At 42.2% G+C, this 351,758-nt stretch carries 252 protein-coding genes and 1 tRNA gene; 132 read left to right on the top strand and 121 right to left on the bottom strand.

Going from position 1 to position 351,758, the window contains the following annotated elements; all coding sequences use genetic code 11:
* Together B5Y40_RS08570 and B5Y40_RS08565 are read left to right on the top strand one after the other, a co-directional pair.
* Positions 1-4,503 (top strand): HAMP domain-containing protein (locus B5Y40_RS08570; RefSeq protein WP_079686266.1); only part of this gene is annotated, 4,503 nt, incomplete at its 5' end.
* 29 nt (positions 4,504-4,532) lie between these two features.
* Positions 4,533-5,813 (top strand): response regulator, encoded by a 1,281-nt coding sequence (locus B5Y40_RS08565; RefSeq protein ID WP_079686265.1) that lies wholly within the window; start codon positions 4,533-4,535, stop codon positions 5,811-5,813.
* A 1-nt stretch (position 5,814) separates the two neighbouring features.
* Here the strand turns inward: B5Y40_RS08565 and B5Y40_RS08560 are convergent, their stop codons facing one another.
* Positions 5,815-6,669: a mechanosensitive ion channel family protein gene (locus B5Y40_RS08560; RefSeq protein ID WP_079686264.1), complete on the bottom strand. Its 855-nt coding sequence runs from the start codon at positions 6,667-6,669 to the stop codon at positions 5,815-5,817.
* A gap of 197 nt (positions 6,670-6,866) precedes the next feature.
* On the opposite strand from B5Y40_RS08560, the gene B5Y40_RS08555 reads away from it, so the two are divergent.
* The gene (locus B5Y40_RS08555; RefSeq protein WP_079686263.1) at positions 6,867-7,133 is read left to right on the top strand and encodes a hypothetical protein; all 267 of its coding nucleotides are present in this window, start codon (positions 6,867-6,869) and stop codon (positions 7,131-7,133) included.
* 94 nt (positions 7,134-7,227) lie between these two features.
* Here B5Y40_RS08555 and B5Y40_RS08550 read toward each other — a convergent pair whose 3' ends face one another.
* Together B5Y40_RS08550 and B5Y40_RS08545 are read right to left on the bottom strand one after the other, a co-directional pair.
* Positions 7,228-8,097 carry an SMP-30/gluconolactonase/LRE family protein gene (locus tag B5Y40_RS08550; protein WP_079686262.1) on the bottom strand — a complete coding sequence of 290 codons (870 nt, stop codon included), beginning with the start codon at positions 8,095-8,097 and terminating at the stop codon, positions 7,228-7,230.
* A gap of 63 nt (positions 8,098-8,160) precedes the next feature.
* The gene (locus B5Y40_RS08545) at positions 8,161-9,024 is read right to left on the bottom strand and encodes a helix-turn-helix transcriptional regulator (protein WP_079686261.1); all 864 of its coding nucleotides are present in this window, start codon (positions 9,022-9,024) and stop codon (positions 8,161-8,163) included.
* A 97-nt stretch (positions 9,025-9,121) separates the two neighbouring features.
* On the opposite strand from B5Y40_RS08545, the gene B5Y40_RS08540 reads away from it, so the two are divergent.
* Positions 9,122-10,858 carry an ABC transporter ATP-binding protein gene (locus tag B5Y40_RS08540; protein ID WP_079686260.1) on the top strand — a complete coding sequence of 579 codons (1,737 nt, stop codon included), beginning with the start codon at positions 9,122-9,124 and terminating at the stop codon, positions 10,856-10,858.
* Between the two features lie 120 nt (positions 10,859-10,978).
* Here B5Y40_RS08540 and B5Y40_RS08535 read toward each other — a convergent pair whose 3' ends face one another.
* Entirely contained in the window at positions 10,979-11,989 is a 1,011-nt protein-coding gene (locus tag B5Y40_RS08535) for a zinc-dependent alcohol dehydrogenase family protein (protein ID WP_079686259.1), read from the bottom strand.
* Between the two features lie 130 nt (positions 11,990-12,119).
* Between B5Y40_RS08535 and B5Y40_RS08530 the strand changes: the two genes are divergently transcribed.
* The 8 genes from B5Y40_RS08530 (at position 12,120) to B5Y40_RS08495 (ending at position 19,443) form a co-directional block, all read left to right on the top strand.
* The gene (locus B5Y40_RS08530) at positions 12,120-12,551 is read left to right on the top strand and encodes a winged helix-turn-helix transcriptional regulator (RefSeq protein ID WP_079686258.1); all 432 of its coding nucleotides are present in this window, start codon (positions 12,120-12,122) and stop codon (positions 12,549-12,551) included.
* Positions 12,552-12,877: 326 nt separating this feature from the next.
* Complete coding sequence (locus B5Y40_RS29580) at positions 12,878-13,336, top strand: hypothetical protein (protein ID WP_079686257.1); 459 nt, start codon at positions 12,878-12,880, stop codon at positions 13,334-13,336.
* Between the two features lie 141 nt (positions 13,337-13,477).
* On the top strand, positions 13,478-14,722 hold the full coding sequence (locus tag B5Y40_RS08520) for a sterol desaturase family protein (protein ID WP_079686256.1): 1,245 nt from the start codon (positions 13,478-13,480) through the stop codon (positions 14,720-14,722).
* Positions 14,700-15,071 (top strand): hypothetical protein, encoded by a 372-nt coding sequence (locus B5Y40_RS08515; protein ID WP_079686255.1) that lies wholly within the window; start codon positions 14,700-14,702, stop codon positions 15,069-15,071. Before B5Y40_RS08520 ends, B5Y40_RS08515 begins: the two co-directional genes overlap by 23 nt.
* A 182-nt stretch (positions 15,072-15,253) precedes the next feature.
* The gene (locus B5Y40_RS08510) at positions 15,254-16,072 is read left to right on the top strand and encodes a PorV/PorQ family protein (RefSeq protein WP_143785659.1); all 819 of its coding nucleotides are present in this window, start codon (positions 15,254-15,256) and stop codon (positions 16,070-16,072) included.
* On the top strand, positions 16,069-18,123 hold the full coding sequence (locus B5Y40_RS08505) for a ComEA family DNA-binding protein (RefSeq protein ID WP_079686253.1): 2,055 nt from the start codon (positions 16,069-16,071) through the stop codon (positions 18,121-18,123). Before B5Y40_RS08510 ends, B5Y40_RS08505 begins: the two co-directional genes overlap by 4 nt.
* 36 nt (positions 18,124-18,159) lie before the next feature.
* The gene (locus tag B5Y40_RS08500) at positions 18,160-18,411 is read left to right on the top strand and encodes a CBU_0592 family membrane protein (protein ID WP_079686252.1); all 252 of its coding nucleotides are present in this window, start codon (positions 18,160-18,162) and stop codon (positions 18,409-18,411) included.
* Between the two features lie 33 nt (positions 18,412-18,444).
* Entirely contained in the window at positions 18,445-19,443 is a 999-nt protein-coding gene (locus B5Y40_RS08495; protein ID WP_079687129.1) for a cation diffusion facilitator family transporter, read from the top strand.
* Between the two features lie 99 nt (positions 19,444-19,542).
* Here the strand turns inward: B5Y40_RS08495 and B5Y40_RS08490 are convergent, their stop codons facing one another.
* Positions 19,543-20,649, bottom strand: coding sequence for a ferredoxin--NADP reductase (locus B5Y40_RS08490; protein WP_079686251.1), 1,107 nt, complete (start codon positions 20,647-20,649; stop codon positions 19,543-19,545).
* Between the two features lie 367 nt (positions 20,650-21,016).
* On the opposite strand from B5Y40_RS08490, the gene purB reads away from it, so the two are divergent.
* Complete coding sequence (purB, locus tag B5Y40_RS08485; RefSeq protein WP_079686250.1) at positions 21,017-22,354, top strand: adenylosuccinate lyase; 1,338 nt, start codon at positions 21,017-21,019, stop codon at positions 22,352-22,354.
* 54 nt (positions 22,355-22,408) lie between these two features.
* Here the strand turns inward: purB and B5Y40_RS08480 are convergent, their stop codons facing one another.
* The 6 genes from B5Y40_RS08480 to B5Y40_RS08455 all read right to left on the bottom strand — a co-directional run bounded on the left by B5Y40_RS08480 (position 22,409) and on the right by B5Y40_RS08455 (position 29,591).
* Positions 22,409-23,875 (bottom strand): TolC family protein, encoded by a 1,467-nt coding sequence (locus B5Y40_RS08480; RefSeq protein WP_079686249.1) that lies wholly within the window; start codon positions 23,873-23,875, stop codon positions 22,409-22,411.
* Entirely contained in the window at positions 23,868-25,235 is a 1,368-nt protein-coding gene (locus tag B5Y40_RS08475; protein WP_079686248.1) for an ABC transporter permease, read from the bottom strand. The genes B5Y40_RS08480 and B5Y40_RS08475 overlap by 8 nt, the downstream gene beginning before the upstream one ends.
* A 6-nt stretch (positions 25,236-25,241) precedes the next feature.
* On the bottom strand, positions 25,242-26,573 hold the full coding sequence (locus B5Y40_RS08470; protein ID WP_079686247.1) for an efflux RND transporter periplasmic adaptor subunit: 1,332 nt from the start codon (positions 26,571-26,573) through the stop codon (positions 25,242-25,244).
* A 262-nt stretch (positions 26,574-26,835) separates the two neighbouring features.
* Positions 26,836-28,029 (bottom strand): hypothetical protein, encoded by a 1,194-nt coding sequence (locus B5Y40_RS08465; protein ID WP_143785658.1) that lies wholly within the window; start codon positions 28,027-28,029, stop codon positions 26,836-26,838.
* Between the two features lie 88 nt (positions 28,030-28,117).
* On the bottom strand, positions 28,118-28,972 hold the full coding sequence (locus tag B5Y40_RS08460) for an anti-sigma factor family protein (protein ID WP_079686245.1): 855 nt from the start codon (positions 28,970-28,972) through the stop codon (positions 28,118-28,120).
* Positions 28,962-29,591 (bottom strand): RNA polymerase sigma factor, encoded by a 630-nt coding sequence (locus B5Y40_RS08455; RefSeq protein ID WP_245840498.1) that lies wholly within the window; start codon positions 29,589-29,591, stop codon positions 28,962-28,964. Before B5Y40_RS08455 ends, B5Y40_RS08460 begins: the two co-directional genes overlap by 11 nt.
* A gap of 208 nt (positions 29,592-29,799) precedes the next feature.
* On the opposite strand from B5Y40_RS08455, the gene B5Y40_RS08450 reads away from it, so the two are divergent.
* Positions 29,800-30,573 carry a class I SAM-dependent methyltransferase gene (locus tag B5Y40_RS08450; protein ID WP_079686244.1) on the top strand — a complete coding sequence of 258 codons (774 nt, stop codon included), beginning with the start codon at positions 29,800-29,802 and terminating at the stop codon, positions 30,571-30,573.
* A 60-nt stretch (positions 30,574-30,633) separates the two neighbouring features.
* On the opposite strand, the gene B5Y40_RS08445 is transcribed toward B5Y40_RS08450, so the two are convergent.
* A complete protein-coding gene (locus B5Y40_RS08445; protein ID WP_079686243.1) occupies positions 30,634-31,044 on the bottom strand; it encodes a DoxX family protein in 411 nt (136 codons plus the stop codon).
* Between the two features lie 385 nt (positions 31,045-31,429).
* Positions 31,430-32,422 (bottom strand): acyl transferase, encoded by a 993-nt coding sequence (locus tag B5Y40_RS08440; RefSeq protein ID WP_079687127.1) that lies wholly within the window; start codon positions 32,420-32,422, stop codon positions 31,430-31,432.
* Positions 32,423-32,458: 36 nt separating this feature from the next.
* Here B5Y40_RS08440 and B5Y40_RS08435 point away from each other — a divergent pair, with 36 nt between their 5' ends.
* Positions 32,459-33,310: a hypothetical protein gene (locus B5Y40_RS08435; protein WP_079686242.1), complete on the top strand. Its 852-nt coding sequence runs from the start codon at positions 32,459-32,461 to the stop codon at positions 33,308-33,310.
* A gap of 25 nt (positions 33,311-33,335) precedes the next feature.
* Here B5Y40_RS08435 and B5Y40_RS08430 read toward each other — a convergent pair whose 3' ends face one another.
* On the bottom strand, positions 33,336-35,738 hold the full coding sequence (locus tag B5Y40_RS08430; RefSeq protein ID WP_079687126.1) for an alpha-ketoacid dehydrogenase subunit alpha/beta: 2,403 nt from the start codon (positions 35,736-35,738) through the stop codon (positions 33,336-33,338).
* A gap of 269 nt (positions 35,739-36,007) precedes the next feature.
* Between B5Y40_RS08430 and ald the strand changes: the two genes are divergently transcribed.
* From ald to B5Y40_RS08405, 5 genes are all read left to right on the top strand, one after another.
* On the top strand, positions 36,008-37,120 hold the full coding sequence (gene ald, locus B5Y40_RS08425) for an alanine dehydrogenase (RefSeq protein ID WP_079686241.1): 1,113 nt from the start codon (positions 36,008-36,010) through the stop codon (positions 37,118-37,120).
* A gap of 167 nt (positions 37,121-37,287) precedes the next feature.
* On the top strand, positions 37,288-38,040 hold the full coding sequence (locus B5Y40_RS08420) for a TerC family protein (protein ID WP_079686240.1): 753 nt from the start codon (positions 37,288-37,290) through the stop codon (positions 38,038-38,040).
* Positions 38,033-38,560, top strand: coding sequence for a YfiT family bacillithiol transferase (locus B5Y40_RS08415; RefSeq protein WP_079686239.1), 528 nt, complete (start codon positions 38,033-38,035; stop codon positions 38,558-38,560). The genes B5Y40_RS08420 and B5Y40_RS08415 overlap by 8 nt, the downstream gene beginning before the upstream one ends.
* Before the next feature lie 5 nt (positions 38,561-38,565).
* Positions 38,566-39,501, top strand: a complete 936-nt coding sequence (locus B5Y40_RS08410) for a YheT family hydrolase (RefSeq protein ID WP_079686238.1) — start codon at positions 38,566-38,568, stop codon at positions 39,499-39,501.
* 65 nt (positions 39,502-39,566) lie between these two features.
* The gene (locus B5Y40_RS08405; RefSeq protein WP_079686237.1) at positions 39,567-40,265 is read left to right on the top strand and encodes an SOS response-associated peptidase; all 699 of its coding nucleotides are present in this window, start codon (positions 39,567-39,569) and stop codon (positions 40,263-40,265) included.
* Positions 40,266-40,268: 3 nt separating this feature from the next.
* On the opposite strand, the gene B5Y40_RS08400 is transcribed toward B5Y40_RS08405, so the two are convergent.
* From B5Y40_RS08400 to B5Y40_RS08380, 5 genes are all read right to left on the bottom strand, one after another.
* A complete protein-coding gene (locus tag B5Y40_RS08400) occupies positions 40,269-41,276 on the bottom strand; it encodes a hypothetical protein (RefSeq protein WP_079686236.1) in 1,008 nt (335 codons plus the stop codon).
* 140 nt (positions 41,277-41,416) lie between these two features.
* On the bottom strand, positions 41,417-42,523 hold the full coding sequence (dinB, locus tag B5Y40_RS08395) for a DNA polymerase IV (protein ID WP_079687125.1): 1,107 nt from the start codon (positions 42,521-42,523) through the stop codon (positions 41,417-41,419).
* Positions 42,524-42,600: 77 nt separating this feature from the next.
* A complete protein-coding gene (locus B5Y40_RS08390) occupies positions 42,601-42,960 on the bottom strand; it encodes a hypothetical protein (RefSeq protein WP_079686235.1) in 360 nt (119 codons plus the stop codon).
* A 16-nt stretch (positions 42,961-42,976) separates the two neighbouring features.
* A complete protein-coding gene (locus B5Y40_RS08385) occupies positions 42,977-43,741 on the bottom strand; it encodes an SDR family NAD(P)-dependent oxidoreductase (protein ID WP_079686234.1) in 765 nt (254 codons plus the stop codon).
* A 92-nt stretch (positions 43,742-43,833) separates the two neighbouring features.
* Complete coding sequence (locus B5Y40_RS08380) at positions 43,834-44,502, bottom strand: alpha/beta hydrolase (protein ID WP_079686233.1); 669 nt, start codon at positions 44,500-44,502, stop codon at positions 43,834-43,836.
* A gap of 216 nt (positions 44,503-44,718) precedes the next feature.
* On the opposite strand from B5Y40_RS08380, the gene B5Y40_RS08375 reads away from it, so the two are divergent.
* From B5Y40_RS08375 to B5Y40_RS08365, 3 genes are all read left to right on the top strand, one after another.
* Complete coding sequence (locus tag B5Y40_RS08375; protein ID WP_143785657.1) at positions 44,719-46,428, top strand: ATP-binding protein; 1,710 nt, start codon at positions 44,719-44,721, stop codon at positions 46,426-46,428.
* A 322-nt stretch (positions 46,429-46,750) separates the two neighbouring features.
* Entirely contained in the window at positions 46,751-47,527 is a 777-nt protein-coding gene (locus B5Y40_RS08370) for a response regulator (protein WP_079686231.1), read from the top strand.
* Between the two features lie 31 nt (positions 47,528-47,558).
* Complete coding sequence (locus B5Y40_RS08365; protein ID WP_079686230.1) at positions 47,559-50,666, top strand: sensor histidine kinase; 3,108 nt, start codon at positions 47,559-47,561, stop codon at positions 50,664-50,666.
* Positions 50,667-50,994: 328 nt separating this feature from the next.
* On the opposite strand, the gene B5Y40_RS08360 is transcribed toward B5Y40_RS08365, so the two are convergent.
* Positions 50,995-51,384, bottom strand: coding sequence for an OB-fold protein (locus B5Y40_RS08360; protein WP_079686229.1), 390 nt, complete (start codon positions 51,382-51,384; stop codon positions 50,995-50,997).
* Positions 51,385-51,620: 236 nt separating this feature from the next.
* On the opposite strand from B5Y40_RS08360, the gene B5Y40_RS29335 reads away from it, so the two are divergent.
* Complete coding sequence (locus tag B5Y40_RS29335; protein ID WP_143785656.1) at positions 51,621-52,454, top strand: hypothetical protein; 834 nt, start codon at positions 51,621-51,623, stop codon at positions 52,452-52,454.
* A 358-nt stretch (positions 52,455-52,812) separates the two neighbouring features.
* Here B5Y40_RS29335 and B5Y40_RS08355 read toward each other — a convergent pair whose 3' ends face one another.
* From B5Y40_RS08355 to B5Y40_RS29575, 3 genes are all read right to left on the bottom strand, one after another.
* Positions 52,813-54,066 (bottom strand): peroxiredoxin family protein, encoded by a 1,254-nt coding sequence (locus B5Y40_RS08355; RefSeq protein ID WP_079686228.1) that lies wholly within the window; start codon positions 54,064-54,066, stop codon positions 52,813-52,815.
* A gap of 169 nt (positions 54,067-54,235) precedes the next feature.
* Positions 54,236-55,459 (bottom strand): OmpA family protein, encoded by a 1,224-nt coding sequence (locus tag B5Y40_RS08350; protein ID WP_079686227.1) that lies wholly within the window; start codon positions 55,457-55,459, stop codon positions 54,236-54,238.
* A 79-nt stretch (positions 55,460-55,538) separates the two neighbouring features.
* Positions 55,539-55,709, bottom strand: a complete 171-nt coding sequence (locus tag B5Y40_RS29575; protein WP_159453632.1) for a hypothetical protein — start codon at positions 55,707-55,709, stop codon at positions 55,539-55,541.
* Between the two features lie 762 nt (positions 55,710-56,471).
* Between B5Y40_RS29575 and B5Y40_RS08345 the strand changes: the two genes are divergently transcribed.
* From B5Y40_RS08345 to B5Y40_RS08335, 3 genes are read left to right on the top strand one after another with little or no spacing between them, the layout of a single operon-like run.
* The gene (locus tag B5Y40_RS08345; protein ID WP_079686226.1) at positions 56,472-64,943 is read left to right on the top strand and encodes a PKD domain-containing protein; all 8,472 of its coding nucleotides are present in this window, start codon (positions 56,472-56,474) and stop codon (positions 64,941-64,943) included.
* 35 nt (positions 64,944-64,978) lie between these two features.
* Entirely contained in the window at positions 64,979-65,998 is a 1,020-nt protein-coding gene (locus B5Y40_RS08340; protein WP_079686225.1) for a PorP/SprF family type IX secretion system membrane protein, read from the top strand.
* Positions 65,999-66,029: 31 nt separating this feature from the next.
* Positions 66,030-69,305: an FG-GAP-like repeat-containing protein gene (locus tag B5Y40_RS08335; protein ID WP_079686224.1), complete on the top strand. Its 3,276-nt coding sequence runs from the start codon at positions 66,030-66,032 to the stop codon at positions 69,303-69,305.
* Positions 69,306-69,333: 28 nt separating this feature from the next.
* Here B5Y40_RS08335 and B5Y40_RS08330 read toward each other — a convergent pair whose 3' ends face one another.
* From B5Y40_RS08330 to ispG, 15 genes are all read right to left on the bottom strand, one after another.
* Complete coding sequence (locus tag B5Y40_RS08330) at positions 69,334-71,589, bottom strand: alpha-N-acetylglucosaminidase (protein WP_079686223.1); 2,256 nt, start codon at positions 71,587-71,589, stop codon at positions 69,334-69,336.
* Positions 71,590-71,652: 63 nt separating this feature from the next.
* Positions 71,653-72,042, bottom strand: a complete 390-nt coding sequence (locus B5Y40_RS08325; protein WP_079686222.1) for a hypothetical protein — start codon at positions 72,040-72,042, stop codon at positions 71,653-71,655.
* A gap of 91 nt (positions 72,043-72,133) precedes the next feature.
* On the bottom strand, positions 72,134-76,537 hold the full coding sequence (locus tag B5Y40_RS08320) for a PAS domain S-box protein (RefSeq protein ID WP_079686221.1): 4,404 nt from the start codon (positions 76,535-76,537) through the stop codon (positions 72,134-72,136).
* A 100-nt stretch (positions 76,538-76,637) separates the two neighbouring features.
* Positions 76,638-77,267 carry a response regulator transcription factor gene (locus B5Y40_RS08315; RefSeq protein WP_079686220.1) on the bottom strand — a complete coding sequence of 210 codons (630 nt, stop codon included), beginning with the start codon at positions 77,265-77,267 and terminating at the stop codon, positions 76,638-76,640.
* A 471-nt stretch (positions 77,268-77,738) separates the two neighbouring features.
* On the bottom strand, positions 77,739-78,638 hold the full coding sequence (locus B5Y40_RS08305; RefSeq protein ID WP_079686218.1) for a DUF5777 family beta-barrel protein: 900 nt from the start codon (positions 78,636-78,638) through the stop codon (positions 77,739-77,741).
* Positions 78,639-78,648: 10 nt separating this feature from the next.
* Positions 78,649-79,176, bottom strand: coding sequence for a YceI family protein (locus B5Y40_RS08300; RefSeq protein ID WP_079686217.1), 528 nt, complete (start codon positions 79,174-79,176; stop codon positions 78,649-78,651).
* Positions 79,177-79,205: 29 nt separating this feature from the next.
* Positions 79,206-80,021 carry a SprB repeat-containing protein gene (locus tag B5Y40_RS08295; protein WP_079686216.1) on the bottom strand — a complete coding sequence of 272 codons (816 nt, stop codon included), beginning with the start codon at positions 80,019-80,021 and terminating at the stop codon, positions 79,206-79,208.
* Positions 80,022-80,025: 4 nt separating this feature from the next.
* Entirely contained in the window at positions 80,026-82,728 is a 2,703-nt protein-coding gene (locus B5Y40_RS08290; RefSeq protein WP_079686215.1) for an outer membrane beta-barrel protein, read from the bottom strand.
* Positions 82,712-83,299 carry an RNA polymerase sigma factor gene (locus B5Y40_RS08285; protein WP_245840496.1) on the bottom strand — a complete coding sequence of 196 codons (588 nt, stop codon included), beginning with the start codon at positions 83,297-83,299 and terminating at the stop codon, positions 82,712-82,714. Before B5Y40_RS08285 ends, B5Y40_RS08290 begins: the two co-directional genes overlap by 17 nt.
* A gap of 244 nt (positions 83,300-83,543) precedes the next feature.
* A complete protein-coding gene (locus tag B5Y40_RS08280; RefSeq protein WP_143785655.1) occupies positions 83,544-86,612 on the bottom strand; it encodes a T9SS type A sorting domain-containing protein in 3,069 nt (1,022 codons plus the stop codon).
* 288 nt (positions 86,613-86,900) lie between these two features.
* The gene (locus B5Y40_RS08275) at positions 86,901-87,497 is read right to left on the bottom strand and encodes a hypothetical protein (RefSeq protein ID WP_079686214.1); all 597 of its coding nucleotides are present in this window, start codon (positions 87,495-87,497) and stop codon (positions 86,901-86,903) included.
* A gap of 33 nt (positions 87,498-87,530) precedes the next feature.
* Positions 87,531-89,630 carry an OmpA family protein gene (locus B5Y40_RS08270; protein WP_079686213.1) on the bottom strand — a complete coding sequence of 700 codons (2,100 nt, stop codon included), beginning with the start codon at positions 89,628-89,630 and terminating at the stop codon, positions 87,531-87,533.
* 88 nt (positions 89,631-89,718) lie between these two features.
* The gene (locus tag B5Y40_RS08265; RefSeq protein WP_079686212.1) at positions 89,719-90,072 is read right to left on the bottom strand and encodes an MmcQ/YjbR family DNA-binding protein; all 354 of its coding nucleotides are present in this window, start codon (positions 90,070-90,072) and stop codon (positions 89,719-89,721) included.
* Positions 90,073-90,312 carry a DUF6728 family protein gene (locus tag B5Y40_RS08260; RefSeq protein WP_245840495.1) on the bottom strand — a complete coding sequence of 80 codons (240 nt, stop codon included), beginning with the start codon at positions 90,310-90,312 and terminating at the stop codon, positions 90,073-90,075.
* A gap of 25 nt (positions 90,313-90,337) precedes the next feature.
* Positions 90,338-92,302: a (E)-4-hydroxy-3-methylbut-2-enyl-diphosphate synthase gene (ispG, locus tag B5Y40_RS08255; RefSeq protein WP_079686211.1), complete on the bottom strand. Its 1,965-nt coding sequence runs from the start codon at positions 92,300-92,302 to the stop codon at positions 90,338-90,340.
* Positions 92,303-92,467: 165 nt separating this feature from the next.
* Here ispG and B5Y40_RS30005 point away from each other — a divergent pair, with 165 nt between their 5' ends.
* From B5Y40_RS30005 to B5Y40_RS08245, 3 genes are all read left to right on the top strand, one after another.
* On the top strand, positions 92,468-92,593 hold the full coding sequence (locus B5Y40_RS30005) for a hypothetical protein (protein ID WP_262497171.1): 126 nt from the start codon (positions 92,468-92,470) through the stop codon (positions 92,591-92,593).
* A gap of 269 nt (positions 92,594-92,862) precedes the next feature.
* Positions 92,863-94,944 (top strand): putative Ig domain-containing protein, encoded by a 2,082-nt coding sequence (locus B5Y40_RS08250; protein ID WP_079686210.1) that lies wholly within the window; start codon positions 92,863-92,865, stop codon positions 94,942-94,944.
* A 158-nt stretch (positions 94,945-95,102) separates the two neighbouring features.
* Positions 95,103-97,778, top strand: coding sequence for a T9SS type A sorting domain-containing protein (locus tag B5Y40_RS08245; protein ID WP_079686209.1), 2,676 nt, complete (start codon positions 95,103-95,105; stop codon positions 97,776-97,778).
* Positions 97,779-97,832: 54 nt separating this feature from the next.
* Here B5Y40_RS08245 and B5Y40_RS08240 read toward each other — a convergent pair whose 3' ends face one another.
* Complete coding sequence (locus B5Y40_RS08240; RefSeq protein ID WP_079686208.1) at positions 97,833-98,537, bottom strand: SDR family oxidoreductase; 705 nt, start codon at positions 98,535-98,537, stop codon at positions 97,833-97,835.
* Positions 98,538-98,731: 194 nt separating this feature from the next.
* On the opposite strand from B5Y40_RS08240, the gene B5Y40_RS08235 reads away from it, so the two are divergent.
* Both B5Y40_RS08235 and B5Y40_RS08230 read left to right on the top strand, forming a co-directional pair.
* Entirely contained in the window at positions 98,732-99,466 is a 735-nt protein-coding gene (locus tag B5Y40_RS08235) for an MlaE family ABC transporter permease (RefSeq protein ID WP_079687122.1), read from the top strand.
* Positions 99,463-100,212, top strand: a complete 750-nt coding sequence (locus B5Y40_RS08230; RefSeq protein ID WP_079686207.1) for an ABC transporter ATP-binding protein — start codon at positions 99,463-99,465, stop codon at positions 100,210-100,212. Before B5Y40_RS08235 ends, B5Y40_RS08230 begins: the two co-directional genes overlap by 4 nt.
* A gap of 52 nt (positions 100,213-100,264) precedes the next feature.
* Here B5Y40_RS08230 and B5Y40_RS08225 read toward each other — a convergent pair whose 3' ends face one another.
* The 4 genes from B5Y40_RS08225 to B5Y40_RS08210 all read right to left on the bottom strand — a co-directional run bounded on the left by B5Y40_RS08225 (position 100,265) and on the right by B5Y40_RS08210 (position 105,282).
* Positions 100,265-101,287, bottom strand: a complete 1,023-nt coding sequence (locus B5Y40_RS08225) for a family 43 glycosylhydrolase (RefSeq protein ID WP_079686206.1) — start codon at positions 101,285-101,287, stop codon at positions 100,265-100,267.
* A 143-nt stretch (positions 101,288-101,430) separates the two neighbouring features.
* Complete coding sequence (locus tag B5Y40_RS08220; protein ID WP_079686205.1) at positions 101,431-102,795, bottom strand: glycoside hydrolase family 88/105 protein; 1,365 nt, start codon at positions 102,793-102,795, stop codon at positions 101,431-101,433.
* 12 nt (positions 102,796-102,807) lie between these two features.
* Entirely contained in the window at positions 102,808-104,175 is a 1,368-nt protein-coding gene (locus B5Y40_RS08215; RefSeq protein ID WP_079686204.1) for a Gfo/Idh/MocA family protein, read from the bottom strand.
* Positions 104,176-104,205: 30 nt separating this feature from the next.
* Positions 104,206-105,282 (bottom strand): glycoside hydrolase family protein, encoded by a 1,077-nt coding sequence (locus B5Y40_RS08210; protein ID WP_079686203.1) that lies wholly within the window; start codon positions 105,280-105,282, stop codon positions 104,206-104,208.
* Between the two features lie 155 nt (positions 105,283-105,437).
* On the opposite strand from B5Y40_RS08210, the gene B5Y40_RS08205 reads away from it, so the two are divergent.
* From B5Y40_RS08205 to B5Y40_RS08190, 4 genes are all read left to right on the top strand, one after another.
* Positions 105,438-106,499: a GntR family transcriptional regulator gene (locus tag B5Y40_RS08205; protein ID WP_079686202.1), complete on the top strand. Its 1,062-nt coding sequence runs from the start codon at positions 105,438-105,440 to the stop codon at positions 106,497-106,499.
* Between the two features lie 221 nt (positions 106,500-106,720).
* Positions 106,721-108,829, top strand: coding sequence for a bifunctional aldolase/short-chain dehydrogenase (locus B5Y40_RS08200; protein WP_079686201.1), 2,109 nt, complete (start codon positions 106,721-106,723; stop codon positions 108,827-108,829).
* An 83-nt stretch (positions 108,830-108,912) separates the two neighbouring features.
* Complete coding sequence (locus B5Y40_RS08195; protein WP_079687121.1) at positions 108,913-110,196, top strand: sugar isomerase; 1,284 nt, start codon at positions 108,913-108,915, stop codon at positions 110,194-110,196.
* A complete protein-coding gene (locus B5Y40_RS08190; protein WP_079686200.1) occupies positions 110,196-111,578 on the top strand; it encodes an FGGY-family carbohydrate kinase in 1,383 nt (460 codons plus the stop codon). Before B5Y40_RS08195 ends, B5Y40_RS08190 begins: the two co-directional genes overlap by 1 nt.
* Positions 111,579-111,607: 29 nt before the next feature.
* Here the strand turns inward: B5Y40_RS08190 and B5Y40_RS08185 are convergent, their stop codons facing one another.
* Positions 111,608-113,740 (bottom strand): hypothetical protein, encoded by a 2,133-nt coding sequence (locus B5Y40_RS08185; protein ID WP_079686199.1) that lies wholly within the window; start codon positions 113,738-113,740, stop codon positions 111,608-111,610.
* Between the two features lie 152 nt (positions 113,741-113,892).
* Between B5Y40_RS08185 and B5Y40_RS08180 the strand changes: the two genes are divergently transcribed.
* Entirely contained in the window at positions 113,893-115,050 is a 1,158-nt protein-coding gene (locus B5Y40_RS08180) for a glycoside hydrolase family 88/105 protein (protein ID WP_079686198.1), read from the top strand.
* Positions 115,051-115,058: 8 nt separating this feature from the next.
* Here the strand turns inward: B5Y40_RS08180 and B5Y40_RS08175 are convergent, their stop codons facing one another.
* Genes B5Y40_RS08175 through B5Y40_RS08165 form a run of 3 tightly spaced genes read right to left on the bottom strand, consistent with a single transcriptional unit; the run spans position 115,059 to position 118,545 of the window.
* Positions 115,059-116,171, bottom strand: a complete 1,113-nt coding sequence (locus B5Y40_RS08175; RefSeq protein WP_079686197.1) for a glycosyltransferase — start codon at positions 116,169-116,171, stop codon at positions 115,059-115,061.
* Between the two features lie 11 nt (positions 116,172-116,182).
* A complete protein-coding gene (locus B5Y40_RS08170; protein WP_079686196.1) occupies positions 116,183-117,076 on the bottom strand; it encodes an FkbM family methyltransferase in 894 nt (297 codons plus the stop codon).
* A 20-nt stretch (positions 117,077-117,096) separates the two neighbouring features.
* A complete protein-coding gene (locus B5Y40_RS08165) occupies positions 117,097-118,545 on the bottom strand; it encodes a lipopolysaccharide biosynthesis protein (RefSeq protein ID WP_079686195.1) in 1,449 nt (482 codons plus the stop codon).
* Positions 118,546-118,946: 401 nt separating this feature from the next.
* On the opposite strand from B5Y40_RS08165, the gene B5Y40_RS08160 reads away from it, so the two are divergent.
* Entirely contained in the window at positions 118,947-120,095 is a 1,149-nt protein-coding gene (locus B5Y40_RS08160) for a glycosyltransferase (RefSeq protein WP_079686194.1), read from the top strand.
* A 53-nt stretch (positions 120,096-120,148) separates the two neighbouring features.
* Positions 120,149-121,144 (top strand): SMP-30/gluconolactonase/LRE family protein, encoded by a 996-nt coding sequence (locus B5Y40_RS08155; RefSeq protein WP_079686193.1) that lies wholly within the window; start codon positions 120,149-120,151, stop codon positions 121,142-121,144.
* 55 nt (positions 121,145-121,199) lie between these two features.
* On the opposite strand, the gene B5Y40_RS08150 is transcribed toward B5Y40_RS08155, so the two are convergent.
* Complete coding sequence (locus tag B5Y40_RS08150; protein ID WP_079686192.1) at positions 121,200-122,105, bottom strand: SAM hydrolase/SAM-dependent halogenase family protein; 906 nt, start codon at positions 122,103-122,105, stop codon at positions 121,200-121,202.
* A 424-nt stretch (positions 122,106-122,529) separates the two neighbouring features.
* On the opposite strand from B5Y40_RS08150, the gene B5Y40_RS08140 reads away from it, so the two are divergent.
* From B5Y40_RS08140 to B5Y40_RS08130, 3 genes are all read left to right on the top strand, one after another.
* Positions 122,530-123,255, top strand: coding sequence for a head GIN domain-containing protein (locus tag B5Y40_RS08140; RefSeq protein ID WP_079686190.1), 726 nt, complete (start codon positions 122,530-122,532; stop codon positions 123,253-123,255).
* Positions 123,256-123,325: 70 nt separating this feature from the next.
* Positions 123,326-123,550 (top strand): DUF6576 domain-containing protein, encoded by a 225-nt coding sequence (locus B5Y40_RS08135; RefSeq protein WP_079686189.1) that lies wholly within the window; start codon positions 123,326-123,328, stop codon positions 123,548-123,550.
* Positions 123,550-124,377 carry a maleylpyruvate isomerase N-terminal domain-containing protein gene (locus B5Y40_RS08130; protein WP_079686188.1) on the top strand — a complete coding sequence of 276 codons (828 nt, stop codon included), beginning with the start codon at positions 123,550-123,552 and terminating at the stop codon, positions 124,375-124,377. The genes B5Y40_RS08135 and B5Y40_RS08130 overlap by 1 nt, the downstream gene beginning before the upstream one ends.
* 8 nt (positions 124,378-124,385) lie before the next feature.
* Here the strand turns inward: B5Y40_RS08130 and B5Y40_RS08125 are convergent, their stop codons facing one another.
* Complete coding sequence (locus B5Y40_RS08125; RefSeq protein WP_079686187.1) at positions 124,386-125,579, bottom strand: DUF5009 domain-containing protein; 1,194 nt, start codon at positions 125,577-125,579, stop codon at positions 124,386-124,388.
* A 7-nt stretch (positions 125,580-125,586) separates the two neighbouring features.
* The gene (locus B5Y40_RS08120; RefSeq protein WP_079686186.1) at positions 125,587-128,151 is read right to left on the bottom strand and encodes a family 20 glycosylhydrolase; all 2,565 of its coding nucleotides are present in this window, start codon (positions 128,149-128,151) and stop codon (positions 125,587-125,589) included.
* Positions 128,152-128,697: 546 nt separating this feature from the next.
* Between B5Y40_RS08120 and B5Y40_RS08115 the strand changes: the two genes are divergently transcribed.
* The 5 genes from B5Y40_RS08115 (at position 128,698) to B5Y40_RS08095 (ending at position 132,370) form a co-directional block, all read left to right on the top strand.
* Positions 128,698-129,024: an RNA recognition motif domain-containing protein gene (locus B5Y40_RS08115; RefSeq protein ID WP_079686185.1), complete on the top strand. Its 327-nt coding sequence runs from the start codon at positions 128,698-128,700 to the stop codon at positions 129,022-129,024.
* 91 nt (positions 129,025-129,115) lie between these two features.
* Positions 129,116-129,499 carry a hypothetical protein gene (locus tag B5Y40_RS08110; protein ID WP_079686184.1) on the top strand — a complete coding sequence of 128 codons (384 nt, stop codon included), beginning with the start codon at positions 129,116-129,118 and terminating at the stop codon, positions 129,497-129,499.
* Between the two features lie 68 nt (positions 129,500-129,567).
* The gene (locus tag B5Y40_RS08105) at positions 129,568-130,023 is read left to right on the top strand and encodes a DoxX family protein (RefSeq protein WP_079686183.1); all 456 of its coding nucleotides are present in this window, start codon (positions 129,568-129,570) and stop codon (positions 130,021-130,023) included.
* Positions 130,024-130,157: 134 nt separating this feature from the next.
* A complete protein-coding gene (locus B5Y40_RS08100; protein ID WP_079687120.1) occupies positions 130,158-131,666 on the top strand; it encodes a gluconokinase in 1,509 nt (502 codons plus the stop codon).
* Positions 131,667-131,719: 53 nt separating this feature from the next.
* Positions 131,720-132,370: an NAD(P)-binding domain-containing protein gene (locus tag B5Y40_RS08095; protein ID WP_079686182.1), complete on the top strand. Its 651-nt coding sequence runs from the start codon at positions 131,720-131,722 to the stop codon at positions 132,368-132,370.
* Between the two features lie 27 nt (positions 132,371-132,397).
* Here B5Y40_RS08095 and B5Y40_RS08090 read toward each other — a convergent pair whose 3' ends face one another.
* The 7 genes from B5Y40_RS08090 to B5Y40_RS08060 all read right to left on the bottom strand — a co-directional run bounded on the left by B5Y40_RS08090 (position 132,398) and on the right by B5Y40_RS08060 (position 141,606).
* Positions 132,398-133,636 (bottom strand): metallophosphoesterase, encoded by a 1,239-nt coding sequence (locus tag B5Y40_RS08090; protein WP_079686181.1) that lies wholly within the window; start codon positions 133,634-133,636, stop codon positions 132,398-132,400.
* 156 nt (positions 133,637-133,792) lie between these two features.
* The gene (locus tag B5Y40_RS08085) at positions 133,793-137,200 is read right to left on the bottom strand and encodes an efflux RND transporter permease subunit (protein WP_079686180.1); all 3,408 of its coding nucleotides are present in this window, start codon (positions 137,198-137,200) and stop codon (positions 133,793-133,795) included.
* Between the two features lie 84 nt (positions 137,201-137,284).
* Positions 137,285-138,415: an efflux RND transporter periplasmic adaptor subunit gene (locus tag B5Y40_RS08080; protein WP_079687119.1), complete on the bottom strand. Its 1,131-nt coding sequence runs from the start codon at positions 138,413-138,415 to the stop codon at positions 137,285-137,287.
* A gap of 30 nt (positions 138,416-138,445) precedes the next feature.
* On the bottom strand, positions 138,446-139,918 hold the full coding sequence (locus tag B5Y40_RS08075; RefSeq protein WP_079686179.1) for a TolC family protein: 1,473 nt from the start codon (positions 139,916-139,918) through the stop codon (positions 138,446-138,448).
* A gap of 11 nt (positions 139,919-139,929) precedes the next feature.
* Complete coding sequence (locus B5Y40_RS08070; protein WP_079686178.1) at positions 139,930-140,565, bottom strand: TetR/AcrR family transcriptional regulator; 636 nt, start codon at positions 140,563-140,565, stop codon at positions 139,930-139,932.
* 126 nt (positions 140,566-140,691) lie between these two features.
* Complete coding sequence (locus B5Y40_RS08065) at positions 140,692-141,051, bottom strand: hypothetical protein (RefSeq protein ID WP_079686177.1); 360 nt, start codon at positions 141,049-141,051, stop codon at positions 140,692-140,694.
* Between the two features lie 12 nt (positions 141,052-141,063).
* On the bottom strand, positions 141,064-141,606 hold the full coding sequence (locus B5Y40_RS08060; RefSeq protein WP_245840494.1) for an RNA polymerase sigma factor: 543 nt from the start codon (positions 141,604-141,606) through the stop codon (positions 141,064-141,066).
* Positions 141,607-141,748: 142 nt separating this feature from the next.
* Between B5Y40_RS08060 and B5Y40_RS08055 the strand changes: the two genes are divergently transcribed.
* From B5Y40_RS08055 to B5Y40_RS08020, 8 genes are all read left to right on the top strand, one after another.
* Positions 141,749-142,528, top strand: a complete 780-nt coding sequence (locus tag B5Y40_RS08055) for an alpha/beta fold hydrolase (protein ID WP_079686175.1) — start codon at positions 141,749-141,751, stop codon at positions 142,526-142,528.
* 93 nt (positions 142,529-142,621) lie between these two features.
* On the top strand, positions 142,622-146,314 hold the full coding sequence (gene purL / locus B5Y40_RS08050; protein WP_079686174.1) for a phosphoribosylformylglycinamidine synthase: 3,693 nt from the start codon (positions 142,622-142,624) through the stop codon (positions 146,312-146,314).
* Between the two features lie 72 nt (positions 146,315-146,386).
* Positions 146,387-146,962 carry a DUF4136 domain-containing protein gene (locus B5Y40_RS08045; protein WP_079686173.1) on the top strand — a complete coding sequence of 192 codons (576 nt, stop codon included), beginning with the start codon at positions 146,387-146,389 and terminating at the stop codon, positions 146,960-146,962.
* Between the two features lie 98 nt (positions 146,963-147,060).
* A tRNA-Gln gene (locus B5Y40_RS08040) sits at positions 147,061-147,133 on the top strand.
* Between the two features lie 121 nt (positions 147,134-147,254).
* Positions 147,255-148,184 carry a ribose-phosphate pyrophosphokinase gene (locus B5Y40_RS08035; RefSeq protein WP_079686172.1) on the top strand — a complete coding sequence of 310 codons (930 nt, stop codon included), beginning with the start codon at positions 147,255-147,257 and terminating at the stop codon, positions 148,182-148,184.
* 36 nt (positions 148,185-148,220) lie between these two features.
* Positions 148,221-148,871: a 50S ribosomal protein L25/general stress protein Ctc gene (locus tag B5Y40_RS08030; RefSeq protein ID WP_079686171.1), complete on the top strand. Its 651-nt coding sequence runs from the start codon at positions 148,221-148,223 to the stop codon at positions 148,869-148,871.
* Positions 148,872-149,008: 137 nt separating this feature from the next.
* Complete coding sequence (gene pth / locus B5Y40_RS08025; RefSeq protein ID WP_079686170.1) at positions 149,009-149,569, top strand: aminoacyl-tRNA hydrolase; 561 nt, start codon at positions 149,009-149,011, stop codon at positions 149,567-149,569.
* Positions 149,570-149,584: 15 nt separating this feature from the next.
* Positions 149,585-149,869 (top strand): thiamine-binding protein, encoded by a 285-nt coding sequence (locus B5Y40_RS08020; protein ID WP_079686169.1) that lies wholly within the window; start codon positions 149,585-149,587, stop codon positions 149,867-149,869.
* An 83-nt stretch (positions 149,870-149,952) separates the two neighbouring features.
* Here B5Y40_RS08020 and metG read toward each other — a convergent pair whose 3' ends face one another.
* Positions 149,953-152,040: a methionine--tRNA ligase gene (metG, locus tag B5Y40_RS08015; protein WP_079686168.1), complete on the bottom strand. Its 2,088-nt coding sequence runs from the start codon at positions 152,038-152,040 to the stop codon at positions 149,953-149,955.
* 64 nt (positions 152,041-152,104) lie between these two features.
* Positions 152,105-154,258, bottom strand: coding sequence for a tetratricopeptide repeat-containing sensor histidine kinase (locus tag B5Y40_RS08010; protein ID WP_221408877.1), 2,154 nt, complete (start codon positions 154,256-154,258; stop codon positions 152,105-152,107).
* Positions 154,259-154,364: 106 nt separating this feature from the next.
* Here B5Y40_RS08010 and B5Y40_RS29570 point away from each other — a divergent pair, with 106 nt between their 5' ends.
* Entirely contained in the window at positions 154,365-154,505 is a 141-nt protein-coding gene (locus B5Y40_RS29570) for a hypothetical protein (protein WP_159453631.1), read from the top strand.
* 37 nt (positions 154,506-154,542) lie between these two features.
* On the top strand, positions 154,543-154,713 hold the full coding sequence (locus B5Y40_RS29565) for a hypothetical protein (protein WP_159453630.1): 171 nt from the start codon (positions 154,543-154,545) through the stop codon (positions 154,711-154,713).
* Positions 154,714-156,072: 1,359 nt separating this feature from the next.
* Here B5Y40_RS29565 and bioB read toward each other — a convergent pair.
* Both bioB and sppA read right to left on the bottom strand, forming a co-directional pair.
* Positions 156,073-157,044 (bottom strand): biotin synthase BioB, encoded by a 972-nt coding sequence (bioB, locus tag B5Y40_RS08005; RefSeq protein WP_079686166.1) that lies wholly within the window; start codon positions 157,042-157,044, stop codon positions 156,073-156,075.
* A gap of 24 nt (positions 157,045-157,068) precedes the next feature.
* Entirely contained in the window at positions 157,069-158,823 is a 1,755-nt protein-coding gene (gene sppA / locus B5Y40_RS08000) for a signal peptide peptidase SppA (protein ID WP_079686165.1), read from the bottom strand.
* A 76-nt stretch (positions 158,824-158,899) separates the two neighbouring features.
* Here sppA and folK point away from each other — a divergent pair, with 76 nt between their 5' ends.
* On the top strand, positions 158,900-159,382 hold the full coding sequence (gene folK / locus B5Y40_RS07995; protein ID WP_079686164.1) for a 2-amino-4-hydroxy-6-hydroxymethyldihydropteridine diphosphokinase: 483 nt from the start codon (positions 158,900-158,902) through the stop codon (positions 159,380-159,382).
* A gap of 39 nt (positions 159,383-159,421) precedes the next feature.
* Here the strand turns inward: folK and fabD are convergent, their stop codons facing one another.
* Positions 159,422-160,294, bottom strand: a complete 873-nt coding sequence (fabD, locus tag B5Y40_RS07990) for an ACP S-malonyltransferase (protein ID WP_079686163.1) — start codon at positions 160,292-160,294, stop codon at positions 159,422-159,424.
* Positions 160,295-160,483: 189 nt separating this feature from the next.
* Positions 160,484-163,432 (bottom strand): T9SS type B sorting domain-containing protein, encoded by a 2,949-nt coding sequence (locus tag B5Y40_RS07985; protein ID WP_079686162.1) that lies wholly within the window; start codon positions 163,430-163,432, stop codon positions 160,484-160,486.
* Positions 163,433-163,957: 525 nt separating this feature from the next.
* Here B5Y40_RS07985 and B5Y40_RS29560 point away from each other — a divergent pair.
* The 4 genes from B5Y40_RS29560 (at position 163,958) to B5Y40_RS07970 (ending at position 167,315) form a co-directional block, all read left to right on the top strand.
* Positions 163,958-164,128: a hypothetical protein gene (locus tag B5Y40_RS29560; RefSeq protein ID WP_159453629.1), complete on the top strand. Its 171-nt coding sequence runs from the start codon at positions 163,958-163,960 to the stop codon at positions 164,126-164,128.
* 142 nt (positions 164,129-164,270) lie between these two features.
* Entirely contained in the window at positions 164,271-164,513 is a 243-nt protein-coding gene (locus B5Y40_RS07980) for a hypothetical protein (protein ID WP_079686161.1), read from the top strand.
* Between the two features lie 68 nt (positions 164,514-164,581).
* Positions 164,582-166,279, top strand: a complete 1,698-nt coding sequence (locus tag B5Y40_RS07975) for a 1-acyl-sn-glycerol-3-phosphate acyltransferase (RefSeq protein ID WP_079686160.1) — start codon at positions 164,582-164,584, stop codon at positions 166,277-166,279.
* Positions 166,257-167,315, top strand: a complete 1,059-nt coding sequence (locus tag B5Y40_RS07970) for an NAD(P)H-dependent glycerol-3-phosphate dehydrogenase (RefSeq protein WP_079686159.1) — start codon at positions 166,257-166,259, stop codon at positions 167,313-167,315. The genes B5Y40_RS07975 and B5Y40_RS07970 overlap by 23 nt, the downstream gene beginning before the upstream one ends.
* A gap of 117 nt (positions 167,316-167,432) precedes the next feature.
* Here the strand turns inward: B5Y40_RS07970 and pyk are convergent, their stop codons facing one another.
* Entirely contained in the window at positions 167,433-168,863 is a 1,431-nt protein-coding gene (gene pyk / locus B5Y40_RS07965) for a pyruvate kinase (protein WP_079686158.1), read from the bottom strand.
* A gap of 62 nt (positions 168,864-168,925) precedes the next feature.
* Positions 168,926-169,348: an IPExxxVDY family protein gene (locus B5Y40_RS07960; RefSeq protein WP_079686157.1), complete on the bottom strand. Its 423-nt coding sequence runs from the start codon at positions 169,346-169,348 to the stop codon at positions 168,926-168,928.
* Between the two features lie 113 nt (positions 169,349-169,461).
* Between B5Y40_RS07960 and B5Y40_RS07955 the strand changes: the two genes are divergently transcribed.
* From B5Y40_RS07955 to B5Y40_RS07915, 9 genes are all read left to right on the top strand, one after another.
* The gene (locus tag B5Y40_RS07955; RefSeq protein ID WP_025537672.1) at positions 169,462-169,701 is read left to right on the top strand and encodes an acyl carrier protein; all 240 of its coding nucleotides are present in this window, start codon (positions 169,462-169,464) and stop codon (positions 169,699-169,701) included.
* A 37-nt stretch (positions 169,702-169,738) separates the two neighbouring features.
* Positions 169,739-170,986 carry a beta-ketoacyl-ACP synthase II gene (gene fabF, locus B5Y40_RS07950; RefSeq protein WP_079686156.1) on the top strand — a complete coding sequence of 416 codons (1,248 nt, stop codon included), beginning with the start codon at positions 169,739-169,741 and terminating at the stop codon, positions 170,984-170,986.
* Between the two features lie 225 nt (positions 170,987-171,211).
* Positions 171,212-171,943: a ribonuclease III gene (gene rnc / locus B5Y40_RS07945; RefSeq protein ID WP_245840493.1), complete on the top strand. Its 732-nt coding sequence runs from the start codon at positions 171,212-171,214 to the stop codon at positions 171,941-171,943.
* A 216-nt stretch (positions 171,944-172,159) separates the two neighbouring features.
* Positions 172,160-173,992 carry an NAD(+) synthase gene (gene nadE, locus B5Y40_RS07940; RefSeq protein WP_079686154.1) on the top strand — a complete coding sequence of 611 codons (1,833 nt, stop codon included), beginning with the start codon at positions 172,160-172,162 and terminating at the stop codon, positions 173,990-173,992.
* A 113-nt stretch (positions 173,993-174,105) separates the two neighbouring features.
* Positions 174,106-175,224, top strand: a complete 1,119-nt coding sequence (locus tag B5Y40_RS07935; RefSeq protein ID WP_079686153.1) for a prolipoprotein diacylglyceryl transferase — start codon at positions 174,106-174,108, stop codon at positions 175,222-175,224.
* 65 nt (positions 175,225-175,289) lie between these two features.
* Positions 175,290-176,744 carry a BamA/TamA family outer membrane protein gene (locus B5Y40_RS07930; RefSeq protein ID WP_079686152.1) on the top strand — a complete coding sequence of 485 codons (1,455 nt, stop codon included), beginning with the start codon at positions 175,290-175,292 and terminating at the stop codon, positions 176,742-176,744.
* 66 nt (positions 176,745-176,810) lie between these two features.
* The gene (locus tag B5Y40_RS07925; protein ID WP_079686151.1) at positions 176,811-177,704 is read left to right on the top strand and encodes a 3-hydroxyacyl-CoA dehydrogenase family protein; all 894 of its coding nucleotides are present in this window, start codon (positions 176,811-176,813) and stop codon (positions 177,702-177,704) included.
* A gap of 369 nt (positions 177,705-178,073) precedes the next feature.
* Entirely contained in the window at positions 178,074-178,724 is a 651-nt protein-coding gene (locus B5Y40_RS07920; protein WP_079686150.1) for a protein-L-isoaspartate(D-aspartate) O-methyltransferase, read from the top strand.
* Between the two features lie 77 nt (positions 178,725-178,801).
* The gene (locus B5Y40_RS07915) at positions 178,802-179,266 is read left to right on the top strand and encodes a GtrA family protein (protein ID WP_079686149.1); all 465 of its coding nucleotides are present in this window, start codon (positions 178,802-178,804) and stop codon (positions 179,264-179,266) included.
* Here the strand turns inward: B5Y40_RS07915 and thrC are convergent.
* The 3 genes from thrC to thrA all read right to left on the bottom strand — a co-directional run bounded on the left by thrC (position 179,238) and on the right by thrA (position 184,079).
* Positions 179,238-180,542 (bottom strand): threonine synthase, encoded by a 1,305-nt coding sequence (gene thrC, locus B5Y40_RS07910; RefSeq protein ID WP_079686148.1) that lies wholly within the window; start codon positions 180,540-180,542, stop codon positions 179,238-179,240. The two genes, B5Y40_RS07915 and thrC, sit on opposite strands and share 29 nt — an antisense overlap.
* A 71-nt stretch (positions 180,543-180,613) precedes the next feature.
* Positions 180,614-181,546 carry a homoserine kinase gene (locus tag B5Y40_RS07905; protein ID WP_079686147.1) on the bottom strand — a complete coding sequence of 311 codons (933 nt, stop codon included), beginning with the start codon at positions 181,544-181,546 and terminating at the stop codon, positions 180,614-180,616.
* Between the two features lie 88 nt (positions 181,547-181,634).
* The gene (gene thrA, locus B5Y40_RS07900) at positions 181,635-184,079 is read right to left on the bottom strand and encodes a bifunctional aspartate kinase/homoserine dehydrogenase I (protein ID WP_079686146.1); all 2,445 of its coding nucleotides are present in this window, start codon (positions 184,077-184,079) and stop codon (positions 181,635-181,637) included.
* A 411-nt stretch (positions 184,080-184,490) separates the two neighbouring features.
* Here thrA and B5Y40_RS07895 point away from each other — a divergent pair, with 411 nt between their 5' ends.
* The 17 genes from B5Y40_RS07895 to B5Y40_RS07815 all read left to right on the top strand — a co-directional run bounded on the left by B5Y40_RS07895 (position 184,491) and on the right by B5Y40_RS07815 (position 203,650).
* Positions 184,491-185,015, top strand: a complete 525-nt coding sequence (locus B5Y40_RS07895) for an acyl-CoA thioesterase (protein ID WP_079686145.1) — start codon at positions 184,491-184,493, stop codon at positions 185,013-185,015.
* Entirely contained in the window at positions 185,012-185,395 is a 384-nt protein-coding gene (locus tag B5Y40_RS07890; protein ID WP_143785652.1) for a hypothetical protein, read from the top strand. The genes B5Y40_RS07895 and B5Y40_RS07890 overlap by 4 nt, the downstream gene beginning before the upstream one ends.
* A gap of 278 nt (positions 185,396-185,673) precedes the next feature.
* A complete protein-coding gene (locus B5Y40_RS07885; protein ID WP_079687118.1) occupies positions 185,674-187,851 on the top strand; it encodes a sodium-translocating pyrophosphatase in 2,178 nt (725 codons plus the stop codon).
* A gap of 223 nt (positions 187,852-188,074) precedes the next feature.
* Entirely contained in the window at positions 188,075-188,500 is a 426-nt protein-coding gene (locus B5Y40_RS07880; RefSeq protein WP_079686143.1) for a DUF2147 domain-containing protein, read from the top strand.
* Between the two features lie 71 nt (positions 188,501-188,571).
* On the top strand, positions 188,572-189,135 hold the full coding sequence (locus B5Y40_RS07875; protein ID WP_317043547.1) for an RNA polymerase sigma factor: 564 nt from the start codon (positions 188,572-188,574) through the stop codon (positions 189,133-189,135).
* Positions 189,136-189,139: 4 nt separating this feature from the next.
* Positions 189,140-190,060, top strand: coding sequence for a hypothetical protein (locus B5Y40_RS07870; protein WP_079686142.1), 921 nt, complete (start codon positions 189,140-189,142; stop codon positions 190,058-190,060).
* Between the two features lie 130 nt (positions 190,061-190,190).
* Complete coding sequence (locus B5Y40_RS07865; RefSeq protein ID WP_079686141.1) at positions 190,191-191,075, top strand: cell division protein FtsX; 885 nt, start codon at positions 190,191-190,193, stop codon at positions 191,073-191,075.
* Between the two features lie 15 nt (positions 191,076-191,090).
* Positions 191,091-191,294, top strand: a complete 204-nt coding sequence (locus B5Y40_RS07860) for a DUF3098 domain-containing protein (RefSeq protein WP_079686140.1) — start codon at positions 191,091-191,093, stop codon at positions 191,292-191,294.
* Between the two features lie 80 nt (positions 191,295-191,374).
* The gene (locus B5Y40_RS07855) at positions 191,375-192,166 is read left to right on the top strand and encodes an undecaprenyl-diphosphate phosphatase (RefSeq protein ID WP_079686139.1); all 792 of its coding nucleotides are present in this window, start codon (positions 191,375-191,377) and stop codon (positions 192,164-192,166) included.
* Positions 192,166-192,825 (top strand): tRNA pseudouridine(55) synthase TruB, encoded by a 660-nt coding sequence (gene truB / locus B5Y40_RS07850; protein WP_079686138.1) that lies wholly within the window; start codon positions 192,166-192,168, stop codon positions 192,823-192,825. The genes B5Y40_RS07855 and truB overlap by 1 nt, the downstream gene beginning before the upstream one ends.
* Entirely contained in the window at positions 192,822-193,754 is a 933-nt protein-coding gene (locus B5Y40_RS07845; RefSeq protein WP_079686137.1) for a bifunctional riboflavin kinase/FAD synthetase, read from the top strand. The genes truB and B5Y40_RS07845 overlap by 4 nt, the downstream gene beginning before the upstream one ends.
* Positions 193,755-193,882: 128 nt before the next feature.
* On the top strand, positions 193,883-195,826 hold the full coding sequence (locus tag B5Y40_RS07840) for an acetoacetate--CoA ligase (protein ID WP_079686136.1): 1,944 nt from the start codon (positions 193,883-193,885) through the stop codon (positions 195,824-195,826).
* Between the two features lie 189 nt (positions 195,827-196,015).
* Positions 196,016-197,434, top strand: a complete 1,419-nt coding sequence (locus tag B5Y40_RS07835) for a cytochrome ubiquinol oxidase subunit I (RefSeq protein ID WP_079686135.1) — start codon at positions 196,016-196,018, stop codon at positions 197,432-197,434.
* A gap of 21 nt (positions 197,435-197,455) precedes the next feature.
* A complete protein-coding gene (gene cydB, locus B5Y40_RS07830) occupies positions 197,456-198,490 on the top strand; it encodes a cytochrome d ubiquinol oxidase subunit II (RefSeq protein ID WP_079686134.1) in 1,035 nt (344 codons plus the stop codon).
* Positions 198,491-198,563: 73 nt separating this feature from the next.
* Positions 198,564-198,896: a gliding motility protein GldC gene (gldC, locus tag B5Y40_RS07825; RefSeq protein WP_079686132.1), complete on the top strand. Its 333-nt coding sequence runs from the start codon at positions 198,564-198,566 to the stop codon at positions 198,894-198,896.
* A 285-nt stretch (positions 198,897-199,181) separates the two neighbouring features.
* Positions 199,182-202,037, top strand: a complete 2,856-nt coding sequence (locus tag B5Y40_RS07820) for a TonB-dependent receptor (protein ID WP_079686130.1) — start codon at positions 199,182-199,184, stop codon at positions 202,035-202,037.
* 71 nt (positions 202,038-202,108) lie between these two features.
* Positions 202,109-203,650, top strand: a complete 1,542-nt coding sequence (locus tag B5Y40_RS07815; RefSeq protein WP_079686129.1) for a hypothetical protein — start codon at positions 202,109-202,111, stop codon at positions 203,648-203,650.
* Positions 203,651-203,745: 95 nt separating this feature from the next.
* Here the strand turns inward: B5Y40_RS07815 and B5Y40_RS07810 are convergent, their stop codons facing one another.
* From B5Y40_RS07810 to B5Y40_RS07800, 3 genes are all read right to left on the bottom strand, one after another.
* Entirely contained in the window at positions 203,746-204,513 is a 768-nt protein-coding gene (locus B5Y40_RS07810) for a YdcF family protein (RefSeq protein WP_079686128.1), read from the bottom strand.
* A gap of 408 nt (positions 204,514-204,921) precedes the next feature.
* Complete coding sequence (locus B5Y40_RS07805; RefSeq protein ID WP_079686126.1) at positions 204,922-207,981, bottom strand: ATP-binding cassette domain-containing protein; 3,060 nt, start codon at positions 207,979-207,981, stop codon at positions 204,922-204,924.
* A 108-nt stretch (positions 207,982-208,089) separates the two neighbouring features.
* On the bottom strand, positions 208,090-208,980 hold the full coding sequence (locus B5Y40_RS07800) for a hypothetical protein (RefSeq protein ID WP_143785651.1): 891 nt from the start codon (positions 208,978-208,980) through the stop codon (positions 208,090-208,092).
* A gap of 138 nt (positions 208,981-209,118) precedes the next feature.
* On the opposite strand from B5Y40_RS07800, the gene B5Y40_RS07795 reads away from it, so the two are divergent.
* Positions 209,119-209,523 (top strand): response regulator, encoded by a 405-nt coding sequence (locus B5Y40_RS07795; protein WP_159453628.1) that lies wholly within the window; start codon positions 209,119-209,121, stop codon positions 209,521-209,523.
* A gap of 10 nt (positions 209,524-209,533) precedes the next feature.
* Here B5Y40_RS07795 and B5Y40_RS07790 read toward each other — a convergent pair whose 3' ends face one another.
* From B5Y40_RS07790 to B5Y40_RS07755, 8 genes are all read right to left on the bottom strand, one after another.
* A complete protein-coding gene (locus tag B5Y40_RS07790) occupies positions 209,534-210,295 on the bottom strand; it encodes a LytR/AlgR family response regulator transcription factor (RefSeq protein ID WP_079686120.1) in 762 nt (253 codons plus the stop codon).
* A complete protein-coding gene (locus B5Y40_RS07785) occupies positions 210,292-211,305 on the bottom strand; it encodes a sensor histidine kinase (protein WP_079686118.1) in 1,014 nt (337 codons plus the stop codon). The genes B5Y40_RS07790 and B5Y40_RS07785 overlap by 4 nt, the downstream gene beginning before the upstream one ends.
* An 18-nt stretch (positions 211,306-211,323) precedes the next feature.
* On the bottom strand, positions 211,324-211,731 hold the full coding sequence (locus B5Y40_RS07780) for a hypothetical protein (RefSeq protein ID WP_079686117.1): 408 nt from the start codon (positions 211,729-211,731) through the stop codon (positions 211,324-211,326).
* 18 nt (positions 211,732-211,749) lie between these two features.
* Entirely contained in the window at positions 211,750-212,223 is a 474-nt protein-coding gene (locus B5Y40_RS07775; RefSeq protein ID WP_079686115.1) for a DoxX family protein, read from the bottom strand.
* Between the two features lie 69 nt (positions 212,224-212,292).
* Positions 212,293-212,946, bottom strand: coding sequence for a tetratricopeptide repeat protein (locus B5Y40_RS07770; RefSeq protein ID WP_079686114.1), 654 nt, complete (start codon positions 212,944-212,946; stop codon positions 212,293-212,295).
* Between the two features lie 66 nt (positions 212,947-213,012).
* Positions 213,013-215,166: a TonB-dependent receptor gene (locus tag B5Y40_RS07765; RefSeq protein ID WP_079686112.1), complete on the bottom strand. Its 2,154-nt coding sequence runs from the start codon at positions 215,164-215,166 to the stop codon at positions 213,013-213,015.
* Positions 215,167-215,287: 121 nt separating this feature from the next.
* On the bottom strand, positions 215,288-216,085 hold the full coding sequence (locus B5Y40_RS07760; RefSeq protein WP_079687116.1) for an alpha/beta hydrolase: 798 nt from the start codon (positions 216,083-216,085) through the stop codon (positions 215,288-215,290).
* Between the two features lie 136 nt (positions 216,086-216,221).
* Positions 216,222-217,226 carry a zinc-dependent alcohol dehydrogenase family protein gene (locus B5Y40_RS07755; RefSeq protein WP_079686111.1) on the bottom strand — a complete coding sequence of 335 codons (1,005 nt, stop codon included), beginning with the start codon at positions 217,224-217,226 and terminating at the stop codon, positions 216,222-216,224.
* Positions 217,227-217,367: 141 nt separating this feature from the next.
* Here B5Y40_RS07755 and B5Y40_RS07750 point away from each other — a divergent pair, with 141 nt between their 5' ends.
* The 8 genes from B5Y40_RS07750 (at position 217,368) to B5Y40_RS07715 (ending at position 229,355) form a co-directional block, all read left to right on the top strand.
* Complete coding sequence (locus B5Y40_RS07750) at positions 217,368-218,243, top strand: LysR family transcriptional regulator (protein WP_079686110.1); 876 nt, start codon at positions 217,368-217,370, stop codon at positions 218,241-218,243.
* 71 nt (positions 218,244-218,314) lie between these two features.
* Positions 218,315-221,119 carry a leucine--tRNA ligase gene (gene leuS / locus B5Y40_RS07745; protein ID WP_079686108.1) on the top strand — a complete coding sequence of 935 codons (2,805 nt, stop codon included), beginning with the start codon at positions 218,315-218,317 and terminating at the stop codon, positions 221,117-221,119.
* Positions 221,120-221,346: 227 nt separating this feature from the next.
* Positions 221,347-222,234, top strand: coding sequence for an ABC transporter ATP-binding protein (locus B5Y40_RS07740; RefSeq protein ID WP_079686106.1), 888 nt, complete (start codon positions 221,347-221,349; stop codon positions 222,232-222,234).
* Positions 222,235-222,256: 22 nt separating this feature from the next.
* Positions 222,257-225,883 (top strand): M1 family aminopeptidase, encoded by a 3,627-nt coding sequence (locus B5Y40_RS07735; RefSeq protein WP_079686105.1) that lies wholly within the window; start codon positions 222,257-222,259, stop codon positions 225,881-225,883.
* A gap of 209 nt (positions 225,884-226,092) precedes the next feature.
* The gene (locus B5Y40_RS07730) at positions 226,093-227,055 is read left to right on the top strand and encodes a phosphoribosylaminoimidazolesuccinocarboxamide synthase (protein ID WP_079686104.1); all 963 of its coding nucleotides are present in this window, start codon (positions 226,093-226,095) and stop codon (positions 227,053-227,055) included.
* An 88-nt stretch (positions 227,056-227,143) separates the two neighbouring features.
* A complete protein-coding gene (locus B5Y40_RS07725) occupies positions 227,144-227,521 on the top strand; it encodes an STAS domain-containing protein (RefSeq protein WP_079686103.1) in 378 nt (125 codons plus the stop codon).
* A gap of 68 nt (positions 227,522-227,589) precedes the next feature.
* Complete coding sequence (locus B5Y40_RS07720) at positions 227,590-228,507, top strand: ribonuclease Z (protein ID WP_079686101.1); 918 nt, start codon at positions 227,590-227,592, stop codon at positions 228,505-228,507.
* A 62-nt stretch (positions 228,508-228,569) separates the two neighbouring features.
* Positions 228,570-229,355, top strand: coding sequence for a queuosine precursor transporter (locus B5Y40_RS07715; protein WP_079686100.1), 786 nt, complete (start codon positions 228,570-228,572; stop codon positions 229,353-229,355).
* Between the two features lie 41 nt (positions 229,356-229,396).
* Here B5Y40_RS07715 and B5Y40_RS07710 read toward each other — a convergent pair whose 3' ends face one another.
* The 3 genes from B5Y40_RS07710 to B5Y40_RS07700 form a co-directional block, all read right to left on the bottom strand.
* Complete coding sequence (locus B5Y40_RS07710; RefSeq protein WP_079686098.1) at positions 229,397-230,455, bottom strand: PorP/SprF family type IX secretion system membrane protein; 1,059 nt, start codon at positions 230,453-230,455, stop codon at positions 229,397-229,399.
* Positions 230,456-230,461: 6 nt separating this feature from the next.
* Entirely contained in the window at positions 230,462-238,870 is an 8,409-nt protein-coding gene (locus B5Y40_RS07705) for a T9SS type B sorting domain-containing protein (protein ID WP_079686097.1), read from the bottom strand.
* Positions 238,871-239,142: 272 nt separating this feature from the next.
* Positions 239,143-239,505, bottom strand: coding sequence for a DUF3276 family protein (locus tag B5Y40_RS07700; protein WP_079686096.1), 363 nt, complete (start codon positions 239,503-239,505; stop codon positions 239,143-239,145).
* Positions 239,506-239,673: 168 nt separating this feature from the next.
* Here B5Y40_RS07700 and B5Y40_RS07695 point away from each other — a divergent pair, with 168 nt between their 5' ends.
* On the top strand, positions 239,674-240,579 hold the full coding sequence (locus tag B5Y40_RS07695; RefSeq protein WP_079686095.1) for a DUF58 domain-containing protein: 906 nt from the start codon (positions 239,674-239,676) through the stop codon (positions 240,577-240,579).
* A gap of 67 nt (positions 240,580-240,646) precedes the next feature.
* Here the strand turns inward: B5Y40_RS07695 and B5Y40_RS07690 are convergent, their stop codons facing one another.
* Positions 240,647-241,003: a 4Fe-4S binding protein gene (locus B5Y40_RS07690; RefSeq protein ID WP_079686094.1), complete on the bottom strand. Its 357-nt coding sequence runs from the start codon at positions 241,001-241,003 to the stop codon at positions 240,647-240,649.
* A gap of 89 nt (positions 241,004-241,092) precedes the next feature.
* Between B5Y40_RS07690 and B5Y40_RS07685 the strand changes: the two genes are divergently transcribed.
* Entirely contained in the window at positions 241,093-242,094 is a 1,002-nt protein-coding gene (locus tag B5Y40_RS07685; protein WP_079686093.1) for an acyl-CoA reductase, read from the top strand.
* An 85-nt stretch (positions 242,095-242,179) separates the two neighbouring features.
* On the opposite strand, the gene B5Y40_RS07680 is transcribed toward B5Y40_RS07685, so the two are convergent.
* From B5Y40_RS07680 to B5Y40_RS07670, 3 genes are all read right to left on the bottom strand, one after another.
* Complete coding sequence (locus B5Y40_RS07680) at positions 242,180-253,339, bottom strand: T9SS type B sorting domain-containing protein (protein ID WP_079686092.1); 11,160 nt, start codon at positions 253,337-253,339, stop codon at positions 242,180-242,182.
* A gap of 1 nt (position 253,340) precedes the next feature.
* Positions 253,341-253,679, bottom strand: coding sequence for a hypothetical protein (locus B5Y40_RS07675; RefSeq protein ID WP_079686091.1), 339 nt, complete (start codon positions 253,677-253,679; stop codon positions 253,341-253,343).
* Between the two features lie 168 nt (positions 253,680-253,847).
* On the bottom strand, positions 253,848-254,396 hold the full coding sequence (locus B5Y40_RS07670; RefSeq protein ID WP_143785649.1) for a hypothetical protein: 549 nt from the start codon (positions 254,394-254,396) through the stop codon (positions 253,848-253,850).
* 394 nt (positions 254,397-254,790) lie between these two features.
* Here B5Y40_RS07670 and B5Y40_RS07665 point away from each other — a divergent pair, with 394 nt between their 5' ends.
* From B5Y40_RS07665 to lepB, 7 genes are all read left to right on the top strand, one after another.
* Entirely contained in the window at positions 254,791-256,413 is a 1,623-nt protein-coding gene (locus B5Y40_RS07665; RefSeq protein ID WP_079686089.1) for a CTP synthase, read from the top strand.
* Between the two features lie 21 nt (positions 256,414-256,434).
* Positions 256,435-258,276, top strand: a complete 1,842-nt coding sequence (gene yidC, locus B5Y40_RS07660; RefSeq protein ID WP_079686088.1) for a membrane protein insertase YidC — start codon at positions 256,435-256,437, stop codon at positions 258,274-258,276.
* Between the two features lie 217 nt (positions 258,277-258,493).
* Positions 258,494-259,267, top strand: a complete 774-nt coding sequence (locus tag B5Y40_RS07655; protein WP_079686087.1) for a ParA family protein — start codon at positions 258,494-258,496, stop codon at positions 259,265-259,267.
* Entirely contained in the window at positions 259,264-260,211 is a 948-nt protein-coding gene (locus B5Y40_RS07650) for a ParB/RepB/Spo0J family partition protein (protein ID WP_079686086.1), read from the top strand. The genes B5Y40_RS07655 and B5Y40_RS07650 overlap by 4 nt, the downstream gene beginning before the upstream one ends.
* 124 nt (positions 260,212-260,335) lie before the next feature.
* Positions 260,336-260,932, top strand: a complete 597-nt coding sequence (locus B5Y40_RS07645; RefSeq protein ID WP_079686085.1) for a DUF5683 domain-containing protein — start codon at positions 260,336-260,338, stop codon at positions 260,930-260,932.
* A 104-nt stretch (positions 260,933-261,036) separates the two neighbouring features.
* Positions 261,037-261,744, top strand: a complete 708-nt coding sequence (gene dapB, locus B5Y40_RS07640; RefSeq protein WP_079686084.1) for a 4-hydroxy-tetrahydrodipicolinate reductase — start codon at positions 261,037-261,039, stop codon at positions 261,742-261,744.
* A 75-nt stretch (positions 261,745-261,819) separates the two neighbouring features.
* On the top strand, positions 261,820-262,980 hold the full coding sequence (gene lepB, locus B5Y40_RS07635) for a signal peptidase I (protein ID WP_079686083.1): 1,161 nt from the start codon (positions 261,820-261,822) through the stop codon (positions 262,978-262,980).
* Positions 262,981-263,109: 129 nt separating this feature from the next.
* On the opposite strand, the gene ung is transcribed toward lepB, so the two are convergent.
* Positions 263,110-263,772, bottom strand: a complete 663-nt coding sequence (ung, locus tag B5Y40_RS07630; RefSeq protein ID WP_079686082.1) for a uracil-DNA glycosylase — start codon at positions 263,770-263,772, stop codon at positions 263,110-263,112.
* A gap of 137 nt (positions 263,773-263,909) precedes the next feature.
* Between ung and apaG the strand changes: the two genes are divergently transcribed.
* The 9 genes from apaG (at position 263,910) to B5Y40_RS07585 (ending at position 271,136) form a co-directional block, all read left to right on the top strand.
* Positions 263,910-264,296, top strand: coding sequence for a Co2+/Mg2+ efflux protein ApaG (gene apaG, locus B5Y40_RS07625; RefSeq protein WP_079686081.1), 387 nt, complete (start codon positions 263,910-263,912; stop codon positions 264,294-264,296).
* A gap of 83 nt (positions 264,297-264,379) precedes the next feature.
* Entirely contained in the window at positions 264,380-265,162 is a 783-nt protein-coding gene (locus B5Y40_RS07620; protein ID WP_079686080.1) for an O-methyltransferase, read from the top strand.
* Positions 265,163-265,217: 55 nt separating this feature from the next.
* The gene (locus B5Y40_RS07615) at positions 265,218-266,150 is read left to right on the top strand and encodes a coiled-coil domain-containing protein (protein ID WP_079686079.1); all 933 of its coding nucleotides are present in this window, start codon (positions 265,218-265,220) and stop codon (positions 266,148-266,150) included.
* Between the two features lie 239 nt (positions 266,151-266,389).
* Positions 266,390-266,776: a 30S ribosomal protein S6 gene (rpsF, locus tag B5Y40_RS07610; RefSeq protein ID WP_079686078.1), complete on the top strand. Its 387-nt coding sequence runs from the start codon at positions 266,390-266,392 to the stop codon at positions 266,774-266,776.
* Complete coding sequence (rpsR, locus tag B5Y40_RS07605) at positions 266,773-267,024, top strand: 30S ribosomal protein S18 (protein WP_079686077.1); 252 nt, start codon at positions 266,773-266,775, stop codon at positions 267,022-267,024. Before rpsF ends, rpsR begins: the two co-directional genes overlap by 4 nt.
* A 27-nt stretch (positions 267,025-267,051) precedes the next feature.
* Complete coding sequence (gene rplI / locus B5Y40_RS07600) at positions 267,052-267,495, top strand: 50S ribosomal protein L9 (protein ID WP_079686076.1); 444 nt, start codon at positions 267,052-267,054, stop codon at positions 267,493-267,495.
* 208 nt (positions 267,496-267,703) lie between these two features.
* Positions 267,704-269,155, top strand: coding sequence for a circularly permuted type 2 ATP-grasp protein (locus B5Y40_RS07595; RefSeq protein WP_079686075.1), 1,452 nt, complete (start codon positions 267,704-267,706; stop codon positions 269,153-269,155).
* 80 nt (positions 269,156-269,235) lie between these two features.
* Complete coding sequence (locus B5Y40_RS07590; RefSeq protein ID WP_079686074.1) at positions 269,236-270,171, top strand: alpha-E domain-containing protein; 936 nt, start codon at positions 269,236-269,238, stop codon at positions 270,169-270,171.
* 11 nt (positions 270,172-270,182) lie between these two features.
* Positions 270,183-271,136 (top strand): transglutaminase family protein, encoded by a 954-nt coding sequence (locus tag B5Y40_RS07585; protein WP_079686073.1) that lies wholly within the window; start codon positions 270,183-270,185, stop codon positions 271,134-271,136.
* A gap of 81 nt (positions 271,137-271,217) precedes the next feature.
* Here the strand turns inward: B5Y40_RS07585 and nagB are convergent, their stop codons facing one another.
* Complete coding sequence (nagB, locus tag B5Y40_RS07580; protein WP_079686072.1) at positions 271,218-273,122, bottom strand: glucosamine-6-phosphate deaminase; 1,905 nt, start codon at positions 273,120-273,122, stop codon at positions 271,218-271,220.
* A gap of 85 nt (positions 273,123-273,207) precedes the next feature.
* Between nagB and B5Y40_RS07575 the strand changes: the two genes are divergently transcribed.
* From B5Y40_RS07575 to priA, 4 genes are all read left to right on the top strand, one after another.
* A complete protein-coding gene (locus B5Y40_RS07575) occupies positions 273,208-274,191 on the top strand; it encodes a GSCFA domain-containing protein (protein ID WP_079686071.1) in 984 nt (327 codons plus the stop codon).
* A 93-nt stretch (positions 274,192-274,284) separates the two neighbouring features.
* Entirely contained in the window at positions 274,285-276,297 is a 2,013-nt protein-coding gene (locus B5Y40_RS07570) for a thioredoxin domain-containing protein (RefSeq protein WP_079686070.1), read from the top strand.
* 109 nt (positions 276,298-276,406) lie between these two features.
* Entirely contained in the window at positions 276,407-276,856 is a 450-nt protein-coding gene (locus B5Y40_RS07565) for a hypothetical protein (protein WP_079686069.1), read from the top strand.
* A gap of 56 nt (positions 276,857-276,912) precedes the next feature.
* A complete protein-coding gene (priA, locus tag B5Y40_RS07560; protein WP_079686068.1) occupies positions 276,913-279,414 on the top strand; it encodes a replication restart helicase PriA in 2,502 nt (833 codons plus the stop codon).
* A 127-nt stretch (positions 279,415-279,541) separates the two neighbouring features.
* Here priA and B5Y40_RS07555 read toward each other — a convergent pair whose 3' ends face one another.
* Positions 279,542-280,225 (bottom strand): head GIN domain-containing protein, encoded by a 684-nt coding sequence (locus tag B5Y40_RS07555; RefSeq protein ID WP_079686067.1) that lies wholly within the window; start codon positions 280,223-280,225, stop codon positions 279,542-279,544.
* A gap of 156 nt (positions 280,226-280,381) precedes the next feature.
* Here B5Y40_RS07555 and B5Y40_RS07550 point away from each other — a divergent pair, with 156 nt between their 5' ends.
* Positions 280,382-280,786, top strand: coding sequence for a hypothetical protein (locus tag B5Y40_RS07550; protein WP_079686066.1), 405 nt, complete (start codon positions 280,382-280,384; stop codon positions 280,784-280,786).
* A gap of 89 nt (positions 280,787-280,875) precedes the next feature.
* On the opposite strand, the gene B5Y40_RS07545 is transcribed toward B5Y40_RS07550, so the two are convergent.
* Both B5Y40_RS07545 and B5Y40_RS07540 read right to left on the bottom strand, forming a co-directional pair.
* The gene (locus B5Y40_RS07545; RefSeq protein ID WP_079686065.1) at positions 280,876-283,449 is read right to left on the bottom strand and encodes an ABC transporter permease; all 2,574 of its coding nucleotides are present in this window, start codon (positions 283,447-283,449) and stop codon (positions 280,876-280,878) included.
* 38 nt (positions 283,450-283,487) lie between these two features.
* Entirely contained in the window at positions 283,488-284,192 is a 705-nt protein-coding gene (locus B5Y40_RS07540; RefSeq protein WP_079686064.1) for an ABC transporter ATP-binding protein, read from the bottom strand.
* Between the two features lie 88 nt (positions 284,193-284,280).
* Between B5Y40_RS07540 and B5Y40_RS07535 the strand changes: the two genes are divergently transcribed.
* A complete protein-coding gene (locus B5Y40_RS07535; RefSeq protein ID WP_079686063.1) occupies positions 284,281-284,892 on the top strand; it encodes an arylesterase in 612 nt (203 codons plus the stop codon).
* A 144-nt stretch (positions 284,893-285,036) separates the two neighbouring features.
* Here B5Y40_RS07535 and B5Y40_RS07530 read toward each other — a convergent pair whose 3' ends face one another.
* The gene (locus B5Y40_RS07530; protein WP_079686062.1) at positions 285,037-286,272 is read right to left on the bottom strand and encodes an ABC transporter permease; all 1,236 of its coding nucleotides are present in this window, start codon (positions 286,270-286,272) and stop codon (positions 285,037-285,039) included.
* Between the two features lie 168 nt (positions 286,273-286,440).
* Here B5Y40_RS07530 and B5Y40_RS07525 point away from each other — a divergent pair, with 168 nt between their 5' ends.
* Complete coding sequence (locus B5Y40_RS07525; protein WP_079686061.1) at positions 286,441-287,700, top strand: asparagine synthetase B; 1,260 nt, start codon at positions 286,441-286,443, stop codon at positions 287,698-287,700.
* Positions 287,701-287,804: 104 nt separating this feature from the next.
* Here the strand turns inward: B5Y40_RS07525 and B5Y40_RS07520 are convergent, their stop codons facing one another.
* Both B5Y40_RS07520 and B5Y40_RS07515 read right to left on the bottom strand, forming a co-directional pair.
* Entirely contained in the window at positions 287,805-288,296 is a 492-nt protein-coding gene (locus tag B5Y40_RS07520; RefSeq protein WP_079686060.1) for a hypothetical protein, read from the bottom strand.
* Between the two features lie 158 nt (positions 288,297-288,454).
* Positions 288,455-289,165 (bottom strand): hypothetical protein, encoded by a 711-nt coding sequence (locus B5Y40_RS07515; RefSeq protein WP_079687115.1) that lies wholly within the window; start codon positions 289,163-289,165, stop codon positions 288,455-288,457.
* 523 nt (positions 289,166-289,688) lie between these two features.
* Here B5Y40_RS07515 and B5Y40_RS07510 point away from each other — a divergent pair.
* Complete coding sequence (locus tag B5Y40_RS07510) at positions 289,689-289,967, top strand: co-chaperone GroES (RefSeq protein WP_079686059.1); 279 nt, start codon at positions 289,689-289,691, stop codon at positions 289,965-289,967.
* 24 nt (positions 289,968-289,991) lie between these two features.
* On the top strand, positions 289,992-291,629 hold the full coding sequence (groL, locus tag B5Y40_RS07505) for a chaperonin GroEL (protein WP_079686058.1): 1,638 nt from the start codon (positions 289,992-289,994) through the stop codon (positions 291,627-291,629).
* 119 nt (positions 291,630-291,748) lie between these two features.
* Here the strand turns inward: groL and B5Y40_RS07500 are convergent, their stop codons facing one another.
* Positions 291,749-292,117 carry a hypothetical protein gene (locus tag B5Y40_RS07500; protein ID WP_143785648.1) on the bottom strand — a complete coding sequence of 123 codons (369 nt, stop codon included), beginning with the start codon at positions 292,115-292,117 and terminating at the stop codon, positions 291,749-291,751.
* A gap of 478 nt (positions 292,118-292,595) precedes the next feature.
* Between B5Y40_RS07500 and B5Y40_RS07495 the strand changes: the two genes are divergently transcribed.
* Positions 292,596-292,997 (top strand): response regulator, encoded by a 402-nt coding sequence (locus B5Y40_RS07495; protein ID WP_079686056.1) that lies wholly within the window; start codon positions 292,596-292,598, stop codon positions 292,995-292,997.
* On the opposite strand, the gene B5Y40_RS07490 is transcribed toward B5Y40_RS07495, so the two are convergent.
* Complete coding sequence (locus tag B5Y40_RS07490; protein WP_079686055.1) at positions 292,994-296,737, bottom strand: chemotaxis protein CheB; 3,744 nt, start codon at positions 296,735-296,737, stop codon at positions 292,994-292,996. The genes B5Y40_RS07495 and B5Y40_RS07490 overlap by 4 nt on opposite strands.
* A gap of 67 nt (positions 296,738-296,804) precedes the next feature.
* Here B5Y40_RS07490 and B5Y40_RS07485 point away from each other — a divergent pair, with 67 nt between their 5' ends.
* The gene (locus tag B5Y40_RS07485) at positions 296,805-297,212 is read left to right on the top strand and encodes a response regulator (protein ID WP_159453627.1); all 408 of its coding nucleotides are present in this window, start codon (positions 296,805-296,807) and stop codon (positions 297,210-297,212) included.
* Positions 297,213-297,224: 12 nt separating this feature from the next.
* On the opposite strand, the gene B5Y40_RS07480 is transcribed toward B5Y40_RS07485, so the two are convergent.
* The 6 genes from B5Y40_RS07480 to B5Y40_RS07455 all read right to left on the bottom strand — a co-directional run bounded on the left by B5Y40_RS07480 (position 297,225) and on the right by B5Y40_RS07455 (position 302,511).
* Positions 297,225-297,866 carry a DUF1349 domain-containing protein gene (locus B5Y40_RS07480; RefSeq protein WP_079686053.1) on the bottom strand — a complete coding sequence of 214 codons (642 nt, stop codon included), beginning with the start codon at positions 297,864-297,866 and terminating at the stop codon, positions 297,225-297,227.
* Between the two features lie 53 nt (positions 297,867-297,919).
* Positions 297,920-298,435 carry a DUF6691 family protein gene (locus B5Y40_RS07475; RefSeq protein ID WP_079686052.1) on the bottom strand — a complete coding sequence of 172 codons (516 nt, stop codon included), beginning with the start codon at positions 298,433-298,435 and terminating at the stop codon, positions 297,920-297,922.
* Complete coding sequence (locus tag B5Y40_RS07470) at positions 298,432-298,995, bottom strand: YeeE/YedE family protein (RefSeq protein ID WP_079687114.1); 564 nt, start codon at positions 298,993-298,995, stop codon at positions 298,432-298,434. The genes B5Y40_RS07475 and B5Y40_RS07470 overlap by 4 nt, the downstream gene beginning before the upstream one ends.
* Before the next feature lie 15 nt (positions 298,996-299,010).
* On the bottom strand, positions 299,011-300,420 hold the full coding sequence (locus B5Y40_RS07465; RefSeq protein ID WP_079686051.1) for an MBL fold metallo-hydrolase: 1,410 nt from the start codon (positions 300,418-300,420) through the stop codon (positions 299,011-299,013).
* A gap of 105 nt (positions 300,421-300,525) precedes the next feature.
* A complete protein-coding gene (locus B5Y40_RS07460) occupies positions 300,526-301,104 on the bottom strand; it encodes a helix-turn-helix domain-containing protein (protein WP_079686050.1) in 579 nt (192 codons plus the stop codon).
* A 60-nt stretch (positions 301,105-301,164) separates the two neighbouring features.
* A complete protein-coding gene (locus B5Y40_RS07455) occupies positions 301,165-302,511 on the bottom strand; it encodes an alpha-L-fucosidase (RefSeq protein ID WP_079686049.1) in 1,347 nt (448 codons plus the stop codon).
* Between the two features lie 234 nt (positions 302,512-302,745).
* Here B5Y40_RS07455 and B5Y40_RS07450 point away from each other — a divergent pair, with 234 nt between their 5' ends.
* Together B5Y40_RS07450 and B5Y40_RS07445 are read left to right on the top strand one after the other, a co-directional pair.
* Positions 302,746-306,114, top strand: a complete 3,369-nt coding sequence (locus B5Y40_RS07450) for a VCBS repeat-containing protein (RefSeq protein ID WP_079686048.1) — start codon at positions 302,746-302,748, stop codon at positions 306,112-306,114.
* A gap of 31 nt (positions 306,115-306,145) precedes the next feature.
* Entirely contained in the window at positions 306,146-307,429 is a 1,284-nt protein-coding gene (locus tag B5Y40_RS07445; protein ID WP_245840492.1) for a vanadium-dependent haloperoxidase, read from the top strand.
* Here the strand turns inward: B5Y40_RS07445 and B5Y40_RS07440 are convergent, their stop codons facing one another.
* From B5Y40_RS07440 to B5Y40_RS07430, 3 genes are all read right to left on the bottom strand, one after another.
* The gene (locus B5Y40_RS07440; protein WP_079686046.1) at positions 307,430-308,746 is read right to left on the bottom strand and encodes a monooxygenase; all 1,317 of its coding nucleotides are present in this window, start codon (positions 308,744-308,746) and stop codon (positions 307,430-307,432) included.
* Between the two features lie 93 nt (positions 308,747-308,839).
* Positions 308,840-310,537 (bottom strand): SusD/RagB family nutrient-binding outer membrane lipoprotein, encoded by a 1,698-nt coding sequence (locus B5Y40_RS07435; RefSeq protein WP_079686045.1) that lies wholly within the window; start codon positions 310,535-310,537, stop codon positions 308,840-308,842.
* A gap of 22 nt (positions 310,538-310,559) precedes the next feature.
* Positions 310,560-313,913 carry a SusC/RagA family TonB-linked outer membrane protein gene (locus B5Y40_RS07430; protein WP_079686044.1) on the bottom strand — a complete coding sequence of 1,118 codons (3,354 nt, stop codon included), beginning with the start codon at positions 313,911-313,913 and terminating at the stop codon, positions 310,560-310,562.
* 268 nt (positions 313,914-314,181) lie between these two features.
* On the opposite strand from B5Y40_RS07430, the gene B5Y40_RS07425 reads away from it, so the two are divergent.
* The gene (locus B5Y40_RS07425; RefSeq protein ID WP_079686043.1) at positions 314,182-315,249 is read left to right on the top strand and encodes a substrate-binding domain-containing protein; all 1,068 of its coding nucleotides are present in this window, start codon (positions 314,182-314,184) and stop codon (positions 315,247-315,249) included.
* Positions 315,250-315,609: 360 nt separating this feature from the next.
* Here B5Y40_RS07425 and B5Y40_RS07420 read toward each other — a convergent pair whose 3' ends face one another.
* The 4 genes from B5Y40_RS07420 to B5Y40_RS07400 form a co-directional block, all read right to left on the bottom strand.
* Positions 315,610-315,999: a glycosyl hydrolase gene (locus tag B5Y40_RS07420; RefSeq protein WP_079686042.1), complete on the bottom strand. Its 390-nt coding sequence runs from the start codon at positions 315,997-315,999 to the stop codon at positions 315,610-315,612.
* A 578-nt stretch (positions 316,000-316,577) separates the two neighbouring features.
* A complete protein-coding gene (locus B5Y40_RS29815) occupies positions 316,578-323,783 on the bottom strand; it encodes a DUF6443 domain-containing protein (protein ID WP_079686040.1) in 7,206 nt (2,401 codons plus the stop codon).
* Between the two features lie 39 nt (positions 323,784-323,822).
* Entirely contained in the window at positions 323,823-327,377 is a 3,555-nt protein-coding gene (locus B5Y40_RS07405) for a hypothetical protein (RefSeq protein WP_079686039.1), read from the bottom strand.
* Between the two features lie 235 nt (positions 327,378-327,612).
* Positions 327,613-329,580, bottom strand: coding sequence for a tetratricopeptide repeat-containing sensor histidine kinase (locus B5Y40_RS07400; protein ID WP_159453626.1), 1,968 nt, complete (start codon positions 329,578-329,580; stop codon positions 327,613-327,615).
* A gap of 285 nt (positions 329,581-329,865) precedes the next feature.
* Here B5Y40_RS07400 and treS point away from each other — a divergent pair, with 285 nt between their 5' ends.
* The gene (gene treS / locus B5Y40_RS07395; RefSeq protein WP_079686037.1) at positions 329,866-333,213 is read left to right on the top strand and encodes a maltose alpha-D-glucosyltransferase; all 3,348 of its coding nucleotides are present in this window, start codon (positions 329,866-329,868) and stop codon (positions 333,211-333,213) included.
* A 69-nt stretch (positions 333,214-333,282) separates the two neighbouring features.
* Here the strand turns inward: treS and budA are convergent, their stop codons facing one another.
* Complete coding sequence (gene budA / locus B5Y40_RS07390; protein WP_159453625.1) at positions 333,283-334,014, bottom strand: acetolactate decarboxylase; 732 nt, start codon at positions 334,012-334,014, stop codon at positions 333,283-333,285.
* Between the two features lie 117 nt (positions 334,015-334,131).
* Between budA and B5Y40_RS07385 the strand changes: the two genes are divergently transcribed.
* On the top strand, positions 334,132-334,722 hold the full coding sequence (locus B5Y40_RS07385; RefSeq protein ID WP_079686035.1) for a DUF4142 domain-containing protein: 591 nt from the start codon (positions 334,132-334,134) through the stop codon (positions 334,720-334,722).
* Between the two features lie 111 nt (positions 334,723-334,833).
* On the opposite strand, the gene treY is transcribed toward B5Y40_RS07385, so the two are convergent.
* The 6 genes from treY to surE form a co-directional block, all read right to left on the bottom strand.
* A complete protein-coding gene (gene treY, locus B5Y40_RS07380) occupies positions 334,834-339,048 on the bottom strand; it encodes a malto-oligosyltrehalose synthase (RefSeq protein ID WP_079686034.1) in 4,215 nt (1,404 codons plus the stop codon).
* Positions 339,041-340,888: a malto-oligosyltrehalose trehalohydrolase gene (gene treZ / locus B5Y40_RS07375; RefSeq protein ID WP_079686033.1), complete on the bottom strand. Its 1,848-nt coding sequence runs from the start codon at positions 340,886-340,888 to the stop codon at positions 339,041-339,043. Before treZ ends, treY begins: the two co-directional genes overlap by 8 nt.
* Positions 340,866-343,055, bottom strand: coding sequence for a glycogen debranching protein GlgX (gene glgX / locus B5Y40_RS07370; protein WP_245840490.1), 2,190 nt, complete (start codon positions 343,053-343,055; stop codon positions 340,866-340,868). Before glgX ends, treZ begins: the two co-directional genes overlap by 23 nt.
* On the bottom strand, positions 343,045-344,349 hold the full coding sequence (locus tag B5Y40_RS07365; protein WP_079686032.1) for a glycoside hydrolase family 57 protein: 1,305 nt from the start codon (positions 344,347-344,349) through the stop codon (positions 343,045-343,047). The genes glgX and B5Y40_RS07365 overlap by 11 nt, the downstream gene beginning before the upstream one ends.
* Positions 344,336-345,679, bottom strand: coding sequence for a glycosyltransferase (locus B5Y40_RS07360; RefSeq protein WP_079686031.1), 1,344 nt, complete (start codon positions 345,677-345,679; stop codon positions 344,336-344,338). The genes B5Y40_RS07365 and B5Y40_RS07360 overlap by 14 nt, the downstream gene beginning before the upstream one ends.
* Before the next feature lie 272 nt (positions 345,680-345,951).
* On the bottom strand, positions 345,952-346,695 hold the full coding sequence (surE, locus tag B5Y40_RS07355) for a 5'/3'-nucleotidase SurE (protein WP_079686030.1): 744 nt from the start codon (positions 346,693-346,695) through the stop codon (positions 345,952-345,954).
* A gap of 86 nt (positions 346,696-346,781) precedes the next feature.
* Here surE and B5Y40_RS07350 point away from each other — a divergent pair, with 86 nt between their 5' ends.
* Positions 346,782-347,672, top strand: coding sequence for a diacylglycerol/lipid kinase family protein (locus B5Y40_RS07350; RefSeq protein ID WP_079686029.1), 891 nt, complete (start codon positions 346,782-346,784; stop codon positions 347,670-347,672).
* Between the two features lie 51 nt (positions 347,673-347,723).
* On the opposite strand, the gene B5Y40_RS07345 is transcribed toward B5Y40_RS07350, so the two are convergent.
* The 5 genes from B5Y40_RS07345 to B5Y40_RS07325 all read right to left on the bottom strand — a co-directional run bounded on the left by B5Y40_RS07345 (position 347,724) and on the right by B5Y40_RS07325 (position 351,653).
* A complete protein-coding gene (locus tag B5Y40_RS07345; protein ID WP_079686028.1) occupies positions 347,724-348,137 on the bottom strand; it encodes a SpoIIAA family protein in 414 nt (137 codons plus the stop codon).
* Between the two features lie 69 nt (positions 348,138-348,206).
* Positions 348,207-349,199, bottom strand: a complete 993-nt coding sequence (locus B5Y40_RS07340; RefSeq protein ID WP_079686027.1) for an NAD(P)H-quinone oxidoreductase — start codon at positions 349,197-349,199, stop codon at positions 348,207-348,209.
* 145 nt (positions 349,200-349,344) lie between these two features.
* On the bottom strand, positions 349,345-349,755 hold the full coding sequence (locus B5Y40_RS07335) for an OsmC family protein (RefSeq protein ID WP_079686026.1): 411 nt from the start codon (positions 349,753-349,755) through the stop codon (positions 349,345-349,347).
* 42 nt (positions 349,756-349,797) lie between these two features.
* Positions 349,798-350,718 carry an alpha/beta fold hydrolase gene (locus B5Y40_RS07330; RefSeq protein ID WP_079686025.1) on the bottom strand — a complete coding sequence of 307 codons (921 nt, stop codon included), beginning with the start codon at positions 350,716-350,718 and terminating at the stop codon, positions 349,798-349,800.
* 71 nt (positions 350,719-350,789) lie between these two features.
* Positions 350,790-351,653, bottom strand: coding sequence for a helix-turn-helix domain-containing protein (locus B5Y40_RS07325; protein WP_079686024.1), 864 nt, complete (start codon positions 351,651-351,653; stop codon positions 350,790-350,792).
* Positions 351,654-351,758: the final 105 nt, after the last annotated feature.

The raw sequence follows: 351,758 nt of genomic DNA, 5'->3' as shown, positions 1-351,758 counted from the left end.
ATGGTGGATCAGCTCAACTCATTCTCTTCGGAAGTAACGCGTGTGGCACGTGAAGTGGGATCAGAAGGTCAGCTCGGTGGACAGGCAAACGTGCCGGGTGTTGGTGGTACATGGAAAGATTTGACGGACTCTGTAAACCAGATGGCGTCTAACCTTACCAACCAGGTTCGAAATATAGCAGACGTAACAACCGCGGTGGCGAAAGGAGACTTGTCGAAAAAAATCGCAGTGGATGTACGAGGAGAAATGCTCGAGTTGAAGAACACGATCAACACGATGGTGGATCAGCTCAACTCCTTTGGTTCGGAAGTAACGCGTGTGGCGCGTGAAGTAGGTTCTGAAGGTCAGCTCGGTGGGCAGGCAGATGTACCGGGTGTTGGTGGTACATGGAAAGATTTAACGGACTCTGTAAACAAGATGGCCGATAACCTGACGAACCAGGTACGAAATATAGCAGAGGTAACAACGGCTGTGGCGAAAGGAGACTTGTCCAAGAAAATTACCGTGGATGTGAAGGGTGAAATGTTGGAGTTGAAGAACACTATAAATACCATGGTGGATCAGCTCAACTCGTTTGCATCAGAGGTAACGCGTGTGGCAAGTGAAGTGGGTTCCGAAGGTAAACTTGGCGGACAGGCAACGGTGAAAGGTGTTGGTGGTGTATGGAAAGGATTGACGGATTCTGTAAACCAGATGGCGGGTAACTTAACAGCGCAGATCCGAAATATAGCGAACGTTGCTGTGGCCGTGGCGAACGGAGACTTGTCCAAGAAAATTACCGTGGACGTACGCGGAGAAATTTTGCAGCTGAAAGAAACGCTGAACACCATGGTGGATCAGCTTCGCGGTTTTGCATCGGAAGTAACGCGTGTAGCCCGGGAGGTAGGTACAGAAGGTAAACTTGGTGGACAGGCATTCGTGCCCGGTGTTGCTGGTACATGGAAAGATTTGACCGACTCTGTAAACCAGATGGCGGGTAACCTTACTGACCAGGTTCGAAATATAGCAGGTGTAACCACTGCGGTGGCGAACGGAGACTTGTCCAAGAAAATTACGGTGGACGTGCGCGGAGAAATGCTCGAGTTGAAAAATACGGTTAACACGATGGTGGAGCAGCTTAACTCATTCGCATTTGAAGTAACGCGTGTGGCGCGTGAAGTGGGTACAGAAGGTAAACTTGGAGGACAAGCCGAAGTACGAGGTGTAGCGGGTACATGGAAAGATTTGACTGACTCGGTAAACCAGATGGCATCGAACTTAACCGGTCAGGTACGTGGTATAGCAAAAGTTGTAACGTCCGTAGCGAAAGGTAATTTGAAGCAGAAACTTTCCATCAACGCGTTGGGAGAGTTAGCGCAGTTAACGGATACAATCAACGAGATGATTGATACGCTCGCGGTGTTTGCAGACCAGGTAACAACGGTGGCACGTGAAGTGGGTGTTGAAGGACGACTCGGTGGTCAGGCCAGTGTACCAGGTGCATCGGGTACATGGAAAGATTTAACGGAGAACGTGAACCAGCTTGCCGCGAATCTTACCACGCAGGTGCGATCTATATCGGAGGTGGCATCCGCGGTAACGAAGGGTGACTTGACGCGAACAATTCGTGTGGATGCGAAAGGTGAACTTGAAGCCTTGAAGGATACGATCAACCAGATGATCTCTAACTTGCGCGAAACAACATTGCGTAACCAGGATCAGGACTGGTTGAAATCCAACCTTGCTAAATTTACCCAGATGTTGCAAGGGCAACGTGATCTCGATACGGTATCAAAACGTATTCTTTCTGAATTAGCACAAGTGGTAAATGCACACTTCGGTGCATTCTATATATTAAAGCAAGACGAAGAAACATCCAATGTAAAACTCCAGCTCTTTGCTTCGTACGCCTATAAAGACGAGAAGTCTATTCCAAAAGAATTTGCTATAGGGGAAGGACTTGTAGGACAGTGTGCTTTTGAGAAAGAGAAAATCTTGCTTACGAATGTACCACAAGGGTATATCAAGATAAACTCAGGATTAGGGAAAGCGAAGCCTTCCAACCTGATCATCTTGCCGGTGTTGTTCGAGAACGATGTGAAAGCTGTAATTGAATTGGCATCACTCGAAGTATTCAACGAAACTCACCTTGACTTCCTCGATCAGGTAACAGAAAGTATAGGTATAGTATTGAATACCATTGAAGCGAATACACGTACGGAAGAACTTCTTACGCAGTCACAATCACTGGCGAGTGAGTTGAAAGTACAGCAAGGTGAATTGCGCAGAACAAACGATGAGCTTCAGGATAAGGCATTGCTGCTGGTAAAACAAAAAGAAGAAGTAGAAGCGAAGAACAAAGAAGTAGAAGAAGCGCGGAGATCCCTGGAAGAAAAAGCAGAACAGCTCACGCTTACATCCAAGTATAAATCGGAGTTCCTTGCAAACATGTCGCACGAGTTGCGTACACCACTTAACAGCTTGCTCATTCTCGCACAACAACTCTATGAAAACGCAGAAGGTAACCTGAACGAGAAACAGATCCGCTATGCGAAAACCATTCACTCGTGTGGTGACGACTTGATTCAGTTGATCAATGATATCCTCGATCTTTCCAAAATCGAATCCGGGTTTATCTCTACGAACATCTCCCCTGTTCCATTGGGTGAAATCGCTTCGTTTGTGGAAACCACCTTCAAGCCGATTTCGGAAGCACGCAATCTTAAATTCAGAATCGACATGGATGCAACGCTGCCTCATTCTATGGAAACCGATTTGCAGCGACTGAATCAGATCCTCAAAAACTTACTCTCGAATGCATTCAAGTTCACAGAGAAAGGTGAAGTAAGTCTGAAGATATATGATGCTCCGCGAAACTGGAAACCGGGCAACCAGAACCTCGACCAGGCGAAGAAAGTTATAGCCTTCTCGATCAGCGATACGGGCATAGGTATACCACAGGAGAAACAGATGATCATCTTCGAAGCCTTCCAGCAGGCAGAAGGTTCTACCAGTCGTAAATATGGAGGAACAGGCTTAGGATTATCGATCAGTCGTGGTCTCGCAGAATTGTTAGGCGGTACGATAGAACTTGAAAGTACATTGGGAAGAGGAAGTACATTTACATTATTCCTGCCGGTAGACAGTGTACCAAATATAGCGACACGCGAAACTTCGAAGAATATAAAAGCCATTGAGCAATTGCAGTTGAGTGATAATGATGGCAACATCGATTCACTGCTCAGTACATTGCGTGTCACCAAAGATGGTGTTGAGAATCGCAGCGGTAACATGGAGATCGTAAGTGAGATGATCAATGAAACCGGTGATGATCGCACACATATACAGCCCAATGATAAAGTTGTACTGGTAGTAGAAGATGACTATCGCTTCGGAAAAATAATTATTGACAAAGCGCACGAGTTCGGATTAAAGGGTATAATTGCAACCAATTACCTGGAAGTGTTTGATTTCATTAACCGTTTCTCCCCTGTCGCCTTGACGCTTGATGTCAAACTCCCTGCTACCAGCGGATGGAAAGTACTTGATCTCTTGCGCAATGATTTGAACTATCGTCACATTCCTATACATGTGATCTCCGGAGAAGAGAACAAAGCGTTGGCATTGAAACGTGGTGCTCGTAGTTTCTTGCTGAAGCCTTTGGATAACACGATGCTGGACGATCTGTTTAAAGATATAGCATCCTATAATCAACGCGAAACAAAACGCATTCTGGTGATTGAGGACAATGAGATTGACTCTTCTCAGATCGCTAAGATCATCCAGGACAATACGCTCCAGGTATCGATAGCACCTACTGGTGCTGCAGCGCTTGAGTTGATCAAGAGTGAAGATCCGGATTGCATCATACTGGATTATACTTTGCCTGATATTTCCGGGGCTGACCTTGTGAGTAAAATCACACACGCGAAAAGGAAGCTCACGCCTGTGATTGTTTACTCTGCCAAGGACTTCACTAAAATCGAGTTGAATCAAATCAACCAGAATTCTAACGCATTGATTTTAAAAAGTGCAACTTCCATCGAGCAACTTCTCGAGGAAACTATTTCGCATCTGCACATCAACCACAAAGATCTGTCGCGCGAAAAGAGACGCATCATTGAAAACATCCGGAACAAGGAAGATATACTCAGCGGAAGAAATATTCTGGTTGTAGATGATGACGTACGAAACCTGTTTGCACTGACCACGGTATTCGAGCGCTATAACATTAATGTAGTGACTGCTGAAAGTGGAAAAGACGCTATACAAATATTAAATGACGACCCTAAAATTGAAATGGTTCTGATGGATATCATGATGCCTGAAATGGACGGTTATGAGACAACGCAGAAGATCAGGCGTGAACACAAAAACAGTTCACTCCCCATCATTGCCGTAACTGCAAAAGCGATGAAAGGCGACCGACAAAAATGTATTGAAGCCGGAGCTTCAGACTATATTACCAAACCTGTCAAGGTCGATCAGTTACTTTCGCTGATGCGCTTATGGTTCTGTAAATGATTTTGTATAAGTTGGAAAATATTTGCTAGATGCAACCAAAGATTTTACTCGTTGATGACCGTGAGGACAATTTGCTTTCGATAGAAAGTATACTTGAACCAAACGGTTATCATTTCGTCAAGGCCCGGTCAGGAAGAGAAGCGCTTAAAATACTTCTCACCGAGTTCGATTTCGCCATGATTCTGATGGATGTTAAAATGCCAAACCTCAACGGGTTTGAAACAGCCTCATTGATCTATGAGCGCGACAAGCTCAAACATATACCTACTATTTTTATCACCGCCAATAATTTTGGGGATGAAAATATGTATAAGGGATACCAGGCAGGTGCTGTTGACTATATATTCAAGCCTATAAATCCGGATGTGCTCCGTGCCAAGGTTACTGTATTGGTAGATCTATACCAAAAGACACACAAGCTGAAGGTACAGGAGCAAAAATTGATCGCGATCAACCGAAGTCTGGAAAATGAAGTAAAGGAACGCATTGCATCCGAAGAGAAAGTGAAGCAACTGAACCAGGAACTGCTGGTAAATATAGAGCGGCTGCAATCGGTTAATAAAGAACTTGACCGCTTTGCATTCATGGCCTCACACGATCTGCAGGAGCCGCTTCGTAAGATCAGGCTCTTTGCAAACAAACTCTTCGTGAAGTATAAAGATGTAGTGGATGATGGAGGCAAAGCCGATTTTGAGCGCATTCAAAAATCAGCTGAGCACATGCAGTCTCTGATCCGTGATATACTGACCTTCTCGAAGATTTCGGAAGATATGCAGGAGTTTACTTCAACGGATATTACCAGTACTATAAAAGATATACTGACGGAGTTGGATGATGAGATTAAAACGAAGCAAGCGCAGATTACGCTGGATAAACTTCCAATGCTGCACGGCAACCCGGGACTGATCCGGTTGCTGTTTCACAACCTCATTAACAATGCGCTAAAGTATAGCAAGACAAATGTCCCTCCCGAAATTTCGATCCGCGTTGATAACCAGACCAACGGACAGCATGCCGGTGACATTCCTCAAAAATACTGTCGCATTCTTGTACAAGACAACGGCATGGGCTTCGATCAGAAATATGCAGAAGAAGTATTCGGCATGTTCAAGCGCCTGCACACCGAAGTGAAACTGGAAGGTACTGGGATTGGATTGGCACTCTGCAAAAAAATCGCAGAGCACCATAAAGGTCATATATCCGCGCTCAGCAAAACCGGAGAAGGCTCTACATTCATCGTGTCCTTGCCGATTGAAAGCAAAGAAGAATTTCAACGGGAACGATCTCCTGTGGTTACAGCATCACTATAGATTATTGGGCAGGTTGTTTAACCTGCCCATTTTCTTTATTGGAGAACTGAATGGTATAGATCTTATTATCAGCGAAAACTTTATAGATCGCCAGAATCGCCTGGTGACGCGCTTTCCTGAATTCATTCGGTTCGTTATTACTTGTCCAGAATGATATGTATACCTGTATCTTCGGATCAGCAATAGCAGAATATACCACCTCCACATTACGAACTGTTTCATTGGAGCCTGCGTCTTTCAAAGCAGCTTTGAGTTGCTCCTCCATAAAATTCAAGTCAATTGTATTCGGGATCTGGAACTCAAGCTCTACCCTCCTCTCTTTGCTAAGCGAGTAATTAATGATTGGCTTCTGAAAGATCTCCTTGTTGGGAATAATGACGTGTAGCCCCGCCGATGTGCGAAGTGTTGTAGATCGTAACCGGATCTCTTCAATGGTGCCTATAAATCCATTGGTCTCTACCGTATGTCCTATATCAAAAGGTTGTTTAAAGGCAATGAAGGCACCGGATATAAAATTGGCGGTAAGATCCTGGAAAGCAAAACCCAACGCGAGGCCTATAATACCAACGCCCGCCAACAAAGAGGATACTGCTTTATCAAGCTGCATGATCTGCAGGGAGATCATGATACCAAAGATAACTACAAGAGTATATAATACACCCGAGATTAATCCGCTGATGGATTCGCTTTTAGCAACGCGCAAAAAAAACTTATGCGATAGTCGCTGAATCAATCGCGCTGCAAAAATAAAAGCGATTAACACAATAACGGCCAATGCGAAATTGGGTAACATCTTAATCAAGTATACCCACCAGCGCATCAGCTTTTCTTCAATTATATTGAACCAATTGCTCATAAGTGCTTAAAGTTATTATAGTATATGTCTGCAATTTAAATCAATCAGTTTTCATAATGTTATTTCCATGAACCATCTTTTCTGTGAAGTTTGCTCTTATCAAAAAAGAGACCAAAACATGTGGATAAATTTAATGCCATCGCATGAAAAAAGGCATAGTTTTTTCGACATAGCCTGTGAACAAAACATTTAAAGCCATGAGAACTACAAGAAGAAACGCAACACGGCAATTTAGCCCAGATAATACACTCAACACTTCTCCTGTAATTGAAGAACAAGTTGCAAGAAGTGAGGAAAATCTTGCAGAGGAAACCCCAGTCGAGGACATTTATACACCTGGAAGTTTATCCAAAAATAAAAGAAGCAAGAAACCATCCACTGAGATTGAATCCACTACAGATGAATTTGAAGATGAATCAATCGATAACAACAATGCACCCGGTCATATTGATGAACGGATTTAGTTGTATTCATCTGAAGCACATTTCTGAATAACTCAACAATACAGTAAAAGCAGCCGCAATGGCTGCTTTTACTTTTCATAGAAATGATAGTTGATTATTTAAATTTATACTCCACAATATTACCATCACGAAGAGCGGGCAAAAGAAAGCGCTTCTGTTTCTTGTCATACAATATATCTGCAGCATCTATATTTTTTTCTATCTCTACATATGTCTTTTCTTTGATATTGATTTTAAGAAGTCGTGTTTTTCTTTCTTTCAATGTAACCCAATCAGAAACAATCAGCGTATTGGCATCGAGCATTTGAATACCATCAAACATACCGCGCGCATCAGTTAAAGTAGTGTAGGTGTAGTATCCACTCTTGCCTGTGATCATCCCCAACTCCCCCATCGGGTTATCGCTCCGATCTAAACCCGCCACATATAGTATATCTGTCTTTGCATCGTACAACAATCCGTTTGGACCGATCAGCTTGGGTATATTGAGCGCTTCGATGCGGTGTGTAGATATAGTGACCTTAAAGATCTTGCCGATATCAGTGGCGCTTACAAAAAATACGGAATCTCCTTTTAGCGTCAGGTCGTTTAGAAACTGCGTGCCTTGTGCAGAAAGATCTACCTCATCCACTTTCTCCCCCGACTGAAGATCGAATCCAACAACTCTGTCAACATCGGCAACATAAAGTATATTTCCAACAATAGTCGTTCCTTTAGGCGCGTTCAACACGGCTTTGTTAAAATTAAGATCAATAGGTTTACCCGCAAGATCAAGTTTGCTGATGGCTCCGTCACCATCTTTTGCAGTGGGAGCCAGTGCTTTTCCGATCAAGGTTGTGTACAAAAATTTTCCATCGGTGATGATGCTTTCCGGATGCAGAAGTCCGGAGGTTATAACATCGCTCTGTGCGTGTGCGGCTATACTGAACAACAGTACAGCGATGATTGCAAAATAGTTTTTCATATGTGCTGTAGATTATAACACAAATGTATAGTGGTAGAAAAGTTTGAGTATACTACATAAAGCTCAAACTATTGCACTTTTAGCGCGCCAGCTACTGGGGGTTGTACCAAACTCACTTTTAAAAATCCGTATAAAGTAGGGTACATTATCAAAGCCACAGGCAGCCGCTACTTCCGATACATTATCAGAAGTATTTTGCAACAATATTTTTGCATGCGCAAGTCGTTGACTGTTGATCCACTTTTTAGGAGACGTATGATATAGCTCCTGAAAATCGCGCTTGAAAGACGCCAGACTTCTGCCGGAGAGTTCAGCAAGCTCTGCTAATGTTAAGGGTTGAAACAAATGTTGTTTTACAGTATATTCTATACCTATAGATTGGCTGTTCGTGATACCCTGAATCCAGCGTGTTACCTGCTGCCCATGGTTGCCCGATATCAGCAAGAGAAACAATTCTTTCAGTTTAAGTTCGAGAATTTCTCGAAGGTGATGCAGAGGCTGATCGAAGTAACGCAGGTATTGATCCCGGAAGCTCTCCAACAATTTATCTGTCGGTATAGTAAGGTGCATGAGAGGCGGATGATGCACGAATCCTTGTGACGAAGAAAGATGATGAAGTGAAAACTCTTTCAGAAAAGCATCACTGCAAAAAATGATTAACGAATCATAGTCCAATCCTTCTTGTGTGAACTCACTCATCACGTGCAAGCCACGCTTCATAAAGAATAAATTACCAGGCTCTATCAACGCTGTGTGATCATTGAAATGCAATTTCTTATAACCTCCCAACGGAAAGGCCAACATGTTCTCCTGGAGCAAGACAGTTTTAGTATGCGGCTTCGTTTCATGCTTGTGGCGGGCAAACGAAACCTCGCCAGCTTTTAACAAACCTTGAGATATACTATCCGATGGAAAACGTACCAGCATAAAGAGATCGAAAGTTACAGTTATTTTTATTTCGCAAAGAATAAACTGTTCCTCGATTCGTCTTGTTGTTTACGCGCTAATTTAATCAAGCATCTCCATGTCGAAGTCCAAAGTCACCATTGGTCACGTTTTCAAAACAATAGTCTGGCCTCGCAGAAATCTTTTATTCCTCGGGCTTATCCTCATCGTTATCAGTCGAATATCAGGACTAACACTCCCTTGGGCCAGCAAATATCTGGTCGATGAAGTGATTGCCAACAAGAATATAACGATGCTTTATTATTTATTGGGAGGTGTGGTTGCAGCCATCATTGTACAAGCAGTAACATCGTTTCTGCTTACAAAATTATTAAGTGTCGAAGCACAGCACCTCATCTCCGTACTCCGCGTGAGGGTTCAAAAGCAGATCTTACAACTACCTATACGATTCTTCGACAATAGTAAGTCAGGAGCACTCGTATCACGCATCATGACGGATGTTGAAGGTGTACGCAACCTGGTGGGTACTGGTCTTGTGCAACTGGTGGGAGGCTTGCTCAGTGCCGTGATATGCCTTGTGCTGTTGATCCGCATTAGTCCATTGATGACTCTATATGTATTGGTACCGGTGTTGGTCTTTGGATTTATATCGCTGAAAGCTTTTAACAAGATCCGTCCTATATTCCGCGAACGCGGCAAACTCAACGCAGAGGTTACGGGCCGCTTAACGGAAACGTTAAATGGTGTTCGCGTGATTAAAGGCTTTAATGCTGAAGCGCAGGAAATAAAAAGCTTCGAAGCTGGTGTTGAAAAACTTTTCCTGAATGTAAAGCAAAGTCTTACATCAACCAGTCTGGTCACCAGTGCAGCAACTTTCTTACTTGGTCTCGCTAGTGCCGGCATCATGGGCATTGGTGGCTATATGATCATTGATGGAGCGATGACGTTTGGAGATTTTCTTTCCTTCACGCTATACCTTGGTTTCATGATCGCTCCGATCGTACAGATGAGTAATATAGGGAGCCAGTTAACAGAAGCGTTTGCCGGACTTGATCGTACCGAAGAGATTATGAATATGACTCCGGAAGATGACGGCACCGTGCGCACCACCAAGATCGATACTATAAAAGGCGATATAGTTTTCAACAACGTTTCCTTCTCGTACGAGGAAGGTAAACCCGTTTTACAAGACATCAATTTCACAGCTCCCAACGGTAGCGTTACTGCTTTGGTGGGTACATCCGGCTCTGGTAAAACTACAATAGCAGGACTAGCAGCAACTTTTCTCAATCCTGAAAGCGGAATCATCACGGTAGATGGTGTTGATCTTTCCAAAGTTTCATTGAGTAGCTTTAGGAGTCAGTTGGGTGTGGTTTTACAAGACGACTTTCTTTTCGAAGGAACGATTCGTGAAAATATACTCTTCCCAAGGCCAAACGCTTCTGCTGAAGAACTCGATCGGGCGGTGCATGCTGCACACGTGCATGAATTTACAGATCGCTTTGAAAAAGGATTGGACACGGTGATCGGTGAGCGTGGTGTAAAACTCTCGGGTGGACAACGTCAGCGTATCGCTATAGCACGCGCGATTCTTGCAAATCCCCGTATTTTGATTCTGGATGAAGCGACTTCGAATCTCGATACCGAATCGGAATCATTTATACAGGACAGTCTCCGAAGCCTTATGAAGGGCCGAACCACTTTCGTGATTGCACACAGGCTAAGTACAATTCGTCAGGCAGATCAAATCCTGGTTATTGAGGGAGGCCATATTAAAGAGCGTGGCAAACACGAAGAACTGATCGCCCAAAAGGGAAGATACTTTGATCTATATACTTACCAGGCGAGAATTTAACAGAAGCATTATTTCTGTTTCTCTTAACGGATACAGCATATCAAATACAATGAAGTTGTTGCACTATATATAATGCAACAACTTCATTGTCGTTTACAGTCACTGCCTAACGTGTATGGCTTAATCTATACTGATAACGATCTTTCCTATAAAAGCATTGCTCTGCATATAGCGATATGCCTCTGCAATCTTATCGATTGAAAATATACTATCGATTACAGGTTTCAGTTTTACCACGTCAATGGCGCGTACGAAATTTTTAAAGTATTCAAGACTCCCTACTGATACACCGCGGATGTTTGCGTTGTTTGGAATGGTGTCGTATATATTAAACGGCACTACGGCACCGGAAAGATTTCCCACCAGCCCTATAAATCCATCGTGGCGTACAGCATAAATTGATTTTGTAAGCGTCTCTGTTCCGGCAACATCAAGAATGGCATCTACACCGGTTCCGTTGGTCAATCGCTTCGCTTCCAAATGCCAGTCTGGAGTTTTTATATAGTTGATAACCTCATCGGCTCCAAAGGCACGAAGCTTCTCAAGTTTAGCATCCGAACTTGAGGTAGCAATCACACGTACTCCGGCAGCTTTAGCCAGTTGAAGCGCGAAGATTGATACACCACCCGTGCCTTGCGTCAATACGGTTTGTCCTGGTTTGATACCTGCATATTCAATCAATCCCGACCAAGCCGTAAGGCCAGCGATAGGAAGTGTCGATGCTTCTTGAGAAGAAAGCGCAGCGGGTGTCTGAATCAGAGCCGCCTCATGGACACAGATATACTCGCTGAGCACACCCGGATATTCGAGGCCCGTGCGACTGGAAAGCATTTCAATCGTCTTGGTTCCGGAGATCCATTTCTGAATGAACTGTGTCGTTACGCGATCTCCGCTTTTCCAGAGACTAACTTTGTCTCCTATACTTTCAACTACACCCGCTCCATCCGAGCATGGAATATGTGGCAATGGTAACTTCGGATTATAGTCTCCGTTAATCACCATAAGATCAAGGAAGTTAAGGGAAGCAGCTTCTACTTTTATCAATACCTCATGCGGCCCTGGCATTGGTTTTTGTGCTTCAGTGATCTTTAAATTCTCAATACCAAATTTGCTGATTTGAATGGTCTTCATAAAAATTGTGTTATTGTATGAAGGCAAACTAACAGGGCAGAAATGCTCGTATCAAGTATGTACTTTTTAGTATCCTGCATACCAAAAGGGTACTAATGGTGAAAATCAGGAGAAAAGAAATTTCAGTTTTATGAGTAAAAAAAAAGACCTCGCACCTCAATGTTCAATCGACTATGGCTTTCAGCGTATAGGGGGCAAACATAAAGGAAGAATCATCTGGCACCTTAGCCATGGTTTACTTCGGTATGGACAACTGCGCAAAGCGGTAACAGGTATAGCGCCCAAGATGCTGACGCAGGCCTTACGGGAATTAGAAGATGATGGCTTGATTAAACGATACGAGTATATCGAACTGCCTCCTCGTGTAGAATATGAGTTGACAGACAGCGGCCGCGAGCTTCTTCCATTCATTAAGTTGCTGGGTGACTGGGCAACCAAAGAGATGGCCCGGCTGAACATACCGTCCATGCATGTACCGAGATATAAACCGGGTATACTTAACGAATCTGCAACGAGCCATACCAATACTTCAAGCCCCGTAGCAGCCGCTGTAGAGGTGTAGTGCTTGGTTGTATTAATCCCTAGCGATTGCATTAAAAAGCGCGCAGCATGCTTTCAAACGTTGATTTAAGAGTTTCTTTACATCGCCAGGCAATGAATATGAAATCATTCAGAGTGGTATAAATGCAGTATAACCGGAAGTCTATAGCATGGGGATAATGATGTTGTTTACGGTGCAGATTTATCGACAACATGTATAATTACCTTTCATTTCACTGCTTGCTACATGAGGTTGAAAGATATATTTGAATAAAATCTATATATTCACTCACAAGTAAAAAGATTATTAATTAACTTTTCGGTACCTAATACATAACATTCAACGCTATGGCAAAAAAAGCAAAGAAAACATCTAAGAAAGCAGCGAAGAAAACGGCCAAGAAGGGCGCCAAAAAAGTTGCCAAGAAGGCAGCAAAGGCTCCTAAAAAGGCTGCGAAGAAAGCCGCGAAAGCAGGAAAAAAATCAGCTAAGAAGGCAGCAAAAAAAGCTGTGAAGGCAGCAAAAAAAGCAGTTAAAAAAGTTGCTAAAAAATCTCCAAAGAAAGCAGCCAAGAAATCTTTTACAGCCAAGGTCGTTACCAAAGCAAAAGCGATTCGTAAATCAGTAGCGAAGAAAGCATCTGATCTATCGCAGACTGCAGTTGAGAAGGCCACTGAATTTAAAGATGCTGTAGTAGAGAAAGCAACTTCTGTTGCCAACGCTATTGAAGAGAAAGCAGCTGAAGTAAAAGAGGCTGTCGAAAACAAAATTGACGACACGCAGAAAAATCTTTTCAGCGGCAACTGATTTCTTCCTTTAAAAAATCAGAAGAGCGATGGTACAGGATACTGTCGCTTTTTCTTTTTACAGAATATAGCAACCATACGTACACTCAAATATTCCAATGCGTTCCATGATCCGGTAGTTATCACTATAAAAGCGCCTCTCATGAATCTTAACCCGATCGTTCTCTCTATTCCAATCTTCTTTACTCTGATCGGTATAGAACTGCTGATCGAGCGCTTTACACATCGAAAGCTTTATAGTTTACCGGATACCATTGCCAACCTGAGCTGCGGCATCACGCAGCAACTATCAGGATTATTCCTAAAGATCTTTGCTATCGGAGCATACCAGTTTTTATTTGAGCACTTTGCCTTGCTAACCTTGGAGCGAAACTGGCTTTATTGGCTGGTTCTTTTTCTGCTCGTTGACTTTTGCTATTACTGGGCACATCGTATGAGTCATGAGATCAATCTTTTCTGGGGAGGCCATGTGGTGCATCATCAAAGTGAAGAGTATAATTTATCGGTTGCCTTACGACAAAGTTCACTTCAAGTAGTATGGACATTTGCTTTCAGTTTACCGATCGCATTCCTGGGGTTTGAAACGCTTGACTTTGTACTCATCTCTTCTCTCAATACACTCTATCAATTCTGGATTCATACCGAGACGATCCGAAAAATGGGATGGCTTGAGTATATCTTCAATACTCCCTCTCATCATCGTGTTCACCATGGAAGAAATCCCAAGTATATTGATAAGAATCACGCAGGGTCGCTTATCATCTGGGACAAGATGTTTGGTACGTTCCAGGCCGAAGAAGAAAAACCCACCTATGGAATTACCAAGCCCATCAATAGCTGGAATGCAGTGTTCGCCAACGTGAGTCATTATGTTGAGATGGGCAACGACCTGAAGCGCATTCCGCGATGGAGTGACAAAGTCCGGTACCTCTTTAAAAAACCAGGATGGCTCCCCGATTACCTGGGTGGATATAGAGCAGCACAGGAGGTTGACAAGACCACTTATCGCAAATACGATACGCCTTCTGTTATAGCATTGACGCGCTATGTGTTGTTTCAATATGTACTTTGTCTGGGAGGCACCGCGCTGTTCCTCTTCCGGCAGAAAAACGCAGACGGCAGTGATCGCTTTACTACACTAGAAAATCTATTTATTACTATACTCATCTCGCTTGTGGTTGTAAATTGCGGGGTGTTATTTGAAGGAAAGGTCTGGGTGAAATGGTCTGAATGGCTCCGCATCATTTTATATCCGATAATTCTTTCGGTGGCAACCTATTTCAACGCCTGGCCTATGGGGCTTTATGGTGTAGCAGTGGTGTATTGTATTATTTCAGCAAGCTGGTTTTATTTCCTTCACAAGCATGAGAAGTTTCAATTGGTATAGTGTTCTGATCATCCTTTTAATTTTCACATCCTGCCGTAAGTCTGTACCCGAACTCAAAGACATTGAAGTTCAAAGCTGGATGAACGACCGGAACGGGTGCTCGGGTACGCGTACCGCCACAATTGATGCACTGAAAGAGCAGAAAAGAAATTTCCTCGGCTTAAGTGAAATGGAGATTGTTCAGGTATTTGGTAAGCCCGATCGGAACGAACTCTATAAGCGCAATCAGAAATTCTTTTACTACTATCTTCAACCAGCTCCGGAATGTCCGACTCACACCGACAATGCACTCCGACTTGCTATACGCTTCAATGCAGTGGGACTGGCCAAGGAGATCAGTATTGAATGAGTTTAAACATATATCCTCAAAAAACAATCATTCATCCGATGTATAGTATAACTGCAAGCAACGCGTATATCTATATACGTTAAACTATATCGTGTGATGATACCGCGTTAATATCTTCGGCAATTCACTTGTAGCGATCGTTATTTATACTCTACTTTTAATCGCAATAAACAAAAACCGTTGTGATTAAAATGTTAGTAGCAGCATGCCTGGCATGTATAAGCTATACTATATCCGCGCAAAGCGCATCAACTTTCATGGGCGCACGCACACAGGGACTAGCGTATGCCTCCGCTTGCTTATCCGATGAATGGTCGATCTTTAACAATATTGGCGGTCTTGCTAAAATCAACCAGGCAACAACAGCATTTACGTACAATGCTCGTCCCGGTATAGCAGCTTTCAACACTATGGCTGCTGTGGTCGCTATACCAGCAGCAACAGGCGTTGCTGGCATGGGTATATTTCGCTTCGGTGACGATCTCTATAATGAACAAGTGATCACTGCCGGATTCAGCAACGCTTTCGGATTGGCATCTCTTGGAGCCAGCATAAAATATATACAGTATAGCACAGAAGGCTTCGGCTCCAAAGGAGTACTAGGCTTCGACTTTGGTGGCATCGCCAGCTTAACACCGAAGGTCTCCATTGGAGCGCACATCGTTAACATCACACAGCCTTCCATTACTGAAGATGATGAACGACTCCCGACCATCCTGGCGGTGGGTATAGCCTTCACTCCTTCCGATAAATTACTGGTAACAACAGAGATTGAAAAGGATCTTGACTATAGCCCTACCTGGAAGGCAGGACTGGAGTATAAATTCTATAAAAAATTCTGGTTCCGTACGGGTTTTAATTTGCAACCCAACGCTGGGTTTATAGGGTTTGGTTTCAAGCCACAGAAGTTCGTACTCGATTATTCGTTCATGCAGTCGTTCGATCAGGGATCACGTCATCAGGCTACCGTGGCATACCGTCTGAAAGCAAAGCGTTCATGAAGTATATCATTGCATGTATATTTGCTATAGGAGGATTGCGTTTGCTCGCACAAGATTATCCACGCGAAGAAATCAATTTGCAGAAAATCACGGATGACCTTTATAGCATTCAAGACCTTGATCTGAATTATGAAGACCTGTATGAAAACCTCGCGCAGCTTCTCTCCCATCCGCTTGACTTGAATACGGCTTCGGATGAAGAACTTCGCTTTATTAAAATTCTTTCGGAGGAACAGATCAAAAGCTTAACAGCACATCGATCTGCTTACGGGAATTTTTTATCGGTATATGAATTACAAGCTGTTCCTTTGTTTGACCTGCAGACTATTCAGACATTGATGCCGTTTGTAAAAGTGAACGACCCTTCAGCTTCTATCAATGCTTCATTATGGCAGCGCATGAAAGATGAATCCGATAATTACTTCATCATGCGTTATGAACGTGTACTGGAGACAAAACAAGGATATCGATCTGAAACAAAAACGGCCGATCGTTTCAAGGGTTCACCGGATAAAATATCGACACGTTTCCGATCGAGCAGACCTGGCGATTTCAGCATTGGCTTCAGCGCAGAAAAAGATGCAGGCGAACAAATCACCTGGAACACTTCGAACCAGCAATATGGATTTGACTATATCTCTTTTCATGCACAGCTACAAAACAAAGGAAGATTAAAGAATCTGATAGTTGGTGATTTTCAAAGTCAGTTTGGACAAGGCTTAATGATCGGTGGTGTTTTTGGAATGGGCAAAGGCGGTGAAACGATTACGACTACACGAAGAAGTAACATTGGGCATTTACCCTATACATCATTTTCCGAAGCGGGCAATCTACGTGGTGCCGCAGCTACACTTGAAGTAGCTAAGAATCTATACTGGTCTGGATTTTACTCTGCAGCCAAGCGCGATGCGCAGGTTAATGACGGATTTGAAGATGTTTCCAGCATTACATCGCTCCCTACAACAGGACTGCATCGAAGTGAAACCGAATTGGCCAGACGAAAGAAAACAGGTGAACGCAATTTTGGTGGTGTACTGCACTATAAGAAGAACGGAATGGATGCCGGTGTGATGTATAACCAGATCCACTACGATCATCGCGTTGAGAAAACACCTGCGCTATATAATCAGTTTGCATTTCGTGGCGATGTTAATCAAAATATAGGGGGATACTTTAATTACTCGATCCAGAATATATCTTTCTTTAGTGAGGCAGCACATTCTGTTCGCAACGGTAATGCCTATGTGGCGGGAGCTTTGTGGAGCCTATCGAGTCATCTCGATCTTTCTTTACTCTATCGAAAGTACGATCGGTCGTATCATGCTTTTTATTCAAACGCGTTCGCGGAAGGAAGTACAACACAAAATGAACGCGGCACGTACTGGGGATGGAAGTATACTTTTAACAGAAGGTTTAACATTACCGGGTATATGGACTTGTTTCAGTTCGCATGGCTTCGCTATCGGATCTATGCGCCTTCCACCGGGCACGAATGGCTGGTTCGTATAAATTATCAACCTTCGAAAAAAATAATTCTCTTTGCACAAATCCGCGAGGAAGCAAAAGCAAGAAACACTGCCGTTGATAATGCAACGCTATATACGATCAGCAATGGAAAGAAATACAATTACTGGCTGCACAGTGATGTAAGTGTATCTCCAAACTTACGACTCAAAACGCGATTGCAGTTTAGCTCTTATTCAATCGATCATCACACCACACAAGGCATGGCGCTCATGCAGGATATTAATTTCAGCATCCGAAAATTTGAAGTCACGGGCCGATATGCTTTGTTCGATACCGATGATTACGACAACCGCCAATATGTTTATGAAAATGATGTATGGCTCGCGTTTTCACTCCCTGCATATTATGGCGCTGGTATTCGAAGATATGTGCTCGTCGAGTATAAGTTGAACCGGTATATAAGCTTCTGGTTTCGGTATGCACATACGCGTTACACCGATCGTGAATCCATCGGTTCTGGTGTTGACGCGACTGCAGGAAATGTAAGAAGCGATTTAAAAATACAGACGCGTGTAAAATTCTGAAATCGCTTCACAAAACATTCTTTGTATTTTGGGGTCATGATGGAAACGCTAATCGAAATTCTTGGCTGGATCGGCTCTGTAGAAGTGGTGATTGCCTATGGATTAAACAGTTATCAAAAAATAAAATCCGACTCTCCGTTGTTTTATGCATTAAACATCACCGGAGGTCTTTTGCTGATCGTGTACTCCATTTTCAAAGGTGCTTACGCGAATACATTCATCAATGTTGTATGGGTTTTTATTGCTGTTCCTGCTGTTATAAAAACGCTTCGTAAATCAAAAAGATAATCGTTATTTGCACCGATCAAGGAGGTAGTGCAAGTGGAGGCATCCAAAAAAAATATTCAGATTCAGAAATGGGTAGCAATACTCTCGGTTGGATTGCTGGTTATCAAAATCGTTGCCTATTACCTCACGCACTCGGTCGCTATTCTTACCGATGCGCTGGAAGGTATCGTGAACATCGTTGCCGGGTTTGTTGGATTATATAGCCTATATATAGCCGCTAAACCTCAGGATGAAGATCATCCCTACGGTCATGGTAAAGTTGAATTCGTTTCAGCAGCGCTCGAGGGAAGCCTCATTTTAGTAGCCGGACTTTTCATCATCTACAACGCAGTCAACAACCTTATCTATCCGGAACAACTCCACCAACTGGATATTGGTATGGGGCTGATCTGCATAACAGCCGTGCTCAATTTTTTGATGGGTATACTCTGCATTCGTGTGGGCAGGCAAAATAATTCTATAGCCTTGAAAGCCAGTGGCAAACACTTGCAGTCGGATACCTATACCACGCTCGGTATCACGGGCGGATTGATCGTGGTCTATTTCACCAAAATACTCTGGATTGATAGTGTTGTGGCAATCGTGTTCGCATTGCTGATCATGCGCACAGGCTATAAAATTTTACGCAGTTCACTTGCAGGCATCATGGATGAAACAGATCGTGATCTGCTTGTAAAGCTGGTCGGCTTACTCAACAGCAATCGTAACTGGAACTGGATTGATCTGCACAACCTGCGCATTATAAAATATGGCAATCAATTACACATGGATTGTCACCTTACGGTGCCGTGGTATCTCAACGTAAATGAAGCACACCTGGAGATAGATAAATTAACCGGATTAGTGCGCAATCGCTTTGGAAGCTCCGTTGAATTCTTTATTCATACCGATGGCTGCCTGGAGGCATCCTGCCCTATATGTGATAAAAGTGATTGCCCCGTGCGTCAACACGCCCTTGTAAGAAAAATCGAATGGACGGTAGAGAATATATCCGAAAATAAGAAGCATTCGCTGAACAATCCAGCGCATTAGTCTTCTCTTGAAGAGTATAAGAGATATAGGGTTATAGTATAGATGTTTTTGGTTGATTGTTTACAGTATAGATACCACAAACAATCAACCTGAAAATGTTTAACCAATTTCGATTACTACATCATCCGTAAGCGGATGGCCTACGCAGGTGAGTACATATCCTTCGGCACGCTCTGATTGAGAGAGTCCTTCCTCTTCATCAAGCTTCACCTGTCCACTCAACGCTTTACCACGACAAGCAGTACACAATCCGCTCTGACATGAGTATGGCAGATCTATACCTTGATCAAGTGCACTCTGCAGAATAGTAGCAGTCGGCTCTACCGATACTTTATATTCCTGTCCATCATAACGAATGGTTACCTCGCGGGATTTCGCATCGCCTGTTGGCTTCTCTTCTTTCTTGTCAAGAATTCCCTGAACAAAACTTTCCTTGAAGACTTTTTCTTTTGGAATTTTATGAGCGTCAAGCAACGTCTCTACATTCTTCATCATTCCCTCCGGACCACACATCAGGTACGTTGTCTTTTCAATGCCCCAATCCGGAATACGCTCAAATAATTTCTGAAGCATTTCATGATTCAATAACCCGGAGTATCCTTGCCAGTTCATCGGTGCATTGTCGAGTACATGAATAACATGGAAGCGACCTTCATATTTCGTTTGCCATTTATCAAGTTCATCGCGGAAGATAATGCTGTCAATGTCGCGGTTGCAATAAATCAACGACACCATGCTGTCAGGTTCCTGTGAGAGCATACTTTTAATGATTGAGCTCATCGGTGTAATGCCCGAACCACCAGCAAACATAACGATGTGACGTTTCCGCTTTGCATCGAATTCGGTAGTAAACTGCCCCATGGGCTCCATCACTTTTATAGTCTGCCCTTCTTTTATATTATCGGGAAGCCAATTCGACATGAGTCCTTGCTCAACACGCTTCACGGTTACAGCCAGGTCATTATCAATAAACGGAGAGCTGCACAACGAGTATGCCCGGCGCACTTCCTTCCCCTGCACATTTACAATCAAGGTTAAGAACTGACCTGATTTATAGTTTATCTTTTTTCCGGCAGGCTGATCGAACACAATGGTGATGGCATCCTTTGTTTCGTTGATGATCGTCTTAACTTTCAGATCATAGTAATGCGGACCACTGTGAGTCTCTTCTTTCTTCTCCGATTTTTTAAAAAAACTAAATGCCATTCTTGTTTCGATTATCAATTAACAATTATCCGTTTTCAATCCCTATAAACCAAACGCTTCAGCCGCTACTTTCTGAGCTTCCACGTGTACCATCTTAAAAGTAATGCCGATGTGCATCCTTTTAATTGCCGGTATAGCACAATGTATAGTACTACAAAAGTAATGAGGAATATTTTATCCATAAAAAGTTAATCGTCTCAACACATTAGATTACAGAATTGTTTGACCAAATACCGTGCTGATCGCCTGCAAATGCATTTTACTTGCTGTAAAGAGTCGCTATCAAGTTTTATTGAAGCTGCCGCGATTATAAGATTTTGGTGTATTGACCGAAGCGATTAATTTTGAACTTTAACAACCAGACATCGTGCAATTAAATCCACTCACTGCCATCTCGCCCGTTGACGGCCGGTATTTTGAAACTGTTAAACCCTTAGCGCCTTATTTCTCTGAATTCGGATTGATGCGCTATCGCGTGCAGGTAGAGATCGAATACTTCATTGCCATGTCTGCTACCGTACCTGAATTGGAAGATTTTCCGGTGCATACGCTGCAGGAACTACGCAGGCTCTATAAGAATTTCAATGAAGCCCATGCCGCTGAAATCAAACTCATCGAGAAGACTACGAATCACGATGTGAAGGCTGTGGAATACTATATCAAGAAGGAGTTTGAAAGATTAAGACTTGAACCTTTCAGAGAGTTCATTCACTTTGGATTGACGTCTCAGGATATCAACAACACCGCTATACCGCTCTTGCTGAAAGAGTTTATAGAGCGGGAATATTTGGTTACCATTGAGATGTTGTTAAGCAAGCTGAATGTACTGGCCATTGAATGGAAAGATATACCGATGCTTGCCTTTACACACGGACAACCTGCATCTCCTACCCGACTTGGCAAAGAGATCATGGTGTTTGCAGCACGTCTTGAAAAGCAATTAAATCAATTGAAGTCGGTGCCGCACTCCGGAAAATTTGGTGGTGCTACCGGTAACTTCAATGCACACGCAGTGGCATACCCTACGATTGACTGGAACAAATTCGGAGATGAATTCTGTCATCACCTTGGGTTAGTAAGGAGCTATCCAACTACGCAGATTGAGCACTACGATAACCTTGCAGCTTTATTCGATAACCTGAAACGGATTAACACCATCATGATTGACTTCAGTCGTGACTTGTGGCAGTATATATCGATGGAGTATTTCAAACAGAAGATCAAGGAGGGTGAAGTAGGGTCATCGGCCATGCCGCATAAAGTAAATCCGATTGACTTTGAAAATGCCGAAGGCAACCTGGGTTTCGCCAATGCGATCTTCGAACATTTATCGAGCAAGCTTCCGATCTCGCGACTTCAGCGTGATCTTACCGATTCAACGGTACTGCGAAATATAGGTGTACCACTTGCACACACGTATATAGCGATGCAATCTCTATCGAAAGGCATCAACAAACTTGAGCTTAACAAGGCGGCTATTGACCGCGACCTGAATGATAACTGGGCTGTTGTAGCCGAAGCCATACAAACCATTCTTCGTAAAGAAGGATATCCGAATCCATATGAAGCGTTGAAAGCGCTCACCAGAAAGAATGAGAAGATTACAGCGGAAAGTATAGCTGAATTTATAGAAGGTCTCAATGTAAAACCGGACGTAAAAAAACGCTTAAAGGAAATTACGCCGTTCACTTACATCGGCATATAATCTATATACTCAATATGAAGAGGTTATCATTCTGCTTGAATGATAACCTCTTTTTTATTCAGGTGTATACAGAAGTTGTTTTGTTGAAAAGTCATACAGCGTAAGTCTTCTCAAATCATAATAAGCCGTCCAGAAAGATTTCAGTGCCTGGATATAGCTTCGTTTCGCATCGTCCTTTTCAGTTAATGCTATATTTAAATTTGTGATATCAATCTTACCAATCAGATAACGATTCTGTGCTACATTATAGCGCTCGGTAGCTACTTCATCAGCTTTTTTAGTGATCTCGATCTGCAACCTCAACATCTCAAACTGCCGCACCTGCGTCATGATCTCCTGTTCGAAATTTACTTCGTCCTGGGCAATGACGTAATCGTTCAATTTCTTATTGGCCATCGCCGTGCGCATACGCGACTTGTTCCGGCCCCAATCTAGTACTGGCACATTAAGCGTAAGGTTGAACTGTTGTAGTTCCGAAGGATCAGTATATACATCATCCAACATCAACCCATTGTTGTTTAACCCGAAGGCAGCTGTCAGCTCGGTTTGAAACCGCTGGCCTCTTGCCTGCGCAATTTCCCGATCGGCTTCAATTCGCCTTCGCTCAAAGGCAATGTATGCAGCACGATTCTTTTGTGCGTATTGCAACGCTTCATCTACGGTAACATCAAAAGCCGGAATATACTCGGGCAGACTCAGCGCAAAGTTTTCATCCTTTGATAATCCTATATATGTACGCAGCTGAAGTCGCGCGGTCTCCTGATCCAGTGTAGCCTGTGCAACGCCCTGTCTCGAACGAAGCAATTGCAATTCTACCTGTAGCAATTTATCCTGAGAGGTGGTCCCGATGTTATAGCGACCTCTTTCAATTTTATATATAGTATCATTGTTTGCCAGGTTAAAAGTTGCGATCTGGAGATTGATCTGCGCTTGCAAAACATCGAAGAAGCGACTAACGGCTTCGCGGGATATAAATTCCATCTGCTCTATATATTCGCGCTTGGACTCTTCGTACCGAAGCGGTTCTGTTTTACGATCCCAACGCAATTGATTAAAAGCAAAGAGTGGCTGATTAAGCTGAACGTTCATCACGGTACCGCTCCATTGTTCCGACAAACTTGTGTTGTCATTGAAGTCTTTAAAATACCCGAGTCCAGTGTTTGCAGAGATCGTACCACCGGTCCATTGAATGGGCTGTTCCAATCCCAGGGTTACATTGTTATTAGTCTGCTCAACGGGTATATATCGAAATGTACCATCTTGCTGCGGTATCTGGTTAACACGTTTATAGTAGCTCGGCAAGCTTCCCTCGAGACGAAGCTGTGGATTATAGTTGGTTTTATAGTACCGGTATTGCCAGTAGCGATTTTCTTTTCTCGTCTCTGCCTGTTTCGAAGCCGGTGATTGTCCTTTCGATCGCGCAATAATGTCTTCCAGCGCAAGCACAGTTTGTCCATAAGCAAAAGAAGAGATCGCGAAAAGAAGAAAAAAAATAGAGAGGGAGGAATATAGTTTATTCATATCGTAGAGATGTGATAGGGTCTTGACTGGCTGCTCTGCGCGCAGGTGCTATACCGAAAATTAAACCTACGGTTGCAGCAACACCAAAGGATAAAATGATAGAGGTAAACGTGATGATCGTAGGTATACCGGCAAATTTTGAAACGAGGTAAGCCAGCGTCACACCTAGAGCAACACCAATGATACCACCAGACACACTGATCATAATCGCTTCAAATAAAAATTGCTGCACCACATCGCTCTTCTTGGCACCGATGGACAATCGTAACCCGATTTCTTTGATACGTTCCAATACGGAGGCAAGCATGATATTCATTATTCCTATACCTCCTACCAGCAATGAAATACCTGCTATAGCACCGAGTACATAATTAAAAATATCATTGGTGCGCTGCTGTTGCTTGAGTAGCATCTCAGGTATTTCAATTTCATAATCCACCACATCATAATGTCTGCGCTGCAAAAGTCTGGAGAGGATTTCGGCGGTCGGTGCAAGCTGGCTCGTTTCATTTACCTGCACTACGAGTCTGTCGAGCTGGTGATAGTTTTTCTTTTCCTGCTCGCTTTGATCACTGGCATTTTGTGTACTTGAAAATACCATCCCGCGGCTTCGCATAGACTCGAGACGCAGTTGTTCGGAAGTAATCTTGTCTCTGTTTTTATAGCGGATCAACACCGATTGAATGGGAGTATATATATCCATATTAAAGTCACGAATACCAAGTTTACTGATGCTTGACTCCGATACCAAACGCTCTTTTAAAATACCGATAATCGTTAACCAATGCTGTCCTACTTTAATAGTTTTACCAATTGGATTTTCAGTGGGGAAAAATTTAGCTTTAATAGAACTTCCGATCACACAGACCGGGGAACCGAGTCGTTCCTGTTCACCGGAAAAAGATTTACCATCCAGCAAATCAAAGTTATAGATCTTGAAATATACCGGCTCGACACCAACCAGTTTAGCAGAACGCCTCAGCCCATTACGAATCACATAGGTATCCAGTATAATCTCAGGGCTGATACTCGCTATACCCGGTATAGTACTTTTGATATTACTTACATCGCGTATCGTAAGGCCGGGAGAGAATTTCTTTTTGTCCTTTTGCCCAACCTGTTCTTCGATCTTTTCTTCTTTCTGTTCCGTAATCGGTTTGATCACAATATTATTTACGCCAACCAGTTTTATCTGGTCGAGGATCTCACGTTGTGCGCCATTGCCTATAGCAAGCATCGCGATAACCGCTGCCACGCCAAAGATGATTCCCAGGGCTGTGAGCAACGAACGCACCTTGTTAGAAATAACCGCTCCAATAGCAATGGAAAGGTTTGCTAATACTCGGGGTGAAAATATCATGCTATATTAATTACTGGAAGCTGTCGGTAATTTCTTTGCGGGCTCTGCAGGCTTCTCTTCCTCTTCCTTCTTCTTACGCTTGCCATTCATTTCTTTCAGAAGGGAGATCTCATCATTTTCAGAGCCGGCAGGAATTGAAAGATATACTCTGTCATCCTCCACAAGGCCTTTCAGAATAACTACATCATTGGAATTTGTTTGTCCGACAACCACCTCTTGTTTCACTGTATTTATACCTTCCTTCTTAAATACATAGGTGATGGTATCGGCCTGGCTATGCAGACACTCGAGTGGAACAAACATGGCGCTATCAATAACGCTGGCAATGATGCGATTGCTTGTGGTCATAGAAGGACGAAGCGTTGGATCAGTGCCGTTTATTTCAACTGCCACTTCAAATACCTTTGCATCGGAGTTAGGACGTTGCTCTCCTACATTTGCTACGCGAATTACTTTGCCTGTTAACTTCTTATCAGGATATGCATCGAGCCCTATACTTACATCTTGCCCGGCTTTTACTTTGCGCACATCCACTTCGTTCACATACGTTTTGGACATCATCTTGGTGAGATCCGGCAATGTGGCAACGGTTGGCTCCCACATGTTTATCTGGGATCCACCTTTGATAGGTTTTCCATCCCAACCTTTTTCATAGATCACCATGCCATCTTCAGGGGCAATCACATTAAAGGATTCCATTACTTTTGTCATGGAAGTAAATTCATTTTGCACTTTCCGAAGTTCAGCAGATACTTCACGCATCTTTTCTATATTCTGCTTCTTCTTGATCTTGTTATTCTCTGTTGCCTGGTCGTAGGCACGAATCGCTTTTTCAAGATCTATCTGGTTTTGCTTGATGGTTGCCGGTGGTTCAAATTTAGATTGATCGAGAACGATCTGCTTTTCATCTTTACCGTAGCGCAGATTGATCAGTTCATCACGCGACTGGCGCATCTGAAGTGTAGTATCAAGCTGTGTCTGCACAAACTTGGAATTTGCTTTTTCAAGCTCGATCTGCTTTTCATTAAAACGATTCTGGAATTCTGAACGATCGAGGGTGGCAACCCAGTCGCCTTTCTTAACTACAGTACCTTCATCAATTATGCTTTGGATGGTTACGTTCCAGATTCGAAAATCACGAAGCTGAGAAGGACCGAGAATTTTTACAGAGTTTTTGGCTTCGAGTTCGCCAGTGGTTTCAATTTCTATTTTGAACGGGCCGCGCTTTACGGAGGTCATTACATCTGCAGTTTCGCTTGCCTTGTTACCACGCACAATAAAAAAGACAACAAGAAGCACTGCTAATGCTCCGCCACCGATGAGAAGTTTTTTCTTCATTTCAGAAGGAGTTAGAGGTTGGATTGATATAGGTTAATGCTGTTCTTTGCTAAAGCTGCGGAAGCTCCTGCCCTCTTTCTTCACAATCAAATTACACCCAACAACACAATCCGCTCTTATACTTGTTACTCCACTTCAGCCAGATGGTTACATATATTAGGCCATCGGCTAAAAAATCTACACAAACGGTATATAACAAACGTGCCGGCAAGTCATCGCATTGTCTTACCGGCACACTATATTTTATAATATCAATACTATACTATTGATTCTGTCCTTTTTTCAGGATGAATTTATTCAGTGCAGTATTTTTATCAAGTTTACCAGCATTATAATCCTGCAGTACAGAAGCTTTAACAGAGAGTTCTACTGAAGCCGGGATTCCGCATTCATTACAGCGGGTTAACCGGATCTGAAATATCAGATTTTCATCACCCTTCAAACTCTTCAGCGTTCTTCCGTAGTCCAGTATATTTTCTTTCAGTTCCTTTTCGAATGCAGGATATAATTCCACTACCTTCTTATTACGCGTCTGCTGATCTACATCTTCCAGGTTGAGCGTAGGCATATCAAAGCGATTATACGGGCGCTCATTGCTGCTATATACCTGCATGTAGTAAATCACACCAAAATCCTTGAGACGCTCATAATATATATTCTCTCCGGTAAAATATGTTTTGGAAAGATCTGAACGATATAGTCTGCTAAATATACTCGACAGTAACTCAAGGTCTGGTTCAACAGCATCCACCGATTCTGTATTTACTATTTTAATTTTTGCAGCAGCCTGCGTACGGTTCAGTTTACCCGATTTATATAGTACGAGATCTGACTTCAATGCTTCTATTGAAAGATGCGTACGCTTCGGAGCGCTAAAGTATTGATTAACCCATGCACGTGGCTGACTGCCTTGATTGGTTACTACAATTCTTTCCTGCGGACCGAGCTGAGAAATCATATCGCTATAGTCAAGAATAAATTCCTTCGCAGCTTCTATTATTTTTTCATTGTACGAATCACGAACGCTGTCCATATCAACACGTGACTTTCCTCTGGTTTTTTCTTTCAGCTTAAAAGTTTTACCATTTATAACAGCACGGTCGCCTTCACCATCATCATTGCCTCTAAACTCGATGGTGGTTGGTTCTTCTTCCTCGTTGTAGAAAAACACATCATTACTACCACCCGATCCGATCGATAGCGCTATCGGAGTAGTATAATCTGCAGGCAAAGAAAAAGTCACACCGTAACCAGCCTGATAACTTCCTTTTATTTCCAGCGGAAAAAATGTGCGCTGGTTATTGAATTGTTGTTTGATCAGCGTGCTCAATACATTTTCAGCTACTCCAATATCGCGCCTCATGCGCTCCTCATCAATCTTTTGCGCTTCTGCAGCTTGTACACCAAGCACTATCGCCACCATACTGCACATCAATACTCGAATGATAGATTTCATATTCTTAATTTGTCTGTTATTAATTCCTGTTAGTCTTGCACATGCGCTCCCGCGGATGTCGTTCACAAAATTTACTATACTTTAATACTTAGTACTTCGTCTCTTTTACTTCCGCTGCATTCACTGTTGTAATGATGCTGGAAAGTATCTGCTCTGTTTCCTGTTTAAATATATCGGTGTTTTGTTCGATGGCTTTCAACTGAGTTTGCACCAACTGAAGATCATCGCTCCGTTGTTGTTGCAAATACTTCGCAAAGTCAACGAGCAAGTTTTCTATATACTTCTTCTGTTCACTTGCAGTTAGTTGAAAGTAATTCTTTACTACTTCTGTGTTTTCGTTTTGCAATGTTGATACAAACTGACGAATCTGATCCTGTGAAGCCGATGAGGCTTCTTTTACAAGCCGATCGATCTTATTGGAATTGGAAGCCAGGTTACTGCGAACGGAAGCATCGAGCTTTTGCTGTGTCTCTTTCCAGCTCGTCTGCATCGCTATATTATTTTGATTCAGCGATTGATTGATCATGTTCTGCACTTCCTCTGCCGACAGTAAAGGCGTATTCGTTACAGACTGCGTTGCTTCTACCTTTTTCGGTTCACCGAAACTGATCTTGAATTCATTGCCCGACATGCTGATCTGTGTATCTGTAAATTTTCCTACAAGCATAATGATCAACAGAGAAGCCGCGATGCTGGAGATAATTCTGACGGCTGGTGTATTCCAGATAAAGCGTTGCTTGTTATCGCCGAGTACAATAGGCGGTGCAATCACTTCTTTATCCTCCACTGCTCCCATCATCTTTCGCAGATACTGGAATTGCTCCAACTCTTTACGGGCATTCGCATCCGACAAAAGATATTGTTCCATCTTTTCTTTTTCAGCACCCTCAAGTTCTCCATAGAGGTAAGCCATCCAATCGTTTTGATCAGGTTTATAGCTCATATCCAATCGTATCTTTAGTAATATTTTTCCGTTCTAAAATTTTCTTCAGTCCATCCAGCCCGTAATACATTCTCGACTTCACCGTATTCTCTGAAATGTTCAACACTTCTGCGATCTCACGAAACTTCAATCCTTCGTATTCTTTCATGATCACTACTTCGCGTTGCTCGTCACTGAGTTCGTAAAGTGCCTGTTGTAATATATCAGAAAGTTCGGCTTGTTGATACTGACTCTCCGGGTTGGCATACCGTTGTGAAGACGACTCCCACTGGGGCGAGTCTTCCGCTTCACGATTCCATACCACATCAAAGGACAGTGACCGGCTTCCTTTTTTCTTGCGGGCTTCTTCGCGACAATAGTTTACAGCAATCTTATAGAGCCATGATTTGAACCGGGCGATGTCCTGCAGTCCAGCCAGGCTCCGGCACATGGAGATAAAAGTTTTCTGCGATACTTCCATGGCCAGGTCATGATCCATAAAGAATTTGTAGCTGAAGTTGTAGATACGTTTGTACCACAGCTGTACCAGCTTCCCTTGCGCATTCTGGTCGCCTTGCTTTGCCCGGGCAATAAGGGTGTCAGAATGCATCATCGCGATGTCGAGTAAGGTCTCGGCCATGAGGTCAAATTTCGAAGGATTTAGGCGTTCTTGCCGTTTCTATTGTAAAGATGATGAGGTGCTGCGAAAAGTTTTAGCCTTCTGAAAAATTTCTTGCACTGAGTGCTATTGGAGAATCGTTATTCGGTGTGTCAAGATTAATAATGATGATTAACGATTATTTGATAACGGCCAACCTATAGCAGATAACAATTATCTTTGCGCCCGCATGAAAAAAATCATTTCCTTCCTTATCCGGTTTGTACCTCGCAAGTACCTGCAACGGGTAGGCGGTTTCGGACTTAAAGTGGCAGGTCTTTTTTACAGAGGTAATGCTGTTACCTGTCCGGTATGTGAAACGAGTTACCGTACCTTTTTACCATATGGACGAATCAATCCGAGACCAAATGCACTTTGTCCGAATTGCCTTTCACTGGAACGACATCGGCTGATCTGGCTATATCTGCAGGAGAAAACAAATTTCTTTGGATCACAGCTTCGTGTGCTTCACATTGCTCCAGAGGCGTGCTTCATCAAACGCTTTGAAAAAATTCATGGCGATCAGTATATAACTGCTGACATTGAATCTCCGTTGGCAAAAGTAAAGATGGATATACATGAGATTCCGTTTCCTGAAAATACATTTGACGCGGTACTCTGTAATCACGTACTCGAACATGTTCGGGATGATATCAAAGCGATGAGTGAGATTGACCGCGTATTGAAGCCGGGCGGATTTGCGATCCTGCAAGTGCCTTTCTTCAGCCCCGTACAGGAAGTAACATTCGAAGACAACTCGATCACAGATCCGCGAGAGCGTGAAAAAATATTCGGTCAGGATGATCACGTTCGAAAATATGGCTATGATTACTCGAAACGAATGGAGCATGCGGGACTAATCGCGATTGAAGACGATTTTGTAAATACGTTGACGGATGAAACCAGAAAAAAATTCGGCTTAGTAAAAGGTGAGATTTTATACAAGGGAGTAAAACGCGATTAATATAGTATATAAGGATCTGCTGTATACAGGTCTTTATATATAGTATAGCAAGACAAATTTTTAAGCTTTGGCTTTCGCCATGATCAAAGATATATACGTCATGATTTTCTTTCTATCACAATAGATCACCCAGACAGAACAGAGCATCACTGTTAATGCCAGGTAAAACAGATAACCGTTGTCTCCCTTCACTTCTATCCCCAGTATAGTCAGATGCATACCGATGGCACCGGTCATGAGCATTGCTGCCAGCAAGCCGCCTAACCAAGCCGTTGCACTTATTATTAATAGTATGGAAGCAATCAATTCCAGGACTCCGGCTGCAATTCTTCCGAACGGCTCTACACCTGCGGTGGTAAAAATGTAAATAGATTCTTCAGCACCCGAAAACTTGAAGTATAGTGTCTGCAACATAATGATCGCGGCTATGATTCGGGCCAGCCAGTATAGAATGGTTTGTGTTTTTTTCATGAGGTATTGGATGGAATTTTTTTCTGCCCGTAAAAATACAAGGTACCGGCACTGAAAAATGTCACCCCGCAGACCTCCACATCAAATAGGTATAAATCAAAAAAGGAAACCGCTTGCGCGATTTCCTTTATAATATCTTCACAGGTTACAGGATCGAGAATCCTAAACCTTTGTAAGTACTATATAATGTGGTTTAAATTCGTTGAGAAGAAACCTGGGACTTCTTAGGAGCCTCTTTCTTGGTATAAGTTGGGCAAGTATATTGGCTGCAAGCAGAAACAAAAGCTGCCAATAGAACGAATACAACAATCTTTTTCATTTCAATGGGATTGATTACAAGCAAAAATATAATTCTTTAAGAACAAAACAAACATCTGTGGAAATCTTACCCTATCATCAGATTACAACCACGAACATCGCTGTTATCCATCCTTCCTAAAACCTCAAATGTACCATCGGGATAAACTTTTCCCAGATCTTCGGTTTCAATGAAGGATATCGTTTGAATGTTTGCCAGATCTATGACATTAATGCCGCTGGTTTCATGAAGTAACCCCTTACTTAACGGGTCTGTAATATCCCGGCCAATTATTTTCATCCAGGGTGGACATTTGAATCGGAATTGGCCATCGGTATAGGCCTGAGACAGTAATTCAGTCATGCCGTATTCTGAATAGACCTGGGACACATGTAGTCTTTGCTGGAGAATTCCATGAAGCTCGGCACGTGTTATTTCCTTCCTCCTCCCTTTCATTCCACCCGTCTCAAATACAAGGCAATGATTCAGATCTACCGGATGTTTTTCTGCCAGGTCGAGCAATGCAAAAGATACACCCCAGAGAATGATCTTCCTGGATTGATCTTGCCGAAGTTCAGCAAGATCGTCCAGTAATTTATCAATCTGAAAAAGATAGTACGATGAGTAAGACGAATGACTTTCCCTGATAAAGTAATCCATCATCGCGATCAGTGATGAACCCTGTCGCTCCAGATATGAAGGCAATAAAGCAAGGAAATGATAGTCCGAAAGCGGCCCAAAAAAATACTCGAAGCATCGCTTCGAATGCTCTTGATAAAAATTCAAATTTGCTACGGCATGCTTACTTACGGCTGCTCCCGTTGTTCCGCTGCTGGAGAAAATGATCTCCGGCTGCCATTCCCCTGTTTGTACAGAATGGCTTTTAAAAAAAGATATAGGCAAAAAGGGAATGTCCTGAAGGGTGGTTACAGAACCTATATCAACCGACAGATTTCTTATAAAGGAACTGTATACCGGGTTGTTAACAGCCTGAAAACGAAATACCTCCAGTGCAATATCAGCAAAGGTTTGATCGTTAACAGAGTATAATGTAGATTCAAAACTTTTAAAAGTATCCAAGCGTTTACTTAACTTAACCGGATTCAAAAATACAGAATGAAAATTACAAAGGGTCTATTGCTTTTTGGTGTTTTAGTAGTGGTGGCAAGTTCATGCTTTGATCCGCCAGAATATCCAAACCAGCCAAGCATCGATTTTGAAGGACTTGAATTTTATGCTGAGGCAGATGCTATCGACTCACTTGTTCTATCCATTAATTTTAAAGATGGAGATGGAGACCTGGGCCTGTCATCGGATGATATCTCATTCCCTTACCATCCCCGTAATTATTTCCTGGAGAATAACGGTCAGTTGATTTCGGTGCCAACTATATCACCCTATACCAACATCCCTCCTATTATTTACCTGAACACCGGTCAAACAGGAAAGCTTGCTACGATTCGTACATTGGAAAAACCGGAATATGCGAGTAAGATGCCTGAATATATATACCCTTTCACGTGTACAACCTATATTTACGACAGTCTATATATTGAAGTGGGTGATGAAGAGATCTTCGACAATTCTTATAACATTACTGATACACTAAGAAGCTCGAACCCTTCCAATAAGGATTTGTATCAGATCAAGGAGAATTTTTATACTCAGAAGAACCCCAACTACGATAACATCACGGTTGATTTTATTCTTAGCAACAATACGGAGTTGAACTGGGAAACAATAACAGGCACCGAGTGCGGTCCTTCCTTTGACGGGCGATTCCCGCGGCTATCTGATAAAGACGGTCCGCTGGAGGGAACTCTTCGCTATAGTATGAAATCAGAAGGACTTGCTATTATACTGGGTTCACAGTCTTTTAAATTAAGAGTAACGATTAAAGACCGCGCACTGAATACCAGTAATATTATAGAAACTGATTTTGTTACCCTTGAAGGAATCAAGAAGTAACAAAATCAATTTTGGTTTCTAATTTCTAATAGAGAGAAGGATACTGATCCGGAGCAACTTCGTGCATCAATGCGTATACTGTCTCAAATATATCTTCAGGACTAGGCTTGGTGAAGTAATCTCCATCGGAAGCATACGCAGGACGATGCTCCTTCGCGGTTATGGTAACAGGCTTGGAATCCAAGTACTGATATGCATCCTGTTCTTCCAATACTTTTTGCATCATATAGGAAGTAGCGCCTCCCGGTACATCTTCATCCGCAAAGATAATCCGGTTCGTTTTCTTCACAGACTCCACGATCTTGTGATGTATATCAAATGGAAGAAGCGTCTGCGCATCGATCACCTCACATGTAATTCCAAATTGTTCGAGGTCTTCTGCCGCCTCCATCACTACACGGCACATTGAGCCATACGTAACGATGGTTACATCCGATCCTTCTTTTAAGATTTCGGGTACACCCAACGGCACATTAAACTCGCCTATATTATCAGGTATTCTTTCTTTCAGGCGATATCCGTTCAGACATTCAACAATGATGGCGGCATCATCAGACTTTAACATGGTATTGTAAAAGCCCGCAGCCTGCGTCATGTTGCGAGGTGTAATGATATATATACCACGAAGACTTTGCAGCATCATACCGATCTGCGAACCTGCATGCCATACGCCCTCCAACCGGTGACCACGGGTACGAACGATCAGCGGAGCTTTTTGTCCGCCTTTGGTTCTATACTGCAGGCAAGCCAAATCATCAGACAGTGTTGGTAATGCATAGATCAGATAATCGAGGTATTGCATTTCAGCGATCGGCCGCAAGCCACGCAACGCAGCTCCTATACCTTGTCCTATAATGGTACACTCACGTATACCGGTATCGGTTACACGGAGTTCACCATGTTTAGCCTGTAAGCCTGCAAAGCCCTGGTTCACATCACCGATCTTTCCTACATCTTCTCCAAAGGCAAGCACCAGCGGATTACGCGTTAAAGCGGCATCAAAGCAAGCCTGCAACACTTCCCTGCCATCTACGATGGACGAGTTGTCGCTATACTGTGCTGGTATAATTTCAACTTTCAAAGCAGCCTCATCGGAAGCACTATATAAATGCGAGCTATAGCGATTATAGTTATCATCTTCTGCAAGACGTAGCCATGCTATCAATTCAGTTTTCGCTTCATGATCTTCATCCCGGAAAAAACGAATCGCCTTACGCGCAGCCTTCATCGTCTCCAATCGTGTAGGATTGATAGTACTGATTAATTCATTTTTCACGTGCGTGATCGCCTCACTATGCTTGCTCAGCGTTTCTGCTTTATCAAGTATAGCACTGATCACCGTTTGATCCTTGCGCACATCTTCTGTAAAGGCTTTCCATGCGCGATCTCTTGCTTGTTTGGCGGCCTGCTTGGCTTCTTTCTCTATAGCTTCAACGTCTTCCGGCAATACCATTACATCGTTGATGATCCACTCGCGCATCTTGCGTATGCAATCATGCTCTGCCTCCCACGCCAATCGTTCTTTCGATTTATAGCGCTCGTGTGAACCAGATGTTGAATGCCCCTGCGGTTGTGTTAACTCATCTACATGAAACAATACCGGCACGTGTTCTTCACGACAAATCTTCTCTGCCTTTTGATAGGCTTCAACAAGTTCCTGGTAATCCCAGCCTTTTGCTGTAATGATTTCAAATCCTTTTTCAGTGGCTGTACGTTGTAAACCAGCCAATACTTTAGATATACTTCCCTTCGTAGTATGATATTCTGCAGGAACGGAGATTCCATAAGCATCATCCCAAACCGAAGTGAGCATCGGCACTTGTAATACTCCGGCCGCGTTGATGGCTTCGAAGAACATACCTTCAGAAGTTGACGCATTACCAATAGTACCAAATGCTATTTCATTTCCATTGATAGAAAAATCAGCATACTCTTTTAATGCTGGATTATTACGATATAGTTTCGATGCATACGCGAGTCCTAACAGTCGCGGCATTTGTCCTGCCGTAGGAGATATATCTGCACTGCTATTTTTTTGCTCTGTCAGTCTTTTGAATTTTCCATTTTCATCCAGCGTGCGCGTACCGAAGTGGCCCGTCATCAACCTGCCTGCTGTAGATGGATCTGCTTCAAGATCTGTATGAGCATAGAGTTGCGCAAAGAATTGCTGCACGGTGAGTTCACCTATAGCAAACATAAATGTTTGATCGCGATAATAGCCGGAACGAAAATCACCTTTACGAAAAACTTTCGCCATGGCGATCTGCGCTACTTCTTTACCATCGCCGAAGATACCAAACTTGGCTTTGCCCATGAACACTTCCTTGCGGCCAATGATACTGGCTTCCCTGCTTTCTACCGCCAGGCGATAGTCAGATAGTATATCTTTCACTTTCGCCTGCGAGAATTTTGTCTTTGCTTCTTTTATTGCGCTCAAAATATCCGGATTTGGTAAAACCTGTTGACTTCAAAAATAGGGAATAGTTTTACGTTTCAAAAGCACCAACGATTGCAGGACATCATTTAAAAAATGTGCTATACAAATTTTATTTCGCAAAAACTCTTTCACCGGAATTTTACATGAATGATTATCTTCTTTACAACAATTTATTTCGAATAAAAATCATCTTTCACACACTCCTTTTTCATACTTGATGCCACTGTATATTTGCACCGTTCTTTAACAATCTATACAATATGATCATTGGTGTACCGAAAGAAATCAAGAATAATGAAAACCGTGTAGCCCTCACACCTGCCGGAACGCAGGAGCTGGTAAAGCGCGGACACACAGTACATGTTCAGAAAACAGCTGGTGTTGGCAGTGGCTTCTTTGATGAAGACTATCAAAGAGCTGGCGCAACATTGATTGACAATGCTGCTGAAATATTCAGCAAGGCTGAGATGATCATGAAAGTAAAGGAACCGATCGAACAAGAATACAAGCTCATCAAAAAAGATCAACTTGTTTTTACATACTTCCATTTCGCATCCTATGAACCGCTTACAAAAGCAATGATTGAAAGTGGTGCGGTATGCCTTGCCTATGAAACCGTAGAACGTATTGACGGAAGCTTACCGCTTCTGGTGCCGATGTCTGAAGTAGCCGGACGAATGTCTATACAGGAAGGTGCTAAATATCTTGAGAAACCTTTAAAGGGTCGTGGCATTTTACTTGGCGGTGTCCCAGGGGTTAAGCCTGCTAAAGTGTTGGTATTGGGAGGTGGCGTTGTTGGTGCCAATGCAGCAAAAATCGCAGCCGGTATGGGCGCTGATGTAACGATCCTTGATCTTAACTTAAACCGTCTTCGTTACCTGGATGATGTGATGCCAAAGAATGTGCATACCATGGTGTCCAACGAGTATACGATTCGTGAGCTTGTTAAAGATGCTGACCTTATTATAGGTGGCGTACTAGTTCCTGGTGCAAAAGCCCCTAAGCTTATTACGCGCGACATGCTTAAAACCATGAGACCAGGAACTGTGCTTGTGGATGTTGCTGTAGACCAGGGAGGATGTATTGAAACGTGTCGCCCTACTACGCATGAAGACCCAACCTTTATCATTGATGATGTAGTACACTATTGCGTTGCAAACATGCCGGGTGCCGTGCCTTATACTTCTACGCTGGCGCTTACCAACGCTACCCTGCCTTATGCGATCCGTTTGGCAAGCCAGGGATGGAAAAAGGCCTGTGAAGAAAGCCTGGAGCTTCGATTAGGCTTGAATGTAATCCGCGGTGAAGTGGTTTATAAAGCTGTAGCAGATGCTTTCAACTTGCATTATACAGACGTAAAAAAATTCTTATAGCGAATAGAATGATCTTAAAGGCCGCACAGTAGCAATACTTGCGGCTTTTATATTAAAAAGCGTTCGTTCAAATTTGATGAGGGGTGAGTATCCAGTAACCCGCTCTTGGAGTATACCGTTAGTTATTCTATTTTTAGCGCCAAATAAAAATCCCGGAAATACTCGGCATGGAAATATTCACCCACGCGGAAACTTGGTTAGCCTTGTTAACGCTTACGTTTTTTGAAGTTGTATTAGGTATTGATAACATCATTTTCATATCGATAGTATCCAACAAGTTACCTATTGAACATCGGGCTCGTACGCGAAATATAGGTCTTCTGCTGGCGATGGGTGTCCGCATCCTTTTATTACTTACAATAACGTGGGTAATGAAGTTTACCGAACCTCTTTTCTTCGTGCCTCATTGGATTAGCGAACATGGTTTCATGAGCGGAAAGGACATCATCCTTATTTTCGGAGGATTGTTCCTGATTGCAAAAAGTACCCGCGAGATCAATCATGAGATGGAAGGCGAAGATGATCTTGATACCGAGAACACCGGCAAGAAGGCTAACGTAACCAATGTCATTGTTCAGATTATATTGCTGGATGTGATCTTCTCCTTCGATTCAATTCTTACGGCTGTGGGATTAACAAAAGAAATCTTTATCATGATCATTGCCGTGGTGCTTTCCATTGGTATTATGATGATCTTCTCAGGCAGGATCAGTGAATTCATTCATAAGCATCCATCCATGGAAGTACTGGCCTTAGGATTTTTAATTCTGATCGGCTTTATGATTTTTCTGGAGGGTCTCGGTAAGGATATACCGAAAGGCTATATTTACTTTGCTGTTGTTTTCTCGATGATGATCGAAATGGTAAACATCCGAGCCCGAACGAAGCGAAAGAAAGCCAAAGAAGAATTCCATGAATAGCGATGAACAACTTCGTTACCCTATCGGGAAACAAAAATCCGAAGAATCTTATACACTTGACCAGGTAAAAGCCAACATCAAAAGGATCGAAGCTATACCGGCGCAGTTTGAAAAAATAGCTGGTACACTTTCGGCTCAACAACTGAACACTCCTTATCGCGAAGGCGGTTGGACAGCAAGGCAAGTATTGCATCATGTACCCGATAGTCATTTGAATGCCTATATCCGGATCAAGTGGGCATTGACTGAAGAGACTCCTACAATCAAAGCATACGATGAGAAAGCATGGGCTGATACGTATGAGACGCAAGCTGATCCATCCATCTCGATTGCCTTACTAAAAGCATTGCATGCTAAATGGGTTGTATTGCTGAATGATCTTTCCGAGAAAGATCTGGAAAGAAAATTCTTCCATCCTGACTCAAAAAAATATATTCGCCTTGATCAGGCTATTGCCACCTATGCGTGGCATGGAGAACATCACCTCGGTCATTTGAAAATTGTAGCTGGCAAACTGTAACAACCTTGTCGAGTTATCAGCCACCATTCTTTCTTTTCAACGCTCACCTCGAAACTATATATCCTGCTTTATTAAGGCGGGTAACGTTGCAGCCCTATATACGCGAGCGTATTTCAACTCCGGATCATGATTTTTTAGATCTTGACTGGCTGAAGCAAGGATCCTCTAGACTGGTAATCATTTCTCATGGATTAGAAGGCAACTCACAACGAGGGTATATCAAAGGCATGGCTAAAATGTGTCTCGCCAATGGCTTCGATGTATTGACCTGGAATTTGCGCGGCTGCAGTGAGGAGATGAATCAGCAGCTTCGCTTCTACCATAGTGGTGCTACCGATGACTTGGGATGTGTAGTAGACCACGCGATCCGCTCAGGCTATAGAGACATTACTTTAATAGGCTTCAGCCTTGGCGGCAACCTGACACTTAAATATATAGGAGAACATACTCCCCCTGCCGAGATACGAAAGGCGGTTACGTTCTCAGTGCCCCTTAACCTGCATACAAGCTGCATTAAAATATCACTTCCCTCCAATCGTATATATGCTGAGCGTTTTTTAAAGAGCCTCAAGAAAAAAATTATAGCGAAGGCTGCCTTCAGAAAAGAGCTTGATATAAAAGACATTGATAAGATTGCTTCCTTAATTGAGTTTGACGATCGCTATACTGCACCTATCCATGGATTTCAGAATGCTGTAGAATACTATAGCAAAAGCAGCTCACTTCAGTTTCTAAGCAACATCACAATCCCAACATTAATCATCAATGCACAGAACGATCCGTTTCTTAGCGAAGAATGCTATCCGGTAAAGTTACTTGCCAACCACCCTGTTGTACAATTTGAGAATCCATCGCATGGCGGACACGTTGGTTTCGCTCAATTCAATAAAAATGGATTATATTGGAGTGAAGAGCGTGCTATGAATTTCATAAACGACTAACTTGCATCTTTATACTATAGAGATTTCCAAAACTGTATGCATCACCTTTCAAAGACCCTGTATTTATGATCGAGCGTTACAGCATCACCGCTACACCCGAAAAAATCAGTGAAAGGTTTTCAGTTGATGTTCCGGATTTTTTTAAACCCCGCTACAATGCATGCCCTACGCAGTTGCTGCCGGTGATAACGAACTCCTCCCCACAAGGAGTCTCTACTTTTTATTGGGGCACATCGCCGGAGTGGTCGAAGAATAAATCACTTAGTGAAAAGATCATCAATACACCCGTTGAATATATAGCTGACAAACCTGCTATAAAGAAAGCGATGATGAAGACGCGGTGTATAATTCCTGCCGATGGATTTTATGCCTGGAAAAAGGCTGGAAAGAAAACATTTATACCGTATCGTTTTATTTGTACGGATCAGGAGATATTTTCCTTTGCAGGATTATGGGAAGAGTATGAAGATACCGATGGCAATGAGTTTCATACTTTCACAATTATTACCACGCCAGCCAACGCATTGGTTTCTTCGGTATATGATCGTATGCCTGTGATTTTATCGCGAAAGGACGAAGCTATATGGCTTAATAAAGAGAGTTCTGAAAGTGACCTTTCTTCAATTTTGAAATCGTATAGCGCGGAAAAAATGAATCACTATTCGGTGTCACCGCTCATCAGTGATTCAACAGCCGATGTACCTTCATTGATCAGGCCAGCGCCTGCTGCAGATCAGTTCGGAAACCTGACGCTGTTTGATTGAGGATTAAAAACCATCGTCCTCTTTCTTTTCATCCTCTACAGGTTCTTCTATAGCAGGTTCATCTTTCTTCTTTTTCCTGGCTTTTTTCTCCTTTTTCTTCTTCGCTGGTTTTTCGTCAGCAGGAGTTGTTGCAGCATCGGTAGAAGTCTTTTGTTTCTTTTTCAGGAATGAGAACAATCCTTTCTTTTTAGGTTGTTCTTCCTGTACAACGGGCTTTTGTTGTTCGTCCTCGTCCACATAATCGAAGTCGTCTTCTTTGGGCTCAGGAACTTGTGGCACCGCAGTTGAATCTGCTGGAGCTTCTTTCTTTTTCTTCTTGAATATATTTTTGAAAAATCCGAAGAAACCTTTCTTCTCTTTCTTAGCAGCTTCAGCTTTTTGTTCTGCTTGTCCCAATTTAGCGAGTCGCACATCCGGAAGCACAAGGTAATCGCGCAGATACCACATATAATTATCCTGCTCTACATTGAAGGTAACTTCCGTTACTATATACCTTGGAGTTTTTGGAACATATCTTCCGGTGGCAGGATCGTAAATGAGGCTATCCGGAAAATCATATTTGAGAACACGGATCTCTTTATCCTTTGTGATAACATATACACTATCTTCGGCTGTAGCGGCAGTATCACGTTCAACATCTTCAATATAAATACTGTCGATTACCGAACGCGCTGCCAGATCAAGCTCGGCACCGGGCACCACGCCATCTTCTCCATCCATGCCAAAGTCAGGCTTTAATGAATCCGGCACATTCACGTAAACGGGCTTCATCTCAACCGTCTGCATACTCCGAATCTTCTTCCGATAGGAAGTCTGCTCCGCGATCAAATACTTATTCTTACTGGCTGTAAATACTTTAGGTGTTGAATCTTCCTGGAAATAACTGAACTTTTTACGAAGTTCATTTTTATCGTAAATGAAAGCACTCTGATACGCAGGGCATATTACGCGCTGTGTACAGGCACTAAAAAGTAGGATAGCACAAGATAATACAAAAAATGCCCTCAGCATGAACAGGGTAATTCAAACAAAAATAAGGATTTTAGCCGGAACTGAATGTTAAAGCGCACGAAATGTCATGTTTTGAAGGTTATTTCTGCAATTTATAACGATGAAAGGTGTGAATTAGTAAGAAGCAGCTAAAATATACTTTAAAACAATCTCAGCTGATCCTGTATTTCATCGGGTTTATCCCGGATAACAATCTCTCCAAAATTAGAAAGTGATATTCCGAGCAACCGTACTTTTTTATTTTCCAGGTCGGCTGCTGCGAGCAACTGCCGCGCTATAGAGGCGATGGTATCCAGATTATCGATAGCATTCACGACCGACTGGCTCCTGGTGATCTGTTTGAAATCACTGAACTTTATCTTTACCGTAATGGTGCGTCCTTTCAGTTGATGCCGCTGCAACCGGTTGCTAATCACAACGGCAAGCTTGTCAAGCTCCGTATTCATCTCGTCTATTTCGATCAAATCATAGGCAAATGTATCTTCAGCGCCAACAGATTTAGTCTCACGGTGTGGCTGTACGTCACGATCATCTTGCCCGCGTACAATCTTATAAAAGAACCGACCAGCTTTACCGAAATGTTTTACAAGTTCATTCTCTGTAAGTTTCTTCAGATCAGTACCTGTATGTAATCCCATCTTCTTCATTTTCTCTGCTGTTACTTTACCAACGCCAAAGAATTTTTCCACGGCAAGTGTTTCCATAAAGGTGTGAATGCGCGAAGGACCTATAAATGTCAAGCCGTCCGGCTTCTGCATATCCGAAGCAATCTTGGCTATAAATTTATTGACAGATACACCTGCAGAGGCTGTTAACTGTAATTCATCTTTGATCGCCTGCTTGATTAATGTAGCGATCTCAATAGCAGAGCCTATATTTTGCTTGTCGACTGTAACATCGAGAAAAGCTTCGTCCAATGATAATGGCTCGATAAGATCAGTATATCTATAAAAAATCTCTCTGATCTTAACAGACACTTCTTTATATACATCGAACCGTGGGCGAACAAAAATAATATCCGGGCAAAGTTGTTGAGCCCTCTTTGACGGCATAGCGGATCGCACCCCAAACTTGCGAGCCTCATAACTGGCTGTTGCCACTACACCACCTCTTCCTTCGGGTGAACCTCCTACAGCAATCGGCTTGCCTCTATAGTGTGGATTATCACGTTGCTCTATCGATGCATAGAAAGCATCCATATCAATGTGAATAATTTTTCGTTGCCGTACTGTAAGTTCATTCTCCATGAAGTTCATGAATAGCCAACGCAAATATAGCCGGCTTCAAGCTATATCAATTCATACCTATATAAACCAAGGCTGTATTACTCGGATTTTGCCAACGGATGCTGCAGGTAAAGTATAACCAGTGATAACAAGAAGAACGGAACTTCGATCGCAAAACCTTTCAGGTTGCGTTGTTGAAGCTGCAACATCATGATAAACAAAATAGCCGCAGCGGCTATATAATTTCCCCAGAGAAATGTTTTTGGAAAGAGTATAAACACTGCACTTAAAACAGCAAAAAACCCAAGGATCACCATTGCCGTTCGACCCAGGTTCCAGGGCCGAAACATTTCGATCATTGCCGGCTTACCTACCAGCATTGCCCACCCTTGTTTTATGCCCATATAGGTGGCAAAAAGTATCAAGAGTATATCTGCTATTTTAAGTGCAGTAGTCATGATGTAAAAATTAAGTTTATAAAAACATTCCACCAGAAGCTTCTATACGCTGCGCATTAACCCAACGTGCATCATCCGTACAAAGAAACGCAATCACACCTCCAATATCATCGGCCTCCCCTACTCTTCCCAGTGCCGTCTGAGCTGCAAGCATCCCTCTTAAATCCGGGTGTGCATCAAATCTATCTTTCGTAAAATCCGTGTTGATAGCTCCAGGCGCAACGGCGTTCGCACGTATACCACGCGCGCCTAATTCTTTCGCTAGATACTTTGTAAATGTTTCAACAGCTCCTTTCATGGAAGCATATGCACTATATCCCGGAAACGAGAAGCGAGCCAAGCCAGTAGATAAATTAACTATACCTCCACCATCCGCCAGCAACGTCAATAATTTTTGTGTAAGAAAATATACTCCTTTAAAATGAACGTTACATAAGGCATCGAACTGTTCCTCGGTAGTCATGGCAATAAGCCCAGTGCTGTCAATGCCTGCGTTGTTTACCAGAAAATCAAAAGTGTTTCGATTCCAATGCTCTTTTAATATAGCAGAAAGTTGCTGCGAGAATGGATCAAATGATTTAACAACACCTGTATTTAATTGAAGTGCGACAGCGTTTCTTCCCAAGCTTTTGATTTCGTTTACAACCGACTCTGCGTCTTCTTTTCTGTTGTTGTAGGTGATGATAACATCGATTCCCTTCCTGGCAATACTTAGTGCTGCATTTTTACCTAAGCCACGGCTTCCGCCCGTTACCAATGCTATTTTAGTTATACCTGACATAGTTTATATTGTTTAATTACAATACAAACCTGCACACTATAGCGCTTGAAAAATGGTGAGATTTTCGTTTAAAATGGTATCAGTTTCAGTATTTAATGATTGTCTACTACGGCCGCTTTCTTTTTTTCAGAGAGCAACTTGTGCAGAAGGACGCTGACTTCTTTACACCTGTTTACGATCATAAAATGCCCGCCATCTATAATCGAATAATCCGGATGATCGTTTGGTAAAAGTCTGTCCTTGGTTCCATGAATGAGTACAGCGTTCTTCAACTCTATTTCATTCTCCCAGTTTATGATCTGATCAATTGCCCACTCCAAAAAACATTCATCTGTGTCGTTAATGATCTCTTCTAAAAGTTCACGTTCAGCTGTATCTGAAACACTAAAGAACCAAGCAATCACAGTGTGCATTTTTTTAAGATGACGCTGCGGCATAAGCTTGTTAAAGCTTATTTTACCCATCAACTTATAGTGTAACGGAATATCTTTACTGGTCTTTGCAGAAGAAATAAGTATAATTTTTTCCGTTTTGACAAGCTTACCAATTTCTACAGCGATGATTCCTCCGAACGAAACACCTACCAGGATTGGACATTCTGATTTGATCTGAGTAAGAAGTTTGCGTGCATACTCCACTATAGTTTCGCCTGGATCAGGATTAGCCCACCGGATATAATTTGCTTTATAGGCACCTAAATCTAAATAATTGAAAACCCTTTCATCGGCACCAAGACCGCTCAATAGATAAATCTCTTTCATTCAAAAATGCGTTGTCAGTTATATATACAATTCCATTCCCTATGATAAAACTCCTGAAAGCCATTTAAAGATGTGCTTTTATAGAGATAAAGAAAAAAAATTGTAGAGGGGCAGACCCATTTAAACCGCATTTTGTTGATATCAACTTCGTGCAAAACTCATAAAATCTGCCTACATTAATGAGTATAACGAACCGGATGCTCAACCAATAAAAAAGTGAAACCAATTGTCAACAAGAGCTGGGTGAGCTTTGCAGTACTCCTTACCATCACTTTAATTATTCTGAATGTAGTCATCACACTTAACAATAACAGAATCATTGAAGAAAACAGAATACTGCAACGACAGGCCGAAGAAATAAAAGTCACAGTCTCTCAATTTGCGATCGTCATCATTCACAACCTCGATCTAGGCATTCGTGGATATGCGCTTTTTAAAGATGAGAAATTCCTTTATCCCATGCGGTTTGCGTTACGGGATAAAGATTCACTTTTCCTTTCAGTCGGAAACTTGTTGAAGCAGCAAGGATACCCATTAGAAGAGTTTCACCGGCTACAGGATTCAACGAATGCTTACGCAGACTTGTGCGTTCAAATGAAGATTCTTTTGGATGAGAATCGTATGGAAGAGTTTCGTCAGGTGTCGAACCGGGATAAAGGCTATAAACTATGGCTGCAGTACGAGAACATCAACAGAGAGATCAGTCGCTTTGAAGATGACATCAATAGTAAAGCGCTTTCCAAATATCATGCGGCACTCCGAAGTAACTATCTGGTACAAATGTTCCTGGTCCTAACATGTATACCTACATTACTCTTCACAGCATTTCATACCCATCGGAAATTATCCATGCAAATCAGGCTGCGAGAATCGGAAGCTGAAAAGGCATCTATACTCTCCCGTCAGAATGAAACACTCGAGCGTGTTGTTGCCGAACGAACCCGAGAAATAAAATCGCAGAACAGGGCTTTACAGGAAAACCAGGAGGAGATCACAGCACAGAACGAAGAACTAAAAGCGCAGCAGGAAGAAATTTCGATGCAGCAGGATTTGCTGAAGAATCAAAATAAAAAACTCAGCGAAGCACAACAGCTCATTTTGGAACAAAATAAAAAGATCGTTGCCCGAAACGATTCGCTCGAAGAGGAAATTAAAGATCGCACAAAAGAACTTGTAGAGTATAACCAGCAACTACAGCAATTTGCTTTTATCGCTGCGCATAATTTACGTGCCCCTGCTGCTCGTATTCTAGGACTTGGCAAGATTCTAAATCACGCCTCGGACCAAAAGGAAGAGAAAGTAATCATTGAAAAACTGATCACCTCTACAGCAGAGCTTGATACCGTTATCAAAGATCTGAATGTTATACTTGAGATAAAGGGCAATGGAAGTAATTACCTTATACCGGTGAATCTAAGCGAGGAGTTAAAACTGGTAAACTCGAATCTTGAAAAAGAAATACTGGAGACCAACACCAGGATTATGGTAAATTTTGAAGAAGCTCCCGTAGTGGTTGTTGTAAAGGCCTATATGGACAGTATTCTTTTCAACATGATAAGCAATGCAATCAAATATAGGGATCCGGAAAAAACTCCATTGATCACGTTGCGATCATATCCTTGCGATGAATATATATGCCTATCTGTTACCGATAACGGATTGGGATTTAATACTGAGCAGCATAAGCAAAACATCTTTATGCTGTATAAACGCTTTCATTTTCATGTTGAGGGAAAAGGTTTGGGGCTATATCTTGTAAAGACACAAGTACAGGCGATGGGCGGCAAAATTGAAGTTGAAAGTCAACCGAACAAAGGCACCACCTTTAGAATATACTTTAAGAAAAGAATTGCGGACACCATCACTGTGCTCAGTAGTTACAGTGATGCGCAGGCCCAGGGTACAAATATAGATTCGTCCATTTAACATTTAGAAAAAACGCTCGCAACCGAGATCAAGTACCAACTTCCAAAGCCAAATTCAGCATCTTAACGATAAAACATGTTTTTGGCGATATATTGTATAGTTATTTATCCAAGCTGTTTTATGGCTATTGATTGTTGCAACTACGTTGGATTAATGTTTTATAGGCTCCTGACATCTTTAAACCAATATATCACAAAGTAACCATTTATGGAGTCAGTATTTTTACTGATATGATACTCAATTCATCACGGATGTATGCCTTTAAATTAGTCCCTATAATTGCCTTTAAATTTGGCAATACATCTAAAGCCAATACTCTACTATGGAAGAATTCAGCTTACGGGAGTCCTGCTATAAACTTGCAAATAAACTCAACCGGTATCGTACTGTATTACTGAAACTGAATATAGATGTTCAGTTGAATGATGCATACCTCGGTAATGGCGATCGACTGGTTGGTGCTGTTAAACACGGCTGCCTGTTCCTTGCCAAATCGTTTGACATTAATGAGGTCTTCATTGAGATCACCAAAAAGGATCAATTCGATAATATCACCACGATTGTAATTGACATTACGGGATATGACCGTGAGAACATGAAAATCGATTTGAGCAAAGGGAATGAGAAGAAAATAACATTTCCATTTCGTTTAATCAACGCTCCTACCGAAAATACAAAGCATCCGTTCGAAGGTAAAAAAGTTCTTATCGTAGAAGACAGCCGTATAAATGCTATGGTATTTCAATCGTTGTTGGAAGGATGGGGATGCGATACCCGACTGGCGGAGACCGGTGAAGACACGGTATCCATGGTATACGAAGAGCAATTTGATCTTATACTCATGGATGATCTTATACTCGGCCAGGATGGGAATACGTCTACGCAAAAAATCAGAGAGTTTAACAAATATGTTCCCATCATTAGCTGCCTGACATCGCCAGTTGTAAAAGAAAGCATAGCTGCTTCACTCAACGCAGGAGCCAGCAGTTGCCTGTTGAAACCAGTTAATAGTGCGGAACTTTTCAGAATCCTTTGCAAATATTTATATAAAACGAGTACAACTCAAATCGGTATGCATTTAACCAATATCTTGCAATAGGATTTTTTCTCTTCTCAATACTGAAAGTTTAATGATTCGACTTCAAAGCTTTCTATATTTCCTGCTAACCACCTGCCTTATTGCAAAGGCACAGCAACCTTTTGTTCAATACCACACCTCTGAAGTATATAAGGCCGCATCACTTCATAATCACTATATTAAACCTGACCTACAAGGCACACTATATATAGCCAATAACGAAGGTGTAATGAGGTATGACGGGGCAGAATGGAACATGCTTACTGTCCCTAATAAAGACTACATTGAAAGCATGGCTCCTGATTCGCACGGGAACATTTATGTTGGCTGTGAATCTGAACTTGGATTTTTCAAAAAAGACTCTACAGGAACCTTTCGTTATCATTCCTTCAAGCTCCAAATTCCAGAGCGCTATAGAAACAAATCCATACGGCTCATTATGGTTTATAAAGACATTGTGTTCTTCCACAACCCAGAATTCGTTATCCGCTATGAAGATGAAAAATTAGATATTATTGACATTGATAACTGGGGATTTTTAAAAATCCAAGAGGAGTTTTATCTAATAAAAGAGGATGGATCGATGATGCTCTATAGAAATAAAAAATTTGAACAACAGGAGTCTTTCGAGGAGCTAAAAAATATACAAGTGCAATGGATGACCGACTATGAGGCTAATTCTGTTCTTATTCTCGACACCTTGCAACAGCTCTGGACTTTTGATATCTCGCCTGGCGCAAAGCAAAGATTAAAAGCATTCCCAAACGAATTACTGTCATACTACAAAACAACATACTTCGAACAAGTAAGAACTCTAGACAACGGTATATTAGCTATAGCGTCACCAGACGAAATTGTCTTTATGAATAAAAAAGGCAAGATTATGTATACGATCAATGCTGAAAGTATCGGAAGCTACGTAAAGACATCAACGTTTTTTAAAGATCCTCAACATAATCTCTGGCTCTCTTCCGAAGATGCACTCATTCAAATTATTGCAAGTTCCCCTCTTACATACTTCGACAAGCAGAATGGATTGAAAGGAGTAGTGCTTGCTTTGGGTAAGACAGATTCTAATCTCTATGTAGGCACAGGGCAGGGTGTTTTTTACAAAGAAAATCCGACCACATTTACTCCTATACTAGGTAAGGTTACGTATAATTTTCTTAATACTCAAGGCAAGCTATATGCAGCAAATTTTAATGGTGTTTACGAAATAAAAGGTAAAAAAGCGATTCAAGTAGTTGATCACAGACCTGTATATGTACTTTGTGAGATAAATAATAATCCGGATCAGGTACTCATGGGTACTGATTCAGGAATATGGCTCCTGAAGAAAGAAAAGGTGGGCAGATGGAAAAAGCAAAGAATAGCGGGCTTTGATGAAAATATCCATTCCTTGTTTCATGATAAGCAAGGATACTTTTGGGTTAGTCATGAGCAAAGGGGAGTTTACAGGTTACGACTCGACAAAGAAATGAGTGAAGTATCGTCTGTTTCATTATACGACACACATCACGGCCTTCCATCACATCTTAACAATCGCATTTACCAATTACTCAACGGAAGTGTTATTGCGACTACAACAGACGGAATATACCGGTACAACACCGTAAAAGACAGGTTTGAACCTGATAAAAAAACTCAGGACGCACTCGGCAAGAACTTTTGCATCTATAGTATAGCAGAAAACAGTGAAGGAGATTTATACTTTTGGGGTGCCCAACCACAACAATACGAAACCGCAGGTGTACTAAAAAAACAAAATGATGGAACCTATAAGGCGATCTATACGCCATTTAATAAAATTGCGATCTCTATTGGCGATCTGGGAATAGATGTAAATGCACCTATATTAATAGCGGGACCTGAGGATGTGCTAATTGGTAACAAACTAAGAGTGTTACATTACAATCCTATTCAGAAAACATTTTATAATGACTCTATACATACCTTCATCAGGCATATATGGGCAAGAGATTCTATACTATACCCTGACCAACAGAAGCATACCCGCCCCCAAATTCCCTATAGTAACAATAGCATGAAATTTGATTTCATGTGCTCTTTTTATGAAGACGCTGAAAAAACGGAATATCAACATAAACTCAGCGGCTTTGAAAACAGATGGTCTGCCTGGACGAAAAGCAAAGAGGCAACATATACCAATATACCCGGAGGCGACTATACTTTCCTAGTGCGTGCAAAAAACGAGTATGGTGTGATCAGCAAACCTGCTGCTTACATTTTTTCCATTCAATTTCCATGGTATCAGAAATGGTGGGCCTATATACTTTACTTCCTTTTTTTAACGGCATGTGTCTGGATGATTACCTTTTATTATACACGCCAGATCCAGTTGCAAAAAACATTCCTTAAGAAAAAGGTAAACGAAAAGACAGCAGATCTTCAAATCAAGAATCAGGAAATCCTTAATAAGAACGAAGAGATTTCCATGCAAGCGGAAACACTCGAAAAACTGAATCTCACCAAAGACAAAATATTCTCCATCATTTCTCATGACCTCAGAGGGCCTGTCCACCAGGTACAAGAGATACTCTTGCTACTGGAGTCAAACCTTATAACCGAACAAGAATTCAAAAGATTAGTCCCTGACTTGAAAGAAAGCATCCGTTATACGGTTGGCCTAACGGACAATTTACTTCAATGGGCACGTGGACAAATGGAGGGTATGCAAGTTCGACCATCTGTCTTTGATATACATGAAATCATAGACGAGAATTTTCGTCTCTTCAAGCCCTTGGCAACGCGCAAGGAGATAACTCTTACAAATATACTTGAAACCAGTATTCCGGTATTCGCAGACAAGGACATGATTAAACTGGTGATTCGCAATCTTATTAACAACGCCATCAAATTTACTGGTAAACATGGCGAAGTAACTATAGGAGCCGAGCCTTGCGAAAAATCAGTTCTCGCATATGTTACCGATACGGGTATGGGCATTGCAAAAAATGACATCCTGAAAATCCTAGGTAAAGAAGGCTTCACAACTTTTGGAACGAGTGGAGAGAAAGGTGTTGGTCTGGGATTAAAACTTTGTCAGGAATTCATTGAAATAAATTCAGGAAGCCTATATATTGAAAGTGAACTTGGCAAAGGTAGCAAGTTCTCATTTACCATTCCCACGAGGCGTTAATTTCCTCTCAACCTTAGTATCATCTATTCTTTGATATATACCTTCAAATGAAGGTATATACTGGCGTTGACATGTACTCACAAAAAAGGGGCACACATTGGTATGTGCGCCCCCGACCCAAACCCCACTATCAAATAAGCGGAGAAATCTTCAATCATCTAACTTGCACAACATTAATCACTAATACACTATCTAATTTCTATAGCACAAAGTAAATCATCTTTTTAATTATCCATTCTCTGTATTAATGAGTACAAGAGAACCGATTTTATTACTAAACTCATGTCAGTAATTTTACCTAGTTGAATCAGACATAGATATACCCACTCTATCCATCTGACTTGGAAATAATACATTTAAAAAGGATGACATGGATCGCACAGCCTTTACAAACACCTTGTATCGTTACTGAATCGCCAACTTTTAACTTTCCCTTACTTATTTTTCCTTTGAAATAACATTTCACTGTTATCATAATCATGCCTTCGCCTGCCATCCACACGATACCTTCATCTTCGCGTATATCTTTTACGAGTCCCTCTACCCTAAGCTCTTTCTCCAGATATTTTTCATTTGCACCGCTTGAATCTTTAACAAATGACGAAATCAATGACGATGCCTTAACTTCTATTGGTGGCACTTTCGGTTTTCTTAAACGCCTAAGCGCAACAACAGCAACAAACAAAAGCACAGCTATACTTACAATGATCATTCCCATACTATATTATAATTATATAGCAAAGAAAGTCAGACCAATGCATTATCTCTTCAGCAATTCTACGCTGTAACTCTTGCTACTTCTACAGATAATTACTTCCGTATAAATACGGAGCCATACGGCAACAACAGGTGTATTCACAAATGTCTGTAATTATAGTACAAACGCATAGGTATATTTACTTAGTAACGAAGTAACGCTCAAAAGGTATTTTTAATATTCCTAAAAGTACACCAATGAGCTTTATCCAGAAACTTAAAAAACCGTTCAATCTGCTGCACCGAAGCGGCCGTATAGTAGCGTTGATTTTAATTATACTCTTTCCGTCTGTCACAAAACTACTTGCACAAACTACTTTAGAGAGACTCGAAATTCCTAAAAAGGGTTTTTATATATTGAAAGAGGACAGCCTGATTATCGATGAATTGGTCATGAACGATTCTTCCAACATAATACTGTTCAGATCATCTTCTGCAAGCTATATCAAGGTCAATAAAATGATCATTGGCAATCAATGCTGGATTATTGGCACAGGTCGTTCAGGAACCTACGGCATAGCTGGTAAAGATGCTGATCAAGCTTACGGCCCTTGCACACATGGCAAAGTTGGAAAGCCCGGAACCAATGGGACCGATGGTGAGCCTGGCAAAAATCTCACGCTTGAAATAGATTACTTTGAGTCAACGCAAGCCTCTCCGCTCCTGGTAAGACTCAACGGTGGCAATGGTGGTGACGGTGGCAATGGCGGACATGGAGGGAATGCGAACAAGAGTACTACACATTGCTCTTGCAATGGCGGAAATGGAAGTAACGGTGGCAATGGCGGTAACGGAGCAGCGGGTGGCTCATTAACATTTCAATGTTTAAAATGTCCTGCAAATATACTGTCATCTGGCACGATCAAAATCAACCTGCTTGGTGGTTATCCTGGATACGGTGGCGAAGGCGGGCGTGGTGGTTCAGCGGGTTCAGGAGACCAAAACTCTAAACCGGGTATACCAGGAAAAGTGGGTACAAAAGGAAAAAAGGGGCAGGAAGGAATGTATATCTATACCAAGCCCGGATCTTAATATACACATTGCTATTATATAATGACTATTCTGCATTAACAGAATACTCAATGCCATGTTAAAAGAGGAAATTGAAGAATCAATTTCCTCTTTTACATTGCTAATCATTGGTCTACCAATTGATATTCGGCCTTGGATAACAATCCCATTTGAGTCATAATTACTAAGGCACGATTTCATTGATGAGCTAAGAACCGGCCTACTGGTATAACACTCTTCTATAACCGATATAAGCATGAATGTCAACACCAAAAACATCACCAAGGTTTGAATACAATCCAAAAACAAAAATCCCTGTCCCTACTTATTGTAGAGACAGGGATTTAAGATAGAGCAGTTATACTAAAACTATATATTATTAATTCAGACTTTCTTTCAGCAGTGTATTGATTATTTCATTGAAACGTTCTACATACTGATCATAGTAGAACCCTGTGCCCGGCCCTGAGAATCCAGTATGTATCTTTTTTACTTTTCCATCTTTACCTATAATAATTGTTGTAGGGAAAGCCATCACATGGTTCAGCATAGGCAAAGTCAGAGAAGCTTTTTCCTTGTCATTCGTGCCTGCTATAACAAAAGTATACGGCACTTTTAATGTTTCAACCATTTTCTTTACACGTGTGCTTGCATAGTTGAAATCGCTTTTGCGTTCATATGCGAGCCCTATAATTTCAACACCTCTCATCTTGTTGGCATTATACCAGTGTGAAAAAAAAGTAGTCTCATCCATACAATTAGGGCACCATGTTCCAAAGATTTGCAGGATTACCACTTTACCTTCGTACTTACGATCAGGAAAAGACACCTTCTTTCCTTGTATGTCAGGAAAAGAAAATTCTATTTTATCAAACCCGGACTTCAGATACGTTAGTGATTCGGGATCTGGTAAACTTGCGTCTTCATTTTTCTCTGCTACCCAAAACTCTGTCCACGTTTGACCGGAAAAAAATTCACCAATCAATGTATTGTCAGGATTTCGGTTTGCTGTAAACAGATAAGCATGGTTACCATCAAATGCACTCAGATATAGTACACCTTTATTAACAGAACCTTCGAGATAGCGGTAGTCACCTGTGGTTGTTAAAAACGTTCCGGTAACATAGTTACCCTGTTGTTTGAAAATACCAATCGCCTCTGAAGTATCACTTTCGTGGATAAACTTCACTGCATATTTCCCGCTATAATCCGGCTCAGTGATTAAATTCAAATCCTTTTTTACAAAACGATACTCCTCTCCATGTACTGCATGAAACGGAACATTATAGTGTTGTTCATAATTCTTTATGAATACACCACTGAGCGAATCTCCTTTACCATATATTTTTGCCTTGATGTTAGCATCAAAAATATGAAGTGCTATGTTAATAGAGTCACCCGTAATTTTCACATCTTCCAATAGCAACCGTTCTTCACCATTCATGATATAAAGATCTAACCCACCAGAAGGATCGGATGTTACTTTGAAATTGAAAGGTAGTTGAAGTCCCTGGATTTCCAGTGTTGCACGCCACACACCAGATTTGATAGCTTTCTCTCCTTTTGCTCGAACTGTATTGCCTGCAAGCAGACAGACAACCAGACTGATAACCGTGATTAATTTTAGATTCATTGTGTAGTTAATAAATAGACATTACCCCGCAAAAAACGGGAAAAGATATACATCATGTTCACGGTATTTATTAACAGATCAGTGTACTTTCTACACCTAGAATATACTAGGTATAAATACGTACCTTTATATCGGTACGGTATAGCTGATGCCATAACCCATTGAATAATCAATCTTCGAGGATTTCAATCTCTACACGTACATTCTCCTGTGCCTTCGTGCTACGTTTGTCATGCACCGGTTTTTTCCCGCCCCATGCTTTAATTTGCATACGCTCCTTTTCAATTCCATTCTCGATGAGGAATTCACGTATAACTTTGGCACGTTCTTCTGATAATTCTTTCGCGGAGCCAAATCCTTCTTTTGTGCCTGACAACGAAAAAAAGCTCTTACTATCTCCCATGAAAACGATCTTACCGTAAGCACCTCCATTAGTATGCCCGTGAATCTTTATCATATACTTTGGATTCTCCTTGAGCATTTCAACCAGGCTGTTCACTTCATAATTCGATTCGGGTCTCATGACAGCTGCATCCTTAAAGAAATATACATTATACATTACAGCTATATCACCCTTCTTGAGACGCACCATTTCAAAAGGCACTACAATATTATTGGCAGCATCTTGTGATATGCCGTCCATCGCTAGTGGATCTTTAAAATCAAGAGAGTTCTGAACCCTCCTATAGCCAAAGATGTCACATATAAAAGAGATCTCGCCTGTGTTCGCATTGGGAGATAACAATACCGAAGTATTCGCCTTGTATGAACCAATCTTACGGGAATGGCCGGTATCAATTGCATCCACATCTCCCTCAATAAGTTTTTCGTCATTGGCACGGAAAACGCGAAAGAAAAAACGCTTGCCATCTTTTTCATCTATACTTTGGCTTTCTTGCGGCACCGGCAAATTCCCGGTGGCCGAAGCAACAACATTTGGAGCACTCTTTTGCGAAGTGGTATCTTGCTCAACACGAAGAGGACTTTCTACCGAGCTCACACTCTTGCCGGCTATATTTTCATTCTGCACAACATCATTGTTAGCAACAATATTACTATCCAGCATCAAACCATGATACACCCATGTATCATACAAATCTGTTTCGGTTCGCAGACGTTGTGCTTCCTGGACTGCTTTTTCACGATCGATGGTCTGCAACGCATATACATAGTACCAGGCACGTTCAGTATTCAATGCGTACCCTGCTTGAACATTTTTTGTTGTTACCTGCTTTACAAAATTCGTGGCATTGTCGTGAATTGCAAAAACTCCCACGACAACATAGTATCGATTATCTTTGATTACATCAGGTTCCGTTTCACCTTGTGACAAAGCTTCAATTCTTAACACAGCAATCATCACCAGGATCATCGCAGATTTTAGAGACTTCATATATACTTTCCTGAACTTTACATTTATAAATACGGACCAATGATAATTATCACGTTCCGTTCAAATCGAGCTATAAAAATTAATCCAAACCAGTAACGTCACTTCTCTTCCACACTCTGCCACTTTCTATAGACTCTACAATCTCTGCATGTCTCTTATATACGGTGAAGAGAAGCTTTGCCTCATACTCCGTTATTTTTCTGATCACAATTACCCGTGGAGGGCGGTCTGGATTCTTTGGCGTTGACATGTTACTTACGTTTATCGCTTGACTTCACTTTTTAGTCAACCATTTTCATCACTCAATACTTTGTGAAGCATTGAGTCTACTTACTCCGCTCTTTAATTATAAAGCTTATTAGTTGACTACGATTTAAATCAAAATACTTATGTAGTCTTCTATCCAAGCTTTTTACCTGCGGCCGATCCGACTAAGTAAATACCAGAAAAAGGAAAATCAGAAAAACGATACCTATACCAAACATCATGGAGATCACTTCTCTGTCTCCACGATCAAAATTTCCGTTAGACTGCATATTCTAATTTGTTAGTCTCAGTACGATTAACTATATGCCAGCAAATGTACTTCATCATTATCAACACAATCTTAAGCGCCTTTACCTATAAGGAAACGCTTTTTATACTTTGATAGGCGTCCGTAAAATTACGGATGTGTCTATCCGTACTATACTTTACCCTCGTGTCTTCGCTCACACATCGTCATAACCTTATAGCGCATTTACCTTACATGCCATCTGGATTACGATCTTGTAAATTGGAAGATCAAAAATCAATTTATGTCACTCAAAAAAAGTATATAACAGAAAATACACGTGACAAAAATCAATCACTTACTACTATTTTTTTAAAATTCACCAAGTATATTACCTAGCATCTCAGTATTAATACGGATATATATCTCAGTCCATTACCGAAATCTTGTGACTCATCAAATCCTACCTTTGTCGCTAGTAGATTTAGTAAAGTCAATACACTTTTTAAATACGGAAGCATGCTTAGATCTTTACGCGCTCATTTTTTTCATCTATTCTTCTTAGCGCTCATTTTCTTTACCGGAATTCATGAAACAAAAGCTCAATGCGTTGGATTACCTACGGTTTCATCGTTGGGGAGTAATAAATTTCCAGCAGGCTTTTGCTCACCAGTAAATGCCCGGGTCACCTATAATGTTGGTTTCCTAACACCTGTACCAGCAGGCGCCATCAGTATATATATAGATTGGGGGGATGGAACAAACTCAACTATAGCCCAGGCACAGGGACAAACATCCTATAGCGCAGACGTTACGCATACTTTCCCGGTAGATAGTGATTGCGAATTTGTAGTGGTGATGACCATTCGGTATAAAGGTTCACTTTGCCCGATAACGCGACAAGTACAACGCATAGCATCGTGGAGAACAGATGATCATAATGGAGGTAAAGTTCAATTAATCTCACCGGTTACTGGTACCACTGAACACCCGGTATGTGCTGGAGTTGATTTATCCGTTGTATTTCAGGATGCTACAAACTGGAATTGTAATGCAAGCTATGTTCATCCTCCAGGGCCGGATGCAGTGGAGAGTCCAAACATAGCAAACCGCTGGCAACAGATTGTATATAACACAGGAAGCACAGGTTCAAAAATACCTAACCTAAGTGTTGATGGTATACCGGTTACAGGGGCCGCAGGTGTCGACCTGCTAAGCAACTACCAGGATACACGTGGTATAAATTATATGTCGAGCTCGGCTGTTATCGCGAATACTAAAAGATCATCGCTTACAATAACAGCTCCAGGTGGTTTTGGTGCCGGCTATCCACAGGTTGGCGATGTAATTCAGATCACACTACGATACTGGAATTTTTGTAATCCTTACTCTAACAATCCGTTATCACCACTGATGCCTGTAAATGGCGATCTCATAAACGGTGATAATGCACCGATTGAAAAAACTGCAACCATTGTGGTGGTAAGTGCACCGGTTGCACCAACACCAGCAGCAGATCAAACGGTTTGTTATAACAACACTCCGAATGCGTTTTCAATCTCAGGTGTACCTGCAACCCACATTGTAAACTGGTACGCTAATGTTGCAGGTGCTACTGATTCTCCTGGAGCACTAATTACTTCAGGAACATCTACATCACTTCCACTCTCATCACATCCAAATTGGGTAGATAAAAAAACACCCGGTGTATATAAAGTATGGGCAAGCTATCAACCAAATGTAGCGAATGGCCTTAACTGCGAGAGCCCAAAGGTACTTATAAAACGAACGATCCGTGAAGATATAGTGCTGCCTAATCCGACCAGTACCATTCCTACCGAAGTTTGTAACGGAACGGCCAGCAGCCCAACTACGGTTACAGTTACCATGCCCCCACTGGATAGTTATCCTGTTGGTGGTGCTACACAATATACATGGACAGGATCTTCTGGTGTAACCGTAGCATCAAGTACTCCTACATCTGCAACCTTTAATTTTAATGTCAGCTTCTCAGCAGGACAATTATTTGTTGACAGAAAAATTTCAGTCAGGAAACAATATGCGGCCACGCCTTCATGCTTTAAAGAACTCTCATATACCATAAGAGTCTATAATCCATCTGTAGGAGGTACACTATCTCCTGCACCTGACGTTTGCCAAACATCTCCGGTTGGCAACATTACACTGTCTGGTAACATCGGATCAGTCGTGCGGTGGGAGATGTCCTTTAATGGAGGTGCATTCAACACAAACGCTTCTCTCGGAACGAGCACAACTATATCTCCAGGAATTCTTTCACCCGGTATATATAAGTTCCGTGCGGTTGTAGATAATGGTCCTTGTAATGAGGCTGTGAGTGGAGAAGAACAAGTGGAAGTATCCACGAATCCTGGCCTACCGGCGAATGCAGGCACAGACCAGTTTGTATGTCAATTGTCAGGTACAACGCTAGACTCTTCTCCTATTGGAGCAAGCGATCCCTCACCTGGAATCGGTACGTGGTCATATATAGGAAGTGTTCCCACTGGTTTACCGGAACCGGTATTTACCACAGGAAAGAATGATCGCAATGCCTATATATCTGTATCGGCTACTAATGCTGGTGCCTATACTTTACGCTGGACAGTAAACAGTGGTTCGTGTTCAAGCTATGATGATGTTGTTATAGACTTTGGAACCAACCCAACGGATCCAAATGCAGGGTCAGACAAGCAAGCATGCGGCCCTTCTACAGTGCTGGAAGGAAACTCTCCTTCTATAGGAACAGGTAGCTGGAGCATTGTGAGTGGTCCATCAGGTTGTACTGGAGCGGGATGTCCCATCTCCATTAGCGATAAAGCTTCTGCCAAATCACCCCTTACGCTACAAGGTTCACCTTACTCATACGGAGCCTATACATTGCGATGGACTATCACGAGCGGTGGCGCAGCGTGTTTTCAAAAAACGGATGATGTCACAATTACCTTTGATGAGCCTGCCGAGATTACCAGCGCACCAGACGTTTCAACTGTATGTCTCGATCCTAATAATCTGGCTCCTATAAAACTAACAGGTATAGTAGCAGCAGGTGCAACCGATGGTCATTGGGAAAATGTATCGGGAAATGGTACAGTTTCAGCAAGCAGTGCTACCGGTAGTGGTTCTATTACCATTGAAGCAAACTATACTCCTACAATTGAAGACTATGACTTGGGACTACCTATACGTGTAAAATTAGTGGCATCGCCAGATCCATCCAATTCATGCTCGTCTGTTGAACAGGAAGTAACTATAGCAATAGACCGAAAACCTGTTGCAAATGCGGGAACAGATATACCAAACATCTGCGAAAGCTTTGTGAAGCTGAATGCCGAATCGCCTGCACATGGCGCCACCGGTAAATGGACTACAGCAGTAGCGGGTGTTACATTCGATGACATTACAGATCCATCAACAACCGTGCGTGGCCTCACTGTGGCGCCTAGCAGTGTCGTTGTAACTTGGACGGTTACCAGTGCCAGTGGCAACTGCGTTTCCGATCCATCTTCGGTTACATTGACCCGTGCTGAACTCCCGGACGCAAATTCCTATACGGCAATAGAGTGTGAAATATCACCTGCGGGTGCACCCGTTGTTGCAAATTTGTTATTGACAAACTATGAGAACACCATTACAACATGGCCTGCTGCCAATCGCACCATAACCTGGTATAAAGGCGGCACACCTCCAACGGGTATGGTTGTGAGCGATCCTTCAGTCGAACAAACCAATATATCATCCGGTCAAATATACTTGGCACGTATCCGCGACAATGGTTCGTCATGTACGCACGATGCAACGGTAACCATAGATGTTCGCGCTCTTCCCGTTGCCAAAGATGCTACCGTTGCATTTTGTGAAGACACTCCGGGAAGTAATCAGGTTTCAAACATTGATCTTAGTGATGCTACCTATGTAGATGAAGTAACGGGTGGAGCAACTAATGTTACTGTTAACTGGTACCCTTCGCTATTCGATGCACAGAATAATACCTTTGAAATTACATCACCTGTAGATATAAACGGAACTGCAAAATACTACGCGCGCGTAATGTTCAGTGACAAACCGTCTTGTGCAGATTATGCAGAGCTTACATTAACAATTAAAAATATACCCAATGCGAGCCAGATCTTCGGACGGGAATCCGCATGTCAGGGCGATGCTGTTGAAATATACCAGGTAACTCCGCTCAGTGGAGTAAAGTACCGTTGGGATATACCTGCAGTATATAATGTTTTTGGTGGCGGTACTACCAGTGATTTTTTTGTACTGCTTCAATTTCCAAACGCAAGCGTCAATGCTATACCAGATACCATCAAGGTCCAGGTGGAATTGAATGGTTGCAGTGGTTCGGTTATCAAAAAACCAATCTTGGTGTCTCCTACACCTGGTAAACCTACGATTCACGGTGATACAGTAGTCTGTGAAAACAGTGAAGGGGTCAGCTATAACGTAACACCAAACAACTACCCTACTTCTTCCTATAGCTGGGAGATCCGAAAGCTTTCCGATAATTCTGTAGGAGGTGCCTTCATTGCAGATGGTCAGGCTACCAATAAAATACTTGTCAATTATTTAAGTGAAGATATTATAATCAGCGTACAGGAAAGCAACTCTATATGTGTAAGTCCGGCTAGTCAGGATACGATCCGGATAAATAAGCGTCCCATCATGCTGAACAATGATCAGCAAATATGCAGTGACTATCCAACAGGACTTAAATTTGAGATTGATCCTTCGAGTCCGGTTGCCATTGACAAGTATAATATTACCAACACCAGTTTTGCTACGGAGATCACTCCTATCAATGGACCAACGAAAGGCGTAGACGTTGCCGCAGACACTGCGCGCAACGATCAGTTTCAAAACCTCAAGGCGGTGCCATTACCGGTTAACTATACCGTTGTGCCTGTAAGTATTGGGGCAACCGGTAAAGAATGTACAGGTGATGCACAGATCATAACGCTTACGATAAAGCCTGAACCACAGCTTCATCCAACGCTTGATAAGACTCTTTGTAGTGGTGTAGAAACAGGTGTCACACTTGCCTCTGCTTCCAATACCTTTCCGGCAGACAAGTTTATCATTGAAAGTATATATGTCCCCGCTGGCGTCACAGCACTAACGACCATACAAACTCCGGACGCAACTACGCAATATAATGCAGATGCAATCAAAGCACATAAGTGGGAGAACATCAATGGAAGTGATAGCACGGTTATCTATACCATCCGTCCCTATAGCACACAACTGACTTGTGCCGGAGTAACACGCCAGGTAAAAGTAACTGTCCATCCTAAAACAATTACCAACCCGATAACAGATTTTGAAAGTTGCAATGACGATCTGCTAAACGTTGCATTCTCGTCTGCCAATAACTCGGATGCCAGTTTCAGTTGGTCGGTTAAATCATCCGACAGCTATATAACAACCGGTACTCCAACAGGTCAGGGAGATATTTCGAACCTGCTGATACAGAACTCAAAGACTGTGGATGGCACCATAACATTTCAGGTTATTGGAACGAATACAACAACAGAAGGAAGTTGTGAAGGTCCTGCAGAAATCTTCACTGTAAAAGTTCATCCTTCACCGGAAGCAACCAAAATCGAAAAGACGGTTTGCTCGGATATACCCGGAGGCAATACGTATACTGCCGATCTGAAAGCATTGGAATCGACTATAACATCGAACGCTGGTACTGCAAACACAAAAATCACGTGGTATAAAAGCGCAACGTTGGCTTCGTCCGACATAATTCCTCCTGCAGCTTTGAATGCCTATAGCATGCAACACCAGGTACCAGTATATGTTGAAGTGGAGTATACTCCAACTACCTGTAAGAAAGTTATCACAGTTGAATACACCGTTAATCCAAATGTATCTTTTGAAGCCACGGCAACAGATTTGTTTTGCAACGGCTTGAACAATGGTGAGATCACCGTGTTCGTAAAAAACGGGACACCGTCTTATTCCTATAAAATCAATAATGCACTGCCGATCGGAGCACCGTCTGATACTTATACATTCAACTCTTTATCAGGAGGCGACTATACAATCGTTGTTCAGGATCTGAAAGGATGTAGTGCTACTTCTGTTATACACGTATCTGAGCCAACGGCCCTTACTGCGCAAGTGCAATTAAAGAAAGCGATCAGTTGCTTTCAAACGAAAGACGGAGCCATTGAAACACTTGCCAGTGGTGGTACCGCACCTTACACTGAATACAGGATCGTGCAAACGAACCAGCCTGATGCTGATAACGATGGTATATTTGAAAACCTCGCAGTAGGAGCCTATAACGTGCGCGTGAAAGATAGCAACGGATGTTTTGCGACTACCGAGATGCTCACGCTCGATCAACCAACGCCTGTTGAAATAAACTCAATAGCAGTAGCCACGGATGATGCCGGGTACAACCTCACGTGTAAAGATGCAACCGATGGTGAAGTGCAAGTTAAATTTACCGGAGGTACTACAACAACCGCTATACCCTATACAATCACGCTATCGAAAATAAATTCATCTGATACACCAGCAACCTTACAAGGCACGGAAAGTGTCCTGTTTACAGATCTTGGCAAAGGCACCTATACTATAGCAGTTAAAGATGCAAATGGATGTGCTTCACGATCTACGTCAGCTACTATATTAAATCCTCCGGCTTTGAATGGCGGTTCTATCGGGGTAGATCAGTCTATATGCTATAGCGATACACCACAGGATAGTGACACCGAGATGATCCAGGAAATATCGACACCATTTGGTGGCGTGGAAAATTATCAATACCAGTGGGAACAATCCGTTGATGGTAACGACTGGATTCAAATCCCGGCTTCGGCAGGTGGTACAGTGAATGTATATGATCCGCCAGCACTAAATGAGACACGATATTTCAGAAGACTTGTTTGGAGTGTTTCCACACGGACAGGGAAATACTGTGAAGTAAAAGGCTCTGATGCAAGCGAGTGGGTTAAAATCACTGTCAACCCTCCTCCTACTGTACAAATATCTGGCCCTTCAAACTTATGCTATGGAAAAACAGGACGCATTACTTTAAACGTTGTATCCGGAGCAATTCCGATTATATATAGCTATACCGATGGAACAAACATTGTCGCCAATGAAGAAGGCGGAAAAAGCAATGTCATTGTAGTTCCTGAAACTACGGTAGACACTAAGTATACATTTTTTGATATCACGGATGCCAATGGTTGCAAGGCAGAAGACCCTCAACCTGAAGAAATCCATGTCATTAATGTATCTACTGACTTTTCAATTGTAGGTGCAGATGGACAGTGTCCTGGAAATGATTTCGAATTTAAGTGGAACGTTGAACCGGATGTAAAATACGAATGGATCTGGTCAAGCGATAGTTCAACGGTCATACAGGCAGATGAACTTTCTCCAGGCGATCACACAATCCGCCAGGGATTTGCAGCTGGATCTCCAGAAGGTTCAACTGTATACAATGTAAAATTAAAAGCATCAAACTTCCTTTGCTCACCGGATCCGTCCGCCAAGCAGATCACTATATATCCGCTAATTGCCTTGAATGTGCTGCCCGGTGATACATCACTTTGCAGCGGCGAGACGGCTAAGTTTCAAGATCTTTCATTAGGCATTGATCACGGCTCATGGTATTACCATATTCCTGGTACAACGGATAGGCTGGAGGAAACGGCCGCTCCGGTGGATGAAATCTCGTACGTCATGAATAACAACACTACTCAAAATCCGATCGTGTACGAAGTGGTATATGAAGCCGCTAACGATGAAGGTTGCAAAGGTGAGTATAGAAAAGAGGTTGTTGTTTACAGGGGCGTAACAGCTGACCTTACCACTGATAACGTACCTCCACTCACGGCAGGTGTATCAACGATTACATTTAACAATACGTCTACTCCTGTTGCCAACGATTTTGAGTATATCTGGGATTTTGATGACATTAAAGCCACACCATCTTCTGCCAATGGTGTTGGTCCCTATACTGTAGACTATCATACAGCCGGCACAAAAGATGTTACACTTACCGCCACGAACATCGCGGCCCGCGATGCTGGTGAATCGTGCAATAGCAAAAAACTATTACGCATTAAAATTCTTCTGCCAACCGTAAAGGCCGCTTTCACGGCAACACCTTTAGCAGCTTGTTTTCCGGCTGACATAGAAGTAACCAATCTTTCACCCGGTGCTGATACATTCCATTGGCAATTGTATAGTGCCAGCACGCTGATCGACAGCTCTGCATTACGAAGTCCGGTATTCAGAGTTTCACGACCTGGCTCCTACTCTATCGTTCTGAAAGCTGAGTACACTGCCAGTGGCCAATCAGACACAACCAGCCTGCGAGGTATATATTTATATGATGTGCCCTTAGCCAGCTTCGAATTACGCCCAACCACAGTATATATTCCAGATATGGAAGCGCAAACCTTCAACTTCTCTACGGGAGCCAATCAATATAGCTGGGACTTTGACGATGGAACGACTTCCATTGATGCAGAACCGAAGCATATATATGAGCTAGAAGGAAAATATACCATTACGCTAGTAGCAGGATATAACAACGGTGAAAAAGATGTGGATGGTGATGGCGTTCCGGATGGCAATCTGGTATGCTATGACACCGCGCAACACGAGATCAACGCCGTGCAGGGAGGCTCTTTAAAAGTACCAAATGCATTTACACCAAACGTAAGCGGATCTACCCGTGGTAATGGTGTGCCGGGCAGTGGAACCTTTAATGATGTGTTTATGCCGATTGTAAAAGGTTCAGAAGAATATACCATGGAGATTTTTGACCGGTGGGGTAATCTGATCTATGAAACAGAAGATAAAAACAAGGGATGGGATGGTTACGATCGAAACGGCAGACTGATGCCAGCAGGTGTATATGTATATAAACTTGTAATCAAGTTATCGAACGGACAGCGTACAACCAAGGTAGGTGACATAACTCTTATCCAATAGTATAGTATATCCGGATAAAGATTGACAACGAAGCAATGAAAAAAATTATAGCGATCATTTTTTTATTTACTGGATTTAATGCTGCCGCGCAAGACCCACATTTTTCGCAGTACTATCAGGCACCATTATTCCTAAATCCAGGATTTACAGGTATAACTCCTCAGCAAAGAGTTGTATTGAATCACCGGATCCAGTGGCCAAGTCTGCCGCAGGCGTTTACAACCTACTCAGCCTCATATGATATCTTTGTAAATGAATTACGAAGCGGCTTTGGTGTACTCTTCACCACAGACAAAATGGGGTCAGCCGGATGGCGCAGTACAACGGCTAGCCTACTGTATTCTTATAAAGTAAAGTTGACCAGCAAGCTTGTCTTCTCACCCGGCATTTCATTCGGGTATGGCGTAAATGGATTGGACCGCACCAAGCTCCGCATGGGTGATGGACTTGAATATGATGGAACATCGCTTGATCCTGAATTAAATAAACTCGGCAAAGACGGCTATCTTGATTTCGGTTCTGGATTTGTATTGTATTCAAAGAATATATGGCTGGGCGCCTCATTCTCACATATCAATCGTCCCGAGCTTTCAGTGCTGGGAGAAGATAGCAGACTACCTATGAAAACTTCGATTCATGGTGGCGTCAAGCTAAGCCTGCATGGAGCAAAAACATCTCGCCCATCATACCTCACACCGTCCTTTATCTATAAAATGCAGGGGCCGACTTTCTCACAACTTGATCTCGGCATAAATTACCACATTGATCCTATATCTGTTGGTTTATGGTATAGGGGGAAACCTTTCCAGAAAAGTGTAGCCAATACAGTAGAACAAGATGCTTTCATCATTTTCCTTGGTTTATACTTTAAAAATCTTACTGTTGGCTATAGCTACGATTTTACAATTTCAAAGCTTCAGACTGCATCTGGTGGCGCGCATGAAATATCTATAGTATATGAATTCTCATCGCACAGATCCGACAAGAAGAATAAGAAAAAATACAAACTGATTCCATGTCCTTCCTTTAATAGTAAAGAGGGATTCTGGAATTAATAACACCGTCCTTGCAAAAATAAGACCCACCATGATCACCAGGATAATCGCTATCGTCGCAAACAAAGGCATCGCATTCCTGAAGGTTATGCTATATACCTGCCTCTTCTCTAGCTATATAGTGACGAGCTATGCTCAAATACCCGAGGTTAAAGTAGTGAGCAAAGTCACCGGGAGCATGGAACAGATCATTACTTTGAAAGGCAGTGGATTTGGCATTGATCCGGCAAAAGCTATTGTGATGTTTGGAGCAGCAAAGGCTTCTGTTGTTTCAATCTCCGATCAAGTGTTGGTCGTAAAAATTCCCGTAGGCACTACTTACGACAACATAGCTATAACAAATCTTACTTCTAACCTGACAGGGTACGCACAACAACAATTTCTATTGAGTTTTCATGGTGATGATGCGCAGCCATTCAGCAGCAATAACCTGGAAGGCCAGTTTGATTTTCCCAACAGCGCAGCAGTGGCCACTGGTTTATATGACTTATGTTTATGTGATTTTGATGGTGACGCCAAAAGCGACCTTGCCACTTCAAATGACAATTCAGCCTTCGTTAATATATTTCGTAACACAAGCAGTGGACCAGGCAATGTTGCTTTTAACAGCAAGATATCGATAAACCTCCTTTCAAAATCTGTACATATAAAATGTGGCGATCTCAACGGCGATGGAAAAACAGACCTGGTTATAACGGAGAAAGGTTCAACAGAAAAAGTATACTTCCTCCAAAATAACAGTTCGGGGCCTGGTAGTTTCTCATTTACTACACAATCTGTAAAGCTTGCCGGTAAAACTCCAAAGCATGTTGATATCGCAGATCTCGATCTGGACGGCAAACCGGAATTGATCATTACTTCTCAGACCACAAATACTATATCTATACTTCAAAACAAAAGCACAAAAGCAGCTATATTATTTACAGCAACTCCGATCACAATAATGTTCCCCAATGTAACTACGCTCGATGCATTGGCTGTAGAAGATTTAAATGGTGACCGTATTCCGGAAATAATAACCAGCCAATATCAAAACACCAGCAACATTTTTATTGTGAATAACAGCTCCCTCCCGGGTTCAATTATCCTCAACAATATCATAACTATAAACGCAGCCGCTACAATCAACGCCATTCGTGTAGGCGATCTCGACAATGACGGCAAAAAAGATATAGCCTATACGCAATCTGCTCCTTCAGCTTCTGTTGGCATTCTTATTAATCAAACAGCTGGTGCACAAATTTCATTCGGAAGTGCACAGACGTTCCCTACAGATACCTCTCCCTGGGGCCTTGATTTCGGAGATCTTGACGGTGACGGAAAAACAGATATAGCAGTGGCATCCAGTCAAAAGAAGTCAATCACTATCCTGAACAACAATAGTAGCCCGGGAGCGCTTGCGTTTCAGTCCACGACAAAGGCAACAACATACCTCAATCGTCACGTTGTTATAGGTGATGTTGACGGTGATGGGAAACCAGATATAGCCTTTACAAGTATAGACGATGCGCAGTTAAATATAGCAGCCTCGAAGATTTCAGTTTTCAGAAATAAAACGTGTATGACTCCGGAAGTAACGCCTCTCGGGCCGTTGAATATATGCAACACGAACACGGTTGCCCTGACAGCAACACCAGGGGGTGGAATCTCATATGAATGGACAAACCTGTCCACAAGCGTAACGACTGCTGGCACGAATACATATACTCCATCTGTTACAGGTGATTACAACGTAAAGGCTATTGCGGAAAGCGGAAGTTGCAGTCCTATATCAAATACTGTTAGTGTAAGGATAGCAGCCGGCACCGCAGGTGATCCGAAACCTGTAAACAACGGGCCCGTTTGCTCTGGCGGTGGGCTCACGCTATCCTTGGGAAATGACCTCGGCACCGGCTTCACATATCAGTGGACAGACGTGAATGGAACCAATATAGGCACTGGACCTACTGTCCAAATCAACAACGTTAATTTATCTCATGCAGGAGTATATTCTGTGAATGTATATGCTGGTGATCCTGCGACAGGATGTCTCGCACGAACAGAATCTACAACCGTGCAAGTAGTAGATATACCTAACTTTTCAGTGCAACGTTCAACAGGTGAGGTTATTTGTGCGGGAGATCTCTCCACGCTCTCTGTATTTCCTGCTGTTACCGGCTTTACATACCAATGGTATGAAAAAACTTCTGGTATTATTTCCGCTCAAACAAATAAAAACTTAACGCGTGGCAGTTCAGGAGAATTTTATTTCCAGGCAACATCTACAAATCCAAATTGCCCAGTGGCAACTTCGTCATCGGCTAAACTTGTGGTTGCCAACGCACCGTCTGTTGCCTTCGATGCGCCAGCAACTGCCTGCCAGGGACAGGAAGTAAAATTTAAAAATCAATCTGTAACGGACCCACAAGCTGAAGTGTTCTATACATGGGACTTCGGAGATTCACACACTTCCACGGACAAAGACCCGGCACATATATATACTACAACAGCTGCTGCACCGTATTCTGTTACGTTAACTATATCGTATAAAAATGCCACGTGTATAAAGGCTACAAACAAATCCATTCTAATCACTCCGGCTACACCGGTTGTTATAACAAGCAATACAGGTAGTTTTGAGTTCTGCGCGGATCAAGAATTGGAGCTTTCAGTATCGGGTTCTTATAACACATATGCCTGGAGCACTGGATCTATAGCATCTACAATAACGGTACAGGAAGCCGGTGAATACTCCGTTGAGGTCATGAATAATGGCTGTCCGCTAAAGGCCATTCAGGATGTTACTACATTCCCATTACCCGTGGTAACTGCAACAGCTCATCCTGAAATCATAGCAGAAGGCGAAACAACACAGCTTGAAGCATCCGGATTACTAAACTATATATGGGAACCGAAGGCTTCTCTTTCGCAACCAGATATAGCCAATCCTGTGGCGAATCCTGTAATCTCAACACTCTATACGGTTAGTGGAACGGACAATAATGGATGTGCAGGGAATGCGACCGTTCAGGTATCCATAAGGGACGCGACCGTTGTAAACAAATTGAAACCTAGTAATTTCTTTTCTCCCAATGGAGATGCCATTAATCAGTATTGGACGATCGATAACATTCTGGATTACCCTGAATGCAGTGTAACTATATTTGACGAAAAAGGAGTGAAAGTATATACCGCGAAACCATACCTCAATGATTGGGATGGCACATTCAATGGAAAAATCCTTCCTGACGGAGTTTACTACTTTGTCATTCGCTGTGACGGACAAGAAAAGCAACCAAAAACGGGAAGCATTACTGTATTAAAATAATACTTCGCTACACATACTATATATCGTTTCAGCGGAGCAATTCAGAAACCCGCTCAACTGGATTATCAACAATAATTCTACTAGGAACAGTCTTCTGCTGGCACCAGTTTTCTTCCCAGGTTTTAATCTTCAACCGCGTTGCCTCTTCGTTAAAAGGTTTCTTTTCTACCAAGGCTTTACGAAGATCCTGCATAAAGATGCGCCATCGCGGAACATAAAAATCTATATACATACCTTGCCAGGACTTTGAGGCATAATCTTTCAAATTATCTCCACCCCAAATTGTAATTTGCGTGCGTGCATTGTTAATATATAGCATGGACTCTCCTTCATTATCACCGTATTGTTTTGCATCGTTTAACCAAAGCGATAAATTATTAAGAGGTTGAATACCAATCAATGAATCCAATTGCCCAGCAAGTGAAAATGCAGTATTCATAAGAGAATCTCCCTTTACATAATTACCAGACTTATATGTCCGGATACTTGCCATCAACAAACTATCAGCACGCATGCTAATGTAATGCCTCGAAAACTCCACAAAATCATGAATCAGCAAAGTATTCTCCTTATTCGCATTCGCTTCTTTCATTAAAATATGTAATGCCCTCTTTAGCTTTTTTGCATCACCAGGATATCCTTCAAAATCTACAATATTTGCTGTCGGACGTTTAAATAGCAAGTAAGCCCCACCCCCATTCCACCAACGCGGTATCCAATAGCGTGTCTGAAATACAGACTCCTTTAACTCATTCCAGGCAGATAGTATAGTATCAGAAGTATATCCATATCGATCATGGGTATATTGCGAAATCCAATCTTTCCACACTATACCTTGACTAGTCCATGGCAGGTCATATATATACTCATATACCAGCGAGTTATTATTTAATCCTTCCGGCAGTACACCATAGCCAACGAGGTTTCTTTTTTCGGAACTACTTATTAAATCAGTGGCTTCTTTATTATAGAATTCCAAATCTCCATATACCGGATTCGAGCCTCCATAATTATGAACATAACCATAGGTCCATTGCTTTCCCCCATAGGCTTTTGTTTGCTTCCACAGCCCGGGATAGCGATCATTACCAAAATCCTGAATAATCATTTTTGATGGCGGAACTTTACTCAAAAATGATTGAATGGAAGTTGTGTCCCAAAATTCCTGATCGTTACCAAAGAGCCAACCCTGCATCACCCAGCTAGCAGAAGAATCTGCCTGTTGAATGGATTTATATATAGCCTCTCCATATTCAGCTAAAGTCTGCTGTTTATTATCAGCCGTAACAGGAGGTTTCATTTCATTGAAGGAGTCTGCCAGGTAAAACGAAGCATCGCCATATATATCCTGGTATATTTCAATAAAACGCTTTCCGATCTGAAGGAACAAAGAATCTTTCGGATCAAGCAAATAGGTACCTTCAAAGCCTTTCTCCCAAGGTTGAAGTTGCTTAATGTTTGCATGTGGAAATTTCTTCTTCAGGCTTTCAGGTACATATCCACTGAACGCAGGCACTACGGGTTTCATACCGAGCTCTCGCATTCTGTGCAGTATCTTTTTCTGCAAAGTTTCTTTCTTTTGAATAAAGTTTAAAGGCAGTGGTCCACCATATTTATTTATATTCCCCATGCGATGCCATGGCAGAAACGCAGCACCACTGAAATGATTTAGTATCTCGGATTCCTGCAGTCCCATCTCCTTCCACAACCTTAGATATACAGCCTCCTGTCCTTCCATAGCAGATGGCATATTGATGCTGCGTATAGCCATCCAGTCAATTTCCTGTTCCCATCGCTCCCAGTTCCACCACACCGTAGTATATCCGAAAGCACAGACGTTAAGATATTGCCGAAAGACAAAAGGTGTTTTAAAAGTTTGAGATGTATATTCCGGCCACTGCTGTGGAAGTTGTACGCGATTTCCTTCCCAACTTACATGAAGGGCTCCAATTTTTCTTAAGTATGTATAAGCACCATAGCAAATTGCTGGAATTGAATTTCCTTCAATGGTAACTTTATGGTTGGCAGCACTGATCGTAACCTGATCTTGCGTAGCATTTTCAGCTAGCGTCAATACGAGTTCCCTGGCTCTTTCACCGATTAATCTTTCTAATACTTGATAGGCTGGTTCTATATTTTCATCCTCTGACTCTACATCTTCTTTTTGATGGCAGCAAATAAATACAGATGAAACGAGTAGAACTAAAACAAAATTACTACCCGAAGAATATATAGCCCGCAATATATATTTGGAATAGCACACACGATCTTTTACAATATCCATAAACTAATGTTAGTCGTAAAATATAGGAGATAAATATAGCAGAGGCACTGCGTTGATACTGCCCTAAAGATCAAGCCACGCCTCCGCTTCTGCTGCTGTGCTGAAATTTTTCTTGGGAAATTGCGTTGTCTTAGCTACAGCGTTCAGCTGCATTTCCGCCACATCGTCTTTGAGGATTTCTGCCACTTTGCTTACGCCAGCTTTCAAAAGAATTGCTTGTGCTTGTTCATGTAACTTAACCACTTCCTTGGGATGAGTCTTCATTTCAGACGCATCTGTTAAAAGCGTAAATCCCTTTTTTAACTTTGAAACTCCGCTAACCCAGTGATTGATATAATCTGGAACCTGTTCAGGCGTTCTCCAAAAACCAATAATCTTCAGGTATGCTCTGTTTTTCTCTGTTGATACAGAGATTGTATAAAACTTATTATCGCCGATTTTAATGAGGGACATCTTTGCAGGAGTTAGGGGTTTTCCTACAAATTTATTTGAATTTCCCTTTTCTCAAAATCTGTAGTCGCTCTTGACCACAGCGCAAATCAACTTAATACTGAAGTTCTTCCACTGAAGAGTAAAGAATGCTGTTATACTTTCGCAGCTGGCAGTGTAAATCCTGTATTGAAGGCGAGTATTGATCGTACTTTCTGAATTCGTCAAATGATTTGATCAGAGCCTTACATTTCAAATTCTTCACAATTGGAGAGAGCTTATGAATTTCGGCCCGTATACCTTCCATATTCTTTTCAGCAACATACTTCGTCATGTTGTCTTCCAGAAGCTTGAAGTCGTTGATCACAATTTTTTTAATTTTTTCCATTTCTTCACGATCATAATCAAAGGCATCCTCGTAAAACTGGAAGGACAGAAAATCCTCTTCTTCTCTTTTACGCGGAGTAACTTTTATTATTTTCTGAATAAGTGTTTCAAATTGGAAAGGCTTTGTAACAATATCCTGAATACTATACATCGCGGTCTTTGCCTTCAGGCTTTCTGACAATGACTCGGCTGTAAAAGCTATCACAGGTGTGTGCCTATTTCTCCCACGTTCCTGCGTTCGAATTGCTTCTGTGACTTCATATCCATTCAGCCCTGGCATTTGCAAATCCATGAGAATAACATCAAAGGTTTTATTTGCAGTATGAATCAGTGCAAGCTCACCACCGGAAGCCATAGTACACTCAACTTCACAATCCTTTAAGTAGCTTCCAACGACCATGCGATTAGACTCAACGTCTTCCACATATAAAACGCGATAACCTTTAAAAGACGACACCAACGTTGCTTCATTTATCTCTTTTATACTTACATGAGGAACGGCAACCGAACATATTGCAAATGGAATTGAAACCGAAAAAGTCGATCCTTCGCCTTCTTTACTTCTTACAGAAATCTCTCCGCCTAACATTTCCACGAGGCTTTTCACTATGGAAAGTCCTAAACCTGTACCACCAAATTTTCGAGATATATACTTTTCAGATTGGTGAAATGGCATAAAGATCAACGGAAGCTTATCATCTGCTATACCAATTCCTGAATCAATTACTTCGAACAACAACCGGCACTGCTTCTCATTCTTTGAAACCAATGAAGCCGTTACTTTAACGGAACCGCTCTGCGTAAACTTCATTGCATTATTCACCAAATTATTGAGTATTTGGTTAAGTCGCATAGAGTCTCCACTCAGCATCGATGGAATCATGGCATCTGCAGTCACTTTGAAATCAAGTCCTTTCTCTGAAGCAATTGGAAGGTAAGCCGATCTGAACTGCTGAAGGAATTCAAGAGTATTAAACGCAATCTCTTCGAGCTCAATTTTACCAGCTTGTATTTTATTATAGTCTAGTATATCATTTACAAGATGCATCAGGTTATCACTGGAGCCCTTTAGCGTCTTGATGATTTCCTGTTGATCTTCTCTTGGCTTTTTCTTTAGCAACAAGTTTGATAGTCCTATAACCGAATTCAGTGGTGTCCGTATCTCATGACTCATGACCGATAAGAAATCTTCTTTTATTGCTGAAGCGGCTTCTGCTATCAACTTCGCTTCTATAAGTTCGGCCTCTCGTTTTTTGTCAAATGTTATATCATAGCTAAATGAAAAGTATCCATCGAATGTACCATTATTGAACAATGGTATCATGTGCTTGAGACACCAAATATAGCTACCATCTTTACCTTTATAACAAACCTCTCCAGACCAATTTTTTCCTTCCGTTAATTCACGCCATATCCCAGCAAAGAAACGTGCATCATGTACCGGAGAATCGTATAGCGTAGACTTTAAGTCATGATATGTATTACCTATAATTTCCGTTTGTTCATATCCCATTATTTTTTCGAACAACGAATTCACATGCGAAATTTTACCTTGACCATCACATGAAACAATTATAGCTATTTCATTCAGCGCATCCGTCTTCAGTTTTAACTGTTCGTAGGTTTGCTTTAAGGTTGTTTGTGACACAGTTAATTTATAGTTGGCGCTCTCAAGCTGCTTCGATCTTTTTCCAAGTTCCTTTAGTAAATTATTCAACTTCTTATTCAGGGATTTATATTCCCTCACTGAGTTTGTCAGACGTGCATTCGACTGGTTTAATTTTGTTTCATACGCAATCTCATATCCTATATCTCTCGTCAATGAACGGATAGCCGTAATTACTCCTTCTTTATCTTTTATAGCACGAAGACTTTTCTGACACCACACATATTGCTGCGTATCTTTTCTCCGCATCCTTACCTTGACCATGACTGATTCTTCCGAATGCACACTCGCCTTTCTGAAAGCCATCATCAACTGTCTTCTATCCATCGGATGAATGATATCGCTTACTATCTTTCTGCCAACCTTATCCTCGGGTAAATAGCCAAGTAAATGTGTAATCGCAGGTGAAACATACTGCACTATACCCTTGAGATCGTAAAGCCCCATGATCTCATGGCCAGCCTCTGCTAATATCCTATACTTCTCTTTGCTTAATCGAAGTTCCTCAGCTATTTGTTTCGATTCGGTTACATCGCGCGCAACACCAAAAATTTCAATAGGCTGTCCTTCTGAATCCCTGAAGACATCGCCCTTTAACCTGATCCAGCGTATCTGGCCGTTGGGTAAAAGTATTCTATGTTCCACCTGATAGGGTTCACCATTCCCTATACTTTCAATCGCATTGTTTATAACTATAGCATGATCGTCCGGGTAAACACATTCAAAGAATTTTTGCTCTGTAATTTTCTCTGTATGATCTACACCATATATTTTATAGGTTATATCAGACCACAATAAATCTTTCGTATGAAAACTCCAACGCCAGCTTCCGATGTTTGAAAAGTGCTGCGACAGTCTGAACAGTTTTTCCATCTCCCTTGATGCGTTCTCAGCAGCCAGCCTATCAGTAACATCAATCAGAACATACATTCTGCATAAGTCACCTTCAACCATGATCTCACCTATTTGAACTTCAAAAGAGCGAACCTTATTATCCTTATCGTAAAAATGTCCAATGAATGATTGAACGGTATCTCTACCTTCTTTTTGTGAACGCTGCAAATCTTCAATAAACAGCTTAGTTTCAGGTGTACAACGATCGGTGATGTGAATGGGATCTATTAGACTATACTCATCCATATTCGCATAACCGAAAATATTTAGTAGCTTTTTATTAGCGTATATAACTTTCCCACGCTTCTCTATAGATACCCCAAGTAATGTACTTTCAATAAGTGTTTTATACTTTGCCTCGCTTTCGTGGCGAAGTGCCTGCTCCTGGAGTAATTCAAAATTCTTACGTTCTACTTCAAGCCTTTTCTTTACATTAAGACGCTGACGACTTATGATAAGCAAAAAGACACAGACAATACCGGCAAGAGCAATTAGAATTGTATTTCTCTTATGAATTTCCTCCTGATGCTGATGCGATAAAAAGGAGATTTCTTTTTCTTTTTTCTCCATTTCATAATTATTCCTAAACTTCTCTATAGCAGAGTTATTCTTGGTTTTTTGCAAACTATCGTTCAGTGTTAGATATAGAGACTGATATGTATAGGCTAAATTATATTTCCGTTGTGCTTCATACGCTTTTGCAATCAGATTATAACTTGCCGCTATTTCTTCTTTAGAGTTTACTTGTAACGCATAGTCCAACGCTATTTCTGCTGTAGACAATGCAAGCTTTTGCTTATTAAGCGCTCTGTATATTTCACTGAACGCCCCATATATAGCGGGGAGTTGTTTATTGGACTTTACTTGACTTGCGAGTTGCAGGGCTTTTTGCTGATACATAAGTGCCTCTGCGAATTGATTTCTTCGAAAACTGATTTTACCGATAGCGTTGAGTATCCAACTGGAGGCGACTTTATCTTCAAGTCCCTCATTTAATTTTAAAGCACGATAATAATACACTAAGGCCAACGAATCCTTTTTTTCCTTTTCATAAACGATTGCAATGTTATTCAGTACCCGGGCCGAACCTCTGTTACATTTTGACTTATCCCAGGCAGTAAGTGCTTTGCTGAAATATTCATAAGCAACTCTATTATTTTCTTGCGCCAGATAAATGACACCTATATTGTTATAGCAGACCGCTATATGATTCGTATCCTGAAGTGTTTCATATACTCGCAGCGCCTTTAGGAAAAAATCAATTCCCTGCGAAATTTTCCCTGCTCTGTTATTGTATACACCTAGAAATATATAGGCTTGGGCCTTTCCCTCCGGGAAATTAATCTCTTCAGATAACGCGAGAATTTCATTGGCAACGGGCAGGACTTTTTCGTTGTCGATACGCGATTGCGCGTCACACAAAAGAATTAATGTATTGACACGGTTAGAATCCTGATGAAGAACTTTCAGGACTACATTAAGACTATCGATCTTTTTATTTTGTGCAAACGCAATGTTACTATTACCCAGGAGAACCCAGAGAAATAACCAGGAAATAATATTCCTTTTCATGACATGCTTATTCAAATGATGTCCTTCTCTTCATTCAAACATATTTTGTTTGAATCCTTTAACCACGACTCAATTATAAATACAGTTTGCTTATATATACTTAAAACCTAATTTTCTGTTCAGCGATCTTAGCGACCAGTTCGGTTGTGTTTTTCAAATCAAATTTTCCAAGAACATTAGCGCGATGTGTTTCAATTGTTCTAGGACTAACTTCCATACGCGCAGCGATCTCCTTGCTTGAACAACCCTCTATCAGATATTTCACCACTTCTTTTTCCTTGCTCGTTAAGAAGGGAAGCCCACGATAAGATTTCTTATAAAGACTGCTTACAAGAAGATTGGATATTTCTAGAGAGTAGAACTTTTCACCTTGCAGAACTTTATGCAGTCCTAATATCAATTCTTCAGATTCCACATCTTTATGAATGTAGCCGTCAATGCCTGCTTCCATTGCATTCACGATATAAAACTCTTCTTTATGAGAACTCAGGATGACGACTTTTACTCCTGGCTTTTTATCCTTGAAATATTTTGCAACATCCAAACCACTTTCCTTGTCCAGGGAAATATCAATCAAAACGAGGTGCGCATTTAAATCCGGAACATGCGACCGCACCGCACTAAAACTGCTAAACTCTCCTACCACATTAAATCTTGGGTCCTTTTTTAATATTGATACAAGGCCAATTCTAAACAATGCGTGATCATCAATTACAATTAGTTTTACCATATTATTGAATAATTTTAAGTTCGTTATCTGTGATCGTTATATAACCTTGTTCAGGCAAGCTCGCCGTTTTGAATTCTCCTGATCCAACCGATTGTAAGTAAGCGTCACTATCAATCTTTACTAAAGAGAAAACATGGGTTATAGTTACTTCGATTAGATACCTAATCTTTCGACAAAGATGAGCAGGTTCAAATAATATCACGTAAATCACCTGATGACAAAAAGGTGTACTTTATATAATCATGTGATTAAATTGTTCAAAGAGATGTATCCTTTTGATAAGTAAGACTCTATTATTATCCAATCTAAATAAGATAAGTCTCCCACTTGGATTAAGGGATGTCCACCAATTTGCCATTCATGGCAAATTCATTCAAAATCGAACTTTCTTATGCTAAAAAAGAAAGGGCCTCGAGTTTCAACAACCGAGGCCTTTATACCTTTAATTTTCAACTAAACATCAGGAACAAACTACTGTTTTCTTTTCAATTGAAATGCCCTGGTGACGTTAAATCCAAGATGAATATCTCCATCGAAAAAATCTCCATCAGTTTCGGTAACAAATGTGCGTTCAATCATACCCCGTGTGTTCGTTAATATGATCTGAAAAACGTGTCCACCGGTCTCAATATCTACGGCGATACCGATTGCGTCCTTATATGAATTAGCATCGCTAGGATTGACACGATAATAATACTCTGCATTCACGGATACACTTGGAGTTACCTTTATTCGCCCTCCAACACCAAGAGCGACCTGATTGTTATCCCCCTCATTTACCGCAACCCAGTTCTTATGCACTAATGTTGGCATGAATTGAAGCGATAATGCAGGAGTAAATTTCCGTGCAAACAGAAGCTGTGCGGTATAAGCTAACCGATCTGAGCGTTGAAAACCAGCGGGTACATCTGCATCGCGGGGTGATGTCTTATAAGCCGTACTACCAAATGCTGTAATTGTAACCGGAGCTCCATCCCTCGATTGTTTCAAAAACTTGTATTTCAGATATCCATCTACGGTTTTATCAACCGAATTTCTTCCAATACCAATCCCGAAATTATCGGTAACGCCATACTCCAATCCCAATCTGACATAAGCATCATCCAAACCATACACTTCGTAAAGGCCACCATTTAACCGTCCGAACCTGTGAGAGAAAATAAACTCCAAAGTGCCCGCGCCAATGGTCTCCACCGAATGTCCATTAATTAATCGAGTTCCTTTAAACGCTTGTGAAGTATAGGCGGATGACTTCTGATCTGATTCTTTTTCTAACTCTTTTAAAAGATCATCCTGAGCAAAAACGGGAGATCCGAATAAAAAAATGAAAGCTATATTTAGTCGCGAAACGCTTTTTATAAATAACTTCATATGTATACTTCTAGTGTTTGTATGTAAAATTGATTGTTACCTCGACCTGCTCCGCGATGTTCTGCCACATCAATTTTGGAATCTGTACTTTATAATCTTCGAGACGAACTATAAAAACTGATTTCATTACAAGGTTGTCACCTTGTTTTTCGATTGTTCCAGGAATTTCAACATCACGCGTTACCCCGTGAATGGTAAGCTTACCTTGAGCCTTTACGTTCTGTGTTGCAGCACTTGGATCATATCCCGAAATTTTTCCTTGAAAAGTAGATTTAGGGTACTTTTCAGTTTCCATATACTTCTCATTGAAGTGCTCTTGCATCAATGACTTCTTAAACTGGAATTCATTTACAGGTATAATAAAAGCTATGTTACCAGTAGAAGCATCAAATACGCTTGAGGCCTTTGTATTATCCGCTTTAATATCCTCTAAGGTAGCGTGCGAAAAAAAGGTGATCTGACTTTTCGCTACACTGTATTTTTGTGCGTTTGTGCCAAGTGCCGAGCATATTAACAACACAGCTAAATGAATTTTCATAATCGATAATGTTTAAGTTTTGAAGTCTATTAATTATTCTTTGCACCGTCATCTACCCAACAAGCAATCTTGTCGATATCACTCTGTGAAAGGGCCGGCTGTCCTGCGGGAGGCATGGATCTATTTCCCGTGCGTCTTTTTATATCACTCGCGTTTTTCTGTACAGTGGACAAGTCTGCCCAATTTGGAATACTCTGACCACTGACGTGACAACCAGATATAGCACAATTCGTATCGATGATCGATTTAATTTCCGAGCTCCAACTAGTTCCGGTCTCACCTCTGGCTACTGTTGCATTCAGAGATATAGCACATCCTTCCGAGTCTCTGATTCTCACGATATATGTACCATTCTTCAGATCAGAGAATTCTGCACTTGTCCCAAAGCTTCCCGATCCTATACTAAATTCAAAGGGAGAGTTTGTTCCTGTTGGTATGATTGTAATCGTTCCGTTATCAGTAAGGCACTCGGTGTCTTCAGTTGATTCATAGGTAGCTGCCAAATCCGAGGACTTAATCACCAATGTGCTCTCAACCAGATTCTCGCATCCGTTAGCATCGCGTATAGTTATTAAAAAAGTACCACCACTCAGACTTGCAAAAATTCCGGATGACTGATAGGTACCGCCATTTATACTGAACTGATAAGGAGGTTCTCCACCTGTGCCTGCAACTGTAATCGATCCATCATTACTATCACAATTGGAAGGATCTGTTTTGGCCTCTACCGATACTTCAGGTTTATTTACTTCACAATCCACTGCTTCTTTTTCAACGTGATTGGTACATCCCAAAAAAAAGACAAAAAGAAAACCAATGATGACAAATTTTGCACTACGCCTCATATAACTATTTAGTGATTTTATACTTTAAGGAAAAGAAGGACCCTATGCTTACAAGATCAACCTTGCCTTCTCCAACACCAGCAACTGGTGCTTTTAAAAACGGCTCCACCTGAAACATGAATCGATTATTCATTCGGTATTGTAATCCGAATGAAAGGTTCAGCATGCTAAACCAGTTGTTATTCTTATTATTATAATTCTCATAATAATAGTAATTGGTGTTATTCTCCCATACGGTATATACATAATTTTCTTTCAACATGATGTACGAGGAAACACCACCTGAGATGTAAAAATTTAAACGTGACTCAGGCATTATATAGTATGTTATATTGATAGGTATATCCAGTACCCGGCAATCACCATCGAGATAATCTGCATCAAATGATGCACCACCATAATTATAGGATTTACCGGGATCATTCATACCGTAAAGTTTTTTAGACCAAATGCCTCCTATACTTATCCCCCAGTGTTTCATTGGACTATACTCCACCATCAATCCAGCGTTTACCCCAGCTTTCCCAGGCTTATTATATCCTATAGCGGTGAAATCTGGTGATACCAAAAGCTTGATATACCACTTCGAAGCAATGTGTTGCTTCTTTTTCTGCGCTGTTGTATCCAAGGATTCACCAGTGATTTTGCGTGCAATCGAATCAGCCTTCACATCTAAGCTATCTTTTTCAGAAGCTATAGTTTTATGATCCCCCGAATTTGATATTGAAGAAGGAGTTCTATCGAATTCCTTTTCTACTGAGTCACGAGAATTAACAATGGAAGCAGACGAGAGCTGCTCATCTGCGATGCTCTTATTTATAGCAGATGCATTCTTATCAGGCGAAGAATTATTACTACCCGTTATAGCGCCTGATTTCCTTGTTCCATTTCTAGCGTGCAAGGTATCACCTTGAAAATCTTCATTCGCAATCTGGTCAGTCGGAAGCTGTCTTACCTTTCCGGCCTGAGACGATTTATCAGAAGAGTAATCCTTTGCAATATTTACACTGTCTGTTTTAGAAAGATGATTCGTGCGTTCATCCAAGCCATACGAATTCGATTTACTACTCTTCTGCAAGTTTTTGTTTTTCGCGTCAACTGGTATATATACTTTACCAGACAAGGAGTCACGTTGCAAAGAACTACTTCTTGCATCATTTTCTGTTACGCTTGCTATACCGGAAGTTTTTTTAGAAACATCACTATCGGATGCCACAGATTTAGCATTCAATTTTTTATCCCCAGAAATCTGACTGTTATTTATTGACAAATCATTTTCCTTATCACCTATAGGAGCGTTATCTGTTGTATCGTTTTCTGTCACACTTGCTACGCTGGAAGCTTCTTGAGAAACATTGCTATTGTCAGACGACACAGATTTATCATTCAATTTTTTATCCCCAGAAATCTGACTGTTATTTATTGACAAATCATTTTCCCTATCACCTATAGAAGCGTTATCTGTTGTATCGTTTTCTGTTACACTTGCTACACTGGAAGCATCATGAGAAACATTGCTATTGTTGTATGACCCAGATTTAGCATTCAGTTTTTTATCCTCAGAAATCGAAATGTTACTTTTTAACAAATCAATCTTCGTATCACCTATAGGAGCATTATTCGTTGAATCGTTTTTTGTTGTACGATTAACGCCATGTATATCAGTGGCAATATTTGAATCATGTGCTGCCCCTTCCTTAGACACATGTTCGCTTCTCGATCTCGAAGCGTTTGATTCTAAACTAGAATCGGAATTAGAACTACTATTAGAATTACTAACGGCATTTGAGTTAGGAGCAGTATAGGAATCTGAATTGGAATTGTCGGAAGTAGAATTAGCTATATGTTCCTGACTCTTATTTTCTAATTCATTAAGACCAGATGTCTTGGTCATTCCATTTTCGTCATGTAGCGATTTCATCTCTTTAGCGTCCTTTTGATTTTTCACAGTCCCTGACAACCCTTTGGACACTACTGAAGAATTCGTAGCATCAATTGAATTAACGTTAGCTTCTAATGTTTGTGAACTACCATTGATAGATGCAGTTGCATCTTTAGTTGTGCTCTGCTCCCTTATTTGGTTTGTAGTCTTCTTTCTTTTTATTGATTTTGCGACATGCGTATCAGCAGGTGTTCCAGATGGCTCTGACGAAGATATAGTATTGATGGATCGTGCTTCCTTATTCTTAAGATCAACATTACCTGTCTTATTGACATTCTCATCATGGGTACCTTTCGATGATGCAATTTCTTCGCGTGCCGACGGCATAGCAATATCCTTAGAAGTGCTATCAGTATATTTACGATCCGAGTTATCTACTTTATTATCAGTAGAAGAACTGCGCTGGGCCAAGAGGTCATCCTGAGAAGACGAATCTTTCGCCATCGTCTCTTCTCCTTGCGAATCAGTTTGTGAATCCACATCTGTATCCTGATGAGACGCCTCCTCTGTTCCTAATGCTTTATTTCGCATAGAATTGTTAGTACTATCCGGCATTCTATACTGTTGAATACCCCACCAGGATAAAACACTAATTAATAAAACAACAGAAGTATATATAGCAATTTTTTTATAGAGGCTTACCCGGTCGTTCCATGCTAAACGTTTCGATAGCTTCTCCCAATCCTCAGGATCAAATTCAGGTTGTACACCCTGCGCAGCACTCTGGAATAATTTATCCAGTTCGTTATCAGAAATATTGCGCATAGCTGTTAACGTTTATTTTTTTCAATTGATTTTTCAAATGCTCGCGCGCTTTGAACAAGTTTGACTTGGAGGTACCGACTACAATTCCAAGTTGCTTTGCTATTTCTTCATGGGAGTATCCATCAATAACATATAGACTAAAAACGGTACGATAAGAATCTGGTAATTTTTGTACCATCTGAATCAGATCGTCATACGATATAGGCTCGGTGCCTTGTGTACTATCCGGAATATTTTGAACAACCGTATCATCAATATCTTTATGATTATAGTGTTTGTTGTGCTTACGATAATGATCGATAGCTGTGTTTATCATGATTCTTCGCAGCCACGATTTGACTGAAGCCCGCTCATCGTGCTGATGCATGTGCGTAAAAAACTTCATAAAACCATCGTTCATTATCTCTTTGGCTTCCTCTTTTGTTTTTGTATACCGCAGACAAACACTCATAGCATAGCCATAGAAGAGCTCATAAAGCTTCTTCTGTGCTTCGCGATTGCCTTTCTGACAATCATGAAGCAACGCTTTTATCTGCTTTGGGTCCTCCAAGGTATTTTTAGAATCTTCCACCAGACGTGGGGTTTAAAAAAATGGTTGCCTTCTTCATAAATGTTTTCGAAGAAATATGAAGGTATTCATTTCATTCGATCTTCATTTGTGAAGTTAAAGTACGGCTGTCCGGTGATTTAGTACTGAAATATGAGGGACAAAAACGTAGGCAAATTTAAAATAAGGCAAGGGACTATAAATAAAGAAGCCCCCCTGCCAAAACTGGCTCCAGGGAGGCCTCACGCAAACAACAAAAAGTGTTTGGCTATTTTTTTAATATTTTAATAGTTGATCGCTTCGATGGCCCTGCAACCTGAACAATATACAATCCGGAAGGAAATCCGGTCAGATCAAATGTTTGCTCTGTCTCACGCACCTGATCGTTCAGGTGTATTTTTCCGGCTACATCTGTGAAAGATATATTGCTGCCTTTCATCTCCGCCTGGAACCTGATTGTCACATTCTCCTGCACCGGATTAGGAGATGCTGTAAAACTCTGCTCCACAGAAGAAACCTCAGATGCTGCTATACGCGCACTGCTGCTTGTACTGAAACTAATATAACCATTGCAGTTGAGCCACTCGCTGCTTGCCCCTCCACAGGTACTATTAGCCCACACACCAGTATTGGTTGCTTGATTTTCTGCCTGGTAGATTACTCCACCAATGGTTGCATAATCAACCTGAACATCGCGAGAGCCGCTGTCATTCGTAAAATGTACTGTAACAGTTCCATTTCCGGAAGCGGTATAATTCTGATAAGCAGTCGTCAGTGTCCACGTGGCTACTGTTGTATTATTGACACGAAGGTCAATTGTTTCGGTTCCCACTACACCTCTTGCACGCACCACGATGGCCGTGTTTCCACTCACAGTAATAGTTATCACTTTTGTACTTATGCATCCGCTGCTGTTGGTATACTTTGCTGTATACGTACCGCCTTGGGAAGTCTGTATATTCGACAATGTTATTTCACGTGTTGTTGCGGTAAAACCGTTCGGACCTGTCCAACTCCATGAACCACCAGTAGTCGGTTGAGGGCCCAGTTTTACCGTACCTCCTGCTGCGATTGTTGCAGCATCAGTTTGTTGCCAGCTTCCTCCATTCAATTGTATATAGGAAACGATAGTGGTTGATGTACAACTTGCAGGGTCTCCATATACTATACCACGACCTGCAGTGCTCATGTATACCCGTCCATAAACATTCATATCGCCGATTACAAAATTACCATTTCCAGGACCACCATATTCATGTGCATCATCATTGACACGTGTCCACGTAGCACCTTCATCAATGGAACGATGTATACCGAGTACACCACCAACCGTACCCCATATATATAGTGTAGGGTACGTTTTACCGGCCGCCTCTTTTCCAAACCCAATCGAACTGCAGTGTGTAACAGCCGATATTTTTGAAAAGGTTTGACCAGAGTTGGTGGAGCGCGATAATCCACCGCCATACAGCGCTACCCACAAATGCCCTTCTTTGCCAGGAGTTGCACGCATCACCTTGGATCCTCCACTTCCCGGTGAACCTGTTGTTGTAAAAGATATACCGCCATCGGTACTGATCATAACGGATCCACTGCCTGAATTATATACATAGAACTTATTGGAGTTTAAAGGGTCAGCTATCGGTCTTGCTTCGCTGACACTCAAGCCTGATACTGCAGACCAGGAACTTCCGCGGTTTACAGATCTATAGGTTGTGCTGGAAGTTTCAGGACAATGCAAAAATGTATTCCCATTAGCAGAGATTGCTACGTATCCTTTATTTCCGTTTTTAGTACACTCAGTCCATGAAACTCCTGTGTCGGTAGAGTAATACATATTATTCCCTACACGAAGCAATACATTCGTACTTTGTGCGGCATACGCCAGACCGGTTGTTGTACCAGTGCTTGGTGCATGTTTAGATGTGTATTGTGTTATATTGGTATGTCTGAATCCGTCATAATCACCAATGACTGACACTAAAGGTCCGTTGTTTGGTATACTTACCAAGTCCAGCGGCACGGTTTCTTCTAATCCTTGAACGCGAAACTTCCATACGTTCAACGTTGCATCAATATCATCCGTTGAAAATACTCCGTTTCCGGATGTAACCCATACTTTTTTTGTATTAAACGGATCAAATTCTATTGATCCTGCCCAATGTATAGCATGACCATTCACCCAGTTAATTCCATTGGGATCAACGTCCATGCCTCTTGCAACCACATCGGTCCAGCTTGTTCCGCCATTGGTGCTCAGGAATATTCTGTCACCATACGCATTGTCTTGAAGAAAATATGCATTGATCGTGGTAGCCACTATCCTGTTGGAGTTATTCGGATCAACAGATATACCACCGAAAGCCTTACTTATACCAGAGGGAGTAATATTCGTCCATGTGCCTGTTTTAGTATTATACTTCCAGATCTCCCCGTTGTCCATTGGTTCTGGCAATGACCAATGACCATGCGGGCCCGCGCCGTTTCCATACGTGATATATAGATTACCATCGGCAGCAAGTACAGCACGATGTGGCATATACGTTGTTGGGGCTCCCGCAATAGCTGTAAATGTTGCTCCACCATCATTACTCCTATATAAATTTGTTCCGGAACGTGATACACCTACAAATATAGTCTTCGTTGCTGTGCCGGTTGTGCTGCTGCTTTTATCGAGTACAACAAAGCTGATTCCGTTTTCACTAGGAGTTGTGGTAACATCCAGCGCACTTACGCGACTCCAGTTCAGACCAGCATTGGTACTTTTGAAAAGCCCGTTCCAGCGAGTACCACAAAAGAGTATATTTCCATTATTAGGATCAACCATAAGTTTTTCACCGGTTTGCCGACCCATGCCATTTCCATGAGCTTTGAATTGAGCGGTGACGTCAACAACCGAAAATGTTTTACCATAGTCAGAAGAGCGAAGTATAGCAGTTTTGCCATTATTAAAATAAGAGATGCCCGCTAGTATATAAAGTTTGTTAGGAGCCTGCGGATCAATAGCAAGAGATTCCGTTCCAAGATATCCGATTTCACTTTCAGATACCCAGTCAAGTAACGGTACCCATTTGTTGCCGGATGCATCCCAGCGGTAAGCTCCACCAACATCAGTTCTTGCATACATCAGGTTCTGTTCATTTCTACTCGTAACCAATGCTGAAACAAAACCCCCACCGCCAATAGCAACATTGCCCCAATTGTACGTTGACTGACCTCTCAGAATTGTTGTTGAAACGCCCGATAACAACAAGCAAAACATAATTACTTTAAAACATCGCATTCCCTGAGGAAAAATCCTGAGCCGGCTGGGTTCTGTTGTAGAATTATTTTTCATACGCTTTACGGTTTAGTTTTAAGATTATTTAGCGACTTCAATCGTTTGATTTTATCACTAAATCGTTTGCATAAAATTATTAGAAAAGCACCCGAAAGCGGGTATCAAAAGTTAACAGATACGGTATGATATGTTCCTGAATGGGTATTAATTGTGTAAAAATGGGGGCCTAAATCATTTTCATGACGAATAACACCATTGACGTTTATAAAAAAAATGACGCTGGATATATATCGTGATGTTAGTCTTGACTACTTATATACCTACGATTTGAAATTCAGGCCGTGATTACTTCAGCCTCACAAAATAAACTTTATCGGGCCACATATACTTTTGTTTCCCATATCCATGGGTCAAAGGATGTGATGAGTATAAAGATATGCTGTGGTATGGTTCAACATCAAAAATTACCCCGCAATGCCCATAAGGAGTACCAAGGTATTCATTCCAGAACTGAACAAAGTCACCAGGACGAACATCTTCGAGGCCTATAATTTCAATTCCTTTACGTCCTTGTATCAACGAAGTTTGAACACCTTTTATAATGGCAGATTCATTCTCTATTAAAGTATTGAGATCGTCATTCGTTACGATGTTGATCTGGTTACGTTCCCCTTTGCTCAATGGCACAAATCTTTCAATAACCCGTACAACAAAATCAGTGCACTTCACCTGCTGATAATCCGGTGCAAGATTAACTCCGTTCGCCTCCACAAACTCTATAACTTGTCTATTCCTCGAAGGAAGTTCTTCGTGATACTTACTTATATCAATTTTTCGACTAATAATACCAACGGGTTGTGTATTGACCCAATAACTGATAAAGCTGACTAACAACGCTATAGCAATAGCTATAAATACAAATATAGAAACATGCTTTATCACCAGTATATATCGTATGGGTTGTCTTACTGACTCTTATTTTACAATCGTAAACTCCACACGTCTGTTTAATTTCTTCGTTTCTTCTGTGTTGTTACTGGCGATCGGTTTCGATCCGCCATAGCCTTTTCCAGAAATCCGGCTTTCTGCTATACCATTGTGTACCAGGTAGTTTTTTATAGAGGCTACTCGTTTCTCAGACAATTCTTTATTCAATGCCGCACTGCCGACATTATCAGTATGCCCCGATAGTTCTATACGAATGGTTGGATTATCGTTCAATACTTTTATAAGACGTTCAATCTCGGGATAACTTTCGGGTAGCAGGTCTGGTTTACTGCGAACGAAGAAAACGTTGTTGAGAGTAATGGTCTTTCCTATTTCAAGTGGTGTAAGGTATAGATCCTGTTGAACTTCCTGGTATGCCTTTACTTCGCTGAGGTCAAGGTTGTTACTCTCGGAAAGAAATTGTTCTTTCTCCGCCAGAAAACCATACGCTTTACTATAAGGCAATACAATTTTATAGCTTCCATCCTGTGGATTCGACTGAGCCTTTCCCATGTCTTTGCCGTTACTGAGATCATGGTAAACAATCGTTGCTCCTATAGGCTGATTCGTAGCTTTATTAAAAACCTTTCCCTGCACAATCACAACCGGATCCGGCTGCGCTTCTTTTACGATGCGCATGCTATATATATCCGCTCCGCCGAGGCTTTTATCATTCGAAACAATATACGCTATATCGCCTGAGGCAGGTACGCTATAATATGCATCCCAGTTAATGGTATTAATCGATGGCCCCATATTCAGAGGCTCTGACCAGTTCTTCCATGAATCATCCAGTCGTCTGGTAACATATATATCGTTACTGCCATAGCCTGGCTTACCGTTCGTTGAATAATATAGCGTCCTTCCATCGGATGCGATCATGGGCGTTATATCTTTACCGTATGTATTCAAGACAGAGCCCATATTCTCCGGAGCCGACCAGCTACCATCCGGCTGTAGAAACGAAACATATAAATCTGTACTTCCATAGGTAACATCGCGTTCTATAGAAGAAATCAAAACTCTTTTATCCGGAGAAAGTGCGAATGAAACTTCCGCAGAGTAATTATAGTCATTATCAATCTTCAATTTCTCAGGAACACTCCATCCGGTTCGGGTTCGATGCGTCATGGAAAGACCTTCGTATTTATTCAGCTTTCCGCTTTCATGTATATAGTCACCGTTAATTAACAGGGAGTTATTATCCGGCATAGCATTTACAACGAAGTCCGCTTCTTTTGTATTCAAAGGAATGCCTATATTCTTTCGGGCTGTCCACGTGCCATCGGCTTTACGCGTAGTATACCAAACATCCGAATTGGATATCACTCCTATATTAGCAGGATCATTCTCGACCGCGTAATATAACGTCTTGCCATCAGCGCTGATGATAGGCATAATATCGTTATCCTTTGTATTCACAGCAGGCCCAAGATTCTCCTTGGTATAACTCGCACCGCTGTTGGCCACAAGGTTCAATTTAAAATTCTGTTTCACTTGTAAATAGTCAACGGTAATACTTCCTTTATCATACAAGGCATACCCAATGAAGCTTCCCCAGAATCGTACATTGGGAAGCGTAAACATTTTCTGATTGTTAAAATAGAAGTTGGTGACAGCGCCTTTTTTCTCGACTGCCAGCGTATTACCTGCTGAGGACGGTGTAGCTACCGGAGATGTATCCTCATAATATAGATAGTCCGTCTTCTCTGTACTATTCTCACAGAAGATCAATCGGCCATCGGGAGAGACAAGGTAATAGTACCACCGGTTATTCTTCGTCTTCCGTGTATCTGCAAAATATAATCCATACGTAACATTCTCACCAGTCGTTTTCTTTATACTCGTCTCAATGTAAAAATCCTTTTCAGGATCAACCGGGTAATCATGACTGACGAATACACTTTCACCGCTCTTATTTTTTATTAAAAGATTGCCGTTAGCGATTCCAATTTCCTTTGCATCGCTGTTCTCCAACGCCCACATGTTGGCATTGTCATTAAAGTTTTCCCGCACGAGTTCTGGCTGGGTAAACGCTGATGTTATGATGAAAATACCGATGAGGGTTGAGAGGAATCGGGATAGCATAGAAGTTGTATGGATTAAATTTATAATCACAGTACTATATATAGGCTCACAGGATACGAATCAACTATATAGTAAGTGGTGTTATGCATTATAATGTTTGAAGCGCTGCTTGTTGTTTTTTCGGCAGACCGGAAACAACCAATTGATACGAATCATCAATCCATTGTTTCAGTAATTTATCGGGGATGGAACCATCGATGAGAACGGTAATCCAATGTTTTTTATTCATGTGATACCCAGGCTGAACGGAAGCATATTGTTCACGCAACTCCACTCCTTTCTCCGGATCTACTTTCAGATTTATACTTCCAAACTCTTCAACATTGGTAAGGGCAAATACTTTGCCCATCACTTTATATACCAATATTTGTTCACCAAAAGGAAATTCCTCGGTAACACCTTTCTTGGCAATACAGTAAGCCCGGTAACTTTCTATGTTCACCTATAAACGCGGTTTAATTACCAGTTTGAAAATAAGGTATAGCACTCCTACCAGAAATATAGCAATGGAGATTTTATTCACGCCATGCATCATCCGGATGTTTATATTGCTTGGACGGGCAGGATCTTTCTTACGAAAAAAATAATTTCCTACTTCTCCCAGGCTAAAGAATTCTTTCCATCCACCCTTTTTCGGGTTCTCCTGGTTAGCAGGAGTTGCACTGTTTTTTATATCTTCCATTTCGATTATACTTTATTCGTTAACATCAGCTTATCACTTCAAGTTCAATCCAGTCGCCATGCTCACGGATCAGATTTATCAACTCATCCACCGCTTGTGCAGTCGGTACATTTTTACGCACTACTTCCTTTCCCTTATATAATGTTATTCTCCCGGGGCCGGAACCTACATAGCCATAGTCGGCATCAGCCATTTCACCCGGGCCGTTTACAATGCACCCCATGATCCCGATCTTTATTCCTTTCAGGTGACTTGTTCTTACACGTATCTTCGCCGTTGTCTCTTGAAGATCAAACAATGTACGTCCACAGGAAGGGCATGATATATACTCTGTTTTTGAAATACGGGTACGAGTCGCCTGAAGAATATTAAAAGCGGTTTCGTTTACCATTTTATCGGAGCCACAATTCTCAGCCGCTATAAATACACCATCTCCCAGACCATCTACCAGCAAGCCACCCAGATCCGTTGACGCATAAAGCTGGAGTTGTTCGCTACTCAGGTCAGCATATGCTCTGCCAATAATCACCGGTACATCACACTGCTGGTTGATCAATTCAACAAACAACCTCCGTTGCTCGGCCATACCATGTTTGTTATAGCTGTCTATAAACAACACTGCGGTCTTATCTTCCTTCAATTTGGCAATCAACTCATCGCTAACATCCTTCAACAAGGCATAAATAAAATTTACCTTATCCGACAGCACTATACCTTCCATATAGTGTGCAGCACGCACGAACGGATAGGCTCTGTCCCTATCTTTTTGCGTGAGCCATGTTTTGTAATTAAAAATTAACCCCAACGTACCGGGTATCTCAAAGTCAATCGTGCGATCTCCCAGAAATATATAGTCACACGCCATGTCCGTAATATTCCATTTGTCCAGGGGTACCGAGTACTGATATCCCAAGGCAAATAACGATGCGGCTGTTATCTTTTCCTTTGCGGAAAAATCTGCGACTACCCGCGGCACCAAATGTTCGCCACCTCCTATATTTATAACCTGACGCGTTACTCTGCGATTATACTCGAATGGCGTTATCGGGTAATGACTCACGAACGGAATAGGATCATGCCCTGCGCGATCATCATAGCGCTTCGCCAACGTATAGGCTACTGGAACTTCTGCTTCCGGTTCTTCTGTGAGCGATACACGAATCGTATCGCCTAATCCATCTTCCAGCAAAGTACCTATACCTACCGATGATTTAACACGACCATCTTCGCCTTCGCCAGCTTCGGTTACACCCAAGTGCAGCGGGTATGATTTCAAACCTTCTTCATCCAGTTTTTGCGACAGCAACCTATATGCCTGCACCATCACCTGCGGGTTACTGGATTTCATAGACAAGGTGATGTTGAAGAAATTTTCATCTTCACAAATGCGAAGGAATTCAAGTGCCGATTCTACCATCCCTACCGGGCTATCGCCATAGCGGCTCATGATACGATCACTCAGCGAACCGTGGTTGGTACCAATGCGCATAGCCGTACCGTATTCTTTGCAAATCTTGATCAGTGGTAAAAATTTATCACGGATGCGATGAAGTTCGGCCTGGTAGGTAGCTTCGGTATACTCAATAGTTTCGAACCGTTTTTTGTCGGCATAATTACCAGGATTGATCCGAACCTTTTCAACAATCCGTGCCGCCAGTTCAGCTGCGTTGGGAGTGAAATGTATATCTGCTATCAGGGGAACTGTATAGCCACGTGCACGAAGTTCTTTTTTAATCGCTTCCAGGTTCTGCGCTTCCTTCATACTGGGCGCTGTAATGCGCACATACTCACAACCTGCATCCACCATACGAATCGTTTGCTCAACAGAACCCTTTGTATCCATTGTATCAATCGTAGTCATAGACTGAATGCGGATAGGATTGTTACCTCCCATAGGTACATCACCGATCTTTACCTCTACTGTTTTCCTCCGACTGTACTGTACTATGCTGTTACAGTATTGCTTTAATGAAGCTATTGGCTGATCCACAAAAATTGAGATTAATTTGCTTGCAAAATTAACGGTTTACACCCGACTTGAACACAGCTTAACACGCAAAAAGGAAAATTGTTTAAAAGGTTTGAAAAAATAGCGTACCCAATTGTCAATGGCTCCGTTTTTAGGTATGTTCGATTACTTAAAAATTCCCCCTCTATGAAAAACATTTTACGTACGTTATTGGCCTTCAGGCTGCCTGACTGGTTAACGGTTTCCCCACCGCGAAATTCGGGGATGATCCTTATTAAAGTAAAATCATCTAATCGATCGGGACTTCAATAAGTACTCCCGATCCTATGGTCTTAGTTGCTCCCGGCTTTAATCAACCTGTTAGCAATATGATATATAGCTTACGTTGATTGATATCCATTTTCCACTGGCTCCCTCGCCAGCAATTCTGGTTGTTAGCATTACAATTCAAACCTCTTATTATGAAAAAAAACCGTTAAAGGTCTTTGGGCTTCAGGCTATACGTATGTCCTGTAAGTAACTGCTGCGAGGACTCTAGCAGCATATCGTTTCAATAATTATATACAATCACCCCCCCTCGTATGAAAAAACATTTATTTACAAGTTTGGCCTTTGGCCTATGCTATCTGTTATGCGTTTCCTTGTATGCACAGAACTCCTGTGTTACACTGGATGAAATTTCTCCGGCTGTTATTACCGCTGACCTGGTCGTTGGCCAATACGGGTATGTTTCGTTTGAAGCCAGGGCCGGTGGCTTGCCGCATCCGAATGCTATATTTGAAGTCACCGATGGAAGTATTCCTCCGGGTATGTCATTTAACGGAAAAGTTCTTTCCGGAACACCGAATATAGCTGGCAGCTATACTTTCACACTGGCGGTATCTTCAGCGCCTGGTTGCCCTGTATTTGAACAAGAATATACCACAGAAGTTGTGTGGAATTTACCTTGCGATAAATTCGAGATAACTTTTGGTGGCGAACTGGGATTTGGATTTGTTGGAGAAGTTGGAGAAGCCAGCGCATGTTCTTCTAATCAATATCCCTGGGATTCCATTTACTATTCTGTTATCAGCTTACCGAAAGGCTATTCTGTCAATGACTACCAGTCTGGAGATGAATGCCTGAAAGTTACTGGAGCAGCACAAGAGGATGGTCTTCTTCATTTTGTTATTGCTGCCACTACAGCGGATGGCTGTCACGATACCGTTGATTACGTGCAAGACTTTCGCTGTTTAGCGCCAGATTCCATCTACCCCTCGAACACTATGCTTCGTTATGCTATCAAAGGGCAAGCCTATAGCCAAAGCTTTGGCATATCATTATTATATACCGTAGCCTCTGTACGGTATGAAATTGATAGTTCTATTCCTGGGCTTTCATTGCAGCGTAACGCAGATAGTACTTCCGCTACCTTATCGGGTATACCAAGCGCACCCGGTACCTATAAATTCAGAATGTATGCTATATTGGGCGACAGTTGCATTACAGGCAATCAAGTATATACGTTAATGGTTGCCAATGACGAACCTGTAAAATCTCCCATCATTTATCCGGTCTGCAATGAGAGTAACGAAGTCCGTAACTGGCGAATCTATAATCCCAACAGCTTCCCCGTTGCAGTAAAATGGAACCTGGTATATTTCAACTACAGTGCATGGATAACAGGCGTTGATGCCATTACTGCTGCTCCAGGGAACACGTATTTTGAGACTCCCAGTATTTCAAATCCCAATACAATTAGAATATCCTGGTATGATGGTGTAAGCTCTGTCAAGAGTATTGTTCGGGCGGCTTCTACAGAACTGTGCAACCCGCCTGCGTGTGTTTACGCTTCGAATGTTATTCAGCATACTTTTGGTCTGCAGAAAGATGGCGGTAGTATATACTTCTTCGAAAATGAACCAACCACTACATTAGGAGAACCGGATGCCAACGATGCTCCTGATGCATTAGGGAAATATTTAACACTAGGCTATAACGGATTTGTTGTACTGCAATTAAGTAGTATAGTAACTGACGAACCGGGGAATGATCTCACGGTATATGAATATTCAGAAGGCAATCCAACTTTTGCAGTATATCCGGAACGAGCTGAAGTCTTTGTATCAAAAGATGGTTCAAGTTGGGTATCTCTGGGATTGACAAGTCCTGCTACGTGTCAGGGCACTCTGGATCATTCTTTTGACCTTGCCGGAAAAATCAACTGGTGCCGGTATATTAAGGTTGTCGATAAAACCGACCGGCATGCTAAAGTTCGTGATGCCGTAACGTGTGCTCCTACATCTGCATTGGCTTTTGATGGAAACTCCGATGGTTTCGACCTTGACGCTGTAACCTGTGCACAAGGAGCAACCTTTGCAAGACGCGGAGCGTTTGAAGAAGAGGCCTCTATAAATAACGAAGCCTATATTCTGTCTCCGAATCCGGCACAGGATGTATTAACCATCGATCTCTCGAAAGAAACAATCGCTATACCTGCCGATGGTCGTGTTGAAATAAACATCCGCGACATAAGTGGTAACCCGGTATATAAAAAGGTCCACACTCTGGATACCAACCGCGCGACACAGTGTGAACTTTCGGGATTGCATCCTGGCATGTATATACTAAATCTACGCTCTGAAAATAATACTTCAGGATTCTTTAAATTCATTAAACGGTAATAAGCATTGATGTATCAAAGCATTGTCAGGGTGAGGCCTGACAATGCTTCAATATCCTAAATAATATATACCTCAACTATTAAAGCTCGTATTACTTGATAAGCCTAAAACTCTTTAAACTCCTGCACAAATGATTAAACTTTTAACCAAACTGTAAAATGAAAAATATATTCACGTTGTTAACCTTCGGGCTTTGCTATTTGCTATGCATAGCTGCATTCGCGCAACCGCCTGATCCTGAAGATCCGGATGATCCCAATTGCAGTGATTTTGCCATTGACGTTGTGTATTCGGAAAACACCTATGGTACTGTTGGTATACCGGAATATTATAATATCTGTAACATCGCGAACGGAGATGATGTAGACTTCACCGCGATCAGTTTGCCTCCCGGCTATACATTGAATACAAGTTCGTCAGGCTGTGCAGATATATATGGAACCATGATGGAATCTGGCACTTTCAGCTTTGTTATAGCTGCCAGCACGGCTCAAGGTTGCACTGACACACTTATCTTTACCTCTACATGGACATGTATTAACAGTGGCTTCGATACTGCTGAATTTCCTCCGTTTAACATAGGCGATGATGTTCATGAAGGATTCCTTGGACCTTTACTCTCCTCTTTCGGAGTAGCCCTGGATTTTGAAGTAACAGCAGGAACACTTCCTCCCGGACTTTCAATCGTACCAAGTTCAGATGGAATGTATGATGCTTACTTAACCGGCCAGCCTACCACTCCGGGTATATATACATTTACCGTGCGGGCATATCGTGGAATCAATTGCCCCGGAGGCGAGCAGCAGTATACAGTTACAATAGAGGGCACAGACCGGTGTAGTACTTTAACCCTTGAAGTTGTACATGCAGAGAACACTTATGGTATAGTAGGTATACCTGAATATTATGAGATCTGTAATGTAACCAACGCAGACCCGGTTCAATTTACCCCACTAAGTTTACCAGCCGGTTATGCTTTGAATGCGGACGGATCTGGCTGTGCAGACTTGCATGGCACCATGACTGAGCCGGGCTCTTTCAGTTTTGTCATTCTTGGAACCACAGCCCAGGGATGCAGTGATACACTTACCATTACCTCAAACTGGACATGCCTTAACAGCGGCTTCGATCCTACTGCACTTCCTCCTACATTAAATGTAGGTGCCTATATACACGAAGGATTTCAAGGGCCTCTGCTCTCCTATGCCGGAGTGTCTATGAATTTTGAGGTATCGGCCGGAGCACTTCCTCCGGGGCTTTCATTAGTGGCAAGTTCAGATGGATTGTACGATGCTTATTTAACCGGTACACCTACTACGCTCGGTATATATACCTTTACACTCCGGGCGTATTTAGGCAACTGCGAAGGAGCACAACAAACGTATACAGTAGAAGTGCTTCCATGTCCGGTGGGCACAGCGATTACACCCACGGCAAGTGAATTACCATATCCCATAGAATATATATATTACGAACAACGCCTGGTTGCAGCATTCGATGTTCCGGTGACGGAAGTTCGTTACTCCATAGTGGATGGCGCATTGCCGTACGGCCTTACCATACGAGACACAGCACAAACAGAAGCTGTACTGAAAGGTATACCACGTACACAAGGAGATTTCACCTTTACCATTCGTGCTTCTGTAGGAAATTGTACAGCAATCGATCAGGTATATTCTATACGTTTGTTAGGTGGCCTCGCTCCTTTTCCGCTGGTCATAACGCCGCTCTGTGCCGATAGTATAGAAGTACGAAACTGGGTTGTCTATAATCCGCACGATGTCACCAGTATATTTATAGATTGGGAATTGCTCTATGCACCTGAGTATCATGGAAAGGAATTAATGCCTCCGGGCTATACTACATTTTCGACTCCCAATGTTATGAATCCGAATACGATCAAGATCAGTTGGCAGGATGGTATTACCGGAACGAAGACGCTGATACGCGGTGCATCTTCTGAACTATGCAATCCACCGGCATGTGTGATCGCAGCAAGTGTAGTGTCTTATCACCAGGGTTTACAGAAGAATGGACAACCGGTTCCGCCACAGTTCAGTGATGCACGACAGGCGCTTGGTGAACCCGACGCCAACGATATGACTACTGATCCATCTAAATTCTTCTCGCTTGGATACAACGGGTTCCTCGTATTGGAACTGAGCAGCAACCTGTATGATCAGCCTGGCAATGATCTGGTCGTACATGAAACTTCATATGGTGATCCTTCATTTTCGAGTCACCCGGAACGTGCAGAAGTTTTTGTTTCGCAGAATGGTACACAATGGACCTCGCTTGGGTTGACCGGATCTTCGCAGCAATGCAACGATCCGTTGGACAAGGCGTTCGATCTTGCCGGAAAAATTACCTGGTGCCGCTATATTAAGATTGTAGATAAAACAGATCGTCATGCAAAAATACTAACTCCGATTACATGTCTGCCAACAACAAGTCTTGCATTCAACGAAACATCCAATGGCTTTGATGTGGATGCCATCACATGTGGTTCCTATACTTCCAACCTATCTTCATCCGCTCGCATGGCATTTCCGGAAGGTACAACGATAGCGCGTGAGTATGTAGTATATCCGAATCCGGTACAGCAACAATTCACCCTCGATCTTTCACAAGACGATGAATTTATACTGCCTGATAACCACGAGGTTCAACTGGATATAGTGGATATGAATGGAAGACCTGTATATCAGAAATTACATACGCTGGAGCCTGACCTGACAACAAAATGTGATGCCTCCAATTTCAAATCAGGAATGTTTGTGGTTCATGTTCGCACGCCAAAAGGCTCTCGATACTATAAGCTTATAAAACAGTAGATTTCTTTATACATAAAAAAGCTGTTGCAGAAATATATACTGCAACAGCTTTTTTTATAGATCACCGAGTTGTGGGCGAATAATAATTTCTTCAACAACACTTCTCTCCGACAAACTATAGGCACTATACAGGGTGTCCGCTACATCTTCAGGTTTTATGAAACGCTCTTCCGGAAGATCAACACCAGCCCAGCTTGCCGTAAGTGTGGCACCCGGCATAACGGCTGTAACCCGTATATTAAAAAATTTCAGTTCTTCACGCAGACACTTGCTGAATCCCAATAGCGCGAATTTACTGATAGCATAAGAGCCTCCGTTGGGATAAGCCTTTATACTGGCAATGGAGCAAAGGTTAAAGATATACCCGCTTCTCCGTTCACGCATGCCTTGCACCAGCCCCCGCGTTGTATGATAAGCACTGTAAAGATTCGCGTTGATCATGCTCTCCAGTACACCATCATCTTCTGTTGAAATATCTCCCGGAACAAAATACCCGGCATTGTTTACAAGCACATCAACAGGTCGCTGCAGGCCTTGTACAAACCGGGTAAAGTTGACAACATCATCCTTCATGGACATATCCGTTGGTCGTACAAATACTTTTACAGCATGTTTCGCCTCGATCGTTTTCTTCAATTCTAGAAGATCATTTTCATTTCTTGAACACGTAACAATATCAAAACCATTTGCCGCGAACTTCTCAATGATGGCTCTTCCGATGCCTTTCGTTCCCCCGGTAACAATAATGAGGTTATTCATAGGTGAATTTTAATCTGTTAATTGTGGATGAGACATGGATTATAAAGAACATTTACCATGGATCACGACTGAATTTCAAATCTTTGAAGTTAATGGCTGCAAAGCTGGGACATGAATGTTAAAATTCCTTATACTGCAGATGTTTTAATTTCAATTATCTTAGCAAGATAATGAGGCGTCTGTTTTAATGTATGATAACGGAGATTGGTAAGTACTTTATATTTCTGGGCCACCTGTTTACGAACCGTGAGTCGTTCAGAACCTACTATAATTTAATACTGGAAGAGTGCGTAGCGATTGGCGTTGGCTCGCTCTTTCTCGTAGCATTGGTATCTACCTTTATGGGTGCCGTGACTACCGTGCAAACTGCATTTAACATGGTGAGTGATTTTATACCGGACTATGTTATTTCACAGGTAGCACGCGAGATGATTGTACTTGAACTGGCCCCTACCATTATTGCTGTTATCTATGCCGGCAAAGTTGGCTCGAGTATGGCGAGCGGGCTCGGCACCATGCGCATCACTGAACAGATCGATGCGCTCGAAGTGATGGGTATCAATTCGATTTCGTACCTGGTGCTTCCTAAAATTATAGCTTCCTTGTTGATGTATCCTTTGCTGGTAATCCTGGCTGGTTTCTGCGGCATGCTCGGAGGATATCTTGCCGGTACACTCACAGGTTTGATTACACCTGCCGATTATATTTTAGGATTACGTTCAGGGTATAATGAATTTACGATCACCTTTGCACTCATCAAGTCGGTGGTGTTCGCATTTCTTGTTTCTTCCATATCATCCTATAACGGATATAATACACAAGGTGGTGCACTTGAAGTAGGTGTATCGAGTACCAAAGCTGTTACCAGCAGTGTGATTGCTGTACTGATCGCGGATTATTTACTGGCTCAACTTTTACTTGGAAAATGATCAAGATACAGAGTATAACCAAATCGTTTGGCGACAAGCTTGTGCTCAATGATGTAACGGGTACGTTCGAAAAGGGAAAACCGAATCTTATTATAGGCGCCAGCGGAACAGGTAAAAGTGTATTGCTGAAATGTATAGTTGGACTGGTAAAGCCGGACCATGGCCAGGTATTTTATGATGGCCGTGATTTCTTTGCAGGTGATCGTGATCTTAAAATAGAAGTACGCAGAGAGATCGGTATGCTCTTTCAGGGTGGTGCATTGTTTGACTCGAAGACCGTGGAGCAAAACGTAATGTTTCCACTCGATGTACTGACCAGAATGAAAGCAGAAGAAAAAATTGAACGCGTTAATTTTTGTCTGAAGCGAGTAGGACTTGAAAATGTAAATAAGAAAATGCCATCCGAAATAAGCGGTGGTATGAAGAAGCGTGTGGGCATTGCACGTGCCATTGTAAACAACCCGAACTATTTATTCTGCGATGAACCAAACTCAGGTCTTGACCCGCAGACATCCGTGTTGATCGATGATCTGATCCAGGACATTACGCAGGATTACGATATGACTACCGTTGTCGTTACACACGACATGAATTCTGTAATGGGGATTGGTGAGAAGATCATGTTCATCTACAAAGGAAGAAATCTGTGGGAAGGCAATAAAAATGACATTACACATTCAGGCATTCAGGAGCTTGATGATTTTGTTTTTGCCAATAAGGTAATGAACAGCCTTCGCGACAAGTAACTTTATAGCTATAGTTTGTTCACAACGAATTGTATACCTAGAATAACCAGTCTTATTTCTTCAACGTGGTAGGCACAAGATGTATACGCGTTGGCTGATCGCGATCGCACGTAATAACACCATCCTTGTATAGCAGTTCCGTTACATGCAGCGTGCTTCTGCGTTGCTCGTAGCCATCTCCGGTAACACCTGTTAATCTTCCGGGATGCGTAAAGTAAAAGATATAGGCACGATCACCACTTACCACGACATCCGGATGTCCACCGATAACTTTATCATCCTCCCCTGTGCCGGGAACTTGCAGGATATTTTTCTCTTGTCGTTTCCAATCGATCAGGTTATCTGAACGATATATACCAAGCCCTTTCCAGTTATCGACCACCATCCAGCTGGTATTTTTCCAGCGGAAAACTTTAGGACCTTCACCCGCGCGATCACCTATAACTTTCGCACCATCCGTCCAATGGTATAGATCTTTACTGGTGGCATAATATATAGATTTACCATCACGTTCATTATTATAGTACATACGCCACGACTGATCCGGCATTCGGAATACACAGGCATCGATCACGCGATCAGAGGCAAGCTTCAATGTAGACTCATATTTCCAATGAAGCAGATCGTTACTCGTAAGGTGAATGATATTACGCGGATGCCCCCAGTCACTGAATACGCCCGGTACATAAGTAAGGTACATATGATAAAGTCCATTGTACTCGATGATCTCCGGAGCCCAATGTGTATAATCGGATACGGGCCTGTATTGTATATCTGCAGTGTCGCGGTATACCCACGTTGCTCCATTATCAACCGATTCAGCAATGCCAATGCGTGTACCATGTACCCAGCGTACACCATCCAGTCCGTTGACATTAGCCCTGCGGTTGGTATAAAACATAAACCACTTCTTTTCCTTCTCGTTCCAGATAACCACAGGGTCTGCAGCTCCATCATATACCGGGTCACGGAAAAGCGGACGAGCAGCTATAGCATCCTGCTGTGCAAATGAAACAGAAGGCAGTAGTATACTCATCAACATGAAAAAACAGAAGGCAACGAAAGTGATCCTCATGATATAGTCCGTTCCTATGATACGGTTCCGGCATCAAGGTAGTAAATATATAGCACCTTGGTATCATTGTCGTTCAAATAACCAAGCCGCATAATGACATACCTGGCCAGGGATAACAATGCTATATCTTCCAGTTTTAAAAATTATTTTGGAAACATCAACGCACTATCGTTTATGTCGGCTGGGTGTTCCTTTAGAAGCTTATATATGGAAGCCCCTGCCAACAGCACCGGCCCATAACCGTGTGCAGCATATACATTGATGGGACGATAGTAATAAAACGCAGGGTCGAAAGCCATGCCGGTACCAACACACGTTCCTTCCACCTGCCCTTTGGCATTTACTTTTGTACTCACGGCATTCCACGCGAGTAACGCCATCGGAGCATACGCCTCCCGGTTGATCCAGCCTTTATTTATAGCATGCGCTATACAATGCGCATAGATTGCCGTAGCCGATGTTTCGAGGTACGAATCGTGACGATCCAGCAATTGGTGCCAGAAGCCGTCACCGGATTGTTGCTGTGCCAATCCCTGTATATGATCTTTCAATAAAGCAAGGATCATCGGTCTGCCCGGGTGATCTTCAGGAAGGACATCAAGTACTTCAACTTTCGTCATCAGTGCCCAGCCATTTGCGCGTGCCCAATGAAACTGCGGATGTACATCCATACCTTCAACCCACCCGTGCATATATACCTTCTTCTCTTTATTGAACATGCGTTGTGAGAATTGCTGAATTTGTTTTACCGCTTCATCATAATATTTTTTCTCACCGGTAAGTTTACCCATCTGTGCAATCGCGGGAACACCCATATAAAGATCATCAAGCCACAACGTATTGGGTAATGGACGATTACGTGCCAGTGTACCATCCTTAAGACGATACTCCTTCGTCATAATATAGTCTATAAAATTATCAACCAGCGGACGAAGATCTGCATCAACACCTGCACGGAGTGCTTTGATCATGGCGGTACACATCGCTCCGGCATCATCAAGCGCATGCGGTTCCAAAGTTTGCCGCAGAGGATTTTTCTCTTCGGGAAATGCTTTTCCGAAGGAGCGGAAATACGGTGCTACCTGTCCCATGAATTTAAAACGATTTACCGTATAGTCTGCATAGCGTTTATCCCCGGTAACATCGGCAGCTAAAAGCATGGCGCCATACGTCACACCCCACTCGTAGCTCGTCAGGCGAAAATCCCCCTGCTTTACAACGGCATCCCTAACAGGCTTTTTCAAATCAGTAATAGCAGCACCCGTTTTACTATTTACAAGTTGCGCAGGTGTAGCTTCGTCAAGGTATAGAAGTATACGGTCAGTAACCTGCTTTACATCTTCAGGTGTAGTTTTGACATAGGGGATTTTGTAATCCGGTTGCAGGGCATGCAACGGAGTGTTGGTATCAGTTCCCTTCGCAGCTTGCTGTGCATGAAGTATAGTACTCATGCAAACTATAGAAAGGAAAAGACCGGAAGAAATATACTTGATGGAATAATGCGTCATGGTAATTTTATTTTAACTATTGACAAACTGCCTCTTCGTACCTGGCTTCACACTGGTAAGATCGGCAATTTTTACCGGAGCACCTGTCTCACAGCTTTTACGGGCAGCAATGCCTACGAGTATAGACAATGCACCATCGCGTACGCTGGCTGATTGGTGCAACGGATCTTCTGTAACGCCTCCGAAAATTTTATCTTTCAATAAACGATCGCCACCACCATGTCCGCTGGTACCGTGTGGCACTTGTATAAATTCACGCGTACCGAAATTATGCGTGACCATGATCTCATCGTATGGTTTCTCCAATATAGGGTTGCTTTCTTCAATCCATACATCAATCCGTCCCTTCGTTCCATTGAAAGCAATCCGGTATCCTTCATATGGGGAGTACGTTGTAAGCGAGTATGCAACCTGCACACCGTTGGCGTATTTAATCGTGGCCGCCATTTTATCATATATATTTATATCTTCTTTCCACACACAACCATCGCGCAGGTAACCGTCATGCTTTTCGTTGTTGACATATAGATCGGTATACATCTTATTCTTGGTAACGTCATAATAAAAATTACACTTATCCTTATGAGGACACGGCCTGCAGTTTGTATGACGGAAAGAATTATTTTTTCCATAGAACTCAAGTGATCCCGTTGCATATACTTCTGCAGGATCAGATTCGATCCACCAGTTGAGTAAATCGAAATGATGCGTTGCCTTATGAACCCACAATGTGCCACCTTTCTCTTTCAGGCGATGCCAGCGTCTGAAATAATCAGAACCGTGACTGGTATCGAGGTACCAATGGAAATCAACGGAAGTAAGATCGCCAATGGTACCGCTGCGCAGCAATTCATATAGCTTGGCGCGATGCGGAGAGTAACGGTAATTAAAGGTAACAGTAACTTTTTTACCCGTGCGCTTCTCTGTCTGAAGTATAGCTTCGCATTTCTGTTCATCGGTTGTCATAGGTTTTTCGGTGATGATGTCTGCACCTAGTTCCATACCGCGTATAATAAATTCATGATGCGTTGCATCCACCGTTGTAACAATGAGCAGATCGGGCTTCACCGTCTTCATCATCTTTTCAAAATCGGTAAAGGTCGGACACGTAAAACCGGCTGCTGTTTTAAAGGTCTCCACACGACCTGGGTTTATATCGCATAAGCCTACATATTCAACATTTTCAGGGTACGTCAACGCTACATCTTTAGACCACATACCCAGGGCGCGGCTCCCCGTACCAACGATGGCAATCTTTTTCTTTTTGGCGGGTGCCCACTCCGTTGCAACGGCAGTAAACGGACTCACCGCTATAGCTCCGGCTACTGCGGTTCCTGCGGCTGTCATAAATTTTCTGCGGGTTAAAATGTTGTCGCTCATACTTCAGTATTTTTAGAATTGTTTATTGATTCAGGATTCGAGTTTGAAAACAAAAGCAGAAGAAGTCATATACTTTCCTCCTTGCGCTGCTGTAAAAAGATATACTGGTTTCCCATCACGCATTAAAAGCTGTGGTCGTTCTAATCGTCCGTATCTCTTTAAATGAGCCGGTGCTGGCGGCTCTTTCGCATACGCGTTCAACTCATTATAGGCGATCAAAGGCTCCGACCATTGCATACCATCTTTTGATTGCAGGTGCAGGCCAACTTCGTGATTATAAAAACCCATGTCGCGGGCGATCATGTTGAACACACCATTCTCCTGCCACACAAAAGCATCTTCAAACTGGCGATTATTACCCAGCGCAGAAAAATCAACTACAGGGTTTACTGATGACTTTATATAGGGACCTTCCAACGCGGGAGCTACTGCTAATCCGTATTTTCGGTTTCCCCGAATGGGCTGGCCTTTCGCTTCTATATATTCCTTTGTATTCCACGATTTATAGTATAGCCAATATTCACCATTGGTATGTTTTACAAACGCAGGATTCGTAGTACAGTGATCATCCCACGCTCCTTCCGGTCCAGGCTCCAACAAAGGTTTATCAGGTCTGCTCCACGGTCCATACAACGTAGTGGCTGTAGCAAGACCTATTCTTTTTGTATCGGTCTTGCCATTTGCATTGCCCATATAGAAGAGGCAATACTTTCCATCTATATATTGAATGTGTGGGTTGTGACACGTTGTACCATCCCAGAAACCTGTTCCGCGCGGTGACAAAATGGTATCAACATATTGAAAGGGAGCTTCAGCATGATCCGCGACAGCGTGTGCTATTTCGCTGCTGTTGATCCACCCACCCATACCCCGCTCGGCAGGCCACCGCGAAACGAAGACATGCACCTTTCCATCCGGAGCATATACAGGGCTTGTGCACCATATATACCATCCTTCCATCTCCAGTCTGCGACCGATGGGTTGCAGTTTTTTTGAAAAGGGAGATATTTTATCGTCTTGCCATGAAAATTTTCGGATGCTCGCCAACCATGGTGTCAGCAAAAATCCTTTTAACAAATGCCGTCTTGAGATACCCAAATCGCGCATGGCAGGTTAATTTAACAAGAAATGAGCAATCGATTGCACATTGCCTTAAAACTATCGGTCAGAAAAATGAGCACTGTCCTGTACTATACCGTTTGAATTGTTGGGAAAAACGATTGTTATTTTTAAACTTTGGTAACCAACCAAACTAAATCAGCATGAGAACACAGGAATTGGAACATGTACACGCGATCCGGATTGACAGTGAATCGCGTATTCCGAAGTATCATCAGATTGTAAATTCGATCATAGAAGATATCGAGAAAGGACTGCTTACAGTAGGCCAGCGCATTCCTTCCATCAACGAGATCAGTGAAGAATATTATCTCTCGCGCGATACGGTTGAAAAAGCCTATAACCTGCTGAAAGAAAAACAGATCATTGTATCTGCAAAAGGTAAAGGATATTATGTAGCGCGTTCTGTGCTGCCTTCCAAGATGAGTGTTCTGTTCCTGATGAATAAACTCAGCTCCTATAAACTTGGTATATATAATTCATTCGTGAACAGCCTCGGAACTCAGGCACACGTTGACCTGAATGTATACCATTGTGATCCGAAAATTTTCCTCAGCACCTTGAATGAAAATATTGGTAGATACGATTACTATGTCGTGATGCCGCATTTCAAAGACGAAAACCTCACGCATCAAAGCATAACGAGTGACGTGATTGATGCCCTGCGTAAAATTCCGGAAGACAAATTGATTCTGTTAGACAATTATCTACCTGAATTAAAACGAGACATCGCTTCGGTATACCAGGACTTCAAAATGGATATATATGATTCCTTGAGGGAAGGTGTTGAGCTGTTGAGACACTATAGCAAACTGATCCTGGTATATCCGCGTAAAACAGTATATCCTTTTCCGATCGAGATTCAGCAAGGATTCCAGAAATTCTGTTCTGATTTCGATTTTGATTTTGAGGTGCTTGAAGAAGTATATAACGACATGGAGCTTCAGCCTAAGGATGCGTATGTCATTATTGAAGAGAATGACCTTGTTAACCTGATCAAACAAGTGCGTGACAGAAAGTTTGTTCTTGGAAAAGAAATAGGCGTCATTTCGTATAACGACACTCCCTTAAAAGATTTGCTGGGCATCACGGTAATCTCCACCGATTTCCAGGTGATGGGAGAAACAGCGGCCTATATGATCGTAAAGAAGAAAAAAGAGTTGGTAAAGAACGCGTTCCGCTTTATAAACAGGAACTCGATCTAGCAAAGCCGTTGTGAAATTTTAATTTGTCGTGTGCCTACCCGTAGCACGGTGTTTTTTATGGGTTTTCGTGGAAAGTCCCAAGGTGGATTTCTCTTCGATAACCGTTCCGTTTGAATAGAGATTACTCGTGGCTTGTCTTGCAGCACACAGCAGGACAGGCATGCCATTCATCAATAATAGTTTTGAGATACTCAGACTCTGTTCAAATCAATGAGTATATTATGGAAATCCTTGAAAAAACATTTCAACACGTTAACTATCGCTGGGACAAGGCCAAGGAAGCTGCGCTGAAAAATGATGAAGTAGGCTTGCTGATCTACCGTTCGAATCTGCTGGGTTCGGACCTTCGTATCACAAACTATGGCGGGGGCAATACCAGTTGCAAGACTATCGAGAAAGATCCTCTTACAAAAAAAGAAACCGAGATCATGTGGGTGAAGGGGTCCGGTGGTGACATTGGGACGTTGACGAAAAGCGGATTGGCTGCGCTATATATGGAACGACTCCACTCGTTAAAAAATATATACCGTGGGTTGCAGTATGAAGATGAAATGGTGGAACTATTCAACCATTGTATATATGATCTCAATTCAAAAGCGCCTTCGATCGATACACCACTTCATGCGTTTCTTCCTTTCAAACATATCGATCACCTCCATCCGGATGCCGCTATAGCCATTGCGGCTTCCAAAAACGGAGAGCAGATCACGCGCGAATTATTCAGTGGACAAATTGCGTGGGTTCCCTGGCAGCGTCCTGGTTTTGACCTCGCTTTAAAATTAGAAAAAGCGCTGAACGACAATCCGGGTATACGGGGTATCATGCTCGGTGGTCATGGATTATTTACCTGGGGCGATACAGCGTATGAATGCTATATCAACAGTCTTGAGATAATCGATAAAGCTTCCGAATATTTACTCGAGAACTATGGCAAAAAGAGACCCGTGTTCGGAGGAAATAAAATCACATCCCTTCCAAAAGAAAAAAGAGTAAAACAAGCAGCCGCGCTCGCTCCTGTATTGCGGGGGCTTGCATCGAGTCATGCCAGAATGATTGGACACTTTACTGACGATGAACGTGTGCTTGAATTCATCAACAGTAAAGATCTCGATAAGCTTGCACCCTTGGGTACAAGTTGTCCGGATCATTTTCTGCGTACCAAAATAAAGCCGTTGGTACTAAATATACCATCGGACGCTGACCTCAGCGACAAACAAAAAATCAAAGCAGGTCTCGATAAAGATTTTGAAGAATACAGAAAGTACTATCAGAAATATTACGATGATCATAAACATAGCAATAGTCCTGCGGTGCGCGATCCGAACCCGGTAATTATACTATGGCCCGGTGTCGGTATGTTTTCATTTTCAAAAGATAAACAGACTACACGTGTAGCCAGTGAATTTTATATCAATGCGATCAATGTAATGAAAGGTGCAGAGGCGATCTCTGAGTATGTAGCCCTACCGTTGCAAGAGGCATTTGACATTGAGTACTGGTTACTGGAAGAAGCTAAATTACAACGCATGCCGAAGGAGAAACCGCTTTCCAGAAAGATCGCGTTGATCACCGGTGGTGCGGGTGGTATAGGCCTTGCTATCGCGAAGAAATTATCTAGTGAAGGTGCCTGCGTTTTTCTAACGGATATCAATGAGACCTCACTGCAACACGCGACAAAGCAATTTGGACGGGATATAGCGTCCGGATCAGTAGTAGATGTTACGAGTACAGAATCCATTCAACTCGCCTATGAAAAAGCGTCACTTGATTTCGGTGGTGTGGACATTATTGTGAATTGTGCGGGACTTGCCATTTCAAAACCTATTGAACAGACAACCGAGAAAGACTGGGATTTGTTGAACGATGTCATTGTAAAAGGACAGTTCATGATTTCCAAAGAAGGTGTTGAAGTTCTTCGTGCGCAGAATCTCGGAGGCGACATTGTAAATATAGCGAGTAAGAACGCGTTGGTTGCCGGCCCGAACAATGTAGGCTATGGAACCGCGAAGGCTGCTCAAACACACATGAGTCGGTTGCTTGCTGCTGAACTCGGAAAAGAAAAAATCCGCGTCAACGTAGTAAACCCGGACGCTGTTATTGAAGGCAGTAAAATTTGGGAAGGCGAATGGGCTGCGGGCCGCGCGAAGGCGTACGGGGTGACCGTTGAAGAGCTTCCTTCCTTCTATGCCAAGCGTACCATCATGAATGAGATTATCACCACAGAAGATATAGCCAACGGTGTATTTGTATTGGTGGGCGGGCACCTTAGCAAAAGTACCGGTAACATTATAAACGTGGACGGTGGTGTAGCAGCTGCCTTTGTACGATAAGTATATAGTTATTCTTAAATAAAAACGGATTGCATCCTTCATGTTTTAAGTGATGGATTTTGATGACCTATAAATTTTTAAGTATGAAACTCGACAAGCAACTTATTCAGGATCACAATAAAAAACTTCACGATAAACATCAATCCGGTTTTTCATTTATAGCTGACAGGCTTACGACAGAAGGGCACGATGTAGAACGTATTCTTGCCAAGATAGCTGCTTTGCAAATTGCTATACCCAGTTGGGCTCTTGGGACGGGTGGTACTCGCTTCTCGCGTTTCTCAGGTGGTGGTGAACCGGGAAGTCTTGAAGAAAAAATTGCAGATGTAGGCTTGCTGCATGCGATCAATCGCTCCAGCGGTGCTATATCGTTGCATATACCTTGGGATATACCCAAAGATGCGAAAGCTATAAAATCACTCGCCAAGGAATATGACCTTGTGTTTGATGCCGTCAATTCAAATACATTTCAGGACCAGGCCGATCAGGAGTTATCCTATAAATATGGTTCGCTTTCACACAGTGACAAGGCCGTGAGGAAGCTGGCTATAGAACACAATGTTGACGTGATCAAGCATGGTGAATTACTGGGCTCGAAAGCGCTAACGGTATGGCTGGCGGACGGAACGTGTTTTCCGGGTCAGCAGAATTTCAGAAAGGCTTTTCAGCGCACACTTGAATCCCTAAAGGAAATATATACCGCGCTCCCCGATGACTGGCAGATGTTCATCGAGTATAAGCCTTACGAACCATACTTCTATTCTACGGTTATACAGGATTGGGGAACCTCTCATCTGCTGGCCAGTAAACTTGGCAAGAAAGCATATTGCCTTGTTGACCTGGGTCATCACCTGCCGAATACAAATATAGAGCAGATTGTAGCTACGCTGATGATGGAAGGCAAGCTCGGTGGTTTCCATTTTAATGATTCCAAGTATGGCGATGATGACCTTACCGTTGGAAGTATAAAACCCTATCAGCTCTTTCTGATTTTTAATGAGCTGGTATATGGTATGGAAGATCCTGCTTCTATCAATCCACCGCCTGCGTGGATGATCGATGCAAGTCATAATGTTAAAGACCCGCTCGAAGATTTACTTCAATCGGTAGAGGCCATCAAGCTTGCCTATACACAAGCACTGCTGGTAAACAAAGAGGAACTGGAAGCAGCGCGCGAAAATAATGACGCAACACAGGCGCAGGAAATTCTGCAACACGCCTATAGAACAGATGTGCGGCCGTTGATTGCTGAAGCACGCAGGCGTGCAGGGGCTGCGTTGCATCCGATCACACTGTTCAGAAACCTGAATGTACGGAAGCAGCTCATCCAGGAACGCGGACTTAAAACTGTATCGACAGGACTCTGATGATGACAAAATCCGTTACGGCTATTTTCGATATCGGAAAGACCAACAAGAAGTTTTTTCTTTTCGATGAAGATCTTCAGGAGCTTCATCATGAATACTTCAAACTTCCGCTGGCAACCGATGATGATGGTTTTGAGTGCGATGATATATATGTACTCAGCAACTGGATACAAAGTACCGTGCGAAAAATAACTTCGTCCGGTGAATATCAATTGAAGCGTTTGAATTTTTCAACCTATGGGGCTACGCTGGTTCACCTTGGTGAAGATGGCAAACCCGTTACACCGTTGTATAATTACCTGAAGCCCTTTCCGGAAGAGCTTATTAAAAAATTTTATTCGAAATATCCGGAGAGTGACCATAACCTTTTTACAGCGTCTCCCTCTTTGGGTATGTTAAACTCGGGGTTACAGCTATACTGGCTAAGGTACACAAAGCCCGAGCTCTTTAAACAAGTAAAATATACTCTACATTTTCCGCAGTATCTCTCCTATCTCTTTACAGGAAAATTAGTAAGCGAACCAACCTCCATTGGATGTCATACTAAGCTATGGGATTTCTCGCTAAATCAATATCATGCTTGGGTGCGTGATGAACACGTTGAGCACTTGCTTCCGGAAATTGTTCCTGCTACCACTACGTTTCAAACAATCATCGGTGGACACGCTACCGAAGTTGGTGTAGGCGTTCATGATAGTTCTTCTGCGTTGGCAGCTTACATGATGCGTACGCACGAACCGTTCGCGCTTATCTCCACCGGTACCTGGAGCATTACCCTAAATCCTTTCACAACGGATCCTCTAACAGCGGATGAATTAAACCGGGACTGTCTTAATTACTTAACCATTCAGGGTAAACCAGTGAAGGCATCGCGGTTGTTTCTCGGTCATGAACTTGATCATCATCTCCAGATACTCAACACTATATTTCAGAAGGAAGCACGTTACTATAAGCAGATTAAACTGGACCCTTCCTTCATGGAGAAAATTCAGGAAGGTAAAATGAAGTCCACGTTTTATCCGTCCACGTTAAACAATCCGCTATTAGTAAAGGATATATTTCCCGAAAACAATTGGCAGCCTGAGAAGTTTACTACCTATGAAGAAGCTTACCATCATGTAATCTGGGGACTAACACAACTGCAAGTTGCCTCCACAAAGCTTGCGCTGGGGAAATCAAGCGTTACCAAAATATACATCGATGGTGGCTTTATCGACAATGAAATTTTCATAAAGCTGATTCAGTTTTATCTGCCGGAGTATACCATTGAAGTTTCGCATATGCCACTTGGTTCCGCACATGGTGCTGCCATGATTATGCAATCCGGCAAAAAGCAGAGTACAATATCAGGACTGAATAAATTTGCAGCAAGTATATTATAGCTATATGAACGCTATATCTACAAGTTATACTATGGCATCTTCTTCAATCCCTCCCATCGTACATTCCATTTACCATCTTTCGGAAAGCCGGGATTTGTCTCTGTGCTTCCATCCCATCCTGCAGTCATCATCGCTATAGCGGAGAGCAGTCCACCGTTACCTGGCAAATATAGCCGCAAGCGTGCATCCTGATAATTGTGTCCATTTACCAGGTAGGTATTCTTTTGTGTATTTAACAACAGCATTTCAATTGCCTGCTCAGGTTTATTAAGTCTTGCCGCTGTCATTGCCATGAGCGGATAATCCCATCCCCAGGTCGTTTCCCATTGCCAATGTTCTATAATTTCATCAAACGTGTTTTTCATCAGCGCTATATCGATCCGATCGTTGAACGGAAGAAACCCGAATGCACCTACTACAGCGGGATGATCTCTTCGGAAAAAATCATCGGTATAGGCTGTTGGTGTTGTACTGTTGGGAAGATATAATTTCCCTGTAGCATCTGTTGCAAGCGGAGCCAGATCCTTGAGTATAGCATTCCACTTTTTATCTTCTTCCAGTCCTAATCTTTTTCTCCATTGCTGAGCAACCGACAGACCATAATACCAGTACTGCAGTTCATAAGCAGGGTCATCCGTTTCAGTCGCCTTAAAAATTTCCTGTGCAGGTATCAACGGATGGCAAAGATGATATTTACCATTACGCAACTTCACAAACGAAGCCATAAACTCCGCTGTCTGAAAGACTATATCTTTATACTTCTCCAGTTTATCTTTACCGGGCGCAGACCTGTATAAGAGTTCAGCAAAATATATAGGGTGCGGTTGCTGCCAGATAATAAATGCACCTACACTGGAAGGACTTTCATTTCCTTGCGGATCAGTCATCTTCTGCCACCGTGCCCCTGTATAGCCTTGCCATTGTGCTGTTGCCTTTGCTTGCGGTATAGCATCCGTATACCACGGCATACTTCGCTCTAATAATGCACTTCGATTCCATAACGTAAAATGTGCTGCATGCCACCAATGCATCTCCAAATGAAATTTACCATACCAGCTATTCATCGTAAGGCCCGTCTCTTGTGGCGGCAAAGAGCCTGCACATTGAATCTTCGTAAGGTATTGTGATAGTATAACTCTTCTCTCAAGTTCTCTCGCACGAGGGTCGGTGCATGCCGAGAAATCAACAGCTGCACCTTCCGTCCAGAATTTCTCCCAGGTATATATACTGTTAACTTTTACAGTTTTAAAATCCAACACCTTAACAGGCTTGTCTTTTGTAAACAATACTGTAAAATCAAATGATTTATTTTTTTCTGGAGACAGTAAAAATGAGTGTGGCTTTTCTTCCGTAAAGGCAGAAGTTTCATGCACGACTTGCACATAATACTTTGTAGTATCCAGCGTTCGCGCGAGAACCGTGAGATCTTTCTGCTGACTGATTATCACGGATTGATGTCGATCATTCTTCTCCCAATCATATCCGGGGCAAACATGACAATCTTTTCCATAGGGGAATTTGAAATTTACTTTCAACTTCCCTTTCGCGATCAAAGGTGACTCTATATGAACAGCAATGCGATCTTGTGCCTGATGCGCAATTGTAGTTACTTTAACAGCACTTCCTTCTACTTCAAATTTACTTTCGATTGTACCCGTCCACAAATTCAATTGCTGCTGAATGTTTTTGATATCCCGAAGTTGTACGGCTTCACCATTTTCCTTTGTCATCACTAATCCAATCAATCCAAGGTGTAGCCGATGTGGATTCGCGCGAAGTGCTTCTGTTGCTTCACCTGCAATTCCTTCCCGTTGCTGAACAGCATACGGTGCCTTTGTTCCATCGCATGATTCGTACAGCTTTGCTACATTATTTAAAATATATTTCTTTTCCTGAGGAATGCTGTGCCATCCCCATTGTGATTGTGTTCCGAGTGCTATACCATTTTCATATTCTTTATAAAATGTTTGCAGGCCTGTAACATCTGCCGTAAACGCAAACTCTCCATTCCCTACCGAGAGCGCTCCCAACGTATCAACTTTATTCAATACCACGTTGTGGCGACTGACTAACGAAAAACGATCAATACTTTTTACTGGTGCATTCTGCGCCAAGCAAACTATATTTACCAACCAGCATAATACTATTATAGCAACTCTCATAATGACAAATGATCTTAAATAAAAGTCATCAATTCAAAACAAAAAGAAAAGGAATATTATACCACTGACGCTTTCGATACAGGACAGTACCCGAAAGTTATTGACAAGGCATCTTTTACCTTGAGTTATAATCTAAATCATCGTTCATCACTATGATCATTGCCATCAAGCGTCTGCCTTTATTAGCGCTCCTGCTGTTTATTACCTGCAGTTCACTTCAGGCACAAAAGAAATTACCTGCCCCTGATAAGGTTCTGGAAGTAATGCATCTCACGAATGGCTATTTCAAAAATAAATGGCCGGATGTAGGGAAGCGCATGGTACATGAAAGATCGCGTGCCAGCAATATCTGGACACGTGCGGTATACTATGAAGGGCTGATGGCGCTCTATGCCCTTGATCCTAAACCTGAAGATCTCGACTATGCTGTTCGCTGGGCTGATTTTCATAAATGGGATTTACGCGATGGTGAAACGTATACGCGCAATGCTGATAATCAATGTGCAGGTCAGACGTATATAGATCTATACCAGATGGACCCGAAGCCCTTCAAGATTGAAAAAATCAAGGCTTCCATTGATAGCATGATGCGCACAGATAAAATTGATGATTGGAATTGGGTAGATGCTATACAAATGGCGATGCCTGTATTTGCAAAGCTTAGTGTGATCTATAATGATCCTGCCTATAGTGAGCGCATGTATGAAATGTATATGTATACCCGCAACAAGCATGGCGACAATGGATTGTTCAATCCTAAAGATAATTTGTGGTGGAGAGATAAAGATTTCGATCCTCCCTATAAAGAACCTAATGGAGAAGATTGTTACTGGTCACGTGGTAACGGATGGGTGTTCGCAGCGCTTGTTCGTGTGCTTGCCACAATACCGAAAGATGCTCCTCATCGGAAGCAATATGAAGACGATTTTAAAGTGATGGCCGCTGCTCTCGCTCCTATTCAACGCAAAGACGGATTCTGGAACGCCAGTCTTCATGACCCTACTAATTATGGAGGCAAAGAGACATCGGGTACGTCTTTATTTGTATATGGTATGGCGTGGGGAATAAACAACGGCTACCTCGATGCGAAAAAGTATCAGCCGATCATAACCAAAGGATGGAATGGAATGGTTAAAGAAGCAGTACATGAGAACGGTTTCCTGGGGTATATGCAAGGTACGGGCAAAGAACCCAAAGACGGACAACCTGTAACCTATACCTCTGTTCCTAACTTTGAAGATTATGGATTGGGATGCTTTCTGTTGGCGGGGAGTGAAGTGTATAAGCTGATCAACGCAAAGAAAAATTAACGATCGCTTTAGCGCATCACGCTCTGATATACCTTATCAATTCGTGCAAGGAAGCTTTGCTTTGAGAAATTTTCCTGAGCATAGTTCTTTATAGCCTGCGAATTATACATTTGACATGTCTGCATTAATTTTTGGATGCCTTCGCGCAATGCGTCTGCATTTTCATTTGTTACCAGCAGGCCATTTATATCATTCACAAAATCTTCCGGTCCGCCACATCGTGTTGAAACAACAGGAAGCCCTGCGGCCATCGCTTCTACAAGCGCCACACAAAATGTTTCATACCGGCTTGAGCAGACAAAAAAATGAAGTCGCGACATGAAGAGTGGGATTTCTTCATAGGGGATAAAACCATAAAACCGGCACTTCGCCTCTATTCCCATCTGGCGTGCCTGCTTTTTATATTCGTCTTCCAGTGTACCCGTCCCTCCTATATGTAGGATAAAGTCTTCTGATATACCTGCAAGCGATGTTAATAAAATATCGAGTCCTTTCACAGGAGTGTTCATCCCTCCCAAGAAACCAATTTGTATAATGGAGTCTTGTGCTGGAGAAATTTCTTTAAACTTTTCTATCTCGACTACATTAGGTATAACACGAACATTTTTATCCAGAAGAGTCTCCAACTCGTTGGCGAGACGTTTCCCTACAGCCACTATAGCATCTGCATGACGCAAGCCATACAGTGTTAACTTCTTGTGGAATAAACTCCGGAAGTTATTCTTCACGCGTGTATGTTCCTGAAGAATATAGGGCCTGCCAGTAACTTTTTTTAACAACCATCCCCAAAACGCTCCGGGGTAGCCTATCGAGGCGTGAATAACATCGGGCTTAAATTTTTGGAGTACCTTGCGCGAATATCGCATCATGATAAACCAATAGTTTAATTGATTATAGAGTGGCAACGAGCGATGAATCACAATCCGATGCTCTTCTACTTTTCCATGCCATGAAGTTTCTATCTGAAAAGAGTATAGACCGAATTTACTATAATTTACTTTCACGGAGATCACCACGACTTCATGTTCGCTACTCAATGCCTCGGCCTGGCTTCTGATGAAGATGCCAGAGTTCGGACTTAGTTTATCCGGATACCAGGGAGTGATCATGAGGATCTTCATCGATCAAAAAATTAAGAGGGATCAGGCACAAATACTGCGTTGCAAAAGGCGGGAGTAGTAGTAACCGCCTTGAGCGTTCCATCCTTCGTCATGATGTTCAATGTATAGCGCATCTGTTTAAAGAACTGGATTACATCTGGCACAGTATATCCGGCAGCCTGATAGGTTGCATTGTTGATCTCTATCATGATCAACGGACGGAAGCGCTCGATCGTTTTTTGAGCACCTTTTAATACCAGCATCTCAGCTCCTTCCACATCGATCTTCATGAAATCAATACGATTCAAATTCAGTTGAGACAACTGATCGTCTAACACCCGTAGTTCTATATTCTGGATAAACCGTTCACGCAAATCACTCTGAAAAATAGTAGCGAGTCCTTCGTGTTCACCTGCACCGGTCTTTCCCATATAGATCGGAAGTTGCTTTGATTCGTTGGACAATCCATAGTGAAATGTCTCTATATTCCGATAGCTATTTCGCTCTATATTTTCACATAGCAAGTCATAAAAAAAATCTACAGGCTCAAATGCCAGTACACGTCCTTTGGTTAAGCGCTTCGCTGCAAACAGACTAAACTCTCCCTGGTTGGCACCTATATCTACGAATGTCATATCGCTTTTCAGGTAACGGTTTAAGAATCGCCATTCGTTCAGTTCGTGAAACCCCATCCAGTAAAAAGCTGCTCCCATCGCTTTAGACGGATCAACTTTCATGGCTATGTTTTTATCAATGTTTGTAATGACAATCTGCTCGGATGGATGAGAACGTTTCATCCACGAGCGATAGAATTTTTCGGAGATGAACAAAACCATTTTCAAGGTCTTCTCCACCGGCCACGGCAAGCGGTATAGTAGGTTTGCATTTAAGGAGCGAAATAAATTTGTTATACCTGATCGTACCATATTAGCCGTTTCTAAAATTCTTATTTTATAAAATTACGAGGATCAATCAATTTTACCTCCTGACGATATACCCAATATAGCAGTCCGAGACAAGACACGAGGTAGATCAAATGCGTTATCGCGGGTTGATAGGTCCCCATTAAAGGTTCCAGTACAGCGATCAATACAAATAACACGAAGGGTGCGAGTATAATCTTGAACAGATTAAAGCGAAACTGAAATTTCTCTCTCGCCTGGTAGCGTAACAACAACACTTCAACACCAGCACTTAATATTGACGCAAAGATTACTCCATATATCTTAAACTCACTTAGCAACAACACCATACACAGTATTTTAACAGCGGAGATAATGAAATATATCACCGGCAGCGGCTTTGTATATTTTAGTATACCATAGGGTATAGCAAAGAACAAACGCATAGGTTTGATAATAAAGATCAGCGCAATGTATGGGAGGTATTCAACGGCTCGTCTATAGTCTGGTTTACTCACGAAGGTTTCAATCACCCAAGGAAAGACCAGTATACTCATACAAATGAGAATCATGATAACAGAAGTAAAGCCATGATAATACCGGTTTATCTCGACAGAAGATCCTTTTTCCTTCTGGCTGGTAACTGCACTTACCACTTTTGGGTAAAAAGAACTGTGAAGTCCATTCAGTATAAATTCAATAACCGACATACACTTTATTCCAAAGTCATATATACCTACATCACTGAGTGGCATAAAGAACAGCATGATAAACCGATCAAAATAATTAATAACCCATTGCTGCAATTGATATATAAAGGCATAGAGATTAAACTGGAATGACGAACGAAGCAAAGGATAATTAAAATGAACACCAAATTCAGAAAATATCCTGATCAATACCCATATAGCGGCTATCAGGGCAGCGATCATTCTTCCGCCAATAGGTCCGATTAAAGAATGGGGATATAGCTGGAGGCCTATAATCGTAAAGCCCGCGATTAGCATGAATGATAGGAGATTCGACCAGAAAAATATTTCTGGTTTTTCACGGCTTTGCAAAAGATTACTATGCACTTTAAAGAGTGCCTGAAAAATTCCAGTTCCCGCGGCAAGAATGCCGTACGGAAAAAATGAGATATTTTTATCGGTAAAGAAATGGCTGAATGTTAAATCTCCCAGCACCAGTGAAACGATCCCAACTCCTCCTCCGATCATGAGCATCAACACAAATGCAGAACTAATAAAGGAGGAAAGCTTGGCAGGTTCGCCTTTGAATTCGTGGAAGTGTATATACAGTGAAGTATCAAAGCTATACGTTGTCAGGATTTGAATGAAGAGGGAGAAAGCCAGGTAAATAGAGAGAGCGCCATAATCCGCAGTGCTCAGATTGGTGATGTAGAACGGCAAGAGAATGATGGCACTCGCCATGGGCAGCATCCCCGCCAGGGTATAAATAAGCGAACTTTTAATAAAACCTTTACTAATGCGCATAGCGAAGCGGGCAAGTTAGCACGGTTTGGGATATTAGAAAAAAGGAGACAGATAACTTTGTAGTACATCCTCCCAAAATTTAGGCTACTTTCCAAACATCACCTGGCGTATCTAACGTACAACGTGCAATGTTCCCTTGTTTTTCTCAAAGCACGAACCTTCCAGTTGAATAACCCTGGCATTCTGGAAGGACATTATCTTCTTTATGAGAGATAAAGAATCAACCCAGGTAGCCGCGTATCAAATTATGTGTTTGCATCGATTCTCATAGAGATTATAGCCTGCAATATTACAAGTCAAAATATATTCTATTTTTGCAAACTACTATACCAGGCTGCAGTCGATGAGCACTTTCCGATGTTGATGTATAGTCGCACTGAAAAACCGGGAACCAGCAACGCATGAAAGATATCCTAGTACTTGTCTTCAGTAACCTTAAACACGATGCGCGGGTAACGCGGCAGATTAATTTTCTGAGAAAAGAACATCGCGTTACGGTGGTATGCTTTGATGCTGAAGATACTCCGGGTGTTACATTTATAAGGGTTACGCAAACCAAACTTACGCTCTTCCGAAAAGCGCTGATGGCTATAAGCCTGCTCATCCGTCAATACAATGCTGCCTATCAGTTGTTTCATTCGTATGGTCACCTTACGGAGCAGTTGAGTTCAAAACGATTCGATCTCATTGTGGCTAACGATATCGATACGCTTCCGTTGGCTTTTAAATTTAAGGGCAACGCGAAAATTATATTCGATGCGCATGAGTATGCTCCACGACATTTTGAGAACAACAAGATCTGGAAAACATTTTTTCAGCCCTTCTATATTCATCTTTGTGAAAAGTATATACCTAGGGTTGACGGTATGCTGACGGTTGGTAAGGGATTGGCCAACGAATACGAAAAACATTTCGGAGTGAAACCTGTGATCATTACCAATGCTACACGTTATCATGATATAGCGCCAGCACCTATAAAACCTGATACGATACGCCTCATCCATCATGGTATTGCCAATCCATCACGGAGGCTTGAATTGATGGTGGAGATGATGGATTATCTGGATGAACGGTTCACGTTGGATTTGATGCTGATGACCTCCGACTTCGCTTCTGGTCAGACAAAGGCATTCATCGAAAATTTAAAAACGAGTGCTTCTAAAAACCCCAAGATTAAAATTTTACCTCCTGTAAAAAGTCATGCTGTTGTTACTACTATTCAACCGTATGACATCGGAGTGTTTCTTTTACCGCCTGTCAACTTTAACTACGAGAATACACTTCCCAACAAACTGTTTGACTTTATCCAGGCACGATTGGGAATTGCTATAGGGCCGACACCCGAAATGGCTTCCATTGTAAATCATTATTCTATAGGGGTTGTATCAGAGGAGTTTACGGCTAAAAGTCTGGCTGCTAAATTAAACGCGCTTACAACAGAGCAGGTAGCATCCTTTAAGTCTAACGCTGGTATAGCTGCAAAAGAACTGAATGCTGAACGCAACGAAGAGATCTTTAACCGCCTTGTAAAAGAAGTATTGAGCCGTTAGCAAGTTTCAGGGGATTGTGTAAATTTCAAACATTAAAAAACAAACACAACCTCATGAAGCCCCTCCTGTCCATACTTGCATTGTTTATTTTTTTATCGGCTTGTAAAACCAATGAAATGAAAACCATCGGATCGATTGAACGCGTGGACCCTGCGTTGGATGCTATTATTTCGGCTAACGCACAACCTGAAATTATAGCGGAAGGCTTTGAATGGAGTGAAGGCCCATTGTGGTTAGAGGAAATAAAGACATTGATCTTTTCAGATGTTCCCAAGAATATAATTCATCAGTGGTCAGAACAAAAAGGCTTGTCGGTATATCTTACTCCTTCAGGATATACCAGCTCGGTGCCGCGTGGTGGCGAGATGGGCTCGAATGGCTTAACGCTTACACCGGATGGAAAGCTTGTGCTTTGTCAGCATGGTGATCGCAGAGTGGCTGTTATGAATGCACCGGTTAATGACCCTAAACCTGACTTCACAACTATATCTGACAACATTGATGGCAAAAAATTAAGCAGTCCGAACGATGCTGTTGTTCGCAGCAATGGCGATGTATTCTTTACCGATCCTCCCTATGGTTTGCCAAAGCAAGCAGAAGACCCAACAAAAGAAACACCTTACAACGGGGTATATAAGGCTTCAGGAGGAAAGACTATTTTGCTGGTGGATTCGCTGACAAGACCGAACGGCATAGCGTTTCTTCCCGGAGAAAAAACCTTTATCGTGGCAAACTCGGATTCAGACAAAGCGATCTGGTACGCATTTGATCTGAATGAAAATGATTCTGTCACCAACGCGCGTATCTTCTACGATGCAACGGCTGAAGCAAAAAAAGAGAAAGGACTTCCGGATGGTTTTAAGGTTGATAAGAAAGGGAATATATATGCTTCCGGTCCAGGCGGCTTGTGGATTTTCAACGCTGAGGGCAAAGTACTTGGCAAAATCAAAATACCTGAAGCAACTTCTAACTGCGCTTTGAGTGCTGATGAGAAAACACTATACCTTACCGCAGATATGTACGTTATTCGTGTAAGACTTCGCGAATAAATTTAAATATAGGCTGTGGTATAAATATAGCACAGCCTACATCTCTTTTCCTACATCATTGCTTTGTCTTCCAAATCGAAATACTCCAACCTGGTCCACTGGAGACTTTATACTTATCAGAGAAATTTCCCTGGTTGATTCCCAGAGAAAAATTAAGAAGGCTGTTCATATATACCAGGTTCTTCCCTACCGGTACACCTGCAAAAGTATTGACATACGGGATGTCCTCTTCAAACATTGGCTGGCCGTTATCATAAATTATTATATGGACTTTATCATGAAGCTTTACGCCAAGTTTTCCAAAGATCTCCATATCGATGTTTGTCCAGACATTGCCGTATTGTATATCCAACGCTGGAATATTTCCTTTGATTACACCATTCACCAAAACCGGTTTTTGATAGTCCATACGGACAACCTGTGCACTAAGCTTAGGTCCTACTTCCTGGAATGTTATAGTGCCGGCTGCGAGGCGTGCGCCTGTAAAGGCATATACATCACGGCCATGAAATGTATACGACTTACCGGAGTTGCCCAACCGGTTTTTAGTTTCATCTATTTCGCGTATTTCTTCAATGCCCAGATGTTCAGCCACCAATGTGAGTGTACCATTATCAGGAGTAACTATATAATGCCCGGTTTTGGTTTTCAGAACTACCGATTTACGATCGGAGCCAACGCCCGGATCAACAATGGACACAAACACTGTACCGGCAGGCCAATATGGAACAGCCTGGTATAATCGATACGATGCCTCCCAAATATTATAGACAGGGATCTCATGTGTGACATCAAAAATTTTAAGATCTGATGAGACAGAAAAGGCAACACCTTTCATTTCAGCTACAGCACCATCCTTCAATCCAAAGTCTGATTGAAACACCAATGCTCTCGGTTGACTTATTCCGGGGTAAGAAAATCCTACAAAGAGTAATACAAAAAACAATCTATACTGTACCATACGCTATACTTGATTCTGAGTATAAATAACAACGCAAAGTCGCATTCAATCCAAATATTTGGCACAACAAATTTTCAGTAATGAACAGTTCTTTTGACGGTACTATGGCCGTGATAAATATTCGAGCTTTACCTTAAACTTACTGAAACTTCTGTTTTGAATCCGTAATTTTACCTTGTAAACACAAGGAAATATGCATGCCGTCAACCAGATAACCCCTACCGTTTTACTGCTGATGTGTATCGGTGGAATAGCATTTATACTGATTATGAAAGCTATTTTCCGAAAGGGGAAGTAAGGTTTAGTCCTGATTCGCAAGGAAATATACCATTTCAACCGTTCAATGTCCCTTTTAATCGTCAGGATGATTTTATAATTTACCTGAGTGATACTTACTTGATCCCTATAATTCAATTCAATCAACATGAAAAAAGCATTCGTCATTTGTGCGCTTGCTCTCTTTGCCTCTGCTGCTTTTGCGCAGACTACCAAAAAGACGCTCGAACTTCCTGATTTTAAAGGAATCTATGTCAACTCTAACTACACGGTGTATCTGAAGCAAACCAATAAACAGGAAGTTACTGTTGAGGCGCTCACAGAAGTTTACTCACTGACGGAGATTAAAGTTGAGAACGGTGTTCTTCAAATCAACATGGAACGTAAACCGGAAAACCCGAACAAAAGTCTTTGGGCAAAAATTGATGACATCAAACTTAACCCTACAATGAAAGTATATGTGAGCGTAAAAAATCTGAACGACTTGCAGGTAAATGGTGGTGGAAAAGTTATCTCGGAAAACTCCATTGCTGCCGACTATATAACGCTGGCTGTAAATGGAAATGGAAGTATGGATGTAGACATCAAAGGCAATACAGTAAAAGCAGAAGTGAGCGGAAGCGGAACGCTGACTTTAAAAGGTTATGCCACATCGATCGATGCCCTGGTAAGTGGAACGGGTGCTTTGAAAGGTTTTAGCTGTCCACTTGAAACTGCCAAAGCTAAAGTTAGCGGAAGCGGAACATGTGAACTTAACGTAGCCAACAACATTGATGCTACTATTCTGGGAAGCGGCTCTGTAAAACATAAGGGCAATACCAAAACAGCCGTTAAAAAAATCTACGGATCGGGTACGGTCGACCGCGCTTATTAAAAAAAATATATTCTGTTAAGGTCAGGAATTGTGATCCATTTCCTATCTTAACAGAATACATTTCGTGCATATGGGTCTTTATGGAACTCTTATTGTTGTAGCGATTCTTATATATTTTTTCCGCAACAGCATCTTCGGAAAAAATCTCGAAACCAAAGATGATCGCTATAACGCGATGCGTAAACAACGATTGGACGAGTTGGATCGGTTGTTAGATAAAATCAATACTCGTGGCATCGATAGCCTGACTCCAGGTGAACGGAGACGTCTCGATGAGTTATCCGGTAAAAAGTGATGAGGGTCCCCATTTCAACACTGCACCTCTTTCCTATACTCGATCAAAAATTAATTGAACTTCTAAAGTCTTTAACGCCTGAAGATTGGAATAAAAAAACGCGCGCTAAACAGTGGACGGTAAAAGATATAGCAGGTCATTTACTGGATGGTAATCTCAGAACATTATCCATATCGCGTGACCGTCATTTTGGGGAAGCACCGGAAAATATTCAATCATACCAGGACCTGATAAACTTTCTCAATCGACTGAACGCTGATTGGGCAAAAGCAATGAAACGGTTGAGCCCCGTTGTTTTGATTGATCTATTGGAGACAACGGGACACGCATACTATACGCACCTTGCCTCACTTGACCCCATGGATGAAGCCATCTTTTCTGTGGCCTGGGCTGGTGAAGATAAATCGTTTAATTGGTTTCACATCGCGCGAGAGTATACCGAGAAGTGGCATCATCAGCAGCAGATTCGTGAAGCGGTTGATAAACCTGGGATTACCATGCGTATACTATACTTCCCTGTTCTGGATACATTTATGCAGGCGCTTCCACATCATTATCGCTCCACTCCTGCGCCTGAAGGTACCGTTGTAAGAGTACATATCACAGGTGAAGCTGGTGGACAGTGGTCTGTCATTCATAAAGGTGATGCCTGGAAATTTACTGAACCAACCGAAGCAGCGGATTGCGAAATTATTATACCGGGTGACGATGCCTGGAAATTATTCACCAAAGGACTCTCCACCGCAGAGGCAGAAAGTGTAATCCAGGTAAATGGACATGTCGAATTCGGTAAACCTATATTTACAATGCTTGCGGTTATGGCTTAGTGATATCGCTATAGCTGGAGTTTGATCTTCAATTTATTCAAGCCGATTACAAATGCCATAATCGCAATGGCATATATAGCCGACCAAATAACACCTACAGTTCCCTGATAAAACAGATCTGGCCATTCGATGTGCAGAAGTTTAAACAGCGCATACAAAATAAAGGGAATAATGTAGGTTAACAAAGGATTCGAGGCTGCCGGCTTAAAGAAGGCAGTCCAGCTACTAATCTTTTTCAAATCGATCAACCAATACAAAAACGCAAAGATCAGGCTACAAAATCCTGCGCTATACAAGCTCCACGTTGGCGTTGCATAAATCTTGGATATAGTATAGTGCGGCCGAAGCACAAACCCTGCTATAAATATAACGGCTGCGAATGTGAATACGAACATGAATCGCTGTGAGTCACTTCTCTTTTGCTTTGTATCGAAAAACATAAGCGACACTGCAATACCACAAAGCACAATAGCCGTATGTGTCGCGTGACCTGTTTGACCGCTCATCCAACGCATCACAGATGAACTGTCGGCCATTGATGATCTTCCTGCTGCGTAGAATAAAATGCATACACCAATGGCTACGATAATGGCGATTAGTTTCCCATTGAGTAGCTGACATAGTATACAGGCAATCAAATATGCCCAGCCGATTAATCCCAGGATGCCCCACCATTGTGGCGTTAAAGATTGCGTGCCATCTTCACCACCTTTGTATATAAATGCAAGCACCAGTAACAATGCTATACCAATAACCCGCAATGCATAAATAACAGCTTTGGATTTAAAAGTATATACATTCCAAATGAGTATAACACCTGCATAAAATAATAACGACCATAGTGCAATCGACATGCCCATCGCTTCTTCATTATAACCGCCTTCGGCATTTACCATAAAAACGCCCAGCACAATCAATCCGATGGTTCGAAAGAGAATATGAAGTTGTAACTGTCCAATATTATCTCCTTTGGAGAGGCGATTATTAATTGCGAAAGGTATTGACATTCCTACAATGAAAAGGAAAGCAGGAAACACCATATCGACAAAGGTCATAGCATCGGCGTCCGCTGGCATGTGTTTCATCCAGAGTGGTATACCTTGCACACCAGCCAGTTCATTTACAAAAATCATGACCAGGATCGTGATTCCACGAAATGCATCGATGGAGAGAATGCGCTGTGTAGTGAGTGCGTTGTACATGATGGGATTATGGATTGGTAATGGTGATGGTCTTCCCTCCTCTTCCCTTCTGATTAAATGCCTTCAACTTGATTGTTCCCTTCTTAACTATGGGTCCGCTATATATAGCACTCTTCACCGTTGGCTCTTTTCCGTCGGTTGTATAGCGTACCACGAAACCAGACAACTGTATGTTTACATCTACTTTTCCATCCTTTACAACCGCACCGGGCGATGGTATCCGATAGTTAAAGCCTCCGCTATAAAAGTCAAGGCGCGGCAACTCTCTCGATCCTACTACAGTTACAAATTCAGACCATGCCTGCTGATATAGTTTCTCGCTTTGTGTTTCGTTTTTCTCTGTTGCCCAGGCCGGATCCTTCGCCCACGCTCTTTCTGCAAGTCCAAACATTTTGGGCAGCATCATATACTCCATGCGCTCAGGCCCCTGAACAGTTTCCGACCACAGCAATCCCTGGATCCCCAGTATATTTGACTTTCCATAATCCGTAAGCCGAGCCTTCCCTGTAAAAATTGACTTGTTCAAGGCATTCCCGAACTTGTCTTCCTTTGCATTCTTGAAATAATCGTACGGAATAAAATAGTAGGGCTTATCTATATCTACAAAGGCACCCCAATAGTACCCAGGCTCATCGAAAGACTTCTGATACGCCATATCAAAGTATAGATTGCTTACACACGACAGTACTACTTTATAGCCTGCATTTGCCAATTGATAGGCCAGGTCTTCTGCGCCCCAGCCAAGAACGTTATTCCAGACGTCTACCTGCAGATGATCTTTTACAAAATCGGGATTCGGTATATAGTGATTATTACCATCGAGCTTCGTCTTGCGCATGGAAATCTCTTCCCATCCGTACAGTCCAAGTCCTTTGCTCTGCAGCATTGTATTGACCTTGCCGAAGAAATAATACCAGAGGTCATCAACGTTGTTAACCGATGCATCTTCATTTATCAGCTTTTGACACGCAGGTGATTTCTCCCATACACCTGCTGGCACCTCATCACCTCCAAAATGAATCGTTGTCAACGGTACGCCTGCACGCTTATATTGGTCTATGACCTCATCTACTACCTTTTCCAGGAACATATACGTGGAAGACATTGCTACATTCATCACATTGTCATTCCAACCTTGCACGGATCTATATACCGACTGATCTTCGGGATCGTGCAGTAAATATTTTTCGGCTGCTTCCTTTTTGCCTTCTTTCATGAGTCTTTCATACCGCGCGTCCATTGATTTTACAGCGGCTCTCGCATGGCCCGGGGTTTCAATCTCCGGTATCACACGAATGTGTCGGGCCATAGCATACTTCAGTATATCTATATAGTCGGCTTGTGAATAATAACCTGTACCGTAAGCGTTGTTTATATCCGGCCCTGAACCATACGATGGAGGTAAATTTGCATTGTTGTCACCGGTGTGACCACGTTTCGACCCAACTTGCGTAAGCTCTGGCAGCGAAGGGATTTCAAGTCTCCATCCTTCATCATCGTTTAAATGAAAGTGAAGTACATTTAGTTTATACAAGGCCATCAAGTCAAGCAATTTCAAGATTTGCTGCTTGCGCTGAAAATTTCTCGATACATCCAGAAAGAACGCGCGGTGTGGAAATCTTGGTGCATCGGTTACATGAACGTTTGGAACTTCAATAGCCGTTTGAGTCTTTGCAAAAGACTGTGGTGGCAACAATGTTTTAAGTGACTGAATGCCGTAAAAAATTCCGGCTCCAGATGATGCAGCAATCGTGATGTTTTCATTTGTAATGGTAAGCTGGTATGCCTCCGGAGCATCACTATTCTTTTGCAGCTGAATGTACTTTGCGCCTTTATTACCAGCAGTAGATATAGCAGGATTTGTCTTGAATATACCCGACAGATCAGTCGCCAAAAGTTCTGCTTCATTTGCAAACGCAGGGTCTGTCACAATAGCAACATCCTTTGTTAAAACAAAAGCTCCGGGGTTCTCCCGGTACGTAACCGGAGTTGGGAAAACTTTCGTCAATTTATCAGGCGCGACCGGAAGTATAGCTTTATTCTGATCGTACGTGATCGCAGGTGTTATCAAACCGATTTTGTCTCCTGGAAATCGTAAGTATTGTTTAGGTTCGGTGGATGGCTTGATCGTATAGTTTGTTACCGGTATACCTTTTGATGGAGCCTCGTTCCAGATTATATATATACCTGCGGGACCATCGGTGAAGTTTACTACCCAGTCACTTGAAACAAATTCCACGCGCAGTGAATTACCAGCTTTGATTCCCTGGAAATCTGCCTTTGGAAATAATCGGAACAAATCACCATTCACTCGCTCGATCGTAACGCCTCCCGTTGTAGAAGCCGGATCGACCGTACGCACAAAATTAAAATACAATGTCCAGCCCTGCTTAGGCAAATCAGTTTTGCCAGTATTTGTAAATGTAAAAGCAGATTGAAACTGGGATTTATTCTGATGACTGTTCTCTATAACTTCCCATTGTATATTTATATTCTTTGCATCAAATAGGTTGGATTGTGATTGTACTGAAAGCGAAATCAGCACCATTACAGCAAAAAGGGAAACTCTCATTGGCGGGTAATCAATATTTAGTTATAAATGTATACTATACGATTAAATCTATATTTACCGGTAATATAAATGAATTGAAAAATACTCAGCCGATGAAATGAAAATAATTTAAGTACACACCACACACACTTTTAAAAGTATAAATGCACATGAGCACACCATAAAAACTATACGGGTATATTTGGTCATCTTTTTATTTTCATATATCAAATACATACATAGGCACTGACTTACGATCACTTCACTATAGCATTTTATAGCTGCATGTCGTAACATTCAACTGTGTCCACATCATAGAATTTATCATTTTTGAAGCTCGCCATTTTGTTTGCTTTTGGTGTGAATGAAATTTAAGTCTATCAAAAACGCTTTTTTCAGCTCAAAAACGCCACAAAACAAAAATTGTTAAAAATCAAAAAAATCTTTTTATTTTGCAGTTGTTAATTGTCAAGCTTCACTGAGGCCACCCTCAGAAGTCATTCGCGAGTAGTTCCAGTCGAGTCTGTCAGTTTTCAAAAATTAATTTTCTCATTTATCTTTTAAACAATGAACATTTACGTTGCCAACATCCCTTTTAAGGCATCCGAACAGGAATTGAAGGGATTATTCGAAGAGTATGGCGAAGTTTCTTCTGCCAAGATTATCATGGACAAAGTAACGCAACGCAGTCGCGGTTTCGGTTTTATCGAAATGGCGGATGACGCTGCTGGCCGTCAAGCTATCACTAGCCTTAACGGATTCAACTTCCTGGGCAAAACCCTCGTAGTGAACGAAGCAAGACCTAAGTCTGATGCACCTCGCAGTGGCGGTGGTGGATACAGAAGTGGTGGTGGCGGTGGTTTCAACCGCAGAAATAATAACAACGATTATTAATTCGGAGGAATAACCAAAGACTCGGAAAACTGCCCGGTATATACCGGGCAGTTTTTTTTATATTCGTTTCATACTATATAATTCTAAAGTCATGAACCTGAATAAAACACAAAAAATCCTGCTTGGTATATTTACCATCGTGCCCTTCATTTTATCCGGCTATATATTCTACCAGATACTTCACTTTATACTCTCTACTGTTGAAGCAAGCCAGGGTCAGGATTACGAACCTTCAGAGTCTGCAATCATAGCGGGTGTCCTATCGTTTATCGTCCCGATTATTGTACTCACATTCATATCACTTTTCCTCCATGTATTTTACATTGTACATGCTGCGCTGAACAAACAACTTGATCAGACTGAAAAGATACTCTGGATACTCCTCTTTATTTTCTTTGGGACAATACCTTTTATCATTTACTGGTTCATTCGTCTTTGGAATGAAAATCAGAGACCACTCACGCAGGGTCTGTAAATTGTTATATTCTTCTAGGTTTTACGAAAGCATTTTCGTAAACTTTGTATAGATCAACAATAAACATTATGAGCGTTATCACCGATGTAGAAAAGTGGGGTAACAATCACCGCCCTGGTTTTCTGGATATATTTCGCATTGCACTTGGAGTATTTATCACCTACAAAGGATTGTATTTCATCACGCACATGCATGAACTGGAAATGACAACGGATGGTATAAATCTTTACTTTGCCGGAATGACATTAGAGCACTATATAGTGTTTGCACATATCTGTGCAGGGCCGATGATCGCATTCGGATTATTCACGCGTATAGCGTGCCTCATACAGATCCCAATATTGATTGGAGCCGTATTTATGGTTAACGCTCCAAAAGGTTTTCTTTCTATAGGCCAGCATATGGAACTCTGGCTTTCCATTGTCGTCTTAGTTGGTTTGGTCACATTCATGGTGTTTGGTGCAGGACGCTATTCTATCGATGCGAAGCGAAGAAAAGAAATGCACATTGCAGAGCATTCGTAAAGCATTCTCCTAACCTAAACCGAAGGCATCCGATTACCTCGGATGCCTTTTTATTTTCACACATTCTGATTCGATTATCTTGTTTGCATCCGTACTTCACGCTGGAATTTGTAATTTGGGCTTTTGATTTTGCTATGAAGTACATGCTCGGTATAGACATCGGAACAGGAAGTACAAAGGCGGTAGCGGTTGACTACAATGGGAAAGCGATATATACCGAACAGGTTGCTTATCCTACGTTGTCAACTCAACCCGGTTATAGCGAACAGGCACCGGAGATCATCTGGCAGGCTTTTCTGAAATGTATACTTCGATGCACGACAGCTCTGCAGCAAAGTCCGCAGGGAGTTGCTCTTAGCAGTGCCATGCATAGTTTCATCCCAGTTGATACGCAGGGGAATCCACTTATGAACATGATTACCTGGGCAGATAACCGGAGCGCTTCGATAGCAGACCGAATTAAAAATTCTGCGCTTGGTGAAACACTGTACAAGCAATCCGGAACTCCCGTTCACGCCATGTCTCCGCTGTGTAAAATTATATGGTTGCGAGAACATGCTCCTGAAATCTACACAGCTGCTTCAAAGTATATATCTATAAAAGAGTATATCTGGTTCAAGCTTTTTGGGACGTACGAGGTCGATCACTCTATTGCATCGGCAACCGGCCTATTCGATATTGAAAAACTTACCTGGAGTGAACAGGCGCTACAAGTATGTGAAATATCCGAATCAAAACTTTCAACACCTGTCAGCACAACGTTTCAACGTAGTACATTGACGGAAGAGACTTCTAAAATTACGGGCTTACCAATTGATATACCCTTTATCATAGGTGCCAGTGATGGTTGCTGTGCCAATGTGGGTAGCCAGGCCGTTGACCCGGGCATCGCGGCGTTGACCATCGGCACGAGTGGAGCGATACGTGTTGCCAGCACGAGACCTACTTTTAATTATGGCGCCATGACCTTCAATTACCGACTGGATGAAAATACGTTTATCTCCGGTGGACCGATTAACAACGGTGGTGTAGCACTCAAATGGTATATGTTGAATTTCCTGAAGAAAGAACTTGCGTCTCCTTCTGATTACGATGATGTTCTCAAAGATATAGATCTTGTCAAAGCCGGCTCCGATGGATTAATCTTTCTGCCCTATATATTAGGTGAACGTGCCCCATTGTGGAACAGTGAAACCTCCGGGGTATTTTTTGGTATTACCGCGCATCATACGCAGGCATATTTCACACGTGCTGTACTCGAAGGCATTACACTATCGCTATATCATATCAGTCAATGCCTGGAAGAATCAGGATTGATTATACAACAGGTAAATGTAAGTGGAGGGTTTGTTCGTTCGGAGCGCTGGGTGCAATTGCTAGCCGATATTTTTGGTAAACCTATAGGCCTTACCAACACGGATGACGCTTCTGCCATTGGTGCGGCCTATATGGCTATTAAGAAACTGGAATCGTTACCCGACTATAACTCGTTTAAGCAGGATCAGGTGCGTGTCTTTACACCGGACTTAGCAAATCACCAGGTATATAAAGAGCGCATATTTCCGTTGTTCCGGAATCTTACGAATACTTTGCTTCTCAATATGAGTATAGTATCGGACATGAGAACATCGGTGCTTCAATAGAATTTCAGGAGATGAACTATACATCTTAACTTTCAACGTCATCTATAACAAGTATGCAAATCGGATTGATCGGTCTAGAAGAAACGGGATTTAATCTTGCGCTGTCACTACACTCGAAAGGATACAAGGTTGTTGTATACGATCACAACGAAGATGTTTTGCAAGACATTCATCGAAAAGGTATATCAACAACGAAGTCGCTAAAAGATTTTGCTGAAAGCCTCTCCACAAAACGAGTGATCTGGATGATGATTTCTGCAGGCGACCGGATGGATGAAACACTTGCCAACCTTTCGGGATATCTCTCCGTGAGTGATATTATAATTGATGGTAGTAATTCGTTCTATAAAGATACTATCCGCAGAGGACAAGCATTACAAGGTATGCAGATTGACTATCTCGACTGTGGAGTTATTGGAGATATACACCGGACGGCATCGGATGTTCGCATAACGATTGGTGGCAACCGGTTTGCGCTTAACTTCTGTGAATCACTGTTCAAAGATATTGCTGCTCACGGGGGCTACCTATATTGCGGGCGTAGTGGCTCGGGGCATTTCGCAAGCATGATTTACAAGGCCGTTAAGGATGGCACCATGCAAAATCTTGAGGAAGGATTAAGCGGTGCGCACACCAGCGAATTCACATTGGATATAGAAAAGATTATCAACTTCTGGAAACACAATAGTATCTCTGAAAATTAGCTTGTTTATCTATACTATATGTCATGATCAGGAACGTTTCAGTTCTATGATCGTCAACTCCGGTGGCATTCCTATTCTTCCAGGATAACCTAAATATCCAAAGCCACGATTGACATACAGGTATTGAGATCCTTCCTGGTATAGTCCTGCCCATTGCTTGTAGGCATATTGTGAAGGACTCCACTTTATATTCCCGATCTCGATGCCAAATTGAAAACCATGTGTATGTCCGGCAAATGCTATATCTATATCCGGATACAACGGACGAACCTGAGCATCCCAGTGACTTGGGTCATGTGAAAGCAAAAGCTTTACAGGAGCATCTTCCGTTCCGGCATAGGCCTGGTCAAGTTTACCATACTTGGCAAATCTTCCTCCTCCCCAATTCTCTATACCCAGAATTGCCAGCTTCTCTCCTCCTGTCTCTATAAATTTATGTTCATTCATTAGCAGGTTAAATCCGAGCAAACGATGCGCTTCTATAAGGTCCTTAAAATTCTTTTGCTTCGCCTGAAGTGATGGCCATTGGTGATAGTCGCCATAGTCGTGATTACCCGTTACCGAGAATACTCCCAAAGGTGCTTTCAGTTTATTGAAGATATCGATGTAATCTTTTACTTCGGCAGATTCGTTGTTTACCAGGTCACCCGTAAAGAAGAGTATATCTGGCTTTTCATTCAACATCATTTCAATTCCACCTTTTACGGCAGTCTTGTTAAAGAAACTTCCGGAGTGAATATCCGAAAGCTGTCCGATCTTTATACCATCAAACGCCTTTGGGAGATTCGGAAGGTATATAGTTTTCTTTCTTACACGATAATCATGCGCACCGGAAACTACACCATATACCATGGTACCAAACGGAACGGCTGCCGCTACGAGCGCAGTCTTTGACAAAAACTCTGACCGCGTTATAGCTTCTCCCGGCAAATCACCCGATGGTCCTTTGTAAAAGAAACTCACCAGCCATCGCATACCTCTGTATAAATCATCTATAAACAGAACGACTACAGCAAATACTTTTGAAAAGTACACAGCAACGAGCCCGGTAAGGATCCAATTACGGGTACCTGCACTTACCTGGTAGGGATCACCAAGTGTCCACCAAAGAAGTGCTCCTATACTTAACAAGGTAGGAACCCAGAAGCCAATCCGAACTATATTTTTCGAAACCGGACTCCAGTCTTCACTTACAATCTTTATCGCTTGAAATACATAGTAATCTATTACCAGAAAGAGTAACCCAAAGAATATCAAAGTCGTCATGCGAGATCTCATAATAAAAAAAGTCGTCTACATGTATAGACGACTTTCTTCAATTTTTAGTTTCTGGTTACAGAAAGTTAATCGTTAGCCGCATCAAAAAAACCAAACTGAACCTATTTACCTGTCGCGGCTAACGATTAACTCCCCGTTTATACTTTATACGGTAGCAATCGCTCCGTCTGCAGTTTCACCACCATGTACTTCTTCTTTCTTATCCTTATAAACTTTGGATTTCAACTTTGCTACCAGCAGATACATCACTGGCACCAGGAACAATGTTAGGAATGTACCGAAGATCAAACCGAAGATCATCGTCCATGACAGAGGTCCCCAGAAAGCAACGTTATCACCACCAAAGAATATATGTGGATTGAATTCAGTGAACAACGTTACGAAGTCGATGTTCAATCCAACCGCCAATGGTATAAGTCCTAATGTAGCGGCCATTGCTGTCAATAATACAGGTGTCATCCTGGTTCTTGCTGCTTCAATGATGGCTTCTTTCAGTTCTATACCTTGGGATATAAGGAGATCTGTAAATTCCACCAACAATATACCGTTACGAACCACGATACCTGCCAATGCCATTATACCGACACCCGACATAACAATGGATATCTCCATTCTGAATAATGAGAAACCTAGCAACACACCAATCACACTGAATATAATTTCCATCAGAATGATGAGTGGCTTGCTTACGGAGTTAAACTGGATTACAAGAATCATAAAGATCAACCCCAGGGCTACCAGTCCGGCTACACCCAGGAACGCTGACGTCTCTGCCTGATCTTCCTGTGCACCTGTCATCTTAACTGTTACTTCGTCTGGTATAGAAATTGACTTTAACCGGTTTTGTATATCGGCTACAACTTCGTTTTCATTATAGTCACTGAGTACATTTGATGAAAGTGATATGACACGTTTCTGATCGATACGTTTAATACCGGCATAACTGTTCGAGTATTCTATCGTTGCAAAAGATGATAACGGCACTTGGCGTACAGCTCCTCCGCTAGCCATATCTCGATAGGTGACCGGAAGGTTCATCAAGGTATTGATATCATTTCGCTGATCCTCTTTTATACGCAGTTCAATCGGGTAATCATCATTCTCATCACGGAACCTTGAAACTTCCTGACCATAGATTGCAGTATTCAAAATTCCACCGATCACTCCCGTTGATATACCTTCACGATTTGCTTTTTCACGATCGATCTTGATTACAATCTCCGGTTTATCGCTTTGAAAATCTGACTTCAATTCTTCTACACCCGGAACCTGCAAGGAATCAAGATAACGTTTTGTACGATCAGCAGTAGAAACGAGTAAGTCAAAATTATCCGCTGCAATTTCAATGTTGATTGGTTTACCTGTTGGCGGACCACCTTGCTCCTGGTTAACAGAAATTTCAGCGCCTTTGATTCCTTTTACAGCTTCGCGGATTTTATCAAGATAATCTTTTGAAGAGCGTCCATCACGTTTTGCAAAATCAACAAACGCAACGGTAACTTTTCCTAAATGTGGCTGCGCCTGCGTTCCGGAGAATTGATCTTCCGCTGCCCCCACCGATACGTTGGATATAATAGACTCAACCATCGTTGTATCTTTTCCGATCACTTTAATAACCCGGTCTTCCACAATGTTGGTAATGGAATCTGTAACAACTTGATCTGTACCAATCGGCATACGGACATAGGCAAATATAAAATTAGGATCGCCTTGCGGGAAGAATACAACAGGAGGCTTACGAATTCCTGTAAAGATTATTGAAAATATAAACAATGCAACTACTCCACCTACTACACCATACGGTCTCCAGCTTTCAAGACACCACGTAATACATTTACCATAGCCGCGTTGTACGGAAGGCCATGCTTTTGTTTGAAAACCAGATATAACTTCTTCCAACACAAAACGGTGTAATGAATATATACCGAAAATGAATATCGTAAAATTACCCATACCGAAAGAACCTGTTACATAGAACAACAGTGCGATGGCCAGAAAAACAACAGCTGATATTTTATAGCCCTTGGTAAATTTTGGTTTGTTGTCATGATCGTGATCGTGTGGTTTCATGAAGTCTGCAGCGAACACGGGGTTCATTATATAGGCCACAACAAGTGAAGCAAGCAATGCAACGATTAGTGTAACGGGAAGGTAAAACATAAATTTACCTATAACACCTGGCCAGAAAGCCAACGGTACAAATGGAGCAAGTACTACTAATGTACCTGATAACACGGGCATGAATACTTCGCCGGCAGCAATCTTCGCTGCTTTACGAATTGGCACTTTGCCATTATCAAATACACGGTGTGTGTTTTCAATTACTACGATCGCATCATCCACAACTATGCCTAACGCCAGCAGAAAAGAAAACAGCGTCATCATGTTCAGTGTAAACCCTAATGTGGGGAACGTTAGGAACGCAATAAAGCTGGAGAGTGGAACGGACAATCCTACGAAGATCGCATTGGTTGCACCCATGAAGAACATGAGAATTATAGTTACCAGTACGAAACCAATAATGATCGTGTTGATCAAATCGTGCAACGTCATACGTGTGTTGTCCGATTGATCGGCAGTGATCGTTACTTTTAAACCATTGGGTAAAATACCATTTTCATATTCCTTAACGATCTCATTGATCTGGTCAGAAGCAAGAATCAGGTTTTCACCACCGCGTTTTACAACGTTTAGTGTAACAACATTTTTCTCGTCTAAACGTGCAAAGCTCTCTTGTTCTTTGTGTGTATCGCTTACCTCAGCAACATCTCTTAAATATACCTTGCCTCCTTTTGTACCACCAATAACGATACCGCCCATTTGCTCGGCAGAAACAAATTCACCGTTCACACTCATAGAGCGTTTCATTCCATCAACAGAAAGCTGTCCACCAGCAATGATGACGTTCTCATACTTTATAGCTTGTGAAATATCATCAAGGCTTACACCTGCCAGTGCTGATTTATATAGATCCACGTTTACCTGAATCTCACGATCAAGCGCACCGACTATATCTACTCTGCGGATTTCTTTAAGGGATTCAATCCGGTCTTGCATTTGCTCGGCATATTTTTTCAATGTTTGCAAATCGTAATCACCGGATAGATTTATATTCATGATCGGAACTTCCGAAATATCAACATCCACTACTTGCGGATCATCGTCCAGATCAGTGGGAAGATCTTTCTTCGCTTTATCAACGGCTTCCTGTACTTCACGCTTTGCTTCTTTAACTTCAACATCCGTTTCGAATTCGATGATTACGTTAGAGAAGTTCTGCAGTGAATTGCTGGTTATTTTTTTAACACCGGCTATAGATTTTACCTGTTTCTCAATCTGTTTAGAAATCAGGTTCTCTATATCTTCAGGAGCACCGGGATATACAGTGGCTACATATATCTGCGGAAATACTACCTCCGGGAAATTCTCCTTAGGCAGACTGTTGTACGTCATGATCCCCGCCAGGCAGATAATAATAGTAGCAACGTAGATCGCCACCTTATTATCGATCGACCAACTGGTGGGTTTAAATTCTTTCTCTATGTCATGCATAAATTTCAGTGTTAGTTGTGGGTAATGTCGCGAGCCATTGGTAACAAATCCGATTCGTTACCAAAGACTCTAAACTTTCTCTAACTATATTTTAATTACTTGACCGTCATTCAATCCCTGGTATCCGAAGGTTACAACTTTATCACCTGCATTCAGACCTTTCACTTGTGCAAGATTGTCGTACACACCTTCGATTGTTACAACCTTTTTACGGGCTATCGTTTGCTTGCCATTTGTTTCTACTATAAATACAATTTTCTCTTTATTGAGATCCTGTACTATATTAACCGGCACTACAATGGTAGATGGTTCTGAGTGAAAAATTACTTTCAGAATACCAGTCATGTTCGGGCGAAGATCAGCGTTAGAAGGTAATTTAACTTCAACCGGGAATGTCCGTGAAAGTGGATCTATTGTTTTACCAACAAATGTTACCTGTGCCGTCATTAGTTTTTTCAATTCAGGTATATCTATAGTCGCAGTGTTACCTTTTTTGATTTGAGTAACATAGGCTTCCGAAACATTAGCGATAAGCTTCAGGTTGGAAGTATTCACAACACGAACCGCAGGCATACCGGGCGCTATATTTTCTCCGATCTTTACCACAACCTCATCAACGGTACCGCTGATTGGAGATTTAATGCGGGTCATCTCGTTTTGTTCATTTAGCGATTCAATCTGTTTCTCAAGACTTTCTTTATTAGTCTTCGCTTGCAGGTATTGTACTTCGGTACCAATCTTCTGATCCCACAGATTCTTCTGGCGATTGAAAATGGATACGGCTAGTTCTAACTGTGACTTCTGTGCCTCTATATTTCGAGCGATTACGGAATTGTCGATTTGAGCCAGTACCTGGCCTTTTGATACTTGCTGTCCTTCTTTAACATATACCGCAGTAACAACACCTGCAGATTTAGCACTCACCAGGATATTATCTTCAGCGTCTACGCTACCTTGTGTCTGAACGTAATGGTCAAACTTGCGAGGTGCAAGCTCAGTTACCGATACTTCTTTTGCTTTTACTGAAACCGTAGAGTCAGGATTTGTTTTAGCAATCTCTGCTTCGAGCTGCTGAATTTGTTTTGTTATTTCAGTCTCTTGTTTCTTAAGTTTATCAAGCTGTGCTTTTTTATCATCCGGAGTAGCTGCACTACAAGCCGCCAGCATTCCCGCAATGACAATGACAGATAAATGAGTATATATCGTTGATTTCATAAAGTGGTTATTTTTCATTTGGGGTTATGACTATTTTTTGGGTTCTGCTGATACGTACTGACTAGGATCTATTTTAGCGTAGGCCTTATCCAGATCTACTTTCGCGATGATGGCATCGTATAAAGCATTGTAGTAATTTACCTGAGCTTCGCGCAAGCTGCTCTCAGCATCCGTCACTTCAATATTAGAGCCTACACCTTGTTGATATTTGATCTTGGTGACACGCGCTACTTTTTCAGCAAGTGTCATATTTTCCTGCTGCGACTTTAATGTTTCAATCGAGTTTTTATAGGTAACTGTATTTTGCTGAATACTTAAGTCTATATTTTGCTTTAAAGAATTATAGTTGTTCTGAATTTTAAGCAGTGAAAGTTTAGCTTGTTGAACTTGATATGTTCTCTGTAAACCGCTGAATAATGGAACACTTAGCGTCACACCAAACGAAGAAAAGGAATACCACTTATCAGGGCCTATCTGAGGTGTCTCTTGCATCTCTGTATTCGTTTTAAATATACCTCTAATATTTTCTGATTGTGTTGAGTATCCTAAGTTTGCAAATGCAGACAAGCTTGGTAACGATGCAGAGTATTTGTTTTTAATATCAAGTTCCTGAAGCTTGCGTTGAGTGTCCAACACTTTATACTCAATTCGATTTTTAAAATCCCAACCTTGTTGATACTCATTAAAAAGATCTTCATCAACCTGAAGAGATGCAATCGTACCGCTTACTTGGATTGATTTCTCCATCGGATAATTCATTTGAAACTTCAACAGATTCAAACTCAGGTTCTGAAGATTAAGAAACTTCAAACGCTCTGACTTAAGATTGTTTAGCGTTACTTTGGTTCTATCCACATCGATCTCTTCTGCAAATCCATTCTTGTTTAATGCCGTTGTACTTCTTAACAGAGAGTCGACACGAGAAATGTTATTATCAAAAAGGTTGATACGTTCATTATTGATCAACACAGCATAATATGCCTTCGTTACATTTTCTACAACTTGAATTTGTGTTTGTTCTTCTGTTTTATAGGACAGCTCTTTATAAGTTCCCGCTGCCTTCAAACCAACCAGGTAAGAACTGCTGAACAGTAATTGATTAACTGTTATACTAGCATTACCACTGCTGGGAAGTTGAAAAAAGTTAGGAGAAGCAACTACATCCGTTGGTTGTAGACCTGGTATATCTAATAGCGGATTTCCATCGGCATCCACACCTGCAAAGCCTTGAGCGGTTGCATAGCTGGAAAAAAAACGTGGTAGTTTCTGGTTATGCTGAAGACTTACCTCACCACTTACTTGTGGTAAACCTATACCAAAGGTTTCCTTTACCTTTGCTTCTGATATCTGTGCATCAACGCGGGCGTTCTTAACATCTACTGTATTCTCCAGTGCATACTTAATACATTCTTCCAATGAAAATGATGTAGTATCAGTAGACTGCGCATTCGTCCATAGCGGTACAACTAAACAAAGTAAAATAGTTTGATAAAAGCGTTTCATATTGGGGTTAATTATCGGGTTACTACTTCTGTTGAATTTTTCTCCTTACACTTCTGATAAAGTTTTCTTCCTTTCTCTGTTACAATGCCATATACGAATTGATCGAATATCTGCATCTGTACTTCAGCCATTTTAAACTTATCTTGTGAGAAGGTCTTGTCATCAAATGCAATCTCAATCAACGCCATCCGCACTATACTTAAAATCTCTGCATTAATTTCAGTTCTGTAAAATCCTTCCGCTATACCCTGCTCAAGATTTCTCTTGACAGAGTCATATATACACATGCGTTTAAATTCCAGCCACACTGCCCATGCTTTCGGATAATATTTCTGCAGATCAAATAAGAGTGACGGGTTTACATCCTCTACATTTTTTCTCACACAAAGCGAGAGCTTGGCAAGTTCATCTATAGCGTTCTCAGCACTGGCGTGAATGGATTCAAATTCATTTCGGCTTTCCTGCAGATGTGCCTGGCATACCAGCGTCACTATATCTTCTTTATCAGCGAAATGTTGATAAAGAGTTTTCTTGGATACTGACAAGTGACGGGCTATATCGTCCATCGAAATACTGCGAACACCGTACTTTGTAAAAAGGCCGTCCGCCCCTTTTAAAATCTTTTCTCTGGTGTTTAAATCTTCCATAATGATCGCAAAACTATGGAAACTTTTTACATATCAAAAGTTTCCACAGTTTCCTTAAACGGCCTAAAACACGTGCAGGTTGAGTTTTATAAAGATTTTTTCAGACGATTTTCTTAAAACGACTCTCTAATCGTGTGAAGCGTCTGTTTTTTGATCTGAAGTCTTCTTTTCGAAGTTGCACCACTTTTCCTTCATTCTCCGTTTGAATTCCTCACGTTGGTCAACAGGCATGTTGGAGAATTTTTCATAAAAACGATGCTTCCAGTAAGGTGCCGAATCCTTCGCTTGATAGTGGCCCTTACCACCCCAGCCCCAGAATAATATCTTGCTTAAAATAAGCAGGCCAAGTGCCTGCCAGTATGTAATAACGGGACCGCTAAACAAAACCGGAACTAACCAGTTCCATAATACCATGGTAATCAATCCTAATATCGTAACAGCCAATAATCCCAACGCTGCACATTTTGCAAAATCTAATTTTTTCATAACCCGTTGGCCTTAAATATCATTATACAATCGTTGTAATTTTTTTCTGAGTGCAAGAATCGCGTATCGTTTTCGCGAGAGAAGTGTATTGATTGAAACGCCTGTCTCTTCCGCTATATCTCTAAAACTGCGTTCTTCAATTTCGTTTAGTATAAAAATCTCACGCTGTTCAGGTGGCAACTCATCGAGCGCTTCCATGATGGCTTCCCAAATGGCTTCACGCAAGTATGAGTCCTCAGGTGTATTGCCGAGATCCGGTAAAATTTCCTGTAATGTTATAGGAGCATCATCATCGAGGCTTGCTGTACCGCTGAAGTCAGCGCGTTGTGGTCTGGATGCCTCTCTTCTATACCGATCGATGATCTTGTTACGAGCGACTGAAAATAGCCAAGACGTAACACGATCGATAGATTCAATCGTTTCGTAACCTGCTACAAATTGATAAAACACATCCTGGAGAATGTCTTCTGCTTCCTCAACAGTAGAAACACGATTGCGTATAAAGCTCAGCAACCTGTCTTTCTCCTTCAGAAATGTCTGTTCTTTTATTTGCATGACTAATTCCATCGCCTTCAATCGCTTCGTTTAGCCTGAAAGACGATGCTATGTATCTATTTATTTTAGGGAAGACGAAAATAAGTAGGCGAATAGCGGCTGCCAGTCGGTAAGTTCTTTTAATTTGTCGGCCTGCAAGATCATGAATGTAGAAACATCGACATTATTTTATACTAAATCCGGCAACGGAAAAGAGGTGCTTCTGCTTTTTCATGGCTTCGGTCAGGATAACGCTGTGTTCACACCATTAGCAAAATCGCTGGCTGACCGGTATACATGCTATATTTTCGATCTTTACTTCCACGGCAAAAGCAAATGGGTTAACGATGAAAAACCGCTCGAAAAAAGTGAGTGGAGAAACATTATGCAGTCCTTTTTAAATGAAACCCACATTAAAACATTTTCAATTTTAGGATATAGTCTTGGCGGAAAATTCGCTTTGGCGACAGTAGAGGCTTTTCCGCAAATGACAAGGGAATTATTTCTGTTGGCTCCGGATGGAGTAACGACAAACTTTTGGTATAGTCTGGCAACCTACCCCTGGATATCGAGAAAACTTTTTAAAAGCATGATTAACCATCATGGAAGATTTCTTACGATCGGAAAATCATTACATCGTATCGGATTAATTGATAAAGGAGTGCTTCGTTTTGCTGAGTACCAGATGGATACCGCAGAAAAAAGAAAACGAGTTTACTATTCGTGGGTGGTATTTCGTAAACTGAAATTCAGTATGCGTGACATTGGCGGATTGATCAATCAATATAAAATATCACTTACGATCATCGTTGGGAAGTACGATAAAGTGATCACACCGAAAAGCATGAATCGCCTTTCGCAAAGCGTTGAGCACCATCGTTTACATGTTATTGAAGCAGGACATAATCTTCTCAGCGCTCGGGAACTTGGCAATCTTCTGTAAGCGTTAGAAAGTATCGAGACATTATTTAAAGAAAACGCTCCCATTCCTGCAAAATGCTTGTATTTTTGCGAGCTCAAATCCGAGTTTAATCCAATGATTTTATTCTTTCGTTCGAAGGCCAACACCATTTACGCGGTTGGCACGGTACAGCCTTTGCAAAATTCAGACGTTCAGAAGCTTACCTGGCTTTTCAGCAAAGCTGAACCTTTAGCCGAAAAATCGCTTACCGGAAAATTTATCGGTCCGCGTAAAGAAATGATCACTCCCTGGAGTACCAATGCTGTGGAGATCACGCAAACCATGGGCATTGTTGGGATACAACGGATCGAAGAATTTTTTGCTGTGGAGGGCGATTCCATCAAGCATGATAAAATGCTGCAGGTGGTGTATACATCACTGGATCAGGATCTCTTTACAATTCACCACACACCAGAGCCGATCCTTGAAATCGACAACATTGCTGCATACAACGAGAAAGAAGGACTTGCATTAAGCGCAGTCGAGATTGAATACCTTGAAAACGTAAGCAAACAACTGGGTCGCAAATTAACCGATAGCGAAGTATTTGGCTTCTCACAAGTGAACTCAGAACACTGTCGTCATAAAATCTTTAACGGTACTTTTATTATTGATGGACAGGAAAAAACATCAACACTGTTCCAGCTTATCAAAAAGACCTCAAAAGAGAATCCGAATTATATAGTATCAGCCTATAAGGACAACGTTGCTTTTATTAAAGGTCCGACTATAGAGCAGTTTGCTCCTGCCCGTCAGGATATAGCCGACTTCTTTACGATTGAAGATATAGCTTCAGTAATCTCGTTGAAAGCTGAAACCCATAATTTCCCTACCACAGTTGAGCCATTCAACGGAGCGGCTACTGGCTCTGGTGGAGAGATCCGCGATCGCCTCGCAGGCGGTAAAGGTGCATTGCCTCTGGCCGGAACAGCGGTATATATTACCTCCTACCCTCGCCTTGAAAACGGAAGACCGTGGGAGAAAAAATTTGAAGCACGCAAATGGCTTTATCAATCTCCAGAAGAAATTCTGATCAAGGCATCCGATGGTGCTTCTGATTTCGGGAATAAATTCGGGCAGCCCGTTATCGTTGGAAGTGTACTGACATTCGAGCATATCGAAAACAACAAGAAGTATGGTTTCGATAAAGTAATTATGCTGGCCGGCGGTATAGGTTTCGGAAAAGAAAACGACAGCCAGAAGGAACACCTTGAAGCAGGCGACAAAATTGTGTTGCTCGGTGGCGACAACTATCGCATTGGTATGGGTGGAAGCGCTGTGTCGTCAGTAGCAACCGGTGAGTATGGAAATGCTATAGAACTTAACGCTATACAACGCTCGAATCCTGAAATGCAGAAGCGTGTTATGAATGCTATACGCGCAATGGTGGAAGCCGGTATAAATCCTATAGTTTCTATTCACGATCATGGTGCTGGTGGACACTTCAATTGTTTATCTGAATTGCTTGAAGAAACCGGGGGAACCATTCAAATCGACAAGCTTCCTATAGGAGATCCTACTTTATCAGACAAAGAAATTATCAGCAACGAATCGCAGGAACGCATGGGGCTCGCGATCAAACAAAAAGATATAGAGCTCCTGAAAAAAGTTTCTGAACGTGAGCGGGCACCGATGTATGTAATCGGTGAAGCTACGGGTGATCATAGACTACATTTTCAAAAAGATAATCAACCGAGAAAACCTATAGATTTCGAAGTAAAGCATTTGTTGGGCTCTTCTCCGAAAACAATTCTTACTGATCAAACCAAGCCTAGCAACTTCAAGCCACTGGAGTATGATGTCACGAAAGTGAATGAATACCTCGAACAAGTACTTCAACTTGAAGCGGTTGCTTGTAAGGATTGGCTGACAAATAAAGTAGACCGTTCTGTAACCGGCAAAGTTGCTACACAACAAACGTGCGGTCCTATACAATTGCCGTTGAATAACGTGGGGGTGATGGCGCTAGACTATAGCAGCCACAAAGGTGTAGCTACATCTATAGGCCATGCGCCTGGTGCTGCATTAGTCGATCCTGTAGCAGGAAGTAAATTAGCAATTGCAGAGTCGCTTACAAATATAGTATGGGCCAAGCTAACGCACGGATTGAAAGGCGTTTCCTTAAGTGCCAACTGGATGTGGCCCGCAAAACAGGAAGGTGAAAACGCCAGACTATATCAAGCGGTTGAAGCAGTCAGTGATTTTGCTATAAAGCTCGGCATTAATATACCTACTGGTAAAGATTCTCTTTCGATGACGCAGAAGTATCCGAATGGTGAAGTAGTATATTCTCCGGGTACGGTCATTATCTCTGCCGGTGCAGAAGTAAGTGACATCACTAAAACTGTTTCACCTGTCTTGGAAAAAATTGAAGGATCAAAAGTTATACTGATTGATTTTTCTAATGATGATCGTAAACTAGGTGGAAGCAGTTTTGCACAGATATTAAACCTGCTAGGCAACGAAGTACCTACTATAAAAGATGAAAGCTATTTTGCAAAAGCTTTTGAAAGTATCCAATTGTTGATTGGACAAGATCTTATTCTGGCAGGACATGATATATCCGAAGGCGGTATCATTACAGCTTTACTTGAAATGTGTTTCGCTCAACCAAGTGTTGGGCTTACATTAAATCTTTCGTCTCTGCATAGTGATCTTATCAAAGTGTTATTCTCAGAAAATCCAGGTGTAGTAATCCAGGTTTCAGACGAGAGTAAAGTAACATCAGTCTTAAATCAAAATGGAATAAGATATCATATACTCGGTCACGTAAGTGACGAACGAAATGTTACTATCCGTCATCAGGAGCAACTCTTGAAATTTAAAGTAGATGAGCTCCGTGATGTGTGGTATAAAACTTCGTTCTTACTCGATAGCAAGCAACGTACACCTGCACATGCAGAAAGCCGGTATACCCATTACAAAAAGCAGGTTCTTCACTATAACTTCCAGCCCAAATTCGATGGAAGATTTGAAACATATAGTATAGATGCTAAACGCAGAAAACCATCGGGACTAAAAGCAGCCATCATGCGCGAGAAAGGTGTGAATGGCGATCGGGAAATGGCATACTCGCTATACCTTGCAGGATTCGATGTGAAAGATATACACATGACAGATCTTGTTACAGGACGTGAAGATCTCTCGGACGTAAACCTCATTGTATTTGTAGGAGGCTTCTCAAATTCAGATGTACTTGGTTCCGCGAAAGGTTGGGCGGGTGCTTTCCTATACAATCCCAAGGCAAAGCAAGCTCTTGAGAATTTTTACAAGCGAAAAGATACTCTCAGCTTAGGTGTTTGTAATGGATGCCAGCTTGTGATGGAGTTAGGATTATTGTATCCGGAGATGGGTGAAGAACATCCACGCATGCATCACAATGGTTCCGGAAAATTTGAGTCTATATTTCTGAATGTTACCATTCCTCAAAATGATTCCGTTATGCTGAATAGTCTTAGTGGAACACGACTCGGTGTTTGGGTAGCACATGGTGAAGGTAAATTCCGTTTGCCTTCTGATCACTCTCAATTCAAGGTCGCGGCAGAGTATGCATACCCTGAATATCCGGGTAACCCGAATGACTCTGATTATTCTGTTGCAGCACTTTGCTCAAAAGACGGACGGCACCTTGCTATTATGCCACACATAGAAAGATCACTCTTCCCTTGGAACTGGGGATTTTACCCATCAGATCGCAAGCAAGATCAAGTCTCTCCGTGGATTGAAGCTTTCGTGAATGCCCGTGAGTGGGTAAAGAAAAACTCTTGATAACAAAAGGTCTAACCGGCTGTTGTTCTGATGAATGATTAACCTTATATTCACAGAATAACATGCCGGCTTATGAAGAAGATTTTAGCTCCTCTAGTAGTATTGGCACTTCTCACCTCGTGCCTAGGATATAAAGAATTACCAGTCGAATACGACTATAGCTATAAAGGCAACTTTAAAAAGTATCGAACGTTCGACATCATGAAGCCTGCAGGCCCTGCTGACTCCAGCATGGTAAACTCTATCATTGAGAAATCAATTGTAGCACGCATGAAATTCCTGGGCTATCGTCAATCAGAAAACAGACCACATCTTATTATAGGATTCAAAATGTTTGATGATAGTCTTCGGTTTAATGGCTACAATCAACCTGCTATAGAAGAATGGGTGAAGACTCAGAATGATAATATAGAATATGATGCTCAGAAATTTACAATGAGTACGGGCACGCTTCTCATTCAATTCTATGACAGACGTCAGAACAGATCTATATGGCAAGGCTATGCTACCACCATGTATGGTTCAATTGATTTCAACAACAGCAGGCATCTTCGAAATGCAGTTATTTCAATCCTTGATAAGTATCGTTTCTGGGCAGAAGGCTTTATGGAAGGCACAACTGTTTCCAATCAAGAAAATGATCTCTAAATTTTTTCGCTGAGATTAACATTTCTGAAAAATAATTCTACCTTTGCAATCCCAAATTCATGGGTCTGACATCGAATTGACCGGTTTCAGGTGAGTATTGTCCGATGGTGTAACTGGCAACACGCCTGATTTTGATTCAGGAAAGTCCAGGTTCGAGCCCTGGTCGGACAACAGTTTTTTAGAATCCCGCTTATGCGGGATTCTTCGTTAAACGTTGTCCTTGAATTCGTTTGTAAAACGAATCAGTATACTTGATAACAATTAACCGGTAATGACCTAACGGGGCACAACCATGGCAGTTAAAATTTTTAGCGGAAGAGCTACATCCTACCTGGCTGAAAAAATCGCCAACGCTTATGGTGAGCGTTTAGGTGAAGTAAACTATCAGCAATTCAGCGATGGTGAAATGTCACCTTACATCACAGAATCTGTTCGCGGCCATGAGGTATTTCTAATCCAATCAACCTTCCCTCCTTCTGATAACCTGATGGAATTATTGTTGATGGTAGATGCTGCCAAACGTGCCAGTGCATCCAGTGTCAATGTTGTGATTCCTTATTTCGGATACGCTCGTCAAGACCGAAAAGATAAGCCCAGAGTTGCTATAGCTGCAAAGCTTCATGCTAATCTTATTTCTGCAGCAGGAGCAACACGCATCATGGCGTGTGATCTACATGCTGATCAGATTCAGGGCTTCTTCGATATTCCCGTAGATCACTTGGATGGCTCCTATATATTTGTTCCTTACCTTAAATCTTTAGGCTTAAGCGATATCATGTTTGCATCTCCTGATGTTGGTGGTATAAAAAGAGCAAGAAGCTTTGCTAAATTCTTTGACGCTGATCTCGCAGTTTGTGATAAGCATAGAAAAGAAGCAAACAAAGTAGACTCCATGAGACTCATCGGAGAAGTTGATGGTAAAGATGTTGTACTGGTGGATGATCTTGTTGATACTGCTGGTACAATCTGCAAGGCCGCTACATTGTTAAAAGAAAAAGGTGCCAAGTCAGTACGTGCAGTATGTACACACGCTGTGCTTTCAGGCAACGCCTATCAAAATATCGATGGATCTTTACTCGAAGAGTTAGTGGTGTCGGATACGATTCCCTTGAAACAAGAAAGCTCAAAAATAAAAGTGCTTTCGGTTTCTACCCTCTTTGCAAAAGCCATTCGCAAAATTCATGATAATGAGTCGATAAGTTCACTCTTTATCAAACTTTAAAACTTAGAAACTTTTTAATTAAACAATTATATACTTATGAAAACTGTTGAGATTATAGGGTATAGAAGAGCAAATCTCGGCAAGACTGGTTCCCAGAAGTTACGGGATGAGGGTCTTGTTCCCTGTGTATTGTACGGAGGAAATGAACAAATTCATTTTTACTCTCCGATGATCCTGTTCCGTGAATTGGTTTATACCACTGAAGCGCACTTTGTACACATCAATATTGAAGGTGAAGAAGCTCAGGCTATTCTTCAGGAAGTTCAATTCCACCCAGTAAGTGAAGTTATCCTTCACGCTGATTTCCTGCGTATATCAGAAGACAGAAAAATCAAAATGAGCATTCCTGTTCGTTTGGTTGGTACTGCTCCTGGTGTTGCTAAAGGAGGTACACTGGTACGTAAACGCGCTGCGTTGAAAGTATATGGTTTCCCTAAAGATATGCCAGATCATATCGATGTGAATGTTTCGGATCTCGATTTCCATCACGCGATTAAGATCGGTGATATGAAAATAGAAGGTCTTGAATTCCTTGATCCTAAGCAAGCAACCATCGCTGCTGTTGAAGTTCCTCGCGCTGCTAAATTGGCTGCCGATGAAGCTGCTGCCGCTGCTGCTAACCCTGAAGCTGCTCCTGCTGCAGGTGCTAAGAAGGAAGCTCCTAAGAAAGAAGAAGGTAAAAAGTAATCTGATACCTGATCATATAAAAAATCCTTCCCGAGAAACCGGGAAGGATTTTTTGTTTATTACCGATTCGAATGAAATCTTTGGATTCGCGTAACGTCAGTTTTATCATCACTCATATGCGACTATAAATTATTCAGATGAAGTATTTAATTGCAGGACTTGGTAACATCGGGGCGGAATATGAACTCACGCGCCATAATATAGGCTTCCTTGTATTGGATCAACTCGCAGATCAGCATAAAGTAAACTTCACAACGGGCAGGCTAGCGGAAAAAGCTGAATTCAAATTTAAGGGCAAGAGTATTCACCTGATAAAGCCTACTACCTATATGAACCTGAGTGGTAAGGCAATCGCGTATTGGTTACAGGAGCTTAAAATTCCGAAAGAAAATTTATTAGTGGTTGTCGATGACCTGGCGCTCCCCTTTGGAAGTTTGCGTCTTCGTACGAAAGGCAGTGCAGCGGGTCACAACGGATTGAAAAACATAGAACTGTTACTGTCCGGCCAGGAATATTCCAGACTACGTTTTGGTATTGGCAGCGATTTTGGAAAAGGACAGCAAGTGGATTTTGTACTTAGTAATTTTAGCAAAGAAGAATTCAATGCTCTTCCTGAAATCATAAACAAGGCAAATGAAATAGTTTTATCCTTTTGTACCATTGGCCCTGAGCGCACCATGAATCTCTTCAATAAATAGTATACCTATAGCATCATGAAAAATCAAGTACACATAGCCATTCAAATTGTACCTATATCAAAAGGGCATCCTTATCCGATCATTGACAAGGCAATTGAAGTCATCGATAAATCCGGTGTAGCCTATAAAGTCGGCGCTATGGAAACTGTTATGCAGGGAGATTACGATACCATCATGCGTGTTGCCAAAGAAGCACAACAGATTTGTCTCGATTCGGGCGCAGACGAAGTTGTGGTAACGATGAAGGTTCACGCCAGGAAGAGTGGCGATGTGACATGGGACGAGAAAGGTATTCAGTAAAACCTTCATGGTAATCAGTTTAGGTTAACCGCATGATTGCTATATATAGCGTACGATTAACCTATACTGAATATCTATATTGATCAGGATACTTGCGATCCGGATGATACTTCATCAATCGGGCTTACCAGTTTAAGTTTGCCGTCTTTATCTTCTGCCATCAATATCATGCCTTGCGATTCTGTGCCCATCATCTTACGTGGCGCGAGGTTCGCTATAAATGTCACTTGCTTTCCAATCATTTCTTCTGGAGTATAGTGCAGTGCTATACCACTCAAAATGGTTCTGCCTCCCAACCCATCGTTTACACGCAGCTTCAAGAGTTTATTTGACTTCTCCATTTTTTCTGCGGCAGTAACTGTGCCTATACGAATATCCAGTTTGGCAAAGTCATCGAATACAATCTCTGGCTTGAGCGGCTTCACAGGATTATCTATAGCGGCTGCCTGAACCACTGGCTGATGTTTCTTTAAACGCTCAGTTTGTTTTTCAATCTCAGTATCTTCTACATTCCTATAGAGCAATTCTGCTTTTCCCAACGAATGACCTTGCGGAACGATATGAACCATCGCTTCTTTTTCCCAGAAGTTTTTTCTGCTTTGCTTCAAATCGCTGCTCAGTTGTTTACAAATGCTCGCAGCACCATCCGGTAAAAATGGCTCCATGGCAAGTGCTATATTTCCAACAATTGTTAATGCATAGTTTAGTATACATCCGACTGCTTCCATGTCTTCTTTGGCCAGCTTCCAAGGCTCTGTATCAGCCAGGAATTTGTTTCCTATGCGCGACAAATTCAGCATCTGGAATTGAGCTTCACGGAAACGGAAGTTCTTCAACGCATCTGCCATATCTTTCACAGCTTTATCCAGATCGGTATGCGCTTGGGTATACAGTGATAGAACTCTTTTCCTGCGATCATCTGTACCTGGCAATTCATGTTCTGAAGGAACTTTACCATCGAAGTATTTCCAGGTGAGCACCATTACACGATTCACGAAATTACCAAGTATAGATACCATCTCGCTGTTCACCTTCTGCTGATAATCTTTCCAGGTGAAGTCAGCATCTTTTGTTTCAGGTGAGATGGATGTTAACACATATCGCAATTCATCTCTTCTTCCAGGTAAGTCTTGCAAGTATTCATGTAACCATACCGCATGATTACGCGAAGTAGAAAGCTTCTCCCCTTCCAGGTTTAAAAATTCATTTGCCGGAACATTGTCGGGAAGAATATATTCACCCGCAGCCTTCAACATAGCCGGGAAAATTATACAGTGAAATACAATATTGTCTTTGCCTATAAAATGAATCAGTCGTGTTTCAGGATCTTTCCAATACTTCTGCCAGTCGTTCGGCTTCCATTCTTTTGTTGCAGATATATACCCGATCGGTGCATCGAACCAAACGTATAGTACTTTGCCATTGGCATCCGGTAGCGGAACAGGAATACCCCAATCAAGATCACGTGTGATCGAACGTGGTTGTAAACCCTGGTCAAGCCATGATTTACACTGACCATATACATTTGTCTTCCAGTCTTTATGACCTTCTATCAACCACTCTTTGAGCCATCCTTCAAATTTATCCAAAGGAAAATACCAATGCTTGGTGGGCTTCAATACCGGTGTGTTTCCAGAAACAGTAGACCTGGGGTTGATCAGCTGTTTAGGACTTAAACTCGTGCCGCATTTTTCACACTGATCACCATACGCATTCGGGTTACTACAATTCGGACATGTACCAATGATATAACGATCGGCCAGAAATATACCTTCCTGTTCATCATAATACTGATCAGAGGTCTCTTCGATGAAGAGATCTTTATCGTAGATTGTTTTAAAAAACTCCTGCGCTGTCTCGTAGTGAACCGGGTTGGAGGTACGTGAATAAATATCGAATGAGATTCCGAAATCTTCGAACGCCTTCTTCATCAGCTGATGATACTTATCAACGAAGGCCCGAGGTGTTACGCCTTCTTTTCGGGCACCTAATGTTATGGCAACACCATGCTCATCGGAGCCACAGATAAAGGCTACATCCTCTCCCCTTAACCGAAGGTAGCGGGCATATGTATCTGCTGGCAAATACGCGCCAGCAATATGGCCGATGTGAAGAGGACCGTTGGCGTACGGCAAAGCAGCCGTGAGAGTATATCGTTTAAAGTTAGTCATGATTTTATGCACGAGCGTGCAAAGATGATAATAGAATTGGAGCTAAAAAAATTCCTTTCCGCAATCAGATCGAAGGCTTTTCAGCATCATCATCCTGCTTAGGAGGCGTAGACGGGAAGACAACGTAAAATTCAGTAAAACCCTCAGGAGTGGTTAGCAGCCCAACTTTACCGCCAAGCTTTGCTGTAGCAGTCTTAACGATGTATAGCCCTATACCTCCTGTTTCCGATCGCTCCGATGCCCGGAAGAACATTCTGAAAAGCTTGCCGGGATTCGCTTCGCTGATACCGATACCGTTGTCGATAACACGCACCTTCACTTGGTCCTGGTCATTGGACGTGACATGTATATCTACAAATGAATCTACACGCTCGGAGTCGTTGTAAAACTTGATTGCGTTATCAATGAGGTTCTCCAATACAATGCGAATAAGTTCTTTATCCGATAATATAGTCGATTGATTGCTGATGTGTCTTCTGATCTTTAGCTTTTGAGGAAGTCCTTTCTTCTTCTCCAGCAACAACACATCGTTTACGATTGACTCAAAGTCAATGCGCGCAACACTCAACTTCGAGTTGTTAATCTGGTTGATGATCAGCAAGCGCGTAAGTATAGTATTCAATCGCTCTGCTGTTGTATCAAGCTTGCTCAAGTAGTCGAGTGCCACGGGATCTTTTACATCCATCAAAGCCACGTTACACATACCTTTTAAGCTCGCGAGCGGCCCGCGTATATCATGGGATGTTTTATAGATAAAGTTATCAAGCTCATCATTCACTTGCTTGAGTGATTGATTGACACGCTCCAAATCAACAGTCTTCGACTCAACCTCTTTATCAAGATATTTATTTTTACTTTCCAGTAATTTGTTCTGTTCTTCAATGACTTCCTTCGCCTCCGAAAGCTGAGCATTCACCCGCTTGATCGTCCGGTTACTCCGTTGTAACACCAATACCAATAACCCGGCAAGCATAGCAATTACTGCTATAGCTATATTTAGGTCACGCTGTTGTTTGATTACTTCTTCTTTAGCAGCGATGGTGGCGATGTTTTCGCGTTGTTCGTAATCAGTTTGAACTCTCGACAGGTTCTTAATCAGTGATTCGTTATAAATGCTGTCTTTGAGTTCTATATACTTTTCCTGATACAAGGCTGCCGCTTCAAATTCCTTAGTTTGATTAAACAAAATTGAAAAGGCCTTATATATCTCAATCAATAAAAGATTATAGTCAGTTTCATTTGCAATAGATTCTGCTTCCATTAAGGACTTCCTTGCATCCTCAACCATGTTCATATTGGTATATATTCTTGATAAGTACACAAGGTTCTCGAGCCGCCATCTTTTATCATCTTTCTTCTTAGCTGTTTCATAAGACTTTAAGAAGTATTCCTTTGATTTTAATCTCAGTAAATTATCATGAGTTGTTTCTGACTCGATAAAATAAGATACCCCAAGTCCAAATTCACCTTCAATTCTAATAGCATCACTACAGTTTGTATTGCATATGGCAAAGCCATTCTCGATAAAACTTCTTGCCTTTCTATAATCATTCAATTGATTATAGCAAAGCCCTATATTTATCAATAATCTATCGAGGTCATATGTATCCTTAATCTCGTTTTTTAAGGCTAGGCATTGCTCGTAATAGTCTAGAGCTCTTTCATAATTTTTGAGCTTGAAATAAACAAGCCCTATATTATTCAACGCAATACTAATTTCGTCCTTCTTACCCTGCCTTTCTCTGATAACTAAAGAGCGGAAATGATATTTTAAAGCTTCATCATATTCCGCTCTGAATGTATGTGCTAAAGCCAATGTATTTAGAATCTTTTTTTCTTCGTCCTCAAAATGATTGCGAACAGCACAAGGAAGTATTTGGTTTAATAAAGTGATGGCAGCTTCCAGATTATCCTGCCTGCGTAGCATTTGTCCTTTAATTCTTGTAGACCTAACGATTTCCAAACTGTCTCCTGCTTTGAGCGCAAGTATAATAGCTTCATTCGCGTATACGAGTCCCTGCGTGTCATCTACTCCTGACAACTCAAATGTGAGATTAAGTAAAACATCATATCGCGCTTCATCAGATGTTTTATCCAACAAAGTTTTCAACGAGTCAATTTTAGTTTGTGAATAAGCACACTTGAGAGTGACCAGCAAGAAAGCAAATACAATCAACGGTAAGAATGAGCCTCTCCCTTTAAAAAAAAATTGGTACACGTGTGATCTTCAAAATTTTATTAAACGAAATATTAATTCCTGACAAAGGATCTTTGATGCACAATTTAAGAACAAAATAATCGAAAAACCTAAATCCTTTATTACTATGAAAAAATTGATTTACATTCTCATGCTTTCGTTACTGGCCGGTATAACAGTTACCTCCTGCACAGAAGAAGAAGTAACTCCACAAATTGAGCTAAATGGTGGTGGTGGTGAATCAGAGGACAAAGAAAAACCAAGATAGAAAACATTTCAGTTACATATTTTAATCCAAGATCAGAATGAAAAATAAAGCAATACTCTTCCTATCTATAGCAGCAATACTAACTCTCTCATTTACATTTGTATCGGTTAACCGATTTTCAACCAAAGGTGCTGAGGGTGTTCAAAATAAAGTAGACAAAACCTCAAGTGCGCAACCAGGTGGTTTTGCAATGGAGGATAAACTTTAGTAATAATATTATTCCTCCCGTTTTAGGTTAATATCTAGCATAAAAAACCACAAACAACAATGCTGCTCATGATTCAAAATATAATCATAAGCAGCATTGTTGTTTATATACAATTGAAGGATTTTCTCTATAATCCACAACACAGTTTATGACGTCTGCCAATTAGGCAACAGCAGGTGGGTTGTTCGATTCCCATGATAAGCGGTGTAACAAGGAAAAGAAAAATACTCCCTAAAAAGACAGATTTCTGAACAGCATTCGCACTCGTTTACTTTATCAAACACGTAAGCTATGTAATCCACTGACTAGAATTACGTGTAATAACGCATATTAAAGTAATACTTTAAGTATTAATATATGGTCTTAAGGGACATTTATTACATTATAAAATCGTCATATTACGTAGGAAATGTAACCAAAACAATCTGATTTACCCTGATTCAGATATACAAAATGCTGTTTTAAAGCCTGGCTAACACTGTTTGTAACAGGTAACCAGTAATCTTCAGCAGAAAACCGACATTACCATTGAAATTTCATGTTCTATCGATTTGTGCCACGGCCGGGAAGGGAAACAAGGAGTTCAGCCAGGCAAATATTCTCCTTATTCGAACCAGACCTTGGAATGCAGACGATGATAAATTGTTTATGTCGCTTAAAAGCTTTTGAAATTTACCAGAAGAAAGAATATTGGTCGTTCGTTCCAGCTACTAACTAGCTATCACCCAGCTGGCATGTACTTTCACCCACTCAGCATTCAGTAGTTTACGAATTCGCAGGATACATTCTACGAAATTTATATTCATATCAACCAACATCAAAGTATACCCTTTACCTTCACTAAAACGCAACGTACTTATAATATATATTGGCCCGGTTCTTTACTGTTTGTATACCTTTGGTAGGTGTGTTTTTTAAGATTTCAGATAAATTATTGATAACTATATCTACTTCTCCGCTTGATTTATGTTGTCGTCTGGTTCTGATAGCTGTACACACATTAACTTATTTGTAAAGTTTTGTTATACACTATCCTTTAATCATATATATTTCCTTTGCAAGGGCTATTGATTTTACCTCGTTGCTACAATTGTTTTACAAAACTGCTAATCCAATCAGGATATACTTCGTATACAAGGCCGATATTAAATGGCGGTAGAGATCTTTGATGAAGAGAAATATCAAGAGCTTGAAAAGGAATTAATCCGTTCGAAGCGCGTAAATAGAATTTTGACGTTATCTGCGATTATTTCTTTAGGCCTATTGTTTTACCTAAATCAGTTTTAAAAAATTAGAAGGGGTGACTCACTTTCTTTTTGTGCACTATTTTCAAGAAAGCATCACCCCATCTATGTAGTTCTATGCAACTACTTCCTTATGCGCCTTCCGGGGCGTTAACTGAAGCTGTTGAAACATCTCCTGATCTTTTATATAGCCTGGGTTAGGAGTAGTTAGAAGTTTATCTCCAGCAAATATACTATTGGCTCCTGCCATGAAGCAGAGTGCTTGTTCCTCGAGGTTCATGCGTACACGGCCTGCTGACAAGCGTACCATTGTTCTTGGCATAGTGATACGGGCGGTAGCAATCATGCGTACCATCTCCCACACCGATACCTTAGGTTGATCTTCGAGTGGTGTTCCTTCCACTGGTACTAAAGCATTTACCGGTACTGATTCAGGATGCTCGGGTAACGTTGCTAATGTGAGAAGCATACCGATCCGGTCATCTTCCTGTTCCCCCATACCAATGATACCACCGGAGCATACAGATATATTTGCCTTCCGAACATGGCTTAAGGTATCGAGGCGATCTTTATAGGTACGCGTAGTGATGATATCATCATAGTACTCTTCGCTGGTATCGAGATTGTGATTGTATGCGTAGAGTCCTGCATCTTTCAACTTCTGTGCTTGTTCAGGCGTAAGCATACCGAGTGTGCAGCATACTTCAAGGCCCATTGAGTTCACACCCTTTACCATTTCGATTACTTTATCGAAGTCACGGTTGTCGCGTACCTCGCGCCATGCGGCTCCCATACAGAATCGAGTGCTACCAGATTCTTTCGCTTCTAAAGCTTTCTCTATTACTTCGTTTACTTCCATCAGCTTCTGCACTTTTACTTCGGTGTGATAGCGTGCGGCTTGCGGACAGTACGCGCAGTCTTCAGGACATCCTCCGGTTTTTACCGAGAGCAATGTACATACCTGAACCTCTTGTGGATCATGAAACTCACGGTGTACACTTGCTGCCTGATAGATGAGTTCCAATACAGGTTTATTATAGATGGCTGCGATTTCTTCGCGTGTCCAATTATTGCGTATAGCGGTCATGTATATATTTCAGTAGGTTAATGATTAATGAAGTTGAATTTCGAACGGCATGCGCGCCTGTGTTCCCTGGTAATTTTTAATCTTGTTCAATTGCTGATACCAAATATAAGATTCACCCAATTCAGATTTGATTGCATCGGTCTTCGCATTCTCTTCCAGTTGTGTCATCAGTTGTTCGAGGAAAGCTTTGTGCTTCGGATAGAAACGGATTTTATAGTCATCTGCAACGCCTGCTTTTTCTGCGGCAATTCTCACCGCATCATCAAAGCCTCCGAGTACATCAACAAGTTTCCGTTCGGTTGCCTGTGCACCTGACCATACACGACCAGAAGCTACCTTTTTAATTTCTTCTACAGATATACCTCTGCCTTCTGCTGCTTTACCGGTAAATGTATCATAGTGATCGTTCAGATTCTTCTGCCAGAAATTCTTTTCTGCTTCTGTCAACGGTCTGGATACAGTATACATTTCTCCAAATTCTCCAGTCTTTACTTCGTCAAATGTAATGCCGAGTTTATTACCGAGAAATCCACTCATGTCGAACATCATCCCAAAAATTCCGATAGAGCCTGTGATCGTATGAGGTTGCGCCACGATGGTATCACAGCCCATCGCCATATAATAACCTCCTGATGCCGCATAGTCGCCCATGGAAGCTATCACTGGCTTTGCTTTCTTCGCGAGTTGTATTTCACGCCACATCATATCCGATGCACGAAATTCTCCGCCTGGAGAATTTACACGGATAACAATCGCTTTGATATCATCATCGGTACGTGCTTTACGAATCTCCTCTACAAACGTATCAGCGCCGATTACTTGTTGCTGATCATCAGCTTTACCCGGCATAATCGTACCATCTGCAACGATAACAGCAATCTCGTTCTTAGAACTTTTATAGGATGAGAAGCTCTTCCTATATTTAGTATACTTGATAAATTTTATATCATCACTTTCAGAAAGATTCAAACGGCCTTTCAGATTTTCTGTCAATTGATCCTTATAGAGCAACTCATCTACCAATCCAAATTGTTTTGCTTCTGCTGCATTGTGCACAAGCATTTTATCTGAAATCTCTTTCAGTTTTTCTACCGGGATGTTACGGGATTCTGAAATGCGTTGAAGTGTAAATCCATATATAGAGTTGGCAAGCTCTGTAAGTTGCAGTCTATTCTCAGGACTCATCTTCTCGAGTATAAATGGTTCAACAGCACTTTTAAATTCACCTACTCTAAAGATCTGTGGTTTTATTTCCAGTTTATCGAAGAGACGTTTGAAGAAAGATATCTCTATCGTTAAACCATTGAATTCAACTTCGCCTTCGGGATTAAGGTATATCTTATCAGCAGCCGATGCGAGGTAGTATGCGCTTTCAGACATCACTTCATCGTAGGCAATAACCCATTTACCGCTCTTGCGGAAATCGAGTAATGACTGACGAATTTCCTCAATGGTCGAGAAGCCGGCCATCGGGTAACTTACTTCCAGGTAAATACCTTTGATACTCGCATCATCTTTCGCATGCTTGATTACCTCTTTAAGTTGCAGCAATCCAATCTTGGGTCCTTCACTTGAGAAAGGCAATCCCTCCAACGGATTTTCAGTTTGAAGCTCCGTGATCTGTGCGTCTAATTTCAAATGCAATACTGAGTTGTCCGCTACAATCACTTCATCTTCAGCGGTTATACCTCCAATAACGCCAATCAATAAAATAAAAGAAATGACGGTAAAAAGAATCAGTGCCAAAAAAGCGGCAAAAAAGCTCTTCCAAAAATTCATACGTGTTGACTTTAAGGTTCGAAATTAAGCAATACCCAACCGAATAAAAAAGTATGTTTGCAGGGTACACAATTACATGAACAACGGTATTTTTCTTTTGTTAGGAAGCAATCTGGGCGATCGCGCTCAAAACCTTGAAACTTCCCGAAATCTTATTCAGCAAACGGCTGGAAGAATCGTGAAAGCTTCTTCCATTTATCAAACTGCTGCATGGGGTAAGAGTGATCAACCGGATTTTTATAACCAGGTTATCGAGATTGAAACGCTCCTCGATCCTGACACACTGTTACAAACTACCCTGCAGATCGAAGAGCACATGGGGAGAACGCGGACGGAAGTCTGGGGATCGCGAATAATTGATATTGATATACTTCTTTATGGAGATGTTATTGTCGAGCATGAACGTCTGAAAATACCGCATCCTCAAATGACAAATCGGAGATTTACGTTGGTGCCGCTATCCGAAATTGCATCAGAAGTTATCCACCCCATCACCAGAAAAGAGATTCGAGAACTCTTATTGATCTGTGAAGATCAACTTGCTGTTGTGAAGGTATAAGTGTGTGCACAGTATATATGCACACACCTTTCGATATACCTAAAGACTGGATACTTCTGCTTCCGGTGATATCTTTTTTACAAGACCTTGAAGTACTTTTCCCGGGCCACATTCTATAAATGTTTTGCCACCGTCCTTTACCATATTCTGCACAGATTGTGTCCAGCGAACAGGCGCTGTCAATTGTGCTATCAGGTTTTTCTTGATTGTTGCTATATCTGTTGCCGGTAGTGCATTTACGTTTTGATATACTGCGCAGATCGGTTGTTTAAAGGAAGTGCTTTCAATGGCAGCAGCAAGTTCTTCACGTGCAGGTTCCATCAATGGAGAGTGAAATGCTCCTCCTACCTGGAGTGGCAAAGCACGTTTAGCACCTGCAGCTTTCAGCTTTTCACAGGCGATTTCAATCCCTTTCATCGTTCCTGAAATAACAAGCTGTCCGGGGCAATTATAGTTTGCCGCAACCACAACCTCCTCGATAGACGCACATATATCTTCAACAATCTTATCATCTAAACCAAGGATTGCAGCCATGGTCGAAGGATTAATCTCACAGGCATGTTGCATCGCCAAAGCTCGCTTTGAAACAAGACGAAGGCCATCTTCAAAGGATAATGTTTTATTGGTAACCAATGCGGAGAATTCACCAAGTGAATGGCCCGCAACCATGTCCGGCTGAAAAGTATCGCTCGACAAAGCAATACCTACTGAATGTAGAAATATAGCGGGTTGAGTAACTTTAGTTTGCTTCTGCTCATCTGCGGTTCCTTCAAACATGATCTTAGTCAGTTTAAAGCCAAGGATATCATCTGCCTGATCAAACAGTTCTTTTGCCTTTGCGCTTGATTCATACAGGTCTTTACCCATACCGGTGAACTGTGCACCTTGTCCTGGAAATACATATGCCTTCATAAATTTTCAGATAGGGATAAACTATCCGCGCTCAAAAATAATAAAAAGCTGAAATGTGTGAAGATTGTGCTTGTAATCGGCTAATTATTACGACATCCCAACGGCTGAAGCATTGTAAATCGAACAGGCACGATCGACTTGATTTCCAAGTTTATCGTGCCTGCTATAAGATTCAATTATATCTTTTACCTATTGCTGACCGTCTACCAAATGCACCCATCCTTTAAAGGTTTGAGTACTGCTTCCAGGGTCAAGAGTAATAAAGGTGACTTCAGCTACATAATAGTAAACAGCGGGTGATAACTCTACACCACTGGAATTTTTACCATCCCAGTCAATGAATATACTATTCTCACTGCCAGACTCATAACTATATACTTCTTGTCCCCAGCGGTTAAACACTTTGAACTTAACTTTCTCTACAAAGCGTGCACATTTTTCTATCAGGTTCTGAGGTATAACGCACTCTTCTGGATTTGAACAGCTCTCCAAGTAATCACGGATGTTGAAGGCACTAAACACATCATTCTTGCCATCACCGTTTGGTGTAAATACATTCGGTAATTCATAGTAAGGACAGTTGTCATTACATACAGGCTCGCTGGGTTCACTCTCATTTCCGGAGCGGTCTACTGCTACTATAGTATAGCATCGCGCGAAGGAAGGAAGATTTGTATCCGAATATGTTGTTTGTACAGCCGGTACTTCTGCAATGAAAACACTCTCACCTCCAGGTGTGGCAGATCTATATATCCGATAGCTGCTAATATCTGATTGGCATTCGGTAGCTGCATCATTGCTCCAGTTCAGCACATTGCTATAAGTACTTCCAAAACATGAGTTCTGCTGTGACTTGAATTGATCGCAATCCAGTAAGTCAACAGTAAGAATAGGTTTGCAAGGAGGAATGCTATCTCCTGGTTGTACACAAATTATTTGCGAGAAGTTCTCCAGCGGCTCCGGAATTTTAGCAGGGTTACCATATCCCCCACGCGTTTTTACACGATAGCAGTATGTTGTTCCTTCGTTCAGTGGAGTATTGTTGTATTGTCCCTTATCTGTATACTGTAATCCATCGATCGTGGCATCTATACTATCAATCAGAACAAGCTCTGACTCGGTAGAACCTTCAGGGCCTCTATAGATGAGATGCCTCGGATGATCTTGTATCTGATTAGACCAAGGCACAACGGCTGTCCAATTCAATTGAATTTGTCCTACTTGTGATTTTGTATCAAGCCTTACAGCAGAGGCAACATCTGAAGCGCCCACGAATTTAATAGGCAGAGACGAACCTGGAGAATATGCTGCTATACTATAATTATATATACTCTCTTCGGTATTCAGCCCAGGATCGAGGAACGTAGTATCGCTTAGGGTAGCGACAAGCGTTGAATCTGTGCCGCGTGTATACCCGATAGCCCTATATACTTCATAAGTATAAGGCGGTGGATATAGTGTCTTATTGGCATCGAATGGTCGCTTCCAACTGACGCGTATTTGTCCATCTGTAGTACCTGTTTTTTCAACACTCACATTTGTAATAATGGGAACATCGGCAGGAATCGGCCCGACACAAGTATCTTTTGATACATAACTTTCTCCTCCATCTGGAAGTGGAAATGTAGCCACGAGTCTGTAGCAGTACATAGCACCCGGTGCCAGCCCTTTACCTCCGTTGTTATCTATATACTGTGTTACCTGAGTTCCAGAAGCAGTCTTAGCTGCAATGGTAGCAATGTTGGTATATCCTAAATAGTCGGGCATACCGGTCTGGCAAGTATCCGGCCTGAAAGAAGTACTATCAACTTTACGCCATATCTGCATTTTCTCGGCATTAACACAGAAGTATGGATCCCATTTTATAGTCGCCTGTCGTTTACTGATATCCAATGTCGCGTCATTCCACTTTGGTGCCGGCCCGACAACTTTAATACGCCATGTTTTATAGGTGACGAGCGAGACACCATTACTCCGGCTATCGGAAACTTTAAACACTACCTGGTACGGTTGCTCACGAATATGCTCACAGGTTGTGTGCCATTCAAACTCCAGTTTACCTGGCGAGTTTTGGAATATAGCAGGATCCGGCGAAACAGTAGCCGGTGACTCTGAAGGTATAAATTCAAAAATCTGAGAGAAGGCTTCGAGCTTCACTTTATCTGGTGGTATATCTGGATCTGTTCCAATTATAGTTTCCTTCAGTGTCTTTCCGGCTTCAATACAAACATCTTCTGGTACTTCAAGATCTGGTCGCTGATTATTACAATCATCTTCTACAATGATTTGCATATCACGTCTTACATATCCCATTGCTACCCATTTACCAAGTACCTTCCGCCACTCGCGAACGATGAATGCTATATTATATTCTCCGGCAAACCCGGGAGCATCCCAGGTGATGGTGCCATCCAGTGAATTTATATTAAAGACAGGAGGGCCATCATCAGTTTCATTACCGGTATTGAAGTCAACATAAAATTTAGGGTCGTTGGGAGCTCTATAGTTTAAAACAGTTGCGTTACGGTCTCTATAAGGAACAACCATTTCATATGATAAACTATCATTTCCATCTGGATCAAAGGCACCCGGGTTGTGAAAAAAAGCTTTGCCGGAGCAAGCTCTGTCGATTGGAGGAATAGTAAGATCAGCTGGTGTACTGCAGCCCAAAAAAGGATCAATAACAATTTGTGTTTCTATATAGAAGGTAGTGTTTACCGAATTGTCCATGTTAAGAACACCTTCGTTACGGTTAGGCTCTACATAGCTGATTGTATATCTGCCAGGACCACCGTATGTCCATTCAACAGTATAGAATGCACGCGCAATACCACGTTGTGCATCGATCACAGAATAGTTGGGATGACCTGGACCAATCTCAGGAATCAATATTCTTGGACTCTTATCACCGAAATCTAGGTAATCCTGGTCGCCACCAAAAAGAACATTTGTATTGAGCGTGTTGGTATAAACAATAACGGTTATGCTATATTTTTTTGCGTCACAGGTTCCTATCCTCTTAACAATGATATTTCCTGCGCGTAAGTGCGTGGCAAATGCTGTTACGCCTGATAAAATAAAACAAAAGACCAGGAAAATTCCTCGTACTATACTTCGGGTTAAAAGGGGCGCCTTCATGGATGTAAATGTATTGTCCTGTTGATCAACATCAAAAGAATACGATAAGTTACAATATAAAATCTTCCGATTGAACTTGAAAGATCAACTACTTTAACGGTATGAAACCGTTTTTATTCTTAACCTGGGACCAGTTTTTAAAAATTTGGCAGGTTTTCACTCCCCCTCCCGTCAGTTCTTTCCGATCCTTCATCAAAACAACGTAACACTTTGCTTTCATAACGGCGCCTCGAATATCTCACTTCACTTCGTCTCCAGACCAGCCCAATTAGAAATGTATTACAAGGGTTGAGGTGACCTCATCATCAATCCTTTTATACCTCACTATAAAAATTACTTAAGCAGTTAATTTATAATGTATACCTGATCACCTATTTGCACGATCCTCGGAATGTATTTACCAGCTTTACTTTCCGCTGATCGATAATTATTTTTGAGTATTCATAAAATAATTATACCCTTAATTTTCTCTCTTGGATATAATCTAATATCTTCGTCTCTACCAAACCAACCTATTAACCGTTCATGAAATCCGATCCTAAAGCCTTGAAGGCTTCCTTGCTAAAACGCGAGCTAGAACTTCAACGCCTTATTCGTCAAATGAAATTTGATCAACTTCACAACAGTTCAGTGTACAGAAATCTTGAAAAGGAACTGACCGTTGTAAAAGAACAGCTTACCTTTCAGGAATCCTGACGACCAGGCTCCCATACTTTTATAAGTAGTATCTTAAAATTTATCACAAAACCCTTTGTGTAGATTACTGTCATGTCTAAAAAAGGTTTGATCCTTCGATACAAATCATTGAACTTTACGCGCTTAAACTATTGATAACACTATGCGCGTAGTTGGAGAAATCCCACATCCGGATTGCAAGATTACCCTCTTTGCCTGGAACAACCGCTACCTTATTAAATTTGAGCAAGGGCTTATGGAACAAACTTTTAAGATCAACGAGTATGATATTACGGCCGAAGCTGATCTTCGCACCTTGATCAACGAAGAGTTTATCCGCCAGACCCTCACCCGGTTTGAAGAAATGGAGACTAGCCTTCGCGACAGGTTGAATGTGATAGGTTAACTGTTGTGTGGCCTTAAGATTTAACGAATAACCATAACGTTCAACTTTTCACTATTTTGCGTCCCCGAATGGAAGTCGTAGAGAAGAAAAATAAGAATAAGAAGTACAAGCCCATCCTGGATGGTATACCTGATTGGCCTGTCTATCAATTGAGTAAAAACCGCAAGGAGTTTATAGAAGAGGTTGCGAATAATTCCATTGCACGTGTAAAGGAATTACGCCCTACCACGAAACAACTTATTGACGAACTTCAAACTACTGTTTATCGCGAACAACAACGCATGAAGCGGAATCGCTGGCGTGTTGATCCGGTAGATGAACCACGCTTTTGGGCCTCGATCAAAGAGGACATGGTAGGTCTCGATACGAAACCTCCAGAAGAAGCTCAAGTTAAAGCTGAGGAAATTTTGCATCGAATCGTTTCCCGCTATGCGAATGAAATTGCGGGAAACTTTAACGCCAGTTCCTATAAAGTAACTCGCGAGATTGTAAAATTCTGGTTCTCGCGTTTATTGAATGGAGCACGTGTAAAAAAATTCGGTGCCTTTTTCAGGAATCGCTATACGCTACGCGATAAGATTCACATTGTTGGTAAAGTAAAGCAACTGCGAACACTGGCCACAAAGGGAACAGTGATCATGGTGCCTACACACTTTAGCAATCTTGACTCCATCCTCATCGGGTGGGTTATTCATTCGCTTGGATTACCTGCCTTTATATATGGAGCCGGGCTGAATCTTTTTAACATCAAGATCTTCGCTTACTTTATGAATAGCCTTGGTGCTTATAAAGTTGATCGAAGAAAAAAGAATCTTCCTTACCTCGAAACACTTAAATTATACTCAACGCTTGCCATACAAAAGGGAGCGCATAGTTTATTTTTCCCCGGGGGAACACGCTCGCGTTCGGGAGTTCTTGAAAAACAACTCAAGCTCGGATTACTCAGTTCAGCCGTTGAGGCGCAACGCAATCTATACATTGATTCTTTAGCAAAAGATGAAGAGGTACGGAAGATCTTTGTTGTTCCTGTTACACTGAATTATCACTTCGTACTGGAGGCACCAGACTTAATTGATGATTATCTATCGGTAAAAGGACAAGATCGTTATCTGCCAGAACAAGATAAATATGGTAGCTGGCAATTGCTTCAGTTCCTGTTCAAATTCTTCACCAAAGGATCTAATATTTCAGTTTCCATTGGCAAGGCGCTCGATGTTATGGGTAACTATGTAGATGACAATGGCAACAGCCTTGATCCGCAGGGAAGAATTATCGATACACGTGACTACTTTATCAGCAATGAACAAATAACGATTGACAAACAACGGGAAGATGAATATACCCGGATGTTAAGTCAGAAGATCGTATCGGAGTATCATCGCATCAACAGAGTATTCGCAAGTCACCTGGTTGCTTTTGTGGCATTTGAATTATGGCAGAAGAAGCATCCAAAACTTGACCTGTTCGGACTGCTGCGTCTTCCGGAAGAAGATCAAGTTATACCATACGAAGAATTTCGCGAAACGTGTAAACGCGTTCGCAAGCAGATCTATAAATTAAAAGATGAAGGTAAAGTATACCATGCTACACATCTGAAAGGTAATATTGATTTAGTTATCCGTCATGGGCTCGACAACGTGGGTATATTTCATTTGAAAAGACCGCTGTTGCTTAACCGTGAAGGAAACATAATCACGAAAGACTTCAATACATTATATTATTACCACAACAGGCTGGTTGGCTATGACCTTGAAAAGTTTATCTGACGATAAACCGGTTGGCGTAATCGGGGCTGGTAATTTCGGCAGTGTGGTGGCAAACCTTCTGGCGCAGCACCGTAAAGTATTACTCTATGCTCGTGATGAGAAAGTAATACAACGCATTCTGGAGACACGTGAAAACCGCGGGCACATGATGCACGCGAACATTGAACCTATCAACGACCTCGCTGTCATGGCACGCGAGTGTAACGTGTTGTTCCCGATTGTTCCATCGGAGCATTTTCGCTCTATGATGAAACAATTGTCACCACATCTTCACCCCTACCATATTTTAATTCATGGCACAAAAGGTTTTGACCTTACGCTTACAAATGGTCAAAGCATAGAGACTATAACAAAGCTGAATCGAAGCCAGGTAAAAACCATGAGTGAAGTGATCATGGAAGAAAGTGTTGTTGTTCGCGTGGGATGTCTGGCGGGCCCTAACCTTTCCAAAGAGCTTGCGGCAAATCAACCGGCAGCAACAGTTATAGCCAGTCATTTCAACGAAGTAATTACTCTTGGCAAACAATTACTGCGCAACGACCACTTCCAGGTATATGGCAACAACGATCTTGTTGGAGTTGAACTCGCAGGTGTCCTTAAAAATATTATTGCTATAGCAGCGGGAGCATTAAGTGGTCTTGGCTATGGCGAAAACGCAAAAGGATTATTAGTCAGTCGCGGCATGGTGGAAATGATATACCTCGGCCGTGCCCTGGGAGGAAATACAAAAGCATTTTTAGGAGTTGCTGGTATAGGTGATCTCGTAACTACTTGTAACAGTTCGTTGAGCAGAAACTTTACGATCGGTCACCGGCTTGCTAAAGGTGAAACGCTAAAACAGATTCTGGAGAGCACCGATGAAGTTGCTGAGGGTATAAATACCATTCGCATTACAAAGAAATGCGCTGACTATTACAAGGTTCGCGCACCGATTACAAATACACTATACCAAGTGCTGTTTGAAGATCTTACCATGAAGCAAGCACTCCGTTACCTGATGCGCTACCCGCTAAATGTTGATATTGATTTTCTTTAACACTTAGCATTATCCGTTAGTCGCATCCACAGGCAACGTATATACAGTCAACGATTAACAACAAAAAAGCAGCAGGCTTATGGCTTGCTGCTTTTTTCAATATATAGTATAGTAAAATTACTTCACTACATTAATCTTCAAGGTGTTTGTACGCGCTTTTTCCTGAATCGGCATACTTGCCAGAATGATGAACAAGTCACCGGATTGAACGTGTCCTTCTTCTTTCAGAATTTTTTCCACATCGGCTATAGTTTCGTCAGTAGAATTTATCTTATCATAATGATACGCTTGTGTTCCCCACACCAGGTTCATTTTTGTCAACAACGATTTGTTGGATGTAAACACAAATATATTTGCATTCGGTCTATAGGCTGAAGATTGAAAAGCAGTATAGCCGGATTGTGTCATCCCTACAATTGCTTTTGCTCCTACATCTTTAGCAAGTTTACAAGCTGCTAATACAAAGTTATCGTGGTTATAGGTTGGTGAATTTTTATTTACATCACGGAAGCGATAATAAATATTCGGGCTCTTCTCTACGGAAGCTACCGTACGCACCATACTGCGAATTACTTCAATCGGGTATTTACCGGCAGCTGTTTCTGCTGAAAGCATTACTGCATCAGCGCCATCCATTACTGCATTGGCAACGTCATTGGTTTCAGCGCGTGTAGGGCGAGGGTTCTCAATCATACTCTCCATCATCTGCGTAGCAACAATAACAGGCTTCCCTGCTTTGTTACATTTCTCAACCAGCATTTTCTGAACCATCGGCACTTCTTCGAGCCAGATTTCAACCCCCAGATCTCCACGTGCTACCATTACAGCATCCGTTAAAGCGATGATCTCATCAATGTTGCTAAGGGCTTCTGGTTTTTCAATCTTCGCTACAATCCGCGCATTGGATTTTTTTGAATCGATGATAGAACGTAATGATTCTATATCGAAAGCTTTACGTACAAAAGAAAGCGCGATCCAATCCACATCATTTGCCAAACCGAATTCAAGGTCTTTCAAATCTTTTTCTGTCAATGAGGGAGCAGAAACTTTTGTGAATGGAAGATTTATACCTTTTCGTGATTTAAGAGGTCCGCCATAAACAACTTCTGTTACTACATCTATATCACGGATTTCCTTTACTTTCAATTCTATCTTACCATCATCAACCAGAATGGTATCACCAACTTTTACATCTCTCGGAAGATTTTTGTACGAAGTGCTGGCGATCTCACGATTACCAACCAAGTCACGTGTTGTGATGATCAGTTCTTGTCCACGTTCGATTACAGTGCCTGGCTCAACTTCATCCACTCTGATTTTCGGGCCTTGTAAATCCTGCAGCAGCGATACCGTTGTCCCTAACTCTTTGTTCAACTCGCGTACGAAGTTGATTACTTTCAAATGATCTTCATGTTTACCATGAGAGAAGTTAAGCCGGAAAACATCGACTCCTTCTTTGATCAATGCGTGAAGCATCTCTTTTGAATTTGAAGCAGGGCCTACAGTGGCAACAATTTTAGTCTTGTTGAACGATACTTTTTCTAACATAAAGGTTTAAGATATTTCGTATGGATGAATAATATGAAATAAATCAGCGTGCATGGAAGGGATCAGAAAATAAAATTTGATTTAGACTTGAGGCCATCCATAGGTATGAACGCCACAAACTGAATAGAAGGTATTGACTTGATCAACTCCAGCAACTGCAGATGGGTGTACTGATCTTTCATAGCCGCCAAAATTATAAAATCGAAGTGAGGAAATTCAGGGATTAAAAAATACTTTCCGGGCTCAGTATCCAAAGGTTTGTTTTTAAACAGTTTCAAACGATTGAGTTGAGTTTCAAAAGCATAGAAAGAAAAAAATTTTTCTTCATTATTTTTAAATCCCACTGCTAAATCGGGCTGTTTTACCAGTTGAACATGTAATGCCTGGTTAATTTCCCACGCGAGTTTATAGCCACGTGCTGTTGAGGTCAGTCCCAACAGATCAAAGTCATATTCATATTCGATAACAAGTTTGCTTTTCTTCATTTTCCTATGAATTCACTCCTTATTAGAGCTTTGAGGCTATTCAAAAAAGTTTGATAATATTCACGTAAATCTCTTTCTTTGCAACTGATTTTTAAATCATAAACCTTAAAAACATGTCTGAAATTGCACAAAAAGTAAAGCAGATCATCATCGAAAAACTTGGTGTTGAAGAATCTGAAGTTACTCCTGAGGCTAGCTTCACTAACGACCTTGGAGCTGACTCACTTGACACCGTAGAACTTATTATGGAGTTCGAAAAGGAATTCAATATTTCTATCCCGGACGACCAGGCTGAAAATATTTCTACTGTTGGCCAGGCCATCTCTTACTTGGAGCAAAACGTAAAGAAATAATTGACCACTGCCTTTATACAACCACACCCCATAGATCATGAGATTGAAGCGAGTAGTCGTTACAGGACTTGGTGCACTCACACCCATCGGCAATACGTTAACAGCGTTTTGGGATGGACTAAAAAACGGTAAAAGTGGAGCAGCTCCCATAACACGCTTTGATTCAACGCTCTTTAAAACAAAGTTTGCCTGCGAAGTAAAAAACTTCGACATCGGTAACTTTATGGACCGTAAGGAAGCGCGTAAGATGGACCCGTTCGCGCAATATGCTATGGTGGCTGTGGATGAGGCTATAAAAGATGCTAACCTCCCGCTAGCTGAACTCAACCCAAATCGCGTTGGTGTGATCTGGGGTTCCGGTATCGGGGGGTTATTAACTTTTCAGGAAGAAGTAAAGGTATATGCCAAAGGCGATGGAACTCCAAGATTCAATCCCTTCTTTATTCCTAAAATGATCCCTGACCTCAGCGCAGGTCATATCTCTATTAAATATGGTTTTCGCGGGCCGAACTATGTAACCGTTTCTGCCTGTGCTTCTTCTACCAATGCATTGTATGACGCCTTTACTTTTTTACGTTTAGGAAAGGCCGACATTATTGTATCCGGTGGTTCTGAAGCTGCTGTATGTGAAGCAGGTGTGGGTGGATTCAATGCTTTAAGAGCGCTCTCTGAGCGTAACAATTCTCCGGAGACTGCATCACGTCCTTATGATAAAGACCGTGATGGCTTTGTACTTGGCGAAGGAGCCGGTGCATTGATTCTAGAGGAGTATGAACACGCTGTGAAAAGGGGAGCTAAAATTTATGCAGAAGTGATTGGTGGCGGTATGTCATCCGACGCTTATCACATCACGGCTCCTCATCCAGACGGAGCCGGCATCATCCAGGTAATGTATAATGCATTGGAAGATGCTGAAATTACTGTAGACCAAATCGATTACATTAATACACATGGTACCTCTACACCACTAGGTGATATAGGTGAGATTCGCGCGATACAAAAAGTATTTGGTGAGCATGCTTATAAATTAAACATCAGCTCTACCAAATCAATGACGGGACATTTATTGGGTGCCGCAGGAGCGATAGAAAGTATAGCGTGTATCATGGCAATCAATCATTCCATCGTCCCTCCTACTATCAATCACTTCGAGGATGACCCGGAACTTGATCCTAAATTGAATATGACTTTTAACAAAGCACAGGAACGCAACGTAAACATCGCGTTGAGTAATACCTTTGGCTTTGGTGGTCATAACTTCTCCGTGATCTTCAAGAAAATCTGATTCTTTTAAGGATAATATTCACGAGGGCTTCTGATTTTTTCATTGGGAGTCCGGTATAGGCTTGTGTATACTTCACAGGTATTATTGAAAGAGGCTGAAATATACTTTTGATTATTTTTTCACCCTTCAACACAATAATCTGAACAACACCTTTCCTTCGCAGAGTATTTATACCAAGAATCTTATTAAATTAGCATCCGACTAAAAAATGAACTGATATACAACTTGGTCTGGAAAATCCTTAAGCTTCCGAAAGGGAAATCGAAGAATGATGAGAAGTTGATCAGGGCTATTAAAAACATTGCCGGCCTTACACCTTCCAATCTTGAACTATACCGTTTAGCGACAGTCCATAGTTCTATTGCCAAAGAAAACGGTCAGGGCTTTAAAGAATCAAATGAACGGCTTGAGTATCTTGGTGATGCCATTCTCGGAGCTGCAGTAGCAGACTATCTTTTCAAAAAATTTCCATTCAGATCAGAAGGATTTCTTACCGAAATACGATCACGTATCGTAAACCGGGAAACACTTAATCTCCTCGCTCGAAAGATTGGTGTCGGTAACATTGTTCAATACGATCAGAAGAATTCACATCTTCAACAAGTAATCTTAGGAAATACATTAGAGGCCATCGTTGGAGCTATATACCTTGACAAAGGTTATCTGCGAACAAAGAAGTTTGTGATCGATAAACTTATCAACCCCAATTATGATCTGGATGAATTGGTAAACTCAAACTCCAATTTCAAGAGTAAGATTATAGAGTGGGCACAACGCGAAGGAAAAGAAGTGAAGTTCGAAATCCTCAATGTGAAAAAAGGAAAGAACCACAAAGAATTTACAGCACAAGTGCTTGTCGATAATGAAGCCAAAGGCACTGGCTATGGCAACAGCAAGAAAAAAGCTGAACAAGATGCTGCACTGAAAACGTGTGAGATGCTCAATCTTCTCTCCTAGACGAAATCGCTGTAATCTCTTCTTAAAAATACATCTACTCATTCGGGTAATCTCAAAAAAGCAGTTCAGGAAAGTGACGAATTAATTTTCATATTTGTTTGAGATATAGGAGTTGCAGCGAATACGAATCGCGCTATTGGAAATTGCTATAGGCATACAGTGGCTGCTGTTTACATTTGTGCTGCATTCACGCTTTACTATTCAAACTAATCCGCTATGCTGAAAATCGGAGGCGCTACAGTGAACCAGATTCCATTCGATTGGAATAACAATACAAACAACATTCTTGAAGCCATTGAAGAAGCTAAAAAGCAACAGATTAAGATCCTTTGTTTTCCGGAGCTCTGTGTAACCGGCTATGGATGTGAAGATCTGTTTCTCAGCGATTGGCTAAGTGAACACGCCTGGAAAGAAGTATTGAAGATTCGTGAGTATACCAATGGTATTACGATTTGTATTGGTCTGCCTGTACGATTGGATGGAATAACCTATAATGGTTCGTGTGTTATCAGTGATGGAAAAATTATAGGTATAACATTCAAACAGAACCTGGCGCGCGATGGCGTGCACTATGAACCACGCTGGTTTGATCCCTGGATCCCCTATCGTATCATCGAAATAATAAGGGGTGATGAAAAGATTCAGGCTGGCGATCTCATCTATGAAATTGAAGGTATAAAATTCGGTTTCGAAATCTGTGAAGATGGCTGGAGAAAAAACTACCGGCCGGGCTACCGGTTAATGGAAAGAGGTGTACATCTGATCTTAAATCCGAGTGCGAGTCATTTTGCCATGGGTAAGAGTTTACTTCGTGAAAGAGAAGTTGTACTGGATGGATCCGTAAATTTTAACTGCGTATATCTCTTCACCAACCTCCTGGGAAATGAAGCCGGCAAAATGATCTACGATGGCGACATCATCATTTCGCAAAAAGAAAAATTACTGGCTGTAAACAAGCGACTCTCCTTCCGCAATTTTAATATACTGGCCTGTGATGTAGACTTTAAAAATCCGGCCAACAGCCAGGTTGTGATCTCTGACGATATCAAAGACAAGAATGAGGAACTGGCTCAAGCCGTAGCCCTGGCGTTGTATGACTATATTCGAAAAAGTAAAGCAAAGGGATTTGTCCTTTCGCTAAGTGGCGGAGCCGATTCATCTTGCTGCGCAGTGTTCGTTGCTGAAATGGTAAAGCGTGCATCATCAGAATTAGGTTGGGAAAAATTTAACAAGGCATTGAGCATTCAGGCGGAGAGCGTTCACGAGGCGGTGAACAAACTTTTAACCTGTGCATACCAGGGCACAACAAATTCGTCATCACAAACATTTAATGCGGCCAAGACTTTAGCAGAATCTATAGGGGCGGAATTCCACCAATGGACAATAGATGAAGAAGTAAATTCTTATTCGCAGAAAATTGAAAAGGCGATCGGTCGAAAACTTACGTGGGAAGAAGATGATGTTACGCTTCAAAATATACAGGCCCGTTCACGCTCGCCCATCATCTGGATGTTAGCGAATGTAAAACGTGCCGTGCTCCTCACCACCTCCAACCGAAGTGAAGGTGATGTAGGATATGCCACGATGGATGGTGACACCAGTGGAAGCCTCTCCCCTATAGCTGGGTTGAGTAAGGTATTTATACTGCAATGGCTTCGTTGGGCTGAAAAGGAATTGAATCAGACAGGTCTCAACGCGGTAAACAACCTGCGGCCTACTGCGGAGTTGAGACCGCTGGAACGCAACCAAACAGACGAAGATGACTTAATGCCTTATGCTGTGCTGGCGGAAATTGAAAAGTGGGCGATCTATGAAAGAAAGTCTCCGCTGCAAGTATATGAGGTGATGAAGATCAATTACGAACCCGATGCGCTAAAACTCTGGATTAAGAAATTCTTCCGACTTTGGGCTGCTAACCAATGGAAGCGTGAGCGTCTGGCGCCAGCGTTCCACCTGGACGACCTCAACGTGGATCCGCGTACATGGTGCCGATTCCCGATTTTATCTTCAGGGTTTAGTGAGGAACTTTCAAAGCTTGATCAATATTAAACCGGCATTATTGTGCTGTAATCTTATTGTCTCTCAATATCTTTCAACTTTAAGCTTTTCACTTTAAGCCGTAACAGGCTTTTTGATTTCAGCTTTCTACTATATTTGCCGCCATGGCTATACTCAGTTACGTTATTTGGAACGGAAGTCCGGAGATCTTTTCAATTGGTTCTTTCGCTCTTCGTTGGTATGGATTGTTTTTCGCGTTAGGCTTCCTGGTAAGCCAGCAGATCCTTTACTATATGTTTCGCAAAGAAGGCAAACCTGAAAAGGACGTTGATACGCTCACCATTTACATGGTGGTGGCAACTATTCTGGGGGCACGTCTGGGTCATGTTATTTTTTATCAACCCGAAATTATCTGGACCGATCCATTAAGTATCTTTTTACCATTTGAGTTTAATCCGTTTCGCTTTACCGGCTTGCAAGGCTTGGCAAGTCACGGTGGGGCCATTGGTATTTTATTCGCTTTGTGGTTGTATAGTCGTAAGAAGAAACCTGGTCAGAATTATCTGCAAGTGCTGGATCGCATTGTCATTCTTGTGGCATTAACGGGAGCCTTGATCAGACTTGGTAATTATTTTAACTCGGAGATTATTGGTAAGCCTACCGATAAACCGTGGGGTGTTGTATTCACCGGGAGGTTAACAGAAACGTTGAAAGACAAGCGTCACGATGTTGAGGAGATCGTAGAAGATGTAGTATACTATAAAAACGATTCTATACCGAAAGTTGCAGAAGGTAAAGTGCCGTTGCTGGTATATGTGTTCTTCAAGCCAACGGCTGATGAAAATCAGATTGATAATCTTATTAATGGTACAATGCGTCCTCTGCTGGCGTCACAGTTATCAGAATTTTTTGATGAAACTCCGAAGCTCCGGCTCGATTACCAGATCGCAAATCCTGATAACAAAGGCTTCGTAGCAAAAGTCAGTACAGTTGGTATAGCGCGTCATCCTGCACAGCTATATGAATCTATTTCCTGCGTCCTGCTGTTCTTATTTTTACTGGCCATGTGGGCTAAGTACAAAGAGCACCTTGTGCCGGGAAGAATTTTCGGGATCTTCCTGATCTGGTGTTTTGGTATGCGATTCCTCTTTGAGTATCTGAAAGAAGATCAGGAAGCATTCGAGGCAACACTACCTATTAATATGGGACAAATCCTCAGCATTCCTCTCATACTGGCGGGGATTGTTATCCTTGTGCTATCATTCAGAAAAAAGGCTGATTAAAAATCCAGATTTTCGGAAGTTAACGTTAAACTTGTCTAACATAGAGTAAGTCTTAGCGTTACAGAATGCTGGCAATTATCTTTAGTTTAATTAGTTTTTTTACCCCTGCAAAGAGTACTCAAATCTCTGACAGTACTGCTTTGTCTGACTCTACCAAAAGACCGAGCCGTACCCGTATCGTTGCAGATAGCACTGGGCGTTTTCTGCGAATCAACCGGATCTTTATTGTTGGCAATCGTGTAACGCGTGACCCTATAATTTTGCGGGAGCTCACACTTAAGTCAGGAGACTTCATCTATAGCAGTGATCTGCAAAGTATACTGGAGGTCGATAAGAAAAAATTGATCAACACCAGGTTGTTCAATACCGTAGAGATCAGAACACTTGAATTGGAAACAGATCAGGTTGATTTACTGATCGATCTGAATGAACGATGGTATACATTCCCCTCCCCTATATTTGAACTGGCGGATCGTAACTTCAATGAATGGTGGCAAAATTATGGTCATGATTTCAGCAGGGTAAATTATGGTCTGCGACTATATCAATATAATATGCGTGGTCGAAATGAAACGTTACGCTTTCTGGCACAATTCGGATTCTCGCGCAGGTTCGGAATCACCTATCGCTTTCCCTATATAGATAAAAAACAACGGCATGGTTTAGCCATCGATTTTGATTTCGCTGAAACAAAAAACCTGGCATACCGCACAGCCGATCATAAACTCGTATTTCTTGAATCCGAAGACATTGTGCGTACGATGCGAACCGGAGGACTTACCTATACTTATCGCCCTTCGTTCTATGAGTCGCATATACTTTCTCTCTTTTACAAAAGCACCACTATTCGCGATACCGTTGCGTTATTGAATCCGGATTATCTCGGCAAAGAAAACAGATCACAACAATTTGCTGCGCTCACGTATCAATTCAATTCCGATCACCGTGATTATATAGGCTATCCGTTGCGAGGATATTACCTCTCTGCTTTCGCTACGCAAAACGGCTTAGCTGCTTCAGATGATGTGAAGAAATTTGAAATCAGTGCAACGTTTGCCAGCTTCATCGATCTTCAAAAAGGATTTTATCTTTCAAACTATACCGTTGGATATTGGAGTAATCCAAAGAACCTTCCTTACTATAACTACGGAGCCTTGGGATATCAAAAGCAAATTATTCGTGGATACGAAATTTATGTAATTGAAGGCCCTGAGTATATATTGAACAAAACAACCTTCAAGAAAAAAATACTTTCCAGAACCTATCATTGGGGCGCTATGCCCATTCCACAATTCAGACATATACCGTTAGCGATTTATCTAAAGACTTATGCGGATGTTGGATACGTGAGCAACTATCCGAACTATGAAGTTAATAGTCGTTTAACCAACAAATTTCTTTCCGGTGTAGGTGCAGGTATTGATATAGTGGGATCATATGACATGGTATTTCGCTTCGAGTACACCTACAATGCAGAAGGCGACCGCGGGTTCTTCTTCAATATCAAAAAAGAGTTCTGATACAGCCTGCACCACGGCACCCAAACTCGTTACTATGCTTATCTTTGTTCGCTAAATTTATTCAACATGAAGAACATTGCTGTGATCGGATCGGGTACAATGGGAAATGGCATCGCACATACTTTTGCGCAACACGGATATACAGTAACGTTAATCGATATCGCTGAAGAAGCGCTGAAGAAAGCAATCAACACCATTGATAAAAATCTGACCAGGCAAGTAGAGAAAGGAACCATCACGGAAGCCATTAAAAAACAGACGCTAGAAAATATAGCTACATCTTCTGATTTGAAATCGGGTGTAAGCAACGTTGATCTGGTGGTGGAAGCCGCCACAGAAAATATAGACTTGAAACTAAAAATCTTTCAGGACCTTGATGCCGCTACTTTACCGGACACTATTTTAGCAACCAACACCTCCTCTATCTCGATCACCGAGATTGCATCAGTAACAAAACGAGCCGATAAAGTAATCGGAATGCATTTTATGAATCCTGTACCGGTTATGAAACTGGTAGAAGTTATAAGAGGTTACAATACGAGTAATGAGGTTACAAGCACCATCATGGAATTATCGCGGAGTCTTGAAAAGATTCCTGTAGAAGTAAATGACTATCCAGGTTTTATAGCCAATCGTATACTTATGCCCATGATCAATGAAGCTATATATTCATTGTATGAAGGCGTTGCCGGTGTTGAAGAAATCGATTCTGTGATGAAGCTCGGAATGGCGCATCCTATGGGACCATTACAACTTGCTGATTTCATCGGGCTGGATGTTTGCCTCTCTATATTGAATGTATTGCATGACGGCTTTGGCAATCCCAAATACGCGCCTTGTCCTTTATTGGTAAACATGGTTCAGGCCGGGCACAAAGGAATAAAGTCAGGGAACGGATTTTACGCTTATACTCCTGGGAGCAAAGAGCTAAAAGTTTCAAGCAGATTTGTAAGAAATTGATCTAAAAGTGAAAGGCCAGCCACTCGTTTAAGAGTAACTGGCCTTAATTTACACTTCTCTCTCGTCCTTCAGGTCAGTGGTGAAACCACCGGCTCTCCGGTCGAGGCACATGTGAAACGCTATGGCAAAAAGCTGATCACTGTGTGGAGAGGAGACTTTAAAGTAAGGGCATAGCTTCGAATTTTCCTAAAGAATTTCTGAAACTTTCCCCCCTCTAAAAGTTGACACTTTCGGAGGCCCTGAAAACGCACTTTTTGCTTGACGTGCATTTTTAAATTTTGTTTTAAAATATTGTAAATCAGATAATTAAGTATTATACACAATCGATCCACATTTTATCCACAACGGCATTTTTGAAGGGAAAAATTCATGTTTGAAGACAACTATAGACAACGCGGATTGCGCAATAAACTCGTAAAAAAACTAGCGCTGAAGGGCATCAAAGACGAGGCTGTTTTAGCGGCCATAGGTACCGTGCCCAGGCACGTTTTTTTTGAAAATGCATTGTTGGAACATGCTTATGAAGACAAAGCCTTTCCGATTGGTGAAGGCCAAACCATATCCCAACCTTACACGGTTGCCTTTCAATCAGAAAAGCTTGAAATCAAACCAGGCGATAAAGTCCTTGAAATCGGGACAGGCTCAGGATACCAGGCATGCGTGCTCCTTGCCCTTGGAGCTAAAGTCTATACTATAGAGTATAAGCGGAAGCTTTATGAAACGGCTATGGAATTTTTACCAAGGATTGGATATAAACCTTATTTCTTTTTTGGTGATGGATCAAAAGGACTTCCCGCAAAAGCGCCATTTGATAAAATTATTGTAACAGCAGGAGCACCAGTAGTGCCTACAGCGCTCACAGACCAGTTGAAAGAAGATGGCATTCTTGTGATACCGGTTGGCGATAAAGAAAAACAAGTAATGCTCCGGATCAGAAAGAAGGGTGGAAAGCTTCTGAAAGAAGAGTTTGATTACTTCGCTTTTGTGCCGCTGCTAGGTGAACAAGGATGGAAAAGCTAAGCTTCAATCGATTGATTAACAGCAATTAAGAAGCATGTGAGATGTTAAAATAAAAATTCGTTTCTTTGCCACTCCTTATGACGAAAAGCATTTTTGAAAACATATTGAAGTTACTGAAAGCTGAGTTCACCAAGTTCGTTTTTGTAGGAGGCATTTCAGCAGTCATTGAATTCTCTTTACTGATTCTATTTGTAGAGAAGCTCTCTATAGATTATCTCTTCGGCAATGTGTTTGCATTTGCATTGACCAACATCGTTACCTATATATTAACCAAGCGCTTCGTTTTTAACGGAACGCAAAGTGCCAACAAAGCACAAGAGGCCGGTCTCTTTTTCCTGTGCTTATTGGGAGGCCTGGTGGTAAATCAGATTGTACTGTGGGCCGTTGTGGAATTCACCGCCATAGACTATAGAATAGCAAAAGTGATAGCCATTGCTATCACTGTTATCTGGAATTTCTTTACGCGAAAACATTTAGTATTTCGTAATCGCGCTGTCGTAACGCAGCAATCTTCTACAGAGTACTCAGAAGAAAATCTTTAAACCCTTCGAAGTCGCTTTTCATTGGTATACTTTTCTTGGGTTGCTCCAGAAATCGCTGAAGCGGCAAAGGTATATCAATCGGGCGCGACAACGTTTCATCCACTACTTCCTTAAATTTAGCAGGATGCGCTGTCTCAAGAAATATACCGGTTATATCTTCACCACGTTCTTCCAGGTACTTGATCAATCCCAGATACCCAATGGCTCCATGAGGATCCATAACATAGTCGGTAGACGCATATATATGGCGCATGGCAGCACGTGTCTCATCATCCGAGAAAGCATACCCCACAATATCTTTCGAAAGCCTCGCGAAGTCTTTATCAAACAGATCTAACAACCTTACAAAGTTACTTGGGTTGCCTACATCCATCGCATTACTGATCGTTTGCCTGGAAGGACGCGGTGTAAATACTTCAGTCTTCAAATACTCAGGAACAACATCATTCACATTCGTAGTGGCAATGAATCGCTCGATCGGTAGCCCCATACGTTGTGCCAGCAATCCACCTGTCAGATTTCCGAAGTTTCCACTCGGTATAGAAATCACTACGGGCTTATTTTTATCCTTCACTTGTGCATATGCATAGAAGTAATAAAAGGACTGTGGAATCAACCGTGCTATATTAATCGAGTTCGCAGAAGTGAGGAAGTATTTCTTCCGCAGCACGTCATCTAAAAATGCCTGCTTCACCAGGCGTTGGCAATCGTCAAATGTACCGTCTACCTCCAGAGCTATTACGTTCTGCCCAAGTGTTGTAAACTGTTTTTCCTGTATCTCGCTTACTTTCCCGGAAGGATATAGTACAATAACCTTCGTGCCTTTTACGCCTAAGAAACCATTGGCAACGGCACTGCCAGTATCTCCCGAGGTTGCCACCAGAACAATAATCTCTTGACTTTGTTCCTTCGCAAAATATCCCAACAGCTGAGACATAAAGCGTGCACCAAAATCTTTAAAGGCTAATGTAGGACCATGAAAAAGTTCTAACGCATACGCATGATCATCCACCTCCACTACCGGGGCATCGAATTGAATCGTATGATCAACGATTCTTCTGAGTTCATCAGCGGGAACATCATCCCCGATAATATTTTGAGCAACGATGAAGGCTATATCCCGAAAGGATTTCGTATGAATGGTATCGAAAAATTCTTTTGGCAACACTGGTATATGCTCGGGCATATAGAGTCCGTTATCCGGTGCCAGTCCTTGTGTTACCGCTTCCTTTAGATCAACTTTTAAATTCTTGTTATTGGTACTATAAAATTTCATTTCGCTGATGGTTGTAGATTATAATTTGCAAGTCGCTGATCGTGTAGCGATATGTATACCATTGAATAGTATTACCCTTTTAATATCATGGCTCCTTCGCCATTGATTTTAGAAACGAACACATCGCTCTTTAACTGCAGGAGATCAAACTGCTTTTGCATCGCTTCACCAACGGTTTGTGCTATAGTTCTTTCGGTTGATAACGCAAAGATGGTTGGCCCCGATCCGGATATACCACAGCCCAGCGCACCTGCTTTAATCGCTTCTTCCTTTATCGTATAGAAGCCAGGAATCAGTACAGAACGAATCGGCTCAGCGACTACATCATTCAATGAACGCTGGATCAATCCGTAATCCGGTTTCATTAAGCCCACTACCATGCCTGCTATATTTCCCCACTGTGTAATGGCATCCTTTATGGGTATAGTTGGTTTTAATACGCGCCTGGAATCTTCGGTCTTTAATTCAAGATGAGGATGTACCAGCGTGCAAAACAAATTAGCTGGTGTAGGTATAGTAGCAACGTCCAGAGGAGCATATCCTCTGATCAAAACAAAGCCACCCAACAGAGAGGGCGCAACGTTATCGGCATGCGCAGAACCACATGCTATACGCTCAGATTCCATCGCAAAAGGAAGAAGCTGTTCGCGCGTAAGTGGATTACCATGCAATTCGTTAATCGCTACCAGGGCTGCTGCAGAACTTGCTGCGCTTGATCCCATGCCACTTCCTAACGGAAGGTTTTTATAGAGTATAATTTCTGCACCATATTTACTATTAACAGCTTTTAAAAATTCCAATACAGCAACACCGCATGTATTCTTTGATGCTTCCAAAGGAAGTCTGCCATCATCCCCTATAATTTTAGTAATGGTAACTCCGGGTTTATCGGTAAGTGTTACGATCACTTCATCTGCGGGTGCTTCTACTGCAAATCCGAAAATATCAAAGCCGCAAGAGACGTTTGCTACAGTCGCGGGGGCAGATGCTTTTATTGATTTCATTCTTGGTTGTCGGTTGTTCGTTATCTGTTAATCGCTATTCGTTTATAGTATATATAACTATTAACGAACAATGATCAACGGTTCAAAGTTATTTGGCGTAATGTCCAATACGTATCACATCTGCAAATACACCCGCTGCTGTTACGGCTGCTCCTGCTCCCGGCCCGCGAATTACCAACGGCCTTTCGTGATAGCGCTCGGTTGTTAACAAGATTATATTGTCGCTACCAGAGAGTGAGTAGAATGGATGATCATTGTTGACAGAGCCGAGTTTTACACTCACCTTTCCGTCTTTAAGAACCGCCATATACCGCAGCTTCTCTCCTTTTGAATGAGCACCGGCACGAAGTTTTTCAAACGCTGTGTCGTGTTTCTCTAATGAAGCAAAGAAATCTTCTACACTTCCTTTGCGGCAATCATCGGGGACAAGATTCTCTACTTGTATATCATTCAACTCGAAGGACAATCCCGTTTCGCGAGAGAGGATCAATATCTTTCGCGCTACATCCATACCACTTAAATCATCACGTGGGTCCGGTTCGGTATATCCTTTCTCTTTCGCTTCTTTCACTACATCGCTGAACTTCTTGCCTTCGGTATAGGAACTGAAAATAAAGTTTAATGTACCGCTCAGCACACCTTCAATACAGATCACTTTATCACCACTCAACAACAAGTCGTTTAATGTATTGATAACCGGAAGTCCAGCACCAACATTGGTCTCGTACAAGAATTTAACACCACGCTTAAAAGCAGTTTGCTTTAAAGTATAGTATTGATCCATCGAAGCGGAATTTGCTTTCTTGTTCGGTGTTACGATCGATATATTGGCGGATAAGATTTCTTCGTAGGAAGCAGTAACTTCTTCACTTGAAGTACAATCAACAAATATGCTGTTGGGCAGATTCAAACCGATCATTTTATCGGCAAATCCTTTCATACTCATGGCCTCTCCTTCTTGCTTCATCCTCTCAATGCAAGTAGATAACTTCAGACCATCTTCATTGAAGATCATTTTCTTACTGTTGGCAACAGCTATAACATTTACTTCCAGCAGATTTTCTTTCGCCAGTTTGTTATACTGTTCCTCAATCATATTCACAAGGGAATTTCCAATGAGTCCTGTACCCACCAGAAAAACATTTAACACCTTACGATCCGATAAGAAGAATGCCTCGTGCAAAGCATTCAACGCTTTGGCAACATCTGCCTGCCGCACAACCGCGGATATATTACGCTCGGAAGAACCCTGTGCTATAGCCATTACGTTGACACCGTTCTTACCAAGAGAACTGAACATGCGACCGCTTGTACCGGGGCTATGCTTCATGCCATCGCCTACTACGGCAACGATCGACAAGTCTGTTTCTACCTGCACTTCATCTATCTCCTCATTTCTGATTTCATATTGAAATTCCTTCTCTATCGCTGACTTTGCTTGCTTGGTATATTGATTTTCAATCGCCAGACAGATGGAGTGTTCTGACGATGCCTGACTAATGAGGATTACGTTTATTTTCTCACGGGCAAGTGTAGCAAACAATCGCATGGATGCTCCCACTACACCGAGTAAACCACTGCCTTGTACGCTTAGCAATGTTACCTGGTTCATAGAAGATATACCTTTGATCAACTTTCCATTTTTTGAATCCGCATGGATAACAGTTCCTTCGAAAGAAGGATTAAATGTATTCTTGATCCATATAGGTATACGATTTACCATGGCAGGCTGCATGGTAGCCGGGAAAATTACTTTCGCCCCGAAGTGCGATAACTCCATCGCTTCTTCGTAGCTCATCTGCGGCACTGTGAATGCTTTCTTCACCAGGCGCGGATCAGCAGTCATCATACCATCTACATCAGTCCATATTTCCAGATCCGTTGCATGCAATGCTCCGGCAAAAATGGCTGCGGTATAGTCTGAACCACTACGTCCTAATGTTGTTGTCTCACCCGTCTCGGAGGTTCCAATGAAACCGGTTATGATTTGAAGATCGGTATGATTCTTAAAATAATCACCGATGAGTTTATTCGTTGTCTCAAAATCTACTTTAGCATATCCAAAGTTAGCATCGGTGCGAACGACTTTACGTGCATCTAAAAATTCAGCGGCAATGCCACGGTCTTTAAAAGCTTCTGAAATTATATATGCTGACAACCGCTCACCGAAGCTCATGATGTAATCCAACGTGCGGGGTGTACGCTCCTTTACCAGGAAGATCCCATGAAGAACATCTTCCAGTTCGTTGATCATAAACTTTACTTGCGCCAGAATGCTGCTCTGTTTCTGTACCCCAATCAGTTCTCGGACTGCATCCAGGTGGCGTTTTTCAAGTTCAGCAAGTTTGGTTTTATACTCCAGATTACCCTCCAGTGCGAGCTTGCTGACGTTTATTAATACATCGGTTATTCCTCCAAAGGCTGAGTATACTACGGCTACATCTCCTTTTAAATAAGGCTTAACTATTTCTACAACAGATTGTATCCGCGCAGGGGTGGCCACCGATGAGCCACCGAACTTTAATATTTTCATGAAAAATAATTATCAGGGTGTTCTATCTACTTTAACTGTCGGTTACGCATTCGTCTCCTGGAGACGGACATAATCCTATGGGGCTGGGGTAAGGGATGATCACGGGTTACCCCGTAATGATGGTAATGGTAATAATAGCGATAATGGAAATGCAAGCAACGCTCTTCGCAGAAATGAAGAGAGAGGATGTTGCTATATTTTGTATTGCTTGCATAAGGCGCACCGAAATAATGAAATGATATACTTGATTGCAAGCTATTTTTTTAGATTTTTGCACGAACTAACGGTTATTAGTGAATTGCAATCGAATGTTCTCGTGTGTTGATGTATAAACTATAGGAAAGTATTTTGCTTCTAAAGCTATCTACCCACTATATTTTCAGTCAACCTAACCTTTATCAATATTAAATAATGCGTAAAAAGAAATTTCCCCGCGAATCATCTGTCAGCATGACGGAGTTGGTTTTGCCAAACGATACGAATACACTTAATAACCTGATGGGTGGACGGTTGATGCATTGGATGGATATCGTATCGGCAATTGTCGGACAAAAGCATTCAAATAGTACTGTCGTTACGGCTTCGGTGGATAATATATCTTTTAAGCATCCCATCAGACTCGGTAACGTGGTGACGTTAAAAGCAAAAATTACCCGCGCGTTTAATTCATCGATGGAGATACGCATTGATGTTGAAGCAGAAGATGCACCATCGGGTCATAAGTTTGAAAGCAATGCTGCCTACTTTACATTTGTAGCACTGGATCAGAATGGCAAGCCTGTAAATGTACCGGAAGTAGAACCGGAAACAGAAGAAGAGAAAGAACTTTATAGCGGTGCACTTCGCAGAAGACAACTTCGTTTGATCCTCTCCGGAAGGATGAAGCCATCTGAAGCAAATGAGTTAAGGTCTATATTTGATATTAAAGAAGCGTGAGTCAATCATCTGTCATCGAAAGCCTATATCAGGAAGAGCTATACCAGATCCCTTCCCGTATGTTAATTATACTTTCCAGACCGTGGGAAGAACATACAGAAGATGAACGAACCGTTCTTACAAAAATGCTGGCTGCGGTAAAGTTGAGCATGGCTTCTGTGCAGATTGTAATACATAACGATTTTACGCTCGATATTATAGCACCACTCGCCCCCACGAAGGTGTTAGCCTTGGGTGCTCCCCTTCGCTCATCCGACAAAGTATATGAACATCTTTCCATGAATGGAGTATCGATCATTGTTGCTGATGCCATTCATAAACTGGATGATGTGAAAAAGAAAAATCTTTGGATTGCCCTAAAGCAAATGTTCGGTATATAAATCAGGTCAATTTATACCCTGAGTTGTTCAATAGTTATTTCAAAATCTACCACTCGGATCAGCCACGCCCCCGGCTTCATCAAAATGCTCTGGGATTGCTTTCAACCCCAGATCATTGTTGTTGTAACGCATTGATTAAAAGTCTCTCACAAAAAAATCTGCCTCTGTTACAAATTTGGCGGTTTGCCTCCTATTTCTATATTTGCCATTCTTAGAAAGCCATCTTGTTAATCAAGATGGCTTTTATGTACAATCAGATCCCTAAATCTTTAAAACCAATGAATAGTATTTTACTTATTATCCCCGCACTCGGAATAGTCGGCCTGATTGCGATGGCAATCAAATCAGCATGGGTCACCAAGCAAGATGCCGGTGACGCAAAAATGCAGGAGCTTGCAGGCTATATCGCTACCGGGGCCATGGCCTTTTTGAGAGCTGAATGGAAAGTTCTTTCGTATTTCGCAGTGATAGCAGCCATCCTGCTCGGTTGGTCAGGCGGACTCGTTGAAGATTCTCATCCCATTATTGCTGTATCGTTTTTAATTGGTGCTGTGTTATCTGCTTTCGCAGGATACATCGGTATGAAGATCGCTACCAAAGCGAATGTACGCACCACACAAGCCGCACGTACAAGTCTTGCGCTTGCCCTCAGAGTATCTTTTACAGGAGGTTCTGTAATGGGTATAGGTGTTGCTGGACTTGCCATACTTGGTCTTGGAGGATTGTTCATTGTACTCATGCAATATTTTGTTCCCGAAGGTGCTGCGGTCACAGGTCTTCAAATGAAAAAAGCCATTGAAGTGTTGGCTGGCTTTTCTTTGGGCGCTGAATCTATCGCGTTGTTCGCTCGTGTAGGAGGCGGTATATATACCAAGGCTGCTGATGTTGGTGCTGACCTGGTTGGTAAAGTTGAAGCCGGTATACCTGAAGATGATGTTCGCAATCCTGCCACCATTGCAGACAACGTAGGAGATAACGTAGGAGATGTTGCCGGAATGGGTGCGGATTTATTCGGTTCCTATGTAGCAACCATTCTTGCTACTATGGTATTAGGTCAGGAGATTGATGCTTCCAGTGATAAATTCGGTGGCATGTCACCAATCCTGTTACCAATGTTAATCGCTGGTCTTGGATTGATCTTTTCGATCGTGGGTACGTGGTTTGTTCGCATCAAGAAAGAAACAGATAGTGTGCAGACCGCATTAAATATAGGCAACTGGTCATCGATCATCATGACTGCTATAGCTTCTTTCTTCGCAGTGAAATATTTACTTCCGGAAAAACTGGTACACCGTGGTGTTGAATTTACTTCTACGGATGTTTTCATAGCGATCATCATCGGACTGATAGTGGGTACGTTGATGAGTATCATCACAGAATACTATACGGCTATGGGTAAACGCCCAGTCCTTTCGATCATCAAGCAATCCGGTACGGGTCATGCAACAAACATTATAGGCGGTCTGTCAGTAGGTATGGAATCTACGGTGGCTCCAATCTTTGTACTGGCAGGCGGTATTATTGCTTCGTATGAATTTGCAGGTCTCTATGGTGTAGCGATTGCTGCTGCCGGTATGATGGCAACCACCGCGATGCAGTTGGCTATAGATGCATTCGGACCTATCGCTGACAACGCAGGGGGTATTGCTGAAATGAGTCAGTTACCAGAAGAAGTTCGTCATCGTACAGATAACCTTGATGCTGTCGGGAACACTACTGCGGCTACCGGAAAAGGATTTGCTATAGCTTCTGCCGCGCTTACATCATTGGCGTTGTTTGCAGCTTTCGTAGGTATATCTGGCATCTCTGCAATTGATATATATAAGGCTCCTGTACTGGCAGGTTTATTTGTAGGAGGAATGATACCGTTTATCTTTTCATCTTTAGCAATTGCTGCTGTAGGCCGTGCTGCGATGGATATGGTGAACGAAGTACGCAGACAGTTCCGCGAAATACCAGGCATCATGGAGTATAAAGCAAAACCTGAATACGAGAAGTGTGTGGCTATATCAACCAAAGCATCTATACGTGAGATGATCGCTCCGGGTGCTATCGCTTTGATCGTGCCGATCATTGTAGGATTTACCTTTGGCCCCGAAGTATTGGGAGGCTTACTCGCAGGTGTCACTGTATCCGGTGTATTGATGGGTATGTTTCAATCAAACGCAGGTGGTGCATGGGACAACGCCAAGAAATCTTTCGAGAAAGGTGTTGAGATCAACGGACAGATGTACTATAAAAAATCTGAACCTCACAAAGCATCTGTAACCGGAGATACTGTTGGTGATCCATTCAAAGATACATCAGGTCCTTCGATGAACATCCTTATCAAACTTACTTCTATTGTAGCCTTGATCATCGCTCCACATATATCCCACAAGGATCATACTGCAGCGGTGATAAAAGAACAGACCAAAGCGAAAGTTGAAATTGTAAGTGAAACAGTGGTGAAATAAACAACGCGATTGAATATCAAGATATATAGAAACCCCGGGCTATGCCGGGGTTTCTTATTAGAAAAATAGTCTACAACTATACTTAGATGATCTTCAATAATTTTGGCTGGTCATCGAAAATCAACGTTCCGGAGCCTTGCGTTGTTGACTGATCTTTGAGAATAGCTGCATACAACAAAATAGACTATTTTTAAAAAATTTTATTCATGCATAATACCTGACAATGAAACTTATACCCCCTCTCCTCTTCATTTTTATTGCTTGCCTGGGCCATGCTCAATCCATCACCGGAAAGTGGAAGACAACGGATGACAAGACAGGCGAGCAAAAATCGATCGTTGAAATCTTCGAACGAGACGGGAAGGTTTTCGGGAAAATTATAAGGATATTTCCTTCGGAAGGCGAAAATCCAGACCCACTTTGCAATGAATGTCCTGAAAATGATGCACGCTATAAGAAGAAGATAATCGGCATGGAAATTATCAAAGACATGCAGAAATCGGGAAGTGAGTATTCGGAAGGAAATATACTTGATCCGGAGGAAGGCAAGGTATACAAGTGCAAATTATGGCTGGAGGGAAATGACCTGAAAGTACGCGGATACTGGGGACCATTTTACCGAACACAAACGTGGGCACGTATAAATTGATCTCTCATATTCGTTAATTCGTAGAAAAAAACATAAAAAAGGAACCCCAGCGGTTACAACCTCATTAAAAGATGGTATACAGGTCGAGCTCACACATAGACGAAAAGGAAATTTTCGAGCGCATTTGTAAAGGCGATGAGAAGGCTCTTGAGTTCTTGTATAAGAAATATTACAGGATGATGACCAAGCTGGTCATCACCAACAGCGGAACGGAAGAAGAGGCTCGTGATGTTTACCAGGATGCATTAATCGTTTTCTGGCAGAAGGCTACCTCCGGCAACCTGGTGATGACTTCGAAAATCAGTACCTATATCTACAGCATTTGTCAGAATCTGTGGCGAAAAGAACTGGATCGAAAAAAACGCCTCTCCAATGAAGAAAAAGACTCGGCTGTTTCGTTAGATACTGAAACGGCAGAACGTGATCGAATAATTTTAAAATGCATCGAGCAACTTGGAGAAACGTGCAAGAAGGTGCTCATGTATTACTACTTCGAAGAAATGTCGATGCAGGAAATCGCTGACAAACTAGGGTTCGCGAATACTGATACGGCAAAGACCAAGAAGTATAAATGTAAAATGAAACTGGATGAATTAGTGAAAACTCAGTATTCTGAGCAGGATTTTTTGGATTAGAGTTATGGCATTAGAAAAAGATTTTGATTTACTGGACGGATACATCCGCAATACACTAAGCGCTGACGACAAGGCAGCGTTCGAACAAAAATTGCAAGCTGATCCGAACCTGAAACGCGAATATAACCTGCAGCAAAAAATTGCCGAGGGTATAAGGAAGGCGCGCGTTGCCGAATTGAAAAGCATGTTGAATAATGTACCGATCCCATCTTCGTATGGCACCGAGATTTCGGTTGGAGCCAAAACGCTGATCGGGCTGGTAGCCGCAGGGTTGGTTGCTACAGGTATATATTTCTACCTGGATCAGAAAGAAGAAACCACCGCTGCTGAACAGCAGCCTATTACAAAAACTGAACAGCCAGTGGAAGTTCAAAAAGAAATTGAACAGCCGACTCCTGAACCAGAAACAAATTCAACGCCTTCAACGGCAGTGCCTGAATCAGAAAAGCCCAAGGAACAACCTTCGTCTGTTGTGGTTGAGAAAAAACAGCCTGCTGTTAAAGAAACAACCAGCGTAAGCAAGCCTGTAGTTGTTGCTCCAAAGCAGAAGGATTCGTTATCAAAACCTGAGATCAACGTATTTGATCCAAGTGAAGAAACAGAAACAAAAGCTATTGAAAATAAAACAGCAACCGAGAGCACTCCGAAGTCTGCCAAGTCTTCGCTCATGGTTAAGACAGATAGCAAGAACAAGAAGTATAATTTCCACTACCAGTTTAAAAATGGAGAGCTATACTTATACGGACCATTTGATAAAAAGCTTATCGAGATCATGGAGTTCTTCAGCGAAAACAAACACACTGTTTTCCTGTTCCATGAAAATAAATACTACCTGCTGAATGAGGCTAATGAAAAAGTGAAACCTCTGGCAGCCATCAGCGACCCGGCCCTGATCAAGAAATTGAAAGAGCATCGTGGAAATTGATAAACAGAAATAAACATTCAATTCTAAGGGTCCCGCTTATGGCGGGACTTTTTTTGTTTATAGCCTAAATCAGCAACGATTCGATTACCACGCTACTATTTGGTAATTTCTCCTAACTTTGGCGATCAACATGGAGAAGAAAGCCCGTAAAAAGAAGTTAGGAGGCTACCCTGGCATTGGTGTAGTCATCAGCATAACACTAGCCCTGTTTGTTATCGGCTTGTTTGGCCTTTTAATCATTTACTCGCAGGAGTTAGAACACCAGGTTCGGCAGAATATAAAAATGCAGGTGTATCTCAAATCAAACCTGACGGAAACACAACGACTTCAGATCGAGAACAAACTACTTTCCATGGATTTTGTAAATCATGGAGAAGGTAAAGGTGTTGCTTTCTTTTCAAAAGAAGATGCAGCCAAAAAATTCATCGCAGAAACCGGAGAAGACTTCACGCAATTTATAGGGGAGAATCCCTTAAAGGATGCATACCTCGTAAACATTGATCCTGACTTTCATTCCAAAAGTCAAATGGAAAAGATAAAGGCTGACCTTCAAAAAATGAATGGTGTTTTCCAGGTATACTATGTAGAAGGTTTGATTGAATCTGTAAACAGCAATGTTACCAAGCTTGGGTTTATACTCATGGGTCTCATTGTATTGTTATTAATCACAGTTATACTGTTAATAAATAACACCCTGCGCCTGGCTTTGTTCTCACAGCGTTTTCTTATACGCAGTATGCAGCTGGTAGGTGCCAAGCGTTGGTTTATTCAACGACCTTTTTTACTGCGTGCTGCAACGTATGGGTTACTGGCAGGATTTATCACCTCGGTCCTGCTCTGGTCTTTATCAGACTATGCACAGCGCAAAATTACAGACCTTGCACTTTTACATAATCAAGAGCACTTCATGATGTTGCTGGGCTCGCTGGTGATGATCGGAATGATCGTAGCTGTTATCGGCACTTTCTTCTCTATCAACCGGTATTTACGAATGTCACTCGACCAATTATATTGAAAAATTAAAACACACATGGAAAGCAAACTTCCCTTTGGCAAAAAGAATTATCAGTGGATGATCATCGGCGTGATGGCAATCATCATTGGGTTCGTCATTATGTCCCTTGACAAAACACAACATGGCTTTGGCTTCCTGGGATTGACCTTAGGACCCATCGTTGTAATGGCTGGCTTCGTTGTACAGATTTACGCTATCCTGCATCGCCCTACAAAATAGTATAGTATTTAAAATTCCATAATATATTGCTGGCATTAACCATGCTCAAGTATATATAGCGGAATCTGAAATCAATTCGCATGACTATCCTGCAAGCTATCATTCTCGCCATCATTGAAGGCGTTACTGAATTTTTACCTATATCTTCTACCGGACACATGATCATCGGTTCTTCCCTGATGGGAATTGCGAGTGATCCGTTCACAAAGATGTTTACGGTAGCCATCCAGCTTGGTGCAATTCTCTCCGTAATCGTACTCTACTGGAAACGCTTCTTCCAGTCATTTGAATTTTACTTTAAACTGATTGTTGCATTTATACCCGTAGCCATCGTGGGTCTTCTTTTTAAAGACTATATAGATGCGTTGCTGGAGCGTGTAGATGTTGTTGGCTATACGTTGCTCATTGGAGGAATCTTCTTTTTGTTCGTAGACAAGATCTTCGAAGGAAATGAAACGAGTCAAAAACAAATCGACTATCCCACGGCATTGAAGATCGGAATCATCCAGATTATCTCGATGATCCCGGGAGTATCACGTTCTGCCGCTACGATCATCGGGGGATTATCCCAAAAACTTAATAAAAAGACTGCTGCGGAGTTCTCATTCTTCCTGGCGGTACCAACCATGTTTGCAGCTACCGCCTTAAAAATTCTGGAGTATATTATGGACGGTGGGAGTTTCGGCACACACGAAATAACGCTCTTTGCAGTTGGCAATGTTATAGCATTTATAGTTGCCATGATCGCCATCAAATCCTTCATAACATTTCTTACCAAGCATGGCTTCAAGCTCTTCGGTTATTACCGCATCGTATTGGGCATTGTCATTCTTGTGCTATATTATCTTGGAGTAGGACTCTCCATCGTATAATGGAAAACTCAACCCCGGAAGAAGGCCGTATCCTGCTCATCAATAAACCGCTTGAGTGGACATCCTTTGATGTCGTAAACAAGCTACGGTATAAACTCAAGATCAAGAAGATTGGACACGCAGGTACGTTGGATCCACTGGCCACAGGACTACTTATTATATGCACTGGTAAAATGACCAAGCGCATTGAAGAATTCATGGGGCAGGAGAAAGAATATACCGGTAAATTTATACTGGGTAGCACCACTCCTTCGCATGATCTTGAAACAGAAATAAGCGAGGCAACCGATATCGCACATATCACGTCTCAGGCAATTGAGGACGCTGTTAAACCATTTATAGGAAACATCAGTCAGTTGCCACCGATGCACTCCGCTATACGCGTGGGTGGTAAACGTGCTTACGACTATGCCCGTAAAGGAAAAGAAATAGAACTCAAACATCGGGATGTTGAAATCCGGGAATTTGAAATTACCGCGATCAACTTGCCCGAGTTGTCCTTTCGAATTGTTTGTTCCAAAGGAACGTATATCAGGAGTATAGCACGTGATTTAGGAAATGCCCTTGGTGTTGGAGCATATCTTTCAGAACTTTGCCGAACCAGGATTGGAGCTTCCCTGTTAAAAGATGCTCAAACCATCGAAGAAGTAATGTTATGAAGATATATCACGGCATCGATGACTTATCAAGATTAAACTACGCAGTGGTTACCAGCGGCACGTTTGATGGTGTGCACGTTGGTCATCAGAAAATATTAGCACGTCTTCAGGAGATTGCAACGCGTAACAACGGAGAAACCGTTGTGATCACATTTTGGCCACATCCACGTTTAGTACTTCATCCGGAAGACGACTCTCTCAAACTACTGAATACCTTCGAAGAAAAAGCAGCTTTGCTGAAAGAGCAAGGTATACAACACCTCGTCCGCATTCCATTTACCAAAGAATTTTCACAATATACATCAGAGGAGTTTATCCAAAAGATACTGGTAGATACCATTGGCACAAAGAAACTTGTTATAGGCTACGATCATCGTTTTGGACATAACCGCGAGGGCAGCTTCGAACAGCTTAAGTTGAATGCTCCTAAATATGGTTTTGAGGTAGAAGAGATTCCACGACAGGATATAGATCACGTTGGTGTAAGCTCATCCAAAATACGAAAGGCGCTCGATGAAGGTGATATAGATACTGCTACGCATTTTTTAGGACAACCGTATGCGCTTACTGGTCGCGTGGTAATGGGCGATAAATTAGGCCGGCTTCTGGGATACCCTACTGCCAACATTGAAGTTGACACCAAGTACAAACTCATTCCTGCCGATGGTATATATGCCGTTACAGTATTGCATGAACACACAACCTATAAGGGCATGCTATATATTGGTAACCGGCCAACCGTGAACGGAACAAAGCGGAATATAGAGGTTAACATCTTTGATTTCGATAAGGATATATATGGCGAATCGTTAACGCTTTACTTCCACAAACTTATTAGGGGCGATGCCCGGTTCAATGATCTCGAGGAATTGAAAGTTCAACTTGGCGTTGACAAGCAGGATGCTCTCCGTATGCTGGCGCAGTTGTAGCAATTACCCGTTTCCGGAATAAGTGAAACGCATACGGATGTTGTAGTGCACGCCTGCTTTTTGTAATCTTGTATACAATCAACAGTAGGTGATTAACCGTTCCACAAATAACGATTAACAGCAACATCATGCTTTGGAGTCCTTCAAAAGAATTCATCCGGCAATCGAATATTACCCACTACCAGCAATGGCTGAAAGAAAATAAAAATCTGGCCTTTGATGATTATCATTCGCTGTGGCAGTGGTCGGCCGATAACATTGAAGCTTTCTGGGAAAGTCTCTGGGAATATTTTGATGTTATGCATGATGGCACCTATCAACATATACTGCAAGGCACCATGCCGCGATGTAAATGGTTTGAGGGCACCAAACTAAATTATGCAGAGCACATTTTCCGGAAGGCGAACAAACAACATCCCGCAATTGTCTTTAAAGCGGAGTCTGGTGAAATCCAGGAAATATACTGGGATACATTAACGCAGCAGGTTGCATCTCTTCAACAATACCTGAACTCATGCAACGTAGTGGCTGGTGACCGCATTGCCGCTTATCTTCCCGGTTGCCCGGAAGCAACGGTTGCCTTCCTGGCTGCAAATACTTTAGGCGCTATATGGTCAAGCTGTTCTCCTGATTTTGGAACCAACTCTGTGATTGATCGCTTCGCGCAGATCGAACCAAAAGTATTAATCGCAGTTGACTCCTATCAATACAATGGAAAAGTATTCGATAAACAAGAAGTGATTCAGGACCTGATAAAATCATTGCCATCGCTTGAGCAAGTGATTATCATTTCTTCAAAAGATATACTTCCACAATCTACCAAACCCGTTGTATCCTGGAAACAGGTGACAACGCAAGCCGTTGATAAAATTATTTTTGTACGTGTAGCATTCGATCATCCTATCTGGATACTATATTCTTCCGGCACCACCGGGCTACCCAAAGCGATTACACACTCGCATGGAGGTATATTACTTGAACAACTTAAATACGGAACATTTCACAACGATTTCAAACCAGGCGAACGGTGCTTCTGGTATACCACTACCGGCTGGATGATGTGGAACTATATACATGGCAGTTTACTGGCAGGCGCTACCATGGTACTGTACGATGGAAGTCCGGCTTACCCCGACTTGTCTGTACTCTGGAAATTTACGCAGGATGCACGCATAAATCACTTTGGTACAAGTGCCGGTTTTATGCTGGCTAATTTGAAAGGCGGTATATATCCCGTGAATGAATTCGATCTCTCTTCACTTCGATCCATCGGGTCTACGGGAAGTACACTACCTCCTGAAGGGTTCGAATGGGTATATAAAAAAGTAAAAAACGATCTGTGGCTTACATCCATGAGCGGAGGCACCGATGTATGCAGTGCTTTCGTTGGGGGCATGCCAACGTTACCTGTATACGCAGGCGAAATTCAATGTCGCGCACTCGGCTGCAAACTGGAAGCTTTTGATACAGATGGAAATTCACTCACAGAACAAGTAGGTGAAATGGTCATCACCAAGCCAATGCCTTCCATGCCGGTATACTTCTGGAATGACCCTGACTTCAAACGCTATCATGAAAGTTATTTCGAAATGTACCCTGGCATTTGGCGTCACGGAGATTGGATCGAAATCACAAAGCATAACGGTGTTATCATCTATGGACGCTCCGATGCTACACTCAATCGCGGTGGTGTCCGTATCGGGACCAGCGAAATATACCGGGCTGTAGATAAAGTAAAGGAAGTAAAAGACAGCCTCATCATCTGCATCGAAAAAAAAGACGGTGAATTCTGGATGCCCCTCTTTGTTGTAATGCAGGAGGGCGTTGCATTATCTGCCGACATCGAGAAAAAAATAAACACAACGATCCGCAGTGATTATAGTCCCCGCCATGTACCGGACGAAATTATTGCTGTGCCCGATATACCCTATACCATCAGTGGTAAAAAAACGGAGACACCTGTTAAGAAAATACTCATGGGTAAAGATCCGAAAGAAGTTGTGAATGCCGGTGCGTTGAAGAATCCTCAATCGATGGATTTCTTTATACGTTGGCACGAGAACAGCAATTAGTTTTTAACGATCTCCATTGTTTATAGTTTCGATAAACACCGTCAATATTTTCAGGCAGAGCGATGAGGCATCGAGAAAATCTGAAGTAAATAATTGCAAACGTATCCTGAGTCCACATTCAAAACTTAATCTGATTTGAAGGGGATTTCACTTTGCACCTTCAGCATTGTGGTGTAGCTTTAAAACCCGATGGACGTAGAAATTCTCTCACGCATACAATTCGCATTTACGATTGCTTTTCATTATATCTATCCTCCGCTTAGCATCGGGCTTGGATTAGTAATGGTTTTCATGGAAGGCATGTATCTGCGAACAGGTATAGAAATATACCAGCAGATGACTCGCTTCTGGGTAAAGATCTTTGCATTGATCTTTGGTATAGGTGTAGCAACCGGAATTGTAATGGAGTTCGAGTTCGGAACCAACTGGGCTGTTTACTCACGCTATGTAGGCGATGTATTCGGCAGCGCTCTCGCAGCAGAAGGTATATTTGCTTTTGCACTTGAATCCGGCTTCCTGGGCGTACTTATTTTCGGATGGAACCGTGTTAGTCCAAGGGTACATTTCTTCTCCACGATCATGGTAACACTGGGATCCATGTTCTCTGCCATCTGGATCGTAGTAGCAAACTCGTGGCAACAAACACCAACCGGATATCACATCGTAGGCGAAGGCATGAAAGCACGTGCAGAGATCACTGATTTTTGGGCGATGGTTTTTAACCCGTCATCTGTAGAACGTATTTCACATGTGTGGTCGGGATCTTTTCTCGCAGGAGCTTTCCTTGTCACCAGTGTAAGCGCATGGTATTTATTGAAAGGTAAATATATAGAGTTATCAAAGGCTTCCTTTAAAATTGGTTTGTCAGTAGCCGCGGCAGCATCGTTACTTCAGTTGTTTACCGGCCATCGATCGGCAGATGTTGTAGCACATTATCAACCTGCGAAACTTGCTGCTATAGAAGGTCACTTTGATACGCTCAAACCTGCAGATTTATACCTCTTCGGCTGGGTGAACAAAGAAAAGCAAACTACCACTGGCCTTGCTATACCGGGAGGCTTATCCTATATGATCCACGGGGATGTTGATAAACCTGTACCCGGACTAAACAGTTTCCCTGAAGATGAAAGGCCCGGTGCCGTGAACTTTGTTTTTCAAACGTATCACATTATGATCAGTATCGGCATGGCGCTTATTGCATTGTCGCTATACTCGGTCTTCCTATGGTGGCGCGGAACGCTTTTTGAGAAACGATGGCTGCTGTGGATTTTTGTTTGGGCCGTATTGCTTCCGCAGATTGGCAATCAGGTTGGCTGGTATACCGCAGAAGTAGGAAGACAACCGTGGGTGGTATATGGACTACTCCGAACTTCAGATGCTTTATCGGAAGCTGTTACAGCAAACCAGGTCATGTTCTCGCTCATCATGTTCACACTGGTATATATGTTACTCTTTGCGTTATTTATATACCTGTTGAATAAAAAGATAACGCACGGACCGCTTGATCGTCACGATGATGAACACAGTCCGCGACACATGGAAATGGCGGATTCATTTACACCCGGTACTACACCTGGAAAAATTGAACACACCACGGATAAAGATTAGGAAGTATATAATTCATAACGCATGGAAACATTTGCAGGCATTGATCTCCAAACCTGGTGGTTCCTGGTAATCGGAGCTGTATTTACAGGCTATGCTATCCTGGATGGCTTTGACCTGGGTGCCGGCGCACTCCATTTATTTCTGAACAAAGAAGCCAGCAGGCGAACTGTACTCAACGCCATCGGTCCGGTGTGGGATGGCAATGAAGTATGGCTGGTAATTGGAGGCGGAGCGCTCTTTGCAGGTTTCCCAGAAGTATATGCTTCACTCCTCTCCGCATTCTACATGCCATTCATGATATTCCTGGTGGCACTCATCTTCCGTGCCGTGTCCATTGAATTCAGAAGTAAAGAACCAATGTTGTGGTGGCGCAAAATGTGGGACGTCAGTTATTGTCTCTCCAGTGGACTGCTTGCTTTTCTATTGGGATTCATTCTCGGCAATGTAGCACTAGGCGTACCGTTGGATAAAGATCACATCTATCGCGGAGAATTCGCAGACTTCATCAACCCATATGCGATCATGGTAGGCATCACATCGCTTTCACTTTTTATGATGCATGGCGCCATATACCTGGTGATGAAAACAGAAGATCGCTTGTATGCAAAACTCACCATCATTGTACGGAGAACAACCATATTCTTTGTGATCAGTTGTGTGATCACCTCGTTCTATACATTACTATATATTCCACACCTGGTAGATCAGATTCACAATACCCCCAGCATGTTTATCTTGCCGGTGATCATGATCATGGCCATCGCTAACATTGCGCGCCAGGTAACCAAGCGAAAGTATCTTTTTGCTTTTCTGTCTTCAGCAGTCGTTATCAGTGTACTGCTCATCATCGTATCCCTTGAGCTATATCCTACTATTATTTATTCTCCTGTTAATCCGGAAAATAGCTTGACAGTATATAACTCGGCGTCTTCTTCCAAAACATTGGGCATTATGCTTACCGTGGCTGCGATTGGCGTTCCGCTCGTTGCCGCGTATACCACGTTTGTATTCTGGACCTTTAAAGGCAAAGTTAAACTGGACGAGACCAGCTACTGATTATTCGTGTCTGGGTGACTGGAATTTATTTTGAAATCAACACATTAAGACCACAATTATTAATTTTGCTCCCATGAAAAAGTCAACTATAAATTTCTCAGTCGAGCTGGATCAGAATAATATACCGGATAAGATTCTGTGGGATGCTACTGATAAGCCAGATCCCGGGGTTTCTGAAACAAAATCAATGAGTGTCGCACTTTGGGATCACAAACATAAAAACACACTTCGTATCGATTTATGGACGAAAGACATGCCCGTAAATGAGATGAAGCGTTTCTACGTTGATTGCATTGGCGGATTAGCACAAAGTGCACTGACTGCTACCGGAGACGAATATATTGCCAGTGAAATTAATGCTTTGTGTGACCGTCTCGTAAAACATCTTCAGAACTTAAAAGAGTAGTTTTTAAAATACTCTTCTATAAAAAAGTATCAGGATTTCTCGAAATATATCCTCATTTATACCCTGAAAGGATATTCCTGATGCTTTTTTTATTGGTATAAACACCTCATTTCACCTTCCCGAAGTCCGCCATTTTGCCAATTTAATGTCGTAACAAGCTTTTCAAACGTTTGTTTTTTACAGATTTTTTGTACTTTTCGATAAGAAAGCTCGGTATGCATACCATTTCGGGTTTTCCCTGGAGGACTCATATAATCCCAAAAAACCAAAACCAAATTGTATTTTATGAAAAACTTTTACAAGGCTACGTTGGCAACCATGCTAATGATGCTGTTGTCTGCCACGGTGGTCTTAGCGCAGACAAACATTTCAGGTAAGGTAACGGATGCCATTACAGGTGAAGGACTGGCGGGTGTAAACATCATTGTACGGGGGCGTGTGATCGGCACAGTCTCTGATGCGAATGGTAGTTACTCTTTAAAAGCCAATGATGCTCCTCCCCTCACGCTTGTCTTTTCTTTTGTAGGCTACAAAACGTTTGAAGTAGAAGTCAGCGATGCCAACACTACAGGACTCGATGTAAAACTGGAAGAACAAACTATACTTGGACAGGAAGTAGTTATCTCCGCTTCACGTGTTGAAGAAGGTATACTTCAATCACCGGTATCCATTGAAAAGATGGATATACTCCAGGTACAGGCTACACCATCTGAAAATTATTACAAAGGTCTCATCAATATGAAAGGTCTTGATATGACGCAGAGTAGTATAAACTTTCAAATCGTAAATGCCCGCGGATTCAACTCCACCGGCAATACTCGTTTTGTACAGCTCACCGATGGTATGGACACACAAGCACCAGCCCTTAACTTCCCGATCGGAAATCTAAACGGTCCTTCCGAACTGGATGTTGAGAGCGTTGAATTTTTACCAGGTGCATCTTCTGCGCTATATGGCCCGAACGCATTCAATGGTATACTTCTCGTAAACAGTAAAAGTCCTTTTGAATATCAAGGCATAAGTGCATACGCTAAATTCGGACTCAACCATTTCAATGGCTCTTCCGAAGAGCCTAGCAGTCCGAAGCCGATGTATGAAGCTTCCATTCGTTATGCGAAAGCTTTTAATAATCGCTTTGCTTTTAAAATCAACTTCTCATATTCGAAAGCTGAAGACTGGTACGGAACAAATCATACCGATAAAAACCCGGAACGCACTCCTACCGGATTCTCTAGCAATCCCGGTAAAGATGAAGTACATGGTTTCGGAGATGAAGCCGCTACCAACATTGGGTTACTTGCCTTTAGCAGTGGCTTCCAACAACAAGCTCAGGCGAATGGTTTGCAAGATTATTTAGGAGATCTTCCGAACAACGTAGTATCGAGAACACCCTATAGTGAAAAATACCTGGTTGATTATGGTGCAGAGAATTTGAAAGCCGGTGGCTCATTGCATTATCGCGTAAGTGATAAAGCTGAACTGATATATGCTTTGAATTTTGGTTATGGAACTTCGGTATATACCGGAGCACAACGTTATTCTTTGAACAACTTTGCCATCACACAACATAAACTGGAATTAAAAGGCGACAACTTCTTTCTCCGCGCCTATACTACGCGCGAAAATTCTGGCGATAGCTATATCGCTGACTTGATCGGCTTCCAGGTAAACAATGATTGGAAAAATAATAACACCTGGTTCGGAACATATGGATTAACCTATATGGGAGCGCTCGCACAAGCTGGTTTACAGCCCGGTGATATAAATAATTTACCAGAAGCACAAAGACTTGCTATACAACAAGCAGCCCATCAGGCGGCCAGAAATGCTGCCGACCAGGGACGCGTTCTTCCTGGCACTCCAGAGTTTAATACACTCGCCAATAAGTATAAAGACCTTATTATACCGAATGGTGGCAAGTTCGATGACAACTCAAATTTATATCACGTACAGGGTCAGTATAACTTCAAAAATGAGATCAAATTCATGGACCTGCTTGCAGGTGCAAGTTACAGGTTGTTTGATCTGAACTCTAACGGAACCATCTTCGCAGATGTACCCGGCAATGATATTACCATTTATGAATATGGCGCATACGTACAGGCTGCCAAAAGTTTAGGCAATCTGAAACTGACAGGTTCTGTTCGTTACGATAAGAATGAAAACTTCGAAGGCCAGTTTTCTCCGCGTATATCCGGTGTATATACCGTTGCTGAAAATCACAACTTCAGAGCATCCTTTCAAACAGGTTTCAGAAACCCTACATCGCAGGCGCAGCACATCAACTTAAACGTTGTTTCGGCTCAACTCCTCGGAGGACTTCAGGAATACGCGGATCAATATCAGATCACAAACAATACCTATACTATTGAATCGGTAAATCAGTATATCGGAAATGTACTGGCAGCCGGTACCACAGATGCTATTGTAGATCCGGAAAATATAGCGGTGCTGAGACGATTCGATACTTTCCACGAAGTTAAACCAGAGCAGATCAAATCGTTTGAAGTTGGGTATAAAGGATTAATGGCTCAACAAAAACTGATGTTCGATGTATCGTATTACTATAGTATCTATAACGACTTCGAATACCAGGTACGGGTTAGACGTGCATCAGGTGATGTAAATGCCAATGCTATCAACGCATCAAGCCTTCTGAGTGGTGATAATACCAATACATTCCAGATCTATACCAATGCAACCGAAGAAGTAACGTCACAGGGTGCTTCAGCTGGTCTTACGTATAATTTACCAAAGAGCTTTACGGTATCCGGTAACTATAGCTGGAATGCTTTTGACAAAAAGGAAAATGACAACACTGGTATATACCAGTTTAACACGCCCGAGCATAAAGTAAACCTGACGTTTGCTAATCGCAAGCTGACAGACAAGATTGGGTTTGCGTTGACCTGGAGATGGCAGCAAGCATTCCTGTGGGAATCTTCGTTCGCCAACGGAACAGTACCCGCTGTAAGCACGGTGGACGCACAAGTAAGCTATAAAGTGGCTCCGATCAAATCGGTTATCAAAATTGGTGGTTCAGACATTTTCAACAAGCGATATGTTCTTAACTACGGAGCTCCTACTATAGGTGCTATATATTATATATCCGTAACATTCGACCAAATGTTCAATAAATAAATAGCCATGCTCACCATGATCAAACACAAATAATGATCAACGTAGGCGTCCAACAACAAAAATATAAACACATGAAACTCAACATACTCAAACTCCTTTCGATGGCAGCACTGGTCTGTGGCTGTTCATACGATTTTCCGGAAGCTGACCCCTCTACTTTGCCAACGGCAGGCGAAGCGGATTTCGCAAAGTATATTTCGATCGGTAATTCACTTACTGCAGGCTATATGGACGGAGCATTTTATACCCGTGGGCAAAGTAACTCCTTCCCCTCTATACTGGCGAAACAGTTCGCGCTGGTTGGCGGTGGTGAATTCAACCAACCGGATGTAAATTCAGAAACCGGATGCTATGATATCACCGGAGGATGTAGCAAAGGCAGACTATATTTCGCTTACGACTCAGATGGTGACGCTACCATTGTTAATAAAACCGGTGATGGCGGAGCATCACTTGCCGCCTATAGCGGAAGCAAAACTGCTCTGAATAATTTTGGTGTACCAGGCCTTACCATCCAGGCCGCATTGGCTCCGCAAACCGGAGACAATACATCGCAGTTTTTTAATCCATACTATGCCAGGTTCGCTTCGAATCCGGGAACATCAACTCCTATCGGTGATGCGTCCGCAGCACTTGCCAATGGCGGAACATTCTTCTCATTCTGGCTTGGTAACAACGATGCTATACTATATGCTATAAATGGAGGTGATCCTGCGAAAGCAACACTTACATCAGTCGTTAATTTTCAAGCAGCGTTCAATGCCGGTCTTACTACGGTACTGGATGCGAATGCTACTGCAAAGGGAATCGTAGGAAATATACCCGATGTAACTTCCATAGCATACTTCCATACTGTGGGCTGGAATGTTGTTGAATTTGAAGCCGGTGATCCCGTTGCTGAAGGAACAATACAATTGCTCAATAGTAATTTTGCAGGCTTTAATAATGCCCTCGATGCTATAGTTGCTTACCTCGGACACAATGCTGCTGATGCTGCCCGCAGAAAAGTTTCATATTCCACCGGTGCAAATCCAATCCTGATTGCCGATGAATCATTAACGGATCTCTCTGCTGAATTTGACATGCTGAAAGATGCCGGTGCTATCACTGCGCAACAACGTGCCGCGTTAACTCCTTATGTTCAGGCAAGACCAGCGACTGATGATGATCTGATCACGCTGTCGGCTTCAACTGTTATAGGAACCGGTGTTGGTGGAAGCCCCACTATAATTTATGGTGTGAGTTATCCTTTACCGGATATGTATGTCTTAGTTCCCACTGAGATTGAAGAGATTAAAGAACGCGTTGATACCTTTAACGATATCATAGAAGCCGGAGTCGCTGCCCATAGCGATCGGCTTGCGTTGATCGATGCGTACTCAATTTTCACAGATCTTAAAACGAATGGTGCATCTATTAATGGTATAGGATTGAATGCATCGCTTCAACCTCCTTATGCATTCTTCTCGGCAGATGGCATACATCCCAACGGCCGCGGTGCAGCATACATGGCTAACAAAATGATCACGATTATCAATACTAAATTCAATGCACGGGTTCCATTAACAAATCCGAACGATTACCCAGGAAACGATTTACCGGCAACGAATTAACTTACACTCGATACTATAAAGATATTCATTAACCTAAACCGAAAAGGGCTGCTCCAGGGCAGCCTTTTTTTATGCGTTACGTTTACTATATATACCTAAATATACCCTGCCGCTTTATAGGCTACTACGCCCGCCCACTCCTTAAACAATTTATGCCATACATGAAGTGCATCGATCTTGGGAACGATAAAAGAATCGAGGTAATACTCGCGGGGATGTGAATAAAAATCAGCTGTAAAAGGCTGCAAGTTCAGTCCTACTTTTTTATAGCATGCTAATGATCGCCTCATGTGGAATGCAGAGGTAATCAATAAACAATCTTCAGATCTATACTGTAAAGAATCCAGCATCTTCACTACTTGCTGTGCAGACTCGGCAGTGTTGCGTGTTTCATTCTCGATCATGATATCCGCAGAATCAACACCCATCATGATCATCGCGCGTTGAAATTTATTCGCTTCAGGTTCATCCTCACCAAACAGCCTCCCCGTTCCGCCACTGATCAGTATCTTTTCAATCAACTTTAATTTATATAGTTGAACCGTATGTGTTACACGATCAGCACCCCGGCTAAAGTAAACGCGATCGTTGGGTTCAAGTCCAGCGATTGTAGTTCCGGTTAATACAATACCAAGTTTATGAGGAGTCATATCCTTAAAAGCCACCGTTTCAATTTCCCATGCATGTATAGCTTCATTCGCCAGAAAATCATTCGAGAACAAGATCAACAGAATTACACCACTATATAAGAACCGTTTTTTCCATTTCGGATTTTTCAAAACAATGGAAAGCACCAACAAAATCAGGATTATCGTCAGTGGCAGTACCAGGTAATTAAGTGTTTTTGAAAGGAAGAAAAACATGCAGATCTATTTGGGTTCGAGATTCACTAACAAAACCAAAGGTATAAAAAACATTAAAGCCACATAAACGTGGAACGTGCCGATGCCATATCTCCCGCAGACCTCACAGATTACCGCAGACGAAATACAAGATTGTATTTAAAAATCTGCGTCAATCTGCGCACTCAGCGGGAGTTTGCATTTGTATCTATAGGAGTTTTCTCTGATCCCGGAATACATTCCCGCAGACCTCACAGACTACCGCAGACGAAATACAAAGATTGTATTTAAAAATCTGCGTCAATCTGCGGGAGTTTGCATTTATATCTATAGGAGTTCTCTCTCATACCGGAATACATTCCCGCAGACCTCACAGACTACCGCAGACGAAATACAAGATTGTATTTAAAAATCTGCGCTACAAATCCTTTACCCCTTCCGATATAAAGGATTGGATATATTGCTAAACCCATCAATAATCCTTCGCAGCACATCAAAGTATAATGTTAATACCAGTACCAATGTCATGGACCAAATCACACCGGTATTGAAATAAAAGGTATCAATATTCTGGTTCAGGAAGTGCTTGCGAGGCATATAGAATTGTGCATTGAAATCTATAGCATGCTCAGGATCCGGTTCCTTATATATAGGATATATCTTTTGAATAAGCTTTCCGTCTTGTTCAATGATCCTGTGCGTTTCAGATGTATTCTTTACTAACTCAGTAATTGCATCGTTGTGGTACATCTCACGGTAACGACTAAAAGCAGCTTCCTTCTCGGGCGTACTGGTGAGATTGAAGATTTTCTTTTCACGTTGTTGATCCGCACGGTTATACAATTTTATATAATAATGCTTGAGGTTTACAAGGTATCCCGACACTTCGTTATATACGGCTGAATCAAATTTCGACAGCGTAAGGCCGTTGATAGATTTCAGAGATTGACCTGTCGATTCAAGCTCTTGTGAAATTTCGCTTTTCATTAACGCAAGATTATTCACAACCTTCTCTTTGATGTGAGGATCAGTTGCCTGGTAGTTGTTGATCACATACTGAAGTCTGCTTTCCAGCTCGGGTATAAAATATACCTTCCTATAATCTGCGCTCGCCATGGCACGATCGTAGGCGTAGAACTCACGCTCAAAACTATTGTCCTTAAACTGCGACACCATCGCTGCTTCAAAGGCCCAGCGTGATGCCATCAGATCGCCCACCAGGGGTACCGTTGCAGTATTACCAATCGTAGGATTCAGCTTATCAAATTTCACCACTACTCCACTCAATATCAATTGTGGAATAATAAGCAGCGGTATCAGTATATAGATGGTAACCGCAGAATTAAACCCGGATGATATATTGAGTCCCAGTAAATTCGCAAAGCATGAGGTGGTGAATAGGATAAACCAATGGTGGAATAGCATTCCTTTGATCTCCAGCACATAGTTACCAACCAATACAAACATGAGCGTCTGTATAGCGGAGAGCATGAAGAGGATCGAGATCTTCGACAAAATATAGCTACTTCTGCTCAGGTGCAGAAAGGCTTCACGTTTCAGGATTTTTCGATCGCGAATAATTTCCTCAGCGCTTACCGTGAGCCCCATGAAGAGTGCTACGATGACGCTCATGAAGAGGTATGCCGGTATATTTAAATTCTTTCCGAATACATAGACTGTATTAGCAGAGTCATCTTCATTAAAGTAGCGTACGATGAAGGCGAGTATAAACGCCAGTACGGGCGCTTCTAATAAATTGATGATCATATACTGGCGGTTGTGAAGCTTAGCCTGTATATCACGCATCGCGAACAAAAAGGATTGCTTCAATCGCGTTGGAATACGCAATGTCGAATGTGGAACTTCCTTGGAAGTCTCGACTGAGAATGTACGATAGTTCTGCTTATATATAGCGTTCCATTGCTCGGCGGATATTTTGCGTTCGTTGGTAAAATGGCCGTATTCATTGATCACTTTCGTTTCAATGATATTAAAGATCTGCTCCGGATTTACGTTTCCGCAGTCATGACATTCGCCTTCTTCACTGTTCACCAGGTTGATGCTTTTCTTAAAATATACTACGGCATCTACCGGGTTTCCATAGTATATCTGGTAGCCACCGGTATCGAGGATCAGCAGTTTGTCGAACATCTTAAAAATGTCCGAAGAAGGCTGATGGATTACTGCAAAGACAAGCTTTCCTTTTAATGAAAGTTCTTTCAGCAAGTCTATAATATTTTCTGAATCGCGGGATGAGAGACCACTTGTGGGCTCATCACAAAATAATACAGCAGGCTCACGCAGTAGTTCAAGCCCTATATTTAGCCGTTTACGTTGCCCTCCACTAATCGTCTTGCGCAACGGAGACCCTACCTTCAGATCTTTTGTTTCCTCCAAACCAAGATCCTCCAATACTTTTAGCACAAGTTTATTAATTTCTTCTTCTGATTTATTGCTGAAGCAAAGTCGCGCGGCATAGTACATATTTTCATATACCGTGAGGTCTTCTATGAGAAGATCATCCTGTGGCACAAAACCGATCACGCCTTCGATTCTTTTCGGATCCGTGTGTATATCTATACCGTTGATGAGTACCTGGCCTTGTGATGGTTTCTCAGAACCGTTCAATACATGGAGAAGCGTTGATTTACCGGCACCGCTGGCGCCCATCAATGCAATCAGGTTACCGGATTCTTCCGCGAGTTGTACATCGCGTAAGCCCAGCCTTCCATTTTTGAATTTGAAATTAATTCCCTTCCCTTCAAATGATAATCTCGGAAAGTCACCAAATTTTTTAAAGCGGTTCAACAGATCGCCATAGTATACCGGTTCATCTTTTTCCCAACGCAGCATACTTCCTACTGCCAGCACGGCAATCTTTCCACTCTTCACAGGCACACCGTTCAGGTATACATCCGAGCCGCCAAGGTATTTTATAAAGTATATTTCAACCTGTTCTATATATACAATAGCCACAAAGCCATCCAGTTCTTTCCTGCGCAGGTGATGTGCTTTTTTCAGCGATCCTTCGGGTGCCGCATCGATTATCAAAAAATGATCATGGTCGAGTTGAGATGCATTCTTTCCTAATACAAATTTCTTAATAGCATCTATTTCAGTTTGCGATACCTTGAAGTTTGCACCAATCGCATTTACCAATTCTTCTTCACGCGGTGTGATCTGCTCATCGGCTTGCACGATGGTGAGCAGTTCCAGAAGGATAACGACTTTTTGTTTCTGCGTTAGCTCAAGGTTAACCTCCGAACAAAGTTTCTCAATGCGTTTTAAGGTTGCGCTTAGCTCCTCCGTGGCAGGCGGCAATGCCTGCACATAGTCATCGAATTTCGCGGTATAGGTATCAACAGCTGAACGACTCAAATGATCTTGCAGGAAGTTTCTGATCTGGTCGCGCTCCTGGTGGGTAACTTGGTCTTCTTTCGCAACTACTGCGAACAACCGCAGGATAGCTTTGAGTAGAGGTTCACTCATAAAACTGAATTACATGAATCTAAATATAATGAAAGATGCAGGAGTAAAAGAAAAAGGACTGGCTTTGTGAACCAGTCCTTTTCAATATTTCTTACATAAATGGTAAGCTTATTCGGTAATGTTTTTACGAAGCTTCTCTACTACCTTTGTTACTTCTTCAAGGTTCTTGTCAGATAATACAAGATCTCCGCGATTATTCTTGATCTGCTCTTCTATATTCAATGAAGCATATGCTTTTTCAAGTGCAGTAAGATCGGCAACTAATGTTGTTACTGGCTCAGTCTGTTCAACAGTCTGTAACATTTTCAGCAACTCGCTTACCGATTTCTTCTGCTGAAGTATAATGCGCATCAGTGGCGTTAACACCTGGATACGGTTATCTTCCGGTAACAGATTTTTAGGATAAGTCTTGATAAGGCCTGTTGATATATATAGGCCTTCGATAAAGCTACCGGCAACTACCAGTGAAGAAAGCTTGTTACGGCTATCATCTTTCAGGAAGTTTTCAGTTCTCTTAATAGTCTTATCAAGCAAATGCGTTAATGAATCCTTGTTACCAATGTTAGCTTCAAATTTCTGAAGGATCTCAGCATCGAAAGAACCGATCACACCTAAATTATCTGCCAGTGTCTTACAAGCATTTAGATAATCGATTGCTTCCTGTGTCTTATCATATGAAGTCAGGTATCCGATATCAGCAGCATAAACGCCCAAGTTAAGAGCAGCCTTGTCCGTACGGGAAGCATACTGATCAACTTTTGTACGGGAATTCACGAGGCTCTCGTTAAATTCTGCACCCGTTGCCTGAAGAAGGTATGGAATTTCTGATGGTGAAGGTATATTATAAACAACTTCTTCTATTTGCTGTTTAAGACTATCCTCCGCTGCCTGAAAATCAGCAGCATTTTTATCTTTATCGCTGGACGATGATCCGCATGAAGCTAACCCAACGGCCAGCACTACGCATAAACAGAAGTAAGTGAGACGATTCAATTTCATATGTGAAGCTTAGGTTTTGAGTTCCAAGTTTAACACATTTTTCATGTGTATGAAAATTAATTTTGAAGGATGGCAGGTAATTTTTTCATCCTTCGGTTACTTTTTAGTAAGTTTAATTATGCACATTGTAAAAATGTTATGGCAAGATTAGTTGATAAAACACTCCTGATAGACGACAGCGATATCGACCTGTTCATTCAGCGGAGATTCCTCGAAGTGTACAACTTCTCGAACCAACTTGTACTCTACAAGTCAGCAAATGAAGCACTTGACTGGCTGAAAAACATGAATGGCGAACCTGCTCCAGACATCATCTTCCTGGACCTGAACATGCCTGAAACGGATGGCTTCTCTTTCCTGAAAACATTCATGGACCTACCCGAAAAGGTAACATCAAAATCACGGATCGTTGTGCTGACAAGCTCAAACAATATGAAAGACCGTGACCTTGTATTTGAAAACAAGAATGTGATCCAATACATCACCAAGCCGTTGAAGCAAACTGATATTGAAGATCTCAAAAAACTGATCAATCAGAATTAGTAAGCGAGACTCAGTTGTCCAACCAGTCTTTAAACTCCTGCACGCGTTCACGTGCTACAATAATATCATTGTCCTGCGAGCCTTTTAAAACCAGCTTCAGCCGACTGTTGGTATGGCTTATTATATCCTGTATCGCGTTGGCCGCGATGCAATACTTCCGGTTTATTCTGAAAAACCGTGCAGGATCCAGCATCTCTTCCAATTGCTCTAATGTATAGTCAAGGATCAGGTTACGATTATCTGATGTGCAGCAAAATGTAGTCTTGTCCTGGCTATAGAAGTAAAGTATATTTTCGACCTCTACAGTTTTTAAATGCTCCCCTACCTTGATGACAAAACGTGACTTATGTTTTTTTGTCAGCATCTGAATGGTTTGCTCGATGTTACTGAGCAACGATTTGGTATCCGGTTCCTGCCGTGTTAACGTCTTGAACTTTACAAAGGCAGCAGCGAGTTCATCCTTGTCCACTGGCTTCAGTATATAATCGATGCTGTTTACCTTGAAGGCTTTCAACGCGTATTCATCATAGGCTGTCGTAAAAATTACAGGTGACTTAATGGTACATTGCTCAAAGATCATAAAGCTGATACCATCCGCCAGTTGGATGTCCATAAAGATCAAGTCAGGAGCCGGGTTGTTCTGCAACCAGTGTACTGCCCGCTTCACGGTGTCAATCTTATTTACTATAGTCACCGATGGTTCCATGCTTTTTACAAGCGTCTCCAACCGTTGTGCTGCCTGCGGCTCGTCCTCTACTATCAGTACATTCATGCTTGAACGGGAATAACAGGAAGCTTCACTATAAATTTTTCATTTTGAATGACCTCTACTTTTGTGTTGCTCAAAAATTCATATCGCTTGCAAATGTTATTAAGACCTATACCTGTTGAATCGTCATTGAACCCCATTTTCTTTTGCAGATTATTTTCCACCACAATAAAATTACCGGAAGTATATACGCTGATGGCAAGCGGATTTTCTTCTGAAACTATATTATGTTTGATCGCATTTTCAATCAGCATTTGCAATACAAGCGGAGCCACCATACTTTTCACGCCTTCCAGCTGAATATTAAGTTTAAGCTTATCGGCAAACCGTATCTGTTGCAAGAATAAATAAGACGACAGAAACTTCAGCTCTTCTTCCAGCGGCACAACTTCGCGGTCGCGTGTGTCCAACACATAACGGTATACTTCTGAAAGTTGCTTAATGAACTTGGCAGCTTTATCCTGATCTTCATATACTACATTGGTGAGTACATTCAATGTATTAAACAGAAAGTGAGGATTGATCTGACTCTTCAGACTTTCATAGTGTGCTGCTATATTTTCCTTCTGCAGGCGCTCCGCATCAATGGCGACCTGGCGCCAGTTAATTAAAAATTCTCTTCCGTGCATAAACAAGGAAATTATAATCGTAATAAGAATAGAGTACCCGGTGCTATAGTTTATGGCTACTTTCATGCTCCACGAGTACAAAGCGATGATGCCATACATAGCGGCCAACGAGTATATAATTGTAACAACGAGCCCAACTACAAAGCGCGTCATTGGAAATTTAATCCACGACCATTTCCAGGATATAAAATCGGCTAAATAGGAATTGCCTTTCCAAAGCGCTACCCACATCAAAGCATTCAATGAACCAATCTTCCAGAAACGTGGTGAATTAAAAGTGCATTCATTACATCCCAACCCTGTCCATGCAAACAGCATCCCGAGGATGATCAGAACAACAACACTTTTCATTTCCTTAATAACCAGACTCCGGTTGATGGCCATAGCAATGCGTGCGTTACTTTATAATAGTAACCCAACCCCTAACGTAATAAGACCTGCTGCCAATAGCAACGCGCCGAAGTAAATTAAAGCAATGAGTTTATTCGGTCGCGTGGCATCTTTGTCCATCGCTGAAAAGAAAAATCCTCCCGAGATCAGCAACGCTGACGTTGGAACGGATGCTCTTGCAAACCAGGTGAGTTGCAACGGTAGGGCTGTATGGTCTGCCAGCAATTGACAGATCAACGACAAGATGACGATAACACCTGCATGCGCATGGCCTGCCCGGAACATCGCTTTCTGAAAGCCATTAAGCTCAACTTTCCTGAGATTGCCCGACAATACATTCAACAAAAAATATCCTCCATACTCTATGGAGGGAATCGTAATCAGAATCACTCCACACATCAATTTTGATTCGGCTGTCATACTATAAATGTTTATAAATTAAGCTTTGAGTTTCGAGCCTTTAGCCTCTAACCGTATTCCGAAGAAGTAAGTCCACCAGATAAAGAACAGCTGAAGTGGTACGCGAAAGAACAAGTATATAGGTCCGTTCTCCATCCCTCCCAGTTCTACCCGTTTCAGAGAGCCAATGATGTTCGCAGGCAAAATGCATACTAAGAAAATGATCAGCATGATACTGGTAAATTTAGCCGTGCGATCTATCACCAAACCAACCGCTGCCAGTAATTCAACAACACCCGTAAAATATACCAGTCCCTCTTTATAAGGGAAGAAATCCGGCATTGATTGCATCATTACTTCGGTTTTAAAGAAATGCGCAGAGCCGGTCATCATCAACATCAACGCCAGGGAAACCCGCCCGATAATACTCATGGAGAATTTCCCCTTGACGATATACCGGTTACCCAACCAGAACAAAAAATACGAACCAATCAATACAATTAAAGGTGCCATAGTCTATAAAAATTGGATACCAACATTGATCGCTATATATAGTTTTGGAGCCTTGAATGATGAGGCTGCTTATTTACATTTCCCCTTCATCCCGTCTGCCATTTGTTTTCCCCACTGTGGCGCGAGCGGATTTTCGGATTTGAATGTAGTAAATTTCTCTATTGCATTGTTCGCGGTTGCGCATGCCTCTGCTGTAGAGGAGCCAAAGAACTGGGCTGTGCCATATTGCATTTGTGCTAACAATGCCAGGGCGCGCGGATTATTAGGATTGATCTCAACAGCTTTATTCAGAACCTGTATGGAAAGCCCTGCAAATTGCTGACCTCGTGATGCCGGGTCTACAGAAACACGAATCATATATATAAAACCTTCAAGTGCTATAACTTCAGATTCATTTGGAACAATCTCTTTCGCCTTACTCAACGCTGTGGTAGCCTGGTCGAGGTACGCATCTTTCTTCGCGCCATCTTTTTCCTGATTGCTCATCATGATATAGCCGAAGGATGCATAATAGAATGGCTCCCATTTTGTTTTCTCCGCTGCTCCGATACGCTCAAAGGCATTGACAGCAGTTTGATAATCGGGGATGCTTTGCGCTGTATATACCGCTTGTATATTCTTTTGCATGGCCTCCGTGTACTTATCGTCATTGGCAAATACAGCATTGGACAATAGGATAATCACTACCGCAATCAGAACCGGGATGATGTTTAATGTTTTCATTTTTTAGGTTGTTTTAAATTTTAAGGATCGTTTAAAGGATATACTATATGATTTGCACCGATGCTGTTACAGGCTCGGCAATTGATTCACCGATTTATCTTTTGATAGCGTAATGAAGATGCCCAGGAAAAGAAATCGTGGTGCAGCCTGGCGAACGGGACGGCTGTTGTATATACCGTTCGCGTTTTGTTCCGTGCTATATTCGTAACCGAAGATGTTATCTCTGCCCAATAAATTGGTACACGACAGGTAAACGATCAGATACGGTTTGGGCAGGTAACTCCAGTTAAAACTCAGGTCGCTATATACTGGTGTCTTGCCGTTATTAAATTTACCGGCATTGGGATTATTGTACGGACGGCCTGAGGTATAGGAATAGGTAAATCCTAATTGGCTATTGATGGCTTGTACAAAGTATTTATATACTGCAGAGAAATTATGCTTCGAAGCAAATGTAGGGGTTGCTTTGTATGGATAGTTCAGATAGTCGCGTTTGGTATCGAGAAACGAGTACGAGATCCAATAGTCCGTATTGCGCAGCGAGCGGTTATCGCGCCAGAACAATTCAATTCCTTTCGCATATCCGTTACCAGCGTTATTTAGTATAGATGCATCGTTATTTACATACTTCACGAGGTCATCATACTTTTTATAGTAAGTCTCAATGCGAAACGTGCGATTGTTTTCGATCCGCTGGTAGTTCAGAATAAAATGCTCGGCTTTCTCAGGATCCAACGTGGTGTTTACACGCACGAGTTCATTTTTAGCAGTCTGGCGAAATTTACCATAAGCAAATGACACCTGGCTTGACGTCCCTGTTTTATAGGCCAGTGAAATACGTGGATCAACTGAGAACTGATCCATTAAGTTGTTGTATTCGAAACGTGCTCCGGCCCGGGTGACAAACTTGTTGCTGGTATATATATCGGCTTCTGCAAACCCGGCAGCGATCACTTCATCAAAGGCACGGGTCAGGTTACTGCCATCATCAAACGTGAACTGCTGATTGTACGTCCGTTGAATCAGCTCCACTCCTGTTTTCAATTCTACTTTATCGGACAACGATCCTTCAAAAACTGTTTTTGCATGAACACCCTTTTCTGTTTCTACAATATTATCGTCATCTACCATCGCGTCATTCTCCTGATACGTATAAGATACACCGCCCCGCACGATCCAGTTGTCGTTCAATGCTTCTTTATAAAATCCGTTGAGGTAACGATAATTATTGGTGAGGTCATAGAGAAATTTTGAATTATAGTCATCGATGCTATGCTGGTATATAGAGTAATTGGCGTGATTGAAATTTCCATATACTTTCAACATTCCATCTTTACCAACCTGTTGACGGAAGGCACCGCTTCCCTCGATCGAAACCGGAGGCTTCTCCCAATCGATCTCCTGGTTGATCAGCCCGAAGTATGGACGAATATTGGTATACTGAATCTTGCCGATAATCGAACCGCGCTCCCACGCCTGTGTATGCGTGATGTCACCACCTACAGAAAGTATACCTATATCTGTGCGCGTCATCTCCGCTTTATCTTTTGAATCCAACGCCAGCGCGGATGAAAGAGCCTGCCCGTATTCTGCAGAATATCCACCGGTACTAAAGCTTGTACCCTTAAACATAAATGGCAGAAAACGACCACGTGAAGGTGTGTTGGGTGCAGAAGGACTATAAGCATCGAGCACAAGCAAACCATCAATGAAGGTCTTTGCTTCTGTGCCATCGCCTCCGCGCACAAACAGTCTTCCGCTCTCGCCTACTTTTTGTGTACCTGGCAATGTATTCAAGGCACCTGCTATATCTGCAGTAGCGCCTGCTGTGGTGGCTATATCTACCGCTTTGAAAACAGTTCTTCGCGATTCATCACTGGCGGCAAACGCTCCGGCTGTGATCATAACCGCTTCAAGCTCATTGATCATTTCTTCCAGCTGAACAGTGACAGTAACCGGCTTGCCTTCAAGCACTACTTCATGCTGGGAGTCTTTATAGCCTACAAATTTCACAAGCAGAATTTTGGTGCCGGTTTCTGTAGTCGTGAACTCAAAGTTACCTTCCGTATCGGAGCTTGTGCCATCATAGGTATCGACCAGGATTACATTGGCCAATGGTATACCGGCACCACGTTCGTCCACAACCTTGCCGGAAATTTTAGTTTGCGCATAGCCCGTGAGTGCGATGAATGTTAACAGAATGCTGTAGAGTATTTTCATAGAGGGATCTTATATTCGATTACAGGGTAAAGATTGGCGGAGTGAAGAGCTTTTTAAAAAATGAGTTACTGAACTGTAAAACCATCAGGACGAACTGTTAAAAGCTCATCCTGAAAAAAAATTACTTTAGCAGTGCTTCGATCTTGGATATATAGGTATCCGGATTTACTTTCATCGCCTCCAGGTGTCCACCCTGATATACCCAGAATTCTTTTTGTCCGGTAGCGTTATTATATACCACCTCAGCACCTGCGATGGGAACTTCTTTGTCTTCTTTGCTGTGAACGATCAGCTTGGGAGCAGCAACTGATTTGATATCTTCTTTAGCAGTATAAGGCGATACCAGGTATTGCTTGATCATAGCATGTTGTTCTGCCGGAGCATAGGCCAAGGCTATATCTGTAAATGAAGTCATGGGGCCATCCAGCACGAGTGCTTGAACTTTATCAGCGTTGTCTTTGGCAAGTTTGGTTGCGATCTGCGTGCCGATGGAAGCTCCGAAAAGGATCAGCTTTGTATTTTTTACTTCCTTACGGCTGATGAGGTAATCAAATACAAATTGTCCGTCCCTGGCAATGTTCAGGTGAGTCGGCTTGCCGGTAGATTTACCGTATCCGCGAAAGTCGATCATAAAAACCTGGAAGCCTTTATCTACTAACGGCTTGGTCATGAAGGCATAGCTGGTAACATTACCACCGGCTCCATGCAAAAATAATATAGTGGCTTTGGGAGTACCGACAGGTTTCAGGAAAATTCCACTGAGCTTTACGGTATCCGTGGTGAGGGTAACTTCTTCAAATGATATACCTTCCATCGGTTTCCAGGCGGTAACCGGATAGTAAAATTTATCATCGAACTGCGCGAACGCAAAAGAAAAGTTCAGGAATGTTACCAGCAGAAGCAAAGCGAATGATTTCATATGGGATGTGATTTTGTTTTGGTCATGTGAATTATGAACCAAAAATTCACCTTCCATCCCGCTTCTTCAAAAAGGCTTTACTGAACTGTAGAACATCCCTGATGAACTGTAACTTCCCATTCTTCAACCGGGAAGCTCAAGGTATCGTTACGATGATCTTGCCCGGAGTTTTATTCCCTTCAAAAACTTTAAAGGCCGTCATATAGTCGTTATATATACCTGCAATCACCGGTCGTACAGGATTAACTTCCAAAAATTTAACAAACTGTTCAAGGTCTTCACGACTGCCTGTTGTATAGGCACGCAAGGTGATGTTTCGTCTGATTACACTCACAAGGTCTATCGATGTTTGTGTATCTTCTAAAAATCCGATCAACGCCACCTGGCCATTTATAGCCGTTGCAAAAACAGACTGCTGCACCGAAGTACCTCCGGCCACATCGATCACCAGATCGACACCACGTCCTTGTGTCAGATCAAGAACCTGCTTATACCAGTCTGGCGTTGTTTTATAGTTGATGATTTTATCCGCGCCAAGCTGTTTTAAAAATTCTTCATTCTCAGTTTTCCCAGTCGTTACGATGGTTTGAAAGCCCATGCGCTTGGCCAGTTGCAGTGCATATAGCGATACACCACCTGTTCCCTGGATCAATATTGAATCGCCAGGCTGAATGCCGGATTGTGTGAGCACCCGAAAAGCTGTTAGCCCGGCCGTTGGAACAGTGGCCGCTTCCTCCAATGAAAGTGTAGTCGGTGCCTTGGCCAAACTCTGTTCATGAAAGGAAGTGTACTCCGAAAAAACACCATCAACCGATGCTCCCAATTGCAGTGAAGCCTTATAGGCATCAAACTTTCCTCCATACCAACGCTGACGCAACAAGCTGATCACGGTATCGCCAGTAGCAAAACGTGTTACTTTACTTCCTGTACGTTCAACAATACCGACCGCATCCGATCCAAGAATTACGGGTAGTGGTTTCACAAGCGGATAGCGACCCGTAATAAAAGCGTAGTCACGATAATTGATCGCAGTAGCTTTGATGCGTACCAGCACATCGTAATCACCTATAGCGGGCATTGGTGTTTCTTTCCATTCTATTCCCTGCAGGGAACCGGGCGTTGTTAATTGTAATGCTTTCATAGTATAAATAGATTGATCTGTAGTGTGAGTTTATCCGGGTGGATGTGTTTATTTGTTACTGTACAAATAACGGTGAAAGCCTTGCGCAGGAATCGGATCACTCATTCGATCTTGCTATCACGGTGATACGTTAAAAGAATCATGGACCTGAAACATCTTCGGTATTTTAAAGTACTGGCGGAAGAATTGAACTTCCGCAAAGCGGCTGCACGCCTGAACATTTCACAACCTCCGCTTAGCCAGCAGATCAAGGAACTGGAAGAGTCATTGGAGACATCGCTCTTTCACCGACTCAAGAAAGGAAATGAACTTACCGATGCAGGCAAGATACTATACCAGTATACACTTGAGATTTTTGAGAAGGTAGAAGAAGCAGAAGAACGCATCCGGTCTATTCGGGAGAAGAAGACGGGTAAGTTAATATTGGGATTGGTACCGGGCATTCGTCCGCAACGTATCGCGAAAGCAATGCAGTTATTTCAAAAGATATACCCGGATATACAGGTGACGATCGCAGAGCACTGTACGGCTACATTGATTCATCATGTAAAAGAAAATATGGTTGATCTCGCACTGGTATATGGCCCGGTGCAGGAAGATGCTTTGGAGTGGAATGCTATAGCAGAGGAAGCGTATCATGTTGTGCTGCCCGCGAATCATGCGCTGGCTAAACGAAAAAAAATATCACGCGAAGATTTAAAGGACCAGCCTTTTATTTTATACAAGCGCCAGGATCAGCCGTGGTTTCACGATGCTGTGATGCAACAATTAAAATTTAATGGACAGGAACCCAACATCATCAGTGAACTCTCATCACCCAGAACCCGCGTGCTGCTGGTACATCAGGGGCTGGGTCTTACGTTCGCTCCTGCTTCTCTTCACGAAGAATATCCGCATGTTTCGTTTAAACCACTGGATTCTTTAGACGCGGTGCCGGTTGGTATTCTGCGAAAGCGGAATAAAAACAGCCGTACATTGAAAACAATGATGGAAGCCTTTCAAAAAAGTCTGTCGTAGCGATTGATTCAAGCCCGTAATTTTCATAAAAGGCTTATTTTTGCGGCTCGCCTAACAGAACGAATTACAACATGGCCGATTACAGCAAAGACGAGATCAAACGCATTGAAAAGAAGTGGCAGGATAAATGGGCCGCGGATGGCGTTTACAAAGTAAAGGACGATACCTCGAAACCTAAATATTATGTTTTGGATATGTTCCCGTATCCGTCCGGAGCGGGACTCCACGTAGGACATCCACTGGGTTATATTGCTTCAGATATAGTTTCACGCTACAAGCGTGTGAAAGGATTTAATGTATTGCACCCGATGGGGTTCGATGCCTTTGGATTGCCTGCTGAACAATATGCTATTCAAACAGGTCAGCATCCTGCTGTTACCACGGCTAAAAATATAGAGACCTATAAACGTCAGTTACGACAAATCGGATTCTCCTACGATTGGGATCGTGAAGTTCAAACCAGTGACCCGGCATACTATAAATGGACACAGTGGATTTTTTCTCAGTTGTTCAATGCGTGGTATAATAAAAAATCAGGACCCGAAGGAAAAACAGAACCTATCGCTATACTCATCGCTGAACTTGAAAAGAACGGCAATAAAAATATCAGTGCTGTTTGTGATGAAGATACACCTGTAATTACAGCAGAACAATGGAAGAGCTTTGATGAAAAAGGCAAAGAGGATTTCTTACAAAAATATCGCATCGCTTACCTGAGCGACACGATGGTGAACTGGTGCGCAGCACTCGGCACCGTATTGTCTAACGATGAAGTAAAAGATGGTGTGAGCGAACGCGGTGGCTACCCGGTAGAACGTATCAAGATGATGCAGTGGAGTATGCGCATCACCGCGTATGCTGAACGCCTGCTCAAAGGACTTGATACTATAGATTGGCCGGAGCCTGTACGAGAGATGCAACGCAACTGGATCGGCAAAAGCGTTGGTTGTGAATTGGATTTTAAAGTGAGCGCAGTCAACAATCAGCAGTCTGATTTATCCATACGCGTATTCACAACGCGCATCGATACCATTTACGGTGTGAGCTTCATGGTGATTGCACCGGAGCATGAGTTAGTAGATAAAATCACAACGCCAGAACAGCGCGAAGAAGTTACCAGGTATATAGATATAGCCAAGAACCGCAGTGAGCGCGAGCGCATGAGCGAAGTGAAACGAATCACCGGTGCCTTTACAGGCGCGTATGTGATCAATCCGTTTAACAATGCTAAAGTACCGGTGTGGATTGCCGACTATGTATTGGCAGGCTATGGTACAGGTGCTGTTATGGCGGTGCCTTCCAGCGATACCCGTGATTACGCTTTCGCGAAACATTTTAATCTCCCGATCATTGATGTGTTGGAAGGGCCAACCAGTGATATAACGAAAGATAACTTCGAGCCGAAGTCCGGCACGATGATCAACTCCGATTTCCTGAATGGCTTATCCTGGAACAAAGCGATTGAAAAAGCTTTGGAGAAAGTTGAAACATTGGGCATTGGTATACGGAAAGTAAATTTCCGAATGCGTGATGCCATCTTCGGCAGACAACGGTATTGGGGTGAACCATTCCCGGTATATTTCGAGAAAGGTATACCAAAGCTTGTCACGGATAAAGACCTTCCGGTTACATTGCCGGAGATCGATCAGTATAAACCTACTGAAACCGGGGAGCCTCCTTTGGCGCGCGCGAAAGACTGGAACTATAACGGCAACGCGTATGAATTAACCACCATGCCGGGCTGGGCTGGCTCGAGCTGGTACTGGTTCCGCTATATGGATCCTAAAAATGAAAATGAATTTGCCAGCCGCGAAAAAATAAATTACTGGAAAGATGTAGACCTCTATATGGGAGGATCAGAACATGCTACCGGGCATTTACTATACTCTCGTTTCTGGTGCAAGGCATTGAAAGATCTGGGATATGTAGATGCTGAAGAGCCTTTCAAAAAGCTCATCAACCAAGGGCATATTCAGGGGATGTCGAAGTTTGTATATCGGATCAACGGTACTCATAAATTTGTATCAAATGGGTTACGTAAACAGTACGATGTAACGCCACTTCATGCCGATGTTAGTCTTGTAGACAATGACGTGCTTGATATCGAAGGATTCAAGAAATGGAGAGATGATTTCAGTAACGCTGAATTTATACTGGAAGATGGAAAGTATATCTGCGGAACAGAGATCGAAAAAATGTCCAAGTCCAAATACAACGTTGTTAACCCGGATGACATTGTAACGAACTACGGTGCAGATACACTTCGTATGTACGAGATGTTTCTGGGCCCGTTGGAATTATCCAAGCCCTGGAACACGAATGGTATAGATGGAGTATATAAATTCCTGAGAAGGTTCTGGAATCTCTTCCATGACAAGAATGAAAATTTCACGGTGAGTGATACTGAACCAACGCGTGAAGAATTCAAAATCCTTCACAAAACCATCAAGAAGATTGAAGATGATATAGACCGTTTCTCTTTTAATACTTCCGTGAGTGAGTTCATGATCTGCTGCAATGAACTGAGTTCTCTGAAATGTAACAAGCGTGCTATACTGGAGCCGTTGGTAATTGCCCTCTCTCCTTTTGCACCCCACATTACAGAAGAGCTTTGGGAAAAACTTGGTCATAGCGATTCCATTTTGAATGCGGTATATCCGAAATATGATGAGCAATACCTGGTGGAAAGTTCGTTTGAATATCCTATCTCCATCAATGGTAAAGTTCGTGTGAAAATGAACTTCGCGCTCGATATGCCGAAAGAAGACATCGAGAAATTAGTGATGGCTTCTGAAGCTGTACAAAAATGGACTGAAGGCAAAGCTCCTAAGAAAGTAATTATCGTGCAGGGCAAAATCGTGAATGTCGTGTTATAACAACAACACCGATACTTTTTCAAAAAGCCTTCCTCACTAAAGGGGAAGGCTTTTTTCTTGTCTTGCAGAAATATCATTTGAAATATTTCAGCTTCCACCATCGGCATCTGTAACAAAATTGTTACGCTCATCGTCGTGCAAACCGTTGGAGGTTTGCAGGGTTGTATCTATCTTAAAAAATATTAACCGCCACCAGAACTCTATAACTCATAACCTAACTCTTACCCATGCAACTTGTTATTGAAAATCTTTCCAAGACTTACTCGAATGGCGTGCAGGCATTGAAGAATGTATCGCTCACCATTAACCAGGGTATGTTCGGATTACTGGGTCCAAATGGTGCCGGTAAATCTTCGCTGATGCGCACCATCGCTACACTACAGGAAGCGAGCAGTGGCTCTATTACACTAGGCAATCTTGATGTACTCCATCAGAAACATGAGGTCAGAAAAATACTGGGCTATCTCCCGCAGGAGTTCGGGGTATATCCACGGGTAACGGCAGAGACGATGCTCGATCACATTGCTGATCTGAAAGGTATAGTAGATAAAAAACAACGCAAGGAAATTGTACAGACCCTGCTGGAGAAAGTAAACCTGATTCAGTTTCGGAATAAGAACCTGGGAACATTTTCAGGGGGCATGAAGCAACGCTTTGGTGTAGCGCAGGCTCTCATCGGCAATCCTAAACTTATTATAGTAGATGAGCCCACGGCTGGTCTCGATCCGGCTGAACGAAATCGTTTTTATAACCTGTTAAGTGAAATCGGTGAGAACACAATTGTTATACTCTCCACGCACATTGTGGAAGATGTAACAAACCTCTGCAGCAACATGGCCATCATTTGTCTTGGAGAAGTGATTGCACAAGGACATCCTGCCAACCTCGTTGAATCCTTGCAGGGTAAAGTATGGAGCAGGATCATTGAAAAAACGGAACTCACCATATTCCGTAATTCATTCCAGGTTATCTCCACGCAGCTCAAGGCAGGCAAAACACAGATCCATGTACTCAGCGACATCCGTCCGGATGAAGACTTCAAACCTGTAGAAGCCGGGCTGGAAGATGTATACTTCTCGAAGATCGCTGAAAAGACAGACATCGTTACTATGTAATTCACACCTTACCTGCTATACTATGTTCTGGAAAATATTTCTTTTCGAGGTAAGGTATCGTTTCAAACGACCTGCTACCTATGCGTACTTTTTTGTATTGTTTCTTTTTGCATTCGTCAGTGGTATATATGGCAATAGCCCGGCATCCGAGAAAGTGTTCGTAAACTCTGCCTATGCCATCGGTTACTTCATGATCATCCTCAGCATCTTTGAGACGTTGATTGCCTCTGCAGTTATGGGCGTTCCGGTATACCGGGATATTGAATACCGCACGAAGGATTACTTCTTCACCTACCCGATCACTGAAAAATCATATTTACTGGGCCGGTTCCTCGGGTCGTTCGTGATCCTGATCTTCATCAGCTTCGGGTATCATGTTGGTGCGTGGCTTGGCGGTCCGCTGGGTGTATTAACAGGCGAAGTGGAGCCTGAACGATTTGGGCCGTTTATACTATACCACTATATATACAACACCCTCGTCCTAAATATCCCGAACCTGTTCTTTACGGGAACTGTATTCTTCGCCCTGGTGGCGTTGACTCGTAAAATTGTGGTGACGTATGTAGGAAGCGTTATCCTGTTTATAGGATATCTCCTTGCCAATGCGCTCACACAAGATCTCGACAATAAAGACCTGGTAGATATACTCGACCCTTATGCGCTCACAACCTATATAAATGCTACGAAGTATTGGACGCCTTCGGAACAAAATGTAACGCTCATTCCCCTCGAAGGAAATTTCCTCTGGAATCGAATTCTCTGGATCGGCATCAGCTTGCTGTTATTTGCATTCACGTTTTTCCGGTTCTCATTCCGCAGTATGCTGGAAATATCATCGGGCAAGATTAAAAATGAAGAAGCCGTTGAACGCAAAGGGCGATCGCTGTCTGATCTACCGATCGTACAGAAGGTATATTCTCAAAGTGTATACCTACGCAAGCTTTTCAGGCTAGGTCTGCTCGAGTTCAATAACATCATCAAAGATTTTTACTTCATTGCCATACTGCTGGCCGGTGTATTATTTCTCTTCCTGGATGGATGGTTTGGATCTCCCACATTCGGCACGCCTTCTCTTCCGCTCACGTATTATATGCTGGAGGTGAAAGACTATAACTATATAATCTTCGTCTTCATCATCATTATATTCTATACAGGAGAGGTTGTCCACCGCGACAAGAGTGTTAACTATGCGAACATCGCGGATGCGTTACCAATTCCGAACTGGGTTGTATATGGTTCCAAATTCCTTTCGCTGGTATTAATCAGTTTTGTGCTGGTAAATCTGGTGCTGGTATGCGGTATCTTTAACCAGGTGATCAAAGGATATTTCAATTTCGAATTCGGAATGTACTTTACGGATCTATACCTGATCGAGTTCCCGGAATATTTACAGCTCGCCATGCTGGCATTTCTGGTTCACATTCTGATCAACAACAAATTCATCGGGCACGTAGTCTCTATCGGGATATGGGTCGCGTTGTTTGGCCTTCGGAACTTTGCAGAATTGAATTACAATCTTTTCTTCTATAGCTATATCCCGGAATACCGGATCTCTGACATGAATGGATTCGGGCATTTTCTGAAATCTATAACGTGGTTCAATGTATACTGGCTAAGTTTGGGATCGATTTTCCTGGTCATCGGAAATTTATTCTGGAATCGTGGCGCTGAAACGAGTTTCTCAACACGATGGCAATTGGTAAAGGAACGCTTCAACGGGTTCCCCGCTGCTGCACTTACATTCTTCACCATACTCTGGATTGGGTCGGGTATATTTATATACTACAACGTGAGCATCCTCAATGTATACCGCACCGCAAAAGAGGGCAAAAAAATTGGCGCTGATTTCGAGAAGAGCTATAAAAAATTCGAGTTTACCGTTCAGCCGAAAGTCACGGATGTAAAAGTAAACATCGACATTTTCCCGGAAGACCGGACAACAAAATCATCCGGTATATTTACAATCGTTAATAAGAGCAAGCAGCCAATCGATTCTCTGATTATGAATGTAGGAAGTCCTATAGATCACACCACGATTGAAAACCTTACCCTCGATGGAGACGATCTGAAGTTGATCCTGGAGGACGAAGTCAACCGCTTCTATATCTATAAAATGCCACGCACGATGCAACCGGGCGATACCATGAAAATGGAGATCACCATGGATGCACGCTACAAAGGATTCCCGAATAGTGGTCTCGGCAGACAGATCGTTTACAACGGTACGTTCTTCGACCTGAGTATATTTCCTTCGTTTGGTTACCCGGGTGATCCGCTTAACAGTGACAAGGATCGGAAAAAATATGGATTACCCAAGAAAGACTATACACTTCCTCCGCAGACTGATCCGCATGGATTGAGTAATCTTTTATTCAACGATGATGCTGACTATGTTACGTTCGAAGCTACACTCAGCACCGATGCCGATCAGATTGCAGTTGCGCCAGGGTATCTTCAAAAAGAATGGATGAAGGATGGACGGAAATATTATCACTATAAAATGGAAGGAGAAATGGATCTCTTCTTTAATATATCTTCTGCCCGCTATGCTATACATCGCGACATCTGGAAGGGAAAGCATGGTGAAGTTGTAAACATCGAGATCTTCCATCATCCATCACATACCTATAATATTGAACGCTATGTAAAATCAGTAAAGGCTTCGCTTGATTATTACGCTGATAACTTCAAGCCTTACCAATATAAACAGATGCGTATACTTGAGTTCCCGCGGTACGCTGGTTTCGCGCAGTCCTTTCCCAATACTGTGCCCTATACCGAAAGCTTTGGATGGGTAGCCGACAATAGCGATCCCGATGATACTGACTATACATTTTATGTTACAGCACATGAGGTGGCACATCAATGGTGGGGGCACCAGGTAACACCTTCCGCCACACGCGGTGCCAACCAGATCTCGGAATCTATGGCAGAGTATTCTTCGCTGATGGTATTGCAACATGAATACGGTGTTGACTGCATGCAGAACCGATTGAAATATAGTCTTGACCGTTACCTGCGCGGTCGTGCAGGGGAAGATAAATTTGAAGAAACGCTCCTGGAGAATGATTCACGTTCCTATGTGTGGTATGAGAAGGGTTCGCTCGTCCTATACTCGCTGCAAGATCTTCTTGGAGAAGCGCGGTTGAACAGTGCCTTCAAAAAATTTATCGATACTGCCGCCTTCCGTCAGCAGCCCCCTTTCGCCACTTCACGGGAATGGTATAGCTATATACAGGAAGCCACACCCGACTCCTTGAAATACTTCATTGAAGATTCATTCGAGAAAATCGCGCTGTATGAAAACCGGATCACGAAAGCTATAGCAGAGCCTTTAAAAGATAATCAGTATAAGGTAACGATGACGGTACAGACAAGAAAGCTATATTATGATGGTCTTGGTAAAGAGACCGGTAAAGGCACGGGAAAAGATCTCATTGATATCGGCATCTTTACAGAAGACGGAAAAAATGACAAAGGCATGGTTAAGAAGGTGCCTCTTTACCTCAAGAAGCATTGGCTCGGCGAAGGTGAACACATTATTGAATTGGTGGTGCAAGGTAAACCTGTTAAAGCCGGGATTGATCCGTACAATAAACTTATCGACCGGATTCCGGATGATAACATGAAGACCGTTGAGGAAAAATAATCATTAAACATTTCGACCTTCCAAACTATAGTACCAGGTTTAAGCAAGCCTGGTACTTGCTATTTATACCAATGCCGTTGACCAGCAATCTGTTTTTTCAGTGTATAAGTGAAACAGGAAACTAAAACATTATCCATACAAATCCCATATAATTGTCTCTACCGAACTCCAATTTCTTTCGTTAATTTGCCCCCGATCTAGTGAATACTATGCAGGCAATCAAAGAGACTAACTTCAAATTTTCCGGACAAACCGGCTTTTACAAGGGTAAAGTTCGCGATGTTTATTATTTCGGAGACCGTATGGCGATGGTTGCCAGCGACCGGATTTCGGCCTTTGATGTTATTCTTCCCCGTGCTATTCCGGATAAAGGAAGAGTATTGAACCAGATCGCAGCCTTCAATCTGAACGCTACCAAGCACCTGGTACCGAACTGGGTAATGTCAACACCCGACCCGAATGTTACGATAGGTTTCAAGTGTGAGCCTTTTGCCGTGGAAATGGTGGTGCGTGGCTACCTGGCCGGACATGCATGGCGCGAGTATAAAGCCGGAAAAAGATTGCTTTGTGGCGTTGCTCTCCCGGAAGGTTTGGCAGAAAATGACAAGCTTCCTCAACCTATCATTACCCCCACAACCAAAGCACATGTAGGACACGATGAAGATATTTCAAGAGAAGAAATTCTTTCGCGTGGCATCGTAAGTGAAAGTGATTACAAGACGCTGGAGGAATATACTTTCAAACTTTTTCAGAAGGGCACTGAGCTAGCCGCAGAACGCGGACTCATCCTGGTGGATACGAAGTATGAATTCGGTAAACATCAGGGTAAAATTTATCTGATCGATGAAGTACATACTCCGGATTCATCGCGTTATTTTTATGCGGATGGTTACGAGGCGCGCCAGAAAGCGGGAGAACCTCAAAAGCAGCTCTCAAAAGAATTTGTGAGACAATGGCTGATCGAGAATGGATTTCAGGGAAAGGATGGCCAGCAGATACCCGAGATGACCGATGAAATTGTGAATTCAATATCCGCGCGCTATAAAGAGCTGTATCAGCAAGTTCGTGGAGAGGCACTTGCTCCGGTAGATTATTCAAGCATAAATCAAAGAATTGAGCAAAGCATTCTCAATTCAATAAATTCCGTTAACTTGGAAAGTCAGGAAATCTAAGATTGGACGAGTTGTAAGGCAAGACCTCAGCTCCTGTAATTAAAGACTATGGCGAATTCCATCTGACCCATTATAAAAATATATAGAGATGAAATATACTATCGACAAGCAAGAGAAGTACTGCATGCTAAAATTGCATGAAGAGAAGTTGGATTCAAGTGTAGCACCCGGGCTAAAATCAGAATTGATCACATTGCATGCTGAAGGCATGAAAAATATCATTCTCGATTTGTCTGATGTTAAATATACCGACTCTTCCGGACTCAGTGCCTTGCTCGTGGGAAACAGAATCATGCAGGAAGACGGTGGCATTTTTGTATTGGCATCTTTGTCCGACCACACGATGAAACTTATCAAGATCTCTCAACTTGACAGCGTGCTGAATATTCTGCCAACGGCAGAAGAAGCCATTGATGCTGTTTATATGCACGAGATTGAAAAGGATCTGAAGAGCGGAGAGAATTAATATTTCAGCACGTAAAAGTCTGTACGACCAAAGCTCCTCTGGGTTTTGGTCTTTTTATTTTGTCAAGCATGAGTTTCAAAGTTACTATTCTTGGTTCAAGTGGTGCGTTACCTGCTTATGGCAGGCATCCGAGTGCGCAGTTGGTGGAAATACAGAACCGATACTTTATGGTGGATTGTGGTGAAGGTGCACAGATGCAAATGATGCGACTCGAAATAAGCTATCATAGGATCAATCATATTTTTATAAGTCACTTGCATGGCGATCATTATCTTGGCTTAATGGGTTTGCTCTTTACCATGCACCTTCAACGCAGAACAAGCGATCTTCATTTATATAGTCACCGCGGGCTCGATGAAATCATCACCACACAATTACGTTACTCACGTTCTTCGCCATCGTTTAAAATTATTTTTCACCGGCTGGAAAAAGATGAACGTAAAATTATTTTCGAAGATGATGCTGTATCTGTGGAAACAATCCCGCTTCATCATAAAATTCGTTGCTCCGGGTTTCTCTTCCGCGAAAAGCCGAAATTAAAACGCATCGATAAAACCAAGCTTCCTGCCGGAATCCTTATCAACCAGATTGCGTCTTTAAAGAAAGGTGAAGATATATTTCAGGAAAATGGAGATATACTTTATAAAAACGAAAACTATACACTCCCGCCTAAAAGATCAAGAAGCTATGCCTATTGTTCAGATACAGCTTTTCAGAAGCGTATCGTTGAGCAAATAAAAAATATAGACTTGCTATACCATGAAGCTACTTTCGCCAACGATGAAGAGTCGAAAGCGAATGAAACCCTTCATAGTACAGCGGAACAGGCTGCAACCATTGCTAAGCTTGCGAATGTAAATAAACTCCTTCTTGGTCATTTCTCTGCGCGCTATAAAGATTTAACCCCTATATTAGAAGAAGCGAAACGTATTTTCCCAAATGTACAATTAGCTATGGAAGGCGATGAGATTACTGTACAAGAATAATATCGTTATATAACTTATACCTAGGGCGATGACTTCAAAACCGGATGAACTATACTACTAGCATGGAGCCTACTCTTGAACAAAAACGCAATCGTCTGTTTGTGATCCTCGCGGGAATCTTCATCACGAATGCGCTGATGGCAGAGATGATCGGGGTGAAAATATTCTCTGCAGAAACAACGGTTGGCCTACAGCCTGCGCACCTGAACATCCTCGGGTTCACCATGGATTTCAATCTAACAGCCGGTGTCGTGATATGGCCCGTAGTATTCATTACCACAGATTTAATAAACGAGTACTTTGGTAAGCCTGGAGTTAAACGCATCAGTTACTTTACGGCTATACTCATTACTTATTCTTTTGTTATACTCTTTCTTAGCATCCACCTCCCTCCTGCCGGCTGGTGGGTTGATGCCTATAGTAAAGATCCCCAAGGAAATTATTTCAATATTGATTACGCTTTCAGTAAAATATTCGGGCAAGGCCAACGCATTATCCTGGGCTCCCTTACAGCATTTATCATCGGGCAGTTAGTAGATGTTTTTGTTTTTCACAAACTCAGGAACGTTACTGGAAGCAAACTGCTTTGGCTTCGTGCCACGGGCTCAACATTGGTATCGCAGTTCGTTGATAGCTTTGTAGTACTGTATATAGCCTTTGCCGGTATATTTTCAAATCAACAGATTCTGGCCATCGGCATCACGAACTATATATACAAGTTTGCCGTAGCAATCCTGTTGACGCCTCTTATTTACTTCGGGCACAATTTGATTGACCGCTATCTCGGCAAAGAAAACGCAGAGCAGATTTCCCAGGAAGCTGCAAGTAAAAGCAAAGGGTTTCTGTAGACGTAAAACCTAAACGTTTAAGTTAACAATTTCAAAAGCTGCTAATTCCAAAAGCCTTCTTTGCTATTGAACGTAGGGCACGGTATCAGCTTATACTTTCGCTTGCTACTCTTGTTGCTGGGCTTGGATGAGAATTCATATACAATTGAAATCTCGTGCGCACCACCCGAAGATGTCTCCATCTCAGAGATTGTAAAATCGTAGCTATACCCGATTGAAAGCTGCTTGAAATATAGTCCGAGTGTAAGAATCAGCGCGTCTTGCGCGATGGAATTTATCACAGTCTTTTCAAAAGGTTTACCACGATACCACAACCCAACAGACACGGGATCGATGTGGTAGTTAAGTCCCAAATCAAGTTGAGAGAAAGATTTACCCTGCATACGATATATAAATGACGGTGTCAGGTACGAAGCACGTGATGCATTACGAGGTCCACCGCTCAGATTGATTTTAGCACCTGCGTGAATGGAAGTTTTCATCGGCAGGCGGCTGTCATCATTCAATACAGAAATGCTGGGTTGATTCATGTGTGAAAACGAAGCACCCAACCAAAGCTGACGACTATATATCAAAAAGCCAGAACCAAAATCAAAGTATGAGGCATTACCGATACGTGCTACATCCGGATCGAGGGATGAGCCTGGCACTTCGTATTCTACATCAAGATCTTTTCCTAATCTTACCTTCGTTCGATCTATACCATTCGATCCATAGCCGAAATATAGTCCCGGAGAGAACACTATGTTATCAGTAATCTTTACTTTATAAGAATACAGCAGCCCGGCCGTTGTGGTTCTCCATCCTGCCGATCCCATCTGATCGGTGGTGAACAGAAAACCAAAACCACTTCGCAGTTCATTTACAAAAATATCGTATGAAGCCGCATAGGTTGTAAATGCTTTGGGAAGACTGGGCCATTGGATGCGGTGATTCAATGCCACGCGCTGTTGTGGTGTAATTCCTGTAAAACCAGGATTGAGGTATAACGGTGCCTGGTAATATTGAGAGAATTGTGGATCCTGTGCAACGGCCGATCCATACACCACCAGTATCACCACAGCAACTCCCATCCATCGTTTTATTATATACTTGTTCATCTGCTTCTATCGGATCAGTGTTACATCGCCAATTTGTGTTGTTCGCTGCTCATCCGATAAGCGCATTGTAATTTTATATACATATACACCTGTCGGTAACAACCTTCCATTCTTATCGTATCCATCCCATCCCTGGTTCTTATCTTTACTTTCAAAGATCAAATTACCCCAGCGATCAAAGATCTGCATCTGGAACTCCAGGACTCCTTCCATGATCGGACGGAATACGTCATTGAATAGTCCATCACTGAAGCCTCCATTCGGGCCGGTAACATCGGGAGTAAAGGCATTCGGGATTTTTATACGACCACCTTTCTTAGCAATAATTACCTGTGTCGCGGTATCATAGCAAACCAGTTCACCATCGGTTACACCATCGCCATCAAAATCCTTTACACCGAAATTATAGGAAGCAACCAACAGTATAGTATAATTACCTTCTAACTGGTAGTGATGCTCCGGTTGGAATTCAATTGACGTTTCGCCATCATCAAAATCCCAGGTATATCCGTTCGCACGCAAGGTGTTATTGCGCATTTGGATTCCGGTTTCATCCGGTACAAACACAATGGTATCCGGTACTACTTCGAAAGCAGCATAGGGATTTTCCATGATCTGAACAGGAGTATTCCGATTGTCGACTGTAGCCGTTTGCCCGGTTATAGAATTTGTTGTTTCCAGAAAGATGGTATACTCTCCAGGGCTTGCCACTTGAAATGTAGGCAATGTCTCATTGGACACGATTAGTGTATTGCCGCCTTTATCTTTCAACGTCCACTTGAATATATCTCCCGTTGCCTGATTCTCAATGATCTTGATATCTGCGGGGAAGCATGCAGCCTGAGGAGTATACCGGAATGCAGCAACCAGTGGTGGAAGCAAGATTGGTATTCGGATTGTCTTGTCTTTAAAACACGCCAGGCCAGCCGCCTCTGCGGATGTATTGGTAACCACTAACCGTATATCCTTATCACCAATCGAAGTATACTCTATTTGGGGAGGAGTATATCCTCCAAAAGTTGTAGGATTAGAAGATGTTCCGAAGTCCCATTCATACCTGAACTCAGCATCATTCGCAGGAAGCGAAGTATTTTGAAAATCGACAAAGGCCTTACCACCGGTATACGGAGTAATGGAAGTAGCGTTGAAATCGGCCAACATATCACGGTATACTGTTACAGGTATAATTGTTTCTGCTGAACATGATCCATTGTTCACCTGGTAAACAACTTCGTATACAACGGTAGCGCTGGTGGTATTCGTGAAGGTATATTCCTGTGAAGCTGCGGTAGAGAAAATGCGCTCTTCGCGAACCTCACTCGGATCACCTCCTTGTATACGATAGAACCACCGGTGTACAGAGCCTCCTACAGTTGAGTTAATGAATTTCACTTTCTCGCCACTGCAGATCTGCGTGCGGTCGCCCGTAGCATTGATAAAGATGTTGGGATATATAGTTATATTCTGTCCAGGCGATTGCTTTATACAGGCCGCTACCGTAGTGCTTCGTGCTGTAAGCGTAACCGGTATCACGGTGTTGCCTGCTACGTTAGCACTGGTAAATATATGTTTTACCTGCATCACTACCGGACTGGCAGGCCCGGGTATTGCCGGGATTACCTCGTCGGGTGAACCGTCATTCCACGTCCACACATATTCAACATCCGGATTAACCGTCCAGGTAAATGTATACTCGCCACCACTGCATTGAGGCGTTGCCGGTGCAATGGTAAAGCTTGTATTCATATTGATCATCTTCACCGTAACCGGCAAAGGATATGATATCGGTTCACAGCCGTAAAAATCTTTCAGGTGCGTTAGCGTAAATGTTTTCGTGGCGGTATAGTTAAGCACAGGTACCGGCCGGTCTTCACCACCCACCAGGCTAAACGTTGTAGTGCCATCGGTATAGTCAAAGAAATAAGGAGACTGTCCATTGGTGAATTTGAAGTCAAGCGTAAAGAAACCGTTCTCACAAATTTCACTTGGTGCAGTCAACGTTGCTTGTGGCAACGCATGAACCACTACCTTCACAACATCCGTAACATCTTCAGCACAGGTGCCGGATGCTACTACTCTCCTATAGTACATCAGATCTATTAATGGAGGTGGATCGTAGGTAGGATTGTTGTTGGCTCCTGCCGCAGGACTATAGGATATGTTATCCGGTGATTGTTCCCACCGGTAAATATAGTTACCAATACCACCGAACGGCTGTGATAATTCCTGGAATGCGGTTGGATCTGCGTTCTCACAAATATCTTTATCGAAGCCTACTACCCCTGCGAACAACGGTATAGGATCGATCAGCAATTCGGGCAAAGAAGTTTTTTCACAGCCTTTCGTATCTGTTACCGTAATCGTATATAATATGTTCGCAGACAATCCCTGGAAGCTTCCGTCTGTCTGGCCGGTAAGATTCATAGGGTCCTGATCCAGCACATAAGTATAACCCGGATTTCCACCGGTGATGTTCGCTATATCTACACTTACTTCACCATCGTTCTGGCCGGCACAGCTTACATCATAGCCATTGTAATCCGATGTGATGTCAATCGTAAAGGCTATATCATTCGGCTGCTTAACGACTATATTGGGAACAAACTTCGTACAGCCGTTCTTATCTTCAATCCGCACGGTATATGTTGTGGCGCGTAAGCCGACAAAACTCTGCGTTGCAGCATCGTAAGGTATGTTTGAATCCTGCAGCAATGAAAACACCAGTGGATCTCCACCACCTGCAGAAGTTCCACCGGTAGCGGCAATGTGAATTTCACCATCCGGAGTTGGATCGTTAAAGCAACTCACATCTACCACAGAAGGTGCACCTTCTACAATTGGATCAGGCTGAACAATGCTTACAGGCGCGGAGTCCTGACATCCTTCTACGTTGCGTGTATATATAGTATAATTACCAGCTCCTAAATTTGAAAACAGAACGGTCGGCACAAACGTAACACCATCTTTACTGAATGTGTGGCTTGTTCCGTACTGTGCAGACACTACAATTTGTCCGTTAGCCAGACCGTTGCAGGTTATATTAAATCTTGGATCGGTTGTCTCAACAGGATCTACTGAAAGTTGAGGCATTGGCCTTACATCGAATGTTACTTTGGCATCTTTAAAACATCCGCTGGTTGCAGCAGGGTTCAAAACCCGCACAAATACCGGAAAATCATCTGTCAATGTATAGGCTGTAATCTGCGCAGGAGGAATCTGTGATCCCGCAAAGTCATTTTCATCGGTAAACCAAGTATAGGTCACTCCGGCTTCTGTGCTGACTTGTGTATGATAGGTTGTCAGATCTTTTACCACCGTATTGCCACCATAACCATCGGAGCATGCTGTTTCATTGAGCGGTGTTGTAATATCCGGTGAAGGCCTTACGGTTACTGTTATATATTCAGGAGGACCGCTACATAACGGAGACGAGGAAGGGTTGGTCGCGCGCACTTCATATACCACAGAGCCCAATGCTAAACTATTATTTACAAGCTTATCCGCAATAACATTGGTAGTTGAGCCGGTAGCACCGGTTATATTTCCATTCACCTGGAACACGGTCCATATAAAAGTTGCATTACTTACATTCGCCGATGTCAGCGGTATATTCAAAACATCACCGCTACAGATAGGAGCAAGTGTAACCGGTGTAACCAGTGGTTTACGCTGAATAGTTATTACTACGGGTACAGCAGGATTTCCATAGCAACCTGTGGTTGAGTTGTAGGGGCGAACATTGTATGTAACCGTTGCATCACTGCTGGTAACATTCTCCCAACGATGTGAATAAATTATAGTTGGATCATAGAGCGTTAGGGTTCCCGTTACCGGAAGTGGATCAAGCGGTGTTACATTCGCAGGATTATATACTATAGATTCGATCACAAATTTATCTGCTGGCAAAAATCCAATCGCTGACTTTAGAGTAACTTCAATTGGATTATCGCTACAAACCGCCTTCCCCAGATTAACATCCATAACTGGCTCTGCCTTGATATCCAGTGTTATACTTTTTTCTTCACCAATACACCCAACAACACTGATTGGCTTTACGCGGTATAGCAAGGAAAGAACCGGTGCTATCGTCTGATTCTTATAACTATCATTCTCGATTCCTGCCGGAGACAACACACCTTGTGTCGGACCGCTTACAGGTATAATTCCCGGAAGCACCGATGGAACCTGTACATCAAATGTAGTAGCAGGCACCGGGCTTGAAGCATTTTCCGAGAGTATAATTCCCGTAATGTCACCACTACAAATTGATGTGGTGGAATTGTCCATGATGGGGCGCTTGTTTACGACAACCGGAATTTGTGTCGGAGGGCCGGTACATCCGGAAGCATTACTCTCTGATACCTTTACAAATACATCTTCACTTAAAAACTGGATCTGTACTACTCCGGTAGTTTGTCCATCGGCTACTATACCCCCTCCCACTAATCCATCACTTTGCTTTATAACTTGCCAGTTATAGGTGGAGCTCCCGGTATTGTTTGGCGATACGGTGAACTGATATATACCATTCTCACATATATCTACACTTGGAGGAACGATGGAATATCCCTGTGGATCATCCGACACCTGAATTGTTTTCTTCACAACGTTGCTTTCACAACCATTGATCGTAACTTTTACAGTGATCTCATCTGATAACGCATTCGGGAAACTTAACAGAACGTAAAAATCATTGGCACCACCACCACCCAGGTACTGGAAAGAAGCAGGATAGGTCCATGTATAGGTGGCACCTGGTATTTGCGCGACACGATAAAGCTCTGAACCATTTTTACAAGGATCTGCCTTTCCGGTAATCACCGGATCGGAAGGTAATGGCTTTACCACCAGATTTACCTGCACTACATTAAAGCAGCTTGTGTTCACATTTTCAACACGGGCATAGTATATAGTGTTGGTAGTAATGTCTATATCATTCGGAGAAGCTATAGGATTTATTCCTGATTCGGCATCGAGCGCTGTTGTATGCCAGGTGATAACGCGATCAGCAGCAGGCAACGTAGTAATATCATCTCCTACGGACACCAGCGTTAAATCTATATCATCTACTCTGCCTGTACCGGCAGGAGCTTCTTCACAGAAATAAAAACTCTTGGCTACAACTACCGGCTTTGGATTTACAGTAAAGTTTACCTCCTGTAATTTTCCGCAGTTCAACGGAGCCGTTGTAATATCAATTACCCTTATGAATAACTTATCGTTGTTATGTATATCAACAGAGGTGATTGGATTTATATCATTGACCTGATCGAATGCATTTGCATACCATTTTACTAATCTGTCCGCAGGGTTCGCAGCGCCGATTACATCGTCATCATATACTGATAGTGTAACGTTGGTTGCCGTCAAGGTTCCTGCTGTAGTTTCACACAAATCACTTGGTGCAGGATCCACCGCATCCGGTAACGGATTCACCGTAACTACAACCTGATCGGTTGTTGCTGCACAAGAACCAATAGGTGGTGTAGCAAAACTTCCGAAGGCGCTGTTTACAGTCCAGGTAAATGTAGTTGTGCTGGTTAATCCGGTAACAACCGTTGTCTCATCATTTATATTCACAACACCCGGAGTCGGGCTCCATGTACCGGTTCCGGAATTTGTAACAGCCACCGCAGAAAGGTTTGCGTCTTCACCTTCACATATAGCTATATCTGCGCCAGCATCTGCATCAGCTGGTTTACGATCAAAGGTAATTACAAGATTAGTAGAGCTGCTTACATTAGAGCAAGGTCCTATACCATCCGGATCCAAGGCAACGAATCTAAGTTGTACAGAACCGGTTGCAAAATCTGCTGCAGTAGGTCTATATGCGTCAGAAGTATTGGCAGCGGGCCGTGCGCCCCCAGGGCTACCGTTGTTACTGGTAAAAGTTCCTGTACCACTCACAACTTCCCAGCGCCCTTGTGTAGCGCCACCACCCACGGCTGCGCCGGTTAATGTTATTGGCGTGAGCGTTGTCAGGTCTACACAGGATATAAAATCTACGGGAACATCTGCTGTGCCCGGCTCATTAAAGGTAATGGTTACGTCATCAGATTCCGGAGTACATGTACCGCTGGATATTGTCCAGCGAAGTATATATGCACCATAGGTGTATACCGGTCCATTCAACTCAACAACCGAAGCTGGATTATCTGCCTGTTGAATTGTAATCGGACAACCTCCGCCAGAACATCCACCCGGGCCACTTACTACTGTCCAATTTCCAGAACCTATAATAGGTGTATTCGCTTCCAGTATAAAGCTCTCACCGCAGACAGCTTTATCAGCACCTGCTGCAGGGTCAGTCGGATTTGATCCAAGATCAACAACTATATCTGCAGAACTTTCACACGTACCGTTCTTCACCGTCCAACGCATGGTATAGGCGCCCTCGTTGCCCGAGGTAATGGTAATGGTAGCATTGGGAGCACTCGTGTTCGATATAGTCGGGGCAGGACGTGCCGGTATACTGGACACAAAAGACCATGTACCTGTTCCGGGTAACGGGTTACTTCCTCCCATCGGAAGCGAAGTTAACGTACCGCATAGCGCCTGGTCTGTGCCTACGGTTGCTATAGCAGGATTGTCATTTATAGTTACCGATACATTTACAGGCGTTGAGGAGCATCCTATATCATTGGTTACAGTATAGGTTAATGTAAAGGGTGATCCAACGGAAGTTGCTGTTGAAAGAATGGTTGGTGTCTGAATAGTGGCATCATCAATAATGGAGGTTGCCCCGGTCCACGTATGAGATGCTATTGCACCAAAGGGATTCGAGGGATTTCCATTTAATGTTGGTGTTTCTCCTTCGCATATCTCTACAGGTGAAGGAGATATACTCGCCGTTGGATTCGCGCGAACGGTGATGGTAGTATTTCTTGGGTTCGAAGGACATGTAGGAGCGTTCACGAATTGTCTCACCACTCTTAATGTAAAGGCACCCAACGTCCCATTCGTTTGTAAAGTAATTTGCTTGGTGCCTTGTCCACCGGTGATGGTTGCATTGGCAGCCGGTATAACACTCCATACAAATTGCGTTTGTCCGCCTACCGGTTCCGTTGCGGGATCGCTCGGCAAAGAATATATATAGGTTGTATTCGGACAGACATTGGTTTGTGGCAAAACAAGTGCCGGCGGTGCTGTACTTATATTTTCTCTACGCGTGAGAATTACTTCTTCTACATCACTAACGCAGTTGTTCGTTTGTGTAGCCGTTACATAAAAATCATTTATACCCACAGGAGCCTGTGAAGCACTCGGCGTAAATGTAGTTCCCGTTTGGATTACGTTAGCATCTGCTTGTGCATCCGCTAAAGTAGCATACCATTTATAGGTAAGGTTCGCTTGTACGTTGGTAACTGTAAGTGTTGTCGTAGCTAAATTTCCATTACAGATAAGCTGATCGGCAACGATGGGTTTATCCGGTGCATCTATAATTCGAATAATCGCAGTGCGTTCTACTGGAGGATTATCGCCATTGATAAGATCTCCGTTGGTTGGAGTCGTGTTACCATTCGTGAAATCATTATCGTAAGGATTACATATATTCCAGTATCGGATCGTGACTTGAAATTCATCACCTACTTTTGGAAATCCTGCACCGAAGCCTCCGGGTGCCGTTATCTGTAAAGCATCACGCCTGTCCCCGTCATTTACTACTACTAGGGGTGGCAAATAGTGAACACCGCGCGGGTCTTGATAATTTAATTGCAAATCACTTCCACCACCCGCAGTTACAGGAACTCCATTGACCGTAACATTCGGAATCTTATCCAACGTGATGGGTACTGTATTGTATATTATTTGCTGCCAGCGATATTGTTCGTTGGGAAATTGTACCGGATTGTTGGGTGGATAATTAGCAGGAAAGTTCGCATTACAATTCCAGTCAGTCTGGTCTTCAAATATCACATCGATGTTTTCACCTTCACAGACTTCATGAATTGTTGTTCCCGTTAAGGGCGAGATTAATTTTACATCTCCACCATTGAAAGCATCTGTTCTCCAGGTAGAAATAATTTGTTCCTGCCGTGTATTTGTACAGGGAACCCCTCCCACCCGAATGAATATAATTACCTGGTACTCACAATTGCTATTCGCGGGAAATGCATGATTCTGCGTTACGTTATATATAGTGTTACCGCCGACCAGTGGCGTTACCGTTGCGGCACTCCCATCACCCCAATTAAATACGAGTTCATAATTAGGTCCTATTGTCGTGGCTGCAGAAAATGTGATCCTATAGTTTACATCTGCCGTTACCGGAGAACACAGTTTATCTGGAAATTTATCACTTCCGAGTCCTATAATTGGAGGAAGTACAGCACATTGTGACAAGGCTTGCTGACAAATTCCAACGCTAAAAACAGAAAAAATGATTATGCACCTGACCAGGTAGAAAAAATTCATCTCGATAGAATTCAAGTAAGGTTTAAACTTCGAAAATAAGCATTAAAGCCTTTCCATAAAAGGGTAATTACCCTAATAGGGCTACAAATAGACTTGATTATATAGTGGTAATACTGGGAATGTAACCTTGAAAAAACATTTTCGACAGTTGAATTGTATCCACAAACACCGCTTGACTGGCATGATGAGGATATACCCAAAGTATAGGTATAAAAAAAGCCCTCAATTTTATTGAGGGCTTTCAGCTAGTATAGGTTGGATTAGGTAAAAGGTCAATCCCATTTAAGTTCTGTATCCAACGTTGAAGGTTTGGAAGACGAAGCTCCCGCGGGCTCTTCAGTTTCCTGTGCATGATCGAACTGACTGAAATCCACAGTAGGCATGAGTTCATGCTTTACATGATTCACAGTGTTGGTAAGTGCTTCGAGGAATTTATTAAAATCTTCCTTGTACAAGAAGATCTTGTGTTTCTCATAAGAGAATCCATCTTCTTTAAAGCGCTTCTTACTCTCAGTTATTGTGAGATAGTAATCATTCGATCGAGTCGATTTCACATCAAAGAAATACGTCCTCTTGCCGGCCTTTACTTTCGCTGAGTAAATTTCGTCTCTGCCGTTTGTCTTGTTCTCTTCCACAATCCTTCAGTTTTTAGGGTTAGGTTCAAGTTTGGTTCCAACTAAGTTAGTACTTTGGTTATTGATTCCAAACTAACCAAATACTATTTCGTTAACGATTTCGGTTTGTACTAATAATAAAGCTTTATTATGTCCAAATAATCAACAATATTCGGCTTTTCCAAATACGTGAAGGCAGACCTCAATCAAATCAATCAAAACAGCAGCCTTGAACTACTCGCTCATCAGCTTGTGGAAGGCTTCATCACGGGGCTTCATAAGTCTCCGTATCACGGTTTTTCTGTTGAATTCGCAGAACACAGACTCTATAATGAAGGGGAAAGTACGCGCCACATTGACTGGAAAGTATATGCGCGGACGGATCGGTTATTTACGAAAAGATATGAAGAGGAGACTAACCTCCGGTGCCTTATCGCACTGGATATATCTGCCTCCATGCTATATCCTGCCGATTCAAAAGCAAAGATCAGATTTAGTAAATATGCCGCGGCAGCTCTCTCCTATTTATTAAACAAACAACGTGATGCTGTGGGACTCTGCCTTTTCTCTGATGTGATTCATGAGATTACGCCTGTAAAATCATCGCCTACACATCTCGATAAATTGCTCCGACTATTAAATGATATCGAAGATCGAAAACCTGCACAGACAAAAACCAAGGTAGCCAAAGTATTACACGAGATCGCAGAGAAAATTCATAAGCGATCATTGGTTGTGATCTTCAGTGATATGTTTGACTCCGATGAAAGTACGGATGATCTTTTTAAAGCGCTACAACATTTGAAGCACAACAAGCATGAAGTAATTGTATTTCATGTTATGGACAACGAGACGGAATTACTATTCAATTTCGAAGACAGGCCGATGGAATTTATAGACCTGGAAACAGGTGATCGCCTTAAATTAAATCCCGCGGATATAAAACAATCTTATCGGGAAGAAGCTGATCAATTTCACAAGGCATTGAAAATGCGATGCAATCAGTACAAAATAGATTTCATTGAAGCTGATGTGCAGAGCGACTTCAACAATGTACTTCAAACGTATCTGATAAAACGAGCGAAGATGAAATGAGGATTATAAAAGTATTTATCCGTTAATAGTTGTTAGACACCTATTAACGGATAACACTTAACTTGATTTAAGCTTCTACTTCCTGGTGGAGCCAGGCTTTCTTAGCCAACAACTCCTCTTTGGTTTCTACATAGTCAGGATCAGGCACGCAACAATCCACTGGACATACAGCTGCGCACTGAGGTTCTTCATGGAAGCCTGTACATTCTGTACACTTTCCAGGAACGATATAATAAAATTCATCGGAGACAGGTGTTTGGGCATCCTTCGCATTTACTGCGGACCCGTCCTCCAATTCTACTTTCTCTAATTTAGTACCCCCGGCCCAATTCCACTCGCGGCCACCTTCATAGATCGCTGTGTTGGGGCATTCCGGTTCGCATGCACCACAGTTGATGCACTCGTCCGTAATAATTATTGCCATGCTTTATCTAATTTTGGTCCGTTTACCAATTACAAAAATAATCTAATCATCTCATAAAACGGTCACCTCTCCATAAAAGTTTACGACAGATGAATGTACATGTAAGAATAAATGCTTTTGTTTCATTAGGCCAGTCTTTACAACAACTCAGTGATGATAATTTTCAAGCGTTAACAGAGAAAGTCGCCAGAGAAAATCCCTGGTTTACCAAAGAGAACGTTCGTATGGCTATCAATGGAGTTGTAAAACTTCTTGAAAAACAAAATCTGGAAAAGTGGTTGTCACAGTATCAACTTAAAGAGGAATCGAAAAAGATAGCGCTCGTGCTTGCCGGTAATATACCTATGGTAGGATTCCATGATTTGCTTACTGTATTGATCAGTGGAAATGTCGCGGTGATAAAACTCAGTTCAAAGGATACTGTGCTACTAAACTATATACTCAATACTTTGTGTAGCATTGAACCCTCATTCCGCTCGAGAATTGAATTGGTCGAACAGCTTAAAAATTTTGATGCCGTGATCGCTACCGGGAGCGACAACTCCGCGCGTTACTTCGATTACTATTTTAGCAAGTATCCTCACGTCATCCGAAAGAACAGAACATCGGTCGCTGTCTTAACAGGAAATGAAAGTGAAGAAGATTTGATAAATATAGGAGTCGATATCTTTAGTTACTTCGGACTAGGCTGCCGGAATGTTTCCAAGATATTCCTGCCGACAGATTATACTTTCGATAAATTTTACCCAAGCCTTGAAAGATATCAACCGATCATCAATCACCATAAATACTGTAACAATTACGACTATCAAAAATCAATCATGCTGGTAAACCAGATACCTTTTCTGGACAACGGTTTCCTTATGCTTCATGAAAGTACCCGGATGGTCTCTCCTATTTCCGTTGTATACTATGAGCGCTATACGAACCGCGAAGAGTTATCAGAAAAATTGAAAGCCTCGGAGGACAAGATTCAGTGTGTTGTGGGTAAAGATGCGGGAATGATTCCTTTTGGCAAAGCACAGTATCCTGAGTTATGGGATTATGCAGATGGGGTGGATACGTTGAAATTTTTATCAGAGTTGAATTAAGGTATACACTATAGATTCGCCTCTAAAGAGAAAGCCCCGAATAACAACCTTGTCATTCGGGGCTTTTAATTTATAGTACGCTATTCTATGGCTTCGCTCCTCGTAATACTTCTACCCATCCTGTTATCGCACTTCCTTCACCAATCTTGAGTCGATAGAAATATATACCATCCGATACATCTTCTGCTTCCCAGTTGTTCTGATAACTATTGGTAGAGTAAACCTGCTTACCCCAACGATCTGTTATTACCAGCTTAGCATCTGCATCCGGTAAATTTCGGATAAAGAATACATCGTTTGATCCATCCTCGTTCGGTGTAAAGATGTTCGGTATATAGATATCGGTATCCAGCGGAACACGTCCGACAATTTCAATCACACACCCTATAGAATCCATCACCTGAACACTATAGCGACCTGCAGGCACATTACTATAGTTCTTTTCATACTGCAAGTTATTATTCACCAATACTTCTTCCCAATCAGATTGATATGCCTGGCCACCAACGGAAGCTGAGTCAAGTTCAATACGGATCTGGTATGGTATCTGTCCTCCGGTGAAACTACCAACCTGCATTTTACCCGTAAGTATATCCGGATACGATTCACTGGTAACTCCTACTTGCGCAAAGAGGTGTGGTACTACTTTATAATCTGTAAGTTCAGAAGACAATAAACAGAACGTTGAAGACTGAACCTGGTTGATCTGAATCTGGTATTCATCCGGCAGTTGCAAGAATGGATGATCTGCATATTCTAATAATACACTGCCAGTAACCGGAATGGAAGACACCGGATAAGTCTCCAACACTATATTGGTGAACTTCTTGAACACCTGAATTTCAAAAGGTATCCCTGGCTCGCCTGTAATGTTTGTCAAAGATATAGAGACTTCATTGTTGTTACAGATCGGTACAATATCGAATGTGATTGCATACACACCGTCAATTGTAAATGGACCTTGTCTTGTCGCACACAGTGCTGAAGCTCCTTTTGCAAAGATATAGTACGTTCCTCTTCCCAATGAATCGAATGTAAGTGGAACATCATTAGTAGGATCGAATGTGGTGTACGTTCTATATTTCGTAGGCTCTACGAGTGGATCAGCACTTATACCAGCCTGATAAGTTCCAGGGTTGGTAAACTTTACCACTAACTTTCCGCTAAGCCCATTGTTTGTACATGTGGCTGTAACAACTGCTGCTGAGAAGTCAATGAAACCAGGGAAGGTGACATTGGCTGCAAAAGTCTGCTCACAACCTCCGTTATCTTTTACAGTAAGTGTATATGCGCCTCCGGGTATAGCGAGGAATTCATTCGCTGCCTGGAATGTTGTTCCGTCCAACGAATATGTATAAGGTCCTCCTACTCCACCTGTAGCGGCTATATTCTTAATCTCACCATCATTACCGTTACAAGTAGAAGACGTGATATCGAATGTAGCGTTGATGACAGGATTTGCATCTTGCATGACAACGGTTACTGCTGCGTTACAAGGATCTGATGAATTTCTTCTCACGCTTATCACGCGTTCGAATGTAGGTGCAGCTCCTGCTGGTATACCCGTGATCTGGCTTCCTGCTGTAAACGTCTCCCAGGTAATTCCATCGAGAGACCATTCCAACACGTTTCCGGTTTCACCAACTATATCCAATGTGAGAGCTCCTGTTGCAGAACCTGCGCAAACTGGCTGAACTATATTTGAAGCGACCGGAGTACCTACTGTTCCTGACTGGTCAATCGTAAACGTTCCTGGTTTAACACAACTTGCATCGCCATAGGTAATGGTATACGTATATGTACCCATTGGCAGATTCAACATGGTTGTGTCATTATAGTTTGTTCTTGTTATCGTCAGGTTTGTACTGGATATACCATCGATTCTGATTATAACACCTACCGTATTAACTGCAGGAACCAATGGATCTATCGTGAACGAAACCCAGCCATTGGACAACGTACAGGTCGCCGGATGAGGATGCGGAACGATTCTTACCGTAGCACAATTGCCTGTACCACCACCGCTACATCCGCCCGTGTTCGATACGTTCACTACAATTTGAGTTGCAGGGCTTTCACCACAAGTATATACAGCCGTTACCTCGTACGTAAAGGTTCCTGGTGTTGTACGAATTAATTCGGCTCCTGGTGTAAAACTTCCTGTCGGTGTAGTCGCCAAGAGTGTTCTTGTAGATGGCGCTGTAAACAGATACCATCTGAAGCTTGTAGCTCCAGGAGCAGTTGCAGTCAACACGGGTGCCGGGTTGTTAACACATACCGTAACAGGACTTGTAGCTACAGGTGATGCTGAGAAATTAATCACTACATCATCTATACTTGGTGTACATGATCCGTTGGTAATTACCCAGCGTAATGTATACGAGTTTCCGGCTACCCCTACAAATTGAGATGTAGGACTCGTTGGTGTAATTACAACGCCACCCGTTCCACTTATAATTGTCCATACACCCGCTCCCACCGTTGGTGTGTTCGCAGCAAGTGTTGTTGTAAATACTCCACAAAGACCTTGATCAGGACCAGCGTTTGCAACTGTAGGAGCTGCGTCCAATTTGATCGTTACCTGGTCTGATGTTGTCGCGCAAGCATTAGCGATTGTCCACTGAAGAACATAAGTCTGTCCGGCTGTGCCTGTAAATATAGTAGCAGGGTCATTGTCATCTGCAAAGCTTCCGCCCGTACCACTTATAACTGTCCAGGTACCTGTACCAATCGCTGCTACATTCGCAGCCAGCGTTGCAGTGGTAGCACATACTGTTTGATCTGCTCCTGCATTGGCTACAGTCGGAGTTACGTCAAATGAAATCGTTACATCGTCCGTACTTGGTGTACATGTTCCGCCTGTATCTATAGTCCAGCGTAATATATAAGTTGCTCCGGCTGTACCGGTAAATGTACTTACTGGACTTGCAGCATCACCAAAGTTTCCACCTGTACCACTTACTACTGTCCATGCTCCAGTACCAACCACTGGTGTGTTTGCAGCGAGCGTTGTAGAAGTCAAGCACACAGCCTGATCCGGACCAGCATTTGCCGTTGTTGGCGTATTGATATCAAAAGTAATAGATACATCATCTGAACTTGGTGTACATGAACCATTGCTGATGGTCCAACGAATTACATACGTGGCGCCACCTGTACCTGAGAATGTTGTTGTAGGATTCGTATCATCGGCAAAGACACCACCTGTACCACTCACTACAGTCCATTGACCTGTACCAACTACAGGTGTGTTACCCGTTAATGTAGCAGGGCCACAAACGGTTTGATCTGCTCCTGCATTGGCTACTGTAGGCGTTGCCTCAAGCTCGATTGTTACCTGATCAAAAGATGAACTACATGAGTTTGCTATAGTCCACTGAAGGACGTAAGTCTGACCTGCTGTGCCTGTGAACACAGTAGCAGGATCGTTATCATCAGCAAAGCTTCCGCCTGTACCACTTATGATTGTCCATGTACCTGTTCCGATTGCTGCTGTATTGGCTGCCAACGTTGCTGTTGTAGCACATATACTTTGATCGACTCCTGCGACTGAAGTAGTTGGAGCTACTTCCAATGCGATTGTTACATCATCCGTACTTGGCGTACAAGTTCCACCGGTACTGATTGACCAGCGTAATATATAGGTAGTTCCTGCCGTACCTGTAAATGCTGTTGTTGGATTTGCAACATCCGTTAACACTCCACCGGTACCACTAATTATACTCCATCCGCCCGTACCTGTTACAGGTGCATTCGCTGCAAGCGTTGTTGATGTTGTACATATAGACTGGTCAGAACCAGCATTCGCAGTTGTAGGCGTATTGATATCGAAAGTGATGGATACTTCATCTGTACTCGGTGTACATGATCCATTACTGATCGTCCAGCGAAGCACATATGTACTACCTCCGGTACCCGAAAACGTTGTTGTTGGATTCGTATTATCTGCAAAAGTTCCACCCGTTCCACTTACCACAGTCCATTGACCCGTGCCAACGGTTGGTGTGTTTGCCGCCAATGTAGCAGGACCACAAACGGTCTGATCAGGACCAGCGCTCGCCGTTGTCGGTGCTACTTCAAATTCAACTTCAACATCATCAAATGTAGTTGCACATGATCCGGTTATTGTCCAGCGTAATATATAGGTGGTTCCCGCTGTACCGGTGAAGGTTGCAGCAGGAAGTGCATCATCGTCAAAGCTTCCACCAGCGCCACTTACTATAGTCCACTGACCTGTGCCTATAGCAGCAGTGTTTGCTGCAAGCACTGTGGATGTACCACATACTCCCTGGTCAGGACCGGCATTTGCCGTTGTTGGTGTATTAATATCAAAGGTGATCGATACATCATCTGTACTCGGTGTACATGATCCATTGGTGATCGTCCAACGTAATATATAGGTTGAACCTGCTGTGCCTGTGAAAGTAGTTGCAGGATCAGTATCATCTACTAAACTTCCCCCTGTGCCACTTACTATAGTCCACTGACCTGTGCCAATAGTTGGAGTGTTCGCTGCTAATGTAGCAGGACCACAAATGGTTTGATCAGTACCTGCATTCGCTGTTGTTGGAGCAGACTCGAGTTCAATGGTTACCTGATCGGAAGAAGGTCCGCATGAGTTTGTTATAGTCCACTGAAGAACATAAGTCTGTCCGGCGGTGCCTGTGAACACAGTAGCAGGGTCGTTATCATCCGCAAAGCTTCCGCCTGTACCACTAATAATTGTCCAGGTGCCTGTACCAATTATTGCTACATTAGCAGCCAGTGTTGCCGTTGTAGCACAGACACTTTGATCAGTACCAGCATTGGCGGTTGTAGGCGCAACTTCAAATGCGATCGTTACATCATCGGTACTTGGTGTACAAGTTCCACCGGTACTGATTGACCAGCGTAATATATATGTAGATCCTCCTGTACCTGTAAATGCTGTTGTTGGATTTGCAGCATCCGTTAACACTCCACCGGTACCGCTAATTATACTCCATGCACCTGTACCTGTTACAGGCGTATTCGCCGCAAGCGTTGTTGACGTTGTACATACGGCTTGATCAGCACCTGCATTTGCAGTAGTTGGTGTATTGATATCAAAGGTAATCGATACATCATCTGTGCTGGCCGTACATGATCCATTTGTAATTGTCCAGCGTAATATATATGTAGATCCTCCTGTACCCGAGAATGTTGTTCCCGGATTAGAAGCATCTCCTAAGCTTCCACCTGTACCACTAACTATAGTCCATTGGCCTGTGCCTTCGGTTGGCGTGTTCGCTGCTAATGTAGCAGGACCACAAACCGTTTGGTCAGGACCTGCGTTCGCTGCAGTCGGAGCCTGGTTGATTGTTATCACCACGTCATCTGTACCTGCAACGCATGAACCTGCTGGATCATTTGTGGTTAATGTGAGTGTTACTGTACCTGCTGCAATCTCTGTGGCACTTGGCGTATATACTGCAGTTAGTGTTGTGTTGTTCGGAGCAAATGTTCCCGTACCTCCACTCCACGTTCCGCTTGAAGCAGATCCTCCGACAGTACCTGCCAGAGTTACTGTACCTCCCGCACATATATCCTGATCTGTACCTGCATTTGCTGTTGCTGCATCATCGATAGTAATAGTGACGTTGTCACTTACTGCTGTACAAGATCCTGTAGGATCATTTGTTGTCAAAGTGAGCGTAACCGTACCTGCAGTTATTTCTGCCGCAGTCGGTGTATATATAGCGTTAAGTGTAGTATTGTTAGGCGCAAATGTACCAGCACCGCCCGTCCATGTAGCGGATGTAGCGGCACCTCCTATAGTACCAGCAAGTGTTACCGTACTACCTGCGCAAATAGTTTGTGCTGCACCTGCATCTACGGTTGGCGCTGGACTTATCGTTATCACAACATCATCTGTTGCTGCTGCGCATGGGCCACTCGTTGTAAGCGTTAAGGTTACAGTACCGGCTGTAACTTCTGCGGCACTTGGTGTATATACTGCCGTTAAAGTAGTGTTGTTAGGTGCGAAAGTTCCTGTTCCACCACTCCAGGTTCCTCCTGTCGCGCCTCCTCCAACTGCTCCTGATAATGTGATTGTGCTACCAGCACATATAGTTTGATCCGGACCAGCACTTACCGTAGCGGCAGGGCTGATTGTTATCGTTACGTTATCTGTTAATGTAGAACAAGGCCCGTTGGTTGTCAGGGTTAAGGTTACTGTACCGGCTGTAACTTCGGCTGCACTCGGTGTATAGACTGCATTTAATGTAGTTGCGTTTGGAGCAAATGTTCCGGTGCCTCCACTCCAGGTTCCACCTGTAGCGGAGCCGCCTACTGTACCGGCTAATGTTACTGTATTACCTGCACATATAGCTTGATCAGGGCCTGCATTTACCGTTGCCGCAGGACTGATTGTTATCGTTACGTTGTCTGTCACCGCAGCACAAGGTCCTGCCGGATCATTGGTTGTTAAGGTTAAGGTTACCGTACCCGCTGTGATTTCCGCAGCACTTGGAGTATAGACTGCAGTCAGTGTCGTGTTGTTAGGAGCAAATGTACCCGTTCCACCTGACCATGTTGCCGATGTTGCAGAACCTCCTATTGTACCAGCCAATGTAACAGTGCCACCTGCACATATAGTTTGTGCCGGACCAGCATCTACGGTAGCAACCGGGCCGATCGTGATCACTATATTATCCGTTCCCGCAGTGCAAGGTCCGGTCGTAGTTAATGTCAATGTTACTGTACCGGCCAATACCTCAGCGGCACTTGGTGTATATACTGCACCCAGCGTTGTGTTGTTCGGAGCAAATGTTCCTGTACCGCCACTCCATATACCTCCGGTAGCTGCGCCACTTACTGATCCTGCAAGTGTTACTGTACTTCCTGCACATATAGTTTGATCAGCACCAGCGTTTGCTGTAGCCGCAGGACTAATGGTAATGGTCACGTTATCGGTTACAGTCGCGCATGGTCCAGTCGTTGTAAGCGTTAAGGTTACCGTACCGGCTGTAACTTCAGCTGCACTTGGTGTATATACTGCACCTAACGTTGTGTTGTTGGGAGCAAATGTTCCCGTACCACCACTCCACGTTGCGCCTGTAGCAGAACCTCCTATAGTACCTGCAAGTGTTACTGTACCACCTGCACATATAGTTTGATCAGGACCTGCACTTACAGTAGCGGCAGGGTTAATTGTAATCGTTACGTTATCTGTTAATACTGCACATGGACCACTTGTTGTCAACGTTAAGGTTACTGTACCGGCTGTAACTTCAGCGGCACTCGGTGTATATACTGCACCTAACGTTGTGTTGTTGGGAGCAAATGTTCCCGTACCACCACTCCATGTTCCTCCTGTGGCAGAACCTCCTATTGTGCCGGCAAGTGTTACTGTACTTCCTGCACAAATAGATTGATCAGGACCAGCATTTACTGTTGCTGCCGGACTGATTGTGATCGTTACATTGTCTGTTACAACTGCGCATGGGCCACTCGTTGTTAATGTCAGCGTTACTGTACCGGCTGTTACTTCAGCTGCGCTCGGTGTGTATACCGCGCCCAATGTAGTATTGTTAGGCGCAAATGTACCTGTACCTCCACTCCATGTACCGCCTGTGGCAGAACCGCCTACTGTACCTGCAAGTGTTATCGTACTACCAGCACATATAGATTGATCAGGACCAGCATTCACTGTTGCCGCAGGCGTAATGGTAATTACTACATTATCATTCACAGAAGGACAAGTTCCTGCAGGGTCGTTCGTAGTTAATGTCAATGTTACCGTACCAGCTGTTATCTCAGCTGCACTCGGAGTATATATTGCAGTTAATGTAGAATTGTTTGGAGAGAATGTACCCGTACCTCCGCTCCACGTTGCGCTTGTTGCCGAACCACCTATCGTTCCGGCTAAGGTAACGGTGCTACCAGCACATATAGTTTGTGCCGCACCGGCATCTACAGTTGCAGGTTGATTTATAGTAATCGTTACATTATCCGTTGCTGCTGTACATGTTCCGGCAGGATCATTGGTTGTTAATGTCAATGTTACTGTACCGGCTGTTATTTCAGCTGCACTTGGAGTATATACTGCATTTAATGTTGTGTTGTTCGGAGCAAATGTTCCTGTACCTCCACTCCATGTAGCACTGGTAGCTGAACCGCCAATAGTACCGGCAAGTGTTACTGTACCACTTCCACATATAGTTTGTGCAGGGCCAGCATCCACAGTTGCAGCAGGACTGATTGTGATTGTTACGTTATCTGTTGCCGCTGGACATAAACCTGCAGGATCGTTCGTAGTAAGCGTAAGCGTTACTGTACCGGCCAATACTTCAGCTGCACTTGGAGTATATACTGCCGTTAATGTAGAGTTATTCGGAGAGAATGCGCCTGTACCTCCACTCCAGGTTGCGCTGGTTGCTGAACCTCCTATCGTTCCAGCCAAAGTAACTGTACTACCTGCACATATAGTTTGTGCTGCGCCTGCATCAACTGTTGCAGGTTGATTGATGGTAATCGTTACATTATCCGTTGCTGCTGTACATGCTCCGGCAGGATCATTGGTTGTTAATGTCAATGTTACTGTACCGGCTGTTATCTCAGCTGCACTTGGAGTATATACTGCATTTAATGTTGTGTTGTTCGGAGCAAATGTTCCTGTACCTCCACTCCATGTAGCACTGGTAGCTGAACCGCCAATAGTACCGGCAAGTGTTACTGTACCACTTCCACATATAGTTTGTGCAGGGCCAGCATCCACGGTTGCAGCAGGACTGATTGTGATTGTTACGTTATCTGTTGCCGCTGGGCATAAACCTGCAGGATCGTTCGTAGTAAGCGTAAGCGTTACTGTACCGGCTAATACTTCAGCAGCACTTGGAGTATATACTGCAGTTAATGTAGAGCTATTTGGAGAGAATGTTCCGGTGCCTCCACTCCAGGTTGCGCTGGTCGCTCCACCGCCTATTGTTCCGGCAAGCGTTACTGTACCGCCAGCACATATAGTTTGTGCGGCACCAGCATCTACGGTAGCCACCGGATCAAGGGTGATCGTTACATTATCCGTTGCTGCTGTACATGTTCCGGCAGGATCATTCGTTGTTAATGTCAATGTTACTGTACCGGCTGTTATTTCAGCTGCACTCGGAGTATATACTGCATTTAATGTTGTGTTATTCGGAGCAAATGTTCCTGTACCTCCACTCCAGGTTGCACTGGTAGCTGAACCTCCAATGGTACCCGCGAGTGTTATTGTACTGCTTCCGCATACAGTTTGTGCAGGGCCAGCATCTACAATTGCTGCAGGACTGATTGTAATTACTACATTGTCTGTGGCTGCCGGACATAAACCTGCAGGATCATTCGTAGTTAAAGTAAGTGTAACAGAACCTGCAGTAATCTCCGCAGCGCTTGGCGTATATACTGCGTTAAGTGTATTAGCATTCGGAGCGAATGTTCCTGTTCCTCCACTCCATGTAGCACTTATCGCTGCTCCTCCAATCGTACCTGTTAAAGTAACTGTACTGCCTGCGCATATAGTTTGTGCGGCCCCAGCATCTACGGTTGCTATAGGATCGAGTGTAATAACAACATTATCCGTGGCTGCCGGGCAGGGCCCTGCAGGATCATTCGTAGTTAAAGTAAGTGTAACAGAACCTGCAGTAATCTCTGCAGCGCTTGGCGTATATACTGCCGTTAGTGTTGTATTATTAGGGGAGAATGTTCCTGTACCACCGCTCCAAGTTGCACTGGTAGCGGAACCGCCAATAGTACCCGCGAGTGTTACTGTACTGCTTCCGCACACAGTTTGTGCAGGACCTGCATCTACAGTTGCTACCGGACTAATCGTAATGATTACATTATCGGTTGCCGGTAAACATGGACCAGCCGGATCATCGGTTGATAATGTTAAGGTTACAGAACCTGTCGCTCTATCATTTACTCCAGGAGTATAGATCGCACTCGGGTTTGTTATATTGTTGAATGTACCGTCTCCGGATGTACTCCAGGAAACACCAGTAGCTGATCCTCCGAAAGTACCAGCCAATGTTACTGTACTGCCCGCACATATAGTTTGAGCAGGCCCTGCGTCTACCGTAGCCGTTGCGTTAATTGTGATAACAACATTATCGCTTACAGCAGGACAAGGTCCCAGCGGATCATTCGTAGTCAATGTAAGCGTTACTGTACCGGCTGTTATCTCAGCTGCACTCGGAGTATATACTGCATTTAACGTCGCGTTGTTCGGAGCAAATGTTCCTGTACCGCCACTCCACGTTGCACTGGTAGCGGAACCTCCAATAACACCAGCCAGCGTAGCTGAACCTCCATTACATATAGTCTGAGGAGCGCCCGCATCTACCGATGCAGGTGTACTTCTTGTAATCGTTACGGTTGATGTTGTTCCGGTACACGTAAGTCCTGAATCTGTTATAGTCCAGCGAAATACGTTGGCACCAAATGACAAACTACCTACAGTAGTTGTTGGTGAATTAGCGTTCCCGAAAGTTCCAGTTCCCGATACAACCGTCCAAGTACCGATCTCTCCGGTACCGGCTGCATTACCTGCCAGTGTTGTGTTGTCAGCGCAAACCGTTTGATCTGCTCCGGCATTCGCTTGTGTTACGACAGGTATAGTGACGGATATAGTTGTCTCGCATCCGTTGGCATCAGTTGCTGTTACTGAGTATGTGCCGGCATCTATATCTGTTCTGTCTTCAGAAGTAGCTCCATCTGACCATAAAAATGTATAGGGAGATGTACCTCCTGATGCCGTTATGTTCACGTCGCCTTCTCCTATACCAACCGATGGATTACAATCCGGGTTGATTGAATTTACAGTAATCAGAAGTGGATTCGCAGGTTCATCTATTGTGACAAATGTTGTTTTGCGCTCGCAAATTATAGTACCACCACCACTTGCCTGGACAACAACTCTATATTGACTCACGCCAGCGTTAGCAGGAATACCAAACATTTCGGCACCTGGTTCAGTAAGTGTACCGTTACCAGTCTGAAAGGTCACTGATGTGCTTGGTGTAGTCACACTACCCAGTAGTGTCAATCCTCCATCATCATAGTATAAATCATAACGAAACGGAGCTACACCGGTATTTGTCGTTACTGAAATCTGACCATCGTTGCCTCCGTTACAGTTTACATCCTGACTGGAAACATTTATCGTTAAACATTGGCCTATAGCCGAGTGCGATAAAAAAAGAAGTGGGAATGCTAAGGCGAAAAAATATTTGTAAAGAGTTTTCAGCATATTATTTATCCCCCTTTAGATCAATGAATTCAGAAACTTTATTCCTGCATAGGAAATCCTGTTCGTTGTGAAATGTTATTTTCACTCTATAACTCTTTTCCACTTTCAGATTTTCAAACAGGAAGCTCTTTGTATTTACCCCAGAGAATTCCTTCACCACGATCTCATTTATACCTTCGTATTGGATTAGCTTACCGGAGAAGTCACCGGAACCTGATACGTTTAGCTTAATATCTGAGCGCACTTGTGTCACCTTGATGGATGACTTACAGGATGACTGCGCCTTACTTACAAATGATATTCCTGCAAGGAATACAATAAAAAATAATGAAACTCTCATTTTGAAAGAGATGAAAATGGATAATTCCTATAGTCTAAATATTATTCAAAAAATTATGGTAACCGTCTTTACCCGAATAAAGATGTCGGCTACAATATCAGCTTAAAAAATCCGTACAGTCTAAAAAATTACCTTCCCTTAATTCGTATGTACTATTTTCTTAAAAAATTAAAATTTCCGTTGCAGTATTTCACTCATAACGATAGCCTTTTTAATTCCTTCCGGATCTTTGAAATCGGCTAAATACTCCTGGATCAAATCACGGCTCTGCTGTTTTTCAAACATTTTGAATCGCTCATACTTTACATCCGTGTCTTCAATCCTCATTGTTTCTTCCAGGGAAAGTTTGTTGAATGCCTCTAGCTTACCTTTATCATACACATCGTAGATCTTGTCTCTTTTACGATAGTCGTAGTCAACATCTTCAAGATCTCTCGCTTCCTCTTCTAGTTGATCATCATAATCAACGTATTCCTGCTGCGGCTTCGCTGGTTCTTGAAATTTGCTCTCCGTTATTTCTTTAAGCAATTCTTCAAAAGTCAACGGCTTGGGTAGTGCAGCAGTCGATGGTTTTACAGTAGGTGGCTCAAACTTCTGAACCGGCTTCTCCGGTCTCCCTGAAGGAAAATCATTTTGTTGTTCAGGCTTCTTCTTTAACCTGGTTAGCAGGTAGATGACTCCTATTATTACATATAGCCAGAACTGAAAATCCCTCATTAAAACCAAATTTATGTAAAAAAATTGAAAAAATACCAGACGAGCGTTTTCAGGCTTATCCACTCGTCCAAAATTAGAGGTGATAGATTCTTAAATTCCGGACGAAAAGAGATAAAAAGGCTAGCCGATTCATTTCATCGCCTCCCCTTTTTATGTAATGTGATCACAATATTCAGCGACCAATACCCGACCTTATAATATATCTATGATACTATGCATCCGGAAGCAGAGTGTTAAAAAGAGAAATCACCAAATTTTCCATGCGCATAGTGGCAATTATACCGATCGAATCAAGTAATCAGGAATGAAAACCGGAACTTTGAATATTAGGCTTCAATATTTACCTGAAAAATCTACCTTTGCACCCGGTTTACACAGGCTGCTTCACTAATCTATGTCATCTACTGCCAAATACATCTTTGTAACCGGGGGCGTTACGTCATCACTGGGAAAGGGAATCATTGCTGCTTCGTTGGCGCAATTGCTTCAGGCTCGGGGTTTTAAGGTCACAATTCAAAAATTCGATCCGTATATCAATATCGATCCGGGTACGCTCAATCCATATGAACATGGTGAGTGCTACGTAACGGATGACGGAGCGGAAACTGATCTTGACCTTGGACACTATGAGCGTTTTCTGAATGTTCGTACCTCCCGAGCTAACAACATCACCACCGGAAGAATCTATAATAATGTAATCACCAAAGAACGTAAAGGTGAATACCTGGGAAAAACCGTACAGGTTGTCCCTCATATTACAGATGAAATCAAACGGAACATTTTTCTGCTCGGCGAAAGCGGGGAATATGATTTCATTATTACGGAGATTGGAGGATGCGTTGGTGACATTGAATCACTTCCATTCATTGAAGCGGTTCGTCAGGTAAAGTATGATCTGCCTCCAAACAATTCACTTGTTATACACCTTACGCTCATTCCATATCTGAATGCAGCGAAAGAACTTAAAACGAAGCCAACGCAACATTCTGTAAAGGAGTTGCTGGAAGCAGGTATTCAACCTGATATATTAGTTTGTCGTACAGAAATGCCACTTCCTGTAGAGATCAGAAAGAAGCTTGCATTATTCTGCAACGTTCATATCAATTCTGTTATTGAAGCGATGGATGCGGAAACCATTTATGATGTGCCGCTTCTGATGCGTAAAGAAAAGCTGGATGAACGCGTATTATCGAAATTAAAAATCCAGTCGAAGGAAGAACCCAACCTAGAGCAATGGAAATCATTTCTGGGTAAGCTTAAAAACCCCGTGAATGAAGTACAGGTTGGTCTGGTAGGTAAATATGTATCGTTACCCGATGCCTATAAATCTATAGCGGAAGCCTTTGTACATGCCGGTACGCGAAATGATTGTACGGTAAAAGTAAAATGGATTTCATCGGAGGACATTAATAAGGAGTCTGTTGCAACGGTTTTACGCGGACTGGATGGTATTTTGGTAGCGCCTGGTTTTGGAGAGCGTGGGCTTGAAGGAAAAATTGAAGCCATTAAATATGTCCGCGAGAATAAAATTCCATTTTTTGGTATATGTCTGGGCATGCAATGTTCGGTAGTAGAATTTTCTCGTAATGTTCTGGAGTTGGAGGCGAGTTCAACGGAGCTTAATCCCAAGACTAAAAATCCGGTGATCGACATGATGGAAGAACAAAAGAAGATCACCATGAAAGGTGGCACCATGCGTTTAGGTGCTTATACCTGCAAGCTTAAGAAAGGAAGCAAAGCATATGCTGCGTATGGCGAGTCCGTTATAGAAGAACGTCACCGTCATCGCTATGAATTCAACAACAAGTACCTCGAACAAATTGAAGAGGCTGGCTTAAAGGCTACCGGTATAAATCCTGACTCAGGGCTTGTTGAAGTCGTTGAATTAAAAGATCATCCTTGGTTTGTAGGGGTGCAGTATCATCCTGAATTAAAGAGCACAGTACTGAATCCACATCCTTTGTTTGTGAAGTTCGTGGAAGCTTCTCTGGAGCATAAAAAGTCGGTAAATAAATAATCAGTTTAAGAACAGAATACAATGGATAGGAATTCGGCTATTGGCCTTACTTTAATTGCAGTTTTACTGATCGGATATTTTTATTGGTTCTCTCCGCAACCTCAGCCTGTTGCTCCAAAAGTAACCACTACACAATCTTCCGCATCTCAAAAGAAAGATTCTGTTGAGACAGCAGCTGCACTTCCAAGTGATAGTATACTTCAAGCAACTTATGGAGATCTATCCGTTGCTATGAAAGGAACTGAAACAGCAACGGTTGTTGAGACTGCCGATCTGAAAATTACGTTCAGCAATAAGGGAGGTTCGATCAAAGAATTGGAGCTTAAGAAATTTCAATCCTATGATCAGAAGTTTAAAAAGAAGGTAATTGATCCTCTTAAATTAGTATCACCTGAGTTCAGTGAAATAAAATTACTAAGCCAATTCCAAGGTAAAGAGATCGATCTATATACTTTATTTTACCAGGTTGATCAAAAGAAAGATGGCGACACTACCGAAGTTACATTTACAGCATCTTTGAGTGCTGGTGCTACAATCTCGCATATATATAGAATACCAAACAATGGTTATGAGATCGGGTATAACATTTCAAGTAAAGGTTTGGATAGCCAGTTGACTGGTGATAACCTGAGCTTTCAATGGAACTACGCTGTACAGCCATTAGAGAAAGATCTGACCGATACACGTAACAACACCACGATCACGTATTATACAGATGAAGATGGTTTCAGTGAACTGACACCACGATCTACCAGTATAGAGACAGAAGCTTTTGCAGGCTCTGTAAAATGGGTAGCGATCAAACAAAAGTTCTTCCTCGCATCCTTCATCTCAAAAAATAATTTTGCTGGTGGTGAAGTACAGTCTTCCGTTACACCAACAGATTCATCGGTTGTTAAAAAAGCAAGCATCAAACTTTCTATCCCGAAGAAATCTTTGGTGGATGGAACAGCTGCCTTCAAGTACTACGTTGGTCCAAATGATTACCAGGTTATCGGTGATGTTTCGGAACGCTTTAAGGAAAATGTATACTTAGGATGGCGCCCGGTATACTGGATCAACAAGTTTGTGATCTTCCCAGTATTCCATTTCTTAACGCAGCACATTGGCAACTACGGTATCATCATTATTATCCTGGTGATCTTGCTGAAGCTTGTGTTATTCCCGCTCTCCTATCGCTCATATCTGAGTATGGCGAAAATGAAAGTATTGAAGCCAGAATTGGATGAGATCAAAGCACGCGTTGGTGAAGACATGACCAAAGTACAGCAAGAGCAAATGAAGCTATACCAGCAAGTAGGCGTCAATCCGATTAGTGGTTGTATACCCGTGGTATTACAAATGCCGATTCTCTTTGCCATGTTCTATCTTTTTCCGGCAAGTATAGAGTTACGTCAACAACCATTCTTATGGGCAGAAGATTTATCGACTTATGACTCGTTGATTCAGTTACCGTTTGTTATTCCTTTCGGAGTGGGAAGTCACATCAGTTTATTTACGCTGGTGATGACTATATCTACACTGGTATATACCTGGCAGAATAACCAGTTATCATCTGTGCAAGGCCCCATGAAATCCATGTCCTATATAATGCCTGTTATCTTCTTTTTCTTTTTGAACTCGTTCTCAGCAGGTCTTACATTCTATTACTTTGTATCGAACTTAGTTACGTTCGCACAGCAGGCGATCATCAAACGTTTTGTAGACGAGAGTAAGATTCGTACGATCATGGAGGAGAATAAGAAAAAGAATGCAGCCGGTGGTGGAAAGAAATCGAAATTCATGACAAAGCTGGAAGAAGCAATGAAAGCGAGTGAAGAAGCGAGGAAACGTGGCGATGACGATAAAAAGAAGCGTAAGTAACCTATATTTATAGTATAAGTGATTTACAAACAAATCTTTACCATGAAATAATTAATGGATAACTGTTAACAGCATAATAAAAACTGTTAACGGATTGTGCAACGATTGTGGATAAACCGTTCCACGATGTTCCACGACCACTTAAGTTTTCCTATATATTTGTGCCCGCCTGGATTTAACCCCAGGCGGGTTTTTATTTTTTAAACGTCATTCTTGAATGGGAAAAATCATTGCGATTGCAAATCAAAAAGGTGGTGTAGGTAAAACAACTTCAGCAATCAATCTCGCAGCCAGTTTGGCGGTGTTAGAAAAAAGAACGCTGCTGGTGGATGCCGATCCGCAGGCCAACTCAACTTCTGGTTTGGGGCTTAATCCGAAAGATATCACACAAGGCATTTACGAATGCATGGTAGATGGTGTTAATCCAAAAGATGCTATCGTTAAAAACGATCTTAAATTTCTGGATGTACTCCCTTCTCACATCGATCTTGTGGGTGCTGAAGTGGAGATGGTAAGCATTGAACGAAGAGAAGAAAAGATGCGCAACGCATTAGGCATTGTGCGCGATGAATATGACTTCATCATCATCGACTGCTCTCCTTCTCTTGGGTTGATCACGATCAATGCATTAACGGCTGCAGATTCAGTTATTATTCCCGTACAATGCGAGTACTTCGCTTTGGAAGGTCTTGGAAAATTATTGAACACTATCAAGATCATTCAAACACGCTTAAATCCTAAGCTTGAAATAGAAGGTATACTCCTGACGTTATATGATTCACGTACCAGTCTGGGCAACCAGGTGGTAGAGGAAGTTCGCACGCATTTTCAGAAGATGACATTCAATACCATCATCCCGCGAAATGTGAAGTTGAGCGAATCTCCAAGCTTTGGTTTACCGGCAATTGTTCATGATGCTGAAAGTAAAGGAGCGATCAGCTACCTGAACCTTGCCCATGAAGTACTAGATAAAAATGGCATGTCGAAATGAGCACAAACAAAAAGAAAGCATTAGGACGCGGATTGAGCGCATTGCTGAGCGACAGTTCCACAGAAGAAAAACTTGAAGTAGATATTCCGGTTGGAATCTCCGCGCCATCTATAGCAGCAACGGAACCTCCCGCTGCTATACCGGTAAGCGGTATAACTGAAATACCAGTAGAAGAGATTGAAGTCAATCCCTTTCAGCCTCGTACACATTTTGACCAGGAGGCTTTGCTTGAACTGGCAGAATCCATTACGGTGCATGGTATCATCCAACCCATCACGGTACGAAGATTCTCTGACCATCAATATCAATTAATTTCTGGTGAGAGACGTTTTCAAGCTTCCAAGCTTGCCGGGTTAAAAGCAATTCCTGCCTATATCCGCTCTGCGGATGACCAGCAGATGCTGGAGATGGCATTGATAGAAAACATTCAGCGCGAAAACCTGAATGCTATAGAAATTGCCTTGAGCTATCAGCGTCTTATTTCAGAATGTAGTCTGAAGCAGGAAGAACTCGGTGAACGTGTCGGTAAAAACAGGACAACCGTTACGAATTATCTTCGTCTGTTAAAGCTGCCTCCGGATATTCAAATTGCTGTACGCGATAATAAACTCTCCATGGGACAAGCACGTGCTATCATCAGCGTGGAGAATCCTGAGCAGCAACTATATATCTTTAAGAAAACACTGGAAGAAGATCTCTCTGTTCGCAGAGTCGAAGAACTTGTTCGTGAAATCTCTGAACGAGTTACCTCGAAACCAGAGACCGCACAAGCGAGTACACCAGCATCACGTGAAATTTCACAACTTCAATCCAAGCTTTCATCACACTTTGGCACTCGTGTTGTAGTGAAGAGCGATGGCAAAAGAGGCGAGATCAAGATACCATTCCTTTCTGTAGAAGATTTAAATCGAGTACTCGATATTCTCAGATTGCGTACAGAATAGTAGAGTTATCAAGACTGCGAATAACTATATACGTATAGCATTCGCAGATGAGATAAATCTACTACTTGTCTTGTACCGATGTTTCGGTAACTTGTATCGGCTTTTGCCCCTAAGCGGCAACATCATGAAGAATTTAGTATTACTGAGTGTATTTACATTTTTGCTGTTATCGCAGCTTCATGCACAGAACAATGTTGTTGTTACTGAAAGCGATAGTCTCATTGTAGAGAGCCAGGATACAGTGTTATTAAAATCATACGCGTCCCGGTATAATCCGCGTAAAGCATTATTATATGCTGCAATTCTCCCGGGGCTTGGCCAGATATATAATAAAAAATACTGGAAGCTTCCACTTGTGTACGGAGGCTTTTTCGGCACGACATACGCGATGCTCTTTTACAATGATTTGTATCGTGATTATAAAAGAGAGCTCTTTACAAATCTTGAGTTAGGCCTTACCGGAGATTCTGACATTCGTTCCGGTGACGTTTATACTACCAAGAATTATCGTGTAGCGGTAGATCGTGCAAAACGTAGCCGCGACTTTTGGCTCATTATGATGGGCGCTATGTATCTCTTGCAAATCGTGGATGCTCACGTAGATGCTCACTTAAAAGAATTCGATCTCAATCCACAATTACGGGTAAGCATCGAACCGATGATGGAGCAAAACTATATGCTGGGCAAACAGACCGGATTTTCATTGGTCGTTAAGTTCTAGTATCACCTCTTCTCCTATCCAGAGGACAAACCTTTTCAGATTTATTAGCCGTCAGTCTTTGAAATCCAAAGACAAAATGCATTTTTACGACCAATTGATTCTCTATGAACATCATTCTTCTCGGCTACGGCAAAATGGGCAAGATCATCGAACGTGTGGCGCTTGAGCGCGGCCATACCATCGCAGCCCGCATTGACGTAAACAATCAACACGAATTCGAAACTATAAAAGGCGATGTTGCCATTGAATTCTCCCATCCGGAGGCTGCCTTTGAAAATGTAAAGAAGTGCATTCTTAAAAATATACCGGTCGTTTGTGGCACCACTGGCTGGCTAAAACGGAAACCCGAGATTGATGCTCTCTGCGAAGAAAAAGCCGGGGCATTCTTTTACGCTTCCAATTATAGCCTCGGTGTAAACATCTTTTTTAAGTTGAACGAATACCTGGCAAAGATGACTGGTAATTTTTCAGAGTATGATGTTCGTATGGATGAGATACATCACACTGAAAAAAAAGATGCTCCGAGCGGCACAGCCATTACACTGGCAGAAGGTGTTTTAAAACACGTAAAAAGTAAAAAAGGCTGGGTGAATGAAGACACTGATAAAAAAGAAGATCTGTTTATTCAATCCTTCCGTATCGACCAGATTCCGGGTACGCACGTTGTAAAATATTCGTCTATGATCGATGACATCGAGATTCGGCACATTGCCCACTCTCGTGAAGGCTTTGCCAAAGGAGCTGTAATGGTTGCCGAATGGATAAAAGATAAAAAAGGTGTGCTGGGTATGGATGACTACCTGAAATTCTAGGCCCTTTCCAGCGACTAACCTTACGATCAAATTATTTTCTCTTTATTTGCAAGTTTTAAATTCAGTTATACAATTATGAATTGGCAGTTTTGGAAGAAATCAACAAAGGAAAAAAAAGATGAACCAAAATCTAAAGCACGCGAATGGTGGGACGCCATCTTGTTCGCTGTTGTAGCTGCTACGCTCATCCGTTGGCTCATCATGGAAGCCTATACCATTCCAACGCCTTCGATGGAGAACTCATTACTGGTGGGTGATTTTCTTTTTGTAAGCAAGTTCCATTACGGTACACGTACCACCACAACGCCTCTTCAAATTCCGTTGACACATCAAAAAATCTGGTTCACAAATATACCTTCGTATCTGGAGTGGATAAAACTTCCGCAGTATAGATTGCCGGGCATCAGTGAAGTTAAACGTGAAGATGTAGTAGTCTTTAACGTACCTCCTACCGGCCTGAATGATGGTAAAGAATATCCCGTTGATCTCAAGACAAACTATATTAAACGTTGCGTAGGTATACCAGGTGACACTCTTTCTATCAGAGACAAACAGGTATATATCAATGGAGCACCGGAGAATAATCCGCCCGAGATGCAATACAGTTATCTTGTAACTTCCGATGGTCCTATCAACCAACGCAACCTCGAAAAGCTGGAGCTTGGCCCAGAAGATTACCAGGTATACGGAAGACAAGCCGATGGTAAATTTGTATACATGATGTGGCTTACGCAGAAGAAAGCCGATGAGATCAAAGAGCTCACGTATATTAAAAGCATTGAAGTAGAGAAGCGTGTTGACGAAGATGGCACTATACCATACTCTACCTATTACGATTGGTCTGGCGGAACAGAGTCAAAGAAATATTACCGCTGGTCAACCGACAACTTTGGCCCTCTATGGATACCGAAGGAAGGTGCTACGCTGGCGATCAACGATTCAACGCTGGCACTATACGGTACAACGATCAAACTTTATGATCATAACAAAGACGTAAAAATCGAAAACGGCAAGCTGATCATCGATGGTCAGGAAGTTAAAGAATATACTTTCAAACAGAATTACTATTTCATGATGGGTGATAACCGTCATAACTCACTTGACTCACGCTTCTGGGGATTTGTTCCTGAGGATCACATTGTGGGTAAAGCATTCTTTATCTGGCTTTCGATCGATAAGAATTCAAGCTTCGTAAATAAAATTCGTTGGAGCCGATTCTTTAAGCTGATTAAATAAAGAATCTTAAGACTAGAAATAATAAGGCTGAGAAATTGAAAATTAGAGAACCTAACTTTCAATTTCTCAGCCTTATATTTTATAACCAGTTAATCTCAATCTTTCAATTCGTTACTCCCCTGTCCTGCCTCACCAGTCAATCTCCTTTACACCTTTACTTCGCAGATACTCGTTTGTTTTACTGAAGTGTTTGTTGCCAAAGAACCCACGATCAGCAGAGAAAGGCGAAGGATGCGCAGACATCAATACCAAATGTTTTTTTCTATCGATGATTTCTCCTTTTTTCTGTGCATAGGCACCCCACAATAAAAAGACTACATTCTCTCTTTCTTCCGAGATCTTTTTAATGACAGCATCTGTAAATGCTTCCCATCCTTTATTCTGATGTGAGCCGGGAGTTGCTGCGCGTACCGTGAGCGTTGCGTTGAGTAATAATACACCCTGCTCAGCCCAACGTGTGAGATCACCGGATTTAGGGATCGGCTTTCGAATGTCATTCAGAATTTCCTTAAAAATATTTACCAGCGATGGCGGCATTCTCACACCATCACGCACAGAAAAACATAGGCCGTTGGCCTGTCCTTCTCCGTGATATGGGTCTTGCCCGATGATGACAACTTTTACATCACTAAAATCACATGCATCAAACGCCTTGAATATTTCTTTTCCGGGAGGATAAACCGTTTGGGTTTTGTATTCTTGCTTCACAAAATCAATCAATTGGGTGAAGTAAGGCTGATTGAACTCGCCTTCTAACCTGTTTTTCCACGAGGGAGCAATTTTAACTTCCATGCCTAAAACTAAAAGTCAGGCGTGAATCCTCCAATTTGTTCGAAAAACAGGAATTAATTTCATTGATTTTCAGTATTTTAAATGTCTGTTCACAAGAAGTTCTTGGTAATTCTAAAAAATTGATATTTTTGAAGTGCATGGTAACGGAGATCACCAAAGGAATTAAGGTAAGTGTAGAGACGGAATATCAACCAGCATATTCCAGTCCCAGTCAATATCACTATGTCTTTACCTATCGAATCACCATTGAAAACCAAAGTGAGTATACGATTCAGTTGTTACGCAGACACTGGTATATTCACGATGCAGGATTTAGCCCACGTGAAGTAGAAGGTGAAGGCGTTGTTGGTCAACAGCCGGTATTGGAACCTGGCCAGGCACATCAGTATGTATCAGGATGTAATCTTAAATCAGGTATCGGTAAGATGGTAGGCACATATATGATGGAGCGTATCGTTGATGGTCTGAAGGTTGAAGTAAATATCCCTGAGTTTACCATGATCGCACCTCTGCGACTCAACTAATATATACCTATACATTTACTATTGAAGAAGTGTGATGTTGGTGGAAAACATTTCATAATTACATTTCAGTACACCGGTCAATCATGCCAACATACTTTCAATTCAAGACCTACTTCATATATTGGCTTGATCAGGTTTCAGAACATTCATTACACTCTCCGTTCCTATTTGATTTCTATACAAAAGTTCTTCACGGTAAAAACGATCGTTCACAATTTCAGCACATCGAAAGTCAACGTGCGCATTACCTGACGGATAGAACTTCTTTAACATTAAATGATCCAGGGGCGGGCTCGATCGCTATTAAGACATCTACTCGGCTGATTAGTGATATCGCCCGAACGAGTCTCAGTCCTGAAAAATATTCGTTGCTATATACCCGAATCATCAGTCATTTCAATTGCCGTAAGATTCTTGAACTCGGCACTTCTTTAGGGATCAACACACTTTATTTGGCTTCGAGTCCGGGCTCATCCGTAACAACCTTTGAAGGATCACCAGCCATTACCAGTGTAGCGAAGGGTACATTTGATAGTCTCGGAGCTAAAAACATCAAGCTGATAGAAGGAAATATCAATACAACACTTCACGCATACCTCGGTAATGCAGATGCTGTCGATTTTGCCTTCCTAGATGCCAATCACCGGTATGCACCTACACTGAAATATTTCGATACGATCATTCAAAAAATTCATACCGGTAGTATACTTGTGCTGGATGATATCCATTACTCAAAAGAGATGGAGAACGCCTGGAACACCGTTCGGCAACATGCCCTGGTATATGCCAGTATAGATCTATACCGGTGTGGTATATTGTTCTTCGATCCTTCATTGAACAAACAACACGTTGTATTACAATTCTAAGCGTTGAATAACCCGATGGGATAACCTATTTTTGCCTTTACCCATTTAAATCAATATGAGCGAAACGACTAGCACGCAACCGGTTCAACCGGCTCCCAAAAAATCACACAAGAGTACGATTATCATTGCATTGATGGCCGTTATCATTGTCATTCAAGGAATCAAGATCTTTGTACTTGACCCACGGGAAGAGCAAAGACTTATTGCCGAGAAAACTTCTACGCAGCAGGAGCTCGATGCTACCGTGCAACGCATGACCGAGATAAAGGCTGAGCTTGACGCTAAAATTGCTGAAGTCCAAAAGTTAGGCGGTGATGTATCTGATCTTGAAAAAGCGAAAGTAGAACTGGAAGCTGAGCTTAAACGTCAGAAGCGCGCGACTGGCAAAGAAATAAAAGCATTAAAAGATCGTGTCGAAGGTTATGAATTGCTGTTGAAGAATAAAGACGAAGAGATCGAGAAGTTAAAGACGGTTAACAAAGAACTCCTCAGCGAAAATCGAAACCTGAAGACAGAGAAAAACCAATTGGGAGATTCTATCAATCAGCTTAGTCAATCGAAAGAAGAGCTTGCAACAAAAGTTGCTATAGCCTCTACGTTGAAAGCAGAGAATCTCCGCATTGTGGCAGTGAACGATCGCGGCAAGGAACGCGAATCTCCTTTCAAAAATCGTCAGCTTGGAAAATTGAAAGTTGAATTCAACATCGCAGAGAATAACGTAGCGCCAATCGAAGGAAAGAAAATAATGATCCGCATTATCGATGAAAACGGACAGGTAATTTTTGATGTAGCACGTGGCTCCGGCACTTTCATTTACAATGGCAAGGAAGAATTCTATACAGCCTCTCAGGAAATTCTGTTTGACAACACAAAACAGAAACTCTCCTATCTATATGAAAAAGGTTCTGACTATACATCCGGATCCTATACGCTTGAAATTTACTGCGATGACTATAAAATGGGAACCGGTCAGTTCGTAGTTAAATAGAGTTCAAACTAAAAACTCTGAAGCAGAAGACAGAAAGTTTCTCCTTAAATGGGATTAAACTTTCTGTCTTTTCCGTTTAGACGCTCCTATCGCCAAGGCTTAATGTGTGTAAAAGTTTTTATAAACGTGAAAGAGGGCTTTCTAGCCTGAAAACGCACTTCTCATATTCATGAATTTGGCTTATCATGTTTTTAAATTCCACGGATTTGTCTACTTTTGCAGGCTCAAAATAAAACATCATGAAAAATTACGAGACGGTATTCATTCTAAATCCCGTTTTGTCTGAAGACCAGGCAAAGGATGCTGTCGATAAGTTCGTGAAGGTTTTGAAAAAAGCGGAAGCCGATGTTATCAACATCGAGCAGTGGGGCTTAAAGAAGATGGCTTATCCCATCAACAAGAAGTCTACCGGTTTTTACAACCTTATCGAATTCAAGGCTGAAGGGCCTGCTATCGACACTCTTGAGACAGAGTACAGACGAGACGAATCTATCATGCGCTTTCTGACGACAGCCCTTGATAAGCATGCGATTGTTTATAACGAACGCAGACGCAAAGGAGAATTTAAAAACAAAGAGAACAGGAAACCTGTTGTTAAAAAAGCTGAGGAGGAGCGCGGAAGATGACCTTAATGAACGAACCTATCAAGCGCGCAGAGATTAAACCGAAGTACTGCCGCTTCAAGAAGAATGGTATCAAATATATTGATTACAAAGATCCGGACTTCCTTTTGAAATTTATCAATGAGCAAGGAAAGATCCTTCCTCGCAGATTAACAGGAACCAGCCTGAAATTCCAGAAGAAAGTAGCACAAGCTGTAAAGCGTGCTCGTCACCTGGCGATCCTTCCGTATGCTGGTGATTCATTGAAGTAATCAATTGAACCTTTAAAGAACACGAACATGGAAGTGATTTTGAAACAGGACGTACAGGGCCTTGGTTATAAAAATGATGTAGTGAAAGTAAAAGCGGGTTATGGTAACAACTACCTGATCCCAAATGGCTTTGCACTTATCGCCAACGACTCTAACAAAAGACTTGTAAATGAAAACGTACGCCAGGCTGCTCACAAAGCGGCTAAGATCAAGCAAGATGCTGAAGCACTTGCAGCGAAGATTGGCGATATGACAGTTGAGATCAAAACGAAAGCTGGTGAATCCGGTAAAATCTTTGGTGCAGTTACTGCAATTCAGATTGCCGATGTTTTGAAAGCAAAAGGTTTTGATGTAGACCGTAAGAAAGTAATTCTGAAAGAAGCTCCGAAACAACTTGGTAACTATACAGCAACGCTTGATCTTCACAAAGAAGTGAAGCATGAAGTAAAAGTTAGTGTAGTGGCAGAGTAATCCGGAACCGGAATACAATATTTAAAGAAAGCCTCCTCATCAGGAGGCTTTCTTTTTTGATACGAACTCTACTCCTTTCCATGGTAAAGCAGGCATAATTAGCTTAACTTCCTTTTTACGAAACACTCGTTTGCGTAAATAATTCTACGATCATTGTTAATAATTACTTCATGCCTTGGTATTTTAGGTTCATTTGAACCTGAAACCTATGGCCACACCATCTCTTTTTCAACATTATCATGGTCATTCTTCTGTATGGGATGAGATGTTCGCGGGAACAACTGACATCCGTCAACATTATCAGGGTGTAGCGAATTTCTTATTGGACACGCCGCAAGACGAGCTTGTCAAAAAAGAAGATTTAGCGAAGCGACTTTTCATGAGCCAGGGTATAACCTTCACAGTATACTCCAGTGGTGAAGGAATCGAAAAAATATTTCCATTCGACATTATACCGCGCATTATCACATCTTCCGAGTGGGATTTTATTGAGCGTGGTATCAAGCAGCGACTTCGTGCCCTCAACCTGTTTTTGCGCGATGTGTACCACGAGCAGTTCATTTTAAAAGATGGTGTTGTACCATTTGACCTGGTGTACTCCTGCCCGCATTACCTCCGCGAAATGCAGGGGGTAAATGTTCCGTACGATATATATGTACATATAGCAGGCATTGATCTTATCCGCGATCATGATGGAACATTCTATGTGCTGGAGGATAACCTCCGCACCCCATCAGGAGTATCGTATATGATTGAGAATCGTGAAATCACGAAGCGTATTTTTCCCGATCTCATTCCACAGAATTATGTGAGACCTGTTACACATTATCCAAATATACTGTACAAAAACCTGATGGCGCTTTCGCCCAGGAAGATTGCCTCGCCAAATATAGTCCTGTTAACACCGGGCATCTATAACTCTGCCTACTTCGAGCATACCACCCTTGCCCGGTTAATGGGTGTTGAACTGGTGGAGGGCAGAGATCTCGTTGTCGAGAATCATCATGTATATATGAAGACAACGTCCGGGCTTCAGCAAGTAGATGTAATCTACCGCAGGGTTGACGATAACTTCCTTGATCCCCTGGTTTTTGATCCGGGCAGTATCCTGGGTGTCTCCGGAATCCTATCTGCCTATAGAAAAGGTAATGTTGCCATCGTAAATTCTATCGGGAACGGAGTAGCTGACGACAAAGCGGTATATGTATATGTACCGGATATGATCCGCTATTATCTCAACGAAGAACCCATCCTGAAAAACGTTCCTACCTATCAACTTGGTAAACCTGATGAACGCGAGTATGTTCTGAAGAACATCAATAAAATGGTGGTAAAGAAGACGAATGAATCAGGAGGATACGGAATGCTGATGGGACATGCTTCTTCGGAGCAGGAGATTGAAGCCTACATAAAAGAAATTATGAAAGAGCCCAGGCACTTCATCGCGCAGCCAACGATCAGTTTATCTTCCGCACCGTGCTATATAGATGGTAAGATACAACCCCGCAGAGTAGATCTTCGTCCCTTCGCTTTATGCGGACCTAACGGAATTGAGATTGTACCCGGTGGACTCACGCGGGTAGCCTTGCGTGAAGGTTCTTTGGTAGTAAACTCCTCACAAGGTGGAGGTAGTAAAGACACCTGGGTACTGTCACATTAATACATTATAGTATAGATGCAAACGAGCATCTGTTACTATACTTTCATTAACTATAAATACATACAACACCGATACTATATATGCTCAGCCGCGTAGCCGATTCACTTTACTGGATGTCACGATACATCGAGCGCACCGACAGCACTTTGAGAACATTGATGATCAACCATCTCTCATCGCAGGATAACCAGGAGGAATTTACCTGGCGCCCAGTGCTTCGGATTTTCAGTACGATGGAGGAAGATGATATCACCGCGATCGAGCGAAACGGACGGCAGGTATTGCAGTATATGGTACTGAGTCGGGATAATCCGAACTCCGTTTCAAGTCTGATAATACAGGCGCGTGAAAATGCACGCTCGGTACAAGACAACATCACAAAAGAACTGTGGCAATGCCTGAACGAGTTCTATCACGTAGTGCGCGATCCTCGCCTCAAACACGCACTGCAATATGATGATCCCGTTACTGTACTCGATTCTTTGATCAAACAATGCATGCTATATTATGGCGTAACGGATATCACAATGTTCAGAGGCGAGGGTTTATGTTTCATGAACCTTGGCAAGTATCTCGAGCGCGCGATTCAATCCGCAGACATCCTGGACATTAAGTTCAGTGACCTCTCCTACGACCTTGATAAAACTACCGATACTACATACTGGAAGTATCTATTGAAGTCCGTATCCGGATATGCGCTATACCTGAAACGATATCGATCCGGTTTTGAAGCCCGTAACATTGTTGACCAGGTATTATTCAACAATGATTTTCCAAGATCCATTTTATACTCTATCAATCAACTGCACCGGTATTTCGGGCGATTGAAAAACGATCAGAATATGGAAGGGTATAATAAAGTAGATTTCCTGATTGGAAAACTCCGAAGTAAACTTCAATACTCGAATGTAGATAGCGTTTCGAAGATCGGTCTTCATCACTATCTAACAGAGATTACAACGGATATATATACTATCGGGACTACCCTGAATCAACATTACTTTGCTTACAGTTAACCCAAGGCCCTATGTCTAAATTCAAGATCCGCCATGTTACGCGATATATTTATGAAGATACTGTACGCGACAGCGCCAACCAGTTGATGCTCTATCCTATCCGTGATAATTTTCAGGATGTACTGGAACATACTATACAGGTTACGGCTAACCCGATGATCCATATACATACGGATTACTTTGGAAACCAGGTGGGAACCTTTACCAATGCGCATCCCCACCGTGAACTGATCATCGATTCACAGTTAATGGTACTCACCAGAGCCCGGAAAATGCCAGAAGATACAGTTGTTCCTGGCGAACAATGGATAGCACTCGAAGAACTGAAAAAACAAATTGAGTTTGTTGACTTCCTGAAGCAAGAAGGTTTCAATGCACTCCCCGAGATTCAATCGATCGTAAATGACGAGCTTGCCAAAAAGCAATCGCCACTGCAGTCAGCGAGTAATCTCAGTGAGTATATATACAAGACCTTTGAATACAGAACAGGTATCACTACAGTAGAAACAACATCAGATGAAATCTGGAGTTTAAGGTCAGGCGTTTGCCAGGATTTTGCTCACATTCTGCTGGTAATGTTACGGTTGATGAATATACCTGCACGCTATGTGAGCGGGTATATATGTCCGAAGAAGAATGGTATGCGCGGAGAAGGTGCCACGCACGCGTGGGTGGAGGCCTATATACCGTTCTACGGATGGCTCGGACTTGATCCCACTAACAATTGCATCGTAAACGAAACGCATGTACGATTAGCGGTTGGAAAAAATTTCTCGGATTGTTCTCCGGTAAAAGGAACATACCGGGGCACTTCAAATCACACACTGGATGTAACGGTGTCTGTAGCCTATGAAGATGGCGACAGCATTACACTGGAAAGTATTATCAAGCCTGCGTCTTCGGTTACAACATCAAATTATAACAACTCTTTTCGAAGACACCAGGAAATGCAGATGCAGCAGTAAATGCAAACTGCGGTTATGTACATGCTTCGAGCTTATTCAAACTCAAAGCATGTGCATACCCGCAGCAGGTATATATATAGTTTAGAATTTATAGCGCACGAATGCTTCCATCGCTTCGTACTCTGCTAAACCAAGTTTATTATAAGCTTCCGCTGTAGCATGGTTTCTGTCTTCAGCACGCATCCAGAATTCACGCTTGTCGCTTCCCGGGAACATCGCGCTATCTTTTTGTGACTGGTGTTTGAAAACTGCTCTGCGCTTGCGCATCAATTCTTCAGGGCTAAGCGGAACAGCCATTTCGATTTGATCAATGTCCCACTCCTGCCATGCACCTCGGTATAACCATACCCAGCAATCTTTCATCCATGCCTGGTTCTTCAAACGGTTTACGGCTTCCATTACGGCAGCAAGGCAAACACGATGTGTTCCATGCGGATCAGACAAATCACCGGCAGCATATATTTGATGTGGCTTAACCTTTTCAATTATATCCATTGTGATCTTGATGTCGTCTTCACCCAATGGCTTCTTCTTAACTGCACCCGTCTCGTAGAATGGCATATCCAGGAAGTGCATCTGCTCATCCGGTAAACCAACGTAACGGCCACCCGCTTTTGCTTCGCCTCTTCTTATTAATCCTTTGATTGCTAATACTTCGGGAGTATCATTTTGTCCAGGACCTTTTTGTTTGATCGACTCAACAACCTTCTTATAAAATTTTTCTCCATCACCTTTGCTCAATCCGAACTGATCGTTGAAATCGCGAACAAAGTCAGCGAAGCGAACAGCGTCATCATCAAACACAGCAATGTTTCCGGAAGTCTGATACGCTACGTGTACTTCATGTCCCTGATCTACCAGACGAATGAATGTACCACCCATAGAAATCACATCATCATCAGGGTGTGGTGAGAAAATGATAACACGTTTCGGAAAAGGATTCGCGCGTTCCGGACGATATGTATCATCAGCATTCGGTTTACCGCCTGGCCAACCCGTGATTGTATGCTGTAAGAAGTTAAATACTTTGATATTTACCTGGTATGCTGAACCGTACTCTGTAATGATATCGCCCATACCATGCTCCATATAGTCATGGTTGGTGAGTTTCAACACAGGCTTATCGACTGCCTGGCAAAGCCACACAACCGCTTTACGGATCAGTGTCTCATTCCAATCTATACTTTCAAGTACCCATGGTGTTTTGATGCGAACGAGCTCAGAAGAAGCAGCATCATCCAATACTACCAGGCAGTTGTCATGCTTCTGCAAGAATGAAGATGGAATCTGATCGGTAATAGGTCCTTCAATTGCTTTCTTGATCACTCTCGCCTTGCCTTCACCCCACGCCATCATGATCACGCGCTTGGCTTTTAGGATAGAACCTACCCCCATCGTAATCGCTTTACGCGGAACATTTTCTTCACCGAAGAAATCACTCGCAGCATCGATCCGTGTTACCTGATCCAGTGTAACAAGACGTGTAAAAGATTTTTCAGTAGATCCAGGTTCATTGAAACCGATGTGTCCTGTACGACCGATACCCAACACCTGTATATCTATACCTCCCAGTTCATCGATCTTTTTCTCATAGTTCTTGCAGAACTCCGATACTTTTTCTTTCGGCAATGTACCGTCAGGTATATGGATTTGATTCTTGGGTATATCTATATGGTTGAACAAATGCTCATTCATGAACCGAACATAGCTTTGCAGCGAGTCTGGTGCCATTGGATAGTATTCATCCAGGTTGAACGTATATACATGTTTAAAACTAAGACCCTCTTGCTTGTGCATCCGAACCAGTTCGGCATAAACGCGCGTAGGTGTTGAACCAGTCGCCAAGCCTAACACACAAGTTCTTCCTTCCTGCTGACGGTTTTTAATAAGCGCAGCAATCTCTTGCGCCACAAATTCCGAGGCGTCTGTCGAGCCTTTAAAAATTTTTACGGGGATCTTTTCAGAAGCAATAAGGTCGTTGTTCATATTTTTGATTGAATGATTAACTCTATTTAAGTCTAAAGTACTTTAAAACACGCGAAATTTTCAAGTGTTTGCGGTAACATAATTTATGAACCCATTCAGAACCATCATAAATGCGGGTGTGTCAACGCACACAGTCTCGCTCTCAGAGAAAATCCTGACCCTTGGGTCATGCTTTGCCGATGCCATCGGCTCACGGCTAACCCGTTTCAAAACTCAAACACTGGCTAATCCATTTGGCGTGGTATATAACCCGCATTCGATCCACCGGATAATCCAGTACAGTGTTTTTAATGAGACTGTCCCGGAGCATATGTATCTCAAGCACCAGGATATCTACCTCCATTACGATTTCCATTCAGAAATCTCATCTCTGGATAAAGAAAATTTACAGCACCAGCTGAACAATACGATTGGTTCCACGCATCACTTTCTAAAAGATGCACGATGGCTGTTGATAACGTATGGAACCGCCTGGGTATATGAGCGTACGGATACCGGAGAAGTGGTGGCCAATTGTCATAAACAACCTGCCAGCCAATTTCAGAAATCACTCCTCACTCAAAAGAAGATCATTGAATCGTTTGAGGGAATGTACAGAGCACTGAAAGAGTTTAATCCCGAGATCCGGATCATTCTCACGGTAAGTCCGGTAAGACATATCAAAGATACTCTGGAGTTAAACAGTGTAAGCAAAAGTATACTACGCGTTTCCTGCCATACTGTACAAGAGGCATTTCCAGATGTTGAATATTTTCCGGCATATGAAATGCAACTGGATGACTTACGGGATTATCGTTTTTACAAAAGTGACATGATTCATCCTTCCGAGGAAGCCGAAGACTATATATGGAACCAGTTTTCTGCCCGCTACTTCGACAGCAACCTGAAGAATTTCATAGAGAAATGGAAGCCGATCCGGCAGGCATTAACACACAAGCCTTTTCATCCAACTTCCGCTGCGCATCAGAAGTTTCTTCGCGACACATTAAAAAAAATGGACGAACTAAAATCAATGGTTAATATTGAAGAGGAAATAGCGTTCGTAAAATCTCAACTCTTAACTTCCTGAACAGCGGGTATGATTATTTGCATGTATACTTCGTCAGTATAGCAACCAGTCAGTACACGTTTTACTATTCAATCTATATATCAAACACTTGCCATGAATCGTCTTATCAAATCCACTTCCCCCTATCTTTTACAGCATGCTCACAATCCTGTGGATTGGTTTGAGTGGGGAAAGGAAGCGCTTGAGAAAGCGCAGAAGGAAGATAAACCCATCCTGGTAAGCATCGGCTATTCATCCTGTCACTGGTGCCACGTAATGGAACGTGAGTCATTCGAAAACAAGGATATAGCAGACGTAATGAACGAGCATTTTGTATGCATCAAGGTAGATCGTGAAGAACGGCCTGATATTGATCAAATCTATATGGATGCTGTACAGGCTTTGGGTGTAAACGGTGGATGGCCCTTGAATGTATTCCTCACACCGGAACAAAAACCATTCTTCGGAGGCACATACTTCTCCCCTTCCGCATGGGTTCAGATCCTCAACAATATTAGTCGCGCTTTCCATGCTAACCGGAAAGAAGTGGAAAGTACAGCAGAAGAACTTCGTATACATTTACTACGCTCCGATGTAGCACGTTTCAAACAAGATCATGGCGATACTGAGCTTGGCAGCGACCTTGAAGAGATCTATAAAAAACTGGCGGTCCGTTTTGATACTACATGGGGTGGCATGGAACGTGCTCCTAAATTTGTAATGCCTTCGGTATGGCAATGGTTGTTACGTCACTATCATATCTCCAAGCATGACCGCGCACTTCACCAGGTTATACTGACGTTGAAAAAAGTTGGCATGGGTGGTATATATGATCAGATCGGTGGTGGCTTCGCGCGCTACTCGGTGGATGGTGAATGGTTTGCTCCTCACTTTGAGAAGATGCTATACGACAATGCGCAACTGATGAGTTTATATGCAGAAGCGTATGCGATCACCCACGATGAAGAATTCAAAACTATAGTATATGAAACGTTTCAATGGCTTCAGCGTGAAATGACCAGTATAGATGGTGGATTTTACTCTGCACTGGATGCCGACAGTGAAGGCGAAGAGGGTAAATATTACGTATGGACAAAGCAACAGCTGGATATACTGCTCCAGGAGAATGCTGAAGTTATCGCATCGTATTATGCTGCGAGTTCTTCCGGAAACTGGGAGCATGGCAATAATATACTTACACGCCTTCAAACCGATAGTATATTTCTCAAAGAACATAAACTCGATGATAAATCGTGGCAGACTATATTAAAGCAAAGTAAGGAGATTCTTTTACGTGAACGTGAAAAGCGAATCAAACCCGGCTTGGACGACAAGATTATTACTGCCTGGAATGCCATGATGATTGTCGGACTAACAGATGCTTACAAGATTTTCGATGACAAAATTTTTCTGGATGCTGCAACCCGCGCGATGCGCTTCCTGGAGAATGAATTGATGGAGGGAACAAAACTGTTTCGCTCATTTAAAGGTCATCGCTCCAACACGGAAGGTTTCCTGGATGATTATGCTTATGTGATTCAGGCATACCTGAAACTATATCAGGTCACGTTTAAAGAGTATTGGCTACAGCGCGCCGCGTTGCTGCTGGAGTTTACGCTTGAAAAATATTTTGATGAAGCCGAGGGATACTTCTTTTATTCCGGAAGCGATGCAGAAGGTTTGATCGCCCGTAAAAAAGAAATCTTTGATAACGTAATTCCATCTTCGAATGCCATCATGGCGCAAAACCTTCTTCACCTCGGAATTATACTCGACAAAGAAGAATGGAAAACAAAAGCTACTGCGATGGTAACTTCATTCGCGCACCTCATTAAAGGCGAACCAAACTATATGTCGTACTGGGCTATCGCCTATACTGAAATTAAAAAAGGCATGGCGGAAGTGGTGATCGCTGGAGACAATTACGACAGTCTGCGAAAAGAAATACAGACTTCATTTCATCCTTTTGCACTTTTCATGGGAACAAAAGATAAAAGTGAGCTTCCGCTGATGGCTGATAAAGATCTCGTGGACGGTAAAAGCACTGTATATGTATGTCGAAACAAAACATGCTTGTTGCCCGTGCATACCGCAGAAGCCGCCAACCAGATGATTGCTACACAGTAAACTATATCCTGAATAGTTATAATATGATTACTGGTAATTGATTACCTTCGGTATAATGCTTCTACACCGTGTCATCGCATTATACTTTAGCACAAGATGCTGTCGACCAGTGGTTCTTCTGCTTGCGTTTATACTGGCTTCGTGTTACGCGTATAGTCAACAAGCAACCGGCTTTTATTTTACAGTAGAGTGTTCGAAGTATACTCAAAAGCCCAAACCCGTTACACTCGCTGAAAAGAAAATGACGGTTTGTGTTACCGCTCAACCGGTAGTAACGATTGACGAGTTTGAAGCCATCAGTGACTTATTCGAAATCAAGGAACAGAACTTTTCATTTTTTGATGTCACGCTTTCCAGCAAAGCACATGAAACCTTGAAGAAGATTGGAGCCACTTTCGCTTTCAACCACCTGGTATTTCTGATCGATGATGAAGTGGTCTTTCTCTTTGAGGTAGAAATAGCCAATCCTACGCGCGTATTCCGGATCACCGATAGTTATCATTCCCGCGATATACAACGTATTTACTCGAAGCTTAAAACGCTTACTATCAAAGAGTAAATCCTCCCGGAAGGACATCATTATTATTGCCGGAAAAAAATAGCTTTTTTTGAGGAGTGGAAATTTTTGATCAACCCGATACAGTCAACACACAATTTGCAGAGCTTCTGTTGCCGGTGCCTATACCGAAGCTTTTTACATACCGGGTTCCGCATGCATTTAATGATCATGTGCTGATCGGACAGCGGGCCATTGTCCAATTTGGTGATCGCAAGATTGTTACCGGTATTATACTGTCCATCCACCAGCAGGCGCCAAAAGATTACGAAGCGAAATATATTCTTGAGCTGCTCGACAACTTTCCGTCTGTAAATGACCTGCAGCTGCGGTTATTCCAATGGATGGCCGATTATTACCTCTGCACGTTGGGCGAAGTAATGAATGCTGCCTTGCCTTCGGGATTAAAACTTTCCAGTGAATCGATGGTGCAGTTGCATCCTGCTTTCAACCTCGATGAATCGAATCATGCATTTTCCGAAAAAGAACTTATACTCCTGAAGCGTCTTCAGCACGAATCACTGGCCTACTCGGATATAGCCAAGCTGTTGGGAACAAAACATCTATATACTATATTAAAGTCCCTGACGGGGAAAGAGGCTATCATTCTTTTCGAGGAGGTAAAAGAGAAATATAGACCGAAGACTGAGAAGAAAATAAGGCTCACGGCTCAATATGCAACATCCGATGCACTCGAGAAACTCTTCAACCTGATTGCCAGCAAACCGAAACAGGAAGATGTAGTTTTAAAATATCTGCAGCATGTTTCCGTGATCCATCATCCGGAAGCCAACAAGGATGGACTTTCCAAAAAGAAGTTACTAACGGAAGAAATCTCTGAATCTTCATTGAGTACGCTTGTCAAGAATAATGTCTTCGAAGAGTTCGATATTATAGTTCCGCGATTTGACATTCAGGATAAATCCGATCCTCCACTTATTTTACTAAGCGAAGAACAAGAGCGTGCGCAGGCCGCTATATTTAAAAGTTTTGAGTCACACACTGTAGCGTTGCTTCACGGCATCACAGGCAGCGGGAAGACCGAAATATATATCAACCTGATCCGCAAGGCACTTGATAGTAACACACAAGTGCTATACTTGCTACCTGAAATAGCGCTGACGACACAGATCGTACATCGGCTGAAAAAAGTATTTGGCTCAGCGATGGGAATTTATCACTCAAAATTCTCCGATGCCGAACGCGTAGAAGTATGGAACGGTGTGCTGCAGGGTAAATTCAATTTTATAGTAGGCGTTCGTTCGTCTATCTTTTTACCGTTCGATAACCTCGGCCTTATCATTGTTGATGAAGAACATGATTCGTCTTACAAGCAACAAGATCCCGCTCCGCGTTACAATGCCCGCGATGTAGCCTTGATGATGGCGCAGATGCATCATGCCAAAGTTTTGCTTGGTTCTGCTACTCCCTCGATCGAATCCTATTACCAGACACAGCAAGGTAAATATGGATTGATCGAATTGAACAAACGTTTTGGCGATGCACAGCTTCCACAAGTTATGCTTGCCGATATGGGCCGGGAGCGAAAACAGAAAACAGTGAAAGGAGAATTCTCCGGATTACTGTTGAAGAAAATAGACGAAGCACTAAAACTGAAAGAGCAAGTCATTATTTTTCAAAACCGCAGAGGCTATTCGCCGATGGTAAATTGTGAAGATTGTGGCTGGGTACCCAAGTGTGTGAACTGCGCTGTCAGTCTTACGTATCATCAATTCAGAAATGCGTTGGTGTGTCACTACTGTGGCTATAAAGAATCGCTTCCGCAGCAATGTCCTACATGTACATCAACGCGTATCAAGACCGTTGGCTATGGAACAGAGAAGCTGGAAGAAGAGTTGAGCCTGCACTTTGCAGAGGCACAAGTACAGCGAATGGACCTGGACACAACGCGGTCAAAGAACGGCTATGAAACCATCATCGATCAATTTGAGCGTGGTGAGACAAACATCCTTGTAGGAACGCAGATGGTTACAAAGGGACTCGACTTCGATCATGTAAGTCTCGTAGGTATATTTAATGCAGACCGTATGATTCACTTTCCTGATTTTCGTTCGTACGAGCGGGCATTCCAACTCATCACGCAAGTGAGTGGTCGCGCAGGGCGGAGAGATAAACCTGGACTGGTAGTTATACAAACTTCGGGTCCTGATCATCCACTCCTGAAAACTATATTAAAGCATAATTATAAAGATTTCTTCAATACTGAACTTGCCGATCGACAGTTGCATGATTATCCTCCGTTTACGCGACTGATTGAAATAACCGTAAAGCATACCGATAAAAAAATCTGCAAGGCCGCTTCTGAAACGTTAGCGGATCAACTCAAGCAGAACCTCTCCTATATACGTATACTTGGTCCTGGAGAACCTGCTATATCTAAAATCCGCAATCAGTTCCTGATGAATATACTCCTGAAAGTGCCACGTGGTAAATTTGATCTTGCCAATATCAAGAAGACTATTGTTACACTTTCTACGCAATTGGTTACAGAAAAAGAATTTAGAAGTGTGCGTGTGATGGCGGATGTAGATCCGATGTAGCCTTAACTATAGAGTATACGTTCCCTGTACAGCCCCATAACATATACTACCTTCCAACCTGACGCCATCTAAAACAAAAGAGGCTGATCTTGATTGATCAGCCTCTCTTGTTTTCAAACTATATATATTAACTCGATTTCTTCACGGATCCTCCGCTGCTTGAATCGGTTACAGATTTATTTGGGTTTCCGCGGAAGCGTATACTTCCTCCACTACTGGCGTGGGCTGTCAACTCTGTGGTCACGCTGATTTTGATTGAGGCTCCACTGCTGGCCTCGGCCTGTACTTTTGTGGCCTCCAGATTATAGGCATCAATTTCACCGGCACTACTCGCATCGGTACTTAGTGATTTCGTTTTACCACTCAGTTCAAGCTCAGCCGCACTGGAAGCGCTGGCAGTTACCGACTCTGCATCCAATGCCACTTCAATTTCACCGGCACTGGAAGCGCTGATATCTATAGAATTACTCTTCACGGCTTCTTCTGAATAAATACTGCCGGCAGAACTCGCAGAGAGTTTATCAAGATGTACATAGGTGACATATACCTTGGCTTCTATATTTCCGCGGTACCTTGCTTCACGCATGTGTACTTTCAGATACGAGCCTGAAACTTCAGTCACAACATTATCAGGATCAGTTCCGGTCACTTCCACGCGTAAACTTTCTTTGTCACCTTTTTTTAGGTAAACATTAACCCCCTCTGCTACTTTTATACCCGTGAAAGAGCCGATCGTTCGGTTCTGGGTTGTCTGAGCTGACACTCCCGTCAGGCAGGTTATAAGTAAGGTTACGATCAATAAATTCTTCATGTTACTTTCTGATTTGCCCTAAAGACAAGACGTAAATATAAGGGTTGCATGGTGGAGGTTGATACGCAATAATTTTGTGGATGTACCAAAACGTTGTATTTTACAATAAATTTCATAGTCCATTTTCTACATTTGCATTTCTAACCAAGAGCTTCTATGATTTTTGACAAAAAAGCCGAACTAAATGTGTTAATCAATCTGGCTGCCAGCGATAAAACAGTAGCCGATCGTGAATCAAAACTAATCCAGACTATTGCCAAAGCTAACGGCATAAGCAAGGAGGAAGTTGACCAGTTACTGAGCAACCCTCAGCCTATTGGAAGTATCAATAGCCTTACCAACGATGAGAAATTTGAGCATCTCTATTTCCTTATCCAGTTGATGAAAATGGATGGACAGGTTTTCAGAAGCGAGATTGTTTTCTGTGAGCATATCGCTGAAAAACTTGGATTCAAGAAAGGCGTTGTTGCTGAAGTTTCACAACACGTTTACAGTGATCCTTCAATCACCGCTGACCGTGACATGGTTAAACAAAAAGCGATCAAATATTTGAAAGCATAATACTGACTTCAGTCGAACCTCTACAAACAAAGCCCCTGGTATTTAAACCTGGGGCTTTATTTATTAAATATATACCCTTCAACAAATAATCAACTCTCTTTTCTCAGGATCTGCAACGGTGGTGTATTGATCACTTCACGTGAATTGAACCAACCGATGGTTACCGTTAACAGGATAACACCAGATGCTATAACAAGCAACTCCAGCCAATCGAAACCAAACGTGATCTCGAAGAAAAACTTCGTCAGCAACCACCCTCCTCCCATCGACAGGATCATCCCCGTAAGAGCAGCGAATAAACCAAGCCACGCGTACTCGATCAGCGTGATGAGCATGATCTGACGGGTACGTGCACCAACTGTGCGGAGTAAAACATTCTCTTTGATGCGAACGAATTTACTGTTGATCACAGCGCCAGCCAACACAACCAGCCCGGTGATGATGCTGAATAACGCCAGCACACGAATTACCAATCCAAGCTTATCGAACAATTGATTGACGGTGCTTAGTATTAGCCGCAAGTCAATTAGAGAAACATTGGGATATTGCATCACCAGTTGTTGCTGAAAGCGATTCGCTTGTTGTTGATCATCAATGCGTGTAGCCGTCACGTAGATCTGCGGAGCATTCTCCAATACACCGGTTGGGAAAACGAAAATGAAATTCGGTGGATCTTTCGGCCAGTCAACTTTACGAATACCCGCGATGCGAGCCTTCACCGGTATACCTTGCACATCAAAGACCAACGAGTCGCCAACCGTCACTTTCAAATTCTCCTCCATCCCTTCGGAGATCGTTACCCAAACAGAATCTTTACCTTCCTTCTTTTTTTGTAACTCCCCTTTTATCAATTCCTCCGACTTGTTCAACGTATCCCGATAGGTTACACGGTACTCTCTGGACAACGACCAATTGGGAATATCATCTGTTGTGTCATTCAGCATTGTACCAACAGCTTTACCTTTCACCTCGCTTAACCTGCACGTTATAATCGGCACAACTTGATTTACTTTTAGCTTGTTATCTTCCATCAGTTTCACCACGCCCTCCCGCTGGCCGGGTTGTATATCAAAGAGAATCGTATTGGATTGATTTTCCTGACCTGTAAACTCTACCTGGCTCAGCATACTTTGCTCCACTATATTTAATGTCGAGATGATAAAAGCGCCTAGCCCGATCGTTACCAGCAACACCCGCGTCTGGTTATTCGGACGGAACAGACTGGACAACGAGTGCCGTAGCACGAAGCCTGCCTGACTCGGGAAAAATTTCCGTACAAGGTATAGCAGGAACGAAGCCACCAGCGTGAGACAACCTAACGCAGCAATGAGGCCCAGGAAAAAGAAAAGCCCCGTCATGATACTTTTTGTTTGTATAGCGGCAAATGCTATAGGGAACAGTGCGATCAATACAACAACAGTAAATTGCGTCTTTGAAAACCTGGTTTTATTACTTGCTTCCGATGAAGCACGCAGTACAGTGAGCGGTGGCACAAACCTCACCGACACCAATGGAAGTATAGAGAACAAAACAGATACTACTGTACCGAGCAGCAACCCAACAAAAAGTGATCGTAACGAAAGTGAGAAGCCTACATCAAACGGTATAACGCCTTTCAGAAAAACCGGAATGAGTTGTTGTATACCGATGCCTATCAAAGAGCCGATGATGCTTCCGGCAATTCCAAGCACAAAGATCTGTATGAAGTATATATTGAATGCTTGCCATCCTGAAGAACCGACACACCGCAGCATCGCTACTTCTTCGCGTTTTTCGCGGGCATATATATGTACTGAGCTTGCTATACCTATACATCCCAGAATGAGGGCAACGAAACCCAGCAATGAAAAGAACCTGTATATAGACATGAAACCTTCTCCCAGACCTTGCTTTCTTCCCTCTACCGTTTCGTAAGAATGACCATATTTTTTTACGATCGGACCAAGCGTTTTCTCCGTCTCGCTTACTTGCGCTTCGCTGGTAGCTTTGAAGTATTGCTTATAGTTCACGCGACTTCCATACTGCACCAGGCCCGTTGAATCCAGGTCGCTCAATGCTATATATACCGAAGGAGTAAAGGTTGTCATGATACCACCACCACCCGGGATCTTTTTAACAATACCCGCTACCTTGAATACACGATTGCCTAATCGCAGGGAATCATCTGAGCTTACTTCGAACTGACTCGCCAGTGTTTCATCCAGCATGGCATAGCCTCCCGTCTGCATGCGCTTGTAAGCATCGGCAGGTTGTGTTTCAATCTGTCCGTAGAAAGGAAAAGGCCCCGAGAGTGCCACAAGTCGGATCAGTCGCGATTGATTATTATTCAGGAAAAGAACCATCGAAGCCATGTCTGCTTCCGATGCTTGTTGCATCCCTACGGTATCAAATGCTTTTATTAATTCCGGACTGAATTTCTTATCACCGTTCACTACAAAGTCGGCACCGATTAATTCTTTGGCGTTGCGATCTATATCACTCTGCAAAGTATAGTTTAGCGAATCGAGCGCTACAACGGCTGCTATACCCGTAACCAACGATGCTGTAAACAAAAGAAGTCGCGAGAAATTATGCCTCGCATCACGCCAGGCCATAGACCATACCCACCGATCGGTAAATATATTCCTGGTCTTGCGTTTTAGTTTAATTATGTATTCGATCATGAACTTGAAATCCTGAAAATTATACTATATCTACTGCCCTATACTTCTTTTATAGCGAGCGAATTATGAATTTCTTCTACCAGCTTTCCGCCTTTCATACGGATAATGCGTTGTGTACGCTGGGCAAGATCAAGGTTGTGCGTAACGAGTATAAGTGTAGTGCCATTCTCCTTGTTCATACCAAACAGAAGCTCAGTAATATGCTGTGCATTTTCTTCATCCAGATTCCCGGTAGGTTCATCTGCAAAGAGAATTTTAGGATCGGTAATAAAGGCACGCGCCATGGCTACACGTTGCTGCTCACCACCGGAGAGCTGTGATGGGTAATGATGCAACCTGCTTCCGAGTCCTACGCGTTCGAGTAAAGTTTTTGCTTTTGGCTGTACATTTTTTTCACCGCGGAGTTCGAGCGGTACCATAACGTTTTCGAGTGCTGTTAAAGTTGACAGCAACTGAAAATTCTGAAAGACAAACCCTACATATTGATTCCGGATATAGGCACGATCGTCTTCACTCATGGCATTGAGTTTAAACCCCATAAGCGAAACGGTTCCCGAAGAGGGAGTATCTAACCCGGCACAAAGTCCGAGAAGTGTAGTCTTACCGCTCCCAGAAGGCCCAATGATGGCGAGTGAATTTCCCTGGCTCACAGAGAACGATACATGATCGAGCACCGTTAGTTCATTGCTTGCAGAGCGGTATATTTTGGTGAGGTTATCTGTTTGAAGTACCGTGTTTGACATGGTTTTGTTATCTGAATATGTATGAGTAATCGTTAAAAGAACTAAAATTGTTCTGGTTTAATTTAAGCACTAACAGGTTTTTTATACTATGGTCGGGAAATTAGGGTTGATTATTTCATTTCTGCTTCTGTTTCAGGCAGGAAATTCTACGAAAACGATATTGTTTTATGGCGATAGCCTTACGGCAGGATACGGTCTTTCTTCTACAGATGAAGCCTTTCCCGCGTTGATTGAAAAGAAATTGAAGCAGCAGGGGAAGCCTTCTAAAGTAATTAACGCAGGACTAAGCGGAGAAACATCTGCCGGTGGTTTATCTCGATTAGAATGGGTTCTTCGCCAGCCAATCGATGTATTTGTGCTTGAACTCGGGGCGAATGATGGTCTTCGTGGCTTACCGCTTGAGCAGACGCAAAAAAATCTTCAGTCTATAATAGACAAGGTGAAAGCCAAATATCCGAAAGCAAAAATTGTTGTTGCGGGCATGATGGTGCCTCCTAATTTAGGACCAGACTATACATCTAAATTCAAAAAGATATTTCCTGAGCTAGCCAAAAAGAATAACGCTACGCTGATACCGTTCCTGCTGCAAGATGTTGGCGGCAATGACAAGCTTAATCAAACCGATGGTATACATCCGAACGCTGAAGGGCATAAGGTGGTAGCAAATAATGTATATAAGATTATTCTGCCGTTGTTGTGAGTATAGTTGTCGCTATGGGTTCAGTACTATTATTATGAGAGATGAATGCATTCAAATTGTGCGCATGATATAGATGCATTAGAATCCCCTAAAACAAAAAGCTCCTGCCATAAGACAGGAGCTTTTTTATTTCAAACTATATTTCTATTCGAATCGCAATGATTCTATAGGGTCGAGCTTCGATGCTTTGTGTGCAGGGTAATATCCTGAGATCAACCCTACAATTATACATACAATCATACCAATCATCATCCACATCCAGGGCACTACAAAGGTTTCTATACCCATAGCCCGTGACATCAGGTTCCCTATAATTATACCAAGTATAACGCCTGCTATACCTCCCAGTAAACATACTACGATAGCTTCAATTACAAACTGCTGACGAATACGAAGAGGTGTGGCACCAAGGGCTTTACGAACGCCTACTTCGCGCGTTCTTTCTGTTACTGATACGAGCATGATGTTCATCAACGCTATAGATGCACCCAGCAGTGTTATAAATCCTACACTGAAACCTCCTATACGCAAGGCGTTGGTGATTGTAGCCATGTTCTCAGCAAGCGTCTCGCTCTTCTCAAGCTCAAATGAATTCTGCTCCCCTATTCTATCATGGCGAATGCTACGCATTAAGCCGGTTGCTTCTCCCATAGCATATTCCAATTGTGTAGGATCAACTATACCTACTGTAAGTTCGTACCACAAGCCACGACCCTTTGCCATTTGATTTGCTTTGATGATAGGGATCAACACCATGTTATCGAAGTTGTCTTCCGCGAGCTGTCCTTTTTCTTCTAATATACCGATAACACGAAACTGTGCCCCTAGAAATGTTACCTCCGTACCAACGGCCTTTTCATTTTCGTCGTATAGCGCCTTATATATCTTGTATCCTAGTACCGCTACTTGTGTACCCCGCTCATTTTCAAATTGTGAAAAGTTTCTTCCCTCCTGCAATTCAAGTGCCTTGATCGCAGCATACTCTTCATTGCATCCTTTTACCTGAACATTGGGGTTTGTCTTTTTGGATTTCCGTTTTACTTCTGCAATGTCGGTAAGGCCGGCCGATAAACTTTTAGTAGCGGGCACATCATACTTTTCAATAAACTGTTTCGCTTCCGTAAGTGTAATTTGGGGATATAATTTTTCGGTCTTGCCCCGGTTATTGGCACCGCGGTTAGACCGCGATTTCACATCGAACGTGTTAACGCCTAAAGACGCGAGGCTTTCGTTCACCGATTGTTCGATACCGTCAATAGCAGTAAGTATTCCCACCAGCGAAGTGATACCGATGGCCACGATCAGTGCTGTAAGAACAGAGCGCAACATGTTGGCTCTTACTGACCGAAGACCTTCTTTTAAATTTTCAATAATGTCCATGCCTGCTTCAAACGTTTATAGCGTATACATAGGTTGATAAACGGGCCTAAATGTTACAAACTGTAGCAACTAAATTTATAGAGACCCGGTTAAACTATCAATTTACAGCCTTGTCTATCGCGAATGTTGTATGAGAATTGTAAATTTAAACTGATTAATGGGACGTGTATGAAGAAATGTGTGATTTTATTGGCCATCCTGCTGATCGGTAAGCTTGGCGTGGCCAACTCGATTTTTATTCCAATGGATGGAAAGCAAGCCAACCATTTGAAGGCGTATGGCATTGCCTACTGGATTTTGAAAAGCGAAATGGAAGTTGACTGGCTGCTGAATTATCGTGGCGGAAGTTTTATGTGTCAGTACCACCCGGCTATTCAAAATGAATTGGTGGTACGCGGTGTGAGCTTCGAAATTATTTCGGATGCACAAACCAACCAGATCATCAGCGAGATCGCGAGTCCCGCGGTTAACTATGACATTATGAAACTTGAGAAATATCCGCGTATAGCGGTATATTCTCCTAAAAGTAAGCAGCCTTGGGATGATGCTGTAACATTGGTATTAACGTACGCTGAAATTCCGTACGATGTGATCTTTGATGATGAGGTAATGAGTGGCGTACTTCCAAAGTATGATTGGATCCATTTGCATCATGAAGATTTTACCGGCCAGTATGGAAAGTTCTATAGTCAATTCAGTAATTATCCCTGGTATATTGAACAGCAGAAAGAAGCTGAAGACCTTGCCCGTAAACATGGCTTCCACAAGGTATCGCAGTTGAAGCTGGCGGTGTCCAAGAAGATAAAAGAGTTTGTGAGTGGCGGGGGATTTTTATTTGCGATGTGTTCTGCCACCGACAGTTATGATATAGCATTGGCAGCTGATGGCGTTGATATCTGTGACCACATGTATGATGGCGACCCTGCTGACCCACAGGCTCAGCAAAAGTTAAACTACGATAACACGCTCGCCTTTACCAATTTCAGATTGGAACGGAATCCCTTACAATATGAATTCTCCGATATAGATAATCAACCGAACGAACGAGGGCTGCGTCAGGACAATGATTACTTCTCTGTCTTCGAATTCTCCGCTAAATGGGATCCAATTCCTACCATGTTGACCCAAAACCATACACAGGTCATCAAAGGTTTTTTTGGACAGACCACCGGGTTCAAGACGAATCTGATCAAGCCTGATGTGCTGATCATGGGCGAGAACAAAGAGATAAAAGAAGCTAAATATATACATGGTATTCTAGGCAAAGGCTTCTGGACATTTTATGGAGGACATGATCCTGAAGATTACCAGCACCAGGTTGGCGAAGAAGCGACTGACCTAAATCAGCATCCCAACTCACCGGGATATAGACTGATCTTAAATAATATACTCTTCCCGGCCGCTAAAAAGAAAAAGCAAAAAACTTAGCCAGTATACTGACTACTATAGAACTATAGCTTGATATTGATAAAAAAAAGAAGGCACGGAATACATCCGTGCCTTTGCTTTCAGGTAGATTAGAGCCGGTTAGTCTAATTGCAGATTGTAACGGTAAAGTTTCCGTTTACAAATGTATCGTCTTCAGAGCGAGCATCTATACGTCCTGAGATCTGTGTAGAAGTTATCTCAGTGATTTCGACAGCGCCTTCTGTTGCAAAATTATTGGTAGTAGATTCCTGATCGAACAATGTCACGATCTGATTGTCCTCGGCATCCCAGTTGTTGAAATCGAATTTCAATTTATATAGTCCGGTTGCGTTGGGCAGTGTAAAGAAAACATGATCGCCTTCCGGCCATGTAGAGCAGCCCTCACCGGTATGTCCCTGAACAAGGGTAATATAAATAGTCCCTTCAGAATTGGAGCCGTCTTGTGAAGCATACCCGGTTTGATACGCCCAATCGGTGTTATCGATTTTGCCAGTCAGGTTCTGTTCTTTGAAATTGTAAGCGGGATCTTCTACGTCTTCCTTACAGGAAAAAGCAGCTATTGAAAGCATGCTTAAGAAGAGAAAGTTCTTTTTCATCGATGGGGGTCTTTATGAACACAAAGTACCCTATATATACTGTCTTAACTTCCGTTAACTTGACTGATATCTTACATGTATAGTATAATAGTTTAAAGTAACAGCTTTCGGGTTTCGAACTGAATGTCCCAACACTAAAACGCTGATACTTTATACCATCATTGTGAAATATGTTTTACAAACAGTCGCTTCGCCACCGGCATAAGCGTTTCGGAAAAAGGAAATTTCATCTTCGATAAAATGAGATAAGTGGCCGGGTTCGGCAGATCCGAAAACTTTTTAATCAGGTCAAGCTTGAGCCGCTCATAGGTATACAGTGGCCGTTTCTCCACGGATTCTATAAATTCGGTATTCAAGCTGCGCAGTTGTTCCTGGCTCCCTTCGAAGATACTCACCTGGTATCGGTAGATACTGGTTTCTTTTTCCGGAGGCAGCGTTACAAACAAGTACCCTTCATTCGCATATAGCGGTGTTACCCCGATGGGTGAAATTTCACATTGTGACTCTACATACTCGTATATGACAGAGCCTTCCTGAAGCGAGTCTTTAATTTTTGGCAATGAAAAGTCGATGATGTTTTCGAGCTCGCTCATCACAGCATCGTCATCCACCAATTGTCGATAGGTTAATTCAAGCTTCTTGAACTCCTCCACAGAGATCTCTTTAGGAAATGACTCGCGGATCAGAGTTTTGTTTTCCTTTACTGCCAGCAGGTTCCGGTAATGAAATACCAGGTCGGCAAGGAACGGATATAGCTCAACCTTATCGAATGAATTACGAACCGTTTGGAGATACGCCAGCAACACGTATTTCTTGTACTCAAAATCAATCAAGCCTTGCGTAAGCCAATCTTTTGACAATTTTTCCATAACTACACGTTTTGACATTAAAATTTACTCAATCCTTTTGAAGGAATAAAGAGTAGTGGAAAGAAATAGTAATGAAAGGGGTAAGTTTTTGGTTGGAAAGTCAGAAAAGTCGGAAAGTCAGGAAGACGGAAAGTCGGATACGTTCAGGCTCGCTTTACAGGTTAGCAGCTTGGTTATTTTGTCATGTATAAATTCATAACGTTTCTATTTCTACTTTACTCAATTCTACTTTTCCTTCCTACCACTTTTCATACTCCCCAGCACACCTCATTCTCAACTTTCGGACTTCCCGTCTTCCGTCTTTTGGACTTTTCGACTACCATCTGCGGTTCGAAACCGATTCCACACTGACATCTTGCCACTTCATCAATTCTATTTTCATGCCATCCGGGGGGTGATTGGCTTACAAAAGCTGACATGAATTGGAAAATTTGTCCGTTATTCGCGTTTCTTTCCGCTATGGCATAAAAGCTGTAAGCCGATGACTGTCAAAATTTGTTAACCTTTTAAATCCATTACATATATGGCAAAAATCAACTTTAAACCAAACGAGGACAGGGTACTAGTTGAACCCGCTGAAGCTGAAACTAAAACAGCGTCTGGAATTATCATTCCTGACACGGCAAAAGAAAAGCCTCAGAAAGGCGTAATTGTAGCCGTAGGAGAAGGCCTGAAGGACAAACCTGTAACTGTAAAAGTAGGTGACAATGTTCTCTATGGAAAGTATGCCGGTACGGAAATCAATATCGATGGAAAAGAGTACCTGATCATGCGTAACTCTGATATCTTCGGAATCATTTAATCAATCACTCAAACAATCTAAATTATGGCTAAAGAAATAACCTTTGATACGTCCGCCCGCGATAGAATTAAGAAGGGTGTTGACAAATTAGCGGATGCCGTTAAAGTTACCCTTGGTCCTAAAGGCCGTAACGTTATCCTGGATAAAAAATTCGGTGCTCCTACAGTAACAAAAGATGGTGTATCTGTAGCAAAAGAAATTGAACTGAAAGACCCTATCGAAAATATGGGTGCACAGTTAGTGAAAGAAGTTGCTTCTAAAACTGCTGATGCTGCCGGTGATGGTACTACTACTGCTACTGTATTGGCGCAAGCTATATATGCACACGGTATTAAGAACGTAGCCGCTGGTGCTAACCCAATGGATCTGAAACGCGGTATCGACAAAGCTGTTGATGCTGTGGTTGAGAACCTGAAGAAACAATCCAAAAAAATCAAAGATTCTAACGAGATCGCACAAGTTGCTACGATCTCTTCTAACAGCGACACTACCATTGGTAAAATGATTGCCGATGCTATGGACAAAGTTGGTAAAGATGGTGTGATCACTGTAGAAGAAGCTAAAGGAACTGAAACTGAAGTGAAGACTGTAGAAGGTATGCAGTTCGATCGCGGTTACTTGTCTCCTTACTTCGTTACAAATACAGAGAAGATGGAAGCGGACTTAGATAGTCCTTATGTTTTGATCTACGATAAGAAGATCAGCAGCATGAAAGAATTACTTCCTATCCTGGAGCAATCTGCACAAACAGGCAAGCCGCTTGTAATCATCTCTGAAGAAGTAGAAGGTGAAGCTTTGGCTACGCTGGTAGTAAATAAAATCCGTGGCGCATTACGCGTTGCAGCGGTTAAAGCTCCTGGCTTTGGCGACAGAAGAAAAGCAATGCTGGAAGACATCGCGATCCTCACAGGAGGTAAAGTGATCTCTGAAGAGCAAGGTTTCAAACTGGAGAACGCTACATTGGATATGCTTGGTCGTGCTGAGAAAATCAACATCGATAAAGACAACACTACAATCGTAAATGGCGCTGGTAAGAAAGCGGATATCGATGGTCGTGTAGCACAAATCAAAGCTCAGATCGAATCCACTACATCTGATTACGATAAAGAAAAACTGCAAGAGCGTTTGGCTAAACTTTCGGGTGGCGTTGCTATACTATATATCGGTGCTGCTACTGAAGTTGAAATGAAAGAGAAGAAAGACCGTGTTGACGATGCATTGCATGCAACGCGTGCTGCTGTTCAGGAAGGTATCGTTCCTGGTGGTGGTGTTGCTTACATCCGTGCTATCGAAGCATTGAAAGATATCTCTACACTTGGTTTGGACAACGATGATCAGGCAACTGGTGTTAACATCGTTCGCCTTGCATTGGAAGCTCCTCTGAGAACAATCGCTGAAAACGCTGGTCAGGAAGGTTCTGTTATTGTAAATAAAGTTCGCGATGGCAAGAAAGACTTCGGTTTCAATGCTCGTGAAAACAAATACGAAAACTTCTTCGATGCAGGTATCATCGATCCTACGAAAGTATCACGCCTTGCATTGGAAAATGCAGCATCTATCGCAGGTCTTCTGTTAACTACTGAAGCAGTAGTATCAGAAATCCCTGAAGAAAAAGAAGCACCTGCTATGCCACACGGTGGCGGCATGGGCGGCATGATGTAATCGATACAATCATACTATATATAAAGGCTTCATCGAAAGGTGAAGCCTTTTTTATTTAACAAATATATAGCCGGTAAATATAGGCTGATACAATATAGATCTTCCGGATGCTGACGCTCCTACCCGATCTTCTTTTTATCAATGAAAATGGAGTCCGATACCTGGTACTTACTTCTGTCTATACCTTTCGCAGATGATATTTCACCGGTAGGAAGAAAACGAAGTTCGATGCGTTCACCTTTGCTGCGTTTATTATAGCTATACCACAGAGGCTTCGTAGCGGTACGCTTTCCATCCGGTGTCGTCTCAGCGTATACCATCCAGTAGCCATCTTCGGGCAATGTCCCAAAGTCTTTCTCATAAGACTGCCTAACCGCCATCGGCACCTGCTCCGGTGTTATGCGTATCGACTGTTTTGCAGGTGCTTGTGCAAACAGTGCTACGCCTGTAAGCATGCAAACCATCATGGTGATTACTATTTTTTTCATAGGGTTGATTGTATTTATTATAGCTATGATAACGAGATGATAACTTTTGAAGTTATAGCGATTACATACCGTAAAGCACCGTATTTTTTCCGTCCCCTTATTACCATTTACATCACGGATATAGCCTGTCCTTCTATTCACTTCTTAGACAAAGGACTATATGAAATCGAGAGATAATTGTTTCACCGTACATCTTTAACTGTCCCACAGCTGCAATTCTTATAAGTAAAGTATGACTGGCATACCTGCGAGACATTGATAATATTACTTCACTGAAACAGCAAAATTGGGCGGAGTTTAGTGTGATGTAAACACTATGACCAATTGTATGGTTGATTACATAGGAGAAAATTGGCTATATCCCATTTTATCTTACACCTAAACGAGGCAAGTCACCCATGCGGTTCCAAGCCGGACACACTGAATTGTGTGGAATTCATATAAATTTGGACTCACAACTAATCTGACTCTTCTGTCTATGGGCCAACGAATTCCTAACATCTGGATAATCGATGATGATCCTATGTCATCTTTTATGCTTAAAAGGCTTGCGGAACTCGGAGAACTCGCAGACATCATCACGATCTATAACAGCGCGCGTGCAGCCTTGGATTACCTCCAGGCGAACCCTAAGGCTACGAATCAACTACCTGATGTAATTCTACTGGATATCTATATGCCTGTTGTAAACGGCTGGGATTTTCTTTCCAGGTTTAAAGAACTTAAAAGCAACCTCAGCAAACCGATCGATATCATGCTCGTAAGTTCATCCGATCATCCACGCGATATAAGCCAGGCAGAAACCTTCGAAGAAGTTATGGCCTATGTTACAAAGCCCGTTTCTCTTGAACGCTTAAAGGAGCTCCTGGTAAGACCTTAATTCGCCCCTGTTTTAATAATTTTTTGACTGCCGTCAGCCTGGGCGTTGCCATCTTTATATCGGTTCGCGTCCAATAGCCCCAGCGTATCGTTATTGCCTATATATATATTTGCGGCCGTAACACCATTTACAGGTAAGAAGATCGAAAATGTAGCGCCCTTGTTCAGCTCACCTTTACCATCAATGATACCACCATGCATCTCTACTATCTTTTTGGCGATTGATAATCCAATGCCTGTACCGTCATAGTTACGTCCGTGAAGGCGTTGGAAAATACCGAATATTTTATCCTTATACTCGTTTTCAAAACCAATACCGTTGTCCTCCACTTTTATACAAACAAAATCCTTTTGTCTGATATTATACTCACGCGAGATCTCCTGGGTGATTGGTTGTTCTTCTATCTTGATATGAGGTATCTCCTTATCGGAGAATTTCAATGCATTCGTCAACAGGTTTTGAAAAAGTTGCCGCATTTGCCCAGGCACTGCGTTCACCATAGGGAGATTGCCAACTGTAATCACCGCATTCTTTTCAGTGATCGCTATATCGAGGTCGTCACAGATACGTCTGATAATTCTATTCAGGTCGGTCTTCTCTTTATTCAATTCACTGTTTGAAAGTTTTGATAGTGTAAGTACATCTTCAATAAGGGTTTGCATGCGGCTTGAAGCCGATACAATCTTGTTGAGGTAACTCAATTCACTTTCCGATATTTTATCTTTAACTTTTGATTGAAGTATATTTCCGAAAGCCTGAATCTTCCGCAGCGGTTCTTTCAAATCATGTGAAGCTACAGAGGCAAACTGGAGCAGATCAAAATTAGAACGCTCCAGCTGCGTATTCGACTCTATCAATTGTTGTGATGTGACTTGCAGATCCTGATAACTGCGCGCGATCATATCGGCAGCTCTCTTCTTATCGGATATATCTGTAAAAGTCGTGACCAATCCATCCAGCATCTTTACTGCAATGACATCAAACCATCGGCCATTGCTCTGTTGGTGAAACTCAAACTGTGCGATCTTATTATTGGTGATCACATCTTCAAACATGGACATAAATTCTTCCCTCTTATCTCCAAAATTCATCGACATGCTTTTACCGACAGCAGACCCGCTCTGTAAGTCCAACATTTTTTCGGCTGCATCATTTATCGCCAACACTTCAAAGTCAACAATTTTCTCTTCTTTGCGAATTGCCTGATGCGCAATGATACCGCTGGTTGAACTATGAAATATACTTTCAATTATACTGGAAAGCTTTTTCGACTCCGTTACATCTATAAAATTGATAACGACACCATCAGTCTCCTTGGTATGTTTTAAATAAGGAGCGATCCGCATGGAGTAAAACATATTATTGGTAAGCACAACTTCTTTCTGAACGGCACGACCATCCGTGGCTACCTGCCTAACATATTTTACCAGGTCTACATCTTTCAGGTTGGTGGTGATGTCCATAATAGATCTGCCTATATCTGACTCTATAAGGTTTATCACGCGCTTTACAGCCGGAGTAAATCTCCGGATGACCATCTTTTTATCAATGAGAATTTGTCCGATACCAGAATTTGTAAAATAGTTATTGAGATCATCGTTAAGTTCGAGGAGCTCTTTTATTCTCAACTGGTGCTCTCCGCTTACGGTATGAAGTTCTTCGTTCAAAGATTGCAATTCTTCATTGGTACTTTGCAATTCTTCATTCATCGAGATCAACTCTTCGTTGCTCGATTGCAATTCTTCATTTGTTGTTTCTGTTTCTTCAACAATCGCCTGCAGGCTTTCACGCGTTTCTCTTAATTCCCGCTCAAGTTCATTCAGCCGCTCGAAGTCAACGGACAAATCTGTTTGGGTCGTAATAGGTTTATCTATAATTAATTCCTCCTCCAGCACAATACATAAAAATGCAAGTTCCGGTTGACGGAAGAAGGGCTTCACGATGATGTTTACAAAATGATCTGTGTTATCGTCCGGTATCCACGCGTGATTCATGATTACACGTTCGTTCTTGGCAATAGCTTTTCGAACACAGATTCCCAACGTAACGGCCAGGCTCGGACGGACCAGCTTTAACAAGTTGAAATTGAAATTATCATCAGGCAATCTTAAAAAGTGTTTGAAGTTCCCAGTTGCCTGCTTAATGTTAAATTCCTTATCTATAAATATACCGGCAATTCTTCGCCCTTCGATCAACGTTTCTTTAAACGCTTCCGTCATGCTGCTCGTAGCTTGCTTCGCGTAGGGATGATGCGGGGTAACATATAGCCTGTTCTCCAGCGGAGTGATGATCGCGTCCGGATCGGATGAACGTGACTTGGTAAGACATCGGTATATCTTCCATTTCCGGTTCACCTCCTGCATGGATTCCTTCAGGACACCTATATTTTCGCTCGGCCCCAACATGAGGAACGAATTCATATTCAACGCAAAGTGGAATCGCCTTAAGGCCTTTACCTGGAGATCGCTCGTCAGGTATATAAACATATTACGACACGTAATCAGGTCAAGTTTGCTAAAGGGAGGATCACGCAGTATATCATGATTTGCAAAAACTACAAGCTTCCTTAACTCTTGTGAAACCCGATAGGTATTGCCTTCCACTATAAAATACTTTTCAAGATATTGTACAGGAACATCGCTGGCAATGGACTCACTATATATACCCCGAGAGGCTATTTCCAATGCTTCTTCATCTATATCGGTGGCAAATACCTTCACACTAAAATTCACTTTCAATGCTTCCATCTGCTCCATGAGCAAAATTGCCACGGTATAAGCTTCTTCACCACTGCTACAGGCAGCTACCCAAATTTTAATAGAATCTCCAGGTTTCTTATCGGCAAATATAGCGGGTATAACTTCCGTCCGAAGCGTTTCAAAAGCTTCCTCATCTCGGAAGAAGCGCGTTACGTTAATCAGAAATTCCCGGCAAAGTATTTCCAATTCTTCCGGATTCTCCTGCAAAAAATCGCGGTAGTCTTTCAGCGTCTTGACATCAAGTTCCGCCATGCGCTTCGCCAAACGTCTGAACAACGTTGGGCGTTTATAGTGCATAAAATCATGTTGCGTCTTCTGATGCAACATTTCAAGTATATCTTTTAGTAACAATTCTTCAGTTTGTGTAAGTGTAGTAAGAGAACGAACGAGTGGAACCTCTTTTAAGAATTCGAGCAATTCAGTTCCAATCATTTCCGGAGGCAAGACAAGATCAGCCAGTCCCGTTGCTATAGCGCTGTTTGGCATTCCGTCAAACGCAGCACTTTGCGGGTCCTGAACAATTACGATACCCCCTTTCTCTTTAATGGATTCTATACCACGGGAACCATCGGTACCCGTGCCCGACAAAATAATTCCTATGGCATCTTTTGTTTTTTCTTTTGCGAGTGATTCAAAGAATATATCTATAGCATGGTTTGGCAATGTAGATTGTTCCTTCTCTACCAAGTAGAGTTTTCCCTTTCGAACGGTCATTAACTTTTTGCGTGGGAGGATATATACACAGCCAGAACGAATTGGCATTCCATCTTCAGCCTCCAATACTTGCATGGCAGTATGCTTGGAAAGCAACTCTACCATAAGGCTCTTATAGTCTGGAGAGAGGTGTTGAATGATTACAAATGAAAGGTTATTATGTTGGGGGATGTTATCAAACAAATCGTGAATAGCTTCGATTCCTCCGGCAGAGGCGCCAATTCCAACTATATAATGTTTATTGTATTTTATTAATGAATGAGCCATCGGAATACGAAGACAATTATTTTTAATTTGCTGAATAAATTAATGTGCCTATATTTAAATAATGAATATGATGAACATTCTTCTGGTGGAAGATGATCCTGATGACGTTGAACTTCTATTAGAGGCGTTGCATGACAACGATGTGAAGTTCAGGATAGAATCGATTAAAGAAGGCGATAAGGTTCTTCCTTACCTCCAATTGTGTAAAATTTTCCCCGATATTATCATTCTCGATTTGAATCTTCCAAAAATGCATGGACGTGAGGTGTTAATTTCCCTAAAATCTTCAACGTTCAGTCATATACCTATAGTTATACTTACCACTTCTTCCTCTAAAGAAGACAAGGAGTTTTGCCTGAAGTCAGGAGCCGATAAGTTTTTAAGTAAACCGTCTACCGTTGAAGGATTCAACCAAACGGTATTGGCCATCACGCAGATTGCCAATCAACACGTGGAGAAGAATCTGTCCCGCTAAATTAAAAATTTGTTATTTTTTGGCGACTGTGATTTTCACGTCACGGAAAATTCCTTTTTCAATGGCTGTCTCATTATGTGAACAGAGGAACAAGCCTATATATACTTCATCGCTTAATACAAGCTCACTATATTCAGCCGTTACGAAGGGCTCTCCCATCCGGGCGGCAGACATCTTATAGAGGTTTCCTTTGCGTTCCAATTTCAATTGGGTGGGCGCCACGATTTCTGTCGTCACTTCTTCGGTCATTCCACCTATAACTTTTCTATATTGAAGTGAAGTCAATCCATCACCATGCACCACGGCATTAATGTGCGGTGAGTTTGCGTCCAGATTCTGACGAACCATCCATCCTACTTTCCGGTGTGGCTCAACACCCTTGCCAACAAACTCTACGGTAGCCTCCAGTATAAAATCACCTTTCACTTTTTTCCAGATAAAATGAAAATCATCATGATCGAACCACATATTACCGCTTGCCCCTTCCAGGGTATACACTTGCTCTGATATACTATAATTGAAAGCCCCTGACTTTTCCGGATTGCCGATGTGTGTATAGCCTGTGAATACACCTGTACTTTGTAACAAGGTATATCCACTGCCACTGACTCCTAAAAGAATGAAGCTAAAGAGTGGAACGAAGAATCTTTTCATTTCTTGCCGGCTTAGAGCAAGAAAAGGTAAGTGGATTTAATTGAATAAGTGAACTAGTGTGGTAATTTTTTCTGAAGAAGACCATATACCCAGGTGCCTGCTATAGCACTGAGTAACGTAAAGATAACCACTACTGCGCCTGTACCAATCTGTGCATACAACGGCCCGGGACATGCACCCGTCATGGCCCATCCAAAACCAAACAGCAATCCACCGTATATATTTCCCTTACTAAACTCCTTTACAGGGAACACCATGGATTCTCCGTTCAATGCTTTTACATGGAATTTCTTTAGGAGCAAAATGGAAATCGCTCCTGTCAATACAGCTGACCCGATTACGCCATACATGTGGAAAGATTGGAAGCGAAACATCTCTTGTATGCGAAACCACGAGATCACCTCGCCCTTCACCAACAATATTCCAAAAAAGATTCCAGCTAGTATATATCGGATATAGTGCAGTGGCGAATGCACCTTCAGTGTCGGTTGGGATTCTCTGTCCAGTGATCGGACATCACCGTTATCACCCTGCGAAAGTTTCGTGGTTTTATTTCCGATTGTCTTCATAGCCGCAGGATATAGGGTAGAACAAAATTAGCAACCACAATCCCTCCGATCATAAAACAAATAGTCGCGATCAACGATGGCCATTGCAAATTGGACAGCCCGGTGATAGCATGGCCGGAAGTACATCCCCCTGCATAGCGGGTACCAAATCCCACCAGGAAACCTCCCGCGATCATCAGTATAAATCCCTTCAGGGTAAAAAGATTATGAAGATTAAAAAGATCTTTCGGCACCAGCCCCTTCATATCTGTTATACCATAGGCTGCAAGTTCGGCCCGCAGTTCGTCTGTGACCTGGACTGGCTCCTGCGAACTTAAAGTGGTAGTGGCTATAATAGCCCCCATAAAAATACCGACAACAAAAAGTAAATTCCAGATCTCCTTTCTCCACGGATATTGAAAGAACGGAATGTCCATCGGAACACAGGCAGCACAGATGTGACGCAACGTTGAAGATATACCAAAGGGTTTATTCCCCAACACCAACAACAGCGGCACTGTCAACCCGATGAGAGGCCCTACAATATACCATGGCCACGGATTTGACAGAGCATCGAGCAGTTCCTTCACTATATATTATGATTTGGATGCACAGACAAAATCCGACTTCGGTATATCTGTGGCTGCAATTGCTTTGAAACCACCAGACACTTCAATAAGGTTGTTCCAGCCTCTTGCTTTCAGAATTGAAGCCGCGATCATGGATCGGTAACCACTCGCACAATGTATATATACCTCTCCTTCTTTCGGAAGTTCAGAAAGGTGTTCGTTCAGAAAATCTAATGGTGTATTCATTGCCCCCTCTACATGTTCTGCCTGAAACTCACCAGGTTTACGAACATCGAACACGGATAATTTACTGTTATGAAAACGTTTTGCAAATTCATCGGCAGATATAGTATCAATGGTGTCTACATCTTTGCCAGCTTGCAGCCATCCCTTGAAGCCGCCCTTCAGATATCCTAATGTATTGTCATATCCGACACGTGCCAGTCGCGTTACAATTTCTTCTTCGCGACCTTCTTCAGCAATCAACAGAATAGGATGAGTAACGCCAGGAACCAACGCACCTACCCACGGAGCAAAACTTCCATCGATCCCTATATTTATAGCATTGGGTATAAAGCCTTTCGCAAAAATCTGTGACGCACGCGTATCCAAAACCAAAGCACCGGTTTCATTGGCAGCTGTTTCAAATTCATCGGGCGTGAGTGCATGTGTACCTTTGCTCAATACACTATCTATACTCTCATATCCTTCCTTGTTCATTTTCACGTTCTCCGGGAAATATGCAGGAGGCGGAAGCAAGCCCTCGTTCACTTCTTTTATAAATTCTTCACGCGTCATGTTGCTACGCAAAGCATAATTACGGGTGCGTTGATTACCAAGGGTATCAACGGTTTCTTTCATCATACTTTTACCACACGCTGAACCTGCGCCATGTGCGGGATATACTATAACATCATCTGCCAACGGCATGATCTTGCTTCGTAGTGAATCATACAGCAATCCAGCAAGATCGTCCTGCGTCATGTGTGCAGCTTTTTGTGCGAGGTCCGGGCGGCCGACATCTCCCAGAAATAAGGTATCGCCACTAAAGATTGCGTAGTCTTTACCGTTTTCATCACGCAATAAATAGGTAGTCGACTCCATGGTGTGCCCGGGTGTATGCAACACTTTAATAGTCACTTTACCAATCTTCAGCTCTTCGCTGTCTTTGGCTATATATGCTTCAAACTTTGGATTAGCATTTGGACCGTAAACAATGGTTGCTCCGGTTTTTGCAGCGAGATCAAGATGTCCGGATACGAAATCTGCATGAAAGTGTGTTTCAAGCACATACTTGATTACGGCATTTCCTTTCTTTGCTTTTTCAAGATACGGTGTAACTTCCCGTAATGGATCAATAATCACGGCCTCCCCTTCTGACTCTATGTAATACGCGCCCTGTGCGAGGCAACCGGTATAAATCTGTTCAACCTTCATGATTTTTGTCTGTTACTGAATGCAAAGATAGACATAAGTTAACTTTATCGGGTATAGGTTATCGGCGAATCAGAGGCAGTCGTCTAACAAAAAATCGTGATGCGCCTACCCGGTAACCGAATCAATCGGGTTTCTGACATCCCGTGGCTTTCTCGACTTTTTTAATTCCGAGGGAGTGAGCCCTGTTATTTTTTTGAATTGTGACGAGAGGTGTGCCACACTGCTATAGCCAAGCTTCTGAGCAATTTCACTCAGATTCAGTTCATCATAGAAAAGAAGTTCTTTGACCCGTTCAATTTTCTGACGGATGATATACTGTTCAATGGTAATTCCCTCAACAGAGGAAAAAAGATTACTAAGAGAATTATAGTCGTGGTGCAATTCGTCTGCGAGTATATCGGACCAATTAAATTTCCGGTCAATACTTTCAACATGATGTACTCGTTCGATGATCTTGTTCTTAATGCTTTCAATAAGCCTCGCTTTGCGGTCATCGATTCGCTCAAAGCCAACGGCCTCTAAAGCACGATCAATTTTTTCCTGCTGTTCTTTGGTCAAGTCCGTTTCCTTCAACGTAACCTCACCCAACGTTACCTGCTCCGGATAAAACCCAAGTTTCTTCAGCTCCTGCTCTACCACCATGATGCAGCGGTTACAAACCATATTTTTTATATGCAGTGTCATCGATCGGTCGTGATTTTAATGTGAACTTGACGAAGTGATAAAAAGTTCGGAGCAAATCAACTATTGCAATCCTCCTTTGCCTCTGTATAGCGATACTTTTCCATCCAACTCCAATGCCAATACGGTAAGGTATCGATCTTTTGACACCGAGGGAATATCAACATAAACCAGTCCGGGTACAGGGCTCCATGAAATTTTACCTACAACTTTAAAAGAAGCATCATACGATGTTCCGAGTACACGAATCCGCTGAATCTTATTTTTAAGCCCCTTGATCAGAATAGGTTTTTCCGGATTACCGAGCATGAACAAATATAGCGTTGAAGAATCCTTGGACAATGTACTGGGGCCATAGTAGTGACCGGCAGGTAAACCTGCGCGGGTACCAAAGATAGCTTCCTGATGTTTTGCATTCCATTCACCAAGCTCTTTCAATATCTGAACTTGTTCAACGGGTATAGTGCCATCTTCTTTCGGTGCTATATCTAACAGTAAATTTCCTCCATGTCCAATGACGTCCGCAAATATACTAATGACCTCATAAGGCGTTTTCCATAGTGTATCCGTTGCCTGATAACCCCAGCTCGCATTCGTTGTCATGCAAAGTTCCCACCAAGGAAAAGCGGGCTTCTCTACAGGGAAATTCTGCTCCGGAGTTTCATAGTCACCATATCCTTGTAAACGTCCATTGATAATCGCATTTGGATTTCCTGAAAGTATAATGTTGCGTATAGCCGGTGACTGCCATTCAGCAGCGCTATGTTCCCAGTCTCCATCAAACCACCAGAGATCAGGTTTATATTTTGTACTGATCTCCTGAATCTGACCTTTGTTATACTCTTGAAATTTCTTCCAACGCAGTGGCTGGGCGCTAACGCTATAGCGCGTGCTATCTTTCAGAAAACCCGGATAATCTTTATAGGACCAGTCAATCAATGAAAAGTAAGCACCGCACTTTATATCACGCTTTCGCAAGGCAGTATAAAAAGGTGCGAGCAGATCACGCTTGGCAGGTGTATTGTTCACAACGTTTAACGGACCCGATTTCCAAAGAGCAACACCATCATGATGCTTGGTCGTAATCACAGCGTATTTCGCCCCAGACGCTTTTATCAGATCAGCCCATTGCTCAGGATCATAATGTTTCGCAGTGAAGCCTTTCAACTGCTTCATATAGTCTGCATAACTTATTTTTTTATTGTGGAACGACCATGATTCATCCACACCATTCACGGCATAAATCCCCCAGTGAATAAAAACGCCAAGCTTCGCATCTGCGAACCACTGCATCTTATGTCGTATTGAATCTTCAGAAATCTGTTGTGCACGGCTATCAAGCGTTGCAAACAACATCATGCAATATGAAAGTATGATAAAAGAGATGCCGAATCTGTTTTTACAAGTCATGAAAATGAAATATTAAACGTCAGAATTATTAGCGCTAAACTGCTTGCTAAAATAAGGGGTTCTTTATATTTTGTTAAGGTATTCTACAAGAAATAAAGAACCCTTTTTTATAAACCTAACCGTGTGTATTTCGTGCTCTACATTGCATCATTTGTACAAAGTACACTTTCTATACAATCCGTTTCCCCGCAACGGTTCACACTTAAAATTTATTCTCTGCTATAAAAACTGACAATGACCAACAAGTCCTTTGTTTACGCGTGTCTGTTAACGCTGCTGACGGTTTCCACTGCTACCGCACAGAAAAATTCGCCACTATTCTCATTGATGAAACCGGAAGCAACAGGTTTAAAATTTATCAACAAAGTAAGAGAAGACGATTCGCTACATGTTTTAGTATATGAATACCTATACAACGGACACGGTATTGGCGTTGGCGATTTTGACAATGACGGATGGCAGGATGTCTTCATCTCTGGCAACACTACCCCTAACAAACTCTTCCTCAACAAGGGATCGTTCAAATTTATAGATGTAACAAAAGACGCTGCTGTAGCTGGTAATGGAACATGGAGTACAGGTGTAAGCATAGCGGATGTTAACGGGGATGACCTGGCAGATATATATGTATGTCACTCCGGAAAATACAAGGACGCAAAATTATCGAACGAGCTCTTCATTAACACCGGAGTAGTGGATGGTAAACCACGTTTTCAAGAGCAGGCAAAATTATATGGTCTGGATGCACCCGGCACACAATCAACGCAAGCCGCGTTTTTTGACTATGATCGCGATGGTGATCTCGATATGTTTCTGTTAAACCATTCCATCAACACGTACTATGCTTTTCTCAATACAAGGAAGCAACGGGCTACACCCGACTTCCGCTATGGCAATCGTTTATTCAGGCACGATAAAAAAGCAGATGGCTCAAGTATATTCACAGATGTAACGCTTACTGCGGGTATCATTAACAACCCGCTTAATTACGGATTAAGTGTAAACATCAGCGACCTGAATGAAGATGGATGGCCGGATATATATACCACCAGTGACTATTCGGAACATGATTGTTACTATGTCAATAATCAGAATGGAACGTTTACACAGTCGCTTCAAAAATCGTTCGCGCACATTTCAAAGTTCTCCATGGGCGCTGACATTGCAGACTTTAACAATGATGGACTGCCCGATGTATTGACACTCGATATGTTACCAGCCGACAACCACCGGCAAAAATTATTAAAAGGTCCGGATGAATATGATGCTTATCATTTGTTATTGGACAGTGGCTACTACAGGCAGCACATGCGCAATATGCTTCAGCTAAACCGCGGGAATGATATAGCAGGCAATGTTCGCTTCAGTGAGATAGGACAACTGGCAAATGTATCCAACACAGATTGGAGCTGGTCAGGACTTTTCGCTGATCTGGATGGTGATGGATGGAAAGATTTACTGATAACCAATGGCTACTTACGCGATTTCACTGATCTGGACTTTCTGAAATATACTATGGCCAATGCGCAGCTTGCTGCGGCTGCCAAAGGTAATCTGAATTTTAAATCGTATAGCCTGGTACAGAAGATGCCATCCAACAAACTCAGCAACTATCTGTTTCAAAACAAAGGTGATCTTACTTTTCAGGATGTTACGAAGGACTGGGGATTCTCTGCTCCGGCAATTTCCAATGCTGCTATATATGCTGATCTCGACAATGATGGCGACCTGGATGTGATCATCGGTAATAACAATGAGCCGGTTATGGTCTGGAAAAACAATGTCCCAGAAACGGGACACCACTGGCTTCAGGTAAAGTTAAAAACCAATACAGGTAATACCGCTGCATTCGGTGCAAAGCTAACGCTCTATGCAGGCGGAACGATGCAGCGTCAGGAACTATATCCGGTTCGAGGCTTTCAGTCATGCGTAACACCTATTATATACTTTGGAATAAAATCAGCTACAACAGACTCACTTATAGTAGAATGGCCTTCGGGAAAAAGATCTATACTACGTAATGTTGAAGTTGATAAACTTCTCAGTCTTACCGAGGATACAGCAGAACCCGCCTCCCCTAAATCTAAAAATCTCACACAAAAGACTCTCTTCACGGTCGCTCCTAAAAAAGAGCAAATTGATTTTCATCATCACGAAAATGATTTTATAGATTTTAAAGTAGAGGTGTTGATTCCATATCAGCTAAGTAAAATGGGACCTGCCTTGACTACAGGCGATGTTAACGGTGACGGCAATGATGACATTTTTATAGGAGGTGCCATTGGGCAGTCAGGACAGCTATATTTCCAGCGTAGCGATGGTACATTTAGTCCGTCTACCAGTCAACCCTGGAGTAAGTATATAGATAATGAAAACGTCAATGCCTTATTCTTCGATGCCGACCTTGATCGCGACCTGGATTTATATATTGTAAGCGGTGGCAATGAGTATTTGGATGATTCACCCGAGCTTCAGGATATACTATACTTAAATGATGGTCAGGGAAACTTTACTCCATCATTACAGTCTCTTCCCACGATGCGCGGAAATAAGCAAGCCATTACCACCAGTGATTTCGATCACGATGGCGACTGGGATTTGTTCGTTGGTGGACGGGGAAAATCAGGATACTTCCCGGAGTCTTCGCGAAGCTATATTTTAAGAAATAATACTCAGGGCAACAAAGTTATTTTTACCGATGTTACAAAGACTATATGTCCGGAACTTCTCTCTCCGGGAATGGTAACCGTTGCCGCCTGGAGTGATTTCGACAATGATGCTTTTCCTGAATTAGTAATTGCCGGTGAGTGGATGCCCGTCATGATATTTAAGAATGATAAAGGGAAACTCAGCAATATTCCTCAGACATTGGAACCTGCACTATATGGTTTATGGAGTGCCATTGATCTGGCAGATCTAGATGGCGATGGTGACAAAGATATCATTGCTGGAAATTGTGGATTGAACAATCAATTCAAACCATCTGTGAAAGAACCTATGACAATACACGTAAGTGACTTTGACGGAAACGGAAACATTGATCCTGTACTTTGCTATTACACACAAGGCAAAAGTTACCCGATGGCAAGCCGGGATGAGCTGTTGGATCAGATTCCATCGCTCAAGAAGAAATACATTAAATATACAGACTACGCGGATGTATCACTTGAGACCATTTTTAGCAAAGAGCAACTGGCAAAGGCGCAGGTGTATACATGTACTGAAACAAAAAGTCTGATATTACTCAATGATGGCCAGATGAAATTCACCAGCAGCGCGTTACCGATGGAAGCACAATTTTCAAAAGTTCAAAGTATAGTAACGGATGACTTTGATCGAGACGGGAAGCTGGATATAGTACTTACTGGAAATTTCTTTGGATACCGGACACAGCTCGGTGACAGCGACGCAAGTCTTGGTTTATACTTAAAGGGGATTGGCGATGGCAGTTTCAAAGTTATCAATCCCTCTAACTCAGGGCTGTTTGTAGATGGTGACGTGCGCGCCACAGAAATAATAAAAAACTCTACTGGCCAGAAAAAACTTATCGTAGTCAAAAATAATGACACCCCACAAATTATTTCAATCAACAAACATGAGTAGCTCGTTCAGATATTATTATATTTTTTTGATCGTGCTATTCTCCCTGAGTATATCAGCACAAGACCGACTATCAAAGACCAAAACATCCGCGGAACCCTTACATCATGCACAGAGAGTACTGACAAGTGTAATTGTACATGACATTTTCTCTCCCCCGGTATCTGCGCGTATATATGTATATGCGCACATCAGCGCCTATGAAATACTTGTAAAGGAAAATCCAGCCTACAGAAGTCTTTTAGGACAAATAGAAGATTTCCCATCAATCCCCAACCCGGATAAGACCGTATCTATAGAACTGGCAAGTGTATATGCTTTTTTGCAAACCGGCAAAAGTTTGATCTTTTCAGAGAAGCTTTTGAATGATTCTATACCAGCCGTTATAGGTATTTATAAAAAACAACTCCCTTCCAAAATATACCAGGCTTCACTAGTCTACGGAGAAACAGTTTCTGATATTATTATCGAATGGACGAAGAAGGATCATTATGCAGAGACCCGAAAACTTAAACGCTATAATTTCCTGAAGGGAGAAGGTAAGTGGGTTGCGACTCCCCCTGTTTATATGGCGGCCATTGAACCAAACTGGCGGATGATGCGGCCATTTGCACTCGACAGTGCCTCACAGTTTATGCCTTTACCTCCTGCAGCATTCAGCAAAGAGAAGGGCAGTGAATTTTATAAGCTTGCACATCATGTATATACTACGCGCAACAACCTTACACCCGAACAGACCGACATTGCTAATTTTTGGGACTGCAATCCGTTTGCAGTAAATGTACACGGCCATATAAATTATGCTACCAAAAAACTTTCACCGGGAGGACACTGGTTATCTATTGCATGCATTGCTGCCCGGAAAATAAATGCTGATATAGCAAAAACATCCGCTGCCTATACATTAACCTCTATTGCATTATTCGATGGATTCATCAGTTGCTGGGATGAAAAATTCAGAAGTAACTTGATCCGTCCCGAATCCTATATTAACGCTTATATAGATGAAAGCTGGACACCTTTGCTACAAACACCCCCCTTCCCGGAATATACCAGCGGACACAGTGTAATCTCTACAGCCTCCGCTACGGTACTGAGTAGTTTCTTCGGCAATGACTTTTCTTTTGTAGATACTTCTGAAATGGAGTATGGATACAAGGCCCGCACTTTCTCTTCATTCCAGCAGGCATGCAACGAAGCGGCTATCAGCCGCCTATATGGAGGCATTCACTATATGCCTGCAATAGAACAAGGACAGATACAAGGGGAAAAAATCGGTAAACTGGTTTTACGCAAAATCAACTTGATCAAAAATTAATCAAGGATCATACGTTATCGTTTCATCACCGGGCTGATACGTGACATATACCATCAACAACGTAAGCATCTCCTGGTCACTCCGCATATCTCCGGAGGATTCAACAAACTTCGGAGGATTATTAGGATTCAGCGGATTGTTAGCCGTGTTATCGTAGGTACCGTATACATTTACAACATCACCCTTCTTCAATACAACGGGTTTCTTATACCGGTATATTTCCTGCCAACGAAAATCCCACGAAGGTATATGTACCAGCGGAATGGTATCATTCTCACGTGTGGCGAAAGCTTTAAAATCTTTCCCCAAATAATGCATATGCGGCCATATATATAGCAGTGATATATCTTCTCGCGAATTAGCAATACGCAACCTATGTGTCTGCACTTCTCCGGCAAATAGTACGAGAGGTGGGTATATATCTCTCTCCCCAATACCACCTGAACCAAGACTGATAACTTTTACTTTACGATTAATAGGTGTTTTCTTGAAGAAAAAATTTACACCGCTAATACTTTCCTCCTCCTTGGCCGAAGGAGAAAAATGTATTGTCAACAAAACAACACCTCTTTTAGGCATAACCCAACCCATGCCTTCGGGATATGACTCGAAGGAAGTTCCGGGTATCCAACCTCCATAGTATGTAATCTCTTTTTTATAGGGCAACCATTGATCGTATAAATATCGGGATGTACCTAGATTTATAGAATCTATAGTCTTATGTATATCGATTGATTTATCTTCTACCGGATGTACAGCAAAATTAGCATGATGAATTATTCTTTTATTGTTGGTGGTAAATTCGACAGCTTCAACATTGGCAAATTCTGCTAATTCAAACGGTATTTTAAATACCATAAACCTTTCTGCGCGATCACCTTTGACTATATAAGATGATTTCATTTTCAAGGTTAAGTCTGGTGATCGATCATACGTTGTACCAGCTTTAATTTTAGCAAGTAAATCTTTCTCAGCTTGTAAGCTCGCCTTTCCTTTGGGTGTTTCCGCATCAATCCAGGAAGTGATCTTTTGAATCTCGTCATCTGACAACGATCTGTTATTTGAAAATGCAACGTAGTGGTCATCCGCCCGCCATGGCGGCATATAGCGGCTTGCTATTACTTTCTTTATAAAACCTGCGCGTTTACTTATATCTTCATAAGTAATCAAATTAAATGGAGCACCACCACCCGGCCGATGACACCCGGCACATTTAGCATGGATCAGTGGTTGTATATCTTTGTAGAACGTTAGCTTTTGTCCTGCGACTTGCAGTGATAACAAACAAGCAATGAAGAGGAGAGAAAATTTATTCATGAGCAAAAGTAAAGCTAAATAAAAACGGGCTTTGCTTCAAACAGAAAGGGTGGCCTGTTACAGCCACCCTTAACCAAACCAAATAAAAAATCGTTATTCTTTATCCCACCATACGCGGCCAAAGGCATCTGTAGGGCTGGTGCCAAAACCTGATTCTTGTGCCATAGCATCATATGCTGCTTTCTGATTCGTATAGTTAGCAGAAGCTTCGCTAAGCAAAGGAAGAGGAGCTCTTCTAGGTACAGCAAGAGACACTCCGCTAGATTTCATATCAGTTAAAGGAAGAACTGTAGTGGTGTTAGGAAGACCAGTACGTTTCCACAACGCCCATCCTTCAGCGGGCTGTCTGAAAAAGTTCAGATAGGACTGACTCGCGATTTGATCAAGTGCTTTTGATTCATCAAAAGCAACATCAGATTGACTCAGGTAATCAGAGATTTCATCTGTGCTAAGGGACGTATAATTAGACAGCTTACTAATCTGAGCTATGTTATCATACCATTGTATAGAAGCTGTTACACCTGCATTATAAAACGCTTCAGCATCCTCGGATGTAATGTCACGAGCTGCAAGTTCAGCACGCATAAAACAAAATTCAGCATAGGTGATTACAGGAATATATACAAAGCCAGTGCCTACTCCATCTCCTTCGTCAAAAGCAGGTTGGAACAATCTTCTCTGAATCAGAGAAAGCGTATCAACACGAACATCAGATCCATCTATAGAGGCTGTTCTCGCAGTATAATACTTTGCATTTATTGTAGCCTTTGATTCATCAGGACTTGTAAAGCTTCCTAAGTATCTTCTGGATTCTTCAGTTGTTCCTGGCTCAAGCTCACCCTCAGCAATCAAAGCATTGATAGTCTCCTGAGAGTAACCGTTAGGTGAAAAGAAAGCATCGATTCTTGGATCACCGTTGTCCCACATGAAATCTACAACTGGTTTTGTAGAGTATAATCCATCAGGATTCCAGTTGCCACCACCAGTATATCCGGAAGCTGCCTTAAAAATCCATCCTTCTGAATTACTCTTCATGAGGTAGTCTGTTCCTTCATTCAATACTTCCTGAGCGATCGTTTGAGTTTTTGACTGATCACGCTTGATAAGACGCATAGCCATTCTTAGACGAACAGCGTTACCAGCTCTAATCCAAGATTTAACATCGCCTTTATAGTATGGATCAAAATTCCCCAATGAAACCTGCGCAACACCTTGTTCTGTTTTTAAATTGCTGATGGCTTGTTTTATCTCCGAATCAAGCTTACCAAACAGAGATTGTTGATCGTCATATGTAGGAAGCATGGTGCCTCCATAGCGGGCTTGCCAAGCCTCAGTATACGGTATACTACCATATATATCGCTTACATAAAACGCGTAATATGCCTTTAGAATTCTGGCTATGTTAACCATGTAAACATATCTTGGTTGATCCTCTGCCGGAAGTTTTTCAACTAATTTCTCCAGATCAACAAGCGCATCACCAACACCAGTATATAATCTTCCATAACGATTTGAAAAATTATCTATGTTTCTGGTAAAATTTGCTCCGTTACCATTTACAGGTGTTACATATTGCATCCAAGGCATTATACGTCTATAGAGATCATAAAATGCTTCGAAGTCTTGTCCTTGTAAACTTAAGCTAGCGCTCAAGAATTGATTTTCCGGAAGTATTTCAGTCAAGATATCGGGATTCTTATTCGCATCCACAAAATCATCATCGCTGCAGCTTGTAGCCAATACACCTGCCAGCGTGAATCCAAGTATAATTTTCTTATAATACATTTTCATAATAGCTCAATTTGAATTTAGATTAAAAACCAGCTGTTAGCGACACACCCATTTGACGAGTGAACGGCAATCCGCCATATTCAGAAAACTCGCCTGATGCATTACTCTTCAAGCCTTCAGGATTGATACCATCTTTTGTCGTACGGTAGAGATAACCCAGGTTACGACCTGTTACACTGATTCTCAATGTCTGTAATTTTACTTTGCTAGCAAAAGCAGCAGGCACATTGTATCCAATTGAAATTTCACGAAGAGATACCCATGAATTTTCAAAAACAGAGTACTCACGGATACCAGATGACCACTGAGTCAAATTTTCGTAATACCAGATAGCAGGTACCGGCTTCAAATGTCCTTGAGCAACTGCCTCAGCATACGTCATACCACCTAAGTCAACAGAAGGATCTGTATCTGATTTAATACCATCTGCCAATACTCCGTCAGGAATGATACCGTCATCTTTTGTAGCTCCTGTCTCATCTACATATTCAACACCACCGTGTGCTTTATCTCTTCCGAACAAGCTGTTCTTTAAGCTACCATTTGAAGTACCGTACTGATGCGTTGCAGATGCCATGAGTCCTCCTATTTTAGCATCGATCTGAACATTCAAAGTAAAATTCTTATAACTCACTGTATTAATGTTGCTCAATAAGTATTTCTCCATCGCTGTACCTAATACTTTATCACCTTGTCCATACGAACCGCTTCTAAGAAATGTATAACCAGTTGATCCGTTACTCGCAACGCCAATCACACGTTTACCATTACTTGGATCATCAATTGGGTTGCCAGCACCGTCTGTTTTTTGATAAGTAGCATAAGCATACGGTGTTGCTATAGATGCATATGCCAGACCAGGTTTTGCCATAGAGTATACATCCGCGCCAAAGGCAAGGCTTAACTGCTGAGAAGTTACACCTTCAGCAAGTTCTAATACTTTGTTCCTGTTACGAGTGTAGTTAAAGGTTGTAGTCCACTCAAGATCATTTGTTTTTATAGGAGTAGCTCTTAAGATGATTTCTATACCTTTATTTGAAATCTTTCCACCATTTACTATACGGGAGCTTACACCCGACTCGCTTGCGGTTGGCAAACTGAAGATTTCATTTTTTGAAACTTTATCGTAGTAAGCCACATCCAGACCGATTCTATTATCAAGGAATCTTAAGTCTGCACCAACTTCCCACTCACGCGCTTGTCTGTTTTTCAGGTTTTTATTAGCCAGTGTGTTGTCTTTATAACCTGCATAGCTTACAGAACCATCAGGTAGGAAGAAATCTCCTTTGTTAGCATATGATCCTGTTTCATTGATTACCCAAGGATCAGTATCGCCACCCGTTATACCAAAGTTAGAACGCAGTTTTCCAAATGAAAACCAAGTAGGCATTGTTTTAAATGTTTCAGTAAATGTCCACGCCAAACCTACAGCAGGATAGCTATAGCTCCAGTCACCACTTCCATCAGCATACGCTAAAGTAGAAGAGTAATCTGTACGATAACTTACGTTTAAAGTCAACATTTCTTTATATGTCAAATCTCCATAAGCATAATACGCATTCTTCAATCTGGATGGATTCAATCTTGTTTCTATACCTATACCATTTATTGAATTCGACAATGCAAAGATTCCGGGTACACGTAATGAAGGACTTTCATTATTTCCTGCAGTGTTACGTGTATAGGCTTTATAGTAACGTCCTCCGATAAGCTTATTGGTTTCACCACCAATCGTAAAGCTTAAAAAGAAATCTTGTCCCAATTGCTTATTCGCTGTTAACAACGATTGAATTCTATACTGCTTGTTATCCTGTGTCGCTTGGTTATATAATCCACCGGCAAACTTACTACTGGAACCTAAACGCATGCGTTCGTCTTTATATACCTCTGTCTGAAGGTTTGCGCGAACAAGGAAATCCAACCAAGGCCTGATGTGCGTTGTTAAGTCCACATTTCCTCTGAATACATTTTCTGTACGTTCAGTATTATCCTGGAAAGTGTCCCACAGAAAACCTGACATGTTATATGGATCTGCACTACCAGTCTTTGAACCTCCATTTACAGGATCGATATAATTATTCATCCAATAGTCTATATCCAGGCTTCGTGGACGATAATATACCATTCGGAATACAGGGTTGAAATTACCCCCCTGGCGAATAGGATTCTTTATATCATTGTTTGTATAGTCAGCCGTTACATCAACATCGATAATATCGCTGATCTTTTGAGTTGCGCGGATGTTAAAATTATTACGCACCATCTCAGTACCACTTGGCATGATCGTAGAATTATTCAAGTTAGAATAAGAAGCACGTATACTTCCACGCTCATTACCACCTTCTAATACTACGTTATGATTAATAAATTTTCCCGTTTCATAAAATCTTAAAGGATCATTACCTTCCCATTTAACCATTCTTCCATCATTATCCCGCACCATTCTTCCATCTAACTTTGGCCCGTAAGAATAAAATCTGAAGTCAGTTTTATCAACTTCTTCAACTCCATCAGTACCCGTTGCAAAAGTTGGAGAGTATCCAGCACCAAATTCGTTTTGGACATCTATGAATTTATAGGCTTTCTCAAAGGATGATGTATGGTTATAGGTTACACCAATTCCTTTTTTAGCAATACCTTTTTTGGTTGTGATAATTATAACACCATTCAATGCATCTGAACCATACAACGCACTGGCTGCTGAACCTTTCAGTACGCTCATGGATTCAATGTTGTCCGGGTTAATGTTCTTCATAATGTTACCATTATCCTGGGCAGCGCCCCATGAATCCGCACCCGTAACGGTTGGGCGAATCAATACACCATCAATAACAATCAACGGTTGTGTGTTATTGCTAAGAGATGAATTTCCGCGAATACGAATACGAGAAGAAGACATCGGACCACCGGTACCTTGATCAATCTGAACACCAGCAACTTTCCCTTGAAGAGAATTGATGATGTTAGCATTGTTCGTACGTGATAAGTCAGCACCTTTTACTTCCTGAACGGCATAAGCAATTCTTGCTGCATCTTTTTTCTCACCGAAACCAGTAATGACAACTTCACTTAATTGTAATGCATCTTCAGCCAACACAATGTCAACAACAGATCGTCCGCCAACAGGTACTTCTTGCGTAGTAAAACCAATAAATGAAAATGATAGAACAGCATTTTCATTTGCACCGACAGCGATAGAGTAATTACCATCGGAGTCAGTTGTCGTACCCGTTGAGGTACCTTTTAGAACCACAGACACTCCTGGAAGAGAGGAGTTGTCTTGCGAAGCCGTGACTCGACCTGTCACCGTTTGCCCGTAGGCAGACAAGGTCGCCAGTGTTAGCACGACTGACAGAAATTGTAAACGTTTCTTCATGAAAATTTGGGTTAGAGATTAAAATTTTAGAATCCATCAATTCAACAAAATATTCTACCGAAAAAATGAATTCCGGACAAAAGGTAGAAAGGTATTTGATAAACTGCAAGGAAAAATTAACTTCGTTTCCGCGCACGGGAAAAACGTGCACGCAAACGATTAACAATCAACTAACGCAAGGTGGGTTAATTCATTTATATAGAAAATTCATTTTTATCACTAAAATCACGTTTGTTAGTAAAATATATGATCGCTTAAATTGGCACACATGGATAAGAAAATTAGAATCAAGGACATTGCTCAGATGGCACAAGTATCGGTCGGAACGGTTGACCGTGTAATTCACAACCGCGGGGAAGTGGCGCAAGAATCGTATAAAAAAGTAATGGGAATTCTTGAAAAAACCGGATATAAACCCAACCTGATTGCGAAAACATTGGGCTCCAATAAAACCTATCGTATCGCTGCATTGATGCCGAATCCGGAGCAGGATGAATATTGGAATCAGTCGATTGAAGGAATAAAACAAGCCAAAGAAGAATGGACACAATATGGTGTACAACTCCAGACTTTTTATTTTGATCTGTATGATAAAAAATCATACATCTCATTGGCTGAAACTGTATATGAATCTAATCCGGATGGCGTGCTCACCGCTCCTATCTTTTACCAGGAGGCCGTGCGCTTTTTCAATTTGTGCAAAACACAAAATATACCATTCGTATTAGTGAACAATAATATAGAACAAGCCGGGTCGCTCAGCTTTGTAGGACAAGATCTTTACCAAAGCGGACGTGTAGGTGCTGAACTGCTTCACCTTAATGAAAAAGAGAATGGTACATACGCGATCCTCCACATTTACGATGACATCCATAACTCTACGCACTTAAATGAAAAAGAGAAAGGATTCAAAGATTACTTCGCGGAACAGAACAATGGGTATACCTATAAAGTGATCAGCGTTGATTTGAATTATACGCATGAACCAACTTTAGAAAAGGAGCTCAGCGAACTTTTTAATGAACCTACACTAAAAGGAATTCTGGTAACCACATCGAAAGGCGCCTATACCGTTTCAAAATTACTAGAGAAGAACGGCAAGAATGGAATCCGCTTAGTAGCGTATGACTTACTGGAAGAAAATCTATACTATCTAAAAAATGGCATCATCGATTTTCTGATCAACCAGAATTCAAAGCGGCAAGCTTTTATTGCTGTTAGTCAATTATCGAATCACCTCTTGTTTAAAAAAGAAGCGTCAGCATCATACCTTTTTCCATTGGAAATAATAAGCAGACAGAATTTGACTTCTTATTTAAACTCGAAGCAGCATTGATACCTATTGTATAATGCTATAGTTCTATCTATAGCATTATACTTTCTATATGTTTTGTGGATCAGAAGTAGTTCATTACTATACTCTGCGATAGAGTATTTTCCAGGCACAAAATTTAGCAGTTAAGATAGTATTGAATATATAGCCATGGAACAGATTCTGATCAACCAACTAATAACCTTGATTTGCAAAGCCGGTGGCCGATCACTTATTCAAGATTTGATCTACGAAACCGATCAGGATGGAAACGAAAAGGTACTTCGGAGAAGGTGATGCTGCTTCTATAGTTGAGATTTTATCGAAAGACTATAATTTAAACCAGAAAATATAGCTTAGTCCCGAGCTATATTTAATCATGAGCTACATATGCAAATATCTCTTTGTAGCAATAAATTTCCATAGATCGTGAGTATCATTTAGTTCACCTGCTTGTTGGTGAAGAACACCAACAAGAGCTAGAGTCCGCATTACGGTAACAAAGTCCTGCTGCTGTTCTGAAATTGATTTCCGATTCCAGGTAACGCCTACATCCATATAGTCATCGAGACCTAATAAGTCTACATAGTCATCGCCCGGGTATGCATATAGATATGATTTCTGGGCATCTTCTAATTTCATTCTGCTCCTGTCGGGTGAGAATGCGTAAATGACATCGTCACAGATTTCGTTATCGGTAGCGTCTAAGTAACTGTGTAAAGGTACGATTGACCACAGGTGATCTATAGTTGAAAAGCTATCGATCCAGGTCAATCGATGGTATTAAAATTACTACCTTTAAACAAGCAATTTTGAAAGTTAGGATCATTCTAAATTTAATGACTTACTCAGTTGCTTCCAATTAAACATTATACTATCGGCCTTCTCCTTCGTTATCACCATAGTTTCCGATGGAGGATATTGGTTCTTAAAGTAAGTTATCAATCTAAATTGTACACTATCAAGACTTCGATCGTTAAAATAATTCCAAATCATTAGTCGATACGCGGTGCCGCCGTCCGTCTCAAAATGGAAAGCATCTTTTTCGTTATAAATGTTACCGCTCTTCAGAAAAGTTATTTTATACAAATGAAACGGTTCAATTTTATCCACCCGTCGCTGTACGTCACTCCAAAAAATATGAGAAGAATCAATCTCATGGACAATCCAATTTTTCTCTAGCAATGGTATGTTATAAGCATGTCTTTTTGAGTTGTATTTCATCCCATATTCATCCAAAAGTTCTAAATCACTTTTCTTAACAACGACCTCTCTAACTGAGTAAAGTATAGTTACTAGTAATAGAACACAGAAAACAAAATATAAAATCAATATTTTTCTTTTCATAACGTTTAGTTCCCCATATGCCAAATCATTTTTGGCTTTGGTCTAGTTTTATCAACGTATACTCCACCATTAAAACGGTCATAGTATATCTGTTTTTTCGACTCTGATGCAAATGCAACCCATGCCATACCAGTATTCACAGCACCAGTCCTCATACCTTCATCGGCTGTTTGATTTTTATTGAGACTTGAAAAATAATCTGTAGTCGCATGATTAATGCTCGATCCAGGATTAAGCCGAGAGTATTCTGAAGTTAAAGTTACCACATTTTTAAACTCATTAGAGGCATTAAATTTATCAGTTGTAGTTGTAGTTGTCTTACTAGATAATTCTTTACCCTTGACTTTAATTTTCTCATTAGCCCCAAATAAATGTGCTTGTGTACCTTCTTTTACCTCCGTCCGCTTTTCAGAGTTGGAAGTCGTTTGCGATTGTGAAACTGTTTCTCCGTCCGCACCAATTACTTGTGTAGTGGTTGTAGTTGTAGACTTCTCAACAAAAGTTTCATTTCCCTCATCATCTATTTCGATTTTCCCTGAACTTGTAGTATGTGTTTCAGTAACTGTATTGGTTGATTGAGACATCGGTCCCTCGGAATAAGTGACTGTAATATAAAGGTGATCATCCTTATATTCTTTGGGTCCATTTTTATCTTCTGGTAACATACCGTCAGGATCAATATACCTCACTGGATTATCATATGCATAAGCATAAGGGGACCACCGTCTTGAGACATCCGCCAACGGGTCCACAGATAAAAATCTTCCAATAACAGGATCATATTGTCTGGCCATATAATCGTACAACTTTAAATCAAATTCATCTTGTAATTCCATACTATTGTAAAGGGTGTGATCGGGTACTGAACTCTCTCTGCTAAATGAGTTAAACACTAAGCCAAACGGATAATAATCTTCTGCCTGTATAACAGGCGATTTAACCTGCTCCACTCTAAAGTCATCAAAATATACTTCATACGGATTAGTCCCTTGTTCATTCGACAGGAAGACATACACATAGCCTGGCTCTGTAATAGTAAGCGAGCCGGATAGCAATTCATGTGCTACATCACTACCGTTTTCTTTAGCGGCAGAACTCATTTGTCTGAAACCGCTCTTCGAGGGAATAAGATTATAGTTACGATCATATACCAGCCAACTTAAAAACGCTTTCGGGCCGGCTTCATTGCTGCCGGATGTATTTTGTGCAGCGTCAACCGGAAATGGAAATGCTGTGGTACTGGAAGTATAGCTTCCTCCGTCAATCACCGTTCCGTTCGAAGTTGTACCACTGGCGATTTGAGTAATCAACGTATTTAATGCAGCCGACCAATTGGATGAATTCGGATCTATATACTTGGCATATACTTCCATGTTAATAACATCGCCAGGCATTACACTGATAGACCTGGCAAGTCCGTATACTTCATTGGTTTGTCCGCTTAAGCGTTGTGCTCCTCCGGCAACTGCAGTGGGACTAGAGCCATTGGTGTGATCAAACAAATAATGATTTACTCTTCGTGCATTCTCATAGCGTAAGAACTGTCCTTGTTCAGTATTCACATTAGCATCTTCGAATGTAGCCTTTGGAGCCTCTACATCCAGCTTCGAAGTAAATGTCAATCGCACATTACCAAGATGGTCTTTCAGGTTGTATTGATACTCAGGAGCAGCAGTTGTCAGTCTGATCACTTCAAATTCATTCAGGAAAAATTGTTGTCCCGTAGTAACCGTTCCCCACCCTACACCAACCTGAAGTTGTGTTGTTCCTACCGGAACTGTAAACATTTGTTCCATCCACGACTCGGTTGCAACAGAACCCGGCAGATAGCTACCATAGAATACCGTTGACATAGCGTTACTTTTCAACTGGATAACAACATTGTTGGCACCAGTCTTATACCCTTTGGCGCGGATCAAATACTTCTCTCCTGCTGTAACCTGTAGTGTGTTACCAATCGGGAAGATTCCCGAACCTATTACTGCACCGTTGGACGTTACACGAATATATTTCTCTCCGTTCAGAGTAACCGGGGCAAGTGTAGTATTCAACGCTGTGAGTCCAGTGGCATTTTCGCCATCATGGGTATACATTAATTTCTCGGAGGACATTACAACTCTTCCTTCTTCATGATTGATAAAACGGAGAAGATCATCTTCATATATAAACTCACCCGAGTAATCCGTTTGCTTTACTGACAACAGTGTACTAACGCGCTGGGTAAGTTTACGGCCTGTGGCATCATATATATAACGAATGGTATTTCCACTTTTTGTAATGGTCTCCGGTAAATTAAGATAATTATAGGTAATGAGATTTGTAGCATCCGTTAATGTAGCACCAATACCTTTATTCAAGTCACGGGTCATGTTACCATTTACATCGTAAGTATAGTCTGTACCAGTTGCATTGAAATCAGGGAAGCCCTTTAATTTAGTAATGGCGTTCGCTGTCTTATCGGTAACAGACAAAAGTTTATTACTTTGTGTTACACCTGTGCCGTAGTTATAGGCAAGGTTATCAATCAACCCAAGCTCGGAGCTACGTTGAAGCGCCATGATGTTACCATTGAGATCATACAGCAAACCGGATTCATGAAAAAGACCATCCTCCCATATACCCGATTGTTTCGATTGTGAATGAGTCGCTGTGCTTAAACGATTTAAAGCATCGTACGTAAAATTATATCCGTATTCTTTTACGGGTCCTATACCCTGCTGATTGCTCCACTTGATCGCAGATATATTACCATTGTATTGACCATTATCCAGAACCGTTGAAAGCGATGCTCGCTGCGCCATTTTTTGAATTTCAAATTGACTTAACGCACGGTCAAAAATGTACAACTCATCTATCGCACCTTTCATCCCCAAGGTTCTTGCACCATTGGCGTCATAGCTACAGCCGATCAAAGTCTCATACGTTGAATTACCATCAGCATAATACAGAATAGGTGTTGCACTTCCATCCGCAATACCATCCACATAGAAGCGTATATTCTGTCCATCACCCGTCACAGCAACATGATGCCAGTTTAAATCATTTATAGTATATTTTCCACCAAGTGCTACATTATAGCTGGCTTGCCCGACTGTGCCCGTGAAACGAAGTTGGTGCTCACCGGAGCCTCCTCCGATTGTTTCATAATAGAAAGTAAATCCTTTCGTGGTGCCAGATCCTATACTGGAAACAATAATATTACGCGCTGCCAGATCATCTAACTTTATAAACGCTGTAATCGTAAACTTTCCGGTGTTTTGGATAAAGGAATGCTTCTGTTGTGAATCAGCAATGCGTATATAATTACTCGTAGTGCCGTTAAAATGATACGCTTTATTTGCATTACCTGTATTATCAGCTACTGTTGTGGCTCCTGTTACTGTGCCATTCAACGGAGTCGTGCTTTGGTCGTTCGCATTGCCATCCAAAGAATAGCCGGATACAACTTCGAGTGTATTGGTTTCTTCAGAAAAGCGTTCGTTATACCCGAGGTTCATACCAAAGAAATCACCAGCATCATTATTGGTCGTACCATCATTGGCAAGCTTCGAGTTGTTGATGGATGTAAGCCAGCCACGGATGTTATAGCGGTAGTCAACGGACTGCATAGGCGTACTGTTGTTAACACTATGCAGGCCTTTGTCAACAAGCTGTCCTAATTCATTATACTCATTAGAGGAAAGCAGAACTTCCGGTTGAGCATCTACCTGGTGATATATTTTTTTCAAACGGCCAGCATGGTCGTATAAGAAATGCCTCGATATAGTATGACTGGAATTACTAAACGAACTTTTTGCATCCAGTACCGTAGCTCCAACAGTATAGATCGATACATCCACTAACAACGATGAACTTGAAGGCGTTTGAGTAACAGTTAATTCCCCGGGATAAATTTCATGACCATTTTGAAAATATTTGATCGCAGTACCTACTCGTTGAATTCTAAATATATCGCCAGCGTTATAAGCTCCAAGATCTCTCTTTAACCCACCACCTTCAAATATAGAAACAAGGCCTGTATTACGAAGATATAGAGCATATCCAATAGAGGTATAATTTGCGTCAGCATTCTGAGCAGATAAACCTACCATGAGATGAACGTTTCCAGCAGAAGCAGTAAATTCAACCCAACCATCCTGATTGGCCGGTAAACTTTGAACAGATGCTGCTCCTGAATTACCCCACACACTGCTTGCTGCCGTATTCTTTAAATAGTTACCAGCAAAGGTAGCACCTGCCAAATCTTTCCAGAGTATATCATTCTCAATATGAGTTGATTTGGTTCTTAGTACTTTCCCTGTAAAATCATACAGATTAGAAGCACGGTCCGATCCACCCTTGTAGTTATCACCAATCGTTTGAATGACTCTATACTTGTCATCAAAATAGTTCACAGCCTTCAGCCAGGTGTTACCACCTGCAATGCCACCATCCAAAACTTTCACCTTCATTCCGGTAACCTGACCAATGATCTTCAGATTTTCACTACCGGGTTGGGTATAGGTAACACCATTTACCGCTTCGGTTAGCCCATCCGATATATACCCATAGGTATCTTGCCACAACGACTTGAAAGTATAATTATCATAATAGGTAATTGTCAGATATCGGAATGGATCAACCACTGCCGCAGCGGTAACAACCGGATAGGAATAGTTACTATACCCATGAACGTTACGCGCAGCAGCGCCTATATACTTCTCGCTATATTTGCGCCAGGGTTTCGTGGTAGTAATTAAAGAATAATAGGTATCAACCACGTTTTGCATTTCCGCTTGCGTAAGCTGAATGTTTGTGGTGGTATCTTTTATACCTGTAACAATCGGGCGATTAAGCTCGTCATACTTGGTAAAGGTCCAATACTTGATGGCGTTAGTGGCACCGGCACGTTGATTACCATCTTGTGTCAAAACTAACCGATCGCGTTCGTCATAGACCATATATACCCAATCTGCTCCCGGTACTTTCTTTTCAGCCATGCGCTTGCGCTTATCATATTTATATTGAAAAGCCCAGTTAGCCAGATCCGTTGCCGTAATCACATAGGTATCAGCATTCGTATGCAGCGTCTTGCTTAGTTCAGGAGGAAATACATAGCGAAGGTTATCTTGTATGTCGTATATATAGTACGTTAAAGCCCAATCTGTGGTGCTGTTAAGATTTCCTGAACCGGAAACAACCTGTACTTTCTTTAAAACAACCTGTCCTTTTTTATTGGTGTATTCGCGCACCGCATTGTTATGCTCATCCGTTGTTACCTTTATATATAGCTTTTCGCTGCTGTAGTAGACACCAGCTTCAATGGTTCCGGCACTTTGTGCATAACGAACAGGCAATCCGTTCGCATCAATTTTCCAGGCAATGATTTTTTCATCTATACTGGAAGCGCCTGTACTGTGAGTATTTACAAGATAAGCATGTCCTATATATTTGTCTTTCCCATTTGGATTATCGGTTCCCGCTGCACCCCAGGCACTACCGGGCTGATATTCTTTCAATACTCGGTTTAAGGGTGATGCTTCAAAGACAACATCCGAATATGGCTTGCTGTCATCAATCACTATATCCGCTAAACCATTCGCATAATACGCCTTCTGTGCCGAGCTTCCATAGTTAGTTCCTACCGCATTAGCTTTATACCATCCGCTCCCTTCCTGTGTTGAGTATGGCAGAAACTGTGAAGCTTCTCTGCCGAAGGCATCATACTTTACAGGTTTCACAAGATCATTTTTGAGAGGAGATCCCTGAGTCGCTATTTCCTGAATGGGTCGACCTAACTCATCAAAATACTGAATCGTCTGCATCATGGATTCCGCAAAAAGATTAGGGATGGTAGCTGGATTTGTAACAGAACCGTCCTGCACGACATTCCGTATGATATAATTCATATCCAGGTTATCCGTACCCGAAAGTACCTGGAGCGGAGCAGATATTCCTTCACCATATACTCCACTGCGCGTAACCACTACTATATATTCACCGGGTTGGTCTGCCATAAAGGTCGATCCCGTTCCAACAACTACACCATTCCGTTTCCATGTATAGGTTGTATACGCTTCGTTAACAACAAGTGTAATCGGTTTACGCATGGTAACAACCGGTGGTATATTATTCTGCACAGATATTTGCGGGTCAGCCAAAACGGTGACAGATACACCTATTTTACCCGGGCTTTCGCAAGTTTGATTGACTGCCGATACCTGGTAAGCAGTAGTCACAGACGCAGCGGGCTGATATGCATTGGATGTAGCACTTGTAATTATACCAGAAGGTCCGTACCATTTATACCCAGTTGCACCAGCAACTGCCCCAACGGAAACAACTGCTGCTGCACTGTTTTTAAAAGCTGTAGCATTCGTTGCTGTAGTGGGTGTAGCCGGTGTAGTAACAACCGTTACATTCGCAGATGAAGAGTTATTACTCCAGCATCCTGCGCTGGTTCTTGCACGAAGGTAATATACACCAGATACAATTGCCTGGTAAGTAGCAGTGCCGTTGTCGGTAAGTGTTCCTTGAGAGTCAGTGCCCTGCCAGAACCAGGATACATTTGGAATCGCAGTTGGTCTGGTTAATGTTTTTGCATCACAAGTATTGGTGGATACCGTAAAAGCCGGAGGCGTAGCAGGCGGTTGATTAACGGTTACATTTATTTGAGCATACCCGGTACTCCAGCACTCATCTGCATTTGTACTTTTTGCTCTTACATAATAAGTACCACTGGCACTTGCAATATAGGTTGAAGTTGCATTCGTAGTATTTAAGATCTCAGGTGCTGATAGCCAAAACCATTGTACTCCACTGGGTGGAGTACCCGAGTAAGTTATAGTTTTGTTTCCACACACGTTCGTACTTATTGTAAAAGTTACAGAAGGTGTTGCAGGAGGAGATGTACAATTAACGAATACATCTAATTGAGCAAGACTTGTAGTCCCACTTAGAAATATTACCTGATCAGCGCCTGGCTCAAGCCCATTCCATCTTATCACAACGGAATAAGTTGATCCACTTTGACTTGATGATACTATAGTAGCTGCTTGCTTTGCAGTTGCCCAGCGAGGATTACTCACAGAGGAACTACCCGTATAACTATAAGTAGCCGTTTGACCTTTCGATACAAAAGTAGGCCCGGTAATGACAGTTTGTGCAAAAGAAAATACAGTGCTTATATAAATAAGTGTGATGATCAATACGCAACGAGATGAAGTATTCATAATAATCAGATAGACATTTTAAAATAAACCCTGAGAATCTTATTGACCTTTATAGTGATACTGAAAGTGACTAACAATTTTACCATCACCGTCTTTGACCACTTTTAAACGGCCATTACTATCATACTCGTAAAAAATCGGATTACCATTGCTATCAGAGATGGAGGAAATACCAACCAATGGTTTATATGTATAGGTAGTTATCTGTGCGCCTTCCGGGTATAAACGTATATCATCAATTACATTATTGCTGTTTGAGGTTAGTGAAACAGACGTCACATTATCAAAGCTATGTTCATAATAGGTCCAGCTACCTTTTTGTCTAGTATGAGAAATTATACCCGCTGTTGTTAACGCACCATTCTGTGACCAATAGGACACTTTGTATTTCCCCAGGCTTAATCCGGATGCAGACAACGAATTTCCGTTCACAAGACTATAGCTACGCAGACCAGTAAAATATACTGATGAATTAACTTCGCCTCCGGTTATATTCCAACTCCCTAAGCTTGCAGTCTCGAAGCCAGAATACGCTATATCTTTCACATAAGAATTTAATATTGCCGCAGTCAAATATTGGCTATTATAGTCCCAAAAATAACTTTGAATCAAATCATTTGGTTTTTGAGCTTCTATTACTGCACCATTTTGATATTTGTTCAACGATACTTTGGTTACATATGAAGTGTGTGGAATAAATGCTGCTTTCGATGTAGCAGGGGAAGGAACAACACCAGTTTCACGATTAGAAAACTTAAAATTGGAAATATTTATACCGCCTGCTGTCTCTATTGACTTCATGCTCTCCAACAATCCTTTGTCATCATTTGAATAATAGTATAACTCCCCTTTAAGTATAGTCTGTACTCCAGTCTTGTCCTCGTTTAAAACAACCTTCTCTATTGGGGTCGAGATGTTATTTGCTGTCACCATTGCATCAATAAATGAAGTACCCGAGGCGTAGTCTTGAGGATACGATATTACTGTAAGTTCCTTCTCTCCATGATCGATCGATCTTCCAATTCTGCTAACAAGTAAGTGCTCGTCATTATCATAAAAATACTCGGTCTCTGTGGTGACTCCATGATCACCATCGAATGAACTACTTATGTTTTTCTTTAAATAGAGGAACTCTTTACTGTTATCATAAAAGGAGAATAATACTTCATCCATAGGAGCATTGATAGGCCGTACCTCACCGGTTTGTGCTCCTGGTAAACTAGCATCGAAAAAAACTCCACATTTAACATTGGAAATACCAACCGCTAAATTCTTGACACTATAGGCATTTAACTCGTTTTGTACTATTGAATAAGTACCGTTTTCATTTCGTTTCATTACGGACTTATTCAATAAGAGTCCTCGCCTCCAGTCATTATTAACAGGCGGAGCATAAGGGAACTGATACGTTGCCTGCGTTGCATCACTATACAATTGAGCTGGCCCCTGAGAAGGTGGTTCCTGAAGTGGGTTTCCTGCAACCTTATATGAATGGAATGTAAAATCCGGATAGTCTGAAGCATCTGTATAAGAAAATGATGTGTAACCATTTTCAATTTTTTCACCACCAGCACCAGTTGAATACTCCCGAACAATAACATTCTTATACCCGACAGGGGCGCCTTGCGTATTTGATAAGGGATAATTTGAATTCGAAGTCAACAGTTCGTATTCACCAAGTGTATAAGAAGTAAGAGTCGTACCATTCAGATTCCAGCACAAATATTCTTTCTTTATACTCCTATATTTAAACCCCCAAACGAGATAGCCCAAAGAGTAATCAAATTCTTTTCGGTTAATATTTCCTGTTAATAAATCAGTATCAATTATTTTCTTTATTCGCGCTCCTCCTATGGTTATCATAGATGTACCTGCCACAGCGGTTACATCGTCATATGAAAGAATAGTTAAGGGATAAGTTTGACCAGATGCTCCTATATCACCATCGAATAAACGCATTGCCTTTATTTTATAACTGCCATTCGGCAAATCGGGGCAACTATAAAACCTTGTTGAATTTTCGCGCTTTGTGAGTAGGCAATTTACTTTTACGCCATTGGAGTTCTCCACAATAAAATAACTGCCCGAAGCTTCGATAAAATTTTCAGTTTTAAAATAAATTGATGTTCCTGACTGGAGATAATTTACATCAAAGCTTGCCACTTCAAAATTATGGCGGCCATAGTCAATTTGAATGGTACGGTCTGGGTGAGTGGCGACATTGTAAGAACCTGCATACTCAGGAAAATTCGTTAACGAAGACAATACAGCACGATGCGGCTCATATTCAAAGTCTGTAATTCCACCCGTAGGATATGTTAATTTATTTAACAATCCCTGTTTTCCAAAATCAAAGTTTGCCTCACGCTCTGGTCCTAAAACGACTTGATCATTACTTAGCGTTGTTTTACTTGGAACAATGGATATAATTCCATTATCAACCCGATTGAAATATCCCCAGTGATCCTGTGCCATTGAATATCGTGACGGGAGGCCTTTGTCATGTATATAATCAAATGTATATGGACTCTTACCAGTTTCTTTCACAGACAACAACATCAACCTGGCATCAATTTCAGATGTACACGAAACACTTTCCAACGGCACAATGGATGAACCAATCATATAACCATACTTAAATACTATTTCCTTTATAGTATGATTGTTGTTATCCGACACTACTATTTTATCGAGCCATTCTTCACCAGGCAGATCGCATCTTTTATTTACAGAAGGAAAAAATTCTATAAAACCATTACTAAAAATAATTTTACGCAACCTCTTTTGATTAAAAAGGTTCCGCACCAGGGAATAAGGGGATAATGTGTTACCGGAAGATGGACCGCAAGTATTGGCTACTTGCAACAGCTCTTTTTTCGTCTGTCCCATGGGGATTAGAGTACTATAGGGAGCGTCTTCATACTCAAAAGAAATAGTCTCGCTCTTGTCCGCAGAAATTATTTTGGTAAGATGCCAGGCAGAATTGTGTGTGTTATTCTCTTGTTGCAAAGGCTGCTCCGTGACCTCCATGGCTTGAAAAAAATATTGAGCGCCATCAGTATTTACAATTTTCCAACCGCGGATTCCCTCAGGCGTTCCAGGCGTATATACTTGGTCATATTGGCCTAAAGGGTATATTTTAATAGCTTGATGTGGAGTGATAAATGCATTGGCCTGTTTATCAAGAAGAAATTTTCCCGAAACTCCCAAGAAATTAAACAAATACTCATCTGATTCCAGATCTAACCAGCCTTTAGCGGCCTTATAATAATCTGCTACATTGAGAGTTGCTTGCGCTATAGTCTTTCCATTATTAAGATAACCAATTGAAAGTATATCATCTGCTAGCCCCCTTTCATTTCTCACAATTGACCCTCCGGCATTGAGAGCCCACCCAAGTCCGACTAAAGATGCTATTTCTGACACCTTTATCCCACTAGAGTGGTAGTTAATTGATATAGGGAGCTTTATCTGCCTTTGTTCAATCGTATAAAGTGGAATTTCAATTGATGGGAGCCCATTGTAATAACTGACAGGAATATTACCAAATTTCCCCAAGGCAGCAGCATTCGGAGAAACCGGAACAAAATTCATGATGTTGGTTTGTTGGCCATTAGCTTTAAGTGCACAAATCAGGCAAAAGCTTGCTAGAATAAAACGGTATAGCATATACAAGTCAGGTAGATTAGGATAGGAAGAAAATGCGTTCCTCCCATTAATGGCAGCAATATATTAATAATAAACAGTATTCTAAATACGTAAAAGTTATGCAAACGATTAAATGACGATTTTCGTAGGAATTAATTTGCTTCTTAAATTAATTAACCTTCTAAGAATTAGCACCACCCCTCGGCACCGTAAAACAAAACACTGAGCCTTTCCCTTCTTCACTTTCAACCCAGATTTTTCCTCCATTCTTTTCCACAAATTCTTTGCAGAGTATTAAGCCGAGGCCTGTGCCTTTTTCCTCTGCTGTGCCTTTGGTAGTGTGTTTGGTGTCGATGCGAAAAAGTTTGTTCATAACTTCCTTGCTCATACCTACACCGTTATCTGCGATGGTAACAGTAACGGAATCTGCTTTAGGCTGAAGGTCTACTTTGATCATCCCTCCTACTGGTGTAAACTTTATAGCGTTAGAGATCAAGTTGCGTACAACGGTATTGATCGAATGCTTGTGTGCAAAAACTAACTGCTCAGATATATAGGTATTCTCAAGGACTATATTTTTATTATGTGCTTGTGCTTTCAGCAATTCTGTATTCTCTTCCAATAAGGCCGTAACATCAAAGGCTTCAGGTTTAAATTCAATTTTACCGGTTTGAGAGCGTGACCATTCCAACAAATTCTCAAGCAACGCAAAAAGATTCTTCAATGATTTATCAAGATCTTTTGCCAGCATTTTAATTTCATCTTTGCTCAGGCTATCGGTGTGGTTTATCAATAAACCGGAGAAGGAAGTCAGCGAATTTAGTGGGCCTTTCAAATCATGACTTATAATTGAAAAGAATTTATCCTTGGTAGCATTCAGATCCTGAAGCGCTATATTTTGCAATTGTACTTTGTCGTTAGCTTCCTGAAGTATCAGGTTCGATCGCTTCTTCACTATATATAGATAGAAGATCAAGACTAAAATCACAAGACTCAAACCAATCAGAATAAAAAGAACATTGCGGAATTTTTTCTGTGCAGCAATTTCCTTTTCGCGTTGTATACGATCAGTTTCAAGTTTATCAATTTGAGATTCCTTTTTATCAAGTACATACCGGTTCTCTGTGGCCAACACCTGCTGTTCATTCCGATCGTTCAGAATAAAGTCATGTATAGCAAGGTATTGATCTTTATAGTATAGGGACTTTTTCAGATCACCCAGTTCTTTATAACAGGAGCTCAGGTATTCATAGCTTTTCCGTATCTGGTTTTGCGACTGCGAATCTTGTCCTGCATCAAGTGCTAAAAGTAAATTAGGAATTGACTGCTTATATTTCTTCTGCTGATAGTATATAACACCAATGTTATTATAGGACTCCGCAAGAGCTCGTTTATCTTTTAATGCCTGGCGGATCTCCAAAGAAACGATATAATTGGCCAGCGCCTTTTTATCGTTCTTCATAAGCCCATATAGTTCACCAATATCATTCAACGAAGTGGCTTCACTTTTTTTATCACGAAGAGATCTGCTTATAGCAAGTGACCGCTTATGACTTTGCAACGCTTCCTGATATTTACCTTGCTGCGTAAAGAGATGTCCTAAGTTAAAAAGCGCCTCTGCTTCGATACGGGGTTGTAAAAGCTGGTCTTCATATTTCAGTACCAACTCGTAGTTTTCAAATGCTTCGTCTATTTTTCCAAGGGCAGCATTCACTCTTCCTTGTTTGTTCAGGATCAACACAAAAATATTCGCATTCTTAAACGGCTCGCTGATGGCAAAGGCTTGCTTAAGAAGATCAGCACTTTTATGATAATCGCCTACCTCTTCAAACGCCTGGGCCATGGCGATATAGGTAAAAATCTTTTCGTTGTTGAAATCTAAAGAGTCTTCGATCGCGAGTGCGCGGATAAAAAAATCCATAGCAGTCTCCATGCTATGCGTGCGCGTGAGATGAACAAGACCAATCTCCTTTAATATTTTCGCAGCCGTTGCTTTATTCTGAGCCGCCTCTGCCTGCTGTAGTCGGGTGGACGCCTGCTCAAGTTCTTTCTCGACAGGTTTTCGTTTGCGCGCCTGGAAAAAACTTTCATACCATACGATTGAGCTGTCTGCCTGCTGCTGCGCATAAACAGATTGAAAGCTCAACATAAAAACTAAGCATCCTGAAAAAAATCGTATCAAAAAGGGCATTAGTAGATTTTCTCCAAAAGTGTCGAAAAAGTAAGAGTATAGAAATGGAAGTTACCGCTAAATATTACACCTCGCCTGCTTTCAGCACCTACCGATGCATAAATCTTTACGATCCAGAAATAAAAAAGGATAAAAGCATGCGGATTCGATCCTTTTTCAAAAGGACCCACCAGCTCGCAGGGGACTTGGTACACTATTTTATAGCCTTGATAGTACCCCTGCCGTAATATAAATTTTATGAATATGCCCGGAGATAGAAATGAACTGGATGACAAGATTCACTGGTACAAAGATGCCGTGATCTATGAATTACACATTAAAGCTTTCCGTGATGGGAACGGTGATGGCATTGGCGATTTCGATGGCCTGCTGGAAAAGCTAGATTACCTGAAAGATCTTGGCGTTACCGCGATCTGGGTGCTTCCGTTTTATCCTTCTCCTTTAAAAGATGATGGTTACGACATTGCTGATTACTACAATATCAACCCGTCATACGGAACTATATATCAGTTCAAACAATTTCTGAAAGAAGCGCATGACCGTAATTTAAAAGTCATCACTGAACTGGTTATTAACCACACTTCTGATCAGCATCCGTGGTTTCAGCGTGCGCGAAAATCTCCAAAGGATTCTGACTATAGGAACTACTATGTATGGACCGACAATCCAAAGCAGTATAAAGATGTGCGCATCATCTTTCAGGATTTCGAAAAGTCCAATTGGACATGGGATCCTGTCGCACAACAATTTTATTGGCACCGATTCTTTTTTCATCAACCGGATTTGAATTACGACAATCCGCTCGTGCAGCAGGAAGTTTTTAAAATTATAGACTACTGGTGTAACATGGGAGTGGATGGATTTCGGCTGGATGCTGTCCCATACCTTTTCGAACGTGAAGGAACTAACGGAGAAAATTTACCAGAGACGCACGCGTTCCTGAAGAAGCTTCGGAAACATGTTGACGAAAAATACCCCGGAACATTATTGCTCGCGGAAGCGAATATGTGGCCAGAGGATTCCGCTTCTTACTTCGGTGATGGCGATGAATGCCAGATGAATTATCACTTTCCCGTAATGCCGCGTATGTTCATGGCGTTGCAAACAGAAGACCGTTATCCGATCACAGATATATTCGATCAGACACCCGCTATACCTGAAACATGCCAGTGGGCTATATTTCTACGAAACCACGATGAGCTTACACTTGAAATGGTAACGGATGAAGAACGTGACTATATGTATAAAGTATATGTCAAAGATCCGAAGGCTCGCATTAACCTGGGTATACGGCACCGGCTGGCACCACTAATGGGAAACAATCGCAATAAAATCGAACTCCTGAATTACCTATTGTTCTCACTACCAGGTACACCTGTGCTATATTACGGGGATGAGATTGGTATGGGCGATAATTTTTATTTGGGAGATCGTGATGGCGTGCGCACACCGATGCAATGGTCGTCTAGTAGAAATGCAGGGTTCTCGGAGTGCAACCCGCATAAACTATATCTGCCGGTAATCCTTGATCCGGATTATCATTACGAATCAGTCAATGTAGAAATTCAAAGTCGCAATACATCTTCCTTATTATGGTGGATGAAGCGAATCATTAATAAACGCAAGCAGTATAAAGCTTTCAGTCGTGGCGACATGAAATTTATACCGTGTGAAAATCCTAAGATCCTCGCCTTCACACGCAATTACCAGGATGAGAGTATACTCGTAATCGTAAACCTTTCCAGATATACTCAACCTGCGGAACTGAATTTAAGCGAATACCTTGGATATGTTCCAAAGGAAATATTCAGCAACAATAAATTTCCATTGATCAAAGAAGATGGATCTTATTTCTTTACGCTAAGTGCCAACGACTGCCAATGGTTTGCATTGGACAAAGTACATCCGGAAATACCACGCACGAATAAATTGCCGCAGTTTGCTTTACGCGATTGGAAGGAATTAACAAGCAAGCGCGTGCTCGATTACTTATCGCAAAGTATTTTACCAGACTATATGATGAAGCTTCGCTGGTTTGGTGGCAAAGGACGTGTTATTGAAAGTATGCAGATCGTTCAGTACGCCACCATTCCACAGGAAGATAGCATAGCAGTAATTCTACTGATCGAAGTATACTATCAAAGCGGCCTTTCAGAGATATACCAGTTACCCGTAGCATTTGGTAAGGATGCATTGGCCGCGAAGCTACAGGAAAGTTGCCCGCAGTCTGTAATTTGTAACCTTACCATTGGCGATGAGCAGGGAATACTATACGATGCTATATATGGAATCGACTTCCAGCTCGCCCTCATTACGAACATGGCCGGCAATCAAAGTATAGGCTTGAAAGAAGGGGAAATCCGGACTTATGGCAATAAGGTTCTTGAAAAACATGTTCACGACCAGGAAGCAATTAAACCGCGCGTATTGGGTGGAGAACAAAGCAACACCTCTATTACCTATGACAATCGTTTCTTCCTGAAGCTCTATAGAAAAGTTGACCGTGTGATCAATCCTGATTTGGAGATCGCGCACTTCCTTACAGAACACGCGCACTTTCAACACGTACCAAACTTTGTGGGCGCTGTAGAATGGCATGTCGGTAATGACGCTATTGTTCTGGGTATGATGCAGGAAATGGTAGAAAGCAGCAGTGATGCCTGGACCTATATATTGGATCGTCTTGATGATTTCAATGACAAGGTTCTGTCGCAGGTAGAAATTCACAATCTTCCACCATTGATAGGAAGTATAACAGACCCTATAGATTATGAACAAGTGCCCCGCGAACTAAAAGAATTGATTGATCCTACGCTGGCAGAGCGTGCACGACTACTGGGAATCCGTACAGCAGAAATGCATTTGGCCCTTGCCACCGGAAATGACTTCCCTGCATTCGCACCGGAAGATTACTCACTGCACTATCAACGGTCACTATTCTCTGGACTTCAATCGCTGGTGCGTGGTACATTTCAAAATCAGGCGAGAGCTTTGGCCAAGCTGTCAGAAGAAGTACGGTATGAAGCAGAGGAAGTACTGGCGATGAAAGAGGATATTCTAAAAACGTTCAAGAATATATATAAGAAGAAAATTGACGTGGTGAAAATCCGCATTCATGGTGATTACCACTTGGGCCAAGTTCTCTTTACCGGAAAAGACTTTGTTATTACTGACTTCGAAGGAGAACCGGCACGAAGCTACGGTGAACGAAGACTGAAGCGCTCACCACTTCGTGATATAGCAGGCATGGTTCGTTCATTCCACTATGCAGCATACGCCAGCTTATTCCTTGACAATCAAATTCGAAAAGAAGATTATAGCAGATTGATACCATACGTTGAACAATGGTATCACTATATAAGTGGATTCTTTGTGAAGGCATATCTGGAAAAAGTAGAGGGTAGCGCGTTTATTCCGAAGGAAAGAGAAGACATGGAAACGCTGATGAATACATTCCTGCTGGAAAAAGCTATATATGAGCTTAACTATGAACTCAACAACAGACCTGATTGGGTAATTATTCCATTGCGTGGTATAAAAGCCATTATGAGTAAGGAAGAACATGACCAATTAGAGTTGGCCACTGTCTGAGTCAGTTGGCTGTCTATAAATTATAAGTTAAGGGGCTAATTATGGCCCCTTAACTTTTTTACTTTGAAATTATTCGTTCAGGTCTATGTGTTGGAGAAGCGAAGGATTGGCGAGCTTTGTTGTAAACTCCGAAGTATAGTCTATATCTATTTCAGCCTTAGCAATGGAACAATCGAGCAGATGTCCGCCTGTTGTCTTTTGGTGATCTATAAAATGAAAATGATAAACAGGGCTATTTAATACTTCAGCAGCTTTTGGAGTAAAGAATCCTACAAGATCTCCATCCACAGACGAGCGGGTGAAAATCTTTTCTTCAACTTCCTTAATAGGTTTGTATGGCTGTTCCTGTTTTTCAAAAGATCTATACCGAACGGATGAAAATGTGGCCTTGACTCGTATCGCTGCAAATGCGTTCTGGGTAATTACAGAATCAAGTAGCGACTCGAGTTCTTTCATCGTCATCGCCTCCTTAACAAAAATCTTTTTATCGCTCATAAAAAACTTAACCGCGGCAAAGGCAATCTTGCTATACTTTGGCATCACGCGGGCTTTACCGTTCTCCGGTATACCATAGGCGACTCCGTTCAATAACACTAACTCACTTTCAAGCTTCTCTTCACTCCCGACACCAAAATCACCATGGGTTTGCAGTTCATGAACTGTTGTAACACCATCATATTGTCCCTGGTATATAGCTTCATTCAGGGATGCATAATAAAGACTATCCGACTGGCGGTTGAGCCGTGGATCTGACTGAATCATAACAACTGATCCAACCAGGAAAAAGGTAAGAAAGCGCATAGACAGAAATTTTATAGAGTTCATTGAATGTGTGTAAATCTTATGCCACGCTTAGCCGGTATATTTTGAAGCCGGCATAGTTTTTTATCTATAGTCCGTGAACCAAAAAATTGTTATATGAAAAAGTATGCACACATTTCATTAATGCTCTTTGCACTAACGTTCATTGCCGTTTCCTGTGATAAGAGCAAACAGCAGGAAGACAGTAAAGAAGAAGCGAAGGAAGAAAATAAAGAGAAGTTTGACGAAACCGATCTCAAGGCAGATTGGGAATTTGCTATAGCTGCAGCCGATGGTGGTATGGCGGAAGTTGAACTCGGAAAACTTGCCGAGAGCAAGGGCACAGATCCTCAGGTAAAAGCCTTTGGACAAAGCATGGTAGCTGATCATGGAAAAGCAAATGAAGAGTTGAAAGCATTGGCGCAACAAAAAAACATTTCAATTCCTGACTCTGTAAGCGACAAATACAAAAAGAAGTATGATGACCTCTCCGAAAAATCAGGAGCAGAATTCGACAAGGCCTATATCGAAAATATGATTGACGATCATGAAAAAGACATCGATGCATTCCGCAAGGAATCTGAAGATGGAAAAGATCCTGAGCTTAAGTCATGGGCTGCTGCAAAATTACCAATCCTGACGCATCACCTTGAAATGGCAAAGAAAGCCAAGGAAGCCTTCGATCAAAAAGATAAGGCTAAAAAGTAAAACCCCTCTTTCTATATATACTTCAGCGAGGAGTGTTCTTACGAGCACTCCTCTTTTTTGTTATTGAAGTATTTAAACTCTGTAGGTATTATATAACGATCAACGTAATAATCAACGATTATATAGTCTGATCCATGTGCGTAATTGTTCTTCGGTAGCAGCGGTTATTTGACCTGGCAACAAACGCCACAACCAGTTACTCGTTGTAGAACCTGGCGTATTCATCCGTGACTTTGCATCCATACCCAATACATCTTGTAAGGGCACAATCACTATTTTAGCAATAGAACTATAAGCCATCCGTATTACCACCTCATGAATTGTACTCTCCTTTACAGGGATACCGGTATAATTGGAAAGCTCTTTTAAATTATTCCTTTTGAGATCCGTTTGAAACCAACCGCGTGTCGTGTTATTATCATGCGTACCGGTATACGCTATAAAATTACTATTGCTATAATTGTGAGGGCTATACAAGGATTTACCGATATCATCACTGATAGCAAACTGAAGCACCTTCATACCAGGTAACTTAAAGGCATCGCGGAGTTGATATACATCTTCGGTGATTTCGCCCAGGTCCTCGGCAACAAAAGGAAGCTTTCCAAGTTGCTCCTGGAGTACTTTAAAAAAGTCAGGACCGGGACCGGGTTGCCACTTGCCATTGATAGCAGTCTTTTCACCAGCCGGCACTTCCCAATACCCTGAGAACGCACGAAAGTGATCAAGTCTGAGTATATCATATAGCTCCATGTTCTTGCGCAGGCGTTGCACCCACCAGGTATAGCCATCCGCTTTCAATATATCCCACCGAAATACGGGCATCCCCCAAAGCTGCCCGTCTACATTAAAGTAGTCGGGAGGTACACCTGCTATATATTGAATGCTCCCATCCTCTGTCAAATGAAAAATTTCCGGATGTGCCCATACATCTGCAGAGTCGTAGCACATATAAAACGGAAGATCACCAAACAATTGAATATCCAGGCTTGCACAGTAAGCTCTTAGTTTCTTCCACTGCCTGGAGAAAATAAATTGAAGCCACTTCACGTACAAGATTGTCTCAGAATGCTGTGCAACAAATTGAGCAAGCGTTTCCGGATCGCGTCTTTTATACTCGTGAGGCCAGTCGCACCAGCAGCGATTTTCATGTTGTTGTTTTAGCACTATATATAGGGAAAAATCATCCAGCCAATACGCTTCTTCTTCGGTAAACTTTCTGAAGGGACCATGAAGTGAATGTCTCTTATTCGCTGTGAAATTTTTCCAGGCAAGTGTCAATAGCGCTTCCCGAACGTCATGCGCATTGGCAAAGCTAACAGCATCAACAACCGGCTGGCTATACTGCTCCAATTGCTGGAATGAAAGCAAATGGTCCTTCATCAATAATTCCGGACTAATCAACAATGTATTTCCCGCCATGCCGGAGAAGGCGCTATAGGGGGAATACTTACTTCCTTCGTCAACAGGGCCCAGAGGTAAAAGTTGCCAGTATGTTTGATTACCTCGGTATAGAAAATCTGCAAACGCATATGCTTCCGGCCCCAGATCGCCTATACCGAACGGCGATGGCAGTGATGTTATATGCAACAAAATTCCAGCACCCCGCTCTTTGGGAACGTATTCAAGTTTAAAAAAGGCTACCGGTATATCTTTGAATATATCTTTTACCAAAATATAGCCTTGCTGCTCCTGCTTTATCTTCAGCAAAACGTTCTCCAGTGTACCGGAGAGCTCACGAGGTAAAACAATTCTAGTGTCTTTCCACCGTATATCGAGTGGCTTTTTATTCTGACTTTTACCAAGCGATGCGAGGTGTAGTGGCACAGCAATAATATACCATATTTTCTTATGTCTCCTTGCGTAAGCAAGAACGTGATTTTTATAGATGCCCTCTATAGATAGCGGTATATATTCACCTTCGGAAAAAACATCAGCTGCATTTTTTCGCTCATGCAACAGTACATGTGTAAGCCATTCCTTGATCCGTGCGTCATATCGGGTATCCCAAAGCTCCTGTAAGAAAGATGATGGGTTATCTTTAGCACGTTCTTCCATGGCTATTAACCACTGCATCCGTTGATGGTAATCGACCGGTCGCCTGTTATCAGGATCTACCAAACTGAAATCCCACAGTTCGCAACCCTGGTATATATCGGGGATACCGGGGCATGTAAATTTCAAAAGCACTTGTGCCAATGAGTTTACAATTCCAAAGTCAGAAACGGTAGTATTAAATTTTTCAAAGCTCTTCCAAAAACGATCTCCCCTATGGAGCAATCGCAGCGCAAAATCTATCGTTGCTTTCTCGTATGTCTCATTTGGAGATGCCCAATCGGAATTTCTTTTTGATTCACGCAATGACTTTTGAAGGTATGCCTCGAGTCGCTGCCCGAACGTATTGTCCTCTTGAAAAGGAAGTGCACCAATCAATGTCTGGTATATAAAATACTCATCGTTGCTATCGGGCATTCCCAACGATTTCTTTGGTGCATTTATACGTTGCCATTCTTTTACAACAGCAATCCACTCATCGGTAAGCTCAGGCAAAACATTGAGTCGCGTACGAACATCTTCGCCACGTTTTGTATCATGCGTAGAGGTAGCGTTCATCGTAAGCGGCCAGCGCTTCTTGCGATCCTGCATGCGCGCATGAAACTCCTCATTGGTAATACCAAAAAACACAGGCGAATCGCCCACTTCATTATGACCAACAAACCGGTTGTAAGTATACATCAGCGTATCCTCAACACCCTTTGCCATGAGTGGCCCGGTGAACTGCATGCAACGCATATAAAACCGGAGCGCCCGTTCATTATACTCTATATCTTCACTGTGAGTTTTCTTTAGTAAAGCATCCTCGAGGGCATTTGACGCTGCCGCCAGATGTGGATTGTGTTCACGGATATTCTGAAATATACCATGTACAGCTTTTGCTTCCTCTTCCTGCAAGGGCATCTGGTTACCATAGTACCGGTATACCGGACACCGGATCAGGAATTCCGCCACGGTGCTTTTGATATCTTCCGGATTCAGCGTTGCCTGAACAGATTCTTCGAGCAAGTTAAGCTCCAGTAAGAAGTGATTCAGATTGTCCAACTCACCTGCCATGTGGCGATATAGTATATGTGCTTTTTTATCCCATATTTTTACATCTGCAGGTTGTTTATCGCCCAGCATTTTGTTATAAAATACCGAAAGCTTTCGCTCTGATTCATTATAGGTAAGCACATTATTCACGTATGCAAGGAAGTCATATCCAGAAGTTCCTTGTATAGGCCATGCAAGGAGATCTTCGTCTACCTGCAGAATTTTCTCTACCACTATATATACATCATGACCGACCATATTTCGTAGTCGTTCCAGATATTGCGTGGGGTCAAATAAGCCGTCAATGTGATCGATTCGCAATCCCTGAAATACACCATCTTCCACCAATACCTTTATCAGGTGATGATACTGATCAAACACCCGCTCATGCTGCATGTTGAGTCCAATCAGGTTGGTGACGGTGAAAAATCTTCTGAAGTTTATTTCCTCGTCTGACTTTCGCCACGCTGTTAGTTTATACTTCTGTTCTTCCAATACGCTACGAAGCTGGCTTTCGTGATCGTTGATATAGTTCAGGCGTTCATGTATATAGCCATGAATATCCGGGTTGTTCATTAGCGCACCCACTTGCAACAGCAGTTCATGCCATCGCAAGGTATAGGACATGGCATCTTCTATTTGATGAAGTTCGGCAATCTGACTGACTAATGACTGAATCGCCTCGGGTGCATTCTCCGATTGCAGTATCGTAGCATACGAACGTGGATGAATCGGGTATGTATTCTCATAGTAGCGCACTACAAATCGCTGCTGAAAATATTCAATCTGAATCTCCTTATTGAACAGTATATCTTCGAGGGGACTGCCTAAAAAAGGAACAATAAGTCGGCCCTGAAAAAGATCGCTCGTCCAGGCCAGATCGAAAAAAGAAGCATATAAAGAGTTGCGCCCCTTCTCAAGTACATCCATCAGCCACATGTTGTTTGCATGAAACGCCATGTGATTGGGAACAATGTCTTGTACCCAATGAATGCCAGCGTCCTTTAAACGCTTGCTGATGCTGCGCAGTTGCTCTTCCGTTCCAATCTCCGGATTTATACGCAGTGGATTGACAACATCGTATCCATGCATGCTGCCGGACACAGCCTCAAATATAGGCGATGCATATATAGTCTGTACCCCTAACTTTTGCAGGTACGGTATACTGCTCTCAAAATCACTGAAATTAAAATCTTTATGAAATTGAATACGATATGTAGCTACAGGATTAAACATATTCAGAGGTATATAGTATAATGGATTCTGGCTGAAGCGCGAGAACTGAAATATTGGTAAGGAGATCGGCCGAGGCACCAGGTCCGTTCCATTGAGGATCAGCGGAATCAAATACTTTTTTCCAGCGCTGCTCGGTGGTAACAGAAACGGTTTGCCGTGAATTTGAAAAATTCATCAGGCAAAGCACATGATGTTCGTGGTCCCATCGATGAAGCTGTAGTGTATTGGTGTCTTCATTCCAGGATACATCCAACTGCTTTCTGTTGAGATGACGCAAGGCCGGAAGTTCTTTGCGTAAGGCGATCAGGGATTGATAAAATGAAAAAAGAATTTTATTTTGGTCCTGCTCCAGCAATTCCCACTGCAGTTTTGATTGACGGAAAGTTTCTTCTGCCTGCGGATCGGGTGCTTCGCCTTGCAGGTGAAATGCAGCAAACTCTGCCTTCCTTCCCTTCCGGACATTCTCCACCAATTCAGGATCACTATGGCTAACGAAATATAGGAACGGATTGGTTTCACCATACTCTTCACCCATAAACAGCAAGGGTAAATATGGACTTACCAACATAGCGCCAGCCAACATTTTTTGCATTTCAAAACTTGCCAGCTGACTGGTACGTTCGCCTGACATCCGGTTACCAACCTGATCATGATTTTGTGAGAATACTATGAATTGAAACCCTGGATGTTCATCGGCCTTCACACCAAACTTTTTCTGACGGTGTGGTGAATATATACCATCATATACATACGCATCACGGTATGATTTGGCGAGGTGACGGATACCATCAAAGTCGGAATAATATCCATTTTGTCCTTCACCTGATGTTACGCGCAGTGCATGATGAAATTCATCGATCCACTGAGCATCCATTCCATAACCACCCCTTTCAGGATGATCTATATAGCGGGTATCATTCAAGTCAAGCTCAACAATCAGATAATGCATTTTCCACCGTTCATGAATCAGCTGATTAACATGTTCGCGTATTTCACGAAGAATATGCATCGGGCTAAAATCCTTAATAGCATGGACCGCATCCAGCCGCAGTGCATCGATATGAAAATCGCGAAACCACATTAATACGTTCTCAATGAAATATTGTCGCACACCATCACACCATGCATCATCGAAATTAACAGCATCGCCCCACGGGGTTTTATACTTATCCGTGAAGTAAGGCGCAAACTTCGACATGTAATTTCCTTCCGGACCAAAATGATTATATACTACATCGAGTACCACCGCTATATCATGGTTATGACATGCATTCACCAGATGCTGCAGATCTTTTGCTCCTCCATAAGATTGTTGTACGGCAAACGGAAAGACACCGTCATATCCCCAGTTACGTTCTCCGGGGAACTGTGCTACCGGCATAATTTCAATGGCATTTATACCCAGTGATTTCAGATACGGCAATTTCTTTTCGAGTGCGCGAAATGTACCGCGATCAGAAAATGTACCGACATGTACCTCATAGAATATATAGTCCTCCAGCAAGGGATTCTTCCATTCCTGATCGGTCCATTGAAAATCGTGAAGAGCTATAGCGCGCGAAGGGCCATGTACACCTTCGGGCTGAGACAGTGATGCTGGATCAGGAAGTTCCTCTTTTTCGTCCAGCACAAAACTATATACATCACCCGGCCGTAACTGATCCGTGCGCAAATGCCAATAGCCATATTCCTGTTTTTGCAAGGCGTGCATACGGTTACTGTCCAATAAACGTATGCACGCCTTGTTACACAACGGTGCCCATAACAGGACTTCAGCTTCTCCGGTTTCTGTAAAGTTTACACCTATCGATCTTCTGTTAATGTTTACCGGACTTGTCATAAACAATAGGATGTTGCAGCAAAAGGATCGCGCGCCCTTCTACCTTGATTACACTCTCTGCCTCATGTTCCTCGCCAAGTCCTATATTACTTTCTGCTGTATTTAATAAACGCGTCCACTTAGGAGCATACTTTGTTGGCGGAAGTTTGAACTCCATTGCTTCATGATGTGCATTGAAAATCAGATAAAAATCATCATCAAGGATCTGTTCGCCTTTCGGCCCCGGAGTATGTATACCTTTGCCATTTAAAAATACAGCCAGCGATTTTGCAAGATCATTTGACCAGTGTTCTTCACTCATCTCCGAACCATCCGGCATAAACCAGGCTATATCTTGAAGGCCTACACCTTTGATCGGTTGTCCCTGGAACCAGCGTCTGCGACAAAATACAGGATGCTCTTTTCGCAAAGCAATAAGCTTTCGCGTGAACACCAGTAATTGTGAATCAGCATTGTCCCAATTGGTCCATGAGAGCTCATTGTCCTGACAATAAGCATTGTTGTTTCCCTGTTGCGTCCTTCCTATTTCGTCACCTGCCAATAACATTGGCACTCCTTGTGATAAAAAAAGCGTGGTCAGAAAATTTCTCCTCTGCTGATCGCGTAAGGCAACTATATCTTGATTTTTGGAAGGACCTTCCTCTCCACAATTCCACGAACGATTATGACTCTCCCCGTCATTATTATCTTCGCCATTCGCCTCATTGTGCTTTTCATTATAAGACACCAGGTCGTTCAACGTAAAGCCATCATGTGCTGTAATGAAATTTATACTCGCCGTTGGACTGCGATAATCTCCTTCATATAGATCCGAGCTTCCTGTAAGGCGCTGTGCAAATTCACCCAGTACACTATCCGCACCGCGCCAGTAGTCGCGCATGCAGTCCCTATATTTACCATTCCATTCTGCCCAACCGGAAGGAAATTTACCAACCTGGTAACCACCCTCTCCTATATCCCATGGCTCGGCTATCAGCTTTACCTGTGATATAATAGGATCCTGGTGAATGATATCGAAGAAAGCACTCAGTTTATTTACTTCATGCAACTCCCGGGCTAATGTAGATGCAAGATCAAAACGAAAACCATCAACGTGCATCTCCGTGATCCAATAGCGAAGACTGTCCATCATCAGGCGCAGTACATTGGGGAGATTCGCATTCAATGTATTACCGGTTCCGGTGTAATCCATATAATAGCGCTTGTCTTCTGCGAGCCGGTAGTAAGATTCGTTATCAACACCTCTGAAACATAGCGTTGGGCCCATCTGATTTCCTTCTGCTGTATGATTATATACTACATCCAGGATCACTTCTATATTTGCCTTGTGAAGTTCCTTTACCATGTCTTTGAACTCCGTTACCTGTTCGCCCAAAACACCACTGCTGGAATAGCGGACTTCAGGTGCGAAAAAGCCAATGGTATTATAGCCCCAATAGTTCGTCAAACCCTTCTCTACTAAATGACGGTCTGCTATAAAGTGATGCACCGGCATTAATTCAATCGCGGTGATCCCGAGTTTCGTTAAATAATCTATCGTGACCGGATGTGCCAGTGCTGCGTAGCTGCCTCGTATCTCTTCGGGTATATCCGGATGAAGTTTGGTGAAGCCGCGCACATGCGTTTCAAAAATTATAGACTTATGATACGGTATCTTTGGATGCCGGTCGTCTTCCCAATTGAAGTACGGATTCACCACGACACATTTCGGAAGAAATGCAGCGCTGTCCAGTTTACTGAAACTTAAGTCTTCCTCTTCATTTCCAATCTCATATCCGAAAAGAGAATCGTTCCATTCTATTTTTCCGGCTATAGCCTTTGCATATGGATCCAACAAAAGTTTATTAGAATTAAACCGCTGTCCATTCTGTGGTTCGTAAGGTCCATCCACCCGGTAGCCGTAGAGTTGTCCGGGCTTGAGACTGGGTATATATATATGCCATACCTGGTGTGATCGCTCTGTTAGTTTAATACGTGCACACTCTGCTTCATCGTTTGGTGTCTCAAACAGACAAAGTTCAACGCTTGTAGCCTTATCTGCATACAAAGCAAAGTTTACACCGTTGCCATCCCAGGTAGCTCCTAATGGAAACGGGCTACCGGGATAAGCTTTTAATTTATTCTTAGGCCGGGTTGCCGGCTCTACATCCATTTCTTTAGTGCTCATAACTGTTTTGTAAATTCATTGCCCATGTAGGCACGTGTAATTCCCTTCGTTCTGCTTCCGAACGAATTGCTCCTGCCTTCTGATTGTTCAACGGATGTCTTTCATGCTCACTTACCTGGTAAGAGAAATCATTCAGTACATTCATATAGTTCATGAACGCTTCGTAAGGCGATGGGTATGGACTGAAGTATGCATGAACATTTCCGTCATCATTCTTCTTGGTAGACATATAGTAAAAATGATCACTGGTCTGCAACCAGCGCCAGCGTTCCAGGAGTTCTGAATCATCTATACACTTGATGTCGCGTTCCATGCGCACCATGCAATCAAACGCATCACGCTGCATGTCGTTTCCAAGCCACGCAGAGAGATCGCGCTCACGATCTGCCCATGAAATATAGTGTGGCACTGAAAGTATATGGCGTGGCTTCAGATTTACAATAGCTTCCGATGCCGTTGCCATTACAATTCTATCTTGTTTAGCCAATGCCTTTAATAAGCCTTCGAAGAAGTTAAGTATACCACTGTTTTGTTTCTGATGCTCACCAAAGGTTTCATAATCCATTGCCAGCGTAATCAGATCTTCATGTGCCGGTATACCTTGCAGCCACGACATATACCGCTCTACGGTTAAGGGACCATGATGTGCAAAACGAAATGCTATATCATCACTCAGATTATAGTTCCGTGTGAATATTTTCAAACCCTGCTGATCCGGATGCTGGTATAGATGATGTGGGCTTCTTCCATGCAGCACACGATCAACGCCATCGATGAAGACGCCATTGAATCCAAGTGCTTCCACACGTTTACCGATCTCGTCATTATATATTAACTCTGTATTGCGAAAGACTGAAGGCCGTACACCGAAGTGTTCATGTAGTTTTGCAGTATGGTCAAGCACCTGAATTTCAAACTCATCACCTGGCATCATGCAAGCAAGGGAATGGTGATCGGTCTCCGACAAAAATTCAACGTTACCGGTATTTGCCAATGCACGGAAGCTTTGCAATACTTCCGGTGTATATTCCTTAAACTGATCGATTGCTACACCGGAAACAGAAAAAACCACTTTGATCTGTGGATATTTTTTTATCAATTTCAACAGTATAGCATTGGCTGGCAGATAACTTTGTCGTGCTACGCGTTCAACGACTTCCTTATTTTGCCTATCATCAAAATATTCGCCGCGTGATCCTATATCAAAAAAACGGAACGGACGCAATCTGCGTGGCTGATGCACCTGAAGATACAATACCAGGTGCTGTTTGGTTGTAGTGTCAGATAAGTTCATGATATATATTCTTTATTTTTTTTGCTACTTTATCCCAGGTAATGTTCTTAATCTCGTTCAGGCTGTTCTTCTTCAAAGTAGTTGATAAACTTTCGTACGCAAGTACATTGCAGATTGCATCAGCAAGCACATCGGTTTCCCAGAAATCTACTTTTATAGCATGCGGCATTACCTCCGCTACACCGGATTGATTGGACACAATTACGGGTACCCCTGCTTGTATAGCCTCCAAAGGGGTAATACCAAAGGGTTCCGATACAGAAGGCATCACATATACACTTGATACCGACCATACTTTATCGATATTATCACCCTTTAAAAATCCGGTAAAGTGAAATCTCGAAGAGAGTCTTAACTGTGCCACACGTTCAACAACCTGCGGAAAAAGGTCCCCCGAACCTGCTACAATAAAATGAGCATCTGGAAACTTCTCAAGGACCTTGCGTGCTGCTTCAACAAAGTAGAACGGACCTTTTTGAAAAGTAAGTCTTCCCAAAAAAGTTACAACATGAGAGCCTATCGATGGAATCGCAGGAAGATCTTTCAAATCTTTCGGAACAATTCCATTATAAGCAACACTGATTTTATCAGCGTCTATTTTATAGCGTGACACCAGTATATCTTTTGTCCATTTACTAACAGCAAGAATATGATCGGATTTTTCTACGCCTTCTTTCTCGATATTATATACTCTCGGATCTATATTCTCTCCGGAACGATCGAACTCCGTGGAGTGGACATGTACTATAAGAGGTTTGTTGCTGGCCTCTTGTGCAGCAATGCCTGCAGGAAATGTCATCCAGTCGTGAACGTGAATTATATCGAAGGTAAGTTCACGCGCGAGCGCTGCTGCTACTTCTGCATAACGTTTCGTCTCTTCTATAAGATCAGGACCGTATGTTCCTGAAAATTTATGCGTGAAGGTATCGCTCACTTCTACTTCGGTAGTTACTTCGCTGGTTGTGGGTTCTAAAGTATAGCTCCAGCTTTCCATATGAAGCACTGGGGATTGATAGCTTGTTGACCGATACGGTGATAGATTGGACTCAACTTCAATCGTAGTAATGGAGACCTCCACTTCTGTACGCTCCTCTCCTGGTATTTCGATTTGTTGAGTAATTATTTCTTTTCGTTGATTGATTTTAATGGGCACTTTTCCCGCGTCAATAAAATCAACACGTGGAAGACTTTCTCCTCCGAACAATTTTGGTACAACAAACAAAATCTCTACATTTTCTTTCGTTAACGATTTGGTCAATCCATAGCAAGCTGTTCCCAGACCTCCCGAAATATGTGGAGGAAATTCCCAGCCGAACATTAATACTCTCATATTAAACCCCTCTGTATTTACGATAATCAGCAGAATAGATAGTTAAAGTAACTTGGCAGTGTATAGCAGTTAAATTCTATGCCAACGATTTGAGCACACTTTTCTATGTTTGTTATAACATTATTGAGAAGGGTGATATATACTTTTAATACCGAAAAGAAAAAAAGCATGACCACCACAAAGCAAATTGTGAGACGATCATGCTGCAAAAGTTGTATTATATACTTATTGAATTTAGTAACGCACTATATTTATAGTCATACACCTTACAATTATGCTGTCGGTGCAGGGGTTTTCTGCAATACCTTCATTAGCTCATTTTCATTGGTAAGATCCAAGCGCAACGGTGTGACTGATACATAATTATTCTCTACCGCCCACCTATCGGTTCCTTCTTCTGCGGGCTCTAGTGGTATAACTGTAAACCAATAATGTTTTCTGCCCATCGGGTCTGTGCCCGGAACAATCTTACCATCGTATTGCCGAACAGACTGACGGGTCCATTTTATACCGACAGGGTTTGGAGGAAAATTTACGTTAACCAATGATAGATTCGGGTTGTCCAATAGGAGTGCCAATGCTTTTTCAACAAACGGTTCGAGTGTATCAAAGTCTGGTTCTGTTTTGCCGGCTGGTGTACTCAATGCTATACCTTTCATGCCCAGCAATACGGCTTGCTTCGCTCCTGCCAATGTTCCGGAGTGCCACATGGAGTTGCCCAGGTTTGATCCCATATTTATACCTGACAACACTACATCAGTCTGCGCCCACAAGTGTGACCCCAACGCGACACAATCAGCAGGGGTACCGTTGACGCGGTATGCATCTATATCTCCAAAATTCACCGGTGATTTTTTATAAAATAAAGGTCGTGATGCTGTAATTGCGTGTCCCATAGAAGACTGTTCAACGTCAGGAGCTACCACGCGTACTTCGCCAAAACGGGCTGCTATTTTTGCAAGACTTGCTATACCAGGGCTATAGATACCATCATCGTTTGTGATCAGAATTCTCATGTGATGTTTATTTTATCCTGGTTTAAAACCTTAATAATTCATACCAGGCATATATTTATCCTGCAAGCATTGTAGAAACATACTCTATGAAATTTGCAAAGTTGATTTACAACCCAAAAGCCGGGGAAGGGGCTGATCCTACTCAAAATATAATTACAATTTTAAAAAAGGCCGGTTATGAGTGTAGCTTATCTTCTACAAAAGAAGAAGGCTGGGAAAAATTGGATGCGAAGGGAACAGACCTAATTATTGTTGCTGGTGGCGATGGTACAGTTCGGAAAGTGGCTTTCGAATTCCTTGATAAACGTTTACCCATTGGTCTACTTCCGTTGGGTACTGCGAATAATATAGCGAAGACTTTGGAGCTTGAAGAAGACCCCGAAGATATTATAACGCAGTGGGATCTAAAGAGAATAAAACGCTTCGATGTGGGACGCATTTATAATCTGAAAGATCAAAAGTTTTTTATTGAAGGATTGGGCTTTGGTGTCTTTCCACGACTCATGAAAGAGATGCAAAAAATAACTACAAGGAAAGATGCATCCACGGATAAAAGAATAAAGACAGCACTGGAGATACTTCACGATATCGTACTGGACTATGAAGCGCGTAAATGTACTATACAAATTGACGATGCCGAACACTCTGGAAATTACCTGATGGCTGAGGTGATGAATACACGTTCGATTGGTCCCAATCTTAATCTTGTTCCTTTTTCAGATCCCGGTGACGGACAATTTGAAGTTGTTTTGATTGCAGAATCACAACGCGAACAGTTTGCAAACTATATTTTAAGCAAGATCATGGGAAAGGAAGAGCCTGCATTCTTTAGTATCCTGAAAGCAAAAAAATTAAAAATATATTGGGAAGGTGTACACCTGCATGTTGATGATGAATATATCAAGTTTGATAAAGCTACTGAAATCAAAATAGAGCTACAGGAAGACGCTGTCCATTTTTTAACAACCAGAGTTTAGGATGATCCGAAACGGTATGCGCCTATATAGACATCGATTAAAGAATGGGTGTTACGATTTTGGACTCTGAAAATGAGCCAGCCACTGCAATGCATCATCCTGGTTATTAAACAGCTTGGTTACGATCGGAAATTTGTTTACAGCAGACAGGATGATGTTAATATAGTATAGCTTGAATGCATTACCGTTGGTGACTATAGCGGCATGCTTCAGCCCTGCCTGGGCAGCACGCGGCATCATGTCTTTTTCAAACCACTTGCGACTATCGGGGCTGATAATACCTTGCTTAGAGATATTGGACAGCATATTATCAACGGGATGCTTCTTGCTATATTCGATCATAGCTAAAAATGGTTGTTGGTACTCTTCTTTAGATGGACTTCCGTCCCAGACCAATACCAGTAGTCGCTTCTCAGGATAGTAGGTTACCGAAGCGAAGGGCGCCTCAAATACTTTAGGATTCATCGATACCAAGCTACAAAATAATTTGAATCGATGTCAGTACTTGGTGTGTTAAGATTTAGGTACATTTTACTATTCCACTTCCTCGGTAAGCAAAACAATCTTCCCTATATGTTCACTGCTTTCCATTAAAGCATGTGCCGCAGCGGCATCCGACAAAGGAAACGTTTTGTAAATAACCGGCTTTACTTTCCCGGACTGAAGCCAAGGCCAAACATGTTTTTCGAGTTGTGCAGCAATCGCAGATTTAAATGTAGTATCACGCGCCCGAAGCGTTGATCCGGTAACCGTTAATCGCTTCTTCATAATGGTTGAAAGTTTAACCTGTGCTACATCTCCCTGCATTACATTGATCAGAACAAGTCGTCCTTCTTCGGCAAGTATATCCAGATTATCCGATATATAATCGCCTCCGATCATATCCAGAATCACATCAACACCTCTGCCCCTGGTTTCCTGACGTAGAACGTCATTAAATTTTTCTGTCTTATAATTGACAGCCTTCTCAGCTCCGAGTGTTTCACAATACAGACATTTCTCTTTTGTACCGGCCGTAACATATACAGTTGATCCCCACGCTGTGGCCAGTTGAATTGCAGCTACACCTATACCGCTTGATCCGCCATGAACCAATAACGTCTCTGTTGGTTGCAATCTCCCTCGATCAAATACATTGCTCCACACCGTGAAAAAAGTTTCGGGTAAAGACGCACCCTCGGCAAAACTCAGATTGTCCGGTATAGGGAGCGCCTGTCCTTCTGGAACAACGCAGTATTCAGCGTATCCTCCACCAGTAACCAGGGCACATACTTTGTCGCCAATTCTCCAACGACTTACATTCGCACCAACGGCTACTATAGTTCCCGCGATTTCAAGGCCTGGTATATCTGGTGATGCACCTGCTGGTGGTGGGTAGTGACCTTTACGCTGCGCAACGTCTGGTCTATTGATTCCGGCTGCTGCCACCTTCACAAGTATTTCCTGTGCCGCAGGCTCTGGCTTCGGTTTCTCCTTCAGCTGCAATACTTCAGGACTTCCTGGTTTCTCTATTACAATGGCTTTCATAATAACAATGATAGTAAAACTCGAGCTCAGGCTAAAGGCCTGGATGAAAGACGCGCTATAAAAATTAAAAGTGTTGCGCGGGCTATATATAGGAAGCGCGCGCAACTTTCGTTGCACGCGCTTACATTCCCTATAATTCTAAGACTCAGACTAAAGACGCATCCAGTGTTATGGATGTATTTAGTAGTATAGAGATGGGGCAATTTAATTTTGCATCGGTCGTGCATTCGTTAAATTTCTCTACACTTATACCCGGAACCTTCGCGGTTAACACCAGGTGTGATTCGGTTATAACGCCGTTCTCAAATGTTATCAAGCAATCGGTGGACAGTTGCTCAGGTGTAAAACCTGCATCTCCCAATACAAAGCTCAACTTCATTGTAAAGCAACCTGCATGTGCAGCCGCTATTAATTCTTCAGGATTTGTACCTACTCCTTCTGCGAAGCGTGAGTTGAATGAATATTGAGTTTTTTGCAGCACGGTACTTTGTGTTGTCAGGTTACCGTTACCTTCTTTACCGGAACCATTCCAAACTGCTGTTGCTTTTCTTTTCATGATGATATATACTATTTATACGTATGATACTATTAACAAATATTACTTGGCGAATTTGATAAGCTCTGCGTTGAACTTTTCAAGTTCTTCGATGAAAAGACCATGACCGCTATTTTCAAAAGTTACAATCGTAGATCCTTTGATACCAGCATTCATCTGCTTTGCAAGATCAAATGAACAGATCTTATCTTTTGTGCCGTGGAAGATCACAGTAGGAATTTTTATTTTCGCTAATTCCGGACGAAGATCAGTATCCCGTAAGGCAATTAAACTTTGTGTAGTAGCATATGGAGAAGCTTGAAGGTTGATGCCGCCAAGCCAGTTGCCAAGACCTTTTGGTACAGATGTTTCTGATGCTGCAAAGATTCCACCGAAATTTTCAAGCAATTGCGGGCGATTTGTTTCGCTTAAGGAGATCAAACCATTTACAGCCTCAACTGTAAAACCGTACGGATAGTCACTGCGTTGTGTCCACATTGGAGCGGCAGCACCGAAGAGCGCTAACTTAGCAACGTGCGCACTATTATGACGAGCCACGTAGTGAATCGAAATTGCACCTCCCATGGAGAAACCGCCCAACGTTGCTTTTTCTATTTTAAGTTTATCGAGTACAGCCTTGATGTCATCAGCATATACATCATAATTATATTTACCATAAGGTTTATCTGATTTACCAAATCCACGCAATGTGATACCAATCACACGGAAGCCATTCTTTACAAGTTCGTTATACTGATACTCATACATGGCATCGCTTAACGGCCAGCCATGAATCAATACTACAGGTTTGCCCTCACCGAGATCCGTAACGTGCAACTTTACATTCGGCTCTACTTCTATATATTCGCTTCTGCCTAATGAAGCGTTAACGCGCGGTTGCGCTGCTCCAAGGTGTACTAAATTTGTAACAGCAAATACAATCAGCCAGATTGATTTTGAGAAGATGTTCATTCGTGTTTTCATTTTGTGATGTTGTTTAATTATCAACGACACAAAAGTATACGAAGGGAATCACCTGGGGGATAGACAAAAGACTACTTGTGTTGGACGTTTTTCCCCGAAGCGGTATAATAGTTCTTCTTGAATTCTGCAGGCGATGCCTCCGAAGCCTTCGTGAAAAGCCTTGTAAAGTAAGCAGGATCTTCATAACCGAGGTTATACGCTATCTCCTTTACGCTATATTCTGTATGGACCAGCAGCCGTTTTGCCTCGAGCACAATTCTGTTTTTAATGATCTCGTTGGGAGTAAGCTTTCCATATTTATGAATGCGCTTGTTCAATGCTTTCGGTGTAATGTTCAGAATGGCTGCATAGTCCGAGACACTATGATATTCTCTGAAGTGCAATTCAACAAGCCTGCTAAACTGCCGAAGAAATTCTATCTCCTGTGTTTCATCATCTGCTTTATTTGATTCCTTCCAGATGCGAGTCGAGCGAATAATTATCTCCTTTAATAGAATCCGGAGCATTTCCTCTTGCGCAGAATCATTATTCTGTAACTCAATCTCCAATTCATTAAACACTCGCTCCATTACCGGTGCATTTTCCTTCGAGAGAAAAATTACCGGTATATCATATACATTATTATAGAGAATGCCATCGCATGACACTTCTTTATCGTGAATCTCAACGCAATAAAAATCGCGGTTATAATAAATCAATCCATTATTGCCTTTGCCTGCCTTCTTTACCTCGTACCATTGATTTATAGTTATAAAGAACAATGCATCAGTCTTCAGGTCATAGCGATTGAAATCGATCTGGATGGAAGAGCCCGCTTTTAGATAGAGAATTTTTATAAAAGGGTTGAATTCCTGTTGATTGACCCCACTTACTGAAGCTGCGTCAAAATTTAAAAGGCCAAATTTCTTATAGATAAACTGTTTAAACTGGTTCATGCCCGCAGGTAATAATCCACAGAAGTAGGAAAAAAAAACTATAAAATAAAATTACTGCATTGGCATGGCTTAATATCAAATCAACTTCAATACCAGCAAACTGTT

Origin of the sequence: Ohtaekwangia koreensis (assembly GCF_900167975.1) — a bacterium.
Lineage (GTDB): Bacteria > Bacteroidota > Bacteroidia > Cytophagales > Cyclobacteriaceae > Ohtaekwangia > Ohtaekwangia koreensis.
This window is presented reverse-complemented; position numbering and strand designations above follow the sequence as displayed.

What these genes read in the sequence shown, in the direction of transcription:
- B5Y40_RS08565 (WP_079686265.1), top strand. Translation starts at nt 4,533, where the DNA reads ATGCAACCAAAGATTTTACTCGTTGATGACCGTGAGGACAATTTGCTT.
- B5Y40_RS08560 (WP_079686264.1), bottom strand. Translation starts at nt 6,669, where the DNA reads ATGAGCAATTGGTTCAATATAATTGAAGAAAAGCTGATGCGCTGGTGG.
- B5Y40_RS08555 (WP_079686263.1), top strand. Translation starts at nt 6,867, where the DNA reads ATGAGAACTACAAGAAGAAACGCAACACGGCAATTTAGCCCAGATAAT.
- B5Y40_RS08550 (WP_079686262.1), bottom strand. Translation starts at nt 8,097, where the DNA reads ATGAAAAACTATTTTGCAATCATCGCTGTACTGTTGTTCAGTATAGCC.
- B5Y40_RS08545 (WP_079686261.1), bottom strand. Translation starts at nt 9,024, where the DNA reads ATGCTGGTACGTTTTCCATCGGATAGTATATCTCAAGGTTTGTTAAAA.
- B5Y40_RS08540 (WP_079686260.1), top strand. Translation starts at nt 9,122, where the DNA reads ATGTCGAAGTCCAAAGTCACCATTGGTCACGTTTTCAAAACAATAGTC.
- B5Y40_RS08535 (WP_079686259.1), bottom strand. Translation starts at nt 11,989, where the DNA reads ATGAAGACCATTCAAATCAGCAAATTTGGTATTGAGAATTTAAAGATC.
- B5Y40_RS08530 (WP_079686258.1), top strand. Translation starts at nt 12,120, where the DNA reads ATGAGTAAAAAAAAAGACCTCGCACCTCAATGTTCAATCGACTATGGC.
- B5Y40_RS29580 (WP_079686257.1), top strand. Translation starts at nt 12,878, where the DNA reads ATGGCAAAAAAAGCAAAGAAAACATCTAAGAAAGCAGCGAAGAAAACG.
- B5Y40_RS08520 (WP_079686256.1), top strand. Translation starts at nt 13,478, where the DNA reads ATGAATCTTAACCCGATCGTTCTCTCTATTCCAATCTTCTTTACTCTG.
- B5Y40_RS08515 (WP_079686255.1), top strand. Translation starts at nt 14,700, where the DNA reads ATGAGAAGTTTCAATTGGTATAGTGTTCTGATCATCCTTTTAATTTTC.
- B5Y40_RS08505 (WP_079686253.1), top strand. Translation starts at nt 16,069, where the DNA reads ATGAAGTATATCATTGCATGTATATTTGCTATAGGAGGATTGCGTTTG.
- B5Y40_RS08500 (WP_079686252.1), top strand. Translation starts at nt 18,160, where the DNA reads ATGATGGAAACGCTAATCGAAATTCTTGGCTGGATCGGCTCTGTAGAA.
- B5Y40_RS08490 (WP_079686251.1), bottom strand. Translation starts at nt 20,649, where the DNA reads ATGGCATTTAGTTTTTTTAAAAAATCGGAGAAGAAAGAAGAGACTCAC.
- B5Y40_RS08480 (WP_079686249.1), bottom strand. Translation starts at nt 23,875, where the DNA reads ATGAATAAACTATATTCCTCCCTCTCTATTTTTTTTCTTCTTTTCGCG.
- B5Y40_RS08475 (WP_079686248.1), bottom strand. Translation starts at nt 25,235, where the DNA reads ATGATATTTTCACCCCGAGTATTAGCAAACCTTTCCATTGCTATTGGA.
- B5Y40_RS08470 (WP_079686247.1), bottom strand. Translation starts at nt 26,573, where the DNA reads ATGAAGAAAAAACTTCTCATCGGTGGCGGAGCATTAGCAGTGCTTCTT.
- B5Y40_RS08465 (WP_143785658.1), bottom strand. Translation starts at nt 28,029, where the DNA reads ATGAAATCTATCATTCGAGTATTGATGTGCAGTATGGTGGCGATAGTG.
- B5Y40_RS08460 (WP_079686245.1), bottom strand. Translation starts at nt 28,972, where the DNA reads ATGAGCTATAAACCTGATCAAAACGATTGGATGGCTTACCTCTATGGA.
- B5Y40_RS08455 (WP_245840498.1), bottom strand. Translation starts at nt 29,591, where the DNA reads ATGGCCGAGACCTTACTCGACATCGCGATGATGCATTCTGACACCCTT.
- B5Y40_RS08450 (WP_079686244.1), top strand. Translation starts at nt 29,800, where the DNA reads ATGAAAAAAATCATTTCCTTCCTTATCCGGTTTGTACCTCGCAAGTAC.
- B5Y40_RS08445 (WP_079686243.1), bottom strand. Translation starts at nt 31,044, where the DNA reads ATGAAAAAAACACAAACCATTCTATACTGGCTGGCCCGAATCATAGCC.
- B5Y40_RS08435 (WP_079686242.1), top strand. Translation starts at nt 32,459, where the DNA reads ATGAAAATTACAAAGGGTCTATTGCTTTTTGGTGTTTTAGTAGTGGTG.
- ald (WP_079686241.1), top strand. Translation starts at nt 36,008, where the DNA reads ATGATCATTGGTGTACCGAAAGAAATCAAGAATAATGAAAACCGTGTA.
- B5Y40_RS08420 (WP_079686240.1), top strand. Translation starts at nt 37,288, where the DNA reads ATGGAAATATTCACCCACGCGGAAACTTGGTTAGCCTTGTTAACGCTT.
- B5Y40_RS08415 (WP_079686239.1), top strand. Translation starts at nt 38,033, where the DNA reads ATGAATAGCGATGAACAACTTCGTTACCCTATCGGGAAACAAAAATCC.
- B5Y40_RS08405 (WP_079686237.1), top strand. Translation starts at nt 39,567, where the DNA reads ATGATCGAGCGTTACAGCATCACCGCTACACCCGAAAAAATCAGTGAA.
- B5Y40_RS08400 (WP_079686236.1), bottom strand. Translation starts at nt 41,276, where the DNA reads ATGCTGAGGGCATTTTTTGTATTATCTTGTGCTATCCTACTTTTTAGT.
- dinB (WP_079687125.1), bottom strand. Translation starts at nt 42,523, where the DNA reads ATGGAGAATGAACTTACAGTACGGCAACGAAAAATTATTCACATTGAT.
- B5Y40_RS08390 (WP_079686235.1), bottom strand. Translation starts at nt 42,960, where the DNA reads ATGACTACTGCACTTAAAATAGCAGATATACTCTTGATACTTTTTGCC.
- B5Y40_RS08385 (WP_079686234.1), bottom strand. Translation starts at nt 43,741, where the DNA reads ATGTCAGGTATAACTAAAATAGCATTGGTAACGGGCGGAAGCCGTGGC.
- B5Y40_RS08380 (WP_079686233.1), bottom strand. Translation starts at nt 44,502, where the DNA reads ATGAAAGAGATTTATCTATTGAGCGGTCTTGGTGCCGATGAAAGGGTT.
- B5Y40_RS08370 (WP_079686231.1), top strand. Translation starts at nt 46,751, where the DNA reads ATGGAAGAATTCAGCTTACGGGAGTCCTGCTATAAACTTGCAAATAAA.
- B5Y40_RS08365 (WP_079686230.1), top strand. Translation starts at nt 47,559, where the DNA reads ATGATTCGACTTCAAAGCTTTCTATATTTCCTGCTAACCACCTGCCTT.
- B5Y40_RS08360 (WP_079686229.1), bottom strand. Translation starts at nt 51,384, where the DNA reads ATGGGAATGATCATTGTAAGTATAGCTGTGCTTTTGTTTGTTGCTGTT.
- B5Y40_RS29335 (WP_143785656.1), top strand. Translation starts at nt 51,621, where the DNA reads ATGAGCTTTATCCAGAAACTTAAAAAACCGTTCAATCTGCTGCACCGA.
- B5Y40_RS08355 (WP_079686228.1), bottom strand. Translation starts at nt 54,066, where the DNA reads ATGAATCTAAAATTAATCACGGTTATCAGTCTGGTTGTCTGTCTGCTT.
- B5Y40_RS08350 (WP_079686227.1), bottom strand. Translation starts at nt 55,459, where the DNA reads ATGAAGTCTCTAAAATCTGCGATGATCCTGGTGATGATTGCTGTGTTA.
- B5Y40_RS29575 (WP_159453632.1), bottom strand. Translation starts at nt 55,709, where the DNA reads ATGTCAACGCCAAAGAATCCAGACCGCCCTCCACGGGTAATTGTGATC.
- B5Y40_RS08345 (WP_079686226.1), top strand. Translation starts at nt 56,472, where the DNA reads ATGCTTAGATCTTTACGCGCTCATTTTTTTCATCTATTCTTCTTAGCG.
- B5Y40_RS08340 (WP_079686225.1), top strand. Translation starts at nt 64,979, where the DNA reads ATGAAAAAAATTATAGCGATCATTTTTTTATTTACTGGATTTAATGCT.
- B5Y40_RS08335 (WP_079686224.1), top strand. Translation starts at nt 66,030, where the DNA reads ATGATCACCAGGATAATCGCTATCGTCGCAAACAAAGGCATCGCATTC.
- B5Y40_RS08330 (WP_079686223.1), bottom strand. Translation starts at nt 71,589, where the DNA reads ATGGATATTGTAAAAGATCGTGTGTGCTATTCCAAATATATATTGCGG.
- B5Y40_RS08325 (WP_079686222.1), bottom strand. Translation starts at nt 72,042, where the DNA reads ATGTCCCTCATTAAAATCGGCGATAATAAGTTTTATACAATCTCTGTA.
- B5Y40_RS08320 (WP_079686221.1), bottom strand. Translation starts at nt 76,537, where the DNA reads ATGAAAAGGAATATTATTTCCTGGTTATTTCTCTGGGTTCTCCTGGGT.
- B5Y40_RS08315 (WP_079686220.1), bottom strand. Translation starts at nt 77,267, where the DNA reads ATGGTAAAACTAATTGTAATTGATGATCACGCATTGTTTAGAATTGGC.
- B5Y40_RS08305 (WP_079686218.1), bottom strand. Translation starts at nt 78,638, where the DNA reads ATGAAGTTATTTATAAAAAGCGTTTCGCGACTAAATATAGCTTTCATT.
- B5Y40_RS08300 (WP_079686217.1), bottom strand. Translation starts at nt 79,176, where the DNA reads ATGAAAATTCATTTAGCTGTGTTGTTAATATGCTCGGCACTTGGCACA.
- B5Y40_RS08295 (WP_079686216.1), bottom strand. Translation starts at nt 80,021, where the DNA reads ATGAGGCGTAGTGCAAAATTTGTCATCATTGGTTTTCTTTTTGTCTTT.
- B5Y40_RS08290 (WP_079686215.1), bottom strand. Translation starts at nt 82,728, where the DNA reads ATGCGCAATATTTCTGATAACGAACTGGATAAATTATTCCAGAGTGCT.
- B5Y40_RS08280 (WP_143785655.1), bottom strand. Translation starts at nt 86,612, where the DNA reads ATGAAAAATAATTCTACAACAGAACCCAGCCGGCTCAGGATTTTTCCT.
- B5Y40_RS08270 (WP_079686213.1), bottom strand. Translation starts at nt 89,630, where the DNA reads ATGCTATCCCGATTCCTCTCAACCCTCATCGGTATTTTCATCATAACA.
- B5Y40_RS08260 (WP_245840495.1), bottom strand. Translation starts at nt 90,312, where the DNA reads ATGGAAGATATAAAAAACAGTGCAACTCCTGCTAACCAGGAGAACCCG.
- B5Y40_RS30005 (WP_262497171.1), top strand. Translation starts at nt 92,468, where the DNA reads ATGAAAAACATTTTACGTACGTTATTGGCCTTCAGGCTGCCTGACTGG.
- B5Y40_RS08250 (WP_079686210.1), top strand. Translation starts at nt 92,863, where the DNA reads ATGAAAAAACATTTATTTACAAGTTTGGCCTTTGGCCTATGCTATCTG.
- B5Y40_RS08245 (WP_079686209.1), top strand. Translation starts at nt 95,103, where the DNA reads ATGAAAAATATATTCACGTTGTTAACCTTCGGGCTTTGCTATTTGCTA.
- B5Y40_RS08240 (WP_079686208.1), bottom strand. Translation starts at nt 98,537, where the DNA reads ATGAATAACCTCATTATTGTTACCGGGGGAACGAAAGGCATCGGAAGA.
- B5Y40_RS08230 (WP_079686207.1), top strand. Translation starts at nt 99,463, where the DNA reads ATGATCAAGATACAGAGTATAACCAAATCGTTTGGCGACAAGCTTGTG.
- B5Y40_RS08225 (WP_079686206.1), bottom strand. Translation starts at nt 101,287, where the DNA reads ATGAGGATCACTTTCGTTGCCTTCTGTTTTTTCATGTTGATGAGTATA.
- B5Y40_RS08220 (WP_079686205.1), bottom strand. Translation starts at nt 102,795, where the DNA reads ATGACGCATTATTCCATCAAGTATATTTCTTCCGGTCTTTTCCTTTCT.
- B5Y40_RS08215 (WP_079686204.1), bottom strand. Translation starts at nt 104,175, where the DNA reads ATGAGCGACAACATTTTAACCCGCAGAAAATTTATGACAGCCGCAGGA.
- B5Y40_RS08210 (WP_079686203.1), bottom strand. Translation starts at nt 105,282, where the DNA reads ATGCGCGATTTGGGTATCTCAAGACGGCATTTGTTAAAAGGATTTTTG.
- B5Y40_RS08205 (WP_079686202.1), top strand. Translation starts at nt 105,438, where the DNA reads ATGAGAACACAGGAATTGGAACATGTACACGCGATCCGGATTGACAGT.
- B5Y40_RS08200 (WP_079686201.1), top strand. Translation starts at nt 106,721, where the DNA reads ATGGAAATCCTTGAAAAAACATTTCAACACGTTAACTATCGCTGGGAC.
- B5Y40_RS08195 (WP_079687121.1), top strand. Translation starts at nt 108,913, where the DNA reads ATGAAACTCGACAAGCAACTTATTCAGGATCACAATAAAAAACTTCAC.
- B5Y40_RS08190 (WP_079686200.1), top strand. Translation starts at nt 110,196, where the DNA reads ATGATGACAAAATCCGTTACGGCTATTTTCGATATCGGAAAGACCAAC.
- B5Y40_RS08185 (WP_079686199.1), bottom strand. Translation starts at nt 113,740, where the DNA reads ATGAGAGTTGCTATAATAGTATTATGCTGGTTGGTAAATATAGTTTGC.
- B5Y40_RS08180 (WP_079686198.1), top strand. Translation starts at nt 113,893, where the DNA reads ATGATCATTGCCATCAAGCGTCTGCCTTTATTAGCGCTCCTGCTGTTT.
- B5Y40_RS08175 (WP_079686197.1), bottom strand. Translation starts at nt 116,171, where the DNA reads ATGAAGATCCTCATGATCACTCCCTGGTATCCGGATAAACTAAGTCCG.
- B5Y40_RS08170 (WP_079686196.1), bottom strand. Translation starts at nt 117,076, where the DNA reads ATGGTACGATCAGGTATAACAAATTTATTTCGCTCCTTAAATGCAAAC.
- B5Y40_RS08165 (WP_079686195.1), bottom strand. Translation starts at nt 118,545, where the DNA reads ATGCGCATTAGTAAAGGTTTTATTAAAAGTTCGCTTATTTATACCCTG.
- B5Y40_RS08160 (WP_079686194.1), top strand. Translation starts at nt 118,947, where the DNA reads ATGAAAGATATCCTAGTACTTGTCTTCAGTAACCTTAAACACGATGCG.
- B5Y40_RS08155 (WP_079686193.1), top strand. Translation starts at nt 120,149, where the DNA reads ATGAAGCCCCTCCTGTCCATACTTGCATTGTTTATTTTTTTATCGGCT.
- B5Y40_RS08150 (WP_079686192.1), bottom strand. Translation starts at nt 122,105, where the DNA reads ATGGTACAGTATAGATTGTTTTTTGTATTACTCTTTGTAGGATTTTCT.
- B5Y40_RS08140 (WP_079686190.1), top strand. Translation starts at nt 122,530, where the DNA reads ATGAAAAAAGCATTCGTCATTTGTGCGCTTGCTCTCTTTGCCTCTGCT.
- B5Y40_RS08135 (WP_079686189.1), top strand. Translation starts at nt 123,326, where the DNA reads ATGGGTCTTTATGGAACTCTTATTGTTGTAGCGATTCTTATATATTTT.
- B5Y40_RS08130 (WP_079686188.1), top strand. Translation starts at nt 123,550, where the DNA reads ATGAGGGTCCCCATTTCAACACTGCACCTCTTTCCTATACTCGATCAA.
- B5Y40_RS08125 (WP_079686187.1), bottom strand. Translation starts at nt 125,579, where the DNA reads ATGTACAACGCACTCACTACACAGCGCATTCTCTCCATCGATGCATTT.
- B5Y40_RS08120 (WP_079686186.1), bottom strand. Translation starts at nt 128,151, where the DNA reads ATGAGAGTTTCCCTTTTTGCTGTAATGGTGCTGATTTCGCTTTCAGTA.
- B5Y40_RS08115 (WP_079686185.1), top strand. Translation starts at nt 128,698, where the DNA reads ATGAACATTTACGTTGCCAACATCCCTTTTAAGGCATCCGAACAGGAA.
- B5Y40_RS08110 (WP_079686184.1), top strand. Translation starts at nt 129,116, where the DNA reads ATGAACCTGAATAAAACACAAAAAATCCTGCTTGGTATATTTACCATC.
- B5Y40_RS08105 (WP_079686183.1), top strand. Translation starts at nt 129,568, where the DNA reads ATGAGCGTTATCACCGATGTAGAAAAGTGGGGTAACAATCACCGCCCT.
- B5Y40_RS08100 (WP_079687120.1), top strand. Translation starts at nt 130,158, where the DNA reads ATGAAGTACATGCTCGGTATAGACATCGGAACAGGAAGTACAAAGGCG.
- B5Y40_RS08095 (WP_079686182.1), top strand. Translation starts at nt 131,720, where the DNA reads ATGCAAATCGGATTGATCGGTCTAGAAGAAACGGGATTTAATCTTGCG.
- B5Y40_RS08090 (WP_079686181.1), bottom strand. Translation starts at nt 133,636, where the DNA reads ATGACGACTTTGATATTCTTTGGGTTACTCTTTCTGGTAATAGATTAC.
- B5Y40_RS08085 (WP_079686180.1), bottom strand. Translation starts at nt 137,200, where the DNA reads ATGCATGACATAGAGAAAGAATTTAAACCCACCAGTTGGTCGATCGAT.
- B5Y40_RS08080 (WP_079687119.1), bottom strand. Translation starts at nt 138,415, where the DNA reads ATGAAATCAACGATATATACTCATTTATCTGTCATTGTCATTGCGGGA.
- B5Y40_RS08075 (WP_079686179.1), bottom strand. Translation starts at nt 139,918, where the DNA reads ATGAAACGCTTTTATCAAACTATTTTACTTTGTTTAGTTGTACCGCTA.
- B5Y40_RS08070 (WP_079686178.1), bottom strand. Translation starts at nt 140,565, where the DNA reads ATGGAAGATTTAAACACCAGAGAAAAGATTTTAAAAGGGGCGGACGGC.
- B5Y40_RS08065 (WP_079686177.1), bottom strand. Translation starts at nt 141,051, where the DNA reads ATGAAAAAATTAGATTTTGCAAAATGTGCAGCGTTGGGATTATTGGCT.
- B5Y40_RS08060 (WP_245840494.1), bottom strand. Translation starts at nt 141,606, where the DNA reads ATGCAAATAAAAGAACAGACATTTCTGAAGGAGAAAGACAGGTTGCTG.
- B5Y40_RS08055 (WP_079686175.1), top strand. Translation starts at nt 141,749, where the DNA reads ATGAATGTAGAAACATCGACATTATTTTATACTAAATCCGGCAACGGA.
- purL (WP_079686174.1), top strand. Translation starts at nt 142,622, where the DNA reads ATGATTTTATTCTTTCGTTCGAAGGCCAACACCATTTACGCGGTTGGC.
- B5Y40_RS08045 (WP_079686173.1), top strand. Translation starts at nt 146,387, where the DNA reads ATGAAGAAGATTTTAGCTCCTCTAGTAGTATTGGCACTTCTCACCTCG.
- B5Y40_RS08035 (WP_079686172.1), top strand. Translation starts at nt 147,255, where the DNA reads ATGGCAGTTAAAATTTTTAGCGGAAGAGCTACATCCTACCTGGCTGAA.
- B5Y40_RS08030 (WP_079686171.1), top strand. Translation starts at nt 148,221, where the DNA reads ATGAAAACTGTTGAGATTATAGGGTATAGAAGAGCAAATCTCGGCAAG.
- pth (WP_079686170.1), top strand. Translation starts at nt 149,009, where the DNA reads ATGAAGTATTTAATTGCAGGACTTGGTAACATCGGGGCGGAATATGAA.
- B5Y40_RS08020 (WP_079686169.1), top strand. Translation starts at nt 149,585, where the DNA reads ATGAAAAATCAAGTACACATAGCCATTCAAATTGTACCTATATCAAAA.
- metG (WP_079686168.1), bottom strand. Translation starts at nt 152,040, where the DNA reads ATGACTAACTTTAAACGATATACTCTCACGGCTGCTTTGCCGTACGCC.
- B5Y40_RS29570 (WP_159453631.1), top strand. Translation starts at nt 154,365, where the DNA reads ATGAAAAAATTGATTTACATTCTCATGCTTTCGTTACTGGCCGGTATA.
- B5Y40_RS29565 (WP_159453630.1), top strand. Translation starts at nt 154,543, where the DNA reads ATGAAAAATAAAGCAATACTCTTCCTATCTATAGCAGCAATACTAACT.
- bioB (WP_079686166.1), bottom strand. Translation starts at nt 157,044, where the DNA reads ATGACCGCTATACGCAATAATTGGACACGCGAAGAAATCGCAGCCATC.
- sppA (WP_079686165.1), bottom strand. Translation starts at nt 158,823, where the DNA reads ATGAATTTTTGGAAGAGCTTTTTTGCCGCTTTTTTGGCACTGATTCTT.
- folK (WP_079686164.1), top strand. Translation starts at nt 158,900, where the DNA reads ATGAACAACGGTATTTTTCTTTTGTTAGGAAGCAATCTGGGCGATCGC.
- fabD (WP_079686163.1), bottom strand. Translation starts at nt 160,294, where the DNA reads ATGAAGGCATATGTATTTCCAGGACAAGGTGCACAGTTCACCGGTATG.
- B5Y40_RS07985 (WP_079686162.1), bottom strand. Translation starts at nt 163,432, where the DNA reads ATGAAGGCGCCCCTTTTAACCCGAAGTATAGTACGAGGAATTTTCCTG.
- B5Y40_RS29560 (WP_159453629.1), top strand. Translation starts at nt 163,958, where the DNA reads ATGAAATCCGATCCTAAAGCCTTGAAGGCTTCCTTGCTAAAACGCGAG.
- B5Y40_RS07980 (WP_079686161.1), top strand. Translation starts at nt 164,271, where the DNA reads ATGCGCGTAGTTGGAGAAATCCCACATCCGGATTGCAAGATTACCCTC.
- B5Y40_RS07975 (WP_079686160.1), top strand. Translation starts at nt 164,582, where the DNA reads ATGGAAGTCGTAGAGAAGAAAAATAAGAATAAGAAGTACAAGCCCATC.
- B5Y40_RS07970 (WP_079686159.1), top strand. Translation starts at nt 166,257, where the DNA reads ATGACCTTGAAAAGTTTATCTGACGATAAACCGGTTGGCGTAATCGGG.
- pyk (WP_079686158.1), bottom strand. Translation starts at nt 168,863, where the DNA reads ATGTTAGAAAAAGTATCGTTCAACAAGACTAAAATTGTTGCCACTGTA.
- B5Y40_RS07960 (WP_079686157.1), bottom strand. Translation starts at nt 169,348, where the DNA reads ATGAAGAAAAGCAAACTTGTTATCGAATATGAATATGACTTTGATCTG.
- B5Y40_RS07955 (WP_025537672.1), top strand. Translation starts at nt 169,462, where the DNA reads ATGTCTGAAATTGCACAAAAAGTAAAGCAGATCATCATCGAAAAACTT.
- fabF (WP_079686156.1), top strand. Translation starts at nt 169,739, where the DNA reads ATGAGATTGAAGCGAGTAGTCGTTACAGGACTTGGTGCACTCACACCC.
- nadE (WP_079686154.1), top strand. Translation starts at nt 172,160, where the DNA reads ATGCTGAAAATCGGAGGCGCTACAGTGAACCAGATTCCATTCGATTGG.
- B5Y40_RS07935 (WP_079686153.1), top strand. Translation starts at nt 174,106, where the DNA reads ATGGCTATACTCAGTTACGTTATTTGGAACGGAAGTCCGGAGATCTTT.
- B5Y40_RS07930 (WP_079686152.1), top strand. Translation starts at nt 175,290, where the DNA reads ATGCTGGCAATTATCTTTAGTTTAATTAGTTTTTTTACCCCTGCAAAG.
- B5Y40_RS07925 (WP_079686151.1), top strand. Translation starts at nt 176,811, where the DNA reads ATGAAGAACATTGCTGTGATCGGATCGGGTACAATGGGAAATGGCATC.
- B5Y40_RS07920 (WP_079686150.1), top strand. Translation starts at nt 178,074, where the DNA reads ATGTTTGAAGACAACTATAGACAACGCGGATTGCGCAATAAACTCGTA.
- B5Y40_RS07915 (WP_079686149.1), top strand. Translation starts at nt 178,802, where the DNA reads ATGACGAAAAGCATTTTTGAAAACATATTGAAGTTACTGAAAGCTGAG.
- thrC (WP_079686148.1), bottom strand. Translation starts at nt 180,542, where the DNA reads ATGAAATTTTATAGTACCAATAACAAGAATTTAAAAGTTGATCTAAAG.
- B5Y40_RS07905 (WP_079686147.1), bottom strand. Translation starts at nt 181,546, where the DNA reads ATGAAATCAATAAAAGCATCTGCCCCCGCGACTGTAGCAAACGTCTCT.
- thrA (WP_079686146.1), bottom strand. Translation starts at nt 184,079, where the DNA reads ATGAAAATATTAAAGTTCGGTGGCTCATCGGTGGCCACCCCTGCGCGG.
- B5Y40_RS07895 (WP_079686145.1), top strand. Translation starts at nt 184,491, where the DNA reads ATGCGTAAAAAGAAATTTCCCCGCGAATCATCTGTCAGCATGACGGAG.
- B5Y40_RS07885 (WP_079687118.1), top strand. Translation starts at nt 185,674, where the DNA reads ATGAATAGTATTTTACTTATTATCCCCGCACTCGGAATAGTCGGCCTG.
- B5Y40_RS07880 (WP_079686143.1), top strand. Translation starts at nt 188,075, where the DNA reads ATGAAACTTATACCCCCTCTCCTCTTCATTTTTATTGCTTGCCTGGGC.
- B5Y40_RS07875 (WP_317043547.1), top strand. Translation starts at nt 188,572, where the DNA reads ATGGTATACAGGTCGAGCTCACACATAGACGAAAAGGAAATTTTCGAG.
- B5Y40_RS07870 (WP_079686142.1), top strand. Translation starts at nt 189,140, where the DNA reads ATGGCATTAGAAAAAGATTTTGATTTACTGGACGGATACATCCGCAAT.
- B5Y40_RS07865 (WP_079686141.1), top strand. Translation starts at nt 190,191, where the DNA reads ATGGAGAAGAAAGCCCGTAAAAAGAAGTTAGGAGGCTACCCTGGCATT.
- B5Y40_RS07860 (WP_079686140.1), top strand. Translation starts at nt 191,091, where the DNA reads ATGGAAAGCAAACTTCCCTTTGGCAAAAAGAATTATCAGTGGATGATC.
- B5Y40_RS07855 (WP_079686139.1), top strand. Translation starts at nt 191,375, where the DNA reads ATGACTATCCTGCAAGCTATCATTCTCGCCATCATTGAAGGCGTTACT.
- truB (WP_079686138.1), top strand. Translation starts at nt 192,166, where the DNA reads ATGGAAAACTCAACCCCGGAAGAAGGCCGTATCCTGCTCATCAATAAA.
- B5Y40_RS07845 (WP_079686137.1), top strand. Translation starts at nt 192,822, where the DNA reads ATGAAGATATATCACGGCATCGATGACTTATCAAGATTAAACTACGCA.
- B5Y40_RS07840 (WP_079686136.1), top strand. Translation starts at nt 193,883, where the DNA reads ATGCTTTGGAGTCCTTCAAAAGAATTCATCCGGCAATCGAATATTACC.
- B5Y40_RS07835 (WP_079686135.1), top strand. Translation starts at nt 196,016, where the DNA reads ATGGACGTAGAAATTCTCTCACGCATACAATTCGCATTTACGATTGCT.
- cydB (WP_079686134.1), top strand. Translation starts at nt 197,456, where the DNA reads ATGGAAACATTTGCAGGCATTGATCTCCAAACCTGGTGGTTCCTGGTA.
- gldC (WP_079686132.1), top strand. Translation starts at nt 198,564, where the DNA reads ATGAAAAAGTCAACTATAAATTTCTCAGTCGAGCTGGATCAGAATAAT.
- B5Y40_RS07820 (WP_079686130.1), top strand. Translation starts at nt 199,182, where the DNA reads ATGAAAAACTTTTACAAGGCTACGTTGGCAACCATGCTAATGATGCTG.
- B5Y40_RS07815 (WP_079686129.1), top strand. Translation starts at nt 202,109, where the DNA reads ATGAAACTCAACATACTCAAACTCCTTTCGATGGCAGCACTGGTCTGT.
- B5Y40_RS07810 (WP_079686128.1), bottom strand. Translation starts at nt 204,513, where the DNA reads ATGTTTTTCTTCCTTTCAAAAACACTTAATTACCTGGTACTGCCACTG.
- B5Y40_RS07805 (WP_079686126.1), bottom strand. Translation starts at nt 207,981, where the DNA reads ATGAGTGAACCTCTACTCAAAGCTATCCTGCGGTTGTTCGCAGTAGTT.
- B5Y40_RS07800 (WP_143785651.1), bottom strand. Translation starts at nt 208,980, where the DNA reads ATGAAATTGAATCGTCTCACTTACTTCTGTTTATGCGTAGTGCTGGCC.
- B5Y40_RS07795 (WP_159453628.1), top strand. Translation starts at nt 209,119, where the DNA reads ATGGCAAGATTAGTTGATAAAACACTCCTGATAGACGACAGCGATATC.
- B5Y40_RS07790 (WP_079686120.1), bottom strand. Translation starts at nt 210,295, where the DNA reads ATGAATGTACTGATAGTAGAGGACGAGCCGCAGGCAGCACAACGGTTG.
- B5Y40_RS07785 (WP_079686118.1), bottom strand. Translation starts at nt 211,305, where the DNA reads ATGGCCATCAACCGGAGTCTGGTTATTAAGGAAATGAAAAGTGTTGTT.
- B5Y40_RS07780 (WP_079686117.1), bottom strand. Translation starts at nt 211,731, where the DNA reads ATGACAGCCGAATCAAAATTGATGTGTGGAGTGATTCTGATTACGATT.
- B5Y40_RS07775 (WP_079686115.1), bottom strand. Translation starts at nt 212,223, where the DNA reads ATGGCACCTTTAATTGTATTGATTGGTTCGTATTTTTTGTTCTGGTTG.
- B5Y40_RS07770 (WP_079686114.1), bottom strand. Translation starts at nt 212,946, where the DNA reads ATGAAAACATTAAACATCATCCCGGTTCTGATTGCGGTAGTGATTATC.
- B5Y40_RS07765 (WP_079686112.1), bottom strand. Translation starts at nt 215,166, where the DNA reads ATGAAAATACTCTACAGCATTCTGTTAACATTCATCGCACTCACGGGC.
- B5Y40_RS07760 (WP_079687116.1), bottom strand. Translation starts at nt 216,085, where the DNA reads ATGAAATCATTCGCTTTGCTTCTGCTGGTAACATTCCTGAACTTTTCT.
- B5Y40_RS07755 (WP_079686111.1), bottom strand. Translation starts at nt 217,226, where the DNA reads ATGAAAGCATTACAATTAACAACGCCCGGTTCCCTGCAGGGAATAGAA.
- B5Y40_RS07750 (WP_079686110.1), top strand. Translation starts at nt 217,368, where the DNA reads ATGGACCTGAAACATCTTCGGTATTTTAAAGTACTGGCGGAAGAATTG.
- leuS (WP_079686108.1), top strand. Translation starts at nt 218,315, where the DNA reads ATGGCCGATTACAGCAAAGACGAGATCAAACGCATTGAAAAGAAGTGG.
- B5Y40_RS07740 (WP_079686106.1), top strand. Translation starts at nt 221,347, where the DNA reads ATGCAACTTGTTATTGAAAATCTTTCCAAGACTTACTCGAATGGCGTG.
- B5Y40_RS07735 (WP_079686105.1), top strand. Translation starts at nt 222,257, where the DNA reads ATGTTCTGGAAAATATTTCTTTTCGAGGTAAGGTATCGTTTCAAACGA.
- B5Y40_RS07730 (WP_079686104.1), top strand. Translation starts at nt 226,093, where the DNA reads ATGCAGGCAATCAAAGAGACTAACTTCAAATTTTCCGGACAAACCGGC.
- B5Y40_RS07725 (WP_079686103.1), top strand. Translation starts at nt 227,144, where the DNA reads ATGAAATATACTATCGACAAGCAAGAGAAGTACTGCATGCTAAAATTG.
- B5Y40_RS07720 (WP_079686101.1), top strand. Translation starts at nt 227,590, where the DNA reads ATGAGTTTCAAAGTTACTATTCTTGGTTCAAGTGGTGCGTTACCTGCT.
- B5Y40_RS07715 (WP_079686100.1), top strand. Translation starts at nt 228,570, where the DNA reads ATGGAGCCTACTCTTGAACAAAAACGCAATCGTCTGTTTGTGATCCTC.
- B5Y40_RS07710 (WP_079686098.1), bottom strand. Translation starts at nt 230,455, where the DNA reads ATGAACAAGTATATAATAAAACGATGGATGGGAGTTGCTGTGGTGATA.
- B5Y40_RS07705 (WP_079686097.1), bottom strand. Translation starts at nt 238,870, where the DNA reads ATGAATTTTTTCTACCTGGTCAGGTGCATAATCATTTTTTCTGTTTTT.
- B5Y40_RS07690 (WP_079686094.1), bottom strand. Translation starts at nt 241,003, where the DNA reads ATGGCAATAATTATTACGGACGAGTGCATCAACTGTGGTGCATGCGAA.
- B5Y40_RS07685 (WP_079686093.1), top strand. Translation starts at nt 241,093, where the DNA reads ATGAATGTACATGTAAGAATAAATGCTTTTGTTTCATTAGGCCAGTCT.
- B5Y40_RS07680 (WP_079686092.1), bottom strand. Translation starts at nt 253,339, where the DNA reads ATGCTGAAAACTCTTTACAAATATTTTTTCGCCTTAGCATTCCCACTT.
- B5Y40_RS07675 (WP_079686091.1), bottom strand. Translation starts at nt 253,679, where the DNA reads ATGAGAGTTTCATTATTTTTTATTGTATTCCTTGCAGGAATATCATTT.
- B5Y40_RS07670 (WP_143785649.1), bottom strand. Translation starts at nt 254,396, where the DNA reads ATGAGGGATTTTCAGTTCTGGCTATATGTAATAATAGGAGTCATCTAC.
- B5Y40_RS07665 (WP_079686089.1), top strand. Translation starts at nt 254,791, where the DNA reads ATGTCATCTACTGCCAAATACATCTTTGTAACCGGGGGCGTTACGTCA.
- yidC (WP_079686088.1), top strand. Translation starts at nt 256,435, where the DNA reads ATGGATAGGAATTCGGCTATTGGCCTTACTTTAATTGCAGTTTTACTG.
- B5Y40_RS07655 (WP_079686087.1), top strand. Translation starts at nt 258,494, where the DNA reads ATGGGAAAAATCATTGCGATTGCAAATCAAAAAGGTGGTGTAGGTAAA.
- B5Y40_RS07650 (WP_079686086.1), top strand. Translation starts at nt 259,264, where the DNA reads ATGAGCACAAACAAAAAGAAAGCATTAGGACGCGGATTGAGCGCATTG.
- B5Y40_RS07645 (WP_079686085.1), top strand. Translation starts at nt 260,336, where the DNA reads ATGAAGAATTTAGTATTACTGAGTGTATTTACATTTTTGCTGTTATCG.
- dapB (WP_079686084.1), top strand. Translation starts at nt 261,037, where the DNA reads ATGAACATCATTCTTCTCGGCTACGGCAAAATGGGCAAGATCATCGAA.
- lepB (WP_079686083.1), top strand. Translation starts at nt 261,820, where the DNA reads ATGAATTGGCAGTTTTGGAAGAAATCAACAAAGGAAAAAAAAGATGAA.
- ung (WP_079686082.1), bottom strand. Translation starts at nt 263,772, where the DNA reads ATGGAAGTTAAAATTGCTCCCTCGTGGAAAAACAGGTTAGAAGGCGAG.
- apaG (WP_079686081.1), top strand. Translation starts at nt 263,910, where the DNA reads ATGGTAACGGAGATCACCAAAGGAATTAAGGTAAGTGTAGAGACGGAA.
- B5Y40_RS07620 (WP_079686080.1), top strand. Translation starts at nt 264,380, where the DNA reads ATGCCAACATACTTTCAATTCAAGACCTACTTCATATATTGGCTTGAT.
- B5Y40_RS07615 (WP_079686079.1), top strand. Translation starts at nt 265,218, where the DNA reads ATGAGCGAAACGACTAGCACGCAACCGGTTCAACCGGCTCCCAAAAAA.
- rpsF (WP_079686078.1), top strand. Translation starts at nt 266,390, where the DNA reads ATGAAAAATTACGAGACGGTATTCATTCTAAATCCCGTTTTGTCTGAA.
- rpsR (WP_079686077.1), top strand. Translation starts at nt 266,773, where the DNA reads ATGACCTTAATGAACGAACCTATCAAGCGCGCAGAGATTAAACCGAAG.
- rplI (WP_079686076.1), top strand. Translation starts at nt 267,052, where the DNA reads ATGGAAGTGATTTTGAAACAGGACGTACAGGGCCTTGGTTATAAAAAT.
- B5Y40_RS07595 (WP_079686075.1), top strand. Translation starts at nt 267,704, where the DNA reads ATGGCCACACCATCTCTTTTTCAACATTATCATGGTCATTCTTCTGTA.
- B5Y40_RS07590 (WP_079686074.1), top strand. Translation starts at nt 269,236, where the DNA reads ATGCTCAGCCGCGTAGCCGATTCACTTTACTGGATGTCACGATACATC.
- B5Y40_RS07585 (WP_079686073.1), top strand. Translation starts at nt 270,183, where the DNA reads ATGTCTAAATTCAAGATCCGCCATGTTACGCGATATATTTATGAAGAT.
- nagB (WP_079686072.1), bottom strand. Translation starts at nt 273,122, where the DNA reads ATGAACAACGACCTTATTGCTTCTGAAAAGATCCCCGTAAAAATTTTT.
- B5Y40_RS07575 (WP_079686071.1), top strand. Translation starts at nt 273,208, where the DNA reads ATGAACCCATTCAGAACCATCATAAATGCGGGTGTGTCAACGCACACA.
- B5Y40_RS07570 (WP_079686070.1), top strand. Translation starts at nt 274,285, where the DNA reads ATGAATCGTCTTATCAAATCCACTTCCCCCTATCTTTTACAGCATGCT.
- B5Y40_RS07555 (WP_079686067.1), bottom strand. Translation starts at nt 280,225, where the DNA reads ATGAAGAATTTATTGATCGTAACCTTACTTATAACCTGCCTGACGGGA.
- B5Y40_RS07550 (WP_079686066.1), top strand. Translation starts at nt 280,382, where the DNA reads ATGATTTTTGACAAAAAAGCCGAACTAAATGTGTTAATCAATCTGGCT.
- B5Y40_RS07545 (WP_079686065.1), bottom strand. Translation starts at nt 283,449, where the DNA reads ATGATCGAATACATAATTAAACTAAAACGCAAGACCAGGAATATATTT.
- B5Y40_RS07540 (WP_079686064.1), bottom strand. Translation starts at nt 284,192, where the DNA reads ATGTCAAACACGGTACTTCAAACAGATAACCTCACCAAAATATACCGC.
- B5Y40_RS07535 (WP_079686063.1), top strand. Translation starts at nt 284,281, where the DNA reads ATGGTCGGGAAATTAGGGTTGATTATTTCATTTCTGCTTCTGTTTCAG.
- B5Y40_RS07530 (WP_079686062.1), bottom strand. Translation starts at nt 286,272, where the DNA reads ATGGACATTATTGAAAATTTAAAAGAAGGTCTTCGGTCAGTAAGAGCC.
- B5Y40_RS07525 (WP_079686061.1), top strand. Translation starts at nt 286,441, where the DNA reads ATGAAGAAATGTGTGATTTTATTGGCCATCCTGCTGATCGGTAAGCTT.
- B5Y40_RS07520 (WP_079686060.1), bottom strand. Translation starts at nt 288,296, where the DNA reads ATGAAAAAGAACTTTCTCTTCTTAAGCATGCTTTCAATAGCTGCTTTT.
- B5Y40_RS07515 (WP_079687115.1), bottom strand. Translation starts at nt 289,165, where the DNA reads ATGGAAAAATTGTCAAAAGATTGGCTTACGCAAGGCTTGATTGATTTT.
- B5Y40_RS07510 (WP_079686059.1), top strand. Translation starts at nt 289,689, where the DNA reads ATGGCAAAAATCAACTTTAAACCAAACGAGGACAGGGTACTAGTTGAA.
- groL (WP_079686058.1), top strand. Translation starts at nt 289,992, where the DNA reads ATGGCTAAAGAAATAACCTTTGATACGTCCGCCCGCGATAGAATTAAG.
- B5Y40_RS07500 (WP_143785648.1), bottom strand. Translation starts at nt 292,117, where the DNA reads ATGAAAAAAATAGTAATCACCATGATGGTTTGCATGCTTACAGGCGTA.
- B5Y40_RS07495 (WP_079686056.1), top strand. Translation starts at nt 292,596, where the DNA reads ATGGGCCAACGAATTCCTAACATCTGGATAATCGATGATGATCCTATG.
- B5Y40_RS07490 (WP_079686055.1), bottom strand. Translation starts at nt 296,737, where the DNA reads ATGGCTCATTCATTAATAAAATACAATAAACATTATATAGTTGGAATT.
- B5Y40_RS07485 (WP_159453627.1), top strand. Translation starts at nt 296,805, where the DNA reads ATGATGAACATTCTTCTGGTGGAAGATGATCCTGATGACGTTGAACTT.
- B5Y40_RS07480 (WP_079686053.1), bottom strand. Translation starts at nt 297,866, where the DNA reads ATGAAAAGATTCTTCGTTCCACTCTTTAGCTTCATTCTTTTAGGAGTC.
- B5Y40_RS07475 (WP_079686052.1), bottom strand. Translation starts at nt 298,435, where the DNA reads ATGAAGACAATCGGAAATAAAACCACGAAACTTTCGCAGGGTGATAAC.
- B5Y40_RS07465 (WP_079686051.1), bottom strand. Translation starts at nt 300,420, where the DNA reads ATGAAGGTTGAACAGATTTATACCGGTTGCCTCGCACAGGGCGCGTAT.
- B5Y40_RS07460 (WP_079686050.1), bottom strand. Translation starts at nt 301,104, where the DNA reads ATGACACTGCATATAAAAAATATGGTTTGTAACCGCTGCATCATGGTG.
- B5Y40_RS07455 (WP_079686049.1), bottom strand. Translation starts at nt 302,511, where the DNA reads ATGACTTGTAAAAACAGATTCGGCATCTCTTTTATCATACTTTCATAT.
- B5Y40_RS07450 (WP_079686048.1), top strand. Translation starts at nt 302,746, where the DNA reads ATGACCAACAAGTCCTTTGTTTACGCGTGTCTGTTAACGCTGCTGACG.
- B5Y40_RS07440 (WP_079686046.1), bottom strand. Translation starts at nt 308,746, where the DNA reads ATGAATAAATTTTCTCTCCTCTTCATTGCTTGTTTGTTATCACTGCAA.
- B5Y40_RS07435 (WP_079686045.1), bottom strand. Translation starts at nt 310,537, where the DNA reads ATGAAAATGTATTATAAGAAAATTATACTTGGATTCACGCTGGCAGGT.
- B5Y40_RS07430 (WP_079686044.1), bottom strand. Translation starts at nt 313,913, where the DNA reads ATGAAGAAACGTTTACAATTTCTGTCAGTCGTGCTAACACTGGCGACC.
- B5Y40_RS07425 (WP_079686043.1), top strand. Translation starts at nt 314,182, where the DNA reads ATGGATAAGAAAATTAGAATCAAGGACATTGCTCAGATGGCACAAGTA.
- B5Y40_RS29815 (WP_079686040.1), bottom strand. Translation starts at nt 323,783, where the DNA reads ATGAATACTTCATCTCGTTGCGTATTGATCATCACACTTATTTATATA.
- B5Y40_RS07405 (WP_079686039.1), bottom strand. Translation starts at nt 327,377, where the DNA reads ATGAATTTTGTTCCGGTTTCTCCGAATGCTGCTGCCTTGGGGAAATTT.
- B5Y40_RS07400 (WP_159453626.1), bottom strand. Translation starts at nt 329,580, where the DNA reads ATGTTGAGCTTTCAATCTGTTTATGCGCAGCAGCAGGCAGACAGCTCA.
- treS (WP_079686037.1), top strand. Translation starts at nt 329,866, where the DNA reads ATGCCCGGAGATAGAAATGAACTGGATGACAAGATTCACTGGTACAAA.
- budA (WP_159453625.1), bottom strand. Translation starts at nt 334,014, where the DNA reads ATGCGCTTTCTTACCTTTTTCCTGGTTGGATCAGTTGTTATGATTCAG.
- B5Y40_RS07385 (WP_079686035.1), top strand. Translation starts at nt 334,132, where the DNA reads ATGAAAAAGTATGCACACATTTCATTAATGCTCTTTGCACTAACGTTC.
- treY (WP_079686034.1), bottom strand. Translation starts at nt 339,048, where the DNA reads ATGTTTAATCCTGTAGCTACATATCGTATTCAATTTCATAAAGATTTT.
- treZ (WP_079686033.1), bottom strand. Translation starts at nt 340,888, where the DNA reads ATGACAAGTCCGGTAAACATTAACAGAAGATCGATAGGTGTAAACTTT.
- glgX (WP_245840490.1), bottom strand. Translation starts at nt 343,055, where the DNA reads ATGAGCACTAAAGAAATGGATGTAGAGCCGGCAACCCGGCCTAAGAAT.
- B5Y40_RS07365 (WP_079686032.1), bottom strand. Translation starts at nt 344,349, where the DNA reads ATGAACTTATCTGACACTACAACCAAACAGCACCTGGTATTGTATCTT.
- B5Y40_RS07360 (WP_079686031.1), bottom strand. Translation starts at nt 345,679, where the DNA reads ATGAGAGTATTAATGTTCGGCTGGGAATTTCCTCCACATATTTCGGGA.
- surE (WP_079686030.1), bottom strand. Translation starts at nt 346,695, where the DNA reads ATGAGAATTCTGATCACAAACGATGATGGTATCTATAGCCCTGGTATA.
- B5Y40_RS07350 (WP_079686029.1), top strand. Translation starts at nt 346,782, where the DNA reads ATGAAATTTGCAAAGTTGATTTACAACCCAAAAGCCGGGGAAGGGGCT.
- B5Y40_RS07345 (WP_079686028.1), bottom strand. Translation starts at nt 348,137, where the DNA reads ATGAATCCTAAAGTATTTGAGGCGCCCTTCGCTTCGGTAACCTACTAT.
- B5Y40_RS07340 (WP_079686027.1), bottom strand. Translation starts at nt 349,199, where the DNA reads ATGAAAGCCATTGTAATAGAGAAACCAGGAAGTCCTGAAGTATTGCAG.
- B5Y40_RS07335 (WP_079686026.1), bottom strand. Translation starts at nt 349,755, where the DNA reads ATGAAAAGAAAAGCAACAGCAGTTTGGAATGGTTCCGGTAAAGAAGGT.
- B5Y40_RS07330 (WP_079686025.1), bottom strand. Translation starts at nt 350,718, where the DNA reads ATGAAAACACGAATGAACATCTTCTCAAAATCAATCTGGCTGATTGTA.
- B5Y40_RS07325 (WP_079686024.1), bottom strand. Translation starts at nt 351,653, where the DNA reads ATGAACCAGTTTAAACAGTTTATCTATAAGAAATTTGGCCTTTTAAAT.